This is a genomic window from Herbaspirillum sp. RTI4 (assembly GCF_034313965.1).
In the GTDB taxonomy this organism is placed as follows: Bacteria; Pseudomonadota; Gammaproteobacteria; order Burkholderiales; family Burkholderiaceae_D; genus Herbaspirillum.
Genome location: NZ_JAVIWQ010000002.1, coordinates 978,989 through 1,440,361 on the forward strand (window position 1 = coordinate 978,989; position 461,373 = coordinate 1,440,361).

Annotated in this window: 406 protein-coding genes, 7 tRNA genes, 6 rRNA genes, 2 pseudogenes and 1 riboswitch (2 of these 422 only partly in view); of the genes and pseudogenes, 262 read left to right on the forward strand and 159 right to left on the reverse strand. The window is 55.4% G+C overall.

Annotated features, from left to right (window positions below; all coding sequences use genetic code 11):
* From RGU70_RS04640 to waaA, 26 genes are all read left to right on the forward strand, one after another.
* On the forward strand, positions 1 to 888 hold the 3' portion of the coding sequence (locus RGU70_RS04640) for an acyltransferase (RefSeq protein WP_322208229.1). It extends 87 nt beyond the left edge of the window; 888 of the gene's 975 nt are visible here — the last part of the coding sequence; its start codon lies off the left edge, out of view; its stop codon occupies positions 886 to 888.
* Entirely contained in the window at positions 885 to 1,901 is a 1,017-nt protein-coding gene (locus RGU70_RS04645) for a glycosyltransferase family 2 protein (RefSeq protein ID WP_322208230.1), read from the forward strand. Before RGU70_RS04640 ends, RGU70_RS04645 begins: the two co-directional genes overlap by 4 nt.
* A 110-nt stretch (positions 1,902 to 2,011) precedes the next feature.
* Positions 2,012 to 2,383 (forward strand): GtrA family protein, encoded by a 372-nt coding sequence (locus RGU70_RS04650; protein WP_322208231.1) that lies wholly within the window; start codon positions 2,012 to 2,014, stop codon positions 2,381 to 2,383.
* Between the two features lie 85 nt (positions 2,384 to 2,468).
* A complete protein-coding gene (locus RGU70_RS04655) occupies positions 2,469 to 3,335 on the forward strand; it encodes a GNAT family N-acetyltransferase (protein ID WP_322208232.1) in 867 nt (288 codons plus the stop codon).
* Positions 3,325 to 4,104 carry a PIG-L family deacetylase gene (locus tag RGU70_RS04660; RefSeq protein ID WP_322208233.1) on the forward strand — a complete coding sequence of 260 codons (780 nt, stop codon included), beginning with the start codon at positions 3,325 to 3,327 and terminating at the stop codon, positions 4,102 to 4,104. The genes RGU70_RS04655 and RGU70_RS04660 overlap by 11 nt, the downstream gene beginning before the upstream one ends.
* Positions 4,104 to 5,396, forward strand: a complete 1,293-nt coding sequence (locus tag RGU70_RS04665; protein ID WP_322208234.1) for a sugar nucleotide-binding protein — start codon at positions 4,104 to 4,106, stop codon at positions 5,394 to 5,396. Before RGU70_RS04660 ends, RGU70_RS04665 begins: the two co-directional genes overlap by 1 nt.
* Positions 5,393 to 6,964, forward strand: a complete 1,572-nt coding sequence (locus RGU70_RS04670) for an FAD-dependent oxidoreductase (RefSeq protein WP_322208235.1) — start codon at positions 5,393 to 5,395, stop codon at positions 6,962 to 6,964. Before RGU70_RS04665 ends, RGU70_RS04670 begins: the two co-directional genes overlap by 4 nt.
* A gap of 15 nt (positions 6,965 to 6,979) precedes the next feature.
* Positions 6,980 to 9,481: a glycosyltransferase family 39 protein gene (locus RGU70_RS04675; protein ID WP_322208236.1), complete on the forward strand. Its 2,502-nt coding sequence runs from the start codon at positions 6,980 to 6,982 to the stop codon at positions 9,479 to 9,481.
* A gap of 101 nt (positions 9,482 to 9,582) precedes the next feature.
* A complete protein-coding gene (locus RGU70_RS04680; RefSeq protein ID WP_322208237.1) occupies positions 9,583 to 10,371 on the forward strand; it encodes a class I SAM-dependent methyltransferase in 789 nt (262 codons plus the stop codon).
* Between the two features lie 203 nt (positions 10,372 to 10,574).
* Positions 10,575 to 11,003: a GtrA family protein gene (locus RGU70_RS04685; protein ID WP_322208238.1), complete on the forward strand. Its 429-nt coding sequence runs from the start codon at positions 10,575 to 10,577 to the stop codon at positions 11,001 to 11,003.
* A 3-nt stretch (positions 11,004 to 11,006) separates the two neighbouring features.
* Positions 11,007 to 12,881 carry a hypothetical protein gene (locus RGU70_RS04690; protein ID WP_322208239.1) on the forward strand — a complete coding sequence of 625 codons (1,875 nt, stop codon included), beginning with the start codon at positions 11,007 to 11,009 and terminating at the stop codon, positions 12,879 to 12,881.
* Positions 12,862 to 13,848: an NAD-dependent epimerase/dehydratase family protein gene (locus RGU70_RS04695; protein WP_322208240.1), complete on the forward strand. Its 987-nt coding sequence runs from the start codon at positions 12,862 to 12,864 to the stop codon at positions 13,846 to 13,848. The genes RGU70_RS04690 and RGU70_RS04695 overlap by 20 nt, the downstream gene beginning before the upstream one ends.
* A gap of 83 nt (positions 13,849 to 13,931) precedes the next feature.
* Complete coding sequence (locus RGU70_RS04700) at positions 13,932 to 15,122, forward strand: glycosyltransferase family 9 protein (RefSeq protein ID WP_322208241.1); 1,191 nt, start codon at positions 13,932 to 13,934, stop codon at positions 15,120 to 15,122.
* A complete protein-coding gene (locus RGU70_RS04705; RefSeq protein ID WP_322208242.1) occupies positions 15,119 to 16,636 on the forward strand; it encodes a GMC oxidoreductase in 1,518 nt (505 codons plus the stop codon). The genes RGU70_RS04700 and RGU70_RS04705 overlap by 4 nt, the downstream gene beginning before the upstream one ends.
* Positions 16,637 to 16,747: 111 nt before the next feature.
* Complete coding sequence (locus RGU70_RS04710; protein WP_322208243.1) at positions 16,748 to 19,273, forward strand: glycosyltransferase family 39 protein; 2,526 nt, start codon at positions 16,748 to 16,750, stop codon at positions 19,271 to 19,273.
* A gap of 64 nt (positions 19,274 to 19,337) precedes the next feature.
* Complete coding sequence (locus RGU70_RS04715) at positions 19,338 to 22,253, forward strand: glycosyltransferase (protein ID WP_322208244.1); 2,916 nt, start codon at positions 19,338 to 19,340, stop codon at positions 22,251 to 22,253.
* Between the two features lie 78 nt (positions 22,254 to 22,331).
* On the forward strand, positions 22,332 to 23,372 hold the full coding sequence (gmd, locus tag RGU70_RS04720) for a GDP-mannose 4,6-dehydratase (RefSeq protein WP_416186479.1): 1,041 nt from the start codon (positions 22,332 to 22,334) through the stop codon (positions 23,370 to 23,372).
* Positions 23,369 to 24,223: an NAD-dependent epimerase/dehydratase family protein gene (locus RGU70_RS04725; RefSeq protein ID WP_416186548.1), complete on the forward strand. Its 855-nt coding sequence runs from the start codon at positions 23,369 to 23,371 to the stop codon at positions 24,221 to 24,223. Before gmd ends, RGU70_RS04725 begins: the two co-directional genes overlap by 4 nt.
* A gap of 86 nt (positions 24,224 to 24,309) precedes the next feature.
* Entirely contained in the window at positions 24,310 to 25,350 is a 1,041-nt protein-coding gene (locus tag RGU70_RS04730; protein WP_322208246.1) for a glycosyltransferase family 1 protein, read from the forward strand.
* A gap of 93 nt (positions 25,351 to 25,443) precedes the next feature.
* The gene (locus tag RGU70_RS04735) at positions 25,444 to 26,577 is read left to right on the forward strand and encodes a glycosyltransferase (RefSeq protein ID WP_322208247.1); all 1,134 of its coding nucleotides are present in this window, start codon (positions 25,444 to 25,446) and stop codon (positions 26,575 to 26,577) included.
* A gap of 98 nt (positions 26,578 to 26,675) precedes the next feature.
* Positions 26,676 to 27,239, forward strand: coding sequence for a sugar transferase (locus tag RGU70_RS04740; protein ID WP_322208248.1), 564 nt, complete (start codon positions 26,676 to 26,678; stop codon positions 27,237 to 27,239).
* Between the two features lie 26 nt (positions 27,240 to 27,265).
* Positions 27,266 to 29,239, forward strand: coding sequence for a nucleoside-diphosphate sugar epimerase/dehydratase (locus tag RGU70_RS04745; RefSeq protein ID WP_322208249.1), 1,974 nt, complete (start codon positions 27,266 to 27,268; stop codon positions 29,237 to 29,239).
* 77 nt (positions 29,240 to 29,316) lie between these two features.
* Entirely contained in the window at positions 29,317 to 30,693 is a 1,377-nt protein-coding gene (locus tag RGU70_RS04750; RefSeq protein ID WP_322208250.1) for a phosphomannomutase/phosphoglucomutase, read from the forward strand.
* 51 nt (positions 30,694 to 30,744) lie between these two features.
* On the forward strand, positions 30,745 to 31,761 hold the full coding sequence (gene waaC, locus RGU70_RS04755; RefSeq protein WP_322208251.1) for a lipopolysaccharide heptosyltransferase I: 1,017 nt from the start codon (positions 30,745 to 30,747) through the stop codon (positions 31,759 to 31,761).
* A complete protein-coding gene (locus RGU70_RS04760; RefSeq protein ID WP_322208252.1) occupies positions 31,761 to 32,630 on the forward strand; it encodes a Kdo hydroxylase family protein in 870 nt (289 codons plus the stop codon). Before waaC ends, RGU70_RS04760 begins: the two co-directional genes overlap by 1 nt.
* On the forward strand, positions 32,630 to 33,919 hold the full coding sequence (waaA, locus tag RGU70_RS04765; protein WP_322208253.1) for a lipid IV(A) 3-deoxy-D-manno-octulosonic acid transferase: 1,290 nt from the start codon (positions 32,630 to 32,632) through the stop codon (positions 33,917 to 33,919). Before RGU70_RS04760 ends, waaA begins: the two co-directional genes overlap by 1 nt.
* An 86-nt stretch (positions 33,920 to 34,005) precedes the next feature.
* Here waaA and RGU70_RS04770 read toward each other — a convergent pair whose 3' ends face one another.
* From RGU70_RS04770 to RGU70_RS04780, 3 genes are read right to left on the reverse strand one after another with little or no spacing between them, the layout of a single operon-like run.
* Positions 34,006 to 35,457, reverse strand: a complete 1,452-nt coding sequence (locus tag RGU70_RS04770; RefSeq protein WP_322208254.1) for an efflux transporter outer membrane subunit — start codon at positions 35,455 to 35,457, stop codon at positions 34,006 to 34,008.
* The gene (locus RGU70_RS04775; protein ID WP_322208255.1) at positions 35,450 to 38,599 is read right to left on the reverse strand and encodes an efflux RND transporter permease subunit; all 3,150 of its coding nucleotides are present in this window, start codon (positions 38,597 to 38,599) and stop codon (positions 35,450 to 35,452) included. Before RGU70_RS04775 ends, RGU70_RS04770 begins: the two co-directional genes overlap by 8 nt.
* A gap of 15 nt (positions 38,600 to 38,614) precedes the next feature.
* Positions 38,615 to 39,820: an efflux RND transporter periplasmic adaptor subunit gene (locus RGU70_RS04780; RefSeq protein WP_322208256.1), complete on the reverse strand. Its 1,206-nt coding sequence runs from the start codon at positions 39,818 to 39,820 to the stop codon at positions 38,615 to 38,617.
* 283 nt (positions 39,821 to 40,103) lie between these two features.
* Here RGU70_RS04780 and RGU70_RS04785 point away from each other — a divergent pair, with 283 nt between their 5' ends.
* On the forward strand, positions 40,104 to 40,754 hold the full coding sequence (locus tag RGU70_RS04785) for a TetR family transcriptional regulator (protein ID WP_322208257.1): 651 nt from the start codon (positions 40,104 to 40,106) through the stop codon (positions 40,752 to 40,754).
* Positions 40,755 to 40,992: 238 nt separating this feature from the next.
* Here the strand turns inward: RGU70_RS04785 and RGU70_RS04790 are convergent, their stop codons facing one another.
* From RGU70_RS04790 to RGU70_RS04800, 3 genes are read right to left on the reverse strand one after another with little or no spacing between them, the layout of a single operon-like run.
* On the reverse strand, positions 40,993 to 41,316 hold the full coding sequence (locus tag RGU70_RS04790; protein ID WP_322208258.1) for a rhodanese-like domain-containing protein: 324 nt from the start codon (positions 41,314 to 41,316) through the stop codon (positions 40,993 to 40,995).
* A gap of 32 nt (positions 41,317 to 41,348) precedes the next feature.
* Positions 41,349 to 42,017: a protein-L-isoaspartate O-methyltransferase gene (locus tag RGU70_RS04795; RefSeq protein WP_322208259.1), complete on the reverse strand. Its 669-nt coding sequence runs from the start codon at positions 42,015 to 42,017 to the stop codon at positions 41,349 to 41,351.
* 45 nt (positions 42,018 to 42,062) lie between these two features.
* Positions 42,063 to 42,365: a hypothetical protein gene (locus RGU70_RS04800; protein WP_322210852.1), complete on the reverse strand. Its 303-nt coding sequence runs from the start codon at positions 42,363 to 42,365 to the stop codon at positions 42,063 to 42,065.
* Here RGU70_RS04800 and RGU70_RS04805 point away from each other — a divergent pair.
* The 5 genes from RGU70_RS04805 to RGU70_RS04825 all read left to right on the forward strand — a co-directional run bounded on the left by RGU70_RS04805 (position 42,286) and on the right by RGU70_RS04825 (position 48,531).
* Positions 42,286 to 42,546: a YkgJ family cysteine cluster protein gene (locus tag RGU70_RS04805; protein ID WP_322210700.1), complete on the forward strand. Its 261-nt coding sequence runs from the start codon at positions 42,286 to 42,288 to the stop codon at positions 42,544 to 42,546. The genes RGU70_RS04800 and RGU70_RS04805 overlap by 80 nt on opposite strands.
* Positions 42,547 to 42,822: 276 nt before the next feature.
* A complete protein-coding gene (locus RGU70_RS04810; RefSeq protein ID WP_322208260.1) occupies positions 42,823 to 43,671 on the forward strand; it encodes an undecaprenyl-diphosphate phosphatase in 849 nt (282 codons plus the stop codon).
* Between the two features lie 22 nt (positions 43,672 to 43,693).
* Positions 43,694 to 45,541, forward strand: a complete 1,848-nt coding sequence (recQ, locus tag RGU70_RS04815) for a DNA helicase RecQ (protein WP_322208261.1) — start codon at positions 43,694 to 43,696, stop codon at positions 45,539 to 45,541.
* A gap of 304 nt (positions 45,542 to 45,845) precedes the next feature.
* On the forward strand, positions 45,846 to 47,414 hold the full coding sequence (locus tag RGU70_RS04820) for a methyl-accepting chemotaxis protein (RefSeq protein ID WP_322208262.1): 1,569 nt from the start codon (positions 45,846 to 45,848) through the stop codon (positions 47,412 to 47,414).
* Positions 47,415 to 47,574: 160 nt separating this feature from the next.
* Complete coding sequence (locus RGU70_RS04825) at positions 47,575 to 48,531, forward strand: 2-hydroxyacid dehydrogenase (RefSeq protein WP_322208263.1); 957 nt, start codon at positions 47,575 to 47,577, stop codon at positions 48,529 to 48,531.
* 65 nt (positions 48,532 to 48,596) lie between these two features.
* Here RGU70_RS04825 and trmB read toward each other — a convergent pair whose 3' ends face one another.
* Both trmB and RGU70_RS04835 read right to left on the reverse strand, forming a co-directional pair.
* The gene (trmB, locus tag RGU70_RS04830) at positions 48,597 to 49,313 is read right to left on the reverse strand and encodes a tRNA (guanosine(46)-N7)-methyltransferase TrmB (protein ID WP_322208264.1); all 717 of its coding nucleotides are present in this window, start codon (positions 49,311 to 49,313) and stop codon (positions 48,597 to 48,599) included.
* A 62-nt stretch (positions 49,314 to 49,375) separates the two neighbouring features.
* Positions 49,376 to 49,449 (reverse strand) — tRNA-Gly (locus tag RGU70_RS04835).
* A 542-nt stretch (positions 49,450 to 49,991) separates the two neighbouring features.
* On the opposite strand from RGU70_RS04835, the gene RGU70_RS04840 reads away from it, so the two are divergent.
* Positions 49,992 to 50,771: an EAL domain-containing protein gene (locus tag RGU70_RS04840; protein ID WP_322208265.1), complete on the forward strand. Its 780-nt coding sequence runs from the start codon at positions 49,992 to 49,994 to the stop codon at positions 50,769 to 50,771.
* 107 nt (positions 50,772 to 50,878) lie between these two features.
* Here RGU70_RS04840 and RGU70_RS04845 read toward each other — a convergent pair whose 3' ends face one another.
* The 4 genes from RGU70_RS04845 to RGU70_RS04860 form a co-directional block, all read right to left on the reverse strand.
* Complete coding sequence (locus tag RGU70_RS04845; protein WP_322208266.1) at positions 50,879 to 51,499, reverse strand: LysE family translocator; 621 nt, start codon at positions 51,497 to 51,499, stop codon at positions 50,879 to 50,881.
* A gap of 75 nt (positions 51,500 to 51,574) precedes the next feature.
* Complete coding sequence (locus RGU70_RS04850; protein WP_322208267.1) at positions 51,575 to 53,185, reverse strand: ATP-binding protein; 1,611 nt, start codon at positions 53,183 to 53,185, stop codon at positions 51,575 to 51,577.
* Positions 53,186 to 53,190: 5 nt separating this feature from the next.
* Positions 53,191 to 54,030: a phosphate/phosphite/phosphonate ABC transporter substrate-binding protein gene (locus RGU70_RS04855; RefSeq protein WP_322208268.1), complete on the reverse strand. Its 840-nt coding sequence runs from the start codon at positions 54,028 to 54,030 to the stop codon at positions 53,191 to 53,193.
* Between the two features lie 138 nt (positions 54,031 to 54,168).
* Positions 54,169 to 55,824: a methyl-accepting chemotaxis protein gene (locus tag RGU70_RS04860; protein WP_322208269.1), complete on the reverse strand. Its 1,656-nt coding sequence runs from the start codon at positions 55,822 to 55,824 to the stop codon at positions 54,169 to 54,171.
* A gap of 241 nt (positions 55,825 to 56,065) precedes the next feature.
* Between RGU70_RS04860 and RGU70_RS04865 the strand changes: the two genes are divergently transcribed.
* From RGU70_RS04865 to RGU70_RS04875, 3 genes are all read left to right on the forward strand, one after another.
* Positions 56,066 to 56,620, forward strand: a complete 555-nt coding sequence (locus tag RGU70_RS04865; RefSeq protein ID WP_322208270.1) for a sugar dehydrogenase complex small subunit — start codon at positions 56,066 to 56,068, stop codon at positions 56,618 to 56,620.
* An 83-nt stretch (positions 56,621 to 56,703) separates the two neighbouring features.
* Complete coding sequence (locus RGU70_RS04870; RefSeq protein ID WP_322208271.1) at positions 56,704 to 58,302, forward strand: GMC family oxidoreductase; 1,599 nt, start codon at positions 56,704 to 56,706, stop codon at positions 58,300 to 58,302.
* A gap of 8 nt (positions 58,303 to 58,310) precedes the next feature.
* Positions 58,311 to 59,720, forward strand: a complete 1,410-nt coding sequence (locus RGU70_RS04875) for a cytochrome c (RefSeq protein WP_322208272.1) — start codon at positions 58,311 to 58,313, stop codon at positions 59,718 to 59,720.
* 45 nt (positions 59,721 to 59,765) lie between these two features.
* Here the strand turns inward: RGU70_RS04875 and RGU70_RS04880 are convergent, their stop codons facing one another.
* Complete coding sequence (locus RGU70_RS04880) at positions 59,766 to 60,956, reverse strand: M20 aminoacylase family protein (RefSeq protein ID WP_322208273.1); 1,191 nt, start codon at positions 60,954 to 60,956, stop codon at positions 59,766 to 59,768.
* Positions 60,957 to 61,427: 471 nt separating this feature from the next.
* Between RGU70_RS04880 and RGU70_RS04885 the strand changes: the two genes are divergently transcribed.
* Positions 61,428 to 62,225, forward strand: a complete 798-nt coding sequence (locus tag RGU70_RS04885) for a transporter substrate-binding domain-containing protein (RefSeq protein WP_322208274.1) — start codon at positions 61,428 to 61,430, stop codon at positions 62,223 to 62,225.
* A 170-nt stretch (positions 62,226 to 62,395) separates the two neighbouring features.
* Here RGU70_RS04885 and phnF read toward each other — a convergent pair whose 3' ends face one another.
* The 8 genes from phnF to RGU70_RS04925 form a co-directional block, all read right to left on the reverse strand.
* Entirely contained in the window at positions 62,396 to 63,139 is a 744-nt protein-coding gene (gene phnF, locus RGU70_RS04890) for a phosphonate metabolism transcriptional regulator PhnF (protein WP_322208275.1), read from the reverse strand.
* A 24-nt stretch (positions 63,140 to 63,163) separates the two neighbouring features.
* The gene (locus tag RGU70_RS04895) at positions 63,164 to 64,312 is read right to left on the reverse strand and encodes a TIGR03364 family FAD-dependent oxidoreductase (protein ID WP_322208276.1); all 1,149 of its coding nucleotides are present in this window, start codon (positions 64,310 to 64,312) and stop codon (positions 63,164 to 63,166) included.
* Positions 64,309 to 65,163 (reverse strand): phosphonoacetaldehyde hydrolase, encoded by an 855-nt coding sequence (phnX, locus tag RGU70_RS04900; protein ID WP_322210701.1) that lies wholly within the window; start codon positions 65,161 to 65,163, stop codon positions 64,309 to 64,311. Before phnX ends, RGU70_RS04895 begins: the two co-directional genes overlap by 4 nt.
* A 44-nt stretch (positions 65,164 to 65,207) precedes the next feature.
* Positions 65,208 to 66,308, reverse strand: a complete 1,101-nt coding sequence (locus tag RGU70_RS04905; protein ID WP_322208277.1) for a 2-aminoethylphosphonate--pyruvate transaminase — start codon at positions 66,306 to 66,308, stop codon at positions 65,208 to 65,210.
* Between the two features lie 90 nt (positions 66,309 to 66,398).
* Positions 66,399 to 68,129, reverse strand: coding sequence for a putative 2-aminoethylphosphonate ABC transporter permease subunit (locus RGU70_RS04910; protein WP_322208278.1), 1,731 nt, complete (start codon positions 68,127 to 68,129; stop codon positions 66,399 to 66,401).
* Positions 68,126 to 69,223: a putative 2-aminoethylphosphonate ABC transporter ATP-binding protein gene (locus tag RGU70_RS04915; protein ID WP_322208279.1), complete on the reverse strand. Its 1,098-nt coding sequence runs from the start codon at positions 69,221 to 69,223 to the stop codon at positions 68,126 to 68,128. Before RGU70_RS04915 ends, RGU70_RS04910 begins: the two co-directional genes overlap by 4 nt.
* Positions 69,193 to 69,780 (reverse strand): phosphonate degradation HD-domain oxygenase, encoded by a 588-nt coding sequence (locus RGU70_RS04920; RefSeq protein WP_322208280.1) that lies wholly within the window; start codon positions 69,778 to 69,780, stop codon positions 69,193 to 69,195. The genes RGU70_RS04915 and RGU70_RS04920 overlap by 31 nt, the downstream gene beginning before the upstream one ends.
* Positions 69,781 to 69,991: 211 nt before the next feature.
* Positions 69,992 to 71,011: a putative 2-aminoethylphosphonate ABC transporter substrate-binding protein gene (locus tag RGU70_RS04925; protein ID WP_322208281.1), complete on the reverse strand. Its 1,020-nt coding sequence runs from the start codon at positions 71,009 to 71,011 to the stop codon at positions 69,992 to 69,994.
* Between the two features lie 360 nt (positions 71,012 to 71,371).
* Between RGU70_RS04925 and RGU70_RS04930 the strand changes: the two genes are divergently transcribed.
* The 7 genes from RGU70_RS04930 (at position 71,372) to RGU70_RS04960 (ending at position 78,910) form a co-directional block, all read left to right on the forward strand.
* The gene (locus RGU70_RS04930) at positions 71,372 to 72,313 is read left to right on the forward strand and encodes a bestrophin family protein (protein ID WP_322208283.1); all 942 of its coding nucleotides are present in this window, start codon (positions 71,372 to 71,374) and stop codon (positions 72,311 to 72,313) included.
* 22 nt (positions 72,314 to 72,335) lie between these two features.
* Complete coding sequence (locus RGU70_RS04935; protein WP_322208285.1) at positions 72,336 to 73,865, forward strand: acetyl-CoA hydrolase/transferase family protein; 1,530 nt, start codon at positions 72,336 to 72,338, stop codon at positions 73,863 to 73,865.
* Positions 73,866 to 73,925: 60 nt separating this feature from the next.
* Positions 73,926 to 74,486, forward strand: coding sequence for a homoprotocatechuate degradation operon regulator HpaR (hpaR, locus tag RGU70_RS04940; RefSeq protein ID WP_322208286.1), 561 nt, complete (start codon positions 73,926 to 73,928; stop codon positions 74,484 to 74,486).
* Between the two features lie 426 nt (positions 74,487 to 74,912).
* Complete coding sequence (locus tag RGU70_RS04945; RefSeq protein ID WP_322208288.1) at positions 74,913 to 76,649, forward strand: methyl-accepting chemotaxis protein; 1,737 nt, start codon at positions 74,913 to 74,915, stop codon at positions 76,647 to 76,649.
* A gap of 292 nt (positions 76,650 to 76,941) precedes the next feature.
* Complete coding sequence (locus RGU70_RS04950) at positions 76,942 to 77,358, forward strand: CBS domain-containing protein (RefSeq protein ID WP_322208289.1); 417 nt, start codon at positions 76,942 to 76,944, stop codon at positions 77,356 to 77,358.
* A 285-nt stretch (positions 77,359 to 77,643) separates the two neighbouring features.
* Positions 77,644 to 78,078, forward strand: coding sequence for a hypothetical protein (locus tag RGU70_RS04955; RefSeq protein WP_322208291.1), 435 nt, complete (start codon positions 77,644 to 77,646; stop codon positions 78,076 to 78,078).
* 1 nt (position 78,079) lies between these two features.
* Positions 78,080 to 78,910 (forward strand): hypothetical protein, encoded by an 831-nt coding sequence (locus RGU70_RS04960; RefSeq protein WP_322208292.1) that lies wholly within the window; start codon positions 78,080 to 78,082, stop codon positions 78,908 to 78,910.
* A 4-nt stretch (positions 78,911 to 78,914) separates the two neighbouring features.
* Here the strand turns inward: RGU70_RS04960 and RGU70_RS04965 are convergent, their stop codons facing one another.
* Positions 78,915 to 79,619, reverse strand: a complete 705-nt coding sequence (locus RGU70_RS04965) for a peptidoglycan DD-metalloendopeptidase family protein (RefSeq protein WP_322208293.1) — start codon at positions 79,617 to 79,619, stop codon at positions 78,915 to 78,917.
* A gap of 262 nt (positions 79,620 to 79,881) precedes the next feature.
* The gene (locus RGU70_RS04970; RefSeq protein ID WP_322208294.1) at positions 79,882 to 81,468 is read right to left on the reverse strand and encodes an EAL domain-containing protein; all 1,587 of its coding nucleotides are present in this window, start codon (positions 81,466 to 81,468) and stop codon (positions 79,882 to 79,884) included.
* Positions 81,469 to 82,031: 563 nt separating this feature from the next.
* Here RGU70_RS04970 and RGU70_RS04975 point away from each other — a divergent pair.
* Positions 82,032 to 84,476 (forward strand): penicillin-binding protein 1A, encoded by a 2,445-nt coding sequence (locus RGU70_RS04975; RefSeq protein WP_416186480.1) that lies wholly within the window; start codon positions 82,032 to 82,034, stop codon positions 84,474 to 84,476.
* A gap of 1,127 nt (positions 84,477 to 85,603) precedes the next feature.
* On the opposite strand, the gene queC is transcribed toward RGU70_RS04975, so the two are convergent.
* The 3 genes from queC to RGU70_RS04990 are packed head-to-tail and all read right to left on the reverse strand — an operon-like array spanning position 85,604 to position 88,163.
* Positions 85,604 to 86,332, reverse strand: a complete 729-nt coding sequence (gene queC / locus RGU70_RS04980) for a 7-cyano-7-deazaguanine synthase QueC (RefSeq protein WP_322208295.1) — start codon at positions 86,330 to 86,332, stop codon at positions 85,604 to 85,606.
* 4 nt (positions 86,333 to 86,336) lie between these two features.
* Positions 86,337 to 87,095, reverse strand: a complete 759-nt coding sequence (locus RGU70_RS04985; RefSeq protein WP_322208297.1) for a DUF3108 domain-containing protein — start codon at positions 87,093 to 87,095, stop codon at positions 86,337 to 86,339.
* A 51-nt stretch (positions 87,096 to 87,146) separates the two neighbouring features.
* Positions 87,147 to 88,163, reverse strand: a complete 1,017-nt coding sequence (locus tag RGU70_RS04990) for a DUF3108 domain-containing protein (protein WP_322208298.1) — start codon at positions 88,161 to 88,163, stop codon at positions 87,147 to 87,149.
* Between the two features lie 192 nt (positions 88,164 to 88,355).
* Here RGU70_RS04990 and RGU70_RS04995 point away from each other — a divergent pair, with 192 nt between their 5' ends.
* The 4 genes from RGU70_RS04995 (at position 88,356) to RGU70_RS05010 (ending at position 91,967) form a co-directional block, all read left to right on the forward strand.
* Positions 88,356 to 89,609, forward strand: coding sequence for a branched-chain amino acid ABC transporter substrate-binding protein (locus tag RGU70_RS04995; protein WP_322210703.1), 1,254 nt, complete (start codon positions 88,356 to 88,358; stop codon positions 89,607 to 89,609).
* Between the two features lie 80 nt (positions 89,610 to 89,689).
* Positions 89,690 to 90,343: a PhaM family polyhydroxyalkanoate granule multifunctional regulatory protein gene (locus RGU70_RS05000; RefSeq protein WP_322208299.1), complete on the forward strand. Its 654-nt coding sequence runs from the start codon at positions 89,690 to 89,692 to the stop codon at positions 90,341 to 90,343.
* A gap of 156 nt (positions 90,344 to 90,499) precedes the next feature.
* A complete protein-coding gene (locus RGU70_RS05005; RefSeq protein ID WP_322208300.1) occupies positions 90,500 to 91,378 on the forward strand; it encodes a ferritin-like domain-containing protein in 879 nt (292 codons plus the stop codon).
* 109 nt (positions 91,379 to 91,487) lie between these two features.
* Positions 91,488 to 91,967: an adenylyltransferase/cytidyltransferase family protein gene (locus RGU70_RS05010; protein WP_322208301.1), complete on the forward strand. Its 480-nt coding sequence runs from the start codon at positions 91,488 to 91,490 to the stop codon at positions 91,965 to 91,967.
* A gap of 231 nt (positions 91,968 to 92,198) precedes the next feature.
* On the opposite strand, the gene RGU70_RS05015 is transcribed toward RGU70_RS05010, so the two are convergent.
* Complete coding sequence (locus tag RGU70_RS05015) at positions 92,199 to 92,681, reverse strand: copper chaperone PCu(A)C (protein ID WP_322208302.1); 483 nt, start codon at positions 92,679 to 92,681, stop codon at positions 92,199 to 92,201.
* Between the two features lie 25 nt (positions 92,682 to 92,706).
* On the reverse strand, positions 92,707 to 93,957 hold the full coding sequence (locus RGU70_RS05020; protein ID WP_322207916.1) for an ISL3 family transposase: 1,251 nt from the start codon (positions 93,955 to 93,957) through the stop codon (positions 92,707 to 92,709).
* A 594-nt stretch (positions 93,958 to 94,551) separates the two neighbouring features.
* On the opposite strand from RGU70_RS05020, the gene RGU70_RS05025 reads away from it, so the two are divergent.
* From RGU70_RS05025 to RGU70_RS05040, 4 genes are all read left to right on the forward strand, one after another.
* Positions 94,552 to 95,529, forward strand: coding sequence for an ABC transporter substrate-binding protein (locus RGU70_RS05025; RefSeq protein WP_416186481.1), 978 nt, complete (start codon positions 94,552 to 94,554; stop codon positions 95,527 to 95,529).
* 72 nt (positions 95,530 to 95,601) lie between these two features.
* A complete protein-coding gene (locus RGU70_RS05030; protein WP_322208303.1) occupies positions 95,602 to 96,576 on the forward strand; it encodes an ABC transporter substrate-binding protein in 975 nt (324 codons plus the stop codon).
* A 121-nt stretch (positions 96,577 to 96,697) separates the two neighbouring features.
* A complete protein-coding gene (locus tag RGU70_RS05035; protein WP_322208304.1) occupies positions 96,698 to 97,594 on the forward strand; it encodes an ABC transporter permease in 897 nt (298 codons plus the stop codon).
* Position 97,595: 1 nt separating this feature from the next.
* A complete protein-coding gene (locus RGU70_RS05040) occupies positions 97,596 to 98,390 on the forward strand; it encodes an ABC transporter ATP-binding protein (protein ID WP_322208305.1) in 795 nt (264 codons plus the stop codon).
* A gap of 44 nt (positions 98,391 to 98,434) precedes the next feature.
* Here RGU70_RS05040 and RGU70_RS05045 read toward each other — a convergent pair whose 3' ends face one another.
* Together RGU70_RS05045 and RGU70_RS05050 are read right to left on the reverse strand one after the other, a co-directional pair.
* Positions 98,435 to 98,917, reverse strand: coding sequence for a tRNA (cytidine(34)-2'-O)-methyltransferase (locus RGU70_RS05045; protein ID WP_322208306.1), 483 nt, complete (start codon positions 98,915 to 98,917; stop codon positions 98,435 to 98,437).
* Between the two features lie 72 nt (positions 98,918 to 98,989).
* Entirely contained in the window at positions 98,990 to 99,385 is a 396-nt protein-coding gene (locus RGU70_RS05050; RefSeq protein WP_322208307.1) for a ComF family protein, read from the reverse strand.
* A 492-nt stretch (positions 99,386 to 99,877) separates the two neighbouring features.
* Here RGU70_RS05050 and RGU70_RS05055 point away from each other — a divergent pair, with 492 nt between their 5' ends.
* The 12 genes and pseudogenes from RGU70_RS05055 to RGU70_RS05110 form a co-directional block, all read left to right on the forward strand.
* Entirely contained in the window at positions 99,878 to 100,819 is a 942-nt protein-coding gene (locus RGU70_RS05055; protein WP_322208308.1) for a methyltransferase domain-containing protein, read from the forward strand.
* Between the two features lie 454 nt (positions 100,820 to 101,273).
* Entirely contained in the window at positions 101,274 to 102,434 is a 1,161-nt protein-coding gene (gene coxB / locus RGU70_RS05060) for a cytochrome c oxidase subunit II (RefSeq protein ID WP_322208309.1), read from the forward strand.
* A gap of 18 nt (positions 102,435 to 102,452) precedes the next feature.
* On the forward strand, positions 102,453 to 104,066 hold the full coding sequence (gene ctaD, locus RGU70_RS05065; RefSeq protein ID WP_322208310.1) for a cytochrome c oxidase subunit I: 1,614 nt from the start codon (positions 102,453 to 102,455) through the stop codon (positions 104,064 to 104,066).
* A 136-nt stretch (positions 104,067 to 104,202) separates the two neighbouring features.
* Complete coding sequence (locus RGU70_RS05070; RefSeq protein ID WP_322208311.1) at positions 104,203 to 104,784, forward strand: cytochrome c oxidase assembly protein; 582 nt, start codon at positions 104,203 to 104,205, stop codon at positions 104,782 to 104,784.
* Positions 104,785 to 104,896: 112 nt separating this feature from the next.
* On the forward strand, positions 104,897 to 105,757 hold the full coding sequence (locus RGU70_RS05075; RefSeq protein WP_322208312.1) for a cytochrome c oxidase subunit 3: 861 nt from the start codon (positions 104,897 to 104,899) through the stop codon (positions 105,755 to 105,757).
* A gap of 92 nt (positions 105,758 to 105,849) precedes the next feature.
* Positions 105,850 to 106,158, forward strand: coding sequence for a hypothetical protein (locus RGU70_RS05080; RefSeq protein ID WP_322208313.1), 309 nt, complete (start codon positions 105,850 to 105,852; stop codon positions 106,156 to 106,158).
* A 654-nt stretch (positions 106,159 to 106,812) separates the two neighbouring features.
* A 16S ribosomal RNA gene (locus RGU70_RS05085) occupies positions 106,813 to 108,343 on the forward strand.
* Between the two features lie 129 nt (positions 108,344 to 108,472).
* Positions 108,473 to 108,549, forward strand: a tRNA-Ile gene (locus tag RGU70_RS05090).
* 40 nt (positions 108,550 to 108,589) lie between these two features.
* Positions 108,590 to 108,665, forward strand: a tRNA-Ala gene (locus tag RGU70_RS05095).
* A 315-nt stretch (positions 108,666 to 108,980) separates the two neighbouring features.
* Positions 108,981 to 111,854 (forward strand): 23S ribosomal RNA (locus tag RGU70_RS05100).
* Between the two features lie 152 nt (positions 111,855 to 112,006).
* Positions 112,007 to 112,119, forward strand: a 5S ribosomal RNA gene (gene rrf, locus RGU70_RS05105).
* Together the 16S, 23S and 5S rRNA genes with 2 tRNA genes alongside form the textbook arrangement of a ribosomal RNA operon.
* Before the next feature lie 233 nt (positions 112,120 to 112,352).
* Positions 112,353 to 112,691 (forward strand): annotated as a pseudogene (locus RGU70_RS05110) (transposase); the annotation flags it as partial.
* Positions 112,692 to 112,858: 167 nt separating this feature from the next.
* Here the strand turns inward: RGU70_RS05110 and RGU70_RS05115 are convergent.
* From RGU70_RS05115 to RGU70_RS05140, 6 genes are all read right to left on the reverse strand, one after another.
* Positions 112,859 to 114,085, reverse strand: coding sequence for an alpha/beta hydrolase (locus tag RGU70_RS05115; protein ID WP_322208314.1), 1,227 nt, complete (start codon positions 114,083 to 114,085; stop codon positions 112,859 to 112,861).
* A gap of 51 nt (positions 114,086 to 114,136) precedes the next feature.
* Positions 114,137 to 114,988 (reverse strand): N-acyl homoserine lactonase family protein, encoded by an 852-nt coding sequence (locus tag RGU70_RS05120; protein ID WP_322208315.1) that lies wholly within the window; start codon positions 114,986 to 114,988, stop codon positions 114,137 to 114,139.
* A 26-nt stretch (positions 114,989 to 115,014) separates the two neighbouring features.
* A complete protein-coding gene (locus RGU70_RS05125) occupies positions 115,015 to 115,902 on the reverse strand; it encodes an NAD(P)-dependent oxidoreductase (protein ID WP_322210705.1) in 888 nt (295 codons plus the stop codon).
* Positions 115,903 to 115,913: 11 nt separating this feature from the next.
* On the reverse strand, positions 115,914 to 116,291 hold the full coding sequence (gene pcaC, locus RGU70_RS05130) for a 4-carboxymuconolactone decarboxylase (RefSeq protein WP_322208316.1): 378 nt from the start codon (positions 116,289 to 116,291) through the stop codon (positions 115,914 to 115,916).
* 10 nt (positions 116,292 to 116,301) lie between these two features.
* The gene (locus RGU70_RS05135) at positions 116,302 to 117,000 is read right to left on the reverse strand and encodes a GntR family transcriptional regulator (protein ID WP_322208317.1); all 699 of its coding nucleotides are present in this window, start codon (positions 116,998 to 117,000) and stop codon (positions 116,302 to 116,304) included.
* A gap of 468 nt (positions 117,001 to 117,468) precedes the next feature.
* Positions 117,469 to 117,672: a twin transmembrane helix small protein gene (locus RGU70_RS05140; RefSeq protein WP_322208319.1), complete on the reverse strand. Its 204-nt coding sequence runs from the start codon at positions 117,670 to 117,672 to the stop codon at positions 117,469 to 117,471.
* An 85-nt stretch (positions 117,673 to 117,757) separates the two neighbouring features.
* Here RGU70_RS05140 and RGU70_RS05145 point away from each other — a divergent pair, with 85 nt between their 5' ends.
* The 5 genes from RGU70_RS05145 to RGU70_RS05165 are packed head-to-tail and all read left to right on the forward strand — an operon-like array spanning position 117,758 to position 121,706.
* Positions 117,758 to 118,471 carry an SURF1 family protein gene (locus tag RGU70_RS05145; protein ID WP_322208320.1) on the forward strand — a complete coding sequence of 238 codons (714 nt, stop codon included), beginning with the start codon at positions 117,758 to 117,760 and terminating at the stop codon, positions 118,469 to 118,471.
* A complete protein-coding gene (locus RGU70_RS05150) occupies positions 118,458 to 119,048 on the forward strand; it encodes a cytochrome C oxidase subunit I (RefSeq protein WP_322208321.1) in 591 nt (196 codons plus the stop codon). The genes RGU70_RS05145 and RGU70_RS05150 overlap by 14 nt, the downstream gene beginning before the upstream one ends.
* Before the next feature lie 8 nt (positions 119,049 to 119,056).
* On the forward strand, positions 119,057 to 120,211 hold the full coding sequence (locus RGU70_RS05155) for a COX15/CtaA family protein (RefSeq protein ID WP_322208322.1): 1,155 nt from the start codon (positions 119,057 to 119,059) through the stop codon (positions 120,209 to 120,211).
* The gene (gene cyoE / locus RGU70_RS05160) at positions 120,211 to 121,107 is read left to right on the forward strand and encodes a heme o synthase (RefSeq protein ID WP_322208323.1); all 897 of its coding nucleotides are present in this window, start codon (positions 120,211 to 120,213) and stop codon (positions 121,105 to 121,107) included. The genes RGU70_RS05155 and cyoE overlap by 1 nt, the downstream gene beginning before the upstream one ends.
* The gene (locus tag RGU70_RS05165) at positions 121,104 to 121,706 is read left to right on the forward strand and encodes an SCO family protein (RefSeq protein WP_416186482.1); all 603 of its coding nucleotides are present in this window, start codon (positions 121,104 to 121,106) and stop codon (positions 121,704 to 121,706) included. Before cyoE ends, RGU70_RS05165 begins: the two co-directional genes overlap by 4 nt.
* Before the next feature lie 133 nt (positions 121,707 to 121,839).
* On the opposite strand, the gene rpoH is transcribed toward RGU70_RS05165, so the two are convergent.
* The 4 genes from rpoH to ftsY all read right to left on the reverse strand — a co-directional run bounded on the left by rpoH (position 121,840) and on the right by ftsY (position 125,833).
* Positions 121,840 to 122,742, reverse strand: coding sequence for an RNA polymerase sigma factor RpoH (rpoH, locus tag RGU70_RS05170; RefSeq protein WP_322208324.1), 903 nt, complete (start codon positions 122,740 to 122,742; stop codon positions 121,840 to 121,842).
* A 434-nt stretch (positions 122,743 to 123,176) separates the two neighbouring features.
* Entirely contained in the window at positions 123,177 to 124,100 is a 924-nt protein-coding gene (gene ftsX, locus RGU70_RS05175; RefSeq protein WP_322208325.1) for a permease-like cell division protein FtsX, read from the reverse strand.
* Positions 124,097 to 124,780: a cell division ATP-binding protein FtsE gene (locus RGU70_RS05180; RefSeq protein ID WP_322208326.1), complete on the reverse strand. Its 684-nt coding sequence runs from the start codon at positions 124,778 to 124,780 to the stop codon at positions 124,097 to 124,099. Before RGU70_RS05180 ends, ftsX begins: the two co-directional genes overlap by 4 nt.
* Before the next feature lie 27 nt (positions 124,781 to 124,807).
* Complete coding sequence (ftsY, locus tag RGU70_RS05185) at positions 124,808 to 125,833, reverse strand: signal recognition particle-docking protein FtsY (protein ID WP_322208327.1); 1,026 nt, start codon at positions 125,831 to 125,833, stop codon at positions 124,808 to 124,810.
* Positions 125,834 to 125,893: 60 nt separating this feature from the next.
* Here ftsY and RGU70_RS05190 point away from each other — a divergent pair, with 60 nt between their 5' ends.
* The 8 genes from RGU70_RS05190 (at position 125,894) to RGU70_RS05225 (ending at position 132,304) form a co-directional block, all read left to right on the forward strand.
* Complete coding sequence (locus RGU70_RS05190; protein WP_322208328.1) at positions 125,894 to 126,076, forward strand: hypothetical protein; 183 nt, start codon at positions 125,894 to 125,896, stop codon at positions 126,074 to 126,076.
* Positions 126,077 to 126,146: 70 nt separating this feature from the next.
* Positions 126,147 to 127,517, forward strand: coding sequence for a pitrilysin family protein (locus RGU70_RS05195; protein WP_322208329.1), 1,371 nt, complete (start codon positions 126,147 to 126,149; stop codon positions 127,515 to 127,517).
* Between the two features lie 35 nt (positions 127,518 to 127,552).
* Positions 127,553 to 128,206, forward strand: a complete 654-nt coding sequence (locus RGU70_RS05200) for a ParA family protein (protein WP_322208330.1) — start codon at positions 127,553 to 127,555, stop codon at positions 128,204 to 128,206.
* 96 nt (positions 128,207 to 128,302) lie between these two features.
* Positions 128,303 to 129,655, forward strand: coding sequence for a pitrilysin family protein (locus RGU70_RS05205; protein WP_322208331.1), 1,353 nt, complete (start codon positions 128,303 to 128,305; stop codon positions 129,653 to 129,655).
* Positions 129,652 to 130,293 (forward strand): 16S rRNA (guanine(966)-N(2))-methyltransferase RsmD, encoded by a 642-nt coding sequence (gene rsmD, locus RGU70_RS05210; RefSeq protein WP_322208332.1) that lies wholly within the window; start codon positions 129,652 to 129,654, stop codon positions 130,291 to 130,293. Before RGU70_RS05205 ends, rsmD begins: the two co-directional genes overlap by 4 nt.
* A gap of 107 nt (positions 130,294 to 130,400) precedes the next feature.
* Positions 130,401 to 130,910 (forward strand): pantetheine-phosphate adenylyltransferase, encoded by a 510-nt coding sequence (gene coaD, locus RGU70_RS05215; protein ID WP_322208333.1) that lies wholly within the window; start codon positions 130,401 to 130,403, stop codon positions 130,908 to 130,910.
* Between the two features lie 37 nt (positions 130,911 to 130,947).
* On the forward strand, positions 130,948 to 131,208 hold the full coding sequence (locus RGU70_RS05220; RefSeq protein ID WP_322208334.1) for a YfhL family 4Fe-4S dicluster ferredoxin: 261 nt from the start codon (positions 130,948 to 130,950) through the stop codon (positions 131,206 to 131,208).
* Between the two features lie 202 nt (positions 131,209 to 131,410).
* Complete coding sequence (locus RGU70_RS05225; protein WP_322208335.1) at positions 131,411 to 132,304, forward strand: DMT family transporter; 894 nt, start codon at positions 131,411 to 131,413, stop codon at positions 132,302 to 132,304.
* A gap of 1 nt (position 132,305) precedes the next feature.
* On the opposite strand, the gene RGU70_RS05230 is transcribed toward RGU70_RS05225, so the two are convergent.
* From RGU70_RS05230 to RGU70_RS05310, 17 genes are all read right to left on the reverse strand, one after another.
* Entirely contained in the window at positions 132,306 to 133,460 is a 1,155-nt protein-coding gene (locus tag RGU70_RS05230) for a sensor domain-containing diguanylate cyclase (protein WP_322208336.1), read from the reverse strand.
* Positions 133,461 to 133,646: 186 nt separating this feature from the next.
* Positions 133,647 to 134,522 (reverse strand): SAM-dependent methyltransferase, encoded by an 876-nt coding sequence (locus RGU70_RS05235; RefSeq protein WP_322208337.1) that lies wholly within the window; start codon positions 134,520 to 134,522, stop codon positions 133,647 to 133,649.
* Complete coding sequence (gene ychF, locus RGU70_RS05240; protein ID WP_322208338.1) at positions 134,515 to 135,606, reverse strand: redox-regulated ATPase YchF; 1,092 nt, start codon at positions 135,604 to 135,606, stop codon at positions 134,515 to 134,517. Before ychF ends, RGU70_RS05235 begins: the two co-directional genes overlap by 8 nt.
* Before the next feature lie 254 nt (positions 135,607 to 135,860).
* Entirely contained in the window at positions 135,861 to 136,571 is a 711-nt protein-coding gene (locus tag RGU70_RS05245; protein WP_322208339.1) for a DUF1120 domain-containing protein, read from the reverse strand.
* Positions 136,572 to 136,703: 132 nt separating this feature from the next.
* Positions 136,704 to 137,417: a DUF1120 domain-containing protein gene (locus RGU70_RS05250; protein WP_322208340.1), complete on the reverse strand. Its 714-nt coding sequence runs from the start codon at positions 137,415 to 137,417 to the stop codon at positions 136,704 to 136,706.
* A 393-nt stretch (positions 137,418 to 137,810) separates the two neighbouring features.
* A complete protein-coding gene (locus RGU70_RS05255; protein WP_322208341.1) occupies positions 137,811 to 138,527 on the reverse strand; it encodes a DUF1120 domain-containing protein in 717 nt (238 codons plus the stop codon).
* Between the two features lie 44 nt (positions 138,528 to 138,571).
* Positions 138,572 to 139,270, reverse strand: coding sequence for a DUF1120 domain-containing protein (locus tag RGU70_RS05260; protein WP_322208342.1), 699 nt, complete (start codon positions 139,268 to 139,270; stop codon positions 138,572 to 138,574).
* A gap of 409 nt (positions 139,271 to 139,679) precedes the next feature.
* Complete coding sequence (locus RGU70_RS05265) at positions 139,680 to 140,411, reverse strand: DUF1120 domain-containing protein (RefSeq protein WP_322208343.1); 732 nt, start codon at positions 140,409 to 140,411, stop codon at positions 139,680 to 139,682.
* Positions 140,412 to 140,585: 174 nt separating this feature from the next.
* Positions 140,586 to 141,299: a DUF1120 domain-containing protein gene (locus tag RGU70_RS05270; RefSeq protein ID WP_322208344.1), complete on the reverse strand. Its 714-nt coding sequence runs from the start codon at positions 141,297 to 141,299 to the stop codon at positions 140,586 to 140,588.
* 215 nt (positions 141,300 to 141,514) lie between these two features.
* Positions 141,515 to 142,126, reverse strand: a complete 612-nt coding sequence (locus tag RGU70_RS05275; protein ID WP_322208345.1) for a hypothetical protein — start codon at positions 142,124 to 142,126, stop codon at positions 141,515 to 141,517.
* 25 nt (positions 142,127 to 142,151) lie between these two features.
* The gene (locus RGU70_RS05280) at positions 142,152 to 144,599 is read right to left on the reverse strand and encodes a fimbria/pilus outer membrane usher protein (RefSeq protein WP_322208347.1); all 2,448 of its coding nucleotides are present in this window, start codon (positions 144,597 to 144,599) and stop codon (positions 142,152 to 142,154) included.
* Positions 144,600 to 144,804: 205 nt separating this feature from the next.
* Positions 144,805 to 145,515, reverse strand: coding sequence for a fimbria/pilus chaperone family protein (locus RGU70_RS05285; protein WP_322208349.1), 711 nt, complete (start codon positions 145,513 to 145,515; stop codon positions 144,805 to 144,807).
* A 211-nt stretch (positions 145,516 to 145,726) separates the two neighbouring features.
* Positions 145,727 to 146,332, reverse strand: a complete 606-nt coding sequence (locus RGU70_RS05290; RefSeq protein ID WP_322208350.1) for a hypothetical protein — start codon at positions 146,330 to 146,332, stop codon at positions 145,727 to 145,729.
* Positions 146,333 to 146,381: 49 nt separating this feature from the next.
* Positions 146,382 to 148,847, reverse strand: a complete 2,466-nt coding sequence (locus tag RGU70_RS05295; protein ID WP_322208351.1) for a fimbria/pilus outer membrane usher protein — start codon at positions 148,845 to 148,847, stop codon at positions 146,382 to 146,384.
* Between the two features lie 352 nt (positions 148,848 to 149,199).
* Complete coding sequence (locus tag RGU70_RS05300) at positions 149,200 to 149,943, reverse strand: hypothetical protein (RefSeq protein WP_322208352.1); 744 nt, start codon at positions 149,941 to 149,943, stop codon at positions 149,200 to 149,202.
* A gap of 109 nt (positions 149,944 to 150,052) precedes the next feature.
* The gene (locus tag RGU70_RS05305) at positions 150,053 to 150,793 is read right to left on the reverse strand and encodes a DUF1120 domain-containing protein (protein ID WP_322208353.1); all 741 of its coding nucleotides are present in this window, start codon (positions 150,791 to 150,793) and stop codon (positions 150,053 to 150,055) included.
* Positions 150,794 to 150,888: 95 nt separating this feature from the next.
* The gene (locus RGU70_RS05310) at positions 150,889 to 151,608 is read right to left on the reverse strand and encodes a fimbria/pilus chaperone family protein (protein ID WP_322208354.1); all 720 of its coding nucleotides are present in this window, start codon (positions 151,606 to 151,608) and stop codon (positions 150,889 to 150,891) included.
* Between the two features lie 488 nt (positions 151,609 to 152,096).
* Between RGU70_RS05310 and RGU70_RS05315 the strand changes: the two genes are divergently transcribed.
* The 24 genes from RGU70_RS05315 to tatC all read left to right on the forward strand — a co-directional run bounded on the left by RGU70_RS05315 (position 152,097) and on the right by tatC (position 169,712).
* Positions 152,097 to 152,900, forward strand: coding sequence for an ABC transporter ATP-binding protein (locus RGU70_RS05315; protein ID WP_322210707.1), 804 nt, complete (start codon positions 152,097 to 152,099; stop codon positions 152,898 to 152,900).
* On the forward strand, positions 152,897 to 153,679 hold the full coding sequence (gene mlaE, locus RGU70_RS05320; protein ID WP_322208355.1) for a lipid asymmetry maintenance ABC transporter permease subunit MlaE: 783 nt from the start codon (positions 152,897 to 152,899) through the stop codon (positions 153,677 to 153,679). The genes RGU70_RS05315 and mlaE overlap by 4 nt, the downstream gene beginning before the upstream one ends.
* A 46-nt stretch (positions 153,680 to 153,725) precedes the next feature.
* Positions 153,726 to 154,202: an outer membrane lipid asymmetry maintenance protein MlaD gene (mlaD, locus tag RGU70_RS05325; RefSeq protein ID WP_322208356.1), complete on the forward strand. Its 477-nt coding sequence runs from the start codon at positions 153,726 to 153,728 to the stop codon at positions 154,200 to 154,202.
* The gene (locus tag RGU70_RS05330; RefSeq protein ID WP_322208357.1) at positions 154,199 to 154,945 is read left to right on the forward strand and encodes a VacJ family lipoprotein; all 747 of its coding nucleotides are present in this window, start codon (positions 154,199 to 154,201) and stop codon (positions 154,943 to 154,945) included. Before mlaD ends, RGU70_RS05330 begins: the two co-directional genes overlap by 4 nt.
* A gap of 115 nt (positions 154,946 to 155,060) precedes the next feature.
* Positions 155,061 to 155,666 (forward strand): ABC transporter substrate-binding protein, encoded by a 606-nt coding sequence (locus RGU70_RS05335; protein WP_322208358.1) that lies wholly within the window; start codon positions 155,061 to 155,063, stop codon positions 155,664 to 155,666.
* A gap of 166 nt (positions 155,667 to 155,832) precedes the next feature.
* Positions 155,833 to 156,135, forward strand: coding sequence for an STAS domain-containing protein (locus RGU70_RS05340; protein WP_323505491.1), 303 nt, complete (start codon positions 155,833 to 155,835; stop codon positions 156,133 to 156,135).
* Between the two features lie 233 nt (positions 156,136 to 156,368).
* Complete coding sequence (locus RGU70_RS05345; protein WP_322208359.1) at positions 156,369 to 157,280, forward strand: ABC transporter ATP-binding protein; 912 nt, start codon at positions 156,369 to 156,371, stop codon at positions 157,278 to 157,280.
* A complete protein-coding gene (locus RGU70_RS05350; RefSeq protein ID WP_322208360.1) occupies positions 157,277 to 158,041 on the forward strand; it encodes an ABC transporter permease in 765 nt (254 codons plus the stop codon). The genes RGU70_RS05345 and RGU70_RS05350 overlap by 4 nt, the downstream gene beginning before the upstream one ends.
* A gap of 27 nt (positions 158,042 to 158,068) precedes the next feature.
* Positions 158,069 to 158,305 carry a BolA family protein gene (locus RGU70_RS05355; protein WP_322208361.1) on the forward strand — a complete coding sequence of 79 codons (237 nt, stop codon included), beginning with the start codon at positions 158,069 to 158,071 and terminating at the stop codon, positions 158,303 to 158,305.
* 13 nt (positions 158,306 to 158,318) lie between these two features.
* A complete protein-coding gene (gene murA, locus RGU70_RS05360) occupies positions 158,319 to 159,569 on the forward strand; it encodes a UDP-N-acetylglucosamine 1-carboxyvinyltransferase (protein ID WP_322208362.1) in 1,251 nt (416 codons plus the stop codon).
* A gap of 54 nt (positions 159,570 to 159,623) precedes the next feature.
* A complete protein-coding gene (gene hisG, locus RGU70_RS05365; RefSeq protein WP_322208363.1) occupies positions 159,624 to 160,274 on the forward strand; it encodes an ATP phosphoribosyltransferase in 651 nt (216 codons plus the stop codon).
* A 4-nt stretch (positions 160,275 to 160,278) separates the two neighbouring features.
* Positions 160,279 to 161,592 (forward strand): histidinol dehydrogenase, encoded by a 1,314-nt coding sequence (gene hisD / locus RGU70_RS05370; RefSeq protein ID WP_322208364.1) that lies wholly within the window; start codon positions 160,279 to 160,281, stop codon positions 161,590 to 161,592.
* A 30-nt stretch (positions 161,593 to 161,622) separates the two neighbouring features.
* Positions 161,623 to 162,396, forward strand: a complete 774-nt coding sequence (locus tag RGU70_RS05375; RefSeq protein WP_322208365.1) for a site-specific DNA-methyltransferase — start codon at positions 161,623 to 161,625, stop codon at positions 162,394 to 162,396.
* A 2-nt stretch (positions 162,397 to 162,398) separates the two neighbouring features.
* Entirely contained in the window at positions 162,399 to 163,595 is a 1,197-nt protein-coding gene (hisC, locus tag RGU70_RS05380) for a histidinol-phosphate transaminase (RefSeq protein ID WP_322208366.1), read from the forward strand.
* 154 nt (positions 163,596 to 163,749) lie between these two features.
* Positions 163,750 to 164,346 carry an imidazoleglycerol-phosphate dehydratase HisB gene (gene hisB / locus RGU70_RS05385; RefSeq protein WP_322208367.1) on the forward strand — a complete coding sequence of 199 codons (597 nt, stop codon included), beginning with the start codon at positions 163,750 to 163,752 and terminating at the stop codon, positions 164,344 to 164,346.
* A 40-nt stretch (positions 164,347 to 164,386) separates the two neighbouring features.
* The gene (gene hisH, locus RGU70_RS05390; RefSeq protein WP_322208368.1) at positions 164,387 to 165,025 is read left to right on the forward strand and encodes an imidazole glycerol phosphate synthase subunit HisH; all 639 of its coding nucleotides are present in this window, start codon (positions 164,387 to 164,389) and stop codon (positions 165,023 to 165,025) included.
* Positions 165,026 to 165,101: 76 nt separating this feature from the next.
* Positions 165,102 to 165,929: a 1-(5-phosphoribosyl)-5-[(5-phosphoribosylamino)methylideneamino]imidazole-4-carboxamide isomerase gene (gene hisA, locus RGU70_RS05395; protein WP_322208369.1), complete on the forward strand. Its 828-nt coding sequence runs from the start codon at positions 165,102 to 165,104 to the stop codon at positions 165,927 to 165,929.
* The gene (gene hisF, locus RGU70_RS05400; protein WP_322208370.1) at positions 165,926 to 166,690 is read left to right on the forward strand and encodes an imidazole glycerol phosphate synthase subunit HisF; all 765 of its coding nucleotides are present in this window, start codon (positions 165,926 to 165,928) and stop codon (positions 166,688 to 166,690) included. Before hisA ends, hisF begins: the two co-directional genes overlap by 4 nt.
* On the forward strand, positions 166,687 to 167,139 hold the full coding sequence (gene hisI, locus RGU70_RS05405; protein ID WP_322208371.1) for a phosphoribosyl-AMP cyclohydrolase: 453 nt from the start codon (positions 166,687 to 166,689) through the stop codon (positions 167,137 to 167,139). Before hisF ends, hisI begins: the two co-directional genes overlap by 4 nt.
* Positions 167,136 to 167,540: a phosphoribosyl-ATP diphosphatase gene (locus RGU70_RS05410; protein WP_322208372.1), complete on the forward strand. Its 405-nt coding sequence runs from the start codon at positions 167,136 to 167,138 to the stop codon at positions 167,538 to 167,540. The genes hisI and RGU70_RS05410 overlap by 4 nt, the downstream gene beginning before the upstream one ends.
* A gap of 32 nt (positions 167,541 to 167,572) precedes the next feature.
* Positions 167,573 to 167,962: a histidine triad nucleotide-binding protein gene (locus RGU70_RS05415; RefSeq protein ID WP_322208373.1), complete on the forward strand. Its 390-nt coding sequence runs from the start codon at positions 167,573 to 167,575 to the stop codon at positions 167,960 to 167,962.
* A gap of 139 nt (positions 167,963 to 168,101) precedes the next feature.
* Positions 168,102 to 168,335, forward strand: coding sequence for a Sec-independent protein translocase subunit TatA (gene tatA, locus RGU70_RS05420; protein ID WP_322210709.1), 234 nt, complete (start codon positions 168,102 to 168,104; stop codon positions 168,333 to 168,335).
* Positions 168,336 to 168,447: 112 nt separating this feature from the next.
* Positions 168,448 to 168,939 (forward strand): Sec-independent protein translocase protein TatB, encoded by a 492-nt coding sequence (gene tatB / locus RGU70_RS05425; RefSeq protein ID WP_322208374.1) that lies wholly within the window; start codon positions 168,448 to 168,450, stop codon positions 168,937 to 168,939.
* Entirely contained in the window at positions 168,936 to 169,712 is a 777-nt protein-coding gene (tatC, locus tag RGU70_RS05430) for a twin-arginine translocase subunit TatC (protein ID WP_322208375.1), read from the forward strand. The genes tatB and tatC overlap by 4 nt, the downstream gene beginning before the upstream one ends.
* 42 nt (positions 169,713 to 169,754) lie before the next feature.
* On the opposite strand, the gene RGU70_RS05435 is transcribed toward tatC, so the two are convergent.
* Together RGU70_RS05435 and RGU70_RS05440 are read right to left on the reverse strand one after the other, a co-directional pair.
* Positions 169,755 to 170,444 carry a DUF2461 domain-containing protein gene (locus tag RGU70_RS05435; RefSeq protein WP_322208376.1) on the reverse strand — a complete coding sequence of 230 codons (690 nt, stop codon included), beginning with the start codon at positions 170,442 to 170,444 and terminating at the stop codon, positions 169,755 to 169,757.
* Between the two features lie 78 nt (positions 170,445 to 170,522).
* The gene (locus RGU70_RS05440; RefSeq protein ID WP_322208377.1) at positions 170,523 to 171,695 is read right to left on the reverse strand and encodes a Do family serine endopeptidase; all 1,173 of its coding nucleotides are present in this window, start codon (positions 171,693 to 171,695) and stop codon (positions 170,523 to 170,525) included.
* 38 nt (positions 171,696 to 171,733) lie between these two features.
* Between RGU70_RS05440 and RGU70_RS05445 the strand changes: the two genes are divergently transcribed.
* Positions 171,734 to 172,501, forward strand: a complete 768-nt coding sequence (locus tag RGU70_RS05445; protein ID WP_322210710.1) for a Nif3-like dinuclear metal center hexameric protein — start codon at positions 171,734 to 171,736, stop codon at positions 172,499 to 172,501.
* Between the two features lie 26 nt (positions 172,502 to 172,527).
* On the opposite strand, the gene mscL is transcribed toward RGU70_RS05445, so the two are convergent.
* Positions 172,528 to 172,968, reverse strand: coding sequence for a large conductance mechanosensitive channel protein MscL (mscL, locus tag RGU70_RS05450; protein ID WP_322208378.1), 441 nt, complete (start codon positions 172,966 to 172,968; stop codon positions 172,528 to 172,530).
* A gap of 233 nt (positions 172,969 to 173,201) precedes the next feature.
* Here mscL and petA point away from each other — a divergent pair, with 233 nt between their 5' ends.
* The 6 genes from petA to RGU70_RS05480 all read left to right on the forward strand — a co-directional run bounded on the left by petA (position 173,202) and on the right by RGU70_RS05480 (position 177,561).
* Entirely contained in the window at positions 173,202 to 173,810 is a 609-nt protein-coding gene (gene petA, locus RGU70_RS05455; protein WP_322208379.1) for a ubiquinol-cytochrome c reductase iron-sulfur subunit, read from the forward strand.
* A 2-nt stretch (positions 173,811 to 173,812) separates the two neighbouring features.
* On the forward strand, positions 173,813 to 175,219 hold the full coding sequence (locus RGU70_RS05460; protein WP_322208380.1) for a cytochrome bc complex cytochrome b subunit: 1,407 nt from the start codon (positions 173,813 to 173,815) through the stop codon (positions 175,217 to 175,219).
* Between the two features lie 19 nt (positions 175,220 to 175,238).
* A complete protein-coding gene (locus tag RGU70_RS05465) occupies positions 175,239 to 175,994 on the forward strand; it encodes a cytochrome c1 (RefSeq protein ID WP_322208381.1) in 756 nt (251 codons plus the stop codon).
* 96 nt (positions 175,995 to 176,090) lie between these two features.
* Complete coding sequence (locus RGU70_RS05470) at positions 176,091 to 176,702, forward strand: glutathione S-transferase N-terminal domain-containing protein (protein WP_322208383.1); 612 nt, start codon at positions 176,091 to 176,093, stop codon at positions 176,700 to 176,702.
* A 250-nt stretch (positions 176,703 to 176,952) separates the two neighbouring features.
* Positions 176,953 to 177,462, forward strand: a complete 510-nt coding sequence (locus RGU70_RS05475; protein WP_322208384.1) for a ClpXP protease specificity-enhancing factor — start codon at positions 176,953 to 176,955, stop codon at positions 177,460 to 177,462.
* Positions 177,463 to 177,485: 23 nt separating this feature from the next.
* A tRNA-Thr gene (locus RGU70_RS05480) sits at positions 177,486 to 177,561 on the forward strand.
* Positions 177,562 to 177,870: 309 nt separating this feature from the next.
* Here the strand turns inward: RGU70_RS05480 and RGU70_RS05485 are convergent.
* Positions 177,871 to 178,992 (reverse strand): sterol desaturase family protein, encoded by a 1,122-nt coding sequence (locus RGU70_RS05485; RefSeq protein ID WP_322208385.1) that lies wholly within the window; start codon positions 178,990 to 178,992, stop codon positions 177,871 to 177,873.
* Positions 178,993 to 179,401: 409 nt separating this feature from the next.
* On the opposite strand from RGU70_RS05485, the gene bla reads away from it, so the two are divergent.
* Positions 179,402 to 180,316: a class A beta-lactamase gene (gene bla / locus RGU70_RS05490; RefSeq protein ID WP_322210711.1), complete on the forward strand. Its 915-nt coding sequence runs from the start codon at positions 179,402 to 179,404 to the stop codon at positions 180,314 to 180,316.
* Positions 180,317 to 180,550: 234 nt separating this feature from the next.
* Here the strand turns inward: bla and RGU70_RS05495 are convergent, their stop codons facing one another.
* The 4 genes from RGU70_RS05495 to RGU70_RS05510 form a co-directional block, all read right to left on the reverse strand.
* Positions 180,551 to 181,606 carry an alkene reductase gene (locus RGU70_RS05495; protein ID WP_322208386.1) on the reverse strand — a complete coding sequence of 352 codons (1,056 nt, stop codon included), beginning with the start codon at positions 181,604 to 181,606 and terminating at the stop codon, positions 180,551 to 180,553.
* A 189-nt stretch (positions 181,607 to 181,795) separates the two neighbouring features.
* Positions 181,796 to 182,098, reverse strand: coding sequence for a helix-turn-helix transcriptional regulator (locus RGU70_RS05500; protein ID WP_322210712.1), 303 nt, complete (start codon positions 182,096 to 182,098; stop codon positions 181,796 to 181,798).
* Positions 182,099 to 182,251: 153 nt separating this feature from the next.
* Positions 182,252 to 183,688 (reverse strand): MFS transporter, encoded by a 1,437-nt coding sequence (locus RGU70_RS05505; protein WP_322208387.1) that lies wholly within the window; start codon positions 183,686 to 183,688, stop codon positions 182,252 to 182,254.
* 93 nt (positions 183,689 to 183,781) lie between these two features.
* Positions 183,782 to 184,255, reverse strand: coding sequence for an Lrp/AsnC family transcriptional regulator (locus RGU70_RS05510; RefSeq protein ID WP_322210713.1), 474 nt, complete (start codon positions 184,253 to 184,255; stop codon positions 183,782 to 183,784).
* 274 nt (positions 184,256 to 184,529) lie between these two features.
* Between RGU70_RS05510 and mdeB the strand changes: the two genes are divergently transcribed.
* The 4 genes from mdeB (at position 184,530) to RGU70_RS05530 (ending at position 193,085) form a co-directional block, all read left to right on the forward strand.
* Positions 184,530 to 187,232 carry an alpha-ketoglutarate dehydrogenase gene (gene mdeB, locus RGU70_RS05515; RefSeq protein WP_322208388.1) on the forward strand — a complete coding sequence of 901 codons (2,703 nt, stop codon included), beginning with the start codon at positions 184,530 to 184,532 and terminating at the stop codon, positions 187,230 to 187,232.
* Between the two features lie 264 nt (positions 187,233 to 187,496).
* Positions 187,497 to 189,710 carry a hypothetical protein gene (locus tag RGU70_RS05520; protein ID WP_322208389.1) on the forward strand — a complete coding sequence of 738 codons (2,214 nt, stop codon included), beginning with the start codon at positions 187,497 to 187,499 and terminating at the stop codon, positions 189,708 to 189,710.
* A 96-nt stretch (positions 189,711 to 189,806) separates the two neighbouring features.
* Positions 189,807 to 190,565, forward strand: coding sequence for an SDR family oxidoreductase (locus RGU70_RS05525; protein WP_322210714.1), 759 nt, complete (start codon positions 189,807 to 189,809; stop codon positions 190,563 to 190,565).
* Positions 190,566 to 191,021: 456 nt separating this feature from the next.
* Positions 191,022 to 193,085 carry a Cache 3/Cache 2 fusion domain-containing protein gene (locus RGU70_RS05530; RefSeq protein WP_322208390.1) on the forward strand — a complete coding sequence of 688 codons (2,064 nt, stop codon included), beginning with the start codon at positions 191,022 to 191,024 and terminating at the stop codon, positions 193,083 to 193,085.
* A gap of 217 nt (positions 193,086 to 193,302) precedes the next feature.
* On the opposite strand, the gene RGU70_RS05535 is transcribed toward RGU70_RS05530, so the two are convergent.
* The 11 genes from RGU70_RS05535 to uvrA all read right to left on the reverse strand — a co-directional run bounded on the left by RGU70_RS05535 (position 193,303) and on the right by uvrA (position 203,967).
* Positions 193,303 to 193,890: a UbiX family flavin prenyltransferase gene (locus tag RGU70_RS05535; protein ID WP_322208391.1), complete on the reverse strand. Its 588-nt coding sequence runs from the start codon at positions 193,888 to 193,890 to the stop codon at positions 193,303 to 193,305.
* Positions 193,891 to 193,913: 23 nt separating this feature from the next.
* Positions 193,914 to 194,225: a Grx4 family monothiol glutaredoxin gene (gene grxD / locus RGU70_RS05540; protein ID WP_322208392.1), complete on the reverse strand. Its 312-nt coding sequence runs from the start codon at positions 194,223 to 194,225 to the stop codon at positions 193,914 to 193,916.
* Positions 194,226 to 194,439: 214 nt separating this feature from the next.
* Complete coding sequence (hpf, locus tag RGU70_RS05545; protein ID WP_322208393.1) at positions 194,440 to 194,787, reverse strand: ribosome hibernation-promoting factor, HPF/YfiA family; 348 nt, start codon at positions 194,785 to 194,787, stop codon at positions 194,440 to 194,442.
* A gap of 239 nt (positions 194,788 to 195,026) precedes the next feature.
* Positions 195,027 to 196,511, reverse strand: coding sequence for an RNA polymerase factor sigma-54 (locus tag RGU70_RS05550; protein ID WP_322208394.1), 1,485 nt, complete (start codon positions 196,509 to 196,511; stop codon positions 195,027 to 195,029).
* 18 nt (positions 196,512 to 196,529) lie between these two features.
* Positions 196,530 to 197,273, reverse strand: a complete 744-nt coding sequence (gene lptB / locus RGU70_RS05555; protein ID WP_322208395.1) for an LPS export ABC transporter ATP-binding protein — start codon at positions 197,271 to 197,273, stop codon at positions 196,530 to 196,532.
* Complete coding sequence (lptA, locus tag RGU70_RS05560; protein ID WP_322208396.1) at positions 197,270 to 197,938, reverse strand: lipopolysaccharide transport periplasmic protein LptA; 669 nt, start codon at positions 197,936 to 197,938, stop codon at positions 197,270 to 197,272. The genes lptB and lptA overlap by 4 nt, the downstream gene beginning before the upstream one ends.
* Before the next feature lie 47 nt (positions 197,939 to 197,985).
* Positions 197,986 to 198,594 carry an LPS export ABC transporter periplasmic protein LptC gene (gene lptC / locus RGU70_RS05565; RefSeq protein WP_322208397.1) on the reverse strand — a complete coding sequence of 203 codons (609 nt, stop codon included), beginning with the start codon at positions 198,592 to 198,594 and terminating at the stop codon, positions 197,986 to 197,988.
* Entirely contained in the window at positions 198,591 to 199,145 is a 555-nt protein-coding gene (locus tag RGU70_RS05570; RefSeq protein WP_322208398.1) for a KdsC family phosphatase, read from the reverse strand. The genes lptC and RGU70_RS05570 overlap by 4 nt, the downstream gene beginning before the upstream one ends.
* Positions 199,145 to 200,182: a KpsF/GutQ family sugar-phosphate isomerase gene (locus RGU70_RS05575; RefSeq protein WP_322208399.1), complete on the reverse strand. Its 1,038-nt coding sequence runs from the start codon at positions 200,180 to 200,182 to the stop codon at positions 199,145 to 199,147. Before RGU70_RS05575 ends, RGU70_RS05570 begins: the two co-directional genes overlap by 1 nt.
* Positions 200,183 to 200,299: 117 nt before the next feature.
* Complete coding sequence (locus tag RGU70_RS05580) at positions 200,300 to 201,097, reverse strand: phytanoyl-CoA dioxygenase family protein (protein ID WP_322208400.1); 798 nt, start codon at positions 201,095 to 201,097, stop codon at positions 200,300 to 200,302.
* Positions 201,098 to 201,111: 14 nt separating this feature from the next.
* On the reverse strand, positions 201,112 to 203,967 hold the full coding sequence (gene uvrA, locus RGU70_RS05585) for an excinuclease ABC subunit UvrA (protein WP_322208401.1): 2,856 nt from the start codon (positions 203,965 to 203,967) through the stop codon (positions 201,112 to 201,114).
* A gap of 417 nt (positions 203,968 to 204,384) precedes the next feature.
* Here uvrA and RGU70_RS05590 point away from each other — a divergent pair, with 417 nt between their 5' ends.
* From RGU70_RS05590 to RGU70_RS05610, 5 genes are all read left to right on the forward strand, one after another.
* Entirely contained in the window at positions 204,385 to 206,019 is a 1,635-nt protein-coding gene (locus RGU70_RS05590) for a glycosyltransferase family 39 protein (RefSeq protein ID WP_322208402.1), read from the forward strand.
* A gap of 47 nt (positions 206,020 to 206,066) precedes the next feature.
* Positions 206,067 to 207,095 carry a glycosyltransferase family 2 protein gene (locus RGU70_RS05595; RefSeq protein ID WP_322208403.1) on the forward strand — a complete coding sequence of 343 codons (1,029 nt, stop codon included), beginning with the start codon at positions 206,067 to 206,069 and terminating at the stop codon, positions 207,093 to 207,095.
* Positions 207,082 to 207,522, forward strand: a complete 441-nt coding sequence (locus tag RGU70_RS05600; protein ID WP_322208404.1) for a GtrA family protein — start codon at positions 207,082 to 207,084, stop codon at positions 207,520 to 207,522. The genes RGU70_RS05595 and RGU70_RS05600 overlap by 14 nt, the downstream gene beginning before the upstream one ends.
* Positions 207,519 to 208,328 carry a ChbG/HpnK family deacetylase gene (locus RGU70_RS05605; RefSeq protein ID WP_322208405.1) on the forward strand — a complete coding sequence of 270 codons (810 nt, stop codon included), beginning with the start codon at positions 207,519 to 207,521 and terminating at the stop codon, positions 208,326 to 208,328. The genes RGU70_RS05600 and RGU70_RS05605 overlap by 4 nt, the downstream gene beginning before the upstream one ends.
* A gap of 203 nt (positions 208,329 to 208,531) precedes the next feature.
* A complete protein-coding gene (locus RGU70_RS05610; RefSeq protein ID WP_322208406.1) occupies positions 208,532 to 209,710 on the forward strand; it encodes an MFS transporter in 1,179 nt (392 codons plus the stop codon).
* A 188-nt stretch (positions 209,711 to 209,898) separates the two neighbouring features.
* Here the strand turns inward: RGU70_RS05610 and RGU70_RS05615 are convergent, their stop codons facing one another.
* Entirely contained in the window at positions 209,899 to 210,798 is a 900-nt protein-coding gene (locus RGU70_RS05615; RefSeq protein ID WP_322208407.1) for a LysR family transcriptional regulator, read from the reverse strand.
* Between the two features lie 224 nt (positions 210,799 to 211,022).
* Between RGU70_RS05615 and RGU70_RS05620 the strand changes: the two genes are divergently transcribed.
* The 4 genes from RGU70_RS05620 (at position 211,023) to maiA (ending at position 215,849) form a co-directional block, all read left to right on the forward strand.
* Positions 211,023 to 212,345, forward strand: coding sequence for an MFS transporter (locus RGU70_RS05620; protein WP_322208409.1), 1,323 nt, complete (start codon positions 211,023 to 211,025; stop codon positions 212,343 to 212,345).
* A 158-nt stretch (positions 212,346 to 212,503) separates the two neighbouring features.
* The gene (hmgA, locus tag RGU70_RS05625; RefSeq protein WP_322208410.1) at positions 212,504 to 213,838 is read left to right on the forward strand and encodes a homogentisate 1,2-dioxygenase; all 1,335 of its coding nucleotides are present in this window, start codon (positions 212,504 to 212,506) and stop codon (positions 213,836 to 213,838) included.
* Complete coding sequence (gene fahA, locus RGU70_RS05630) at positions 213,835 to 215,172, forward strand: fumarylacetoacetase (RefSeq protein ID WP_322208411.1); 1,338 nt, start codon at positions 213,835 to 213,837, stop codon at positions 215,170 to 215,172. The genes hmgA and fahA overlap by 4 nt, the downstream gene beginning before the upstream one ends.
* Positions 215,173 to 215,201: 29 nt before the next feature.
* A complete protein-coding gene (maiA, locus tag RGU70_RS05635) occupies positions 215,202 to 215,849 on the forward strand; it encodes a maleylacetoacetate isomerase (protein ID WP_322208412.1) in 648 nt (215 codons plus the stop codon).
* 139 nt (positions 215,850 to 215,988) lie between these two features.
* Here the strand turns inward: maiA and RGU70_RS05640 are convergent, their stop codons facing one another.
* On the reverse strand, positions 215,989 to 216,630 hold the full coding sequence (locus RGU70_RS05640) for a DUF1109 domain-containing protein (protein ID WP_322208413.1): 642 nt from the start codon (positions 216,628 to 216,630) through the stop codon (positions 215,989 to 215,991).
* The gene (locus RGU70_RS05645; protein WP_322208414.1) at positions 216,627 to 217,235 is read right to left on the reverse strand and encodes a sigma-70 family RNA polymerase sigma factor; all 609 of its coding nucleotides are present in this window, start codon (positions 217,233 to 217,235) and stop codon (positions 216,627 to 216,629) included. Before RGU70_RS05645 ends, RGU70_RS05640 begins: the two co-directional genes overlap by 4 nt.
* Before the next feature lie 267 nt (positions 217,236 to 217,502).
* Between RGU70_RS05645 and RGU70_RS05650 the strand changes: the two genes are divergently transcribed.
* Genes RGU70_RS05650 through RGU70_RS05665 form a run of 4 tightly spaced genes read left to right on the forward strand, consistent with a single transcriptional unit; the run spans position 217,503 to position 219,939 of the window.
* Positions 217,503 to 217,781 carry a DUF2282 domain-containing protein gene (locus RGU70_RS05650; protein WP_322208415.1) on the forward strand — a complete coding sequence of 93 codons (279 nt, stop codon included), beginning with the start codon at positions 217,503 to 217,505 and terminating at the stop codon, positions 217,779 to 217,781.
* A gap of 22 nt (positions 217,782 to 217,803) precedes the next feature.
* Positions 217,804 to 218,649, forward strand: a complete 846-nt coding sequence (locus tag RGU70_RS05655; protein ID WP_322208416.1) for a DUF692 domain-containing protein — start codon at positions 217,804 to 217,806, stop codon at positions 218,647 to 218,649.
* Positions 218,646 to 219,461 carry a putative DNA-binding domain-containing protein gene (locus RGU70_RS05660; RefSeq protein ID WP_322208417.1) on the forward strand — a complete coding sequence of 272 codons (816 nt, stop codon included), beginning with the start codon at positions 218,646 to 218,648 and terminating at the stop codon, positions 219,459 to 219,461. Before RGU70_RS05655 ends, RGU70_RS05660 begins: the two co-directional genes overlap by 4 nt.
* A 1-nt stretch (position 219,462) precedes the next feature.
* Positions 219,463 to 219,939, forward strand: coding sequence for a DoxX family protein (locus RGU70_RS05665; RefSeq protein WP_322208418.1), 477 nt, complete (start codon positions 219,463 to 219,465; stop codon positions 219,937 to 219,939).
* A gap of 78 nt (positions 219,940 to 220,017) precedes the next feature.
* Here the strand turns inward: RGU70_RS05665 and RGU70_RS05670 are convergent, their stop codons facing one another.
* Positions 220,018 to 220,362, reverse strand: a complete 345-nt coding sequence (locus RGU70_RS05670; RefSeq protein WP_322208419.1) for a zinc ribbon domain-containing protein YjdM — start codon at positions 220,360 to 220,362, stop codon at positions 220,018 to 220,020.
* Positions 220,363 to 220,696: 334 nt separating this feature from the next.
* On the opposite strand from RGU70_RS05670, the gene ssb reads away from it, so the two are divergent.
* The gene (gene ssb, locus RGU70_RS05675; protein ID WP_322208420.1) at positions 220,697 to 221,218 is read left to right on the forward strand and encodes a single-stranded DNA-binding protein; all 522 of its coding nucleotides are present in this window, start codon (positions 220,697 to 220,699) and stop codon (positions 221,216 to 221,218) included.
* 119 nt (positions 221,219 to 221,337) lie between these two features.
* Positions 221,338 to 224,349: a CHAT domain-containing protein gene (locus RGU70_RS05680; protein WP_322208421.1), complete on the forward strand. Its 3,012-nt coding sequence runs from the start codon at positions 221,338 to 221,340 to the stop codon at positions 224,347 to 224,349.
* 231 nt (positions 224,350 to 224,580) lie between these two features.
* Here the strand turns inward: RGU70_RS05680 and RGU70_RS05685 are convergent, their stop codons facing one another.
* Positions 224,581 to 225,012: a hypothetical protein gene (locus RGU70_RS05685; protein WP_322208422.1), complete on the reverse strand. Its 432-nt coding sequence runs from the start codon at positions 225,010 to 225,012 to the stop codon at positions 224,581 to 224,583.
* 435 nt (positions 225,013 to 225,447) lie between these two features.
* On the opposite strand from RGU70_RS05685, the gene ugpB reads away from it, so the two are divergent.
* The 7 genes from ugpB (at position 225,448) to RGU70_RS05720 (ending at position 233,815) form a co-directional block, all read left to right on the forward strand.
* A complete protein-coding gene (gene ugpB / locus RGU70_RS05690; protein ID WP_322208423.1) occupies positions 225,448 to 226,758 on the forward strand; it encodes a sn-glycerol-3-phosphate ABC transporter substrate-binding protein UgpB in 1,311 nt (436 codons plus the stop codon).
* Between the two features lie 119 nt (positions 226,759 to 226,877).
* Positions 226,878 to 227,759, forward strand: coding sequence for a sn-glycerol-3-phosphate ABC transporter permease UgpA (gene ugpA / locus RGU70_RS05695; RefSeq protein ID WP_322208424.1), 882 nt, complete (start codon positions 226,878 to 226,880; stop codon positions 227,757 to 227,759).
* Positions 227,760 to 227,761: 2 nt separating this feature from the next.
* Positions 227,762 to 228,607 (forward strand): sn-glycerol-3-phosphate ABC transporter permease UgpE, encoded by an 846-nt coding sequence (gene ugpE / locus RGU70_RS05700; RefSeq protein WP_322208425.1) that lies wholly within the window; start codon positions 227,762 to 227,764, stop codon positions 228,605 to 228,607.
* Between the two features lie 89 nt (positions 228,608 to 228,696).
* Positions 228,697 to 229,788: a sn-glycerol-3-phosphate import ATP-binding protein UgpC gene (locus RGU70_RS05705; RefSeq protein ID WP_322208426.1), complete on the forward strand. Its 1,092-nt coding sequence runs from the start codon at positions 228,697 to 228,699 to the stop codon at positions 229,786 to 229,788.
* A 453-nt stretch (positions 229,789 to 230,241) separates the two neighbouring features.
* Positions 230,242 to 231,996 (forward strand): methyl-accepting chemotaxis protein, encoded by a 1,755-nt coding sequence (locus RGU70_RS05710; RefSeq protein WP_322208427.1) that lies wholly within the window; start codon positions 230,242 to 230,244, stop codon positions 231,994 to 231,996.
* A gap of 168 nt (positions 231,997 to 232,164) precedes the next feature.
* Positions 232,165 to 232,779, forward strand: a complete 615-nt coding sequence (locus RGU70_RS05715) for a hypothetical protein (RefSeq protein ID WP_322208428.1) — start codon at positions 232,165 to 232,167, stop codon at positions 232,777 to 232,779.
* A gap of 43 nt (positions 232,780 to 232,822) precedes the next feature.
* Complete coding sequence (locus RGU70_RS05720) at positions 232,823 to 233,815, forward strand: CapA family protein (protein WP_322208429.1); 993 nt, start codon at positions 232,823 to 232,825, stop codon at positions 233,813 to 233,815.
* Positions 233,816 to 233,833: 18 nt separating this feature from the next.
* Here the strand turns inward: RGU70_RS05720 and RGU70_RS05725 are convergent, their stop codons facing one another.
* The 10 genes from RGU70_RS05725 to RGU70_RS05770 form a co-directional block, all read right to left on the reverse strand.
* Entirely contained in the window at positions 233,834 to 234,037 is a 204-nt protein-coding gene (locus RGU70_RS05725) for a hypothetical protein (RefSeq protein ID WP_322208430.1), read from the reverse strand.
* A 155-nt stretch (positions 234,038 to 234,192) separates the two neighbouring features.
* Positions 234,193 to 235,002 (reverse strand): hypothetical protein, encoded by an 810-nt coding sequence (locus RGU70_RS05730; protein ID WP_322208431.1) that lies wholly within the window; start codon positions 235,000 to 235,002, stop codon positions 234,193 to 234,195.
* A 146-nt stretch (positions 235,003 to 235,148) separates the two neighbouring features.
* Positions 235,149 to 235,343 (reverse strand): hypothetical protein, encoded by a 195-nt coding sequence (locus RGU70_RS05735; RefSeq protein ID WP_322208432.1) that lies wholly within the window; start codon positions 235,341 to 235,343, stop codon positions 235,149 to 235,151.
* Positions 235,344 to 235,468: 125 nt separating this feature from the next.
* Positions 235,469 to 236,278: a hypothetical protein gene (locus tag RGU70_RS05740; protein ID WP_322208433.1), complete on the reverse strand. Its 810-nt coding sequence runs from the start codon at positions 236,276 to 236,278 to the stop codon at positions 235,469 to 235,471.
* A 153-nt stretch (positions 236,279 to 236,431) separates the two neighbouring features.
* On the reverse strand, positions 236,432 to 237,184 hold the full coding sequence (locus tag RGU70_RS05745) for a hypothetical protein (RefSeq protein ID WP_322208434.1): 753 nt from the start codon (positions 237,182 to 237,184) through the stop codon (positions 236,432 to 236,434).
* Positions 237,181 to 238,788, reverse strand: coding sequence for a hypothetical protein (locus RGU70_RS05750; RefSeq protein WP_322208435.1), 1,608 nt, complete (start codon positions 238,786 to 238,788; stop codon positions 237,181 to 237,183). Before RGU70_RS05750 ends, RGU70_RS05745 begins: the two co-directional genes overlap by 4 nt.
* Positions 238,789 to 238,879: 91 nt before the next feature.
* On the reverse strand, positions 238,880 to 239,674 hold the full coding sequence (locus tag RGU70_RS05755; RefSeq protein WP_322208436.1) for a hypothetical protein: 795 nt from the start codon (positions 239,672 to 239,674) through the stop codon (positions 238,880 to 238,882).
* Complete coding sequence (locus RGU70_RS05760; protein ID WP_322208437.1) at positions 239,667 to 241,772, reverse strand: LysM peptidoglycan-binding domain-containing protein; 2,106 nt, start codon at positions 241,770 to 241,772, stop codon at positions 239,667 to 239,669. The genes RGU70_RS05755 and RGU70_RS05760 overlap by 8 nt, the downstream gene beginning before the upstream one ends.
* Before the next feature lie 63 nt (positions 241,773 to 241,835).
* Entirely contained in the window at positions 241,836 to 244,637 is a 2,802-nt protein-coding gene (locus tag RGU70_RS05765) for a type VI secretion system Vgr family protein (RefSeq protein WP_322208438.1), read from the reverse strand.
* 444 nt (positions 244,638 to 245,081) lie between these two features.
* Entirely contained in the window at positions 245,082 to 245,390 is a 309-nt protein-coding gene (locus RGU70_RS05770) for a high-potential iron-sulfur protein (RefSeq protein ID WP_322208439.1), read from the reverse strand.
* Positions 245,391 to 245,538: 148 nt separating this feature from the next.
* Here RGU70_RS05770 and RGU70_RS05775 point away from each other — a divergent pair, with 148 nt between their 5' ends.
* The 11 genes from RGU70_RS05775 to RGU70_RS05825 all read left to right on the forward strand — a co-directional run bounded on the left by RGU70_RS05775 (position 245,539) and on the right by RGU70_RS05825 (position 258,122).
* A complete protein-coding gene (locus tag RGU70_RS05775) occupies positions 245,539 to 246,555 on the forward strand; it encodes a MerR family transcriptional regulator (RefSeq protein WP_322208440.1) in 1,017 nt (338 codons plus the stop codon).
* Positions 246,556 to 246,679: 124 nt separating this feature from the next.
* Entirely contained in the window at positions 246,680 to 247,387 is a 708-nt protein-coding gene (gene folE, locus RGU70_RS05780; protein ID WP_322208441.1) for a GTP cyclohydrolase I, read from the forward strand.
* Positions 247,388 to 247,402: 15 nt separating this feature from the next.
* The gene (locus RGU70_RS05785) at positions 247,403 to 247,828 is read left to right on the forward strand and encodes a BLUF domain-containing protein (RefSeq protein ID WP_322208442.1); all 426 of its coding nucleotides are present in this window, start codon (positions 247,403 to 247,405) and stop codon (positions 247,826 to 247,828) included.
* Positions 247,829 to 247,830: 2 nt separating this feature from the next.
* The gene (locus RGU70_RS05790) at positions 247,831 to 248,070 is read left to right on the forward strand and encodes a TIGR02450 family Trp-rich protein (protein WP_322208443.1); all 240 of its coding nucleotides are present in this window, start codon (positions 247,831 to 247,833) and stop codon (positions 248,068 to 248,070) included.
* Between the two features lie 74 nt (positions 248,071 to 248,144).
* Positions 248,145 to 249,152, forward strand: a complete 1,008-nt coding sequence (locus tag RGU70_RS05795; protein ID WP_322208444.1) for an NAD(P)/FAD-dependent oxidoreductase — start codon at positions 248,145 to 248,147, stop codon at positions 249,150 to 249,152.
* A 146-nt stretch (positions 249,153 to 249,298) separates the two neighbouring features.
* A complete protein-coding gene (locus tag RGU70_RS05800; RefSeq protein WP_322208446.1) occupies positions 249,299 to 250,366 on the forward strand; it encodes an NAD(P)-dependent alcohol dehydrogenase in 1,068 nt (355 codons plus the stop codon).
* 318 nt (positions 250,367 to 250,684) lie between these two features.
* On the forward strand, positions 250,685 to 253,966 hold the full coding sequence (locus tag RGU70_RS05805; protein ID WP_322208448.1) for a hypothetical protein: 3,282 nt from the start codon (positions 250,685 to 250,687) through the stop codon (positions 253,964 to 253,966).
* Between the two features lie 201 nt (positions 253,967 to 254,167).
* Positions 254,168 to 255,595, forward strand: coding sequence for an MFS transporter (locus RGU70_RS05810; RefSeq protein ID WP_322208449.1), 1,428 nt, complete (start codon positions 254,168 to 254,170; stop codon positions 255,593 to 255,595).
* 25 nt (positions 255,596 to 255,620) lie between these two features.
* On the forward strand, positions 255,621 to 256,811 hold the full coding sequence (locus tag RGU70_RS05815) for a CoA transferase (RefSeq protein ID WP_322208450.1): 1,191 nt from the start codon (positions 255,621 to 255,623) through the stop codon (positions 256,809 to 256,811).
* Between the two features lie 73 nt (positions 256,812 to 256,884).
* Positions 256,885 to 257,277, forward strand: coding sequence for a VOC family protein (locus tag RGU70_RS05820; protein ID WP_322208451.1), 393 nt, complete (start codon positions 256,885 to 256,887; stop codon positions 257,275 to 257,277).
* Positions 257,278 to 257,341: 64 nt separating this feature from the next.
* Positions 257,342 to 257,540, forward strand: a riboswitch (yybP-ykoY riboswitch).
* A gap of 6 nt (positions 257,541 to 257,546) precedes the next feature.
* Entirely contained in the window at positions 257,547 to 258,122 is a 576-nt protein-coding gene (locus RGU70_RS05825) for a TMEM165/GDT1 family protein (protein ID WP_322208452.1), read from the forward strand.
* A gap of 123 nt (positions 258,123 to 258,245) precedes the next feature.
* On the opposite strand, the gene RGU70_RS05830 is transcribed toward RGU70_RS05825, so the two are convergent.
* Complete coding sequence (locus RGU70_RS05830; protein ID WP_322208453.1) at positions 258,246 to 259,313, reverse strand: type II asparaginase; 1,068 nt, start codon at positions 259,311 to 259,313, stop codon at positions 258,246 to 258,248.
* Between the two features lie 419 nt (positions 259,314 to 259,732).
* Between RGU70_RS05830 and RGU70_RS05835 the strand changes: the two genes are divergently transcribed.
* The 8 genes from RGU70_RS05835 to RGU70_RS05870 all read left to right on the forward strand — a co-directional run bounded on the left by RGU70_RS05835 (position 259,733) and on the right by RGU70_RS05870 (position 274,218).
* Complete coding sequence (locus tag RGU70_RS05835; RefSeq protein ID WP_322208454.1) at positions 259,733 to 261,235, forward strand: AMP nucleosidase; 1,503 nt, start codon at positions 259,733 to 259,735, stop codon at positions 261,233 to 261,235.
* 142 nt (positions 261,236 to 261,377) lie between these two features.
* Positions 261,378 to 261,836: a hypothetical protein gene (locus tag RGU70_RS05840; RefSeq protein ID WP_322208455.1), complete on the forward strand. Its 459-nt coding sequence runs from the start codon at positions 261,378 to 261,380 to the stop codon at positions 261,834 to 261,836.
* A complete protein-coding gene (locus RGU70_RS05845; RefSeq protein ID WP_322208456.1) occupies positions 261,829 to 263,277 on the forward strand; it encodes a hypothetical protein in 1,449 nt (482 codons plus the stop codon). The genes RGU70_RS05840 and RGU70_RS05845 overlap by 8 nt, the downstream gene beginning before the upstream one ends.
* A gap of 84 nt (positions 263,278 to 263,361) precedes the next feature.
* The gene (locus RGU70_RS05850) at positions 263,362 to 264,966 is read left to right on the forward strand and encodes a T3SS effector OspC family protein (RefSeq protein WP_322208457.1); all 1,605 of its coding nucleotides are present in this window, start codon (positions 263,362 to 263,364) and stop codon (positions 264,964 to 264,966) included.
* Between the two features lie 254 nt (positions 264,967 to 265,220).
* On the forward strand, positions 265,221 to 265,916 hold the full coding sequence (locus RGU70_RS05855; RefSeq protein ID WP_322208458.1) for a transposase: 696 nt from the start codon (positions 265,221 to 265,223) through the stop codon (positions 265,914 to 265,916).
* Positions 265,917 to 266,086: 170 nt separating this feature from the next.
* Entirely contained in the window at positions 266,087 to 270,754 is a 4,668-nt protein-coding gene (locus RGU70_RS05860) for a glutamate synthase-related protein (RefSeq protein WP_322208459.1), read from the forward strand.
* Between the two features lie 129 nt (positions 270,755 to 270,883).
* Positions 270,884 to 272,347, forward strand: coding sequence for a glutamate synthase subunit beta (locus tag RGU70_RS05865; RefSeq protein ID WP_322208460.1), 1,464 nt, complete (start codon positions 270,884 to 270,886; stop codon positions 272,345 to 272,347).
* Positions 272,348 to 272,385: 38 nt separating this feature from the next.
* Positions 272,386 to 274,218 (forward strand): M61 family metallopeptidase, encoded by a 1,833-nt coding sequence (locus tag RGU70_RS05870; protein WP_322208461.1) that lies wholly within the window; start codon positions 272,386 to 272,388, stop codon positions 274,216 to 274,218.
* A 98-nt stretch (positions 274,219 to 274,316) separates the two neighbouring features.
* Here RGU70_RS05870 and RGU70_RS05875 read toward each other — a convergent pair whose 3' ends face one another.
* The 6 genes from RGU70_RS05875 to RGU70_RS05900 form a co-directional block, all read right to left on the reverse strand.
* Positions 274,317 to 274,928, reverse strand: coding sequence for a 50S ribosomal protein L25/general stress protein Ctc (locus RGU70_RS05875; protein WP_322208462.1), 612 nt, complete (start codon positions 274,926 to 274,928; stop codon positions 274,317 to 274,319).
* Between the two features lie 219 nt (positions 274,929 to 275,147).
* Positions 275,148 to 276,098, reverse strand: coding sequence for a ribose-phosphate pyrophosphokinase (locus RGU70_RS05880; RefSeq protein WP_322208463.1), 951 nt, complete (start codon positions 276,096 to 276,098; stop codon positions 275,148 to 275,150).
* A gap of 135 nt (positions 276,099 to 276,233) precedes the next feature.
* Positions 276,234 to 276,309, reverse strand: a tRNA-Gln gene (locus RGU70_RS05885).
* Between the two features lie 179 nt (positions 276,310 to 276,488).
* On the reverse strand, positions 276,489 to 277,370 hold the full coding sequence (ispE, locus tag RGU70_RS05890) for a 4-(cytidine 5'-diphospho)-2-C-methyl-D-erythritol kinase (protein ID WP_416186483.1): 882 nt from the start codon (positions 277,368 to 277,370) through the stop codon (positions 276,489 to 276,491).
* Entirely contained in the window at positions 277,371 to 278,030 is a 660-nt protein-coding gene (gene lolB / locus RGU70_RS05895) for a lipoprotein insertase outer membrane protein LolB (protein WP_322208464.1), read from the reverse strand.
* Positions 278,027 to 279,835: a tetratricopeptide repeat protein gene (locus RGU70_RS05900; protein WP_322208465.1), complete on the reverse strand. Its 1,809-nt coding sequence runs from the start codon at positions 279,833 to 279,835 to the stop codon at positions 278,027 to 278,029. Before RGU70_RS05900 ends, lolB begins: the two co-directional genes overlap by 4 nt.
* A gap of 179 nt (positions 279,836 to 280,014) precedes the next feature.
* Between RGU70_RS05900 and mutM the strand changes: the two genes are divergently transcribed.
* Both mutM and mutY read left to right on the forward strand, forming a co-directional pair.
* Positions 280,015 to 280,836, forward strand: coding sequence for a bifunctional DNA-formamidopyrimidine glycosylase/DNA-(apurinic or apyrimidinic site) lyase (mutM, locus tag RGU70_RS05905; RefSeq protein WP_322208466.1), 822 nt, complete (start codon positions 280,015 to 280,017; stop codon positions 280,834 to 280,836).
* Entirely contained in the window at positions 280,833 to 281,963 is a 1,131-nt protein-coding gene (mutY, locus tag RGU70_RS05910; protein WP_322208467.1) for an A/G-specific adenine glycosylase, read from the forward strand. Before mutM ends, mutY begins: the two co-directional genes overlap by 4 nt.
* A 25-nt stretch (positions 281,964 to 281,988) precedes the next feature.
* On the opposite strand, the gene rapZ is transcribed toward mutY, so the two are convergent.
* The 6 genes from rapZ to ilvA all read right to left on the reverse strand — a co-directional run bounded on the left by rapZ (position 281,989) and on the right by ilvA (position 287,785).
* A complete protein-coding gene (rapZ, locus tag RGU70_RS05915) occupies positions 281,989 to 282,852 on the reverse strand; it encodes an RNase adapter RapZ (protein ID WP_322208468.1) in 864 nt (287 codons plus the stop codon).
* Between the two features lie 63 nt (positions 282,853 to 282,915).
* The gene (gene hprK / locus RGU70_RS05920; RefSeq protein ID WP_322208469.1) at positions 282,916 to 283,857 is read right to left on the reverse strand and encodes an HPr(Ser) kinase/phosphatase; all 942 of its coding nucleotides are present in this window, start codon (positions 283,855 to 283,857) and stop codon (positions 282,916 to 282,918) included.
* A gap of 122 nt (positions 283,858 to 283,979) precedes the next feature.
* A complete protein-coding gene (locus tag RGU70_RS05925) occupies positions 283,980 to 284,462 on the reverse strand; it encodes a PTS sugar transporter subunit IIA (protein ID WP_322208470.1) in 483 nt (160 codons plus the stop codon).
* Between the two features lie 163 nt (positions 284,463 to 284,625).
* Entirely contained in the window at positions 284,626 to 285,204 is a 579-nt protein-coding gene (locus RGU70_RS05930; RefSeq protein ID WP_322208471.1) for a hypothetical protein, read from the reverse strand.
* Positions 285,205 to 285,360: 156 nt separating this feature from the next.
* Positions 285,361 to 286,203, reverse strand: coding sequence for an NADPH-dependent 7-cyano-7-deazaguanine reductase QueF (queF, locus tag RGU70_RS05935; protein ID WP_322208472.1), 843 nt, complete (start codon positions 286,201 to 286,203; stop codon positions 285,361 to 285,363).
* 55 nt (positions 286,204 to 286,258) lie between these two features.
* Entirely contained in the window at positions 286,259 to 287,785 is a 1,527-nt protein-coding gene (ilvA, locus tag RGU70_RS05940; protein ID WP_322208473.1) for a threonine ammonia-lyase, biosynthetic, read from the reverse strand.
* A gap of 236 nt (positions 287,786 to 288,021) precedes the next feature.
* On the opposite strand from ilvA, the gene RGU70_RS05945 reads away from it, so the two are divergent.
* The 7 genes from RGU70_RS05945 (at position 288,022) to ubiB (ending at position 296,929) form a co-directional block, all read left to right on the forward strand.
* Entirely contained in the window at positions 288,022 to 288,510 is a 489-nt protein-coding gene (locus RGU70_RS05945) for a YqaA family protein (RefSeq protein WP_322210716.1), read from the forward strand.
* 278 nt (positions 288,511 to 288,788) lie between these two features.
* Entirely contained in the window at positions 288,789 to 292,790 is a 4,002-nt protein-coding gene (locus RGU70_RS05950; RefSeq protein WP_322208474.1) for an FAD/FMN-binding oxidoreductase, read from the forward strand.
* 3 nt (positions 292,791 to 292,793) lie between these two features.
* Positions 292,794 to 293,273, forward strand: a complete 480-nt coding sequence (locus tag RGU70_RS05955; RefSeq protein ID WP_322208475.1) for an HIT family protein — start codon at positions 292,794 to 292,796, stop codon at positions 293,271 to 293,273.
* The gene (locus tag RGU70_RS05960) at positions 293,270 to 293,725 is read left to right on the forward strand and encodes a DUF971 domain-containing protein (RefSeq protein WP_322208476.1); all 456 of its coding nucleotides are present in this window, start codon (positions 293,270 to 293,272) and stop codon (positions 293,723 to 293,725) included. The genes RGU70_RS05955 and RGU70_RS05960 overlap by 4 nt, the downstream gene beginning before the upstream one ends.
* 148 nt (positions 293,726 to 293,873) lie before the next feature.
* Positions 293,874 to 294,608 (forward strand): bifunctional demethylmenaquinone methyltransferase/2-methoxy-6-polyprenyl-1,4-benzoquinol methylase UbiE, encoded by a 735-nt coding sequence (ubiE, locus tag RGU70_RS05965; protein WP_322208477.1) that lies wholly within the window; start codon positions 293,874 to 293,876, stop codon positions 294,606 to 294,608.
* Between the two features lie 159 nt (positions 294,609 to 294,767).
* A complete protein-coding gene (locus tag RGU70_RS05970; RefSeq protein WP_416186484.1) occupies positions 294,768 to 295,364 on the forward strand; it encodes a ubiquinone biosynthesis accessory factor UbiJ in 597 nt (198 codons plus the stop codon).
* On the forward strand, positions 295,364 to 296,929 hold the full coding sequence (ubiB, locus tag RGU70_RS05975) for a ubiquinone biosynthesis regulatory protein kinase UbiB (RefSeq protein ID WP_322208478.1): 1,566 nt from the start codon (positions 295,364 to 295,366) through the stop codon (positions 296,927 to 296,929). The genes RGU70_RS05970 and ubiB overlap by 1 nt, the downstream gene beginning before the upstream one ends.
* 877 nt (positions 296,930 to 297,806) lie before the next feature.
* Here ubiB and trpC read toward each other — a convergent pair.
* From trpC to rpe, 6 genes are all read right to left on the reverse strand, one after another.
* Positions 297,807 to 298,610, reverse strand: coding sequence for an indole-3-glycerol phosphate synthase TrpC (trpC, locus tag RGU70_RS05980; protein ID WP_322208479.1), 804 nt, complete (start codon positions 298,608 to 298,610; stop codon positions 297,807 to 297,809).
* Positions 298,611 to 298,624: 14 nt separating this feature from the next.
* Positions 298,625 to 299,662 (reverse strand): anthranilate phosphoribosyltransferase, encoded by a 1,038-nt coding sequence (trpD, locus tag RGU70_RS05985; RefSeq protein WP_322210718.1) that lies wholly within the window; start codon positions 299,660 to 299,662, stop codon positions 298,625 to 298,627.
* Positions 299,663 to 299,712: 50 nt separating this feature from the next.
* Positions 299,713 to 300,285 (reverse strand): aminodeoxychorismate/anthranilate synthase component II, encoded by a 573-nt coding sequence (locus tag RGU70_RS05990; protein ID WP_322208481.1) that lies wholly within the window; start codon positions 300,283 to 300,285, stop codon positions 299,713 to 299,715.
* Positions 300,285 to 301,781 carry an anthranilate synthase component I gene (gene trpE / locus RGU70_RS05995; protein WP_322208483.1) on the reverse strand — a complete coding sequence of 499 codons (1,497 nt, stop codon included), beginning with the start codon at positions 301,779 to 301,781 and terminating at the stop codon, positions 300,285 to 300,287. Before trpE ends, RGU70_RS05990 begins: the two co-directional genes overlap by 1 nt.
* Before the next feature lie 324 nt (positions 301,782 to 302,105).
* Positions 302,106 to 302,786 carry a phosphoglycolate phosphatase gene (locus tag RGU70_RS06000; RefSeq protein WP_322208484.1) on the reverse strand — a complete coding sequence of 227 codons (681 nt, stop codon included), beginning with the start codon at positions 302,784 to 302,786 and terminating at the stop codon, positions 302,106 to 302,108.
* A gap of 36 nt (positions 302,787 to 302,822) precedes the next feature.
* Complete coding sequence (rpe, locus tag RGU70_RS06005) at positions 302,823 to 303,482, reverse strand: ribulose-phosphate 3-epimerase (protein ID WP_322208485.1); 660 nt, start codon at positions 303,480 to 303,482, stop codon at positions 302,823 to 302,825.
* 187 nt (positions 303,483 to 303,669) lie between these two features.
* Here rpe and apaG point away from each other — a divergent pair, with 187 nt between their 5' ends.
* Both apaG and RGU70_RS06015 read left to right on the forward strand, forming a co-directional pair.
* Complete coding sequence (gene apaG, locus RGU70_RS06010) at positions 303,670 to 304,044, forward strand: Co2+/Mg2+ efflux protein ApaG (RefSeq protein WP_322208486.1); 375 nt, start codon at positions 303,670 to 303,672, stop codon at positions 304,042 to 304,044.
* 202 nt (positions 304,045 to 304,246) lie between these two features.
* Positions 304,247 to 305,407: a murein transglycosylase A gene (locus tag RGU70_RS06015; protein ID WP_322208487.1), complete on the forward strand. Its 1,161-nt coding sequence runs from the start codon at positions 304,247 to 304,249 to the stop codon at positions 305,405 to 305,407.
* Positions 305,408 to 305,484: 77 nt separating this feature from the next.
* Here the strand turns inward: RGU70_RS06015 and RGU70_RS06020 are convergent, their stop codons facing one another.
* A complete protein-coding gene (locus tag RGU70_RS06020) occupies positions 305,485 to 305,922 on the reverse strand; it encodes a universal stress protein (RefSeq protein WP_322208488.1) in 438 nt (145 codons plus the stop codon).
* Between the two features lie 118 nt (positions 305,923 to 306,040).
* On the opposite strand from RGU70_RS06020, the gene RGU70_RS06025 reads away from it, so the two are divergent.
* The 7 genes and pseudogenes from RGU70_RS06025 to RGU70_RS06055 form a co-directional block, all read left to right on the forward strand.
* A complete protein-coding gene (locus RGU70_RS06025; RefSeq protein ID WP_322208489.1) occupies positions 306,041 to 306,817 on the forward strand; it encodes an enoyl-CoA hydratase in 777 nt (258 codons plus the stop codon).
* Between the two features lie 548 nt (positions 306,818 to 307,365).
* A 16S ribosomal RNA gene (locus RGU70_RS06030) occupies positions 307,366 to 308,896 on the forward strand.
* 129 nt (positions 308,897 to 309,025) lie between these two features.
* Positions 309,026 to 309,102: transfer RNA gene (locus RGU70_RS06035), tRNA-Ile, on the forward strand.
* 40 nt (positions 309,103 to 309,142) lie between these two features.
* Positions 309,143 to 309,218: transfer RNA gene (locus tag RGU70_RS06040), tRNA-Ala, on the forward strand.
* 315 nt (positions 309,219 to 309,533) lie between these two features.
* Positions 309,534 to 312,407: ribosomal RNA gene (locus RGU70_RS06045) — 23S ribosomal RNA — on the forward strand.
* Between the two features lie 152 nt (positions 312,408 to 312,559).
* Positions 312,560 to 312,672, forward strand: a 5S ribosomal RNA gene (gene rrf, locus RGU70_RS06050).
* Positions 312,673 to 312,851: 179 nt separating this feature from the next.
* Positions 312,852 to 313,233, forward strand: a pseudogene (locus RGU70_RS06055) (transposase); the annotation flags it as partial.
* A gap of 402 nt (positions 313,234 to 313,635) precedes the next feature.
* On the opposite strand, the gene RGU70_RS06060 reads toward RGU70_RS06055, so the two are convergent.
* Positions 313,636 to 314,184: an acyloxyacyl hydrolase gene (locus tag RGU70_RS06060; protein ID WP_322208490.1), complete on the reverse strand. Its 549-nt coding sequence runs from the start codon at positions 314,182 to 314,184 to the stop codon at positions 313,636 to 313,638.
* 186 nt (positions 314,185 to 314,370) lie between these two features.
* Complete coding sequence (locus RGU70_RS06065) at positions 314,371 to 314,724, reverse strand: DUF1304 domain-containing protein (RefSeq protein ID WP_322208491.1); 354 nt, start codon at positions 314,722 to 314,724, stop codon at positions 314,371 to 314,373.
* A gap of 237 nt (positions 314,725 to 314,961) precedes the next feature.
* On the opposite strand from RGU70_RS06065, the gene RGU70_RS06070 reads away from it, so the two are divergent.
* From RGU70_RS06070 to RGU70_RS06095, 6 genes are all read left to right on the forward strand, one after another.
* Complete coding sequence (locus RGU70_RS06070; RefSeq protein ID WP_322208492.1) at positions 314,962 to 315,939, forward strand: ABC transporter permease; 978 nt, start codon at positions 314,962 to 314,964, stop codon at positions 315,937 to 315,939.
* Between the two features lie 3 nt (positions 315,940 to 315,942).
* On the forward strand, positions 315,943 to 316,848 hold the full coding sequence (locus tag RGU70_RS06075) for an ABC transporter permease (protein ID WP_322208493.1): 906 nt from the start codon (positions 315,943 to 315,945) through the stop codon (positions 316,846 to 316,848).
* 13 nt (positions 316,849 to 316,861) lie between these two features.
* Complete coding sequence (locus RGU70_RS06080) at positions 316,862 to 317,842, forward strand: ABC transporter ATP-binding protein (protein ID WP_322208494.1); 981 nt, start codon at positions 316,862 to 316,864, stop codon at positions 317,840 to 317,842.
* Between the two features lie 2 nt (positions 317,843 to 317,844).
* Entirely contained in the window at positions 317,845 to 318,900 is a 1,056-nt protein-coding gene (locus tag RGU70_RS06085; RefSeq protein ID WP_322210719.1) for an ABC transporter ATP-binding protein, read from the forward strand.
* 115 nt (positions 318,901 to 319,015) lie between these two features.
* Entirely contained in the window at positions 319,016 to 321,100 is a 2,085-nt protein-coding gene (locus tag RGU70_RS06090; RefSeq protein WP_322208495.1) for a molybdopterin oxidoreductase family protein, read from the forward strand.
* Between the two features lie 288 nt (positions 321,101 to 321,388).
* A complete protein-coding gene (locus RGU70_RS06095) occupies positions 321,389 to 323,092 on the forward strand; it encodes a long-chain-fatty-acid--CoA ligase (RefSeq protein WP_322208496.1) in 1,704 nt (567 codons plus the stop codon).
* A 165-nt stretch (positions 323,093 to 323,257) separates the two neighbouring features.
* Here the strand turns inward: RGU70_RS06095 and RGU70_RS06100 are convergent, their stop codons facing one another.
* Positions 323,258 to 323,683: an acyl-CoA thioesterase gene (locus RGU70_RS06100; protein WP_322208497.1), complete on the reverse strand. Its 426-nt coding sequence runs from the start codon at positions 323,681 to 323,683 to the stop codon at positions 323,258 to 323,260.
* Positions 323,684 to 323,873: 190 nt separating this feature from the next.
* Between RGU70_RS06100 and RGU70_RS06105 the strand changes: the two genes are divergently transcribed.
* From RGU70_RS06105 to RGU70_RS06135, 7 genes are all read left to right on the forward strand, one after another.
* Positions 323,874 to 325,700, forward strand: a complete 1,827-nt coding sequence (locus RGU70_RS06105; protein ID WP_322208498.1) for an ABC transporter ATP-binding protein/permease — start codon at positions 323,874 to 323,876, stop codon at positions 325,698 to 325,700.
* Positions 325,701 to 325,766: 66 nt separating this feature from the next.
* Positions 325,767 to 326,732: a LysR family transcriptional regulator gene (locus RGU70_RS06110; RefSeq protein WP_322208499.1), complete on the forward strand. Its 966-nt coding sequence runs from the start codon at positions 325,767 to 325,769 to the stop codon at positions 326,730 to 326,732.
* A 183-nt stretch (positions 326,733 to 326,915) separates the two neighbouring features.
* Positions 326,916 to 328,226, forward strand: coding sequence for a Glu/Leu/Phe/Val dehydrogenase (locus tag RGU70_RS06115; RefSeq protein ID WP_322208500.1), 1,311 nt, complete (start codon positions 326,916 to 326,918; stop codon positions 328,224 to 328,226).
* Between the two features lie 494 nt (positions 328,227 to 328,720).
* Positions 328,721 to 329,671, forward strand: a complete 951-nt coding sequence (locus tag RGU70_RS06120; protein ID WP_322208501.1) for an amino acid ABC transporter substrate-binding protein — start codon at positions 328,721 to 328,723, stop codon at positions 329,669 to 329,671.
* 218 nt (positions 329,672 to 329,889) lie between these two features.
* Complete coding sequence (locus RGU70_RS06125; RefSeq protein WP_322208502.1) at positions 329,890 to 330,639, forward strand: amino acid ABC transporter permease; 750 nt, start codon at positions 329,890 to 329,892, stop codon at positions 330,637 to 330,639.
* A gap of 3 nt (positions 330,640 to 330,642) precedes the next feature.
* Complete coding sequence (locus tag RGU70_RS06130) at positions 330,643 to 331,338, forward strand: amino acid ABC transporter permease (protein ID WP_322208503.1); 696 nt, start codon at positions 330,643 to 330,645, stop codon at positions 331,336 to 331,338.
* A gap of 99 nt (positions 331,339 to 331,437) precedes the next feature.
* Entirely contained in the window at positions 331,438 to 332,166 is a 729-nt protein-coding gene (locus tag RGU70_RS06135) for an amino acid ABC transporter ATP-binding protein (protein ID WP_322208504.1), read from the forward strand.
* Between the two features lie 153 nt (positions 332,167 to 332,319).
* On the opposite strand, the gene RGU70_RS06140 is transcribed toward RGU70_RS06135, so the two are convergent.
* The 3 genes from RGU70_RS06140 to RGU70_RS06150 all read right to left on the reverse strand — a co-directional run bounded on the left by RGU70_RS06140 (position 332,320) and on the right by RGU70_RS06150 (position 336,046).
* Positions 332,320 to 334,473: a TonB-dependent siderophore receptor gene (locus tag RGU70_RS06140; protein WP_322208505.1), complete on the reverse strand. Its 2,154-nt coding sequence runs from the start codon at positions 334,471 to 334,473 to the stop codon at positions 332,320 to 332,322.
* Between the two features lie 72 nt (positions 334,474 to 334,545).
* Complete coding sequence (locus RGU70_RS06145; RefSeq protein WP_322208506.1) at positions 334,546 to 335,052, reverse strand: RNA polymerase sigma factor; 507 nt, start codon at positions 335,050 to 335,052, stop codon at positions 334,546 to 334,548.
* Positions 335,053 to 335,230: 178 nt separating this feature from the next.
* Positions 335,231 to 336,046, reverse strand: coding sequence for an AraC family transcriptional regulator (locus RGU70_RS06150; protein ID WP_322208507.1), 816 nt, complete (start codon positions 336,044 to 336,046; stop codon positions 335,231 to 335,233).
* Positions 336,047 to 336,163: 117 nt separating this feature from the next.
* On the opposite strand from RGU70_RS06150, the gene RGU70_RS06155 reads away from it, so the two are divergent.
* A complete protein-coding gene (locus RGU70_RS06155) occupies positions 336,164 to 336,709 on the forward strand; it encodes a carboxymuconolactone decarboxylase family protein (protein ID WP_322208508.1) in 546 nt (181 codons plus the stop codon).
* An 11-nt stretch (positions 336,710 to 336,720) separates the two neighbouring features.
* Positions 336,721 to 337,338, forward strand: coding sequence for a uracil-DNA glycosylase family protein (locus RGU70_RS06160; RefSeq protein WP_322208509.1), 618 nt, complete (start codon positions 336,721 to 336,723; stop codon positions 337,336 to 337,338).
* A 296-nt stretch (positions 337,339 to 337,634) separates the two neighbouring features.
* Here RGU70_RS06160 and sodB read toward each other — a convergent pair whose 3' ends face one another.
* On the reverse strand, positions 337,635 to 338,213 hold the full coding sequence (sodB, locus tag RGU70_RS06165) for a superoxide dismutase [Fe] (protein ID WP_322208510.1): 579 nt from the start codon (positions 338,211 to 338,213) through the stop codon (positions 337,635 to 337,637).
* Positions 338,214 to 338,350: 137 nt separating this feature from the next.
* Positions 338,351 to 339,712, reverse strand: coding sequence for an exodeoxyribonuclease VII large subunit (gene xseA / locus RGU70_RS06170; protein ID WP_322208511.1), 1,362 nt, complete (start codon positions 339,710 to 339,712; stop codon positions 338,351 to 338,353).
* A 501-nt stretch (positions 339,713 to 340,213) separates the two neighbouring features.
* On the opposite strand from xseA, the gene RGU70_RS06175 reads away from it, so the two are divergent.
* From RGU70_RS06175 to RGU70_RS06235, 13 genes are all read left to right on the forward strand, one after another.
* Positions 340,214 to 340,822 carry a MotA/TolQ/ExbB proton channel family protein gene (locus RGU70_RS06175; RefSeq protein WP_322208512.1) on the forward strand — a complete coding sequence of 203 codons (609 nt, stop codon included), beginning with the start codon at positions 340,214 to 340,216 and terminating at the stop codon, positions 340,820 to 340,822.
* A gap of 57 nt (positions 340,823 to 340,879) precedes the next feature.
* Positions 340,880 to 341,308: a biopolymer transporter ExbD gene (locus tag RGU70_RS06180; RefSeq protein ID WP_322208514.1), complete on the forward strand. Its 429-nt coding sequence runs from the start codon at positions 340,880 to 340,882 to the stop codon at positions 341,306 to 341,308.
* 53 nt (positions 341,309 to 341,361) lie between these two features.
* A complete protein-coding gene (gene lpxK, locus RGU70_RS06185; protein ID WP_322208515.1) occupies positions 341,362 to 342,456 on the forward strand; it encodes a tetraacyldisaccharide 4'-kinase in 1,095 nt (364 codons plus the stop codon).
* Positions 342,437 to 342,628 (forward strand): Trm112 family protein, encoded by a 192-nt coding sequence (locus RGU70_RS06190; protein WP_322208516.1) that lies wholly within the window; start codon positions 342,437 to 342,439, stop codon positions 342,626 to 342,628. The genes lpxK and RGU70_RS06190 overlap by 20 nt, the downstream gene beginning before the upstream one ends.
* A gap of 1 nt (position 342,629) precedes the next feature.
* Positions 342,630 to 343,433 carry a 3-deoxy-manno-octulosonate cytidylyltransferase gene (kdsB, locus tag RGU70_RS06195; protein ID WP_322208517.1) on the forward strand — a complete coding sequence of 268 codons (804 nt, stop codon included), beginning with the start codon at positions 342,630 to 342,632 and terminating at the stop codon, positions 343,431 to 343,433.
* Positions 343,434 to 343,625: 192 nt separating this feature from the next.
* Positions 343,626 to 344,282, forward strand: coding sequence for an adenylate kinase (gene adk / locus RGU70_RS06200; RefSeq protein ID WP_322208518.1), 657 nt, complete (start codon positions 343,626 to 343,628; stop codon positions 344,280 to 344,282).
* 186 nt (positions 344,283 to 344,468) lie between these two features.
* A complete protein-coding gene (locus tag RGU70_RS06205) occupies positions 344,469 to 345,674 on the forward strand; it encodes a patatin-like phospholipase family protein (protein WP_322208519.1) in 1,206 nt (401 codons plus the stop codon).
* A gap of 148 nt (positions 345,675 to 345,822) precedes the next feature.
* Complete coding sequence (locus tag RGU70_RS06210; RefSeq protein ID WP_322208520.1) at positions 345,823 to 346,197, forward strand: ribonuclease; 375 nt, start codon at positions 345,823 to 345,825, stop codon at positions 346,195 to 346,197.
* Complete coding sequence (locus tag RGU70_RS06215; RefSeq protein ID WP_416186549.1) at positions 346,194 to 346,655, forward strand: barstar family protein; 462 nt, start codon at positions 346,194 to 346,196, stop codon at positions 346,653 to 346,655. The genes RGU70_RS06210 and RGU70_RS06215 overlap by 4 nt, the downstream gene beginning before the upstream one ends.
* Positions 346,656 to 346,755: 100 nt before the next feature.
* The gene (purN, locus tag RGU70_RS06220; RefSeq protein WP_322208521.1) at positions 346,756 to 347,361 is read left to right on the forward strand and encodes a phosphoribosylglycinamide formyltransferase; all 606 of its coding nucleotides are present in this window, start codon (positions 346,756 to 346,758) and stop codon (positions 347,359 to 347,361) included.
* Positions 347,362 to 347,415: 54 nt separating this feature from the next.
* Positions 347,416 to 348,672, forward strand: coding sequence for an RsmB/NOP family class I SAM-dependent RNA methyltransferase (locus tag RGU70_RS06225; RefSeq protein WP_322208522.1), 1,257 nt, complete (start codon positions 347,416 to 347,418; stop codon positions 348,670 to 348,672).
* 57 nt (positions 348,673 to 348,729) lie between these two features.
* Positions 348,730 to 350,055 (forward strand): mechanosensitive ion channel family protein, encoded by a 1,326-nt coding sequence (locus RGU70_RS06230; RefSeq protein WP_416186550.1) that lies wholly within the window; start codon positions 348,730 to 348,732, stop codon positions 350,053 to 350,055.
* 94 nt (positions 350,056 to 350,149) lie between these two features.
* Positions 350,150 to 351,346: a fatty acid desaturase gene (locus RGU70_RS06235; RefSeq protein WP_322208524.1), complete on the forward strand. Its 1,197-nt coding sequence runs from the start codon at positions 350,150 to 350,152 to the stop codon at positions 351,344 to 351,346.
* 167 nt (positions 351,347 to 351,513) lie between these two features.
* Here RGU70_RS06235 and rpmG read toward each other — a convergent pair whose 3' ends face one another.
* The 3 genes from rpmG to radC form a co-directional block, all read right to left on the reverse strand.
* On the reverse strand, positions 351,514 to 351,681 hold the full coding sequence (rpmG, locus tag RGU70_RS06240) for a 50S ribosomal protein L33 (RefSeq protein ID WP_009667251.1): 168 nt from the start codon (positions 351,679 to 351,681) through the stop codon (positions 351,514 to 351,516).
* Between the two features lie 22 nt (positions 351,682 to 351,703).
* Complete coding sequence (rpmB, locus tag RGU70_RS06245; RefSeq protein ID WP_322208525.1) at positions 351,704 to 351,940, reverse strand: 50S ribosomal protein L28; 237 nt, start codon at positions 351,938 to 351,940, stop codon at positions 351,704 to 351,706.
* A 164-nt stretch (positions 351,941 to 352,104) separates the two neighbouring features.
* Positions 352,105 to 352,779 carry a RadC family protein gene (radC, locus tag RGU70_RS06250; protein ID WP_322210720.1) on the reverse strand — a complete coding sequence of 225 codons (675 nt, stop codon included), beginning with the start codon at positions 352,777 to 352,779 and terminating at the stop codon, positions 352,105 to 352,107.
* A 102-nt stretch (positions 352,780 to 352,881) separates the two neighbouring features.
* Here radC and RGU70_RS06255 point away from each other — a divergent pair, with 102 nt between their 5' ends.
* The 12 genes from RGU70_RS06255 (at position 352,882) to RGU70_RS06310 (ending at position 364,027) form a co-directional block, all read left to right on the forward strand.
* Complete coding sequence (locus RGU70_RS06255) at positions 352,882 to 353,337, forward strand: FKBP-type peptidyl-prolyl cis-trans isomerase (RefSeq protein WP_322208526.1); 456 nt, start codon at positions 352,882 to 352,884, stop codon at positions 353,335 to 353,337.
* An 11-nt stretch (positions 353,338 to 353,348) separates the two neighbouring features.
* Positions 353,349 to 354,308 carry a 4-hydroxy-3-methylbut-2-enyl diphosphate reductase gene (gene ispH, locus RGU70_RS06260; protein ID WP_322208527.1) on the forward strand — a complete coding sequence of 320 codons (960 nt, stop codon included), beginning with the start codon at positions 353,349 to 353,351 and terminating at the stop codon, positions 354,306 to 354,308.
* A 427-nt stretch (positions 354,309 to 354,735) separates the two neighbouring features.
* Entirely contained in the window at positions 354,736 to 355,665 is a 930-nt protein-coding gene (locus RGU70_RS06265; protein WP_322208528.1) for a branched-chain amino acid ABC transporter permease, read from the forward strand.
* 50 nt (positions 355,666 to 355,715) lie between these two features.
* Entirely contained in the window at positions 355,716 to 356,933 is a 1,218-nt protein-coding gene (locus RGU70_RS06270; protein WP_322208529.1) for an ABC transporter permease subunit, read from the forward strand.
* 47 nt (positions 356,934 to 356,980) lie between these two features.
* Positions 356,981 to 357,793 carry an ABC transporter ATP-binding protein gene (locus RGU70_RS06275; protein WP_322208530.1) on the forward strand — a complete coding sequence of 271 codons (813 nt, stop codon included), beginning with the start codon at positions 356,981 to 356,983 and terminating at the stop codon, positions 357,791 to 357,793.
* Between the two features lie 17 nt (positions 357,794 to 357,810).
* The gene (locus RGU70_RS06280; protein ID WP_322208531.1) at positions 357,811 to 358,593 is read left to right on the forward strand and encodes an ABC transporter ATP-binding protein; all 783 of its coding nucleotides are present in this window, start codon (positions 357,811 to 357,813) and stop codon (positions 358,591 to 358,593) included.
* Between the two features lie 627 nt (positions 358,594 to 359,220).
* A complete protein-coding gene (locus tag RGU70_RS06285) occupies positions 359,221 to 359,547 on the forward strand; it encodes a DUF883 family protein (RefSeq protein ID WP_322208533.1) in 327 nt (108 codons plus the stop codon).
* A 57-nt stretch (positions 359,548 to 359,604) separates the two neighbouring features.
* A complete protein-coding gene (locus RGU70_RS06290; RefSeq protein WP_322208534.1) occupies positions 359,605 to 359,916 on the forward strand; it encodes a BON domain-containing protein in 312 nt (103 codons plus the stop codon).
* Positions 359,917 to 360,239: 323 nt separating this feature from the next.
* Positions 360,240 to 360,869, forward strand: coding sequence for a response regulator transcription factor (locus tag RGU70_RS06295; RefSeq protein WP_322208536.1), 630 nt, complete (start codon positions 360,240 to 360,242; stop codon positions 360,867 to 360,869).
* Between the two features lie 60 nt (positions 360,870 to 360,929).
* Entirely contained in the window at positions 360,930 to 361,454 is a 525-nt protein-coding gene (locus RGU70_RS06300) for a response regulator (protein ID WP_322208537.1), read from the forward strand.
* 81 nt (positions 361,455 to 361,535) lie between these two features.
* On the forward strand, positions 361,536 to 363,506 hold the full coding sequence (locus tag RGU70_RS06305; RefSeq protein ID WP_322208538.1) for a PAS domain-containing sensor histidine kinase: 1,971 nt from the start codon (positions 361,536 to 361,538) through the stop codon (positions 363,504 to 363,506).
* 290 nt (positions 363,507 to 363,796) lie between these two features.
* On the forward strand, positions 363,797 to 364,027 hold the full coding sequence (locus tag RGU70_RS06310; RefSeq protein WP_322208539.1) for a glycine zipper 2TM domain-containing protein: 231 nt from the start codon (positions 363,797 to 363,799) through the stop codon (positions 364,025 to 364,027).
* Positions 364,028 to 364,173: 146 nt separating this feature from the next.
* Here RGU70_RS06310 and RGU70_RS06315 read toward each other — a convergent pair whose 3' ends face one another.
* Complete coding sequence (locus RGU70_RS06315) at positions 364,174 to 364,476, reverse strand: hypothetical protein (protein WP_322208540.1); 303 nt, start codon at positions 364,474 to 364,476, stop codon at positions 364,174 to 364,176.
* 459 nt (positions 364,477 to 364,935) lie between these two features.
* On the opposite strand from RGU70_RS06315, the gene RGU70_RS06320 reads away from it, so the two are divergent.
* The 8 genes from RGU70_RS06320 (at position 364,936) to pepN (ending at position 374,446) form a co-directional block, all read left to right on the forward strand.
* Complete coding sequence (locus tag RGU70_RS06320) at positions 364,936 to 365,556, forward strand: ANTAR domain-containing response regulator (protein WP_322208541.1); 621 nt, start codon at positions 364,936 to 364,938, stop codon at positions 365,554 to 365,556.
* Positions 365,557 to 366,144: 588 nt separating this feature from the next.
* On the forward strand, positions 366,145 to 367,317 hold the full coding sequence (locus RGU70_RS06325) for a CmpA/NrtA family ABC transporter substrate-binding protein (RefSeq protein ID WP_322210721.1): 1,173 nt from the start codon (positions 366,145 to 366,147) through the stop codon (positions 367,315 to 367,317).
* Positions 367,318 to 367,566: 249 nt separating this feature from the next.
* A complete protein-coding gene (gene ntrB, locus RGU70_RS06330; protein WP_322210722.1) occupies positions 367,567 to 368,349 on the forward strand; it encodes a nitrate ABC transporter permease in 783 nt (260 codons plus the stop codon).
* A 25-nt stretch (positions 368,350 to 368,374) separates the two neighbouring features.
* A complete protein-coding gene (locus tag RGU70_RS06335; RefSeq protein WP_322208542.1) occupies positions 368,375 to 369,190 on the forward strand; it encodes an ABC transporter ATP-binding protein in 816 nt (271 codons plus the stop codon).
* Between the two features lie 58 nt (positions 369,191 to 369,248).
* On the forward strand, positions 369,249 to 370,160 hold the full coding sequence (locus RGU70_RS06340; protein ID WP_322208543.1) for a DMT family transporter: 912 nt from the start codon (positions 369,249 to 369,251) through the stop codon (positions 370,158 to 370,160).
* Positions 370,161 to 370,408: 248 nt separating this feature from the next.
* Positions 370,409 to 371,383, forward strand: a complete 975-nt coding sequence (locus RGU70_RS06345; protein ID WP_322208544.1) for a quinone oxidoreductase — start codon at positions 370,409 to 370,411, stop codon at positions 371,381 to 371,383.
* Positions 371,384 to 371,446: 63 nt separating this feature from the next.
* Positions 371,447 to 371,614 carry a hypothetical protein gene (locus RGU70_RS06350; protein WP_322208545.1) on the forward strand — a complete coding sequence of 56 codons (168 nt, stop codon included), beginning with the start codon at positions 371,447 to 371,449 and terminating at the stop codon, positions 371,612 to 371,614.
* Positions 371,615 to 371,755: 141 nt separating this feature from the next.
* Complete coding sequence (gene pepN, locus RGU70_RS06355; RefSeq protein WP_322208546.1) at positions 371,756 to 374,446, forward strand: aminopeptidase N; 2,691 nt, start codon at positions 371,756 to 371,758, stop codon at positions 374,444 to 374,446.
* Here pepN and RGU70_RS06360 read toward each other — a convergent pair.
* Positions 374,402 to 374,563, reverse strand: coding sequence for a hypothetical protein (locus RGU70_RS06360; RefSeq protein WP_322208547.1), 162 nt, complete (start codon positions 374,561 to 374,563; stop codon positions 374,402 to 374,404). The two genes, pepN and RGU70_RS06360, sit on opposite strands and share 45 nt — an antisense overlap.
* Before the next feature lie 31 nt (positions 374,564 to 374,594).
* On the opposite strand from RGU70_RS06360, the gene RGU70_RS06365 reads away from it, so the two are divergent.
* The 3 genes from RGU70_RS06365 (at position 374,595) to coq7 (ending at position 377,407) form a co-directional block, all read left to right on the forward strand.
* Complete coding sequence (locus RGU70_RS06365; protein ID WP_322208548.1) at positions 374,595 to 375,599, forward strand: class 1 fructose-bisphosphatase; 1,005 nt, start codon at positions 374,595 to 374,597, stop codon at positions 375,597 to 375,599.
* Between the two features lie 72 nt (positions 375,600 to 375,671).
* Positions 375,672 to 376,709, forward strand: a complete 1,038-nt coding sequence (pyrC, locus tag RGU70_RS06370) for a dihydroorotase (RefSeq protein WP_322208549.1) — start codon at positions 375,672 to 375,674, stop codon at positions 376,707 to 376,709.
* Positions 376,710 to 376,780: 71 nt separating this feature from the next.
* On the forward strand, positions 376,781 to 377,407 hold the full coding sequence (coq7, locus tag RGU70_RS06375; protein ID WP_322208550.1) for a 2-polyprenyl-3-methyl-6-methoxy-1,4-benzoquinone monooxygenase: 627 nt from the start codon (positions 376,781 to 376,783) through the stop codon (positions 377,405 to 377,407).
* A gap of 22 nt (positions 377,408 to 377,429) precedes the next feature.
* Here the strand turns inward: coq7 and RGU70_RS06380 are convergent, their stop codons facing one another.
* Entirely contained in the window at positions 377,430 to 377,876 is a 447-nt protein-coding gene (locus tag RGU70_RS06380) for an OsmC family protein (RefSeq protein WP_322208552.1), read from the reverse strand.
* Positions 377,877 to 378,168: 292 nt separating this feature from the next.
* On the opposite strand from RGU70_RS06380, the gene rplM reads away from it, so the two are divergent.
* From rplM to RGU70_RS06420, 8 genes are all read left to right on the forward strand, one after another.
* Entirely contained in the window at positions 378,169 to 378,597 is a 429-nt protein-coding gene (gene rplM / locus RGU70_RS06385; protein WP_322208553.1) for a 50S ribosomal protein L13, read from the forward strand.
* A 9-nt stretch (positions 378,598 to 378,606) separates the two neighbouring features.
* Positions 378,607 to 378,999: a 30S ribosomal protein S9 gene (rpsI, locus tag RGU70_RS06390; RefSeq protein ID WP_322208554.1), complete on the forward strand. Its 393-nt coding sequence runs from the start codon at positions 378,607 to 378,609 to the stop codon at positions 378,997 to 378,999.
* A gap of 209 nt (positions 379,000 to 379,208) precedes the next feature.
* Entirely contained in the window at positions 379,209 to 380,246 is a 1,038-nt protein-coding gene (argC, locus tag RGU70_RS06395) for an N-acetyl-gamma-glutamyl-phosphate reductase (protein WP_322208555.1), read from the forward strand.
* Positions 380,247 to 380,290: 44 nt separating this feature from the next.
* On the forward strand, positions 380,291 to 380,977 hold the full coding sequence (locus tag RGU70_RS06400) for a DUF6776 family protein (RefSeq protein WP_322208556.1): 687 nt from the start codon (positions 380,291 to 380,293) through the stop codon (positions 380,975 to 380,977).
* Between the two features lie 9 nt (positions 380,978 to 380,986).
* The gene (locus RGU70_RS06405; RefSeq protein ID WP_322208557.1) at positions 380,987 to 381,442 is read left to right on the forward strand and encodes a polymer-forming cytoskeletal protein; all 456 of its coding nucleotides are present in this window, start codon (positions 380,987 to 380,989) and stop codon (positions 381,440 to 381,442) included.
* Between the two features lie 53 nt (positions 381,443 to 381,495).
* A complete protein-coding gene (gene erpA, locus RGU70_RS06410; RefSeq protein WP_322208558.1) occupies positions 381,496 to 381,864 on the forward strand; it encodes an iron-sulfur cluster insertion protein ErpA in 369 nt (122 codons plus the stop codon).
* A gap of 264 nt (positions 381,865 to 382,128) precedes the next feature.
* The gene (locus RGU70_RS06415; RefSeq protein WP_322208559.1) at positions 382,129 to 382,545 is read left to right on the forward strand and encodes a MarR family transcriptional regulator; all 417 of its coding nucleotides are present in this window, start codon (positions 382,129 to 382,131) and stop codon (positions 382,543 to 382,545) included.
* A gap of 45 nt (positions 382,546 to 382,590) precedes the next feature.
* A complete protein-coding gene (locus RGU70_RS06420) occupies positions 382,591 to 382,989 on the forward strand; it encodes a 4-oxalocrotonate tautomerase (RefSeq protein WP_322208560.1) in 399 nt (132 codons plus the stop codon).
* A gap of 96 nt (positions 382,990 to 383,085) precedes the next feature.
* Here the strand turns inward: RGU70_RS06420 and hemL are convergent, their stop codons facing one another.
* Together hemL and RGU70_RS06430 are read right to left on the reverse strand one after the other, a co-directional pair.
* Positions 383,086 to 384,375 carry a glutamate-1-semialdehyde 2,1-aminomutase gene (gene hemL, locus RGU70_RS06425; RefSeq protein ID WP_322208561.1) on the reverse strand — a complete coding sequence of 430 codons (1,290 nt, stop codon included), beginning with the start codon at positions 384,373 to 384,375 and terminating at the stop codon, positions 383,086 to 383,088.
* 81 nt (positions 384,376 to 384,456) lie between these two features.
* The gene (locus RGU70_RS06430) at positions 384,457 to 385,353 is read right to left on the reverse strand and encodes a hydroxymethylpyrimidine/phosphomethylpyrimidine kinase (RefSeq protein WP_322208562.1); all 897 of its coding nucleotides are present in this window, start codon (positions 385,351 to 385,353) and stop codon (positions 384,457 to 384,459) included.
* Between the two features lie 188 nt (positions 385,354 to 385,541).
* On the opposite strand from RGU70_RS06430, the gene RGU70_RS06435 reads away from it, so the two are divergent.
* Positions 385,542 to 385,694, forward strand: a complete 153-nt coding sequence (locus RGU70_RS06435; protein ID WP_322210723.1) for a rubredoxin — start codon at positions 385,542 to 385,544, stop codon at positions 385,692 to 385,694.
* 126 nt (positions 385,695 to 385,820) lie between these two features.
* On the opposite strand, the gene RGU70_RS06440 is transcribed toward RGU70_RS06435, so the two are convergent.
* The 3 genes from RGU70_RS06440 to RGU70_RS06450 form a co-directional block, all read right to left on the reverse strand.
* A complete protein-coding gene (locus RGU70_RS06440) occupies positions 385,821 to 386,684 on the reverse strand; it encodes a sulfurtransferase (protein WP_322208563.1) in 864 nt (287 codons plus the stop codon).
* Positions 386,685 to 386,770: 86 nt separating this feature from the next.
* Positions 386,771 to 387,685 carry a DMT family transporter gene (locus RGU70_RS06445; RefSeq protein ID WP_322208564.1) on the reverse strand — a complete coding sequence of 305 codons (915 nt, stop codon included), beginning with the start codon at positions 387,683 to 387,685 and terminating at the stop codon, positions 386,771 to 386,773.
* A gap of 33 nt (positions 387,686 to 387,718) precedes the next feature.
* The gene (locus RGU70_RS06450; RefSeq protein WP_322208565.1) at positions 387,719 to 388,819 is read right to left on the reverse strand and encodes an aromatic ring-hydroxylating dioxygenase subunit alpha; all 1,101 of its coding nucleotides are present in this window, start codon (positions 388,817 to 388,819) and stop codon (positions 387,719 to 387,721) included.
* Between the two features lie 228 nt (positions 388,820 to 389,047).
* On the opposite strand from RGU70_RS06450, the gene RGU70_RS06455 reads away from it, so the two are divergent.
* Genes RGU70_RS06455 through dxs form a run of 3 tightly spaced genes read left to right on the forward strand, consistent with a single transcriptional unit; the run spans position 389,048 to position 392,143 of the window.
* Complete coding sequence (locus RGU70_RS06455; protein ID WP_322208566.1) at positions 389,048 to 389,308, forward strand: exodeoxyribonuclease VII small subunit; 261 nt, start codon at positions 389,048 to 389,050, stop codon at positions 389,306 to 389,308.
* On the forward strand, positions 389,305 to 390,240 hold the full coding sequence (locus RGU70_RS06460) for a farnesyl diphosphate synthase (protein WP_322208567.1): 936 nt from the start codon (positions 389,305 to 389,307) through the stop codon (positions 390,238 to 390,240). Before RGU70_RS06455 ends, RGU70_RS06460 begins: the two co-directional genes overlap by 4 nt.
* A gap of 49 nt (positions 390,241 to 390,289) precedes the next feature.
* Positions 390,290 to 392,143, forward strand: a complete 1,854-nt coding sequence (gene dxs / locus RGU70_RS06465; RefSeq protein ID WP_322208568.1) for a 1-deoxy-D-xylulose-5-phosphate synthase — start codon at positions 390,290 to 390,292, stop codon at positions 392,141 to 392,143.
* A gap of 136 nt (positions 392,144 to 392,279) precedes the next feature.
* On the opposite strand, the gene RGU70_RS06470 is transcribed toward dxs, so the two are convergent.
* On the reverse strand, positions 392,280 to 392,843 hold the full coding sequence (locus tag RGU70_RS06470; protein WP_322208569.1) for a cob(I)yrinic acid a,c-diamide adenosyltransferase: 564 nt from the start codon (positions 392,841 to 392,843) through the stop codon (positions 392,280 to 392,282).
* A gap of 173 nt (positions 392,844 to 393,016) precedes the next feature.
* Between RGU70_RS06470 and RGU70_RS06475 the strand changes: the two genes are divergently transcribed.
* The 7 genes from RGU70_RS06475 (at position 393,017) to RGU70_RS06505 (ending at position 400,578) form a co-directional block, all read left to right on the forward strand.
* Positions 393,017 to 394,426 (forward strand): FAD-binding oxidoreductase, encoded by a 1,410-nt coding sequence (locus RGU70_RS06475; protein ID WP_322208570.1) that lies wholly within the window; start codon positions 393,017 to 393,019, stop codon positions 394,424 to 394,426.
* Between the two features lie 181 nt (positions 394,427 to 394,607).
* Positions 394,608 to 395,498 carry a LysR substrate-binding domain-containing protein gene (locus tag RGU70_RS06480; RefSeq protein ID WP_322208571.1) on the forward strand — a complete coding sequence of 297 codons (891 nt, stop codon included), beginning with the start codon at positions 394,608 to 394,610 and terminating at the stop codon, positions 395,496 to 395,498.
* Positions 395,499 to 395,893: 395 nt separating this feature from the next.
* Positions 395,894 to 397,396, forward strand: coding sequence for an FAD-linked oxidase C-terminal domain-containing protein (locus RGU70_RS06485; RefSeq protein ID WP_322208572.1), 1,503 nt, complete (start codon positions 395,894 to 395,896; stop codon positions 397,394 to 397,396).
* An 80-nt stretch (positions 397,397 to 397,476) separates the two neighbouring features.
* Positions 397,477 to 398,523 carry a glycolate oxidase subunit GlcE gene (gene glcE / locus RGU70_RS06490; protein ID WP_416186551.1) on the forward strand — a complete coding sequence of 349 codons (1,047 nt, stop codon included), beginning with the start codon at positions 397,477 to 397,479 and terminating at the stop codon, positions 398,521 to 398,523.
* A gap of 113 nt (positions 398,524 to 398,636) precedes the next feature.
* Positions 398,637 to 399,893, forward strand: a complete 1,257-nt coding sequence (gene glcF / locus RGU70_RS06495; protein WP_322208574.1) for a glycolate oxidase subunit GlcF — start codon at positions 398,637 to 398,639, stop codon at positions 399,891 to 399,893.
* An 89-nt stretch (positions 399,894 to 399,982) separates the two neighbouring features.
* On the forward strand, positions 399,983 to 400,234 hold the full coding sequence (locus RGU70_RS06500) for an AbrB/MazE/SpoVT family DNA-binding domain-containing protein (RefSeq protein ID WP_322208575.1): 252 nt from the start codon (positions 399,983 to 399,985) through the stop codon (positions 400,232 to 400,234).
* Complete coding sequence (locus RGU70_RS06505; protein WP_322208576.1) at positions 400,228 to 400,578, forward strand: type II toxin-antitoxin system ChpB family toxin; 351 nt, start codon at positions 400,228 to 400,230, stop codon at positions 400,576 to 400,578. Before RGU70_RS06500 ends, RGU70_RS06505 begins: the two co-directional genes overlap by 7 nt.
* 21 nt (positions 400,579 to 400,599) lie before the next feature.
* Here RGU70_RS06505 and RGU70_RS06510 read toward each other — a convergent pair whose 3' ends face one another.
* From RGU70_RS06510 to RGU70_RS06525, 4 genes are all read right to left on the reverse strand, one after another.
* Positions 400,600 to 401,013, reverse strand: a complete 414-nt coding sequence (locus RGU70_RS06510) for a PPC domain-containing DNA-binding protein (protein WP_322208577.1) — start codon at positions 401,011 to 401,013, stop codon at positions 400,600 to 400,602.
* On the reverse strand, positions 401,010 to 401,576 hold the full coding sequence (locus RGU70_RS06515; RefSeq protein WP_322208578.1) for a hypothetical protein: 567 nt from the start codon (positions 401,574 to 401,576) through the stop codon (positions 401,010 to 401,012). The genes RGU70_RS06510 and RGU70_RS06515 overlap by 4 nt, the downstream gene beginning before the upstream one ends.
* Entirely contained in the window at positions 401,573 to 403,165 is a 1,593-nt protein-coding gene (locus RGU70_RS06520) for an acyl-CoA synthetase (RefSeq protein ID WP_322210724.1), read from the reverse strand. Before RGU70_RS06520 ends, RGU70_RS06515 begins: the two co-directional genes overlap by 4 nt.
* 1,071 nt (positions 403,166 to 404,236) lie before the next feature.
* Entirely contained in the window at positions 404,237 to 405,415 is a 1,179-nt protein-coding gene (locus tag RGU70_RS06525) for an acetyl-CoA acetyltransferase (RefSeq protein WP_322208579.1), read from the reverse strand.
* A 420-nt stretch (positions 405,416 to 405,835) separates the two neighbouring features.
* Between RGU70_RS06525 and RGU70_RS06530 the strand changes: the two genes are divergently transcribed.
* The 4 genes from RGU70_RS06530 (at position 405,836) to RGU70_RS06545 (ending at position 410,451) form a co-directional block, all read left to right on the forward strand.
* The gene (locus RGU70_RS06530; protein ID WP_322208580.1) at positions 405,836 to 406,873 is read left to right on the forward strand and encodes a TRAP transporter substrate-binding protein; all 1,038 of its coding nucleotides are present in this window, start codon (positions 405,836 to 405,838) and stop codon (positions 406,871 to 406,873) included.
* The gene (locus tag RGU70_RS06535) at positions 406,874 to 408,760 is read left to right on the forward strand and encodes a TRAP transporter large permease subunit (protein WP_322208581.1); all 1,887 of its coding nucleotides are present in this window, start codon (positions 406,874 to 406,876) and stop codon (positions 408,758 to 408,760) included.
* 58 nt (positions 408,761 to 408,818) lie between these two features.
* The gene (locus RGU70_RS06540; protein WP_322208582.1) at positions 408,819 to 409,589 is read left to right on the forward strand and encodes an SDR family NAD(P)-dependent oxidoreductase; all 771 of its coding nucleotides are present in this window, start codon (positions 408,819 to 408,821) and stop codon (positions 409,587 to 409,589) included.
* A gap of 76 nt (positions 409,590 to 409,665) precedes the next feature.
* The gene (locus RGU70_RS06545) at positions 409,666 to 410,451 is read left to right on the forward strand and encodes an SDR family NAD(P)-dependent oxidoreductase (protein ID WP_416186552.1); all 786 of its coding nucleotides are present in this window, start codon (positions 409,666 to 409,668) and stop codon (positions 410,449 to 410,451) included.
* Positions 410,452 to 410,515: 64 nt separating this feature from the next.
* Here the strand turns inward: RGU70_RS06545 and RGU70_RS06550 are convergent, their stop codons facing one another.
* A complete protein-coding gene (locus RGU70_RS06550) occupies positions 410,516 to 411,427 on the reverse strand; it encodes a LysR family transcriptional regulator (RefSeq protein ID WP_322208585.1) in 912 nt (303 codons plus the stop codon).
* 243 nt (positions 411,428 to 411,670) lie between these two features.
* Between RGU70_RS06550 and RGU70_RS06555 the strand changes: the two genes are divergently transcribed.
* Positions 411,671 to 412,888 (forward strand): sigma-54-dependent Fis family transcriptional regulator, encoded by a 1,218-nt coding sequence (locus RGU70_RS06555; protein ID WP_416186485.1) that lies wholly within the window; start codon positions 411,671 to 411,673, stop codon positions 412,886 to 412,888.
* Between the two features lie 117 nt (positions 412,889 to 413,005).
* On the opposite strand, the gene RGU70_RS06560 is transcribed toward RGU70_RS06555, so the two are convergent.
* On the reverse strand, positions 413,006 to 414,364 hold the full coding sequence (locus RGU70_RS06560; protein ID WP_322208586.1) for a protein-tyrosine phosphatase family protein: 1,359 nt from the start codon (positions 414,362 to 414,364) through the stop codon (positions 413,006 to 413,008).
* 89 nt (positions 414,365 to 414,453) lie between these two features.
* Positions 414,454 to 415,497 (reverse strand): type IV pilus twitching motility protein PilT, encoded by a 1,044-nt coding sequence (locus tag RGU70_RS06565; protein ID WP_322208587.1) that lies wholly within the window; start codon positions 415,495 to 415,497, stop codon positions 414,454 to 414,456.
* A 220-nt stretch (positions 415,498 to 415,717) separates the two neighbouring features.
* Here RGU70_RS06565 and RGU70_RS06570 point away from each other — a divergent pair, with 220 nt between their 5' ends.
* The 3 genes from RGU70_RS06570 (at position 415,718) to pyrF (ending at position 418,213) form a co-directional block, all read left to right on the forward strand.
* Entirely contained in the window at positions 415,718 to 416,437 is a 720-nt protein-coding gene (locus RGU70_RS06570) for a YggS family pyridoxal phosphate-dependent enzyme (protein WP_322208588.1), read from the forward strand.
* Positions 416,434 to 417,249 carry a pyrroline-5-carboxylate reductase gene (gene proC, locus RGU70_RS06575; protein ID WP_322208589.1) on the forward strand — a complete coding sequence of 272 codons (816 nt, stop codon included), beginning with the start codon at positions 416,434 to 416,436 and terminating at the stop codon, positions 417,247 to 417,249. Before RGU70_RS06570 ends, proC begins: the two co-directional genes overlap by 4 nt.
* Before the next feature lie 142 nt (positions 417,250 to 417,391).
* On the forward strand, positions 417,392 to 418,213 hold the full coding sequence (pyrF, locus tag RGU70_RS06580; protein ID WP_322208590.1) for an orotidine-5'-phosphate decarboxylase: 822 nt from the start codon (positions 417,392 to 417,394) through the stop codon (positions 418,211 to 418,213).
* 90 nt (positions 418,214 to 418,303) lie between these two features.
* On the opposite strand, the gene RGU70_RS06585 is transcribed toward pyrF, so the two are convergent.
* The 6 genes from RGU70_RS06585 to RGU70_RS06610 all read right to left on the reverse strand — a co-directional run bounded on the left by RGU70_RS06585 (position 418,304) and on the right by RGU70_RS06610 (position 427,713).
* Complete coding sequence (locus tag RGU70_RS06585; RefSeq protein WP_322208591.1) at positions 418,304 to 418,594, reverse strand: hypothetical protein; 291 nt, start codon at positions 418,592 to 418,594, stop codon at positions 418,304 to 418,306.
* 365 nt (positions 418,595 to 418,959) lie between these two features.
* The gene (locus tag RGU70_RS06590) at positions 418,960 to 420,282 is read right to left on the reverse strand and encodes an HlyD family type I secretion periplasmic adaptor subunit (protein ID WP_322208592.1); all 1,323 of its coding nucleotides are present in this window, start codon (positions 420,280 to 420,282) and stop codon (positions 418,960 to 418,962) included.
* A 16-nt stretch (positions 420,283 to 420,298) separates the two neighbouring features.
* Positions 420,299 to 422,524 (reverse strand): type I secretion system permease/ATPase, encoded by a 2,226-nt coding sequence (locus RGU70_RS06595; protein WP_322208593.1) that lies wholly within the window; start codon positions 422,522 to 422,524, stop codon positions 420,299 to 420,301.
* Between the two features lie 514 nt (positions 422,525 to 423,038).
* Positions 423,039 to 423,836, reverse strand: coding sequence for a response regulator transcription factor (locus tag RGU70_RS06600; RefSeq protein ID WP_322208594.1), 798 nt, complete (start codon positions 423,834 to 423,836; stop codon positions 423,039 to 423,041).
* Positions 423,837 to 424,037: 201 nt separating this feature from the next.
* Positions 424,038 to 425,747: a methyl-accepting chemotaxis protein gene (locus RGU70_RS06605; protein WP_322208595.1), complete on the reverse strand. Its 1,710-nt coding sequence runs from the start codon at positions 425,745 to 425,747 to the stop codon at positions 424,038 to 424,040.
* A 115-nt stretch (positions 425,748 to 425,862) separates the two neighbouring features.
* Positions 425,863 to 427,713: a methyl-accepting chemotaxis protein gene (locus tag RGU70_RS06610; protein WP_322208596.1), complete on the reverse strand. Its 1,851-nt coding sequence runs from the start codon at positions 427,711 to 427,713 to the stop codon at positions 425,863 to 425,865.
* Positions 427,714 to 427,798: 85 nt separating this feature from the next.
* On the opposite strand from RGU70_RS06610, the gene RGU70_RS06615 reads away from it, so the two are divergent.
* Positions 427,799 to 427,960: a hypothetical protein gene (locus RGU70_RS06615; protein WP_322208597.1), complete on the forward strand. Its 162-nt coding sequence runs from the start codon at positions 427,799 to 427,801 to the stop codon at positions 427,958 to 427,960.
* Positions 427,961 to 428,312: 352 nt separating this feature from the next.
* Here the strand turns inward: RGU70_RS06615 and RGU70_RS06620 are convergent, their stop codons facing one another.
* From RGU70_RS06620 to folD, 7 genes are all read right to left on the reverse strand, one after another.
* Positions 428,313 to 430,055: a methyl-accepting chemotaxis protein gene (locus RGU70_RS06620; protein ID WP_322208598.1), complete on the reverse strand. Its 1,743-nt coding sequence runs from the start codon at positions 430,053 to 430,055 to the stop codon at positions 428,313 to 428,315.
* Positions 430,056 to 430,349: 294 nt separating this feature from the next.
* Entirely contained in the window at positions 430,350 to 431,249 is a 900-nt protein-coding gene (gene lpxO / locus RGU70_RS06625; RefSeq protein ID WP_322208599.1) for a lipid A hydroxylase LpxO, read from the reverse strand.
* A gap of 256 nt (positions 431,250 to 431,505) precedes the next feature.
* A complete protein-coding gene (locus RGU70_RS06630) occupies positions 431,506 to 432,777 on the reverse strand; it encodes a D-amino acid dehydrogenase (RefSeq protein WP_322208600.1) in 1,272 nt (423 codons plus the stop codon).
* 72 nt (positions 432,778 to 432,849) lie between these two features.
* On the reverse strand, positions 432,850 to 433,251 hold the full coding sequence (locus RGU70_RS06635; protein WP_322208601.1) for a hypothetical protein: 402 nt from the start codon (positions 433,249 to 433,251) through the stop codon (positions 432,850 to 432,852).
* A complete protein-coding gene (locus tag RGU70_RS06640; RefSeq protein ID WP_322208602.1) occupies positions 433,248 to 433,670 on the reverse strand; it encodes a DNA polymerase III subunit chi in 423 nt (140 codons plus the stop codon). Before RGU70_RS06640 ends, RGU70_RS06635 begins: the two co-directional genes overlap by 4 nt.
* Before the next feature lie 20 nt (positions 433,671 to 433,690).
* Complete coding sequence (locus RGU70_RS06645; RefSeq protein WP_322208603.1) at positions 433,691 to 435,796, reverse strand: M3 family metallopeptidase; 2,106 nt, start codon at positions 435,794 to 435,796, stop codon at positions 433,691 to 433,693.
* Positions 435,797 to 435,811: 15 nt separating this feature from the next.
* Positions 435,812 to 436,663 carry a bifunctional methylenetetrahydrofolate dehydrogenase/methenyltetrahydrofolate cyclohydrolase FolD gene (gene folD / locus RGU70_RS06650; protein WP_322208604.1) on the reverse strand — a complete coding sequence of 284 codons (852 nt, stop codon included), beginning with the start codon at positions 436,661 to 436,663 and terminating at the stop codon, positions 435,812 to 435,814.
* Between the two features lie 135 nt (positions 436,664 to 436,798).
* On the opposite strand from folD, the gene gshA reads away from it, so the two are divergent.
* Positions 436,799 to 438,385, forward strand: a complete 1,587-nt coding sequence (gene gshA, locus RGU70_RS06655) for a glutamate--cysteine ligase (protein ID WP_322208605.1) — start codon at positions 436,799 to 436,801, stop codon at positions 438,383 to 438,385.
* Between the two features lie 64 nt (positions 438,386 to 438,449).
* Here gshA and RGU70_RS06660 read toward each other — a convergent pair whose 3' ends face one another.
* On the reverse strand, positions 438,450 to 439,352 hold the full coding sequence (locus tag RGU70_RS06660) for a LysR family transcriptional regulator (RefSeq protein ID WP_322208606.1): 903 nt from the start codon (positions 439,350 to 439,352) through the stop codon (positions 438,450 to 438,452).
* Between the two features lie 120 nt (positions 439,353 to 439,472).
* Here RGU70_RS06660 and RGU70_RS06665 point away from each other — a divergent pair, with 120 nt between their 5' ends.
* Positions 439,473 to 440,474 carry a YeiH family protein gene (locus RGU70_RS06665; RefSeq protein WP_416186553.1) on the forward strand — a complete coding sequence of 334 codons (1,002 nt, stop codon included), beginning with the start codon at positions 439,473 to 439,475 and terminating at the stop codon, positions 440,472 to 440,474.
* A gap of 211 nt (positions 440,475 to 440,685) precedes the next feature.
* Here RGU70_RS06665 and RGU70_RS06670 read toward each other — a convergent pair whose 3' ends face one another.
* On the reverse strand, positions 440,686 to 441,000 hold the full coding sequence (locus RGU70_RS06670) for a PilZ domain-containing protein (RefSeq protein WP_322208608.1): 315 nt from the start codon (positions 440,998 to 441,000) through the stop codon (positions 440,686 to 440,688).
* 728 nt (positions 441,001 to 441,728) lie between these two features.
* Between RGU70_RS06670 and aceE the strand changes: the two genes are divergently transcribed.
* From aceE to lpdA, 3 genes are all read left to right on the forward strand, one after another.
* Positions 441,729 to 444,425 carry a pyruvate dehydrogenase (acetyl-transferring), homodimeric type gene (gene aceE, locus RGU70_RS06675; RefSeq protein ID WP_322208609.1) on the forward strand — a complete coding sequence of 899 codons (2,697 nt, stop codon included), beginning with the start codon at positions 441,729 to 441,731 and terminating at the stop codon, positions 444,423 to 444,425.
* Positions 444,426 to 444,472: 47 nt separating this feature from the next.
* On the forward strand, positions 444,473 to 446,164 hold the full coding sequence (aceF, locus tag RGU70_RS06680) for a dihydrolipoyllysine-residue acetyltransferase (protein ID WP_322208610.1): 1,692 nt from the start codon (positions 444,473 to 444,475) through the stop codon (positions 446,162 to 446,164).
* 123 nt (positions 446,165 to 446,287) lie between these two features.
* Complete coding sequence (gene lpdA, locus RGU70_RS06685) at positions 446,288 to 448,081, forward strand: dihydrolipoyl dehydrogenase (RefSeq protein ID WP_322208611.1); 1,794 nt, start codon at positions 446,288 to 446,290, stop codon at positions 448,079 to 448,081.
* A gap of 92 nt (positions 448,082 to 448,173) precedes the next feature.
* Here lpdA and RGU70_RS06690 read toward each other — a convergent pair whose 3' ends face one another.
* The 3 genes from RGU70_RS06690 to RGU70_RS06700 form a co-directional block, all read right to left on the reverse strand.
* Complete coding sequence (locus tag RGU70_RS06690; protein ID WP_322208612.1) at positions 448,174 to 448,680, reverse strand: C40 family peptidase; 507 nt, start codon at positions 448,678 to 448,680, stop codon at positions 448,174 to 448,176.
* A gap of 76 nt (positions 448,681 to 448,756) precedes the next feature.
* Positions 448,757 to 449,959 carry an acetylornithine transaminase gene (locus tag RGU70_RS06695; RefSeq protein ID WP_322208614.1) on the reverse strand — a complete coding sequence of 401 codons (1,203 nt, stop codon included), beginning with the start codon at positions 449,957 to 449,959 and terminating at the stop codon, positions 448,757 to 448,759.
* A gap of 176 nt (positions 449,960 to 450,135) precedes the next feature.
* Positions 450,136 to 451,161: a CDP-6-deoxy-delta-3,4-glucoseen reductase gene (locus tag RGU70_RS06700; RefSeq protein ID WP_322208615.1), complete on the reverse strand. Its 1,026-nt coding sequence runs from the start codon at positions 451,159 to 451,161 to the stop codon at positions 450,136 to 450,138.
* Positions 451,162 to 451,173: 12 nt separating this feature from the next.
* Between RGU70_RS06700 and RGU70_RS06705 the strand changes: the two genes are divergently transcribed.
* Positions 451,174 to 452,082, forward strand: coding sequence for a sugar nucleotide-binding protein (locus RGU70_RS06705; protein WP_322208617.1), 909 nt, complete (start codon positions 451,174 to 451,176; stop codon positions 452,080 to 452,082).
* A 258-nt stretch (positions 452,083 to 452,340) separates the two neighbouring features.
* The gene (locus tag RGU70_RS06710) at positions 452,341 to 452,700 is read left to right on the forward strand and encodes a hypothetical protein (RefSeq protein ID WP_322208618.1); all 360 of its coding nucleotides are present in this window, start codon (positions 452,341 to 452,343) and stop codon (positions 452,698 to 452,700) included.
* Between the two features lie 43 nt (positions 452,701 to 452,743).
* Here the strand turns inward: RGU70_RS06710 and RGU70_RS06715 are convergent, their stop codons facing one another.
* Positions 452,744 to 454,015, reverse strand: a complete 1,272-nt coding sequence (locus RGU70_RS06715; RefSeq protein ID WP_322208619.1) for a cytochrome-c peroxidase — start codon at positions 454,013 to 454,015, stop codon at positions 452,744 to 452,746.
* 175 nt (positions 454,016 to 454,190) lie between these two features.
* Between RGU70_RS06715 and acpA the strand changes: the two genes are divergently transcribed.
* Positions 454,191 to 455,795, forward strand: coding sequence for an acid phosphatase (acpA, locus tag RGU70_RS06720; protein ID WP_322208620.1), 1,605 nt, complete (start codon positions 454,191 to 454,193; stop codon positions 455,793 to 455,795).
* Here the strand turns inward: acpA and RGU70_RS06725 are convergent.
* On the reverse strand, positions 455,782 to 457,245 hold the full coding sequence (locus RGU70_RS06725; protein WP_322208622.1) for an MATE family efflux transporter: 1,464 nt from the start codon (positions 457,243 to 457,245) through the stop codon (positions 455,782 to 455,784). The two genes, acpA and RGU70_RS06725, sit on opposite strands and share 14 nt — an antisense overlap.
* A 210-nt stretch (positions 457,246 to 457,455) precedes the next feature.
* Between RGU70_RS06725 and RGU70_RS06730 the strand changes: the two genes are divergently transcribed.
* Positions 457,456 to 459,264: an effector protein Tle3 domain-containing protein gene (locus tag RGU70_RS06730; RefSeq protein ID WP_322208623.1), complete on the forward strand. Its 1,809-nt coding sequence runs from the start codon at positions 457,456 to 457,458 to the stop codon at positions 459,262 to 459,264.
* An 81-nt stretch (positions 459,265 to 459,345) separates the two neighbouring features.
* The gene (locus tag RGU70_RS06735; RefSeq protein WP_322208625.1) at positions 459,346 to 460,848 is read left to right on the forward strand and encodes a type VI lipase adapter Tla3 domain-containing protein; all 1,503 of its coding nucleotides are present in this window, start codon (positions 459,346 to 459,348) and stop codon (positions 460,846 to 460,848) included.
* Positions 460,849 to 460,938: 90 nt separating this feature from the next.
* Here RGU70_RS06735 and RGU70_RS06740 read toward each other — a convergent pair whose 3' ends face one another.
* Positions 460,939 to 461,373 carry the final stretch of a hydantoinase B/oxoprolinase family protein gene (locus RGU70_RS06740; protein WP_322208626.1) on the reverse strand. Its footprint extends 3,201 nt past the window's final position, so the window shows 435 of its 3,636 coding nt (coding positions 3,202–3,636); its start codon lies off the right edge, out of view; the stop codon is at positions 460,939 to 460,941.

Here is a 461,373-nt window from a genome sequence, read left to right on the forward strand (position 1 = left end):
GCTGCGTATTCCGTATGGGGATTTTATATCCTGAGCGGTTTTCTGATGACGCATGTTCTTACCCACAAATATGGCAATACCCGCGAGGGATTGTCAGATTATGCGCGTAACCGGTTTTTACGCATATATCCCAGCTATGCGCTGGCGATGCTGGCAGGTGGCATTAGTCTGGTGGTACTGCCCAGGTGGGGAGTCCAGCTGTCGGCCCTGAACCCGCAGTTCAACCTGCCGCACGGAGCCAGGGAATGGATGCTGAACATCTTGCTGGTACCGATTCCGTCTCCCGGGTTGCTGGTTCCTGTGTCCGGGGCATTAGCCGTTGAAGTAGGGGCTTACATTCTGATGCCATTGATGGCATTCAGTCGTCCAGCTGCATGGATATCTTTGATTCTCAGCATGTTGATCAATTTAAAATTGGGCTTTGGGACAGATACCTTTGGGGAGCGTTACTCATCCTTTCTGACGTGTTACATGGTATTTGCATGCGGCTGTCTTCTATCCCAGTATCGGGAAAAACTGCGGCACTTGCAGGCACCAACACTCAGTATCGTGGTCTGGTTGTTGCATTGCCTGGTATGGCTGAAGTTCAATTTGTGGCCTTGGACGTATGGAATATATTTTTCCATCGTCCTTTCCGCCTGGGTTGTTTTGTCCTTGTCCGCACAGAAAACAGGAAAACTGGACGCTTTTCTAGGGGATTTGTCCTATCCAATTTATCTGTTTCATACGATCGTAGCTGTGTGGCTAATTCCCTTGGGCGTCAAAATGCGCTCTTTCAAATTTTTCCTCCTCGCATTTATCATCACCATAGCTGTTTCTTGGCTCATTGTGAAATGCGTCGATAAACCGCTCACGCGACTTAAAAAGAAAAAAGTGGAGATGGCATGACAAACAGCACATCGGAAAGGCAAAGCGAGGAAGCAGTGATTGCCGTTGTCATACCCAGCTATCGGGTGACGCGTCACATCCTGGGCGTTGTTGCCGCCATTGGACCGGAAGTGAGCCGAATCTATGTGGTGGATGATAAATGTCCCGATAACTCGGGAGATTTTGTGATGGACAATTGCACCGATCCTCGCGTGACAGTGTTGCGCCACGAGAGCAATCAGGGAGTAGGAGGGGCAGTCATGACCGGTTATAAGGCGGCCATAGCGGACGGCGCGGACGTCATCGTGAAAGTAGATGGCGATGGACAGATGGATCCTGAATTGATTCCTTATTTCGTGCAACCCATACTCAACGGTGAGGCGGACTACACGAAAGGCAATCGCTTTTATGACTTGCAAGAAATTGGGGCAATGCCGCCAATACGCTTGATCGGAAATGCCGTCTTGTCATTGATGGCGAAGCTATCCACCGGGTATTGGGATTTATTTGATCCGACCAATGGTTATACGGCGATTCATGCCGATGTCGCTCGGCATTTACCATTCGAAAAAATTAGCCGACGCTATTTTTTTGAAACGGATATGTTATTTCGCCTCAATACCATGCGCGCCGTAGCGATGGATGTGCCGATGTCTGCTAAGTACGATGATGAAGTGAGCGGGTTGAAAATATCCAGCATTGTTGGCGAGTTCTTGTTCAAGCATGTTCGAAATTTCAGCAAACGCATTTTTTATAACTACTATCTGCGTGACTTGTCCTTGGGATCGCTGGAATTGCCGCTGGGAATTTTGTTGTTGATGTTTGGTATTTTGTACGGCGGATATCATTGGATTGAAGCGGCACAGACCAATACAACTACACCCGCTGGAACGGTAATGATGTCGGCGTTACCGGTCTTTACCGGCTTGCAGTTTGTGCTGGCCTTTCTCGGTCAGGATATGGCTTCGGTACCCAAGCGACCGAGGCATTTGGGTCGTTTGGTTAGTTATCGTGGAAATCAACTTGAAAAATAATTTATTTTTGGAGCCCATGAAGCCGCAGTAAAACTGCTATTTCTGAAAGGCCGCCATTTTCAAAATTATATAACCATGACAGAACTTATTGAAAAACTGTGGCAAGTCTGATGAGTACCTTTATTCGCTATGTAATTATCGCTGGTCTTGCATACATGATTGATATGGGCGGATATTATTGCTTAATCCGATTAGGTTGGAGTCCGATCGCGTCAAATGTCTTTGTTAAGATCGTCGCAGCAATTTTTGCATTTTTTATGCACAGGCGTTTTACATATCAAATTAGTGAAAGTGCTAAAGCGGTAGTGCACGCTAAAAAGTACTTTGGACTAGCTTTAATTTACACACCAATATCGTCAGCCTTAATATATTTTTTACTGCTGGTAATTTCAGATCCAGTTTATGCCAAAGCAATAGTGGATGTGTTCTTATTTATTTTGACATATTGGGTAACGACGAAATTTACTTTTACTAAAAATTAGAGATACGTATAGACGTTTAAGCTTGCAACTTAAGCGACTGTGAAAGATTGAATGAAAATGCAATTGAAATCACAAATGAGTAATTATGGAAATTGAATTACATAAGTCTTCGATATCGAGATTGGATGACTATATTGAGTTTTATAAGTTATGTTTTCCGCAAGCAAGCAATCTCCATCACCACTACTTCATGTGGTTGTATTTGCAAAATCCGGAAGGTCAAGCATTGGGTGCAGATGCAATTTGCGAGGGTCGGGTCGTCGGTCAGGTGATTGCAATACCAGGCACATATCATTTGCATGGAAAGCTTGTAAAGGGTCTAATTGCAGTCAACGTGGCTGTTCATCCTTCCTTTCAGGGGAGACACTTGTTCAAGCGTCTTGGTCTGAAAATGTGTGAATTTGCCGCAGAAGAAGGTTTTGAATTTGTAATTGGTGTAGCTAATGCCGCTGCAACTCCAGGGTGGGTTCGCCAGATGGGTTTTCAATTGGTTGGCCCATTAGAGGCGCGCATCGGTATGGGAACTCCTGATCTTGGTAATCGGGATTTTAATTCACATAATATAGACATGATGCATGCATGGACTCCCACATCGCTAACTTGGCGTGCGTCAAACCCGCTCAATTCTATAAGTTTTCGCAGATCAGACAGAGAGCATGGAGCATTTGCCTTCGCATCTGCCGGGAAAAGGGCAATCACTTCTGTCGCAATACTGCCAGAGAGTGATTTCGCTCGTGAAATGCCCCCTTACGCAAATTTTATACAACGGAGCTGCCCTAAAGTATTTTTGGGCCTCATTCCGGGCTATCGATTTGGCCTGAATTTCCCCAAAATTCCACTTCGTTTCAAGCCATCACCTCTAAATTTAATATACAAGAATTTACGAAATAAAAATCAGAAAATTGATGTGAAGAATAGTTTCATTAATTTCCTAGACTTCGATGCGTTCTGATATTGCTCTATTTCTCTTCGCACATCAAGATGACGAATTCGGAGTCTTTGCAGAGATTGAGCGATGCCTAGTTCACGGAGATCACGTCATTATCGTGTATTTGACTTCGGGAGAGTTAACGGGACAGGGTTCAGCGCAAAGAGACGCTGAGAGCGTTAATGTATTGCGTAAGCTGGGCGTCCTGCGTCAATCTATCTATTTTCTTGGGACTTCGCTTGTCGTCCCTGATGGGAAATTGGTGGAATATCTACAACCTTGTCATGCCGCGTTGTTTGATTTGTGCTCAAAAATAGGAAGTCCTCGGCATCTTTATTTTTTAGCGTGGGAAGGTGGGCATCAGGATCATGATGCAGTGCACTTGATTGGCGTGGCGCTGGGGGTGAAGCTAGGTATTTTGGCAGACTGTCGACAGTTTCCTCTTTATAACGGTGAGGGATTAAAATCCAGTTTATTCAAACTATTTGCTCCGCTAGTAGAAAATGGCCCGGCAATTACATACACGATTCCCTGGAAGAATCGATTCCGGTACATCAGCTATTGTTTGCAATACCCCTCGCAATTTAAAACATGGGTTGGATTATTTCCATTCTTATTATTTCATTATGTTTTTAGGGGGACACAGATATTGCAGCGGATTTCCGTAGGACGATTGAATGATTCAGCACATCCCGGTGCCGTGCTTTATGCGCGCAGAGGAAGCTATGATCCGCGCAATTTTATTTTTCATGCGAAGAAGTTCTTGCGCGCTGTTATTGGTCAGGAGTCCTAATGAAGCTGATAATCACTGGGGCGACAGGTTACATAGGTACTCAATTGAGAATTGCTGCGAAATTACGAGGCATCGAAGCAATCTCTTTATGTCGTAAACAAGGGGCATTGCGCATTGCTGAATGGATGCAATATGACCTTGCGAATTCGACCGAGGTAAACATTCCTGTTGATGCAGACGTAGTCGTGCACCTCGCGATTAGCAAAGCTGTTATATCGGAAACAGAATGTACCAATGAAATTGCTGCTGCTTGTGCATTGCTTGGATCGGCACAAAGCACAGGGGCAAAATTTATCTTCGTTTCCAGTCAGACTGCAAGTGAAAATGCACCAACACCTTATGGACGAATTAAATGGGAGATTGAGCGCTATGTTCTGGCGGCTGGCGGCTGGGTTGTACGCCCGGGGCAAGTATACGGAGGGGATGAAAAAGGGCTGTTTGGTACGCTCATATCTACAGTCAGGACATTGCCCTTGATACCGGCCTTTCTACCTGCTCCTAAGGTGCAACCAGTTCATATAAATGACCTTGTGGAGGCATTACTTGTTTTAGTTGAGCGTAGGGATATAGAGCCTGGCATTTTTCATGTTGGTGCAACGCAACCTATTTCATTTACCTATTTTTTATCGCTTATTGCTAGCGAACGCTTACGCGTACGTCGTTGGTTTATTCCAGTGCCATCATGGATCATTCTGGTAATAGCTGATGTACTGGGTAAGCGGAGAAGTCCTCTACTGGGGATGGAGCGATTAGCATCTTTGTTTGCGCTACCGACGATGGAAACTACTAAGGATATGGATATTCTTGGCATTAGGTTGCGACCCCTAGTATTCGGAATGAGACGATCCTGTCTCCCTTTGGAGCGATTAAATAGGCGGTGTTTGGTGCGAGAAGGGCGGATGATCTTGGCATATGTGTTGAAAACAAGAGCTAATTTTGGTGTACTGTCTCGGTACGTTCGTGCTATCGAAAAACTCCGGGGCGGTGTTGCTTTGGAGTTACCTTCGTTCTTCTTTCGTATGCCAATGGCCATTGTGTTGTTAGACGATCAAAAATATATGGGGACCCCCGGGGGTAAAGAATTCTTATGGCGACTTGATGCCGCAACAATGCTGGCCGAAGCAACACAAATTGGTGCGCTACGGTACATTGGTTTGGGTGCGCAATCGGGCGCAGTTCCGTATTGCATCATCCTGATACGGGCCGTTATGATGGAACTAGTGTGTCGTGCAGCAAGCTATATCTGGCTTAATCGATATCTGCGCGCTGAAGTTGACGGAACGAAAAAATGATGGAGGATTTCGATGTCATCATTGTCGGTAGTGGGCCAGCAGGTGTTTCTGCTGCGTTTCCGCTAGTGGCGGCAGGTTGGAAGGTATTGATGGTGGATGGTGGTGAAGTACCATCAGGAAAGCTGCCTCAACAATCTTTTCTTGAGGCGAGAACATCTGACCCTGAGCAATGGAAATGGATGGTAGGTGAAAATTTTCATGCTCTGAGCATGCGTGAGGCGGTTTCCCCAAAAATGCGGGTAGCGTCTCATTCTCATGTATTTAGTGGTTTTAATCAGCATAATCGGATCAATGCCGAAAATTTCATTTCAGTGGGTTCGCTTGCGCCTGGTGGCCTATCGAATGCTTGGGGTTGCGGGGTAGCAAAATTTTCGTCTGCCGAACTGGACCAATTTCCATTCCCCTCTACTGCACTGGATATCGCCTATCAATCCGTCGCGAAACGAATGGGAATCAGCGGCCCGCGTGGAGATGATCTTTCCGATTATTTTGGACTTGATTCATGTTCTCAGGCAGCTATTGATATGGACCCTATGCACCAAAGTATGTTTGGTAAATACGGTGCAAATCGTGTGTATTTGCACAAATTAGGAGTTCGGTTTGGCCGTTCACGGCTAGCGGCACTAAGTGCTGATCATAATGGGCGGCAGGGCTGCAATCTGTCGGGGAATTGCCTTTACGGATGCGATCGCGGGGCTTTATATTCTGCTACTGATGATCTGCGGGCATTAAAGAAATTTACTAATTTTCATCATCTGGCACTTGTGGTCGATGGCATTAGGAAAAATGCGGATGGGTGGTCGATAGACGGCCAATTTGAACAGGTTGGGAAAACATTTTCAGCGTCTAAAATTCTGCTTGCCGCCGGTACAATTGCAAGTACACGGCTAGCATTGAAAACGCTGGATTTGCAGAACCCGGTACGCTTATTGTCCTGTCCGACGGCGGCATTCGTACTCTGCTTACCCTCTTTTTTTGGCGCGGCAAGAACTCCGGCATTCGGTTTTGGGCAGATATCGTTTGTGCTCTCCTTGCGTGAGGATGTATCTGCATTGGGTGCGACCTTTGCCACCTCAGGTTTGCCGCTTTCGGAATTTGCACGCTATATGCCGTTACGGCGTCGTTATGGCATTGATCTGCTCAAGTCCTTGCTCAGCTCATGCGTCGTTGGCAATCTGTTTCTACCCGGGCATCTGTCAGATAATCAGGCGAGACTGGATCAAGACGGCGTTTTGCAGATCAAGGGTGGCTACCACCATGAAACTGATGATCTTCTAACGACAGCACATGCGCGTTTGCGCAAGGCTTACCGCAGACTGGGCGCTTACATGCTGCCAACAAGTTTTACCGCTGGAAAACCCGGTGGTGACATTCATTATGCCGGTACCTTACCGATGCGAAAAAACCCTATCCCAGGTGAAAGTGACGCATCGGGACAACTATTCGGATTGGCGGGCGTGTACGTGGTGGACGGTGCCTGCTTGCCGGTATTACCTGAAAAATCCCATACCTTGACAATCATGGCCAATGCACATCGGATCGCGTGTGAAATGGTCACTGGCGCTTGAAGCAAGTTGCCCGGAATGGATAATCAGAATGTGGGGAATGGAATGAATTTCAGAAGTAATGATGGGCTGGTGCCTCGGTGGCAGTCGGCAGGGATATTGGTAATCGCCATTGCATTAGTTGCGAGTGCAATTGGTGCAACAGTTTTGCATGGATGGTGGCAGGAAAATATTTGGGGCGGGGGAGGCCTTTCCCAACTGCTGTTTTACCGATTCGTCGCGTGGGCCATGTTGGCATTCATGCTGTTACTTGCCTTGCGTGTTCCTTTTATCCTGATTGTGAGTGTAGTTCTGATACTGGATGTCGGACTGGCGGGTGCTGGCCCGTTAACGTCAGTGGCTTGGTTCTGGATTTGCGCCATGCTGGCCGGCGCCTGGATTATTGCTTTGAGCGGGAGTGAAAGAGGGCCGGTATGGACAGTACGCAATAGCGTCGTAGGTTTCGCCGCTATTGGATCTCTGATAGGCGTGCTGGCACATTATCCGGTTTGTACGCCGACAATTTTTTTCGCATTGATTAGTTTTCTGGCGGTGTTTTGCGGCTGGCGCTTGCATGCCCGCGGCAGATTCAGAGAGAAATTGCCTATTCCGTTGTTATGGAAAAAACGGAAGTGGCCGGAAATCATCATGCTCGCTTTGGTTCTTCTTGGGGGTACTCTGGTTTTGATGGTGGGTCTGTTGCCAGATGTTGGTTACGATGCTTTGGCCGTGCACCTTAATGTCCCTGCGCGCATGCTTGAAACAGGACTGTGGCGCTTCGATGTTACTGAATATATCTGGGCTGTCATGCCACTGGGCGCGGACTGGTTGCTTGTGCCGCCATACTTTTTGGCCGGTGAGGCGGGCGCCCGGCTGATGAGTATTTCTTTTTTGCTGGCCACTGCATGGCTGACGTATCAAATCCTGTTGCCGCGTATCGGTTCGTTGTGCGCTCTGGCAGCTCCTGCATTGTTGCTGACCTTGCCCCTGACTTTCCTGGTTTCAGCCACCACATTTGTAGAGCCCGCACTAGCGTTATTTTTTGTATGCTGTTTTTCTGAATTGTCCGGATCTGACAATTCGCCCATTGGAAGCTGGTTGGTGATGGGGGTGATTGCCGGGTATGCCTGTTCGATTAAATTGTTAGGCGCACCCCTGTTACCGATTTTGCTCATAGGCGTTTTGATACGATCACGAACAGGGCATTTTGAGAAGCCTACGCTGAGAGTAGTGGTAGTCGCCTTGGTGTTCTTCCTGTTGTGTAGTTTGCCGCCCTACATTGTGGCACTCTTCAAAACCGGCAATCCCTTTTTTCCCTTTTACAATCAAATATTCAGATCTCCATTCTTTACGACGGAAAGCGTTTTTGGCAACGGGCAGGGATTTTCTAATCCGCTATATAGCAAGACCTTGAGCTGGCGCTTGTTGTGGGATGCCTCTGTGAATTCCAAAGCGTTCGGCGAATCAGTGGCTAATGGTGCTGTTGGAATTGTCTTTTTAGTGATGGTGCCATTGTCCTTACTGATCGGGGCAGTGCGGCGACGGTGGTGGCTGGTTGCCGTCGTATTAGGCAGTATGGCGTATATCGCTGTCGTGTTTCATTCGCAGGCATATTTGCGGTATGTTTATCAAATTGTTCCGTGGTTGCTCATTGCCGCAAGTTGGGCGTTTTCAAAATTTGCTATTCCCCGTCTCAGTGTTGTGTTGGTGGTTGCGATTCTGTGCGCGGTCAACCTGTTACGGTTTCCCGTTACATTCTGGCCGCTTCAACAGTTTGATCCTATGCTTTTCATTAGCCGTGCAAGTAATCAAGCATTTTTTTCAGCTAATAAACCTATTGCAGTCGTGGGTGACATCTTGGAAAAAATGGACGACATGCGAGATCAACAAATATTGATCATAGGAGCGGATCCTGCATTTAGTCACTTTCCAAGTGGTACCTTGGCAGACTCATGGCATTCTTCGCGCTATTTTTATTCGGAGATCAAATACACAGAATTCACCAAACTGGTCGGTCAATTAGGTGTCGACGTAATTGTGCATTCAATAGATCAGGGTGAACCTCATGAAGCTGAAATCATGCAGATTACAGATGAGGTTCTGCGGATTCATTCCATCCGTATAGGTCGAATCAAGCCAGAATTGATGTACACGCACGAGAAAGTTGTCGGGCCGAATCTGAGCCAGCTTGATCCCGCGTGGGTAATCGGCAAAGCAAGTATCCGAGAAGGCGGTGTAGAGGCAACAGTGGCTGCGCCGATTACCCAGAGCATTGATTTCAGTGGCCGCCCCAAGGGCTTGTTGGAAATGCGTGTGGCTTGCGCCGAGGGCCATTTGTTCCGCTCTCAAATCAACTGGTATGACGCGAAAGGGGTATTTCTGAGTCCGGATATTCAGGTGCATGCCTGCAATCCAAAGGGCATTACGATAAAACGTGTAGTGAAGCGGCCAGAAGGAGCGACCAGCGGAACCATTTTTGGGGGCAGCGCAGATGAAACGCCAGTCATGTTGCAATGGATATCACTGCGGACATTTAGTTAGCGAATTAATATGGATCGCCTAGGCGTTGAGTTAGTTTTAGCATATAGACGCACTAATTTAAGTTGTCGAATAATTTCAGAATACAGTTAAGGAATAAAATCATGATGCAATTTATAATCAACATCCTTCGTGAAAAGAACATGAGTACGATCGATGTGGATTCACATGCACGGCTTGCCGCACATGAAAAAATGATCCAGAAAAAGAAAATGATCGCAGGCGTGTTTAAAGAATTTTATGATATTTGTGCAGCATCAAATGCGAAATATTTCTCTGGCAGTGGGAAAGTCCTGGAAATTGGCTCTGGAGTCGGGCAAATAAAAAAATATTATCCCGATGTGATTACCAGCGAAGTAATTGAGTCTCCCATCGTTGACATGGTAATAGATGCCACAAAAATGGATATTAAAGATGGCTCACTTCGTGCTGTGTATGGCCTGAATTGTTTTCATCATATTTCAGATCCGCGTAGCTTTTTCAAAGAGTGCGAGCGGGTTTTGCATAAAGGAGGCGGAGTTGTTCTTATCGATCCTTATTATGGTTTGCTGGCAAATAGTTTTTACAAAAAAGCATTCCCTACAGAATTTTTCGACAAAAATCAAAAATCCTGGAGTACGGATTCAGGTGTCATGCTAGATGCGAATCAGGCACTTTCATACGTCGTATTTGTGAGAGACAGAGCTATATTTGAAAAAGAATTTCCAGGTATGGAGATTGTAGAAACACGAGTTTTAAATAACTATATCCGGTATGTTTTTTCGGGTGGTTTGAATTTCAAGCAATTGATTCCGAATATTTTCACGCCGATTTTAAAAATAGTTGAAATATTGATGATTCCGCTGAGGAACGTATTGGGCTTGCATCATGTGATAGTCATTAAGAAAAAATAATATTTTATTATAAAATAATCGGATTCCATTATTGATTAATAGAAGCTTTGCAGAAAAGAGAGTGCTAGGGGAAAAATTAGGTTATTTTTTATATGAATAAAATATGCTGGATAAAGTACATCCTCGTGGGGAAATCTCAGGCATGAAAAATCTCTATCTTAAAAATAAGTTAACAAAATTTTTGAATTTTCAGAAACATTTATATGCCTATAAAAATAGATTTGAAAAATTTAGTTGAAAAATATTTCAGCGTTGAGTCAATAAAACAGATTTTTAGATACGGCGTTGTCGGTCTGGTTAATATTTCGACAGAGTTTTTAATATTCAATATTGCATATTACTATTTCAAAAATGCCACTCTAATTTCCAATACGTGGGCGGTTGCGCTGACGACTATTACAGGTTTCCTTTTTCACCATGCCTTCACTTTCCGCAATCAATTTTATAGTTTGCGTCAAATTGTCACTTTTGGCGGCGTTGTGGTGTTAGGCGGGGCCTTGAATTATTTAATTTTAATTGTCCTTGTTTCCGTAATCCCAAAGGTATACATAGCGAAGTTAGTTCAGATATTAATTTTATCTCTTTATAATTTTGGCATGTATAAGCGTTTTGTTTACATTAATAAGGATTAATAAATGCCTTTTCTTATTTTAATCTTTGTATTGTTATTATCGATATTGATTGGATTAATAGCATATCCTTGTTTGTGGAAGAATAAAAATAAAATAAATGGAGGGGATATATTAATTTTATTTTTATTCGGATTTGGAGTCTTGTCAATTATTTACGGATTACTTGGATTTTTCAATGAACTGAAATTAATTCCTTTTCTTTTTTGTTCTGTAGTTGCTGCAATACCTGGCGTATATAATATTAAAAATATTTGTAATAAATTTTCGGTGAGTGATAAAAAAATAAATATAAGTTGGATTTCTATAGTATATGTATTATCTATTCCCGCATTAATAATTGGTGTGTACGTATCAACAATCCAGCCATTTAATTGGGATGAAATATCGTATGGATTAACATTTGCAAAATTACATATTGCAGCAGGTGATATTGCTTATCTCCCTAATTACGGAATGTATAGTGCCTTTCCATTATTTGGTGAAACAGTTATCGGTATCCCATTTCTTTTAACTGGTAATGCCACTAGCGCACATTTTTTAATTTTAGTTTTTTTAATTGTCTCGCTGATGATTGTTCGTGAAATTTATTTGCAATTTTCAAAATCATATTTTTTCGCCGCGATTTGTGTGATTAGTGTTTTATATCTTCCTATAACAATGGGAAATATTGGAACGGCAAAAATTGAAGGTTATCAACTTGCATATATTTTGGCAGCAATCTATGCATTGTTGATGTCGCGATCAGAGAGTAAATCAAGCTATAGACTGATGTCGTATTTTTTCATGTCATTTGCAGCGGGTATTAAATATACAAGTATTTTTGCTGCGCCATTGTATATTTTTATTTATTTCATGTCGGCAGATAAAAAAGAGTCGATTGCACATCATTTTCTGGAATTTATTAAATTAATTATTATTGGTACTGTAATCAATAGCGTGTGGTTAATGAATAACTGGCTTTCGGTATGTAATCCTGTATTTCCCAGTCTCATTAATCTGTTTGGACAATGTGGAAAATATCCTGTAACAAGCGATATGATGGACATGGTTCTTGAAAGCACTATGCTTCAAAAAGATATGTCCTGGGCGACGACACATTCACTAGTTAATTTTAAAAAAATATATTTAGAAAATTTTGGATTTTTAAATGTAACACTTCTGGTATTAAGTGCGGGATTATTTTTCGTAAAGCGGACATTTGAAAATAAGCGATTTATTGGATGGCTCTTAATTGCAATTGCGCTAACGATTTCATTTCAGGCATTTGCTATCTATTGGGAATTTAGATATACCTACTTTATTTTTGTATTTCTCGTTATTTTTTCATTGGTAATAATTGATAAAAACAAGATGGGCACTTTAATTGGTGCGGCTGTACTAATCATGGCTGTAGTCCAAGCATATCAGTCGCTAAATCAATATTTTAAAAATCATGTGGCACTGCGATTAGTGATGGACGGAGATGTTACTAGAGATATTTTTGCTGATAAATTTATTCATTTATATTGGGTATCTCAATATATTAATAAAAATACAGAAGAAAATTCACTGATTGCCTTTAATTGGGGCGTCCAGCCATTTTTTTACTTAGACCGTCCCTTTTTATCCATTCATGATTGGAATCCGGAAGGGGGGTTTCAACAGATAGTCTCATCAGATGAATTCTCTGCCATTTTTGAAAAACGTAAAATAAAATACCTTGTCTGGCGTAATCAGGATGAAACCATGTACACCAACCCCAGTAAAACTAAAGCGTTTCATTTGAGGATGAACAATTATTTAGACGAATTAATTAAAAATAAATTTCTTATTTTGCAATATTCACAAGATGACGTAAGAATTTTTAAGGTTGCCAATAATGTATTGCCTCAAAGATAAAAAACTACTCGTTACCGGCGCGAACGGTTATGTTGGCAGGAATTTGATTCGTTCGTTAAAAGAAAAAGGATACCGGGTTATTGCTGCAACACGTGATGAAAAGTATCTTCAATTTTTTGAGCGTATGGGTGTGGAGCATCGAGTTCTAAATTTTTTCAATGCCAACGAATTAGAAAAAAATTTACATGATATCGATGTCGTTTTTCATGTTGCAGCTGATTTAAGGAACTGGGGGAAGGCGACAGTATCCTCAGATTTCAATGTTACTGGCACAAAAAATTTGCTTAATGCTGTTAAGCAGCGTGCCAACAGATTTGTTTTGGTGAGTACCGAAGCTATTTTTTTGGGACGGGAAAACCTAGTGGATCTAGATGACACCACCGCCTATCCTGTTAAGTCGATCGGCAGCTATGCGCGCTCCAAGAAAACGACCGAACAAATTGTTTTGCAAAGCAGTGTCGATAATTTTTCTTGTATGAGTGTGCGGCCTCGAATGGTTTGGGGCCGAGACGATACCACCATCTTGCCTAAATTAAAAAAAGCAATAGCAGCTGGACGGTTTCTTTGGATTGAGCATGGCCAATATCTGACTTCCACCACGCATATAGATAATCTTTGTGAAGTCCTGGAATTGGCGGCAATGAAGGGGGTGGGTGGGAAAAGTTATTTTGTTACGGATGGCGCACCGATTTTCTTTCGAGAGTTCGTCAGTCACCTATTGAGCAACAGTGATGGTCTCATCCCCACGAAATCGATTCCGCGTAAGTTAGCCATGCTCATGGGTGTATGTGTCGAGTGGGTCTGGGGCGTATTGGATATTGAGTCCCCCCCTCCCATCACGTGTTCTCAAGTTCTTCTTACGGGCAGCCCTGTGACCATTGATGACTCAAGGGCGCGTCAGGAGTTGGGATACGTTGGGATTTCATTTGAAAAATTGAAGGCTGGCATCTCAAAGATTCAAATTTAAACTTTGTGTCTGGAGCAAGTCAGTATTGTTACAATTAGCAAAAACATGACCCTAATGCAGTCGAAACGATTCGTCTGAAAGAGGTGGCCTTAATAAAATGGATTAAAATAGTTATGCGGCCGAATACTCTAAAAAAAATCGACGATACTCTAGGCCGAATTTTGCTTGTACTGTTAAGGCCGCTTGTATTTGTTATTGATGCGATCGGGAAAAAAAGAAGGATTACGAGCGCACCTGAAAAAATCTCGTTTCTTAAAATATTGGGAGGTGGCAGTCTGCTGATTGCCTATCCTGCGATACTTAGCATAAGGTGCCGTTATCCGCAGGCACGACTGGTTTTGATCTGCGCAAAAGAAGTAAAGGTGTACGCAGAATTAACTGACTTGTTCGATGAAATACTTGAAATCCAAACGGGGAGCGCGAGGCAGGTAGTGGTGTCTTCTGCAAAAGCATTATTGGGCTGTTTCGGAAGCGATATTTTCGTTAATTACGAACTTCACTCTAAGTTGAGCGCGATTTTCACTCTGCTTTCTTTTTCAAAAGAAAGATATGGCCTATATCAGGACTGGAATCGGTGGCAAGAGCGCTACATCAATCATCCCGTATTTTATAATTCAGCGACACCTATTTATGTAGGGTATGAGCAAATAGCAAAAAAGATTGGTGCCGCGACTATCAATTGGACTGATGCCTGCGCACATTTCCAAACTTTTCTCGAATATCAAAATAATGCAGTTCATGAGGACATGGCTCGTGTCGGTGTTGCTGCTTATTGTTCGGATTTGTATAAAGAGCGCCAATTTTCAAATGCTGAATTTTCACAAATTATTCACCGGCATTTGCCTTCGAATCCGGTAACTGTCGTCTTGTTGGGTGGGAAAAACGATTGTAGTGATGCTGCTCAATTAAAACCTCTCATTGAGGCTTTCCGGGGCGATGTTGAAGTTTCTAACCTTACCGGACAAACATCTCTTCGCGATGTAGTCACCCAATTTCAGTCGATGACATTCTTGGTATCGATTGACTCTGGGCTGAATCATATAGCCCGCCTTCTTCAGTTGAGAACAATTACTTATTGGGGTCCCAGTGATCCTGGCTTGCGCCTTAAAGGCTTGGACGCTCTACGTGATGTCGTTATGTATAAAAAATTATCCTGTGCTCCGTGCGTGCATTTAATCGATGTCCCTCCGTGTAAGGGAAATAATTTGTGTATGAAGCAGTTTTTAAATGGTGATGCGGATGCACAGTCTAATGAAGGTTGGGAAATATCATGAGTTTACGAGTGGCAATCGTGGGGTCGGGGCCATCAGGTTCTACGGTCGCAAAAATATTGGTTGAGGCCGGCCTTTCAGTGGACCTTTATGACGTCGGGGCCGACGCAAAGGGCGTGAAATCCACATCGGAAAAAGCTGAGAATCGCTCCGGTGGTTTAATTCCGCGCAAGGCCTTATTCGGGTCGCAGTATATGTATCGGCGGAAAGACAGCTTGCAAATCCTTACTGATACAAACGTCAGTTTTGACACCAGTCATGCCAAAGGAGGACTTAGTACAGTTTGGGGGGCAACGGTAGGCCCTACAACCGAAAAAGACATTGCTGACTGGCCTTTCGAGATTGAAACAATGACTCGCCATTTGCATTCAGTTTTCGGGAAAATGAAGTTGAGTGCCAGAACCGATCAAATTGACATTATTTACCCATTACGTCTTGTTACACCTGACCTTCAGTACGAAAATGTACAAAGCGCCCACATCTTACATATTGCTGAGCTGAATGCCTTACTTCTAAATAAAAATGGCATTTATATAGGCAAAGCAAAACTGGCGATTGATTCGGAACCTGGATCAGAAACTGGTTGTGTGTTGTGTGGTGAGTGCATGACCGGATGCCGTCGCGGATCAATCTTTAATGCATGGAACACCGTGGTCGAATTATTACCGAGTTCTAACATGCAATATTTGGGGAATCATCTGGTCAAGCGCTTCGTTGAGGTCGCTGATGGAGTAGAAATTTTTTTCGTTGATCTGACTTCTGGCACTGAAGGCTCCATGAAATATGACGTCCTTATATTGGCCGCAGGCTGCATAGATTCGACGCGCATCGTGGATACATCTCTTCATTGGACTGGACATTCTTACACTATCCAGGATAGCCAAAAATACTATTTTCCTGTATGGGTTTCTCGCGGAGGTGTGCGCAGAGATAATAAATCGATCGCTTTGGCACATCTTTATATTCAAGGCTTTGATAGCAATGGAAATGTGATTCAGAGCCAGCTCTACCCGGGGAAAATCATCATCCAATCCATACTCGAGCATTTATTTGGCCGCGCTGGAAAATGGATGAGTTGGTTGGCCAAACCATTTTTGAATCGGTTTTTTGTCGGGGTCGCTTATTTTTCTTCCCATGTCTCTGGAAAAATGGCGATTCGTTTCGACGGTGCTGATACCTTGGCGGTAACGGGTGAATACAATAAGCAGAGTGACCAAGAGTTCGATTCCTTTATAAAGAAATTAATAAAATTTCGTCGACAGACAGGATTTTCTCCATTCTCATGGATTAAATTACGGTCAAAATTAGGACATAGCCAACACTTTGGGGGGACTATTCCTATGCGCACTAAACCAGAAAAACATGAATCAGATGAGTATGGTCGGCCGTTTGGTTGTAAAAATGTATATATGATTGACTCAGCGGTGTTACCGTCAATACCCGCAACCCCAACGACTGGCTTAACCATGGCTAATGCATCAAGGATTGCCGCTTATATTTTGCAGCGGCATAGTTGATTTTCTAACATTAACCAATTGCTTAATAATTTTATTAACCCGCTACCAATTCCTTGAGCGCCGGGCGTGCCGACTTAGCGGTGAATTCACAATGAATAAAAATGACTAGTAATGAAATTTCCCAAAATTTGTTTTACGATTGTTCCTGCATCTAAAAAAAATCTCTTACTAATATTCGCATCACTATTTTTAATCTCTGCCATTTACGGCACTACCCCATGGTGGGGTGGGAAAATCTGGGCTGCCCCTTTCAACCGAGATGCTTTTTCAATTTTGATTGCAGGTTGTTTCGTGGGGTATCTGGCCTTGATGAGGTTGGGACTTCCGCCGTACGCATTACTATTGTCCCCTTTTGCCTTATGTGTGGGAATGACCGGTCTGGCTCCCTTGACCTCTCTAGTGTGGATTTGGGCTTGCGCGACTTTGATTGGTGCGGGTATAGCCGGCTTTTTTAGTAATACGCACGATTCGACATGGTCTTTGCGCCACGCAGCCCTTGGATTTGCCGCGATAGGCACCTTGATCAGCGCACTTGCCCACTTTCCAATCAACATCCCTATTTTGTATTTTTCATTGTTTTCGGCATTGGGTCTCATTGCCGCATGGCGACTTGGCTCCAACGAGAAATACACGCCCCCCTTATGGCCTCCACTGGCGCTGGAAAAACATTCTCTGACTGAAAGTCTGATGCTTGCGCTGGTTTTGACGGGCGTCAGCATGGTAACGGTGGTCACGACGTTGCCGGAGCTGGGGTACGACGCGCTGGCATTCCATTTAAACATCTCAGCAAAAATGCTGGAAACCGGGATATGGCACTTTGATGTCACGCAATACATCTGGTCGGTCATGCCGTTTGGCGCAGACTGGTTGTTCGTACCTTCTTTTTTCCTGGCCGGTGAGCAGGGTGCACGCCTGCTGAACTCCTCCTTTTTGTTGGCGACCGCGTTCCTCTGTTATCGCCTGTTGCTGCCACGGACAGGGAAGACGCTTGCCTTGGCCGCACCAGCCCTATTGCTGACTTTGCCGCTTTCATTTCTGGAGGTGGGGTCCGCATTCATTGAGGCACCCCTGGCCTTTTTTTTCCTGATTGCACTGGCCGAACTGCTTGCGTATTCATCGAAAGATAAGGGGCGGTGGTTGGTGTTGGGTGTGGCGCTGGGTTTTGCCTCTTCCATTAAATTGATCGGTCTTCTGATTGTCCCTTTTATTTTGATTGGTGCGTTGTTGCGCGCGCGTGCCGGGAAATTTGAACGAATAAGCATGTTGTGTTTTGTCATTGCTTGTTTGGCGTTCCTGATCTGTGCATCGTCGCCTTATCTGGTGGCGCTGTGGAAAACGGGTAATCCCGTTTTCCCGCTCTACAACAGTTTGTTTCGCTCTGCGGATTTTCTGACGGGAGCCGGTTCTGATTTTAGTAATCCTCTTTATGAGAAAGCGCTTGGCCTGAAAACATTTTGGGACATGAGTATTCAATCGGAACGTTTTGGAGAATTTCAGTCAGCGGGTGCGCTCGGAATTGGTTTGCTTGTGCTGTTCCCTTTGTCAGTTCTGGTGGTCATTGTCGAGCGTCGCTGGTGGGTAATGGGGGCCTTAGTTTCAGCGGTGGCTTATTGGATTTTGGTGTTTCAGCATCAGGCCTATCTGCGTTATGTATTTCCGGTCATTCCCTGGTTTTTAGTCATCGGCGTATGGGCCTTGTCCCGATTACGGTTTGCCGCAGTCAGTAGTTTTATTATCGTCATGATCCTGTGTCTGGTGAATGTCTTACGCTTCCCAGTCGCTTATTGGCCTCTGCAACAGTTTGCATTACCCATGTTGTGGGATCGTGGTGCGGTTGCCGCGTTTCGGTTGAGAAGCAGGCCGGAGCTGATTGTCGGCGATGCCATTTCTCGGATGGGGGGGTATGCCGGGAAAAAAATCGTTCTTCTGGGCGTCGAGCCGGTCTATAGTGCTTTCCCAGAGGGGACGGTGGCTGATAATTGGCATTCCTGGACGTTCTTTGGCCCATCAATCAAAGACGTCAAGCTGCGCACGTCAATTGCCCGGGTAGGTGGTGATATTGTTGTTCATTCGGTCGGGCGCGGTTATTCGCGCGAAGCTGAGTTGATGTCTATCACCACCGAGTTGTTTCGCGTGGGGGATTTGCGTGTCGGTCAGATCAGGCCAGAAGAAATGTATCTGGAAGAACATATCCTCAATGGGGATTTTTCCCGTGGTGGCATGAACTGGCAGCTCAATGGGGCAAAATTGGGCGATGCCGGAATGCAATCCTCTTTCCGCACGCCAGTACGACAGGAAATTCAATTCAAACCATTTAATCTGTTGGCATTTGAACCTGTTTTGCGTGGTGTTTTGCAAAATATTACTGACAGCAAAGTGAATGTGGATCCGGTATTGCTGGAAATTCATGCCACTTGCCATGAAGGGGGCGCTGTGCGGGCCACTACGCAGTGGAAGGATGCGGCGGGTAGATTTATTTCGGAAGATGTGATGACTTATCCCTGTGCGCCGAAGATGAGCGACATCTGGCATCCCATGCTGAAACCGGGAGTCGCTGTCGGAGCTTCGGTATCGGTAGGTTCAAGTGATGAGCGCTTAGTTAATATAAACAAGATATCGGTGCGCACTACTGAGTAATTTTTTAGTTTCTTCGTCAATAGACCATGTCGGATTGCATCACCATGAATGGGAATAATCGGTAATGAGCAAAGAGGCGTCAATTCATAAAATACTCCTAAAAAAACTGGCCAAACATTGCGTTGGTTCGGTCATGGCGTATCTGGAGTCGCGGCCTGTGCTTCGCCTGAGATTAATTGGCATTGCCAGAAAAATGGGTATTGTGAACCGCCTACGCAAGTTCAATGAACATTTACCCTCGTCCACTGCTTGTGATGTGTTGCCTTTGCGTTTGCAACTGATGACGTCGTATCCGCTGTGGTCGGCCCAGTTTGATACCCCGGATGCGACAAGCCTGCGGCGCTTGGAAGACCATCCTCATGTGGATTCGCGCGTTTTTATCATTGCTCGGTTTGATGCAGTTTCTCAGCATTATGCGGCAGCGTTTGCAGTGCGACTGGTGGCCAGTATCGGGCAGTCGTGGCAGGCACTATTTATATTTGATCCGCATTGCGATGCGGAAAAATCCATGCAGGCCGTTGCTGATGCTTCAGTGGGTGATCGGCGTATTTCGTATTATCAACATCAAGTGCAGCCAGAGGAGGATTTGCAGGAATGTCTGCAAGTTGGTGCCGGTGCTGAATGTTCAATACTGATTCAGGGTGGTGCGTTGCCGCGCGCGCATGCTTTGCGAATTTTCGCTGATGCCTTGCGGGATGCACCCGATTCACTAATGGCTTACTCAGACGAAGATGAATTGAGCGAGGGTCAGCCTGCACGCAATCCCTGGTTTAAACCCGGGTTTTCTGCTTTGCTTGCCAGCCAGGGCGTATTGTTGGGCCGCATGTTGGCCATTCGATGTGATGCCCCGGAGGCTCAATCCGTCATAGCGCAATTCGCAGCAGCCAATGTCCCAGCGGCTGTCGTGCGGAATTATGCAATGGAGCTGGGCTTTAACCGGACGCTGCACATTCCGCATGTCCTGTTCCATGATGCATTGGCTGATTCCCAGCAGGTGACGGTAAGCTGGCCGCTTCCGGAAACTTTGCCGGTGGTAACAATCGTGATTCCTACGCGTGATCGATGGGACCTACTGGGTCCTTGTCTGGAAAGCATCAGAGCTACCGACTGGCCGGAGGGGGGCATCGAGATTCTGGTTGTCGATAATGGCTCCACCGATGCGAAGACCTTGAAAAAGATGGCTGAAGCAGAGGCGTCGGGCTACATCAGGGTAATCCGTGACACGATGAGCTTCAATTGGTCTCGGTTAAATAATGTGGCGGCCCGCGAGTCGCGTGGGGCATTGCTGGTATTTTTGAATAATGATACCGAGGTGCTGGATCCTGCATGGCTGAAAAAAATGGCTACCCATGCTCTGCGTCCTGAGATCGGTGCGGTGGGTTGCAAATTACTGTACCCCGATCGCACAGTTCAGCATGGCGGCGTGATTGCCGGTATTCAAGGGGTGGCCGGACATGCGCATGTTTTTTTGTCTGCGAATGATGGTGGGTATCACAACCTGGCCAATATTACACACGAGGTGACGGCGGTAACAGGTGCTTGTCTGGCCGTGACGCGAGAGAATTTTGCACTGGTCGGCGGCTTTGATGAAAATTTCCGGGTGGCCTTCAACGACATCGTTTTTTGCTTTTCGCTACATTTGCTAGGCAAACAAAATATCTATGTTGCCGATGCTCTGCTGATTCATCATGAAAGTAAATCCCGTGGCTATGACGATACGCCCGAAAAAGTGGCGCTCTTACGATCTGAAGCCCGTAAGGCCTGGGCTCGTTATCCGCAATTGATGCGGGACGATCCGTTTTATTCTCCGAATCTTTCTTTGCTACAGGCCTATGACCTCAGCTTTGCTCCGCGACGAAGGGCCTTCTGGGACGATGCTGCGGCACGGCCACGGCGTGTGCTGCTGCTTTCTGCAACGCATGCTAAGGGTGATAGCGTTGCTATCGTGGCGGATTTGCAGGCAAAGGCTTTGCTCAAGAGTGGGTATGAAGTGATTGTGGGAGGCCCAAGATCGGACAACGACTATCTATATGCTGGCTGTGAGCGAGTGGAAGTGCAGGATCCTCTTTCCGCTGCAACTCTGGCGGCAATTCGCGCGGTTGATTTGATTATTGCCAGTACGCCACCGTTTTTCAGCGTTACCCGCTGGACCGGTGCTTATCCTCCCGTGCTGGCTTATGATCAAGGTGATCCTGACCCTGACTGGTTTTCAGATGCGCCGCGAAGAGGAGCCGTGCTGGCAGAGAAAGACTTGGCTTTACTGATGGCGACGTCCGTTATGGCCACTTCTGAGGGAGGGGACGACGCAACTAACACCTTGCACGCGATATTTCCCGTCGGCAATAGTCATCTTCGGCAATGGAATGAGGCGGCCGTGACGCGTCGGCAACGCGTGCGAACCGAACGCGGGTGGACTACTCAACATGTGATTCTCAATGTGTGCGGGTTGCAAGTAGAGGAGCGCGTTTGCCATGGTGTAGATATGTACGCCGATGTTCGCGATGCAATGACGGTGGCGAATGCAGAATTTTCTAACAATAGTATTTTTGTCTTGTCCGGAAAAGCGACGCCAAAGGATGTGCGGGAGCTGACCCGGCGTGGACTAACGGTAGTGGCAAATGCCACTGAGGATGAAGTTTTCGATCTGTATTGTGCGGCCGATGCCTATGCTAATTTCTCCCGATGGGAGGGTTATAACCAAGGTATTGGTCAGGCATTGGCGATGTCTTTACCTGTTATTGCCTCGGATATTCCAGCGCATCGGGCATGGGGCGCGGTGGTTGTTGACAATGCTGATTCTGGCGCCCAAGAACTTTTCCTCGCCTTGGTGGCGGCAAACGGTCGATTGCCAACAATCGTGAGTGGGGACGCTTCATTGACGCAGTTCTCGGACGAAGTAAGGTTACTTTGTGATGGATTTCAGCGCAATTTTCCTCTTTGCAGCAATGCGTTAGATGTGCCAAATATCAGTCAGGGCTGAAACTTAATGATTTATTATTTGGGCGGTTTTTGCAATTCGCCTACAATTCACCCTATTCAATTTACTTAATTTAAAAGCATGAAAATCCCAGTCGCATTGGTAACAGGAATTTCCGGGCAAGATGGCGCCTATTTGGCGGAGTTGCTTCTCGGTAAGGGATATCAGGTCTATGGCGCATACCGCCGTACCAGTTCCGTCAATTTTTGGCGGATTGAGGAACTTGGTATTGCTTCTCATCCTAATTTGCATTTGGTGGAATATGATCTGACCGACCTGGGGTCGACGATTTCATTAGTGCAGAAAATAGGTCCTGACGAAATTTATAATCTGGCCGCGCAAAGCTTTGTCGGAGTCAGTTTCGAACAGCCGACCACGACAGCGCAGATCACAGGCATCGGCGCACTTAATTTATTGGAGGCGGTGCGTCTCGTCAATCCAAAAATTCGTTTCTATCAGGCATCTACTTCAGAGATGTTTGGCAAGGTGCAAGCTGTACCGCAGGTGGAAGATACGCCGTTCTATCCGCGCAGCCCGTACGGTGTGGCCAAGCTCTACGCACACTGGATGACGGTCAATTATCGCGAAAGCTATGGCATTTTCGGTGCGAGCGGGATCTTGTTCAACCATGAAAGTCCGCTACGTGGACGAGAGTTCGTGACTCGCAAGATCACTGATTCGGTCGCTAAAATCAAACTCGGCAAGCTCGATTGCGTGGAGCTGGGCAATATCGACGCCAAGCGCGACTGGGGTTTCGCTAAAGATTATGTGGAAGGCATGTGGCGCATTTTGCAGGCGGATGAACCAGATACGTTTATTTTGGCGACTAACCGTACCGAAACGGTCAGGGACTTCGTCGAAATGGCGTTCAAGGCCGCAAACATTACACTCGAATTCAAGGGCGAGGCAGAATCGGAAACAGCGATCGATGTCGCTACTGGCAAGACCGTGATGCGCATCAATCCAAAATTTTATCGGCCCGCCGAAGTTGAGTTGCTGATAGGCAATCCCGCTAAAGCCAAAGCAATTCTGGGATGGACTCCGACCACTACGCTGGAGCAGTTGTGCCAGATGATGGTACAGGCCGATCTGCGCCGCAATACCCAAGGTTTTTCGTTTTGAAATTATTGGTGAGTGGTGCCGGTGGCTTTACTGGTCGCCATTTCGTCGCTGCTGCGCGTGCGCGTGGCTACGACGTTGCGCAATTGCAGGCTAATCTCGGTGACCGTGAAGAGCTCATGCGCGAGATTGGGGAGATCCAGCCCCAATTGGTCGTGCATTTAGCAGCGATTGCCTTCGTTGGTCATGCCAATAACAACGCATTCTATGACGTCAATGTGGTCGGCACGACGAATCTGCTTGATGCTCTCGCCAGTCTGGTTCAGGCTCCGCGCCGGATTTTGTTGGCCAGTAGCGCCAATGTGTACGGCAACTGTGAACATTCCCCGATCACCGAAGACCAGACTCCGGCACCGGTTAACCATTACGCCACCAGTAAGCTGGCGATGGAATACATGGCAAGAATCTACCTGCCGAAATTGCCCTTATTTTTTGTACGCCCTTTCAATTACACCGGACCGGGACAGGATGCGGCATTCGTGATTCCTAAACTTGTCGCGCATTTTGCGCGCAAGGCCGATGTCGTTGAGTTGGGTAATCTTAATGTCGAGCGTGAGTTCAATGATGTGCGTTTTGTTGCTGAGGCGTATCTTCAATTGCTTGACAAAGCAGAGAGTGGTGCGGTCTATAACGTGTGCACCGGCAATCCGGTCACTTTGCAGGCAGTGATTGATGCGCTGAGTCGTTTATCTGACCATACAATGCAAATCAAGGTTAACCCGGCTTTCGTTCGAAAGAATGAAATTTATCGGCTCTGTGGCAGCCCTGAAAAATTACTAGCCACAACGGGTCCTCTGTTCATTCCAAGTCTGGAAGACACTTTGCGCGGTATGTTGCAGATGCAACAGTCATGATCCGTGTGGGGTTTGGCATAACGGGCTTGGCGCGAAGTTTGCAGGCGGGGGGCATCGATGGGATTGGCAGCTACACGCGTGAATTAATGGCGCGTTTTCTCAATGATCAACGGCTTGAATTGCTGCCCCTGTCCTATGGTTTTCCACTTCCGATGCAGCCATCTCCCTTGCTGTATGGGAAATTTCCGCCGCAGGCAATTGTGTCAGCCTTGTCTGGCCTGCCATTTGCAGGTTCGTATGAACTAGCAAAAAAAATGGATGTGATGCACGCGACGGATCACATGATTCCTTCGCTTGGTAAGTTGCCTGTCGTGGCTACCATCATGGATGCGATTCCAATGGCGCATCCTGAGTGGGTATCGAATAATTTCAGAAGCGCCAAGAATTGGTTATGGCGACGTTCCGCCCAATCGGCTCGACATGTGATCACGATTTCAGAGTACTCGAAGCAGCAGATTCATCGGCATTTCAAGATACCCTCGGGAAAAATTAGCGTGACTCCGCTGGGTGTGGATGCGCGTTGGTTTGTACCCGTGACGACATCCGCTGTGGCCGCTATGCTTGAGCGATACGCTTTGCCGGATAAATTTTTTTTAACGGTCGGCACCTTGCAGCCACGTAAAAATATCGCCAGGGTAATTGATGCTTATCAGGCGCTGGCGCCAGGCGTGCGCAATCAGGTCGCGCTGGTGATTGTGGGTCGCGCTGGCTGGCAGTGCGAGGAACTTGTGGCAAATCTTGAGCGGGGAGCTTTTGGCAAATCTGTGCGCTGGTTGAAACATGTGCCGGATGAGGATTTAGTGACGCTCGTCAGTGCAGCAGAGGCATTGATATTTCCCTCGCTATACGAAGGTTTCGGATTGCCGGTAGTGGAAGGATTCGCCGCCGGAACGCCTGTCATTACCTCGTCCACGACGGCGTTGCCGGAAGTGGCTGGAGACGCAGCGTTGTTGGTCAATCCGCTTGATGCGCTGGACATTGCCAATGCGATGCAGCGTGTGCTGGAAGAAACTGGCCTGGCTGATTCTTTAAGAGAAAAGGGAACGCTGCGCGCGCGCGAGCATTCCTGGGAGCGGACAGCTAGTCTCACTTTTCAGATCTATGAGCGTGTTGCGAGCGATCGCTGAGCTTCAGGCCGGCCGAGTTTCGGGTTCGACAGATGCCTCGAAGAAGATTGCCGGTGCTGGCGTTATTTGTAAAACACATTGTTATGAGGCTAGGTGTTGAATCCATCCGTATTACATGCATATCGAACCTATTTCCCCGATCCACCAGGGGGCTTGCAGGAGGCGATTCGCCAGATTGCCCTTGCCACCGGGGCACTGGGCGTCAGCAACACGATTTTCACTTTGTCGCCACAGCCGCTACCTAGTGTATTGATGCGCCCAGAGGCTCGCGTCGTGCGTAGTCGCTCATGGTTGGCGCCCGCTTCATGCGATTTGGGTGGCCCGCATGCATTTCAGACATTTTCAAAACTGGCTAGCGAAGCGGACGTTTTACATTACCTGTTCCCCTGGCCATTCGCCGACATGCTGCATGCTGCGGTCAATCCAGCTAAACCCGCCATGCTTACCTACGTATCGGACGTGGTTCGCCAGCGGTGGCTGGGTGCGGCTTATGCTCCATTAATGTGGAGCACGCTGCGAAAAATGAAAATCATCATTGCCAATTCCCCTGCCTATGTGCGCACCAGTCCAGTGCTGTCGCATGCCTCGATACGCGACAAGGTACGGGTGATCCCACTGGGGGTCGATGAAAATTCTTACCCCTCGCAAGGAGACGACGGCATCTTTGAGCGCATCGGTATGTCGGTGGGCCAAGGATATTTTCTGTTTCTTGGTGTTCTGCGCTACTACAAGGGGGCAGAATTTCTGGTGAGAGCTGCTAAACAGGTCAACGCCACCATAGTGATTGCCGGTGAGGGTCCTGAGGGACAGAAGCTACGCGCACTGGCGCAAGAAATCGGCGCTAGCAATGTCATCTTCGCCGGAATGGTCAGTGATGCAGAAAAAGTTGCTCTATTGAAAAATTGCCAGGCCCTGGTATTGCCTTCCCATTTGCGTTCGGAGGCATTTGGAATGGTATTGGTCGAAGCGGCGATGTTCGGCCGTCCCTTGATTTCCTGCGAAATAGGCACGGGCACCTCGTATGTCAACGAACATGAGGAAACGGGGTTCGTCGTGACACCAGAACAGCCACAGGAGCTAGCGCGAGCGATGCAAGATTTACTGGCTGATGCAAACCTGACGGAGAAAATGGGAAAAGCAGCACGTGGCAGATATGAAAAACTTTTTTCTGGGCCCGCGTTGGGACAAGCTTACTCGGCAGTATTCCGGGAACTTGCTGGCGCTTGAGATTGATCGGCTGTGGTAGTGCGCATTTATCGTAGACGATGGCCACCCCGGTGCAGTAAAGCTTGTTTCCCTATCCTTATTGGAAAGTATCGATTAGCATGACCAAGCGCATGTTTGACCTTGTTCTGGCGACGATAGCCGGGTTGATTTTCTTGATTCCGCTGCTGTTGGTGGCACTGGCCGTCAGTTTGACCTCGGTAGGGCCGGTCATTTACTGGTCGGATCGGGTTGGCCGCAGGAATGTTATTTTCAAAATGCCAAAATTCCGCAGCATGCTCGTGAATACTCCTTCTGTCGCTACGCATTTATTAAATGACCCCGACCGGTTTCTGACGCCGATAGGGAGGCTTTTACGCAAATCGAGCCTCGACGAATTGCCACAGCTGTGGAGTATTTTGAATGGGGACATGAGTTTTGTCGGTCCGCGGCCAGCTCTTTTCAATCAGGATGATTTGATAGAGTTGCGCACCCGCGAGGGTGTGCATGAGCTCACCCCGGGCCTGACGGGTTGGGCGCAGGTCAATGGCCGCGACGAGCTACCGATTCCGGTCAAGGTCAAGATGGATGTTGAGTATTTACAACGACGCTCATTCATTTTCGATTTGCATATTTTGTGGCTGACTTTTTCTAAAGTATTGGCGCGCGAGGGTGTTTCGCACTGACTTTCAATCTATAGCTGTGAATGAAGATGCAAAATCGCATAAAGATGTATTCCCGCTATATCAAGCAATGCACCGTGGTTGTCATGGACATTCTGATGTCTTTGATGGCTACCTGGGCTGCTTTCTCCCTGCGTCTCGATACGCTCCATTGGCCTGAGTCCTATCAGTGGCATGTCTATCAGTTATGTCTTTTTCTGGCAGTACCAATCTTCGTGCGGCTAGGTTTGTATCGAGCCGTATTCCGCTATACGGGCATGGCGGCAATGCTGACGATTGTGAAGGCCGTTGCGATTTACGGTGTCATTTTATTCGGGTTGTTGATGTGGTTTGCTCTGCCAGGCGTGCCGCGCTCAGTAGGATTGCTGCAACCCTTGCTATTTTTGATTCTGGTAGGAGGGAGCCGGATCGCAGCACGTTTTTGGCTCAGCCGTAGCGGTCTGGACCGCAATAATCGAAATCATCGCCAACGTACCCGTTTGCTCATTTATGGAGCCGGTTCCGCCGGGGTGCAGATAGCGGAGGCCTTAACTAAACGAAATAATGTCATCCTGATTGGCTTTCTGGATGATGATCCGCGTTTGCATGGGAAAACCATCAATGATCAGCGAGTGTATTCGCCTCATAGTGTTGCTAAAATAATTGCCTTGAACGCAGTGACTGATGTGTTGCTGGCCTTGCCTTCTATCAACCGTTCCCGCAGGCGAGAAATACTAGCGGACATCAAGAAGCACCATGTGCACATCCGCTCGCTGCCCGATCTGAATGATTTGGCGCAAGGCATCGTCACTGTTTCTGATATCCGCGAGCTTGATATCGCTGATCTGTTGGCACGCGAACCGGTCCCCCCCAATCCAGCGCTCATCAGCCGCAACATCACCGACAAGGTGGTATTGATCACCGGCGCTGGCGGCAGCATAGGTAGCGAACTCTGTCGGCAAATTCTGGCTGCGCGCCCCAGCAAGATGCTGTTGCTCGATCACAATGAATTCAGTCTCTATGAAATTCATAAAGATTTGCTGGCGCGCATCGCAGAACTATCCAGCGCAACTGAGCTGGTGCCTCTGCTGGGCAGCGTGCGTAATTATCGACGCCTCAGCGAAATCTGCCAGACCTGGCTGCCGCGCACCGTGTATCACGCCGCCGCTTACAAGCATGTGCCGTTGGTCGAGCACAATCCGGCAGAAGGGATGCGCAACAATGTACTCGGCACGTATAACCTGGCGCGTGCAGCACTCGAGGCGGGCGTCAGTGACTACGTTCTGATCAGTACCGACAAGGCCGTGCGCCCAACCAATGTGATGGGGGCCAGCAAGCGACTGGCGGAAATGATTTTGCAGGCCTTGTCCGTGACCGACATGCCGGTATTCGATATTGATGATTCAGTGACGGCAATGGTCAAGAACAAGACGCGTTTTTCGATGGTGCGTTTTGGGAATGTGCTGGGTTCTTCGGGGTCGGTGGTGCCGCTGTTCCGCCAGCAAATCCGCGATGGCGGCCCCATTACCTTGACCGATCCAGAGGTGACGCGCTATTTCATGACCATCCCGGAAGCGGCGCAACTGGTCGTGCAGGCTGCCGCGATGGCGGAAGGGGGTGATGTCTTTGTTCTGGATATGGGCGAGCCGGTGAAGATCATTGATCTGGCATCGCGCATGATTGAGCTATCCGGATTGACGGTGAGAAATAGCGATAATCCGGAAGGCGATATTGCCATTACCGTCAGTGGCTTGCGCCCCGGAGAAAAGCTGTACGAAGAGCTCCTCATTGGCGAGAACCCACAGCCGACCTTGCATCCGCGGATTATGAAGGCGCATGAAGATTACGTTGTCTGGGATGTGCTGAAAAAAGAATTGCGCTTACTGATCGCCGCCACGGAAAAAAACGATGTCGATGCCATACGGACTATTCTGGGCAAGCTGGTGAGCGGTTATGAACCACAGAGTGGCGTTGTCGATTTGGTTTCGTTAGAGGTAAATCGGAGTGAAGTAATGAGCCAATAGCGGCGGTCCCCGCAACATATCTTTGAACGTCCTGCATTTAAAAACAGTTTCCTCCATTCCCATTTGTGATCCACACCATGCTCGCTCTTTCCCCCTCCATTTTCAAAGCCTACGACATTCGCGGCATTCTCAACCAAACTCTGAATGTGACCGTCGCGCATCGGATAGGTCAGTCCTTCGGTGCTGCTGCGCTGGCCAAGGGGCAAACTACCGTCATTATCGGCCGCGATGGGCGCTTGTCCGGGCCGGAGCTGAGCGCCGCGCTGGCAGCTGGTTTGCAATCAGTCGGTGTCGATGTCATTGATCTCGGCATGGTGGCTACGCCGATGGTGTATTTCGGCACGCATGTGCTGGAAACCCAATCCGGCATCATGGTCACCGGCAGTCATAATCCTCCCGATTACAACGGCTTCAAGATGGTGTTGGCCGGTGAGGCGATCTACGGCGAGACGATACAGGCGCTGTACCACGCCATCGTTGCCGATGTGTTTCCGCAAGGTGCCGGCACTTATCGTCAGCACGACATTCGGGATGCCTATCTCGACCGTATTGTTGCCGATGTAAAACTGGCCCGGCCGATGAAAGTCGCGCTCGATAGCGGCAACGGCGTAGCGGGTGCTTTCGCCGGCGACCTGTACCGTGCGCTCGGTTGCGAAGTCATTGAATTGTTTTGCGAAGTCGACGGCACTTTTCCGAACCACCATCCCGATCCTGCCCATCCTGAAAATCTGCAGGATCTGATTCGCTGTCTTCAGGAAACCGATGCTGAAATAGGCCTCGCCTTCGACGGCGACGGCGACCGTCTGGGCGTCGTGACTAAAGACGGGCAAATCATTTACCCCGACCGCCAACTGATGTTGTTCGCCGCCGATGTGTTGAGCCGGCATCCGGGCCAGAAAATTCTGTACGACGTCAAATGCACGCGCCACCTGGCACCGTGGATCAGGGCGCATGGCGGTGAGCCGCTGATGTGTCAGACCGGTCATTCCTTGGTCAAAGCCAAGCTGCGTGAAACGGGAGCCCCTTTGGGCGGAGAAATGAGCGGCCACGTGTTCTTCAAGGATCGCTGGTACGGTTTTGATGACGGCTTGTATGCGGGTGTGCGTTTGCTTGAATTACTGAGCCGTGGGAGCGATCCATCGGCGGTGCTCAATGCCTTGCCGCAATCGCTCAGCACGCCAGAGCTGCACTTGCATTTGACAGAGGGAGAAAACTTCCTTCTGATCGACAAGATGCGGACCCAATCCGCGTTTGCCGGTGCTCAGGAAGTGATTACGATTGATGGCTTGCGGGTCGAATATGCCGACGGATTCGGTCTGGCGCGGGCGTCCAATACCACGCCGGTTGTCGTGTTGCGCTTCGAAGCGGAAAGTGCGGAAGCCCTCATTCGCATTCAGCAACAGTTCAAAACCAATATCCTGTCACTCAAGCCAGAGGTGGTGTTGCCCTTCTGATTCGGATAAGATGCAGTCCCACACCGCACATACCCCAATCTGTGGGCCTGAATGAATATCCTGATTGTCCGCGTGTCGTCGCTTGGCGACGTGATCCACAATATGCCTATGGTGGCCGATATACAGCGCCACTTTCCCGATGCCCGGATCGACTGGGTCGTTGAGGAGGCATATACCGACCTGATCCTCCTTAACCGCCATGTTGGCCGGGTGATTCCGGTTGCGTTGCGGCGCTGGCGCAAAAGTCTTGGCGATCCTGTTACGCGCCGTCAGATGCGCGACTTTTACCGCGAATTGCGGCGTGAAGCCTACGATATCGTGTTCGATACCCAGGGTTTGATCAAAACCGCCTTGCTGATGCGCATGGCGCGTTTGCAGCCCGGCGGCAAGCGGGTCGGGCTGGCCAATGCCACCGAAGGTTCGGGTTTTGAGCCGGTGTCCCGTATTTTTCATACGCAGAGCGTGCCGGTAGGTTTGCATACCCATGCCGTGACGCGGGCGCGGGTAGTCGCGGCCAAAGCGCTGGGCTACCAACTGGATGCGCCCGCCGATTTCGCGCTGGACTTGCCGTCCGCCGGCGACGGCTTGCCGGACTGGCTGCCGACAGAGAAATTTGCCGTTTTTTTCCACAGCACCGCGCGTGACGCAAAGCGCTGGGATCTCAAAAACTGGATCGAATTAGCGAAGGAATGCGCTAGGCGCGGCCTGCTGGTCCTATTGCCTTGGGGTAATGAGGCAGAAAGAGTGATTTCCGAGGAACTGGCAGCACAAATCCCAAACGCACGCGTGTTGCCGCCGCTGGCACTGACTGAAACGGTCGTCCTGGTGCAACATGCGACGCTGGTGGTGGGGCTCGATACCGGACTCACGCACGTTGCCGCCGCCTATGCGCGGCCGACGATTGAACTCTATTGCGATTCACCACGCTGGAAAACACAGGGCGACTGGTCGCCCAATATCATTAATCTGGGTGATCTTGCTACGCCGCCGGGCGTGGCGCAAGTTCGGGTGGCAATGACGACGCTACTCGGCGCCCCTGACACAGACAGAAGCGGCATACTATGCTGATGGAATCACAAATTATTGAATTGGGCCTGACAGAATGGCAGGCCAACCAGCCAGATCCCTCCTGGATTGCCGCGCTGGAAGCCGGGAAAGTGCTGTATTTCCCGCATCTTGCGTTCACGATGCTGCCGGAGGAGCAGTTGCTGCTCAAACCCGGCATCCGCTCACCGAAGGCGCGCAACATCAGCCTCGACGGGCGCGGTCATCTTAAAGGCGCACTCGGCGACACGGCCACCCAACTGGCGCTGGCGCTGATGGTGGGGCGCTTTCGTTCACAAGCGCAAATGCTGGTGCACACCCTCCTGCCGAAATATCAGCCCGACCTGCGTCTGGCGCCCACCAGCTATCGTCCCATGCAAGTGGAAACGCGCGACCAGTCCTGGCGCGCCGACGATCGTCGCATGCATGTCGACGCCTTTCCTTCGCGGCCCAATCGTGGCGAGCGCATCTTGCGCGTGTTTACCAACGTCAATCCACGCCAGCAGCCACGGGTCTGGCGCGTGGGTGAGCCGTTTGAGACCGTGGCGCAGCACTTTTTACCCAAGGCTAAACCTTACCGGGCATGGCAGGCGCGCCTGCTCAATGCGCTGGGCGTGACCAAATCGCTGCGCAGCGAATACGATCACCTGATGCTGCAATTGCATGACGGTATGAAATCCGATTTGGATTACCAGTCCAACGGTCCGCAAGTCACTATGCCGTTCGCCGCCGGATCGACCTGGATCTGCTTCTCCGACCAAGCCTCGCACGCCGTCATGTCTGGTCAGTTCATGCTGGAGCAAACGCTGCATTTGCCGGTTGCCAGCCAGTACGATCCGGAATCCAGCCCGCTGGCGATTCTGACGCGCTTGCGCGGACACGCCTTGCTTTGATGCGCTTACTTTATTCTTTTCTCTGGTGGCTGATTCTGCCACTGGCCTTGTTGCGGCTATGGCGACGTGGCCGCCATGAGGCCGGATACCGGCAGCATATTGGCGAACGCCTCGGCTTTTACGGAAACGCCCCGCTGCCGCCAGCTCCTCCTGTGTTGTGGGTGCACGCCGTCTCAGTTGGCGAAACCCGCGCCGCCGAACCGCTGATCGTGGCCCTGCTGGAGGCCTATCCCAAGCACTCGCTGCTGCTGACCCACATGACCATCACCGGTCGCGCCACCGGGCAGCAACTCTTCGGTCAGTCAAGTCAGTACGGCTCCCGCGTCAGTCAGGCTTACCTACCGTACGACACCGGCTGGATGGCCGGACGTTTTCTCGACCACTTCAAACCCGCCATCTGCATCCTGATGGAAACCGAAGTCTGGCCCAACATGATCGCCCAATGCGGCCGTCGCCAAGTACCCGTGGTGCTGGCTAACGCGCGCCTGTCGGAACGTTCGCTGGCGCGGGGTAAGCGCTTTCATTCCCTGTTCGGCGCAGCGGCGGCCCATATCGCCGTGGTTGCAGCACAGACCGAGGCGGACGCCGACCGTCTGCGGCAATTCGGTGCCGGCAATGTGCAGGTGACGGGGAGTCTCAAGTTCGATGTCGCGCTTCCTGCCGACATGGTGAGCAGGGGCGAGCAGTGGCGCGCGCAATTCGGATCGCGCCCGGTGTTGCTGTGCGCCAGTACCCGTGAGGGAGAAGAAGAATTGATCCTGGATGTGCTGGCACAACAGACCGATGTCGACTGGCTCACCATCATCGTGCCACGGCATCCGCAGCGTTTCGACCGTGTCGCCGAGCTGGTGGCGGCGCGTGGATTGCCGATGCAACGCCGCTCCGCACTGGACGATCAGATGCTGGCACCCGAGGTCAAGGTGCTGCTCGGAGATTCGATGGGAGAGATGTTTGCCTGGTATGCCGCATGCGATCTCGCTTTCATCGGCGGTAGCTTGTTGCCGCTGGGCGGGCAAAACCTGATTGAAGCCTTCATGCTGGGCAAACCGGTGCTGATCGGGCCGCACACTTTCAATTTTGCCGCGGTGAGTGAAGAGGCGATTGCAGCGGGTGCGGCAGCAAGAGTGGGTGATGCTGCCCAGATGCTGGCGCAGGCAGAGTTGCTGCTGCACGATGCCGGAAAACGTCAGGAGATGGGACGTCATGCACAGGATTTCGCCCTGCACCACAGGGGAGCTACGGAGCGCACCATGCACTTGCTGGAAGCTTTACTGCTACCGGTCTGTTGAAATAAAAATGCCTGCGCGGATGTCGGTAAAGACCTCGGCGCAGGCATCAAAAAAACTTCTTACCTGAACTTCCTACCTGCAACGGCCTACTTGGCCGCCACTGCTGGCGTCGTAGCAGTCACTTCATTCAAGCCACCCCCCAACGCCCGATACAAATCAATCGCGTTATTGAGTCGCAGCTGCCGCGCCTGAACCAGCGCTTGCTGCGCTGAAAACAGGTCGCGCTGCGCATCCAGCCGATCCAGCGCACTGGCGATACCGTTGGTGTAGCGCAATTCAGTCAGGTTGAGTCTGTCTTGCTCGGCTGCCAGATAGGCTTCCTGCGCAGTGATCTGCTCTTCCAATGAACCGCGTGCCACCAGCGCATCGGACACTTCCCGGAAAGCGACCTGAATCGTTTTTTCGTAAGCAGCGATGGCGATGTTCTTGCGCACTTCCGCTATGGTCAGATTGGCGCTGTTGCGTCCTGCGTCGAAGATCGGCAGGCTCAATTGCGGAGAAAACGCCCATGCGCCAGAACCGGAAGTGAACAGATTGCCCAAGGTACTGCTGGCCGACCCATACGATCCGGTGAGGGAAATGCGCGGGAAGAAGGCTGCCCGTGCGGCACCGATGTTGGCGTTGGCGGCACGCAGTGTCTGTTCCGCAGCACGGATGTCGGGACGGCGCGTGAGCAGGTCGGAAGGCAGGCCGGCCGGAATGTCAGTCACGATCTTTTGCGAGGACAGCGTCTGGTTTGCCGGCAGGCTGGCGACTTCGGTCCCGACCAACAGCGTCAGCGCGTTGTCCGCCTGCGCCCGCTGACGGGCGAGGGTGGCAGCGGAGACGCGTGCCGATTGCACCAGCGTTTCCGCCAGGCGCAGATCAAGCGCGGAGGAGGCCCCCACATCAAAGCGGCGCTTCGCCAGATCCATATTGACGACCCGGCTTTCCAGCGTTTGTTGCGCCAGCGTTAATTGCTCTGCATACGAGCGTTCTGCCAAATAAGCCTGCGCCACTTGTGAAATCAGGCTGATGCGGGCCGACAGTTGCGCTTCTTCGGTCGCCAGATAGGTGGCGAGCGCGGCATTGTTCAGGCTGCGCACACGGCCGAAGAAATCGAGTTCGAACGAGGCCAGGCTCATTCCTACCTGATAGCTGTTGCTGATATAAGGCTGGCCGGTGACCGACTGGCTGGCCGAGGTGCGCGTACGCGCAGCATTGCCGGTAGCGTTCAGATTGGGCAGCAGATCGGCGCCGGTAATGTTGTATTGCGCGCGCGCTTCCTCAATGTTGAGCGCAGTCGTGCGCAAGTCGCGGTTATTGGCCAGTGCCGCCGTAATCAGTGCTTGCAAGCGCTGGTCAGGGAAAAACTGACGCCAGCCCAGTGAGACGGCATCCAGTCCCGCTTTACCTTCGGCCGAAGCCGGATAGCTGGCGTTGACGGGAGCGGCCGGGCGCTCGTAGGTGGGTGCCAGCGAGCAGGCTGACAAGAGGCCGGCCAGCAGCAGCGCACTGCTTAATGTGCGGATAGAGCCCAAGGATAAAACTTTAGTCATTCGAATTCTCCACATCGGTTTTCGTGTTGTCGAGGCCGAGGTGCGCGGCTGGTTTCGGTACGAACAGATGACGCACCACCACGAAGAAGATCGGTACAAAGAAGACTGCCAGAACGGTGGCAGTGATCATCCCGCTCATCACGCCGGTACCGATGGCGCGTTGGCTGGCGGAACCTGCACCGCTCGCCAGCACCAGCGGCAGCACGCCGAGGATGAAGGCCAGGGAGGTCATGATGATAGGACGGAAGCGCAGATGCACTGCTTCCAGCGTGGCTTCGATTAGCCCCATGCCTTGTGCCTGCAAGTCTTTGGCGAATTCAATGATCAGAATCGCGTTTTTCGCTGACAGTCCAACCACTGCGATCATGCCGACCTTGAAGTACACATCGTTCGGCATGCCGCGTAGCGTTACCCCGAGCAGTGCGCCAAGAATACCCAGCGGCACCACCAGCATCACAGCGATCGGGATGGAGGTGCTCTCATACAGCGCAGCGAGCACCAGGAAGACCGCCAGCAGCGACAGCGCATACAGCGCCGGGGCTTGCGAACCGGAAGTTTTTTCTTCCAGCGACTGACCGGTCCATTCGTAACCGAATCCGGCCGGCAATTGCTTCATATACGATTCCATCTCCGTCATCGCTTCGCCGGTGCTGCGTCCGGGCGCTGCACCGCCGGAGATTTTCATCGCCGGATAGCCGTTGTAGCGGATCAGTTGTACCGGGCCATTAATCCATTTCGACGTAGTGAAGGCGGAGAACGGCACCATCGTGCCTGATGTGTTGCGCACATTCAGTCGCGCCAGATCGGCCGGTTGCATCCGTTGCGAGGCATCGGCTTGAACGATCACGCGCTGTTGCCGGCCCTGGTTAGGGAAATCGTTGACGTAAGAAGAACCCAGCGCGGTCGAGAGCGTGGTGTTGATGACGTCAAAGGTGACTCCCAGTGCATTGGCCTTGTCGCGGTCGATGTCGAGCTGGAATTGCGGCGCATCTTCCAGCCCTTCAGGACGCACGCCGGCCAGCAGCTTGCTTTGCGACGCCATACCAAGGATCTGGTTGCGTGCTGCCAGCAAGGCGTCGTGACCGAGGTTGGCACGGTCTTGCAAACGGAAGGTGAAGCCGGTGGCGTTGCCTAATTCCGAGATGGGCGGCGGGCTCAGCGAGAAGACGATGGCATCCTTGATTTGGGAAAATACTCCCATGGCACCACCGGCGATAGCGTCAGCCGACTCCGCTTTGCTGCGTACTTTCCAGTCTTTCAACGGGGAGAATATCAGTGCTGCATTCTGGCCGTTACCGGAAAAGCTATAGCCGGTCACGGCGATGACGTTTTCCACTGCCGGTTGCTTCAGGAAGTAATTTTCGACCTGCTTGACGACTTCCAGTGTGCGGCCGGTGCTGGCACCTGCCGGCAACTGGACATTCGTAATCAGATAGCCCTGATCTTCATTCGGCAGGAAAGAGGCGGGCAAACGCACATACAACAGACCGACGACCAACAGGATCAATACATACACGATCATGTAGCGTCCCGATTTGTTGAGCATGCGGGCGATGGTGCTTTGATAGCCGGTGGCGGTACTGCTGAACTTGCGGTTAAACCAGCCGAAAAAGCCTTTCTTGACGTGATGATGACCTGCCTCGACCGGTTTTAGCAAAGTGGCGCACAGGGCCGGAGTGAGGGTGAACGCCATCAGCACCGAGAAGAACATCGAGGCCACCATCGCCAGCGAGAACTGACGGTAAATGGCACCGACGGCACCGCCGAAGAAGGCCATCGGAATGAAGACGGCCACCAGCACCAGCGTAATACCGATCAGCGCGCCGGTAATCTGGCCCATGGCCTTGCGGGTAGCATCGCGCGGCGACAAGCCTTCTTCGCTCATGATGCGTTCAACGTTTTCTACCACCACAATCGCATCATCGACCAGGATACCAATAGCCAGCACCATGCCGAACATGGTCAGGACGTTGATGGAAAAACCGAATAGCAGCATGGTGGCAAACGTACCCATCAATGCGACCGGCACCACGATGGTGGGGATGAGCGTGTAGCGGATATTTTGCAGGAACAGGTACATCACCAAAAACACCAGCACAATCGCTTCGATCAGGGTCTTGACGACTTCCTCAATGGAAATCTTGACGAATTCCGAGGTGTCGTAAGGAATCGTGAACTTGGTGTTGGGTGGCAGAAACTGGGACAGTTCCGCGATCTTGGCACGCACGGCGGTTGCGGTGCCGAGCGCATTGGCGGTGGGGGACAACTGCACGCCGATGGCGGCAGTCGGCTTGCCGTTGAGGCGGGCGGCGGTGTCGTAAGCCTGACCGCCGATGGCGATACGGGCAACGTCACGCAGGCGAACCACTGAGCCGTCGCTGTTGGCGCGCAGAATGATGGTGCCGAATTGTTCGGGTGTCGATAGTTGGCCAGTCACCACCACGGTAGCGGCGATTTGCTGGGTCTCGATGCTAGGCAGATTGCCCAGCGTACCGGAAGCAACCTGGGCATTTTGCGCCTTGATCGCCGTAGCAACGTCGCCCGGAGTCAGTTTGTAACCGACCAGTTTCATCGGATCGATCCAGATGCGCATGGCGCGCTCGGTACCGAAGAGCTGCGCCTGACCGACGCCGGGGACGCGTTTGATTTCGTTGAGCACATTGCGCGACAGATAATCGCCCAGCGCGATCGGGTCCAGCTTGCCGTCTTCCGATGACAGCGTGGCGAACAACAGGAAGTTGCTGCGCGATTTAGTGACCTGCACCCCTTGCTGCGTCACGGCCGACGGCAGACGCGCTTCCACCCGCTTCAGGCGGTTTTGCACGTCCACTGCGGCCAGATCGGCGTTGGTTTCGGTGGAAAAGGTGATGGTGATTTGCACCTGGCCGTTGGCCTGGCTCTGCGATTCCATGTATTGCAAACCGTCGGCACCGTTCATTTCCTGTTCGATCAGACTGGTCACGCTGTCGTCGAGGGTTTGAGCGGTGGCGCCGGGATAGGTCGCCGAAACGACAATGGTTGGTGGGGCAATGCTCGGATACTGGGACACGGGCAAGGCGGTAATCGCCAATGCCCCGGCCAGCATAATAAATATGGCTAGCACCCATGCAAATATGGGGCGATCAATAAAAAACTTTCCCATCTGGCAGCCTCTTGGTTAGGGTTTCGCGGCGGCAGGCGCCGGCGGGGTTGCTGGAGCTGGGGCGGGTGCGGCGGCAGCTTGGCCGACCGGACCTTGCCATGGCACGGGAGTGACCGGCGCGCCTGGCTTGGTTTTTTGCATGCCTTCAACGATGACGCGGTCACCGGCTTTCAGACCGTTGGTGATGATCCAGTTGTTGCCGTTGGAAGCGCCGGTCTCAACTGTCCGCAGCGCGACCTTGTTGTCTGGTCCGACTACCAAGACGGATGCGCCGTTCAGGTCGCGGGTGACAGCTTGTTGCGGCACCAGGATGGTTTGATCGTTGATCGCCTGTTCCAGTTTGGCGCGGACATACATGCCCGGCAGCAAGGTGTGCTTTGGATTGGGGAATTCGGCGCGCAGGCTGACCATGCCGGTGTTTTCATCGACTGCCAGATCGGCGAACAACAATTTCCCTGGCAGCGGGTAGGTGCTGCCGTCTTCCGTGATCAGGCTAATTTTTGGTTTGGCGACGCCTTTGAGGGTGCCGCTGTTCATGGCTTGCTGCAGTTTCAGCAGATCGGTGCTGGATTGGGTCAGGTTGACGTAGATAGGATCGAGTTGCTGAACCAGCGCCATTTGCGTGGCGTCGCTGGCTTGTCCCACCAGAGCGCCTTCTGTTACCAGAGCGCGGCCGATGCGGCCGGCAATCGGGGACGTCACTGTTGCATAGCCCAGATTCAGACCTGCGGTCAGACGCGCAGCGCGAGCGGTGGCGACATCGGCATTGGCTTGTTGTTGCGCTGCGATAGCATCATCGTATTCCTGCTTGCTGACGGCGTTGACTTCGACCAAAGGCTTGTAACGCGTGGCTTTCAGGCTGGTCTGAGTTTGCGTGGCTTCAGCCCGGGCCAGACTGGCTTCGGCGCTGGCGAAAGCTGCTTGCAGCGGGGCCGGATCGATGCGGAACAGGACTTCGCCGGCCTTGACGTCGCTGCCTTCGCGGAAGGTACGCTGCAGAACGATGCCGGGAACACGCGCCCGTACCTGGGCGATACGCGTCGCTTCCAATCGGCCTGGCAATTCGGCATTAATGGAAATGCTCTGCGGCGCGATAGTAACGATTGACACTTGTCCGGGTGGACGGGCTGCGGGGGCGTCGGCTTGCTTGCCGCAGCCGGCGATAATGATCACGCTGCCAATAGCAATGGCGCTACGCTTGAAAAGACTAATTGAACTCATAAATATCTCGCACGGTAAATGTTTGATCTTGCCGTAATGGCGGGTGATTCTGGAGTTGGAGCGGGAAGCGGGTAGTACGAAGAAGTTGAAATTCGCAATGCGGTCAAATCCTGAGACAAAAGCCAGCAGTGCATTTTGCTCGCTTTCCTGATGTAGAGCCGTCGGTTTTTGACATCATTTCGGTGGTATTATACATACATTCTAGAATGTATGTAATGAGCTAGTGCAATGCAGCAAATATGCGCTTGTGCTGAATGCGAATGACGAAATAAGGAAGCAATCCATGTCAAGGTCAACCAAGGAAGAGGCGCAGGAAACCCGCAATCGCATCCTCGATGCGGCGGAGGACGTATTCAATGCACGGGGCGTATCGCATACTTCATTGGCGCATGTGGCGACGGAGGCGAAGGTGACACGCGGTGCGATTTACTGGCACTTCAAGAACAAGGGCGACCTGTTCGATGCAATGTGCGAACGCGTACGTTTACCGATGGAAGCCATCGTCCATGGTGCCGCCGAGCGGAGCGCTATCGACCCTTTGGGTCAGCTTCTGGCTGGGGTCGTATGGGTGATGAAGGATGTGGTCCACAATCCGCGCACACGCAAAGTGGTCGATATCATTTTCAATAAGTGCGAAATACCCGATGCGCAAGATCCGATTCTTGTCCGTCAGCGCGAATGTTTTCTGGATGGAATGGGAAAGTTCACGCAGATACTGCGTAACGCCATTACCAAAGGCCAGCTATCGGAGCAAGTTGATGTCCGGCGCGGGGCTATTTTTCTGCATGCAACCTTATCCGGAATGCTGCAGGACTGGTTGTTTGCGCCAGACAGTTTTGATTTGGCGGAGGATGCGGAAGCCGTGCTGAGCGCCTGTCTGCATGCCTTGCGCGATGCGCCATCACTGCGGATTGCTCCAGCCGCACCGGTCTGACTGGTTCGATGAGGAGTCTTTTAGCTGGCATCTAAGGGGATTGGGGATTGGGGATTGCCTCAAGGGAAATGCTGAGGAAATCTTTAATTACGTGACGGGAGAAGATAGCCCTAGGCAGTCACCACCTGCCGCGCGTTCGCACTCGTAAATGAAACGTCAACAGACCCTAGGTGACGGCATTAAAACGGCCACGCTACTTGCTCTAGGGCAGAGCGCGGCAGGTTGGAAAGAGATCTCATTAGTAGGTTGGCATAGCCGGATCGACTTGTTGCGCCCAAGCATGGACGCCGCCGGTCAGATTGGTCACTTTCTCAAACCCCTGGCGTTCCAGAAACGTCGCCACCTGCAGGCTGCGCGCCCCGTGGTGGCAAATACAGACCACAGGAAGGGACGGATCCAATTCTTCCAGCCGGCTCGGTACCGAGTTCATCGGTATGGAAATGGCATCGGTCAGACGGCAGGTATCAAACTCCCACGGTTCGCGCACATCCAGCAGCAGAGGAGAGGGGCGGTCGGCGTCAGCGATCCAGGCAGCAAGTTCAGGTGCGGTAATGAGTTCCATGGGGGGACTGTCGAAAGTCGTTAAAACTATGATTAGAAGCGGAAGTGAGAAAGTTCAGTCGCCGCCTGCAAATACCTGGCCATCGTGTCAAAAACGATTCGCGTGTCGTAGGTCTGGTCGCCGGTGCGGGTGATGACCTGCGCGGTCATGACAGGAGCTTCTCCGAGGATGGCCACGATGCGGCCGCCGACCTTGATTTGCTTGAGAAACGCATCCGGCAAAAAAGGCAGGCCTCCGGAAATCATGATGACGTCGTATTCAATTTCTGGTTGACCATTTTCTTTGCCCCAGCCCTGCGCGCCGTTGCCGAGCTGCACATCGACGTTAATGATGCCATAGGCGGCCAGATTGGCACTCGCCATGGCGTGCAGCGCCGGTTCGATTTCCACCGTGGTGACATGACGGCCTTTGTAGGCCAGCAGTGCCGCCATGTAACCGGAACCGGAACCGATTTCCAGCACATCCTCGTGTTTTTTCACTGCGGCTTCTTGCAGCAGGCGGGCTTCAACCTTGGGCGCAAACATGTTTTCGCCGCCGGGGAGCGGGATTTCGGTATCGAAAAATGCCAGATTGCGGTAAGCCGCCGGCACAAATGCCTCACGCCTGACCACAGAGAGCAATTCCAGCACATCCAGCGCCAACACGTTCCAAGGGCGGATTTGCTGTTCAATCATGTTGAAACGGGCTTGTTCGGTATTCATGGCGGTTGGCTCGAGGCGGGAAAAGGGAAGTGGATGTGCATTTTATCAAACAGCGGGGCGATCGTCGGTATCCATTTGACTATTCGCTGCGCATTCTTTGAGATTGCCGGCGATAAGGCACTCATATCGGCATAAATCAAGGTGTCGATGTCCTTTCAAGCGCCGGTTTAATGTAAGTAAAAACAGAACGCCGACCGACCCGCGTAAAATGCGGCCCTTGCCTGCCATTCCAGCCCACCCCACCACCTGGCCGAAAAAGATATTTTTTATGGATTGCCGCCCCGACTGCGGCGCATGTTGCATCGCGCCTTCTATTTCAAGTCCGATACCAGGAATGCCGGATGGCAAGCCCGCAGGCGTGCGTTGTGTGCAACTGACCGAGGATCTGCGCTGTGCCATTTTCGGTCAGCCGCAGCGTCCGGCCTGCTGCTCTGGCTTACAAGCGGCGTTAGATATGTGCGGCACCGGGCACCTGCACGCGATGCACTGGCTGGCGCAGCTCGAGCAATTGACCGCTCCGGCTGCCTGACCGATTAACGTGGGCTCAAACCGTGACGACTTGAGGCTGCCATGGAAACAATCTCCGATGCGCCAGCGTTGGGGTGGGAATCCTGGGCGCTAAAACCCCACCGAATGGAGTAAGGCGACACTTGCTGAGAAACCCCCGTGGTACTCGTCATCTTCAAGCAATGTTCTCGAATTAATTTCATAGTTGACGGCAGGCAGGGTCGCTAGCCATTAAAATGACGACCGCAAGCTTTTTTCCTGGCGTATTCTCATTCATCTCACCTCTTAACAGACCTACATGGACAATCTACTCGCGCTCAAGGCGCTCATCATGGGCATTGTCGAAGGATTGACGGAATTCCTGCCAATTTCCTCGACCGGTCACCTGATCCTCGCCAGCAGCTTGCTGCAATTCCCGAGTCCGGCATTCCCCACAGAAAAAGTCCAGTTGTTTGAAATCGTCATCCAGGCCGGCGCGATTTTCGCTGTCTGCTGGGAATATCGGGTCAAGATCGCCGCCACGCTGATGGGTATATTCAGCGAGCGCCAGGCGCAGCGGCTGGTGTTGAATCTGATCGTGGCTTTCATCCCTGCCGCCGTCCTCGGCTTGCTGTTCTCCAAAAAAATCAAGGAAGTGCTGTTCGCACCAGTACCAGTGGCGCTGGCATTCATCTCCGGCGCATTGGTCATTCTCTGGGTGGAGCGGCGCGACCACGGCCATGAAGCGCCTTCGCGCATCAACTCGGTCGACGACATCACCCTACTCGACGCCTTCAAAATCGGCTGCGCGCAGGCGCTGGCGCTGGTTCCCGGCACCAGCCGTTCCGGTGCCACCATCATCGGCGGCATGCTGTTCGGACTCTCGCGCAAGGCCGCCAGCGAATTTTCATTTTTCCTGGCGATTCCCACCCTGTTCGCTGCCACCGTCTATTCCCTGTACAAAGAACGCGCCGCACTGAGCATGAGCGACTTGCCTGTTCTGACCATCGGGACCGTGGCAGCATTCGTTTCCGCCTTCTTTTGTGTGCGCTGGCTGCTGCGTTACATCAGCACCCACGATTTCACCGTCTTTGCCTGGTACCGCATCCTGTTCGGTCTAGTGATTCTGGTAACGGCGTACACCGGAACGGTCGCTTGGGTCGAATAACATCAATGGTCGGAGCAGTCGCGTGAACGGAACGGCCGACAATCTCGACCGCCGTGCCTTGCAGGTGCTGGAAACGGTCTTCGGCTATTCCTCGTTCCGTGACCGGCAGGCCGACATCGTCAGCCATGTCGCCCACGGCGGCGATGCGCTGGTACTGATGCCGACCGGCGGCGGCAAGTCGCTCTGCTATCAGGTACCGTCGCTGCTGCGCGAAGGCGTAGGGGTCGTCATTTCGCCGCTGATTGCCCTCATGCAGGATCAGGTCGATGCGCTGGCTGAAGTCGGCGTGCGCGCCGCCTTCCTCAATTCCACCCAGACCTTCGACGAATCCAAACGTATCGAACGACTGGTGCGCAACGGTGAACTGGACCTGCTCTACGTCGCGCCCGAGCGCTTGCTCACCCCGCGCTGTTTAGAGTTGCTTGAATCGACACGCATCGCTCTGTTCGCCATCGATGAAGCGCACTGCGTATCGCAATGGGGCCACGATTTCCGGCCGGAATACATCAAGCTGTCGGTATTGCACGAACGCTTTCCGCAGGTCCCCCGTATCGCCCTGACGGCCACTGCCGACCATCAGACTCGCGCCGAAATCGTCGAACGACTGAATCTGCAGGAAGCGCAGAAATTCGTCTCCTCCTTCGACCGGCCCAATATCCGCTATCAGATCGTTGAAAAGGCCAATGGCCGCAAGCAGGTACTCGATTTCATCGATGCCGAACATGCCGGTGATGCCGGTATCGTGTATTGCCTGTCGCGCAAGAAAGTGGAAGAAACCGCCGACTTCCTGAATCAGAACGGCGTCGTCGCACTGCCTTACCACGCCGGAATGGAATACCCCAAGCGCGCCGCGCATCAGGCGCGTTTTCTGCGCGAAGAAGGCATCGTGATGGTTGCCACCATCGCCTTCGGCATGGGTATCGACAAGCCCGACGTGCGTTTTGTCGCGCATCTGGATTTACCGAAAAGCATAGAAGGCTATTACCAGGAAACCGGCCGTGCCGGCCGCGACGGCTTGCCTGCCAGCGCCTGGATGTCCTACGGTCTGCAAGACGTGGTGCAGCAGCGCCGCATGATCGACGAATCCGACGCCGACGATACCTTCAAGCGCGTGCAGGGCGGCAAACTCGACGCCATGCTGGGACTGTGCGAAACCTTGCACTGCCGACGCATGCGTCTGCTCGAATATTTCGGCGAACCGGCCCAGCCCTGCGGCAATTGCGATACCTGCATCTCACCGCCGGTCTCGTTCGATGCCAGCGTGCTGGTGCAAAAACTGCTCTCCACGGTGTACCGGGTCGACCAGCGTTTCGCGCCCGGCCATGTGCTGGACGTCTTGCGCGGCATTGACAGCGACAAGGTCAAGCAATGGCGGCACGACAGCCTCTCTACTTTTGGTATTGGCAAAGAATATGGCGAAGCCGAGTGGCGCGCCCTGTTGCGACAAGTCATCGCGCTCGGACTGCTCACCGTGGATCACGAAGCCTACAGCGCGCTCAAGCTGACCGATGCCGCGCGTCCCGTTCTGCGCGGCGAACAAAAAGTGCAGTTGCGCCAATATCAAAAGCCACTCAAGGCCAAGCGCACCAGCAGCGGAAAAGCCAGCGCCTATCTGGAATCCGATCTGTCGAAAGAGCAGCAAACCCTGTTCGAAAAATTGCGCTGGTGGCGCATGGAAACGGCGCGTGCGCACAACGTGCCAGCCTACGTCATTTTCAACGACGCCACGCTGCGTGAAATTGCCCGCAGTCAGCCGCTCTCGCTGACGCAATTGCACGGTATCAGCGGTGTCGGCGACAAGAAGCTGGAAACCTATGGCGATGCGCTGGTGGCCTTGATTAGCGGTGCAGCAATTCCTTCCGAATCGTAAATAAACCGACGCTTTTTTTGTTGGTTTTTACGCATATCCACAAAGTGTTTAAAAGTAATTTTCCCCTATGGAAATAGCTTTTTATCAATGAAAAATACCTATGCGAATTCGCTTCGTTGAAGCAATTTCTGCGGTGCATTATTTCACGCCAAAATTTTCTGTACGATCCCGTCATTGAGGTATAGGCTTGCCATAAAAGAAGCACACGCCATGTGCAAGCCTGATCCCTGGACATGACTTAACTCATGCTCTTCTGCAAGGCAAATCATCATGGTCCCGTTGTCATCTTTACGGAGAGGCGCGCATGAAAATTACCAATCTGAAAATCGGTGTGCGACTGGGGATATTGGCCTTTTTTTTGCTGGTGGCAACGATCTGTGTTGGCCTCAAAGGAATCGCGATCATCAACGATAACGTGTTGCAGAATCAGCGTGAGGTTGAACAGGCAATTCTGGTCGGAAAAACCATCGATCTTTCGCGCAGCGCGCAGGTGCATTTTAAAATTCAGGTGCAGGAATGGAAAAACACCCTGCTGCGAGGTGCTGACCCGGCTAACTTCGACAAATACCGTCAGGCGTTTATTGAGGAAGGCCAGGCGACCCAGGAATTGCTGAAAAAATTAAGCGCGCTGTTGCCGGAGCTCGGCATCCCGGCGGATGCCGCCACCCAAACCTTGCGCACGCACAGCACGCTGCAAGAGAAATACCTCGAAGCGCTCAAGCAATACAAACCCGTGGATGAAAACAGCGCGCACCGGGTCGATCAACTGGTCAAGGGTATGGACCGCGAACCGACCAAAATGATCGACGGTATTGTCGCTAGCGTGTTGAAAGCCGTCGATGTCCTGCACGAGAACCTCCAGGCAGAACAACAGAAATCGTCGAAAAATGAACGGATGGAATTAGTCCTGATCATCCTGCTGTCGTTAGCGTTGGGGAGCAGTGTCACGGTGTGGTTAATCATCAGCATTACGCGTCCGCTGGAAGCCGCCGTCAGGATTGCACAGCAGGTTGCCGCAGGCGATTTGCGAACCCACGCCACCGTCAGCGGCAAGGATGAAACAGCGCGTTTGCTGCAGGCCTTACTGGACATGAATAACAATCTGGCCAGGATCGTCGTCGATGTGCGTAACGGGGCCGAAACCGTCCTCGCCACATCGGGCGATATTGCGGCCAGCAACCATGATTTGTCTGAGCGCACAGGGCTGCAGGCAGGGGCGCTGGAAGCGACGACCGTCGCCATGGAGGAAATCACCGCGACCGTCCAGCAGAGCGCCGATTACACCGAGGAAGCCAACAAACTGGCGACCTCTGCCTCCGATGTCGCCATCAAGGGTGGGAAGATGGTGGCGGCGGTAGTTGACACGATGCGTCTGATTGAAGAGAGTTCGCGCAAAGTGGTCGATATCATCAGCGTGATTGACGGCATTGCCTTTCAAACCAACATCCTCGCCTTGAATGCCGCAGTAGAAGCGGCGCGCGCTGGCGAGCAAGGGAGAGGCTTTGCAGTGGTTGCCGCCGAAGTGCGTAGTCTGGCGCAACGCAGCGCCACTGCCGCCAGAGAAATCAAATCGCTGATCGGGGATTCGGTCGGAAAAATAAACAGCGGTGCCAGTCTGGTCAGTAACACCGGTGCCACCATGCAGGATATTGTGCGTGCGGTGGGCGAGGTTGCGGCGATCATGGATGGAATCACGAGTGCCAACCGACAGCAAAGCCTGGGTATCGAACAAGTCAATCAGGCCGTCATCCAAATGGATGAGGGAACGCAAAAGAATGTCGCCCTGGTCGAAACAGCGGCACATACCGTCGAACATCTACATGAGCAGGCCGCCGGACTGGTGCGGGCGGTGAGCGTATTCAGGCTGACCTGAGCTGATCTATAAGCTGAACCAAGTTGAGCTGATGGGCGCCCGGGAGTCTGTCAGATGTGGCGAGTCCGACAGATCGCCGCAGCAACTTTGTGCTGGCTGTGAGAGACTTCCGGCATCTCTTACTTACCGGGCATGAATAAGTCATGCCTCGCTCGTCACCATGAAACCACTCCTCCTGATTCTGATCGACGTGCGCGAAGCGGGCCGCACCGCGATCGAAGAAAAATTCAATATCGTTTATGCGCCGGATGCCCGGCAGCACAGCGCCATCATTGCAGAGCATGGAAGTGAAGTGACGGTCGTGCTGACGAATGGCGCCGTCGGCCTGTCCGCTACAGCGATCGACGCCTTGCCCAAACTGACGCTGATCTGCGCTCTGGGAGTCGGCGTGGAAAATATTGATGCCGAACACGCCCGCAGTCGTCAGATCGAAGTGGCCAATGGCGCCGGCACCAACGACGATTGCGTGGCCGATCATGCGCTGGCGCTGTTGCTGGCAGCGGTGCGCAATCTGATACCGGCCGACCGCGCCTGCCGCGCTGGTATCTGGCGCGACGCGTTGCCGTTCCAGCCGCACCTGTCCGGCATGCGGCTTGGCATACTTGGGCTGGGTGCGATCGGCAGCAAAATTGCCCTGCGCGGGGCAGCCTTCGGCATGACGCCTGGCTACTTCAGCCGTACGCGTCGCAGCGACGTCAATTACGATTATTTTTCCAGTGCGATCGAACTGGCGACCTGGGCCGACTGTCTGGTGGTCGCCACGCCGGGCGGTGCGGCTACCCGCCATCTGATCGGCAGCGCCGAACTCCACGCTTTGGGCGTACAAGGCTATCTGGTCAATATTGCTCGCGGTAGTGTGGTCGATACCGCCGCGCTGGCGCAGGCGCTCAAGAACAGGATCATTGCCGGTGCCGGGATTGATGTGTATGAAAGCGAGCCGCTACCGCCAGCCGAACTGATCGGACTGGACAATGTGGTGCTGACACCGCATGTCGGAGGGCAATCACCGCAAGCGATTGCGGCTTCGGTGCAGAAATTTCTCGACAACGCCGAACATCACCATACCGGACGCGCCGCGCAGATTGCGGTGCAGGGGACCTTGTGTAACGACCAGTAATTTATTGCGCAATTCGATCGGAGATAGGCCGGTCGGACAGCTCCAAGGCCCAGACCAAACGGGTATTACGCCCGCTTGCTAAACACCAGATCCCACACCCCATGTCCGAGCCGCAGGCCGCGATTCTCGAACTTCGTCACCGGCCGGTAATCGGGACGCGGCGCGTAGTCAGCGGCCGTGTTGGCGAGGGCCGGTTCAGCACTGAGCACTTCCAGCATTTGTTCCGCATACTCTTGCCAGTCGGTCGCACAATGCAGATAAGCACCGGGCGCGAGGCGGGACGCCAGCAGCGTCACCAGCGGACCCTGTATCAGGCGGCGCTTGTTATGCCGCGCCTTGTGCCACGGATCGGGAAAAAATACATGCACACCAGCCAGCGTGCCGGGAGTAATCATGTGAGTCAGTACTTCGAAGGCATCGTGTTGAATGATGCGCTGGTTCTGCAAATCCATTTCGCCGATGAGTTTGAGCAGGCTGCCCACACCCGGCGTATGCACTTCGACGCCGATGAAATCCTTCTCCGGCATACCGGCCGAAATAGTGGCGCTGGTTTCTCCCATGCCAAAACCGATTTCCAGTATTACCGGTGCAGTGCGCCCGAAAGTCTGCGCCAGATCCAGCGGCTGCTTGACGTAGGGAATGCAAAAGCGCGGCCCCAGCTCTTCAATCGCTCGTCCCTGCGCTATCGACAAACGCCCGGCGCGCGTCACGAAACTGCGAATGCGATGCACGGTGGGGTCGTAGAACATGGCCTTGGCGGCGGGATTTTCGGTATCTGACATGCGGAAGACTCTTGGAGGCGGTGACGCGCAATGGCGGGGGAGTGGCCGGCTGGCCTGTAAACTGGAGCGGGTGAAGGGAATCGAACCCTCGTCGTAAGCTTGGGAAGCTTCTGCTCTACCATTGAGCTACACCCGCGAGACGCACATTTTACGCGGGTTTTGGTGGGTAGCCCATGGAAATGAGAAAAATTGAAGGCAATTTACGCGCTTGTATTCTTAAAATAAGATGTGTTGCATGGGCCGGATATTTTATTTAAAAAGTATTTTCAATGCCTGTTTCGTGAAATGGTTTCAATGGTTTAAGACACATGAAATGTGTTGATTTATTTACTTCATATTTTTATTAAATTTTAAAAATGGCGAGCGAATATCGATAAAACAGATTGTCAAACTACAATGATAAAAATGATCTACTATGCGATCATTGCCTTAGTGGAAGTGTACGGCACAGATTGCAATTTGTTTTATTAAGGCAACAGTAAGTAGTATTTATGTAATTCCGTCATATTCATCAAAATTTGGCAAGGCATTAAGATTTTTTTAATGATGCTTTGATTATTTTTTAATCAAAGATTTTATTTTTCTGCATTTGCCCTATGTTCTTGTGAGATACGACCAGCGAATGTTGCTGCACTTCTGTTCAATCAATTACGTTTCAATTTCATGCAAGGGCATCACATGCCACCGCTTAATCCGAAACATGAGTCCCGGCCGGTTGGCTGCGCGCAGTGCAAAAAAAAGAATGGGCTGGGGTTTGATATTGCGTTTGCTTATCAGCCTATCGTCGATATTCATACCCGCTCGATTTATGCGCACGAAGCACTGGTACGCGGCCCAAATGGCGAATCTGCCTATTCCATTCTTTCCCAGATAACCGAAGAAAATCGATACCCATTCGATCAGGCTTGCAGAGTAGAAGCGATCCGGGGTGCCGCCGAGTTAGGAATACAAGAATACCTGTCGATCAACTTTTTGCCGAATGCCGTCTACCAGCCTGAAGCCTGCATTCGCAGCACGTTTGAAGCGGCCACGCGATACAATTTTCCGATTGAAAAAATCATCTTCGAAGTCATAGAAGGCGAGAAGATAGAAGACCGTCCGCATCTGATCAATATTTTCCGTGAGTATCAGCGGTTTGGTTTTCGCACAGCGATTGATGACTTTGGCGCAGGCTATGCCGGCTTGAATTTGTTGGCGGAGTATCAGCCGGACATTCTCAAAATCGATATGGAATTGATCCGCGATATCGATACCAGCAAGACCAAGCAAGCGATCGTCAAGGGCATTATCTCCATCAGCGAGGCTCTGAATGTGCGGGTGCTTGCCGAAGGAATCGAAACCGCCGCGGAACGGGATTTTCTGCGCAATGCAGGAATCGGCCTGATGCAAGGCTATTTGTTTTGCAAACCGGCGTTCCGCTCGATTGGCATCGTGGACCCCTTATCCTGGGGGGAATGACGGCTGGTCGAAGCGCGCAGTCGTTTCAACCATGAGATTGAAACGCCGCGCTATATGGGGTACGTTCATATAACCAGGCATTGCGGTTTTGTCAGCGTCCACAGAACCTAGCTCGTCGACGCAATGAGTTTCAATCCCAACAGACCCAGAACGCCACCGGCAAATCTGTCTATCCATTTTTTGCATTTCAAATAAGCGCGGCGCGGCACGACGGACGAGAGTATCAGTGCCACCGTGGTGTACCAGCCTGCTTCCAGCAAAAAAATCAGCGGCAATAAAGTCAGAATAAGAATCAGCGGCACTTCGTGCGGCAGAAGCGCAGCGAAGATGATGCCGTATTGCACCGCGGCTTTGGGATTGGTGAGCATGGTGCCCAGCGCCATGAAAAAATGTCGCGACTGGCTGGCATTCATCGCCAGGGGAGCGATTGTCAGCGGTTTGCTGGCCGCTTTCCAGATCCGTATCGCCAGATAGATCAGATACACACCGCTGCATGTTTTAAATAAAACAAACAGCCACGGCACGCTGGCTAACAGAGCGTGCAATCCCAATATGGCCAGCGCTGCCAGCGATGTCGCACCCACTCCCATGCCCAATGCCGCTGCAATGCCGGCGCGCCGCGATGCGCCGACAGAGGTCTGCGCAACCAGCACAAAACTCGGGCCGGGGCTGATGACGCCGATGAGCAGAACGCCCAGAACGCTGACTACTGAAATAATAAAATGCATTTTTTATGATGAATGAAGGTGGGCGTGACTCTGAAAACGACGGGTGCTGATTTACCCGATCTGAGGCAGCGGCTCTTATTGCCGCAGTGGCTGATGTAATGGCAGCCAGATATGAAACCGGGTACCGGACCCGACTTCGCTGGTGACTTCGATCCGGCCCTGATGCGTTTGAATGATGCCGTAGGAAATCGACAAACCCAGCCCGGTGCCTAATCCCACCGGCTTGGTCGTAAAAAACGGATCGAAGATACGTTGCAGGTTTTCAGGGGGGATGCCGCCGCCGTTGTCCGCAATATCAATCCAGACCCCCTCACCTTCCAGTCCGGTAGAAATAGTAATTTCGCCTTTTTCCTTAATGGCATGGCTGGCATTCATGAGCAGATTCATAAATACCTGATTTAATTCCGGCGCCATGCATTCCACTTCGGGCAGTTCGCCATAGGCCTTGATTACGGTAGCCTTGTATTTCAGCTCGTTGGCGATGATCTCCAGGGTGCTGTCGAGGCCATGATGAATATCCGCAAACTGCCACTCCCCTGCGCTGAAGTAGGAAAAATCTTTCAGGTTTTGCACGATCTTCTTTACGCGCATCAACCCTGCATTCGATTCTGCCAACAGATCGGTCATGTCTTCCTTGAGGAAATCCAGATCCACTGCTTGCTTGATGTCGGCAATTTCTTTGCGATGCGCCTCAAACTGCGCCAGCACCGGGTCGCTTTTTTCGTAGGCAGCAAGAACCTGCATAAATTGCTTCAGGTAGCGTTCCAGGCTGCTCATATTGGAAAGCACAAAGGCAATCGGATTGTTGATCTCGTGCGCCACGCCGGCAGACAGTTGACCAATGGACGCCATTTTTTCAGATTGCAGAATCTGATTGTGCGCGCTCTCCAGTTCCAGATTGGTTTGATGCAGTGTGGCGTTGGTTTCTGAGAGCGCCTTGGTGCGCTTCGATACCAGCAGCTCAAGACTATCGCTGTAATTTGCCAGCTCTGCCTCGACAAGCCGGCGTTCGGATTCAGCCAATAGCAGCTCTCGCGACATCTTGTTAAAAGCGCGTGCCGCCCGAGCCAGTTCATCAGACCCCTTCACCGAAATCTGATAACCCAGGTCGCCAAGAGCGAGTTGCCGCGAGCCTTTGGCCAGGGCCTCAAGGCGATGGCTGAGATATTTCCCAATCAGATAGGAGAACAAGGTAAGCGCGGCAATGGCCAGTGCGGCAATGGTCAATGCCTGGTTGCGTGCCTCCAGCAAGGATAAGTGGAGAGAAACAACAGAAATGCCGATCTCGACCCGGCCCAGAACGCTGCCGGCGACGATGATATTGGCGCCGACGTCGAAGACGCCATCACGCACATCGCCGATCAGCTTGTCTTCTTCAAATGGCCGGGCCAGCGCCTGCGGATCGCCGGCCTGCATCAGTATTCCCCGGCTGTCGCTTACCCGGATATAAACCAGGTCAGGGTTGCTCAGCGCTTCATTCACGGAGGATTCAAGCGAGGCCATATCGGATGCCAGCACGGCATTTTTGGTGGCGCTGGCAAACAAGGTGGCGGTGACGTGAGCTCGTTTGGTGAGTTCTGCATCGTTCGTTTTTTGCAGGAAATGCAAATTGTTTGCCACCAGTACCAGCAATAGAGCGGCTTGAATTGACACCAGGCCCAAAACAATTTTGAGCCGAAAAGACATGCCGCTCATCTGGTGGCTGCTTGCGGTTGGATATTCAGATGTCGAACCGCGTCATATTCCTTGTCTTGTGCGGCAGAGATACCCTTGAAGCCAATTGTTTGCAAAAGTCTGGCCCCTTCAGGATCGGCTTCCATTGTCATCATTGCTTCCTGCAGACGTCGCACAGTTTCCTTCGGCATGCGTGGATGCGCGGCAAAAGCGTGCGGCGTGTATTCCTTCGTCGACCAGAGAATTTTCAGTTGATCGCGCAGCTCGGGACGAATGTTGTCGAAGGTTTTGACAACGCCGCCCCCCGCGTCAAACAGGCCGCGTACGACACCGAGGTAAACGGAATCGTGCGAAGAAACATAGCGCGACTCAACGGAGATACCACGCGTACGGAATTCAGCCTGAGGCAGCATGGTCGCGGCGAAGGAGGTCGGGCCGGGAAAGGCAAGGGTCTTGCCCTGAAGCTGCTTGATATCGGAATAATTGCCATCCTTGCGAACGACGACGATACCTTTGAGTTTGAGGTCTTTTTCTTTCGCGAAAACCAGATAGCCCGGCGAGCGATGGAACACGGTGTAATGGTAAGGATTCATGTAGGCAATATCGTATTCACCTTTTTCAAGCCGCTGCTCGAAAGTCGAAATATCTTTTGCCGTAGCGAAACGCAAAGGCATGCCGCTCTTTTCGCTCAGGAAATGCAGGATCGGTTCCCAGGCCTTGGCCAGTACATCGGGTGACTGTTGCGGGACGATGCCGACAGTAACGACCGGTAAGGCATCAGGTGCCGCTATCGCCGTGTCTGTGAAAGCGCATCCTGCGAACAGGATGCTGATCACAGCGGTCTGAAATCCGCGCATGCATTTGCTCCGTGGTAATTTTTTTTATGGCGGTCATGCCGCTGCGCAATTGCAGGACAGAGATGCGCATCTCATGCAGATACGATTGCGCTTCTTGTCCTGCCTGAGTCCCTGGCCAAAATGAAACCTGAACAGGCCTTAGCTTACCAGCAGTGGTGTTGAAGAGGGTGTGATATCGCGGATTTGTCTCGATCCGGCGCGAGGGCTTGCGGTGGGCCTTTTGATGGACTGTCCGGTGGCATGTTCATCCAGATTGAAAACACTGACGGCTTGCGAGAGTTCTTCTGCCTGTTCCTGCATCGATGATGCGGCAGCCGCCGCTTGTTCCACCAGCGCTGCATTTTGCTGCGTGACTTCATCCATTTGCGTAATGGCGCGATTGACCTCTTCAATGCCGTTGCTCTGTTCCTGACTGGCCTGACTGATTTCGCCCACGATATCGGTGACGCGCTTGACGCTGGCGACCACTTCATTGATCGTGCCGCCGGTCTGTTTAACGAGCAGCGATCCGGCATCGGCTTTGTTGACCGAGTCGCCGATCAGTGTTTTGATTTCCTTTGCGGCAGCGGCGGAGCGTTGCGCCAGCGAACGTACCTCACTGGCGACCACGGCAAATCCGCGGCCCTGTTCGCCGGCGCGTGCGGCTTCCACTGCGGCATTCAAGGCAAGAATGTTGGTCTGAAAAGCAATGCCGTCAATCACGCTGATGATGTCGACGATCTTGCGTGCGGAATGGTTGATGGCCTCCATTGTGTCGATGATGCGCGCTACCGCCGCACCACCTTCGACTGCCACGACGGATGCCGAACTCGCCAGCTGGCTGGCCTGGCGGGCATTGTCGGCGTTTTGCTTGACGGTGGAGGTGAGTTGTTCCATGGCAGAGGCGGTTTCTTCCAGCGAGCCGGCTTGCTGTTCGGTGCGCGTCGATAAGTCCATGTTTCCTGCCGCAATCTCGTTCGATGAGGTCGCCATGTTGTGCGCGCCGGTACGGATGCGGGTTACTACAACAGCCAATTGATCGCGCATCGATGCCAGTGCGAACAGAAGACTGCTGCGATCGTTCGGCAGCAAATGAATAGGTACCGAAAGATTGCCGGCCGCGATGCTGTTGGCGATGTTTGCCGCATCGCCGGGTTCGCCGCCGAGCTGGCGTTTCAGGCTGCGCGCAATCAGTGCCGCCGCCGTAATGCCAATCAGAAGCGCCAATAGTCCCAGGCCGCTAATGGTTCCTTGTGCAAAACGGAACATGGCGCTGACATTCCCGGCGCTATTGGTAATGGACTTCGCCTGTTCTGCGATCAACAGGTCAAGGCTGGCCAGATAGGCATTGAGTGCAGGTTGAAAATCGGTCTTCTCCATCAAACGCGCGCCGTCGTCGCTGGTATTTTTTTCTTTCAATAGCAGGGCGCGTATCGCGCTGTAGCGTGTGCGCAATACGGCAACGTCGGCCAGCAGCTTCGTTTCTTCAGGCGTTTTGGCAAACGTATCGAGTTGCTTTTGCAGCACGCTGATGTCCTGCGATGTTGCCTTGATCGCGGTTTGCAGTGTTTTGTGTACTTGTGTGTCTACCGATTCAACAATCGTCACCGTTCTGGAGCCGTTGAGCTGAATAGCAGAACTCCAGGCCCGTACCAGACGTTCCTTGGCCATGTCCTGATTGACCATGGTGTCAGTGAGTGTGCCAACGCGTTGGAGGTTCCAGACACTCATCAGCGTGATGGCAGCAAGGAAAACAAAAACAAGGGAAAACCCTAAAGCAAGGCGTGTGCTTACTTTCAGGTGATGGATATTCATTATCTCGACTCCGGTTTTGTAGAATTTATGATCCGATTCTATATATCAATTGCTTCCTGCGGGAAATTATTGACCCCGGTGGGAGCATCGGCAGACCCCGGCGGGTCATCGGCATAAACGGCCTCAACTTGTGTGAGTGTCAACAAATGCATCTATAATTGCCGGCACTTAATCGGGTCTTCTTTTCCCGATCTTGCTCCGTTCCACGTGACCACACCGGTTACGTAAAAATAATAAGGTAATGATGAATACCTCCGATCCTGCTGCTGCGACGATCACTCCTTCGCCCAATGCTGCGCGTCGCTTGTTGTTGACAAGCATTCTTGCCGGCTACGCTTGTTCCTTTCTCACGATTCCTTCCGTCCTCGCTGCACCGGATAATGCGCAAAAATTGCCGCCTGCCTTCCTGAATGTGTCGCGCTTTCTGACCGGGCACGCGGTACTCGATATGTCGCAGGCCATGCGCCTGTACGCTGCGCTGCTCACGAATAACGCTTCCTTCGATACTGAGATGAGCCAGCTGGCCGACTTTATCGCGCAGAATAAATCCGACCCTCTGACCCTGCAGCTGGCGCTGGACGAAGCCAAAGCACCGTTCGCAAAATTACCGGCGCTGATTGCGACTGCCTGGTTTGTCGGCGTGGTTGGCGGCGGCAAGACCGCGCGCTGCATCACGTACGAAACCAGCCTGATGCATGTCGCCGTCGCTGATCGTCTTCGCCCGCCTAGTTATGCCTACGGACCGTACGGCAGCTGGAGCCGCAATCCACAGACAGTCACACTGACTGCCGCTTGAATGTAAAGCTGCTGCGCGCCGCAAGCTCAGGGCTGCGTCGCGCCTATCGCTTATTCAGATGTTCCACAAGATAAGGAAAGTCCATGTCTGATCCATTGTCCGCCGATGTCGTTGTCATCGGCTCGGGAATCGTTGGTGCGCTCGCCGCACATCGTCTGGCGCTGCAAGGCGCGTCCGTACTGATACTGGAAGCCGGGCCGCGCGTTAGTCGTGGCCGCATCGTGGAAAATTTCCGTAACTCACCACGCAAAAACGATTTCATGTCGCCGTACCCACCGTCGGCTCTGGCACCCCATCCTGTGTATCAGCCGGTGGATAACGAATATCTGGAGCAAGCCGGACCTTATCCCTACAAAGCGGAATACATCCGCATGGTGGGTGGCACAACCTGGCATTGGGCGGCGCAAGCCTGGCGCGTATTGCCAAACGATTTGCGCATCAAGACTTTGTACGGCGTCGGTCGCGACTGGCCGATTTCTTACGATGATCTGGAACCGTTTTATTACGAGGCCGAAGTCAAGATGGGCGTGTCCGGCGCACCGAACACTGGTTCGCCGCGCAATAAACCCTTCCCGATGCTGCCGGTAGCGGAATCGTTTTTGCAACAGCGCTTCCGCGAACGACTGGCACCCGGCGGTTATGAAGTGGTGGAGAACACCACCGCCCGCAACAGTCGCGCCTATGACGGCCGTCCTGCGTGCTGCGGCAACAATAATTGCATGCCGATTTGCCCTATCGATGCGCAGTATCACGGCGGGCTGGCAGCCGACGCAGCGGAAAAGGCTGGTGCCAGATTAGTCGCCAATGCTGTGGTTTATCGTATCGAACACGACGAGAGCGGCCGCATCGTCGCCGTCCATTACTACGACGCGGACAAGCTTTCGCATCGCGTCACCGGCAAGACCTTCATTCTCGCCGCCAACGGCATCGAGAGCCCGAAACTGCTGTTGCTGTCGGCCAGCGACAAATTCAAGAACGGCCTTGCCAACAGTTCCGGCAGCGTCGGCCACAATCTGATGGACCATCCGAGTAACGGACTGGTGTTCGACGCCGACGAGGACCTGTGGCCGGGCCGGGGACCGATGAGCCCCGCGTCGATCAATTCACTGCGCGACGGTGCGTTCCGTTCCGAACATGCAGCGTTCCGCATCGATATTGCCAATTCCTCGCAAGTGTTGTCGGTCACGCAAAATCTGATTGCCAAGGGCGTCTATGGCGCGGAGCTGGAACGGCAGATCCGCCAGAATGCGGCGCGTCAATGCAGCATCAAGAATGTGCTGGAAGTCTTGCCGAATCCGGAAAACCGCATCGTCCTGAGCGACAAAAAAGATGCGCTCGGTATTCCACGGCCGCGTGTGCATTATCAGCTCGACGAGTACGTACACCGTGGCATGCTGGTGGCGCGCGAAGAATACACGCGCATTGCGCAATTGATGGGCGGTACCAATCTGCGCTATTCAGCCGATGGGGTGTACGGCAACAATCAGCACATTACCGGCACCATGAGCATGGGTAGCGACCCCACCGATTCGGTAGTCGATGGTTTTGGCCGTACGCACGATCACCCGAATCTGTATATCGCCAGCACCGGCGTCATGCCGACTGCGGCGACGGTGAATTCAACCCTGACCGCCGTGGCCATTGCGCTGCGTTCTGCGGAACACATTCACGCCAACGCCTGAGGATGGACATGCCAATCATTAACTCTGCGCGTGTCCGTGCCTGCGCGCTGCCTTTTCTGCTGCTGTGGGCGACGCTGGCGTATGCCGCATCGTCTGACCCTATGCTGCTCAAGCGTGGTGAATATCTCGCCACCGCCGGCGACTGCATCGCTTGTCACTCAAGCGCCGCCGGCAAGCCGTTTGCCGGTGGCTTGTCGCTTGCCACGCCGCTCGGCGCGATCGTCTCGACCAATATCACGCCATCGAAAGAACATGGCATCGGTCATTACACGCTGGAGCAATTCGACGCCGCGCTGCGGCACGGCAAGCGTGCCGATGGCGCGTATCTTTATCCGGCCATGCCTTACACCGCTTACGCCCAACTCAATGGCGAGGATGTGCAGGCGCTGTATGCCTATTTCATGGAAAGCGTCACGCCGGTTGAGGTGACTCCGCCGCCGACGGTGTTGCCATTTCCGTTCAACATTCGCTGGTCGATGGCCGGATGGAATTTACTGTTCCTGAACGACAAACCATTCGTGCCGGATCAATCAAAAAGCGTGGAATGGAATCGCGGTGCTTATCTGGTGCAGGGCCTGGCACATTGCAGCACCTGCCACACTCCGCGCAATATATTGATGGCAGAAGATTCCTCGCGCAGTCTGGGTGGCGGAGTTGTCGGTACCTGGTACGCGCCCAATATCAGCAGCGACGCCATCAGCGGCATCGGTGCCTGGAGCGTCGATGAGATTGCGGCTTATTTGCGCACCGGTCGTGTGGCAGGCAAGGCACAGGCAGGCGGTCCTATGGCCGAGGCGATCGACAACAGTTTCCGTCATCTCAGCGATCCCGATATCAAGGCGATGGCGGTGTATCTCCGCACCACGCCTGCCGTGCGCGATGCTGCTGATACGCAAGCGGCGCATACCTGGGGTCAGCCGGTGGCAGCGTATGAAGAAGTGCGCGGCATGGAAGTGCCGGCCGACGAAAGCAAATGGAGCGGCGCGCAGCTTTACGATGCGAACTGCGCTTCTTGTCATAACGCGCGTGGCGAAGGCAGCGCCATGGGTGGCAATGGCGCGGCATTGCCTTCGCTGTTCCACAACACGACGCTGGGTCATGCGAATACCAATAATCTGGTGATGGCGATACTCGAGGGCGTGCAGCGTAAAGAGGGCGGGCCTGAGCTGACCATGCCGGCATTCGACCGCAGCCTGAACGACGAGCAGATCGTTACCCTGAGCAATTACCTGCTGCACAACTATGGCAACACCGCTTCGCAAGTGATGGCGCAGCAGGTCAAGGTATTGCGCGCCGGTGGCGAACCATCTTCGCTGGCGTTGGCGGTGCAAATTGCGCTGGGGGTGGCGGTATTCATCTTGCTGCTGGTGCTGGGATGGTTCTTGTGGCGGCGTTTCCGTTCGGCACGGTCATTGTAAAAACATCAGGCAATGCCAGCGTGCATTGCCTGAATCGACATGCCCTTAGGCCGGCAATAAACGCTCGGCCAGCTTTACCCAGTAACTCGCGCCTATGGGCAGCAAGTCATCGTTGAAATCGTAACTGGTGTTGTGCAGCATGCAGGGCCCCAATCCATGTCCATGATCACGGTGGCCTCCATCGCCATTGCCGATGAGCGCGTAACAGCCGGGCTTTTCCTGCAGCATGAAGGAAAAGTCTTCTGCGCTCAGCGGCGCTTCAATATCGGCATCCACTTTGTCGGCACCGACCAGCGCACGCATGACTTCCACGCACACCGCCGTTTCATCCGGATGGTTAATGGTCGGCGGATAGTTGCGATCAAAATCGATCTCGGCTTCGCAACCGAATCCATGAGCCAGATGTTCTGACAGGGCGCGCAGGCGGATTTCGATCAGGTCCAGCACTTCGTTCGAGAACGTTCTGACCGTACCGCCCAGCCATCCGAAATCGGGAATCACGTTGGTGGCATCTCCTGCGTGCATCTGGGTGATCGATAACACGGCAGCGTCGCTCGGTTTTTTGTTGCGCGTGAGAATAGTTTGCAACGCCTGCGCCAGTGATGCCATTGCCGCGACCGGATCAATCGCGTTGTGTGGCAAGGCGGCATGTGAGCCTTTTCCATGCAAGGTAATTTTGAACGAGCTGCTCGATGCCATGATGGCGCCCGACTTCACGCCGAAGACGCCCAGCGGCATGCCGGGCCAGTTGTGCAGGCCGTAGACCGATTCCATTGCAAATTTGTCGAACAGCCCGTCTTCTATCATTTTCGCAGCGCCGCCGCCTTTCTCTTCTGCCGGCTGAAAAATCACATACACAGTGCCGTCGAATTGACGGGTGGTATTCAGGTGCCATGCGGCCGCCAGCAACATGGCGGTATGGCCGTCGTGGCCGCAAGCATGCATTTTTCCGGCATGTTGTGACGCGTGTGAAAAAGTGTTCGTTTCCTGAATCGGCAGCGCATCCATATCGGCCCGCAGACCGATAGCGCGTTTGCTGGTACCGGCACGAATGACGCCCACCACGCCGGTGCCGCCCAAACCGCGATGCACCGGAATGTCCCAGCGCTCCAATTGGGCCGCAACGATGTCGGAAGTGCGCTGCTCTTCAAAGCTGAGTTCCGGGTGCGCGTGCAAATCGCGCCGAATAAGGGAGAATTCTGCCCGCGATGTTTCCAGTGCTTTGATCAGGTTCATATCTACGACCGTAAAAAATTAAAAATGGATGTCTATCCCGACCCTATCAATGCTGCAATTTCCGTGCCTTTGCAGCGCTGTGGTGGTGCCCGGCATGGCGGTCAGTGTGCAAAAGAAAAGCAGCCTTAACAAAGCATTGAGGAGTGACGCTTCGTTTTAAGTAAATTATTTATACTTGAAAATCACTATTTTTGCTGGATGTTTGTATGGAGTCTCTGATTAAGCTGCTGCTGCTGCTGCGCCATGCAATCGCAGTCCTGAGCTTACGCCGCTCGCTACGCTTACTCAGAGGCTCCTATTTTTAAAACCAGATGGGAAATCGTCGCGGAAGTCCGGTTGGATGTTGTTTGCAGGCGTGTGGTACGTATATTGCTCAGACCTCTTCGACTATGCAGGTTCGGTTCTTGTCATTCCCATTTTGGTGCGTGCAACACAGACGCGCTTGGCTGCCAACATTCAATCGGAGTAAAAATGAAATTCGCAAAAATCCTGGGAATCTTTTCCGTCAGTGTGCTGGCCGTCGCTGTGCAAAATGCCAGCGCCGACGCCTTGGCCGATATCCAAAAATCCGGCGTGGTGCATATTGCCGTGCCGCAGGATACCCAGCCATATGGTTCTGTTAATTCGAGTTTGGAATTACAGGGGCTGGATATCGATGTGTCCCGATTGATCGCGAAAAGTCTGGGCGTGAAAGTGGTGTTGGTGCCGGTTGCCAGCGCCAATCGTATTCCTTACCTGCAGACGCACAAGGTCGATCTGGTGGTGTCAACGCTGGGGAAAAATGCCGAGCGTGAAAAAGTCATCAGCTTTTCGCAGCCCTATGCGCCTTATAACAATAGCCTCTTTGGAGCGGCCGACATCAAGGTCGCCGGCCCGGCAGATATGGCCAATAAAACGGTCGGGGTTGCGCGTGGGACGTTCGAAGATATTTTGCTGACGCAGACGGTGCCTGCCAGCGCAGTGATCAAGCGTTATGAAGATAACAACACGCTGATTTCGGCGTATGTGTCGGGTCAGATCAAGCTCATCGGAACCGGCGATTTCGTCGCTGTGACCCTGGGTGATAAGGACCCTGCGCACAGGCCGGTGATGAAATACATCATTCAGGAATCGCGCTGTCTGGTGGGTCTGAACAAGGATGAGCCGGCGCTGATGGCAAAGGTCAACGAGGCGCTGACGAAAGCCAAGAAATCAGGCGAACTCACCGGGCTGGTTAATAAGTGGCTGCACGTGCCGCTGCCTGAAAAAATGGCGACTGCTTTCGAATAAGCATTTGCAGTAAGCAGTTGCAGTAAGCAGTTGCAGTAAGAAGTTGCACCAAGCAGTTGCACCAAGCATTGACAGTAAGCGGTGAATTTTGCGGCTGAATGGAGCGCTTTCTCTGCGCCCGACTTTACTAACGTAGAGCCGGGCGCAGGCGCTTTGAACAGGACAGTGAATCAATCGGGCTCAATTACCACCTGCACCGCATCACTGCAAAAATGGGAAATGCCGTATTCGATTGCCTGTCCGTCGGCATCAACATACACCGATTCCACCGACAGGATGGGCATAGAAGCCGGCTGGCCGAGTTGTTGCGCGATATTTTTTTCTGGCAGACGTGCCGTCACGCGGCTCATGCGGCGCTGAAATTGCGTCACGCCGAATTGCATCAGCGCCAGATGGGTTTTGCCGGTTGCAGCATAAATTTCAGCCAGACCCGCAAAGCGCGGCAACGGGAAATACTGGGTACACACCCCGACAATTTTTTCATTCACGATATCGAGCGAATCGATGCGGAGTACGCTGGCATGTTCCGGCAAATCCAGCAACTGACGCACCTCGGCATCCGCGTCCAATTCCGACCATTGCAACACCCGGCTATTGCCGACCTGACGCGCCTTGGCAATGCTATGGGCAAAACGCGTGCTGCGGCCGACCTGATAATCGATCACGTCATTGCGCACGAAAGTGCCGCGCCCATGCTCGACATTCACCATGCCGCGATCGACCAGCGCTTTGACCGCTTGCCTGACCGTATGCCGGTTGACGCGAAAACGCTCGGCGAGAACCGATTCGTTCGGCAATTGATTCTTAAGATGGCCGGCCAGAATATCGAGACTGAGCGCCTCCTCAATCTGACGCCAGACGCTGATGCCCGCGCTGCGGACGATGGGTTTTTGATGCACAGTGGAATCCGTCATGCGTAAATGTGAAGTGCCTTCAGGTTAGCGCAAAAGAGTACGGCGGGCCAGCGCGAAGGCAATACTCATGCCGATACCGCTGGTGATGGTGACGGCTTGCACCGAGGGCGCGGGTTGCAGAACTTCAAAAGGACGACGGCCGCTGGCGTAGACCCCTTGCCAGCGCTCCAACACCTTCAGCGGACGCTGCAACACAGCTTGCGCCAGATCGAGCAGCAAGCTGTCGATGGATGCCTGGCTGAACGGAGCAACTGATTCAGCGATGGCATGTGAATCGCCGATGATGAGTTCACCCGCATCGCCGACTTGCTGGACGATCAGATGAATGCCATGTTCCAGCAGCGCCGGTTCGGTATCGGCCACTTCCTTGCGCAAGGCGGCCAGTGGCGCGGCGAGTTCGGCGCATTCGGTAAATGCACCGTAGTGCAGCGTCGATAAGCCCGTCATCAAAGTAGGGCCGAGTTTCACGCCGGGATTTTCCAGCCGCTGCATTTGCAAGGCGCAACGCTGGATGCCGAGTGCCGCAAAATGTTGCGGATAAAGTGTTTGAAAATCATCGCCGGAACAAATCACCACCTCATCGGCAGCGCGTTCGCCACGACTGGTTTCCAGACGCGGCAGGTCGATGCTGTTGACCTGCACGCCATATTGAAATTCGACGCCATGCCGTTCTGCCAGCCAGCGCGCCAGCAAGGCAATGGCTTGTCGTGCATCGAGCGCGATTTCGCTGGAACTGAATAAGCCGCCCACGCCGTGCGCGGATTGTGCGGCGACTTCACTACGGCTAAGCAAGCGAGTGCCGTAGGCTTCGCCGCGAACCGCCTGAAAAGCTTGCAGTACGCGCCATTCTGTTTCCGTCCGCGCGACCACCAGACTGCCTTCCGTTTTGTGCCAGCACGCGCTGTCTTGCAGAAACTCCAGCCACATCGCACGCGTTTGTTGCGCCAGTTCCAGCAATTCACCGTGCGGCTGACCGAGTACCAGTCCCAGCCCAAAATTACGCACCGAGGCACCAACAGCGTGCGTGTTGCGTTCGTAGACGGTCACGGCATCGCCGCGCAGGCTGGCGGCCCAGGCGTGCGCCAGTCCGACGATGCCGGCACCGACGATGGCGGTGCGATGGTGTGTGTGATGATGTGTACGATGATGCAGTTGCGCTTGTGCGTGTTTCAAGGCTGGTCTCCGTGCGCCATGCGCAGTTCGATTGCGGCGATGATAGCCGGCAATCCGGCAATGCTGTCGATGACGTAATGCGCACCGGCATGTGCCAGTTTGGCGGCAGCAGCGTCGCGCCGTTTTGCCTGTTCCGACAGCGGCAAGGCTTCCAGTTCGGCGAAGGTCAAGCCGGTTTCATTGCCGGACAAGGACAAGCCCACCGTCCACATACCCGCAGCCAGACCTTCTGCGATGCCCGGTACCGTATCGTCGACCTTGACGCAAGCGCGCACGTCGCCGATGCCCAGTTCGATGACATTGGCCAGTGCCATCCACGGCCCCGGTCGTCCGCCTGCTTGCAGATCGTCGGTGGCGACGGCGTGTTCCACTGTCAGGCCCTGACTCGCCGCGTGTACCAGCAACGGATTCATCACTACACGCGGATAGCCCGAGCAGGAGCCGATACGAATGCCGCGTTCACGCAACTGCGCGAGTACCGTCAGCGTGCCGGGAATCAGACCGGAATATTGCGCGACCCTTTCGATTTGCAGCGGCAGAAAGGCAGCGTACAAGGCATCGACATCGGCATCGGCCATCGGTTTGCCGTAGCGTTCCTGCCAGCGTTGCGCGACACCGGCTTGCAGACCCAGTTGCTGGATGTGATCCCATTTTGCCAGCCCCATCGGCACGCGTGCTTCGGCCATGGAAACGCTAATGCCGAAACCGGCAAAGGCATCGATCAGGACTTGCGTCGGCGCAAACGATCCGAAGTCGACCAGCGTGCCGGCCCAGTCGAAGATGACGGCGCGTACCGGGCCTTGATAGAAGCGCTGATGGCGATAGGCCGGCAGATTGGGCGTGGTGTTCATGGAGAGATTCTGTGACATGGCAATGTCCGGTTCTATGGTTCTATTTAAAAGGAGATGTGCATGGTGTGCAGCGCGTATTCGATGGCGTCCAGCGCCGTCGCAATTTCAGCCTGACCGATGGCACCGATGCAACCGACACGGAAGGTTTCCGCCGCCGTCAGTTTGCCCGGATACAGCACCACGCCGCGATCTTTGGTCAGTTGATAAAACTGCGCGAAATTCCAGTTGGGATGGACGGGTGCGTGGACGGTGACGATGATCGGTGCCTGAATCTCTTCGGGCAGAAATATTTTCAGTCCCAGTTGTTGCAGGCCTTCGATGAGTTGACGGCAATTGCCGTTGTAACGTGCCAGTCGGGCTGTCTGACCACCTTCCAGATCGAATTGATCGAGGGCCACATCGAACGCCGCCATCACATGTGTCGGCGGTGTGTAGCGCCATTGCCCGGTCTGTTCCATGTAACGCCATTGCTCGTACAGATCAAGTGAGAGCGAGTGGCTGCGCCCCGCAGCTTGTTCCAATGCGGCGGTTTCTACCAGCACAAAACCCATGCCGGGTACACCTTCGAGGCACTTGTTGGCGGAGGCAATGACGGCTTCAAAACGCAAGCCAGTCACGGTCAGCGGCAGCGCACCGAAAGCGCTCATGGCATCGATGATCAGTTTTTTTCCGGCGACAGCGACCACATCGGAAATGGCCGGCATGGGATTGAGAATGCCGGTGCTGGTTTCGCAATACACCACGGCGACATGGGTGATGCTGGCATCCTCAGCGAGTGCTTGTGCGACTCTTTGCGGATCGACCGGTGCGGTTTCGCCGAAATCCAATACAGAGACTTGGCGGCCCATGATTTTAGTGAGCTGCACGATGCGCTTGCCATAAGCGCCGTTGACCAGACACAGTAATTTCCCCTCACGCGGCAGCAAGGTGCCGATGGCGGCTTCGACGGCGAAGGTGCCGGAACCTTGCAGCGGGACGCAGGTGTAATCGCCCGTATCTTCGATGATGGCCAGCAGACGCTGGCGGATTCCGGCGGTCAGGACATTGAAGGTGCGATCCCATGAGCCCCAGTCATGCAGCATGGCGGTTTTGGTGGCGAGGCTGGTGGTCAGCGGGCCGGGAGTGAGGAGGATGGGATCGCGCATGGAAGTCCTAATAGAGTTGATTAAGCAGGAGCAGAAGCAGAAGCAGGAGCAGGAGCAGGAGCAGGGTGGATCAGTCGCCCGGCCGCATCTTTAGTGTGATGGTGTGCGCCACGCCTGCGCGCGACGATTGAGCCACCAGCCCACACCGTTCATCAGCAGCGTGATCAGCAGTGAACTGGCGACGATCATCGAGGCCATGGCAGCGGCAGCGGCGGTGTCGCCGGCGTCATCCATGTTCAGGACCGCGACGGCTGCCAATACGGTATCGGGCGTGTAGAGAAAAATGACGCAGCTCACGGTCGTCATGGCGGAGACAAACAGATAGCGCGCCACATCGAGAATCGCCGGCAGGCTGATCGGCACAGTCACGCGCAAGCAGGTTTGCCACCACGGCCGTTGCAGGCTGCGTGCGACTGCTTCGATTTCGCCATCCAGCTGTCGCAGCGAAGTCGCCAGCGTCAAATGGGCGGTGGTGTAATAGTGGGCGATTGTCGCGATGACCAGCAAACTCATCGTGCCATACAGCCCATGCAGTGGATTGCCGGGGGCATTGAAGCACAGCACATAGCCCAGTCCCAGCACCAGTCCCGGCACTGCCATCGGCAGCAAGGCCAGACTGCGGATGGCCGCGGCGAGGCTGCGTGGCACGGGGGATTTTTCGATCAGATAGGCGGTGATAAAGAGGAAGCCGGTGCCGAACAGGGTCACCAGCAAGGCCAGCCGTGTACTGTTCCAAAAGGCCTGCCAGCCGCCGCCATCGAGTTGATCAAAATCGAAATGCGCCAGGGTGAAGCTCATGTTGTAAGGCCACATCTTGATAAAGGCCGCGACGCAGCCGACGCCGAGCAAGGCTAGAAAAAAGAGCGACATGCCGCTGCACAGCAGCCACAGAACGCTGTCGCGTACTAGGTTGCGGCGCGGCTGATAGACCACCGAACGTCCGCTCATCTGGCTGGTTTGACGTCGCAGCAACCAGCGCTCGACGATAAAACTCAGCACGGCGGGAAACAGCAGCAGCACGCCGATGATGGCGCCCTTGCTGAAATTTTGCTGGCCGATGACCTGTTTATAAGCTTCCAGCGAGAGGACATTCATTTGTCCTCCGATCACTTTCGGGATACCGAAATCGGTGACCACCAGCGTAAACACCACCATGGCGGCGGAGATGACGCCATAGCGCGCGTTGGGCAGCGTCACGGTCAGGAAGCGACGCAGCTTGCTGGCCCCCAGCGTTTCGGCAGCTTCATACAGACGGGCGTCGGCCACGCTCAATGCGGCGGTCAGGATCAGCAAAGCGTGCGGAAAGGTGTAAAACACTTCGCCCAGCACGATGCCTAGCGGGCCATAAATGGAGTTGCCGCCTAACCAGCTTTTGAGCAGACCCTGATTGCCGAACAGATAGACCAGCGAGATGGCGGGCATCAGTGAGGGCGCGAGCATAGGTGCGAGCGCAATCAGACGGAATACGCGGCGACCAAGCAAGCGGGTACGCGTCAGTGCAAAGGCGAAGGCTAGTGCCAGAGGTAAGACAAGACATAAAGTAGTCGCGGCCAGTGCAATGCTGTTGCCTGCCGCAATGCGTAGTCGTGGTTCGGACAGCAAGGCCGACCAGTTGGCGAGGCCGATGTAGCTGCCGTCGCGTGCTTCTGTGGTCATGCTGAACATGCTCAGCAAGGGCCAGGCAATGAAGATCAGCAACAGCAGCAGGATGGTGACGGTGATCCAGACGGCGAGTTGTTCGTCGCCGCTGCGGAAAGCGGAGAGTCGCCTGCGCTTTGGAACGGAGGCGGGTGTGCTGCCTGAATTGATTGCGCTGCTCATTCCTGCGGTGCGGAGAAGACCCGCATTTTGTGCGTTGGCAAGGTGATCGGTACGCGCTTGCCGGCTTCCAGCAGGGCATAGCCGGCATCGTTGGGTCCGACATCGGCGAAGATCGACAACTTGCGGTCGGCGCACAGCGACAAGGTGGCGCGGCGCAGGCCACCGTGGAAATCGACGCGATCGACCACGGCCATCATGGCTTCCGATCCGGCATGCCATTGCGGTTCCACCCGCACATCTTCGGGGCGGCAGAACAGGCTGGCGCTATCGGCGTCGGCGGGAATCGCTATTTTGATGGGCGTGCCGGCCAGCGTGGTGAAGCCATCGGCGTTACGCTGCAAAGGCAGCCAGTTGGCGCGGCCGATGAAGTCGGCGACGAAGCGTGAGGCCGGGTCGCGATAGATTTGTTCAGCGCTGCCGATTTGCTCGATGCGGCCTTCGTTCATGACCACGATGGTGTCGGCAATTTCCAGTGCTTCATCCTGATCGTGGGTAACCATGATGGTGGTGATGCCGAGTTTGCGTTGCAGGTTGCGCAGTTCCTGGCGCAGACGTTCGCGCACTTTGGCGTCGAGCGCGGACAAGGGTTCGTCTAGCAGCAGCAGTCGCGGTGAGGTGGCCAGTGCGCGGGCGAGCGCGACGCGTTGTTGCTGACCGCCCGAGAGTTGCGCCGGATAGCGCTGTTCGGCACCGGCCAGTCCGACCAGATCGAGCAATTCATCGACCCGGCGATTTTTTTCAAGGCGATTGCTGCGCAAGGCATAGGCGATGTTGTCCGCTACGCTCAGGTTGGGGAACAGGGCGTACGACTGGAACACGATGCCGTAGTTGCGCTGCGCCGGCGGCAGGTTGCCGATCTCGCGCTGATCCATGGTGAGGCCGCCGCTGTCTTGCACTTCCAGCCCGGCAATGATGCGCAGCAGCGTGGTTTTGCCGCAGCCGGAAGGGCCGAGCAGGCAGACGAATTCCCCTTTGCGTACGTGCAGCTTGATATCGTGCAGGGCGCGAAAAGCGCCGAAATGCTTGCTGATACCACGGATGTTAAGCCAGTCATTGTCGGCGGTTAGTACGGAGGCGGCGTCGTCGATGCGCATGTTGCGGCAGTCCTTTCGGCCAGTGCCGTGAGCGTGGGGAGGAAATGCGAAAAAGGCGGAGTAATCAGACCTACGACCTTGGCGGCGTCGTCGTAGCGTCGTAGGGCAATTGCTTGCGATGCGTAGGGATGGGTGGCAAAGGCGCTTGCGGCGGTGGCGTCCATGATGCCGCCTTGCAAGGCGAGACTCATTTTTGAGGCTGCGGATAAGGCTTCGTAATAGGCGGCTTCGTGCTGGCACAGGTAGCGTTTGGCATCGACGTGCAAGCGTATCGGTTCAGTCACTTCCGGCGGCAACAGGCCGCGCAGGAAGGGGATGATTTTGAATTGATGCAGATCGTCCTTGCCGCTGGCCAGATCTGCGTCGTTTTGTTCGAACAGCAGGTGGCCGAGATCGTGCAGCAGGCAGGCAATGATCAGGCTGTCTTCTTCGCCGGCTTGTTCAGCGGACCAGGCGGCCTGCAAGGCATGTTCGCGCTGGGTAATCGCTTCGCCGCCGTACAGGCGTGCGCCGAGATGATCGAAGAGTTGACTGATTTCAGGCAGGGTAAGGCTCATTGTCGTAACACTTTAAAAAGAACCTCTGATTAAGCTACTGCGCGGCGCAATCTCAGGGCAGAGATACTCTTCGTACCAGAGTACGACTGCGCTTCTTACCCTGACCTTGCGCCGCTCGCTACGTTTACTCAGAGGTTCTGGTGCTGTGTGTGGCCGAGTAAAAAAGCTGACCACCCGGACGATGGCCCGGGTGCCGCTTGGCGTTGCCGGGTTATTTAGGTTCGGATTTGCCGTCGTAACGCTTGGTCCATTCGGCCAGGATGCGGTCGCGGTTGGCAGCAGCCCATTTCAGGTTTTGCTTGATCAGCATTTGCTCGTAGTTGGCGGGGATCAGCGGATTAGGCTTGGCGACGCCGGGATAGGCCACGATGGCGAAATTGTTGGCGAATTGTTCGTTCGCCGATTTCGATGCGGACCAGTCGGCCAGCTTGCGCGCGGCTTCCAGGTTTTTGGTGCCTTTCATGATGGCCGTGGCTTCGACATCCCAACCCAGACCTTCTTTCGGGAAGATCAGGTCGATTGGCGCGCCGCTTTCTTTGAGCTTGGCACCGCGGTATTCAAAGGCAATGCCGATAGGGAATTCGCCGCTGGCCGCTTGTTTGCAGGGCTTGGAGCCGGAATGCGTGTATTGGGCGATGTTGTTGTGCAACTGGTCCATGTAAGTCCAACCGTCTTTTTCGCCGAACTGGGTCAGCCAGCCGCTGACGTCGAAGTAACCGGTGCCGCTGGAGGCGGGGTTAGGCATGACGATCTTGCCCTTGTATTCTGGCTTGAGCAGGTCTTTCCAGCTTTCTGGTTTTTTCAGGCCTTGCTTGGCGGCTTCTACGGTGTTGAAGCAAATCGTGGCACCCCAGACATCCATGCCCACCCAATTCGGCGGGGTGGCGTCATCGACATAGCGCTTGGTCAGTTTTTCCACGCCTTTTGGCGCATAGCCTTGCAACATGCCTTCTTTTTCCAGGACCAGCAGCGAGGTGACGGCCACGCCCATGATCACATCGGCTTGTGGCGCGGCTTTTTCGGCCAGCAGCTTGGCAGTGATGATGCCGGTGGAATCGCGCACCCAGCGAATCTTGATGTCAGGGTATTCGGTTTCAAACTGATGCTGATAGGCCTTGATCTGGTCGGCTTCGAGCGCGGTGTAGACGGTCAGGCTGGATTCTGCGGATGCCAGCGTGGTGGTCAGGCAGAGCAGGGCAGGCAAGGTTTTCAACAAGGTGGAGATTTGCATCGGCTATTCCTCTGGGGGGATGGACATCGGTTGTCTACATGAAGAAGCTCTGCTTACGCGATAGGCTTGCGCCATGCTTAAGCAGAGGATTCTGGATGTGGATACTAGCGGGCCAATATGACCTTGTCGTGACATCTAGATGACTTGGCTTGAGTGAGGACAATCGTGGGAGGGGATTGAAGGATGCTAGCGTCAGGGTGTTTGCATCAGGACGCACTCGGTCATGGTCGCTGTTACTTTTTGTGTCACGCCCACAGCGTGGATTGTTCGCCACATCTATTTGTATCGGTCATTGACGTTCGCGGGAATTCCTCTTTATAATCACTCACATGTTGGTGAATATTTAGATAAAGACTTCCCATGATAATCAGGGACCGGCCTTCCGGACTCAAGCTGTTCCTGCTGCTGCGCGGCTCGGTGATGCCACGAATTTTGCCTTCGCTGATTGTCAATACGATGATCGCGACCCTGGTGACACTGACGCATGGCGATCTGTTCGAACTCAAAATCACGCTGACCACGATTCCCTTCAGTCTGATCGGACTGCCAATCGCGATCTTTTTGGGTTTCCGGAATAATTCTGCGTATGACCGGTTTTGGGAGGGGCGGAAATTATGGGGCGAGCTGGTGCATAAGAGCCGCAGTTTTTCGCGCCAGTGCCAAAGCCTGATCGATTTTCCCGAACCTGCCTCCGCCCGCGCCGGATTAGCCGATGTGCGGGTGCGCATGATCTTCCGCGCCATCGCTTTCGCGCATGCCTTGCGCCACAATTTGCGCGATCTCAGCGCGGATGAGGAGTACCAACATCTACTGCCGTCATCGGAATGGAAGCAGTTGGAAAAGTCCTCCAACAAACCTGATTTCCTGATGCAGCGAATGGGACAGGATTTGCGCTTGTGCATACAAGAGAAGCGCATTGACCCTTGTCTGGCGGCTTCTATCGATGCCACCATGTCATCGATGACCGCAGCGGGCGCAGCCTGCGAACGCATCAAGGGCACACCGATTCCGTTTTCCTACACGCTGTTGCTGCATCGTACGGCGTATATCTACTGCTTTCTACTGCCGTTCGGACTGGTGGACTCGATTGGTTTCATGACGCCCTTCGTCGTCGCTATCGTGGCCTATACCTTCTTTGGACTGGATGCGCTGGGTGATGAAATCGAAGAGCCGTTCGGCATGGAAGCCAACGACCTGCCGCTCGATGCCATTTGCCGCACCATTGAAATCAACTTGCGGGAATCGCTTGGCGATGAAGAAATCCCCGCACCGCTGGCCCCTGTCGATTACTGCCTGACATAACGAAAATAAAAGGAAATCCGCCATGCACGATGAGTATCAGGACCGCATCCGCCTGCCTGCCCTGAGGGAGCGCATTGTGAGCGCCGATCAGGCTGCCGAATGGATACACGACGGCATGACCGTCGGCATGAGCGGTTTTACCCGTGCCGGTGACGCCAAGGTAGTGCCGCTGGCGCTGGCAGAGCGGGCGCGTCATCAGCAATTAAAAATCACGCTGATGACCGGCGCTTCGCTGGGTAGTGACGTGGATAAGACCTTGACGGAAGCGGGCGTGCTGGCGCGCCGTATGCCGTTTCAGGCCGATCCTGTGCTGCGTGCGGCGATCAATCGCGGCGAGGTGATGTTCGTCGATCAGCATCTCTCGGAAACGGTCGAACTGTTGCGCACCCGGCAGATCGGGCCGATTGACGTGGCCATCATCGAAGCCATTGCCATTACGGAAACCGGTGCCATTATTCCCACGACGTCGGTCGGCAACAGCGCCAGTTTTGCGATTCTGGCCGACAAGATCATCGTCGAAATCAATCTGAGTCAGTCGCTGGAACTGGAAGGACTGCACGACATTTTCATCCCCAAGCGGCGGCCGCAGCGCGAACCGATTCCGCTCATGAGCGTGAGCGACCGCATCGGCACGCTGGCCATTGAGATTCCGCCGGAAAAAATCGTCGCTATCGTCATTACTCAAAAGCTCGACAGCTCTTCCACCATCCTGCCTGCCGATGCAGAAACTGCCGCCATTGCCGCGCATCTGGTCGATTTTTTCAAGGAAGAAGTCAAACTGGGACGTCTGACGGAAAGCCTGATGCCGATTCAGGCGGGCATCGGCAGCATCGCCAATGCAGTGATGATGGGCTTTATCGACAGCCCGTTCCAGCACATGACGATGTACTCGGAAGTGCTACAGGACTCGACTTTCGATCTGTTCGATGCAGGCAAACTCGATTTCGCATCGGGTTCTTCGATTACCTTGTCGGAGAAAAAAAGCAAGGAAGTTTTCGGTGATATTGGCCGCTATAAAGATCGGCTGATACTGCGTCCGCAGGAAGTCAGTAATCATCCTGAAGTCATTCGACGGCTGGGCATCATTGCCATCAATACCGCTCTGGAAGCCGATATTTATGGCAACGTCAATTCCACCCATGTGCTGGGAACGCACATGATGAATGGTATCGGTGGGTCGGGCGATTTTGCGCGCAATGCCTATCTGGCGGTGTTTGCCACGAAATCCCTCGCCAAGGGCGGGAAGGTATCAAGCATTGTGCCCATGGTGTCGCATGTGGACCATAACGAACATGATGTCGATATCATCGTGACCGAAATTGGTCTGGCCGATTTGCGTGGCCTGGCACCGCGCGAACGGGCGCAGGTCATCATTGAGCATTGCGTGGCGGAGCCCTACCGTGGCATGCTGCGCGATTATGTGGCCAAAGCCAGCGAGCGTGGCGGGCATACGCCGCATCTATTGGAAGAAGCCTTCGCCTGGCATACCCGCTATCGAGAAACCGGATCGATGTTGCCAGTTACAGAAATTCCAGCCGACACTATTGGCTGACACATTCAGTTGACACCTTCAGCTGCCGCATTTAACAGATACCTTCAAACGGAGCGCCACTTGAAACATCGGATCGCCTATCGCAATTTGCCCCAGCTCTTTTTGCAATCCCGCGAGCATTTGATGTCCCACTTCCGGCCGATTCTGAATCATTTTGGGGTCACTGAGCAGCAATGGCGCGTGCTGCGCCTGTTGGATGAACATGGGCAGCTGGAGCCGCGCGAGTTGTGTGATCTGTGTCAGATACTTAGTTCCAGCATGTCAGGTGTTTTGCTGCGGATGGAAGACATGGACCTGGTATGCCGCGAGGCGGTAGCGGATGACCGGCGACGGCTGATGGTGCGGCTGGCTCCCGGTGGCGACCGGATCATCGGTGAAATTGCGCCGCTGATCGAGTTGCAGTACAGGCATATCGAACAAGCCTTCGGCAAACGCATCATCGGTGATTTGCTGAGTGCGTTTGAGGGTTTCATGTCAGTCGAATCAGCTGCTGTGGAGCAGGTCGATTTGCGGGCGTATGCGGCCAGTTCTGGTGTGGAACCACTGAAGACTAAAAAGAATGCGGGAAAAGCGTCTGGAAGTGGCGTGAAAAAAGATAAGAAACAGATCGCTTCTGATTAAGCGGCTGTGCAGGGCGATATCAGTATGGCGATATATGCTTGATTAAGTATGTCGATACTTCACATTCCATCTGATATCGCGCACGTCAATACTCATCTCATCGATACTCTGGCGAGTATTCAGAAAATGCGTAGTTTGTCGTCGTCCCGACAAACTACTTTGGCACGACGTGGTATGTTTGGGCGCTTGTTAAGCTTGGGTAAAAATAATTGGCTATAAAAAAACAGGCTATAAAAATAATTTAAGAGCCAATACTTTAATCAGATAAATATATGATTAAAGTTAATGTGATGAATAAATATGTGTCAATATCTCGAACAATTAAAACCATATATTTGATGCGTAGCTGCGTCATTTTTAAATTGAATAAAATTTAAATTTTCAGTGTTGAATTTTTAATGTTGTTAAATAATAAATAAGATAAAAATGAGAAATTTTAAAATTGGTACCAGACTTGCGCTCGCCTTTGCATTCGTAATGGGTTTGATGGTCGTCATCTCAGGGGTTGGGATTTATCAGCTGGGGGAAGTGGGAAAAGACACCGAGTTCATGGCCAAGCATGCCATTTTGAAGGAACGATCTATCCGCGATCTGCTGGCTCAGATTGAGGTCAATGGCGGCCGCATCGTTGCCGGCGCAAGAAATGCTGATCCGGTTCAGCAGAAATTATTCAAGGATCAGGTTGTCGCCACGATTGAGCGCAATAACATTCTGGTAAAAAAGATCGAGGCGTCGCTGACGAGCGAGACGGAAAAGACGATGTGGGCGCAGATTCTCGCCGACCGGAAATTGGTCCTTGCGTCAAATGGCGCGGTGGTGAAAGAAAAGACCGACGGCAATCATGAAGAGGCGCTTAAAGTGCTGGGTGAGCGGCTTGAGCCGCAGCTGAAAACATATATCGACGATATTAAAAAACTCGTGACACACGAAAGCGACCTGATTGACGGACTGGCTGCGCATGTTGAGAGCATCAATCGTTTCAGCACCATCCTGATTGGCTTGTTGACCGGAGCGGGTATCGTCTTCGGCGCCGCTTTCGCTTATTGGATCACACGTTCGATCACGCAGCCTTTCGCTGCGGCGGTCAAGGCGGCGCGCCTCGTGGCAGCGGGCGATCTCAGCCACAATATCGAGGTTCGCTCGACCGATGAGACCGGTCAGTTGATGCAGGCGCTCAAGGATATGAACGAAAGTTTGCACCGGGTAATCAGCGAGGTGCGGGTCGGTATTGATACGGTCGATACGGCTTCGGCTGAGATTGCGTCCGGCAATCTGGACTTGTCGAGTCGCACCGAACAGCAGGCAGGTACGCTAGAAGAAACTGCGTCTGCGATGGAAGAGCTCACGTCGACCGTGACGCAAAATGCCGATAATTCCTTGCAGGCAACGAAGCTGGCTGTCAGTGCGTCCGAGGTGGCGGTCGAAGGCGGCCTGGTGGTGCGTCAGGTGATTGACACCATGCTGTCGATCGATGAGTCGTCGAGGAAAATCGTCGACATTATTAGTGTCATTGACGGCATTGCCTTTCAAACCAATATTCTTGCGCTCAATGCGGCCGTGGAAGCGGCGCGTGCCGGCGAACAGGGACGCGGATTTGCCGTGGTGGCCAGTGAGGTTCGCAATCTGGCGCAGCGGTCTGCCTCTGCTGCAAAAGAAATTAAAACGCTGATCGGCAAATCGGTTGAGAAAGTAAATATCGGTAGTGAGCTGGTGGAGCAGGCTGGCGTCACGATCGATGCCGTCGTGCAAAGTGTCAAACGGGTTGCAGATATTGTCAGTGAAATTTCGGCAGCGAGTCAGGAACAGCGTATCGGCATCGAGCAAGTCAATCAGGCCATTAACCAGATGGACGAAGCGACACAACAAAATTCAGCGCTGGTGGAGCAAGCCGCTGCGGCCTCACAGTCCCTGCGCGAGCAAGCGGGCAATCTTGCCCAGGTTGTCAATGCATTCAAACTGGATGACGCCGCATCGCGTCAACAGTCTGTGCCGGTGGCGAAACAAGCCGCGCCTGTTCGTTCAAGCGTTCGTCCAGCCACCCGTAAAACCGTCAACGTGACGCCGCCTGTGGCGCGGTTGAAAGAGACGGCTCCCTCGCGGACCCCTCAGTCGGCTATCGCACCATCAAAACAAGACGACAGTGATAGCTGGGAGCAGTTTTAATGGGAGTGACGACGGATTAAATGACTGACTGTGTTGAAAGCTGAGTTGAGAGCTGAGTTGCGCGACTGATTTTGTCGACTGGATTGATCGGCCCGTTGCCGGGAGGTGGTGTTCCTCATGTGCTGATTAAAGACGGTGCTTCTTGTGTTGTTGTTGTTGTTGTTGTTGTTGTTGTTGCCTTGACTTTGCTCCGCTCGCCATACTTCCTCTGCGTTTCCTGAGGTATTCTTGAAATTCGTGAGCCAATGGTGATCGAATAGACTGAGAAAACCCCCAGATACGGAGCCCAGCTATGAACGTTCAAGAAGTAATGACCAGGAAAATTGTTACCGTTGAGCTCGATGACAAGCTGTCGGCGGTGCAGGAAATTTTTGAAAATCTGCACTTCCACCATGTTCTTGCTGTCGAGGAACGCGTGCTCATTGGCATTGTTTCCGATCGCGATTTGCTGAAGGCCCTGAGTCCCTACATAGGGACGCCGACCGAGAGTTACCGCGATCTGGCGAGTCTCAACAAGCGGGTGCATCAGATCATGTCGCGACGCCCGATTGTGCTGCGGGAAGACGCGACGGTAGAGGATGCAATCGGTTTATTTATCGCACATAAAATCTCATGTATTCCCGTTGTCGACGGTGACAACATACCGGTCGGAATTCTTAGCTGGCGCGATATCCTGCGCAACCTTGGCAAGAATCAACAGGAAAAATAGTCAATGCGGCCGCTTGCACCCCGACTGATGGATGCTGCCCGCGGCATTGGAAATGATGGATAATGACGCGGTTAATTATTGCCGGATAGAAACCGGCGACGTTAATGCGCACCGTTTTCTGATTCCCGTTTGCAGCGGAGGGGCGTAGGGGCTTTTGCGGGAATTGGGCGCCGATGTGGTCAGTCGTGAGAGGTCAAGCGTGAGAGGTCAAGCGTGAGAGGTCAAGCGTGAGTCAGTCAGAACAGGGCTCCACAACCGAGCATCACAAAAAAAAATTAAAAGGGCATGATGAAAAATAAAATCATTGTTGGATTTCTGTTTTGTTGTGCTTCCCACGCGCAGGCCGTGGTCTTGATTACCCCTGGTGAGGCAACATTGCCGGCAGCGAGCGGCATTGTTCAAACGCGCGGCATTACCCGTGGGCCGGGCATACAGCTGGTTTCCCCGGTTGCGGGTGAAAATATCAAATCGCCGTTCAATCTCAAAATTAATTTTGAAGAGCGCGGCGGTGTCAAAATCGATCCTGCCAGCGTCAAAATAACTTATATGAAATCACCCGCAGTCGATTTGACATCGCGGCTGGGAGCGGGCGTTTCCTCCGGCGGGATTGTATTAAACAATGCAGAAGTGCCGCCCGGAGAGCATCAGCTCAACGTCAAGGTCAAGGATGCGGATGGGCGGGAATCGCATACCGTGATCGCGATCAAGGTGAGTCCATGATATGAACTGCCCCTACTGCGTGTCCGTGATTCCGGATGAAGCCCTGGCCTGTTCTTATTGCACCAAAGATTTATACCTGTTCAAGCCTTTGCTGCAAAAAATCGCCAATCTGGAAGAGGTACTTGCCAGTAAGCAGGAGTTGAGCGAGCTGCGGGAAAAAATGGCGCTGCTGGAATTACAGCTGATACAAAATGCGGAAGCCGCGTTGGCGGCGCCGGCTTTCCTGTTCGCCAATGCAGAGCCGGTCTCCCCGTTTGCGAGAGTAAGTGCGTACTTGCTGCGGCATGTTTCCATGTTGCTGCGTTACTTTGTTTTGCCCTGCCTGATGCTGTTGCTGGCGCATTATCTGATCAGTATTCTGTACGACCTGCATGTGGTGTATTTGCGTATCGTATCGCTGCTGATACCGGTGCCGTTCGGATTGCTGGTTCTGCGTCATCGGCATGCCTCTTTCCGCAACTGGGCATTGCTGAGCGCCTGTATGGCCCTGTTGACGGTGTGGGCGATGAGTTTTGATGTCAGTCTGGTGGACCATACTGCGGTGTTGCCGCAGTCAACTCTGGAATGGAAAGAGTTTGCGGAATATGCGTTCAGCATCTGGATCAGTTTTGTGACCGGGATGATTGTTAGCTCTGTGCTGGCTTCACGCGAAAATATCGCCACTAATAGTCGGAGCTATAGACTGGCCGAGCTATTAAAAAGCGCCGATATGAAGCCGGAGGCGATTCAGAAAAGAGCCGAACGCCTGCAGGGAATAGGCGGCGCTCTGGTGTCGATCGGGACATCTGGGATGGCAATTTATTCCGGCTTAAAGAGCGTTTTTAGTAATTGAATTTTCAGCGTGCGGGAAGGTAGTTAGCCGGATCGACTGCCTTGCCCTGCCGCCGGATTTCAAAATACAGTTTGACTCCGTTGCTGTCGGAGTCTCCCATTTCAGCGATTTTCTGCCCCTTGCTGACTGTCTGACCTTCCTTGGCAGTAACAGCGCTATTGTGAGCGTAGACGGAAAGAAAACCGCCGCTGTGTTTGACGATGATCAGATTTCCGTAGCCGCGAATCCCATTGCCGACATAACTGACTTTGCCATCGCTGGCAGCCAGTACTGGCTGGCCGCTCGTGCCAGCGATCTCTATTCCCTTTTTACGCGGCCCGAATACAGCAACTTGTTTACCCTCGGTTGGCCACGTCCATGTGCCTGGCGGCGGCCCGTCATCGGACTGTGGTTCCGCCGCACTGGCTTCCGTGCGGGGTTTGTTGCTGCGCGTGGCGCTCGCCGTTTGTGGCGCTACCTGCAATACCTGGCCGATTTCAATGTCGTCGTTATCTTTTAATTTGTTCCAGCGAGCGATGTTACGAACGGACTGACGGAATTTGCGGCCGACTGCCGATAAGGTGTCGCCCTTCTGCACCGTGTAATAACCGGGCTGGCCGGCGAATTGCTGCAGATTGGAACTCGACGGCGTGCTGCACGCTGCCAGCATTGTCAGCAGCAGGACGCACAAGAACCAACGCAGGTGGCGCTGCAATGCAGGAATGGACATGGGAGTTTCCGGTGGCGCGTCAAAGCGCAGTGCGCACTATTCTAGAGTAGTTTGGATGAGATCATGCCGCCGGGGGAGTCGTTTGCAGGGGAGTGGCAATGCGACTCGTTGATTGAGTGGTCGTGCGTTGCACGCAGTGCGCCCTGTCCCGCGCCTGCTCACCAGTCCGCATTCGATCCGCAAACTGCCTTCAAAACGCTGTTTTACTAGGGTCTGTTGACGTGTGGTTTGGGAATGCGAACGCGCGGTAGGCGTTGACTACCTACGCATCCTTTTTCTCGGACTTGGCCCGGTTTTTTTGGCAGAAGGCGATGAAGTCAGCCGCCGGCATGGCTTTGGCAAACAGCCAGCCCTGACCATAGTCGACATTGCGGGCGAGCAGATAGTCGGCCTGGGATTGCGTTTCTACGCCTTCAGCGACGATGCTCAGTTTCAGGCTTTGCGCAATTTCAATGATGTGCGGTATGACCGTACTGTTTGCGGAATCGGTGCCTATCGTATCGACGAAAGATTTATCGATTTTCAACGCATCCAGCGGTAGATTGCTCAGATAAGACAGACTGGAATAGCCGGTGCCAAAGTCATCAATGGCGACCAGATGCCCTGCTTCACGGGCGCGTTGCAAGGTGACGCTGGCGGCGCTGACTTCCAGAAAGCCGCGCTCGGTGGCTTCCAGCCAGATTTGCCGTCTGTCGATGCCGGTGTTGCGCAAGGCATTTTCGATCACCTGGAGGACGCGCCCGGTCTTGATGTCCTGCGGACTCATGTTGATGGCGATGTGAACGGATTTGTCGGCAATGAACAGCTCGCGCAGATCCGCGACCACCGCCGCGACGATCTGATCGGTAATCGGCAATATCAGACCGCTTTCTTCTGCCAGCGGAATGAACAGGTCGGGCCGTACCATGCTGCCGTCACGACGACGCCACCTCACCAGCGCTTCGCCGCCGATGCAGACGCCGGTTCTGAGATCGATCAGCGGCTGGTAATGGACGATAAATTCTTTTCTGGCAACGGCAACTTTGAGTTCGCCCAACGGCGACAGGCGGCGTCGTACCATTTGGTAAGCAAGTCCAACGATGAGTAGCGATAGCAGCACTCCCACGGGTAACAAATAAATTTGCTGACGCCGCAGTTTTTCCATGACATGCGCACGTGGTTCGGTGACCAGGGCGATGAGTTTATCTTCGTGCGAGAGCGCGATAAGGCGCGACTCATCCATGCTTAATGCGGTCGAATTTTTTTCATTGGGAGCGCGGATCAAGTCTTGCAGCAGCTTGAGGTCGGGCTGGTTCATGGTCCCCAGTATCTGGCCCTGCTCGGTCGCGAGCGCCAGTCGTATTGCTGGAGAGGCGATGATGTCGGTAAAAAACTGGGGATTGATCAGCGCGTTGTAGGATTTGTAATGCATGATCATCATCGGCAGACTGCCTTTGATCATGGGTGTGATATTCAGGCTGACCTGCATCCCGTCCGATGTGGTGAAGTCAGGTTTCGATTGTCCGATGATGCGATCATTCATGCCCCAGGACGTACAAACCAGCAAGCCATTTTCGAAGTAGCCGATTTCCACGATGCTATGGGTGTTGACGGTAGCAACGCGCATTTGCGTGATGTGATCCGGTGAGCAGGGGTCGCCCTGCCATTCGTCGAATGCACGCAGCGTTCCGGAAGCCACTGCAAACGATTGTCGGGTGCGTTGCAGTACCTGATGTCCCAATTCCTGCAGTTCTGCCTGTTCTCCGTCCAGAGTGCGGATCCAGGATAGATAAAAAGTGGCTGCTAGCGGCAGCGGCGCACACAGTAGTGTTATGACAATGGCAAACAGGATGACACGCTTCTTATCCAACTTTCCCCCCTCGCATTTTTATCTTTGGATACGGGTATTGTTGATATCGCTGGCATGGTTGAAATCCGGCAATGAAGGTGCCTGATCGGATGCCGTTGAATTGCACTGGAATGCACGTAAATAGTGTAGTGGAATATAGCGTTTCAGGGACAAGTAATCAGCATGATTTGGCCTGCCAGAGCGGATTTAATCGTTTTACTTGATATGAGGGTTGGCAAAGAAATAAGAAATCATTCCATGCGGAAATGAACTTCGCCGGAGGGCAATATCAGGGCATTTTTGGAAAAGGTAAAAGTAGTACCTTCCAGCATTCCGGTGGCAGTCGGCAATGCCTATCGTCATGGTTGTATGAAGGGATGGCAGTCAAAAAAATATTGTCGATCCCATTCGATAGTGATGGCGCGACCCGCGTTCGTCAGGGCGCACGCTCGTTTTGAGGCATTGTGCCGTTAGTGTCGTTGGCGTGGAATTGTGTAATGAAGCGATGAGGCATGGTGCCAGAGACCTTGATAAGTAGTGAGCCGTTATAATGGGGCGATTGTCCTTTTGATTCCCTTCCCCGCATGGCTGCTCCGCTTCCCCCTACTCCCACCGACAAGAAATCCCCGGAAAACATCCCGTCAGCAGGCCGCAAGACGGGCATTGCGTCGGAGAGAAATGCCGCGACTAAGCCATCTCGCTGGCGGCGTCTGCCCTTGGTGTTGCGCATGCTGATCGCTAGTGTCGGCGTGTTTGTGGCCTTGATTGCGATGGCCGCTCTCGGTATTTTCTTTATCGTAACGCTGGCCTACCCCAAGCTGCCGGAAATTGACTCCCTGACCGACTATCGTCCCAAAGTTCCGCTGCGTATTTTTTCCGCAGATGGCGTCTTGATTGGTGAATTCGGTGAAGAGCGTCGCAGCCTGATGCGGATCAATGAAATTCCCTTGATTATGAAGCGCGCTGTTCTGGCCATTGAGGATGATCGGTTTTACGAACATGGCGGGGTCGATTATCAAGGCATCGTTCGCGCAACTCTGGCCAATCTGCACGGCGGCGGCGGCGGCGCGAGCACCATTACCCAGCAGGTAGCCCGCAATTTCTTTTTAACCAGCAATGAGCCAACCTTTGTGCAGCGCGCTTCGCGCAAATTTCTTTATGAAATTCCATTGGCCTGGAAAATAGAACGCAGTCTGAGCAAGGATCAGATCCTTGAGGTTTACATGAACCAGATTTATCTGGGACAGCGGGCCTATGGCTTTGCCTCGGCAGCGCAGATTTATTTCGGCAAGAATCTGAAAGACATCACGATCGCGGAGGCCGCCATGCTGGCTGGTTTGCCGAAAGCGCCGTCCGCTTACAATCCGGTGGTCAATCCCAAACGCGCCTACGCGCGCCAGCAATATATTTTGCAGCGTATGAATCAGCTCGGTTACATCACCAATGCGCAATATGACACTGCGCAGAAGGAAGAGCTGGATATCAAAACCGACAACACCGTGTTTGGCGTTCACGCCGAATACGTGGCGGAAATGGCGCGTCAATTGGTCTATGCGCAATTCAAGGATGAAACTTATACACGCGGTCTGAATGTGTTTACCACCATCACCAAGACCGATCAGGATGCGGCCTATCTCGCGCTGCGGCGCGGCGTGATGGATTATGAAAAGCGTCATGGCTATCGCGGTCCGGAAGCCTACATGGAAATTCCCGAGGGATCGAAGGACGATATCGAAGAAGCGTTCGATGTTGAGCTGGCCGATCACCCTGCCAACGACGATATTTTTGCTGCCGTGGTGACGGCGGCGAGTCCCAAGCAAATTGATGCAGTGCTGGCGACGGGCGAAGAAATCAAAATCGTCGGGCCGGGACTCAGTTTTGCCACTAATTTATTGAGTGACAAAGCGCCGCCGCAACGCAAGGTCAAGCGCGGTGCGATCATCCGTGTGATTCAGGATGGCAAGGACTGGAGCGTGACGCAATTGCCCGATGTGGAATCGGCGCTGGTGTCCACCAGCCCGCAAGATGGTGCGATCCGCGCGTTAGTCGGTGGCTTCGATTTCAATCGCAACAAGTTCAACCACGTCACTCAGGCCTGGCGGCAGCCGGGTTCGTCGTTTAAACCTTTCATTTATTCCTCGTCACTGGAGAAGGGCTTGTCGCCGGCCACCATTATTAATGATGCGCCGCTGACGTTCACTCAGACCGGCGGTCAGGTCTGGCAACCGAAGAATTACGGCAGCAAGTTCGAGGGGCCGATATCGATGCGGCGCGCCTTGCAGAAGTCAATCAATATGGTGTCGATACGCATCCTCGACCGGGTCGGCGTCAAGTATGCGCAGAATTACATTACCCGCTTTGGTTTCGATGCAGAAAGACATCCACCTTATCTGACCATGGCTTTAGGCGCAGGCGCTGTGACGCCCCTGCAAATGGCGACGGCCTTTTCCGTTTTTGCTAACGGCGGTTACAAGGTCAACCCCTATCTGATTTCTAAGATTACCGATGTCAACAACAAGCTGGTGAGTTTCGCCAGACCGGTACAGGCCGGTGACGAGGCCAATCGGGTGATTGATGTTCGTAACGCCTTCATCATGGACAGTATGCTGCGTGACGTCGTTCGGCATGGCACCGGTTTCAAGGCGATGTCGCTCAAGCGTACTGATCTGGCGGGCAAGACCGGCACCACGAATGATTCGCTCGATGCCTGGTTTGCCGGTTACCAACCCGGACTGGTGGGCATTGCCTGGATGGGATACGACCAGCCGAAAAGTCTGGGCGGCAGGGAAACCGGCGGCGGTCTGGCATTGCCGATCTGGATCAATTACATGCAAACCGCACTCAAGAATGTGCCGAACGTGGATCGCACCGTACCGGCAGGCATCATTGAAAGCGGCGGCGACTATTACTACAGCGAATTCTCGCCCGGCAATGCTGCCGTGCGTGACCTCGGCTTGGGTGGTGCGGATGGAAGTGCTGCCCCCACCGAAGAAAAAACAAGTAACGCAGTCAAAAACGAACTCTTCTGAAGAACCGCTGATTAAGCTACTGCGCGGCGCAATCTCAGGGCTGCGATGCTCGTCGTACTCGAGTACGACTGCGCTTCTTACCCTGACCTTGCGTCGCTCGCTACGCTTACTCAGCGGTTCTGGTGCTGCCGGAGAAAAACAGGTGTTGACTAGATCTCAGCTTGTAAATGCGGATCGCATTCAGGTATTGCCATGTTCGCAGGGCTGCAAGAATTCAAATCGTCACCGTACTCAAATACGACTGCGCTTCTTACCCTGACCTTGCGTCGCTCGCTACGCTTACTCAGCGGTTCCGGTGTTGCCTGAGAAAAGCGGCTGTACACAGTTGTTCAGGTCGGGATACTGATCGTCTCAGACACAACCATGCTCTTCTCCGCTTGGTAAAGCCCAGCCGTCCTTAAAGTAGGGCTGGGCTTCTTACCCTGACCTTGCGTCGCTCGCTATGCTTACTCAGCGGTTCCGGTGCGGCCTGAGAAAAGCGGCTGTACACAGTTGTTCAGGCCGGGATACTGATCGTCTCAGACACAACCATGCTCTTCTCCGCTTGGTAAAGCCCAGCCGTCCTTAAAGTAGGGCTGGGCTTCTTACCTTGGCCTTGCGTCGCTCGCTACGCTTACTCAGCGGTTCCGGTGCGGCCTGAGAAAAGCGGCTGTACACAGTTGTTCAGGTCGGGATACTGATCGTCTCAGACACAACCATGCTCTTCTCCGCTTGGTAAAGCCCAGCCGTCCTTAAAGTAGGGCTGGGCTTCTTACCCTGACCTTGCGTCGCTCGCTACGCTTACTCAGCGGTTCTGGTGCGGCCTGAGAAAAGCGGCGGTACACAGTTGTTCAGGTCGGATACTGATCGTCTCAGACACAGCCATGCTCTTCTCCGCTTGGTAAAGCCCAGCCGTCCTTAAAGTAGGGCTGGGCTTCTTACCCTGACCTTGCGTCGCTCGCTATGCTTACTTGCTCTTACTTAGAGGTTCTGGCGCCGCTGGGACATCAGCGGCAGCGGGTGCCGGCTACATATCCTGCCGTTCGTCCTGAGTAGCCCGGAGGGCGTATCGAAGGATCCGGCGGCACGCCGGGCGGTTCAAGGTGCTGCCATGTTCCTCCTGAGTGCACAGCGGATTCCGTGATTTTTTAAGCAGGGTTTCCGGCGGCAAACTGTTGGTAACCGTTGGCGCGCAAGGCGCAGGCGGGACATTCGCCGCAGCCATATCCCCAGTCATGCAAGGTCCCGCGCTCGCCAAGGTAGCAGGTGTGGGTGTCGGCGCGGATCAAGTCGATTAAGGCATCGCCGCCTAGTGTGCGTGCGAGTTCCCAACTGGCGGCTTTGTCTATCCACATGAGTGGAGTTTCCAGTCTCAGGCGGGTGGCCATGCCCAGATTGAGTGCCACTTGCAGTGCCTTGATCGTATCGTCGCGGCAATCGGGATAGCCTGAAAAATCCGTTTCGCACATGCCACCTACGAGGACATCGAGTCCGCGCCGGTAGGCAACCGTGGCCGCTACCGTCAGGAATAGCAGGTTGCGACCCGGGACGAAGGTGTTCGGCAAGCCGTTTTCCTGCATCGTGATGGCGACGTTGCTGGTCATGGCGGTGTCTGAAATGGCGGCGATCAGCGATAGGTCGATCAGGTGATCGGCATCTAAACGTGCCGCCCAGTCCGGGTTCATGGCGCGCATTTTTTCCAGGATGGTAGGGCGTACCGTTAATTCGACGGCATGGCGCTGGCCGTAGTCGAAACCGATGGTTTCTACCCGGGGATAGCGCTCAAGAGCCCAGGCCAGGCAGGTGGTCGAATCCTGACCGCCGCTAAAGAGGACCAGTGCGCCTTGCGGCGCGGCGGCATTGTGCTTGCTTGTCATGATGTCACCGTGAAATTTTGGAAATGGTTTGCAGTGATTGTTCTATGTAGTCGCCGTCGGGATCGGTAAATCGCAGTTTTACCGGGTACCAGTCATGCCCCGGTGCCAGCCACACATCGAGTTTTTGGTCCTGATCGTCCGGTGGCGGTGCGCGGAACAGGTGTACCGTTTCGATGCGGCCCAGCGCGGTGTCGATTTTTTCGCGGCCAATTACTTTGAAGGCCCATGCCTCGGCATCTCGTTGACCGGCAACGAAGAACTGCCATTCAGAACCGGGCTTGAAGCGATTAGCGGCTGCGCGGGCAATGCCAATCAGTTGCCAGATGACGCTGGCGCGATCCTGTTCGCCGCCTATCAGAGGAAAGCTGGCGCTGCTTTGCGTGAATCCTATGGTGCGGGTGCTGCGATTGAAGGTGGTGGTGCTGGCATCTTTACGGAAACGTTTTTCGTCGAAACTGGCGGGGGCCAGACCGTAGTTGTCGATCATGCCTTTGCTGCTGGTATCGAGGATTTTGCCCAGCATGGCGGCGCGGATTTCAGTTTGCACGCTGAAGGTATTGGCCTGATGCTGCCATTTCACGACCGCATCGCCATTGAGCGTCAAACCGCTTTGCTGCGCCGTGATGGCATAGCCGAGTTCTGCCGGTGGCGGCAGGTTGATGCTGCGTTTTGTCGCGGGATGCGGGTCGGTCGCGGCGCTGGCCGGGATTGTTGCCAGTAGCGCGCAGCAGAGTGCGCCTAATAGGAGGTGTTTTCTGATCATCGTGTTTCTTCTTCCTGGTGTATGCATGTAAGAGAGGATGCCGGAGGGGCATCAGGATTGGATGCGGGATAGGGCCATATCCACGTAATCGCCGTTCGTTTCGGTGTAGCGTATTTTGACTGGATACCATTGGCGTTGCGGCGCCAGCCAGATGTCGATGCGCTTGTCGTAGGTGCCGCCCGGCAGTCGCACCAAGTGCCAGACGGTGAGATCTGCTCCGTCCAGTCGCATGGTTTCTTCGCCCAGCGTTTCAATGTGCCAAACGTCGCCGTCCCGTACGCCTGCAACGAAAAAATCAAACTGCGCGCCCGGTGCGAAGCGGCTGCTGTCGCCGTGCCCAAGACTAGCTAATTGCCAGAGGATACTGGCGCGATCCTGTTCGCCTCCAGTGAGAGGGTGTTCGGGATCGGCGCCGGAGAAACTGATGACGTTGCGGTCGCGGCGGAATACGGTTTCGGTAGGCGGTTTTCCACGCCGTTTTTCGGAATAGAGTTCCGGTGCCAGTCCGGCCGTGTTGACGACGCCTTCGCTACTGAAATTGAGCAGGGTAAAAAAAAGAATGCTGGCTTGACCCTGGATCGAATACCGTTTGCCGTCGGTGTTCCAGCGTATGGCAGCGCCGCTGTAATAAGTTTGTCCCTCGCGCAAGGCCTGAACATCATAAAACAGTTCTGCCGACGGCGGAGGAGAGGCCGGTTGTTGTGCATCGACAGTGGCGTCCGGCGCTGTCGGAGCCGGTGCTGCTTCTGCGCCGTTGTTCGCGCCATTGGCTGTGCCAGTGGCGTTGTCGCTGCCTTCTATTGCTGGCGCTGGAGAGGGGGGCGGCAGGGCCCGTGGTGTGGCTTTGGCGCGTGCCTGCGGCGCTGGGGTGGGCGGCTTCGGGCGCGGCGGTGGACTCAATGGTGGTGGGGGGAGCAATTCGACCTTGATTTCGCTAGGCAGGGAAATGGCCGGAGCGGGTTCTTGCAGCTGGCGGTTGCCCCAGCGTAGCAGTTGCAGATGCAGCAGCACGCTCAGCATGAGTATGGCCAGCGCGCTGGCGCGTCTTGGCCATTGACTTGGGCGCATCGGGTGGGAGGAGGGTCCTTTACTCATCCCCGGAGTGTAAACCTATCTATAGGAACGAGCCCGGCAAACCACGTACAATGCGTGGCCCTCGACGCGGCAGGATTGCTCTGCGTTACGGGTTGACCGCCATGTGAAAGGACGAACCCCATGTCAGGATTTTCTTTGTCTCGGTATGCCGGGGCAGTATTGCTAATGTGCGGGAGTTTGCTGGGGAGCGCGACAGTGCGCGCGGCCAGCCCTCTCGCACCGATTGAAATCGGCATGATAGAGGGCCTTTCCGGCCCGTTTGCCAATGCCGGCGACGCCGTGGTGCGCAACGTCCGCTTTGCCATTGAGAAGGTGAATGCGCGTGGCGGAGTCAAACTGCCGGATGGCAGACATCCCTTGGCGCTGGTGCTGTTCGATAACCAGCTGGCGGTTGAAGAAAGCCTGATGCAGCTGCGGCGCTTGAACGAGCGGCATATCCCCTTTGTCATCGAGGGCAATAGCTCGGCGGTTGCTGCGGCCCTGATCGATGCGGTGGGTAAGAATAATCAGCGTAATCCGCAACAACGGATGCTATTTTTGAATTACTCGGCAGTCGATCCGGCGCTGACGAATGAAAAATGCAGTTTCTGGCATTTTCGTTTTGATGCCAATGCGGACATGCGCATGCAGGCGTTGACCGAGGTGATCAAGGGCGATACGCACGCCAAACGGGTGTATCTGATAGGGCAGGATTACAGTTTCGGGCAGCAGGTGGCGCGGGCGGCGCGTGCGCAACTGGCCGCTAAACGACCCGATATTCAGATCGTCGGCGAAGAATTGCATCCCATCGGGAAGATCAAGGATTTTGCGCCATATATCGCCAAAATCAGAAACAGTGGTGCTGACACGGTCATTACCGGCAACTGGGGTAATGATCTGACCTTGCTGGTCAAGGCGGCCAGTGCCGCCGGTTTTCGCGCCAAATTTTATACGTTCTACGGCAACGGGCTGGGTGCGCCGGCGGCCATTGGTGACGCCGGTGTTGGCAGCGTGCGGGCAGTGGCCGAGTGGCATCCGAATGCCGGCGATGGCACGCCGGATTCGCCCAGCGACCAGTTTTACCGCCAATTCCGCCAGCGTTACCCCAAGGCAGCCGACGATTATGTGCACATGCGCATGTATGTGATGATCGATATGTTGGCGGCGGCAATCGAAAAGGCGCAGAGTACCGAAGCGCTGGCGGTTGCCAAAGCGCTGGAAGGGGCGCATTATCAAAACGCTTTTCATGCAGCAACGATGCGGGCGGAAGACCATCAATTAATACAACCGCTTTATGTGTCGATCATGCAGAAACTGTCGGACGGTGGGATCCGTTTCGATAACGAGGGTAGCGGCTACGGGTTCAAGACGGAACTTTACCTGTCGGCGGCGCAAACTGCCTTGCCTGCCACTTGCCGCATGCAGCGCCCGGTCCGATAGAGGCTCATAGAAATAAAGACAGAAGACAGCGCCTTAAGCACGACTGGCGTATTGCCCATTTGCCACACTAGGAGATCAACATGTTCAAGCCTGACCAGATGCCCGGCACCGGATCAATGGCCGATTCCTTTGAGTTCATTAAAAAAATGTGGGGCGGCTCCAGTATGCCGGGTGCCACCGTACCGAATTTGTCGGTCGAGGAGCTTAATAAGAAAATCACCGATCTGAAGGCGGTCGAGTCCTGGCTTGAGCTGAATATGAACATGTTACGCGGCACCATACAGACGCTGGAGGTGCAAAGCGCGACGATCGCCACGTTGCAGTCGATGGGGTCCATGTTTGGCGCGCACGCGGCGGCGGCATCGCCTGCGACTCCGCCAACAGCCTCGGGCTTCGGTTTTCCTGCCTGGCCTCCTGCACCAGCGGCTGGCGCATCCGCCAAGCCATCCGCCGCTGCGCCGCCGGTCCCCGAGCCGGCCCCTGCTGCTGCCCCGGAACCGGTAGCAGATACCGAGGCATCCGCCGCGCCACTAGCCAATCCGAACGCATGGTGGAATCTGTTGCAAGACCAGTTCAAGCAAGCGGTAGGTAATGCATTGCAGCCACAGGCTGAGGCACCAGTCGCTGCCAAGGCAAAAAAACCGGCCGCGCCGCGTGCTGCCCCGAAGAAAGCAGCGCCGCGCGCGACCAAGCCCGCCAGTGCGGTTGTTAAGCCAAAAGTCAGGCGCACTTAAAGCAGGATAGGGTCTTGATACTGCTAGTTGGCGACGTATTGAGGGCTCAGTGCTATATATACTGAGTGTCATATAGGCGAAATGATTTCGGTTTATTATGAGCATCTAGAATTATTGGTAAAATCTAATCGTTTATTCACAATTGCAGGGGCGTCAATGCTGTACCCAGAACTGTTTAAATCGCTTGAACAAGTACGATGGAACATGGAAACGGACATCCCGTGGGATAAGTTCGACCCTACGCTGCTGACCGATGAGCAGGCGCAAACCATTCGTATGAACGCTATTACTGAATGGTCGGCCTTGCCGGCAACGGAAATGTTTTTGCGCGATAACCGGGATGACAGTGATTTCAGTGCGTTCATGTCGGTCTGGTTTTTCGAAGAGCAAAAGCATTCTCTGGTGCTGATGGAATATCTGCGCCGCTTCCGTCCTGAACTCGTGCCGACCGAAGAAGAATTGCACAATGTGCGCTTTGAATTCGATCCTGCGCCGCAGCTGGAAACACTGATGATGCATTTCTGCGGCGAGATCCGTCTGAATCACTGGTACCGCTGTGCTTCGGAATGGCATTCAGAGCCCGTGATCAAGCAGATTTACAAAATTATCAGCCAGGACGAAGCCCGTCACGGCGGTGCTTACTTGCGCTATATGAAAAAAGCACTGGGTGAAGTCGGTGACACTGCACGGGCTGCCTTTGCCAAAATCGGTGTATTGATGGCGTCGGCGCGGCGTACTGAAAAACCTTTGCATCCTACGAACCTGCACGTCAATCAGGCGCTGTTTCCGAACGACACGGTTCAAAGCCGTTTGCCTGATCCAGAGTGGCTGGAACACTGGCTTGATACGCAAATCAAATTCGACGGCGTGTGGGAAAAGAAAGTGGTCGACCGTATTTTGCACAACATGTCCTTGCTGTTTGAGCGCACGTTTACTACGGTGCAGGAGCTCAACCGTTTCCGCAAGGAAGTGGTGGGTCGCATGGCGGAGGTTGCCGCGTCCTCGGCAGAGCCAGTGGTCCCGGCGGCGATTTAAGTCCGTACAAATCAGCTGTGCCGGATGTCTTTTGACCGATGGCGTGGCTTACTGCTCTTATCAAAACCAAGGCCGCAATGATTTGCGGCTTTTTTTATCGGACTCCAGAATGGCTGATTTCGAAGCAAAAATTTGTACGCGGGCGGAACTGCAGGCACGTATCGCAGCTTTGCCGCAGCCGGTTGTTCTGACCAATGGCGTATTCGACATCCTTCATCGCGGTCACGTCAGTTATCTGGCGCAGGCGCGTGCGCAAGGCGCTGCGCTGGTCGTGGCAGTCAATACCAATGCGTCGGTGCAGCGACTGGGTAAGGGGGCGGACCGTCCGCTCAATAATTGCGAAGATCGGATGGCGGTGGTGGCGGCGCTGGAGTCAGTCAGTCTGGTCGTGCCTTTTGAAGAAGACACTGCGCTGGAAGTGGTGGAGCAGGCGCGACCAGCAATCTACGTTAAAGGCGGCGATTACGACATGGCGACGATTCCCGAGGGGCAGGCTGTGACTGCATATGGCGGTCGCGCGATTGCCATTGCTTTCGAGCATGATCGCTCGACCAGCCAATTGCTGGCAAAGGTCAGACAAACAAGCTAAAAATTTTTGACCAACTACAGTGAGTTAGCTGCGCTCAGTGCGTAAATCTCGGCTGTATTTTAGTGCGGTGAGGGCGCAGTCCTGAGAGTGCTTTGCACGCGAGATTTATCAGAGGTTCTGTGGTTTTTTGCGAGTCCAATTCGCGCCGTATTGGCGTATTGGTCTGTAGATTGCGCTGTTCCGGTGACGTGTAAGAAATACGGTCACCGGATTGCCTGCATAACTGAATGTTTAATGCTTTGACATGTCCATGGTGTGGGTGCCGGCTTTCATTTCTTCCACCTGAACAGATACTTCCAACTTGCCTGCTTTTTCGAACGTCAATGTCAGCGGAATTTTATCTCCCGCTTTCAGCTGCTGTTTCAATCCGATCATCATGATGTGATAGCCATTGCCCGGGCGCATGGTAATTTTTTCTGACGGTTTGATGTCGATCACGCCGACTTCACGCATTTTCATCACATCGCCTTCCATCGACATCGTATGAATTTCCGTTGACCGTGCCGCCGGCGATGCAACTGCAATCAGTTTGTCGCCGGACTTCCCTTGATTGGAAATTTCCAGATAGGCCCCTCCTGCAGGTTGACCGGGTGCGGTAGCGCGCGCGTAAGGATGATCAATGCGCAGGTCACCTAGCTGGTATTCGTGGGCGAGGGCGACGTTAGAAAAACTGGCGGCAACGATCACGCCAAACAGCAAAGTACTAATCTTCATGAAAATTCCTTGTTAGATAATTGGTTCAACAGACTTTCCTGTGGGTCACTGATGCCGGATAAAGATCAAGGCCACCACAATGGAAGTAAATGGCGATCTTGAAGTTGTCACGATTTCGGAAGCCACAGGCGCGTTTTTGTACAGTTGCAATCTTCGAATTCAATCCTTCTGCGACGGCATTGGTAATGCGATGATTAAAATAGGTCAAGATGTTGGGCAAGTGCCGGGCAACCAGTTTGGCCTTTTCAATCATGGGCGGCAGGCGGCTGTGCGTGGCCCAGAAATACCAGCGCTTCCAGAACCGTTTGGCCCAGCCGAGGCTTTGGTAAGCCCACATCCCCCGCAACGATTCCTTCAGCGCCCAGGCGCGGGCCGTTTTCAAGTTGCCGTGCTTGATCTGATCAAATCTGGCGCGTGCAGCTGCAGGCATGTTCTCGGCGCTGTAGAGCCACAGGTACTTGCTGCGCTTGAGTGTTTCGTCGCCCTGTTGCAGCAGTGTTTTGTGTTCCTCCTTGCGCACGCGATCGACACCGTTGCCGACATGCTGCATGATGTGGAAGCGATCAAATACCATCTTCTCCTGCGCCTGCGGAACGTGCGCTTTGCAGCCGCTGATGTACGCCGGCCACATGTCCAGGCTGATCGCCTCGATCCCAGCAAGTTGCTCCCTGCTATAGGCGGCAAAGTACGCCGCCAGGCTTTCCTGGGTACGACCTTCCCCGACATACTCCACCGTCGCTGCTTGCCGGTCGCACACCAGCGTCATGTACTGATGGCCTTTCGCAATCGCCTTCTCGTCGATACCAATCTGTCTTGGCACGGCGGCGCCTTTGGCCGCACGCCCGCGCAATACCGCGCGTTCCATCAGGTGCCACGCTTGATCCCAGCTAATGCGCAGGATCTGCGCTGCGCGTTTGACGTTGGCGGCCTGCAGCAACTCGATGGCCAACACTTCAAACAGATGCGTGAACCGACTGCCTTGCTCCGCCCACGGCAACCCAACTTGGCGCACACCGTGTTCGGGACACGAAATCCGCGGTGGCCGGGCATGCAAGTACGTCAGAAATTGGCAACTGTCCAGATGCCGCCAAACACGCTCCGCCAAATGGTCATAGACCGTGCACGACGCCGCGCAGTCAGGACACGCAAACCGGGTACCGGCAGGGTGCGCGACGTGCACGTCAACATGCAGCTTCGCCATGTCCAGATCAACTCGCTCCACCGTCCACGGTTCATTCAAACCCAACAAATTCTGGTACAGCTCCTTGCCTTCCATTGCGCTACTCCCTGGCTAAACCTGCGCCATAGCGTACCCCTTACCCACAGAAATGTCCGAAGAACCAGATAATTTATGTTTCAGCAGGTTTTTGGTACGCTCCATGTTTCCCGTCGTCACAGGAGGGGCGCGAGCTTGTGCGATGCCGGTGGGCGTGTAAGCTGCGGAAAGTGCTCTCGTCACCGGCAAGTGTAAATGGCCGGTAAGTCGGTAGTGTCGCACAGTGGTTAATACGGGGGCGCCGAATGCGGGAGCATATTCGTGACAGCAGTGCGTGCACGTGCCATGCGGGACTGATGGATGAAAAGGCACCTGGGAGGAGAGAACACTGCAGATACGCATCATCGGCAGGCCGGATGACGCTTAGGCTGCCCGCAGCCACTCACCGTTCAATAGCAGGCTGAAAAAGCAAAGCCAGATGAAAAACTTGCGAAGGCGGATCGTCATAGATGAAGAATTATAACAAGAGAGTGGACGACCAAATTATCTCCGTGATGTTCGTTTGACTAGCTCTCACAGCCGTTTCGTTGATTGTTGTCATGCCTTCGGCTAGACTTCGTTTTTTAGGCTTCATGTACTATTTAAGGAGACATCATGCTCGGCAAACAAAAAAGAATTTTTAATTCGATGTTCGGCGCATTGGTATTGGGCGCCGTTTTTTCTACAACAGCCATCGCTGCGGAGAAGTCGGTGGCAATTACGGCAATCGTCGAGCATCCGGCACTGGATGCGGCGCGTGATGGTGTTCGCGACGAATTGAAGGATGCTGGTTTCGAAATTGAAAAAAATCTCAAATGGGATTATCAAAGCGCACAAGGTAACACTGGAACAGCCGCACAGATTGCCCGCAAATTTGTCGGCAACCGTCCAGACGCTATTGTCGCGATCGGGACTCCCTCGGCGCAAGCGGTCGTTGCCGCAACTAAATCGATACCGGTAGTATTCCTCGCTATTACTGACCCCGTAGCTGCGCAGTTGGTCAATAGCTGGCAGCCTTCCCATACCAATGTCACCGGCGTTTCCGATGTGTTGGAGTTGCCAAAGCAGATCAATCTGATCAAGAGCATTGTGCCCGGTGCCAAGCGCGTCGGCATCGTATATAACCCCGGCGAAGCCAATTCGGTAGCGGTTGTGACGCAACTTAAGGAATTGCTTGGTAAATCCGGCATGACTCTGGTCGGTGCGGCTGCTCCTCGGACAATTGATGTCGGTCAGGCCGCCAAGAGCTTAGTGGGCAGAGTGGATGTCATTTATGCCAATACGGACAACAATGTCGTGTCCGCGTTTGAATCTCTGGCCAAGGTTTGTAATGATGCCAAAATACCATTGATTGCTTCCGATACCAGCAGTGTCAAGCGTGGTGCGATTGCCGCACTGGGAATCAATTATTATGATCTTGGAAGGCAGGCAGGCAAGGAAGTCGCACGTATTTTAAAGGGTGAAAATCCGGGTGACATCGCCCCTGCCGCCAGTAATACGCTGGAATTATTCATCAACACTGCCGCTGCGCAGAAGCAAGGGGTTACATTGTCGCCTGAGCTAATTAAGTCGGCAAAAACTGTCATCAAGTAGTATCGTCAGTTATTCGCAGAAAAAATAAAAGGCCTCGCCATCGAAGCGAGGCCTATCCAACTGGGAGAGAAAATGTTTGTAGTAAAACCTCCGGCACGCATCATTGCCGGCGCGCTGGCATTGACAATGATCTGTAGCATGCCGGTACAGGCTTCTGATAAAAAAGTGCTAATCACCGCTATCGTCGATCACCCTGCGCTCGACGCGATACGAGACGGTACCAGCGATGAATTGAAGGCAGAGGGTTTCGAGGCAGGGAAAAATTTGAAATGGGAATATCAGAATGCTCAGGGAAATCCGGGAACGGCGGCTCAGATTGCCCGTAAATTCGTTGGTGAAAATCCAGATGTGATTGTGGCGATCGCCACGCCTTCGGCCCAGCCATTAGTGGCTGCGACGAAAACCATTCCTATCGTTTTTTCTGGTATTGCTGATCCGATTGCAGCACAGTTGGTCAAAAATTGGGCTCCATCAGGGACCAATGTCACCGGCATGTCGCACATGATGGATTTGACAAGGCAAATTGAAATCATCAAAAAAGTACTGCCACACGTCAAGCGCATCGGGATTGTTTACAATCCTGGCGAAGTTAATTCGGTTGTCGTTGTCAAAAATATCAAATTGCTTTTGGAAAAAGAGGGCATCACGCTAGTCGAGGCGGCAGCCCCACGGTCGGTGGATGTATCGTCTGCCGCCAGGAGTCTGGTCGGGAAGGTTGACCTGATTTACAGTACGACCGACAACAATGTCGTTGCAACGTATGAGGCATTGGTCAAAGTGTGCAACGACGCCAAAATCCCTTTGGTGGCATCGGATACGGACAGCGTCAGACGTGGTGCGATTGCCGCGCTGGGTGTTAATTTCTATGATCTGGGTCGTCAGACGGGCAAAATGGTCGGCCGTATCCTGCGCGGAGAGAAGCCGGGCGATATTGCACCGGCGAAGAGCGATAATCTGGACCTGTTCGTCAATACTGCTGCAGCTCACAAACAGGGTCTCACGCTGAGTCCTGCATTCATCAAGTCGGCCACTACAGTCATCAACTGATCCCGCTTTGCGGAAAATCGTTTAACCCCGGCTGCGCGGCTATTTATCAATTATGTGCGGCTTATAGCAAAGGCATTGGCGTGATCCGCGGATGCTGTATGTTTTTTGAGAAAGTTTATTTATGTCGTTGTACACGTTATGGGGCGCGCTGGAGATAGGATTGATTTTCAGCCTGGTAGCGCTTGGTGTATTGATTTCTTTCCGCATCCTGAATTTCCCCGATCTGACTGTCGATGGCAGTTTTCCATTGGGCGGCGCAGTGGCCGCAACCATGATCTCGGCTGGGTTCAATCCGTTTCTGGCGACTGGGGTTGCCATACTGGCCGGGGCCGCCGCTGGCCTGACCACGGCCTGGCTCAATGTGCGGCTCAAAATCATGGATCTGCTGGCGAGTATTTTGATGATGATCGCCCTGTATTCGATTAATTTGCGTGTGATGGGGCGGCCCAATGTTCCGCTCATCAATGAGCCAACTATTTTCACTTTATTGCAGCCGGACTGGTTGCCTGATTACGTACTGCGCCCATTGTTGCTGTTGGTACTGGTCGTTATCGTTAAGTTGTTGGTGGATTGGTTCTTCTCCTCAGAAACCGGCCTTGCGATGCGCGCCACCGGTGCGAATGCCCGTATGGCGCGGGCGCAAGGGGTCGCTACAGGACGTGCCACTTTGGCCGGCATGGCACTGGCCAATGCGCTGGTTGCCCTGTCGGGCGCGATGTTTGCGCAAACCCAGGGCGGCGCTGATATTTCGATGGGGATTGGAACCATTGTCATCGGATTAGCCGCCGTCATCATCGGCGAGACGATATTGCCTGCGCGCCGCATGGTGTGGACCACGCTGGCGGTGATCTTGGGTGCAATCCTCTATCGCTTCTTTATTGCGCTGGCGCTCAACAGTGATTTCATCGGTTTGCAGGCGCAAGACCTCAACCTGGTTACAGCGGTGCTGGTGATGCTGGCGCTGGTGTTGCCGATGGGTCGACGCAAAATGCTCATGCGCAAAAACGGAGGCAACTGATATGTTGAAAGCACAGGGACTGCACATCACCTTCAATGCAGGAACACCAATTGAGAACAAGGCCTTGCGTGGTCTTGATCTGGAAATTCCTACCGGACAGTTCGTTTCTGTCATCGGTTCTAACGGCGCAGGAAAATCTACTTTCCTCAATGCGATTTCAGGCGATCTTCTGGTAGACGAGGGCAGTATCGATATCGATGGTGTCAGCGTCACGCGGAAACATGCCTGGCAACGCGCGGGTATGGTGGCGCGCGTATTTCAGGATCCGATGGCGGGGACTTGTGAAGCGCTCACGATCGAAGAAAATATGGCGCTGGCCATGGCGCGGGGAAAACGACGCGGCTTGGGTTTTGCTATCAAGCGGCCTATGCGGGAGTTGTTTCGCGACAGGTTGGCCGTGCTTAACCTGGGTCTGGAAAACCGATTGACCGACCGCATCGGTCTTCTGTCGGGTGGACAACGACAGGCAGTGAGTTTGTTGATGGCCTCGTTACAGCCCTCCCGTATTTTGTTACTGGACGAGCATACGGCAGCGCTTGATCCAAAAACTGCCGCTTTTGTGCTTGAGTTGACTGACAAAATCGTTGCGGAAAATAAGCTGACCACGATGATGGTGACGCACAGCATGAGGCAGGCGCTTGATTACGGTACGCGTACCGTGATGCTGCATCAAGGCAAAGTGGTATTGGACGTTGCTGGGCCTGAGCGTGCCGGTCTCGATGTTCCTGACTTATTGCGCATGTTCGAGCAGACTCGTGGTGAAGCGCTGGCCGATGACGCCTTGTTGCTTGGCTGAGATTTCTGTTTTTTTATTCTGCCGCCGGGGTCTGGTACTTTATTTCAGGCGCCACCGGCAAAACCATTTTGACGCCAGGCCTCATAAACGACTACTGCAACGGTATTGGAGAGATTGAGGCTGCGGTTGTCCGGGCGCATTGGCAAACGGATGCGTCGGTCGGGGGCAAATGATTCTCGTAGCGCGGGATCGAGTCCCCGGGTTTCGGAGCCAAATACAAAGACGTCGCCTGGCAGAAAGACCGAATCGGCAAATGAGGCCGACCCGTGGGTCGTCAATGCAAACATGCGTTGAGGCTGAAAATCCACATTCCCTTGCATACTTTCCATGAATGCCTGCCAGTGCGGATGGACGCGCATGGTCGCGTAATCGTGGTAATCCAATCCTGCGCGGCGCATTTTGGCGTCGTCCAGCGGAAAGCCGAGCGGCTCTATCAGATGCAGCTGCGCACCGGTATTGGCGCAAAGGCGGATGATGTTGCCGGTGTTCGGTGGTATTTCTGGTTCTACAAGTACGACGTGAAACACGGGTAGCTCCTGATACGGGTGAGTGGGATGGCGAAAGGTTTCGCTGATCAACATGAAATCAATTACGCCTCTTCAGGCCGTTCGGGCCACGATGAAGTTGGTAATGCGCACGGCACCATTCTGTTTGAGCGTGGATGCTAACTCATTGAGGGTGGCGCCGGTGGTCATGACATCGTCGACTATACCGATGTGTTGGCCACGTAATTCGATTCCCGTTTGCACCGTCGGCAGGAATACGGCCTGCAAATTACGTTGCCGCGCCCGCAAAGTGAGACGGGTCTGTGCTTGAGTCTCGTATTGTCTGGCGACCAGTTGCGGCGCGAGCGGCAAATTCATCAAGGCCGCTAGCGGACGAGCAATTTCAAGTGCCTGATTGTAGCCGCGTTCCTGCAGGCGGCGCGCGCCTAATGGTACGGCGATCAACAGCGATGGCCGCGATGATGGCGGCAGGTAGGAAGGCGATTCCACGTTTTGCGTAGCGTCTGAGAGCAATTGTGCAAAAAGTGGCGCGAACGCAAGCTGCCCTCCAAATTTCAATCCGAGCAACAGGTGATCCAAGGGCGCAGCGTAAGTACTGAGCGCGATGGTGGCATCGAAAGCGGGTGTTTTTGAGAGACAGGCTCCGCAGCGACTTGACGTTTCGGTAAGTGCTAAAGGCAACGCGCATTGTTTGCAGCGGAGTACATGCGGCCCCATACACTGAAGCTGGCAACCGGTACAAAGAGCAGCGGCTGCTTCGCGTCCGCACAAGGCGCAGCTGGCTGGCAGCAAATATTTCATCAGGCGAGCCACGGTGTGTGACACTGGTGCGAGGCGCTGGAGTAGATGGTGGGTACGAGAAGGCATTAGCAGTAAAAATGTGAATTGTTCGGTGAATTACCCCCACAAGCACGCCAGCCGCCTTGCGGTGGGAAATCAACTACACTACGCCGATTATCTCATTGGAATCGCCACGGCTCTATGTCTGTTATCCCTCCTTTTTCCGATGTCAAATTAAGTGCGCCGATTGATCTGTCGCTGGTCCGCCAATTGTTTTCGAATACTGAGCGTGTCGCCGGATCGGACTTTTTACGGCGTGAAATTGCTTCCCGTATGCAGGAGCGGCTCGCGCTGATCAACATCGAGCCGCAGCAAGTGCTGGATGCTGGCTGTGGCGAAGGTGCCGATTTGCTTGTCTTGCAACAGCGATTTCCGGCGGCTCAAGTCATCGGATTGGATGGCGCATCGGCGATGCTGGCAGTGGCGCTCGAACGTCGCAGACAGGCATGGTCTTCTTTGCATCGCTGGCTCTCCGCCTGGCTCCCGGCAGGCCGACGCGCCGATCAGGCCAGCGGACAATTATTATGTGGCGATTTTGCGCAATTACCGTTTGGCACGAATGCGCTTGACTTGGTGTGGTCGAATCTCGCCCTGCACTGGCATCCGCAGCCGGATCGACTGTTTGCTGAATGGCGGCGGGTGCTGCGGGTCGGTGGTGTCGTCATGTTTTCCTGTTTTGGGCCAGACACTTTTCGCGAGATCCGTCAGGCCTTCGAGGCGGTTGACGATGCTCCGCATGTCTTGCCATTTGTCGATATGCACGATTTTGGCGATATGTTGGTTACGGCCGGTTTCTCAACTCCGGTCATGGATATGGAAATGATTACGGTGACGTACGATTCTGCGCAGCAGTTACTGCGCGATGCGCGCGCCTGGGGTGGTAATCCGCTTGAAACCCGGCAGCGCGGCTTGCTTGGACGGGCCGCTAAAGAGCGACTGATTCAGGCGCTTGAAAGTCAGCGGCGTCCTGACGGCAAGCTGGGCCTGAGTTTTGAGGTGGTGTACGGACATGCATTTCGGCCGGAGGCCAAGAAAATCGCCAGCGGGGAGTCGATCATTCGCTTTGATTCCCCTAAAAAATAAATTGTAAATGTACGAAAATAAGCAGGGGAGCAAGTAAGAGGTCAGCGGTGTTAGTTTGGGATGAGAGGATCTCTTTGCATGCACGCTATGGGAACCACGAAACATTTCGATACAAAATCAGGTTGCACCGTATAATTCAAGGGTTTTAGCTTCTGCGAACGCGTTCGGGGCAGATGTTTATAGTATTAGTGCCAGCTTGATGCATGCAGGTATTAAGCGATTGCCCGTCATGTTGTTCCCGACCATTGCTGATCTCGATTTTCGGAGGGCAGATAGGCTTGGGTATAGCGAGTGGAGCGTTTGGTAGGGCCGTAAAGGCAGTCGGGAGTCGCGGTTTTTTGCGTGAACCTAAGTAGGAAGAAAGTAGTCGTGTCGTCGAAAGAAGGATGACGGCAGCAACTTTTTTCTTGAGTAAAATTTAATAATTATTATATCCGAGGCATTTGTGGAAATCATGAAAAATGCGACGCGCCTTCAATCGTTGATGCTTGGTGCATCGCTTCTGGCGGCTTCCATGCCATCGCAGGCGGTGGTTGACAGCAAGGGTGGGCCGGCAGTACTCCAGATGAATTTTCAACCGCCTGTGACGCAAATTGCAGAGCAGATTTATTCGCTGCACACGCTGATGCTGATCATCTGCCTGGTGATTTTCTTTGCCGTGTTTGGCGTGATGTTTTACTCGATTCTCAAACATCGTAAGTCGCTCGGTCATAAGTCGGCCAGCTTTCATGAGAGTACGGCAGTCGAGATTGCCTGGACCATCATCCCCTTCATTATCGTCATCGGCATGGCCTTGCCTGCCACCAAGACAGTTGTGGCGATGAAGGATACTTCCAACGCCGATCTGACTATCAAGGCTACCGGTATGCAGTGGAAGTGGGGTTACGATTACCTCAATGGTGAAGGTGCCGGCATTTCCTTTTTGTCCAATCTGGCTACGCCACATGAACAAATCGTCGATTCCACCAAAGTCAAAAACGACAATTACCTGATCGAAGTCGATAATCCGGTCGTTGTACCCGTCAACAAGAAGGTACGTATCATCACGACCGCTAACGATGTGATCCATTCCTGGACCATACCGGCTTTCGGCGTCAAGCAAGATGCGATTCCTGGTTTTGTCCGGGATACCTGGTTCAAGGCAGAAAAGATCGGTACCTACCGCGGTCAGTGCGTCGAATTGTGCGGCAAGGATCATGCCTTCATGCCTATCGTCGTCAATGTCGTCAGCGAAGCGGATTACAAAATCTGGTCCGACGGCAAGCTCAAGGAAATGGCCGCGAAGGCGGAAGACCCTAACAAGGTCTGGACTATCGATGAGCTGAAGACGCGCGGCGAAAAAGTATTCACTGCCAATTGCGCCGTCTGCCATCAGGCAAACGGCAAGGGTGTGCCCGGCGCGTTCCCGGCACTGGATGCCGATCCTATCGTCAATGGCCCTCGTGCAGCGCAAATCAACCTGTTGTTGAATGGTAAAAATGCGATGCCTGCCTGGAAGTCGGTTCTGTCCGATACTGAAATCGCCGCCGTGATTACCTATACACGCAATAGCTGGTCCAACAAGGCCCAGGAAAACATAGTTCAACCAGCGGAAGTACTGGCTGCGCGCAAGTAACTGAATCGGGAGATTGAAATGAGTATAACCACCGTCGATCACGCACACGATCCCGCACATAAGCACGACCACGGCGATGATCATGCACATGATCATCCGCACGGCTGGCGTCGTTGGCTGTTTGCCACCAATCACAAGGATATCGGTAGCCTTTACCTGTGGTTTTCGTTCACGATGTTGTTGTCAGGCGGCGTACTGGCCCTGTTGATTCGTGCCGAGCTGTTCCAGCCCGGACTGCAGTTCTTCAAGCCGGAGTTCTTTAATCAGCTGACCACGATGCACGGTCTGATCATGGTGTTTGGCGCGATCATGCCGGCGTTCGTGGGTTTCGCCAACTGGATGATCCCATTGCAAATCGGTGCCTCCGATATGGCATTTGCGCGGATGAACAACTTTTCATTCTGGTTGCTCCCGCCGGCGGCACTGCTGCTGGCAACATCGTTCCTGGTGCCGGGCGGCGCAACTGCTGCCGGCTGGACCTTGTATGCGCCGCTGTCGACGCAAATGGGGCCAGGGATGGATATGGCAATTTTCGCCATCCACATCATGGGCGCATCGTCGATCATGGGCTCGATCAATATCATCGTCACGGTGCTCAATATGCGCGCGCCCGGCATGACACTGATGAAGATGCCGATGTTTTGCTGGACCTGGTTGATTACGGCCTACCTGCTGATTGCCGTGATGCCGGTTCTGGCAGGCGCGATTACGATGACCCTTACCGATCGCCATTTCGGCACGTCCTTCTTTAATGCTGCCGGTGGCGGCGATCCGGTGATGTACCAGCATATTTTCTGGTTCTTCGGTCACCCTGAGGTGTACATCATGATTCTGCCGGCGTTTGGTATCGTCTCGCAGATCATTCCGGCGTTCGCCCGCAAGCAACTGTTCGGCTATGCATCGATGGTGTATGCGACGGCATCGATTGCCATTCTGTCGTTCATCGTCTGGGCTCACCACATGTTCACCACCGGCATGCCGGTGACTGCGCAACTGTTCTTCATGTACGCCACGATGCTCATTGCGGTACCTACCGGTGTCAAGATTTTCAACTGGATTGCGACGATGTGGCGCGGCTCGATGACATTTGAAACGCCGATGCTGTTTTCGATCGGATTCATCTTCGTCTTCACCATGGGTGGTTTTACCGGTCTGATTCTGGCGGTCACGCCTATCGACATTCAAATGCAGGATACCTACTACGTGGTGGCGCATTTCCACTATGTGCTGGTCGCCGGTTCGCTGTTCGCGCTGTTTGCCGGGTTCTACTACTGGAGTCCTAAGTGGACTGGCTTCATGTACAACGAGACCCGCGGCAAGATTCATTTCTGGAATTCGCTGATCTGGTTCAACATCACCTTCTTCCCTATGCATTTCCTGGGGTTGGCCGGTATGCCGCGCCGCTATGCCGACTATCCGGCGCAGTTCACCGATTTCAATATGTTGGCATCGGTTGGCGCGCTCGGTTTTGGTCTGACCCAGGTGTACTTCCTGTTCTGGGTCGTGATTCCAGCAATCAAGGGTGGCCAGAAGGCTGCAGATAAGCCTTGGGAAGGCGCCGAAGGTTTGGAGTGGACTGTGCCTAGCCCTGCACCTTTCCATACTTTCGAAATTCCACCCGTCGTTAAATAAGGATGGCAGGCGAAAGCCTGCTGCTATCTATGACTGATAAGTTGAAATCGAAAAATTTACGCACTGCATTGATGGTGGGTGGTTTGGCGCTCTTTTTCTTCGTTGCCATCTTTTTTAAAAGACTGTGGTTTAGTTAATGCCTGCTGATGACAATAAGCAGTCTGATGAGGTGGTGCAGACAAGATTATTGAACCGGCAGGTGTTCACCAAGCTGGTGCTGATTGCTGTGCTGATGTTCGGCTTTGGTTATGCCTTGGTGCCTGTGTATAAAAGAATCTGCGAATTGACCGGTGTGAATTTTCTGACGCCGAAAGATGAAACAGTGAAGGCACCGGTCAATACGCAAATCGATAAAAATCGGATCGTAACGGTGGAGTTTGATGCCAATTCGCGCGGTCCATGGCGTTTTCGTCCGACGGTCAATAGCTTGCAGGTGCACCCTGGTGAAATGACTCAGGTGGTCTACGAAGTGGTTAATACACAGGCGCGCAAGATGGATGCGCAAGCGATACCAAGCTATGCGCCGCAGCAGGCAATGGCGTTTTTCAAAAAAGTCGAATGTTTTTGTTTTACCCAGCAAACGCTGGGGCCAAATCAGGCCAAGCAGATGCCGGTCGTGTTTTTTATCGATCCGGCTTTGCCGAAAGATATAAAGACCATCACCTTGTCGTACACGTTTTTTGAAGTCGGTGGAGTGTCGGGGTCGGGCAAGACTTAAATCATCGCTGATTCCGCAGAGCGGCAGATGAGCGATCCCCGAAGTGATGCCTCCGTGGACAGTTTGCGTGATGGCCAATGAAGTTATTTGATTAGGTATTGGGAGAGATGCAATGAGTGCTCAAAACATGAAGGCGCCGCATTATTTTGTGCCGGGTCCATCCGGATGGCCGCTATTCGCAGGCGTGTCGCTGCTGGTAATGATGATTGGCGCATCGGCTTGGGTGAATGGCGAATCTTGGGCGCCATTTGTCAATATCGTCGGTTTGCTTGGATTTTTGGTGGTGCTGTACAAATGGTTCGGCCAGGCCATCGGCGAATCCGAATCCGGTCTGTACAGCAAGCAGATTGACTTGTCGTTCCGGTGGAGCATGAGCTGGTTCATCTTTTCCGAAGTCATGTTTTTTGCTGCATTTTTTGGCGCACTGTTTTACGCCCGCAGCGTTTCCATGCCTTGGCTCGCAGATCTGGATCATAAAGTCCTGTGGCCGGATTTCACCGCCCATTGGGGCAACCTGGGCCCGGCTAATCTGGTAGAACCGTTCCGCACCATGGGGCCGTTTCCTATCCCCACGATCAACACCGCTCTGCTGCTGACCTCCGGCGTGACGCTGACCTTATCTCACCACGCCTTGCGCGCCGGGCACCGGACGCAAACCTCAGTTTGGTTGTTTCTGACGATTCTGCTGGGGGCGACGTTCATGTGTTTCCAGGCGTTCGAATACACCGAGGCCTATCAGGAATTCAACCTCAAGCTGACATCCGGCATTTACGGTTCCACCTTCTTTTTGCTGACCGGGTTCCATGGTTTCCATGTCACTATCGGAGCGATCATGTTGTCGGTGGTGTTATACCGCCATCTGAAGGGACACTTTACCCCTGATAGTCATTTTGCGTTCGAAGGTGCGGCATGGTACTGGCACTTTGTTGACGTGGTCTGGCTGGGCTTGTATGTGGTGGTGTACTGGTTGTAAGGCGATTTAATGTCAGTGGTTGCCTACCGCACTTAAGGCAGTACATTCACAAAGTAAAAAAACTGCACACAAAGTGATCTGAACCCCGAAAGTTGAACATCAACTTTCGGGGTTTTTTATTGAAGAAATGCACGGCTCAATTCAAGCCGGCAGTTGTTTTGCAATATCTGGGCGGCGAGATCGGTCTTAAAGCGCTGGCTCGAGAGCACGAGTTGGGCGATTCGTTGATCAAGCGATCGGTCAACCTGTACAAAGCGGATGGTGATGCTGGATTGGAAAAGAAATTCATACGCTTTGGCAAAACGCAAAAATTAGAGATTCTCTGGTACCTGTGGGCTATGGAGCTCTTTTGTGAGCAGGCCGCCTGTATGTTCAACATTCGCAGCCCCATATTGTTCTAACAATACCCTTGTCGCGTAGTCGGTGACTTTGCTCCAAGAAAGGATCGCGGCGCTCGGAAGATTCAATTGCACTAAAGTAGTCAGCGCACGATGGCGGTGTTGAGTTATTTATTTATGAGTTTGCCTCCGTGCTATAGTGCGGCCTCTTTTCGCTGGCGGCAGTGGGTTGGCAAAGGAAGTGGCGAAACAGGTAAGTTGTTTTAATAGTGGGACGAAAGCAGCCGATTCGCCAAATAGTTTAAAAAGGTATTGACTGAAGTCTAAGGATGTCGCATAATCTCGCTTCTGTGTTGTTGAGCAGGAAGAAAAAAGAAAAAATGTAGTTGAAAAACAAAATTTAGCGATGACACAAAACGATGTGATTGCGGCATAAGCGGAAGTTCAGGGATGAATGAAAGCGATGCGAAGTAGCAGAGTATGTTGGGCGGCGAAGTGTGCGGCTTGGGTGCGATGAGACTGAAAGTTCTTTAAAAATTAACTGTCGATAAGTGTGGGCGTTTGATGGAACTGTGGCGATATTTCTTCGGAAGTGTCGCAAACTTTATACATTAAATGTTCACAAGAAATATAGGTAAGATCGAAAGAAATTATCTGTCAGTATTTTGAGTGAGCGATACCCGAGAGGGTAGGCAGCAATGCCACAAAACAGAGATTAAACTGAAGAGTTTGATCCTGGCTCAGATTGAACGCTGGCGGCATGCCTTACACATGCAAGTCGAACGGCAGCGCGGGAGCAATCCTGGCGGCGAGTGGCGAACGGGTGAGTAATATATCGGAACGTGCCCTAGAGTGGGGGATAACTAGTCGAAAGATTAGCTAATACCGCATACGATCTAAGGATGAAAGTGGGGGATCGCAAGACCTCATGCTCGTGGAGCGGCCGATATCTGATTAGCTAGTTGGTGGGGTAAAAGCCTACCAAGGCGACGATCAGTAGCTGGTCTGAGAGGACGACCAGCCACACTGGGACTGAGACACGGCCCAGACTCCTACGGGAGGCAGCAGTGGGGAATTTTGGACAATGGGCGCAAGCCTGATCCAGCAATGCCGCGTGAGTGAAGAAGGCCTTCGGGTTGTAAAGCTCTTTTGTCAGGGAAGAAACGGTCTGGATTAATACTCTGGGCTAATGACGGTACCTGAAGAATAAGCACCGGCTAACTACGTGCCAGCAGCCGCGGTAATACGTAGGGTGCAAGCGTTAATCGGAATTACTGGGCGTAAAGCGTGCGCAGGCGGTTGTGCAAGACAGATGTGAAATCCCCGGGCTTAACCTGGGAATTGCATTTGTGACTGCACGGCTAGAGTGTGTCAGAGGGGGGTAGAATTCCACGTGTAGCAGTGAAATGCGTAGATATGTGGAGGAATACCGATGGCGAAGGCAGCCCCCTGGGATAACACTGACGCTCATGCACGAAAGCGTGGGGAGCAAACAGGATTAGATACCCTGGTAGTCCACGCCCTAAACGATGTCTACTAGTTGTCGGGTCTTAATTGACTTGGTAACGCAGCTAACGCGTGAAGTAGACCGCCTGGGGAGTACGGTCGCAAGATTAAAACTCAAAGGAATTGACGGGGACCCGCACAAGCGGTGGATGATGTGGATTAATTCGATGCAACGCGAAAAACCTTACCTACCCTTGACATGGATGGAATCCTGAAGAGATTTGGGAGTGCTCGAAAGAGAACCATTACACAGGTGCTGCATGGCTGTCGTCAGCTCGTGTCGTGAGATGTTGGGTTAAGTCCCGCAACGAGCGCAACCCTTGTCATTAGTTGCTACGAAAGGGCACTCTAATGAGACTGCCGGTGACAAACCGGAGGAAGGTGGGGATGACGTCAAGTCCTCATGGCCCTTATGGGTAGGGCTTCACACGTCATACAATGGTACATACAGAGGGCCGCCAACCCGCGAGGGGGAGCTAATCCCAGAAAGTGTATCGTAGTCCGGATTGGAGTCTGCAACTCGACTCCATGAAGTTGGAATCGCTAGTAATCGCGGATCAGCATGTCGCGGTGAATACGTTCCCGGGTCTTGTACACACCGCCCGTCACACCATGGGAGCGGGTTTTACCAGAAGTAGGTAGCCTAACCGTAAGGAGGGCGCTTACCACGGTAGGATTCGTGACTGGGGTGAAGTCGTAACAAGGTAGCCGTATCGGAAGGTGCGGCTGGATCACCTCCTTTCTAGAGTGCACGGGGAAGTCAAGCGTCCACACTTATCGACAAGTTAATGAAGAAAAGAACAGTTATTTGGCTGCGCGACTGGGGCGCGATGTAAAGCGCGAGAGTTGGCCGCTGTGTACTGATCCAAGCGGGTCTGTAGCTCAGCTGGTTAGAGCACCGTGTTGATAACGCGGGGGTCGTTGGTTCGAGCCCAACCAGACCCACCAAGGTACAAGATTATCAAGCGAAGTTTGATAAGAAGTAAATGGGGGTTTAGCTCAGCTGGGAGAGCACCTGCTTTGCAAGCAGGGGGTCGTCGGTTCGATCCCGTCAACCTCCACCAAGAAATATCAAACCTAAGTCGAACGCGAAGAGCGTGCGGATTTAGGTTTGATCTTTTAGATCACTAGCTGTTTCGTTCTTTAACAATCTGGAAGAAGTAAAGATTTATCAATTTAAGCGGATTCACGCAAGTGGAGAAGTGGAGATTGATGGGTGTGATTGTATCAAATCAAAAAAGTATTATTTGAAGTGATCTTTAAGTTTTAGAAGACCGCTTTGGAAATACGGCAAACGCTAAACTCATAGAAATACCCTTGTAACCACTTTTTGTCTGCGAATGAACGGTAGTACAGCAGATGAGAAGCTAAAGTTATAGGGACAAGTGAATAAGTGCACATGGTGGATGCCTTGGCGATGTCAGGCGATGAAGGACGTAGTAGCTTGCGATAAGCTGCGGGGAGCTAGCAAACAAGCTTTGATCCGCAGATTTCCGAATGGGGTAACCCGGCCTTAGGGTCATTTAACACTGAATACATAGGTGTTAAAAGCGAACGCGGCGAACTGAAACATCTAAGTAGCTGCAGGAAAAGAAATCAACCGAGATTCCCAGAGTAGTGGCGAGCGAAATGGGACCAGCCTGCAAGATTTAGCATTATTGATAGTAGAAAGCTCTGGAAAGTGCTGCCATAGAGGGTGATAGTCCCTTATACGAAATCAGTAGTGTGGAACTAAGCTTGCGACAAGTAGGGCGGGACACGTGAAATCCTGTCTGAACATGGGGGGACCATCCTCCAAGGCTAAATACTCGACATCGACCGATAGTGAACCAGTACCGTGAGGGAAAGGCGAAAAGAACCCCGGAAGGGGAGTGAAATAGATCCTGAAACCGTGTGCATACAAACAGTAGGAGCGGACTTGTTCCGTGACTGCGTACCTTTTGTATAATGGGTCAGCGACTTACATTCAGTGGCAAGCTTAACCGTATAGGGAAGGCGTAGAGAAATCGAGTCCGAATAGGGCGATAGTCGCTGGGTGTAGACCCGAAACCAAGTGATCTACTCATGGCCAGGTTGAAGGTGCGGTAACACGCACTGGAGGACCGAACCCACTAATGTTGAAAAATTAGGGGATGAGCTGTGGGTAGGGGTGAAAGGCTAAACAAACTTGGAAATAGCTGGTTCTCTCCGAAAACTATTTAGGTAGTGCCTCAAGTATCACCATCGGGGGTAGAGCACTGTTATGGCTAGGGGGTCATCGCGACTTACCAACCCATTGCAAACTCCGAATACCGATGAGTGCGAGCTTGGGAGACAGACGTCGGGTGCTAACGTCCGGCGTCAAGAGGGAAACAACCCAGACCGCCAGCTAAGGTCCCAAAGATTGGCTAAGTGGAAAACGAAGTGGGAAGGCTAAAACAGTCAGGAGGTTGGCTTAGAAGCAGCCACCCTTTAAAGAAAGCGTAATAGCTCACTGATCGAGTCGTCCTGCGCGGAAGATGTAACGGGGCTAAGCCAGTCACCGAAGCTGCGGATATGTGTTTACACATATGGTAGGAGAGCGTTCTGTAAGCCTGCGAAGGTGTCTTGTAAAGGATGCTGGAGGTATCAGAAGTGCGAATGCTGACATGAGTAGCGATAATGGGGGTGAAAAGCCCCCACGCCGTAAGCCCAAGGTTTCCTGTTCAACGTTCATCGGAGCAGGGTGAGTCGGCCCCTAAGGCGAGGCAGAGATGCGTAGCTGATGGGAAGCAGGTTAATATTCCTGCACCGTCGTTAGATGCGATGGGGGGACGGATCGCGGAAGGTTGTCCGGGTGTTGGAAGTCCCGGTTCCTAACTCACAGAAGGCTACTAGGTAAATCCGGTAGCGTAATTCAAGGGGTTGGGACGAGTGAATTTATTCACGAAGCAATTGGAAGTGGTTCCAAGAAAAGCCTCTAAGCTTCAGTCTAACGAGACCGTACCGCAAACCGACACAGGTGGGCGAGATGAGTATTCTAAGGCGCTTGAGAGAACTCGGGAGAAGGAACTCGGCAAATTTGTACCGTAACTTCGGGATAAGGTACGCCCTAGTAGTTTGACTGGCCTGCGCCAGAAGGACAAAAGGGCTGCAATAAAAAGGTGGCTGCGACTGTTTAATAAAAACACAGCACTATGCAAACACGAAAGTGGACGTATATGGTGTGACTCCTGCCCGGTGCTGGAAGATTAAATGATGGGGTGCAAGCTCTTGATTGAAGTCCCAGTAAACGGCGGCCGTAACTATAACGGTCCTAAGGTAGCGAAATTCCTTGTCGGGTAAGTTCCGACCTGCACGAATGGAGTAACGATGGCCACACTGTCTCCTCCCGAGACTCAGCGAAGTTGAAATGTTTGTGATGATGCAATCTACCCGCGGCTAGACGGAAAGACCCCATGAACCTTTACTGTAGCTTTGCATTGAATTTTGAACCAATCTGTGTAGGATAGGTGGGAGGCTTTGAAGCGTGAACGCTAGTTTGCGTGGAGCCAACCTTGAAATACCACCCTGGTTTGTTTGAGATTCTAACCTTGGTCCGTTATCCGGATCGGGAACAGTGCATGGTAGGCAGTTTGACTGGGGCGGTCTCCTCCTAAAGTGTAACGGAGGAGTTCGAAGGTACGCTAGGTACGGTCGGACATCGTGCTAATAGTGCAATGGCATAAGCGTGCTTAACTGCGAGACTGACAAGTCGAGCAGGTACGAAAGTAGGACATAGTGATCCGGTGGTTCTGTATGGAAGGGCCATCGCTCAACGGATAAAAGGTACTCTGGGGATAACAGGCTGATTCCTCCCAAGAGTTCATATCGACGGGGGAGTTTGGCACCTCGATGTCGGCTCATCACATCCTGGGGCTGTAGCCGGTCCCAAGGGTATGGCTGTTCGCCATTTAAAGTGGTACGTGAGCTGGGTTTAAAACGTCGTGAGACAGTTTGGTCCCTATCTGCCGTGGGCGTTGGAAGTTTGAAGGGGGCTGCTCCTAGTACGAGAGGACCGGAGTGGACGAACCTCTGGTGTATCGGTTGTCACGCCAGTGGCATTGCCGAGTAGCTAAGTTCGGAAGAGATAACCGCTGAAAGCATCTAAGCGGGAAACTCGCCTTAAGATGATACTTCCCGGGAACTAGATTCCCCTAAAGGGTCGTTCGAGACCAGGACGTTGATAGGTCAGGTGTGGAAGCGTAGTAATACGTTAAGCTAACTGATACTAATTGCCCGTGAGGCTTGTCCCTATAACCTTAGCTGGTTATATTCGATGAGATTTGTGTTTGCCTTGGTCGGTACAACACACCCGGCGTCTCTGCCCAGAGATGCCAACTTTACTTCTTCCCAGATTGCGCTTTGTGCTGCTCCCGTTGGAGAGCACCGAGTGTTACAAGTTATGCCTGATGACTATAGCAAGTTGGTACCACCCCTTCCCATCCCGAACAGGACCGTGAAACGACTTCGCGCCAATGATAGTGCTGCAACCAGTGTGAAAGTAGGTCATCGTCAGGCTTTGTTTTAAATAAAAGGGCCCTAGCTTAACCGCTACGGCCCTTTTTCTATTTCAACTCAATAATCTTCAGCGTAGCGGCTTTGTGACCTGCCCCCAAGAATTAGCGACAGCGCGCAGTAGAATCGTAAGCGTCGAGCTGACCTGCCCCAAACATGAGCATCAAGTCTGAGTATGACCTGCTCCCCGAGATTAGTACGGCAATAATGTAGAGTTTGCCCCTAAGGAGGCAAGCATGAAGAATCGATTCACGGAAGAACAGATCATTGGCGTATTAAAAGAAGCGGAAACTGGTGTAAAAGTGGCGTAGCTTTGCCGGAAACACGGTATTAGCGACGCCACCTATTACAACTGGAAAGCGAAATTCGGCGGGATGGCGGTATCCGAAGCACAACGACTCAAGGTTCTTGAAGCAGAGAGCGCCAAGTTGAAACGCTTGTTGGCAGAATCAATGCCCGACAATGCCGCGCTCAAGGACCTTGTTTCGCGAAAATGGTAAGCCCACAGGAAAGACGGGAAGCGGTCGCCGTTCTTCAAACCGAATGGCAACTGTCTGAACGTCGGGCCCGTGGGCTGATCAACATGTCCACTTCCGTCTTGCGCTACCAACGCCGAACGGAGGGCAATCAGATCCTGCGTGAGCGCATCACCGACATCGCGGGTCAGCGTCGGCGCTTTGGTTATCGACGCATCCACATCTTGCTGCAGCGGGAAGCATGGGCTAGCAATGTGAAACTGACCTTACCCTCCCCAGATACGCTCAAGCGCTTTAAGCAGATGCGGCCGGAACAGGTCAGGATGTTCGCACATAGGAAAGTGTCCGAGACCCTCCATAATCTCCAATGTTGAACCAGTGATCACGGATTGTAATTTTTGACCATCTTCCGGCGTGGCTGAATAGTCATAGGTGCCACTCAATAAAGTCACGGGCGTTTTTGTCGTGTCGATTTGCGGGCCGATGACTGCGCCGTCAAACTCATCGCTGTAAAAGGCCAGATCGCCGCCATAGACACCCGGCGCGCCTTGCGAATAGATCCATGCCGCACGTCGACGGTTGGCTTCCGGGCTCTCAGGACTCATTAATCCGCGCACGAAACTGGCGTTATGCATTGCACCATGTATTTCCGCATGATGCTGGAAAGGATTGCGGCGCCCGGTTGAACGGAACGGCGGTTCGACGGCCACAATCCCGGCAACCAGATCCGGTCGCTTGGCCGCAAGCATCATCGTCATTGCAGCGCCCATCGAACCACCGACGATAATCGCCTTCGTTTTAATCACTTGTTCCAGCATCGCCACGCACCACGATAAATAGCGGGTGCTGGTAAGGGTATAAGTCGCACCATTCCAGCATAGCGGGGGCAAGGACTTGCCATGAAATGGCATGTCAACAGCCCACATCGAATACGATTGCGCCATTTCAATGTCTGCCATCTGGCCGAGAAATTGCCGTGAATCCGCACCCGCAGTATGCAGAAACAAGACCGGTATTCCCTGGCCTGCGTGTTCCACGTACAAATCAAATTCTGACTCTTCTGTGCGCACGGTACGATAACCGGCAACGATCTGTTCGATATTCCTGGCGGGTGTCGGATGTGAGCGAACCGGCGAATCAACGAGACGCTCGATCAGGCGTTCCAACGCCGGCCGGCATCGCGCCACCCAGAGCGGATCACCACTGATTTCAAATTCATTGTTGACGAGTTGCAAGGCCGTGAAAGAGTGAAAAGTCGGCGGTGGCGGAGATTGCAAAAGTATTTCCCACGCGCCTTCGGATGCTTTGACTGACACTCGAATGTCATCAACTTCCTGTTGGATCGTGGCACATTGATCTTCAAATTTGATATTCAATGAGCGATCACCAACGGTTAATCTGACGGCAGCCGTCAAGCCTGCCGTCAGTCTCGGAAACTCCTGGTCGTTGAGAATATGCCCGACCCGGGTGAACAGCCGCTCTGCAGTAGTCATGAGATGGAGTAATTAAATGTGAGAGTGTTCGATTGCCAACGGACCAAAGGCTCAGGCCATTGATGCAGAAAGCGGCGGCAGATGCAGACTAACAATCTCATCGCCCGCATCGTCGAATGTCGGGTAGGAGGTCAATACCAGTGGGTCGTGACCGGGGATCAAGTGATCGGGACTGTCTGCCAGCTGTTGCAGCTTCACGTAACCATCAAGCATGTCGCCGACATGCAGCACGATGGGGAACGGCGATTCATTATGGATGTTGTCGTAAAAATGGCTGGCGTCGGAAGCCAGTACGACCCAGCCACGCGCCGTATGCACGCGCACTGCCTGGAGACCTTTGGTATGTCCGCCGACATGAATCAGTTGAATTCCCGGTGCGAATTCGGCGTCTCCGGAATAAAATTTCACCCGCTTTTCATAGACGCCGCGCACCACGTCCACCACGTCGTCGACGGCATAAGCGTGTCGGAGAAGATCGTATTGCATGTACCTGCCAGTGGCGTACTGTAGTTCCGCTTCCTGCAAATGCATGAGGGCATTCGGCAACAGTTTGATGTTGCCCGCATGGTCGTAATGCAAATGCGTCAGGATGACGTCGCTGACCTGCTCCGGCGTAATTCCCAAGCCGGACAGAGCGGCGATCGGACAGCGCAGAAAGTGACGCTTTCGTTCTTTCGCGGCAGCTTCATTGAAACCCGTATCGACAACGATGACCCGATCAGCATCCCGGTTGGTATCCTGGTTGGTATCTCGGTTTGCATCCCGTATGACCCACACAAAATAGTCCATCGGCATAGGCCCTTCATGCGGATCGTAGACCATGAAATTCTCCGCGCGCTTGCGCGCCACGGTGGCATATCGGATGGCATACACCTCGTACTGCGGGAGTGCTTCGGTATTCATCTGAAGTCGTTTCAGGGTAGTGGCAATTAGCCGCGGGCGTCTGCCAGCAGGCGGTACATTTCGGTGTGATCGGCGGTACGATCCAGCGACTGCGCGGCATCTTTCCAAATCTTGAGACATTCATTACCCAAATTCATCGGGTAGTTCAGCTCCTGACCGAGTTTCATCGCCACGCCCAAATCCTTGGTCATAAGCTGCAGAGAAAAACCAGAACCGAAGGTGCCGCTCAACATGAATTGCTTTACTTTGCCCTCAGTCGTATTGTTGCGCCCGGTGGAAGTATTGAGGACATCCGTCATGATTGCCGGGTCAAGACCAAACATCTGACCGACATGCAAGGCTTCTACCGCGGCGATCAGGCCCGCTGCCGAGACATAATTGTTTAAGGCTTTCATCGCATGGCCCGCACCGGCGTCGCCGACATGGAACAGGGTTTTTCCCAGACATTGCAAGACTTCAGTACACGCCGCGTAGGTAGCGGCAGCACCGCCGACCATGATTGCCAGACTGCCATCGACCGCTTTTTTGACTCCCCCGGAAACAGGCGCATCAATATAGGCCTGACCCATTGCGGCCAGCGTCGCGGATAACTGCCGCGAGCGCATCGGCTCGGAGGAGCTCATATCGATGAAGGTCGTCGCTACCGGTAGACGGTAGGCGAGGCCATCCTTGTTCTTGCCCAGAATGACCGACTCCACGATCTCGGAGTTAGGGAGCATGGTGATGACGATATCGACCGGCGTCAGTTTATCTGTCCCCGTATCCAATACCTGTGCCTGATATTCATCGGCAAACTGTTTAGCTTTGAGCGGGTCGGCGTCCGATACCTGGAGGGCATATCCGGCCTTGGCAAGCAAGGCCGCCATGGGATAACCCATCATCCCCAGGCCGATAAAGCAAATGGATTTATTCATCATGATCCTCTTCAGATACCCATTTCCTTGAATACTTCCTTGGCGATTTTGAAGCTGTCGATCGCAGCAGGAACGCCGCAATAAATGGCAGCCTGCAGAAATACTTCCTGAATATCTTCTTTGGAGAGGCCGTTATTGATAGCGCCGCGCACATGCAGTTTGACTTCGTGCGGACGATTCAAGGCAGTGAGCATGGCGAGGTTCAGGAAACTGCGGGTACGACGGTCGAGGCCCGGACGATTCCAGATGTCGCCCCAGCAATACTGTGTGACCAGCTCTTGCATAGGAAGATTGAAGTCGTCGGCATTTTTGATCGATGCATCAACGTACTCTGCGCCAAGTACTTCACGACGGGTCTGGAGGCCAATATCAAACAGTTCCTGATTCATGTAGTGCTCCTTATGAGGGGGTTGGTAGTGCCAGTGGTTGTTCTTGGGACAGTACGTCCAATGCGGCTTTTTCAGCGTTTTGAATGTGCAGAACAGCGGCTTTTCCTGCTGCATCAGCGTTTCTTGCCTTGATATGGGCATAGAGCTGATCGATTTCCTTCAGGCTTTCCGGCAGCCTGTCGGGGCTGGAGAACGAAGTGGCGCGCAGCAGATTGATCCGCGACAGCAAACTCAGCAGCATCTCTTTAATGAGCGCGTTACCGCAGCCATTCAAAATGACATCATAAAAATCAGCCTTGGCGGCAAGTAGCCGTTTGCGATCACCGCTGGCGGCTTCGTCCTTGAGTGTTTGCACGACGTCGCCAAGACGTGCAACCGCTTCGTCAGAGGCCAATTTGGCGAATCCGGAGACCGCATAGCTTTCAAACAGCGCCCGGATCGCGTAAAGGTCGCGTGCCTCTGCGAGCGAAATCGACGACACCATCGGACCACGGTGCAGCACCATGGTGATGAGTTTTTCCGCTTCCAGCTTGCGCAGCGCTTCTCTTAAAGACGGGCGGCTCACATCCAGCAATTCGCATAACTCACGTTCACTCAACTTCTCGCCCGGCTTGAAGCGGCCATTCATGATCGCTTCACGCAGGTAGTTTTCTACCTGGCTGCGCAAGCTGTCGGGTTTTCGAAGTGGCGTGGGGGATTCGGTAATCATAATAAACGCATTCTATAAATTGTCAGACAATCTGTCAATAAGATTGATATGTAAAAAGGTGATCCCTATTTTATGAGCTAAGCGCGTCGACTAAATAGACAAAATGGGAGCAGGGCATGGCGATTCTATGGCCAGACGCAAGTAGTCTGGCCAGGATTCTCTCGCTGGAATGTTTGCGCGAAACTGGCAAAGGTGGAATCTAGCGCACGCCCTAGTCCAGTCAGTTGACATTTATAAGCACGAGTGAGCATGCGTCGCCTTGAAACACAAAACGCCCGGTGCAGTGCATCGAGCGTTTCTGAGGCAATACTGTCAACCTATCAGGATTGGGTACCAACTGCTTCCTGGCGGCACCTGATAAGCGGGATGGGACCAACAGCAACGAGACGTTGCAGTTACAATGGGCTACGTTGATCAGTGGTCAGTTTACTGAGACAGGCTAAAAATTGACCGAAGATTTCCTATGATTTATCCGCGAATGCCCGTGGGTTGAATCCATCCGAATTTGTAGGCGATCAGTAGCAAGATAAACAGCAAAACAGAAAAGCCGACCCGCAAGGTCAATGCCTGCACAGTACGGTTACTTTTCCCCTTGTCGCGCATCAGAAAGACGAGCGCGGAGGCGAGACTGCCGATGATGAGCAGGAAGGCAATGGCAACAATAATTTTCATGGCAAAGGGCGGCCGTCGGCATCGATGTCCGGTATCGGCAGACCGCAACAAAATAAGTGAAATCCTATTGTATGCGAACGAAGTAATGCAAATCAGGTTCCGTTTCCGCTGGGTCCCCTTTATTGCGACTGTCATGGTTGCCAGCCTTGGCGTATCGCTGGCCCAATGGCAGGCAAGGCGCGCCGAACAAAAGCAATCCATAGAAAGCAAACTGTCGCTGCGGCAGCACATAGCACCGGTGCGGCTGGCCCAGGCAAACCTGCCGCCAACCGAGCTGGAATACCGGCGCGTACTCTTGCGCGGTGCTTTTCTCCCGGCATGGACGATGTATCTGGATAACCGCCCCTACAATGGCCAGGCTGGATTTTATGTGTTGACGCCATTCAAGCTGGAGGGTGTCGACCGTGTGGTGACCGTCGAGCGTGGTTGGGTGCCGCGCAATCCGGTCGATCGCACCCGCTTGCCGACGACGACGCCAGTCAGCGGACAAGTGGAAATCGAGGGAACGGTCAGGAGCGATACCGGACATGTGATGCAGTTGGGCGCCGCGCCGCCATTGCAACCGGGTGCGATACTCCAAAATCTCGATGTGGATGCGCTGGCAAAAGCATCCGGCCTTCCTTTGTTGCCCTTGGTGGTGCAGCAGGCTGGCGATGCGGCCGATGGACTGGTGCGCGACTGGCCGGCGCCATCGTTGGGTATAGAACGTCACCGGGGCTACGAATTTCAATGGTATGCACTGGCGGCGATGGCCATATTATTCTTTGTTGTGACGGGATTTCGACGTGGATCAAAATAAACAAAAAGGGCGCGGCCGCTGGTGGCTGTTGCTGATTCTGCTGGTGTGCGCAATGCCGATGATCGGTTCTTATCTCACTTACTATGTGATCAAACCCGAGGGACGGACTAACTACGGGACACTGATCGATCCACGCAACTATCCTATTCCGGCGCTCGACAGCCACTTGTTGAGCGGCGCGCCCGCATCGCTCAATGACTACAAAGGCAAATGGATCATGTTGCAGGCCGATAGCGGCGATTGCGGCGATAGTTGCCGTAACAAGTTACTGTCGTTGCGGCAACTTCGTCTGATGCAAGGCAAGGAAATGGAGCGCATTGAGCGCGTCTGGCTGATCACCGACCAAGCTCCGCTCGATACCATGGTGATGCGTGAATATGACGGCACACGGATGTTGCGTGTCGATCCCGCTTTGCTCAAGGCCTGGCTGCCGACACTGCCTGAGACGACAGTACAGGACCATATTTACCTCATTGATCCGCGCGGCAATCTGATGATGCGTTTCCCCAAGGATGCCGACCCCAATCTCATCAAAAAAGACCTGTCGAAACTGCTCAAAGCTTCCAGCATAGGATAAGTGCATATATGTTGATTCAACTTGCCGTGATGGGCATGATTGCCGCTTTGCTGCCCCTGACAATGGTCTGGATGGCGGCCGATTCCGGGAAATATCGAAAACTGGCCTCTGTCGCTTTGTTTTTGACCTTCGACCTGATTATGTTTGGCGCTTTCACCCGACTCACCGATTCCGGGCTGGGTTGCCCCGACTGGCCCGGATGCTATGGCCACTCCAATCCTCTGCTGGCGCACGCTGCCATCAGCGCCGCTCAGGAGGCGATGCCAACAGGACCGGTTACTCTGGGCAAAGCGTGGATAGAAATGATCCACCGCTATCTGGCGATGGGTGTTGGGGTGTTGATTACGGCGTTGCTGCTGAGTGGCTGGTACCGCTGGCACAAGACGCGCAAAAGCGCGGCACGTTTTTCTCCGATATTCCCAACGGTGCTGTTTTTATGTGTTTGCTTGCAAGGCGCCTTCGGTGCCTGGACCGTGACGCTCAAGTTGCAGCCGGTCATCGTCACCACGCATCTGCTGCTGGGACTGGCACTGCTGGGATTACTGACATGGCTGGTAGCGCAGCAAAGCGCGCATCGTCAAGTGACTGCGGCGGGGCGTGCGCTGGCCGTGCCGGCCTTGATTGCCGGCATCGTGCTGGTGATGCAAATTGCGCTGGGAGGGTGGGTCAGTACCAATTACGCGACGCTGGCGTGCATGGACTTTCCTCTGTGCCAGGGCGCTTTGTTGCCGCAGATGGATTTTGAAAACGGATTTACCCTGTGGCGACATCTGGGAAAAACGGCCAATGGCGACTACCTGCCGTTTCCGGCACTGACTGCCATTCATTGGGTGCACCGGACGTTCGCATTCGTGGTCATTGCGGTCATCGTCTGGGTCGCCCGGGCCGCCTTGCGTGAACCCGGTTTGCGCAGGACCGGGCAAGGTTTATTGTTTGTCATTGCCCTACAACTGACGACCGGATTGGCAACGATTTTTCTCAGCTGGCCGCTGGCGATTGCCGTCTTGCATAACGGCGGGGCGGCGGCGCTGCTGCTGCTGCTGGTCATGCTAAACTACAAGGCCAGATATGCGCCGCTCGCCGTCGGTATTGCCCCTACCGTTTTTACAGAAGATGGCCTATCGGCCTCCGCCTCCGTCCGGTCCCGCCCGGAATCAACCTGATGACCACTTTGACTGTCCCTGTTCCTAATCGTATTGCCCAATACTGGGCGCTGACCAAGCCGCGCGTGACGCAGCTGGCGGTATTTTGCGCCGTCATCGGTATGTTCCTGGCAACGCCCGATTTACCGGGGTGGCGCACTGTCTTGTTTGCGACGGCAGGGATCTGGCTGCTTGCCGGCGCGGCCTTTGCCGTCAATTGTCTGGTCGAGCGGGAAATCGATTCGCGCATGGCGCGTACTGCGCGGCGGCCGATGGCGCTCGGTGAAATTACCGTCCACCAGACGCTGATATTTTCCAGCGTCATCGGCGGTTTGGGCATGTGGATACTGTATGCGCTGGTCAATCCCTTGACCATGTGGCTGACACTCGCCACTTTCGTTGGTTATGCCGTCATCTACACCATCATCCTGAAGCCGGCGACGCCGCAGAATATCGTCATCGGTGGACTGTCCGGCGCTATGCCGCCTGCGCTCGGCTGGGCGGCGATTGCCAACGACGTGCCTATGCAGGCGTGGATTCTGGTACTCATTATCTTCATGTGGACGCCGCCGCATTTCTGGGCGCTGGCGATGTATCGGCGCGATGATTACGCCAAGTCCGGTTTGCCCATGCTGCCGATTACCCACGGCATGCAATTGACGCAGTTCCATATCTGGCTCTACACGATTGCGCTGGTGGCGACAACGATGCTGCCGTTTGCCGTCGGCATGAGTGGCTTGATTTACCTGGTGAGCGCCAGCGTGCTGGGTATCGTTTTTCTCTGGTATGCGTGGCAGATTTACCGTCACTATACGGATTTGATTGCGCGCCGCACTTTCGCTTACTCCATCATTTATTTGTCTTTGCTGTTTGCGGCCTTGCTGGTCGATCACTACTTCTTATTTCGCCTACTATGATTAAACGCTTTTCTATCTTTTCCCTGATGTTAGTTGCGCTGTTGGCTCTGGGTGCGTGCAGCCAAAAAGACGGTGAGGCCTCCGGCGCTAAGTTCAGTAATACCGATGTCACCGGACTTGCTTATGCGCGTGATTTCGCCTTGACTGACCACACCGGTAAAGCGCGCACGCTGGCTGACTTCAAAGGCAAGGCTGTTCTGATTTTCTTCGGCTATACCCAGTGTCCAGACGTCTGCCCGACAACGATGGTCGAGCTGGCTAACGTGATGAAAGAACTTGGGCCGCAGGCGGATCGGATGCAGGTCTTATTCGTGACCATTGATCCGGAGCGCGATACGCAGGCCTTGCTGGCGCAATATGTGCCAGCGTTCGATCCGCGTTTCCTGGGGCTGCGCGGAGATATGACCCAGACCGCTGCGGTAGCGAAGGAATTCAAGGTGTTTTATCAGAAAGTGCCAGGGAAAACGCCCGGAAGCTATACGATGGATCATACGGCTGGTAGTTATGTCTTCGACACCCAAGGACACTTGCGCTTGTTTGTGCGTCATGGCGAGGGGACTGCTGCTCTGGTACATGACTTGAAATTGCTACTTTCCTGATTGCTTGGTGTGACAGGTTTTCAGCATGTGTATTTATGATGTTAAAAAAGCGCCGATCTGATCAGATCGGCGCTTTTTTATTGGGAGGGCCAGCCTCGATGGTGATCGTGGCTAGGCTTTTCGACATTGCAGTTTAGGCATAAGCCTGCAATGCGCCCTTCATCTTCTTCAGTGCGACCACTTCAATTTGTCGTATGCGTTCGGCCGATACGCCGAATTCCTCTGCCAGCTCATGCAGCGTTGCTCCTGAGCCGTCATCGTTAGCCAGCCAGCGCGCCTCGACGATACGGCGTGAGCGGGCATCCAGCTTACCCAGGGCATCTTCGAGTCCTTCCGATTGAAGGCGGTCGTACTGCTTCGCCTCAAGGATTTTGGTCGGCTCAGTGGTATCCGATGAGAGATAGGCAATCGGCGCGAATTTATCGTCGTCGCCACTGTCGGTAGGGGCTTCCAGTGCGACATCCCGGCCCGACAGACGCATTTCCATTTCGATCACTTCTTCGGGCTTGACCTTGAGCATGCTTGCCAAGGCATCGACTTGCGCCGGTGTCATGGTTTCCAGGCCAGTCTTGTGGCTGCGCAAATTGAAAAACAGTTTGCGCTGCGCCTTGGTTGTGGCGACTTTAACCAAGCGCCAGTTCTTCAAAATATATTCGTGCATTTCCGCTTTGATCCAGTGCATGGCGTACGACACCAGCCGTACCCCCTGATTCGGATCGAAACGCTTGACGGCTTTCATCAGGCCGATATTGCCTTCCTGTATCAAATCGGCATGGGGCAAGCCGTAACCGAGATAACCGCGCGCGATCGACACCACCAGGCGCAAATGCGAGAGCACTAATTTTTGTGCGGCGGCAAGGTCGTTTTGCTCACTGAGGCTGCGCGCAAGAGAGATTTCTTCTTCTTGCGTGAGCATGGGCAGGCGATTGACGGCAGAGATATAGGCATCAATATTGCCCAGGCTTCCTGTGAAGCCTAAGGCCAATGCATTATTTTCAATAGTAACGGGCACTGTTTGTGCGGACGCTGCTTTCATAATTCTCCTTTAAATTCATCCGCTTAGGGGGTATGCCGATCAGCGGAGAAAAAACAAATTCCATTGAAATGGAAATGCTGTGCAAATATTTTAGCACTCGTACACGGCGAGTGCTAATCGGAATTTGCGAAGGGCGCGATAGGCGGACTATATCTTCGAGCGCTGCCAACAAATATCAGAGGAAGCCAGTGCTCGGCGCAAGCTCAGGGTCGGTTGTCCGTTGTGCTCGAGTGGGGCGGCGTTCTTACTAAGCTTGCGCCACTAATTCAGAGGACCCTGGGAGGTGCAGACATGAATAATTGCCACAATTGACCACGGCGAGTGACAAAACAGAGCGTAAGAGTACATATTGCCACTCAAAGTTGCTTGTATCGTCCTGATTTCTGTAACAAAGTGTGATTAGAGGGGTTTGTCGGGGTTTATCGCCCCATTTTCTACTGAAGACGGCGCAAATGCCGTCGCACTGACAGCATTGCACCTAGTAGCCCGAGCAAAGCGCTGACAGCCAACAGGCCAAGAGATGGCCACAGACTCAGCGGGGCCAGGCGGAATTCGGAGCCATACAAATAAGCAAACTCAGCAATCGTCTGATTCAGCGGCAGCAAACTCAGCGCCACGGCACCCAGCCCGAGGACGCCAGCGGCGAGTCCCAGCAGGGCGCCGGTATAGTAAAACGGTCTATGGATAAAGGCATCGGTGGCACCGAGCAGACGCGAGACTTCGATTTCTTCGTATTGCGTCAAAACTTGCATACGGATCGTATTGAAAACCACGGCGACCACCGCCAGACTCAGCGTACCGCCCAGAAACAGCAGCAGCATCCGCAAAATCCGCAGCAGAGCCGCCAGCCGCTTGACCCATGCCGAATCGATTTGTACGGAATCAATATGTGGCAAGGCTTGCAATTGATCGGCAATCAGATCGACGCGGGCGGCATCCATCGCATTACGCAAACCGGTCAGCCGCACCACATAGCTATCCGGCAAGGGATTGCCGCCCAGCGTCGTCAGAACGCTACTGAGGCCGGTTTTTTTCTTGAGCGCGTCGAAGGCTTTTTCGCGCGGGATGAATTCTGCGCTGCCGAGCATGTCGTTGTGTTGCAGCAGTTCGTCAATCTGCCCGGCCATCGCCAGCGCAGCGGAGCGGGGCGCATCCATCTTGAGAAACACGCTAAGCTCAGGTTCGACCGATAACTGTTCGGATACCGGACGGATATTTTCCAGCAAAGTCAGTCCGGCACAGGGCAAGGCCAGCGCAATCGCGACCACCAGTACGTTAAGGAAAAAATTACCCGGCGCGCGCGACAAGTGACCGAAGGCATCACTGAGCGCAAACGCATGTTGTCTCAGCCAATTCATGGCGTCCCCTGCACAGGCTGACCATGCCAGCCGTCAACGACCTGACCACGGTCCAGATAAACGATGCGCTCAGCCCCGGCCAGGGTGTACTCGTCATGCGTTGAAATCAGGCAAGTCACGCCGGCAACATGGAACGATTTAATCGCATCGAGGACTTTATCGGCATTTTCCCGATCCAGATTGGCCGTCGGCTCATCGGCCAGAATGATTTGCGGCCGGTTGACGATGGCGCGGGCAATGGCCGCACGTTGTTGCTCGCCGCCGGACAAGGTGAGCGGCGGTGCCAACGCCAGATCAAGCAAGCCGACCCGGTCGAGCGCAGCGCAAGCGCGTTTTTCGGCCTCACTGCGCGAAGCGCCGGTCACGATCAGCGGCAGCATCACATTATGCAAAATATCGCGATCAGGCAGCAGCCGTTGCTGCTGCAATATCAAACCCAGCTTGCGGCGCAGATAGGGCAGGCCGGAAGGTTTCAGTGCGTTGATGCTTTGGCCATTGACGGTTAACTGTCCGCTGCTAGGGCGCTCAATTGCCGCAATCATCTTGAGCAGAGTCGATTTCCCCGCCCCAGAGGGCCCGGCCAGAAACACCAGCTCGCCGCGGGCGATCGACAGCGTGACGTCGCTCAGCGCAAACACGTCTGCGGCATAGCGTTTGGAGACGGCGGCAAATTCAATCATGGGGGATAGTCCTGATTTTCACCGGGTTCAATTGAGCAGCGCATCGACAAAGTCGGCGGCATTGAACGGCTGTAAGTCTTCGATGGCTTCACCGACACCGATGAAATACAGCGGAATCGGCCGCGCCCGGGCAATCGCCGCCAGCACGCCGCCTTTTGCAGTGCCGTCGAGCTTGGTAATGATCAGTCCGGTCAGGCCGAGAGCGTCATCGAAAGCCTTGACCTGCGCCAGCGCGTTCTGACCGGTATTGCCATCGATCACGAGCAGAATTTCGTGCGGCGCGCCATCCAGTCCCTTGCCGATCACGCGTTTGATTTTTTTCAATTCTTCCATCAGATGTAACTGGGTCGGCAAGCGACCGGCGGTATCGATCATCACCACATGCGTGCCGCGTGCCTGCGCCGAATGCACGGCATCGAAGGCCACCGCCGCCGGATCGCCCGATTCCTGGGCGATTACCGCGACATTGTTACGCTCGCCCCAGATGGTCAGCTGTTCGCGCGCAGCGGCGCGGAAGGTGTCGCCTGCGGCCAGCAGCACCGATTGCCCATGCGCCTGCAAATGCTTGGCCAGTTTGCCGATGGAGGTCGTCTTGCCCGCGCCATTGACGCCGGCAATCATCATGACCAACGGCCGGTGTTGTTCCAGCACCAGCGGTTTTTGCAGCGGCATCAATAATTCGAGCAACAGTGTGCGCAACGCCGTTTTGACCTGCTCTGGCTGCGTCAGTTTTTCATCACGCACCTTGACGCGCAATGCGGCCAGCAGATCGCCGGTCGCATCGATGCCTGCATCGGACACCAGCAAAGCCGATTCCAGTTCTTCAAACAGGGCATCGTCAATCCGGGTGCCGGTAAACAGCGTGGTCAGATTGCCGGAAGTTTTCGCCAGACCGGATTTGAGGCGGGTCACCCATGAACGTTTTTGCTCGGGCGTCACGACATCGGGTGCAGGGGCAGAGGTCGGCGCGGGAATGGGCTCAGACGTGGTTACGGCTAGATCCGGGTTGGAGGGGGTGTCAACAGGGGGTTTTTTCTTGAAAAAACTAAACATCGGCGATAGTGTGAAATAAACCGGTTAGCAATCGGGCCCCGGCAAACGCAGGCCGGTGCAATGAGCAGGTACAATCCCGTGCAACCAAGACCCGCCACGCAGAACGATGACATGGCAGCTGTCGAGGTGGCAGAGGCAGCAGAGGCGGCCGAACTTGCATTCGATGTGGTGATCATGCCGTCGCCGGCAATAACAGGCGAGCCAGTCAACGAAGCAGTCGATCACAGCGCCGGTTTCCCGTAGGGCCGCGCACAGCAAACAGCAGTGCGCAGTGTAAAGTAGCGCAATCCCGCATTCTATCAGAGCCATGCCCATGAAATTGAACATCCTCCGCAGTATCTTGAGTGCCTGTTTGCTCGCTCCGCTAATGGCCGCACATGCCGCGCCGACACATGAATTCATGTTGTCGAACGGCATGAAAGTGATTGTGCTGGAAGACCACCGCACACCTGCCGTCACCCAGATGCTCTGGTACAAGGTCGGAGCAATTGACGAAGTCAACGGCCGCACCGGTCTGTCGCATGCGCTGGAACACATGATGTTCAAGGCCACCAAACGGCATCCGACCGGCGATTTCAGCCGCCTGGTCGCTCGCATGGGCGGCAGTCAGAACGCTTTCACCAGCAAGGACGCCACGGTTTACTTTCAGCGGGTCGATCAATCCAAGCTGGCGTCCGTCATGGCGCTGGAAGCCGACCGCATGAGCAACTTGCAATTCAATCAACACGAATTTGCCAGTGAAATCCGGGTTGTGATGGAAGAGCGGCGCTGGCGCACCGACGATCAGCCGCAAGGCATGGCGATCGAAGCGCTGCAGGCCGCCGCGTTCACCGCCCATCCTTATCACCACCCGGTCATCGGCTGGATGGATGATCTGGAGCACTTGACGCTGAGCGACGTGCAAACCTGGTACCGCAGCTGGTATGCGCCGAACAATGCCACGCTGGTGATCGCCGGCGACGTCAATGCGGAACAAGTACGGGTGCTGGCCCAGCGCTATTTCGGCGCGATTGCCGCTAAAAAATTACCTGTGCGCAAACCGCAGAATGAGCCTGAGCAGCGCGGCATCCGGCGCACCACGGTCAAGGCCTCGGCGGAAAATCCCTTCGTGATTCTGGCCTTCAAAGCGCCGGTGCTGCGCGATGTCGAAAAAGACGATGACGTCTTCGCGCTTTCCGTCTTGTCGGCAGTGCTGGACGGCTACGACAATGCGCGCCTGAAAGCCCGCTTAGTGCGTGGCGACAAGATCGCCAACAGCGCCGGCAGCGGTTACGATGAATACACCGCACGCGGACCGGCACTGTTCGTGCTGGAAGGCGCACCGGTCGCCGGTGTCAGCACCAGTCAGCTCGAAACCGCACTGCGCGCCGAAGTCACACGTATCGCCACGCAAGGCGTAGAACCGGCGGAATTGCAGCGCATCAAGACCCAATTGATCGCCTCCCGCATCTACGGCAGGGACTCGGTATTTGCCCGGGCGATGGAAATCGGCGGGCTGGAATCGGCCGGTATTTCCTACCGCCAGCTTGACCGCATCATCGAACGCATCCGCGACGTCACAGCGCAACAGGTGCAAGCGGCGGCGCAAAAATATTTCGGCGACGACGGGTTGACGGTCGTGACCCTGCAACCATTACCGCTGAACGGACGGCAAGCACCGCCTCCGCCAGCGCTGCTGCATTAATCGCACCTTGCCACTCTTATCCTAACGGAGGACGTATGCCTGTGATCATCGTAGCCAACCCCAAGGGCGGTGTCGGAAAAAGCACGCTGGCGACCAATCTGGCCGGTTATTACGCCGCTTGCGGCCACGCGGTTCTGCTGGGCGACATCGACCGCCAGCAATCGGCGCTTGCCTGGCTCAATCTCAGGCCCGCCGAGGCACCGCCTATCGTCACCTGGGATATCCGTTCCGACCATATTGCCCGGCCGCCCAAAGGCACCAGCCATGTCGTGCTGGATACCCCCGCTGGCTTGCGCGGCCATCGTCTCAATGAAGTGCTGAAAATGGCGCACAAGATCATCGTTCCCTTGCAGCCGTCGATTTTCGATATCTTTGCCACGCAGGAATTTCTGCAACGGCTGGCCGACGAAAAAGCCGTGCGCAACGGCGATATCGACGTCGGCATTGTCGGCATGCGGGTCGATGCCCGCACCCGTTCCGCCGAGCAACTGCAACGCTTTATCGAAAAACTGAACCTGCCGCTGATCGGCACGCTGCGCAACACGCAAAATTACGTGCAACTGGCCGCACACGGCCTGAGCCTGTGGGATCTGGCCCCCGGCCGCGTGCAGCGCGACCTCGACCAGTGGTCGTCCATCCTCGACTGGGTCGAAAGCCCTGCGATACGCCTTCAGGAACCGCAGGCTTGAATGCACCACGCGCGTTTGCCACTTCGCCCCCTTCGGCCCCTTTGCCCCTTTGCCCCTTCGGATTCACTGATTCTCTTTCTCTTCTTCACTGTTGCTATGAAAAAATTGCTGGCCTCGTTGCCTCTGCTGTTGTCCCTCTCCTTGCTTGGTCTGGCCTCCAAGGCCCAAGCCGCACCACAAATCCAGTCCTGGACGCTGGCAAACGGCGTGCGTGTGCTGCTGGTTGAAAACCATGCGATACCGATGCTCGACATGCGGGTCGATTTCGATGCCGGCGCACGGCGCGATACGCCCGGCAAGTCGGGTCTGGCCAGTCTGACGCTGGGCTTGCTGTCGAGCGGCGTAGCCGCGACTAAGGACGGAATCGATGCCAACGGTGCCGCCCAGCCAGCCTTGTCCGAAGCGCAGATTCTCGACGGTTTCGCCGATATTGCCGCCCAGCCGCAGAGCAGTCTCGACAGCGATCGCGCCGATATTGGCCTGCGCACCCTGTCTGCCGCCACGGAACGCGATGCCGCTGTCACCCTGCTGGCGCGGATGCTGGCGCAATCGAGTTTGCCTATCGCGCTGTTCGAACGTGACCGCACGCTCCAGATCGCCGCCGTGCGCGAAGCGCAGACCCGGCCGGCATATATCGCTGCGCAGGCCTTCATGGCGCGTCTCTACGGCACGCATCCCTATGGACAGTCACCGTCAGTGGCCTCGCTGGAAGCGATCAGCCATGCCGATGTGCAGACCTTTTACCGGTCGCATTACGTCGCCCGCAATGCCGTCGTGTCTCTGGTCGGAGATGTGACGAAAGCGCAGGCAGACGCCATCGCGCAACAACTGACGCGCAATCTGCCGCAAGGGGACGCCTTGCCGGCCATGCCGGAGGTTCCGCCTGCTGCGGCGAGTGAGCAGCAGATCCCGCATCCTGCATCGCAGGCGCATATCCTGATCGGCGCACCGGCGCTGGTGCGCGGCGACCCGGATTTTTTTGCGCTGCTGGTCGGCAACCATATCCTCGGCGGCGGCGGGCTGGTTTCGCGGCTGTCGGAAGAAGTGCGGGAAAAACGCGCGCTCACTTATGGCATCAGCAGTGGTTTTAGTGGGATGAAGCAGGCCGGACCGTTCCAGATCAAGGTGCAGACCAAGAAGGAGCAGACCGCGCAGGCGCTGCAAGTGACCCGCGATACGCTGGCGAAATTCTTGCGCGATGGCCCCAGCGAAGCCGAAATGCAAGCGGCCAAGGACAATCTGATCGGCGGTTTTCCGCTCAACATCGACACCAACGGCAAGTTATTGCAATTGGTCACGCTCATCGGCTATTACGGACTGCCGCTCGATTACGCCGACACCTGGACCGCCAACGTGGCCCGCGTCACGCGCGCCGATGTCCTGCAAGCCTTCCGTCGCAAGCTGGATGCGGGACGCATGAGCACCGTCGTCGTCGGAGGAACTTTATGAAGCAGGCGAGCAAAAAAGCGCCTAAGCAGGTGCCGCAGCATCAGGCAGTGCAATCGCATCAGGTGCGCATTATCGGCGGGCAGTGGAAGCGCACGCCGCTCATGGTATCGGCCGCCGCCGGTCTGCGGCCTACGCCCGACCGGGTGCGGGAAACCGTATTCAACTGGCTAGGCCATCTGCTCGACGGCAACTGGAGCGGTCTGCAATGTCTTGACCTGTTCGCCGGATCGGGTGCGCTTGGTTTTGAGGCCGCCAGTCGCGGCGCAGCGCAGGTCACGCTGGTGGAAAACAGTACGCCAGCGCTACAGCAGCTCGACGCGGCAAAAACCCGACTCAATGCGCAGCAGGTCGGCATTGTGCGCAGCGATGCGCTGGTGCTGGCAACCGCGCTGGCGCAGCGTCAGCCGGGTAGTTTTGATCTGGTCTTCGTCGATCCGCCCTACCACCAGGGATGGCTGGAAAAGATCATGCCGCAATGCGCTCAATTGCTCGCGCCGGGTGGGCTGGCGTATGTGGAAGCAGAGGAATCGCTGGAAGGCGTGGACGCACCAGAATGGACGGCGCAATGGGAAATATTGCGCGCCGACCGTGCCGGTTTGGTTTTTTATCATTTGCTGCGTTGCAAAAGCGCCGCTTGAATTAAGGCATAATGGCCTCCCGGCAGTGTTGTTGCCGATGACATATATAAACACAAGACAGCGGTCAGGCCGCTAGTCTCTGGGACATTGAGGGAGAGGAACGCCACATGGTCATAGCTGTTTATCCTGGAACATTCGATCCATTGACACGAGGTCATGAAGATCTGGTACGTCGCGCATCTGGCTTGTTCAGCGAGCTGGTGGTCGGCGTGGCTGACAGCAAAAACAAAAAACCGTTTTTTTCGCTGGAAGAGCGGCTGTCGATTGCCAATGAAGTGCTGGGTCACTATCCCAATGTCCGGGTCGAGAGTTTTTCCGGCTTGCTCAAGGATTTCGTGCGGCAAAACAATGCCCGCGTGATCGTGCGCGGCTTGCGCGCTGTGTCGGACTTCGAATATGAATTCCAGATGGCGGGCATGAATCGCTACCTGCTGCCGGATGTCGAAACCTTGTTCCTGACACCCTCCGACCAGTACCAATTCATCTCCGGCACCATCGTGCGTGAAATCGCCCTGTTTGGCGGCGACGTATCGAAATTCGTTTTTCCTTCGGTCGAACAATGGCTGAAGAAAAAAATGGATGCCAACGCCGCCCTGGAAGCCACCGCCGCAAAATGATACTCATGCTGCCACTCTGCCTCTTGCCGGAGCCTGCATGGCTCTGCTGATCACCGACGACTGCATCAATTGCGATGTGTGCGAGCCGGAGTGCCCGAACGCGGCCATTTACATGGGGCCGCTGATTTATGAAATCGACCCCCACAAATGTACCGAGTGCGTAGGGCATTTTGATGAGCCGCAATGCCAGCAAGTCTGCCCGGTCAGTTGCATCCCCTTCGATCCCGCCTGGCGCGAAAGCAAAGAGCAATTGCAGGAAAAATACGAGGCTTTGCAAGTCGCGGCCGGTTTGAAATAAGGACTCAGGCGGGCGCATCCTGACCGCTGCTCAGATCTGACCCGTCGTCCGAAAAGTGCCTGCAAGTCATTCGCCCATGTCGGCGCAAAAGCTGAGTTCTTCCGCTGGAACATCTGCTTAGCGGGTCAGTACTTCCGCCGTTTTTGTTTCCACGTTCCCTTCCGCTTTTTCTTCCATTTGCTCTTCTTATTTCAGGAATTCCATGCTGTCGTTCTCTTCTTCCGCTGCGGGCGCTCTGCTGCTTAATGCCCTGATATGGGGGTTGTCCTGGATAGGCTTCAAATCGCTACAAGTGCAAGGCATGCATCCCCTGTGGGCGACCGCCTTCATTTTTACCTGTTGCACGGCAGTTATGGTTTTGGCGCGGCCGGGCGCATGGCGCGAGATGTGGCGTCATCCCGAACTGCTCTATGTCGCGCTGGCCACCGGCCTGACCAATGTTTGCTTCAATATCGCCATGGCCTTCGGCGACGTGGTGCGGGTGGTGCTGCTGTTTTATCTGATGCCGGTGTGGGCGGTGTTGCTGGCGCGACTGATCTTGAACGAGGCCATCACGCCGCGCGCGCTGGCGCGCATTGCACTCGGTCTGGGTGGCGCAATGATCGTGCTATACCGGCCTGAGCTGGGTTTGCCGCTGCCACGCTCGGGCGCGGATTGGGTCGCCATTCTGGGCGGCCTGTCGTTCGCCTTCACCAATGTCATGTTGCGGCGCTTGCGTGGAGTGCCGGACGGCGCGCGCGCCATCGCCATGTTCGGCGGCGCAGCGCTGCTGGCGGGTGTGCTGGCAGGCGTACTGCTGATGCTGGGATGGGTAGTGAGCTTGCCGGCCCACTTCGATGCGCACATCGTCTCGACGCTGGCGCTGTGGACTGTGCTGCTGCTGATTTCCAATATGTGCCTGCAATACGGCGCGGCCCGCTTGCCGGTCAACATCATCGCCGTCATCATGCTGAGCGAAATTCTGGTGTCGGCCTTGTCTTCCTGGTGGATGGGGGCGACGCACCTGGGCTGGCAGGATATGGTGGGCGGGCTGCTGATTGTGGCTGCGCCCTGGGTCGTGCGCGACTTGCCGACTGGCAAAACGCTGCCATCGTAATTTACGAGGACGCTGTCCCGGCTGGCGCAGACGGATGGTTATCGTGTAATCCCTCAGCAGCGATAAGGCGATTGCGGCCGGTATGCTTGGCGCGGTACAGGGCCTGATCGGCCCGCGCCAGAAGCTGTTGCTTGAGTGCCTCGGCGCTGACGCTGCGGTCGGGTGCAATGACTGCCGCCGCGCCGCCTGAAATAGTGACGCTGACCGGCGCAAAGCCGCTGATTTCCATATTGCGGGACGCAATACTGAGACGGATGCGCTCGCCGATACGCATGGCATCGGCCATCGTGGCCTGATTCAGCAGCACCACAAATTCTTCTCCACCGAAACGGGCAAAGGAATCGCTGAGGCGCAATTCCTTTTTGATCCGGTTGGCCACTTCGCACAAGACCTGATCGCCGCTGTGATGGCCGAACTGGTCATTGATGCGCTTGAAGTGATCGATATCCATAAACAGGCACGCCAGCCCCGATCGTTCCCGCTGCGCGCGCGCCAGTTCTTCCTGCAGGCGTTGTTCGATGTAGCGACGGTTGCTGATGCCGGTGAGCGGATCGGTCAGACCGATATGCTTGAGGCGCTCGCTGTTGATCACATTTTCCAGACAGATAGCGACAATGGACGCCAGCCGCTCAATGAAGTCGGTTGCCAGATGGCTGGCAAAGCGGGTTTCATGCGCGCTGCCCAGCGCCAGATAACCGATTAACTTGTGTTGTCGTGACAACGGCAGAATTGCCACGCTGGCGGGGACATAGAGGGGAAACATGGGGCGATGCCGCTGACTATCGTAGGTCCCGAGTTCCGGGCCGGACTTGTCGTCCGGCAAGGGTGCTTGCCGGAACAGCAGATGGGGAAATTCCCTGAGACCGATTTTCAGGTCGTCCAGGATATGACGGATATCGTAATCGGCGTCGATCAGGGTCAGCGTCACGGCTTCCAGTTGGAAGGTGTGCGGCATGGTTTGGGAAATCGCTTCGATCAGTTCGCGAAAACTGCCGGAACCGATCAGACTCAGATCGAATGCCTGATGCTTGTGCATGATTTGCTGGTTGGTATGGGCCAGCTTCAGCAATTCCTGCATTTCGGCATGCAGACGATGGTTCTCGTCGAGCAAGTCCTCATTCATCGCCGACAGATCCGCGGCGTGCGATGGTTCCATGTCTGTCCCGGTCTGAAAGCCGACTGTTTGATCGATCTGCGCCGCAGCTTGCGTCGCCCCTGTCCTAACTGTCCGAAGTTTGCCACACGAGTAGTACCGCAGTATTACAGACGGCTCAGGGAATGTGTTTCCTGAGCCGTCTTTTCAATCGAAGCTGGCAGATGGCAGCGTGATTTAAAGCAGAATTTACAGCGCGCTGAAAAAACGGGTCGACATGCTCTCCAGTCCCACGCTGCGCAACACTTCCTGCAAGCGTTCGGCTGGCCGTTGTCGCGGCAAATCCTTGTAACGGGCAATGATCAGCTCGTTTTTCATCGAATGCTCCCAGCCCACCAGTTCCGTTACGCTGACCTGATACCCGTGCGCTTCCAGTTGCAGGCAGCGCAAGACATTGGTCAGCTGGCTGCCAAATTCGCGGGTATGCAGCGGATGCCGCCACAGTTCAGTGAGCGAAGACTGCTGCAAGGCCTTGCCCTTGTTCAGATTCAAGGCTTTGGCCACTTCGGCCTGACAGCAAGGCACCAGCACCATGAATTTGGCCTGTTTTTGCAGGGCAAAGTGGATGGCGTCATCGGTCGCCGTATCGCAGGCATGCAAGGCGGTCACGATATCGATGTGCGCCGGCAACAAGTCCGACGTGGTCGATTGCGCTACCGACAAATTAAGAAATTCCATGCCCGGAAACCCGAGCCGGGTCGCCAGTTGTCGCGATTGCTGCACCAGCTCTTCGCGCGTTTCTATGCCGAAAATGCGTGAGCCGCTATCGAGCGTTTTGAAAAACAGGTCGTACAGGATGAAGCCCAGATAAGACTTGCCCGCACCGTGGTCGACCAGCTGCACGTCGGGATGATCGAGGCGAATCTCTTGCAGCAGCGGCTCGATGAACTGATAGAGGTGGTACACCTGCTTGAGCTTGCGACGGCTGTCCTGATTGAGCTTGCCGTCGCGCGTCAGGATGTGCAATTCCTTGAGTAATTCCAGCGACTGACCGGGGCGGATTTCGGGCGGCAGCACCGCCGCTTCCGGCACCTTGGTTTTGGTTTTGTTTGTACTTTTAGACATTGAACAGGAAATTCATCACATCGCCATTTTTGACGATGTATTCCTTGCCTTCAGAACGCATCTTGCCGGCTTCTTTCGCACCCGCTTCGCCCTTGAAATGGATGAAATCTTCGTAAGCAATGGTCTGGGCGCGGATAAAGCCGCGTTCAAAGTCGGTGTGGATCACACCGGCAGCTTGCGGGCCGGTCGCGCCCACGTGGACGGTCCAGGCGCGCACTTCCTTGACGCCAGCGGTGAAGTAGGTTTGCAGGCCCAGCAGTGTGTAGGCAGCGCGGATCAGGCGATCCAGCCCCGGCTCTTCCAGACCCATGTCGGCCAGGAAAGCGCCCTTGTCGGCGTCGTCCAGATCGGCAATTTCGGCTTCCATTGCCGCGCAGATGGCGACGACCGGCGCATTTTGCGCTTTGGCGTAGGCGGTCAGCTGATCGAGCAGGGGATTGTTTTCAAAACCATCGTCGGCCACATTGCCGACAAACATCGCGGGCTTGGCGGTAATCAGGTAGAGCGGTTTAATCAGTTCCATCTCTTCGGCATCCAGACCGGCGGCGCGCACCGGTTTGGCATCGTTGAGGAAAGGCATGATGCGTTCCATGATGGCCAGCAGCTTGACGGCATCCTTGTCGCCGGCGCGTGCTTTTTTGCTTTCGCGATGGATGGCTTTTTCCAGCGCGGCCAGATCGGCCAATGCCAGTTCGGTCTGAATCACGGCGATATCGTCCAGCGGATCGATGCGGCCGGAAACGTGAATCACGTTCGGATCTTCAAAGCAACGCACCACGTTGACGATAGCGTCGGTTTCGCGGATATGCGCCAGAAACTGGTTGCCCAGTCCTTCGCCCTTGGAAGCACCGGCCACCAGCCCGGCGATATCGACGAATTCCACCGTGGCGCGCTGGATACGCTCTGGCTTGACGATCTCGGCCAGCGCGGTCAGCCGCGGATCTGGCACCTCGACGATGCCGTTGTTCGGCTCAATGGTGCAGAAGGGATAGTTTTCGGCAGGGATGCCGGCCTTGGTTAGTGCATTGAAAAGGGTGGACTTACCAACGTTGGGCAAGCCGACAATGCCGCATTTGAGACTCATGAGAAATTTTCCGGATCGAGAGGTTATTTGTTAGTTGTGCTGCGAATTGTGCTGCGCTTGCCGGGTATTTCCTGCGCTGTTGGCCTCTGGGGAGAGGCGCTCAGACCGGCAGGTGGCATGCCAAGCCGCAATTGTAACCGTTCGCTTGCCGGGATAAGGCCAAAAGGGTGGGGGAGGCGTTGTGGCTGTCCGACTTCGCCCTAAGCTATATCACTTGATTCAGGCCTGCCTGCCCCACGTAAACGCGGCACTTGTCAGAGGTAAATGACCTCGACGATCGCACTGCCCTTGAGTTCAATATCGGCGTTGCTGGGGACGTTGCCCCCTTTTTCGATGGACGCAGCCAACTCCATTGGGAAGACGAAGCGCGTGCCGCTTATCAGCACGGTATTGTTCGAGGGGGCGATCAGGTGGCCAGAGGAGGTGTCCACATAGGGCCTGCTAGTGAGGGAATCTCTTGCCGGGCCCGTCATGAGGTGGGAACTGGTAAGGGTGCCGGTGGCATCGGTGACCGACACTTTGTTCATGCGAATCGCCAGGGCCGCGATGGGTTGTCCACTCGTGGAGCCTAGTGAAAAAAACTTGATCGGGGCAAGATTTATGGCGAGTGCGCCTGAACCAGGCTGCTTGAATTGAAAATTCATCCCACGGTTGGGCTTGCTCGACGCAGGCCGGTTGTCCGTTATTTTGAGCGCCACCAGCGTCGGGCTGTCGCACTGAACCGTGGCGGAAAAGGGTTTGGCATCCACTCCGACGGAGGCCGATGGGCTGAGTTGGCCACGCAAAATTTCACCGAAATCGACAAGACCATCATTTTGCAGCTCAATCTGGCAAACGGTCGCTTTGAGTGCTCCCGTCATTTTCCACGGCGCCGTCATGGCGGCGTGCGTCGCGGTAGCCACCATCCCCAGGAGGGCGCTTGCCAGACACTGCATTATTATTGATTTCGCAGAAGCTGTTTTCATGGCGGGTCACGTAGGGTGAGTCGTGTGTGCTGCGGAGCAAATTCAGGGGGCGGCGCGTTGGTAAAAGGACGGTCGCCCCCACTGTTCTGAACTTGCCCTCGCACTTACTTCGCTTACTTTATTGAAAAGACTTTACAGATAGTGGATTTCCATCGTGGTCCTGCCTTCCAGTTCGACGTCGTCCGTACCGGCAAGCAGGGCACCCTCGTTGAGAGTGGTTAGCACCTTGATAGGGAAGCTGAATTCTTTCCCTGCTGCGTTGCTCCAGGACGTACCGCCGCCTGTGGTCGTCGTTATATAAGGTTTACGGCTATCGAAAAACTTTTCGTTGAGATATCCACAGGCGCTTGCGCATGCTGCAACAGTGTCAGTCACATCGAGATAGGCATCGACCGAGGTGCCATCATTTTTGGTGACCGTCGGCTTCTCGAACTGCAAAGCATAGGCACCAATGGAGACGTTAGGGGCGAAGCGGCCCAGACCGAGTAAAGATTCTGATGGCAGTGTAATTAAAGTGGAGCCCATGACTTGGGTGGGCAATGGGGTGTCCGGTTTCATGTCCGTGCCCGGGTTGTCATCGGTCACCTTGACCCAGATAAGAGTGTCCATATTGCAGCTGACTTCCAGCGTAATGGCTTTCTCGCTCAGATAATTAGCCTCACCCGGATTCAGGCTGCCGCGCGGAATAACGCCGTAATCAACCTCGCTGACGATATTCGCATCACACGCGGGCATCGTGATCTTGGCGCTCAGATTGAGAGCGGAGCTGGCAGGGGTTGCTGCGCCAGCGTACCCGGCGAGACCCAGCAGAAAAGCGAATCCGCCGAGTTTTTGAATGTTGTTCATGGTGCTGAATTCCTTGAGTGAAGAATTGGGTAACTTACGGACAAAGCCGCTGGCGTTGTTGCATTGCCTTGCCGTGCTAGAGCACTGTCTGCGGCAATGCGCCTAGCCAGTGGCGTTGTTGCATTGCCTTGCCGTGCTAGAGCACTGTCTGCGGCAATGCGCCTAGCCAGTGGCGTTGTTGCATTGCCTTGCCTTGCCGTGCTAGAGCACTGTCTGCGGCAATGCGCCTGGCCAGTGGCTTTGTGCGTAAGTCCTAAAACCGTAACCGGCCCTATTCATTTCGGAGGCTATGTTTTCATGGATGGCCGCGCAGGGTGCGAGAGGTTGTCGCACTGAGTACGGTCGCCTCCGCTGCGCTGAACTTGCCAACGCGCCCACTTTTCAGAAACTGCCTTACAAAAAGTAGATTTCCATCGTGGCTTTACCTGCCAGATCGATGTTCGTGGTGCCGGTAAGAAGCGAGCCTTTGTTGAGTGTGGTGGCAACCTTGATGGGGAAGGTGAATTCTTTCCCTGCGGGGTGGCGCCAGGAACCACTTTCGTTGACGGTCGCCGATACATAAGGCGAGCTGCTTCTGACAACCTCTTTCGCGGTTCCACAGCTACTCGTGCACTCTCGGGGACGGTCAGATAAAGCAATAAGGGCGGTAGTACTCACGGCAGTATTGTTGATGACCGTTGCCTCGTTGAATTGCAAAGCATAGGCTCCGACGGAGACGCCATCGGCGAACTTGCCCAGGCCCAAAAAAGCTTCTGGCGGCTGATCCGGGTGAGCGCCGACATCGAATTCCATTCCCAGGTAGCCACCCGGCTTCATGTCCGCCCCGGTATTGTCGTCAGTCACCTTGACCCACAGCATGGTATCCATATCGCAGCTAATTTGTAGCGCGATAGATTTTGGTGGCAGGAAAGTAAACTCTGTGGGGTTCAACGAGCCGCGTGAGATGCTGCCGTGGTCGACCGTGCCGGAGATGGTTGCGTTGCACGCGGGGGCTTTGATTTTGGCGCTCAGAGTGAGTGCTGCGGTAGCCGGCGCAGGCGTTGCTGCGCAGGCGTAACCGGCGAGGCCCAGCAGAAAAGCGAATCCGCTGATTTTTTGTATGTTGTTCATGGTGTTGAATTCCTTTAATGAAAAAATGATCCGCGCAAGAGTCATCAGAGATAGACGACGGAGACCGTGGCATCGCCTTTGAGCACAATTTCGGCGGCGGAAGGGATGTGATAGGTGGACATGACGGAGGCCGCGATTTCAAGAGGAAAAACGAAATCTCTGCCAGAGCTGGGCACGTTGATGCCGGCGGCGTAAGGAGCCACCAGTTCGGACGGTTTCACATGCGTAAAGTTGGCATAAGTCGCGCCATTCATGGCGGCGTAGTCGCTTCCCATCCTTACCCCTGCGATCTCCACGGTGTCGACTTTAATCTTTTCTACGCGTATCGCAAAAGAGGCTAAACCCACGGGAGTGGTCTCGTCAGTGCTGAAGCTGAAGTAATGAGTAGTCTGCAGGTTAGTTTCGTCAGGACCATTGCCGCCAGGCTGGAATTTGAACTTCATTGCAGCGGTAGGTCGGCTTGCTGCCCGGTTGTCTTCTACCTTGAGCGCGATCAGCGTGATGCCTGAGCAGCTCACATTGGCGTTGATTTTTTTCGAACCGATACCGGTGGGGTCGGTGGAGCTGAGTATGGTGCGGGCAATATCGTCGAATGTAACGACGCCGCTGTCGTCCAGAGCGATGGTGCAGGCGGGAGTGCCGAGTGTACCTTTGACTTCCAGCGAGACGGAACTGGCTGCATAAGTGGATGCGGTGGCGGCGGCCAGAACAGTGGCGGCAAAGAGTTGCGTACGGAGCTTCATGTGAAACCTTTCATAAATAGAAAAATGCTTTGTTCAGGCCATCAGGAAGTGGCAAAAAAACAAACTTTGCGCAGGGCGATGCCACCGTCACGCTGCATGATGGAAATCGCAAAAAAACAGGAGAGACGAATCGGGAGACGAGTCATTCATGCACCTTGCTATGGTCGGGTAATTTCCGTGCGGAAACCATCAGAGCTGCCCTATAAATGCTTAAGAGTGGTCTGAATTTGTGTGCTTGCTTGCTTATTTCTTGCTTGTTGTTTGCCTGTTGCTGGCGTCTTGTTTGATGTCGGGAGCTGGGGTGGGGTAGTCGTATCAGGAATGGTGTGCGGAGGGGAGTCCTATAGCACAGAGAAATCCAGTGCGGAAAAATTTCAGGCAGGCCCGCTTTTGTCCGCCGCCAGAAGCCTTACAGATAAACGATTTCCATCGTGACTTTGCCGTCAAGTTCGGCGGTATCGCCTGCTTTAAGGAGGGAGCTTTTGTTGATCGTTGTTGCCACCACGATGGGGAAGGTAAAGGTTTTTCCCGCTGCCGGGTCCCAGCTGCTGCCGTTGTATGTGACCGCGCCAAAATAGGGTACTAAATTTAAAAAAAATGCTGTATCAGCTGGAGTTTCGCTGATCGCACCGGTAGCGCTGGACGCCCTGATTAACTTGACGGGCATGCTTGCATTAGCGCTATTGACTACCGTTGCGTAAGCGAACTGCAAGGCATAGGCGCCGATGGGAATGCCCGCGCTGTTCTTGCCCAGCCCGAGTCCAGAGCGATTATCCATGGTGTATAGGCCCGTACCGAATTTCATCTTGAGATCCCCGGATGGCTTCATGCCAGCCCCCGTTTTTTCATCGCTCACTTTGATCCGCAGAAGGGTATCGCCCTCGCAGTCGATGTTGAGGGTGATGTTTTGACTGTTGAGTTGAGTTAGTTGCGTCGGGTGCAGCAAGGCGCGGCTGATCACGCCGTGATCGACAGTGCCGGAAATGCTTGCGTTGCACGGGAGTGCCTTGATTTTGGTCGTCACCGTCAGCATGGACGATGGTGAGACGGATTTCGCTGCCCCGGCAGAACCGCCAAGGCCCAACAGGAAGAGGAATCCAGCAAGTGTTTGTATTCGCTTCATGTTGTTGAATTCCAGCAATGGATCGGAGATAGCAGGCAGAGATCGTGGCGGGGGCTTTGAGCAGGGTATTGTCAGGCAATCCCCCTGAGGGATGCCATCGGAGTCGCCTTATAAAGAGGTAAGAATGGTCTGAATCGGGGAGCTTGTTGGGGAGGGCGTCGTGCGCAGGCAAAGAAATTGTCCGATGTACGCTTACAGATAAACAATTTCCATCGTGATCTTACCGCTAAGCTCGACGGTATCGGTGGCACTAAAGGCAGTACTTTTGTTGATGATTGCTACCACCGCGAGGGGAAAAAGAAAGGTTTTTCCCTTCGCCGGGGTCAAGCCGTCGCTGGAGGTGGCCGTACCAATATAGGGCGTAGACCGGTCGTAATATGTCTGAGCGAATCCGCCGCCGCTTATGGAGCCGGCAGGGGTGGCGGAGATGATGACTCTAGTACTCATGCTCGTGCCAGCACTGTTGACGACCGTTGGGGTCCCAAATTGCAAAACGTAGCCACCGATGGGAACTCCATTGGTACTTTTTCCCAATCCCAGCAGGTTGCTTGTGCCAACGGAGGTGGTTTCGCTACCGAACAGGATAGGGACGTACCCGGTACCCAGGGATATCGCCGTACCCGGTTTTTCATCGGTCACTTTGAACCGCAGAAAGGTGTCGCTTTCGCAAGTGATGTTGAGGGAGGTGCCATTACTTTTTAGTTGAGTCGTTTTCGTCGGATTCAACAAGGAGTGGCTGATCACGCCGTAATCGATATTGCCGGAGACGCTTGCGTTGCACGCGGGGGCCTTGATTTTGGCAGTCGCGGTCAGCATGGCCGATGGCGGGATGGGGTCCGCCGCCCCGGCAGAACCGAAAAGGCTCAACAGGAATACGAATCCAGCGAGTGTTTGTATTCGGTTCATGTTGTGGGATTCCTGCAATGGATCCGCGATAGTCGACAGAGATCGTGGCGGGGCTTTGAGCAGGGTATTGTCAGGCAATCACCGGAGGGACGCCATCGGAGTCGCCTTATAAAGAGATAAGAATGGTCTGAATTGGGTGTCGTTGGGCGATCTGGTTTGGTCGATGGATTCTTGTCTCCGGCGGGTAAAAATCGCAGCGTCCGTGATGATGTCTTTTAAAACGGGACGATCTCAAATACGCCTTCACCTGCCAGATCCTGATCTGCGCCAGACTTTAGCTGTGTGACGTCGAACAGGGTTTCAATTTCGACGGTCGTGCTCAGGCGGGTGAGCGGCACGTCTGCCCCGGCTATTTGCGGGCGCAGACCGGCACCGGGCATGAGCGGCATGGTGTGTGCGGTGCGGCTGGCGTCGAGCGTCGAGACCCACGTCACCGGCTGACCATCCGTTTGTCCTTGCGACAGCGTCAGTCTGAGCGTGGCGGCTTTCGGCGAATTGTTCGCCCGATATTCCCCGCCAGCACCCTGCGCTCCCCGGAAATACAGCGCAAAGCGGGTGGGGCGTATGCACAAGACATTGAGGGTATTATTTTGCTTTCCCAATGAAACCAGCCCCTGGGCAAGACGTTGCTGATTGACCTGAGCGGGGGCGATGCTGCCCAGGTCGTATTCAGGATTGCCGACGACCAGATTGCAGACGGCTTGCTCGGCAGATACCGGTTGCCCGATAGTCGCGGCAAGCAGGCACATGGCGTACAGGATGCGTCGGCGCAATGACGCGGAGGGAGTCTGTCCGGCGAGGTGTGCTGGCGTGATGAGTCGTGGCATTTTTTATCTCTGTTGAGTGACGTGTTCAGGACGCGATACGGCAGACCGTCTCGGCATGTTCGTAATAGGATTCGGTCAATGGCTTGGCGGGTAACTCCGCCTTGATCAGACAGGTCTGGTCGCCGTCGATTGTCACTTTCAAGGTCTCTTTCAATTGTTCGCCGGTCAGGAACACGGAGCCATTGCCGCCGACCGAGGTAATCCATTTCCCTGCCGAATCAAAAACGGAAGCGCCTTTATTCATGGGCGCGCCTCTGGCATTGAGAATTTTCAACAGCACGCGGCGCGTGGTCGTGACGTCGAATACGACGCTGCCGACCGCGCCGCGACTCAGACCCGTGGTGCGCATACCGTTTTTGACATCGGCATTTCTAGGCAGGGATTTGGTCGACATTTCCAGCCGCGTTTCGGTATACGGGTTGAGTGTGGCGACGGCCATTCCCTGGTAGTCGGTCCATACCGGGCCTTCGGGGGTTTGTATCCGAATGCCGGCGTGCCCCGACGATGAAATCAGGGTAAAGGTGTCGCGCACCGGATAGGGCGTCAGCGTCACGCCCTGATCGTGAATGACTACACCGCCCGTCAAACGGCCGTTATACGAGGAAGAACCTGAGCCGGACTGTGAGATGCCCAGATTGAGCCGCGCATATTTGGGCAGCATGGCAAGGCTGGCGCTGCTGCTGACCTGACGGCTGAGATTGTCGGTGCTGCCCGCCAGGTTATAGCTGATGTATTCATTGATCCGGTCGCTGTAATTGATCCGGCCCGTCTTGCTTCGGGTATTGCTGGTGACGGCGCTGGAGACACTGCCGGTGCCAAACGGGATGTTGATGCTGGCGTAAAGCTGCATATCCTTAGTGGCGCCAGTGGAGCGCTCCAGGTTGACGGAGGCGCTGACTCTGCCGAAATTTCTGCCCCAGCTGAGGCTGAGCCGACGCGAAGGAGGCGTGTTGTTGCCGCCGTTCGATTTCGAGTAACCGACCCCCAGTGCGCCCAGATCGGCGTTGTTGTAGCTCAGGTTGACGCTGAGTTGGCTGTTGCCGGAATGCACATAGGGCGTGGTCGGGATGCCCCGATTGTCTCTGGCATAGCCGGCGTCAGGCAGGCTTTCCGAATAAGTGCGAAAACTCTTGCCCTGGCGGCTGTACGAGGCCGAGGCCGATATGGCTTCATGTAGTTGCGCGCTGGCATTGACGGCTGTTTGCACGCCGAACCGCGATTGCGCGGACACATAGGAAAACAGTGTGGAGAGGCCAACCGACGTGCTGCTGGTGGGGGCCATATTCAGTTGTGTTCCCAGCCCGTGATAATGCGAGGAAGTCAGCGTGCCGATGGACACGCCGAGATTGCTTTTGAGCGGCAGCTCGGATCGGGTCACCATTAAGAGTTTGCTGCTGTCTCGACTTTTGTCGCCACTTCCATAGCGCCACGGCTTACCAATGGCGATCGAAAAGCTTCTTTCCTGCGGGACGTAACCGAGGGCGAAAGAACTGGCCAGTACCGCAAAGCGTTGTTGCACACCGTTTTCTTCGGTGACGGTGACCTCCAGATCCACGGTGGTGTTGTTGAGCGTCAGATCGGTCAGCCTGAACGGGCCGGGCGGGACGGTGGTGGTGTAGATCAGCGCACCGCCCTGGCGCACTTCGACCCGCGCTGTGGATTGGGCAATACCGGTCACGATCCCCTTGTTGCTTGCCTGACGCAGCAATGCGCCTTCGGGGAAAAGCTGCGCGCCCAGCAAAGGCGGCGTATCGAACATCGATCCTGCGGCGTTAATTTGCCCCGCCTGAAAAATCAATTTATGTTCCGGCAGACTCTTTTGCGCATAGGCGTCGAGATGCGAGAACTGCGCCTTGCCTTGATATTTGGAATAGGCCTGACGGGCGCGCAAGGTCCAGTCCCCTGCATTCAAACCGGTCTCGGTATTGGCTTGCAGGGAAGCGCTGCTGTTGCTGCCGGATTTGCTTTTCATGTAGAACGCATCGTAATTGAGCAAGCCGGCGGTGCCGCCGCGGGCAAAGCCGACGCCACTGGCTGCGGCGGTGGCCGGGAGCAGCGCTTGCTGCGGCACGATGAGTTCCACTTCCTCTTTTCCGGGACGCAGCCTGATGACGGACTGAGGATAGAGTTGCTGTAAATTGAGGCAGGAATCGTTCTTGGGATGACCGGCATCCTTTGGCGCGGGCGCGCTGATGTTGGCCCGCGCTAACAAATCTTTATCGACGCAGAGTTGCCCCTGCTTGTCAAAACGCGCCTGGGTGCGTCCCAGCTTGACGCCATTGACGAATAAAACGACATGGCTTGCGCCTGCCATGAAGCGTTTTTCATCCTTGAAAAATTCGGCAAGATCGGCCGGAAATCCGCGCGCTTTCAGGGTTTCCACGTCGAATGCACGCGGGTTGTCGGCGGCACTTGCCAGTGGCTGCTCCAAGAGCAGCGCAGTCATTAATCCGGCAAGTAATTTTGGATTCATGGTGGATCGTTCTCAGGGCAATCTTGACGTCGGACTCAGTTGTCCCGTGCGACGCGGAGGATCGTCACAGTCGGGGAATGAGGGGGCGGCGCTGGAGATGTCCCGTAAGGCGCTCAGGGCCGATTCAGGGTTCTTTCATGACGTTGTCGCGGTTGCCCTGATCTTGTGTGGCGCGTAGCCCGGTGCGCTGAATTGGCGCTTTTTTCTATAGCGCCTCGACGACAGCCTCCTGCGGGCCGTTCAGGTAGCCATTGACCGATGCCGGTTGAAAGCTCAGTTTTTCAATCGCGGCGGTGGGCTTGTCGCCGGACAGCGTAATTTTTTCGCCGGGCAAAATATAGGTTTTGGGCAGCGACAAGTTGCTTGCCGACGGCAGGGTCGTCACATTGGGTGCCATGCGCACGACGTAGGGGCCGGTGTTTTCGACCATCAGACCTTCTGCCGTATTGCGCCATTTCAGAAAAGTCCACGGCTTGTTGTTCTTGGCCAGACCTTTAGGTCGGATGATGACGGGGATGTTTTGACGAACCGACACTTGCAGCACATTGGGCGCGACTTGCGGGATGCCCTCGAAGGTGGCGCGTTTGAATCGTTCGGTTTTCAGATCGCTGTCGTCTTTGAGGATGAAGCGCACCAGCTGCGTATCTTTTGCATCGACCCGGGTAATCGGCGGTGTGACCAGCAATAAATCCGCTTCATCTTCCGGCACGTTCAGAATTTCGGTATGCAACAGGACCGGGCCGTCCGAGGTGTTCTGGAGATTCATGACGCCTTCGCCGTCGCTTTGCTCGATGATCACGACTGACGATTCCAGCTGCAACGAGGCGTGCGCTGGCACGCTCATTCCGGCCAGCGAGCCGATCAGCAGGGACGTGAGCGCAGCCATTTTTTTCAGCGAGAGCGATGTTGTTGTCATGTTTTTTCTCCGGAGATGGTGAATGAGGTCGCGTGCAGCGAAGGGCTCCATGATCGATTAATTGATGGTCGACAACCATCAGATGAGGCTTAAAAAGAGATTAAGAGTGGTCTGAATCTGTTCAGCGCAGGCAAGTTTTTTTTTCGCTGCAAGCAGCGCGCTTTTGAGTAAGTCCTTATGAAAAAAACAAGCAGCCCGAAAGCCATCCGGTTTAAAAAGGAACGATTTCAAACTGCCCTTCGCCACTCAGATCGCGATCCGAGCCGGAGCGCAGCAGCGATGCTTCGAACAGAGTTTCTATATCGACCGAGGCGCTTAACTGCGTGACCGGCAGGCTTTGTCCCCCGATCAGCGGATAGACGCCGTCACCGTGCAGCAGCTTCACTTCTGCGCCGTTACGGGAGGCATCCTGGCGCGAGGCCCAGCTTGCCGGTTTGCCATCGGCGTGCACTTGCCTCATCTTCAGTCGAAGCGTGGCGGCATCCGGTTTGCCGTTGATGCGATAGTCCCCATTCGCTCCCGGTGTAGCGCGAAAATAAATCGCAAAGCGGGTGGGCTGAGGACAGAGCACATGGAGGGTGTTGGTCTGTTGATTGAGCGAAACCAGTCCCTGTTTGAGGTCTTTCGGATTGGCTTCATAAGGCCCGATGTTACCTAAATCGAGTTCGGGCGTACTCACCGTGAGTTTGCACTCGCCCGGTTCGGCGAAGGCGGTGTGCGGGCTTGCCGCCAGGACGCACAGAGACAGTCCGCAGGCGATGGCGACAGCCTTGCGGCGAGGGCGATGGCTTGTTGCGGAGTTAATGAGGGTATTCATGCTTGTCCTGTTGCTAAGGTAATCGTGATGAGGTGGGGGCGGGCATGCCTCAGGCTGCCGGACGGCAAACTGCGTCGAGCTGTTCATAAAAGGCATCCGTAGGTGGTTTTTCCGGCAAGTCTGCGGACACGAAGCAAGAGGCACCGTCGGTCGTTGTCATGCGCAGCGTTTCTTTTAACTGTTCGCCGGTGAGCATCACGCCGCCGTTGTGGCTGACCGTGCTGATCCAGTCGCCCGCGGCGCTATACACCGAGGTGCCTTTGCTCAAAGGTTCGCCCTGCACGGAGAGAATTTTCAGCAAGACGCGACGGGTGCGCAGGACGTCGAAAGTCAAATTGCCGACCGCGCCCCGCGCCAGACCGGCGGTAACTTTGCCGTTTTTGACGTCGGTATTTCTCGGCAGGCTTTTGATGGCGATGTCCATCGGGCTTTCCGCGTACGGGGAAATGGAAGGCGCAACCGCCATGCCCCGGTAGTCGGTCCAGACCGGTCCCTGGCTGGTTTGTATTTTGGCCCCGGCGATGCCGGGGACGGAGAGCAGGGCGAAGGTGTCGCGCACGGCATAAGGCGACAAAGTGAGGCCCTTGTCATGCAGCACCAGACCGCCTGAAATGCGGCCGCTATACGAGGTCCGGTTGCCGTCATAGCGCGACATGCTCAAGCCCGCCTGCGCATATTTCGGCAGCGCCGATACGCTGGCGCTGGTGCCGATCTGACGGTTGCCTGAATCGGTTTGCGCCCCCACGCTATAGCTGGCGTATTCGTTGAAGCGGTCGCTGTAATCGATGCCGCCGCTGCGGCGCCGGCCAGTGCTGTTGACGGAGCTGCTCAGGCTGCCCGAGCCGATAGGAATATTGAGGCGGGCATACAGCAGCGTTTGCTTATCCGGCCCCGGCGACCGTTCAAGACTCAGAGAGGCGTTGACGCGTCCAAAATTGCGGCCCCAGTTCAGGCTGTAGCGACGGGAGGCGTAAGCGACGCCGTTACCTTTAAATTGCGAATAGCCGACGCCTACCGAACCCAATACGGCGTGCTGATAGCTCAGGTTCAGATTCAGTTGTTGATTGCCGGGCTGATAGTAGGGACGATACGGATGGTCGCGCAGGTCGGTGATGGTCGGCTGCTCCTGGATGGCTTCCGATCGTGAACGGAAATTGTTGGTGCGGAAGGTGTAGGAGGCCCCTGCCGATAAGCTGTCATGCAATTGCACGCTGGTGTTGACGGTGGTTTGGGTGCCGACTTCCTTGGTGCGTGGCACATAAGAAAAAAGGGTGCTCACGCCTGCGGATGAGGTACGGGTAGGTGCGCCGTTCAATTGCAACCCGACGGAGTGATAGCGCTGCGATGTCAGCGTACCGATGGCAACGCCGGCGCGGTTGCCCAGCGGCAGATTGGTTCTGGTCACCAGCAGCAGATCTTCTTTTTTCTGGTAGCGATCGTCCCCGCCGTAACTCCACGGTTTGCCCAGTGCGGCGGAAAAACTTTTTTCCTGCGGCGTGAATCCGACGGCGAAGGAATTGGCCGGCACGATGAAGCGACGCTGGGCGCCATTGCCTTCGATGACGGTCACGTCCAGATCGATATTGGTGTTGTTCAAGAGGAAACCGGTCAGCGAAAAGGGACCCGGCGGCACGATGGTGGAATGAATCAGTACGCCGCTCTGGCGGATTTCGACACGGGCTTCCATCTGCGCAATGCCATTGACCATCACCTGATTGCCAGCCTGTTGCAGCAGCGCCCCTTCCGGGAAAAATTGCGCGCCCAGCATGGCGGGCGTATCGAACATGGAGCTGGCGGCATTGATTTGCCCGACCTGGAAAACTGCCTTATGTGAGGGCAGACTGGTTTGCGCATAGGCGTCCAGATGCGCAAAGCGGGAACGCCCTTGAAAGCTGTAATACGACTGTCGACTACGCAAGGCCCAATCGTTCGTGTTGAGCCCGATTTCGGTCGTGCCCTGCACGGTGGTGTTGGTGCCGTGGGGTGAGCTGTTTTTCATGAACAGCATGTCGTAGTTGAACAGGCCGGCAGTGCCGCCGGTGGCAAAGTCGGCCGCGTTAAGGCTGCGGCTAACGGCGCGCAAGGCTTCCGGCGGGACGATCAGTTCAATCTCTTCCTTGCCGGGACGCAGCTTGGTGATGGCTGTGGGGTAAAACGCTTTTAAATTGCCGCAGACGTTCTTGCTTTGCTTGTCGTTGCTATCGTTGTCGTCCGTGTTTTGGTCGGGAAGGGCGATATTGGCGCGCGTCAGCAAATCGGCATCGATGCAGAGCTGGCCCTGTTCATCGAACCTGGCCTGGGCGCGTCCGAGCTTGCGGCCGTTGACAAAGAGCGTGACGTAATTGACGCCTGCGGTGAAACGTTTTCCCTCTTTGAAGAAATCGGCGAGGTCGGGCGACAATCCCAGCGACTTCAGTCTTGATGCAGAAAAGAGCGTTGACTTGTCTGACGCCATGGCAGGCAATGCCGGTACAAAGGACGCAGAGATCAATGTGGCAAGCAGCGTCGGTTTCATGGCGTATCTCACTATGTTTTTTCAGGCAAAGCGATCCCCCGGCGATGCCCCTGGGGGATTGCGATAAGGGAATTCAGAGTGTCTTCTTCGTCGCAGCGAGGAAGGTGGCATGCAGCCAGCATTGCTGGCCGCATGCGCTATTTCAGAAACCGCACCGTGGTCTGGGTAGCCAGGAAACGGTGGGAGGGAAGTCCCCTTCAGTTGTCAAACTCTGACGCCAAGGTCTGGCAGGTCTGGCAAGAGGTATTCCACTGAAGCGGTTTCTGTTGATCCGGTCACGTTGTTTCAGTCTTGAGTGTTCAAGATGAAATCTTGCAGACGGAGGCAGAGATAAAACCGGTTTTGCCGATATTTACATCACTGCAACGGTAATCGTGGCGCTACCTTCAAACTCAAGCGTGTCCGTATCTTTAGGCATCGGCAAATCCGTTTTCTTGACGAGTGTGGTGGCGACTTTGAGTGGGATCTCAAAATGGGTGCCACTTGCATTCTGAGAGGCGGAGTCTGCTGGAGCGAGCCGGTAATGGACGTTGGTTTTATTGGTCATGAATTGAGTTGAACTAAAGCCCGAATTGGCTATGGCCGCATCTATGGTTGCTCCGTCTACCAGTCGTGCAATGACGGGAGGGGCTCCTGTAACGCCAGTCGTGACCTTGATGTCACCTGCTTTCATGACGTAGAGGCCAACGGCGTTCATTTTGGTCGCATCGGTGGCATTGCTGGGTGCCAGGATGAAAGCTTCACCGACATTAATATTGGTACCCGCTACAAACTGGAAATCAAGGCTCCCTGGAAAGCTCGTGACGCTTGCTTTCCCCGAATCTATTGAGTGGAGCTTGATCGCAGTTTGTGCGGTACACGCCACTTTCAGCGTAATGTCGTGCGCTGGGAGTGGGGTAGGACTGCTGCTTCCCAAGCCACTTCTGATGTATTCGCCAAGGTCGATGGTGTGATCCGCGGCCGTCGACGTGAACTCGCAACTGCCAATGCCAACCTTGCCTTTGACCTTTACGTTGGCTACATTGGTTGCTGCCAAGGCGGAGCCAACCGTCATGGCCAATGCGGATGCTGCTATCAATTGCGTAGTGAATTTCATGTAAGAACTTTCTTTCCTCAATATAAATAGAGACGGTTTCTATTGATCCGATTTTTTTCAGGATGGGATCTTGTCGGCTGAAACAGAGATAAAACCGGGATCTAGATTTTTACAATACCGAAACGGTAAGCGTTGCCACACCTTCAAACTCAAGATCGTCACCGGTCGCAGGAGTCGGCAAACTTGTATTTTTGACGAGGGAGGTGGCTATTTCGACCGGGATCACAAACGTTTTGCCATAAGCCGTCGTGCCAGCATTGGATTTGAGGGCGAGCTTGTGATAAGGCTCGGCAGTCTTGGTCAGGTATTGATTGGTACTGGCGCCAGAGCCGAAGCCGCTTTCGGTGCTTGAGTCGACAAGGGTGGCATCGAGAGGTGTTTCTCCGCTTACGCCACTCGTTACCTTGATGTCACTTGCTTTCATGACGTATTTGCCAACGATTTTCTTTTCTGTCGCGGCTGAGGCGTTGGTGGCGGCCAGGTTGTAAGAGTCGACATTAGAGACGCTCATCGTGCCACCCGTGCTGAACTGGAAGTCGGCATTCGACGGGGCGCCTGTCAGACCTGCGATGGCGGCATCTTGCGAGTAAATCTTGATGCCGGTGATTGCTGAGCAATCTACGGTCAGTGTCATGTTACGAGTGCCGATGGGGTTGCTTTCCCTGGTCAAAGAATTTTTTGCAATCATGTCGTAGGTCACCGTGTTGTCTGGTGTGGTCGAGCTGATTGTGCAGCTTCCGATACCAATTTTCCCTTTGATCTTGATGTTTGCTACGCCGTCTACTGCAAAGGCGGAGCCGACTGCCAGGGCCAATGTCGATGCTGCTAAAAATTGCGTTGCGAGTTTCATGTAAAACCTTTCTTTGATGACGATAAAGTGCTGCCGCACAACCCATGCGGCAGCGAGTGATTGGCGCAAGCGCCGGTTACAACAACGGTTGTTGCTTATTCGACAGTGGCTTCATGCGTTGCTTTGATGAAGCCATTAATCGATGCCGGTTGGAACGACACTTTTTGGACGTCGGTAAGCGGAGCATGGGAAGGCAGCGTGATTTTTTCTCCGGGAAGCAGGTAATTTTTACTTAATAACAACTCGGTTCCTGCCGGCAGAAGTTTTATTCCCTCAAGCATGCGAACGATATAAGGGCTGGGGTTTTCAACGCTCAGTCCTTGTGCCGTGTTGCGCCATTTCAGGAGCTTCCACGGTGTGTCGTTCGGCGTCAGACCGGCGGGGCGAATCACGAGTCCGATGTTTTGGCGCAGGGCGATCTGGACTGAATTAGCGGCCGATTTGGGAATACCTTCGAAGGTGGCGCGTTTGAACCGTTCGGTTTTGATGGTGCCCGGGTCCTTGAGAATGAAGCGCACCAGCTGGGTGTCACCGCTGTCGAGGCGTGTGATCGGGGGCGCGACCAGAATCAGGTCTTCCTGATCTTCCGGCACGTTCACCACATCGACGTGCATCAGCATCGGAGAGTCGGCCTTGTTCTGCACCAGCATGGTGCCTTCCCCTTCGCTTTGTTCGACCATGACGGTGGGCGATTGCAATACCAGATTGGCGCGCGCGGCGGGGGTCCATGTGGACAGAACGGCCGCCAGTAATGAGGACGCCAGAATCATGTTCATTCCAGAAATTTTTTTTAGCGAGCAAGGCAATTTTTTCATGTTTTTTTTCCAGTGGTTGGGTTGCTTAAATGGAACGAAAAAGGATAGGGAAAATGGGCATGTTTCAGATCGTTACCCGTTTTTATTTATTGGTGATGGGCAACTTCCGATGGGTAGATGATCGCTTTAATGCTGCACGGAAACTATCAGCGCAGACTTAAAAATGCTTAGGAATGGTCTTAATTCTTGAGTTGTTTTTTTAATATTCAGGGGAGGATTGGCGCGCTTGAATCAGTCGGTAGCCTTGATGTTTTCCCTTCTCTTGCGCAAGAGGAGAGAGTTGATGCATCTGTATTGAGCGAGGACTCAGAGGGTTTGCCGGCGCGGCCTGAAATATTGATAGACGGACAAGTCAGAGGCGATGCGTCCTACTTTGCGCGCATTGGTTTACGTCGGCCGGCGAATTGTCGGTAGGTATGTTGTGTCCGTCGGAGGAAATGGCGGATTTGCCTTACAATGGCGACTTTGTCGAATTATTGGTGACTGTTTTGTCAAATATCGTCGAAATACGCGGTTTACATTTTGCCTATGGCCAGAGAGCGATCCTGTCGGATTTGCGCATGGACTTTCCGCGCGGCAAGGTGATTGCCGTCATGGGCGGTTCCGGTTCGGGGAAAACCACGATATTGCGACTGATCGGCGGCCAGTTACAGCCTCAGTCAGGTAGCGTGGAGGTGGACGGGCAGCAGGTGGATACTTTGCCTACGGCTGATCTTTATACTTTGCGCCGCAAGATGGGCATGCTGTTTCAGAACGGCGCTTTGTTTACCGATATGTCGGTGTTTGAGAACGTGGCATTTCCTCTGCGCGAGCACACCCGCTTGCCTGAGTCGGCCATTCACGATCTGGTGCTGCTCAAGCTCAATGCGGTCGGTTTGCGCAATGCAGCGCAGTTGCGGCCGTCTGAAATTTCCGGCGGCATGGGGCGGCGTGTGGCGCTGGCCCGCGCCATTGCTCTCGATCCGGCGCTGATTATGTACGACGAGCCGTTTGCCGGGCTCGATCCGATCTCCATGGGCGTGACCGCCAATCTGATCCGCAAGCTCAACGATGCGCTGGGTTCGACCTCGATTGTGGTGTCGCACGATGTGGATGAGTCTTTTCTGATTGCCGATTACGTCTATTTCCTGTCGAACGGCAAGGTGGTGGCACAAGGCACGCCGCAAGAAATGCGCGCTTCGACCGATCCCTACGTCATACAGTTCGTCAATGCTGCGGCGGACGGGCCGGTGCCCTTCCATTACCCGGGAAAGACTGTGGCGGAAGACCTTGGTCTGGAGAAGCGTTTATGATCATCATCAATCTACTGGCGGCCATCGGCGCGTGGCTGAGGGAGCTGGCGACGGGACTGGGATTTGCTGCCCGTCTGTTCGTCAACATCGTGCGCGCTTCGGGCGGACTGTGGCGTCGGCCGCGGCTCATTACCGCGCAGATTCACTTCATTGGCAATTATTCGCTGGTGATTATTGCCGTTTCCGGGCTGTTCGTCGGTTTTGTGCTGGGTTTGCAGGGGTATTACACACTGAACAAGTACGGCTCCGAGCAGGCCCTGGGTCTGCTGGTGGCCTTGTCGCTGACACGCGAGCTGGGGCCAGTGGTGACGGCCTTGCTGTTTGCCGGTCGCGCCGGTACGTCGCTGACAGCGGAAATCGGTCTGATGAAAGCCGGCGAGCAGTTGTCGGCAATGGAAATGATGGCGGTCGATCCTTTGCAGCGTGTGATCGCGCCGCGTTTTTGGGCCGGCGTGGTGGCGATGCCGATTCTGGCGGCGATTTTCAGCGCCGTGGGCGTGCTGGGCGGATATGTGGTCGGCGTGCTGCTGATCGGTATCGACGAGGGCGCTTTCTGGTCGCAAATGCAGGGTGGGGTGGATGTCTGGAGCGATATCGCGAATGGTGTGCTGAAAAGCGCGGTGTTTGGTGTGGCCGTGACGTTTATTGCGCTGATGCAGGGATATGAGGCCAAGCCGACGCCGGAAGGCGTGGCGCGCGCGACTACCCGTACGGTGGTGATTGCTTCGTTGACGGTGCTGGGGCTGGATTTCCTGCTGACGGCGTTGATGTTCAGCTAATTAGCGGTTTAAAAAATCGCGTTTCACAACAAAAAGGTAATGGGGTATGCAACGTAAATCACTGGATGCATGGGTTGGGCTATTCATTCTGCTGGGACTGGCGGCGCTGGTATTTCTGGCGCTCAAGGTCGGCAATCTGAGTTCCTTGTCGCTGTCGCAGAATGACTACACGGTTTCGGCCAAATTCGACAATATCGGTGGACTCAAGCCGCGTGCGGCCGTCAAGAGCGCCGGGGTGGTGGTCGGTCGGGTCGATGCCATCCGGTTTGACGATAAATCGTATCAGGCGCTGGTCACTATGCGGCTTGATCGCAGCTACCAGTTCCCCAAGGATAGCTCTGTTAAGATTCTGACATCGGGTCTGCTCGGCGAGCAATACCTCGGCCTTGAGCCCGGTGGGGATATCAAAAATTTGGTTGAAGGCGACAAAATTACAATGACGCAGTCGGCGATCGTGCTGGAAAATTTGATTAGCCAGTTTTTATATAGCAAAGCAGCAGATGGTAAGGACAATTCCAAATGAAAATAACAAAACGTATCTGCACAGTAGCGGTCATGGTGGCATTAAGCGGTTGCGCTTCCACATCGGGCGGTAATAGCGCCAATGATCCGTTCGAGGGGTATAACCGCGCGGCCTACAGCTTCAATGAGACGCTTGATAAAGTGGCGCTGAAGCCGGCTGCCACAGCCTATGAGGCTATCCTGCCGCAGTTCGTGCAAACGGCCATCGGCAATTTTTTCGGCAATATTGGCGACCTTTATTCGGCAGTCAATCAACTGTTGCAGGGGAAAATCAACGAAGGCGTGAGCACCATCATGCGCGTTTCGCTCAATACGACTTTCGGTCTGGGCGGTGTGCTCGACATCAGCTCCGAAGCCGGTCTGACCAAGCATAAATCCGATTTCGGCGTGACGCTGGGTGTCTGGGGTGTCGGCGCAGGTCCTTACGTTGTGCTGCCGCTGCTGGGGCCGACAACCTTGCGCGACACGGTCGCTTTGCCAGCGGATATTTACGGTGATGTGTGGAGTTACAAGTATCCGGTGAATGGTCGCAATATCGGTTACGGTGTGCGCCTGATCGACCGGCGCGCCCAATTGCTGGATGCCACTACCCTGCTGGAAGACGCTGCGCTGGATAAATATGTCTTTGTGCGCGATGCCTATCTGCAAAGTCGTCAGGCCCGGATTGATGGTGGTCGGGACTATCGGCCTATGGACAAGTCACCGGCTACGACGGACGATCCGGGACTGAGCCCGGGAAAGTAATCAGAGCCTCCGAGGTTCCCGATCAAAGTCGCGCCGGCAAGCTTGCTGAGAGTTGCCGGCGCGTTATTTAATAAATGGAAAGAATGCGATGTTGAAGAAATTATTGATAGCAGGTATGACATTTGGCGCCATGGCGTTTGCAGGCACAGCATCGGCACAGGAAGCGCCTGATGCATTGGTCAAGCGCATTGGTAATGAAGTATTGGCAGCGGCCCAGGCCGATCCTGAAATCCGGGCAGGCAATATTGCTCATATGACCGCCCTGGTCGAACAGAAAATTCTGCCGTATGTGGATTTCGAGCGCATGACCTCGCTGGCTGCCGGCCGTTACTGGCGCGATGCAACAGCCGAGCAAAAGAAACAGTTGATGACCGAGTTCCGCAGCTTGCTGATCTTTACGTATTCCGGGGCCCTGGCGCAGGTGCATGACCAGAAAATTGAGTTCAAGCCAATGCGCAACGATCCCGCTGATACCGAAGTGGAAGTGCGCTCGCAAATTATCCAGCCGCGTGGCGAGCCTATCCAGCTTAACTATCGCCTCGAAAAATTGCCTACAGGCTGGAAAATGTTTGACATTAACGTCCTCGGTGCATGGCTGGTCGAGACGTACAAGGGCACGTTTGCGGCCGAAATCAGCAAGGGCGGCATTGACGGCCTGATCGCTACTTTGTCGGCCAAGAACAAGCAACTGGCCGCCCGTTCTGCGCCAAAATCTAAGTAAGAAAACTGCTGATGAAGCTACTGGGCGGCGCAGTCGAAGAGTTGAAATTGCGCCGCTCGTTATATTGACTAAGAGTTTTAACTGCAAAATATTCACAGCAAAATCAGGCGGTCGGCCACTGTAGCCGGCTCAATTTTTCACCGCGTCCCCACTCAAGCAACCGCGAATGTCTATGTTTCTACCCGCTTCCAACCTGAACTTTGCCAATGCCAACGAAGTGCTCGAGGCCGGGCTGCGGGCCATTGAGGCGGGGCAGACGACGATAGACCTTGGCTCCCTTCTTAGCGTCGATTCCTCTGCGGTGGCCATTTTGCTGGCATGGCGACGTGCGGCAGAAAAAAAGGGCGCTGCGCTGGAGCTGACGCAGATGCCGTCTAATCTGCAAAGTCTGACCGAGTTGTATGGGGTATCGGCCTTGTTGCACGCTACACCCCGCGCCGCGCCCGCATCCGCTATCGCGCATCACTGACCTCTTCTTTCCTCGTGCCGCCCCTGCTTGCATGATCGGCATCTGGCCGGTTTCAGGCTTCAATGGCGGAAATCTCTTATAATCGACGGTTCGGTTGCCTCACATGATGGCAGTGCGAACTGGCATTGTGAATCTGTCGTGGCGCGTCGATGTTTGCCGAGTCGCGTATCTCTACCCTGCTCCGCGCACTACCGGACAGTCGTCCCGCCGTTCACTTTAAGAAGCAAACGCCCATGCTCGCTTTACAAATAAATCAAGTCAAAAAGCGCTACCAGTCACTGGTCGCGCTGGACGGTATTTCTCTGGATATAGAAGAAGGCGAATTTTTCGGTCTGCTGGGTCCTAACGGCGCAGGCAAGACCACGCTGATTTCGATTATCGCCGGCCTCAACCGCGCCGATTCTGGCAACGTGATCATCAACGGCCACGATGTCGTGACCGATTACCGCGCTGCCCGCACCAAGCTGGGCGTGGTGCCGCAGGAACTGGTGTTCGATCCCTTCTTCACCGTGCGCGAAACCTTGCGCATGCAATCCGGCTATTTCGGGCTGAAGAACAACGACAAGTGGATAGACGAGATCATGGATAACCTCGATCTCACCAGCAAGGCCGATACCAATACCCGCGCCTTGTCCGGCGGCATGAAGCGTCGGGTGCTGGTTGCCCAGGCGCTGGTGCATAAACCGCCAGTCATCCTGCTCGATGAGCCGACTGCCGGCGTCGATGTCGAATTGCGTCAGACCTTGTGGAAGTTCATCGGTCGTCTCAATCGCGAAGGCCACACTATCGTACTGACCACGCATTATCTGGAAGAAGCGCAAGCCCTGTGCAACCGCATCGCCATGCTCAAGACCGGTCGCGTAGTGGCGCTGGATACGACAGCCGCGCTGATCCGCCGTATTTCCGGTTCGCAACTGGTGCTCAGACTCAAGCAGGGCATGTTGCCGGAGTCGCTCAGGCCGCTGCTGTCGCGCCCCGAAGAAGCACTGTCCGGCCAGCAATACACCTTGCGCGTGACCGACTACAGCGGCGTCGAACCTATTCTGGCGACGCTGCGTGAAGCGGGCGCGGTCATCGACGATATGCAATTGAAGCAAGCCGATCTGGAAGATGTCTTTATTCAGATCATGGGAGACGCACAATGATTGGCTTTCAAACCCTGTTTTACAAGGAAGTGCTGCGCTTCTGGAAAGTCGCCACGCAAACCGTGACGGCCCCTATCGTCACGGCCCTGTTGTATCTGATGATCTTCGGCCATGTGCTGCAAGATCGCGTACAGGTCTATCCCGGCGTGCAATACACCGGCTTCCTGATTCCCGGACTGGTAATGATGAGCGTGCTGCAAAACGCCTTCGCCAACAGTTCTTCGTCGCTGATTCAGTCGAAGATCACCGGCAATCTGGTATTCGTGTTGCTGACTCCGCTGTCGCACTGGGAACTGTTCGGCGGCTATGTGCTGGCGGCCGTCGTGCGCGGGCTGGCAGTGGGTGCCGGCGTATTTGTCGTTACCGTCTGGTTCGGCCATCTGAGTTTCTCTGCTCCGTGGTGGATTGTGATTTTCGCCGTGCTGGGCGCGGCCATCCTCGGCACCATGGGATTGCTGGCCGGCATCTGGGCCGAAAAATTCGACCAGCTGGCGGCGTTCCAGAATTTCCTGATCGTGCCGCTGACCTTTCTGGCCGGCGTGTTTTATTCGATCCATTCGCTGCCCCCTATCTGGCAAACGATCTCGCATTTCAACCCCTTCTTTTACATGATCGACGGTTTCCGTTACGGCTTCTTCGGACAGTCCGATATCGATCCGCTCATCAGTTTCGGGATTGTCAGCGTCTTTTTCATCGTGCTGGCCACGCTGACGGTGCGCCTGCTCAAGAGCGGCTACAAACTGCGCAGCGGCACACACTGATCCATTTCTTTTACAGAGAACCGAACCATGCTGCCTACTCCCGAACTTGTTAAAAGCTATATCGCCGCCGGACTTTCCTGTGATCACCTGGAAGTCGAAGGCGACGGCCAGCATTTCAATGCGGTCATCGTTTCCGATGCCTTTGCCGGCAAGCGACTGATTCAGCGCCATCAACTGGTGTACGCTGCGCTCGGCGACCGCATGCGTGAAGAGATTCACGCTTTGTCGATGAAAACCCTCACCCCTGACGAATTCAAGAAATAACGGACCTTTTGGTATGGACAAGCTATTGATTCAAGGCGGACACCGCCTTTCCGGCGACATTGTGGTCTCCGGTGCAAAAAATGCGGCATTGCCGATTCTGTGCGCGGGGCTGCTGACGGCCGATACGCTGCAGCTGTCGAACGTGCCGCAATTGCAAGATGTTTCCACCATGCTCACGCTGTTGCGGCAGATGGGCTTGCGCGTCGAACAGGACGGGCATTCGGTCGTCTTGAACGGCGGCGCCATCGACAAGCTCGAAGCGCCCTACGAAATGGTCAAGACCATGCGTGCCGCGATTCTGGTCCTTGGCCCCTTGCTGGCGCGTTTCGGCGAAGCCAAGGTGTCGCTGCCCGGTGGCTGCGCCATCGGTTCGCGTCCGGTCGATCAGCACATCAAGGGCTTGCAGGCGATGGGGGCGGACATCACCATTGACGCCGGCTATATCTACGCCAAGGCCAAGCGGCTCAAGGGGGCGCGTGTGGTGACCGACATGATTACCGTCACCGGCACCGAAAACTTGCTGATGGCCGCGACCCTCGCCGATGGCGAAACGATACTGGAAAATGCCGCACGCGAGCCGGAAGTCGGCGATCTGGCCCGGCTGTTGATTTCCATGGGTGCGCGCATTGAAGGCGTGGGTACTGACCGTCTGGTCATCCAGGGCGTCACCAGCCTGCACGGCGCGCAACATGCCGTCATCGCCGACCGTATCGAAACCGGCACCTTTTTGTGTGCCGTGGCAGCGACCGGCGGCGACGTCACGCTGCACAACACCCGCAGCAATCTGCTCGATGCGGCGATGGACAAGTTGCGCGAAGCTGGCGCTATCCTGACTTCCGGCGACGACTGGATACGGGTGCAAATGGCGGCCCGACCCAAGGCAGTGAGCTTCCGCACGACCGAATATCCGGGATTTCCAACCGACATGCAGGCGCAGTTCATGGCCTTGAATTGCATCGCCGACGGCACCAGCCATGTCACTGAAACGATTTTTGAAAACCGTTTCATGCACGTGCAGGAATTGAACCGTCTGGGCGCGGCAATCGACATCGAAGGCAATACCTCGATTATTAAAGGCGTGCCGCATTTTGTCGGCGCACCGGTGATGGCGACCGATTTGCGGGCGTCGGCTTCGCTGGTCATTGCCGGTCTGGCTGCGCACGGTGAAACGCTGATCGAGCGTATTTATCATCTGGATCGCGGCTACGACCGCATGGAAGTCAAGCTGTCGTCGGTCGGCGCGCAGATCGAACGCGTCAAGTAATTCCCGGCAATCCGCCGCATTGAAGCAGAACAGACAAGAACAGACAGGCATCTCATGAATCAGCAATTGACCCTGGCGCTCTCCAAAGGGCGCATCTTTGAAGAAACCTTGCCCCTGCTGGAAGCGGCAGGCATCGTAGTCACGGAAAATCCCGAAACCTCGCGCAAGCTGATTTTGCAGACCAACGACCCCGATGTCCGGGTCATCGTGGTGCGCGCATCGGATGTGCCGACCTACGTGCAATATGGCGCGGCCGATTTCGGCGTGGCCGGTAAAGATATTCTGCTGGAACATGGCGGCGAGGGCTTGTATCAGCCTATCGATCTGCGCATTGCCAAATGCCGCTTGTCGGTCGCAGTGCAAGAGGGCTTCGATTACGCCAGTGCCGTACGTCACGGCGCGCGCCTGCGGGTAGTGACCAAATATGTCAAAACGGCGCGTGAGCATTTCGCCGCCAAAGGGGTGCATGTGGACCTCATCAAATTGTATGGCTCGATGGAACTGGGGCCGCTGGTCGGTCTGTCCGACGCCATCGTCGATCTGGTCAGCACCGGCAATACCTTGCGCGCCAACAAGCTGGTGGAAGTCGAGCACATCATGGATATCTCGTCGCGTCTGGTCGTCAATCAGGCGGCATTGAAAATGAAGCGTGAGCGTTTGCAGCCTATCCTGGATGCATTTGAAAAAGCAGCACGGGCGGAGTAAGCACATGAACATTGCAATCAGAAAACTGGATGCGGCAGCAGATGACTTCGCCGCCACGCTGAAAGCATTGCTGGCCTTTGATGCCAGCGAGGATGCGGCCATCGAACGCGCCACGGCCGACATTCTGGCTGACGTCAGAGTGCGCGGCGACGCAGCCGTACTCGATTACACGCAACGCTTTGACCGGCTCTCAGCAGACTCCGTGGCCGCGCTGGAAATCGGCGCGGAGGAATTGCAAGCCGCGCTGGCGCAATTGCCAGCGGCGCGCCGTGCGGCTTTGCAGACGGCAGCCGACCGCGTACGCGCTTATCACGAGCGGCAAAAGCAGGAATGCGGCTCGGATGGATTTTTGTACACCGAAGCCGACGGCACAGTGTTAGGTCAGAAAGTGACGCCGCTGGATAGGGTCGGCATTTACGTGCCGGGCGGCAAGGCGGCGTATCCCTCCTCGGTACTGATGAATGCGATTCCGGCCAAGGTGGCTGGCGTGGCGCAAGTCGTGATGGTGGTGCCGACGCCGGACGGCGTGCGCAACCAGCTCGTACTGGCGGCTGCGGCGATGGCCGGTGTGGACCGCGTTTTCACTATGGGCGGGGCGCAGGCCGTCGGCGCGCTGGCCTATGGCACGGCGACCATTGCCGCCGTCGATAAAATCGTCGGACCGGGCAATGCCTATGTGGCAGCGGCCAAGCGGCGCGTCTTCGGCACTGTCGGCATCGACATGATCGCCGGACCGTCGGAAATTCTCATTGTGTGCGACGGCAGTACCGATCCCGACTGGATTGCGATGGACCTGTTTTCGCAGGCCGAGCATGATGAGTTGGCGCAATCGATCCTGCTGTGTCCTGACGCCGCTTATCTCGAGCAGGTCGAAGCCAGCATCAACCGTTTGCTACCGACCATGCCGCGCGCCGACGTGATCCGTACTTCGCTGACCAATCGTGGCGCGCTGATCAAGGTGCGCGACATGCAGCAGGCCTGCGATATCGCCAATCAGATCGCTCCCGAGCATCTGGAAATTTCCACCGAACAGCCGCAGTACTGGGCCGATCGCATCCGCCATGCGGGAGCGATGTTCCTGGGACGCTTTTCTTCCGAAGCGCTGGGCGATTACTGCGCCGGACCGAATCACGTGTTGCCGACTTCGCGCACGGCACGGTTTTCATCGCCGCTGGGCGTTTATGACTTCCAGAAGCGTTCGAGCATCATCCACGTCAGTGAAGCGGGCGCGCAAACGCTGGGCCGCGTGGCGGCAGAGCTGGCCTATGGCGAAGGTTTGCAGGCGCATGCGCGTTCTGCCGAACTGCGCCTGAAATGAATGGGATGAGCGCCGCATTGCGGCAGTGGCATGCGTGATTGGGCAGATCAGGTCTATTGCGAAGATGCGCTGACCGGACTGGCGCGTATTCCCGACGGTGCTATCGATTTGCTGATTGCCGATCCCCCTTATGGATTAGGCAAGGACTACGGCAACGATTCCGACAAACTGGATGCCGACGCTTACCTGCTCTGGATGCAGCAGTGGATCGATGCGGCTTTGCCCAAGCTCAAGCCCAGCGGCAGTCTGTACATCTTTCTGACCTGGCGCTACTCCCCCGAAATTTTTGTGCTGCTCAAACAGCGCATGACGATGATGAATGAAATCATCTGGGATCGCCGGGTGCCCTCGATGGGCGGCAGCACGCGCAAATTTTCTTCGGTGCATGACACGATAGGATTTTTCGTCAATGCCAAGGATTATTACTTTGACCTCGACGCCATTCGCATTCCTTACGATGCCGTGACCAAGAAAGCGCGGTCGCGGTCGATTTTCGTGGGAGCCAAGTGGCTGGAATTGGGCTACAACCCGAAGGATGTCTGGAGCGTGTCGCGCTTGCACCGGGAGCATAAGGAACGGGCCGACCATCCGACGCAAAAACCGCTGGAAATCGTCGAGCGCATGATTAAAGCTTCTTGCCCGCCGGGCGGCGTGGTGCTCGATCCCTTCATGGGCAGCGGCACCACTGCCGTCGCAGCCAAGCGCTGCGGGCGGCAATTCGTCGGGTTTGAACTCAACGCCGATTATTGCGCCATGATCGAACAACGGCTGGCAACGCTGGATACGGCAAGTACGGGAGAGTAAGCATGTTTGCACCACTGAACAATCAAATCGCCACAAAAAGCGATGAGCAGGCCAGCGGACAGGACAGTGAGCAGACGATCACGCAACTGATAGCGCAGGTCATCCGCACCGATGTGCGCGCGCTCAACGCCTACGTCGTGCAGGATGCCACCGGCATGGTCAAGCTGGATGCGATGGAAAATCCCTATCCTTTGCCGTCTGAATTGCAGGAGCAGCTTGGCCGCCATCTGGCCGAGGTGGCGCTGAACCGTTATCCGCAGCCCACCTATGCCTTGCTCAAAAGCAAGCTGCGCGCCCATTTCGCGATTCCAGACGGATGTGAGGTGATGCTGGGCAATGGTTCGGACGAGCTGATTTCCCTCATGGCAACTGCCTGCGCCAAACCGGGTGCGGTACTGCTGGCGCCAACGCCGGGTTTTGTGATGGTTGAGCTGGCGGCGCAACTGGCGGGCATGCGCTTTGTCGGCGTGCCGCTGAGCCCGGATTTTGCGCTGGACCAGCCGGCAATGCTGGCAGCGATGGCCGAACACCGTCCGGCGCTGACTTTTTTGGCGTATCCGAATAATCCGACCGGCAACCTGTTCGACGCCGCGCACATGAGCGAACTGATCGCCGCCGCCGCTGGCAGCGGTCTGGTGGTGGTCGATGAGGCCTATCAACCGTTTGCCGACAGCAGTTTCATGGAGCGCCTGCCGCATTTTGCACACTTGCTGGTGCTGCGCACGGTATCGAAACTCGGTCTGGCCGGATTGCGGCTTGGTTATCTGGCAGGCGCACCGGCCTTGTTGCGCGAATTCGATAAAGTGCGGCCGCCTTACAACATCAACGTCTTGACGCAGGCCGCCGCGGAGTTTTTGCTCGGCCACGGCGAGGTGCTGGACGGGCAAGCGGCCTTGATTCGGGCAGAGCGCACGGAACTGGTCGCGGCGCTGAGTGCCGTACCGGGCGTGGTAGTCTTCCCTTCATCGGCCAATTTCCTGCTGATTCGCGTCGCGAATGCCGATAAAGTCTATTTTGCAATGAAGCAACTCGGGGTGCTGGTCAAGAATGTCGGTAAAATGGCTACTTCGCTGCACAACTGCTTGCGCATTACCGTTGGGACTGCCGCTGAAAACGCACTGATGCTGGATGCTTTGCGGGCGGCGCTGGCGGACAATGGCGTCAATGGTATCGATGGTATCGATAGCAAAACAGAGTAAAGCACGAAGACCGGCAACGAAAACCAGCAACAACGACCGGCCGACAGCCTGATTGGGCGGACGGTCCGAATTTTGTACTATCATCCTCGAATTATTTCGCGATTATTTCGCAATTATTTCGCAATTATTTTGCATTAATGGCCTTCTCCTGAACATGTCCACACCTCGCACCGCAGAAGTTTCCCGCAATACCAACGAGACCCAGATTCGCGTGGCGATCAATCTCGATGGCACCGGCGTGCAAACGCTTAACACCGGCATTCCCTTCCTCGATCACATGCTCGATCAGATTGCCCGTCACGGCCTGATCGATCTGGATATTCAGGCTACCGGCGATTTGCATATCGACGCCCACCACACGGTGGAAGACGTCGGCATCACGCTGGGTCAGGCCTTTGCCAAAGCGCTGGGCGACAAGAAAGGTCTGCGTCGTTACGGTCACGCTTACGTGCCGCTGGATGAGGCGCTGTCGCGCGTGGTGATCGATTTTTCCGGTCGGCCCGGCATGGAATTTCATGTGCCGTTCACGCGTTCCATGGTCGGCTCTTTCGACGTCGATCTGGTCAGCGAATTTTTCCACGGTTTCGTCAATCATGCGCTGTGCACCTTGCATATCGACAACCTGCGTGGCGATAACTCGCACCATCAATGTGAAACCGTCTTCAAGGCGTTTGGCCGCGCATTGCGCATGGCAACCGAGATCGATTCCCGCGCAGCGGGCATGATCCCCTCCACCAAGGGCAGCTTGTAAGTCGACAGCGCGATCCCTTCGCGTTATCGGAATTTTCACTATGAATAAAATCGTTGTAGTCGATTACGGCATGGGCAATCTGCGCTCGGTAGCGCAAGCCTTGCGCCATGTGGCGCCGGAAGCGGACGTGCGCATTTCCGGCAGCGTGGCGGATATTGAAGCGGCAGACCGGATTGTTTTGCCGGGACAGGGCGCGATGCCGGACTGCATGCGCAGTTTGCGCGAGTCGGGTGTGCAGGAGGCCGTGTTGGCCGCTGCGCGCAGCAAGCCTCTGTTTGGCGTGTGCGTGGGCGAGCAGATGCTGTTCGAGCAGAGCGAAGAGGGTGATACGCCTTGCCTCGGTTTATTGCCGGGCAAAGTGGTGCGTTTCGACCTGAGCGGTCGCTTGCAAGAGGATGGTTCGCGCTTCAAGGTGCCGCAAATGGGCTGGAACCGGGTCACGCAGCAGCGCGCTCACCCTTTGTGGGAGGGCATTGCTGACGATGCCTGGTTTTATTTCGTACACAGTTATTACGCCGTTCCTGCCGATCCTCTGCATAGCGTGGGAGCGACCGATTACGGCGATGTTTTCAGTTGCGCAGTCGCCCGCGACAATATTTTTGCGACGCAATTCCATCCTGAGAAAAGCGCGGCAGCGGGTTTGCAGTTGTATCGTAATTTCGTCAACTGGAAGCCTTAATGCCTGTTGTTTGTTCTGCTGATTGGTTTCGCTGATCGGCTTCTGATTTTTAATTTTCATTTTTAACGACTCTGCCATGTTGCTCATACCTGCTATTGATCTGAAAGACGGCCACTGCGTACGCCTGAAACAAGGTGATATGAATCAGTCCACCGTATTTTCCGAGAACCCCGCTGACATGGCGCTGCATTGGTTGCGACAGGGCGCGCGCCGCTTGCATCTGGTCGATCTGAACGGCGCTTTTGCGGGCAGGCCGAAAAATGAAGTCGCGGTCAAGGCCATCCTGAAGGCCGTCCGCGAATTTGCCTTGGAAAATGGCATCGATGAAATTCCAGTACAGCTGGGCGGCGGTATCCGCGACCTCGATACCATCGAACGCTATCTGGATGACGGCCTGTCCTACATCATCATCGGTACCGCTGCAGTCAAGAATCCCGGATTCCTGCACGACGCCTGTGGCGCATTCCCGGGCAAGATCATCGTCGGCCTCGATGCCAAGGATGGCAAGGTCGCTACCGATGGCTGGAGCAAGCTCTCCGGCCACGAAGTGATCGACCTGGCCAAAAAATTTGAAAATTACGGCTGTGACTCGATCATTTACACCGACATCGGCCGCGACGGCATGATGGGTGGCGTCAATATCGAAGCGACCGTAAAACTGGCGCAGAGCATGACGATACCGGTCATTGCTTCCGGCGGCGTGCATTCGATCAAGGATGTCGAGGCCTTGTGCGCGGTGCAGGAAGAAGGTATTTCCGGCGTGATTTGCGGCCGTTCAATCTACGAAGGCACGCTGGATCTGAGTTCGGCCCAGTTGCGCGCCGACGATCTGAGTCCTCCGCCGTATGTGGATGACGAGGACGAAGAAGAAGGCGAAAACGAAGAAAAAGACACCCGCCCATGACACTGGCCAAACGCATCATTCCCTGTCTCGACGTGACGTCTGGTCGCGTGGTCAAGGGCGTCAATTTTCTGGAGCTGCGCGATGCGGGCGATCCGGTAGAAATTGCGCGTCGTTACGATGAGCAGGGTGCCGATGAAATCACTTTCCTCGACATTACCGCTTCTTCTGATGGGCGCGACCTGATACTCGACATTATCGAAGCGGTCGCCTCGCAGGTATTCATTCCCCTGACCGTGGGCGGTGGTGTCCGCACCGTCGAGGATGTGCGCCGCCTGCTCAATGCCGGTGCGGATAAGGTCGGGATCAATACCTCGGCAGTTACCAATCCGCAGCTGGTAGCCGATGCTGCAAGTAAATACGGTTCGCAATGCATCGTCGTCGCGATTGACGCCAAGCGCAGCAGCGATGGTCGGTGGCAAGTGTTCACCCATGGCGGACGCAATGCCACCGGACTCGATGCCGTTGAGTGGGCGCAGAAAATGGCGTTGTTGGGCGCGGGTGAAATCCTGCTGACCAGCATGGATCGCGACGGTACCCGCAGCGGTTTCGATCTGGCGCTGACGCGCGCGGTATCGGATGCGGTCGAGATTCCGGTGATTGCCTCCGGCGGCGTGGGTGGCCTGCAAGACCTGGCCGACGGCATTAAGTTAGGCCATGCCGACGCGGTACTGGCCGCCAGCATTTTTCATTTCGGCCAACACACAGTGGGCGAGGCGAAGCAATTCATGAGCAATCAACATATTCCGATGAGGCTGGTATGAACATCACAGCAAAGTGGTTAAACAAAGTGAAGTGGGATGAAACCGGGCTGGTTCCGGTCATCGCGCAGGAAATCGGCAGCAACGACGTGTTGATGTTTGCCTGGATGAACCGCGAGGCGCTCGCCAAAACGGTGGAAAGCGGCGAGGCAGTGTACTGGAGCCGTTCGCGCAAGAAACTGTGGCACAAGGGCGAGGAGTCGGGGCATTTTCAAAAAGTGCATGAAATTCGTCTCGACTGCGACGAAGACGTGGTGCTGCTCAAAGTAACGCAGACCGGTGGCATTGCCTGCCATACCGGACGTCATTCCTGCTTTTTCCAGAAACTGGAAGGCGATGCCGAGGACAGCGAATGGCATACCGTCGAGCCGGAAGCGGAAATCGTGCCGGAGCCTGAGGTAGCCGCCAAGCCGAAGCGTATCCGTAAGCCTGCCGTCAAGGCACCGGTATGAGCAGCGGCATGAACGATAAGGCGAGCAATAACACAAGTGATACCTTGAACCGGCTGGCCGCGATCATCGAAGGGCGCAAGCCGGCTAATGGCGGCGATCCTGCGACTTCGTACGTAGCGCGCCTGTTTGCCAAGGGCGACGATGCCATCCTGAAAAAAATTGGTGAAGAAGCGACTGAAACGGTGATGGCGGCGAAGGATGTGCGGGTGGACGGCGACTCGGCCAAGCTGCTCTATGAGTGTGCCGACCTGTGGTTTCATAGCTTGATCATGCTGGCGCAATTCGATTTAAAACCCGACGATGTGCTGGCCGAGCTGGCGCGACGGGAAGGTTTGTCCGGGCTGGAAGAAAAAGCCAACCGCAAGCTGGAGCAACGCGAACAGGATGAGCGCCGAGATTGACGTTGGGCTGACGCTGATAAGGGGAGAACGCATTGGAACACTGTATTTTTTGCAAGATCATCGCCGGCAAGATTCCGTCGAACAAGGTCTATGAAGATGAAGAGCTGCTGGTGTTTCACGACATCAACCCGGCTGCGAAGGTGCATCTGCTGATCGTGCCGAAAGAGCACATCCCGACTTTGTCCGATTGCCAGGAGCATCATGCGCCGCTGTTAGGGCGGATGAGCCTGCTGGCAGCGAAGCTGGCCAAGGACGCCGGTTGCGACTACCGTTTGCCGGAAGACGGTGCGGAGGGTGTCGGTACTGGCGGTTATAAAACCTTGTTTAACACCGGGCCGGATGGCGGGCAAGAGGTGTACCATCTGCACATGCATGTGATCGGCGGGCCTTTGTCGCGACGCACGCCGCCCGTCAAAACCTGATGTATCACGATCGGCAAGCAGTTGGCCGACGAGGGTGATACAAAATAATCCTTTCAAGAGCCTGTCTCCTGCTTCTGTGGGATAGGCTACCATTGGGCATCGAATAAATTTGGGCGGCAACGCCGGCAAGGAGATAAAAATGGGTTCCTTTAGTATTTGGCATTGGTTGATCGTACTGGCCATCGTGATGGTTGTGTTCGGCACTAAAAAATTGGGCAACATCGGTGCCGACCTTGGTAAGGCTGTCAAGGGTTTCAAGGATGGCGTCAAGGGAGCCGAGGAAAAAGCTGCCGATGAACAATCTCACGCACAGCCGGCCGCGCAGTCGACGATTGACGTGCAGACTAAGGAAAAAGAAAAGTCCGCGCCCTGATTTCATGGCATCGGCATGCGCCGTTTGCCTTCTGGCATACCACCGCAATGTCTCCGCAACACACTCCTTTGTCTGGAATTCATTTTGTTCTTAGCTTGTTCTTCTTCTCCTCATGATTGATATCGGCCTATCCAAACTGGCGCTCATCGGCGTGGTTGCGCTGGTCGTGATTGGCCCGGAACGCCTGCCTAAGATGGCGCGGATGGCCGGTTCGCTTTTCGGTCGGGCGCAGCGTTATATTAATGACGTGAAAGCCGAAGTCAGCCGTGAAATGGAACTGGATGAGCTGCGCAAGATGAAGCAGGACGTGCAGGATGCGGCCAGCAATGTTGAAAATAGCATCGCCGGCGGTATCGCTGATACGGAGCAGGCCTCGCATACGGCCTGGAATGGCGAGCCTGACAGTTATAGCAGCCTTCCCCCTGATACCTTGCAAGGGCAGATTAAGGCCAAAAATTTTCGTCGCAAGAAGCTGGCGCGCAATTCCGCGCTCCCGGGCTGGTATAAAAATCAGAGCGGTTACAAGACCCGTGTCACGTCTGCCGCCGCCCGTGTGGCCCGGCATCGGCCTGCCGGTAAAACCTCGGCTTCGTTTTACGCATGAGTACTGAATCACCATCCACCGGCATCGAAGAGACGTTCATTTCCCATCTGGTCGAGCTGCGCAGCCGCGTAGTCAAAGCTACTGCGCTTGTTCTGGTGGTGTTCCTTTGCATGATGCCGTGGGCGTCTACGATTTTTGATTTGCTGGCCCTGCCGATGATGGCAGCGCTGCCGCCGGGAAGCAAAATGATTGCCATCGGCGTCATCACGCCGTTCCTGATTCCGATCAAGGTGACGATGCTGCTGGCGTTCATGGTGTCTTTGCCTTGGGTGCTATTTCAGGCGTGGGGCTTTGTTGCTCCCGGCTTGTACGCACATGAAAAGAAGCTGATCGCTCCGCTGGTGATTTCTTCCTCGCTGCTGTTCTTGACCGGCGTTGCGTTCTGTTATTTTTTCGTCTTCCGTACGGTATTTCCCTTCATCAACAATTTTGCGCCTAAGAGTGTGTCGGTCGCGCCAGATATCGACAGCTATGTCGATTTCGTGTTGACGATGTTTCTCGCCTTTGGCCTGACCTTCGAGGTGCCGATTGTCGTGATCGTGCTGGTGAGGATGGGGATTGTGTCGGTGGAAAAGCTCAAGCAAATTCGGCCTTACGCGGTCGTCGGTGCGTTTGTGATCGCCGCCGTCGTGACACCACCCGACATCATGAGCCAGCTGATGCTGGCTGTGCCTTTGTGCCTGCTGTATGAGGTGGGTTTGCTGGTCGCGCCGATCTTCGCCAAAGCAACTCAGGCGCCTGCAGAAACCGACGAAGCGTCGGATAAGGCCTGATGACCCGATAGCATCACTCTGCTGTCGGGCCTCCATTGATCTTCATTCCTCTATAACGGCCGTCATGCTTTGACGCAGCCATGTCACCAAGGGGTAGGCATCCTTGAAGGCGGTGAGCAACTCCTTGCTCAGACTGGCTGGCTGATTCCGTTTCAGATTGCCTTCTTTCCAGACGATAAAACTTCTCAGCTTGATGAATTCAATCATCGGCAGATCAGCGTCGAAGCCCTTGGGTGGTCGGACGAGCTTGTCGCCATCCTGGAGCGCGCCGTAGGTGTCGATCAGGGATTTGCTTTTCAGAACTTTGCCGAAGCCTTTGGCATCGTCGATCAGATGTTGCCGGATAGTTTTCAGTCGCTCTGGCGGAGGAGTGTATTCGCCGACGGCCAGCAGCAAACGGCCATCCGCATCGATGTGGAAGTAATAGGCCGGTCCGCCGCCCTGGCTGGGTTTTTTCAAACCGCTCGCGGTCAGCGAAGCAGAAAAATGGGTTTTGTAAGGACGTTTGTCGTGTCCGAAGCGCAGATCGCGATTGATGCGGAACAGCGCCCGTTTGGGATTGCAGGCGGCGATGGCCGGATCAAATTTGCTGATTTGGGCAATCAGATCGACTACCAGTTCAAGGAACTCGGCTCTGAGGATGTCATAACGCGGCTTGTTCATGACAAACCAGGCGCGGTTATTGTTTTCCGATAGTTCGGAGAGGAATTGCGTCAGGTCGCGTAGATGCATCGAGGGATTCCGTTCATTCCGGCGGTAGTGCGTGATTCGGGCGGATGCATCTCTGCATCCGCAAACCACGATTTTGCCTTATTCCCCTTTGTCGCGCTTGACCGGTGGCCTTTTGCCGATCACGAGCTGCAGGCTGGTTTCCTGCGCTTTGCGCAAGATTTTCATCGGCACTTTGCTCGCGGGTTTCAACTGGGCAATCAGATTAAGCATTTCAGTCGTGTCGGCGACGGGTTTGTCATTGATGCTGATCAGAATGTCGCCCGGCTTCATGCCTGCTTTGTCAGCCGGTCCGCCCTTGAGTACCCCGGCAATGATGGCACCGGTTTTTCTGTTCAGTCCGAAGCTTTCTGCCAGTTCAGGGGTGATGTCCTGGGGCTCGACGCCTATCCAGCCGCGCACCACCTGACCGCCTGTGATCAGCTGTTCCATTACCGTCTTGGCGGTCGATACCGGAATCGCAAATCCAATGCCCATACTGCCGCCGCTGCGCGAATAGATCGCGGTATTGATGCCGAGCAGGTTGCCGTTGGAGTCGACCAGTGCGCCGCCGGAATTGCCGGGATTGATGGCCGCATCCGTTTGAATGAAATTTTCAAAGGCATTGATGCCCAGGTGATTGCGGCCCAGGGCCGAGATAATTCCCATGGTGATCGTTTGGCCGACGCCAAATGGATTGCCGATGGCCAGCACGACGTCGCCGACATCCGCATCCGCAACATTGGCCAGCGTTGCAGCGGGAAGATTTGGCAGATCGATGCGGATCACCGCCAGATCGGTTTCAGGGTCGGTACCGACTACCTTGGCCGTGGCTTTGCGTCCGTCGGACAGCGCGACTTCGATTTCGTCAGCAGCTTCGACCACATGATTATTGGTGAGAATGTAGCCTTGTGGACTGACGATGACACCCGATCCCAGACTGGATTGCTTCTCGTCTGTTTGCTCTTCTTGCTGGTCGCCAAAAAATTTTCGGAAGAATGGATCGTCCATGAAGGGACTTCTTTGCGTGCGTGCATCGGTCGTGGTGAAAATATTGACTACCGATGGCATCGCCTTTCGTGCCGCACTACGATAGGATGCCGACAATGAAGAGGTCCCCGGGGCGATTTCCTGCATTTGCACGGTAGAGCTGACGGAGCGTACGCGTGAGCCTAAGGAGGCCGTAATCCAGTCCGGCTTCATGGTGAGTAAAATAAACCATACGGCCAGACCGACCGTGACGGTTTGCGCAAATAAGAGCCAGAAACGTCGCATAGAAAATAAAGTTTAAAAATGAGAAAGTGAGACAAAAAATGCCGTATCCGTCTATATATACGGACGATTTGGTCAAATACCTAGCAATCTTGCTAAATGTTACTCAATATCGCGATTATTGCCCAAACGGCCTGCAGGTGGAAGGACGCTCCGAAGTCGGGGTAATCGTCAGTGGAGTGACTGCCAGTCGCGCTCTGATAGAGGCTGCACTGGACTTGCGTGCGGATGCCATTCTGGTTCACCACGGTTATTTTTGGCGCGGTGAGGAGCCGAGTATTACCGGCATCAAACAGCAGCGACTGAAATTGCTGCTGCAGCATGATCTTAACCTGTTGGCCTACCACTTGCCTCTAGATGGGCATCCGCAGCTTGGCAATAACGCTCAATTGGCTGCGCGGCTGTCGTTGCAGGAGCAGGGACGGTTCGGTGAAAACGATCTGGGCTGGCTGGGTTTAGCGACTGAACCGGGGGTGACTACCGTTGGTCAGTTGACCGAGCTGATCAGTGTGCGTCTGGGACGCGCCCCTTTGCTGATCGGGGATCCCGAGCAGCCTCTCGGGTCTGTGGCGTGGTGTACTGGTGGTGCGCAAGGCATGCTCGGCGCAGCGATTGGCGCCGGCGCCGGCGTTTATATCAGCGGAGAAATATCGGAGCCGACGGTGCATCTGGCGCGAGAAAGTGGCACGGCCTATATAGCGGCGGGTCACCATGCTACCGAGCGCTACGGGGTGCAGGCGCTGGGCGAGCATCTGGCGCAGCATTTTGGGATACAGCACCATTTTGTTGATATAGATAATCCCGTTTAAGGAGGGTAGCTTTCGAGGTGCGCTGCTTACGGCTGGGGTGTGCGCGCTTTCAGGCTGTCACGAATTTCGCGCAGAAGGGTAACATCGGCCGGTTCCACTGCGGTTGCCGCGACGACCTCCTTGGGGGCAGCCAGATTGCGGGCGCGATTGATCATGCGCACCATTTGGAAAATGATGAAGGCCAGAATCAGAAAATTGATGAAAATGGTCAGGAAGTTGCCGTAGGCAAATACGGCGCCAGCCTTTTTAGCTTCGATTAGCGTCAGATGCATGTCCTGGCCGTTGAGCGGCAGATAATAATTAGCAAAATCGAGACCGCCGAAAATCTTGCCGACAATCGGCATGATGATATCTTGCACTAAAGATTCGACAATTTTGCCGAAAGCGCCGCCGATGATGACGCCAACCGCGAGGTCGACCACATTTCCCTTGACGGCGAAGGCTTTGAATTCCTGTGCGATGCTCATATTGCGCTCCTGGTGGGCTTGAATGCCGCGAAAATGGGGGAAGTCGGATAACCGGGCAAGAATGTAACAGTGTGCCGCTAAAAACGGAACGCAACGTGAGGAAAGTTCAATTTAAATTTCACAAATGACAAGGCGATAGTGTTATTCGCTACAAAACAGGGCCGAGGTTAGCTATAATCTAAGGTTGCTAGAAGTTTCCTGCAGATTTCGTATTTTGACTGATTGGGGTTGGTATGAGTAACGAAAAACAGGTCGACTCCGGTCGGCGCGGTTTGCTGGTAGCGACATGCGCGGCAGGCGGCGTGGCAGGACTGGCTACGGCAGGGGCATTTGTCTCTACCTTCCAACCTTCCGAACGTGCGAAAGCAGCCGGTGCGCCGGTCGAAGTAGATATTTCAACCCTGGCGCCGGGCGAAATGCGGACCGTCGAATGGCGCGGAAAACCGGTGTGGATACTCAAGCGAACGCCTGAAATGGTGGAGTCGCTGAAGAAAACAGATCCTTTGCTGGCCGATCCCGAATCCAAACGCACGCAGTTTTCGACAACGCCAGATTACGCGGCCAACGAATGGCGATCAATTAAAAAAGATGTCCTGGTGCTGGTCGGCATTTGCCCGCATCTGGGTTGCTCTCCTTCGTCCCGCTTTGCCACTGGCGCACAGCCATCGTTGCCAGACGACTGGGAAGGCGGTTTCCTTTGCCCTTGTCATGGTTCAACCTTCGATCTGGCCGGTCGCGTCTACAAGAACAAGCCGTCCCCGGATAACCTGCAGGTTCCCCGCCACATGTTCGAAGGCGATACCAAGCTCGTCATCGGCAAAGATGAGAAAGGTGAGGCGTAATCATGGCAGCTTTTCATGAAAAGAAATTGCCGGCCGATGCGCCGGTGTCGGCCAAGGCCCTGAACTGGGTCGATTCACGCTTCCCGCTGTCATCGACCTGGAAAGCGCATCTCTCCGAGTATTACGCACCAAAGAATTTCAATTTTTGGTACGCGTTCGGCTCACTAGCCTTGTTGGTGCTGGTGATTCAGATCGTTACCGGTATTTTCCTGGTAATGCATTACAAACCCGACGCAACCTTGGCCTTTGCCTCGGTCGAATACATCATGCGCGATGTGTCATGGGGCTGGCTGGTGCGCTACATGCACTCCACCGGCGCCTCAGCTTTCTTTATCGTGGTGTATATGCACATGGTGCGCGGCCTGCTCTACGGTTCATACCGCAAGCCGCGTGAACTGGTCTGGCTGTTCGGCGTCGCGATTTTCCTGTGTCTGATGGCCGAAGCCTTCATGGGTTATCTGCTGCCATGGGGCCAGATGTCGTACTGGGGGGCGCAAGTGATCGTCAACCTGTTTGGCGCGATTCCATTCATCGGTCCTGACCTGTCCTTGTGGATTCGGGGTGATTATGTGGTGTCCGACGCTACCCTGAGCCGCTTCTTCTCTTTCCATGTGATCGCGGTGCCACTGGTGCTGATTGGTTTGGTTGTTGCGCACATCATTGCTTTGCACGAAGTGGGTTCGAATAACCCCGATGGCGTCGAAATCAAGGAAACCGTGGATGCCAACGGCATTCCGCTGGATGGCATACCTTTCCATCCTTACTATTCGGTGCATGACGTGATGGCGGTGGCGATATTCCTGATCGTATTCAGCTCCGTGGTGTTTTTTGCCCCGGAAATGGGCGGTTACTTCCTGGAATACAACAACTTCATCCCGGCGGATTCGCTGAAAACTCCTCCGCATATTGCGCCGGTCTGGTATTTCACGCCGTTTTATTCGATATTGCGTGCCACGACGGCCGACTTCATGGTCTGGCTGATGGCTGGTGTCGCAGCTTACGTTGCCCTGATCGCGCTGAAATCGAATCGCAGCACTATTTTTAAGCTGGCAGCGATTGTTATTGGCGTAGTGATGATCGGCGGCATGTGGTTGTTCGATGCGAAATTCTGGGGCGTTGTGCTGATGGGCGTGTCAGTCATGATTCTCGGCGGTTTGCCTTGGCTCGATCATTCTGAAGTCAAGTCGATCCGCTATCGGCCAAGCTGGCACAAGTACGTGTATATCGTGTTCGGTGTCGCTTTCATCGTTCTTGGTTACCTTGGTGTGCAGCCGCCAACTGCGACTGGCACTGCCATCGCCCAGGTCGGTACATTCATTTACTTCGGTTTCTTCCTGTTAATGCCGTGGTGGAGCGCGTTGGGCAAGTTCAAGACTGTCCCTGATCGCGTCGTCTATCATCCCCACTAAGTTGCAAAGAGGACATCTCATGAAATTGCTGAAAAAAATGATGGCCATGCTGGTACTGGTGCCTTTGCTGGCGCTGGCGGAGGAAGGGCATCCGCTTGACCACGCACCAGACCGTAGCAAAGACCTGTCGGCATTGCAAAACGGCGCTAAGTTGTTCGTCAACTACTGCCTGAATTGCCACTCCGCTTCCATGATGCGCTATAACCGTTTGCGCGATATCGGATTGACCGAAGAGCAAATCAAGGAAAATCTGCTGTTTACCGGCGAAAAAGTCGGCGATCTGATGAAGAATACGGCCCTGCTGCAAGACAGCAAGGTCTGGTTCGGTGTGACACCGCCGGATTTATCGGTGATCACCCGCGCCAAATCCTCGGAGGCCGGTCCCGGCGTGGATTGGATATACACCTATCTGCGCACGTATTACAAAGACGATACTCGTCCTACCGGCTGGAACAATCTGGTGTTCCCGAACGTCGGCATGCCGCATGTATTGTGGGAACTGCAAGGCATTCGCACTGCCAAATTCGCGGATGAAAAAGATGCGGAAGGTAAAGTTACCCGTCAGTTCGCAGGTTTCGAGCAAGTTACCAAAGGCAAGCTCACGCCGATTGAATATGACACTGCAGTCGCCGATCTGGTCGGCTATCTGCAATGGATGAGCGAGCCCGCCCAAAATACTCGTAAACGCCTGGGTGTTTGGGTCTTGTTATACCTCGGTTTGTTCCTGCTGTTGGCGTGGAGACTGAACGCATCGTACTGGAAAGACGTCAAGTAAATAGACGTCAAGTCAACTCGGTGCCCGCATCTTGCGGCACCGGTAATGGGGTGAGCCGTAAAGGTCTCACCCCCCTTTGTTTTTAGGGCTTTAAATATGATGGTTCTCTACTCGGGCACGACTTGCCCCTTTTCCCAACGCTGCCGCCTGGTCCTGTTTGAAAAAGGCATGGACTTTGAAATCCGCGATGTCGATCTGTTTAACAAGCCGGAAGACATATCGGTCATGAACCCGTACGGGCAGGTGCCGATTCTGGTGGAACGCGATTTGATTCTGTATGAATCAAACATCATCAACGAATATATCGACGAGCGATTCCCTCACCCCCAGCTCATGCCGGCCGATCCGCTGATGCGTGCGCGTGCACGTTTGATGCTGTTCAATTTCGAAAAAGAATTGTTCGTGCATGTGAATACGCTGGAAAATGAAAAAGCCAAGGCCAATGACAAGTCGCATGAAAAGGCGCGTTCCGAAATCCGCGACCGCCTGTCGACATTGGCTCCCCTTTTCCTGAAGAACAAATACATGCTGGGCGATGAATTCTCGATGCTCGATGTGGCCTTGGCCCCGTTGCTGTGGCGTCTCGATCACTACGGCATCGAATTGTCCAAGACCGCAGCACCGCTGATGAAGTATGCCGAACGGATTTTCTCGCGCCCTGCGTACATCGAAGCGCTGACGCCTTCTGAAAAGGTCATGCGGCGCTAGGCCTTAAGGGTCCGTACGCCACCGTGGAAATGCTCGTTGTGGTGTGCGAATCTATGGTCTGTGCCCTTCGTCCCTACCTAGCGCGCGAATAAGCAGTGCTGGTGGCGCAAGCCTAAGTTAAGAGGCGCCGCTGCTTATGCAACCAAGCAGCGGTACTGGAATTGCGCCGCGCAGCTGCTTAATCCGAGGTTCCCTGGCGCAGCATTGCGCCAGATCCGCACATTGTAAGATTCAACTATCGCTGGTACTTATGTCCGAAGTCTCCACAAAACCTTACCTTCTGCGTGCCATTTACGAATGGTGCACCGACAACGGCTACACGCCGCACATTGCCGTGATGGTCAATGGCGCCACACAGGTGCCGATGCAATTCGTCAAAAATGGCGAGATCGTCCTCAACATCAGTTTCGATGCGACGAGCGGTTTGAAAATAGACAATGATCTGATTCGTTTCAGCGCCCGATTTAGCGGCGTATCGCGTGATATTTCTGTGCCGGTGCACAATGTACTTGCCATATACGCCAGTGAAAATGGGCAGGGCATGGCATTTGAAGCGCCCTCGGCAATTACTCCGGATGCGGCTCCTGGACTACCTCCATCCGCACTGGTGCCGGAAGTAGCAACCAGTACTTTTCCGACATTGACCTCAGTACCGTCACTCTCCCCGACAGTATCAGGCGATGGAGCCGGGCGCGATCCAGAAAATCCACCGGAACCACCAAAAAAAGGCGGAAGACCCACACTAACTCGCGTGAAGTAGTTTATAATCGCCCTCTTAGTTTTGCTGGCTTAGCTCATCTGGTAGAGCACCTGACTTGTAATCAGGGGGTGGCGGGTTCAAGTCCTGCAGCCAGCACCAGAACACCTGCAAACCTTGTCTTGGTTTGCCAAAAAGCCTCTAAATAATCAACGATTTAGGGGCTTTTTTACGTCTGCCGCGCCAAAATTTTCCAATGCATAACGATTACAACATGCTGTGTGGGCATTTTGCGCTGCCAATTTAAAATAACAAAAACAGGGTATTCCAACATGCCTGAATAAATCACATCTCCTTGTAAGACCTGCAGATTATCAATTGCAAGTTCAAGGACACGGGGACACGGCGGTGCAACAGGTGCGGCCAAAATGGATCACGGTGGTGCTTGGCGGCGATAAATAGATCAGCTACTTATCTGAGCGTGTATGCCGCCACAACCCCGGCAACCAGATCAATAGCGAACACGACGCTAACGCTAAGGCGTCCTTGCATGAAGGCACCCAGCGCCCAAAAGCCAGCGAGCAAGGCAGCACACGTAGTCAGCAGATGCAGATAGGGCAGATCATCTGCCACCCACAATAAAGCGGCGGTAGCAGTCAGCAGAAACGAGAATTGCAAAACCGTTAGCGCGATGGCTGAGCGCGACAGATCAGAATCAAACTGGCGGCGGGCGGCATCAAGGTCAAATGTCGATCCCTCATAAGGCAAGCTGGCGGGAGACCAGCCAGGCGCTTTAAACCAGATCAGCAGCTTGTCTTGCCAGCGCGGTAGCCGAGACGCCGATTGAGCCAGTTGCCAATAGCCGCTAACCACTGCCCAGACCGGGTCCCAGCTTTGTAGCGGTGTGCGCGTCCCATAGACGCAAGGCTCTTTCTCTTCCATGAACGTACCGAACATCCGATCCCAGATAATTAACATGCCACCATAGTTCTTATCCAGATAGTGATCGTTTACGGCATGGTGAACCCGATGATTGGATGGCGAAGAAAATACCTTATCGAACCAGCCCAGTTTACCGACATGCTCAGTGTGTATCCAAAACTGATAAACCAGCACGATCAGACCAGCGATAGCAAACTGCTCCGGCGGTACGCCAAGCAGCGCCATGGGCAGATAAAAAATCCAGCCAATGAAAACGACCGTACTTTCCTGACGCAACGCAGTGGAAAAATTGAAATCCTGACTTTGATGATGCACGGCATGTGCTGCCCACATCAAGGCATTGACGTGGCCCATACGGTGCAGCCAGTAATCGCAGAAATCAAACAGTAGAACGGCCAAAATCCAGCCCGCTGTAGTGCCCCAGAACGTAGCGTGCGGGAAAATGCTGACGAAACGATAAACCAGTGCATACAGCCCGATCTGAAAAAACTGAGTGACGAGCGTCACCAATTGGCTGATCAAACCTTGATTCAGACTGCTGATAGCGTCGTTCAGGCGATAAGTATTCTTCCTGCTGAAATAGCCGTAGGCCAATTCCATGCCGATCAGGACAAAAAATACCGGGATCACATAAACAATGATTTTTTCCATGAATATCTAAGTGGCGAACATGATTGCTCCGCTGAGTTGCGTAAAGAGAGTGGCGTAGCAACGGGTGAAAGATCACGAGAAGCCGGAAAGTGGAATTTTAAAATAATTAAATATATCAGTGTTTTTTTAATGAATTTGATGAAAGCTTTGCCGCGCAATTTGCCTTGAGGAAAGTTTGATGGGGTAGCCGTTGTTTGCACTCCAATGGCATAACAGTCCGATAGCAAGGCACTGCTAAAACAGGTAGTCTGAAATGAAATAAGTAGTGACGCCAAAACGTCGATTCACGGGAAAAAGAAGTTTCATTTATGCCACATTGGCTGGAAAACTGAATTTCCCCCCATTCCACACTGAATTAACAACCCGTCTGAAATACGGAGGATTTATGGATTCGCTAGAAAAAAACCTCATGCACCGTCTGCAACAAAAAACACCCGCATCGACACTGGCATCTCCGCTGCGCCGTTGCTTGATCCTGACAATCGCAGCCGCGCCTGTTACCAATGTCCTGGCTGGCACATCAGCCACAGCCGCCACATCAGCGGAAACGCTGCTTAGGGCTCTGGAAACCGAATCGGGCGGGCGTTTAGGCGTTTATGCGCAAAGGGCCGGCGGCGGGATGCCATTGAGCTACCGCAGCGATGAACGCTTCCCCTTATGCAGCACATTCAAACTTATTCTGGCGTCCGCTATCCTCGATCGAAGTCGGCATGAAAACGGATTGCTGCAACATCGCATCCGGTACTCACTGGGTGATTTGGTCACCTATTCGCCGGTCACTTCGCAGCACGTTGCAAAGGGAATGACTATCGCCGAGCTCTGCGCTGCCGCACTCCAATACAGCGACAATACGGCTGCCAATTTATTGATGAAAGTGATGGGTGGCCCTTCTGGGGTCACGGCGTACGCCCGATCTATCGGTGATAAAGAATTTCGTATTGATCGATGGGAGACCGAACTCAACACGGCTATACCCGGCGACCCCAGGGATACGTCAACGCCGGCAGCGATGGCAACCAGCTGCCGGCAGCTCGTGCTGGGAGAGGTTCTGGCACCTGCTCAGCGGGCTCAGCTGCAACGCTGGATACGCGGCAATACCACGGGTGCGGCGAGGATTCGGTCGGGCGTTCCTTCTGACTGGAAGGTCGGAGACAAAACAGGCAGCGGCGATTACGGCACCACCAATGATGTCGGCGTGATCTGGCCACCAGCCCAAGCCGCTATCGTATTGGCGCTGTACTTTACGCAGCATGAAAAAGAGGCTGCGTCACGCAATGAGGTCCTTGCCGCGGCAACGCGCATTGTCGTTGCGGCCTTCGGTTGAGTGTTTTCAGTCGTACTTGCATGCACCAGCACGCACCAGCAGACAAAATGCGTCGCCCATAAAATACAACGCCGTCCTTGCGTGGCAGGGACGGCGTTGATCGACTGATGCAATTTATTACTACGTTCGCCCGTCGGTTGAAGGACGTTACCGACGAGCGCATCACGGCGCTCAACAGGCAGTAAGCAGATCGTGCTTAAACGTTACCTAAGCAGCTCGTGCTTAAACGTTACCTTAAGCAGCCAGCGCCGGATAGTCCGTATAGCCAGCTACGCCAGGCGCATAAAAAGTGCTGGTGTCCGGTGCATTCAGCGCAGCATCCGTTTGCAGACGACGCGGCAAATCGGGATTGGCGATAAACAATTGACCGAAAGCAACCGCATCGGCATCACCGTCGGTCAGCAATTGTTGCGCGCTTGCCTTGGTCAGCTGCTGATTGGCGATATACACGCCACCAAAGGCTTTCTTCAGTTGAGGGCCGAGACGGGTTGGTGATTGGCCTTCTCGTGCGCAGATGAAGGCAATGCCGCGCTTGCCCAGTTCAGTAGCGACGTAGCCGAAAGTGGCGGCCGGATCAGAGTCGCTCATGTCGTGCGTATCGCAGGCCGGGGCCAGATGCATGCCGACGCGTCCTGCGCCCCATACCTCAATACAGGCATCGGTGATTTCCAGCATCAGGCGCGCGCGGTTTTCCAGCGAGCCGCCGTAAATGTCGGTGCGATGGTTGGTGCCATCTTGCAAAAACTGGTCGAGCAGGTAACCGTTCGCGCCGTGGATTTCCACGCCGTCGAAGCCGGCCAGTTTCGCGTTTTCAGCACCTTTGCGATAAGCGGCAACGACACCCGGGATTTCATCCAGCGTCAACGCGCGCGGCGTGACGTAAGGGCGCTCAGGGCGAATCAGACTGACATGACCCTTGGCGGCAATGGCACTTGGCGCGACTGGCAATTCGCCGTTCAGGAAGGACGGATCAGAAATGCGACCGACGTGCCACAGCTGCAAGACGATTTTGCTGCCAGCGGCATGGACTGCCGAGGTAATCAGTTTCCAGCCTTCGACTTGTTCAGCAGACCAGATGCCTGGGGTTTCCGCATAGCCAACGCCTTGCGGTGTGACGGAAGTTGCTTCGGTGATGATCAGACCGGCAGAAGCGCGCTGCACATAATATTCGGCCATCAAGGCATTGGGCACGCGTTCTGCGCCGGCACGTGAGCGGGTGAGTGGAGCCATCACGATGCGGTTGGCCAATTGAAGATCGCCGATTTTAATAGGAGAAAAGAGAGTAGTCATAGCGTTGTCCTGACGTAGAAAAATTAAAAAATGCCGCAAAGTATGAGCGGCAGGTATCGGCTGTCTGCAAAGCCCGGGCCTCTGTATTGAGTCGCCTCTGATGAATTTACTGCACGGCGCAATTTCAGGACGGGGTTTCTGGTCTTGATCTTGTGTCGCTCGCTGCACTGAATCAGCGGTGCATTCAGACTATAAATCTTGATGAATATGTTCCAAAAAAGCCTGGATCACGGGTTCGTTACGGCTAAAAAAACTCCATTGACCGACTCGCTTCGCCTGCAGCAACTGCGCCTTGATCAGCGTGGCCAGATGCGCCGAAACGGTCGATTGCGACAAACCTATCCGCTGATCGATCAGGCCGGCGCAGACACCCAGTTCCAGCGGGTAATCCTGTTGCGCGAAATACTGCTCGGGACTTTTCAGCCACGTCAAAATATCGCGCCGCACCGGGTTGGACAGGGCTTTATGGATGGCGTCGAAGTCGATGGTCATACTGGCATTCATTTCGTTTCCTGGCGAATTGTATATCGATGTTTATTGAAATACATTTCGCAATTATACGATATATAAAAAATACGCGTTGAGCCGTGCCAGATCATCTGGTTTGCATAGCGCGCATTCCCATCGGATTGAATCAGGCGAATATCAAGCGCGGCTCTTGCCTGCCCCGCCAAGCTGGATACCCGCATCGCGCGACATGCCCAGATAGCCGATCAGGGAAAGAAAGGTGACGATAGCCGCAAAGGTAAAGGCCCAGCGGAAGTCGGCGAGGAGGTAATGCGTGCCACCGGCCCCGGCAGCATCGCCGCGCAAGTGTTCGGCGATATTGAGCGAAAGCGCACCGAAGGCAATCCCCATGCCGATGGTCATTTGCGCCGCCGCGCTCCAGAGCGTGCTGGCGGTGCTCATCAGGGAAGGTGGAATATCCGCGTAGGCCAGCGTCGCCAGCGTGGAAAATTGCATCGACCGCGCCACGCCATAAACAAATACCACCAGCACGATCAGCGGCAAGGGCGTGGCGGGTGAGAGCCAGCCGCAGGCAAGGGTGAATATCCCGGCGACACTGGCGGCGGCGATACAAGCCGTCTTGAAGCCATAGCGTTTCAAGAATGGCGAAACCAGCGCCTTCATGCCGAGATTGCCGAGCGCGCTGGCCAGCAACAGCAGACCCGAATGAAACGCCGACAAACCGAAGCCAATCTGAAACAGTAGCGGCATCAGATAAGGAACCGCGCCGATACCGATGCGGGCGACTGAACCGGTCAGCACGGTGACCGAATAAGTCGGTATTTTGAGCGTCGAATAATCGATCAGCGGATGGGCGCGGTGTTTGGCGTGGTGATAGGCGCATGCGCCCAACACAATGCCAGCAGCGACATAGGCCAGCGCCAGGCCCAGATCAGCACCCGGCAGACTGGCCAGCTCGGTGCCGTACAGAATTCCGGTCAGCGCGCCGCCGCTGAGAAAGAATCCGACCAGATCCAATGGTTTCCTGACTTCACCGCGTTGATTGCGCACCAGAATACCGACCGCGATCAAGGCAGCAATACCGAAGGGAATATTGAGGAAAAAAATCCAGCGCCACGAGGCATAGGTCACGATGAAGCCGCCAATCGGTGGGCCGACGACGGGCGCGACGATGGCGGGCCAGGTAATGGTCGAGATGGCCTGCATCAACTGGCTTTTTTCTGTATTGCGCACCACGATCAGCCTACCCACCGGCACCATCATCGCGCCGCCTATCCCTTGCAGCACCCGGGCAGCGGTAAATTCAGTGAGGTTATGCGAGAAGCCGCACAGGATGGACGCTACGGTAAACACCACGATTGCGCCGCCGAATACAGTGCGCGAGCCGTAGCGGTCGGCAATCCAGCCGCTGACCGGGATAAAGACGGCGAGTGCCAGCATATAGGCCGTCATGCCTATGCTCAGCGCATTGGGGCCGACACCGAAGCTGCGCGACATTTGCGGCAGCGCCGTGGCGATCACGGTGGTATCCAGGTATTCCATGAAAAAAGTGGCAGCCACCAGATAAGGTAGCCAGCGGACGCCAGCCTGATGGTCGGTAGTAGTAGAAGTCATGCATATCCTGAAGCAAAAGGCAGGGAACAATGGGCGACACGGAATGGGCGATACAAAATGCGCCGGGGCTCCATTATCGTGGAATTGCGGTTTTCAGCTTGTGCGACTGCCGGTCGGTAAAGCGGTCTTGTATTTGACTTGCTTGAGCGCGAAGCTGGAGCGGATATTCTTGATTCCCGGGATGTTGGTCAGGTGATGCCGGATGAAGTGTTCCAGCGCCGGCAAATCCTGCACCACCACACGCAGTAAATAATCCTCGTCGCCGGTCATGAGATACACCTCCATGACTTCATCGAACATGCTGACGGCCTGCTCGAACTGGGTCAGCAGTTCCGACTGCTGGTTTTCCAGACTGATTTTGACGAAGACATTGACCTTCAAACCGACGGTATGCGGGTCGATGAGCGCGACCCGACGCGCAATGATGCCGCTGTGTTCCAGTCGCTTGACCCGCGCCAGTGTGGGTGAGGGAGAAAGATTGATTTTCGCGGCCAGCTCGACATTGCTCACATCGCAATCGGCCTGGAGGATGTTGAGGATGCGCAAATCTATCGTGTCGAGTTCTATCATGGCGTAAATTCACTGTAAATTATAAATATTTAGCACTTTATGCTGCAAATAAAGTAATTAGCAAGTATTTTCAGCCGCTCATGCTGCGTACTTGGCGGTATGGTGGAAGGAACTATATACATTAAGGCTGTCCAGCACAGCGCCTCACCGCAGTTGATCACCGCAGTTGATCACCGCAGTTGATCACCGCAGTTGCTCATCGCAGTCGCTCACCGCAGTTGATCAGAGAGCCTTGTGTGTAAGCCCTAAAAACTATTGATGGAGACTGATCGTGCAAAACCCGTCCGCCGAAATCCTGGCAAAAGAATTCGATACCGATGCATCTGAAACACAAGAATGGCTGGATTCACTGCGCGCCGTGGTGGCAGAAGTCGGCCCCGAGCGCGCCCGGTTTTTGCTCTCGCGCCTGAGTAGCGCGGCACAGCAATGGGGTATCAACTGGCGCGACGCCAGGAATACGCCTTACATCAATACCGTGCGTAGTGGCGAGGAACCACCTTACCCGGGCGGTTCCGATGCGCAAGTGATGGAAGAGCATCTGGCCGGCATCATGCGCTGGAATGCGCTGGCCATGGTCGTGCGCGCCAATCGCAGTTACGGCGAGCTGGGCGGCCATATCGCCAGCTATGCCTCGGCAGCTGACCTGTTTGAAGTCGGCTTCAACCATTTTTTCCGCGCCCGGACGGAGAGCTTCCTCGGTGATCTGGTGTATTACCAACCGCACTCGGCACCGGGCATTTATGCCCGCGCCTTTCTCGAAGGCGATCTGAGCGAGACCGACCTGACCTTCTACCGCCGCGAAATCGAAGCCGGAAAGCAGGGCGCGCGCGGCTTGTCGTCGTATCCGCATCCTTGGCTGATGCCGGATTTCTGGCAATTTCCTACCGGATCGATGGGCATAGGCCCGATCAACGCCATTTATCAGGCGCGATTTTTACGCTACCTGGAACATCGCGATCTGGTGCCGGAACAAGCGCGCAAGGTGTGGGGCGTGTTTGGCGACGGCGAAATGGACGAGCCGGAATCGCTGGCCGCGCTCAGTCTGGCGGCGCGCGAAAAACTCGACAATCTGGTGTTCGTCGTCAATTGCAATTTGCAGCGGCTGGACGGCCCGGTGCGCGGCAACGGCCACATCGTCGACGAGTTGGAGACCCTGTTCGCCGGTGCCGGTTGGAACGTGATCAAGCTCTTGTGGGGGTCCGATTGGGACGCCTTGTTTGCGCGTGACAAGGATGGCGATCTGGTCGATGCGCTCAATCGTACGGTCGATGGTCAATTGCAAACTTTCGCTGCCAACGACGGGGCCTTCAACCGCGAACGGTTTTTCGGACAGAACCCGGCTCTCAAGGCGATCGGCGATACGCTGACCGACGATGAAATCAACCGCTTGCGGCGCGGCGGGCATGACATGAAAAAAATCCATGCCGCCTATGCTGCTGCCGCCGCGCATCGCGGCCAGCCGACTGTGATCCTGGCGCAAACTAAAAAAGGCTATGGCATGGGCAGCGCGGGCGAAGGGAAGATGACCACGCATCAGCAGAAAAAACTGGATGAGGAGGCATTGATCGCTTTCCGTAACCGTTTCAAATTGCCGTTTGACGATGAGGCTTGCAAGAATCTGGCGTTCTACAAACCGGCTGCCGATAGCGCCGAGATGAAGCACTTCCATGCACGACGCGCAGCATTGGGCGGCGTTATGCCGCGTCGGGTCGCGGTTGGTAGCACGCAGGCAGCGCCGGCCATCGAGTCTTACGCCAAATTCGCACTGGCCAGCGATGGCAAGGACATGTCCTCGACCATGGCGCTGGTGCGCATGATGGGCAATCTGTTGAAAGATCCCGCGATTGGCCGGCGCGTCGTGCCGATTGTGGCGGATGAGGCGCGCACTTTCGGCATGGCCAATCTGTTTCGTCAGGTCGGTATTTATTCTTCTCAAGGGCAGTTGTACGAGCCGGAAGATATTGGCTCCATCCTGTCCTACCGCGAAGCGCGGGACGGGCAGATATTGGAAGAAGGGATTACCGAAGCCGGGGCGATTTCTTCCTGGACCGCCGCCGCGACCAGTTATTCGGTACATGGCTTGGCGATGCTGCCGTTTTACATTTATTACTCGATGTTTGGTTTCCAGCGCATAGGCGATCTGATCTGGGCGGCGGCCGACCAGCGTGCGCGGGGGTTTCTGATCGGCGCGACCTCGGGCCGTACCACCTTGGGTGGCGAAGGGTTGCAGCATCAGGACGGGACCAGTCTGGTGGTTGCCGCAACGATTCCGAATTGCATTTCCTACGATCCGGCCTATGCCTGGGAACTGGCAGTGATCGTGCAGGAAGGCATGCGCCGTATGCTGGAATGTAATCACGACGTGTTCTATTACATCACCGTCACCAACGAAAACGATGCGCAGCCGAGTATGCCGCAGGGGGCGTATGCCGGCGTCAGCGAAGGCGTATTGCGCGGCATCTATTGCCTGGAGCCGATAGCGCAGGCGCAGGTCAGGCTGCTGGCGTCGGGGCCGATTCTGAAAGAAGCGCTGGCAGCGGTGCAATTGCTGGCGCAGCATTTTCAGGTTGCGGCGGAAGCCTGGAGCGTGACCAGTTTTACCGAACTGGCGCGCGACGGCATTGCGGTAGAACGTGACAACCGGATGAAGGGCGAGCGTAAGCAGTCGTATCTGACCCGACAATTGGGGGTAAGCAAAGCGCCGGTAATTGGCGTGAGTGACTATGTGCGCACCTTGCCGGAAAGTATCCGTGCCTTTGTTCCGGCTAGTTACGTGACCCTCGGCACCGATGGTTTCGGACGCAGCGATACGCGGGCCAGTCTGCGCGATTTCTTTGAGATCGACGCCCGCTGGATTGCCTATGCCGCCTTGAATGAACTATGGATAGCCGACGAACGGCGGCAGGAAAAACTGGCGGATGCGGCAGTTCGTTTGCAGCTCGACACCGGCAAACCGATTTCCACTTCGGTATAGGTGAATAGATGCAGGTCACCGGCCCGCTTTCCGAGCGGGCCGTCTTTCTTCCTTTCTTCCTTTCTTCCTTTCTTTCTTCCTTTCTTCCTTTCTTTCTTCCTTTCTTCCTTTTCTCTCTCCACATTTATTTATCAGTGAACAAAAAACTCAGTACATGCGTGTCGAATAAGCGGTGTTTTTTGTCCTTGAAATAGCCAGCTTCGTAACTTTATTCAGGGTCCCTCAGTCCTAGTTTTATTTTTCCATCTTTGAAGGAGAAATAAGATGTCAAATCGTCCCTTGCCTGCAATCAGTCCCTCGGTGGGTATGACCCGCTCTGTCAGCCAGTCGACCTCCCCACGCGTCACACCGTCAGAGGAAACATCCCTGGCGCAGTCGCTCAGAGGCGTTGCCAATACGACTTCTCTGCCGCCGGTGGGCTCTTTATCGCCTCGACAAGCCACGGGATTTTTTGTGGATATTCCACCTCATGTGGAAGCTGAAACACGAAAAATCAGAGCGCAATTATTATCCCCCTTCGGTAAGCGGGAAATGGATATCTATGTTGCCGATTGGGTGAATCGGGAAAGTGTCAACACAGATACCTTGATCGCTGTGGATGGGAAGCTGACGCGCTATGGCGTGGTCAGTTTGGGGGAATTCATTTTTATCATAGGGCCGCGGCCAACCGTAAAAGAACAGGGGCCGCCCCATATCTATCAGCGACTGGTTAACTGTTACTCCCAAATCGGCATCATTTATGGGGTAGGGACGGAGATGAACAGTCGCTGCCCGGCATCAGGCTATGCCAGCCTCATCCGGTATTCCAGAGCCGGCCCATCGGAGCATAGTGAGTATGCGTTTTCTCATGAAAGACTGGTCAACCGGGTTCCGTATAAGGAATTAGCGGGGTTTTATCGGGATGAGAATATGACGGCGGAGGCGCTGTGGCACGCGGGACGCAGCATTGCGCAATTCGTCAAAGATCATCCCGGGGAAATTCCCATGATTTGTTCGGAGCGCGGTTTGTCTCATCCTTGCGCGGTCGTTGTCAGTGCCGTCATGCAGTTGTACGAACATGATATTGCGCAGATGCAGTCCCGCGACGCCACCGTCTGGAATAAAGTATTCGCCAATCTGCGTGAGTCTCTATGCGCCCAGCGTTCCAGACATAGCAGCTTGCATCTGCCCAATAACGCGATTCTTTCCGAGAACGTACATCGTTTGTCGAGCATAGACAGCCTGCGCTCGCGTGGCGTCTGGAATAATCAGATGCTCGATATGGTGCCGCATGTGCTGCCGCAAACCGGGCTGCTCGGCGAGCATGCGATTGTTTTGCAGGATGAACATGGGACGATCATGCACCGCTATACCGCTGATGACGAGCAGCATGGCGCCAGCGCCCGGCAGGCGGCGCTTCCAGAGGATATTTATCTCAATCATGTGACGGTCTGTGATGGACGTGCGGCGGATGTCAATACGAGAAAGGCGCTGGCAGTGGAGGGGCGGATGCTGGACCCGAATCATTATGAGGCGGGCAAGGCGGGCCAGCCATGGAACGGAAAAATCGAAGTGAACCCCGATGGCGATTGTCTTTTCCGCGCCTTGCATCGTGCCTTACCGACAGACATGAGAGGCCCTGGCTCAGAGGACTCTTGCATTTCGCTTTACAGAAATATCATTGCTGACTATTTCGCCAGTAATATCGACGTACTGAATCAATTCGTCGTGAAGGAAGAGGCGGATCCTGTATGGAAAAGCGTCACCTTGGGAAAAGTCCAGATGGGACACATCGCTTTCGTTTGTGAGAGTGGCAAGGGGAAGCGTACAGAAATGATTTCGCGTGAGGGAGTCCATCCTGGTAACCGTAATGCAATCAGGTTGATTACTCAAGACTCCACGGGGCAGTTCAGCTCGGACAATCAATTTTATGAATTGAGTAACGACAGTATTGTGGGCATGTATCGTTCCGCCATTTTGCTTAATAACCAGGTCACTTATCCCTCCCGCCAGAATCCGGTCGTGGGGTATATCAATTATGAGGGCGAAATTCTGGATATTGAGTTGTTACTGGGAACGGCGACGTATATCGTGCGTTCCTTATCGGCACCCAACAGCAAGGGCGGGTGTTATTGCATGCCGGTGTTATCGATGGCAAACCGGGAGATCTCGATGGTGACCGATGGTGACGGCAGAGTAGTCGGCGGGCCGCAGCATGGGGAGCAAATCCATATTGAGAATATGGAGCCGGCAAGAAACGCGATTTTTTTTACGCCCAAACAGAAGGGGAAATCAGCAAGAAGTCTGGTGTGTTACACCGGGGCGGATAATGCGACCCGAGAAATAAAATACACTGGGTTCATTAAAAAATATGAGCTTAATAATTATCACCGGTATGAAGTGGTGCCAGAAAAAAATGCGTATGTAAAAAATCCGGCACTACAGTTGTACCCGCCCAAATCGGCGGGGAAGATAGGTAAGTTTTCAACGAGCGTTTAACAATCGCAGTCCGGGACTGCAATCGATGGCAGTCCCGGCAGTGAAGATCCGCTCCGGATCGGCGACACAAGGAAAAATACAATGGGAGAGAACAAGATGGCGGCATTAAAAAGAATTGCCCTGGTGACGGGAGCCGGTTCCGGCATCGGTCGTGAAATCGCGCTGGCGCTGCTGGCCGATGGGTATGGTGTGGTACTGGCCGGGCGGCGCTTGCCGGCGCTGGAAGAAACGCTGGCGCTGGCGGGTACTACCGCTGTTAATGGACTGGTCGTTTCCAGCGACATCAGCGATCCGGCCTCCGTCAAATTCTTGTTTGCGCAAACCGTCCGCCATTTTGGGCGGCTCGATTTACTGTTCAATAACGCGGGAGTTTTTGCGCCGCCGGTTTCTTTGGAAGATATGCCGATTGAGCAGTGGAGAGCGGCAGTCGACATTAATCTGACGGGCGCTTTTTTATGTACTCAGGAAGCGTTCCGGGTCATGAAAATGCAGCAGCCGCGCGGCGGTCGCATCATCAATAACGGATCGATTTCGGCGCATGCGCCGCGGCCGTTCTCGGTGGCGTATACCGCGACCAAGCATGCGATCACGGGTCTGACCAAATCGACCTCGCTGGATGGGCGGCGCTACGATATCGCCTGCGGTCAGATCGACATCGGCAACGCCTCCACCGATATGACTATCCTGATGAAAAAAGGAATTTTGCAAGCCAATGGTTCGACCGAGATCGAGCCGACCATGGCCGTCTCGCATGTGGCGCGCGCCATCCTGTACATGGACAGTTTGCCGCTGGACGCGAACGTGCAATTCATGACGGTGATGGCCACCAATATGCCGTATATCGGGCGCGGTTGACCTGATGCGGCACTGATCCTGCGCTGCATCGACCGCGCTGATCAACTGCGCTGGATTCAAGAAACCGGGACGCCCGACAATTCTGGTGCCCCGGTTTTTTGCGTTTACAAGCTCCTTTTCGGCCAAGTAAAAAGACAAGCTGATGCGTCGGAAAAAGTGATAATGTCCGTGCGGCAATATAACTGTGCGCAAAGGGGACAAAATCCCTATCGGATTCGTTATTTGGTAAGTCCATCGGAAGATACAGTCGATGTGAGGCCGACCAGAATGATGATGGATGCGTGCCACGCTGGTAGAAAAAATTAACAATAAACCGATGATGGATGATTGATCGGTGCGGTTTCAGCGCAAAGATTTTTGCTGTATTTCGGTATGGCAGTTTTCCTTGTTTGGAGCTTGTGCCAGTCGCTACTTTTCATCGGAGGTTCCGAAACATATTCAGCAAAGGATTTTCCCATGACCGCCTTCACTACTTACTGGCGCAATACCCGTATCGGCATCAAGCTACCGCTGAGTAATTTTTTGTTTGTGGGTGTGGTTTTTGCGGTGTTTATTGCGGCGATTGGTCAGCAGATATCCGCCACGATCGAAGCCCGCGCCAACGTCGATGTCGGCGAAAAAACCGCGCTGCTGGTCAATCTGATTGAATCTTCCGACAGAGATCTCAGGAGTCGCGTAGGGTCGCTATCGAAAGCCTTTCAAACCAATTTGTCCGGTGAGTTTGAGCTTGATCCGGCAACGATCGATGTCAAAGGAAAGCCGACGCCGACGTTGAAACTCAACGGCAAAGTTGTCAACCTTGACTTCTCAGTGGCCGACCAGTTCACCGCATCGACGGGTGCGGTTGCCACGGTTTTCGTCAAGATGGGGGAGGACTTTGTCCGCGTCTCCACTTCTCTCAAAAATGAAAAAGGTGAGCGTGCCATTGGTACTCTGCTCGATCGCGCGCATCCTGGATATAAGGCTGCGATAGTGGGGGGAAACTATGCCGGCGTAGCGACGCTATTCGGACGCCAGTTCATTACGCAATATGAACCGATCAAGGACGGGCAGGGGAAAATTGTGGGACTGAGTTTTGTCGGATTGGATTTCACGGACTATCTGAATAATTTGAAAAGCACTATTCGCGCTTTGAAAATCGGCCAAACGGGTTATTTCTATGTGCTCGATGCACGACCCGGTGCCAGCTATGGCGATTTGATCGTTCACCCCTCGCAGGAAGGAAAAAATCTTCTCGGGTCCAAGGACCCGTCCGGTCGGGCATTCATCAAGGACATTCTGGAACAAAAGACGGGCGTGATTCGCTATCCCTGGATCAACAAGGAGCTGGGTGAGGCCAGCGCACGCGACAAAGTCGTGGCGTTCTCTTACTTGAAGAGCTGGAACTGGGTCATCGTGGGCGGCACTTATGTCGATGAATACACCAGCGAAGTGCGCGATCTGCGTAATCTGTTTGCCGTCATTGGTGTCGTGCTGGTATTGCTGATCGCCGGCTTCATGTATGTATTGATTCGTGGATTGGTCACTTCGCCTCTGGTTAAGGCCAGTGCGGCGGCGCAATTGCTGTCAGAGGGTGACTTGAGTACCCAACTCACTATCGATCGCGACGACGAAATGGGACAGTTGATGGTCTCCATCAACAAGATTGGCAAAGGCTTAAGCGAGGTGGTTCAGGCTGTTCGCCGGGAGTCGAACGGCATCGCTTCGGCGAGTACGGAAATCGCGCAAGGCAACATGGATCTATCGAGCCGTACCGAAACGCAAGCCAGTGCGCTGGAAGAGACGGCGGCGTCGATGGAGCAACTTAACGCGACGGTCAAACAAAATGCGGATAACGCGGAACAGGCGAATCAACTGGCACTTACCGCGTCCACTGTCGCCATGAGCGGTGGTGAGGTGGTGACACAGGTGGTCGATACGATGAAGGGAATCGTCGATAGCTCGCGCAAGATCGCCGACATCATCGGCGTGATCGATGGGATTACCTTCCAGACCAATATCCTCGCGCTGAATGCCGCAGTGGAAGCCGCTCGCGCTGGAGAACAAGGCCGTGGTTTTGCGGTGGTGGCCAGCGAGGTGCGTAGTCTGGCCGGGCGTAGCGCGCAAGCGGCCAAGGAAATCAAGGTGCTGATCAACGATAGTGTCGCGCGCGTGGAGCAAGGAACTTTGCTGGCCGATCGCGCTGGCAATACCATGTCTGAAGTGGTGGGGTCGATCAAGCGCGTTACCGACATCATGGGCGAGATCAGCATCGCCAGTAATCAGCAGGCATTGGGCGTAGCGCAGGTCGGTGAGGCAGTCACGCAGATGGATGAGACGACACAACAAAATTCTGCGCTGGTTGAGGAAATGTCCGCTGCTGCCAGCAGTCTTCAATCGCAATCGCAGGCGTTGGTGAAAACGGTGTCCGTGTTTAAGCTGGGTGATGAGTACAACAGCACCCGGAATTCTGCGATTGGAGGAGGTTCGGTGGTGACTGTGCTGCCGGGTTTGCCATTTCATGGTAGATCTGAAAAATAATTTTTGGCGACAAGCCGGCGGCTTATCAACGACGCCGTTTGGTGCCATCTGGTGCCGTTAATTGTCGTTTATTGCAGTCTGCGCGCTACTGTCGCCGGCGGCACATTTCATCACAGATCAAGGCTGCGCTGACTGCCGGGGTGCCGGCAAGATGCGTTGAAAAAAAATGCAGGGCCAGCGTGGTAGTCGAATCAGACCGGGATATTACTCAGCCTGATCAGGGAGTGCTGCGAATGCCGCTCCAGCGCGGCGTCAGTTCGTGCGGGAGCGCGAACAAATCCAACACTCTTCCCACGGTGTGATCCACCATTTCCGCAATCGATTGTGGCCGGTGATAAAAGCCGGGCAGCGGCGGATAAACGATGCCGCCCATTTCGGTCACGGAAGTCATGTTGCGCAAGTGCGCCAGGTTGAAGGGTGTTTCGCGCACCATCAGTACCAGGCGGCGCCGTTCCTTGAGCACCACGTCGGCAGAACGCGTAATCAGGTTATCGGATAAACCGTGCGCCACGGCAGCTAGTGTTTTCATGGAACAGGGCGCGATGATCATGCCATCCGATTCGAAAGAACCGCTGGCAATCGAGGCACCGACGTCGCGCACGTTATGCACCACATCTGCCAGCGCTTCGACATCCTTGCGGTTCATGTCCAGTTCCTGATGCAGATTGAGTACGGCGGCATCGGACACCATCAGGTGCGTTTCGGCGATGCCGGCTTCTCTCAGGACTTGCAGCAGTCGTACGCCATAGATGGCGCCGGTAGCCCCGGTGATGGCAATGATGAGGCGAAACGGAGGTTTTTTCATTCAGGGAACCGCGCGGACGCGGCTCAGGCTTTGAGTAAAGTTTGCAGTTCGCCGGAATCGAACATTTCAGTGAGGATGTCGGAACCGCCGACGAATTCACCGTTGACGTAAAGTTGCGGGACGGTTGGCCAGTTCGAGTATTCCTTGATACCGGCGCGCACATCGGGGTTATCCAGCACGTTGATGGTAACGATGTTTTCGACGCCGCTGGCTTTGAGTAATTGAATGGCTTTGCCTGAAAAGCCGCATTGCGGAAACTGGGCAGTGCCTTTCATGAACAGAACGACCGGGTTCTGGGTGACGGTTTCCTTGATCCAGGCTTGTACTTCGCTCATGGTGGTCTCTCTTGAATGGGGATGAATTGATCAGATGACGCCATTATATGAAAAGCTCTGCCTTTCTGCTGAAAAGTCGCAGAATTGAAAAGAGGGCGGTAACTTGAGGCGTGCGCAACATTAAAAAGGACGCATCAAACGGCCGCACAAAATTGAAAAGGGCGCTTGAGCGCCCTTTGCCATGCTAATGCTGCGCTTTTGGCGCGGCGGGTTATTAAGTCGCTGCTTCGATGTCGATTGGCAGGCGTTTAACGTCCGATTGATGATCTTGTAGCTGGCCCTTGTGCTTCAATACTTGGCGATCCAGTTTGTCGATCAGTGCATCGATTGCGGCGTACAGGTCGTGCGCGAGACTTTCCACGTGAATATCTTTGCCCTTGATATGGACATTGATTTCCGCTTTCTGCCGTTTTTCCTTTTCTGTCAGTTTATCGACGGTGAGGACGACGCTGACGTCGATGACGTGGTCGAAATGGCGTTTGATACGTTCGACCTTGGTCATGACGTATTCACGGATGGCTGGTGTTACATCGAGGTGATGCCCGCTGATTGTCAGATTCATACGACTCTCCTTCGGATAGTGTCACTGGAGGTCCGGCATCGGATGATTATCCGGTTGGATCCTTGAGCCTTGCGGCCCGGTGTTTGCCGCCGGATTGCCTGATCGGTGTGTTGATCGAGTGCGTCCGGACACAGTGACTAGTATAAAAAAATCCCGGTGCAAGTACTTGTGCGGCGCAATCCCGGAGTCACGGGACGGCGATACGCGCAATGCTTGCTCAGAGACTTCCCACAAAACAGTTACAAGGACTTGCGCAGCGCTACAGGGGGGATTTTCAGGACATCGCGGTATTTTGCGACAGTCCGTCTTGCAACAACCATTCCCTGTTCAGACAGCATGTCTGCAATCTTGCTATCTGACAAGGGGTTTTTTGTATCTTCGGCTCCTATCAATTGTTTGATCAGTGCGCGTATGGCGGTAGAGGAGGCTTCTCCGCCTGCTTCGGTGGACACATGGCTGCCGAAGAAATATTTCAATTCGAACATGCCATGTGGCGTGAGCATGTATTTCTGGGTGGTTACGCGCGAGATGGTGCTTTCGTGTAAACCGAGTGTATCAGCTATTTCACGCAGTACCAGAGGGCGCATGGCGACTGCGCCGTGCGAGAAAAAATTCTTCTGCCGCTCCACGATGGCCTGTGCCACGCGCAGTATGGTGTCGAAGCGCTGACGCATATTTTTGATCAGCCATTTCGCTTCCTGCAATTGCGACACGAGCGCGCCTTCGCCCTTGTGCTGCTTCATGGCGTTGGCATACATGGCGTTGACGCGCAAGCGCGGCATGACCTCGTGATTAAGCGTGACTTGCCATCCCAGCTTGCCTTCTTTAACGATCACGTCCGGCGCTACGTAGTCGGAGCGGCCTGAAAGGAATGCCGCGCCGGGATGCGGATTGCACTGCCGGATAACGGCTTGCGCTTCGCGCAGATCCTCATCGTCACAGACCAGCGCTTTTTTGATTTTATTGAAATCGCGCTGCGCAAAAAGCGGCAGGCAAGTCTGGACAATCGACAGCGCCAGACGTCGCGTCACGAAGGGAATTTTCGGCAGGCGCTTGATTTGCAGCGCCAGACATTCGGCAGCGTCGCGTGCGCCAACCCCGGCCGGATCGAAACTTTGCAGCAGCGTCAGTGCCAGTGTCAGCTCATCGAATTCAATTTCCAACTCTTCCGGCAGGCGCGCATAAATTTCTTCCAGCGGCTCTTCCAGATAGCCGCGCTCATCGATGGCGTCGATGACCAGTTCCAACAGTGCGCGATCACGCTGGCAGCACATGGTCTGGCCAGCTTCCTGCAGCAGATGCTCGCGCAGTGTCAGGAAATGCGCTTCCAGTTGCGGCCGCGAATCTTCATCGTCGGAGGTTTTTGTGCCGCGTGCGACATCGTCAAAACTCCACTCTGCTTCGTTAGCGGTGCTGCTGTCGCTGGCTTCTTGCTGTCCTCCCGCTTCGCCACTGTTGTCCGTCTCGCTGCCTGTGGTGCCGGTGTCGGCCGCAGTTTCTGCCGGCGACAGGGCGCTGGTACTGCCCAGTGCGCCATCAGCCAGCAGACGCACGGAGTTGTCCAGCGCATCGTCGAGGCGCTCCAGCAGCGGGTTGTCGCTCAGGATCTGTTCCAGTTCCTGTTGCATTTCCAGCGTGGACAGTTGCAACAAACGTATCGACTGCTGCAATTGCGGCGTCAATGCTAAATGTTGCGAAGTGCGGAGCTGAAGGGATTGTTTCATCGATGGAGTGCGTTCCGCTTACATGCGGAAATGTTCCCCCAGATAAACGCGGCGCACCGATTCATTGGCGATGATCTCGTCCGGGCTGCCGCTGGCCAGCACGGTGCCTTGATTGATGATGTAGGCGCGGTCGCAAATGCCCAGCGTTTCGCGCACGTTATGGTCGGTAATCAGCACGCCGATGCCGCGTTCTTTCAGGAAGCGCACGATGCGCTGGATTTCGATCACCGCGATCGGATCGATCCCGGCAAACGGTTCGTCCAGCAATACAAAACGAGGGCTGGTAGCCAGTGCGCGGGCGATCTCGACCCGTCGGCGTTCGCCGCCCGATAACGACAGCGCCTGGCTTTCGCGCAATTTTTCAATTTGCAATTCGTGCAGCAACTGGTCGAGTCGCGCATCGATCAGGGCCTTGGGCAGCGGTTTTCCGTCTTGTTGCTGCAGTTCGAGCACGGCGCGAATATTGTCTTCCACGCTGAGTTTGCGAAATACTGAGGCTTCCTGCGGCAGATAAGACAGGCCGAGTTTGGCGCGGCTGTGGATAGGCAGATACGAGATATCGACACCGTCGAGATCGATCTTGCCGCCATCCGACGGCACCAGTCCGACGATCATGTAAAACGAGGTGGTCTTGCCGGCACCGTTAGGGCCGAGCAAGCCGATGACTTCGCCGCTGGCAACTTCCAGCGAGACATCGTGCACTACCTGACGTGCGCCGTAGCTTTTCTTCAAGCCACGGACGATCAGCGAACTACTGGTCATTTGCTTTCCTCTTTTGGAGCTGGCACGGCCAGCGGTGCCGTGTTGGGCGCAACCGGCGTCGGCGCCAGCGTAGACGATGATGTTGGCGTTGGCGTTGGTGTTTGCATTGGCGAGGCAGTCGGCGCTGGCGCGGCTACCCGTGGCTGCAGGACGGCGGTGACGCGGCCTGCGCCCGTCTTGCTGACACCGTCAACGGTATTGTGGACGGCATAAAATTCTGCCCGGCTGTCATACGAAATGAATTGGCCGCGCACATCGTCAGTTACTTTGGTGCCTTCCAGCCGCTTCATGTGCGCCTTGGAAAACAGTTTGGCGATTTCCACCTTGCTGTCGTATTCGATGCGTTCGGCTTCGCCTTCAATCCACAGGTCAACGCCGCCGTCGCGTTTCTGCCTGAAGTTAGCCAGTTTCCCAGGATCGGCGTACAGCGTTGCAAACTGATAGCCGGCCGGGTCGGTAGTGACGACCACGCGGTCGGCCTTCATGATCAGCGTGCCGCGCGTCAGAACTACGTTGCCGATAAAGATGTTGACCTGCTGCACATCGTTATAACTGAGCTGATCGGCATTGATGACGGTTGGCTTGAACGAGTCGGCTTTTTCTGCGTGGGCGATACGCGCCACACACAAGAGGGTCAACAGGCTCAGTAAAAAAATGCGATTCATGAATTTTCCTGCCCAATATAAAAATGCAAATCGGCAACGGCGGACGGTCAGCGCGCCGGTGTCGGTGGTGGTTGATAGAGGCCGTTGACGCGGCTGCTGAGATGGAAGTCGCCGGTGACATTGTTGACGGTCATGCCCACGCCATCGAGTACCGATTTCCCTAGCGTGATGTGAACCGGCTTGTCGGTCTTGGCGATTTCATCGTCGGGCAGCATCAGCAGGTATTCGGTGGTCATGTGCATGGGTTCGGCTTTCTGCGTCGCGCCGCGATCCACATTCACATCGTCATACATATGAATTTTGCTGTTGTCGTCGGTGATGATGGCGCGCTTGGAGCGCATGCTCATCGGTGTTTTTGCCGGCGACAGGTTGTTGATGATAGGGAGTGTCACTTCAAACGAATCGTCGGTAGGGAAATGAATCAGCTTGAGGCCCGAGATATCGTAGTCCGGCGTGCCGGCCAGGGTCATTCTGACGTAGCGGAATTCGTCGATGTAATAGTCGGGACGCCCTGCATTGCGCTTGTTGGCCGCATCGTCATCCTGGCGCGCGGTTTGCAGTACCCAGAAACTGCCGAGCGCGCCGAAAATCAGCAGCACCAGAAAAACAACAGCGCCTATGCGCTGCGTCGAGCGGCTTTTCAGTTGCGCGCTCATGTCAGATACGGAGCCAGTGCCGCCTCATAATTTCCCTGCGCATGCAGGATCAGATCGCAGATTTCGCGCGCTGCGCCGTGGCCGCCGCCGGCTTCGGTGAGGTAATGCACACGCTGTTTTACTTCGGTATGCGCACCGGCGACCGCTGCGGCAAAGCCGACGCGGGTCAGGATAGGCAGGTCGATCAGGTCGTCGCCCAGGTAACCGCAGTGCTCTTCGCTCAGGCCGACTTGCGCCAGCAATTGCGCCAATGCGCTGCGCTTGTCATGCACGCCCTGAAACAGATGCGCAATGCCCAGATCGCTGGCGCGTTTTTGCAGGATGGGCGACTGGCGCGCGGTGATCAGCGCAGTGGGGACGCCGGATTGCTGTAGCAAGCGAATGCCCAGGCCATCGAGTACATTAAAACGCTTCAGGACTTCGCCGTCCACGCCGTAATGCAGACCGCCATCGGTCAGCACGCCGTCGATATCGAAAATCATCAGTTTGACGCCAGCGGCGCGATGCATTGCATCGATGGAGGCCTTGCCGAATACAGTCGCGCGTGCCATCAGATCACCTTGGCGCGGGTCAGGTCATGGATGTGCAGCGCGCCGACCAGCCGGCCGGCGGTGTCGCCCACCAGTAATTGATTGATGCGGTATTGCTCCATGACTTCCACGGCTTCGACCGCGAGTTGATCCTGACCGATCAGGCGCGGCTGCGGCTGCATCACGTCGGCAATCAGCGCATGTTTGAAATCGACGCCGCGTTCCAGCAGTCGGCGCAGATCGCCATCGGTGAATACACCTATGGGTTTGAAGTCAGCGTCCACCACCGCGGTCATGGCCATGCCCTTGCGGGTAATTTCCATGAGCGCGTCCGACAGCGACATCTCCGGCGTGACCGCAGGAATTTCGTCGCCGCTGCGCATGACGTCGCGTACGCGGGTCAGCAGGCGGCGGCCCAGAGCGCCTCCGGGATGGGAGCGGGCAAAATCTTCTTCGCGGAAGCCGCGTGCGTCCAGCAAGGCCACTGCCAGCGCATCGCCCATCGCCAGCGTGGCGGTGGTGCTGGCGGTCGGGGCCAGATTGAGGGGGCAGGCTTCCTGATCGACGCTGACATTCAAATGGGCGTCGGCCAGTTGCGCCAGCGCGGAGTCGGGGTCGCCGGTCAGGGCAATCGATTTCGCGCCCATGCGCTTGATGAGGGGGACGATGGCCATCAATTCGGCGGTTTCGCCGGAATTGGAGATGGCAATGACGACATCTTGCCCGGTCACCATGCCGAGGTCGCCGTGGGCGGCTTCGGCCGGGTGCATGAACAGCGCCGGCGTGCCGGTGGAGGCCAGCGTGGCGGCGATTTTTCGCGCGATATGTCCGGATTTGCCTATGCCCGAGACGACCGCCCGGCCTTTGCAGTGATACAGCAGGCTGACGGCCGCGATAAAGGAAGCCGCGGCAGCGCTGCTATCGTCTACCAGACGGTGCTTCAGCGCCAGTACGGCGTCGGCTTCGATTTGCAGGGTGTCGCGGCCCAGTTGCAGCGCACGCAGCCCGGTTTCGGCAGAAAAGGGAGCGGCTGTTATTTTGTGATCGATTAAACTCATCCCGGGAGTATAAACGAATAAGAAAGCAAAAAACTTGCCAGTTACTTATCGTATTAATCGTAGTTTTTTAGTTTTACGTTTATTAAATATAAAAGGCCGCTGGCGTAAGTCCTGGTTTTACGGAAAAGTTGGCAGAGAGATATTCGGCAAGGCCGCTGAACGGGTTCCCGGGCGCGGTGCATTACTTTCGCCGTGATAGGCAAACACCACCGACGATTTGACGCGGTCGCTGGAATTTCTGCCTGCGGCATGAAACAAGCCGCTGTGAAACAGCACCACGTCGCCGGCCTCCAGTAACAAAGGCACGCCCAGAGCGAACAGCGCCTGATTGGCCGCCACTTCCGGCCGCAGAAAATCGAGATCGTCCATTTGTTCCGCTTGCAGCTTGAGCAGATGCGAGCCGGGAATAACGCTTAACCCGCCGTTTTCTGTCCGTTCTGCGCCGAGCGCCAGCCATACCGAAATCAGATCAGGCCGTTCGAACGACCAATAGCGGATGTCGCGATGCCAGCCGGTTGCCGTACCGAAATCGGGGTGCTTGGTCATTACGCAATTATGGTGGGCGAGCGGCAGGCTGACCGGTTCCTCAAACAACTGCGTCAGTATGGCGACCAGCGCCGGGTCACTCGCCCAGTCGCGGAAGGCCGGATCGCGGTCGTAAGCCCCGCGCAGGCGGCGCACCGTGCGCCCGCCTTCACTGGTCAGCGACGCCGGTGCGCCGGGATAGCCCACTTCGGCTTCATATTCCAGCGGCGCGACGGCGCGCTGCAAATGATCGGCAGTTACCGCCAGCATGCGTTCGCAGCTGGCAGCCGGTACCAGGCCGCGCAAAATCAGATAACCGTCGCGCCGGAAGTCGGCGAGACGTTCGGAGGACAGCAATGAGGACGGTAATGCGGGTGTAGCGGCAGACATACGCGTTTTCCGATTTAGTGTTTTTTCTCAAGCAGCGGGGCCAGATACTTACCGGTGACGCTGTGCGGATTGAGTGCCACCTGCTCCGGCGTACCGGTCGCGATGATGAGACCGCCGCCCGCGCCGCCTTCGGGGCCCAGATCGATCAGCCAGTCGGCGGTTTTGATCACATCCAGATTGTGTTCGATGATGACCATGGTATTGCCCTGATCGCGCAAACGGTGGATGACTTTGAGCAGCAGGTCGATATCGTGGAAATGCAGACCGGTGGTTGGCTCATCCAGGATATACAGCGTGCGGCCGGTATCGCGCTTCGAGAGTTCCAGCGACAGCTTGACGCGCTGCGCTTCGCCGCCCGACAGCGTGGTGGCGCTCTGACCCAGCCGGATGTAGCCGAGGCCGACATCGAGCAGCGTGTGCAGCTTGCGCGCAATCAGTGGCACCGGTTTGAAAAAGACATGCGCTTCTTCAACCGTCATGGCCAGCACTTCGGTAATGTTTTTGCCCTTGTACTGCACTTCCAGCGTTTCGCGGTTGTAGCGCTTGCCGTGGCAGACGTCGCAGGGAACATACACGTCCGGCAGGAAGTGCATTTCTACCTTGATTACGCCGTCGCCCTGACAGGCTTCGCAGCGGCCGCCCTTGACGTTGAAAGAAAAACGTCCGGCCGAATAGCCGCGTTCTTTCGATGTTGGCACGGTGGCAAACAGGTCGCGGATAGGCGTGAACAGTCCGGTGTACGTCGCCGGATTGGAACGTGGCGTACGGCCGATAGGGGCCTGATCGACCGCAATCACCTTGTCGAAATGTTCCAGTCCGCCGATGCTTTCGTGCGCTGCCGGTTCCGCTTGCGATCCGTACAGATGGCGCGAGGCGGCCAGGTACAGCGTATCGTTGACCAGCGTCGATTTACCGGAACCGGAAACGCCGGTGATACAGGTCAGCAAGCCGACTGGCAGGACAAAATCGACATTCTTCAGATTGTTGCCGCTGGCACCGGTAATTTCCAGTTGCCGTTCGGGATCGGGCGCGGTACGGGTTTTGGGCACAGCGATAGAGAGACTGCCGTTGAGGTATTTGGCGGTGAGCGACTTCTTGCTTTTCAGGATATCTTCCAGCGTCCCCTGCGCGATGATTTCGCCGCCATGCACGCCGGCGCCCAGACCCATGTCGACCACGTAGTCGGCGGTGCGGATGGCGTCTTCGTCATGCTCGACGACCAGCACGCTGTTGCCGATATCGCGCAAATGCTTGAGCGTTTCGATCAGGCGGTCGTTATCGCGCTGATGCAGGCCGATGGACGGTTCGTCCAGCACATACATCACGCCGGTCAGGCCGGAACCGATCTGCGAGGCCAGCCGGATGCGCTGCGCTTCGCCGCCGGACAGGGTATCGGCGCTGCGTTCCAGCGACAGATAATCAAGACCGACGTTATTGAGGAAGGTCAGGCGCGAGATGATTTCCTTGACGATGCGGTCGGCGATTTCTTTTTTAGCGCCGGTCAGCTTGAGCTTTTGGAAAAACTCCAGCGTTTGCCGCAAAGGCATAGCGGCCACTTCATAAATCGCACGCTCCTGGCGACCAGTGCCGACCTTGACGAAGCGCGCTTCCACCCGCAGACGAGCGCCGTGGCAGGACGGACATTCCTTTTCATTGATGAACTTGGCCAGTTCTTCCTTGACGGCCACCGAATCCGTTTCGCGGTAGCGGCGCTGCAAATTGACGACGATGCCTTCAAAGGCGTGTTCGCGAATCACGGCGCGGCCGCGCTCGTTGACGTAGCTGAACGGCACCAGTTGCTTGCCGGAACCGTACAGCACCACTTCCTGTGCTTTGGCAGGCAGTTTTTCAAAGGGCGTATCGAGTTCGAATTCGTAGAAGCTGGCCAGATTGGACAGCATCTGGAAATAAAACTGGTTGCGTCTATCCCAGCCCTTGACCGCGCCGCTGGCCAGCGACAGGTTAGGGAAGGCGACGATGCGTTTAGGATCGAAGAATTCGATGTGGCCGAGACCATCGCATTCGGGGCATGCGCCCATAGGATTGTTGAAGGAAAACAAGCGCGGCTCCAGCTCTTGCAGCGAGTAGCCGCAGGCCGAGCAGGCGAATTTATTGGAAAAAACGAGTTCCTTGCCGCTATCCATTTCCAGCACGATAGCGCGACCATCCGCCAGCCGCAGCGAGGTTTCAAAACTCTCCGCCAGCCGCTGTTTTACTTCCGCATTGACCTTGACGCGATCTACCACCACGTCGATGGTGTGTTTTTCCGTTTTCTTCAGTTTCGGTAAATCGTCGGCTTCGTAGATTTTCCCGACGCCGGTGCCGCTCTGGATACGGAAACGGACGAAACCTTGCGCCTGCATCTGTTCAAACAGATCGACATGCTCGCCCTTGCGGTTGGCCACGACCGGTGCGAGGATCATCAGCTTGGTATCTTCTGGCATCGCCAGCACGGCATCGACCATTTGCGACACCGACTGCGCGGCCAGCGCGTTTTCCGGGTGATCCGGGCAATAGGGCGTGCCGACGCGGGCATACAGCAGTCGCAGGTAATCGTGGATTTCGGTCACGGTGCCGACGGTCGAGCGGGGATTGTGCGAGGTGGCTTTTTGTTCAATCGAAATGGCCGGCGACAAGCCTTCTATCAGGTCAACATCCGGCTTTTCCATCAATTGCAAAAATTGCCGCGCGTAAGACGACAGCGATTCAACGTAGCGCCGCTGACCTTCCGCGTACAGGGTGTCGAACGCCAGCGATGATTTGCCCGAACCGGACAGCCCGGTAATGACGACCAGCTTGTTGCGGGGTAAATCGAGGTTGATATTTTTCAGATTGTGCGTGCGGGCGCCGCGAATGCGAATTTCTTCCATGGATGCTTTCAGCTTGAGTTTTCCAGAGGCGGAAAAAGCCGCCAATGACAATAATGGAACAGAGTGCCGCGATCCTGGCTGGAGGAGCGAACCCGGTACTATATCAGGTGTGGCTGGTCGCTGTGGGATGGGGCAAAGCGCGGGGAGGGGCATCGCGATGTGACCGTGCCTTTGACCGTGCCTTTATCGCGCCTTTGATGCCGGCAGTGTGACAATGGGTATCATCGTCCTGGTACTGGATTGATGCTGGATTGGCGGCGTGACACCTGATTTCTCTCTGATCCTCCGCAGGCAGCAGAAAATTGCGCCTGATTCCGCCCGTAAGACGTGAAATGCCCCGTATGCCAATATAATGTCAGCAGTCCTGCGTCCCGAACGCATCCCGAATGCATCCTGTTTTCGTCGAAACCCATTTCCATGCCGTCATTGCCAAAGATTTCCTCCGCTCGCACTGACCGCCTCCACGCCTCCTGGCGCGCACGTTTTTCGCCGGACGCCACCTCGCTGGTACTGCTGGTGCTGCTGCTATTGGCGGCGCATTTGTTGCTATGGACTTTGCTGACCGGCATCAGCCATCGCTCGCCCGACCTGGACAACATGGAAGAACTGGTCTGGGGCAGCGTTATCGAGTGGGGCTACTACAAGCACCCGCCCCTGCCGTCATGGATCATTTACGGGCTGACCAGCGTATTCGGCCGCTCGGTCTGGGTAACTTTTTTTGCCGGGCAACTGAGCGTGGTGCTGTCGCTATGGATGGTGTGGCGACTCGGATGCGAAATGACTTCGCAGAAAAATGCGCTGATAGCGACGTTACTGATCATGCCGATCACCTACTACACGACCCGCGGCCTGATTTCCAATCACAACACCTTGCAGTTGTGGAGCATTGCCGGATGTATCTGGATGTTCTACCGCTCCTGGCGCTACGAGCGCATGCGCGACTGGCTGGGCCTGGGGATTTTTTGCGGCATCGCGCTCTTGTCGAAATACAGCGTGGTAGTGCAGTTCGCGGTGTTCTTCCTGTTCCTGTTGATCGACGGTCGTCTGCGCTATGCCCGGGTATGGAAAGGCATCGCGCTGGCCGCCGCACCGCTGTTGCTGATGATGCTGCCGCATGTGCTCTGGTTGCAGCGGCAGGTGATGACCCCGGTGGGCTATGCCAGCGAATCGCTGACACGGGAAAGCACTCGTCTGGAAAATCTGGAAATGGTGCTCGACATGCTGACCACCACTCTGGCTCGACTGGCACCGATGCTGCTGGCCTTGCTGGTGATTGTCTGGTGGCAGCGGCGGCGCATATCGGCCGCACTGGCTACCGATGCCCCAGCCGGGCGCGGCATCCGCCTCAGCGAGAGCCTGCGCCCTGAAGACCGCAAATTCATTTTGCTGGTGGGATTAGGCCCCTTGGTCTTGACGCTGGTGGCAGTGCTGATCCTGAAGGCCCCCCTGATTGCCGACTGGACTACCAGTTATTACATGCTGTTCGGCTTTTTTGCATTCTGGTGCCTGAACGCTGACCGACCCGGTACTGGCAAACCCACGAGCAGCGCGCTGCTGCGCATTTGCCTGACTGTCATCGTGACCATCCAATTGTGTACCGTCATCGGGTATGCGCTGGTACGCGGGCCTTTGTCGGATATGTTCGGTTACGCCACGCGCGCCAATTTTCCGGGGGAGGACATTTCCCTCGCCATGCAGCAGGAGTGGCGCAGTCATGTGAATACGCCCCTGACACTGGTGGCCTCCGATACCTGGCTGGGCGGCAATATCGCCGTACACGCCAGCCGCGACGTCCGAGTGCTGATCGACGGTGATGTGGAAAAATCGCAATGGGTAACCGCAGAGCAGGCAGCCTCTTGCGGCATGTTGCTGGCGCTCAATCGCAGCGACGATGCCGCCGATGGCATCCCCCCGAAAGTGGAAGAATTGATGTTGCAAGCCAAGTGGCGCGGCACTTTGCAATTGCCCGCTACCCGCAAGATGGATGGCCCGCAAGTGATCGTGGAGTGGGGCATCATTGCCCCGACCGCTGCCTGCCGGCCCGGCACCTGAAGTAGATGATTGCCGCACTCACCTGATCAACCGACGCAATGACGCCCATGACCGAGACCTCCTCCGCCCTTTTTTCGCCACGTCCGCAGCCAGCCTGCATTTCCTGCGTGCTGCCGGCTTTCAACGAATCGGCCCATTTGTCCGCTTTTCTGGGCGATCTGCAACGTACTCTGAGTACGCTGGCCACGACTTATGAAATCATCGTCGTCAACGATGGCAGCAGCGACGCCACCGATGAAGTGATGCGTGCCCATTTGTCGCAACCGGGCATTCGTTATCTGAGCCTGTCGCGCAATTTCGGCAAGGAAGCCGCGCTGACCGCAGGCATCGACTGCGCGCGCGGCGATGCGGTGATTCTGATGGATGCCGATTATCAGCATCCGCTGGAATTGCTGCCGCAAATGGTCGGCCTGTGGCGTACCGGTTACGACATGGTGTACGGCGTGATTGCCGACCGCCGCGATGAGTCCCTGCTCAAGCGCTGGGGCACCAATCTGTTTTACCGCATCATGGAAAGCGGCACGTCCATCAATATTCCGCGTAACGCCGGCGATTTTCGTCTGATGGACAGGCGCGTGGTGGCGGCCTTGCGCCAACTGAGCGAACGCAACCGCTTCATGAAGGGTTTGTACGCGTGGGTTGGTTTCAATAGCGTGGCGCTGCCCTTCGTGCCACATGCACGCGCGACCGGCGTTTCCAGTTTCGGACTGCGTGGTCTGGGTCGTCTGGCGCTGTCAGGGCTGACGGCGTTTACCACCTTGCCGTTGCGGATATGGAGCGCAGTGGGCGCGGTGATTTCGCTGATCTCCATGTTGTATGCGCTGGAAATCGTGGTGGAAACGGTCTTTTTCGGCAATCCAACGGCGGGTTGGTCCACGCTGGCGGTCGGCCTGATGTTTTTCTCGGGAGTGCAACTGATTTCCATCGGCATTCTCGGCGAATACATGGGCCGCATCTACGATGAAGTCAAACGCCGTCCGTTGTATCTGGTCGCGCAGGATGTCGACAATGGCATGGCGGCCGGGGCAGAAATCAGCGATGCAGAGCATAGGCAAGGTGACGATGCGCGCTCCTGAAGTATTGCGGCTGCTGCGCTTCGGCATCATTGGCGCGGGCGCGGCGGCGATTCATTATGCGACGGTGGTTGCTTTGGTCGAGACGCTGGCGGTCGCGCCGCTGGTGGCCAATGTCGCCGGTTTTGCGCTGGCATTCTGGTGCAGTTTTTTCGGTCATCGGCACTGGACCTTCGGCGATCATCAGGTGGTCAGCGAAGGCGCATCGGCGCGCCGCTTTTTAATGACGGCGCTATTCGGTTTCGCACTCAATGAAGGTCTGTTTTATCTGCTGCTGCATGTGGCAGCGCTGCGCTATGAGTGGGCGCTGGCGATTGCCGTCGTGGTGGTGGCAGGCGTGACGTATGTGCTGAGTCGGCTGTGGGCGTTCCGGCGGGTGGCGGTCGTTACTCACTCAGTTTCGTCTGATCTGCCGGGTGATGACGCATGATGGCGCCGATTCCTATCGCCCTGTGCGCTGACGATTACGCGCAGAACGCCGGTGTCGATGCTGCCGTGTGCGACTTGCTGCATCAGCAGCGTTTGAGCGCCACCAGTTGTTTTAGCACCGCACCGCGCTGGCTGTCGCATGCCGCACCGGCCCTGCGTGAGCTGCCAAGAACCGGACGCGCCGATATCGGCTTGCATTTCAATCTGACCGAAGGTTTCGGTCAGCCCTCTCCGTTTGGTTTGTCGCCGCTGATTTTGCGTAGTTTTATGCACGCGCTCGACCGCGACTGGCTCACGCGCACCTTGCATGCGCAACTCGATGCGTTCGAGATGGGCTGGGGCGGCGCGCCCGACTTTATCGATGGCCACCAGCATGTGCATCAATTGCCGCTCGTGCGTCAGGTGCTGTTGCAGGTGGTGCAGCAACGCTATGCCGGTCAGCCGCTGTGGATACGCAATACCCTGCCGGCCGATCTGCGCTGGGGCGGCAAGTCGCGCATTTTGCAATGGCTGGGCGGGGCGGCACTGGCGCGTGATCTGCAACGTGCGGGACTGCATAGCAATCGCGGATTTGCCGGGGTGTACGGTTTCGACCGGTCCGATTACGATGCCTGCTTCGCCGGCTGGTTAAAGGCGGCTGCGCCGGGCATGCTGATCATGTGCCATCCTGCGACTGAAATACACGGCGGCGATCCTATCGCCGCGCAGCGGCTGGTCGAATATCGCTTCCTGCGCTCGCCTGAATTTACTGCAATGCTGGCCAGCGCAGGGGTACATCTTGCTCCCTTGTCTTCCTTGCGCGGATAGCGCTATCTGCATGGATTTCGGCATTGGTATCGGCAGTGACGCCGGCAGTGATGCCGGCAGTCAACTCCACAGTGCTACCATCCCGTGGCTGGCATAGGCCGCCACCGGCGCGGCAACGCTCCTTTCCCTCATCCGCTTTTACCTGTCTGTTCATGATAACCAGCCCGCTTTCGCCTCCACTCTCTGTAACGGAAAAATCCGGCATGTCCGGCATGGAAATACGCGCCAGCGCTTCGCTGGCCTCGATTTTTGCCTTGCGCATGTTGGGTCTATTCCTGTTCCTGCCGATCTTTGCGGTCTATGCCAAAACTCTGCCGGACGGTGCCAACGCCAGTCTGGTCGGGCTGGCCATGGGCATGTACGGCCTGGCCCAGTCCTTCGGGCAAATCCCCTTCGGCATGGCTTCCGACCGTTATGGTCGCAAGCGCATCATCGTGATTGGCCTCATTTTGTTTGCCATCGGCTCTTTCATCGCCGCCAGTGCCGATAGTGTTTTCTGGATCATGATCGGGCGGGCAGTGCAGGGCGCAGGGGCCATTTCCGCAGCGATCACGGCCTTCATTGCCGACTCCACGCGTGAACAGCACCGCACCAAGGCCATGGCGATGGTCGGTGCCAGTATCGGGCTGACCTTTGCGGCATCGATGGTGATCGCACCGCTGCTGTATAGCTGGATAGGGATGAGCGGAATTTTCGTGCTGACTGGCGTGCTGTCGCTGGCGGCGATCGGCGTGGTTCTGTTCGTCGTGCCGGATGCGCCGATGGTGAGTGCCGGTCGTGTGCCGCTGATGCAAATAGTGAAGCATGGCGAATTGATGCGACTCAATTTCGGCGTGTTCGTGCTGCACATGGGACAGGTGGCAATGTTCATGGTGCTGCCGTCGGCCATGGTGCAATACCTGGGTCTGCCGGTGGAGCAGCACTGGAAAGTCTATCTGCCGGTGGTGCTGGCCTCTTTCCTGTTCATGCTGCCGCCCGTTTTCATCGGTGAAAAACACGGCAAGATGAAGCAAGTCTTTGTACTGGCGATTGGTTTGCTGCTGGCGGTGCAGGCCGGTATGTGGGCGGCGCTGTCGCATCCGGGCACGCATTGGGGCGTGCTGGTCGGCTTGCTGCTGGCTTTTTTCATTGCCTTCAATGTACTGGAAGCGTGTCAGCCCTCGCTGGTTTCACGGATCGCGCCGCCGTCCTCCAAGGGCTCGGCGCTGGGCGTGTACAACACGCTGCAATCGCTGGGCTTGTTTGCCGGCGGTGCCATTGGCGGCCTGCTGCGCCAATATGAAGGACCGGCCTCGGTTTTCATCTTGTGCGCGGTAGCGACGGCGATCTGGCTGGTCGTGGCGCTGAAGATGAAAAATCTGCCAAGGCGGGGGCAGGCCTGACGGTGATTTGTCTTTTTCCAAAGAAAAAAAGCGATGTAATGGGTGATGCGACTGCCAAGTTGACTATCAATCATCCGGGCGGCGCGTTCCAGTAACTACGTCCATTGTCAGTTACTACAGCCATCTTCTGAAAACGTCACAAACAACGCAAAAACAACGCAAAAACAACGCAAAAACAACGCAAAAACTCACTCCGAAAAATGCGTGGCGATAAAGCCGCGCAGCCACACATTGCCGGGGTCCTGATTGTAGCGACGGTGCCAGAAAATATTGGTTTGCAGCGCGGGCAGCCGCAATGGCGGGCGCAGATAGCTCAGGTTGAAGGGCGTTGCGGCGCGTTCCGCCAGTTTTTGCGGCACGGTCACTACCAGATCGGTGCTGCTGAGGATATACGGCACTGCCGTGAAATGCGGCACTCTGTAGGTACCGCGAAAACCCGCCTGTTCCAGCTTCTGATTGATTTTGTCGTAGGGACTTTCCAGCGAGTCGACAATCAGATGCTGCGCCGCCTGAAATTCGCGCAGTCCCGGTTTGCCTTCGCTCAGCGCATGTCCGTTCCGAAACAGACTGACGTAGTGCTGCTCGAATAAGCGTCGCTGATACCAGCCGGTGGAAACGTCGTCGAAAGCGCCTATGGCCAGATCGACCCGTCCGGCCGCCATTTCCGTATTCAAATCCAGATTCCCGGCGCGCACCGTGGCGATCTGCACCTGCGGCGCGGCGCTGCTGGCTTTTTCCATCAGCACCGGCATGAAATACACCTCGCCGACATCGGTCATGGCAATCGTGAACTGCCGCTGACTGGTGGCGGGATCGAATTCCTGCTCCCGATTCAGCGCCCGCGTCACTTGCGCCAGCGCGCTGGCGATCGGTTCGGCCAGCTGCTCCGCAAACGGGGTCGGCTGCATGCCCTGCGCTGTGCGCACGAACAATTCATCGTTGCAGGTACGACGCAATCGGGCCAGTGCATTGCTGACCGCCGACTGCGACAAGCCCAGTCGCTTGGCAACGGCCGAAATCTGGCGTTCCTGAAATATCTCCTGGAAAACCACCAGCAGATTCAAATCGATATCGCGGACTTCTACCATTATTGATTTCGTGAATGATTTACATTTTTGTATTTATATACCAAAAATTGGCGGCATGCACTAGAGTCTCGCACACCCAATAAAAAACAAAAGAGCCTTCGATCAAGCTACTGCGCGCTGTCATTTCCCTGCGGTGACGCTCTCCGTACTTGATTTCAGGTTCCAAAAAAATAACGGTGATGCACATGCATTGCCGCTATCCAGACATCCTTAAGGAGGAGACGATGAAAACAAACGAGATCAATATCGATCAGGTAGTAGAGCAAAGCCGTGTTGGCGCATTTCAGATCGGTTTACTGGTGCTGTGCGGGCTGTGCCTGATCATGGATGGCTTCGACATTCAGGCAATGGGCTATGTCGCGCCCGCCATCATCGGCGACTGGCACATCAGCAAAGCCAGTCTGGGCCCGGTATTCGGTGCAGGGCTGTTCGGCATGCTGCTCGGTTCGCTGATATTGACCCCCGTGGCAGATCGTTGGGGACGACGTCCGGTGCTACTCGTTTCGACCTTTTTCTTTTCCGTTTGCATGCTGGTGACGACGCAGTTGCAAAGCCTCGACAGCTTGCTGATTGTGCGTTTCATCACCGGTCTGGCGTTGGGCAGCATCATGCCGAATGCCATGGCGCTGGTGGGTGAATATAGCCCGTCCGGTTCGCGTGTCACCCGCATGATGTGGATTTCCTGCGGCTTTACCGTCGGCGCGGCCATGGGCGGTTTTGTCAGCGCGGCGCTGATTCCGGCCTTCGGCTGGCGCGCCGTGTTCTGGGTGGGCGGACTGGTGCCGCTGGCGCTGTGGGTGGCGATGCTGTTCTGGCTGCCGGAATCGATGCAATTCCTGATCGTGCGCAAACGCCCGCTGGAACAGGTCAAACGCTGGCTGCATAAACTCGATCCGGCGCTGAAGATCGATGCCGACAGTCGCATTGTCGCGCAAGAAGCGCCCGCCACCGGGATGCCGGTCGCCGAGTTGTTCCGCGGCGGTCGTGCCAACGTCACGCTGCTGCTGTGGCTGATCAGCTTCATGAATCTGATCAATTTGTATTTCTTGTCGAACTGGCTGCCGACCCTGATCAAGGACGCCGGTTATTCCACTCAGGCCGCCTTGCTGATCGGCACTTCCTTGCAGGTCGGCGGCATCGTCGGTACGCTGGTGCTGGGCAGCGTCATCAAGCGCGTCGGCTTTACACGCGTGTTGGGAAGCTGTTTTGTCGCCGCGTGTATTGCGATTGCCATGATCGGGCAGGTGGCCGCTATTCCGGCGCTGCTGTTCATCAGCGTCGTGGTGGCTGGGTTTTGCGTGGTGGGCGGACAACCGGCGGTCAATGCGCTGGCCGGGACGTATTACCCCACGGCCTTGCGTTCGACCGGTATCGGCTGGGCGCTGGGCATAGGCCGCATCGGTTCGGTTCTCGGGCCGGTGATTGGCGGACAGTTGATTGCCATGCAGTGGTCGAACGGATCGCTGTTTATGGCGGCGGCAGTACCGGCCGTGATTTCTGCATTGACCGTAGCGCGGCTGCACTGGAGTAGTCGTTCATTCAAGTAAGGGAACCACTGATTACGCTACTGCGCGGCGCAATCTCAGGACAGCGATGCTCACCGTACGCAAAGTACGACTGCGCTTCCTATCCTGAGCCTGCGTCGCTCGCTACGCTTACGCAGCGGTTCCGGTAGGTTCTACACACAATTTGAAAGGAGTGTTCCATGAGTCAACTGGAAAAACCGGTTCAGCCGGTCGTGTCTGCGAAGGCGGGGTATCAATCCGGCTTCGCCAATGAGTTTGCCACCGAGGCGTTGCCGGGGGCTTTGCCGGTCGGGCGCAATTCGCCGCAGCATGCGCCTTACGGTTTGTATGCCGAGCAGTTGTCCGGTGCGGCTTTCACTGCGCCGCGTGCCAGCAACCGCCGCTCCTGGCTGTACCGGATTCGGCCTGCCGCCATGCATTCCCCGTTTGTGCAGATCGATAAGGGCTTGCTGCGCAGCAGTTTCGACGAAGTCGCCACGCCGCCGAACCAGTTGCGCTGGGACCCTTTACCGATGCCGGTTGCGCCTACCGATTTCATCGACGGTCTCATCACCGTGGCCGGCAATGGTTCGCCGGAAGCGCAAAGCGGCTGCGCTATCCATCTGTACGCGGCGAATCAGTCCATGCAAGACCGGTTTTTCTACAACGCCGATGGTGAATTGCTGATTGTGCCGCAGCAGGGGCGCTTGGAAATTCGCACTGAACTCGGCCTGCTGGAACTGGAACCGCAGGAAATCGCCGTGATTCCGCGCGGTGTGCGTTTTCAGGTGCGTTTGCCCGATGGCGCAGCGAGTGGGTATGTCTGTGAAAATTACGGTTCCCTGTTTCGCTTACCCGACCTGGGGGTGATCGGTTCCAACGGTCTGGCCAATCCACGCGATTTCCTCACGCCGCAGGCCTGGTATGAAGACCGTGAAGGGACGTTTGCACTGGTCGCTAAATTCAGCGGCAATTTGTGGCAAGCGGAGATGAGCCATTCGCCGCTCGACGTAGTAGCCTGGCATGGCAATTTCGCCCCCTACAAATACGATCTGCGCAATTTCAATACGATAGGTTCTATCAGCTACGACCATCCCGATCCGTCGATTTTTCTGGTCTTGCAGGCGCAGAGCGATACCGCCGGCGTCGATACGATCGACTTCGTGATTTTCCCGCCGCGCTGGCTGGTGGCGGAAAACACGTTCCGTCCGCCCTGGTTTCATCGCAATATCGCCAGCGAATACATGGGCCTGATCGATGGCGTCTACGATGCCAAGGCCGAGGGCTTTCTGCCCGGCGGCGGTAGCTTGCACAATTGCATGAGTCCGCATGGCCCCGACGTCGCCACGTTTGAAAAAGCCAGCCGCATCGATACCAGCCGTCCGGCCAAAGTCGAGGCGACGATGGCCTTCATGATAGAGACGCGGCAGATTATCCGCCCGACGCGCTTTGCGTTGGAAACACCGGCCTTGCAGCGCGATTACTATCGTTGCTGGCAAGACTTCAGGAAACATTTTTCACCGGAGCAAGCATGACGATGGCACTCAACGAAACCCACGCCCCTGAGCTGCGCAGCTGGGTCGAATCCGCTAACCAGCCCGGTAGCGATTTCCCGATACAGAACCTGCCGTTCGGCGTATTCCGGCGGCGCAGCGAGGGCGCGCAGTCGGCCTGGCACGTCGGCGTTGCCATCGGTGACGCTATTCTGGATTTGCATACGGTGATTGATGCAGGTGCCTTCTCCGCAGAACCGGCGCTGGCGCAACAGGCGCTCAAGGCGGCCGGCGGCGAAAGTCTGAACGCGTTGATGGCACTCAATGTTGCGGCATGGTCGGCTTTGCGCTTGTCGCTGTCGCGCTCGCTGCGCGTCGGTTCGCCTGTGCAGTCCACCTTGCAGGCGGCGCTGGTCGCGCAAAAGGACGTGGAATTTGCCTTGCCGGCGCAGATTGGCGATTACACGGATTTTTACACCTCGGTGCATCACGCCACGGCAATCGGCAAGTTGTTCCGTCCCGACCAGCCCTTGCTGCCGAATTACAAATGGGTGCCGATCGGCTATCACGGTCGCTCTTCCTCGATTGCGGTCGGGCCGCAGCAATTCCGCCGTCCCTTGGGACAGACCAAGCCGCCGGAGGCAGATGCCCCGGTGTTCGGCCCCAGCAAGCGCATGGATTACGAAATGGAAGTCGGCATCTTTATCGGCAGCGGCAATGCGCCGGGCGACGCCATCGCACTCGATCAGGCAGAAGCCAATGTGTTCGGTCTGTGCCTGCTCAATGACTGGTCGGCGCGCGATATTCAGGCCTGGGAATATCAACCGCTAGGCCCTTTTTTGGCGAAGAATTTTGCCAGTACCATCTCCCCCTGGGTGGTGACGCTGGAAGCGCTGGCCCCTTACCGTCTGGCATGGAGCCGCGACGCCGCCGATCCGCAGCCTTTGCCCTATCTCGATTCGGCCGCCATGCGCGAGTCGGGCGCGTTTGACATCGAACTGGAAGTCGCTCTGCAAACCTCGGCGATGCGGCAAGCAGCGCAGCCGCCGCAGCGTTTGTCGCTGTCGAATTTCCGCTATTCGTACTGGAGCGTGTCGCAACTGGTGACGCATCACACGGTCGGCGGTTGTAATTTGCGGCCGGGCGATTTGCTGGGTTCCGGCACGCAATCCGGTCCTGCACCGAGCGAAGCCGGTTCGTTGCTCGAATTATCCGCAGGTGGAAAACAGCCGATCCAGCTGACCAATGGCGAATCCCGGACTTTCCTCGAAGATGGCGATACCGTGGTCATGCGTGCCTGGGCGCAGCGTCCCGGCCTTGCGCGTATCGGCTTCGGTGAACTCAGCGGAACCTTGCTGCCGGCACGGACGGCGTAGACCTGGTCGCTAGAAAAGAAAGGCTTGTCATGTCACTGTCGCTCTATAGCTATTTCCGCAGTTCTGCCGCGTATCGGGTACGGATTGCGCTGAATCTGAAAGCTTTGCCGCATAGCATCCTGCCGGTGCATTTGGTCCGTAACGGCGGCGAACAACTGAGTGCGGCGTTTGTCAGCATCAACCCGCAAGCGCTGCTGCCGGTGCTGGAAGATGGCGATCTCCACATTAGTCAGTCGCTGGCGATTCTGGAATATCTGGAAGAGACCGCGCCGACACCGCCCTTACTGCCGAAAGCGGCGGCCGACCGCGCCCGGGTGCGTCAGTTGGCGCTGGCGATTTGTTGCGAAATCCATCCGCTCAATAATCTGCGCGTGTTGCGATTTCTCACCGGAGAGCTGGGGCTGGATGCGGCTGCCAAGGACCGGTGGATACGTCACTGGCTGGAACAGGGACTGGCGGCGCTCGAAGTCGAGATCGCCAGCGGTCCTGCGGGAGTTTTTTGTTTTGGCGATACGCCGACGCTGGCCGATTGCTGTCTGATTCCGCAACTGTTCAACGCCCGTCGCTCACAACTCGATCTGACGCCTTACCCGCGTCTGATCGCGATAGAGAATGCCTGTAATAACTTGCCGGCTTTTCACGCGGCACATCCGGCGCAGCAGATCGACGCCGAGTAGTCTTGCTTGTCTTTTGTTTGTCTTTTGTTTGTCTTTTGTTTGTCTTTTGTTTGTCTTTTGCTTTTCTGTTGCCCGGCAGTCGAACCGTCGGGCAGCAGAGGTATTGTCAACGCAACTACCTGCGCAACTACCTGCGCAACTACCAGCGCAACAAGCGTGGCCCCAGCAGCGCGCCGAGCAATGTCGGCATTCCTATTCCCAGCACGTACCACACGCCCCAGAACGGCACACCCATTTCAGGGCAATGCAGGCAATACACTACGGTGGCGGCTGCGCCGGCGAGTAGTCCGCCGATGGCGCCGGCCAGACGCAAGCGCGTCGGTGCCAGCCCGCGCATGGCCCAGAACACCGCGATGAAAGAGGGTATCGACAGCAAGGCTATATTGAATGGGCAAGTGCGCCAGCTCACCCCCATGAGCAGTGCTACGCGCTGATCTTCAGGTGTCAGCCAGAGCGAGATGAGCGCGGCAATCCATACGACAAACAGTGGCGCGGAGAGGGCGACCCAGGCATTCCCCGGACGTATTCCGGGACGCGACAGCCGCGCACTCGCCAGCAATGCCGCACCTGCCAGCACCAAAGGAAATGCCAGCTTGGCCCAGAACAAGGGCGTGACAAGCATGACGCGGATATCGGGCCGTACGCCAAAAAAGAGCAGCATCAATACGATGGAGCCGAGGCTGCCTAGCACCAGCGCCCGGCTGAAACGCCGGGGTGCGACATGCCGTTCGACCGGCGCTACGCCAGCCGATAGCAGGGAAATAAAATCGGTAGTTTTCATGATGATGGTGATGACGACGATACAAGGCGAATTTTCAATGCCAGTGCCTTTAGTCCCCGATGTATCCCAATTTTGACAGCCGACTCGGAAAGGCCGGTCAGTTGTGCTGTTTCGACCACCGACATGCCTTGCAATTTGACGTGCAGGATAGGCAGGCGCTGCCGATCCGGTAATTGCGTCAGCAATTTATCGATATCGCGTTTGGCATCGGCCGGTTCCTCGTCGGAATCGGCGAGTACTTCCAGATAATCGTCCAAAGGTTCGCTGCGCCCGTCGTGCCGCGACCGCGCCCGCAGAAAATCCATCAGCTTGTAGCGGGCAATCGCATACACCCATGCCGTCAAGGGCTGGTCTGATCGATACGTATGGCGACCGTTATGCACGGCTAGTAATGTTTCTTGCACGATGTCCTCAAGTTCGTCCTGCCAGCGGAACAGGCGTTTTTTCAGGAAAGCCCGTAAGCGAATACTGAGTTCCTGCAAGAACAGGTGATAGGAAGCGGCATCGCCCTCCATACCGGCCAGCAGCAGAATTTTCAGTCGCTCTTCAACGGGATGCGCTGTTGCTGTTCTTGTCGCTGTTCTTGTTTCTATTATTCGCGTCATCGGAGGTTCTGGTTACAGTGAACATGAAATAAATAGGGTGGCGTATGCCAGGCTGCGGCGAACGCTTGCGGAATAGTACCTGATGCCTTGGCAGGCTTGCTCCGACCGGTTGGCATAAAAATATTTTGCACCCGCTGTAACCGGCGATGGTGTGCCGGCGAATTACTTTGCAGATCGCTTGTTCAATGTAACGCGTCTTGCAGCAGGCCGAATCGGCGATCAACCCTATGTAGCTCGATCAATCACCTTTTGAATGGAATCCACATCATGAACGCATATAAATTCGCTACCGCTGCCTTTACTCTTGCTGCGTTGACCTCCGGCGTTGCCATGGCACAAGAAAAAGCCATGCCAGCTAAACCAGCTATGGAAAAATGTTATGGCGTTTCCATGTCCGGCAAAAACGATTGCAAGGCAGGCGAAGGCACTACCTGTGCCGGCACGTCGAAAATGGATTATCAGACTAATGCCTGGAAAAACGTACCCGCCGGTACTTGCACCACGATCAAGACGCCGCACGGCATGGGTTCGCTGAAGTCGGTTTGATTTTTACCTTCGCCTGCACATCATGAGCATCCAGCCCGGCGCCGGTCTCGGCCTGAAATCCCCGCACTACGAAGAGGCGCTGGAGTGCGTTGCCGATGGCCTGTGGTTCGAGGTCCATGCGGAAAATTACATGATGGCAGGCGGCCCCCGGCTGGCCTGGCTGGAGGCCATCCGCAGTCGGCATCCCTTGTCGCTGCACGGCGTCTCGCTGTCTCTGGCGGCCGATGCGCCACCGGATGTTACGCATCTGAAAAAATTGGCCGAACTGATTCAACGCACTGAACCGATGCTGGTTTCCGAGCATCTCGCCTGGTCGGCATGGGGCGATCATTACTATCCCGATTTGCTGCCCGTACCGCGCACCCAAGCCGCGCTTGTCCGCATTGCCGATAACATCGCCCGCACTCAGGATGCCCTCGGCCGTCGCATTGCCATCGAAAATCCCACCCACTATCTCCGCATGGAAACCCATGCCTGGAGCGAAACCGATTTCCTGTCCGAACTGACGCGTCGCACCGGCTGCGGCCTGTTGCTCGATGTGAATAATGTGTTTATCAGCGCGCACAATTTGCAGTTCGACGCCGCCGCTTATCTGGATTGCCTGCCGGGTGAGGCCATCATGGAAATCCATCTGGCCGGGCATAGCCGCGATGCCGATCCGCAGCTCGATTTACTGATTGATTCGCACGATGCCGCCGTGGCAGCGCCTGTGTGGGCGCTTTACCGCCGCCTGATTGAACGCATAGGCCCACGGCCGACGCTGATCGAGCGCGACGATCACCTGCCGTCCTTTGCCGAGTTATTGCAGGAGCAGAATCAGGCGCAGCATATTCTTGTGCAACACGCTGCGTCGCAGGTGGCGGCATGAGCGGCGCATTGAACGACACTCTGAGCCACACACTGAACGACGCACTGAGCAATTTTCAGGATCAATTCATCCGCGCCTTGTATGGCGAAACGGACGTCTGTCCCGAAGTCGCGGCGCTGATTTCTCAGCCCGGATTCAAGGTCTACCAAAATACTGTGATCAAGGCTTGCGTCGATGCGCTGGCGGCCAATTACCCGACGATAGTGCAATTGGTCGGCATAGAGTGGTTTCACGGCGCGGCGCTGATCCATGTCCGCGCTGCGCCGCCGACCAATGTCAGCATGATGGAGTACGGTCAGCATTTTCCGCATTTTCTGGCGGAGTTTCCGCCCGCCGCTGAGTTGCCCTATCTGGCCGAGGTGGCGCGTTTGGATAGGCTCTGGATAGAAGCGCACAGCGCTGCCGATCAGATGTCGCTCGACGCTACAGCGTTCGCTGGTTTGTCGCCCGAAGCGATCGGTCGCCTGATATTGCCACCGCATCCCAGCGCGCGCTGGTCGTGGTGCGCGACGCAACCGGCCTACAGCATTTGGCAAGCCAACCGCGAACAGCGCGAAGTTGCTACCGATCTGGCGTGGGTGGGCGAGGGCGCTTTACTGACGCGTCGCGATGGCGGCGTGTGCTGGGAGTCGGTTAGCGCCGGAGCCTGCGCCTTTCTCGATGCCTGTCTCGCCGGACTCACTCTGGAAGAGGCCGCCAACCGTGCTGTGCAAGCCGATCCAGCGCAAGACATTGCATCCCTGTTGTCCCAGCTCATTACCGCTGGCGCTTTCGGCAAGGCCGACAGCGTCGCCACTCACCACGGAGATTGACATGCCCAATCCACAACCAGCAGCAAGCAACGCCTCCAACTCCACTTTACTCACGCGCTGGAATGCGATTGCCGATTATTTGTCTGCCGGCATTCCACACTCCTTGCTGGCGCTGACTGCACGACTATCGATTGCGGGGGTGTTTTTCTTGTCCGGCCGAACCAAAGTCAGCGGTTATCTGACGATCACCGACAGCACTTACGATTTGTTTAAAAACGAATACAAAATCCCGCTGCTTCCTTCCGACCTCGCCGCGCATCTGGCCGCGTATGCCGAACATGCTTTCCCCTTGCTGCTGGTGCTGGGTTTGTTCACGCGTTTTTCAGCGTTGGCTTTGCTGGGCATGACGGCGGTAATTGAGATTTTTGTTTATCCCGACGCTTGGTCGACGCATTTGTCCTGGGCTGGGTTGCTGCTGTATCTGGTGGGACGGGGCGCAGGCGTTTTCTCGCTCGACCATCGAATCGGTATCAAATAAAACGCCCTCAATCGAGGGCGAATTCAGAGCGGGAATCATGCTGAGTCCCCCTGCTTAGAAATGGGGCAGGGGACTCTTTTACACTTTCTTGACGAACTCGGTCTTTAAACCCATCGCGCCGAAACCGTCGATTTTGCAATCGATGTCATGGTCTCCCTCGACCAGACGGATGTTCTTGACCTTGGTCCCCATCTTGACCACGCCGCCCGAGCCCTTGAGCTTGAGGTCTTTGATGACGGTGACGGTATCGCCGTCGGCCAGGATAGTGCCCGTGGCATCGCGCCAGACTTTTTGTGTTTCTTCGGCCGCGCCGGCAGCCGAAGTAGTGGACCACTCATGCGCGCATTCCGGGCAGATGTACAGGCCGCCATCTTCGTAGGTAAAGGCGGAATTGCATTGTGGACAGGCGGGCAGGTTGCTCATGGATACTTTCGGAGAAGGACGTTCAAAGACGGCAGTATACTAACCCCACCCCGAACCCCACCCCGAACCCCACCCTCCGGCGACCGGGAATACGGCGGCTTCCACTGTTACTCAAAGATTCAAAGGAATCGTGGGTTCGCTGGTCTTCATGGGTATAATTGCGGCTTCGCTCGGGCGCACAGACCTGACCGCCTCCCGCTATGGGGCATAGCGGTCTTTTCTGCAGAATGAACCGATTTTTTGCCGCAGGCGCGGGATTGACCGGACTCAGGCGCGCCCATCACGTAGTTGCGTCCATCACGCATTCGCAATCGACACGCATTCAGGAGAAATAATGGCATCGGTCAATAAAGTCATCATCGTCGGCAATCTGGGCCGCGATCCGGAAACACGTTACATGCCTAACGGCGAAGCCGTGACCAACATCGCCGTCGCGACGACCGAAAGCTGGAAAGACAAAAATAGCGGCGAAAAAAAGGAATTGACCGAATGGCATCGGATCACCTTCTATCGCAAGCTGGCTGAAATTGCCGGGCAGTATCTGAAAAAAGGTTCGCAAATCTACGTCGAAGGCCGTCTGCAAACACGCAAATGGCAAGATAAAGAAGGCGTGGATCGCTACACCACTGAAATCATTGCCGATTCCATGCAAATGCTCGGTAGCCGTCAAGGCATGGGTGGCGGCGGGCAGATGGATGACGACAGCAGCTACGGCGGCGGCGCTCCGGCGCAGCAGGCACCGCGTCAGAATGTGGGTAATGCAGCCGCAGGTGGCAGTGGTGGCGGCGGTTCCCGCGCTCCGGCTTCGCGGCCGGCGCCGAATTTTTCGGATATGGATGACGATATCCCGTTCTGATCGCCCCATAGACCCAACGCAGCAGCTCGAAAAACCCGGTAAATCTTCGATTTCCGGGTTTTTTATTGCTCAGGGAAAACGATCTTTTCAACGCATCCCATAAAAAGTCTGGAACATTGATGAGTGTGATATCCGGTTTCCCCCGCTTGGCTGCCTGCCTGCTTCTGGCGCTGTGTTGTCCGCTGGTACTCGCGCAAAGCGATGAAATTGAAGAAAGCTTCAAGCCGCACACCCCAGCCGAAATTGCCGAATTCAGAGCGATTCTGGCAGAGCCGGTGCCGCAAAATGCCTTGAATTCCAGTTTGCAGGAGCACTTCAGGAAGAAAGAACTGGCGGCGGAAAAGCTGGGTGAGCCCGATGCCATCGTGGCGATGTTCCGACAATGGGCGGCGGTCTTTCCCAACGGTATCAGCTGGAACAATTTTGCCAATGAACTGATGCGTGTCGGCGCTTACGATGAGGCGTTTAGCATTCGCAGGATCTCCATCGAGAAAGAAAATTTACCGAATCAGCGCGAAATGTACCGGACCAACTACGCGCGCGATCTTTACTCACTCGGGCGCTATGAAGAAGCGCAGCAGATGCTCGATCTGATCTTTCAGAACATCGAGACCCTGAAAAAAGGGCCGGCTACTTTTTCGAACAAAGGCGGCAATCAGAGTCAGCGCAACACCATGTATCTGTGGCGCTTGCGGGCAGGTGCTGATGCTCTGGCATCGAGCATGCAGCTCAGGCTGGGCAAACTGGACGAAGCCGTAACGTATGCCGCGCAAGCGGTCAATGATGCAAGGGAAGATGTCCGGCTGGCCCAAACGCTAGGGAATGGGCAGAACGAGTTGCTGCGGGCATCGACGACGCTGGGCAATAGTCTGGCGCAAAAAAATGCGGCGTTGCAGGCGGCAGGCAAGTACGGCGAAGCAGAGGAAACGCTGAAAGAATATTTGCGACTGTCCAGAGACTTACCTTTGCGGCCGCGCTTGTTGAGTTCCATCTACTCGGCCGCGGGTGGCCTGCGTCACGATCAGCGCGAGTTTGTGCAAGCCGAAAACTATTATCGCAAGGCGGACAAAGTATTGGAGTCGCTGGCGTATGCGCCGACGACGCAAGCCCGCACTAATCTTGTCCGCGCTCTCGTGGCCTCGCTGGAAGGCCAGCATCGATGGGATGCCGCAGTGGCAGAACTGGACCGGCTCGATGGCGCAGTCAAGCACGATGCTGTCGCCAAACGGCGCACACAGTATCCGCTTGAGCGCGGCTATGCCTACTTTGAAAGTGGCAAACGCTTGCCGCAAGCGGTGGAATTATTTCAGTCACTGCTGCAAGACATGCAGAGCCGGTATCCCGCCAATCACTTTTTTGTGGCACAGGCCAGCGGCTTGCAAGGCGTTGCGCTGTGGCGAACCGGCACTGCCGGCAGCAAGGCCTGCGCCATCCCCCTGCTTCAGAGCGCGGTGCGCAGCTACATGCTGCCCGACAATTTTGATATGGAAACGGTGGGCGTCAGAAAAGATATCCGCGAACTGATTTTTGCCGCCTATCTCGATGCCCTGTTCACTACCCCCGGTGCCAATCCTATGGACGCCATGGGCCCTGCCGACTGGGTGCGCGGAGGCATGGTGCAAGAAGCGCTGGCCGATGCTGCCGTCCGTTCTGCTGCCACTGATCCGGCGCTGGCCAGTCTGGTGCGCCAGGATCAGGATGGACGTAATGAAATAGAGGCCTTGCGCAAATACCTGGCAGGCGATGCCGGCAGTGCCCAGTCGCCCCTGCCGGAAGTCGCTCTCAAGATGCGCGCCCGGATTGCCGAACTGGATATCGCGCGGAAAAAACTGCAAACCGAAATCAAGTCCAGATTTCCCGGTTACGACCGGCTGGTACGGCCAACGCCGCCGGGACTGACCGAACTGGCCAAAGAACTGGTGGCCGATGAGGCGCTGATCATGCTGTTGCCTACCGAGGATGCGGTGTATGTCTGGGCGCTCAGCAGCGCAGGAAAAAGCGCTTATGCGCGGGTGGATCTGAGCAAGGTGCAATTGGCGCGACTGGTGAAAAATGCGCGCAACACGCTGGATTTCAATGAGATGGATGGCATGCTGCTTCCCTTCAACGCCGCCGCTTCCAGCGAGTTGTACCAGCGGCTTCTGGTGCCGGTCAAAGGCGTGATTGAGGGTAAAAAACATCTGGTCGTGGCCGCTGGCGGTGCGCTGGGGCAAATGCCTTTTGGCGTTCTTCTTACGCAACCGGTCAGACTCGTCACGATGGATGCCCCCTGGCTTATCCGGCAGGCAGCGATTACGCATATCCCCAGCCTGAGTGCGTGGATGGCGGTCAAACAATTTTCCAAAGCGCATTCCGCATCAGAACCGCTGGCAGCCTGGGGCGATCCGCAATTCGGCTCAGTCAAACAACTGGCCTCGGCCGGTAACGGCACCCGCCATATCGGACTGACGCGCAGTGTCGCACTGGGGGATGTGGGGGATGGAGCGAAGGACGATGCGCAAGGCGCGCTCGATTACGCCAGCATCCCGGCCTTGCCGGAGACGCGCGATGAATTGCTGTCGATTGCCACCGTCCTGAAAGCAGACCACCAGCGCGACCTGCATCTGGGCGCGCAGGCGACCAAGGCCAGCGTCTTGAAAAGCAATCAGGAAGGGGAGCTGATCAAGAAACGCGTGATCGCTTTCGCCACGCATGGCCTGATGGCGGGCGACTTGCCTAATCTCACCCAGCCTGCGCTGGCGCTGGCAAGCACCGGCAATGAAGCCCGCGAACCCTTGGGCGCACTGCTGACGCTCGATGAAGTGCTGGGACTCAAGCTCAATGCCGACTGGGTGATTTTATCGGCCTGCAATACGGCGGCATCGGATGGCAAAGCAGAAGAGGCCCTGAGTGGGCTGGCGCGCGGATTTTTCTACGCCGGCAGCCGCAGTCTGTTAGTGACGCACTGGGCGGTAGAAAGCGAAAGCGCTAAACAACTGACGACCGCCACGCTGGCGCATTACGTGGAAAATCCCAGCGAACGCAAGGCGGAAAGTTTGCGTCAAGCCATGCTCAGGGTGATGGCTGAACCGAAATACGCGCACCCGGCTTTTTGGGCGCCTTACGCGCTGGTGGGTGACGGCGGGCGTTAATTGCGCTGATGCATCGGCTAACAAATCAGCTAACAAATCGGCTAACCAATTGACTGACACATCGATTGAAAAATCGACTGAAAAATAGACTGAAAAATAGACTGAAAAATAGACTGATATCGGGCGCGGCCAACGCCATTTCAGCTTGTGCCAGCCGCCAGCGCATGAGTGGCGCGCACAGATGCCGTTCGGTGATCTTGCGCGCCGTTCCTAAGGACGTTTTGCCGACGTTTATTTATGATCAGGTTCCACCAGTTTTCTCAGCATCCCACCCTCCTGCGCACTGCCGCTGGAAGTGCCGTCGCCATCGATACGGCGCTGGCAGGCCTCTTGATCTCTCATCGGTAGTGATTGGCAGCGGCTTAAGGCATTTTGACGATAATCTGGCGCGCGGTCATTGAGGCGGCCTCTTTTGGCTTCGTCCCTCGCTGCACCTGCCTCTTTGAGGCAAGTTGCGCGGTCCTGGTTTGAGTGGCCGGAATTGCAGACCTTCAGGTCGTTTTGATAGCGTGCATTCTCATCTTGCGCCGGATTGGCGGCGATTGAGGAATAGGAGGCACTGGCGGCCAACAATACCAGTGCGAGTTGGCACAGGGACTTGCGTTGGAATGGCGCTGCGGCAAAAATAAATCCTGGTTGTTTTGCTTGTTGTTTGTTACGCATAAAGACCTCCGGTGTGGAATGGAAAAACAAAGATAGAAAGTGCCGTGATGTCTGTGATATCTGTGGGGCAGGCCCGTTGTGCGGTCGATACGTCAGGGACGTTTCACACTCTCGCAAAAGAGGTACGTAAAAAGCAGCACTTGGAAAACGGAACCTGGAACCTGATTCACGCCCTCGTCAGTTCCTTGGGCTGGCCCCGCAGATTTCCGGGTTGTGGCGTCCGGTCATTCTTCAGTATGACAGTTTCTCAGGATAGTTTTTCCTTGAGCGTATCGCTCCGGATCATGGCCCCTATTCCAGAGAAAATATGATCGGTCGGTTCCCGTCTCCATGGGGATAAATTTATATTGCGGCGGGCGGAAAATAGATGTCACCGGAATGCAATATTTCAGTGTGATAATGCCGGACTAATATTAAAAATGTTTGGAGCCGTCCATGATAAAAAAATCGCTTTGCGCCATTGTCCTCGCTGCCAGCTTTACCACTCCTGCCATGGCTGCACCGCAGGAAATCCAGTGGTGGCATTCCATGAGCGGCCAGTTGGGTGACTGGGTCAACGACCTGACCCGCGACTTCAACGCCAGCCAAAAAGACTACAAGATCGTGCCTAGTTTCAAAGGCTCCTACGATGAAACCATGCCGGCTGCGATTGCCGCTTACCGCTCCGGCAATGCCCCGGCCATCCTGCAAGTGTTCGAAGTCGGCACTGCCACGATGATGGCCAGCAAGGGTGCCATCGTTCCCGTGGGCGAAGTGATGAAACAGGCTGGTTTGCCGTTCGATGCCAAAGCCTATGTGCCGGCAGTGGCCGGCTACTACACGGCCCCGAACGGACAAATGCTGTCTTATCCGTTCAATAGCTCGACCACGGTCATGTTTTACAACCGCGATGCTTTCCGCCGCGCCGGCCTCGATGTCAACAAGCCGCCGCAGACCTGGCCGGAACTGGCGCTGGTCACGGCGAAACTGAAAGCGGCCGGTGAAAAATGTCCGTACACCTCTTCCTGGCAAAGCTGGGTGCAGCTGGAAAGTTTCTCGACCTGGCATAACGTCGAATTCGCTACCAAGAACAACGGCTTCGGCGGCACCAGCGCACGTCTGGCCTTCGATACCCCGCTGCATGTGCGCCATATCGAAAACCTGGCCAACATGGCCAAGCAAGGTCTGTTTGTCTACAAGGGCCGCGGCAATGTGCCGGATGCTTCCTTCATCTCCGGCGAATGCGCGATCCTGACCGGTTCCTCCAGCACCTTCGGCGCGATCAAGAAAAGCGCGAAGTTCGACGCCGGCATTGCCAATCTGCCGTATTACCCTGATGTGCCGAATGCCCCGCAAAACACCTTGCTCGGTGGTGCCAGCCTGTGGGTGATGGCAGGCAAGTCGCCGGCTGAATACAAGGGTGTGGCGGCATTTTTCAACTACCTGTCCCGTCCTGAAGTGCAGGCGGCCAGTCATCAGCGCACCGGCTATTTGCCGATCACGATGGCGGCCTACGAGCTAACGGAGAAATCCGGCTTTTACAAGAAAAACCCCGGTGCCGATGTCGCCGTCACGCAAATGATCCGCAAGACGACCGACAAGTCGCGTGGTGTGCGGCTGGGTAACTTCCCGCAAATCCGTACCATCATCGATGAAGAGTTCGAGCAGATATGGAGCGGCAAAAAAACCGCCAAGGAAGGCATTGCTGCTGCTATCAAGCGCGGTAACGAACAGCTGGCGCGTTTCGAGAAAGCTAACAAATCCTGATGCGCAGTATTGCCTGGCGCTGATTAGGCGTACATGGCGTACATGGCTTCATAGTCGAGCGGGCAGCCGGTGATCCGGTTTGCCCGCCGATTTTTTTTTGGCGGATAAGTAGGATCGCTATGCAAAAACGCATGTTATTCAAATCGCGCTGGCTGCCGTGGGCATTGATGCTGCCGCAGCTCACGGTGGTGCTGGTTTTTTTCTTTTGGCCGGCGGGACAGGCGCTGCTGCAATCTTTGCAGATTCAGGATGCCTTCGGTACCGCACCGCAATTTGTAGGACTCGATAATTTCAGGGACTTGCTGGCAGATGATAATTATCTGGCCTCGTTCCGCATTACCGCGGTCTTTTCGGTGCTGGTGGCGGGTATCGGGCTGGGCGTGGCCTTGCTGCTGGCCGTTTGCGCCAACCGCGTTATGCGCGGCGCACTGGCTTATCGAACCATGCTGATCTGGCCCTACGCAGTGGCACCGGCGATTGCCGGTATCTTGTGGCTGTTCATGTTGTCGCCGTCGATTGGGGTGCTGGCTTATGCGCTGCGCACCGTCGGCATCGAATGGAATCAGGTCGTCAATCCGGGGCAGGCGATGGCGCTGATTGTCATGGCGGCGGTCTGGAAGCAGATCAGTTACAACTTCCTGTTTTTTCTGGCCGGATTGCAGGCAGTACCGAAGTCGCTGATCGAAGCGGCCGCCATTGATGGCGCCTCGCCGTGGCGTCGGTTCCGCGATATCGTTTTTCCCTTGCTGTCACCGACGACCTTCTTCCTGATGGTGGTCAATGTGGTGTACGCCTTCTTTGAAACCTTCGCCATTGTCGATGCCGCCACTCAGGGCGGGCCCGGCGTGGAAACCACGATCCTGGTGTACAAGGTGTTTCATGACGGTTTTCAGGGACTGGATCTGGGTAGCTCCTCGGCCCAATCGGTGGTGCTGATGGCGATTGTCATTGCGCTGACCATCATTCAATTTCGCTACGTCGAAAAGAAAGTGCAGTACTGATCATGGTGGAACGACGACCGTTTTTGAGTTTCCTTTCGCATCTGGTATTGCTCCTGGGCGTGCTGGTTGTGGCTTTCCCGGTCTACATTACCTTCATTGCCTCTACCCAAAGCAACGAGCAGATTCTCAATGCGCCTATGTCTTTGTTGCCGGGAACGCAGTTCTGGCATAACTATGTCACTGCGCTCTTGGGCGGTGGCGGCGAGTCGGGCCAGCCGGTGCTGCGCATGATGTGGGTCAGTCTGGTGACGGCGATGGTCATTGCCGTCGGCAAGATCATCATCTCTATGCTTTCTGCATTTGCCATCGTGTATTTCAAATTCCCTTTTCGCCGCACCTGTTTCTGGCTGATTTTCATCACGCTCATGCTGCCGGTGGAAGTGCGCATCACGCCCACTTACGCAGTGGTGGCCAGCTTAGGCATGATCAATACCTATGCCGGATTGACCATCCCCTTGATTGCCTCTGCCACGGCGACCTTCGTGTTCCGCCAATTTTTTCTGACGGTGCCGGAAGAGCTGGCGGAAGCGGCGCGCATCGATGGCGCTGGCCCGATGCGGTTTTTCTTCGACATCCTGCTGCCACTGTCTGCCACCAGTATCGCGGCGCTGTTTGTGATTCAGTTCATCTACGGCTGGAACCAATACCTGTGGCCGCTGCTGGTGACGACCAATGAAAACATGTACCCGGTCGTGATCGGCATCAAGCACATGATCGGCGGCGGCGACGCGCTCAATGAATGGAATCTGATCATGGCGACCACCATGCTGGCGATGCTGCCGCCGGCGCTGGTGATTTTGCTGATGCAGAAATGGTTCGTCAAAGGGCTGGTGGACGCGGAAAAGTAAGCAGCATCAGGCAACCACAGGCAACCACAGACAACCACAGATAACATCGGACAACACGAAGCGGCGCAAGCCGGACAGGCGGAGATGGAATGGCAACAGTCGAACTCAGGAATGTAGAAAAAAATTACGCAGGCGCGAAAGCGATCCACGGCGTCAATGTGCAGGTTAAAGACGGTGAATTTGTGGTCATCGTCGGCCCCTCGGGCTGCGGCAAATCGACCTTGTTGCGGATGGTGGCGGGTCTGGAAGAAATCAGCGGTGGGGAAATTCTGATCGACGACGCGGTCGTCAACGACAAGGAACCGGCCGAGCGCGATATCGCGATGGTGTTCCAGAACTACGCCTTGTATCCGCACATGAATGTGTTCGACAACATGGCTTATGGCCTGCGCATTCGCGGCATGTCGAAGGATGAGATCCGGCAGCGGGTCGATGCTGCCGCGGTCATTCTGGAACTGGGCGCGTTGCTGGAACGGCGGCCGGGACAGTTGTCCGGCGGTCAGCGCCAACGCGTCGCCATGGGCCGCGCCATTGTGCGGGAACCAAAAGTCTTTCTGTTCGACGAGCCACTCTCGAATCTGGACGCCAAACTGCGGGTGCAGATGCGGCTGGAAATCAAGCAACTGCACGCCCGACTTGGCACCACCAGTTTGTATGTGACGCACGATCAGGTGGAAGCGATGACGCTGGCGCAGCGCATGATCGTCATGAACGGCGGCGTGGCTGAACAAATCGGCACCCCTAAAGAAGTCTATGAAACCCCTGCGACGACGTTTGTTGCCGGTTTTATGGGATCGCCGCCGATGAATATTCTGGATGGACTGCTGACGCAAGAGGGTGCGGTGTTTGCGCTGTCCGACAGTGTCTCATTCCGTTTGCCAGCATCAGTTGGCAGTGTGGGAGGCATGGGCAGTGAGGCTGCACAAACGTATCTGCTGGGCATACGGCCTGAGCATCTCACCCCTGCGGCCGACGGCATTCCGTTTCAGGTGCAGTTGGTGGAATCGCTCGGTGCGGAATATCTGGTGCATGGCATGTGCCCTGGTCGCACAGGCGATCAGCGCATCGTGGTGCGCACGACTTCCGACACCATGCAGGCCGGACAGCGGCTGCATCTGAGTGCCGAGGCGAATCGTTTGCATTGGTTTGATGCGGCGACGCAACGGCGCGTAACGCGCTGACAGGCTCGCCGTCATTTGCCGTAATGGATTGTGACGGCGAGCATCTCGGTCCCACGCGCCCTGCTTTACAGGGGCGCCCGATGTCAGCAGAGTGTATTGCGATAGATTTTGAACGCCCTTTGGCCTGCCTGAAGAGGCGACGGATGCTCTGTTGCTGAATTTTTCCCTAGGGCAACTCTCCTTACTCTTGTAATATGCGTACATTAGTAATTACAAATTACTTCAAGGACGCCCGTCCGTAGCCTCGGCAAATCCACAGAGACTGCGGTTAACATGCCCAAACATCCTAAAAGAGATGCTTATCATAGTTAAGATAACCATCTGCGCTATTTACAAAACCCGCCTCAAATAATGTGACCCCGTTTGTCCGCTCGTTCTGGCCTTTTCAATGGGAAAGCTGCCAGCGACTCATGCCGGAGTTTTTCCGCATCTCAATTCTATTCATCCAAAATCATGTTCACATTTTTCGGTAATCTGGGTATCGGGCGCAGGCTCGGCCTGGGGTTTGCAGGCATCCTGTTTTTTTCGCTGATTACGATCGTCGTCAGTATTAACCGCCTCAATACCGTCGCGACTGCTGCGGGCGTGTTGCTGCATCAACCGCTGGCAGCGGAACGGTTGATTAGCGAATGGAATCGCTATATCCATTCGGCAGTGCGCCGGACCCAGGCCATCATCAAGAGCAGCGACCCGTCGCTGGAATCGTTTTTCGCTGAAGATGCGAAGGAGGGGGCGCAATCGTCCAATGAATTGCAAAAGGCCGTTGAAGGCTACATGCATACCGAGCAGGAAAAGGCCTTGATCAACAAGATCGCCGATATTCGCAAGCTGTATTTAGCCAGTCGCGAAGAAATCATGGTGCTGAAACGGGCGGGCAATCTCGAAGCGGCCAATGTGCTGCTCGATCAGAAATTTGTCCCCTTATCGAAAACCTTTGTCACCGCCATCGCAGAGCTGGGGACCGAAGAACGGCGTCAGATCGATGTGGCCACTGCAGGGATCGTGGACATCAATATCGCCAGCCGTAATCTGATGCTGGCATTGGGCGGGGTCATGCTTGCCTTTGGCCTAAGCTGCTGGTGGTTGCTGAGTCGCTCAATCACGATTCCGCTAGAGCGTGCGGTTGAAGCCGCAAAGCAAGTCGCTGCTGGCGATTTGACGTCCCGGATTGACAATAGCCGTCGTGACGAAACCGGGCAATTACTGGAAGCGCTGCACCAGATGAGCAGCAGCCTCTCGACATTAGTGGGTGGCGTGCGTACTTCGACCGGAACCATCTCGGTGGCCGCGCAGCAGATTGCCGTCGGCAATGCCGATCTGTCGCGTCGCACCGAAACGCAAGCGTCGGCCCTGGAAGAAACGGCTAGCACGATGGAAGAACTGACCAGCACCGTTAAGCAAAATGCGGACAATGCGCGCCAGGCCAATCAACTGGTGGTGTCGGCCAGTGGTGTGGCAATCAAGGGCGGTAACGTCGTCAAACAGGTGGTTGAGACGATGGGTTCGATCAAAACCAGTTCGAGCAAGATCGTCGATATCATCGGCGTCATCGACAGCATTGCCTTTCAAACCAATATTCTGGCTTTGAACGCGGCGGTCGAAGCGGCGCGTGCGGGCGAGCAGGGACGTGGCTTTGCGGTGGTCGCCAGTGAAGTGCGTTCATTGGCCCAGCGCTCGGCCTCGGCCGCCAAGGAAATCAAATTATTGATCGACGATTCGGTCGGTAAAGTGGAACAGGGCAGTCATCTGGTCGATGAAGCCGGGCGGACGATGGATGAGGTCGTCACCAGTGTCCAGCGGGTGGCCGATATCATGGGGGAGATCACCGCGGCGAGTCAGGAGCAAAGTAACGGTATTGAGCAAATCAATATCGCCATTGCCCAAATGGATGAAATGACCCAGCAAAACTCAGCGCTGGTTGAAGAAGCCTCGGCCGCAGCCGAGAGCATGCGTGATCAGGCGCATGTGCTGTTGGAGGAAATGAGTCAGTTCAAGATCATCGGAGGGGTGCAGTCGGCAGCACCGGTGCAGCGGTCGGTTACGGTTACGGTCCCATCCTATCAACGCACGCCGATCGCTAAACGCGTTACACCGTCGAGGCCGACGTCGGTAGTCAATATGGCGCCACGTATCATTTCAGCCAAAGCGGTATCGAAAGAGATCAAAAAGCTCCCCATTAATAATGACGGCGAATGGGAAACGTTTTAAGCAGTTTGCTGGGGGCTTGGGAAATTCTCAATCGGATGTGTAGAGGCCAAACCCACATAAACGCACACAAACGCACACAAACACAGAACCGCACAAATGCGCCTGAAAAAATAAAATGGCAGGATGTTTCTGATGCGAATTCGTCAGGCTTGGCGCTGATGGATTCGCATGCGGAAAAAAATATTCAGGCAAGCCCATGCGCCACAGCCGGGTAAAGTGCAGTATAAGATCGAAGTCCGCGTTGTTCTCACAGCGCAGCTGTCCCTGATCGCACCAAACATTACGGCGGATAAGACCGTATTGAGCGGGCAGGAAAAAGCAAAACCACTTCAGATATCTGCCCTTAATATGCATGTGAAAAAGCAATCGCGACTACTACAACTCAGCGTAAAGGCCGCCGGTTTGCTCTGCGCCAGTATCGTGCTGTTGGCCGCACCGTCCGTTGATGCCGCCGCTTTGCTGAGCTGCGATGTCACTTATGCCGGAGCGACGCAGACGATACAAACCGGCATTCGTAACGATCCCTACGCCATTGCGAGCGTTGATATCGGCGGGCGCTTCAGGTTCAAGGCGGTCATGATAGGCGGCGCTGGACAGATCGATTACATCAAGCTGTACGCTTACTTCCAAACCGATCATGGCGATCTGCCGATTCAGGAAGTGCGTTTCGAACCGCCCTTTCTCCTGAGTAAAACCGCCCAGTCTCTTGGCCCGCAAACGATGCTGTACGCGGGGCCGCTGGAACGTGAATTACAGTATCGCTGCAATCTGAAAGATGAATAAGATGCGCCATCTCCGCCCGACATTACAGTGGAATTTCCTTTGCTTGCTCGCTTTAATTGCTGCTCTGAGCGTTGTTAGCCGCAGCAGTCACGCACAGACAAAGCCTGAGACTGTCAGTATTTTGTTTGCCGGCGATATCGTGCTGGACGGCGCGCCCGGAAAATGGATTGCGGAAGGCAAAGATCCGTTCGCCAGTGTCGCCGGGATACTCGGCAGTACCGATATCCGTATCGCCAACCTGGAATGCGTGGTGGCCACCAGCGGCAAGCCCAGCGCGAAAATTTTCACCTTCCGCGCCGATCCGCACACGCTGCCAGTTTTGCGCCGCTATTTCGACGCCGTCACGATTGCCAATAACCACTCGGGGGATTTCGGCAAAGCCGCGTTTGTAGAAATGCTCGGCCATCTTGATCGACAAGGCGTGCCGCATTTTGGCGGCGGACATGACTTGCGGGAAGCGCATACGCCGCTGATTCTGGAGCGCAAGGGCATAAAAATCGCACTGCTCGGTTACGACGAATTCATGCCGCGCAGTTTTGAGGCAGATGCGAATGAAGCGGGAGTGGCCTGGAGCGAACAAGAGCAAGTGGTCGCCGATATTCGCCGGGCGCGCCAGCACTACCATGCCGATATCGTGATTCCCTTCATGCACTGGGGCTGGGAAAATGAGCCGCATTCCAATTCGCGTCAGCGCGATTTAGCGCATCGCATGATCGAGGCGGGTGCCAGCGCGGTGATTGGCGCGCATCCGCATGTGACGCAGGAAGTGGAAATCTATCAGGGCAAACCCATCATCTACAGCCTGGGCAATTTTGTGATCGACTCGCTGGACAACGACCCGCAAACCCACGGCTGGATTGCACGTCTTGAGTTGACTGCAAAGGGCGTGGTCGGATGGGATACGCGGGGTGCTGATATCAGCGAGGAGGGGATACCGTCCCCGACGCCAGAGCGGATAACGCCGTGCAGCGAGGTGGACGGCGCGGGGATAGGTTCGTGTAGCAATCGGATTGTTGGGTTTGAGGGGCGGCATTAAGCGGGATTGTGAATTTCTTCATTTCGCATCCTGTCGCTGCCCGGAATTTTTTCTTTCATTCGCTATTGGTGTAGCTGCTAATTTTTCTGATAACTCCGAAATTAGATCGGTATGAAAGATTTTGCTTTCTGCGCAAAGCGTCGAGATATTTACCGGATAGACGGTGGCAACAACATGCGCCGGTTTGCCGTCTTCGATACGCGCTTGTGGCTGCGCCAACATACCGCCCGTTTTGTCGGCCTAGCTGGCGGCATGTGATTTCACCGCTTCAGCGTGGCTGTGGGCCGTTCCTTTTTTTGGTAATGGCTTGTCATGGACTTTTATTTTGTGCAAATTATTTTTTAAATATTCATTGAATGAATAAAAAATAAATCTTTTTATGGTCTTATTCCATAGCTGCTATATGCCAAATAAATAGTTCTTTTCTTGCATAAAAAACGCTCAAAGTTTTTGTCGACTACTTTGTCTGTAGATTTGCATACTAAATGAGGTTTTTCATATTCATCATATTTAATAATGTACTTAAGATTAATATCATAATTCAATTCAATATTATCGCTTTTTAAACTCCAATTCAGTGTATATCCATCTGGAACTTTTATAATTTTTGGGTCATTTTTAATGATTGGATATTTTGTAGCTTCATTTCCATTTACTGTAAGTATGATTCTCATTTCCGCCGACTTAATATCGTACAAAATATAATCTGTCGTACTTTCTATTGTGGCTTTTGTTATTTCAAAAGGGGCGCAATATTTTTCCAATACCATGTGCGAAGATGAGACATCAATAACGCGAATATAGTATTCGCGACAGTAATCTTTTTCAGGTGAATAAGTAGCCCCAAAATTAAAAATTTCCTTAAATTCTGGGCTCTTTATTTCTAAATCTCCTTTTCCTGGATAAAACTGCATGGTTAAGCCTGTAGATTTTAAAAGGGGAATAAATAGCTTGCTTTTGTCAGTTTCAAGCGAATAAATTCGGGCATCTTTAAAGCTATTGGTATCTGATTCAGATTCTTTTATGTATTTTAAATTGCCATCTATTTTTATATTTTTTTTGGGTGTTAGTTTGCAATAACTTCCTGTGCAATCGATTTCTTTTGAAGGTAATTTATTATTGGTTTGTGAAAATGAATTATTGAATAAAAATAAATAAAAAAACAATATACATGTGATTTTAGTCATACTTTTTTACCTTATTGATATTTGTACAGTTGTTAATAAATAGGAAAGGATGGACCCTATTTTTTAATCCTGTTGGTGTTTTATTGGGGCTATCCAATATTTCAAAAGGAAAATACCTTTCGTGAGTGAAGGTTTCCATTTCATTCTTACCTCCAGTTGTTCCTATTTTTCCAATTTGTCAGATGGACGTGGAATGCTTCGTTTTCGGGATGCAGCATCAGGTTGTTATCCGTGTGAACAGTGGTGACGACATGCACAGGTTTGCCGTCTTCGATCCGCGTTTGTACCTGCGCTAGCTTGCCGCCGGTTTTGTCGGCCTTGCTGGCGATCTGGGTTTTCACTGTTTAATCGCGGGCGTTGGCCGTTTTTATGGGGACAAGAGATTATCATGGACTTTTATTTTTTGGATTAATATTTAAATAGTTGTTAAATATTTATTAATAAATTAAATATAATTAAATTAATTTTATTGTAATATTTTATTGCTGTTATAAATAACGTCATAAGTCCTTACTGAGCATAAAAAACCTTCAAAATTCCCGTCAACTACTTTATCTGTGGATTTGCAATCTAAGTAGGGGTTTTTATCTTTATCTATTTTTCTTGTAAACTTGAGATTAATATTGTATTCATATGAGATATGATCGCTATCTACATTCCAATTCAGGATATATCCGTTTTTAATTTTTTTGATTTTCGGATCATTTTTAATTAATGGATATTTCATGGTTTCATTTCCGCCATCTGTTAGTATGATCCGCATTTCTGCCGACTCCATATCGTACAATATATAATCTATATTGCTCTCCATTCTGCTTTTCATTGCTTGAAATGGGATGCAATATTTCTCTAGCACCATGTGTGTGGATGAGGCATCAATGATGCGAATGTAATATTCCCGGCAATAATCTTTTTCAGGGGAGTAAGTATCGCCAAAATCAAATATTTGTTTAAATCCTGGTTTTCTTATTTCTAAATGTCCTTTCCCCGGATAAAACTGAATAGTTAATCCAATATTTTTTATAATTGGGATGATGAGCTTATTTTTATCAGTTTCAAGGGAATAAATATGAGCATCTTTAAAGCTATTTGTGTCCGACTCAGATTCTTTTATGTATTTTAAATTCCCATCTATTTTGATATTTTTTTCGGGCGTTGGTTTGCAATAATTTTCTGTGCAATCGATTTTCTTTGAAATTAATTTATTATTGGTTTGTGAAAATGAATTATTAAATAAAAATAAATAAAAAAACAATATGCGTGTAATTTTAGTCATAATTTTTTGCCTTCGATGCTGGTTTGTACCTGCGCTAGCTTGCCGCCATTTTTTTTAGAAAATAGGTTGCAATGGACGTTCATTGCTTGAGATTTAATCATCAATAAATATTTATTTATAAAAATTTATAATTTAAAAATTTATTTTGTTTGGTTAATTATTTTTATATATTAGATCATAAAATCCAAAAGAACATAAGTCGCCCTTATCATATACATTGCCTACTTTTTGTTTGGAACTACAGAGCAAATATGCTTTTTTTTCTTTATTAAATTTCTTTATATATTTAATATTTACGTCCCAATTGTATTGATCTGTTTTCGTTGTGAATATCCAATCTAAATTATATCCATTATTAATTTTTTTTATTTCTGGATCTTTTTTAATAAATGGATATTTAGTATCTTTATCATTGGCGATGTCAATATATATTATTTTCATTTCTGCTGATTCCATATCGTACAATATGTAATGTACATCTTGCTCATAAATATTTTTCATTATTTCAAAGGGAGTGCAATATTTTTCTAACACCATGTGGGAAGATGATGCGTCAATAACTCGAATGTAATATTCACGACAATAGTTTTTTTCAGGCGCATAAGTTTCGCCAAAATCGAATACTTGTCTGAAGCCGGGTTTTTTTATTTCTAAGTGTCCTTTTCCTGGGTAATATTGAATTATTAATCCAATAGATTTTATTAGTGGGATAATCAATTTATTTTTATCTTTTTCAAGGGAGTATATCCTTACTTCTTTAAAGCTATTTGTATCAGATTCAGAATCTCTTATATATTTTATATTGTATAGCGCATTTTCTGATGCTTCATTATTAATTCTAATTTGTGAGAAGGAAGAATTCAAAGTTAAAAAATATAAGGATATCGTTAATATAATTTTTTTCACGCTTTTTTAACCTCTTTAATATTTGTGCAGTTATTAATAAATGGTAGGGGATCTGCCCTATTTTCTAGTCCGGTTATAAATCTAATTGGATTTATTCGTACTTCAAAATGTAAATGTCCTCCTTGAGCAATGGTTTTCATCCCATTAGCATTTCCTGTCGTTCCTGTTTTTCCGATTTTCTCCCCGGCATAAACCGTTATAGGTTGCCCATCTTTACGCGGAGGATATTCATATTCACTTAAATGCGAATACGCAAAACCTATTATTTTTGTGTCTCCTTTATTGCCATTTTCTTTATGTATTTTTTTTACCAATGCAGCTTTGTCGGATGGAAGGTCATCTATTTTTACTTGAAGAACAAGTCTATTTCCATAATCTACATCTGGAGCATCTGGATACATCCTGATTATTCCATTAGCAACTGCAATAATCGGCGTTCCCGTATCTGCCGCCAAATCAATACCTTGATGCGCTTTTTTTCCATCTTTTCTCGTCATGCCAAATAACGCTCCCTTGATGCTCCTGAGGTGGTGCACCCGAAGCGTACAAACCTCCAGCGGATCAAACCACTTAGATTCATCGTCGCTGTGACTTGCCGCCACAGATTCCGTTTGTGGCGTTGCTGGCATTGCTTTCGAGGGCGAATCGTTTGATTCAGTTTTTGGTGCAACGGGTGCAGACGGTTTGGCGGGGGAATGCGCAGGCGGTACAGCCGGTTTTTTTACCGCCGGCGCGCTTGGTGCTGGATGCTTTGCCGCGACGGCTTTGCGTGGTGCCGGTTTGGGGATTAAGGGTTGCACGCATATATCGGCAATGATTTCTGCTGTAGTCCGCACGGGTTTGGCGGATTTGTCGATGTCCTTGACCATAAAATGCCGGACATTGATATGGGTGTCCGTGTGCGTGTAAAGCCAGCCCTTGTAAGCCGCGAGGGGGTCGGAACCATACTGTTTGATGTACTCCTGTGTCCGGGTTTCACTTTTGCCTAATTGCCCTTTCAAGCGCGTGGTGGCTTCCTTGGCGTCGTAGGGATTGTCTTTCGACAATAGACGGGCCAATCCACCGACTCCTTCATGGTGCAAGAGATAGGCAATTTTGGCTTTTTCGTCCGGCGGCAAACCGGAAACGGCAATCCGACTCGATTTTTCAAATTGCTCCAGGTTGGCTTTGGCATAGACGGCGGCCGCATCGATGGCGTATTTGGCTTCCAGTCTTTTTTCCAGCAACTCTTTTTCTGTTAGGCCTTTGCAATCCTTGCAAAGCTGCGAGGCCGTATTGTTAAAGACGGCTTTCCATGCGGGGACAAAAAACTGCGCCAGTCCCTGCGGCCTGCTCGGAAATTGTTCATTGCTGCGTTCGTCCCAAGCCCCAGACGAATCTTTCTTACGCGCTTCCGCATCGATCATTGCCGCCAACGCCTGGGGGCTCAGGCCGTGTTTGGCCGCGGCGATCAGATCGGCGCGGAAGGGCTCGTTTCCCGGGCACAGCAGCAGGTTGTTATCCGTATGGACGGTGGCGACGACATGCACCGGTTTGCCGTCTTCGATGCGCGTTTGTGCCTGCGCTAGCTTGCCGCCGGTTTTGCTGACAATATAGGATTTCATCAGTTTTAGTGCGGACGGTAGTTGTTCCTTTTTTTAGGAGATTGTCTTGGACTTTGATTTTGCTGGATCGAATTCTAAAAATCCATTCAAATTAATTGCTTTTATATACTAAATTGAATGTTCCAAAGGAGCACAAAACACCTTCATAATTTGCATCAACTATTTTATTCGTGGGATCGCATCCTAAAAATTGTTTTTTATTGATATTAATTTTTCTTAGATATTTTTTATTTATATCCCATCTAAATTCATCTTTTTTTGTTTTGAAGCTCCAGCTTAGTTTGTATCCATTTTTTATTTTTATAATATTTGGATCGTTTGCAATAAACGGATATTTTATATCGTCATATGTTGTATATAAATATATTATTTTCATCTCTGCAAAATTCATGTCATACAGAATATAAGATACATTTTGCTCGTATATTCCTTTCATTATTTCAAATGGGGTGCAATATTTTTCAAGTACCATGTGTGAAGATGATGCATCAATAACGCGAATGTAATATTTCCGGCAATAATCTTTTTCTTGGGAGTAAGTATTGCCAAAATCAAATACTTGTTTAAATCCAGGTTTTTTTATTTCAAAATATCCTTTTCCTGGATAAAACTGAATGGTTAATCCGATTGATTTTATAAGTGGAATAAGTAATTTTATTTTTTCAGTTTCAAGAGAGTAGATGCGAGTATCTTTAAAGCTTCTGGTGTCAGATTCAGATTCTTTTATATATTTTAAATGCCCATCTATTTTAATATTATTTATCTGAATTTCTTTGCAAATATCTGATATGCAATTATCAATATAATTCGGCGCATTATTTTCTTGTGAGAATGAATTATTAAATATAAAAAAATATATAAAAATTATATATATAATATTAAACATATTTTTTTACCTCATTTATATTTGTGCAGTGGCTAATAAATGGTAAGGGATCTGCCCTCTTTGCTAATCCTTTTGGCATCAGTGGTGGCTCTATTAAAACTTCAAAATGTAAATGACCTCCTTGCTTAATAGTTTTCATTTTATAAGCGCCCCCAGTTGTTCCTGTTTTTCCGATTTTATCTCCAGCATTAACTTTAATAAATTTTTTATTTTTAGGAATCTCATATTCATATTCACTTAAGTGTGCATAAGCAAAACCTATTACTTTTGTATTTCCTTTATTCCCATTCGTTTCATGTATTTTTTTAACTAAACCTGCCTTGTCTGGTGGAAGATCATTAATGCTCACTAGAAGAATGAGTCTGTCGCCATAATCTTTCGTATCCCCTTTAATACCTGGATACATCGTAATTGTTCCATTGGCAACCGCAATAATCGGCGTTCCCGTGTCTGCGGCTAAATCAATACCTTGATGTAATCTTTTCCCTTTTTTTCTAGTCATGCCAAATAAGCCTCCTTTTAGGTCGGCGAGCGCTTGATCCCGAATCGTACAAACCTCCAGCGGATCAAACCATTTCGATTCATCGTCGCTGTGACTTGCCGCCACAGATTCCGTTTGTGCCGTTGCCGATACTTCTGTCGAGGGTGCGACACCAGGTCCCGATTGTGGCGCAGCGGCAGGTGTCGGTTTGGCGGGGGAATGCGCAGGCGGTACAGCCGGTTTTTTTACCGCCGGCGCGCTTGGTGCTGGATGCTTTGCCGCGACGGCTTTGCGTGGTGCCGGTTTGGGGATTAAGGGTTGCGCGCATATATCGGCAATGATTTCTGTTGTAGTCCGCACGGGTTTGGCGGATTTGTCGATGTCCTTGACCATAAAATGTCGGACATTGATATGGGTGTCCGTGTGCGTGTAAAGCCAGCCCTTGTAAGCCGCGAGGGGGTCGGAACCATACTGTTTGATGTACTCCTGTGTCCGGGTCTCACTTTTTCCTAATTGCCCTTTCAAGCGTGTGGTGGCTTCCTTGGCGTCGTAGGGATTGTCTTTCGACAATAGACGGGCCAATCCACCGACTCCTTCATGGTGCAAGAGATAGGCAATTTTGGCTTTTTCGTCCGGCGGCAAACCGGATACGGCAATCCGACTCGATTTTTCAAATTGCTCCAGGTTGGCTTTGGCATAGACGGCGGCCGCATCGATGGCGTATTTGGCTTCCAGTCTTTTTTCCAGCAACTCTTTTTCTGTCAGGCCTTTGCAATCCTTGCAAAGCTGCGAGGCCGTATTGTTAAAGACGGCTTTCCATGCGGGGACAAAAAACTGCGCCAGTCCCTGCGGCCTGCTCGGAAATTGTTCATTGCTGCGTTCGTCCCAAGCCCCAGACGAATCTTTCTTACGTGCTTCCGCATCGATCATTGCCGCCAACGCCTGGGGGCTCAGGCCGTGTTTGGCCGCGGCGATCAGATCGGCGCGGAAGGGCTCGTTTCCCGGGCACAGCAGCAGGTTGTTATCCGTATGGACGGTGGCGACGACATGCACCGGTTTGCCGTCTTCGATGCGCGTTTGTGCCTGCGCTAGCTTGCCGCCGGTTTTGTCGGCCTTGCTGGCGGTCTGGGATTTCACTGCTTCAGCGCTGGTGTTGGCCGTCCCTTTTTTTGGTAAGAGATTGCCCTGGACTTTGACTTTGCGGGACTGGATAGACAGTACCCGCTCACCAATGGGGAGCAAGGTTTGATCCATGACTTGCACCATTTTTTTGCTGAGGTCTTCGATCCAGATTTTCAGGCCCTGTGCATGGTCGGCAATCTGGAGCATCAGCGGCTTGTCCTTGCTCAGGATATGCGTCTCTTTTTTCCCGTCGTGTTCGACCATCACTTTTTTGGGAGTGAATTCGGTCGCATCCAGTGCCTTGAATTTCACTTTCAATATTGTGTCGGGATCCTGATCTGTTTCGCCGGGAAGGTGCAATTTCTGGCCGATTCTTAAGGCGTGAATGTGCCGTCCCTTCAATTTATTGGCAAACGCTAAGGCTTCTACGCTGGTTTGATAGCGCTTCGCAATTTTCCACAGGCTGTCGCCTTTTTTTACGATGTATTCCTGCACTCCGATCTCCTTTCTATTTACCTTGCGACACATGCAATAGCGTTGATTCCGCTAGTCCCGACTTCATCCTAAGTTTCTCGGAATGATCAGCCCGTCGGTGGGATGTTCTTCCAGCGTGTCGTGGCCGATATCGAATTCCTCTTCCTCATCGTCTTCCACCATTTCTTCGTGGAAATGCGCATTCCAGCCTTCGTAGCCGACCAATGCCTGATATGGTTGGTTGTGTTCGGCTTCCAGTTCCGATGTCTCTCCTCCGCCTCCCAGCTCTTTATGCGCAAGTTGATGGTCTTGTTCTTTGTCAGTATCAAAAAAGTTCACCATCGCGTCTTTTAACGCAAGACCTGCCGCGCTATGCGCCAGCACTGAAATGACGTGCGGCCCCTCTTGCCTTACTTTGGTCAGTGGAATATCGGCGACCAAACTCTTGGGGCCGGTAAGGCTATGCGAAGCCGCATGCGCCACAAACCCGCCATTCGTGCCATGTTCAATCCCGCCTGCGTTGAGCCGGACATAACTTCCCCCGCCATTGATCACGACCTCTTCCTTGGCCGTGATGCTGATGCGGTTGGCGGTTTGCGTGATTTCCAGCTTGGCCAGCAAATTGATGCTGTTCGAGAGTGCCTGCAAGTCGATATCGCCGGCGGCAGCCACCATCTTCATTCCCGCCTTGTGGACGAAGAGCCGGAAGGCCTGCCGGACGCTGGCGAACAGATTGCCGCCATTGGCGATGGACAGGTCTTTGCCCGTGGTCAGTACCGTGTGCTGATCGCTCGTGATGTGGGTGGAATCGTGCGTGGTGGTGGCAATTCCGGCGGCACTGGACAGCACCAGATGCGGGTCGCGCAGTTCCGGGAAACCGGCTTCCGTGCCAACGCCGCCCCGGATGGCATCGCTTTGTTCTTTGAGCGCGCGCAAGACCTCGCTGTGTTGACTATCGCTATCCCTTGCGCCGTGCTGCTGCGCCAGATCGGATAGCGCGACATGCTGTTCGCGCTGCGCATTGAGGCGTTGCACCGTTTCGCCCATGTCTTTGATCGACGACGCCGCGTTCGGGCGTGGTTCGGTGGTGATCAGCAAGCCTTTTCCTGCGCGGGCGACGCCCCATCCGTCGGTGCGCAATTCCCAGCCTTCTCCGCGCGCTTCCTTTCTTCCGTAGTTGTCCTCGATGCGGGTAATAAATCCCAGCGAAAGCTGACTATTCTGGTGATCGCTTTTGAGCTGCGCCTGAATTTGATCGAGCGTGTCGTCGAGAATAAGGTGGTTGCTGCGCCCACTCCCGAAGTTGCTTTTTCCGGGAATCAGTTCGCGGCTGCGCAGGCCCGTTAACGCTTTCTCGCTCGGCAAATTCCAGGGCGGTGGGTTGCAGCCGTTATGCACGCTGCCGAGAATGAGCGGATGGTCGGGGTTGCCATCGAGCCAGGTGACGACGACTTCCTGCCCGGGTCGCGGCAGCGTGTGCAGGCCGTGCATGTTGCCGGCCCACGGTGTGGCCATGCGCACCCAGGCCGAGCTGAGCGGGGTTTTCTTGCCGAGCAAGTCCCAGTGAAATTGCACGCGCAGACGGCCGTATTTGTCGGTGGCGATTTCGCCTTGCTCGTAGCCGACCACCAGTGCGGTCTGCGTGCCGTGGATGCGGGTGTCGTTGCTGCTGTAGCCGGGGCCGGGTCGCCAGACGATGTTTTTGCGGATGCAGTTGAGCGTGTTGCGGTAGTCGGCCGGTTCGTTTTCTTGCAGGTAGTTATTGGTGACGGTGTGACGCACGTCGATGATGAGGAAGCGTTGTTTTTCTTCGCGGACATCAAAGCCCAGCAGATCGCGCAGGCGCGGATGTTTGCGCATCTGGAACCAGCGACCCGGGGCGACGTAGCGGTTGTTGCCGGCCATCGGGTGCTGTTTGGCCTGCGCGTCGGTTTCATCCATGCGATAACGCGCCTGCGTGTCGCCGTAGCCGTTTTGACTATGCTCGCAGCTGTAGGCACCGACGTAGTCGTGGCTTTCTATTTGGGGGACGTTCCTGCCTTGCGCATTGGGGCTCGTGGCCCAGGCTTGATGGCTGGGCAGATGCGCGGTTTTGAAATTGTAGGCGGTGGTGGTGCGGCTGCCGTGAGAGATGGTGCGTCCCGGGCGCCAGGTGTGGATGGCCTCGTGCTGTTCGGCGTCGTTGTCTTCGCTGTGGAAACGGATGTCGGGATTGCGTCCATCGATCGGTTGCGCTTCCTGCGCGGTGTTGTGACACAGCATGAGCTGGTGGCCGCGCTCGGTGTGTTCGTAGCGATAACTGAGACCTAACGCTTCCCAACGGCGATGCAGATAATTGGCATCGGTTTCGTTGAACTGACAGCCCATGTGCATGAGCTTGAGGTAAGCGTGGCCGCTCGGGAACGCATAGCGGTAGTCACAGCGGATGGAGGGGTAGTGACGGAAGATTTCCAGCGCCTGATCGTTGAGGGTCTGGTGACAAAACACGGCGTTGTTCTTGCGCTGGCGAAGAAAAGCCATCCACGGCTTCAACACCATGCGGTAAAACACGACGTTACCTTCGCAGCGCTCGAGGCCGAATTCGAACACGTAGCCGTTGAAGTAACGCAGGCTGCCGTCTTTGCGTTTGAGCGAGAGCGTGACCAGCTTGCCTAGCACCTCAGTCAGAGGAATGCGCGGATCGTCGGACAGGACTTCGACGGTGTAGGTGAAATCGCGGGAAAGGCCTTCGTCGGCGTCGAGACGATTGGGAACAAAGAGCGCGTCGCGCTGGTAGCGTTCGGGGCCGCTCTGGGGGCAGTTGTTATCGGGGAAATCGAGGGTGAGGATGCGTTTGTGCTGGCGGTTGTAGATCCAGCGTTCGAGGTCTTTGATGGGGGGCAGCATGCGGTGGATTCTGTGAAAGAAGAATCCTTGCTAGTCTAGGCATCTGCCAAAAAGCGTCAATCTGTGGGCAATGACTTGTCCGGTAAATGCTCGGTATATTTTTAGGGCCTTACCGCGATCCGAGCAGCGCATTCAGAAGTGCCGAATGATTTCGGAATGGATGGGAGTGAATGGCGAGACGGAGGGTCTTGAGGTTGCAGGGCGCGTGGGAATGGTGTGAAAAGTGCTGGTGACCCAGTCTGTCCGTTGGAAGGCTGGCGGTCTGCATTGTTACTTGATGAGCCGCTGATGAATTTAAAAAGCGATATTAAGCATTAATAAGCACTAATAAGCACTAATAAGCACTAATAAGCACTAATAAGCACTGAGGCGCGGGAGCAATTCAGGGAGGCACTTCCCCCCTGAATTTGCTGCCCGCACTACTGCATCAGATGTTTCCTGAAATTACGCTTTCTTCACCCACGCCACACACCAGCCCTTGGCGCTGACCAGCTTGCCGCCAAATGCGCCGCAGGGGCCGGTCGCTTCGCCTGCTTTGCCTTGATACAACTGGCAACCGCTACAGACGCGGCCGCTGACGTAGGCCGGGGCTTTCTTGATATCGACTTTGGTCGCGTCGGCTTTGTAACCGAGGGCGACGGCGGTCGGATCGGTTTCTGCCAGCTTGGCGGCTTGCGCGGTGGCGTTGCGGGCAATGCCCAGTGCCAGGACGCTGGCGGGGAGGGCGTTTAAAAATGAGCGACGAGTAAGCATGGTGGGCTTTCTGTGGTGGGTTGAATAAAGACCTTAGGGAATCTAGGCTTATATTCAAATATTGTCTAGTGCTGACTCGATATAATATAGAATAAACGGTTCAATGCCGGTTCATGGCAATAAAACAACTACTTAACCCCGGTTCAATATGGCGGAAATTCCTTCTTTTGTGACAGATGCTGACTCCGGCGATAGCAGCGACGCCTTTGCGGTCGGGGCTTATCGCAGCGGGGTAGCGGCTCGTCTGGCGGGTTTGTCGGTGGAGACTTTGCGCGTGTGGGAGCGACGCTACAGCGTTTCCGCGCCGCAGCGTTCTGCCCATGGACAGCGCCTGTATTCGGGCGAGCAGGTGCGTCGTCTTGGTCTGATCAAGAGACTGGTCGACCAGGGTCACCCTATTGGCGCGCTGGCGGCTTTGTCGTTCGCTCAGCTGGCGCAGCTGGAGTTGCCCCATGCGGTGGAGGTCAGCGCCCCGGCGTACCCGATGCGGGTAGCTCTGGTGGGGACGGCGCTGGTGCGGCGCATGGCGACCGGCGGACGCGGCAATCTGGCATTTGATGTGTTGCGTACTTGTGACAATCTGGATGGCGCGGCGCAGGCATTGAACGGGGTTCAGGTCGATGTGTTGTTGATCGAACTGTCGGAGCTGGCTGAGTCGGCCTTGTTGCAGATCGGTGAGGCGCGACAGGCTGTCGGGGCGGCCGCGGTAGTGGTGCTGTATCGCTTTTGCGCCAGTGTAACGATTCGTCAGCTACGTTCCCAGGGGTATCTGGTGGCCCGGGTTCCGCCTGATCTGGAAGAAATTGTTTTATTGTGTGAAACCGCGCTGGCGGCGCACCCGTCGGCGGTAGTGGTTGCGCGGGGTGCCGGGGCTGTGCCGGGACCGCGCCGTCTGGATGAGCAGGCATTGACTGAACTGATGGCGGCAGGTAATAAGGTGGAATGCGAATGTCCGCGTCATCTGTCGGAAATTTTACTCATGCTCGGCAGTTTTGAGCGTTACAGTGCGCAGTGTGGTGCAAGTAATCCGTACGATGCCTTGTTACATCAGGATATGTTGCTGGCCGCAGGCCAGGCGCGTGAAATACTGGAGTTTGCGATGGAGCGGCTGGCACGTGCCGAAGGTTTGCCGTTGCCGGTCATGCGGCCTCCGGGCATCGCATGAAACTGCGATATTGATGCTTAATTCGCCGTAGGGAATCTGCCGGTGTCTGCCTGACAGCAGACTGCGGCGCAAAAGTGAAGCTTGTTGTGTATTTTGTATCTTGTATCTATTTTAAGGAACCCGCATGTCATCTGATTTGACACCTGAATTCAAGGCCGTGAACGTGCCGGTATCGCAGCGTATTCGCGAACGGCTGGTGGCGGATAAAAAACGTTTCCATGCCAATGACAATATCGCCGATTACATTGAGCCCGGCGAACTCGATGCCTTGCTGGCGGAAGTGAGCGGCAAGCTGCAGGGCGTTCTGGAAAGCCTGGTCATCGATACCGCCAGCGACCACAATACCCACGACACCGGTCGCCGTGTAGCCAAGATGTTCATCAACGAAGTGTTTAACGGACGCTATGTTCCGATGCCGCCAGTGACGGAGTTTCCCAACGCCGCGCATCTGAACGAGCTGATGATCATCGGCCCCATCACAGTGCGCAGCTCCTGTTCCCATCATTTATGCCCGGTGATCGGCAAGGTGTGGATAGGCGTGATGCCAAACGAGCATTCGAATCTGATCGGCTTGTCGAAATACGCACGCATTGCCAACTGGATCATGAGCCGTCCGCAGATTCAGGAAGAGGCCGTTGTGCAGTTAGCCGACATCCTTCAGGAAAAAATGCAGCCGGATGGCTTGGCGGTAGTGATGGAAGCCGACCATTTCTGCATGCAGTGGCGAGGTGTCAAGGACATGGGCGCGCAGATGGTCAACAGCGTGATGCATGGTTCGTTCCAGAAAAATCCGTCGTTGCGGCGCGAGTTTCTCTCATTAATCAAACGTTAATTGAAAAAGGCCATCATGCTAGTTCGACTCTTATACGCCAGCCGCGCCGTCGGGACTTCGTTTGCTTCCGATTTGCAGGACATCATGCAGCACTCGCGTTCCAATAATCCGGCGCGTGGCATTACCGGCATTCTTTGCCATAGCGATGAGGTGTACATGCAGGTGCTTGAAGGTGGGCGCGATGCGGTCAACACGCTGTACTCCAAGATTTTGCGCGATCCGCGCCATACCGATGTCGTGCTGCTGCACTACGAGGAAATCAACGAACGCCGCTACGCCGGGTGGACCATGGGTCAGGCCAATCTGGGCAAGATCAATGTCTCGACTCTGCTGCGCTATTCCGAATTGCCGGAGCTCAATCCGCACCGTATGTCGGGTAAAAATTCGCTGGCAATGATTGACGATCTGATGGCGGCTGCCGCCATCGTGGGGCGCTCCTGAACGTGGCGCCGGTCATTCCGGCGCCGCGGCTCAATCCCGACAAGCTGTTCAAGAGTAAATGGACCGCCGTCACGCCCGCCAATAAAGAAAAGCATTTCATCGTGACCCGGGTATTTCTGCCGGAACCTCCTGCGACCGCAATCGAACTCATCGAGCTGGAGGCGGTGCATTCCGGGCGCAGTTTCAGCCTGCACTGGCGCGAACTTACCGACACGCTTCAGTGGCGGCAGGGCTGGCTCTAGCAGCCTGTCGATTCACCTGCGCATTCCCCCTTGCGTACTTCCCCTTGGGAATGGCATCAATCAGGAAAAATGGTATGACTCCAACACTTCATTTCGCCGTGATTGGCGCAGGGCTGGCCGGTTTGTCCTGCGCCGCTGCGCTGCAAAAAGCAGGCGTTCAGATCAGCGTGTTTGAAAAGAGCCGCGGTCCCTCTGGTCGCATGAGCACACGCCGGAGCGACGATGGGCAGTGCGATCATGGCGCGCAGTATTTCACCGCGCGCAGTCCCGCATTTAGTGCCGAAGTGGCGCGCTGGAAAGAAGCCGGCGTCGCTGCATTGTGGACGCCGAAATTGCATGCCTACGATGGCAAGACGACGACGCCGATGAACTCATCAATAGAGCGATTCGTCGGCGTGCCGGCAATGAATTCAGCGGCCGGCTGGCTGGCGAAGACACTGACGGTGTGCGCCGGTATCACGGTGCGGCAATTGCATCCTCATTCGGACGGCTGGCAGATTGAATCCGCCGAAGAGGGTTTGCTCGATACCCATTTTGACGCAGTCATACTGGCCATACCCGCACCACAGGCGGCGGCATTGCTGCCGCAATCCGCCACTGCGCTGGCGGCGATCGCAACAAGCGCCACCATGCGGCCTTGCTGGTCGCTGATGTTGCGTTTCGATGAGCCCATCGGTTTGCCGTTTGACGCCGCTTTCGTCAATCAAGGCCCGTTACGCTGGGTTGCCCGTGATACCAGCAAACCCGGTCGCAGCGGCAAAGAAACCTGGCTCTTGCATGCCACCGCTGAGTGGAGCGAAGCGCATCTGGAACAAGCTGCTGGCAGCATCGCGGCAGACTTGCTGGCGGCTTTTTCCCAACTGGGCGGCACCGTGCCGCACACCTGGACCGCGCACCGCTGGCTGTATGCCAGCACCGAGTCGGCAGTAGCGGGAGGTTGCGCATGGCAGGCCGACGCGGGACTTGGTCTGTGCGGCGACTGGCTCCACGGCGGCAAGGTCGAGGGGGCTTGGCTGAGCGGTCAGGCACTGGCGCGCAAGATGGTGGAATCCTTCGGTCTGCCACTGGACGTAGCAAGCTAGTTCCCCGGCAAAATGGCTGCGCATGAGATGTTGACGTTGGCTTCTTCTTTTGCTCATTGGCAACATCAATGTGGGATTGACGTTACCATGGTCTTTTCACGGCAGGCGCAAACGGCCTGTCTTTTCGGCCATAAAGGAATAATCTCATGATCAAATCAACAGGATATGCGGCGCAGGCAGCCGATAGCGGATTAGCACCATTTTCTTTTGAGCGCCGCGATCCCGGCGCACACGATGTGCAAATCGAAATCCTGTTTTGCGGGGTATGCCATTCGGACTTGCATACGGTCCGCGACGAATGGCATAACGCCATTTTTCCGGTCGTGCCAGGACATGAAATTGTCGGTCGCGTCACAGCGGTCGGCTCGCATGTGAAGAAATTCATGGTCGGCCAGATTGCCGGCGTTGGCTGTATGGTGGATTCTTGTCAGCATTGCGGCAGCTGCGACGAAGGACTCGAACAGTATTGCGAAAATGGCTTTACCGGCACCTACAACGATCCGGAAAAGCAGACTGGCGGCCAGACTTACGGCGGCTATTCAAACAATATCGTGGTCAATGAAAACTTCGTTTTGCATGTCTCGGAAAAACTCGACCCGGCTGCTGCTTCACCCCTGCTGTGCGCGGGTATCACCACGTTTTCCCCGCTGCGCCACTGGAAAGTCGGCCCAGGACACAAGGTCGGTATCGTTGGTCTGGGCGGTTTGGGCCACATGGGCGTCAAACTGGCGCATGCCATGGGCGCGCATGTCGTCCTGTTCACAACCTCGGTCAGCAAAAAAGCCGATGCTTTGCGACTCGGTGCCGACGAAGTCGTCATTTCCAAAGATCCGGAACAAATGGCGGCGCATCTCAACAGCTTCGATTTCATTCTCAATACCGTGGCCGCTTCACATGAGCTGGACGCGTTTTTGGTCCTGCTCAAGCGCGAAGGCACCATGACGCTGGTGGGCGTGCCTGAATTCCCGCATCCGTCTCCTTCGGTGGCGAATCTGATTTTCAAGCGCCGTCATCTGGCCGGTTCCCTGATTGGCGGTATTGCGGAAACACAAGAGATGCTCGACTTTTGCGCCGAGCATGGCATTACTTCCGATATCGAACTGATCGACATTCAAGATATCAATCAGGCCTACGAAAGAATGCTCAAGAGCGACGTCAAATACCGCTTCGTGATCGACATGGCATCGCTGACAAAGGAAAAGAAGGCTGCCTAAGACGGCCTAAGGGCGACAGGCGAGGCGCTGCCCCCGTCGGCCGTATCTTTATTCTGATCCCCGCAGTACCCAAGGCTTGCACGACTTTGCGTTGTGCAAGCCTTTTTGCTGCGCGCTCGCTTTTAAAAATTCTTGCTGGAGGGGGTGAATTATCTTCGATAGGCACCTGCCAGACTCCCATTATTATTTTCCTCGTAGAACTTCACTTTGCGCCTGCAGGCGCGGGCTTTTAGCGTATCCGTCAAAACCCGGCGAGCGTGGCGTCGTCGCTGATGTTGCCGATATTGCTGACGAGTACGCTTCATTTCAGGAGGAAACATGAGCACCATTTCGGAGAACGGGAATCCCTTTTCGCCAGCTGTTTTTCAGGCAATCGAGAGCAGTGGAAAAAAAGACAGTCCGGCGGCGAGTCGCCTGACAAATCGGGACGCGGCTTCGGCCTCCGCCACGAGGGGGACAACAGAACAGCCTTATACCGTAGCGGATGGAAATGCATTTGACGTGCTGGCAGCAGCGATCCGTAGTCCTGCCATGGAAATGCAGTGGAATGATGACGCCTCCTTCATGGCGTCCAAGCTGGCATCGCTGCAAGCGGGCGGCAAACTGTCGCAGAACGATCTCTACCGGACGATGGCGATGCTGGATCAATGGGACATCATGAACTCCGGCGACGAGTTGTACGCCCGGCTCGGTTCCCGCCCGGAAAAATCGGTGCAGGCGATGCTCAAAACCGAGGCCCCGCGATTACGGCAACTCATCAACAACCGGCAAGATCTGATCAAGGCCACACCGCTCACAGCCATGCCAGCGCTTCCTCCCAAGATTGCCGCTGCCTTGCCGGGAGCCGAGCTAGCCAAGGCGCGCAAGTATTTCACCAGCGCGGTGTGCGCCCGGTTGTTCGTGAATCAGCATATCGGGGTATTGCAGGAGCGGCTGGCACGCGATTCGCAGACGGTCATGACGGGTTTTCAGTCGATTCTTTCGGCGCAATTTTTTTCAACATTGCCGTCCCCTGCGTCTTTCCCGCGCAAAGAGTCAGAACCAGGACGCGCCGATGGGCGTTTGCAAAAGAGCATGCAAGGTCTGCTGCAATCCACTGCCAGGGAATTCTATGCGCGCTATACGGAGAAGGGAAACAGCGCCGATCTGGACGGATGGATTAAAACTGTGGCCGGAAAAATCACCATGCCTGCCGCCGCGTCGCTGGTGAAGACGCCTTTTTCTGTGCAAATAGCCGAGCAACTGGGCAAAGCGTTTTCGGAAACACCGCTCGATGCGGCCATTTTGCAGACCGCCTTTCCGCATATCTTTAATGATCGCAACAAGCTGATCGCGGCGGCAGAAACCGTTCGCACCGGGCAGCAAACGCACCGGGTTTTTGGTGCGCATATCAGTACCGCGGCCGGTGTGGCGGGGATGGTCGATGGTGGGAAACTATTGGCGGGCGGGGAAGAGCTTCAACCCAAAGATGCCTATACCGCAAGGACGGCCATTTCTAACGGGGTGGTGTATTTGTTTGTCGGACTGGCGCCGCCGGTCGATTACGCTGGGTTCGGAACGGCGAAGGGATTTACTGAAAATTTCAAGGCCGGACTTTCTCCCGCCCTGCAAGCGGGGTGGATGAACGTCAGCCGATCCGTGTCCAATCCCGCCGGAAAAATAGAGAAAGACAGGGCGCTGGCAGAACTCAATACGCTGGTGGTAAAAGAAACCGGTTCTCCTGCGTTCTCATTGAAATTGCAAGGCCGGCGGCTGGTATTCGCCGACGCAACGAGTGCATTGGCGGCGCTGAAAAAAACCGGGCAGAACGTCGGCGGCGGAATGGCGCAGGTCGCCGCCGCTTTATACGGGACGATTCAGGCGGGCGGTTTGCCGGAGACGACGGTAGAGGAAAAAAACTTCAAGGCCAGTGAAATTGCCAAGCAGAGTATCGGCGCAATCGGCAGCAGCAGCCATTTGCTGGCAGCGGGCATCGATACCTTGACGCAGGGTCCCAGGATCGCCCCAAAGGTATTGGGGGCCATAGGCGGTATTGCCACTCTGGGAGGCGGCATCGTGGATATCGGCGCCAATATTGAAAAGCATCTGCATGCGACTTCTTCCGAAGAGCGGCAGGAATATGGCGCGCAGATTGGCACCTCAAGCGCCAATTTTGTGGCGAATGCAGCGGTCGTCGGCGGGACGGTGCTGTTTGCGCCGGTGGCGCTGGCGTCTTTGGTTTTGCCCGATTGGGAGCAGATGCGGCAAGCCGTTAATCTGGGAAAACTACCCGAGGCGCTGCGCAAGCAGGGGCTGGATCAGCGGGCTTACTGGGTACAAAGGAAGTATGTCAAAGCAGCCATCAATGCCGGTACTGGGCCAATAGGCAGTTTCGTGACCTCGCTGGTCAACGGCAGTATCGATGACAATGAAAAGAAATTCATGCGCCAAGGCGGCGTGTTTGCCTACCTGAACGAAGAGAATGCGATCGACCGCAAAGAGAACGAGAAAATCGCCCAGCATGTACTTGGCCTCTACCCGCATATTCAGAAGGTCAATGTCATTACCCTGCGCGACAATGTGTTTGGCATAGGCTCGAAAGACAAGTCCGTTACCAATGCCGCCCCCGTCAATGTTGAACAGAGTTTTCCACAGACCGGTTTCCATCCTGATTTAACAACACCGCAAGCCGTCTGGCCGATCATCGTTGGCTCTGGCTCTTTGGCTTCCGCATTTTCAGCGACAAATCCCTCTCCTTTTAAAGGTCCTCAGTTCGGGCCAGCCGCTTCTTCCGATCCCCGCAGTCCTTTCGATGCGCATGCCGTCTTTATGGAAGGGCCGGCGGCGGGCGTCTTGACCGGTTCTCAAGCATGGCCGATCTATTCCCCGCGCGCCATGCATTCCAGCGTGCCAATGCGCAACGAAGAGAATCTGATTGAGCCCATGTACAAGGGCGATGGTTCCTACTATGCAGCGCGGCCGATTTATCCCCTCGGCGATTTGCCGCCGGCGGGGCAGATGCGGGTGGGGGCCGCGGCAACCCAGTCGACCACGGCCACCATCACCACCATGACGCGTGAGGGAGCGATGGCGAGTCCGCTGACCCGCTTTGTGACCGGAGGTCAGCCGGAGATTGATTTCACCGGTGCGAAAGACGATGGCGCTACGCTCTACCTGATCCGGCGCAGCCTACTGTCCATTCCGGGCAAGGATCAGGCGCTGACGCCAACAACGTCGGCCATTCGCATCGCCGGGCAGGTGGCGCAGGATCACATCCAGGAACTGAGCGTCGATGCACCCAATGAACGTTTGCAGATTTATCGAGGGACGACGTTGCTCGCGTCTGCTGGCCGGTCGGCAGCGTCGCTGCCATCGGCAAGCAAGCCGGTACCGCCGGCACCGGTGTTTTCTCCGCTCGCCCGCTTTCCTCTGGTGCCGGAACGTCAGGTCGTGGCTGCTCCGGGCTATGTCCAGCCGATTCCTTTGATGGTGGGCGCGGTAGCGCACAGCAGTTCTCCCTCCAAGACGGAACCGGAATCGACCGCCGGGACATGGCGGGTAGGCGATACCTTGCTCGGAGGACGTTTTGCGCGCAATCCTGCGTCCAGGTCGAGGGCATGAGGGGGTATTGGCGGGGGTATTGCGCGAATCCTTCAGGCGCAACGGTCGGCTGGCAAGTTCGCTATACTCATGCCGTTACAACGTCCGACCGCCTGACCACGTAAATCGTCTTTCTTCCTTTGTTTAAAAAAACCGGCAGATGCCGGTTTTTTTATGGCGACGAAAACGAAGCGCCCCGCCTCTCCCTTGCTGAAAATGTCTATGTCTTCCCACTCGCCACTCTCCATTACGCCGGGAGACACCGCACTACCCGCCGACGGTTTGCCTTTGCCGCGTCGCTATCTCGCCATGTTTGCGCAACTGACCGCGATCAGCATGGCCGTGCTTGACGGCGGCATCATGAATATCGCGCTGCCGTCGCTGGCGGACCAGTTCGGCAGTTCACCTTCGCATACGATCTGGATCGTGACCGCGTATCAATTGGCGCTGGTCGGTGCGCTGTTTCCCTTGGCGGCGCTGGCGGAGTCGCTGGGTTATCGGCGCATGTTCATTTTCGGCATCGTGACTTTCATGCTGGCGTCGCTGATGTGCGCGCTGTCGCCGGGTTTGTCGTGGCTGGTGGCGGCGCGGCTGTTTCAGGGGCTGGGGGCGGCGGCGGTGATGTGCGTGAGCGCTGGTCTGGTGCGGCATATGTATCCGCTGGCGCAGCTCGGGCGCGGCATCGGTTTTAACGCCCTGTGTTCGGCCTTGTGCAGCGCGCTGGGTCCGACTCTGGGGGCGAGCATACTGGCGTTTTCCGACTGGCCGCTGCTCTTTCTGATTAATTTGCCGCTGGGTGTGGCGGTGCTGATGAGCTGCCGTGCCTTGCCGGAGGTACCCGGCGTGCGGCGCCGGGTTGATGCGCTCAGCAGCGGTTTGAATGCACTGATGTTCGGTCTGATTGTCATCGCGGTGGATCGCTTGCAGGAGGGCTTCTGGCTGCCGCTCCTTCTGGTTGCCGTGGCGGCGGTCTGCGGGTTATGGCTGGTGCGTCGCGAGTTGCCGAATACTACGCCGCTGATTCCCTTGGATCTGCTGCGCAGTCCGACTTTCCGGCAAAGTGTGATTGTGTCGATTTGCATATTTACCGCGCAGATGATGACGTTCATCGCCCTGCCTTTTTATCTGCAGCATCAATTGGGCTTCAATGCGCTGTACACCGGGCTGCTGTTGACGCCCTGGTCGCTGGCGGTGGCTTGCGCGGCGCAACTGGCGGGGCGGATGGCGAACCGGCATTCGCCTTCGCTGTTGTGCGCTGGGGGTGCGGCGGTGATGGCGCTGGCCTTGATCTGCGCCGGCTTGTGGCCAGCGCAGTACGCATTGTGGCCGCTGCTGTTGTGCATGATTGTGGGTGGAGCGGGCTTTGGATTTTTTCAGGTGCCGAATAATCGCACCATGCTGCTCTCGGCACCGGTGGCCAGAAGCGGTGCTGCCGGCGGCATGCAAGCCACGGCGCGTCAGTTCGGTATGGCGGTCGGTGCGGCCTTGATGGCCTTGCTGTTTAGCGGCGCGCCGTCTTATGCGGCCAGACTGGGTTTGGGCATCGGCGGTTTGTTTGCCATTGCCGCCTGCCTGGCCAGTTTGCGCAACGAACGGTATGCCCGGCTGGCACGGGCGGCGGCGACGGTAAGTTATCATTCAGAGCGATAAACAAGAACAGATTAACGGAGACCGCATGTCCAGTCCGCTACAGGGAATACGAGTCATCGAACTCGGACAATTAATCGCCGGGCCTTTCGCCAGCAAGATGCTGGGTGAATTTGGTGCCGATGTGATCAAGATCGAAACGCCGCTGACCGGCGATCCGCTGCGTAAATGGCGCTTGTTGCATGAAGGCACCTCGGTCTGGTGGGAGGTGCAGTCGCGCAATAAAAAATCGGTGACGCTGGATTTGCGCCAGCCCGAAGCGCAGGACGTGGTGCGTCGGCTGGTGGCCGAGGCCGATGTGCTGATCGAGAATTTCCGTCCCGGCACACTTGAAGAGTGGGGACTGAGCTGGGAATCGCTGCATGCGCTTAATCCGCGGCTGGTGATGCTGCGGGTGTCCGGCTACGGTCAGACCGGGCCGTATCGTGATCGTCCCGGTTTCGGTGTGATCGGCGAAGCGATGGGCGGCTTGCGCCACTTGAGCGGCGAGCCGGATCGCACGCCGGTGCGGGTGGGCGTGTCGATAGGCGATTCCTTGTCGGCGCTGCATGGCGTGATCGGCGTATTACTGGCGCTGCGCCAGCGCGATCAGAACGGTGGCGATGGGCAGATGATCGACGTTGCCTTGTATGAGTCGGTCTTTAATATGATGGAAAGCCTGCTGCCCGAATATTCGGTCTTCGGCGCGGTGCGGCAAGCGGCGGGCAGCAGCCTGCCGGGGATCGCGCCGAGTAATGCTTACCGCTGCAAGGATGGCAAATTCGCCTTGATCGCGGGGAATGGCGACAGTATTTTCCGACGGCTGATGGAAGTTATCGGACGGCCTGATCTGGCGGTCGAGCCGGCGCTGGCGCATAACGACGGACGTGTCAAGGAGGTGGAGCGGATCGACGCAGCCATCGGTACCTGGACTGCGCAACACGATCTGGAGCGGGTACTGGACGCCTTGAACGGGGGGCGCATTCCGGTCGGGAAAATTTACGATATCGCCGATATTGCTGCCGACCCGCATTATCTGGCGCGCGACATGGTGCTCGACAGTGCGCTGGCCGATGGCACGCCGGTCAAACTACCGGGCATTTTGCCCAAGCTGAGCGCAACACCGGGGCAGGTGCATTCGCCAGCCCCGGCGCTGGGCGCGCATACGGATGAGGTGCTGGCGTCGGTGGGGGTGGATGCCGTTACCCGCGCCGAATGGCGTGAGCGGGGCATCATCTGAGTCGTCTCTGATTCCACTACCGCACGACGCAACCTGTCATTGCACAAAAATTTCTCAACCCGGGAGTGACGCCTTGAACCTGATCGATCATCTGGACCATCTGGTATTGACCTGCATCGACACCGATGCAACTGTCGATTTTTATACCCGCGTGCTGGGCATGCAGCTGGAAACATTTGGGGCGGGGCGCAAGGCTTTTCGCTTCGGTAATCAAAAAATCAATGTGCATGAGCGCGGCAAGGAGTTTGAGCCGAAGGCGCATCTGCCTGTGTCGGGGGCGCTGGATTTGTGTTTCATCGCGAGTGTGCCGCTGAGCGAGGTGATCCTCCATTTAGAGCAGCAGTCCTGGCCTATTGTCGAGGGGCCGGTGGAGAGAACCGGTGCAACGCAAAAAATCCGTTCGGTGTATGTGCGCGATCCCGATCTGAATCTGATTGAAATTTCCGAGTTGCTGCCGGCCGCCTGAGCTTGCCCCGCGACACAGCCTAATCCGGGCATCTTTAGGCGTTTTCGTATAAAACACTTACAATGCCTCAGTCATTGGGGAGTAGTCGCCCTTCTTATAGGGGCTTGCGCCAACATACTTGTCGATCCTGATCGGCATGGTGCAAGCGGCTTCTGGTGTATTTCCGCCCCGCGCGGGACCAGACTTGACAAGACCTTTGACCATGCTGCATCCGGACTGGCCGGGGAGCGGCGTGGTCATTCGTCCTTTGTCCGGCCATGGAGAACCAATTGGAAGCATTCCTCGTATCTACCGGCATTGTGGCGCTCGCTGAAGTTGGCGACAAAACCCAGCTGCTTGCCTTTATCCTCGCTGCAAAATTCCGCAAACCGGTTCCGATTATTCTCGGCGTACTGGTCTCTACCATTGCCAATCATGCGCTGGCCGGTGCCGTTGGCGCCTGGGTCATTGCGCAGATCGGGCCCGAAGCCTTGCGCTGGGTGCTGGGTATTTCTTTCATTGCGATGGCGGGATGGACGCTGATTCCCGATAAATTTGATGAAAAGGATATGAAGCTGGCCCGTTTCGGCGTGTTCGTGACTACCGTGATTGCTTTCTTCATGGCGGAAATGGGCGACAAGACGCAAGTGGCAACGATTGCGCTGGTGGCGCGCTATCACGATTTTTATTCGGTAGTGATGGGGACAACCCTGGGCATGATGGTCGCCAATGTACCGGCGATTTTGCTGGGCGACCGTATTGCCGGTCGGATGCCGGTGCGGCTGGTGCATACCATTGCGGCGCTGATTTTCGCGGTGCTGGGTGTGGCGACGCTGATGGGGGCGGGGAAAGCGCTGGGAGTCTGAGTGCTTGATATCGACTTGCTGCGGTAAAACGCCGGACATCCATCGGCGCACATACGATGCCGGTCATAAAAAAAGCGAGCCATCAATTTTGACGGCTCGCTTTTTTACTACACGGGCGAAAAATCAATATTTCGAATACATCGCCTGAATTTCTTTGGTGTTCGTCGTTTTGGTCAGTGCCAGCATCAGCAGGATTCTGGCTTTCTGCGCATTGAGCGTATCGGAAACCACCAGGTCGAGTTTGTCGTCGTCGGCTTCGCCGTTGCGAGCGACGATGCCCTGACCGACGCGGCTGCTGCGGACAACGACCACGCCTTTTTTACGCGCATCGATGATCGATGGGATGACGGTGCTGGCCAGACTGCCATCGCCCACACCGGCGTGGATGATGCCCTTGGCACCGGCCGCGACAAACGCGTTCAGCGCAACCGGGCCCATGTTGGCGTAACCGTAGACGATGTCGACTTGCGGCAGTGTGTCGAGTTTGGAAATGTCGAATTCAGTATCGACGGTGTTCTTGCGTACCGACTGGCGATAGAAATAAGGCTTGCTGCCCTGGATGTAGCCGAGGAAGCCCAGTTCCGGCGTCTTGAAGGTATCGAGCGTCGAGGTGTTGGTCTTGGTCACTTCGCGTGCGCCGTTGATCTGGTCGTTCAGCGTGACGAGCACGCCTTTGCCGATCGCGTCCTGGCTGCCAGCCAGCAGAACCGCGTTATACAGATTGATCGGGCCGTCCGCACTGATGGCGGTGGACGGGCGCATCGAACCGACGATCACCACCGGCTTGCGGCTCTTGACGGTCAGGTTCAGGAAGTAGGCGGTTTCTTCGATGGTGTCGGTGCCGTGGGTGATGACGATGCCGTCGACATCGCTCTGTGCCAGCAGCACATTGACGCGCTTGGCCAGCTTCAGCCAGTAGTCGTTATTCATGTTTTCGCTGGCGATCTGGAACACTTGCTCGCCCCGCACGTTCGCGACTTTTTTCAATTCCGGCACGGCTTCGATCAAGGCATCGACGCCGATTTTAGCGGCGGTATAACCGACCGTGGTGGTGCTGGTGGCACCGGTTCCGGCGATGGTGCCGCCTGTGGCAAGAATCATGACATTGGGTAGTTTTTGCGCCTGAGCGACAGAAACCAGCATGGCGCAACACAGAATCAGAAATTGACTGGCGATTTTTTTGGATTGCATGACTTTTCCTTTTACATTTTTAAATACTACTGATGGTTCTTGGGTCTCTGATTAATTGGCCGTGCGGTGCAATTTCAAGGCGGCGATATTGGCCGAACTCAAGAAATATGGATGCGATTAATAGATTAATCTTGCCTCCCTTGCCACACTTAATCAAGGCTGTCGTAGCGCGATCACGATAACACCCATCACGGATTGTTAAAAGTCATTTGCCAGGAGATTTCTCAAAGAAAGAGGAGCGTATTTTTTTCTTCGGATAAGTCTCTCTTTTGAGGGGGACTTGAGGGGGACTTGAGCGGCACTCGCTACAAGTAAAGCTTGTAAGGCAGACCGATTGCGTCGGGACGCGGTACCATGAGGCGGCTAGTGCGTTGCGCCGCGCAGTGAGGTATTTTTAAAACTAAATAAAAGGGGCAAGCATGTTTTCAAGCGAACAATTTACCAATGCAGAAGAGGCGGTAGAACGCGTCATCTCCATTTATGAAAGCCATACAGCGTTGCTGCGCGCCGCGTTCGGTCGATTTTCCAGCGGCGAGTTGTTGCCGGCCAGAACCCGCGCCTGTTACCCCTTTGTGCGGATTGCCACTGAAAAAGCGACACACGCTGATACCCGGCAATCCTTCGGTTTTGTGGCGGGTCCCGGTGTTTATGAAACTACGCTCACGCAACCGGTTTTATTTAAGACTTACCTGCTCAATCAGTTCCAGCATCTGCTCGATAACCACGGCGTGCCGCTGGAAATCGGTGTCAGCGATTTGCCGATCCCGGTACATTTTGCGTTTGCCGAGGGCATTCATGTCGAGGGTGATCTCGATCCTGAGCATTTGCGCAATTTGCCTGATTTGTTCGATCTTCCCGACCTGTCAAAAATGGATGATCGCATCGTCAATGGCACCTTCGAAATGGAGCACGACAGCGGTTATAGCGGCAAGCATCCCTTGGCATTATTTACCGCGCCGCGCGTCGATTATTCGCTGCATCGTCTGCGGCACTACACGGCAACTTCGCCGGATCAATTCCAACGCTATGTGCTGTTTACCAACTACGCTTTTTATATCGATGAATTCATCCGACTCGGCCGCGAATTGATGGAAGAAACCAGCGACCCAGAGCAGCGCGCCTACCGCAGTCAGTATTGTGCGTTCGTCGAACCGGGTAATGTGACGACCTGGAATGCCAATCATCCGATGCCGGAAGATGCTGTTGTGTCCGGCGTTGCGCCAGCGCGCCAGCCGCAGATGCCGGCTTACCATTTGCAGCGCGTGGACGGTAGCGGCATCACGCTGGTCAATATCGGCGTCGGACCTTCCAATGCCAAGACGATTACCGACCACATTGCCGTACTGCGTCCGCACGGCTGGATCATGCTTGGTCATTGCGCCGGTTTGTCGTCTTCGCAGAGGATGGGCGATTATGTGCTGGCGCACGCCTATGTGCGCGACGATCATGTGCTCGACGATGATCTGCCGCTATGGGTGCCGATCCCGGCGCTGGCGGAAGTGCAGTTGGCCTTGCAGGAAGCGGTGGCCGGCATTACTCAGCTTGAGGGATATGAACTCAAGCGCATCATGCGCACCGGCACTGTGGCGTCGGTCGATGACCGTAACTGGGAATTGCGCGACCATAGAACGCCGCTGTTGCGCTTTAGTCAGAGCCGCGCTATCGCGCTGGACATGGAGAGCGCGACTGTCGCTGCCAACGGTTTTCGTTTCCGCGTGCCTTACGGCACCTTGCTGTGCGTCTCCGACAAACCTCTGCATGGCGAAATCAAATTGCCGGGCATGGCCAATCGTTTTTACGAGCAGCGTGTGGCCCAGCATTTGAAAATCGGCATTCGCGCGCTGGAACTCTTGCGCACGCAAGGCGTCGAGCGTCTGCATAGCCGCAAGCTGCGCAGTTTTGGCGAGCCAGCGTTCCGCTGACAGTTGGTTTGTTTGGGTTTTTTTGCCAGCCGGTGTCCTCTTGCGTAAGTCTTAATAGTAATAATTTTCGCACTCCGTCCGATTGATTTCGCGAAGGGCTATCACTAGACTTTCTTCCATTATTTTTTAATGGGAGTGCCCTATGTTCGTTGCGACTCATGCAGTGCCATACCGGCATGTCGAGCGCCCGGTTGCGTCGTCCGTCACCCCGCTTGCCGCCGGTGCCGCTAGTGTCGCCGGCAGTCGACTGGCCACTTTTTATATCGGCAGCCATCCGGGGAATCTGCCCTTGCCGTCGTCTGCAGAGGCGTCTGCTCCCGCTGTTGGCTGGCAGTGGCTACGTGGGGCGGATCTGGATCGATACCGTGCTGCGGACGTCGGCAGGAGGTCGCCGCTTGCGGAGCGCCTGAATAGTGGAGTGGCAGAGCGGCTCATTGCTGGCGTTGCCTCTTTTTCCGATATGGCGGCAGGACAGGGCAGCGAGAAGCGGACGGTCGATGGCGTCCTCAAGTTCTCCCGGCTGCTGAAGGCAGAGGGTGCCGAAGTCCCGTCAGGTTCGCCGCGCTGGACTCGGCATCCGGCTTTGGATGCCCATGTTTAATCAAGTGGCAGGAAAGGCGGCGCACTCTGCGCGCATGCCTTCATTCTCTTCTCCCGATGAGAAAGCCATACTCGAGAAAGCCATACCCGTCGTGCCGCTCAAGCGGGTCTTGCAATCTGCGCGACAGTCGCCCATGCAATTGCAGATGGATTCGGATTTTCCCTCCAAGACTAGCCACCGTTATGCCGACGGGGCGACGCAGTTCAAGGATCTGCATGCGGGAGCTATGCTTGCCGCTGGCAACCAGGCAGAGAGTAAGGAATGCGCCGAACACAAGTCCGCGCCTCATCTCCCGTCACCTCCCACCTGTCGCTTTATCCCCGGTCGTTATTTCGGAGTCGACAGTCGCTGGCGACTTCACGAGAGGGAAGGTCGGGAGTCCTATTGGGAGCATGACAGTGTCTTGGCTTGTAATTTTTTCCGCGAGCAGTCCAAAGTTCCGGCATCGGTTTCGCAGGCACAAAGTTCGGTGATTTTTTCAAAAGACTGGCATGCAGCGGCGGAAATGGATGCCTTGCCTGCACACCAGCGTCCGGCCGGGCATGTGGTGTCGACCGTTCCTATCGCCAAGGTGGGTAAACTTTTCAATCTGGACGTTCAGATCGATACCAGTGAAATCAGTCCGTCCGAACGGTATTTTCTGAAGCATGCTTACAACGCCATGTGGGATGTCAAGCTGCAACATCTGATCAAGGGCGCGGCGAACCAGCTATTTGATATCGTGGCGACTAACGGACAATCACATCGATTGGGGCAAAGCGCGCGCAGTGATGCGTCGATTGCCAGCAGGGCTATGGCCCTGGCGTATTCCGCCGGATATTGTGATGAATTTGCCAAAATAACCGGCGGCATTCTGAGAGCCGCCGGCATTCCTTCCACTGTCGGCGGCATCTATCAGCTCATGCTTGATGCTAATGGAGTCCTGTCAATCCACCCCTTGCACGCTTATACGCTGGTAGCCGATGTGGTCATGGCGGATGCCTGGCCGGTGCTGCCTTTTCCTGTCTTGTCCCGTTCTCAGGCGGGGTTTGATTATTTTGCCGCGACATTTCAAGAATATCTGCCGAACAGTCTTTATCCGAGTCAGGTAAATGCGGATAACCTCAGGAGTGGACTGGCAGCGAAAGCGATGGTCGACGAGCTCTCTTTCCCCGTCGATTCTGGCGATATTCTTAAAGAATCGCATTTCACTCTGTCCGCCAAAGAACAGCATGGCAAAGAGGGGCGGGCGCATGCCTGGATATTTGATCAAATCATTGGCACCGTTCCGATCGCACATGCTGGTTTTGATCGCATACCCATGCAATATTATGAGTATCTGGAAGCCAATATTGCCGCGGTAAATCAGGTAAAAGAAAAATACGCGGCCCAAAACTTTTTTTTCAACCGCTGCGTTTCTGCCAGTTCCACGTCGTTTTGGAATTCCGGACTTCTTTCTTGACTTATGACGCAGTAAATCCAGTAGAGATTTCTGCGTAGTTTGTATCGGCGTGCTTTTCTCCAACTGATTACGAGAGTATTCATTATGCAACCTGCCTCCCTTGCACGACCTGCCCGGCCTGCGCCCTTGATTCCATCGGCGCCATCTGCACCCTTGATTCCATCGGCCCCACCTTTGCCCGACCCGCAGATACGTCAGGCAATTTCAGGAATTTCTTCCCGGCTCTTCGCCACCCGGCTAGGGCGTGCGAATCAACGGCCTTCCCCTGCCATTAATTTATCCGGTGCCAGGCAACTGGTTGCGGCTAACCGTATCAAGACGTTTTTGCGTAAAGCGGTAGCGGCTCAAGCCTATGGCCGGATGTTTGCGGAGGGGCGACTATTCAAGGATATCGGACTGTCGATGCCCTCACTTAAAAACGGGAGCGCGCGATTTTCTTTCAAGACGCTTGATCAACTCGATCGGATATCGGAAAAAAACCTCAATGCCATCAGGTCGTATGTTGGTCGTTTGAAGCCGGCAGAAGAGCAACTGCAAGAACTGATTTTGACGGGTGACTGGAGCTTCCGGCATCAATCGAACGCCGATCTGACGCATCCTGATGGCATAAAAATATTTTCCGGGGCCATGCTCGCCAGAAAGCAGATTCCCATCAATAGCCATACCACGCAGCGCGAGAAGGAATTGCTGGGCAATGATGACTTTGTTTTTTTTGGCGTGGAATTTTCAGGCGGCTATAAGCATCGTCTTCCTGCGCTGAACAAAAAGCATAGCGGTGTCGACTATGGAGCGCAGGCATTTTTTGTCAACGCTAAAAATAGTCAGTGCCGCCATGGTTACCTCACACTGACCAGTCATTTCAACAATTCGGTCCCCGCTCCTGAAAGGAATCAAAATACGGGGCGAGGAAGGATGTTCCCGGTTGCGGCAGGCGAAGTGCCACGTCAGCTTTCTACTGGCACCAATGATGTGGATGCTCCCATGTTTTCGGCGCGCGACATGAAGAAAGCCTTGACGCTTTATCTGATCGACTTTCTCAGGAAGACGCGCGATCCCGATGTCTGCTGGTGGGTGTCCGAGTACTTGTACGAAGCCGCGTGTGAACGTCCCATAGCGGGCGGTTATCTCGACAGTTTGATGAATTTTGCTTTTTCCCCGGAATTTCACATACCCAGAATGCTGAGCACCCGGAGTTACTATCAGCAGCTTTTGCGTCCCATGGAACTGATTGAAGTAGTCAAGGCCAGTAACTTCAGGGCATTGGACAAGATGCTTTCCTTTAAGCCACAGGCTTTGAGCGCAATGGCGTATGCCATCCACCACACCAAAAGCGCAGTAGCGCTGCATCTGCTTGAAAAATGGAGCTTTACTAAAGAAGATTTCGCCCCGACCAATCCGGTATGGGGCCGTTTGGCACCGGTCGGCAAGGGAGACTTCGCTGAACCCGGCCACCTTCTGAGCAAAGGCGACGCCAGCCTTGAAGTGCTGGAACAGCTTTTGCGCCGTCAACTGATCGACCCTAATGCGCGGTTTCGCTCGATTCAATGCACCATGCTGGATAACGCAGTGCGGTGCGAAAACACTGAGATGATCATGCTGTTGCTGGCGCATGGGGCCAGGCCTGATTTACTTTCCCCGGACAACCAGAGGAACTGGAAAACCATGGCGCATGGCGGGTCCGATTTTTAGAGGCATCTGAAGGGGTCTGTTGACATCTCACTAATGAAATGTCCGCAGACCTTTGCGATGTGCGGAAAAAATAGCTCCTGATTTACCTTGTTGTTCGATTCAATCACGATCTGGACCTTATTGCCCGTGCTTATTTGGCCCATGCTTATTCAGTCCATGCTTATTTAGTCCAGCTTATTTAGGCCATCCTTATTCAGACCACTAATGGGGCCGGAGTCGTTACAATCAGGGCTCTCTGAATCGATTGCCCCTCCATGGCCCGCCTTCCTCGTCTTGTCATTCCGCATCATCCTCACCATGTCATCCAGAAGGGACATGATGAGCAGGCTATTTTCCGCGACGAAGAAGACTTCCTCATGTTTCTCTCCCGCTTGCGCGAGGCGGCCAGGCAGTTCGATGTTGCCGTGCATGCGTACGTGCTGATGAGTACGCATTTGCATTTGCTGCTTACCCCGCATGATGAGCAGGGGTTGGCACGAATGATGCAATGGGTAGGACGTCAATACGTTCCCTATTTCAACCGTAAATACCAACGCAGTGGCAGTCTGTGGCAGGGACGTTATCGCGCCACGGTGCTGGAGGCCGATGCTTATTTGCTGCTGTGCAGTCGCTACATTGAACTCAATCCGGTGCGTTCCGGTGTAGTTGTCACGCCAGAACAGTACCCGTGGTCAAGTTATTTGCATCATGTTGGCGCACGCCCGGATGCATGGATGAGCGACCATGCTCTTTATTGGGAGTTGGGAAATACGCCCTTTGATCGTGAAGCGGCTTATCGCCAGTTAGTAGAGCAAGGCGTGACACAGAAAGAAACCGACATGCTGGGGCGCGCTATCTATACCGCCTGGGCCTTGGGGTCAGAGGTATTCAAGGACGGACTGGAGCGCGACAGCGAGCGCCGGGTGCGTCCCGGGAAACGCGGCAGACCGGCGTTATTGGAGCGGACTTGATGCTTGGCAAGTGCGGTGAGCGCATTGCCCTGTCTTTACTATGTCCCCATTAAAATAAAAATAAAAAGCAACAAATTTTTAATTGACTCCGGCCCTATTTAATATTTATTGAACTATTACTGCTGCTGCACTATTCTTGCGAATTCGTTCTTAAATGATGGAGCACGGTTATGCATGCGCAAGGCTTATACGACCCAGCTAATGAACACGACGCCTGCGGCGTTGGTTTTATCGCCCATATCAAAGGCAAGAAAAGCCACTCCATCGTTGAGCAAGGTTTATTGATACTGAAAAATCTCGACCATCGCGGCGCAGTCGGTGCCGACAAGCTGATGGGCGACGGCGCAGGCGTGCTGATTCAGATTCCAGACCAGTATTACCGCGAGGAAATGGCGAAAAAGGGCATTACCCTGCCGCCACCTGGTGAATACGGCGTCGGCATGGTGTTTCTGCCGAAAGAAAACGCTTCCCGCATCGCCTGCGAACAAGAAATAGAACGCTCCGTGCTGGCTGAAGGCCAGACTGTGGTCGGCTGGCGCGATGTGCCGGTAGACGTGGATATGCCGATGTCGCCCACCGTGCGCGACAAAGAGCCGGTCATCCGTCAGATTTTTATCGGCCGCGGCCCGGACATCATGGTCACCGATGCGCTGGAACGCAAACTCTATGTCATCCGCAAATCCTCAGGTCACGCGATTCAGGCGCTCAATCTGCTGCACGGCAAGGAATTTTTCGTGCCGTCGATGTCGGCGCGCACCGTGGTCTACAAAGGCCTGCTGCTGGCAGATCAGGTCGGCGTGTACTACAAAGACTTGCAAGATCCGCGCTGCGTTTCCGCGCTGGCGCTGGTGCATCAGCGTTTTTCCACCAATACCTTCCCGGAGTGGCCGCTGGCCCACCCGTACCGCCTGATCGCGCACAACGGCGAAATCAACACCGTCAAGGGCAACTTCAACTGGATGCGCGCGCGCGAAGGCGTGATGCAATCGGCCGTGCTGGGCGACGACCTGAAAAAATTGTTCCCGCTCATCTATGAAGGCCAGTCCGACACCGCATGTTTTGACAATGCGCTGGAATTGCTGATCATGGCCGGCTACCCACTGCCGCAAGCGATGATGATGATGATCCCGGAAGCCTGGGAAAATCACACGCTGATGGATGAAAACCGCCGCGCTTTTTACGAATACCACGCCGCCATGATGGAGCCGTGGGACGGCCCTGCCGCCATGGCATTTACCGACGGTCGCCACATCGGCGGCACGCTGGACCGCAACGGTCTGCGGCCAGCACGCTACATCGTCACCGACGACGATCTGGTGGTGATGGCATCCGAATCCGGCGTCTTGCCGATTCCCGAATCCAAGATCATCCAGAAATGGCGTCTGCAACCGGGCAAGATGTTCCTCATCGACCTCGATGCCGGCCGCATCATCGACGACAAGGAACTCAAGGACACCTACGCCAACGCCAAACCCTACAAGCAATGGATTTCCTCGGTGCGGGTCAAGCTCGATGAGCTGGAAGCCGAAGCGCCGGAATCCGGTTCCACCTTGCCGCTACTGGATCGCCAGCAAGTCTTCGGCTATACCCAGGAAGATATCAAGTTCCTGATGTCGCCGATGGCCGCTACCGGCGAAGAAGCCATCGGCTCCATGGGCAACGATTCGCCGCTGGCCGTCATGTCCAACAAGGACAAGACGCTCTACAACTACTTCAAGCAATTGTTCGCTCAGGTGACCAACCCGCCGATCGACCCTATCCGCGAAGCGATGGTGATGTCGCTGGTGTCGTTCATCGGCCCCAAGCCTAATCTGCTCGACACCAACAACATCAATCCGCCCATGCGGCTTGAAGTCGCACAGCCGATTCTGGATTACGCCGACATCGCAAAACTGCGCAACATCAGCAAGCACACCGGTGGCAAATTCAAATCACATGAATTGAACATCTGCTATCCGGTCGCGTGGGGCAAGGAAGGGATTGAAGCCCGTCTGGCTTCGCTGTGCGCCAAGGCGGTCGATGCCGTCAAGTCCGGTCACAACATTCTGATTATCTCGGACCGCAAGGTCGATGCGGAGCAGATAGCCATTCCGGCCTTGCTCGCAACGTCCGCCATTCACCAGCATCTGGTCACCAAGGGTCTGCGTACCTCGACCGGTCTGGTGGTGGAAACCGGTTCCGCACGCGAGACGCATCACTTCGCGCTGCTCGCCGGTTATGGCGCAGAAGCCATTCATCCTTATCTGGCAATGGACACGCTGGCGGCCATGGCCAAAGGATTGCCCGGTGAGTTGTCGCCTGAAAAAGCGATCTACAATTTCCAGAAAGCCGTCGGCAAGGGTCTGATGAAGGTCATGTCCAAGATGGGCATTTCCACCTACATGTCATATTGCGGCGCGCAGATTTTTGAAGCGATCGGGCTCAACAAGTCGCTGGTCGATCAATACTTCAAAGGCACGGCTTCGAACGTAGAAGGCATTGGTGTGTTTGAAGTCGCGGAAGAAGCGCTGCGCTTGCATCGCGCCGCGTTCAGCGACGATCCGGTCCTGCTCGATGCGCTCGATGCCGGCGGCGAATACGCCTATCGTGTGCGGGGCGAAGACCATATGTGGACGCCGGATGCGATTGCCAAACTCCAGCATTCGACCCGCGCCAACAATTTCAACACTTACAAAGAATACGCGCAGCTGATCAACGATCAGTCCAAGCGCCACATGACTTTGCGCGGTTTGTTTGAATTCAAGATTGACCCGTCGAAAGCCATTCCGCTCGATGAAGTGGAAGCTGCCAAGGAAATCGTCAAGCGCTTCGCTACCGGCGCCATGTCGCTCGGTTCGATCTCGACCGAAGCCCATGCCACGCTGGCCGTGGCGATGAACCGCATCGGCGGCAAATCGAATACCGGCGAAGGCGGCGAGGACGTGAATCGCTATCGTCAGGAACTGAAGGGCATTCCGATCAAGCAGGGCGAAACGCTGGCCTCGGTGCTTGGCGCGGCGCAGGTGCTGGTCGATACGCCGCTGCTGGCCGGCGATTCGCTGCGTTCGCGCATCAAGCAGGTCGCATCGGGTCGTTTCGGCGTCTCAGCGGAATACCTGGTGTCGGCCGATCAGATTCAGATCAAGATGGCGCAAGGTGCAAAACCGGGCGAGGGTGGACAACTGCCCGGCCATAAGGTGACCGATTACATCGCGACTTTGCGCGTGTCGGTCCCCGGCGTCGGCCTGATTTCGCCACCGCCGCACCACGATATTTATTCCATCGAAGATTTGGCGCAGCTGATTCATGATCTGAAAAACGTCAATCCGCGCGCTTCGATCTCGGTCAAGCTGGTGTCTGAAGTGGGCGTCGGCACCATTGCGGCCGGAGTAGCCAAGGCCAAGTCCGATCACGTCGTTATCGCCGGCCACGACGGCGGTACGGGCGCTTCGCCGCTGTCGTCGGTCAAGCATTGCGGTACGCCTTGGGAACTGGGCCTGGCGGAAACGCAGCAAACGCTGGTGATCAACGGTTTGCGTAACCGCATCCGGGTGCAGGCGGACGGCCAAATGAAAACCGGCCGCGACGTCGTCATTGGCGCGCTGCTCGGTGCCGATGAGTTCGGTTTCGCCACCGCGCCACTGGTCGTTGAAGGCTGCATCATGATGCGCAAATGCCATCTGAATACTTGCCCGGTCGGCGTTGCCACGCAAGACCCGGTACTGCGCGCCAAGTTCTCCGGCAAGCCTGAGCATGTGGTCAACTTCTTCTTCTTTATCGCCGAGGAAGCGCGCCAGATCATGGCGCAACTGGGCATTCGTACTTTTAACGAACTGATCGGCCGCGTCGATTTGCTGGATAAGGCCAAGGCCATTTCGCACTGGAAAGCGCGTGGTCTCGATTTCAGCAAGATTTTCTATCAGCCTGAATCCAATGGCCGACCTTCTTTCCACACCGAAGAGCAAGATCACGGACTGGAAAAAGCGCTCGACCACAAGCTGATCGCGCAAGCCCGTCTGGCGCTCGATAGTGGCGAAAAAGTGTCCTTCATTTCCACGATTCGCAATGTCAATCGCACCGTGGGTGCGATGTTGTCGGGCGAAGTGGCCAAGCGCTACGGCGACGCTGGTTTGCCTGACGACACCATCCATATCCAGTTGCAGGGAACTGCGGGCCAGTCTGCTGCCGCCTTCCTGGCGCGCGGTATTACGCTCGATCTGGTGGGTGAGGGTAACGACTACGTCGGCAAGGGTTTATCCGGCGGTCGCATTATTGTTCGTCCCAACACCGAATTCCGTGGCCGCGCAGTGGAAAACATCATTGCGGGTAACACCGTGCTGTATGGCGCGACTTCCGGTGAGGCTTTCATTAACGGCGTCACCGGCGAGCGTTTCGCGGTTCGCAATTCCGGCGCGACGGCAGTGGTGGAAGGTACCGGCGATCATGGTTGCGAATACATGACCGGCGGTACGGTGGTGGTGCTGGGTGCGACGGGTCGCAATTTTGCTGCCGGTATGTCGGGCGGTATTGCGTATGTCTACGATGAGACCGGTGATTTTGCCAGCCGCTGCAATACGGCGATGGTCACGCTGGAAAAAGTCCATGGCGACACCGGCGAAGACCGCACGCTCTGGCATAGCCTGTTGCGTGGCGGCGAAGGTGCCAACGACGAACAGATTCTGCGTGGCTTGCTGGAACGGCATATCAAATATACCGGCAGCACACGCGCCCGTTATCTGCTGGATCACTGGGAAGTATCGCGGGCCAGGTTCGTCAAGGTATTCCCTACCGAATACCGGCGCGCGCTCGGGGAAATGCATGCCGCCAAGATCATTGCCAAGCAAGCAGCAACCGTCTAAGGAGCCTCTGATTAAGCTACTGCGCGACGCTTACTCAGAGGCTCCCTAAGCCAAGTTCAGACCAATCAATTGCCAGCGCGGCGCCTGCCTTTTGCAGCGCCCGCCAGCCATAAAAAGAGTGAGTGAAAAATGGGTAAAGTGACTGGTTTCATGGAATACCACCGTCTGAAAGAGGCCAGCGAAGAGCCGCAGACACGCGTCAAGCATTACAAGGAATTCATGCTGCACCTGAGCGATACCGACGCCAAGGTGCAGGGTGCGCGCTGTATGGATTGCGGCATCCCGTTTTGCAATAACGGCTGCCCGGTCAACAACATCATTCCCGACTGGAATGACATGGTGTATCGCGGTGCCTATCAGGAAGCATTGACGACCCTGCATTCCACTAATAATTTTCCCGAATTCACCGGCCGCATTTGTCCTGCGCCTTGCGAATCTGCTTGCACGCTGGGTATCAACAGCGACGCCGTCGGAATCAAGTCGATTGAGCATTTTATTATCGACAAAGGCTGGGAAAACGGTTGGGTCAAGCCGCAACCGGCACATCACAAGACGGGTAAAAAAGTGGCAGTCGTTGGTTCCGGCCCTGCCGGTCTGGCAACGGCGCAGCAACTGGCGCGCGCCGGTCACGATGTCACCGTCTTCGAGAAAAATGATCGCGTCGGCGGGTTGCTGCGCTATGGCATTCCCGATTTCAAGATGGAAAAATCGCATATCGATCGCCGTGTGGAACAGATGCAAGCCGAAGGCGTGGTCTTCCGCACCGGTGTGCTGATCGGGAAAGATTTTCCTGCCGGTATCACCAACTGGTCGAGCGAAACCATTTCGCCCGATCAATTGAAGCAAGATTTTGACGCGGTGATTATCGCCGGCGGTGCCGAGCAGCCACGCGATTTGCCCGTGCCGGGTCGTGAGTTGAAGGGCGTGCATTTTGCGATGGACTTCCTGCCGCTGCAAAACAAGGTCAATGCCGGCGACAAGCTGAAAAATCAATTGCTGGCCAGTGGCAAGCATGTTGTGGTCATTGGTGGTGGCGATACCGGTTCGGATTGCGTTGGTACCTCGAACCGTCACGGTGCTGCTTCGGTTGCGCAGTTTGAAGTGATGCCGCAGCCGCCGGAAACCGAAAACAAACCGATGGTCTGGCCTTACTGGCCGATCAAGCTGCGTACTTCTTCGTCGCATGACGAAGGATGCGATCGCGATTGGGCCGTTGCCACCAAGCGTTTGGAAGGCAAGAACGGCAAAGTGGAAAAGCTGATTGGGGCGCGGGTCGAATGGAAAGACGGCAAGATGCAGGAAGTGCCTGATTCCGAATTCGAAATGAAGGCCGATCTGGTGTTGCTGGCAATGGGCTTTGTTTCGCCGGTGCAGCAGGTGCTGGACGCCTTCGGCGTGGACAAGGATGCGCGCGGCAACGTCAAAGCGACTACCGATGGCGAAGGCTGCTACAAGACCTCGGTCGACAAGGTGTTTGTCGCCGGCGATATGCGGCGTGGTCAATCACTGGTGGTGTGGGCGATTCGCGAAGGTCGTCAATGCGCACGCTCGGTCGATGAGTTCCTGATGGGGTCGTCGATGCTGCCAAGGTAGAATACCTGGCATCTACTACGATGCCAGGCTCATTCCTTATGTTGCATTCTCCCGCCCGTGTTGTTCCTGCAGTTGTTTCCGCCGCTAATCTTGGCGTTGCGCCCGTCTCTTATCGCATCAGTTCCAGCGATCTGGGAGGGCATCTTTTCACCGTCGCCCTGACGGTGGTGTCGCCGGATCCCGATGGGCAAAGTTTTGCTTTGCCCGCCTGGATTCCCGGTAGTTACATGATTCGCGAATTTGCCCGCCATATCGTGCGCCTGCGCGCCGAATCGGGTGGCAAAAAAATCTCCTTCAAAAAAACCGACAAGCACACCTGGCAAGCTGCGCCTTGTGCCGGGCCGCTGACCGTCCATTACGAAGTCTATGCCTGGGATTTGTCGGTACGTGCCGCGCATCTTGACCGTAGCCACGGATTCTTTAATAGCAGCAGCGTTTTCTTGCGCGTCCTCGGGCAAGAGCAGCAGTTGCATGAAGTCGATATCGTGCGCCCTGGCGATGCGGCCTGCGCAGGCTGGCGCGTGGCGACGGCACTGCCTGAACGCAATGCCAAGCGCTATGGTTTCGGTACATACGCTGCATCCGGTTACGACGAGTTGATCGATCATCCGGTGGAAATGGGCGAGTTCGTACTGAGCACCTTCACTGCCCACGGCGTACCGCACGATATCGTGATCAGCGGTCGGACGCCGAATCTGGATCTGCCGCGTCTGGCGCAGGATCTGAAAAAAATCTGCGAAGCGCAAATCGCTTTTTTCGAGCCGCGCAGCAAGCGGGCGCCGATGCAGCGTTATGTCTTCATGACGTTCGTTGTCGGGAATGGTTATGGCGGGCTGGAGCATCGGGCCTCGACCGCGCTGATCTGTGCGCGCAGCGATTTGCCGGTGATCGGCAAAGCGGAGATGACGGACGGCTATCGCACCTATCTGGGGCTATGCAGCCACGAATATTTCCATACGTGGAACGTCAAACGGATCAAGCCGGCCGCCTTTGCGCCTTACGATTTGCAGAATGAAAATTACACTTCGCTGCTGTGGTTATTCGAAGGCTTCACCAGTTATTACGATGATTTGTTCCTGTTGCGTAGTGGTGTGATTGATATCAGCGCCTATCTGAGCTTGCTGGGGAAAACCGTGAATGGCGTGTTGCGCGGCAGTGGTCGCAAAAAGCAGAGTGTGGCGGAATCCAGCTTTGATACCTGGGGCAAATACTACCGCCAAGATGAGAATGCACCGAACGCCATCGTCAGTTATTACACCAAGGGTTCGTTGATTGCGCTGGCGCTGGATCTGACTTTGCGCGCTGAAACCGGCGGTCGTAGCTCGCTCGACAGCGTGATGCAGGTGCTGTGGCAGCGCTACGGACGGGAGTTTTATTCTCCGGCGGGTGGGCGCGGCCTCGGTGAAAATGAGATTGAGGCTTTGATCGAGGAAGTCAGCGGATGCCGGATGAAGCGCTTTTTCGACCGTTATGTGCGTGGCACTGAGGACTTGCCGCTGGACAGCTTGCTGGCGCAGGTGGGGATTGCGTATTCCGACACGAGAAAAATAGCGGTTCCGGGATTGGGTGTGCGTCTGAGCAACGATCATGGCGAGAGCCGGGTGGCCAGCGTGTATGAGGGCGGAGCCGGGCATAGAGCGGGTCTGTCAGCAGATGACAGGCTGGTGGCGCTGGATGGCCTGCGCATTCCTGGCAGCGGTCCTGATGGCTTGCTGGAGCGTTATCGGCCCGGCGATAGTGTGACGCTGCATGTGTTCCGGCGCGATGAGTTGCTGGAACTGCGCGTCAGGTTGCGTGCCGATGATGCTCCGCAAGTGAAACTGAGCCTCGCGGAAAAACCGCCTGCCGCTGCCAATATTTTTCTCCGCTGAATTTCAGCGTTCCAATGAAAAACGACCCGCCTGAATGAACAGGCGGGTCGTCGGATGCTGCACTACAGCGCCGCTAGGGGCGGCTGTGGTTTGCTTATTTACTTCTTTTCTGCGACGACAGGTGCGGCGCCAGGAACAACGGCTTCGACCTTGCCAGCAGGAACCGACGCAATAGCGATAGTCTGGTTTTCACCGTGGATGATCGCAGTCACGCCTGCTGGCAATGTGATGCTAGGCAAGTGGATCGAGTGACCAACTTCCAGCGCTGCCAGATCGACAGTGATGAATTCTGGCAAGTCTTTCGGCAGGCAGGAGATTTCCAGTTCTGTCACCACGTGGCTGATGATACCGGCCGACAGCTTGACTGCAGGCGATATTTCAGCATTGATGAAATGCAAAGGCACCTTGACGTGGATCTTTTGCGAAGCATCGACGCGTTGGAAGTCGATATGCAACACCAGTTGCTTGAATGCGTGGACTTGGAAGTCGCGCAGCAAGACTTGTTCTGATTTGCCTTCGATTTCGAGGTCGAGGATAGAAGAGTGGAATGTCTCTTTTTTCAGCGCGTGGTACAGCGCGTTATGATCGAGAGCGATGCTGACAGGGGCGCTAGTGCCACCGTAAACGATTCCTGGGGTTTGACCGGCGATGCGCAGGCGGCGGCTCGCTCCGGTCCCCTGTGCAGTGCGTGTAAATGCGATAACTTTCATGTGTGACTCCAAAAATAACTGTGAGCTTTGACACTCACGTGAACATCTCCCGCGACCAGGAGATGGAAAATCCTTTTCGCGTAAGCGAAGAGGGGGTACGAATAAGGGATGGCTTCATCAGAGCTTCGTTATGAGCCTCTGGGGCAGTTGCGAGGTGCTTTTTTTGTTCGCAGTATGCGTGCCGTTGCGTAGTGCGTGTTGTTGCTTGCCGGGTGAAGCTTATTCGGCAAACATCGACATGACCGAATCGCCCCTGCTGATCCGTTTAAAGGTTTCTGCCAGCAAGTCCGCGCACGACAACTGGCGGATTTTGTTGCAGGCTTTCGCCGCGTCGGACAGCGGTATCGTATCGGTCACGACCAGTTCGTCCAGCGGTGAGTCGATGATGCGCTGGATGGCCGGACCGGACAATACCGGATGCGTACAGTAGGCGACGACTTTTTTCGCGCCTCTATCCTTCAGTGCTTCAGCGGCCTTGGTCAGTGTGCCGGCGGTATCGACCATGTCATCCATGATCACGCAATTGCGGCCTTCAACTTCACCAATGATGTTCATGACTTCAGAGACATTGGCTTTGGGCCGGCGCTTGTCGATGATTGCCAGATCGCAATCAAGGCGTTTGGCCAGCGCCCGGGCGCGCACTACGCCGCCCACATCGGGCGATACGACCAGCAGGTCGTCGTAATTTTTGCTGACCAGATCGCCCAGCAAAATCGGGGAAGCATAAATATTATCGACCGGGATATTGAAGAAGCCTTGAATCTGGTCGGCATGCAAATCCATGATCAGCACGCGTTCGACGCCAGCGTCTTGCAGCATATTGGCCACAACCCGGGCTGAAATCGCCACGCGAGCAGAGCGAGGACGCCGATCCTGGCGGGCATAACCGTAGTAGGGAATTGCCGCAGTGATGCGGCCGGCTGATGCGCGCTTGAGAGCGTCGACCATCAGCATGATTTCCATCAGATTGTCGTTGGTCGGGGCGCAGGTCGATTGCAAAACGAAAACATCTTTACCACGGACGTTTTCATTGATTTCGACCATGACTTCGCCGTCCGAGAATTTCGATACTTTGGCTTTGCCGAGCGGGATACCGAGTTTTTTAGCTACGCTGATCGCCAACTCCGGATAGGCGTTGCCTGTAAAAACCATCAGGTTCTCGTATGCCATATCGGGTATCCCTATCCCTGAGTGCAACCAGTATAAAATCGAAAGCCGACAATGCCTGACTTGTTAGTCATGCATTGACGGCTAGGTTTCTTCTTTTTTGACATGCCGGGACTTCACTTTACTGCCCCAATTTAATGGCAGGGGAACAAGGACTCGAACCTTGGATGCTGGAATCAAAATCCAGTGCCTTAACCAACTTGGCGATTCCCCTACGCAACTTGCTGTTTGCCGTTATGGATGACTGTATCGGCGTGAGCCGCTTATGTTGCACGTTTTGCACGTGTAGCATGTACGAGTCATCAAATTCAACGTCAAACGAATTTGATTACGATCTTAAGTCAGTGCTGATCAGTGCAGATGCGTGATACTTATGTTTCCTGCTAATGCAGATTACATATCAACATCGTTACCGGCATCGATTGGATCAAACGGATGCTTTTGCAGGGACCTGGCTTTCCACGCTTTCCAGCGCGAGGGTACCTGCTTCAGTATTTCCGTAGCCTGCGATTCTTGCTCAAAAGAACAAAATATGCAAGAACCCGATCCCGTCATTCTGGCATTCCCGAAAAGCTTAAGCCATTCAATGACTTCCGCGATGGCCGGGAAATGCCTGACAGCCACTTCTTCCAGATCGTTCTTTCCAAAACTTTTTAATGCCCTGGAAAAGTCCGCTATTCTGACGGGTTTCGTATCCCGTGTCAATTCCGGTGATGAAAATATTACTTGAGTTGGTACGGCCACCCCAGGTTCTATCACTACGAACCAGCAATCCGGTGTTTCCAGCACCTGCAATTGCTCTCCGATGCCTTCAGCAAAGGCATTGCCGCCGCAAAGAAAAAACGGCACATCTGCCCCTAGCGGCAAACCCAGCTTCAGTAAATCAGCGCGGGAATAGCCAAGTTGCCATAGCCGGTTGAGCGCCATGAGCGTGGTCGCTGCGTCCGACGAGCCGCCGCCCAGCCCGCCACCCATAGGCAAGCGCTTTTCAATTGTGATATCTGCCCCTAGCTCAGGCTTCCCTGCTGCCTGCCGCAGCAATTTGGCAGCACGCACGATCAAATCCTGCTCCTGAGGCACTCCAGGCAAGTCGGTAATGCGGCGGATTACGCCATCGTTACGACTGGAAAAATGTAGCGTATCACCGTAGTCCACCAGCTGAAATACGCTTTGCAGCAGATGATATCCATCCGCACGCCGACCCGTCACATGCAAAAACAGGTTCAGTTTGGCCGGCGCCGGGCAATTATTGAGGGTGGCGGGGATGTACGACATTTACGGCGTCTGTGCGCTGTCGAGCACGAGACGGATCGTGACTTCGCCTGCTTGTTGCGTGGTACGGGTCAGATCAATCCGACGCGGATAATTCGGCTCTCCCGGGGTCTCCGGGTTCTGCCAGGCACCGTACACGATGTGCCAGCCATCGGCGGTGGTGACTGCGCTACTCTCGGCGGCGGCAGGCACGCTGAAAGACTGGCCACGCTGATCGGTGCCCGTGCCTTGTAGCCACCGGCCCAGGCCGGCGATAGGCAAAGGCCAGCCCAGTGTCTGCTCCATCAGGCTGTCGGCATCTGCTGCGTAGCGCGGCGCTTTTCCGCTTTGTGTCAGGGTCGCCTGATCCGGCGTGATATCGATAGCGGCCACCGTTTGCCCCAACGGGGAAAGCATGGTCAGTGAGGTGTGCTGCGGCGTTTGATTCCAAAGGAAGCCGCCATAGACGGCTTGCTCTGCATTGTTGTGCTGATAGCGCAAAGACAGCCGGCCACTAAATCGGATGCTTGGCTGGTAAGTACGCACAATGCTGGCGCTACCCGCTGACGGTGCGGGTGGCGTAGGCAGGGCCGCGCAACCTGCGACCAGCAATGCCAGCGTCAATGCCGCCAGCAGCCCTGATCTCTGGAGACTCGGTGTGATGTAAGTCTGATGAACGGTCACAGCTGGATTTTCAGGCGAGTCAGGGTGCTGTTGAGTGCCTCGTTGCCAGGCTCTTTTTTGTGCGCTTCGCGCCATATGGCCAGGGCTTCTTCCTTGTTACCGGCGGTCCACAATACTTCCCCGAGGTGAGCGGCGACGTCAGGATCGCGTTGTGCCTGATAGGCGCGGCGCAGATTGTCTTCGGCTTCTTTCAGATTACCCATCCGGAATTGCACCCAACCGAGCGAATCGTTGATGAAGGCGTCGTCCGGGGCCAGTTTGTGGGCGATGTTGATCAGTTTCAGGGCTTCCGGCAGGCGTTCGTTGCGGTCTGCCAGCGAATAGCCGAGGGCGTTGTAGGCGTGCTTGTTGGCGGGCGCTACTGCCATGGTGGTGCGCAGCGCTGCTTCCATTGCCGTCATGTCGCCCAGTTTTTCCTGCACCATGGCGTAGTCGTACAGCAACTCAGGATTATTCGGGAAGTGTTTCAGGCTTTCCTGTAGCAATGCCGCGGCTTCCGGGGCGCGCTGATTGTCGCGCAGGATTTGCGCTTCGCTTTCAATGAGCAGCACTTTGTCGTGATCGTTATCGCTTTCGCTCTGCGCTTGTTGCAGCACTTTACGGGCCCCTTCGATGTCTTTCTGGCTTACCAGTAACAGGGCGCGACGCATCTGGACTTCACCGTAAGCTTCGCCGGGTTCCACTTTTTCCAGCCATTTGAGCGCCTGCGGCACATCTTTGCGCTGTTCTGCAATTTGCGACAGGAGCAGCAGCGCCGGGGTGGGATCGCGTTCTGTTTCGGGATGGGCTTCGATCATGTCCAGAAAGCGTTTCAGGTAAGTCTCGGACTCGTTCAGTTTATTGTTTTGGGCGCTCAAGACGCCGAGCGAAAACAAGGTTTGCGGATCATCCGGATTATTTTTCAGAATGATCTGAAACTGGGTATCGGCCTGTTCATATTGCTTCTGTTCCACCAGACTGCGGGCATAGGCGACCCGTACTTCGTCTGCCTTCGGGTATTGCTTCAGGTAGTCCGAGATCAGCTGCATGGACTGCGCAGGATCGGGCGTGACCTGCGCCAAGGTCAGGATGGCCAGTTCCGAAGCGGGCTTGATGCGTTGCGCCGCGAGTGTTTCCTGCTTTGCGCGCGCCAGATCGCCGTTGGCAAAGGCAGCTTGCGCCAATCCCAGATGGCTTTCGAAGATAGGCGCGTACGGTGTCAGTACCCTTTCGATCATGGCAAATGCCGCTGCTTTGTTCTTGGCGCGCATCATCACTGCCTGCATTTGCAACATCATGATGGGTCGTACCTGAGGCGACGCATCCTTTAGTTGCTGAACCAGGATGGGTTCCATGTCAGCCAGATTGTCGTTGAGCATGATCAGGCCGAGGTAGTTCTGCTGCGCCTCGCTGGAATGCGGTGCCAGCTGCGTCCACAGATGCACGGCTGCCAGCGCTTCGCGCGGGCTTCTGACGGCGATCGCCATTTCGGCAGCACGTCTGGCCAGACGCGGATCGCGGGTTTGCTTGGCAGTGGACATCAGCGTCGCAAAGGCGGCTTGCCACTGGCCGCGCTGGAAGGCGATTTCGGATGTCATGATCTTGAACAGAATGTCTTCGTTCAGATCAACATTCGGCAGAGGATCTTCCTGCAGTTGTGAGGCTTTCGCTTTATTTTTTAAGGTGCGCGCGCTGCTCTGCTTGGCTTGATCCGACATTTTCTTTTTATCGGCAGCCTGTGTGCTGGCCTGCTCACTGGGGGACTGCATGCCAGCGCATGCCGACAGCAAGGAGCTAAGCAGGACGATTGCGAGCGTTTTTTTCAAGGGAACATCCTGAAGTTTCGAGAGTAAGCGATGATTTTACGCTGAACCGCTACAACCGACCTGAGTCGTTTCTGCGGAAGCCGCTGAAAAACCTTGAATCGAGCGCTGCATTATCATATGGTGCGCCGGAGCCGCTTTCCGGCATCCCGTATTTTCGCCCGATTTTTGTGAATGCCGACATGCCAGAACTGCCAGAAGTAGAAGTTACCCGACGCGGCGTTGCACCGTATCTTGACGGCCAGACCGTCACCGGCGTGGTCATGCGCCGTAGTGGTTTGCGCTGGCCTTTTCCGGTCGGACTGGAATCGACCCTTGTCGGCCAGACCATTCGGCGCACGGGACGGCGCGGCAAATATTTGCTTATCGAATTCGACCACGGCACTTTACTGATCCATCTGGGCATGTCCGGCCATTTACGTGTATTGCCGCTGGACGTCGCGCCCGGCAAGCACGATCATTTCGATTTACTGGTGGGAGCGAAACTGGTACGCATGACCGATCCGCGTCGCTTCGGAGCCGTGCTATGGCATGCGCTTGCTGACGGGGCTGTCGGTGAACATCTGCTGCTGCGCGGACTGGGTTGCGAGCCGCTGGAAGACGGTTTCACCGCGCTGCATTTGCACCGCGCAACGCGCAAGCGCAGCGCCTCTGTCAAACAGGTGCTGATGGCGGGCGACATCGTGGTGGGCGTCGGCAATATTTACGCCTCGGAAAGTTTATTCACGGCGCGCATCAATCCCAAAACGGCGGCGCAGCGCATCAGTCTGGCGCGTTATGAGTTACTGGTTGCGGCGATTCGCGCCACGCTGGCAGCGGCAATCGAGCAGGGTGGCAGCACCTTGCGCGATTTCATTGCGGTGAATGGCCAGTCGGGTTATTTCCAGCAAAACTATTTCACTTATGATCGGGCCGGTCTGCCTTGTCGCGTGTGCGGCAGTGAAATCCGACAGATCAAGCAAGGGCAGCGCTCGACCTTTTACTGCGTGAATTGTCAGCGATGAAGCGGGTTATTGATGGTTCTGATGTCGTCAATGATTATGCCGATGCCTCCTTTTCCACCGCCGTTATCGGCTGGCAAAAAACGCATGGACGGCACGCCTTGCCCTGGCAAAACACGCGGGATGCCTATCGCATCTGGCTGTCTGAAATCATGCTGCAGCAGACGCAGGTGACGGCGGTGATTCCTTATTACCAGCGTTTCCTGGAAAGCTTTCCCGATGTGGCGACGCTGGCGGCCGCACCGTCGGAAGCGGTGATGGCGCTGTGGAGCGGCCTCGGTTATTACACCCGGGCGCGTAATCTGCACCGCTGCGCGCAGCGTGTTGTGGCGGAATACGGTGGCCTGTTTCCTTCCGATCCTGAGCTGCTGGCGGATTTGCCGGGCATAGGCCGCTCAACAGCCGCGGCGATTGCCGCGTTTTCCTACGGCAAGCGGGCGGCGATCCTGGATGGCAACGTCAAGCGCGTGTTTGCGCGGGTATTCGGCGTCGAGGGTTATCCCGGTTCCAAAGCGGTGGAGGATTTGCTGTGGCGGCGCGCCGTGGCTTTGCTGCCCTCCGAAAATATCGAATCGTATACGCAAGGTTTGATGGACTTGGGGGCGACGCTTTGTACCCGCTCACGTCCGGCCTGTGGCAATTGCCCGCTGCAAGCCCGTTGCGTGGCGTTTGCCAGCGACCGGGTGAGTGAGTTGCCGATACGCAAACCGAAAAAAGCCTTGCGCGAAAAATCGACGGCGATGCTGTTGCTGGTCGATCAGGGTCACGTTTTACTGGAGCAGCGACCCGATAGCGGGATTTGGGGCGGCTTGCTGTCGTTGCCGGAGATTGCTGCGTCCACGGCAGCTGACGATGCCGTATTCGATACGGCGCTGGCGTTAATCGTAGCGCGTTTCGGCGAGATGGATGATTACTGCAAATTACAGCCGTTTTCACATACGTTCACGCACTTTAAGCTGCATATAGCACCTTACCGGATCACGCTGGCGCGCCGTCTGCATCAGGCGGCTGAGGCCGGTTATCTCTGGTATCCGCAGCACAAATTGCATGCTGCGCCATTGCCGGCACCGGTTAAAAAATTGTTGCTGGAGTTATTTGGCGAAGCCGATTTGCTGACGCCTCTGAATTAAGCAGGTTCTGCTCAGACTTTCAGGGTCAGGACAACTGCCGATGGCGGCACACGACCTGTTCGCTATCGGCAAAGTGTTTCGCCAGTTCCTCGACGATATACACCGAACGGTGTTGTCCGCCAGTGCAACCGATGGCCACCGTCAGGTAGCTGCGGTTATCGCGCTTGAAGGCGGGCAACCATTTGTCGATGAAGCCGGTGATGTCGGCCAGCAGGTCGGCAACCTCTGGCAACTGCGCCAGAAAGTCCATCACCGGCGCATCGCGGCCCGTGAGGGCGCGCAGCTTGAGGTCGTAGTGCGGATTGGGCAGAAAGCGCACATCGAAGACCAGATCAGCATCCTGCGGGACGCCGATTTTGAAAGCGAAGGACTCGAACAGCACCGTCAGCTGCGTGCGCTCTACATCGATCAATTCCTTGATCCAGGCGCGCAATTTGTTGGCGCTGATATCGGTGGTGTCGATGACATGACCGACGCCTTCGATTACCGCCAGCATTTCCCGTTCTGCATGGATGCATTCGGTGAGCGTCATGCGTTCCGAGGGCGGTTGTTGTGGCAGCATGCGATGCGATAGCGGGTGGCTGCGGCGGGTTTCGGAAAAGCGGGTAATGAGCGATTCGGTGCTGGCGGTCAGGAAAAAAACGTGGACATCGTGTCCTTCTGCTTGCAGTCGGGCAATATCCGAGGGCAAGCCTGACAGGGAGTCGGCGCTGCGCGCATCGGTTGCCACTGCCAGCATGTCGGCACCCTCCTTGCGGCGGGTCTCGACCAGGGCATATAAAAGCGTGGGCGGCAGATTGTCGACGCAGTAATAGCCGGCATCTTCCAATACATGCAAGGCGACGGATTTACCGGAGCCGGAAATTCCTGTGATGAGTACGATTTTCATGCGTGGATGATACTGTATTCTGCGGTGACAGGTTTCGCGTCGCCCCTGTTGAATCGGCTGGAATCAGGTTTCGTTATTCATGGCGCGCCGTTGCCGTTCGATGAATTCCTTGAGCGTATCGATGCCGCGCAATTGCAGGATGGTGTTGCGCACCGCCGCCTCCAGCAAGACCGCGATATTGCGGCCTGCCGCCACCGGGACGACTACTTTGCGAAACGGCAGGCCGAGCACATCCTGAAATTCTGCATCGAGTGGCAGGCGTTCGTAATTTTCTTCCAGCGTGCTGCGGCGAATCAGATGAACGATCAGCTTCAGGCGCATCTTGCGACGCACAGCGGTTTCGCCAAAAATGGCCTTGATATCGAGCAAGCCCAGACCGCGCACTTCAAGCAGATTTTGCAACAGCGCAGGGCAACGGCCTTCGACCATGTTGGGCGCAATGCGCGCGAATTCGACAGCGTCGTCGGCCACCAGTCCGTGGCTGCGCGAAATCAATTCCAGTCCGAGTTCGCTTTTGCCTAAACCGGATTCGCCGGTGATCAATACGCCTACCCCCAGCACGTCCATGAACACGCCATGCATGGTTACGCGCTGCGCCAGTTTTTTGGACAAATACACGCGCAGATAATCAATCACCTGCGCGGCGGGCAAGGGCGTGGAAAACAGCGGGATATTCTTTTCGTCGCACACCGCCATGATGTCGGGCGGCGTCGCCAGACCTTGGGCAATGATGAAGGCGGGTGGCTCGCCGGACACCAGTTCCTTGGTCTGATAAGCGCGCGAAGTGGGGGAGAGGCGCTGGTAGTACTCGGTTTCCTGATGGCCGAAAATCTGGATGCGGCGCGGGTGGATCAGGTTCAAGTGACCGACCAGATCGGCGGCCGAGGCGGCATCCCCGGAAATCAGGCGCTCACCGCCCGGGAAGCCGGCGAACCAGCCCAGTTGCAGAGATTCTCGGTTTTCATCGTAGAGCTGTTGGATCGAGAGGTCGGTATAGAAGGGCATGGGCGGGTCTCTGTCGGGTCTCTGCCGTATTGCTACGGGGTTAATTCCGCTGGCGGCTGACGCCAGCGCGCTATTGCACCACGCTTATTCAGAGATTGCGTGAGAATTCCAGGGCAATTTTCTCAGACGGTTTCTGCGAGCGGGTCTGTGCTGGGGCGCCATGTGACCAGTTGCCGATAGACGGAATCGGCGTCAGGATCGCTTGCCAGCATGTTGCGCAGCGCGTTGTCGGAAAACATTTGCGCTATTTCGGACAGGATTTCCAGGTGCAGCTGGGTGGCAGTATCGGGGATCAGTAGAAAAATGAGCAGACTGACCGGTTGCGCGTCGGGCGATTCAAAGGGGATTGGTTCTGCCAGTCGCATGAAGGCGGCCAGCGGCGCTTTCATGTCCTTGATTCTGCCGTGCGGCAAGGCGACGCCGTGTCCGAGTCCGGTGGAACCCAGCCGTTCGCGTGCGAACAGGTTGTCTGAAACGGTAGAGCGTGCGATCCCGCAGTTGTTTTCAAACAGCAGGCCGGCTTGCTCGAATGCGCGCTTCTTGCTGGAAACTTCCAGGTCCAGAGCAACGTTTTCCGGTAACAGGATTTTTGCGAGATATGTCATGGAGCGCCGTTGCAGGGATAGACCCAAGGGGAGAATTTTTGCCAGATTATAGGCTTGTTTGCCAGTTCTGTATCAGCTTCCTGCCTGATTGCCGGGCTTGCCGTCGGGCAGCTTACCGCCCGGAAACGCTGTCTCCGCGCGGTTTTCCACTTTGTTGCGCGTATTAAAAAACGATGCGGCTGAACACCAGCAATACATCGCCATTGTTTTTGTTTGCGGATAAACGCGGAACATAAGCAAACATGACTTTTGCATGTCGCACGCCGATGGAGGCGACTGGCAATGGCACCGGGAAGGGGACGCTGTTGAGATAATCTTGCCGGCTCATCAGCATCATCGTGCCGCCGAGGCCGACTTCCAGCGGCGATCCGCCCACGGCCCATATCCATTCATAGGAATAGCCCGCCATGTATTGCGGATGCTTGTGCGAGTCGCGCAGCACGAAGCCGTACAGCGATTCATCGTTGCCGCTCGCGTTACGCAAGGTTTTGCCGTAGCCAAGACCCCAGGCGTGTTCATTCAACTCCGCCAGTTTTTCTGGCGTATAGGTGCTGCGGCCATGATGGGCCAGACCGGAAACATAGAGCGCATCGTCGCCGTTGTCGGAGATGTCGCTGGCTTTGTTCTTGATTTGTTGCCACCAGCTGTCATCGCTGACTTGCTGCGAATGGGCGGACAGGCTGCAACCCAGCATCAGGGCGGCAACGAGGAGGGCAGAGCGGATTGGTGCAGGGCAAAGCATGATCGGGATCCTTATCTTTTTTTGTTCATGGAATCTCTGATGAAGTTATTGCGCGGCGCAATCTCTGGCGCAGGCGCGGTGGTGCCGCTGATCCTGAGCTTGCGTCGCTCGTCACACTTAATCCGAGCTTCTTATATTTATTTGAAACGGTGCTTCTTATTGACGAGCGTGGCGAAAATTGGACGGCGCTTGCCCGGTGGAAAAATTGCTGCGCCAGGGATTGATGTCAAGCCCGCCGCGCCGGGTGTATCGGGCATAGACGGCCAGCTTTTGCGGCCGACATTGTCTCATGAGATCAATAAATATGCGTTCCACGCATTGTTCGTGGAATTCATTGTGGTCGCGAAACCCGATCAGATAGCGCAACAAGCCCTCCTGATCGATGGGCTGGCCGACATAATGAATTTGTACACTGCCCCAGTCCGGCTGGCCGGTAACGAGGCAGTTCGACTTCAGTAAATGTGAAACCAGGGTTTCTTCCACGGTCGCACCGGCTTGCGTGGCCAGCAGGCTGGCGTCGGGCTGATAGGCGTCTTCGGCAATGTCAATATCGAGACGGTCGAGCAGAAGTCCGTCCATTTCCTGCATGCGCAATGCGGAAAATTCTGGCTGGCGGCGAACCTCCACCTGCACCGGCGCACCAACGCCGGCAGACGCATCCTTGCGCAGCAGTTCGGTCAAGGCGTCGGTATCGGCCAGCCGGGTTTGGTTGAAGGAATTCAAATACAGCTTGAACGATTTGGATTCGATGATGTTCGCTGAATCGGCCGGTACGGTGAAGGTCACGATGGCGATTTCCGGCTTGCCGCGCAAATTGAGCCAGGAAACTTCATAGGCGTTCCAGATATCGACGCCAAAAAACGGCAGCGTGCCTTGCAAGCCCAGCTCATCCCGTTTGGCCTGCCGCGGGATGGGGAATAGCAGTGAAGGGTCGTAGCGGCTCACATACGATGCAGGTTTGCCTAGCGGAGATGCGGCTGGGGTGTTGGATAAAGTCATCGTACTCAGGCTAATCAAAAATAGGGGGAATCGGGAAACGGTACAGTTTAGCGGTTTAACCCAAAAACAGTTTGTAGGCCGGGTTGTTGCTTTCGTCGGAATAGCGGTAGCCAAGTCCTGCAAGGAATTCCTTGAAGCCTTTCATCTCCCGTTTCGGGATTTGCAGGCCGACCAGAATGCGCGCCACATCGCCGCCCTGACTACGGTAGTGGAACAGGCTGATGTTCCAGTTGGGGCTCATGCTGTTGAGGAAACGCATCAGCGCGCCGCGCCGTTCAGGGAACTCGAAGCGGTACAGCAATTCATCTTCGGCCAGCGCGCTCTTGCCGCCGACCATGTGGCGCACATGCACCTTGGCCAGTTCATCGCGGGTCAGATCGAGTACGTTGAACTTGTTCTTCTCGAACAGATTCGTGAGCGTTTTTGCATCGTCGGTGCCGTCGGTCTGGATGCCGATGAAGACGTGCGCGGCGCGTTCGTCGCTGATGCGGTAATTGAACTCGGTGACGTTGCGCGGTCCGACCAGTTCGCAAAAATGCCGGAAGCTGCCGCGTTGTTCCGGGATAGTGACCGCAAACATCACTTCGCGTGACTCGCCCACTTCAGCCATTTCGACGACAAAACGCAGCCGGTCGAAATTCATGTTGGCACCGCAGGCAATGCTGACCAGCGTTTGGTTCTTGACCGGTTTTTTACTGTTCTTGGCGCGCTCGATATATGCCTTGGCACCTGCCACGGCCAGTGCGCCGGACGGTTCGAGAATGCTGCGCGTATCTTGAAAGACATCCTTGAGCGCGGTGCAGACGGCGTCGGTATCGACCAGGATGATCTCATCCACATATTTTTGCGCCAGACGGAAGGTTTCTTCTCCGACCAGCTTGACGGCGGTGCCGTCGGCAAACAGGCCGACATCGGTCAGCGTGATGCGGCGTCCCGCTTTCAGGCTGCGCGCCATGGCGTCGGAGTCGGTGGTCTGCACGCCGATGATTTTGATTTCAGGACGCACCGCCTTGACGTAGGCGGCCACGCCGGAGATCAGCCCGCCGCCGCCGATAGCGACGAAAATCGCATCGATAGGCCCGGAATGCTGGCGCAGAATTTCCATGGCGATGGTGCCTTGTCCGGCAATCACATCGGGATCGTCGAACGGATGGACGAAAGTCAGCTTCAGTTTCTTTTCCAGCGTCAGCGCGTGATCGTAGGCGTCGGTGAACGATTCGCCGGACAGCACCACTTCGCCGCCCAGCGCCTTGACTGCTTCGATTTTCACGCTGGGCGTAGTGACCGGCATCACGATCACGGCGCGGCAGCCGAGCCGGGCGGCCGACAAGGCCACGCCTTGCGCGTGATTGCCGGCGGACGCGCAAATCACACCGCGCTTGAGCTGCGCCGGTTTCAGATTGGCCATCTTGTTATAGGCACCGCGCAGTTTGAAGCTGCGCACGCTTTGCATGTCTTCGCGCTTGAAATAGATGCGATTGCCGGTTTTTTCGGACAGGATCTTGGCAAATTCCAGCGGCGTTTCGACGGCCACGTCGTACACGCGCGAAGTCAGTATTTTCTTGAGGTAATCAATGGTCATGGGGACTCTTGGGATGTTCAGGAGGATGTCGGGCTACCGGCGGCCAGGCAGATCGCGGCTCGCAGGGAATCCATGATTATAATAGAGGGCTAGCCGCGTAGCGGCCAAACTGGCCGTCATGCGCTGCATGGCAGTGCGTTTTCCCAGGCGCCAGCCTGTTTTTATTGCGGCGATCGCCAACCGGGTCGCCGTCCTTGCAGATCATCGCCAGTTGTTTTTTTATTCTTTATTTACCGATGATCGATTCCGCCATCCTGTGGTTGCTGGCCGTGCTTGCCGTTCCCGAAGTGGGCCTGACATCCGTATTCGTCATCAGTTTTGTTTCTGCCACGCTACTGCCGCTGGGTTCTGAACCCGCCGTGTTTGCGGTGGTCAAGGCCTCCGGTCAGTTCTGGCCGGTGATGCTGGTCGCCACCGTAGGCAATACGCTGGGCGGCATGACCGATTACTGGATAGGTTACGGTGCCAACAAGGCGTTTTCCCGCGAACGATCGACTCGCTGGTTCCATTGGCTGGAGCGGTTCGGCGCCAAGACCATGCTGCTGTCCTGGTTGCCCGGCATCGGCGACCCGATTTGCGTGCTGGCCGGCTGGCTCAGGCTGCCGTTCTGGCCCTCCGTTGCCTACATGGCCATCGGCAAGCTGATCCGCTACGTACTGATTACCTGGCTGTTGCTCAAGGTGCCGGACGGGTTCTGGCGGATGATTCTTGATTGGTTGGCGTAACTATTTACTAAATTGATCACGCCCTCGGCGCCGGTCTTATTCTGGTAACCAACAACGAGGCTGATTTCAAAGATTATCCCGGCGTTCAGGTCGAAAACTGGGCGCAGACAGCTTCCTGCCCCTCCTCCTGGACAGACGCTTCTACCGACGCTTCAATCGAGGCTTCAATCGACGCTTCCATCGACACTTACTTGGCGCACGCCCGAAACCGGGCTTGCTCCTTCGGAATACGGAGCAATACGATAGAATAGCCTCCCGCCCGACTTTTCCCTTTATAGATGAACGCACCCTTAAAAACTGAGGCATTGCTACCCGACGCGCCGCATGGCGTTGCGGCCGCGCGCTTGCGCGAAATACCCTATAACTACACCTCGTTTTCGGATCGCGAAATTGTCATCCGGCTGTTGGGCGAAGACGCCTGGGGTTTGCTCGACGAATTGCGCGGCAAGCGTCAGACCGGCCGTTCCGCCCGCATGCTGTACGAAGTGCTGGGCGATATCTGGGTTGTGCAGCGCAACCCCTATCTGCAAGACGATTTGCTCGACAATCCCAAGCGGCGCGCGTCGCTGATCGAAGCCTTGAATCACCGGCTGGCAGAAGTCGACAAGCGCCGTATGGCGACCGATCTGGCGGAAAACGGCGATGAAGTCGCCCGTATTCGCAGCGCCAATGTCGAAGCCCTGTTGAAAGCGGCCAGAGCCGCGATCGCCGCTTTCGCCGAAGAATTTCGTCACACCTATGATTTGCGCAAGCGCGCCACCAAAACACTGGGCCGCTATACCGCCAAAGACAACATCAAGTTCGACGGCCTGTCACGGGTGTCGCATGTGACCGACGCTACCGACTGGCGCGTTGAATATCCCTTCGTCGTGCTGACACCGGACGGCGAAGAGGAAATGGCCGGTCTGGTCAAGGGCTGTATCGAACTCGGTCTGACCATCATTCCAAGGGGAGGCGGAACCGGCTACACCGGTGGCGCGATTCCCCTCACGCCGATGTCGGCCGTGATCAACACCGAAAAGCTGGAACAGCTCGGCGAAGTCGAAATGCTGACTCTGCCCGGACTCGACATTCCCTATGCGACGATTTTTTCCGGCGCAGGCGTGGTGACTAAGCGCGTATCCGATGCCGCCGAAAAGGCCGGCTTCGTGTTTGCAGTCGATCCGACTTCCGCCGAGGCTTCCTGCATCGGCGGTAACGTGGCGATGAATGCGGGTGGCAAGAAGGCGGTGTTATGGGGCACCGCGCTCGACAATCTGGCCAGCTGGCGCATGGTCGATCCTAACGGTGACTGGCTCGACATCACCCGTCTCGATCACAATCTCGGCAAAATCCATGACACCCCGCTGGCGCGTTTCCGGCTGGAGTGGACGCATCCGGCCGAAAAGGGCCATAAAAATCCTGTTTTCAAAACCGAAATCCTGGAAATTCCCGGCCGTACCTTCCGCAAGGCAGGACTGGGCAAGGACGTCACCGACAAATTTCTGTCGGGACTGCCGGGCATCCAGAAAGAGGGCTGCGATGGCCTGATTACCTCGGCGCGCTGGATTCTGCACAAGATGCCCAAGCACACCCGTACCGTATGCCTGGAGTTTTTCGGTCAGGCGCGTGACGCGATTCCCTCGATTGTGGAGATCAAAAATTTCCTGGACGGCGAAACCCGTCGCGGCGGTGCCATCCTCGCCGGTCTTGAACATCTGGACGAGCGCTATCTGCGCGCAGTCGGCTACAGCACCAAGTCCAAGCGCGGCGTACTGCCCAAAATGGTCTTGTTCGGCGATATCGTTGGCGCGGACGAAGACGCGGTGGCACAAGCCGCCTCGCAAGTCGTGCGCATCGCCAACCAGCGCGTGGGCGAAGGTTTCGTGGCCGTCACGGCGGAAACGCGCAAGAAATTCTGGCTCGACCGTTCCCGTACCGCCGCGATAGCCAAGCACACCAATGCCTTCAAAATCAATGAAGACGTGGTGATCCCGCTGAACCGCATGGGCGAATACACCGACGGTATCGAACGACTCAATATCGAGCTGTCGATCAAGAACAAGCTGCAACTGCTGGAAGAACTGCGTACCTACTTTGCCAAGGGCAACCTGCCCGTCGGCAAGAGCGAGGACGTTGACGGCACCAAGGTGAGCGCGTCGGAATGGCTGGAAGATCGCGTCGCGCAGGCCGATGAGTTGATTGACGTCACGGAAAAACGCTGGCTGTATTTGCAGGCCAATCTGGATCAGCCGCTGCGTGCCGCTCTGCCGGAACTGGACGCGCTGGGTCTGGTCGGCCTCGATGCCGACGTGGAGCGCCATCTGCAAGTCGATGCTGCCGCCACGCTGTTCCATCTGCTGCAAGATCGCACGGTGCGCGTGTCCTGGAAGAAGGAAGTGCGCGCTTCGCTGCGGCATATTTTCAGCGGCGGGGCATTCAAGGCCATTCTGGAAGAATGTACCGAGGTGCATACGCGGGTGCTGCGCGGACGCGTCTTTATCGCGCTGCACATGCACGCCGGCGATGGCAATGTGCATACCAATATCCCGGTTAATTCCGACCACTACGCCATGTTGCAGGACGCGCATGATGCGGTGGACCGGATCATGGTGCTGGCGCGCGAACTTGATGGCGTCATTTCCGGCGAGCATGGCATCGGCATTACCAAGCTCGAATACCTGACCGAAGACGAAATCAGCGATTTCCGCGATTACAAACTGCGTATCGATCCTGAAGGCCGTTTCAACAAGGGAAAGCTGCTCAATCTGCCCGGCTACGAAGCCGATTTGCGCAACGCCTATACGCCCTCGTTCGGGTTGATGGGGCACGAATCGCTGATCATGCAGCAAAGCGATATCGGCGCGGTCGCCACCAGCATCAAGGACTGTCTGCGCTGCGGCAAATGCAAACCGGTGTGCGCCACGCATGTGCCACGCGCCAATCTGCTGTACTCGCCGCGCAACAAGATTCTGGCTACCTCGCTGTTGATCGAGGCCTTCCTGTACGAAGAACAAACCCGGCGCGGGATTTCGATCAAGCACTGGGAAGAGTTTGAAGATGTGGCCGACCATTGCACGGTCTGCCACAAGTGTCTGACGCCTTGCCCGGTTGATATCGACTTCGGCGAAGTGTCGATGAACATGCGCAACCTGCTGCGCAAAATGGGCAAGAAATCGTTCAACCCCGGCACCAGCGCGGCGATGTTCTTCCTCAATGCCACCGATCCGGCCACCATCAACGCCACGCGTAAAGTCATGACCGATTGGGGCTTCAAGGCGCAGCGACTGGGCCATGAGATATTGAAGAAATTCGCCCGCAAGCAGACCAAAAAACCGGCAGCCACGGTCGGCAAAGCGCCGATCAAGGAACAGGTGATTCACTTCATCAACAAGAAAATGCCGGGTAATCTGCCGAAGAAAACCGCGCGCGCCTTGCTCGATATCGAGGACGACAAAATCGTCCCGATTATCCGCAATCCGCTCACGACCAATGCCGACACCGAAGCCGTTTTTTACTTCCCCGGCTGCGGATCGGAACGGCTGTTTTCTCAGGTCGGACTGGCGACGCAGGCGATGTTGTGGAATGTCGGCGTGCAGACCATCTTGCCGCCGGGTTATCTGTGCTGCGGTTATCCACAGCGCGGCGCGGGCGACTTCGACAAGGCCGAAAAAATCATCACCGACAACCGGGTGCTGTTCCATCGCATGGCCAACACGCTCAACTATCTGGATATCAAAACGGTAGTGGTCTCGTGCGGCACTTGCTACGACCAGTTGCAGGGCTATCAATTCGACAAGATCTTCCCCGGCAGCCGCATTATCGACATCCATGAATTCCTGCTCGAAAAGGGCATGAAACTGGAAGGCGTGGAGGGTACCCGTTACATGTATCACGACCCATGCCACTCGCCGATGAAGTTGCAGGATCCCTTGAAAACAGTCAATGCGCTGATCACCACGATCGACGCGCAAAAGATTGAAAAGAATGACCGCTGCTGCGGCGAATCCGGCACCTTCGGCGTTAGCCGTCCCGATGTCGCGACGCAAGTGCGCTTCCGCAAGGAAGAGGAAATGATCAAGGGCAGCGACAAACTGCGCGCCGATGGTTTCGAAGGCGAAGTCAAAATATTGACCGCTTGCCCGTCTTGCTATCAGGGCTTGTCGCGCTTCAACGATGACTCGGGCACCACCGCCGATTACATCGTGGTGGAAATGGCGCGTCATTTGCTGGGCGAAAACTGGATGCCTGAATTCGTGGCGCGAGCCAACAACGGCGGTATCGAGCGGGTGCTGGTCTAGAACATGGACCACTCAGCGAATCCGGCCGCAAGCGGCGCCAGTACCGCGTGCGAATTGTGCGACAGCGACGGCGGCACGGTCGTCCATCGCAGCGACAAGCTGCGCGTGGTGCTGGTCGATGACGCCGACTACCCCGGATTTTGCCGCATCATCTGGAACGGGCATGTGCGTGAAATGACTGACCTCCACGCCTCTGACCGCGATGTGCTGATGGACACCGTGTGGACGGTCGAATCTATCGTGCGTCAAACGATGCAGCCATTCAAAATCAATCTGGCCAGTCTGGGCAACATGACGCCGCATCTGCACTGGCATGTGATTCCGCGCTATACCGACGACGCCCATTTCCCTGCGCCGGTGTGGGCGGCAGCACAGCGGGTCGCTTTGGATGCCAGCTTGCAGCCGCGCATCGCTCGCCTTGCTCATTTACGTACTGCGCTGGAGCAAGGGTTTGCACCAGTACCTGAAAGGAAGTTGCCATGACCGACCTCACTACCCCTCCCGCAGCGCGTCCCGCCCCGGCGCCTGCGCCCACCAGCTTCAAGGTGCGTCGTCAATCGCGGGTCATGGAAGTCGAGTTCGACGACGGCGCGCAATTCTCGCTGCCATTTGAATTATTGCGCGTGTATTCGCCCTCGGCCGAAGTGCGCGGCCACGGCGCCGGGCAGGAAGTATTGCAGACGGGCAAGCGCGAGGTCGAGATTGTCGCGCTGGAGCCGGTGGGCAATTACGGCGTCAAACCGGTTTTTTCGGATGACCATGCCAGCGGCATTTACACCTGGGAATACCTGTATCAGCTAGGTCGCGACCAGAGCGCCATGTGGACCGATTACCTGCAACGGCTGCAACTGGCCGGTTATCCCGGCGATAGCGGCCGTGGCGCTGGCGCTGCACCGGTCAAGAGTACGGGCTCGTCTTGCGGCCATGTGCATTAATCGGATGGATTGCTGCCCACATCGCTGATTTCGTTGACTTCGCTGATTTCGCAGGCATGCCGGGTTGCGGTCGGAGGTCTCTTCCGCACCCACTTGTATAATGGCCCTTCTTTCTTCCCCCCCCATTTTTTCTTCTGGCACACCGATCATGACCAACACCACACATTTCGGCTACCGCACCGTTGCGGAAGACGACAAGGTACATAAAGTCGCCGAAGTCTTTCATTCCGTCGCCGCCAAATATGATGTGATGAACGACTTGATGTCGGTCGGTCTGCACCGGGCGTGGAAGGCCTTCACCATCGCACAAGCCGGCGTGCGTCCCGGCTTCAAAGTGCTCGACATTGCGGGCGGTACCGGCGATCTGGCTGCGGCGTTTGCGCGGCAGGCTGGCCCTGGCGGCGAAGTGTGGCTGACCGATATCAACGAATCGATGCTGCGCGTGGGCCGTGACCGGCTGCTCAACAAGGGTATTTCCACCCCAACGCTGATTTGCGACGCCGAAAAACTCCCCTTTCCCGATAATTATTTCGACCGCGTGTCCGTCGCCTTTGGTCTGCGCAACATGACCCACAAGGATGCCGCGCTGGCTGAAATGCGGCGCGTCCTCAAGCCAGGCGGGAAATTGCTGGTGCTGGAATTTTCCAAAGTGGCGGAGATACTGAAAAAGCCCTACGACCTGTATTCGTTTTCGATACTGCCGTGGCTGGGCAAGAAAATTGCCAACGATGCCGACAGTTACCGCTATCTGGCCGAATCGATCCGCATGCATCCCGATCAGGAAGCCCTGAAAACGCTGATGCAGGAGGCCGGTCTGGACCGCGTGGATTACTTCAATCTGAGTGCCGGCGTAGCGGCGCTGCATACTGGTATCAAGCTGTAAGCGCGTAGCATCCGTTACACCGGTTATATCCGTTACACCCACTTCTATTGTTCCCTGCCGGTCGTCATCCGGTTCTCTGCTTAACCGCAACGCCGCCCGCGAGCTGATCGGGGCGGCTTGATTTCTTTCCGTGATGTGTTTCCCATGAAGTGCTCCTCCATGATGCCCCCCTCCATTGATTTCCTGAGTTCTTCCCTGCTGCCTGCCGCCATTAATCATGTGCTGGCAGAAGAGTCCTGGGCGCGCGATCTTCTGCTTGCGCATCGCGGCAAGGTCGCCTGCATCGATGTGGGGATTGCCGCCCCGCGTCTGCGTATCGGTGACGATGGCTTGCTGGAAACAGCCGCTGCGGACGCTGCACCCGACGTCACGATCAGCATCAAATTATCGGACTTGCCGCTGATTGCCGCCGACCGCACCCGCGCCGTGTCCTACGTCAAAATTGCCGGCGATGCCGATCTGGCCGCCACCATTGCCCGCCTCAGCGAATCTCTGCGCTGGGATGCCACGGATGACTTGAGCCGTTTCGTCGGCGACATCGCCGCCGCCCGCATCGTCAGCGGCGCGAAAGCGGTCGTGGCGAACCTGCAGCAAACACAACGCAAAGTGGCCGAAAATCTGGCCGAGTATTTTTTGGAAGAACAGCCGATGCTGATCCGTCCCTCGCTGGCCGTCGAATTTTCGGCTGATGTAGTGCGCTTGCGCGACGATCTGGAACGGCTCGTCAAGCGCATTGAAAAACTGGAGAAAATCTGATGTTCCTGCGTTCGCTGCGACTGTTCAAAATTGTGCGCGTGGCCGTGCGTTATGGCCTCGACGACCTTGCTATCTCCGGTCTCAAATCGCCGCGTATAGGGAAATTCATCAATGGCATTTTGTTCTGGCGCGATCTGTCGGCACCGCGTGGCGAGCGCTTGCGCAAGGCGCTGGAAGACCTGGGGCCGATTTTCGTCAAGTTCGGTCAGGTGCTGTCGACCCGGCGCGACCTGCTGCCGCTCGATATCGCCAATGAACTGGCGATGCTGCAAGACCGCGTGCCACCGTTCAGCACTGATCTGGCGATTGCGCAAATCCAGAAATCGCTGGGCGCGCATCCCGATGAGTTGTTTGCCCAGTTCGACCGCATCCCGATTGCCTCGGCTTCCATCGCGCAGGTGCATTTCGCCGTATTGAAGGATGGCACCGAAGTCGCGGTCAAGGTGCTGCGACCCAATATGCGCAACACCATCGATAAAGATATCGGCCTGATGCACATCGCTGCCGAATGGCTGGAGAAACTATGGAAGGACGGCCGTCGCCTGAAAGCCCGCGAAGTCGTCGGCGAATTCGACAAATACCTGCACGATGAGCTAGACCTGATGCGCGAGGCGGCCAACGGCAGCCAGTTGCGTCGCAATTTCGCGGACTCTGACATGCTGATGGTGCCGGAAATGATGTGGGATTTCTGCTCGTCGTCGGTGATTGTGATGGAGCGCATGAAAGGGATTCCGATTTCCCAAACCGAGCGCTTGCGCGCAGCGGGCGTGGATTTGCCCAAGCTGGCGCGCGACGGAGTGGAAATTTTCTTTACCCAGGTATTTCGCGACGGCTTTTTTCACGCCGACATGCATCCCGGCAATATTCTGGTGTCGATCGAACCGGAAACCTTGGGGCGCTATATCGCGCTGGACTTCGGCATCGTCGGCACGCTGAACGATTTCGACAAAGATTATCTGTCGCAAAACTTTCTGGCATTTTTCCGACGCGATTACAAACGCGTGGCCGAAGCGCATATCGAATCCGGCTGGGCGCCGAAAGAAACCCGGGTCGATGAACTGGAAGCCGCAGTGCGCGCCTGCTGCGAACCGATTTTCGACCGGCCGCTGAAAGATATTTCTTTCGGACAGGTGCTGCTGCGGCTGTTCCAGACTTCGCGCCGTTTCAATGTGGAAGTGCAGCCGCAGTTGGTGCTGCTGCAAAAAACCCTGCTCAATATCGAGGGACTGGGTCGGCAGCTCGACCTTGAACTGGATTTGTGGAAAACCGCGAAACCGTATCTGGAACGCTGGATGAGTGAGCAACTGGGCTGGCGCGGATTCGTAGAGCAACTGAAAATTGAAGTGCCGCGCTACAGCAAGTTGCTGCCGCAATTGCCACGGCTGGCGCATCAGGCGCTGACGCAGGTGACCGAATCGAAGCAGTCGCAGAACAATGATTTGCTCAAGAGTTTACTGGTGGAGCAGAAGCGCACCAATATGCTGTTGGGCGTGCTGGTGTACTTTGGCGTGGGCTTGTTCGGGGCGATTGTGGTGGTGCAGTTGCTGCTGCGGTTTATATTCTGAGGACGTGCTGATGATGCGCTAGTGAAGGCTTCCGACCGGCGTGCCGCCGGATCCTTCGATACGGAGCCTTGCTCCTACTCAGGACGAACGGTGGGTAGGTTCTCAGGTGAACGGTGGGTGCGTTCTCAGACGAACGGTCGGTGCGTTCTCGGGCGAACGGTGGGTGCGTTCTCAGGTGAACGGTAGGTGCGTTCTCAGGTGAACGGTAGGTGCGTTCTCAGGTGAACGGTAGGTGCGTTCTCAGGTGAACGGTGTGTAGTTTCTCAGGCGAGCTTCGGGGCGGTTGTGGTGGTGTAGTTGCTGCTGCGGTTTATATTCTGAGGACGTGCTGATGATGCGCTAGTGAAGGCTTCCGACCGGCGTGCCGCCGGATCCTTCGATACGGAGCCTTGCTCCTACTCAGGACGAACGGTGGGTAGGTTCTCAGGCGAACGGTGGGTTGGTTCTTCGGCGAACGGTGGGTGGGTTCGCAGACGAGCGGTGGGTGGTTTCTCAGGCGAGCGGTGGGTGGGCTCTCAGGCGAGCTTCGGGGCGATTGTGGTGGTGCAGTTGCTGCTGCGGTTTATATTCTGAGGACGTGCTGATGATGCGCTAGTGAAGGCTTCCGACCGGCGTGCCGCCGGATCCTTCGATACGGAGCCTTGCTCCTACTCAGGACGAACGGTGGGTGGGTTCTCAGGTGACCGGTGGGTAGCTTCTCAGGTGAACGGTGGGTAGGTTCTCAGGTGAACGGTGGGTAGGTTCTCAGTGAATAGTCGGTGGTGTTTTTCGGTTGTGACACACCTAACCGTTCGTCCTGAGTAGGGATGAAATCCCGTATCGAAGGATCCGGCGGCACGCCGGAAGAAGAAGGAATTTGCCTCCACTCACTCTCCAACTACAAACTAAATAAACGCCCCAGTTCCACGCCCGGTTCCGGCGCACGCATGAAGGCTTCGCCGACCAGGAAACCATGAACGTCGGCGTCGCGCATACGCTGTACATCGTCCGGCGTGGCGATAGCCGATTCGGTAATGACCAGTTTGTCGACGGGAATGCGCGGCAGTAAATCCAGCGTGGTTTGCAGCGTCGTTTCAAAGGTGCGCAAATTACGGTTGTTGATGCCAAGCAGGGTCGTTTTCAGTTTCAGTGCGGCGTCGAGCTCTTCGGCGTTGTGGACTTCCACCAGCACATCCAGTCCGATTTCCAGCGCGCAGGCTTCCAGTTCCGCCATCAGGCCGTGGTCGAGTGCGGCCACAATCAGCAAGATGGCATCGGCACCCCAGGCGCGCGCCTGATAGATTTGATAGGGGTCGATCATGAAATCTTTGCGCAGTACCGGCAGGGCGCAGGCGGCACGCGCTTGTTGCAGATAGGCGGGCGATCCCTGGAAAAAATGGACATCGGTCAGTACCGAAAGACAGGCCGCACCGTGGCTGGCATAGCTCATGGCAATCGCATCCGGCTGGAAGTCTTCCCGGATCACGCCTTTGGAGGGCGAGGCTTTCTTGATTTCCGCAATCACGGCAGGCAGGCGCTTGTTGACGCGGCTGCTGATGGCTTCGCCGAAGCCGCGCAGCGCCCGTTGCGGGTCGTTATCGGATTCGACTTCGCGACGCAGGCTGGCAAAATCCTGGATTTTTTTCGCGGCGCGAAGTTCGTCGGCTTTGACGTCGAGAATGCGGTTGAGAATATCTGACATGCGGGGAGTTCCGATCAGGCGCGACCGCCGAGTTGTTGGGTAACCTGAACGAACTGGTCCAGTTTGGCGCGTGCTGCGCCGGATGCGATGACGGTTCGTGCGCGCTCAAGGCCATCGGCAATCGAAGGCGCGACGCCGGCGGCGTAGAGTGCGGCGGCAGCGTTGAGTGCCACGATATCGTGCGCAGGCCCGGGTGTGCCGGCCAGGGCTTCAAACACCCGCTGTTTCGATTCGCTGGCGTTGGCAACTTGCAGGTTGCGGCTGGCGGACATCGTCAGGCCGAAATCTTCGGGATGGATTTCATATTCGTGGATTTCGCCGTTAATCAGTTCACCCACCATCGTGGCACCGCCCAGCGTGACTTCGTCCAGATTGTCGCGACCCCAGACCACCATGGCGTGTTGCGCGCCCAGTCGTTGCAGCACGCGTACCTGGATGCCGACCAGATCGGCGTGGAACACACCCATGAGGATGTTCGGCGCGCCGGCCGGATTGGTCAGCGGCCCGAGGATGTTGAAAATGGTGCGTATGCCCAGCTCTTTTCTCACTGGCGCAGCGTGTTTCATAGCGGCGTGGTGGTTGGGTGCGAACATGAAGCCGATGCCGGTCTGGGCAATCGATTGCGCGACTTGTTCCGGCGGCAGGTTGATGTCGGCTCCCAGCGCTTCGAGCACATCGGCGCTGCCCGACGAGGAAGAAACGCTGCGCCCACCGTGTTTGGCGACCCGCGCACCAGCGGCGGCAGCGACGAACATGGAGGCGGTGGAAATGTTGAAGGTGTGCGCGCCGTCGCCGCCGGTGCCGACGATGTCGAGCAGGTTGCGGGTGTCGGTGAGCGCTACCTTGGTCGAAAATTCGCGCATGACTTCAGCGGCTGCGGCGATTTCTCCTATGCTTTCCTTCTTCACGCGCAAGCCCATGGTGAGGGCGGCGATCATCACCGGCGATACTTCGCCGCGCATGATCTGGCGAAACAAGGACAGCATTTCATCGTGGAAAATTTCACGGTGGTCGATGCAGCGCGTGAGCGCTTCCTGTGGAGTAATGGCCATGGCGGGGGTCGGTTCTCGGTGGAAGGTGGGTGTGGTGAGCGCGTGCAGGCTCATGCCGCAGGGCCGGTCAGGAAGTTCTTCAGCAGCGCATGGCCATGTTCCGACAGGATGGATTCGGGGTGGAACTGCACGCCCTGCACGTCGAATTCCTTGTGCCGCACGCCCATGATTTCACCGTCGTCGGTCCAGGCGGTAATTTCCAGACAGTCCGGCAGGGAGGCGCGTTCTATCGCGAGGGAGTGGTAACGGATCACGGTGTAAGGGCTGGGCAAATCAGCGAAGACGCCGACGCCGGTATGCGTGATGAGCGAGGTTTTTCCGTGCATCACTTGCTGGGCGCGGACGATTTTGCCGCCGAAGGCTTCGCCTATGGCCTGATGGCCGAGGCAGACGCCGAGAATCGGCAGGCGTCCCGAAAAGCGTTTCAGCAGATCGACGCAAATGCCGGCTTCCGCCGGGCTGCACGGGCCGGGCGAGACGCAGATGCGGGCCGGGGCGAGCTTTTCTATTTCGTCGAGGGTGATGGCGTCGTTGCGCACCGTCAGTACTTCTTCGCCCAGTTCGCCGAAATACTGGACCAGGTTGTAAGTAAAGGAGTCGTAGTTGTCGATCATCAGCAGCATCAGATTTCTCCATCCAGTCCGTCTTGCACTTGTTCGGCGGCGCGCAGTACGGCGCGCGCCTTGTTTTCGGTTTCTTCCCATTCCATTTCGGGAATCGAGTCGGCGACGATGCCGGCGGCTGCCTGCACGTACAGCGTGCCGTCCTTGATGACGCCGGTACGGATGGCGATGGCGATATCCATTTCGCCGCCGAAGGAGAGATAGCCGCAGGCGCCGCCGTAAATGCCGCGCTTGGTCGGTTCCAGTTCGTCGATGATCTCCATGGCCCGCACTTTCGGCGCGCCGGAGAGTGTGCCGGCCGGGAAGGTGGCGCGCAGTACGTCCAGATTCGACAGACCCGCTTGCAGTTCGCCTTCGACGTTGGAGACGATGTGCTGCACATGGGAGTATTTTTCGATCACCATCTGGTCGGTGACTTTGACGCTGCCGGTGCGGGCAATGCGGCCGATATCGTTGCGCGCCAGGTCGATCAGCATGACGTGTTCGGCAATTTCCTTGGGATCGGCCAGCAATTCCCTGGCCAGTTGCGCGTCGCGTTCGGCGGTGGCGCCTCGGGGACGGGTGCCGGCTAGCGGACGGATGGTAATTTTTTTGCGTTCGTCGCCGATGTCTTCGTTGCGTACCAGAATTTCAGGCGAGGCACCGACGATTTGCATGTCGCCGAAATTGTAGAAATACATGTAAGGAGACGGGTTGAGCGAGCGCAAGGCGCGATACAGCATCAGCGGCGAATCGACATAGGGTTTCTTCAGGCGCTGGCCGATCTGCACTTGCATCAGGTCGCCGGCCATGACGTATTCCTTGGCCTTGGCAACGGCTTTCAGGTAATCCTCTTTGGCGAATTCGCGGACGGTGTCGGTGCGTACCGAGGCCGAGGTGACCGGGGCGTCGGCCGGACGGCGCAGCATGGTGCGCAATTCCTTGAGTCGCAGTCGCGCTTTGGCGAAGGCTTCCGGCTGGGTGGTGTCGGCGTAGACGATCAGGTAGAGCTTGCCGGAGAGGTTGTCGATGACGGCCAGTTCTTCGGTGAGCAGGAGCTGGATGTCCGGCAGGCCGAGGTCGTCGCGCGGTGTCGAATTGGCCAGACGCGGTTCGATATAGCGTACGGTGTCATAGCCGAAATAGCCGGCCAGGCCGCCGCAGAAGCGCGGCATGCCGGGACGGATCGCGACTTTGTAGCGCGATTGGAATTCGGCGATGAAATCGAGGGGATTGCCTTGCAGCGATTCGATAACTTTGTCGTTTTTCACGACTTCGATGCGCGAGCCGTAGCTGCGCAACATGGTCGTGGCAGGCAGGCCGATGAAGGAGTAGCGGCCGAAACGCTCGCCGCCGACCACCGATTCGAGCAGGAAGGTGTTTTTGCCGCCGTGCTGCGTCTGGGCCAGTTTGAGGTAGAGCGTCAGGGGCGTTTCCAGATCGGCGAAGGCTTCGGCGATCAGGGGGATGCGGTTGTAGCCTTGTGCTGCCAGCGAGGTGAATTCGAGTTCAGTCATGTTTCTCTCCAGACCGCTTTTGCTAGATGTCTTGTGCGCCAGCTTTCAGCTGCGCGCGGACATGAACGGTATCGCGGTATCGTTAATGGGGGTATTACAAAAAACGCGCTGACGGCGGAGGGCGATCAGCGGCATGGCGTACGGACTTAGTGGGTCCAGTTTTGCCAGCGTCGCCATAGCCAGGCCCCGGGGGCGGCTGAGTGGGCGAATGTGCGTTTTTTGTTCAGAAACATGATGGTTGTTTGGGTGGGTTGTAATCCGTTTGCGCTGCGTGGGACTCGTTTTTATTGCATGACGCCAAACATTTTTGGCTGAGACGCAAGTTCATTGAATGTGCCGCGCTGCGTCCAGTAAGGTCGAAACTATACCATCGGAATCGACATCCTGTATAGGAACGCCGTGGTTGTAGCCGTAAGGCACGGTGAATACGCGGCAACCGGCGGCGCGCGCTGCCATGACATCGTTGGAGGAGTCCCCGATGGCGACTATTTGCCCGGGTGCCAGGTCGAAGTCGGCGCAGACTTGCAGTAGCGGGCCGGGGTGCGGCTTGCGGGTTGGCAGCGAGTCGCCGCCGTAGATGACGTCAAAATAGGCATGCAAGCCTTTTTCTTTCAGCAGCGGTACGGCAAAGGCGATCGGTTTGTTGGTGACGCAGGCCAGCCGCAGTCCTTTGGCCTGGAATGCCTCCAGTCCGGCGATGACCTCGGGATAGAGCGTCGTATGACGGCCGTTGATCTGCTGGTAGTGGTGTTCGTAGGAGCGGAGCGCGGTGGCGAATTGCTGCTCAAGTTGCGCCGGGGGATAGCTCAGTGCGAGCACCTGACGCAGCAGATTTTCGGTGCCTTTGCCGACGAAGCTGATGATGCGTGCCTGATCGAGCGCGGGCAAGTTGAGGTCGCCCAGCATGAGGTTGATGGCGGCATGGAAATCCGGCGCGGTGTCGAGCATGGTACCGTCGAGGTCGATGATGACCGCGCGTATGTTGTTCAGCATGTTGTCCAGCATTATGGAATTGCCTTTAAAAGTGAGGCGGCTTAGGGTTTAGCCCAGTTCGGCGCGCATGGCGTCGATGACGGCGCGGTAGTCGGGCTGGCCGAAAATGGCGGAGCCGGAAACGAAGGTGTCGGCTCCGGCGCGGGCGGCGGCGGCGATGTTGTCGACCTTGATGCCACCATCAACTTCGAGCAGGATGTCGCGGCCGCTGGCGTCGATGCGTTGCCGTACGGCGGCGATCTTGTGCAGCGCTTCGGGGATGAACGATTGGCCGCCAAAACCGGGATTGACCGACATGATCAGGATGATGTCGAGTTTGTCCATCACATGGTCGAGGTAGTGCAGGGGGGTGCCGGGGTTCAATACCAGTCCGGCCTTGCAACCCTGGTCGCGGATCAGTTGCAGGGTGCGGTCGATATGGTCGGAGGCTTCCGGGTGGAAGGTGATGATATTGGCCCCGGCCTTGGCGAAGTCGGGAATGATGCGGTCGACCGGTTTGACCATCAGATGCACATCGATGGGCACCTGGACATGCGGCCGTATCGCTGCGCAGACCAGCGGGCCTATCGTCAGATTGGGGACGTAATGGTTATCCATGACATCGAAATGAATGAAATCCGCACCGGCGGCGACGACATTGCGTACTTCTTCGCCCAGACGGGCAAAATCGGCGGAAAGAATGCTGGGGGCGATGCGGTAGGTAGGCATGGGGCAGGCGGGCTGGTAAAGGTGCGCTATTTTACCTGTATCGAACAGGAGCGTTCTCTGGCATGGCTACGGTGGAGTGGTGGTAGTGAAATCGCCCATCCGCGTATTTTTCACATTTTTGGCGGTGTTGCCGCTTTCATAGTCGATCCGGTTTACACTGAGCCATTCGCAAAAAAGAGGTCTGTGCATGGCAACGTATGAGTTTACGGTTTCAGTTAAAACCCGTTATATAGAAGAGCAGTCCGAACCGGATCGCTCCCATTTTGTGTTTGCCTATACGATTACGATCGAAAACACCGGCACGGTAGCCGCCCAACTGATTTCGCGGCATTGGGTCATTACGGATGCCAATAACCACGTTGAGCAGGTACGGGGTTTGGGCGTGGTGGGGCATCAGCCGTTCTTGCAGCCCGGCGGACAGTTCGAATACACCAGCGGAACCGCCGTGAAAACGCCTCAGGGTTCCATGCACGGCGAGTTCTTTTGCGTTGCTGAAGATGGCGAGCGGTTCGAAGCGAAGATTCCCGAATTCGTGTTCTCTTTGCCGCGCACGCTGCATTAAGCCGGGTTTTCTGGCTCTGCCCAGAGGAATTATTCTTTGTGCTTGTCGCCCGGTGCATTGTCTGATGGCGTACGGGTGGATGCCGGTTTGTGTTTTGGGGCGGGCTTTCTTCCTGAAAACATGGTCCACCATACGATGAACGCAAACAGGCAAAAGGCGCTGCAAAATTCGAGTATTAGTAACCACATATTGATTGCCTCCCATGTCATTTGTCCGTCGCAGTCTACCTGCAATCGCCACTGCATTCGCGCTTTTCCTTACCGCTTGCACAACTCCCCCACAGCGCCCCGCGCCGGTTGTGCCTGCCGTTCCGGCGCCATCCGCAGCGGCTACTTTGGAGTTGACAACGTATGCCGCCTTGCCCGGTTGGGGCGCGGATGATCAGCGCGAGGCCTGGCCGGCCTTCCTGACATCTTGTTCCGTATTAATCAAACGGCCGCAATGGAGCGGTGTTTGCGCGGCGGCACGCGAGGTGAATCCGGCCGATGGGGCGGCAATACGTTCGTTTTTCGAAAGTTCGCTGAATCCTTATCGGGTAGTCAATGCGGATGGCACCGATACCGGATTGGTGACTGGTTATTACGAACCCTTGCTGCGCGGGTCGCGCAAGCGCGGCGGTAACTATAAGACGCCCTTGTACCGTGCGCCTGAAGATTTGCTGACGATTGATTTATCGAGCGTCTATCCCGAACTGAAAAATTTGCGTTTGCGCGGCCGTGTGGTCGGCAATAAGGTCGTGCCCTATGCCTCGCGGGGAGAGTTGACGCAATCGGCCGCCATGAAGGGGAAGGAATTGGTCTGGGTGGATGATCCGGTCGAGGCTTTCTTCCTGCAAGTGCAGGGTTCGGGGCGGGTAGAGCTCGACGGTGGCAAGGAAACGATCCGTCTGGCCTATGCGGATCAGAACGGTCTTCCTTATAAATCGATCGGTCGTTATCTGGTCGATAAGGGGGAGATGAAGATGGAGCAGGCTTCGGCGCAGAATATCAAGGCCTGGGTGGCTTCGCATCCGGCGCGTCAGCAGGAAGTCTTGAATGCCAACCCGAGTTATGTGTTTTTCCGCGAGGAGCCATTAGTCGACGCAGCGGTGGGGCCGAAGGGCGCGCAGGGTGTGCCGCTGACTCCGGGGCGTTCGATTGCGGTTGATCCTCAGCATATTGCTTTGGGTGCGCCGGTGTTTTTATCGACCACGCAACCTAACAGCGATCAAAGTCTGCAACGCCTGGTGATGGCGCAGGACACCGGTGGAGCGATTCGCGGTGCGGTGCGGGCGGACTATTTCTGGGGATTTGGCCGGGAGGCCGGCGAGAGGGCAGGGGCAATGAAGCAGCGCGGCATGCTTTGGGTACTGCTGCCGAAGTAGTCGTAAGTGCTTGAGCGTGGCGCTTGGACAGACCTCTTATATAGCGATGTATAAGAGGTCTGTCGTTTTGGGACTGGTTAGCGCAAAACCAGAACCGGGATCGTTGAATGGGCGAGCACTTTTTGCGTCTTGCTGCCGAGGAGCAGTCTGCTGAAGCCGCTGCGCCCATGCGAGGCCATAAAAATCACATCGCAGCCGTACTGGGCGGCTGCCTTGATGATTTCTTCATCGGCGGAGAACGACATGGCGGTTGCCGTTTCGACCTGCACGCCGCCGGCATGAGCCGCATCCGCAATTTTTTGTACGTATTGTCTGGCCAGGGCCAGTACGCTATCTTCATACAGGCTGGGGTCTATCGCCATGGCACTTTCTGCCAGCGGTGAAAAAGGGTAGGGCTCGGCAACTGAGATGCCGATGATTTTGGCTCCGGAGAGTTGAGCGTACTCAACTGCGGTTTGAATGGCTTTCTCGGATAAGGGAGAGCCGTCGGTAGGGACTAGAATGGATTTGAACATGTTGCCTCCGCAGAGTGTGAATGTGCGCCGGGGCAGGGATCTCGCGATTGCGGATGTGGCGCGCGGCACATCAATCATACAATGTACGCACTATTCGTATAACTAAGAAGGAGATGTCATGGATTATCAAACGATCATTGTGGAAACCCGGGATAAGGTCGGTGTGATTACGCTGAATCGGCCCAAGGCGCTGAATGCCTTGAACGATGAAATGATGATTGAGCTTGGCGATGCCTTGCTGAAATTCGATGCGGATGAGGCGATTGCCTGCATCGTGCTGACGGGGAGCGAAAGGGCATTTGCCGCGGGCGCTGATATTAGTGTGATGGCGGCTTATTCCTTCATGGATGTCTATAAGGGTAATTTCATTACTCGCAACTGGGAAATTATCCGGGGCGTGCGCAAGCCGGTGATTGCCGCTGTCGCAGGATATGCGCTGGGCGGTGGTTGTGAGCTGGCGATGATGTGTGATTTCATCATTGCTGCTGATACGGCGAAATTCGGGCAGCCTGAAATTCGTCTGGGCATACCTCCCGGTGCGGGCGGGACCCAGCGCCTGCCGAGGGCGATCTCCAAAGCAAAGGCGATGGATCTTTGTCTGACCGCCAGAACGATGGATGCCGAGGAAGCGGAGCGGGCGGGCTTGGTTTCGCGCGTGGTCGCTGCGGATAAATTAATGGAAGAGGCGATGTCTGCGGCAACGACTATCTCAGGCATGTCGCAGCCGGTAGCGGCGATGATTAAGGATTGCGTCAATCGCGCCTTTGAAACTACGCTCAATGAAGGCGTCAAATATGAGCGCATGATGTTCTATAGCGCCTTCGCTACGGAAGATCAGAAGATAGGTATGAAGGCTTTTCTGGAGAAGTCGCAGCCAGTATTCAAGAACAGTTAGGGCTGGTTTCCCCTGCTGCAAAAAGGTTCGTAGCAGGGGCAATGAAAAATATATAAATAATTTACGATAAATGCTTGCAAAGAAGAGGGTGGGTTGCTATAGTTCGCCTCCCCGCTGAAGACAGCGAGTTGCAGCGGAAACGAAGCAGCGGAGCAGTAGAGAAAGTGGGGTACGAAATGAGTTGTTTTCAGGGTTGGATGAAAGCAGCGAAATGTAGTTGAAAAACAAAATTTAGCGATGACACAAAACGATGTGATTGCGGCATAAGCGGAAGTTCAGAGATGAATGAAAGCGATGCGAAGTAGCAGAGTATGTTGGGCGGCGAAGTGTGCGGCTTGGGTGCGATGAGACTGAAAGTTCTTTAAAAATTAACTGTCGATAAGTGTGGGCGTTTGATGGAACTGTGGCGATATTTCTTCGGAAGTGTCGCAAACTTTACACATTAAATGTTCACAAGAAATATAGGTAAGATCGAAAGAAATTATCTGTCAGTATTTTGAGTGAGCGATACCCGAGAGGGTAGGCAGCAATGCCACAAAACAGAGATTAAACTGAAGAGTTTGATCCTGGCTCAGATTGAACGCTGGCGGCATGCCTTACACATGCAAGTCGAACGGCAGCGCGGGAGCAATCCTGGCGGCGAGTGGCGAACGGGTGAGTAATATATCGGAACGTGCCCTAGAGTGGGGGATAACTAGTCGAAAGATTAGCTAATACCGCATACGATCTAAGGATGAAAGTGGGGGATCGCAAGACCTCATGCTCGTGGAGCGGCCGATATCTGATTAGCTAGTTGGTGGGGTAAAAGCCTACCAAGGCGACGATCAGTAGCTGGTCTGAGAGGACGACCAGCCACACTGGGACTGAGACACGGCCCAGACTCCTACGGGAGGCAGCAGTGGGGAATTTTGGACAATGGGCGCAAGCCTGATCCAGCAATGCCGCGTGAGTGAAGAAGGCCTTCGGGTTGTAAAGCTCTTTTGTCAGGGAAGAAACGGTCTGGATTAATACTCTGGGCTAATGACGGTACCTGAAGAATAAGCACCGGCTAACTACGTGCCAGCAGCCGCGGTAATACGTAGGGTGCAAGCGTTAATCGGAATTACTGGGCGTAAAGCGTGCGCAGGCGGTTGTGCAAGACAGATGTGAAATCCCCGGGCTTAACCTGGGAATTGCATTTGTGACTGCACGGCTAGAGTGTGTCAGAGGGGGGTAGAATTCCACGTGTAGCAGTGAAATGCGTAGATATGTGGAGGAATACCGATGGCGAAGGCAGCCCCCTGGGATAACACTGACGCTCATGCACGAAAGCGTGGGGAGCAAACAGGATTAGATACCCTGGTAGTCCACGCCCTAAACGATGTCTACTAGTTGTCGGGTCTTAATTGACTTGGTAACGCAGCTAACGCGTGAAGTAGACCGCCTGGGGAGTACGGTCGCAAGATTAAAACTCAAAGGAATTGACGGGGACCCGCACAAGCGGTGGATGATGTGGATTAATTCGATGCAACGCGAAAAACCTTACCTACCCTTGACATGGATGGAATCCTGAAGAGATTTGGGAGTGCTCGAAAGAGAACCATTACACAGGTGCTGCATGGCTGTCGTCAGCTCGTGTCGTGAGATGTTGGGTTAAGTCCCGCAACGAGCGCAACCCTTGTCATTAGTTGCTACGAAAGGGCACTCTAATGAGACTGCCGGTGACAAACCGGAGGAAGGTGGGGATGACGTCAAGTCCTCATGGCCCTTATGGGTAGGGCTTCACACGTCATACAATGGTACATACAGAGGGCCGCCAACCCGCGAGGGGGAGCTAATCCCAGAAAGTGTATCGTAGTCCGGATTGGAGTCTGCAACTCGACTCCATGAAGTTGGAATCGCTAGTAATCGCGGATCAGCATGTCGCGGTGAATACGTTCCCGGGTCTTGTACACACCGCCCGTCACACCATGGGAGCGGGTTTTACCAGAAGTAGGTAGCCTAACCGTAAGGAGGGCGCTTACCACGGTAGGATTCGTGACTGGGGTGAAGTCGTAACAAGGTAGCCGTATCGGAAGGTGCGGCTGGATCACCTCCTTTCTAGAGTGCACGGGGAAGTCAAGCGTCCACACTTATCGACAAGTTAATGAAGAAAAGAACAGTTATTTGGCTGCGCGACTGGGGCGCGATGTAAAGCGCGAGAGTTGGCCGCTGTGTACTGATCCAAGCGGGTCTGTAGCTCAGCTGGTTAGAGCACCGTGTTGATAACGCGGGGGTCGTTGGTTCGAGCCCAACCAGACCCACCAAGGTACAAGATTATCAAGCGAAGTTTGATAAGAAGTAAATGGGGGTTTAGCTCAGCTGGGAGAGCACCTGCTTTGCAAGCAGGGGGTCGTCGGTTCGATCCCGTCAACCTCCACCAAGAAATATCAAACCTAAGTCGAACGCGAAGAGCGTGCGGATTTAGGTTTGATCTTTTAGATCACTAGCTGTTTCGTTCTTTAACAATCTGGAAGAAGTAAAGATTTATCAATTTAAGCGGATTCACGCAAGTGGAGAAGTGGAGATTGATGGGTGTGATTGTATCAAATCAAAAAAGTATTATTTGAAGTGATCTTTAAGTTTTAGAAGACCGCTTTGGAAATACGGCAAACGCTAAACTCATAGAAATACCCTTGTAACCACTTTTTGTCTGCGAATGAACGGTAGTACAGCAGATGAGAAGCTAAAGTTATAGGGACAAGTGAATAAGTGCACATGGTGGATGCCTTGGCGATGTCAGGCGATGAAGGACGTAGTAGCTTGCGATAAGCTGCGGGGAGCTAGCAAACAAGCTTTGATCCGCAGATTTCCGAATGGGGTAACCCGGCCTTAGGGTCATTTAACACTGAATACATAGGTGTTAAAAGCGAACGCGGCGAACTGAAACATCTAAGTAGCTGCAGGAAAAGAAATCAACCGAGATTCCCAGAGTAGTGGCGAGCGAAATGGGACCAGCCTGCAAGATTTAGCATTATTGATAGTAGAAAGCTCTGGAAAGTGCTGCCATAGAGGGTGATAGTCCCTTATACGAAATCAGTAGTGTGGAACTAAGCTTGCGACAAGTAGGGCGGGACACGTGAAATCCTGTCTGAACATGGGGGGACCATCCTCCAAGGCTAAATACTCGACATCGACCGATAGTGAACCAGTACCGTGAGGGAAAGGCGAAAAGAACCCCGGAAGGGGAGTGAAATAGATCCTGAAACCGTGTGCATACAAACAGTAGGAGCGGACTTGTTCCGTGACTGCGTACCTTTTGTATAATGGGTCAGCGACTTACATTCAGTGGCAAGCTTAACCGTATAGGGAAGGCGTAGAGAAATCGAGTCCGAATAGGGCGATAGTCGCTGGGTGTAGACCCGAAACCAAGTGATCTACTCATGGCCAGGTTGAAGGTGCGGTAACACGCACTGGAGGACCGAACCCACTAATGTTGAAAAATTAGGGGATGAGCTGTGGGTAGGGGTGAAAGGCTAAACAAACTTGGAAATAGCTGGTTCTCTCCGAAAACTATTTAGGTAGTGCCTCAAGTATCACCATCGGGGGTAGAGCACTGTTATGGCTAGGGGGTCATCGCGACTTACCAACCCATTGCAAACTCCGAATACCGATGAGTGCGAGCTTGGGAGACAGACGTCGGGTGCTAACGTCCGGCGTCAAGAGGGAAACAACCCAGACCGCCAGCTAAGGTCCCAAAGATTGGCTAAGTGGAAAACGAAGTGGGAAGGCTAAAACAGTCAGGAGGTTGGCTTAGAAGCAGCCACCCTTTAAAGAAAGCGTAATAGCTCACTGATCGAGTCGTCCTGCGCGGAAGATGTAACGGGGCTAAGCCAGTCACCGAAGCTGCGGATATGTGTTTACACATATGGTAGGAGAGCGTTCTGTAAGCCTGCGAAGGTGTCTTGTAAAGGATGCTGGAGGTATCAGAAGTGCGAATGCTGACATGAGTAGCGATAATGGGGGTGAAAAGCCCCCACGCCGTAAGCCCAAGGTTTCCTGTTCAACGTTCATCGGAGCAGGGTGAGTCGGCCCCTAAGGCGAGGCAGAGATGCGTAGCTGATGGGAAGCAGGTTAATATTCCTGCACCGTCGTTAGATGCGATGGGGGGACGGATCGCGGAAGGTTGTCCGGGTGTTGGAAGTCCCGGTTCCTAACTCACAGAAGGCTACTAGGTAAATCCGGTAGCGTAATTCAAGGGGTTGGGACGAGTGAATTTATTCACGAAGCAATTGGAAGTGGTTCCAAGAAAAGCCTCTAAGCTTCAGTCTAACGAGACCGTACCGCAAACCGACACAGGTGGGCGAGATGAGTATTCTAAGGCGCTTGAGAGAACTCGGGAGAAGGAACTCGGCAAATTTGTACCGTAACTTCGGGATAAGGTACGCCCTAGTAGTTTGACTGGCCTGCGCCAGAAGGACAAAAGGGCTGCAATAAAAAGGTGGCTGCGACTGTTTAATAAAAACACAGCACTATGCAAACACGAAAGTGGACGTATATGGTGTGACTCCTGCCCGGTGCTGGAAGATTAAATGATGGGGTGCAAGCTCTTGATTGAAGTCCCAGTAAACGGCGGCCGTAACTATAACGGTCCTAAGGTAGCGAAATTCCTTGTCGGGTAAGTTCCGACCTGCACGAATGGAGTAACGATGGCCACACTGTCTCCTCCCGAGACTCAGCGAAGTTGAAATGTTTGTGATGATGCAATCTACCCGCGGCTAGACGGAAAGACCCCATGAACCTTTACTGTAGCTTTGCATTGAATTTTGAACCAATCTGTGTAGGATAGGTGGGAGGCTTTGAAGCGTGAACGCTAGTTTGCGTGGAGCCAACCTTGAAATACCACCCTGGTTTGTTTGAGATTCTAACCTTGGTCCGTTATCCGGATCGGGAACAGTGCATGGTAGGCAGTTTGACTGGGGCGGTCTCCTCCTAAAGTGTAACGGAGGAGTTCGAAGGTACGCTAGGTACGGTCGGACATCGTGCTAATAGTGCAATGGCATAAGCGTGCTTAACTGCGAGACTGACAAGTCGAGCAGGTACGAAAGTAGGACATAGTGATCCGGTGGTTCTGTATGGAAGGGCCATCGCTCAACGGATAAAAGGTACTCTGGGGATAACAGGCTGATTCCTCCCAAGAGTTCATATCGACGGGGGAGTTTGGCACCTCGATGTCGGCTCATCACATCCTGGGGCTGTAGCCGGTCCCAAGGGTATGGCTGTTCGCCATTTAAAGTGGTACGTGAGCTGGGTTTAAAACGTCGTGAGACAGTTTGGTCCCTATCTGCCGTGGGCGTTGGAAGTTTGAAGGGGGCTGCTCCTAGTACGAGAGGACCGGAGTGGACGAACCTCTGGTGTATCGGTTGTCACGCCAGTGGCATTGCCGAGTAGCTAAGTTCGGAAGAGATAACCGCTGAAAGCATCTAAGCGGGAAACTCGCCTTAAGATGATACTTCCCGGGAACTAGATTCCCCTAAAGGGTCGTTCGAGACCAGGACGTTGATAGGTCAGGTGTGGAAGCGTAGTAATACGTTAAGCTAACTGATACTAATTGCCCGTGAGGCTTGTCCCTATAACCTTAGCTGGTTATATTCGATGAGATTTGTGTTTGCCTTGGTCGGTACAACACACCCGGCGTCTCTGCCCAGAGATGCCAACTTTACTTCTTCCCAGATTGCGCTTTGTGCTGCTCCCGTTGGAGAGCACCGAGTGTTACAAGTTATGCCTGATGACTATAGCAAGTTGGTACCACCCCTTCCCATCCCGAACAGGACCGTGAAACGACTTCGCGCCAATGATAGTGCTGCAACCAGTGTGAAAGTAGGTCATCGTCAGGCTTTGTTTTAAATAAAAGGGCCCTAGCTTAACCGCTACGGCCCTTTTTCTATTTCAACTCAATAATGCCTTCGCCCAACAGCACGCTCAAGCGCTTGCTGGCCGATGCCTTGCTCGACTGACCTGCCCCCAACATGAGCATCAAGCCTGAGTGGAATCCAACTCTGAAAGGAGCTGGATCATGAAGAAGCGATTCACCGAAGAGCAAATCATCGGTTATCTGAAAGAAGCCGATGCCGGGCTGCCGGTCACAGCGCTGTGCCGCAAGCACGGATTCTCCGATGCCTCCTATTACAAATGGAAGGCCAAATTTGGCGGCATGGAAATTCCTGACACCAAGCGTCTGAAGTCGCTGGAGCAGGAAACAGCAAGCTCAAGCGCTTGCTGGCCGATGCCTTGCTCGACAATGCCGCGCTCAAGGACCTTGTTTCGCGAACATGGTAAGCCCACAGGAAAGACGGGAGGCGGTCGCCGTTCTTCACACCGAATGGCAACTGTCTGAACGTCGGGTCTGTGGGCTGATCAACATGTCCACTTCCGTCTTGCGCTACCAACGCCGAGCGGAGGGCAAACAGTTTTTAAACTCGGATTCTACTGCGCGCTGTTGCTAATTTTTGGGGGCAGGTCATAGGTCAGTGGCGCGACAAGGAATACGGCTAGCCAATGGAGTGGATGAAACAGGAAGAGGAAGTACCAGTACGTTCGCAAAACCGTCAGAGCAACGGCCGGCAGGATCGTACGATATGTTGATTGCTACAACCGGCGATGCAGTTGCGATATTCGGCACTGTTTGCCGCACTACACGCTCTTGTCCTGTAAAGGAGGCAAGAGCGGTAGCGTAGGTAGGTCTGCATCTCAAAGTGCCACTTGGTAACCCAGAGATGCAGTCCAAATTAACGGCGTTATTTCTATGCTGCGTGCTGTGATGGATACGTGGAGCAGATCACAGCAGAATCACCCTTGCATCAGAAGTGATAAGCGGCACGAACCACTGCAAAATTGACGCCGCCGTTCGGCTGCTTGATGCCGCCGTTCGAGAAATGCTGCAAACGAATGCCCAGATCGAGGCCGTTAGCGAAAACATAGCCAGTGCCAACATGGTCGCCAAACTGGAATGCTGTCGAAAAATGACGGTCATTATTGTTATAGACCTGAGACATTAAATGCACACCAATACCGGCTTCACCGTAGAAGCCTTTTTTGTCGTCACGCTGAAAACGGAAGACAGGTGTCAGACCGATGTCGACCAGATCCTGACTTTGGTTATCCGTGTTGTTGTAGCGATTGCCATGCCATTCAGCGATAGACAGATCCCAGTAGCCGCCGATATGTGTGCCGTTCGATTGCCACCACTTGTTTTGCCAGTCCCATTGCGCCGCAAAACGTGCCATTTGTGTTTTATTACCCGTTGCGAATTCCGCTGAAGCTGAATCCACCGCGTAGCTGGAAGAAGAGGCGCTCAACAAGAGGAGGGCGGCAGCGGCAACTTTGAAACCAAGATGTTTGATAGACATGAAAATGGGAAGATGAATTATTTTAATTGAAGCAAAAAAACCCCACACGAAAGCCATGGGCTGCTGAATCTACCAAGGCATGGTCTCATAACACTTATATTTAATACAATCCCTAAATGCAAAGAGTAAAAATCAGGGGGTTCGCAGAGTGAAGTGTTGTTATATCGAAACTTGCTTAGAGTGCGCTCACAGAAGCGTCAGCAGCGCAACCAATGCCGGCGCGGCCTGAATCAGCAATATCGAGCGTTTGGCAGTCAATCCGCCATACAGGCCAGCCACCAGCACGCATGCGCAAAAAAACACTTTGAAAGAGTGATCCCCGCTGTACAAGCCCCAGAGCAGGCCAGCGGCCAGGAACCCATTGTATAAACCCTGATTGGCGGCCAGCACAGCAGAATTACGGGCTACTTCTGCCGACATGCCGAAGGTCTTGCGACCGAATGGGGTGGTCCATAAAAACATCTCCAGAACCAATATTCCCAAGTGGAGCAGCGCGATGACTGCGATGAGGCCATTACCCAGCGTAGTGAAATTGTTCAAGATTCTCTTCCTCACAGTTTTTATTGGATGGGTTCAATTACGGTATTTCGTGGACTTTTGCCTCAGAAGTATGCCGGGAATGACGTGGAAAGTCCCCTTAATGCATGTCGACGGCCCTTCACTTTGCCAATATTGCCGTCGTAAGAATAAGGACAGTACGATAATGTTGTTGCTTGCAATGACTGAAGTCTGCATCATCTGCCTCTTTCCTTAAGCGAAATCTCATTTCGCCCCCTCATGCTGGTTTATATCATTCGCCGCTGCTTGCAAAGTGTCATCGTCTTAGCGGTCATGTCTCTGCTGGTCTTTCTGAGCGTACATGCGATCGGCAACCCCATCGACGTCTTGATCAGCGCCGATGCCGATCAAGCCGAGCGCGCCCGCGTCATTGCCGCTTTCGGACTGGATCAGCCCCTGTGGCTGCAATACGGCCTGTTCATTAAAAATGCGCTCATGGGCGATTTGGGACGATCCTTCGTTTATTCCACACCCGCGCTCGGATTGATTCTGGAACGTCTGCCAGCGACGCTGGAACTGGCGCTGGCGGCTATTTTTCTGACCATCGTCATTGGATTGCCCCTCGGCTTATTAGCGGGATTCCGTCCGCGCGGTGCGGTCAACAATCTCATCATGAGCTTATCGGCATTGGGTTTTTCCTTGCCGACGTTTTGGGTGGGACTGATGATGATCATGTTTTTCGGCGTGCAGCTGGGCTGGCTGCCAACTGGAGGACGAGGCACGACAACGACCCTGTTCGGAATCGGTTTCGGCGTTTTTAACTGGGATGGACTCAAACATTTGCTGCTGCCGGCGATTAATCTGGCACTGTTCAATATCGCTTTTATGATCCGCCTCACGCGTGCCGGGGCGCAGGAAGCGCTGTTACAAGACTATGTTCGCTTTGCTCGGGCGAAAGGATTGTCGCCCAGCCGCATTATCGGCGTGCATGTGTTGAAAAATATCCTGATCCCCATCGTGACCGTCGTGGGGATGCAATTTGGCTCCATCATGGCGTTTTCCATTGTGACCGAATCGATTTTCGCCTGGCCCGGCGTTGGCAAGCTGCTGATCGATTCGATTCGTGTTCTGGACCGGCCGGTGCTGGTTGCTTTTCTCTCCTTGATTGCTGTGATGTTCATCCTGATTAATTTGATTGTCGACGTCTTGTATTCCTTGCTCGACCCCCGCGTCCGCTTTTCAGCGGCGAAGAGCTAAGCAATGGCGACCCGGGAAATACACCAAGCCGACGACAGGCCAGCAATCCTTTTCATTCGCGGCTTTCTTGAAAACCGGATGGCCGTCATCGGCTTCATCGTCTTAGTGCTGATTGTGCTGGCCGCGCTCTTGGCGCCACTCATTGCCCCGCAAAATCCCTACGATCTGGCGCATCTGGACATACTGGATTCGCGTCTGCCGCCCGGCACCATGTCCTCAGACGGCACGCTGACCTACTTGCTCGGCACCGACGATCAGGGACGCGACATGCTGTCAGCCATTTTGTACGGTGTGCGCATTTCCATCATGGTGGGTCTGGTCAGTACCGGCATTGCCTTCGTGATTGGCGCCTCGCTGGGTTTGCTGGCCGGTTATCTGGGCGGACGTATCGACACGCTGATCATGCGCGTGGCCGACATCCAGCTGGCGTTTCCCTCCATTCTGGTCGCGCTCATTTTGCTGGCCCTGACCGGCCGCGGCATCGACAAAATCATCATTGCTTTAGTGGCGGCGCAATGGGCTTATTACGCACGTACCACCCGCGCCAGCGCGCAAGTGGAGCGACGCAAGGAATACATCGAAGCTGCGGTCTCGCTCGGTCTTTCGCCGCTGCGCATCATGTTGCGGCATCTGCTGCCGAATTGCCTGCCGCCGCTGATGGTGATCGCCGCCCTGCAAGTCGCCGAAGCCATTTCGCTGGAAGCCACACTCTCCTTCCTCGGACTGGGTTTGCCGGTGACCGAACCGTCTCTCGGTCTGCTCATTGCCAATGGATTCCAGTATCTGATGTCAGGAAAATACTGGATCAGCTTTTTCCCCGGCATCGCTTTGCTGGTCACCGTGGTGGCGATTAATCTGGTTGCCGACCGGTTGCGCGATCTGTTCAATCCGCGCATGCAATCGGAATGAGGGAAGGCACACGATGACATTCACTTTAGATGTGCAACATTTGGACACGCAGTTCGTCACCCGTGACGGCCTGGTCAAGGCGGTGGACGATGTGTCCTTTGCGGTGCCGGCCGGAAAAGTCATGGGACTGGTCGGCGAGTCGGGTTCCGGCAAATCAATGACCGCCTATTCGATCATGGGGCTGGTGGATGCCCCGGGGGAAATCACCGGCGGCAAGGTCTTGCTCAACGGCGTCGATCTGCGCAGCCTGCCGCCTTCCGACATGCGCCGCTTGCGCGGCAACCGGATCGCCATGATTTTTCAGGATCCGATGATGACGCTCAATCCGGTATTGCGCATCGATACCCAAATGACCGAAACCATCCGCGCCCATCGCAAGGTCACTCGCGTCGACGCACGGGCGATGGCCTGCGCCGCCTTGCAGCGGGTCGGTATTGCCGAGCCAGAGCAGCGCCTGCTGGCGTATCCGCATCAATTTTCGGGGGGCATGCGGCAACGTGTGGCGATTGCCATCGCCCTGCTCAACGAACCGGACCTGATTATCTGCGACGAACCCACCACGGCGCTGGATGTGACGATACAAGGTCAGATCCTGTTTGAAATGCAGGCGCTGTGCCGCGAGTCGGGAACCGCGCTGATCTGGATTTCGCATGATCTGGCCGTCGTCGCCAGTCTGGCCGATGAAGTGGCCGTCATGTATGCCGGCCGTATCGTGGAACATGGCAGCACGCAGCAGGTATTGATGCATTCGCGTCATCCATATACGCATGGACTGATCGCCGCCGCACCGGCGCGCAATCATCGCGGCCAGCCCTTGCATCAGATTCCCGGAGCGCCGCCTTCCTTGCGCAATCTGCCCACAGGATGCGCCTTCCGACCACGCTGCGGGCAGGCGACGGAGGCCTGTTCCGTTACACCTGAAGTGCAGATAATCGATCAGCGCGCCCTTCGTTGTTTTCATCCATTGAGCGGCAATCCGGGGCAGACAGCATGAGCATGCATTCCGATCACCCGACCGCCGCAGACCTTTCGCCTGCGGTAGCCGATACACCCTTGCTGCAATTACAAAACATCAGCAAGCGTTTCGTGCAGCCGCTAGAGACAGCAGCCAACATCGTCAATTTTTTCACCCGACCTTTCGGCAAGGTGTTGCGTGAGCAGGTGGTGCATGCGGTCACCGATGTCACGCTGGAAATTGCCAAAGGGGAAGTGGTCGGACTGGTCGGTGAATCCGGCTGCGGCAAGTCGACGTTGGGGCGCATGGCGATTGGTTTGCTGCCGCTATCTGATGGTCGCCGCGTATGGAAGGGCAAAGATCTGGACCGGCTCGACCCTGCGCAGCAGCGACAGCAAAGACTGGCGATGCAAATGATTTTCCAGGACCCGTATGCCTCGCTCAATCCGCGTTTGCGAGTGCAAGATATTATCGGTGAGGCGCCAGTGGTGCATGGCTTGATTGATGCTTCTCAGCGCCCGGAGTTCGTCGCGGAATTATTGCAAAGGGTGGGTTTGGATGCGGGCATGTTGCGCCGTTTTCCGCATCAGTTTTCGGGCGGTCAAAGGGCGCGTGTTGGCATTGCCCGTGCGCTGGCAGTGCGGCCTGAGTTGCTGGTATGCGATGAGGCGGTGGCAGCGCTCGATGTGTCGATACAGGCGCAAGTGCTCAATTTGTTCATGCGCCTGCGCAGCGAGTTGGATCTGACTTATCTGTTCATTAGTCACGATCTGAATGTGGTGCAGTACATCTCTGACCGCGTCGCCATTATGTATCTGGGGCGGGTGGTGGAAATAGCGCCGACCGAGGCCTTGTTTGCTCGCCCTAATCATCCGTACACACAAGCCTTGCTGGCCTCCGCGCCGGCAATGAAGGTGGAGAAAACTATTTTTCTCGCGGTGAAGGGCGAAATCCCCTCGCCGCTGCATCCGCCGACGGGCTGTCATTTCCATCCGCGTTGTCCGCACGCCATGCCGCGCTGCACGCATGAGTCGCCGGTATTAAAGGAAATCTCCCCCGGCCATCGTTCTGCTTGTCATCTGAACGATCAGCCTTAAGAATGCGCTAGCAAATCTGCCGCACCCCCGCCCTCGCTCAGAGGGCGGCTTCGTTTTCAGTCGCGCGTGTTAAGTTAGCGTACTTGCTCACTTTTCTTTCACGCTCGCCAAATCCATGACCACTTCCATCGTTCGCGCTGCCTGCCCCCACGATTGTCCTGATACCTGCGCCATGCTGGTTACCGTGAAAGACGGCGTTGCCACGGAAGTGCGCGGCGATCCGGATCACCCGACGACTGCCGGTTCGCTATGCACCAAAGTTTCCCGCTATACCCAGCGCACCTACCATCCCGACCGCTTGCTCTATCCGATGCGACGCGCCGGTAAAAAAGGCGAAGGGAAATTTGTTCGCATCAGTTGGGAGGAAGCGCTGACGGAAATTTCCACGCGACTGGGCGACATCGCCGCACACAGTCCGCAGGCAATCTTGCCCTATAGCTATGCCGGCACGATGGGACTGGTACAGGGGGAATCGATGGCGGCGCGGTTTTTCAACCGGCTCGGCGCATCCCGGCTGGATCGCACGATCTGCGCTTCGGCGGGCGGTACCGGCAATCAATACACGATAGGCAAGAAGATCGGCACCGATACCGAGCAGGTGCAGGACGCCCGCCTGATCATCCTCTGGGGCGGGAATCCGATTGCGTCGAATCTGCATTTCTGGATGCGCGTGCAAGAAGCCAAACGGCAAGGTGCGAGACTGATCGCCATCGATCCCTATCGTTCGCTGACGGCGGACAAATGTCATCAGCACATTGCCTTGCTGCCCGGCACCGATGCCGCGCTGGCACTGGGCCTGATGCACGTGCTGATCGCTGAAGAACTGATCGATGAAGATTACATTGCCCGCTATACACTCGGTTTTGAGCAGCTACGCGAGCGTGTCAAGGAATGGCCGCCGGAGCGGGTAGCGCAGACTTGCGGCATTACTGCGGAGGAAGTGATTGCACTGGCGCGTGAATATGGGCAAGCCGGCAAGGATGGTCAGGCGGCGCTGATCCGGCTCAATTACGGGATGCAGCGGGTGCGTGGCGGCGGCATGGCGGTGCGCAATATTGCCTGTCTGCCTGCGCTGGTGGGCGCATGGCGTCATGCGGCGGGGGGCATCCAGCTTTCCTTGTCGGGTGCCTTCCCGAAAAATGAAGCGCATCTGGAACATCCTGAATTGCAGCGTCAGCATGGCGCTGCTGCGCGCACCATCAACATGAGCACCATCGGCGACGATCTGTTGCGGCCGGCTTCGGCCGACTTTGGGCCACGTATTGATGCGCTGATCGTCTATAACTCCAATCCTGTGGCTGTAGCGCCGCAGTCGGGCCGGGTGGCGCAGGGTTTTGCGCGGGAAGATTTATTCACGGTGGTGCTGGAACATTTTCAGACCGATACCGCCGACTACGCCGATATTCTGCTGCCCGCCACTACCCAGCTTGAGCATCTTGATGTGCATGCAGCCTATGGGCATTTGTACATGATGGCGAATAATCCAGCGATTGCCCCGCTCGGCGAAGCCAAACCGAATACGGAAATATTTCGTTTGCTGGCGGCGCGCATGGGCTTCGATGAAGCCTGTTTTCAGGAGAGCGACGATACCATCGCTGCCAACGCCTTCGAACGCAAGAATGCACGCGCCGCGCATTTCGACTGGGAACTGCTGAAACAGAAGGGCTGGCAAAAACTGACCATGACGGCCGCGCCGTTTGCGCTAGGCGGTTTTCCTACTCCTTCGGGAAAATGTGAATTCTATTCAGCCCGTATGCTGGCCGAGGGTCTCGATCCTGTGCCGACGTATACCGCGCCGTATGAGTCGGTCGCCAGCAATCCGTCACTGGCGGCGCTCTATCCGCTGGCAATGATTTCGCCGCCGGCGCGCAATTTTCTCAATTCCTCGTTCGTCAATGTGCAAAGCCTGCGCGACACGGAAGGAGAGCCGCGTCTGGAGATGCATCCCGCCGATGCCGCCAGCCGTGGCCTCGTCAGTGGCGACCGGGTGCGGATAGCGAATGCACGCGGCACCATGCAAGCCTTGCTGCGCGTCACCGACAAGGCCAGGCCGGGGGTGGTGGTGGGTCTGTCGATCTGGTGGAAGAAATTTGCCTCCGACGGTAAAAATGTCAATGAAGTGACCAGCCAGAACCTGACCGACATGGGGCGCGGGCCGACTTTTTATGATGTTCTGGTGCAGGTGGAGTCTGTTGCCTAGTCCTGTTTGCGTTAGGCGAGGGGCTGTCGCGGGTGTTGATTTCCTCCCATTCTGGCTCTCTGAAAAAATGAATCGCGTACTCACATGCCGGTGTGATGTACGGGAACTTGCCTGTCGGAAGCCAGCCGAATGGCACGCCGGCATGACGGCGCGCAGGAGAAATGACTTGCCCTTGTATCGATAGGCCGCTAGCATCGGTACAAATAAAAACACAAGCGTGCTTTTTTATGGCGAGTATCTCTCCGGGATGTCGTCGTCAGCCGCTCACAACCGAGACTAAGGAAAGTAATGGACAAAATCTGGCTGTCATCCTACCCCGCAGGCGTTCCCGCTGAAATCGATCCTGAACGTTACGTTTCTCTGGTGGAATTGATGGAGGAAGCGTTTCAAACGCACGCCCGTCGCAAGGCCTATGTTTGCATGGGGAAATATCTGAGTTATGCGGAAGTCGATGCGCTTTCAGCCAAAGTGGCTGCCTGGCTGCAAATGATCGGATTGCGCAAAGGCGCGCGCGTGGCAATCATGATGCCCAATGTGTTGCAGTATCCGGTGGTCGTGGCCGCCATATTGCGTGCCGGGTACATCGTCGTCAATGTCAATCCGCTCTATACCGCGCGGGAACTGGAACATCAGTTAAGCGATTCCGGTGCCGAAGTGATTTTCGTGCTGGAAAATTTTGCCGCCACGCTTGCCAAGGTCGTCGATAAAACGCCGATACGGCACATCGTAGTCACGAGCATGGGCGATCTGTTGGGACGGATTAAAGGGCCGGTGGTCAATTTTGTCGTGCGCCATCTCAAGCATCTGGTGCCAATTTATGATTTGCCGACAAAGATGATGCTGACCTTTGACGAGACATTGAATCTGGGCAGCCTGGTTAAAATGGAGCGGGCCATCCTGGAGCCGGAAGATATCGCCTTCCTGCAATACACCGGCGGCACGACCGGGCTCGCCAAGGGCGCGATGCTGACGCACCGTAATCTCGTGGCCAATGTCTTGCAGGCCGAGGAGTGGCTCCTGCCGGGATTGCGCGCCCGGCATGACGTCCAACAGTCGACTTTCGTATGCGCTTTGCCGCTTTATCATATCTTTGCGCTGACTGTGTGCGGCTTGCTTGGCACGCGCATCGGGGCCTTGAATTTGCTGATACCCAACCCGCGTGACATCCCAGGTTTCATCAAGGAATTAAGCAAGCACAAGGTCAATACTTTCCCCGCCGTCAACACGCTGTTCAATGCGCTGCTGAACGATCCTGAATTCGCAAAGCTGGATTTTTCGGGTTATGCCTGTTGCGTCGGCGGCGGCATGGCGGTGCAGCAAGCGGTGGCGGAGAGATGGAAGAAGCTGACCGGCTGCGCCATTATCGAGGGTTACGGCTTATCTGAAACTTCCCCTATCGCCAGCGCCAATCCCAGCACGATCACTGAATACAGCGGCACTATCGGTTTGCCCTTGCCCTCAACGGAAATCGCGATTCTGGACGACGCCGGACAACCCGTGCCGATAGGTGCGCGTGGCGAAATTGGTATCCGAGGACCACAGGTGATGGCCGGCTACTGGAACCGCCCGCTGGATACTCAGGATGCCTTCACCGAAGATGGTTTCTTCAAATCGGGCGATATCGGCATCATGGATGCGCACGGTTATACCCGGATCGTCGATCGCAAGAAAGACATGATTCTGGTGTCCGGCTTCAACGTCTACCCCAACGAAATCGAGGGAGTGATGGCGCAGCATCCGGGGATACTGGAATGCGCATGTGTCGGCGTACCCGACGAACATACCGGTGAAGCGGTCAAGCTCTTCGTGGTCCGGCGCGACCCGACCCTCACTGCCGAACAGTTGATGGCGTACTGCAAGGAGCAGTTCACTGGCTACAAAAAACCGAAGTACATTGAATTTCGGGATGATTTGCCAAAGAGCGGAGTGGGGAAAATATTAAGACGTGAATTGCGCGGTTTGGCACAGGCGATTTCGCAAAAAGCCGCATGAAAAAATAGCGTCCTGCTTTGTCCTGCCGGGAGAGTGCCGCCAGGAAGCTTTTAATCGAGCTGCTGTGCGGCACTTCTCGTTTTGCCTTACTGGCTCTGAGTAGATATCAGTTGCTCTGAATTGCTTTGAATCCCTCAGCGGGCTGCAGCATTCTTCAGTGGGGGCTTACGACTTGCTCACCACAGGGTCCGATGCCAGCGGCGGCAAGGAACGTGGCTGGCGGTCGCTGTCCGTGGCGACGTAAGTCAGCGTTGCCTCCGTGACTTTCACGATCTCTTCCGACAGGCGGTTACGCTCGGCATAGACCTCCACATTGATCGTCACCGACGTCCTGCCCACCTTCACTATCTCGGCGTAAAAAGAAAGCAGATCGCCGACAAAAACCGGGTGCTTGAAAACGAAAGAATTGACGGCAATAGTCGCCACGCGGCCATTGGCGCGTTTGGTTGCCGGCAGCGAGCCGGCGATATCGACCTGCGCCATGATCCAGCCGCCGAAGACATCGCCGTGAATGTTGGCGTCAGCAGGCATGGGAACGACCCGCAGTTGCGGCATTTTGCCGGGCGGCAGTGAAAATTCTGGGGTTGTCATCGAGACGATTCTCCGGGCTCAGTAGGGTAAAAGGGCTTTGCTTCTATAATGGCATGCCCGAAGGATAAACCATTATCAACTGACCGCTGGCGTTGTTGTATCGCTTTGTCGTGCTACTCGCAATGGCTATGACAATGCGCCGAAGCAGCAGTCTTTTGCGTCAGTTCTCACCACTCCGGATTTCCCATCTATGCGACAGTACCGCGCTTCCTCCGAAGCGGAACCTCCGGTTTCGCCCGTTCCACGCAATGACTGGGCCACGCTGAAGGTGCTGATTCCCTATCTCTGGGATTACCGCTGGCGCGTTTTGCTGGCGCTACTGTTTCTGATTGCCGCCAAGGTCACCAATGTCGGCGTGCCACTGGTGCTGAAGCAACTGGTCGACCATCTCACGATCAGCCCCACGCACCCTCAGGCCTTGCTGGTACTGCCCTTGTCGCTGCTGGCCGTGTACGGACTGCTGCGGCTGGCCACGACCTTCTTTACCGAAATGCGCGAGTTCGTCTTTGCCCGGGTGACGCAGCGCACCGTGCGCACGATTGCCTTGAAGGTATTCCGACACCTGCATGCGCTCTCGCTGCGCTTTCATCTGGACCGCCAGACCGGCGGCATGACGCGCGACATTGAGCGCGGCACCCGTGGCGTATCGTCTCTGGTGTCGTATACGCTGTTTAGCATCTTGCCGACGCTGATCGAAATTTCGCTGGTGCTGGGTTATCTCTTGCTGCACTACGATATCTGGTTCAGCGCGATTGCGGCGGGGGCATTGGTGACCTACATTACCTTCACCGTGACGGTGACCGAATGGCGGCTGCATTTCCGGCGCACCATGAATGCCCTTGATTCCCGCGCCAATACCAAAGCCATCGATTCGCTGATCAATTACGAAACGGTCAAATATTTCGGTAACGAAGATTTTGAAGCCCAGCGTTACGACGATGGTTTGCGCAGCTATGAAACGGCGGCGATCAAATCGCAGACTTCGCTGTCGCTGCTCAATACCGGTCAATCGGCCATTATCGCTATCACTGTCACCCTGATTTTGTGGCGCGCCACGCAAGGCGTCATCGACAGCAAAATGACGCTGGGCGATCTAGTGCTGGTCAATGCTTTCATGATCCAGCTTTACGTACCACTGAATTTTCTTGGCGTGGTGTACCGGGAAATCAAACAGAGTCTGGCCGACATGGAGCGCCTGTTTTCTCTGATGCGCGAGCATCGTGAAGTCGCCGATGTGCCGGCGGCCAAGGAATTGATGGTCGGCCCTGCCGAAGTGCGGTTTACCGACGTTGGTTTCGGCTACGATCCGCAGCGCCAGATTCTGTTCGATGTCGATTTCACGGTGGCGGCCGGTACGACGACGGCGGTCGTCGGGCATAGCGGCTCCGGCAAATCGACTATCGCTCGTCTGCTGTTTCGTTTTTACGATACGCAGACCGGCAGCATTGCCATCGATGGCCAGGATATCCGTCAGCTGACGCAGGCATCGGTACGCCGCGCAATCGGCATCGTGCCGCAGGACACGGTGCTGTTTAACGACACAATCGAATACAACATCGCCTACGGCAATCCCGGTAGCAGCAAAGAGCAGATCATCGCCGCCGCGCGCGCCGCCTACATTCACGACTTCATCGAATCGCTGCCGAAGGCTTATGCCACGCTGGTCGGCGAGCGCGGACTGAAATTGTCGGGCGGCGAAAAGCAGCGCGTCGCCATCGCTCGCGCCTTGCTGAAAAATCCCGCGATTCTGATTTTCGACGAAGCGACCTCGGCGCTCGACTCCAAAGCGGAGCAGGCAATACAAACCCAATTGCGCGAGATATCGCGTAACCGGACCACGCTGGTCATCGCTCACCGGCTATCGACGATTGTCGATGCGGCGCAGATACTGGTGCTGGAAAAAGGGCGCATCATCGAGCGCGGAACGCACACTGGTTTGCTGGCTGCCGGCGGCGCTTACGCGCAAATGTGGGAGCGGCAGCAAGCGCGGGAAGAAGAGCCTCTGCTATCGGCATAGTCGCCTCGCTGCGGGTGCGCGGCGAGAGATCGCGCTCCGAGACGGCGAATCGACTACCATAGCGGGATGGAAAGCAAATGGCTGGAAGACTTTATTTCTCTTGTGGAAACACGCAGTTTCAGCCGTTCGGCTGAATTGCGCCACGTCACGCAACCCGCATTTTCCCGGCGCATTCAATCGCTGGAAGCCTGGCTCGGTGCCGATCTGATCGACCGTACCTCCTATCCGACCCGGCTGACTTCCGCCGGCGAAGTCTTTTACGAGCAAGCCGTTGAGATGCTGGGGCAAATCAACAATACCCGGGCATTGCTCAGAAGCAAACGGCCAACGTCGCAGACGACTGTCGATTTCGCCGTGCCGCACACACTGTCCCTGACCTTTATGCCGAAATGGCTCAGTACGCTGGAGAACGATTTCGGTGCCTTGAGCACCCGTCTGATTGCCCTCAATGTCCACGATGCGGTGATGACTATCGTCGAAGGCGGTTGCGATTTACTGCTCTGCTATCACCATCCGCGCCAGCCGGTGCAGCTCGACGCCAGCCGTTACGACATGCTGAAGATGGGCAGCGAAGTGCTGCGCGCCTATTCCCGCTGCGATCAGGACGGCCAGCCGCTCTACCGGCTACCGGGTACGCCTGAAGCGCCGTTGCCCTTTCTGTCCTATACCAACAATGCCTATCTGGGACGGATGGTGGAACTGATTCTGTCCGATCTGAAAAAGCCGCTGCATCTGGAAAAGCGCTATGAAACCGATATGGCGGAGAGCCTGAAAATGATGGCGCTGGAAGGGCATGGCCTGGCGTTCCTGCCGGAATCCTCGCTTACGCGTGAAGTGCGTCAAAAGCAATTGGTGCGTGCCGACGGCGGGCAATCGGAATGGGAAGTGGAAATGGAAATTCGCTTGTATCGGGAGCGGCCCACTGTCACGCGTCCTGGCAAAGTTCTGATTAATCGTCTGTGGGAGTATTTGTCTGCTCAGCAAAATAAATCAGTCGCGGAAGACGTCCGTAGAAAAATTCGGGAAAAATAAGATAGGTCTGGGCCTATGATGATGGGCGGCGAAGGGCTGTCAGAGCAGGGTGTTACCTCATATACTTTTTTTGCATGTGTCCATGCACACAAAGCATTAGCCGGGCGAACTGGCTTGTCCTACGATGGCGCCACCGTATTTCAGCAACATCCGTACGCGATGAACCCATAGGAGCTATTGCATATGTCTACCCCGTCTGTCCCCTCGCAAGTCCCTCATCATGTTATTCCCTCATATCTTAATCACGACAACCTCGGTCCCTGGGGTGTGTATCTGGAGCAGATTGATCGCGTCACGCCGCATCTTGGCTCGCTGGCGCGCTGGGTCGAAACGCTCAAGCGCCCGAAGCGCGTCCTGATCGTCGATGTGCCAATTGAACGCGATGATGGCAGCATTGCCCATTTTGAAGGCTATCGCGTGCAGCACAATACCTCGCGCGGCCCGGGAAAAGGCGGCGTGCGTTTCCATCAGGATGTGACTTTGTCGGAAGTGATGGCGCTGTCGGGCTGGATGACGGTCAAAAATGCGGCTGTCAATGTTCCTTACGGCGGAGCCAAGGGCGGCATCCGCGTCGATCCCAAGACGCTGTCGCGTGGCGAGCTGCAACGCATGACGCGCCGCTACACGAGCGAAATCGGCATCATCATCGGGCCTAACAAAGATATTCCGGCACCTGATGTAGGCACCGATTCGCAAATCATGGCCTGGATGATGGATACCTACTCGATGAACCAGGGCAGCACGGCGTCGGGTGTTGTGACCGGTAAGCCGATTTCACTGGGCGGTAGCCTGGGACGGAATGAAGCTACCGGACGCGGTGTTTTCGTCGTCGGTTGCGAGGCAGCGAGCAAGCTCGGCCTTGAAATCAAAGGGGCTCGGGTGATTGTGCAGGGCTTCGGCAATGTCGGCGGTATCGCGGCGCGTTTGTTTGCCGACGCCGGTGCGCTGATTGTGGGCGTGCAGGACCATAAATCGACGGTGGTGCGCAGCAGCGGACTGGACGTCGCTGCATTGCAGGCGCATATTACGGCGACTGGTAGCGTTGCGGGTTTTGCCGGTGCGGATGAAATCAGCGACCGCTCCCAGTTTTGGGGCCTGGACTGCGACATTCTGGTGCCTGCTGCGCTGGAACAGCAAATTACGGCAGAGAACGCGCACCGCATTCGCGCCAAATTGATTCTGGAAGGTGCCAACGGCCCGACCACGCCGGAAGCCGACGATATCCTGCACGATAAGGGCGTACTGATTGTGCCGGACGTGATTGCCAATGCCGGTGGCGTGACCGTCAGCTATTTTGAATGGGTGCAGGATTTTTCCAGCTTCTTCTGGTCCGAAGATGAAATCAATCTGCGCCTGACGCGCCTGATGCGGGAGGCGCTTGCGGCAGTCTGGCAATTGTCGGTCGAAAAGAAGGTGTCCTTGCGCACAGCGGCTTTTATCGTTGCCTGTACACGGGTACTGGAAGCGCGCGAAATGCGTGGTTTGTACCCTTGATGGTGTTCTGTTCGATATAAGGAAATAGGCAGGGAAAATAAGAGGTTGCACGGGAGGAGACAAGTGTATCGATGTTGAGCTGCCGAAAAAAATAGATCAATTTTCAGCTCGACGTTGTGACATCATGCAACGCGCATCGATGGTTTGCATGGCTGGCTTGGAATTTGCATAAGCATCAGTCAGAAAGGCAGCTGCCGGTTCCATTCGGGCATTCGGATCACAGAATACCTGGGGCCCGGCAATCGCCAGCGTATGCAATGATATGTGCTGTCGCCTTCCTGTTTCCCCTTCCCTTTGTTACTACCGGTACAATGCGCCGAATCCTGGCGTAATCGATTGTTGGAATGCGCATGTGGGAGCAAGTGATTTATCAGACGTAGCACGTAACAGGCAAGCCGGTTCAAGCAACGCGCCTTTCGGCGTGGGTCGACAAAATCCACTGTAGTTGCAGGGGCTTTTGGTACACTAAGATAGTATTTTTTCAGGAGAATTACATGAAGTTGTTCAAAATTGCAGGCGCAGTCATAGGTGCATCCTTATTAATGGGTTCTGTTCAGGCTCAGCAGCTGACAGGCACCCTGAAAAAAATTAAAGAGTCCGGTACATTGACCCTGGGCGTACGCGATGCTTCCATTCCTTTCTCGTACCTGGACGACAAGCAGTCTTACCAAGGTTATTCAGTTGACCTGTGCATGAAGGCTGCGACAGCGATCCAGAAATCGTTGGGCCTGACTGCACTGAACGTCAAAATGGTGCCAGTGACTTCCGCTACGCGCATCCCACTGATCGCCAACGGCACGATCGACATCTCTTGCGATTCCGCCACCAACAACCTTGAACGTCAGAAACAAGTCGCCTTTGCCGTGACCGAATTTGTGACCGCCAATCGTTTCCTGTCGAAAAAATCATCGAACCTGAAGACGCTGGAAGACCTGAAGGGCAAGACCATTGTCTCTACCGCAGGTACCTCGAATCTGAAGCAGATCGCGACCCTCAATACTGAACGCAACCTTGGCCTCACAATCCTGAGCGCCAAAGACCATGCTGAAGCTTTCCTGATGGTGGAAACAGGTCGTGCCGTTGCTTTCGTGATGGATGACATCCTGCTGTCTTCGCTGGCCGCCACATCCAAAGCGCCTGCCGACTATGCGATCAGCTCAGAAGCCTTGTCGGTGGAGCCGTACGGCCTGATCCTGCGACGCGAAGATGCAGCGTTCAAGAAGGTGGTCGACGATGCGTTGACCGTGGTCTACAAATCCGACGACATCAAAAAGATCTATGCCAAATGGTTCCTCTCGCCTATCCCTCCAAAGGGTGTCAACCTGAATGTTCCTATGAGTCCGCAACTGATGGCCGTGTTCGCCAAGCCTACCGATTCCGGCGATCCAGCTGCTTACGCAGCCGTGCCTGAAGCGCAAAAGCAAAGCTCGAAAAAAATGAAGTAAGCAGGTGAACACGTGGCGACACGAGAAAACGGGGGGCGAAAGCGCCCCGTTTTTGCATCGAATGCATCAGAAGCAGGGCTGGACAGAATGCGTTTCCTACCTGTCCAGTGCAATGAGTAATTCGGAATCGCACCAAAGACAATTAAATATAATCACTTTCCTGGATGGCAGCACATCGCGATCCTGGTTGACAGGCGGTTCGATAGAAGCGAGGGCATATGCATTACAACTGGAACTGGGGCATTTTCTGGGAGACCTCCCCGGATGGAATCCCCTACATCAATACTTTACTGATCGGCCTTGAATGGACGATTGCCACCGCCGCATTCGGTTGGATTATGGCCATGGTGCTGGGAACAATCGCCGGCACCGTCCTGACCACAGGGAATAAATGGGCGGTCAGACTGGCCACAGCGTATGTCGAATTATTTCGCAACATACCGCTGCTGGTACAAATGTTTCTCTGGTACTTCGTCGTGCCGGAACTGCTGCCGGAAGCCGCCGGCAACTGGCTCAAGAGCCTGCCGAATGCGTCTTTCGTCACTGCTTTCCTGGCGCTGGGATTTTTCACTTCCTCGCGTGTTGCGATTCAGGTAGCGACCGGTATTAACGCCTTGCCACGCGGCCAACGCATGGCTGGCGCTGCATTAGGACTCACCCCGACGCAAACCTATCGCTATGTTCTCTTGCCGATGGCGTTTCGCATCATCATCCCCTCGCTGACCAATGAATTTGCCGCGATCATCAAGAACAGTTCGGTGGCACTGACCATCGGTCTGGTCGAACTGACTGCTGCCACGTACTCGATGCGCGAATTCACTTTTCAGACTTTCGAGGCGCTGACCGGCGCGACGATCATCTACATCATCATTTCGATCATTGCTTTGCTGGTGGCGCGCTTCCTGGAAAAAGTAACCGCGGTACCGGGTTACATCACCACCGGCAGCGCCGGTTCGGGAGGGCATTAATTCATGTTCGCCAATTTCGATTTCAACGTCATCGAGCGCTCGTGGTACTACTTGTTTACCACGGGCCTCAAATTCACACTGGTGCTGACGTTTTGCGCCATGGCTGGCGGCATCCTGATCGGCACCTTGCTGGCCATGATGCGCTTGTCCAGTAACAAAGCCATTTCCTTGCTTGCCACGGGCTACGTTAACCTGATCCGATCGGTACCTCTGGTACTGGTGATTTTCTGGTTTTACTTCCTGGTGCCTTACATCGGTGCCTGGATCATTGGCGCCAGCGAGCCGATACAAGTGGGTGCCTTTTCCTCAGCGATGATTACCTTCATCCTGTTCGAAGCGGCCTACTATTGCGAAATCATGCGTTCCGGCATTCAGTCGATACCACGCGGGCAAGTCTTTGCCGGCTACGCTATCGGTATGAACTACTGGCAAATGATGGGCAACATCGTGCTGCCGCAAGCCTTTCGCAATATGACGCCCATCCTGCTGACCCAAACCATCGTGCTGTTCCAGGATGTCTCGCTGGTCTACGTGCTGGGTTCGGTACCGGAGTTCGTCACCAGCGCCGCGAAGATCGCGCAACGGGATGGCCGGCTGGTCGAAATGTACCTGTTCGTCGCCGTGGTCTATTTCGTGCTCAGCTTCTTGCTGTCGCAACTGGTGAAGCGTTTCCAGAAACGCATCGCGATTATTCGATAAATTTTGACGCGCGTCGTGCCGGTTCGGACGACATAGCTTTTGCGCCAGCCGGGCTGGTTGGCGCAATGCCCGCACTGTATTAAGGAATGAGGGAAAAAAATGATTGAACTTAAAAATGTCAGCAAATGGTACGGCACCTTTCAGGTACTGACCGATTGCACCACCAATGTCACCAAGGGCGATGTGGTGGTGGTGTGCGGCCCGTCCGGGTCCGGCAAATCCACGCTGATTAAAACCGTCAATGGTCTGGAGCCGTTTCAAAAGGGCGAGATCATCGTCGATAATATTTCGGTCGGCGCGCCCAAGACCAATCTGTCCAAGCTGCGCGCGCGCATCGGGATGGTGTTCCAGAACTTCGAATTGTTTCCCCATCTGACCATTCGCGAAAATCTCACTATCGGCCAGATCAAGGTGCTGGGTCGCAGCGTCGATGAAGCGACTGAAAAGGGCTTGAAATATCTGGATCGCGTCGGCCTGATCGCGCAGCAAGATAAGTTTCCCGGTCAATTGTCGGGCGGCCAGCAACAGCGTGTGGCAATTGCCCGGGCGCTGTCGATGGACCCGATCGCCATGCTGTTCGATGAACCGACTTCGGCGCTCGATCCTGAAATGATCAACGAAGTGCTGGACGTGATGGTGACGCTGGCGCAGGAAGGCATGACCATGATGGTCGTCACGCATGAAATGGGCTTTGCCAAGAAGGTTGCCAACCGCGTGGTGTTCATGGACAAGGGCCTGATCATCGAGGACTGCACCAAGGATGAGTTTTTTGGAACGCCGCGCTCTGACCGGGCGCGCGATTTCCTGGCAAAAATCATCCAGCATTAATAGTTCAGCCTCAATAGTTGAGCATTCATAGTTCAGCATTAATGGCGCAGTATTAAGGCCCGACCGGCGCGTTTCGCCGGCCTTCTTTTTCTGCCAGCCAAATAAAAACCGGCCGTTGCTCATTGCAGCGGCCGGTTTTTTTGCGGCGAGGTGTTAGAGGTCCACCTGCACCGCCATCACCACGGTGCGCGGACGCCCGGGCCATACGCTGTTGTAATTGGCTGCGGCCCAATACCGTTTGTCAGTCAGATTTTCAATCCCGGCGCGTAGCGTCACTGCATAAGCGGCGATGCGGGTCAGGTAGCGCGCACCGATATCGAAGCGGGTATAGCTGCTCAGGAAGGGCGAATTTTGCGCATTCAGGGCGCGTCGGCCAACGTGGTACACGCCGCCGCTGAGATGCATGCCGGGTAAAGACCGCAGCCGGTAATCCGCAAATCCGCTCAACTGGAATGCCGGTACATTGGCCGCGCGTTTGCCATTCGTGGCGGCATCGCCGGTATCGAGCAATTGCGTGCGTAGCCAGGCTACGCTGGCTAGCACTGATAAATCTTTCCCCGCTTTGCCATTGAGATTGAGTTCCAGCCCGGTATGGCGTTGCTGGCCGCCGGCGACAAAGTAATTTTGCTCGTTGACGTATTGCAGGCCTTTCTCGATGCGAAACAGCGCGGCTGTCAGCGAGAGATCCGGCGCCGGATCGGCTTTGATGCCGGTTTCCCATTGGCGGCTGTGCAGAGGTGCCAGATACTGTCCGGCGTTCAAGGTGTTGTAAGCGGCCAGTCCGCCCGGCTCGAAACCCTTGGCGTAACTGACATAAGTGGATAGTTGCGGCTGCCATTTATAGAGCAGACCCAGTGCCGGGACGTTGACGCTGCTCCGGTCATGCATGGCGGCCTGTCCCGGCGGCGTGCTGTCGTTGCGATAGCGGACATGACGCCAACCCAGCATGACGCTCCATTGCGGCCCTATATCGATCACATCACTGGCAAACAGACTGGTCTGGCTATTTTGAGTCAGGGTTTTGGGTGGGGCGGCGATGGTTGTCGGTTGCGGCGTATAGACCGGCTGATAGAGACTGCCGACCGTGATCGGCAGTATCGCAAAGCCCGATTCATTGGCCCGGTAGTGGCGGCTTGATAGCCCTGCAACCAGATGATGACGCAATGCACCCGTGCTGACTTTTCCGCTGACAAAGGTATTGGTCGAGCGCACCCGGAAACTCTGATCGCGTGAGAGATAGATATCGCCGCTGAGAATCGTGCCATTGGCGCTCAGCGTATAAATATCCGGGAAAGCCGCATCGCGCTCATTGAAAGACTGCGTTATCTGGCTGGTGAGCAACCAGTCTTTGTTCAATTGCAGGTCGATACGCGCGCCCAGATTGAAGCTCTTGCTGGCATATTGCAGCCACGGCTGCCCCAGCAGCGTGCGCGGATCGGCTTGCGGCGGCAGGCTGCCATCGGGCTGCAAACCCAGCATCGGTTGCGCTGCCAGACGGCTGTTCTGATAATCCGCGTCCAGTCTTAGCAAGGCGTCCGGCGACAGCCGCCAGTCCAGCGCCAGACTGGCGAATTCGCGACGGCGGTCGCCGTTGGCGCTGAAATCGCCGCGCTTTTCCTGCGCCAGATTGAGGCGATACCCTCGTCCCGGATCGCCCTCATCGCCCTTATTAAACGGGCCGCCGCTATCGATGCGCGCGTATTGGGTATAGCGCCCGGCATGCTCGCGCATTTCCATCGCGGCGGTATGGAGGCTGTCCGGCGTCGGCCGTTTGAGGACGTAATTGACCGAGCCGCCCGGCGTATTGACACCGTACAGAAAGCCGGATGGCCCTTTCAGCACATCGACCCGCTCGGTATTTTCCAGTGCGATATCAAAATAAGGCGCAACGGGCATGCCATCGCGTCGCAGGCTATTGCTCCAGTCGACGGGGAAGCCGCGAATGCTGATGTTATCCATGGCAGCACCCACTGCCGTGTCCTGAGTCGACGCATCGTTTTTCAGCACATCGGTCAGCGTGCGCGAGGCCTGCGCCTCAATCAGTTCGCTGCCATACGATTGCATCGAGAGCGGCAATTCTTTTACCGCTTTGCCGCCCAGCGTCTCGACCTGCACGTCGGGGGTCGCATAGGGAGAGGCGCGCGCGCCCTGCACGATCACGACGTCCATTTGCGCCTCCTGTTTGCGGCGGTCGGGATCGGTGTCTTCGATTTCTGATGCGGCGAGGGGGGCTGTCAGTGTCAGGCTGGCGACTGCCAGTATTATTTTCGAGGGATGACGGCGCAGGAGCGCGGGGAAATGCTGCATGGGAATCTCCTTATCAGTGGCGATACCTGTAAGACGTTTCCCGCGGTCATTTACCCTATCGCGGCGCTTAAATTATTGTGTGAATAGCTGCTCGTCGCGCAGCACGGTGCGGCAGGTGGCGAGCATGCGTGTCATGTGCTTTTCCACGGCCTTGACGGAAATCGACAGCGACAGCGCTATTTCCCGATAGCTGCTTCCTTCCAGCCGGTGCATGAAAAAAATGTGTTGCGTGCGCAGGGGCATGGCTTCGATGGCGGTTTCCAGCCGCTGCATGGTTTGCCGTGCGCAGATCAGATCGGTGACATCTTCGGCGCGCAGAGTCTCGCATAGTCGGGCGTAATCGCAGGCCAGGCGGCATTCGCATTGCTGTTGCCGGTGCCAGTCGATCGCGATATTGGCCGCCACCCGGAATACATAGGCCTTGGCAGACTGCAGCGGTGCCGGGGCGATGGCGCAGGCGAGTTTCAGATAGGTGTCTTGGGCGCAGTCTTGCGCAATATGGCGCGAACCCGTGCAGCGGGCTAAAAAATCGAGCAGCTCGGGGTAGTGCGTGATGAGGGCCTGAGTAGATGGGTGCACGGCGAGAGCGGGGTGACGAAGGAAAACAAGCACTATACCTGACGGCATTGATCGCACAGAGCTGCCGCCTTAGCGCTCGTCATTCAGTGGTGCCTGGCCGAATCAGCCGCTATCCCGGCAGAGAGGCGTGAATGTGCGCGAATGTGCGTGAATGTACGTGAATCGGCATCAATGTCCCTTAGCCCGCCAGCCACTGAGACGGCGACATCCCAACGCGGCGAGTGAATACCCGTGTGAGCGCTACCGGGCTGCTGTAGCCCACCAGCGGGGCGATGAATTTCACCGCCTTGCCTTTTTTCAGCATGGCTTGGGCGAGGCTGATGCGCCAGTCGGTCAGGTAATTGAGTGGGGTAGCGCCTATGGTCTGATGGAAGTGGGCGGCGAACCGCGCCCGCGACATACCGGCCGTACGGCCCAGCGACTCCAGCGACCATTCCTGTTCCGGGTGCTCGTGCATGGCGGCGATGGCCTTGGTCAGGCGCGGGTCTGCCAGTGCGGCAAGCACGCCGGCTTTGACCAGATTGGCGTGGATGACGTGCCTTAGCATCAGCACTAAGAAATATTCCGTGAGCAGATTGATGGCTGTCTGGCGACCTTTCAAATCGGTAAAGGCTTCCTGGAACAGCAGAGCCAGCGTCGCATCGATCCCTTCGATGCTGGCCAGTGGAATCAGCAAAAAATCCGGCAGCGCCTGCAATAGGGGATTGCCCATTCCTGCGCCGAAGTCGATGGTGGCACAAACGAGTGTGGCACCGCCTGGCGCATCTGCATGGAAGCGGTGCTGGTGCGGCCGTGGATAGAACAGGAGTGAGGGCTCGGAGATGTCGAGTGTGGCTTTTCCCGGTCGCTGCACCTGTAAATGCCCTTCTCGCATGACGTGCAGATGGCCTAGTCCGGGCTGCTCGTCGAAATCGACGATGCTGCATAAATTGCCGGTGTAAAACACGCGGGCATTGAGGCTGAAACGGGAAAAGAGAGAGGAGAGTGAGTCCATTCGGTACGATCAGTTTGTTTATGGAGATTTATTGTCATCAATAGTATCGGCCATTCTGTCAAAGTGTGTGTGTGGCCTGTCGCAATTTTGCACGGCACATTTTTCAAGGTGACTTTTATGCAACGTATCTCCGCCCTCGACGTTTCCGCCGCTCCTGATGCTTCCAAGCCTATGCTGAATGCGGTTCAGGGAAAACTCGGCATGGTGCCGAATCTGTTCAAGACTTTGGCGCATTCGCCTGCCGTGTTGCAGTTTTATCTGAAGCAAAGCGAAGCGCTCTCCGGTGGTGTGTTGCCGGCTCCCTTGCGTGAGCAGCTGGCGCTGGTCGCAGCCGGTAAAAATGCCTGCGATTATTGTGCATCGGCGCATACGCTGATGGGCAAGGGCGCGGGTCTGAAAGCCGACGAAATGGCCCATAATTTGCGGGGCCGGGCAAGCGATGCAAAGGTACAGGCGGCGCTCGATTTTGCCAAGGCAATCATTGCTGATCGCGGTCATGTCACTGATCAACAAGTTCAGGCAGTCCGTGACGCCGGGTATAGTGAGGCGGAAGTGGTGGAAATCATTGCCCATGTCGGCATGAATATGTTCACTAACTATTTCAATCACATCGCCGCTACGGTGGTGGATTTTCCACTGGTCAGTACCGCAGCGATTTCCTGAAGAGATTAGCCATGGCGTCCACGATCCCGTTCGTGCAATCTGCGACAGATACCCTTCTTGGGCAGGTACGCGCCTGCACGCTCTGCGCCGCGCATTTGCCGCAAGGAGTGCGCCCGGTGTTGCAAGTCCATGCCGATGCGCAAATCCTGATTGCCGGGCAGGCGCCTGGCAGTAAGGTGCATCAAAGCGGTATTCCTTTTGACGATGCGAGTGGGGACAGGCTGCGCGATTGGATGGGGATCGACCGGGACACCTTTTACAATGCCAGTCGCATTGCTATTTTGCCGATGGGGTTTTGCTATCCGGGCACAGGAAAATCGGGGGATTTGCCGCCCCGTAAAGAATGCGCACCGGCGTGGCGGGATCAGCTGCTGGCGCTGATGCCAAAGATTAAACTGGTGCTGGTGATCGGGCAGTATGCGCAAGCCTGGCATTTGCGCGAAGCCTGTCAGCCCAGCTTGACGGAAAACGTCCGGGCCTGGGAAAGTTTTTGGCCGGACATGCTGCCGCTGCCGCATCCGAGTCCGCGCAATAATATCTGGCTCAAGCAGAATGACTGGTTTGCCGGGGAGGTATTGCCACCGCTGAAGGACCGGGTGCGTCGGATACTGGAAGGTAGTGCTGAGTAATCGACTGTGTAAATAAGCGACTACGCAAATAAGCGACTATGTAAATAAGCGACTATGTAAATAAGCGACTATGTGGAGCAATCTCGGGGACGGGGGGATGTTCTTCAGACTTACTTAAAAAAACTACGCATTGCATCCTGAGATTTGTTCAGGATTTTTATCATGTTGCAGAATGATAAAGCGGGACTTCGTTATCACGAAGCTCCGCTTTTTTTATGCGCTCACTATCGACGGTTTGTACTGTTTACGCCGGAAAAACCGGCGTTCAGAGCGATAGCGATTTCTCAGGAAAATTCTCAGGCAAAGTTTTGCGCGGCGAAATCCCAGTTGACGATGCTCCAGAATGCTTCGACGTATTTAGCGCGGGCATTGCGGTAATCGATGTAATACGCATGTTCCCAAACGTCCATGGTCAGCAGCGCCTTGTCAGCGGTGGTCAGTGGTGTGGCGGCGTTGGCGGTGTTGACGATATCGACGCTGCCGTCGGCTTTTTTCACCAGCCAGGTCCAGCCGGAACCGAAGTTGCCGAGGCCGGACTTGGTGAATTCTTCCTTGAATTTGTCGAACGAGCCCCACTTCGCGTCAATGGCTGTGGCCAGTGCGCCGCTAGGCTTGCCCTGACCCTTAGGTGTCAGGCCGTTCCAGTAGAAGGTGTGGTTCCAGATTTGTGCTGAATTGTTGAACACGCCGCCGGTCGATTTTTTGACGGTATCTTCGAGCGTGGCGTTTTCGAATTCGGTGCCGACGATCAGATTGTTCAGATTGGTGACGTAGGTTTGATGATGTTTACCGTAGTGGTATTCCAGCGTTTCCTTGGAAATGGTCGGTGCGAGTGCGTCGATTGCGTAAGGCAATGCCGGTAGGGTATGCGCCATGGTGTTTCCTTTCAGGACTGTCATTAAATTACGGAACATTCAATTCTGTTGTATCTGAACTCAGACTATCCGTTCAGGGCAGTCCGTAATTCTAAAGCGGTTAGCGATTCTTTGCACTTAAGCTGCCGCGTTCGGGCTTATTCCAGCTTCGGCTGCACTGTGGCGACGCCGATGTCGGCGCTGCCTTCGGCCAGTCGCAGGCCGATTTGTGCCTGCGGTTTCAATTGGGCCGGTGAGCGCAGGATGCGGCCTTTGGCGTCGGTGACGATGGCGTAGCCGCGTTCCAGCGTGCGTTGCGGGTTGAGCATTTCCAGTTGTGTCTGCAAAGCGTGCAGGGCCTGACGTTGACCGGCGCGTGCGGCGCGGTCGGCACTGCTCAGGCGACGGGCATGGTCGGCCAGTTGCTGGCGCTGTGCGGCGCTGTCGGGGCGGCAGTGGCGCAGGCGGGTGTGCCAGTGTTGCAGTGCGTGCCTTGCCAGCGACAGCGGTTGGGCGGCTGCGTGCTGCAGTCGGGTTTGTGCGCCGACTAGCTTGAGACGCTCATGGCGGATGTAGGCGGCAGGGCTGATGAGGCGGTGCGCCAGCCAGTCGAGCTGCTGAGCATGATCCGATGCTTGGCGCTGCCAGGCGCGGCGCAGCGCCTGCGCGCCGGCATGCAGACTCTGGAACCAGTCGTCGCGCGCAGGAGCGGCAATTTCGGCGGCGGCAGTCGGTGTCGGTGCGCGCAGATCGGCGGCGAAATCGGCGATGGTGAAATCGGTTTCGTGGCCGATGCCGGCAATCACGGGCATAGGACTGGCGACGATGGCGCGTGCGACCTCTTCATCGTTGAAGGACCACAGGTCTTCGATGCTGCCGCCGCCGCGACACACCAGCAGCAGGTCGCACTCGGCCCGACGGGCGGCGAGACGGATGGCCTGGGCGATCTTCTGCGCCGCGCCTTCGCCTTGGACCGGGGTGGGGTAGAGGATGACGCGGACATGCGGTGCGCGGCGTTCCAGGGTGGTGAGGATGTCGCGCAGGGCGGCGGCCTGCAGGCTGGTGACGATGCCGATGCAGCGGGCGAAGGTGGGGACTGGTCGCTTGCGTTCAGGGGCAAACAGACCTTCTGCTTCCAGTTTGGCTTTCAGGCGCAGAAAGGCCTCGTACAAATTGCCGACTCCGGCGCGGCGTATGCTTTCCACGCTGAGTTGATAATCGCCGCGTGGCGCGTAGAGCGTCACCAGTGTGCGTACTTCGACCTTGTCGCCTTCGCGCGGGAGGAAGTCGGCATACTGGGCGCGGCCGCGGAACATGACGCTGCGGACCTGTGCGGCGGCGTCCTTGAGGGTGAAGTACCAGTGGCCGGAAGCGGCGCGGGTAAAGTTCGATACCTCGCCGGCGACCCAGATCAGTGGGAAATTGCGTTCCAGTAAGCGCGCCACGGCTTGATTGAGCGCGGATACGGCGAGCACCGGGGCGGCGGCGGAAGAGCGGGGTTCGTTGTCGTCAAAATTCATGCGTGTGGGGGTAGAAAGCGGCCAGTCTGGTTATACTTGTTGCACGTTACTTGTTCATGTCTGAAAAGCAACATGAAATCAAGGACTTGGTGGTTTGCCAGTGGGCTTGTTCACAATCTTATCCACAGAAAGTGTGCGTAAGTTTGGATGACCCGGCGGGACGGATTAGCTTGCCGTCGGCGAAACAGTGATTCTACGCTGAACCAGCAGCTTGCACCTTAGTTGCTCAGGCTTGAAAAACGGTTTTAAATCAAGGGCTTGATTAATTGCCAGTGTGCTTGTTCACAATCTTATCCACAGAAATTGTGCGTAACTTTTTGCCGGGCGATGAATTTGACGGGCTGTGTAAAAACAGCGATTTAACGCCTAATTGCAGTGTGTTCCCTCATGCGGCTTGCCTGATGCGGCGCAACACGCTACATTTTGCATCCTTTTATTAAGTAAAGCCCTATTGCGGCCACCGAGGTATCGGCCGCTGTGGGTGTGACCGAGGAGTTCGTAGTGTTTGCCATTATTCAATCCGCAGGCTGGCCGATCTGGCCTTTGCTGATCGCTTCTGTTATCGGTTTGTCGCTGATCATCGAGCGCCTGATTTATCTGCGCCGCCGCCGTATCCTGCCGCCGCAACTTCTCAGCGAGGTGATTCGCGTCTATCAGCGCGGCAAAGTCACGTCAGAAGTGATCGATGAGCTGGAGCAGAATTCGCCGCTGGGTCAGGTGCTGGCCGCCGGACTGCGCAACGTGGATGCGCCGCGTGAAGTGATGAAGGAGTCGATTCAGGAGGCCGGGCAGGGCACGGCGCACAAGCTGGAGCGGTTTCTGACTTCGCTGGGCACCATTGCTTCGCTGGCGCCGCTGATGGGGCTGTTCGGTACGGTGATCGGGATGATCGAGATTTTTGCCTCCCAGGATGCGGCGGGCATCAATCCGGCGCAATTGGCGCACGGTATTTCGATTGCCTTGTACAACACCGGTTTCGGCTTGGCCATTGCGATGCCGGCGCTGGTGTTTTATCGCCATTTCCGGGCGCTGGTCGATAGCTTTCTCATGGACATGGAACAGCAGGCGGTCAAGTTTGTGGACATCGTGCATGGCGTGCGCGAGCAATAAACTCTTCGCTCCGCAGATGAATCAAGTTGCGGTCACTATTTTCCACCGGAAGAGAGTATGAATTTTCGTAAAGGCAGGGGCAGGGAAGATATTGAGATCAACCTGATTCCCTTCATCGACGTGTTGCTGGTCATTGTCATTTTTTTGATGGTGACGACGACTTACAGTAAATTTACGGCGCTACAAATTACGCTGCCTACCGCGAATGCGGAAAAAGCCTTGCAGCAGCCGTTTGAAATCAATGTCGCTATCGATGCGCAGGGGCGTTACGCCGTTAATAATGTGGCCGTGGCGTCACATAATGTGGCGGGGCTGACGCGGGATTTGAAAGCGGCGGCGGTCAAGGGGGGCAACCATCCTGATCCGATCATTATCATCAATGCCGATGCGATGTCGGCGCACCAGACGGTGATTAACGTGCTGGAAGCAGCGCGTCTGGCCGGCTTCGTCAAGGTGACTTTTGCTGCGCAGGCCGGCACACAGTAAGCCGGACGATTTTTCCCGGACGACTTTTCTTTTCCTCTCTGATTGTTACCGCGATGACGCGTTTCCCCTCTTTGACGCCCATGCGGGAAGCTGCGGGGATCTACCTGATCAATGCATGGCAGCGCCGCGGCTGGCTGGCCGGCGCGCTTTGGCCGCTCTCGCAGCTGTATGCCGCCGTGACGGCGCTGCGTCGCGCATCGTACCGCCGTGGTTGCAAGCGGGGTGCGCGCCTGCCGGTACCGGTCATTGTGGTTGGCAATATTTTTGTGGGCGGCACAGGTAAAACGCCGTTGACGATCTGGCTGGTCGACCTTTTGCAACGCAATGGGTATACGCCGGGAGTGATTTCGCGCGGCTATGGCGGTACGGCGACCATGCCGCAACTGGCTTCCGGGGCGGCGCTGGCGGGCGAGGTGGGCGATGAGCCCTTACTGATCGCGGCGCGTAGCGGTGCGCCGGTGATGGTGGGGCGACGACGGGTCGAGGCCGGGCGGGCGTTGCTGCAAAGTTATCCGCAGGTCGATGTCATCATTTCAGACGACGGTTTGCAGCACTATGCGTTGGAACGCGATATTGAAATCGTCTTGTTCGATGTGCGTGGTACCGGCAATGGCTGGTTGTTGCCGGCCGGGCCTCTGCGTGAGCCAGCGACGCGGCGGCGCGATTTTACTGTCCTCAATGTCGGCAATGCGCTTCCCGCGGAGGTGGACAATGCCGCTGCGCGTCTTGCCCCTAGCGGCGGACCGTTCGTTCGGATGAGGTTGTCGGGCGCGCATGCCGAGCAGTTGAGCGATCGTCGCAGACAATTACCGCTGGCTGGTCTGGCGGAACTGGCGGCGAGCCAGGGGCATGGCATCGCGGCTGTTGCCGGGATTGGCAATCCGTCGCGTTTCTTTGCGATGTTGAGCAGTGCCGGTTTGCAGTGCGAGTGCGTGGCGCTGCCTGACCATTACAATTTTTTGCATAATCCATTTGCCGCGCTGACGGAGGGGCTGATACTGATCACTGAAAAGGATGCAGTAAAATGCCAGTCTGTCGAGGCCATCAGAAACGATCCGCGTATTTGGATCGTCCCTGTAACAGCGCATATTGATGGTGCCTTTGCTGAACAATTACTGGAGAAACTCCGTGAATCCTCGTCTGCTTGATATCCTGGTTTGCCCGATTTGCAAAGGTCAGCTCGACTATGACAAAAAGGCACAGGAACTGATTTGTCACGCTGACAAACTCGCCTATCCGATCCGGGACGGCATTCCTACCATGTGGGCCGATCAGGCGCGTGACCTGATCCCTGCGCTGGCACAGGACGGTGCGGCCTGACATGACCTTTACCGTCATTATTCCCGCCCGGTTGGCATCGACTCGCCTGCCGGATAAGCCATTGGCCGATCTGGGCGGCAAGCCTATGATTGTGCGTGTGGCCGAGCGTGCGGCGCAGTCTGGCGCGGCGCGTGTCATTGTCGCGACCGACCATCGTGATATTTTTGCCGCGTGCGAGCAGCATGGTGTGGCAGTGGCAATGACCCGCGCCGATCATCCCTCCGGCACGGACCGGATTGCCGAAGTGGCGATGACGCTGGATTTGTCACCGGACGCCGTGGTAGTCAATGTGCAGGGCGATGAGCCGCTGATCGATCCCGGTCTGATCGCGGCGACGGCAGCTTGCATCCAGGACGGTGTGCCGATGGCGACTGCCGCCCATCCGCTGCATGAGCTGGCCGAGGTATTCAATCCGAATGTGGTCAAGGTGGTGCTGGGCAAGGATGGCCGCGCTTTGTTTTTTTCACGCGCGCCGATTCCCTGGAATCGTGATGGGTTTTCGCTTTCGCGGGAAGCGCTGGCGGATGCGCATCGTGCCGATTACGCCCCCTTGCGTCACATTGGGCTGTACGCCTACTCGGCGCAATTCCTGCAGATTTATCCGACGCTGAGCGCTTCGCCGCTGGAGCGCATTGAGGCGCTGGAACAGCTGCGCGTGCTGTGGCATGGTTATCCGATCGCGGTGCATCTGACCTCGCTGATTCCGGAAGCGGGTGTGGATACGCCAGAGGATCTGGAACGGGTGCGGCGGCATTTTCAGGCGCCTCCTGATAGTCCTTTGGTGGCGGCGATTTCGGCTTTGTAGTAGGCCGTTCTGCTGCCGGACTTGCCTCTGCTCTTGCTTAAAAAATAGGCACTCTCTGCGATCTGACAATATTCTGTGGTAAGTTCTGTCCATAGCAGATGAGACCGGCAATAGAAAAACTATAGCGCCGCCAGCAATTTGACCCGCTGGAAGATCATCGCAACAGAAAATCAACTTCATTTAGGAAATAATATGCGCCTCATCCTTCTAGGAGCGCCTGGTGCCGGCAAAGGTACGCAAGCCACTTTTGTCAAGGAACGCTTCAACATTCCTCAAATTTCTACCGGCGACATGCTGCGTGCTGCCGTAGCGGCGGGTACCCCGCTTGGCGTGGAGGCAAAGAAAGTGATGGAGGCCGGCGGTTTGGTGTCGGATGACCTGATAATCGGTCTGGTCAAAGATAGGCTCAAAAATCCTGATTGCGCGAATGGCTATTTGTTCGACGGTTTTCCGCGCACAGTACCGCAGGCTGATGCCATGAAAGAAGCCGGCGTTGCGATCGATTACGTACTGGAAATCGACGTGCCCGATGAGGCTATCGTTGATCGCATGAGCGGTCGCCGCGTGCATCCGGCTTCGGGTCGCGTGTATCACGTCAAATACAATCCCCCGAAAGTTGAGGGTGTCGACGATGTGACGGGCGAGCCGCTGTTGCAGCGCGAAGACGATAAGGAAGCCACCGTTAATAAACGTCTGAGCGTCTATCACGAGCAGACGGAAGTTCTGGTCGGTTACTACGGCAAGTGGGCGGAGTCCGGTTTGGCGGGTGCGCCCAAGTACCGCAAGATCGCAGGCATCGGCGCTGTCGACCAAATCCGGGATAGCGCATTTGCTGCGCTGGCTGGTTAATTTGATATTGCTGGCGGGGAAAGCCGGATAATCTTGCCGGTATCAAACAAAAAAGCGAACCTTCGGGTTCGTTTTTTTATGGGTGTCCCAGACTGCGTGATTCTGTGGGGCAGCAGTACGCCGTATTTTTTGTTACGGGGATTATTTTTGCTCCTCAAATAAGGAGAGGGCTGGTACTCTCTTGCGATGGACCCCAATAAAGAAAAAACAGGCCTGATTCTGACCGGTGGCGGTGCGCGCGCGGCATATCAGGTGGGTGTGCTGGACGCAATCGGCACGATCCTGCGCGACGCAGATTGGCCTGAGGACAAAAACCCTTTCGATATTATTTGCGGCACGTCGGCCGGAGCGATCAATGCCACCGCGCTGGCTTGTCGTGCCGATCATTTCGCCGATTCGGTGCGGGAACTGGTCAGTATCTGGGAGCATTTCCGCGTCGAGCAAGTTTACCGCGCCGATTCGCTGGGCGTCATGCGCAGCGGTGCGCGCTGGCTGTCGCTGTTTTCTTTCGGCTGGCTGCTGAGGAAATGGCATGCCAGTCCGCCGCAATCGCTACTCGACAATACGCCGCTGGTGACCATGCTCCATCGTTTGCTGGATTTGCCCAGGCTGGACGCGGCACTGGCAAACGGATATTTGCATGCCCTGGCGGTGACGGCGTCGTCCTATACCGGTGGTCAGCATGTGACTTTTTATCAATCCTCCGCTGACTTGGATCCCTGGAAACGGATTCAGCGAACCGCAGTGCGTGATCAGATCGGTGTGCAACATTTATTAGCGTCATCGGCCATTCCTTTCATTTTTCCAGCCATGCCCATCTATTTCGAGGGGCACCGTGAATATTTTGGTGACGGCTCTATGCGCCAGACTGCGCCTATCTCGCCTGCGATTCATCTTGGTGCGAGGCGCATTCTGGTAGTTGGCGCCGGACGCATGGGAGAGCAGCGCGATCCTGCTCTGCTGGAATCGGCCGAATACCCGAGTCTGGCGCAGGTAGCCGGCCATGCGATGTCCGGAATTTTCCTGGATGGGCTGGCGGTGGATATCGAGCGTCTGGAGCGCATCAACCAGACGCTCTCATGCCTGACCGAGGAGCAGCGGCAAAGAACGCCGCTCAAGCCGGTCAATATCCTCGTGATCTCCCCCTCGCGGCGCATCGACGATATTGCCAGCCGGCATGTCGGGAGCTTGCCCCGGCCGATCCGGGCAATGTTGGGAGGCATCGGCGCGACCGAACAGCGCGGATCGGCCCTGGCGTCCTATTTGCTGTTTGAGGAAAGTTTTACCAGGGAATTGATCGGGCTTGGACGGCAGGATACCTTCGCCAAACGGCGGGAAGTTTTGGCGTTTTTCGGGCAAGACGATATAAATTCGACTCAGAAGAGGGCTTGACGCGGTTCCAGACTTGCTTCGTTTTGTGCAAAACGGTACCCTATGCAATTACGTTCGCAAAAATTGCTGGTTTTACAAGGGGTGACCGAAGCAAGTGGTCACATTGGGTTGGGACTCTTAATCAGCAGAACAATCAGCGGAACGTTGCATGAACAAAAAATTGTTAAAAAATAGCTGCCTGTGGATTGCCGGCCTGCTGATATCGTTTTCGGTATTTGCCAAGGGTGGATTTGCCGGTGACGTGGTGGCCTTAAGTGCGCTGCCACCAGAAGCGCGCCAGACGCTGGTGCTGATCAATAACGGTGGTCCGTTTCCCTATGCCAAGGATGGCGCGGTATTTGGTAATTACGAGCGCGTACTGCCGCAGCGAGGCCGTGGCTATTATCGCGAATTCACGGTGCCGACGCCGCGCGCCAAAAATCGCGGTGCCCGCCGGATCATTAGCGGCGGTGAGCCGGCAGCCCGACGCGAATATTTTTACACCGACGATCATTATTCGAGCTTCAGACGCATCGAGGAATAGCCGTATCGTATTCCTCGTCGCCCTATTTAACCGTAGCAGTATTTGATTTTGAGGGAGAAATGAGTTTATTTAAAACGGTGTCGCCCAATGCGGTGCAGTCGATTCGTGCCTTTCGCGTTAGCGAATTGCAGGCAGAAGCCGCGCGCCTGGGGCAGCACTTTCTGTATGCGCATTGCGCAGAGGCATTGACCAAGCAGCAGGTGCTTGCCATGATTGCCGAGGCGTTCCATTTCCCCCGACATTTCGGTAAGAATTTCGATGCGCTGGCCGATTGCCTGACTGACCTGACGCATAAAGCAGGGCCGCAGCCCGGTTTTGTGATCGTGCTGGAGCAACTGCCGAATACTGCCAAATTCGACAAGGAGGCGCGTGAAATCCTGCTTGACGTATTTCGTGATGCCGCCGAATTCTGGGCCGATCACAAGGTGGCGTTCCGCGTCTTCTATTCATTTCAATAAGCATCGCCGCCTCCGGGTCGGATCTTAACGACAACTTGTCCTTCTCTTTTCCTTGATGGAAATGTCAGGCCGCGGCCCGGCCGCAGGTACAATGCGTCCCATGACCAGTATTGTTATCTTGATTTCCGGACGCGGCAGCAATATGCAAGCGATCGTCCGCGCGGCCGCCGCAGAGCAGTGGCCAGCCCATATTGCCGCAGTCATCAGCAACCGGCACGACGCTCAGGGACTCGAATTTGCTCGTGAGCATGGCATCCCCGTTGCGGTTGTCAGTAATAAAGACTATTCCACGCGAGATGCTTTCGATGCCGCGCTGCAAGAGGAAATTGAGCGTTTTTCTCCCGATTTGGTGGTGCTGGCAGGTTTTTTAAGAATATTGACTGGTGCTTTCGTGGCGCATTATGCGGGGCGCATGCTCAATATTCATCCTTCTCTGTTGCCCGCCTTTCCCGGTCTGGCCACGCACCGTCAGGCTTTAGTAGCCGGTGTGAAGAATCATGGCGCAACCGTCCATTTCGTTACTGCTGACCTGGACCACGGGCCGATTGTGGCGCAGGCAGTGGTGCCAGTTTTGTCTGGCGACACGGAAGAGACTCTGGCCTTGCGTGTGCTGGAGCAGGAACATGTGATTTATCCCGCAGCCGTACGCAGTTTTGTCGAAGGCAAACTGGCGCTGCACAATAATAAAGTGTGGTTCGGCGCGTAGTTATTGCCCTATCCATTCCCCTTTCAGAAATACCCTTTATCCCAAGGACACCGCATGAGGTTGCCCCCCGCAATTATTCCCCATACTGAAGAAGTTCTACGCGAAATATTACGTTTTACTGCTCCGGCCGATAGCACCTTGTCGCGTTATTTCCGCGAACATCCCAAGCTGGGTTCGCGCGAACGCGGCGTGATTGCTGAGGCCATTTATGGCTTGTTGCGCAATAAAGCGGTCTATACGAATTTCACCGAGTCCGGCGTGGGTGCCATCATGCGCCGGATGACGTTGCTCGGCCTGACCGATGCCGTCGGCGCAGATTCACTGGGTGGTGTGTCGGAAGAGGAGCTGGAGTGGCTTAGCCGCATCGGACAGATCGACCGTGAGCAACTCCCACCGCTGATGCGTTCGAACTTGCCGCAGTGGTTGTTCGACAAGCTGGTGGCGCGTCATGGCGAAGAGTTCGTACTAAAGCTGGCAGCGGCGCTGAACCAGCCGGCACCGCTGGACTTGCGCGTCAATACGGTCAAGGCAACGCGGGAAGATGTCATCACCGCTCTGGCCGCTGCGCCTATCCTGTGTGAGCCGACCCCTTATGCCCAGAATTGCTTGCGCGTAGTAAAAAAACCTTCATTGCAAAATTTACCCTCTTTTAAAGAAGGTGCGATTGAAGTGCAGGATGAGGGTAGTCAGTTGCTGGCGCAAATCGTGGGTGCCAAGCGTAGCGAAATGGTGGTCGATTTTTGCGCCGGTGCAGGCGGTAAGACGCTGGCGCTGGGCGCCATCATGCGCAATACCGGTCGTCTGTATGCCTTTGATATTTCCGAAAAGCGCCTGGCCAAGCTCAAGCCTCGCGTCGCCCGCAGTGGTTTGTCCAACGTGCATCCGGTGCTGATCGCGCATGAGAACGATGCCAAGGTCAAGCGACTGGCAGGGAAGGTAGACCGTGTTCTGGTCGATGCTCCTTGCAGCGGACTGGGTACCTTGCGTCGCAATCCAGATGTGAAATGGCGTCAGTTGCCGGAAGCCATTGCCGAAATGAATGTCAAGCAGCTCAGCATCCTCAGCAGTGCTGCCCGGTTGGTCAAGGGGGGCGGTCGACTGGTGTATGGCACTTGCAGTTTTCTGGATGAGGAAAACGAAGATATCGTGACCGCGTTCCTGGCCAATCATCCCGATTTCTCCTTGGTTCCGATGAGCCAGGTTCTCGAAGAACAAAAAATCCCGCTTGAAATGGGGGATTATCTGAAACTGATGCCGCATGTGCATCAGACCGACGGATTTTTCGCGGCGGTTCTGGAACGCAAAAAATAAATAGGCACCGTAGCTTATTTCTAACTATCAGCAGCGGTAGGGGGCGACATGGAAAATATCTCCAGCTTGTTGTTCGAGGTTGTTGACGATCTGGTGATTCAGGACATCCTGGTCCAGGCAGTGGCGATCCTTCTCTGCCTGGGATTGGCGATGGGATTGTCGCGCGGTTTGCGGAAATCCCTTGGTCCCGGTAGCGAACACCCGACCGTTTTGCAATTGGGCGTGCAAAGTTTTTTTCGGATATTGACGCCGGTACTGGTGTTTTTTCTGCTGCTGCTAGCGCGTTGGATTTTGGTCAAATTGCATGCGCCGGCAGCGCTGGTGCGCTCGGCAATACCCCTGTCGATTTCACTGGCAGGAATACGTTTCGTATTTTATTTACTCCGCCGTATTTTCACCGACGACAGCGCAACCGGCGTCATGCTACGGTTTTGCGAAAAAACCATCGCTTTGCTTGTCTGGGTTGGGGTTGCTCTCTACCTGACGGGGCTGTGGCCTGAGTTGCTGGCCTTCCTCGATGAAACGGTACTGCCGTTTGGCCGCTACAAAGCCTCACTGCTGGAAGTTTTGCAGGCCAGTGTGTCGGTTTCCGTTACTTTGCTGATTGCCTTGTGGTGCGGCGCTCTGCTGGAAGATCGGCTTAATCGGGTCAGTCACATTCACACCTCCCTCAGAACTGTGGTGGCGCGTCTGGCACGGGCTTGCCTGGTTCTTCTCGCGATCCTGATCAGTCTGTCTCTGTTGGGGATCGATCTGACGGTGCTGTCTGTATTTGGTGGCGCCTTAGGCGTGGGTCTGGGTCTGGGTCTGCAAAAAATTGCCAGCAGTTATGTGTCGGGTTTCGTCATCCTTCTGGAGCGCAGCATGTCCATCGGCGACATGGTCAATGTCGATCGTTATTTTGGCAAGGTTACGCAGATCAATACCCGATATACGATCCTGGAGGGGCTGGACGGCATCGAATCCGTCTTGCCGAACGATATTTTCATGACGACGGCGGTACAAAATTACTCGCTGACGCACCGGATATTGAGATTGCATACGCAATTAACCATTTTGTATCAGGATGACATTGAAGGTGTCTTGTTACTTCTGGAAAGTGCCGCACTTAGTGTGGAGCGCGTGTCGCAGAGCGTGTTGCCCCAGGCCTTATTAATCAAGATAGGTCCCGACGGACTGGAGTTGGAGTTGGGTTTCTGGATCACTGATCCAGAAAATGGTCGTCTTAATGTTTTATCTGACGTCAACCGGGCCATCTGGCGCACGCTGCAAGCGGAGGGTATTCAAATTGCCCATCCCAAGCGTGATGTGCGGGTAATGGACCCGCGCAGTTTTGATCAGATGCCGTCCGTGACGCAAGGCAATTCGAGCAAAGAGCGATAATGCAGGTATAATGCAAACAAAATAATAGGCAATCAAAGATTTTCCCTGCTGAGAGGGAAAGATGAAGCAAGCTGGCAACCACCTGGAGTAGTTAATGACCCTAGACGCAATTTTGAATTTTTTATCGCACGGTGTGCTGAACGCCAGCGGTTGGGAAGTGTTTTTTTATACCTTGGCTGTCACGCACATTACGATTGCGGCGGTCACTATTTACCTGCATCGTTGCCAGGCGCATCGAGCGCTGGATTTGCATGCCATTCCTAGCCATTTTTTCCGTTTCTGGTTGTGGTTGACGACCGGCATGGTCACCAAGGAGTGGGCCGCGATTCATCGCAAGCACCACGCCAAATGTGAGACCGTGGACGATCCGCACAGCCCGCAAACACGCGGTATCAAGAAGGTATTGCTTGAAGGTGCCGAGCTGTATCGCGCTGAGTCTAAGGTGCCTGAGACGATGGAGAAATTCGGTCACGGCACACCCGACGATTGGATCGAACATAATTTATATACCAAATATAGCTGGCAGGGTATTGCCGCCTTGTTGATCATTAATCTCACTTTGTTTGGCGTCCTCGGTTTGACTGTATGGGCAGTACAAATGATCTGGATTCCGATTACTGCTGCCGGCATTATCAATGGCATCGGTCATTACTGGGGTTATCGCAACTACGGTTCCAATGACGCTTCTACCAATGTATTTCCAATTGGCATCCTCATTGGCGGCGAAGAGTTGCACAATAATCACCATACTTTCGGGACGTCCGCAAAGCTGTCGTCGAAATGGTATGAGTTCGATATTGGCTGGATGTATATCCGCATTCTGGAAACGCTGAAGCTGGCGAAAGTAAAGAAAATTGCCCCTGAGCCACGTTTTGATCGTCAAAAGCTGGTGGCTGATTTCGATACCTTGCAATCAGTTGTTTCGAATCGCTATGATGTGATGTCGAAATATGCCAAGTCCTTGAAATCCACCTGGCGTGAAGAACTCGTTCATCTGGCGGAAAAAGCAAAGCTTGAGTCGCGTTTTCTGAAGACGTCCAAAAAACTGTTGCATTGTGAGCCTGCGAAGCTGGAAGTCGGGCAAAAGCAGCAGTTGACGGAATTGTTTATGCACAGCAAGCCTTTGCAAACGATGCATGAAATGCGCTCTGAATTGAGCATGTTGTGGGAGCGTTCTACATCCACGCGTGAACAACTGCTGCATCAATTACAGGACTGGTGTGTGCGGGCGGAAGCTTCCGGAATTCGTTCTTTACGTGAATTCTCACTGCGTTTGCGCAGCTACGCCTGAGTTGTCTAGTGAGTGAGTTGTCGGTGGCGGGTTCCTTCGACAACCACTTACTGCAGTTTTCCGTGTACGGTATTTAAAATTGCTCTGTGTTCCGTTGTGATACTTTCGGAGCATAGATGTAAAAATGGCCTCGCTAAGCGAGGCCATTTTTTTTACATCAAATGTACTTATTTGATTTTTGTTTCTTTGTATTCCACATGCTTACGCACCTTAGGGTCGAACTTCATGATCGACATTTTTTCAGGCGTAGTACGCTTGTTTTTTGTGGTGGTGTAGAAGTGACCCGTGCCAGCGGTCGATTCGAGCTTGATTTTGTCGCGGCCTGATTTAGCCATGATGCTTCCTTTATTCTGCTAGTTAGACTTTTTCGCCACGAGCACGCATATCGGTCAGCACGGCATCGATGCCGAGTTTGTCGATGATACGCAAGCCGGCGTTGGACAGACGCAGGGAAACCCAGCGATTTTCCGATTCAACGAAAATGCGACGATTTTGCAAGTTAGGCAAAAAGCGACGCTTGGTTTTGTTATTTGCATGGGAAACATTATTGCCTACCATCGGCTTTTTCCCAGTGACTTGGCAGACACGTGCCATGAAGTTGCTCCTTAATGATTTCCGAATCTGGAAAAACGTCGAGTATATCCAAAAATATTAGATTATTCAAGCACTTGGGAAAAACAAGTGTGTCTAACGCGTTATTTCAACTCAACAATTTGATTCGGAAAGTGTTTCGCGACCGATCATTAGATGCGGGTCACTCAGAGTTCGCCATGTTCGGCAAACGAGTAGCAATGTCGGCCTGCAATAACGACGTGATCTAGTACCCGGATCTCCACAAGCGCCAGGGCCTGTTTCAACAGTTGTGTGAGCGTGAGGTCTGCCGCGCTGGGTGTGGCGATGCCGGAGGGATGATTGTGCGCCAATATGAGTGCGGCCGCATTGTGGGTTAATGCCGATTTAACGATTTCGCGCGGATAAACGCTGGCATGGGTCAGTGTCCCTCGAAACATTTCTTCCGCAGTAATCAGTCGGTTGCGGACATCCAGAAACAACACCATAAATGACTCATGCTGCTTACTGCCCAGAAGTAGCTGCAGATAATGCCTGACCGTTTGAGGAGACGTCAGCAATTCCCCTTCTTGCAATTCTTCGCGAAGGGCGCGACGTGCAAGTTCCATCACTGCTTGCAATTGCGCAAATTTGGCGGGTCCAAGTCCGTGGATTACCAGAAATTCCTTCAGGGATGCAGAAAACATTTTGTTTAATGAGCCGAAATGCTGAACCATTTCCCGCGCCAGGTCTACCGCACTCTTACCTGGCACACCCACGCGGAGAAACAGCGCCAGGAGTTCCGAATCGGATAATGCATCGGCGCCATGCAAGATCAGGCGTTCGCGGGGGCGTTGCTCTTCCGGCCAGTCGGTGATGGCGATGATATCTCTCCGATACAAAGTGGTTTCATGCCTTGCCGAAAACGAACCCGTTCCGGCAAGGTGGCTTACAATAAAGGCTTCTCGATTACGCCACAACTTTCCATGTCCGATATTTCCGCTCTTCTCGTTACAGCCGATGCGCATCTCACTTTGCATTACCGACTAGCCACTGCTGACGGCGATAATATTGTCAGTACATTCGAAGATAAACCTGCGACGCTGCAAATCGGCGGCGGTCAGCTGGCTCCTTTTCTGGAAACCTGTCTGTTGGGATTGCCAGACGGCGCGCATCAGACATTTGAATTGACGCCTGAGCAAGCCTTCGGTGCGCGCAACCCGGATTTGCTGCAACGGGTTTCATTGACTACCTTGCGCGAAAATTCACAAGTCGGAGAAAACTACCGGATCGGTGATGTCGTTGATTTTGCCGCGCCAGGTGGCGGTCGTTTTGCTGGCGTGTTACGTGAAATCGACGCTGATGGCGCATTGTTCGACTTCAATCATCCGCTGGCAGGACAGATGGTGAAATTTGAAGTCAAGATCGTCGGAATTTTGTGAGCGAGATCAGCATGACTCATCCAGAGCAACTCGAAGTATTGTTAGCGCAACCGCGCGGGTTTTGCGCCGGCGTAGATCGCGCTATCGAAATTGTCGAGCGTGCGATCCAACAATTCGGAGCGCCGATCTACGTGCGTCACGAAATCGTGCATAACGCCTATGTTGTGCGGGATTTGCGCACCAAAGGAGCGATTTTTATTGAGGAGCTGCAGGACGTCCCGCCAGGAAATACTGTCATCTTTTCCGCGCACGGTGTTTCCCGGGCAGTTCAGGATGAGGCAGTTCAGCGCGGACTGACGGTGTTTGACGCGACGTGTCCGTTAGTGACCAAGGTACACATGGAGGTCGCAAAAATGCGTCGCGAAGGACGCGATATCGTGATGATTGGTCATGAAGGGCATCCGGAAGTAGAGGGTACGATGGGGCAAACCGATGGTGGCATGCACCTGGTCGAAACGGTCGACGATGTCGCGCGGTTGCAGGTGGGCAATGCAGAAATGCTCGCTTACGTGTCGCAAACAACGCTTTCTGTTGATGATACGGCGGAGATTATTGCCGCACTCAAAAATCGTTTTCCCTTGATCGTTGAGCCCAAAAAGGGAGACATTTGTTATGCCACGACCAACCGGCAGGAAGCCGTTAAATTCATGGCGCCACAATCGGATCTGGTTATCGTAGTGGGTAGTTCCAATAGCTCCAATTCCAATCGCTTGCGAGAAGTCGCCGAAAAAATGGGAGTTCCTGCGCATATGGTCGACAATGCGACTGAAATAGATCCAGCCTGGCTTAAAAACAAACTACGCATCGGTGTGAGCGCGAGCGCATCCACACCTGAAATATTGGTGCAGGCAGTCATTGAGCGACTCAAGGAGTTGGGTGTAAAAAGCGTGCGCGCGCTCGATGGCCGTGAGGAAAGCGTCAGTTTCCCTATGCCCAAGGGACTCAGCGGCGTCAAGCCTGATCAGGTGTGACGTTAACGTAAAAAGATTGCATGTCGTAACGGCTTCGGTATAATCCGGCCGCTAGTAAGCTGGCAAACTGCTTCACGAGAGCAGTTGCGGGATTCAATGACATCCGAGGTAACACGACATTGTTCCGTGTGCGTTCATTCGCCACAATGCCGCCGTCAGCTACGCCGTTCGACAGCCTATGTTGACTGAATACCGAAAAGGAATTTCGTTATGCGGATTTTTCTGATTGTCTTTACCTTTCCGCAGCCATTAAACTGCGCGTCAGTTGTGTACCTCCCCAAATAGAATTGATCCGACCGCAACGGCATCTCTGACAGAGTCAGGGAGGCCGTTTTTATTATCGGGAACGGTTTTTGCTGTGCTTTTGTGATGCCCGAGAATTTTGCGGGACATACCGACAATCTGGTTTTGACTTAAAAGGCTGCACATGGATATTTTTCTCCAACAATTGATCAATGGGCTCGTGCTTGGCAGCATGTATGCGCTGGTGGCACTGGGTTACACGATGGTCTATGGCGTGTTGAACCTGATCAATTTTGCGCACGGCGATGTGCTAATGCTCGGAGCCATGGTCGGACTGAGTCTGTTGCGACTATTGCAAACGCATGCGCCGCATCTGCCAGGCATTGTGCAACTGGTCATTGCGATTCTGGGTGCCATCCCCGTGTGTATTGCCATCAGCCTGATTATCGAACGGGTTGCCTATCGGCCCTTGCGCAATGCACCGCGTCTCGCGCCGCTGATTACCGCGATCGGGATATCCATTTTGCTGCAAACGCTGGCAATGATGATCTGGGGCCGTAGTCCCGTTTCCTTCCCGCAAGTGATGCCGTCCGAACCAATACATATCGGTGGCGCACTGATTTCGCCAACCCAGGTAATGCTGCTGGTGCTGGCGGTGGTCGCCATGGCTGGTCTGGTGCTGATGGTGGAAAAAACGAAAATGGGACGTGCCATGCGCGCCACTGCCGAGAACCCGCGGGTAGCCTCGCTGATGGGCGTGGACTCCAATCGCGTGATCGTCGTCACTTTCGCCATTGGTGCGGGTTTGGCAGCACTGGCGGGTGTCATGTGGGCCGCAAATTATTCCACGGCACAGTTTGCGATGGGCTTTGTGCCGGGGTTGAAAGCATTTTCGGCGGCAGTCCTCGGCGGCATCGGCAATATCTACGGCGCGATGCTAGGTGGCATCCTTCTGGGAATTATAGAAAGTCTGGGTGCCGGTTATATCGGCGACCTGACAGGGGACTTTTTGGGCAGCAATTACCAGGATATTTTTGCGTTCGTGGTGCTGATCATTGTCTTGACCTTACGTCCATCCGGCATCATGGGTGAACGTGTTGCCGACCGCGCCTGACCTTTCGGGTCCATCAGTATCCAACCTCGCACCCAGAGAAAGCTCGCACCATGTCCCTGCTTACCTTCGATCGGCAACGCCATCCGCGTCGCACCACAATCAGCTGCCTGTTGTTGCTGGCGCTATTGCTCAGTTTTCCTTTTGTTGTCAGCCAGTTTGGTAATTCCTGGGTGCGCATTATGGATGTCGCACTGCTCTATATCATGTTGGCGTTAGGACTCAATGTCGTTGTTGGTTTTGCCGGCTTGCTGGATCTTGGCTATATCGCTTTTTATGCAATCGGCGCTTACACAACCGCGTTATTGGCATCGCCGCAATTCGCCAGCGTACTGGAGTCCTTCGTCAATACCTACCCTGCACTAGGGGAATTCCTGGTCATGGTGTGCGGCCCCGATATCACGCAAAACGGCATTCATCTTTCACTGTGGGTGATTGTGCCGCTATCGGCCGCTGTCGCCGGACTTTTCGGTGCATTGCTGGGCGCGCCGACCTTAAAGCTCCGCGGTGATTACCTGGCCATTGTGACGTTGGGGTTCGGTGAAATCATCCGAATTTTCATGAACAACCTGAATGCGCCCGTCAATATCACCAACGGTCCTCAGGGTATAAACCTGATCGATCCGATTCGTATATTTGGCGTGTCGCTGGCAGGTGAGCCTGGCAGCGGTTCTATCGTCAAGGTGTTCGGGATGGGGATGCCTTCCGTGAACGCCTACTACTTTCTGTTTCTGGCACTTTGCATCGCGATCGTGTTTATCTCGGCGCGATTACATCACTCCCGTCTCGGGCGGGCATGGATCGCGATTCGGGAAGATGAAATCGCGGCCAAAGCGATGGGGATCAACACGCGCAATGTCAAGCTGTTGGCTTTTGCAATGGGGGCGTCTTTTGGCGGAGTGGCCGGCGCCATGTTTGCGTCGTTTCAGGGCTTCGTCTCACCGGAATCATTTTCACTGACCGAGTCGATTGCCGTACTGGCAATGGTCGTATTAGGTGGTATTGGTCATATCCCTGGAGTGGTACTCGGGGGCATCATCCTGGCGGCATTGCCGGAAGTATTGCGCCATGTGGTGGAGCCGTTGCAAATGAGTTTGTTCGGCGCAGTGCTGATCGATGCCGAGGTGTTGCGCCAGTTGCTGTATGGTCTGGCAATGGTACTCATCATGTTGACCCGTCCTGCAGGATTATGGCCGGCGCCACGCCATGAGGACCGGCCAGAAGCGGAACATCCGCATTCTGACGACGCGGCAGGCATCGTTAAAGTCTAGCCGCAACAGCGGAATAAATTCAATCCGAAAAAGACAGCAGGGACAACATGAGCAAGCAAGAAATGACTCAACAGCCGAATCAACAGTCGGCAACGCCGATATTGCTGAATATAGCCGACGTCAGCAAACGGTTCGGTGGATTGCAAGCCTTATCCGGTGTCAGTCTGCAAATCAGGCAAGGCCAGATTTACGGTTTGATTGGCCCGAACGGTGCAGGCAAGACGACATTTTTCAACGTCATTACCGGCCTTTATCAGCCCGACAGTGGCAGTTTTGAGCTGGCGGGAAAGCCCTATTCGCCGAGCGCGCCGCATCGCGTGGCGCAAGCGGGCATTGCCCGGACTTTCCAGAATATTCGTTTGTTTGGCGATATGAGCGTCCTGGAAAACGTCATGGTCGGTTGCCATGTCCGAACCCGACAAAATGTTTTCGGTGCAATTTTCCGGCATAAGGCGGCAAGGGTCGAGGAGGCGGCGATCATGAAAAAATCGCAGCAATTACTGGAGTTTGTTGGCTTGGCAAGCATGGGTGGACGTACTGCGCGGCATTTGTCGTATGGCGATCAGCGTCGTCTTGAAATTGCCAGAGCGTTGGCAACCGAGCCTCAATTACTGGCGCTGGACGAACCAGCAGCCGGTATGAACGCCACTGAAAAAGTCGCCTTGCGCGAATTGCTCGTGAAAATTCAGGCGGACGGAAAGACGATTCTTTTGATTGAACACGATGTCAAATTGATGATGGGTTTGTGCGACCGTCTGACCGTGCTTGATTATGGCAAACCTATTGCGGAGGGCTTGCCCGCCGAGCTGCAGAAAAATCCCGCTGTTATCGAAGCCTATCTCGGTAGCGGCAGTCACTAAGCGATCGGCGATTAAACATGACTCTCTCTTCCCCTGTTTCCCACCTTGATTCGGCATCGAACGATGCTTCGATTGCGGCACCGACCCTGTTGAAAATCAACCAGCTCAGCGTTGCCTATGGCGGTATCAAGGCAGTCAAGGGCATCGACCTTGAAGTACGTGAGGGTGAGCTGGTGACCCTGATCGGCGCCAATGGCGCTGGTAAAACCACTACGCTCAAGGCAATTACCGGCACGCTCCCTGATTGCCGGGTAAGCGGTCATATTGATTACCTTGGCGTTAGCCTGAAAGGGCGAACTGCTTTTGCATTGGTACAGCAGAAGCTGGCTATGGTCCCCGAGGGACGCGGCGTATTTACCCGCATGAGTATCCGCGAAAACTTGATGATAGGTGCCTACACCAGCACCGACAAACATCAGGTTGAAAATGATATTGACTACTGGTTTTCAGTTTTCCCTCGCCTGAAGGAAAGATCGTCGCAAATGGCGGGTACCTTATCGGGTGGCGAACAGCAAATGCTGGCAATGGCGCGCGCCTTGATGAGTCATCCGCGTCTGCTGCTGCTGGATGAGCCGTCGATGGGACTGTCTCCCATCATGGTAGAGAAAATATTTGAAGTGATTCGCAACGTGTCGGCGCAGGGAGTCACGATCCTACTGGTCGAGCAAAACGCCAAGCTGGCGTTGGAAGCTGCACATCGCTGCTACGTGATGGAGTCGGGTTTGATCACCATGCAAGGCCAAGCCAGCGAGATGTTGAATGATCCCCGAATAAAGGCAGCCTATTTGGGCGAGAGCTAACAGGTCTGGGCGGCTAAATCGTCGTCCTCGTCCTTGTCCTCTTCGTATTCTTCGTATTCTTCGTCCTCTTCGTCCCGCTACGACGCCTTGTTGCGCCTAGGCACACCGCCTGACGCGCGTTCGCACTCGCAAATCGAACGTGAACACACCCTGGAGCAACGACTCATTGACCCAACACGCTGTTGTTGGAAGCCCATTCAGTAGATCGCTTCGCAAAAGAGCGTGTGAAATGGGTCGGATATTCCCCTCTGCGTTTTCTCCATTTCCCATGTCTCTGCGATAAATTCGGCTCCCATTGATGGATTTCGGATCAACTCCTACGGCAAATGAATACCCTTGTTTCTGCTTGTCCTACAAGGTAATCAGGCGCATTCCTATGTCGCAATCTCTGGTTGGCCGATAAAATCAAACTCAATGAATCAGATCTAAAAGGTTCACGGATTTATTTGCCGCGCGCTGACGCTCACATCGCTTTGCTTCTAGTGATTATTTATCGAAGCGAATCAAAGAGATTTGCTCAAGTGAAGCTGAGATACAGCGTGCCAAGCAGCGATATCCAATGGCTCTGGTGACGAAATGCCAAAGAATACGGGTCCCATTCCCATGATGCAATTGAAAGGAAACACAATGAACAAGACAATCACTACCGATTTGAGCGCCGTTCGCGGCGATGTGAAAAACCTGATCGACGATGCACGCAAGTTGTTTCAGGATGCGGCGGAATCGACCGGGAAGACTGCCGACGATCTACGCGCCAAAGGGCAAAAATTACTGGAAGACGCGATTAATAGCGCCTACGGAATACAAGCAACGACACTTGAGCGCAGCCGTGAAATAGCCACCGCGACCGATGGCTATGTGCATGAAAATCCTTGGCGCGCAATTGCTGTGTCAGCCGGCTTCGGCGTTCTTGTCGGACTCGCACTATCACGCACCTGCAGCCGTTCTTCCTAATTCAAAGTTCGTTGTAACGCTCCCGCTAGTCTTATCCACAATATGAGGAATAACATCATGACAATATCCAAACGCGTCGCCATATTTTTCTTTTCTCTCTGCATGCTCTCACTGGTCGGTTGTGCATCCACGTCAAGCCACGAAGGAACGGGTGAGTATGTTGATGATGCCGTCATTACCACCAAGGTGAAGACCGCGATCCTCAACGAGCCTAATCTCAAATCGATGGAAGTCAATGTTGAGACTTACAAAGGCGTTGTTCAGCTGAGCGGCTTCGTATCCTCATCGTCAGCTGCCAGCCGTGCATCGGAAGTGGCCGCAACGGTTAAGGGTGTCAAGTCGGTCAAGAATGATTTGCGGATGAAATAAGGTTCTCATTTCAAACCGGATTTTCCCTCAGGGAGAATCCGGTTTCGATGATGGAATGACTTTCTCGCAGGTCAATGCCGGTAAGCGGTGTTGCTGCCACTTTTCCGGCATAAGGTATATTGATTCAGTCAGATCGTGCTGAGCGTATAGAACAACACAATAGGACTTACACAAAAGGCCGCTGGCGCGTTCGCACTGTCTACGGCACTGCGCCTAGCCAGCAATCTTTTGCGTAAGTCCTGCAGAAAATGTATGGGCATATCAAAGCCTCATCGCTAATTAGAAGCGTCGCCTCACAGGCGGCCTTTCGCACATTGAATGTTATGACGAAAATACTCGTAGTTGACGACCATGCAGTCGTAAGAGCCGGTGTCGCGCACTTCATTGCCGATATTCCCAATATGGAAATCGGCGGAGAGGCGAGTACGGCGGAAGATGCAATACGGCTGGTGCGCAATGACACCTGGGATATCGTGCTGCTCGACATTGCCATGCCGGACAAAAGCGGTGTTGAAGTATTGAAGCAGATCAAACGTGAAAAGCCGGAGCTTCCTGTGCTGATGTTGAGCATGCATCCTGAAAGTCGGTATGCGGTACAGGTTTTACGCAGTGGCGCCAGTGGTTATCTGCAAAAAGAAGCATTGGCGACCGAACTGGTCGCGGCTATAAATACCGTCATGCGCGGCCACAAGTACATTAGCTACGGTGTCGCCGAACTGCTGACAGCCGACCCGACCGACACGGATAAGCCACTGCATGAAACCTTGTCGCAGCGAGAATACGAAATTTTTTACAAGCTCGGTAAAGGCGAAGGTGTCACTAAAATCGCCGATGAATTGTGCCTGAGCGTTAAAACCGTCAGCACTTACCGCACGCGTGTTTTGCACAAGATGAGCATGACCAATAATGCCGACATTATTTACTATGCCATCAAAAATAATTTAATCGATTGATGCCGCTTCAGTGCCGATTGGGAATATTTATATCGATTCCGCAAATTTCTCCGGAGCGTGATGAGCGACCGGGAAAAGTTAACAACAGGTAAAGTCATGCCAGATTTATTAACCCAAACGCATGAAAATGACCGGACAACGGTCAGCTACCCCACGCGGATTTTTCTTGTAGAAGATTCGCCGGATGTGCGGGATTTGATCGTCGAAAATCTGGCAGAAATTCCTGGTGTGGAACTGGTTGGTTTTTCAGAAACAGAAGCCGATGCCGTGCAGCAGCTACAACATGCCCCATGCGATGTCGTGATTCTCGATATTCAGCTAAAAGAAGGCAATGGGATGCGCGTGCTGCAAACCTTATCCCGACTGGAACCATCGAGGTTGCAGGAGCCGATAAAAATCATTTTTAGCAATCACGTCAGCAGCACTTACCGTCAGGTCGGAATGAAATATGGCGTTGAATTTTTTTTCGATAAGTCATCTGAAGCAAAGCAATTGCGTACTCTGATCGAACAAATCTGCCGACATGAATACCCGCTCGGCCAAGAAAAACCCTCCGATACCTCCTCCGCTTCCTGTGCCCAGTAAACAGCGATACATCAGCCCGACATGCCTCCAACAAAGGGCAAGACAGACTTCGGACAACAAGTAGCACGCCTGAAAAATACAATGTCTGACACTATAAAAAAATCTCCGGCGCAGGCCACACCAGCACAAACTACGCACACCCGCATGTTGTTGTTGACAAAGGTGCTGGCGTTTCTCATCGCAGTGATGGCGATGACCGTTTTTTCTACCTACTATATAACGCCGGTCTATTCGTGGATGACACCCTGGCTGATGCCATTGCACCGGGTAACTGCATTCGGATTTTTTCTCACGGCCGTCTGTCTTTTTTTACAAACCAGTCATGTATTTTTACTGCGCTGGATCAAAAATCTCCTGTCTCTGCTCATCGCTGGGACAGCGTTGACGTCACTGATTCTGGTGTTGGTGCAAAGTCTGTCAGCGATTCGTTTCGATCCCCTCCTGCTCATCCATCCGCACTCTGCGATCAGTTTTATTATTGTGTCAGTCGCGCTGCTCGGGTCCGATTACGAAACCGAACAGAAGCGCCACCCGGCCGAATATCTGGCCTGCGTGCTGCTCGCCATCAACGCAATCCCATTGATGGGCTATTTTTACGACGTTGCCTTTTTTATTCAAATGGCCTATGCCACGCCGGTTCCTGTCCTCGGTTCCTTGCTGTTTATGCTGGTGGCGATCACCATACTGATGTCGCGCTCCTCGCACAGCATGATGGGAATCATCAGTCAGGAAGCGCCTGGCGGACAAATGTTGCGTCGCTCGCTACCGCAGATTATTGTCTTGTTGGTCATGCTGAGTTTGCTGGTCGATTACGGCGAACGCACGGGCGTTTATGGACATGCCTTGGTGGCGCCTGTTCTGACGCTGCTCAATTGCATTCTGGTACTGATCGTATTCTGGCGCGTCGCCGGCAAGCTTAACGATGAATATGGTGCGCGCATGACGAACGCGGCCAAACTGACTGAAACCACCGCACTACTCGTCACGGTCAGTGACAATACCGACGACCTCATCTTCGTGAAAAATCGCCAGGGACAGATGATTTTCGCGAACCCCGCGACATTGCAATTCATAGGAAAATCGCGGGAAGATGCGATGAACCGCACCAACCTCGAACTGTATTCGGAACCGGAAGAAGCTACCGCAATGGATAGGGAAGAGGCGCGCATCATGGCCGCCGGGATGCCGGCCATTACAGAGCAGACGCTGCATGTGCCGCGAGGCGTATTTACCCATCAAACGACGATTGCCCCCTGGTTCGACAAAGATGCCAATGTCATGGGCGTGGTCGGCATTAGCACCGACATCACCCGTCGCAAGAAGGAAGAAAATTCATTGCGGGAGCGCGAATTGGCGCTAGAAAAAACGGTGATCGAACGCACCGCATTATTGCGTGAACTGACAAATCATTTGGAAATCGTGCGGGAAGAAGAAAAGCACGCGATTGCCCGAGAACTGCACGACAACATGGGGGCCGCATTAACTGCCCTGAGCATGCACCTCGATACGGTCTACAAGATTTTTCCTGAGGACGAAAAGTGGGGCGAGCGCAAGAGTCGCATGCAATCGGTATTGACTTCACTGGTCAGTACCACGCGCCGCATCCAGACCGAGTTGCGTCCCAATATGCTGGACCTGTTCGGATTAAAGGCGGCGATTACCGAGCAGCTCGATGAACTGGCGCAGCGTTCCGGGCTGACTTGCACCACCAGTCTGCCCGACGAAGAGGTGGAAATAGGGCCTCAGATGGAAATTGCCTTATATCGCATGTTGCAGGAAATTTTGAATAATATTGTGAAGCACGCTCAGGCGACGACAGTTCGGGTCATTCTGGATGTGGATGAAGATCGCGTTGCCCTAACGGTGAAAGACAATGGCGTCGGTATGACAGCGGCGCGCAAGGACAACACCAAGTCTTACGGATTGCGTGGTTTGCGTGAACGCGCTGTGTATTTTGGTGGAACGATTGATATCGTTTCTTCGGCCGAAAAAGGGACGGTGATTGCCATCGCCTTACCGATCATGGCGGATTCTCAGACGCGGCCCGCCTGATGATGTGATGCGCTATTCCGGTATTTTTCTTTTTACTTTTGATTTCGTAATGAGAGTTTCCATGCTGATCTGCCTCGCGTCCTACGCAGCAATCGGCGTATCTCCTATATCGCCAGTTTGTTCCTTCTCGCATACTTGCGCCATACGCAGCGAGCAGCAATGTCAACACAATGATGCCCATCGTATGTCAATAAAGTAATTGATCTGCAAATGGGCGCGCAAGCACCAAATACAGCAAAAAAAATGGCTTCGTAATGATCAACAGGTAATATTTTTTAGGGAAAAATAAAATGAAAAACATGACTAGATATGCGGTTATTTTAGCGAGCGTATGTGCGTTAACAACATTAAGCGCCTGTGCCGACATGAATTCGCGAGACAGGAATACGGCGGTCGGTGCGGGTATCGGTGCGGTAGGTGGCGCAGTACTAACCGGCGGTAGCGCAATCGGAACGGTAGGCGGTGCGGCAGTCGGCGGAGTGATTGGTAATCAGACTGGCGGACGTGGTCGTGATCGCTGATTAACGGACGCGCTTGTTGTCCCAATAAAAAAGCCAGGCGCTCCGCGTCTGGCTTTTTTAATTGTGCGAACTGTACCGCCGATAGTGCAAGAGATCACTGTTGATAGAAAGGGGAGGCGCACCGTCGGTACGCCAACCCCAGCCCGTCAGTTTTTCATCGTATGTTTTGCGCTCTTTACATCTTCATCAAGTTGTTGCTTTGCTTCGCGCTTACAGCGGAGTAGCTCTTTGCCTTTATTGTTCATCTTGCAGTCGCCAAGCGCCTGCCGATAGGCGGCATTGGCTTCCTTGGTCAGGATTTGGACTTTTTCTTGCGGCGTAAATGTTTCCTGATGCCAACGCGCAGGATCTTTTTTCGAGACATCCTCTTCCGCATGAGCGTTGAGTGCCATGGCTCCGATAAAGGCGATCACTGCCTGCATCCCTAAGCGATTGAGTTTTTTGTGCATATCCATCTCCGTGAAAATATAAATTCAGCGCAGAATGCGCCGGCCGATGCTTATTGAACGATACACGCAACAAGTAGGGCTGTGTGTAGGTATCTGTAAGCAGGCATTGCTGTGGGTTAATGACCCTCTGAGTGCGCACTGTAAAGTACTGATCAGTGGTTCCTTAGTAGCGCGGACGACGCTCAACCCGAAGCTCCACCTGACCGAAGCTCCACCTGACGAGGTCGAGTGATTCTCGGGTTGTGAATCGTCGCGCCGTTACAGCAGAGTTTTCCTTAATAAAAAAGTTGCCGGTGTCATTATCTTTTCCATCTTAAATCGGTCAGGAACTTGTCTGCGGCAGACTTCGGAAAGACAGTCGGAAAATCGCCTGTCAGCGCTTGGCGGGTGGTTTAATTCTTGCGTGCAGTCATAGTGCGTAATAATAGAGGCCAAATCTTTGATGTCAGGGTAGAAACAATGGGTAGTTTGCGCATCGTCGTCGTCAATTCCATCATCGAGGCCGATCAGGAAGATGATGAGCAATTGAGCGCCCAGGCGGTAAGGGGACGGGCGTTGCGCATTGGTCTACTCGAAGCAGGCTACGATATTGTGGCCTCCCTTCCCGCAGACATTTTTTTGCCCGAGCGCATCGCACAGTTGCAGCCCGACATGATCATCGTCGATGCCGAATCGGATGCCCGTGATGTGCTGGAACATATCGTTATTGCCACGCGCGACGAGCGCCGCCCCATCGTTTTGTTCACCGAAGATGAAAAACGCTCCAGCATGGAAGCCGCGATGGCGGCTGGAGTATCGGCCTATATCGTTGCCGGATTACAAACTGCCCGCGTCAAGCCGGTGCTGGAGGTGGCGATGGCACGGTTCAATCAGGAGCAAAAGCTGCTGACGGAGTTATCCGACACGCGGCTCAAGCTGGCCGACCGGAAAATTATCGACCGCGCCAAAGGCCTGCTGATGGCGCGACAGAATCTGAGCGAAGAGCAGGCCTATCAAAAACTGCGTCAACTGGCGATGAATAAAAACATCAAACTGGCCGATGTCGCCCAGCGCATCGTCGATGTGGAAGATTTGCTCTGACGGGCAGGGGCATGCCAATACCGCTCTGAACGGTGCAATCATAAGGACGCGTCAGTTCGATAGCGGCTGCTACCCGTAACATCCCCACCATCGCAGCTTATATTGGTGCATGGCACGATGAGAGTGCATTTTTTGCATTCTCCCGGACCATAAGCTGCATTGCTTGTGTGGCGACGACTCCCGCTTCTTAGTTCTTTTTCTGTCCTTTTTTCACGGCATTACTCCTCTGGCGTCCTGCCGGCCCCGGACTTGCCCGCAAGTTCACTCGCTTTCCGTATCTCCCACGCAAGGTCAGGCACGCTAATTGCTGAGTGTTCATCAGCGCGCAATGATTGCGCTCACTGGACACGGCCAACGGCGGTCGGGTCCGCTCAGACAACGGTGTCTTTTTCCCTGCTTCACTGCATGGAGGAGGCACTTTTTTTTCGTCGATTGTCCAAGGAATCCGTGATGAACAGCAAAATCAAGCAGTCAATCAGCGACAGCGCCGCCGATCGTGCTGAATCGGGCGTTAGCCCTGTTGTGAACCCCATTAATGCCGGCCGGCGCAATCTCATTCAAAGTGCTGGACTCGTAGCGGGAGCAAGTATGTTGGGAATCAACACATCAGGTGCCTGGGCTGCCGGCTCCGATAAGCCAGAAAAAGAAGAAGTACGCATCGGCTTTATTCCACTGACTGATTGCGCTTCCGTCGTCATGGCATCGGTGTTGGGCTTCGACAAAAAATACGGCATCAAAATCACGCTCAGCAAGGAAGCCTCCTGGGCCGGCGTGCGCGACAAGCTGGCCAATGGCGAACTGGATGCGGCGCATGTGCTGTGCGGATTGATCTACGGCGTGCAAATGGGCATAGGCGGTCAAAAGAAGGACATGGCGGTACTGATGGGCCTCAACAATAACGGCCAGGCCATCACGCTCTCGCGCGCGCTGGCGAGCAAGGGCGCAGTGGACGGCGCTTCGCTTTTCAAGCTGATGCAGCTTGAAAAGCGGGAATATACCTTTGCGCAGACATTCCCTACCGGCACCCATGCCATGTGGCTGTATTACTGGCTGGCGGCCAGCGGCATCAATCCGATGAAAGATGCCAAGGTGATCACCGTACCGCCGCCACAAATGGTGGCCAATATGCGGGTCGGCAATATGGACGGATTTTGCGTTGGCGAGCCCTGGGGGCATCGCGCCATTGTGGACGGCGTGGGCATTACCGCCATCACGACGCAAGACATCTGGAAAGATCATCCCGAAAAAGTACTCGGCACGACCGCCGATTTCGCCGCGAAAAATCCGAATACCTGCCGCGCGCTGATTGCCGCCGTGCTGGAGGCCAGCAAATGGATTGATGCCTCGCTGGCCAACAAGAACAAGATGGCGGAAGTCATTGCCGGCAAGTCCTATGTCAACACCAGCAAGGACGTGATCGACCAGCGCATCATGGGGCGCTATCAGAACGGTCTCGGCAAAACCTGGGACGATCCGAATTACATGAAGTTTTACAACGAAGGCACGGTCAATTTCCCTTACCTCTCCGATGGCATGTGGTTCATGACGCAGCATCGCCGTTGGGGCTTGCTCAAGGATGATCCCGACTATCTGGCCGTCGCCAAAAAGGTCAATCAGATCGAGCTGTATAAAGAGGCCGCGACCATGACCAAGACTCCCGTCCCGAAAGATCCGCTGCGGACTTCCAAGCTGGTGGATGGCGTGGTGTGGGACGGCAAGAATCCGAAAGCGTACGCGGCATCGTTCAAGATCCACGCCTGATGGCGGTGCATGAACTTGGTGTTTGAACTTAGTGCATGAACTTAGTGCATGAACTTAGTGCATGAACTTAGCGCATGAATTCGGCACCTGCATGCGGCACCCGAATGCGGCACCTGACCTGCCAGCCGACCTGACATGCGTCGGCTGGGTGAATGACTTGAATGCAACGCCTTTGAAGGAGATTTCATGAAAGCAGCCGCCGTAACCGGAATGGACCATCCTCCCCGCATAACCGGCGTTCGTCGCCGCATGGTTTCCTATGCCTGGCTGAAGCCCGTCATTCCTGCGCTGACAGGCATTGCGACGCTGATACTCGTCTGGCAATTCATCGCCGCCAACACCGGCAATTTCCCGACACCCTGGGTGACTCTGCAAGAAGCGATCAAGCTGTTTGCCGATCCTTTCTATCGCAATGGCCCCAACGATCAGGGCATAGGCTGGAACATCCTGGCGTCGCTGCAACGGGTCGCCATCGGTTTCGGACTGGCGGCGCTGGTCGGCATTCCGCTCGGTTTCATGATCGGACGCTTCAAATTTTTATCCGGTATGTTTGGCCCCATCATTAGTCTGCTCAAGCCCGTCTCACCGCTGGCCTGGCTGCCGATTGGACTGCTGGTATTCAAGTCGGCCAATCCGGCGGCAATCTGGTCGATCTTTATTTGTTCGATCTGGCCGATGGTCATCAATACCGCCGTGGGCGTGCAGCGCGTGCCGCAGGATTACATGAACGTGGCGCGAGTGCTCAATCTGTCCGAATGGAAAATTCTGACCAAGATACTGTTTCCCTCCGTCCTGCCTTACATGCTGACCGGTGTGCGTCTGGCGATAGGAACGGCCTGGCTGGTGATCGTAGCGGCAGAGATGCTGACTGGCGGCGTCGGTATCGGTTTCTGGGTCTGGGATGAGTGGAATAATCTCAATGTCCCTCATATTCTCATCGCCATTGTTGTCATCGGCATCGTTGGCCTGCTGCTGGAACAGTTGCTCGTTGCGCTGGCCCGTGCCTTCACTTACGAACAAGTCAACACCTGACAACGCCGGATTCATGGAGCCGCACATGCAAAAGCACGATGAGAAGTTTATTAATATCAATCAGGTGGAAATGGTTTTCCATACCAAGAAAGGTGATTTCCACGCCTTGCGCGATATCGACCTGACCGTAGGCAAGGGCGAATTCGTGACCCTGATCGGCCATTCCGGTTGCGGCAAATCGACCTTGCTCAATCTGATCGCCGGACTACTGCATCCGAGCGCCGGCATCCTGCTGTGCGCTAATCGCGAAATTGCCGGGCCAGCGCCGGAGCGCGCCGTGGTGTTTCAGAATCACTCGTTGCTGCCCTGGCTGACTTGTTACGACAATATTTATCTGGGCGTGGAGCGCGTATTCGGCGCGGTCGAAAGCCGCGCGCAGCTCAAAGAGCGCACCATGCAGGCGCTGGCATTGGTGGGTTTGGAAGCGGCCGAGCAAAAGCGGCCCAATGAAATTTCCGGCGGCATGAAGCAGCGCGTCGGCATTGCCCGCGCACTGGCGATGGAACCCAAGGTTTTGCTCATGGACGAACCGTTCGGCGCGCTCGATGCGCTGACCCGCGCCCATTTGCAGGATGAGTTGCTCAAAATCGTCGCCAAAACCGGTTCGACTGTGGTGATGGTGACGCACGATGTCGATGAAGCCGTGCTGTTGTCCGACCGGATCGTCATGATGACCAACGGCCCGGCCGCCACCATCGGCGAAATCGTCGAAGTGGCGTTGCCACGGCCGCGTGAGCGCGTGGCATTGGCGCAGGATGCGGCCTATGCAGCCTACCGCAGCACTGTGCTGGAATTCCTGTATCGCAAGCAAGCACATCCTGCCGCAAAAATAAGCGCCTGACAAAGCCGCCCGGTGTGCCGTCTTCGGCAGCACACCGGGCTTAGCGTTACAATCCGGGATGCCCATCGCCCTCGTTTCCTCTCCCCCTCGCCGCGCCTACCTTGGCGGCCTGGCGCTGGCAGTGGTCGGTGCGATCTTTTTCTCCGCCAAGGCCATCGTCGCCAAACTGATGTATCGGTATCAGGTCGATGCCGTCATGGTCATCAGTCTGCGCATGATGTTCTCGCTACCGATGTTCGCCGTCGTGGCAATCTGGCAAGCGCGTTCCTCTCCATCGCTCTCCTGGCGCGACAGGGCGCGCATCGTATTTTTGGGTTTGATTGGGTATTACCTTTCCAGCTTCCTCGATTTTCTCGGTCTTCAATATATTTCAGCGGGACTGGAACGCCTGATTCTGTTTCTCACCCCATCCTTCGTACTGCTGATTTCCTTTGTCTTTTTCAAACGCAAAGTCGTCTTGCTGGAATGGGCTGCCTTGCTGGTGTCCTATATAGGTACGGCGCTGGTGCTGATGCACGACCTGCACGTCGGCGGGGATCATGTCGGACTGGGCAGTTTGCTGGTGCTCGGCGCAGCGATTACTTACGCGCTCTATCTGATTTTTTCCGGCGAACTGGTGCGACGCGTGGGGCCGTTACGTCTGGTGGCGTATGCCATGTGCGTTTCCAGTGTCGCCTGCATCCTTCAGTTTTTCCTGTTGCGGCCGGTTGGCGCGCTGGTGCAGCCGATGGCGGTGTATCAGCTGTCCATGTTCAATGCGGTATTTTGCACGGTGTTGCCGGTATTTCTGACCATGATTGCTGTCGCCCGTATCGGCGCACCGACGGCGGCGCAGGCCGGACTGGTCGGGCCGGTATCGACACTGTTTATGGGCGCAGTGATACTGAATGAACCGATTACCGGGCTGCAACTGGCTGGTACTGCCCTCGTACTGTCCGGTATCTACATGCTCTCTCGCCGTAACCGCTGATTAAGCTCTGCGCGGCGCAATCTCAGGGCTGCAAGGGTTCACAATGGTCGTCGTACTTTGAGTACGACTGCGCGTCTTACCCCTGACCTTGCGTCGCTCGCTACGCTTACTCAGCGGTTCCGGTGGTGTCGTTGGCGGGATGAAAAGCACGATTGTGTGTTGGAATTCAGGGCTGCGCTTCTTACACAATGTCGTTCGGATTGAGTCTTGAATATCAACATTAAATAAATTACACAAGGAGACGGGACATGAGCAAAGCAATCAGGATGGCAAGAAACGGTGGGCCGGAGGTGATGGAGTACGTCGACGTTGAAGTGGGCGAGCCGGGTCCGGGGGAAGTGCGCGTGCGTCATAAGGCGTGCGGGCTGAATTTTATCGATGTCTATTTCCGTAATGGCCAGTATCCGCAAGCGCTGCCGGGTGCGCTGGGACAGGAAGCTTCTGGCGTGATTGAGGCGGTCGGTGCGGGTGTCGTTGGTTTCCGCGAGGGCGACCGGGTGGCATATGCCGGCGGGCCGAATGGTGCGTATTCCGAAGTGCGGGTGATGGCGACGACGTTTCTGGTGAAGTTGCCCGATACGATTGATTTCGAGACCGGCGCGGCCATGATGTTGCAGGGGATGACGGTGCAATATCTGCTGCGCTCGACCTTTCCGCTAAAGGGCGGCGAAACGATTTTGTTCCATGCCGCTGCCGGCGGTATCGGGCTGATTGCCTGCCAGTGGGCGAAGGCGCTGGGCGTGACCATGATCGGTACCGTCAGTTCGCCGGAAAAAGCGGCACTGGCCAAGGCCAATGGTTGCGCGCATGTGATTAACTACAAAACCGAGAATTTCGTTGAGCGGGTTAAAGAAATTACCGGAGGCAAGGGCGTGCCGGTAGTCTTCGATTCTATCGGTGAGGATACTTTCATCGGTTCGCTCGATTGTCTTTCTCCACGCGGCTTGATGGTCAGCTTCGGCAGTGCCTCCGGCCCGGTGTCGCCGTTCACGCTGAAAGAGCTGGTTTCGCGTGGTTCGCTGTACCTGACCCGTCCCTCGCTGGGAAGTTACATCGCCACTCGCGCTGAACTGGATAGCCGCTCCGGCGAGTTGTTTGAGATGGTCGCCAGCGGCAAGGTCAAGATCGATATCCATCAGCGCTATGCCTTGAAAGACGTGGCGCAGGCGCATGCCGATCTGGAAGCGCGCAAAACGACCGGATCGACGATTCTGATTCCGTAAGAGTGTATTGACGTCAGCATATTAATTTGGGGGCCTTGGCCCCCATTGACCAGAAAGAGACGTATGAACGACCCCGTTGAAAAACAGAACGCCGACGCTTTGCCGGATTCCACAGCGCAGAAAAAGGAAGGGGATGGCACTCCCAAGTTCGGTCGTTTGCTCATCGTCCTGGTTTCGGCGGTGATGCTCATTGGTGTGCTGACCTATGTCATGGAATCGATCTACGAGTGAAATTTAAGAACGCTCGTAATTTTGATTGGTAAAATCCCCGCTTTAGGAAGCGATGAATAAGTGCAGTATGCGGCGCAAGCTCAGGGCTGCGCGGTAACTTAATCAGCGGTTCCCTCATTTCTTTTTCCCCGGATACTTTTCATGCGCACTGATACGCCGCAAACGATTTATCGTAAAAATTACACGCCGCCGCACTATCTGGTGCAGACCGTGGAAATGGGTTTCGATCTTGATCCCGCCTTGACGCGCGTGGCCACGCGTATCGTTTTGCAGCGCAATCCGGCCACGAAGAGCAAAGAGATCGTTCTGTACGGCGAAGAGTTGACGCTGGTGCAGTTGCGCATGAATGGCAAGACGCTGACCAAGCGCGCCTATACGCTCAAAAACGGCGTGCTGACCATCCCCGCCGCGCCGGAACAGGTCACGCTGGAGATTGAGACCGCCATCCAGCCTGATCGCAATACGTCCCTGATGGGGCTGTATGTTTCCAGCGGTAATTTTTTCACGCAATGCGAGGCGGAAGGTTTCCGCAAAATCACGTATTTCCCGGACCGCCCGGATGTGATGGCGCAATACACCATCATGTTGCGCGCCGACAAGAAAGCCTATCCGGTGCTGCTGTCGAACGGCAATCTGGTGGCGCAGGGCGATCTGCCCGATGGCCGCCACTATGCGACATGGGAAGACCCGTTCAAGAAGCCCTCTTACCTGTTTGCGCTGGTCGCCGGCCAACTGGTGTGTCAGGAGCAGACCCACCGTCTGCGATCCGGCCGCGAAGTGCTGTTGCAGGTGTGGGTGGAAAAGGGCAATCTGGACAAGACCGCCCATGCCATGGATTCGCTGGTCAACAGCATTCGCTGGGATGAGGAGCGTTACGGACTGGAACTGGATCTCGACCGCTTCATGATTGTCGCCGTCGGCGATTTCAACATGGGCGCGATGGAAAACAAGGGCCTTAACATTTTCAACACCAAATTCGTGTTGGCCAATCCGCGCATTGCTACCGATATCGATTACGCCAATATCGAAGCAGTCGTCGGCCACGAATATTTCCACAACTGGACCGGTAACCGCGTGACTTGCCGCGACTGGTTCCAGCTGTCGCTGAAAGAGGGACTGACGGTCTTCCGCGATCAGGAGTTTTCCGCCGATATGGTCGGTACCGACAGCGGCCGCGCGGTCAAGCGCATCGATGATGTACGGGTGTTGCGACAAGCGCAGTTTCCCGAAGATGCGGGACCGATGGCGCATCCGGTGCGGCCCGATTCCTTTGTCGAAATCAATAATTTCTACACCGTCACCGTCTATGAAAAGGGCGCTGAAGTCGTGCGTATGTATCAAACCCTGCTGGGCCGCGATGGCTTCCGCAAGGGGATGGATCTGTATTTCGCGCGGCATGACGGTCAGGCCGTGACCTGCGACGATTTCCGCGCCGCCATGGCCGATGCCAACGGGCGCGATCTCGATCTGTTTGGTCGCTGGTACAGTCAGGCCGGTACACCCCGGGTTCAGGCGGAGATGACTTATGACGCCGCCGCCAAAACAGTGGCACTGACCCTTACACAGAGTTGCCCCGCAACGGTGGGACAAGCTGAAAAATTAGCCTTCCATATTCCGGTTGCGGTCGGATTGTTGGGTGCCGATGGACGCGATCTGCCCTTGCATCTGGAAGGCGCAGCGGCGACCGGTGCCACGACGCAGGTGCTGGAGCTGACCGCTGCGCGGCAGACTTTCCGCTTTCTGGATGTTGAGCAAGCGCCGGTGCCGTCGCTACTGCGCGGTTTTTCCGCGCCGGTCGTACTGGAATATACCTATACGGACGCCCAACTGGCATTCCTGATGGCGCATGACAGCGATGCCTTCAATCGCTGGGAAGCCGGACAGCGGCTGGCGATGCGACGTTTGCTGACGCTGACTTTGGCGGTGCAGGCAGGACGTCAGTCCGGTCATCGGATCGACACCGACGCGCTGCTGGCGAGTCTGGGTGTTGACGATGGCTTGGGTAATGCGCTGCGCGGAGTGTTGTCTGACCGTACGCTAGACCCGGCCTTTTGCGAGCTGGTGCTGACGCTGCCGTCGGAAACCATGATCGCGGAGCAGATGGACGAGATCGATCCGCAGGCAATCCATGCGGCGCGGCAATTCTTGCGGCGCAGTCTGGCACAGCAAGTGCAGCCTGAATTGCTGGCGGCTTATCGCTCGCATCGGGCATCGGCACCCTACAGTCCCGATGCGGCTTCTTCCGGCAAGCGCGCTTATCGGAATGCTGCGCTGTCTTATCTGGCCGAGCTGGACGATGCGCAGGCGCACACGTTGGCGCAGCAGCAATACGACCGCGCAGACAACATGACTGACCGCATGGCATCGCTGGCGGCGCTGACCAATAGCAGCGCACCCGGCAAGGCGGCCGCTTTGGCTGGCTTCTATGCGGAATTTGAAGCCGAAGCCCTGGTGATCGACAAATGGTTCACCTTGCAAGCGACCGCACGCGACGCCGATGTCGCCGCGATGCGGGTTTTGCTCAAGCACCCTGCGTTTTCACTGAAAAATCCGAATCGTGCGCGCAGCCTGATTTTCAGCTTCTGCAACGGCAATCCGGCGGCATTCCATGCGGCGGACGGCAGCGGTTACGATTTCTGGGCAGAGCAGGTGATTGCGCTTAATGCAGGTAATCCGCAAGTGGCCGCACGGCTGGCACGCAGTCTTGATCGCTGGCGTAAATATGCCCCCGCCTTGCAGGGTAAAATGCGCGCCGCGCTGAAGCGGGTTGCTGCCGCGCCCAAGCTTTCACGCGACGTACTGGAAGTGATAGGCAAGGCATTGGCTGATTGATTTATTAAGGGTGTCGCTGATCTGAGCTTGCGCTTGCATCCATTGCATCGATTGCATCGATTGCATTGTTAGCGTCACGGTATCGGCGGCTTCTTTTCCATTTTTTAACGATTTCATTTCGTTTTCCTTATTTTTACGAAAGCACACCATGACCAAACGCATCAGTCTTACCCAGCATTTAATTGAGCAGCAACGCTTGCACAACAAGATTCCTTCCGAATTGCGTTTGCTCATTGAAGTTGTCGGCCGTGCCTGCAAGAGCATCAGCCATGCAGTCGGCAAGGGCGCGCTGGGTGAAGTGCTGGGCAGTGCCGAAAGTGAAAACGTGCAGGGCGAAGTGCAAAAAAAGCTGGACATCATTTCCAATGAAATCCTGCTCGAAGCCAATGAGTGGGGCGGTCATCTGGCAGCGATGGCATCGGAAGAAATGGAAACCATCCATTTGATTCCTAACCGCTATCCGATGGGCGAATACATGTTGTTGTTCGACCCGCTCGATGGCTCCAGCAATATCGACGTCAATGTCTCGATCGGCACGATCTTTTCGGTACTGAAAGCGCCTGAAGGCATGGGTACGCCGACCGAGCAGGCCTTTTTACAGCCAGGTGCCAAGCAAGTCGCCGCCGGTTACGCTGTTTATGGGCCGCAAACCGTGCTGGTGCTGACCACCGGCGATGGCGTTCACTGCTTTACGCTGGATCGTGAAATGGGTGCCTGGGTGCTGACGCAAAAGAATATTCAGATTCCGGCCGATACCAAGGAATTTGCGATTAACGTTTCCAACTCACGTCATTGGTACCCGCCTGTCAGTCGTTATGTCACGGAGTTGCTGGCAGGAAAAGAAGGCCCTTTGGGCAAAGATTTCAATATGCGTTGGGTGGCGTCGATGGTGGCCGATGTGCATCGTATCCTGACGCGCGGCGGCATCTTCATGTATCCGGCCGATGCGCGGGAACCGGAAAAGCCGGGCAAGCTGCGTCTGATGTATGAAGCTAATCCGATGGCATTTATCGTCGAACAGGCGGGCGGCGCGGCGACGAATGGTCAGCAGCGGATTATGGATATCCAGCCGGAAAAATTGCACCAGCGTGTGCCGGTTTTCCTCGGATCGAAAAATGAGGTCGAGCGCGTGACGGCTTACCATCAGCAGTAAAGAGTCAGCAGTAAAGAGCCAGCAGTAAATAGCTGGCCATCAATTGATCAAAATGCGGGAGAGGATTACTACATGACAGACAGTCTTACCATCACGCGCCCCGATGACTGGCACCTTCACTTGCGTGACGGTGCCGTCATGGCAAGCGTCTTGCCGGATACCGCACGTCAGTTCGCGCGCGCCATCGTGATGCCGAACCTGAAACCGCCGGTGACCACTACGGCGCAGGCGGGTGCTTATCGTGAACGCATTCTCGCGGCCTTGCCAGCTGGCCTTGATTTCACGCCACTGATGGCGCTGTACCTCACGGACAACACTCCACCCGATGAAATTCGCCGCGCCGCCGACAGCGGTTTTGTGCATGCGGTTAAATTGTATCCGGCCGGTGCTACGACCAATTCCGACGCTGGCGTGAGCGATCTGAGCAAATGCAGCAAGACGCTGGAAGTCATGCAGGAACTCGGTATGCCCTTGTTAGTGCATGGCGAAGTGACCGATCCTCAGGTCGATATTTTCGACCGTGAGGCGCTGTTCATCGAGCGTGTGATGCAGCCGTTGCGGCGCGCTATGCCCGAGTTGAAAGTGGTGTTCGAACATATCACTACGCTGGAAGCGGCGCAGTATGTCAGTACGGCGGAGGGGCCGACGGCGGCGACGATTACCGCCCATCATTTGCTCTATAACCGCAATGAATTATTCAGGGGCGGCATCCGCCCACACTATTACTGTCTGCCGGTGCTCAAGCGTGAAACGCATCGGCTGGCCTTGGTGGCGGCGGCGGTTTCCGGCAATCCGCGCTTTTTCCTCGGTACCGATTCCGCGCCGCATGCCAAGGGCGTCAAGGAAAATGCATGCGGTTGTGCCGGTTGCTATACCGCTTCGCATGCGCTGGAGTTATACGCGCAGGCCTTCGATCAGGCCGGTGCGCTGGATAAGCTGGAAGCCTTCGCCAGTTTCAATGGCCCTGCGTTTTATGGTTTGCCGCGCAACGCGGGGCAAGTCACGCTGGTACGCCAGTCGTGGATCGTACCGACTGAGTTGCCTATGGGCGACAGCAGCGTGGTGCCACTCAATGGCGGCGAGAACATCGACTGGAAGCTGCTGGCCTGAGTCGGGGGCGTCAGGATTGGTCTGCGTCGTGCAAACGGATCGTTTGGCCAAAAAATAAAAGGGGAAGTGAAATGGGACTCTTCGATAAGCTGATCGTGGATATGGACAAGGCGCTGCGGGTGATGAGCGGAGTGGCTGCTGCCAGCCGGGCGAATCCGGCGGGGCCAGTGCCGGACGGCGTGTTGAGCGAGACTGAAAAACGGCACAGTGCCGGTTTGATGCGCATCAACCATGTTGGTGAAGTGTGCGCGCAGGCGCTGTACGACGCTCAGGGGCGGTTTTCGCACAATCCTGCGCTGCGCGCGCAATTCGCGCATGCCAGCGTGGAAGAGGAAGACCATCTGGCGTGGACGGCGCAACGCTTGCGCGAACTAGGCTCGCGTATCAGCCTGCTTAATCCGATCTGGTATGCCGGGTCGTATTTGCTGGGATATGCGGCAGCCAAGGCCGGCGATGCGCGCAACCTTGGTTTCGTGGTCGAAACCGAGCGGCAGGTTGCAGCGCATCTGGATAGTCACTTACAGGCCTTGCCGGAAGCGGATGTTCGTTCGCGCGCCATCGTGGAGCAGATGCGGCTGGATGAAATCGAACACGGTGCAGCAGCCCAGGCTTTGGGTGCGGCACCGGTGCCGGCGCTGGTGCGCAATGTGATGCAGGGCATGTCTAAAGTGATGACGACGCTGGCGTATCGCCTTTAATTTTCAATCCAAGCGGCAGGGATTAAATGGCAACCACTTCCAGCGTCAGGTCGTCGATGATCTCGAACGAATGTGTGATGACCGCGGTTTTTTCGAGCATGATCGAGGCAGAGCAGTATTTCTCATGCGACAGCTTGATGGCGCGTTCGACGACGCTGGGTTTCAGGTTGACGCCCCGCACGGAAAAGTGGAAGTGGATGCTGGTAAAGACCTTCGGGTCTTTTTCGGCCCGCTCTGATTTCAGCGTCAGGTCGCAGCCGCGCACATCCTGGCCGCTTTTCCGCAATATCAGCACGACGTCGTAGGCAGTACAGCCGCCGGTGCCGGCCAGTACGACTTCCATTGGGCGCGGTGCCAGATCACGGCCGCCGCCGTCAGGTGCGCCATCCATCGTCAGCATATGGCCTGAGCCGGTTTCTGCCAAAAAACTCATGCCGGACAAGCCGGCCCAGCGCACGGTACATTCCATTTTCACTCCTGCAAGTAATTAATCTGTTGTTATTGTAATGGTTCCTCCGGTGCGGGAGGGCCGAGGGGGATGAAAGTTTTGACGGTCAGCGGTAGAAAGGCTATAATTTCGGGCTTTCCTTTCGCTCGGAAAGATAACAAGGAAGAGTCTGCCTATGTTGCGGCTCGTCGAAATCCGGTCAGTGCAGCAGTTTGCATCTCTCGGACGGACGGGCAAGATGGCTTGCCATCAGGTGCGGCGACAGCGGAACCACCCCATTGAGCGTTTATTTTTAACATTAGGAATTGTCAACATGAAAACCTTTTCCGCCAAGGCACATGAGGTGCAGCGCGAGTGGTTCGTGATTGACGCGACGGACAAAGTCCTCGGACGTGTTGCCAGCGAAGTGGCACTCCGACTGCGCGGCAAACACAAACCGGAATTTACCCCTCACGTCGACACGGGCGATTTTATCGTCGTGATCAATGCAGGCAAGCTGCGCGTCACTGGCACCAAGGCTACTGACAAGACGTATTATCGTCATAGCGGCTACCCAGGCGGTATCTACGAAACCAATTTCCTGAAAATGCAACAGCGTTTTCCGGGTCGCGCGCTGGAAAAAGCGGTCAAGGGCATGCTGCCTAAGGGCCCGCTCGGCTACGCGATGATCAAGAAGCTGAAAGTGTATGCCGATGGAACGCATCCGCACGCTGCACAGCAACCTAAAGCACTTGAACTGTAAGGAATAGACATGATCGGTAACTACAATTACGGAACCGGCCGTCGCAAAAGTGCAGTGGCTCGCGTGTTCATCAAATCTGGTTCAGGTCAGATCGTGGTCAACGGCAAACCAGCTAACGAGTATTTTTCGCGCGAAACCGGTTTGATGGTGATTCGTCAGCCATTGGAACTGACCAATAATGTCGAGCGTTTCGACATCATGGTCAATGTCCACGGCGGCGGCGAGTCTGGCCAGGCTGGCGCAGTACGTCACGGCATTACTCGTGCACTGATCGACTACGATGCGACGCTCAAGCCTGAGCTGTCGAAAGCAGGCTTCGTTACTCGTGATGCACGTGAAGTCGAGCGTAAAAAAGTTGGTTTGCGCAAGGCACGTCGCGCAAAACAATTCTCCAAGCGCTAATCCGCGTTTTCGGAAAATCGAAAAGCCGCTGGCATTATGCTGGCGGCTTTTTGCATTGTTGCACTGGATTTGTGGACAGGTCTCAAATAAAAAAGCTAGTTCCGCTGGTAAAATCAACTTTTTGCGCATCGCCTGAGGGCGCGGCGTCTTTATCTCCGCTGCGTGGTTGCGTCGCGGTAATGTCCATGCATAGTTAGTAAGGAGTCCACATGATCAAGGTCGGTATCGTCGGGGGAACGGGCTACACAGGAGTCGAGTTGTTGCGTTTGCTTTCCATGCATCCACAGGCGCGCGTGCAAGCCGTGACTTCTCGCAAGGAAGACGGCATGCCGGTTGCTGATATGTACCCATCGTTGCGTGGGCATGTCGATGTCGCGTTCAGTTCTCCCGAAAAAGCGGCGCTGACAGATTGTGACGTAGTATTTTTTGCGACGCCACACGGCGTGGCGATGGCCCAGGCACCGGAATTGCTCGCGGCTGGTGTCAAAGTGATCGATCTGGCAGCCGATTTCCGTTTGCAGGATACGGCAGTGTTCGAAAAATGGTACAAAATGCCGCACAGTTGCCCGGAGCTGCTGAAAGAAGCCGCTTACGGCTTGCCCGAACTCAATCGGGCGCAGATCAGAAAAGCGCGTTTGGTCGGCAACCCTGGTTGTTATCCGACGACCATGCAATTGGGCTTGGCCCCATTGCTTCGTGCTGGCGTGGTGGATGCTACGCGTCTGATCGCCGATTGCAAATCGGGCGTATCCGGCGCTGGCCGCAAGGCCGAAATATCGATGCTGTTTTCTGAAGCGTCGGATAATTTCAAGGCCTATGGCATATCGGGACACCGGCATTTGCCCGAAACCGTGGAGCAACTGACGAAGCTGACGGCAGAAAAAGTTGGACTTCTATTTTCACCGCATCTGGTGCCGATGATACGCGGTATGCACTCCACAATTTACGCACGGCTTACCTCAGAAATTGACAACGCAAGCCTGCAAGCCTTGTTCGAAGATGCTTACCGTGACGAGCCTTTCGTCGATGTGATGCCCTTTGGTTCTCACCCCGAAACCCGTAGTACGCGTGCTTCCAATATGCTGCGCATCGCCTTGCATCGGCCTGAGGACGGCGACACCGTGGTAGTGCTGGTGGTTCAGGATAATCTGGTCAAGGGCGCTGCGGGGCAAGCGGTGCAATGTATGAATCTGATGTTTGGTATTCAGGAGACGGCTGGCCTGATGCACGTGCCGGTTATGCCGTGAAGTACCGTTTATGGGTGCGGCGGATGTCAGTGTCGGCACCGCGCATGACCATTCGCCGTCATTTGCCGTGGCCTTTGCGCGCGGTGATCTTCACTGCCTTGATCGCTCTGGGCGGCGTACTCGCCAAGTGGGCTTACGACATTGATGTTCGTTTGCACGAACATTTGCCTGCAGGGACCTCTTCGGGGCGAATGGAAGAACTCACGGGACAGGTGAAAGCACTGAGCGAAGAGCGAGATCGCCTGGTCAGTGCTGCGGATGCTGCGGAGAGCCAGCTAAGCATTGAGCGGGCGAGCGGCGCGCAGTTAGCGACGCAGGTCAAGGCGCTTGAGAGCGGGAATGCAAAGTTAAAAGAAGATCTGGCATTTTTTGAGAAATTGCTCCCGACCAATATCGGTGCCAGAGGTATTTCGATTCAAAAATTGCATGCCAACATGACTACCCCTAGTCAGCTGCATTATCAGATGCTGGCAGTGCAGGGCGGTAAAGGTAGTGGGGAGTTTGTTGGTAACTTGCAGCTTGTGTTAACCGTTATTCAAAATGGCAAAAGTGCTATGATCACCTTCCCAGAGGCGAATACCGCCGATGCTGCCCAGTACAGGTTGTCATTCCGATACTATCAGCGGCTCGATGGCGCATTAACGCTGCCACAGGGCGCCGTCGTCAAGGCCATCCAGGCACGCGTACTTGAAAAAGGTCAGATTCGCGCCCAGGAATCCGAAAATTTGTGAGGATTCATCATGTTTCGACGTAAAAGCAAGGCGGTCATAGAGAGTCTTATCGGTATTTCCACCAGTATTAAGGGCGACGTTCGCTTCAAAGGTGGATTGCGTATCGACGGGCATATCGAAGGTAATTTGTGTTCCGAGGTCGATGCCGCTTCAATGCTGGTGATTTCCGAGCATGCGAAAATTGTCGGCGATGTCCACGCGGCGCATTTGATCGTCAACGGCGAAATTGTTGGCGATGTTTATTCCGGAGAGTTTCTTGAGTTGCAGCCGCGCGCCAGAATAACTGGCAATGTGTACTACAAGGCCTTGGAAATGCATGGCGGCGCGATTGTCGCCGGTCAGCTTAGCCACTCGCTGGAGGTCGTTGAGGAAGTCCGCGCCATAGCGAAAAATGCGACCCAAAGCATCGAACAAACTATCGAAGAAACACCCATGCTAAAGCTGGCGGTGTCCGGCGAAGCATGAAAATTGTCTAAGGCCTATAATAGGTCCATTGTTTTCCTAAGCAGGAGCCTGAAATGAATGCTATTACCGAATCGCTAGACCTTTCCACCATGCCCGCCCCCATCTTATTCAGCGACAGCGCTGCTGCTAAAGTGGCGCAACTGATCGAAGAAGAAGGAAATAATGACCTCAAATTGCGCGTGTTTGTGCAAGGTGGTGGTTGTTCCGGTTTTCAGTACGGTTTCACGTTCGATGAAATCGTCAACGAAGACGATACGACGATGTCCAAGAACGGCGTGCAGCTGCTCATCGATTCGATGAGCTACCAGTACCTCGTTGGTGCAGAGATCGATTACAAAGACGATCTTGAGGGCGCGCAATTTGTGATCAAGAATCCGAACGCGACCAGCACTTGCGGCTGCGGCTCATCGTTTTCTGCCTGATTCCAGTTGTTTCAGAGGGCTGGATGGCTTTGAATTGCTTGTATAGTTAGCATCCATGCCGACTCTATCGCACGATTAAAAAAACCACATTCAATCGATGTGGTTTTTTTATGTGTGCGGCGCAGTGTAGCCTATGCGACCGCCCGATACCGTAGTCGTAATGCACCTGTACCGGTTGGATTTTCATTACTTGTACAACTTGCTAGTATTACCTATTTCTTTCGATATGGTTGCATAGCTAATTAATTGAATGTATGATTATTTATGTTTGAACATTGCCTCTATTTCAATACAAACGCACTCGCCAGAAGATTGGATCGTGAGTGGGTACGCGCATTTAAGCCGTTTGATTTGACTCCACCGCAGGCTTTTATGTTGCGTGCGATTCTTAACAAGCCCGGCTTGCTGCAGTGGGAGCTGGCGAAAGAAATGGGTATATCGAGGCCCACTGCCACGCGCAGCATAGACGGTTTAGTAATGAAACAATTAATTGAACGAAAAGATTCCGATCGGGATGGGCGGGAATCTTGTGTCGTCCCGTTGCAGGCTGCACTTGATTTGCATCAGTGTCTTGATGCGGCAAGTGGAGAGGTTACCCGCCGCCTGAAAAATCTGCTTGGAGTGGATGTATTCGTGGAAACAGTTGGCAAAATTCGGGATGTTCGAACAGTGATGGATTAAATTTTTTTAATATTATAGTTGCATAACTAACTAAAAGAGGCCCAAATGCCAATCCTTAACGTAAAAGTAAGTGCGCAGCGTTCAAATTTATTGACGCAATCAATTTCAGAAATGCTGCTCGACCTGACCACGCGAATATTGCGTAAAAGGAGGGAGCTTATTGCCATTGCAATTGATTATATTGATCCGGAAGATTGGATCATTGGAGGTAGTTCTCTATTAATACAAAACAAAAACAGTTTTTATTTTGATATTAAGATAACTGATGAGTCGAATACTAAAGAGGAAAAGGCTGAATATATAAAAGCAGTATTTGAGGCATTTTCAACATTATTGGGTAATTTGCATGATGTCAGCTACATCTATGTGCAGGATGTGCGGGGTAGTGCCTACGGTTATGAGGGCGAAACACAAGAGTACCGCTTCCATCATCCGGTCGAATGAAGAGCTCGGGGCATTGAGTGAATTGACCCCGGAAAATAGGTACGACTAACCTGCAGTCAGGTCACTAATAACATCTGACTGCAGCTGCAAACCGGTTTAGTTCCGAGCAAACGCTGCGGAGGCCAGCGCAATCGTCGTGTTGATAATCGCCTCGTCGTGCTGAGCCGAAACAAATCCGGCTTCAAATGCTGACGGTGCCAAATACACCCCCGCATCCAGCATCAAGTGGAAAAAGCGATTGAAGCGCTCCTTGTCGCCCTGCATGACCGTCGCGAAACTATTGGGAATCGAATCGGCAAAATACAAACCGAACATGCCGCCAATCGCATCCGCGCAAAATGCCACGCCGGCGCTCTGCGCGGCCGCCGTCAGTCCTTGGGCCAATTGCGCCGTACGGGCCGACAAAGCCGTGTAGAAGCCCGGTTCCTGAATTAATTTAAGGGTCGTCAGGCCCGCCGCCACAGCGATCGGGTTGCCCGACAGCGTCCCCGCCTGATACACCGCGCCCAGCGGCGCCAGATGCGCCATGATGTCAGCGCGGCCGCCGAATGCGGCAACCGGCAAGCCGCCGCCGATAACTTTACCCAGCGCCGTCAAATCGGGCGTAATGCCGTACAAAGCCTGAGCGCCGCCCAGAGCAACCCGGAAGCCGGACATGACTTCATCGAAAATCAGGATCGCCCCGTGTTTGGTACAAAGGCGGCGCATGGTGTGCAAAAACTCAGCATTGCCGCGTACCAGATTCATATTGCCGGCAACCGGTTCCACGATCACGCAGGCAATTTCGTCGCCAGAAGTACGGAACGCCTCTTCCAGTTGTTCGGAATTGTTGTAATCCAGCACCAACGTATGTTTGACGAAATCCGCCGGCACGCCTGCCGAAGTCGGATTGCCAAACGTCAGCAAGCCGCTGCCAGCCTTCACCAACAGCGAGTCGGCATGGCCGTGATAGCAACCCTCAAACTTGATGATCTTGTCCCGACCGGTAGCGCCGCGCGCCAGGCGCAGTGCGCTCATGGTGGCTTCGGTACCACTAGAGACCAGGCGTACCTGTTCGATGGAGGGAACCAGTTTGCAAATTTCTTCCGCCATCAGGATTTCACCTTCGGTCGGCGCGCCAAAACTCAGTCCGCGCAGGGCCGCTTGCTGCACGGCTTCAACGACTGTCGGATGGGCATGGCCGACAATCGCCGGCCCCCAGGAACCGATGTAATCGATATAGCGTCGACCTTCCACATCCCAGAAATAGGGGCCTTCGGCGCGCGCGATAAAGCGCGGTGAGCCGCCCACCGAGCGGAATGCCCGCACCGGCGAATTGACGCCGCCAGGAGTGGTCAGTTGTGCGCGTGCAAACAGGCTGTCGTTAGTATGGGCGGTAGAAGTCATGCGAGAGGGCAATCTAAAAATAGGGGAAGGCACGAACAAGGGGACGCACAGTGCGGCATCTCCTTGTCGGGGAAGGGGAGTTTAGGAGGCGGCTTCGGGGGATGCGTCGTTGTCCTTGCTTTCGCTTTCATGCTCGTCCTCGTCCTCATCCGAGTCACGCGCCCAAAAATAACGGTCCGGCACCAGCTTGCCCATGCCGAGACGCTGCGCATGATTGATGGCGGCAATGGTGAATTCCTGCGCTTCAGCAACGGCTTCCGGGACTTCCAGTCCATTGGCAAGCATCGCCGTCAACGCCGCCGACAAGGTCGAGCCAGCGCCGTAAAACGAACCGCCGATACGCGGCCAGTTAAATTGCTGCACCACGCCGGTTTCGTTGAACAGAGTGTTCGATACTTCATGCGTCTCGTTCGGTGTGCCGGTCACCAGCATGTATTCACAGCCCAATTCGGCAATCCGGGCTGCATCGATGAGCAGCGTATCGGCAGTTGAGATATCGTCGTCGGCCAGCGGTTCGCGCCAGGTTTCGGCCAGGCGGGACAATTCGACCGTGGACAGCACCAGTACCGTCGTTTGTGGAATCAGCAATTCGCGGATGGCGATCAGCATATCCTCACTGTCGAGGCCCTGGTCCGGCATGGCCGAAATGAAGGGGTCAAGGACCAAAGGCAGGTCAGGGTAGTCGGAGACGATTTCTGCGATGGCAGAAACATTTTCGATGCTGGCGACAGCCCCCACTTTGAATGCCGCGACGGGCATGTCTTCCAGCACGACGCGCGCCTGATCGGCGACCCATTCGACATCGATGACCTGGATGTCTTCAATCCGCGCGGTATCGCCTATCAGCAGAGCCGTGACGACGGATAAGCCGTGACAACCCATCGCGGAAAACGTCGCCAGGTCGGCCTGGATACCGATGGCGCCGACCGGATCAGCCGGGCCAAAAGTTAAAATCATCTGAGAAGTTTCGTTTTGCACAGTAGGTTAGTTTAAGATATCTGGTTTTCTATTTTACTAGAACTGATTTCAACCACCCGAGAGATGTGATCTTGGTGGGCCTGTTACTTCAATGCAACTGAGGGGCAGGCTCTTGCAAGTGGCCGTTGACCGTTAGATTTAAAGGATCGTGCTCCGTGAGTAATACCCAAACCGAATATAAAACCTGGATGTGCCTGATTTGCGGCTGGATCTACGATGAAGAAGCCGGCTTACCGGAAGAGGGCATCGCTGCCGGAACACGGTGGGAAGATGTGCCCATCAACTGGACTTGTCCTGAATGCGGGGCGCGCAAAGAAGATTTTGAAATGATCGCATTCTGATCAATAGTAATCAAAGCAGCAATTCAGCAAAATTCAGCAACTAAGTTGGAAATCCTCAACGGGATGGGAGTGGCACTGCCGCCCCATCCCGTTGATTCATTCAGGCCTGCGCACTGATCGAATCACTTATGCGCCGGTAGCCACCGGCCGCGCAGGATCGGCGCACCACTCGCTCCATGAACCGCCGTACAGCGCAGCACCATGCAGACCCGCGATTTCCAACGCCAGCAGGTTATGGCACGCCGTTACTCCCGAGCCGCACTGCATGACGCTGTTTTGCGGCGCATTGCCGATCAGCGGCTCAAAATCGGCGCGCAATTGAGCGCCCGGTTTGAATCGGCCTTCGGGCAGCAGGTTGTCCTTGAAGAAACGATTGCCGGCACCGGGGATATGGCCTCCCACCGGGTCCATTGTTTCATTTTCGCCACGAAACCGATCGGGGGCGCGCGCATCGATAATGATTTGCGAGGGCTGTCCCAGTGACGCCAGTACTTGCTCCGCATTCACCGTACGCGTCAGGCTGTCGGCAAGCGCTAGATTCCCGGGGTTTTCCGGCAGCAATGGTGGTCCGCTAAGCAAAGGCCCCTCCAGCGCCTGCCACGCCTGCAAGCCGCCGTCCAGCACGGCCACCTGGGCATGACCAATCCAGCGCAACAGCCACCACAGGCGGGCCGCAAACATGCCGCCGTGGGCGTCATACGCCACCACCTGAGAATCCGATTGAATACCCAGATTTTGCAGCGTGTTCAACAAGTCGGCAGGTGTCGGCAGCGGATGCCGACCGAGAAAACGCCCATCAGCGGCATGTTTCGGTCCCGACAGATCCCTATCCATAGACGCAAAGCGCGCCCCCGGAATATGTCCTGCGGTGAAGGCCAGGAGTCCGGCATCGGCTTGCGCCAGATCATGACGGCAATCGATCACGACATAGCCCGGTTGCTGGTAATGCTGCAAGAGATTGGAAGCGGAAATCAGTGTGGTGTAAGACATCGCAAGATCCTTATTGAACAAAGCCAACACAAAATGAAGCAGGGCGCTAAACGAAATGGGCGGACAGTTGAAAAAAGACCTGTTCCTTACACTTCGCTGGCGATAGGATCGGCTGCCGGCAGATTTTTCGATGCGGGCGCAGAGCGCTGATTATAAAACGTCGACATCATGCCGCTGATGAGAATGATGCTGATGCCTAGCCAACCACTCCAACCCAGCACATCGCCCCAGACCAGAATGCTCCACATGCTGGCAAACACAATCCCGCTGTATTGCAGATTGGCCGTCACCAGCGTATTGCCGAGCCGGTAGGCGCGCGTCATCGCCATCTGCGCCACTGTCGCGGTCAGGCCGATGGTCAGCAGCAGCAGAATGCCCTGCGAAGTGTGAGGATGCCAAAAGGGGATTTGGTGGTTGGCGATGCTGCCGGCTACGCCAGCGAGCAGCCCGGTCAGCGAAAAATAAAACACCACGCGATATTCCGGCTCGCCCAGCAAGCCGAGTTTGCGCACCTGCAAATACACAATGGCCGACAGCACACCGGAAATCAGCGCAATCAGCGCTCCGCCGAGCTGATCGCCATGAATGGCCGGCCGCAACAGCAGCGCCACACCCACAAAACTGAACACGATGGCACCGGCCAGTCGCCATTCAAAACGCTGAACGCCCTTGCGCCAGGCCATGAAGAAGAGAATGCCTGCCATCCAGATTGATGACATGTAATTGAGTGTGGTGGCCGTAGCGACCGGGAGCATGCGAAAGGACAGGAACCACATCCACAGCGAGGCGACGCCGATACCACCGCGAATCAGGTGATCGCGCGCGAACGGGGTGCGCAGGGTGCCGCCCTTGACGCTGATCAGGCACAGAATGAACAGCACCCCGACCAGACCACGGCACAAGACTATTTCAGCGGTCGAATAGTAATCGGCGGCCAGTTTGACGGACATGCCCATGATGGAAAAGCAAAATGCGGCGAACAACATCCAGAGCGACTGCATAAAAACTCATTTCTATTTCTATAACGCAGTCTGCTACAACGGCATTTGCGTCCGATACCACTCGTGAAAATGCTGCATACCGTCTTCCATCGGCGACTGGTACGGACCCACCTGATTCATACCGCGCTTGAGCAAGATCTGACGGCCGGCATCCATGCGCAGTGCAATTTCATCGTCCTCGACGCAGGTTTCCATGTAGGCGGCGCGTTCGGCTTCGATCATTTCGCGTTCAAACAGCGCGATTTCCTCGGGATAGTAAAACTCGACGACGTTCGTGGTTTGCTGTGGGCCATTTGGCCATAGCGTCGACACCACCAGCACATGCGGATACCACTCGATCATGATGTTCGGGAACAGTGTCAGCCAGATGGCCCCTTGGGCTGGCGGCACGCCGTTCCCCATTTTCAGCACCTGCTCCTGCCACTTGCGGTAGACCGGCGATCCAGACTTGGCCAGACCGTGATTGACGCCCACTGTTTGCACACTGTAGTTCTTGCCGAACTCCCAGCGCAGATCGTCGCAGCTGACAAAATTGCCTAGTCCGGGATGGAAGGGCTCGACGTGGTAATCCTCCAGATACACCTCAATGAAGGTTTTCCAGTTGTAGTTGCACTCGTGCACTTCGACATGGTCGAACAGATAGCCGGAAAAATCCATTTCCTTGGCCACACCCAGCTTTTCCAGCATCTGGCTGACATTGGTCCCGTTCTTTTCGAACAGGAGGCCGTTCCAGTTGTGCAGCTCGCCGCCGCCCAGATCCATGCAGGGCGTTTCCCCGAAATGCGGCGCGCCGATCAGCTCGCCTTTCAGGTCGTAGGTCCAGCGGTGCAGGGGGCAAACAATATTATTGGCATTGCCGCGCCCGTCGAGCATCTTGGCCTGGCGGTGCCGGCAGACGTTCGACATCAGTTGAATGCCTTGTGGATTACGCACCAGCATGCGCCCTTCGTTTTCCCATGGCAAAGTCGCATAGTCGCCGACGTTCGGCACCATGAGCTCGTGCCCCGCGTAACGGGGGCCTGGATTAAATAACTGCTGGATTTCGCGCTGCAATAGCGCTTCGTCAAAATAGACACTGACCGGAAGTTGCGCATCGGAACGCGCAAGACGGGCCAAAGTGGCGAGATCGGACATCCCTACCCCCAAATTAATTCGCACCAACCTAAGGAGAAAGAATCCGCAAAAACTTTTCAAATAGATGAAACGAAGATGTCGGACAGAACTGCACATTATGCCACAGAACACCGCTTGCCGGGCCGCCTACACCTTCGGCAGAGCGACGCGCTTCGCTTGCTACTGCGGGGAAGGCGGCTTTCGCTTAGAATGCAGGGTTACGTATTCTAATAAAGCAGCCAGCCGCTTATGCCCAAAACACCTGCCGCCCCTGTTGTTGTCGCCCCGGCAGAGCCGGTCTCTTTCGAAGCAGCCATGCTCGAACTGGAGCAACTGGTCCAGAAAATGGAAGCCGGAGAGCTGCCGCTTGAAGCCTCGGTCACGGCTTATGGTCGTGGCGCGCAACTGGTCAAATTTTGCAGCGGCCAGCTCGAAAAAGTCGAAGGCCAGGTAAAGGTACTCGAAGGAGACCTGCTCAAACCCTTCGCTGTCGACGAGACGGGACGATGATCCCGGTGACGGCAAACGCCGCAAACGCCGCAAACGCCCCATTCGACCAATGGATGCAGCACATCCAGCAGAGCGTCGAACAGACGCTGGATGCGCTGTTGCCGCCCGCCGATACAGTGCCGACCGTTCTGCATGCGGCCATGCGTTATGCCGCGCTGGGCGGCGGCAAGCGGGTGCGGCCTTTGTTGGTGTATGCCGCCGGCGACCTGAGCGATGCCCCGCACGGCTTGCTGGAACGCGCAGCCGCAGCGGTAGAAATGATCCATGTCTACTCACTGGTACACGACGACATGCCCTGCATGGACGACGATGCCCTGCGGCGCGGCAAACCGACCGTGCATGTGCAATACGATGAAGCGACTGCCTTGCTGGTTGGCGACGCCCTGCAAGCGCAGGCTTTTGCGGTGCTGGCTGTGCCTGACGCGGAATTGGCCAGCGACGGTGCAGCGCGACAACTGGCGATGCTCGGCCTGCTGACGCACGCTGCCGGCTCGGGCGGCATGTGCGGCGGGCAGGCGATCGATCTGGCGAGCGTCGGAGTGAATTTGTCTCTGGCGCAACTGGAACAGATGCACCAGCTCAAGACCGGTGCCTTGCTGCGCGCCTCGGTTCTGCTCGGCGCATGGAGCGGTGCCAGACCGGATGCCGCCGATATCGCTGCGCTCGAAATTTATGCGCGTGCCATCGGACTGGCATTTCAGGTGATCGACGATGTCCTGGATGCCACCGCCGACTCGGCCACCCTCGGCAAGACCGCCGGCAAGGATGCGGCAGACAACAAGCCAACGTACGTATCGTTGCTCGGCCTGGAAGCATCGGTCGCGCTGGCGCACCGGCTGCGCGACGAAGCGCATGCCGCTCTGGAACAGTTCGGCGCGCGCGCGCGCCGCCTGCGAGAAATCGCGGATTTGATTGTGCAGCGTAAAGCGTGACAGCCACCCCCGGCGTCACGCCTGCCCTGCGATTTAACGGCCAACAAGCATGCTTAACGATATAAACGACCCTTCCGAATTGCGCCAGCTCACGCGCGCGCAATTGCCGCAACTGGCGCAGGAGCTGCGTTCCTTTGTGATCGACTCGGTTGCCCGCACCGGCGGCCATCTGTCGTCCAATCTCGGCACGGTGGAACTGACCATCGCCTTGCACTACGTATTCGATACGCCGAACGACCGCATCATCTGGGACGTCGGCCATCAGACTTATCCGCACAAGATACTGACCGGTCGTCGCGAACAGATGGGCAGCCTGCGTCAACTCGGCGGCATCTCCGGTTTTCCGCGCCGCGACGAAAGTCCCTACGATACCTTCGGCACCGCGCATTCCTCGACCTCGATTTCCGCCGCGCTGGGCATGGCGCTGGCAGCGCGCACCAAGGGCGAAAACCGTCATGCTATCGCCGTCATCGGTGATGGTTCCATGACCGCCGGCATGGCCTTCGAAGCACTCAATAACGGCGGCGTTCACGACGACATCAACCTGCTGGTCATCCTCAACGACAACGACATGTCGATTTCGCCGCCGGTCGGCGCGCTCAACCGCTATCTGGCGCGGCTGATGTCCGGCCAGTTTTACGCCAAGGCGCGGCACGTCGGCAAATCGATGTTGCCCGGCCCGGTGCTGGAACTGGCGAAGCGGTTGGAAGAGCACGCCAAAGGCATGGTGGTGCCCGCCACCATGTTTGAAGAGTTCGGTTTCAATTACATCGGCCCGATCGACGGCCATGACCTCGACTCTCTGATCCCGACACTGCAAAACCTGAAGCATCTGAAAGGCCCGCAGTTCCTGCATGTCGTCACCAAAAAAGGGCAGGGCTACAAACTGGCCGAAGCCGATCCCGTGCTCTACCACGGGCCGGGCAAGTTCAATCCTGCTGTGGGTATCAAACCGGCAGCCGCTTCCAAACCGACCTATACGCAAGTGTTTGGCGACTGGCTGTGCGACATGGCGGCGCAGGATAGCAAACTGGTCGGCATTACCCCGGCCATGCGCGAAGGCTCCGGCATGGTGCGCTTCGAACAATTATTTCCCGAGCGTTACTACGATGTCGGCATCGCCGAGCAGCATGCCGTCACCTTCGCCGCCGGCATGGCCTGCGAGGGACTCAAGCCCGTCGTGGCGATTTATTCGACTTTCCTGCAACGCGCTTACGATCAGCTGATTCACGATGTCGCCCTGCAAAATCTGGACGTCACCTTTGCGCTGGACCGCGCCGGACTGGTCGGTGCCGATGGCGCCACCCACGCCGGCAATTACGACATGGCCTATCTGCGCTGCATTCCGAACATGGTGGTGATGGCGGCTTCCGACGAAAACGAATGCCGGCAAATGCTCACGACCGCCTATCAGTATCCCGGCCCGGCAGCGGTGCGTTATCCGCGCGGCGCAGGCATCGGTGCGGCGGTGGATACCACGCTGGAGCCGCTGCCGCTAGGCAAGGGTGAGCTGCGTCGTCAGGGCAAGCGCATTGCGATTCTGGCATTCGGTTCCATGCTGGCGCCGGCACTGACGGCGGCTGAAAAGCTGGATGCCAGCGTTGCCAACATGCGCTTCGTCAAACCGCTCGATGTGGAACTGCTGCTGCAACTGGCCAGCACGCATGAGGTACTGGTCACGGTGGAAGAGGGCGCGATCATGGGCGGTGCCGGGTCAGCCGTCTCCGAGGCGCTGGCCGCTGCGGGTGTCGTCATGCCTATCCTGCATCTGGGCCTGCCTGACCGCTTTATCGATCATGGCGATGTGGCGATTCTGCTGGCGCAATGTGGTCTCGATGGCGACGGCATCCGTCAATCCATCGAACAGCGTTTTGGCCGGAGCGCCGGTCAGGCAGCGGCATAAACCTCCGCATAGCGGCTGCATAAGCGCTACATAAACTCCCGCTATGCCAATCCGCGCTGCCTCTTGCTTTTGGGCGCCGCTGATTAAGCTAGGGCGTCGCCCTAGTGTGCGACGCAATCGCAGAGGCTCCTCGGCGTTAAACGGTCTTTTCTGCCCGGCTTTCGCGCTGCCACAGCACATCGTTGCCACCGTCATGCCGGTTCAGCACCCGCGCCATCACAAACAACAGATCAGAAAGCCGGTTCAGATACTGCCGTACCGCCGCGCCGACGGTTTCCACTTTTCCCAGTGCGACGACGCTGCGTTCGGCGCGTCGGCACACGCAGCGGCAGATATGCGCCAGCGCCGCGCTGCGCGAACCGCCCGGCAGGATGAATTCCTTTAGCGGCGGCAAGTCGGCATTGCAGGCAAGCAGCAAGGCGTCAAGGCGCGCCACCTGAGCGTCTCCGACCATGGTGTGGCCCGGTATGCACAATTCCCCGCCCAGATCGAACAGATCGTGCTGGATTGCCAGCAAGGCCTTATGCAAGTTGTCCGGCAGTGCTTCGCACAACAGCACGCCAATCTGCGAATTCAATTCATCCACCTCGCCCAGTGCATGCACCCGCAAACTATCTTTGCCGGTGCGGCTGCCATCGCCTAGTCCTGTGCTACCGTCATCCCCGGTACGGGTGGCGATAATGGAAAGTCTGGTACTCATTTTTCATCCTTGTACGACGCATTGTGTCGAAAAAATTGTTTCAAATACGATAATTTATCGTATTAATGTGGCAAGCACTTCGAATGCTCGACTGTATTCCTGCAAAGAGTAGAATTCCGGACAACGGACGCCACCTTGATGCGCCGAACCACATTGATCACGGAGTCGAGCAAGTGAACCATATCGCCACAGCACAATCCCTGAAAAAACCCTTACCCGCTACGCTTCAGACTGAACTGAAATCCCTGTTTGGTTTGCGGTTTTCCACCGCCCACGCCATGCGTGAACATCACGGCCGTGACGAATCTTCCTACGATCCCATGCTGCCCGACGGCGTTGTATTCGCCTGCAGCACAGAGGAAGTGGCGCTGATTGTCAAACTCTGCGCCCGTGAAGGCGTACCCGTGATTCCCTACGGTACCGGCACTTCGCTGGAAGGGCATATTCTGGCGCTGCAAGGCGGCATCACTATCGACCTGTCGCAGATGAATGCGATGGTGGCGGTACATCAGGAAGACCTGACGGCAACGGTACAGGCGGGCGTCACGCGCAAGCAACTGAATCAGGAACTCAAGGACACCGGCCTGTTTTTTCCTATCGACCCGGGCGCCGACGCCTCCCTCGGCGGCATGGCGGCCACCCGCGCTTCCGGCACCAATGCAGTGCGCTACGGCACCATGCGCGAAAATACGCTGGCGCTGACCGTCGTAACCGCCGATGGCCGCATTATCAAAACCGGTACCCGCGCCAAAAAATCGTCTGCCGGTTACGACCTGACCCGGCTTTTCGTCGGTAGTGAAGGCACGCTGGGCATCATCACCGAAGTCACCGTCAAACTCTATCCCCAGCCGGAAGCGATTTCCGCCGCCATCTGCTCCTTCGGCAGCATAGGCGCGGCCGTCAACGCGGTGATCGAAACCATACAGATGGGGATTCCCGTAGCGCGTGTCGAATTCCTGGACGCCAACGGCGTCAAGGCGATCAACGCACATGACAAACTGAACTTGCCGGAACAACCCCTGCTGCTGTTTGAATTCCACGGCAGCGAACATGGCGTGAAAGAGCAGGCTGAAGCGGTGCAGGCGATCACCACCGAACACGGCGCGCTCGGCTTCGAATGGGCGACCAAACCGGAAGACCGGACACGTCTGTGGACCGCGCGACATAACGCTTACTTCGCCCTGCTCAAAGCCCGCCCCGGCGCACGCGCCATCAGCACCGACTGCTGCGTGCCGATTTCACGACTGGCCGAATGCATCCTGGCCACACGCGCCGATTGCGAAGATCATAAGCTGATCTACTCAATCATCGGCCACGTCGGCGACGGCAATTTCCACGTCCAGATGCTGATCGACCCCAACGACCACGCCGAGATTGCCAGTGCTGAAGGCGTCAATTCACGCATGGTCACGCGCGCGCTGGGAATGGACGGCACCTGCACCGGCGAGCATGGCATTGGTTTGCACAAAATGGATTTCCTGATTGAAGAACATGGTGAGGATGCTATCGACATCATGCGCACGCTCAAACATGCGCTTGATCCGGGCAACATCATGAATCCGGGCAAGATCGTTCGCTGGTAGTCAAGCGGCCCTGGCCGTCAACGCACTTTCAACGCACTTTTAACGCACTTTCAACTCACCCATTAGCAGGACTGACGCAAAAGGCCGCTGGCCAGGCGCATTGCCACAGGCAGGGCAAGTAGCCCGACAAAGCAACGCAACAAGGTCAGCGGACTTTTGTAAGTCCTGATTAGAAAAAAATATGGCAACACGCCTGCCTCCTGTCCATGCCCTGTCTGCTTTCGAAGCCGCAGCGCGCCACAACTCCTTTGCGCTGGCCGCCGAGGAATTGTGCATCACCCCTTCCGCGCTGTCGCACCGCATCCGACTGCTGGAAGATTTTGTCGGCGAACGATTGTTTCACCGCGACAGCCGCAGCATCTCGCTCTCAGAATTCGGTCGTCGCTATCTGGACGTCGTGCGCAGCGCCTTGCGCACATTGACCGAATTCCCGATGCCGCACCGGTATCCGGCGGCTCAGCCCCGCGTCAAGATCATGTTGCCGCCGACTTTTGCGCGCCACCTGTTCATTCCCTACCTGGCCAGCTTCGCCGGGCGGCACCCGGAAATTGCCGTCGAAATGTATTTATCGGTACCGCTGTACGACCTCAGCTTGTCCGAAAGCGATGTCGAAATCCGCTTTGGCGCGGGCAACTACCCCAATCTGGTCACCACCAAGTTATTTGAGGAGCCGGCCTTTGCCGTTGCCAGCCCGGCCTATCTGGCCACCATCCCTCCTCTAAAAACCCCGGCCGACCTGCAACACGCCACGCTGCTGCGCTCGGCGCTGGAACCTTGGCAGCCCTGGTTCGACGAAGCCGGACTGCACGACTGGCCCGAACCCTCCACCGGTTTGCGTGTGGATGATCTGGGCTTGTTGCTCGAAGCGATCTGCCACGGCTATGGCATCGGCCTGACGCGCCAGCATTTCGCTCAGGACATGCTCGATCAGGGCAAGATCGTCGAACTGTTCGACATCCGCCTGCGCACGCCGCCGCATGCGTATTACATCGTCTACGAAAAGCAAGTGCGCGACCGGCCCGAAGTCGATGCCTTCATCACCTGGCTGGAAAGCGTTTTCAAGCATTTGTAAAACACGCCACCACAACCAGCCTACGCAACGAATCCTGCTCATTTCAACACGCCCTCGCCAATCCGACGTTGAAGCCGGTGCCAGATCGAACAAGCCGTTGTACGGAGAATGAAGATTGCTTTTTGGAAATGCGGCCGTCAGCAACTCCGTGTGAATCCTCCCTTGCCGCCCCTCTGCGGCACGCCGCCCGACACTAACTGAAATATTTTCATTTGATCATGGAATTATATTCAGTGAGACCTAGTTCAAATTTGTCTTGATGTTCCAGAATGTCGGTACACTTTAGTCCGGATACCGCGCCAGGCAGTTCAGGCGCGCGCCACAAGTTGTGGCCGCCACCGTATACCCGATAACAACAAGCCGCCACGATCGGCTACCGACATTTTGGGACACGTATGAATGCACCCCTGACCCCCACTCAAGCCGCGCCCGCCTTCAGCGCCGCCCGTCAGCGCGAAGTGGTCGCCGCCTTGCGCGCCGTCCTGCCCTCCGGCTGCATCCTGTTCAATGAAGAAGACACCCGCCCCTACGAATGCGACGGCCTGGCGGCCTACCGCCAGCTGCCGATGGTGGTGGTCCTGCCGGAAAACGAAGCCCAGGTCGTCGCCACGCTGCAAGCCTGTTGCGCGCTGAAAGTGCAGATCGTGCCGCGTGGCGCTGGCACCGGTCTCTCTGGCGGGGCAATGCCGATTGCCGACGGTGTCGTGCTATCGACTGCCAGACTCAATAAAGTGGTCCGGCTCGACCCCTGCGCCCGCAGCGCCGTAGTGCAACCGGGTGTGCGCAATCTGGCCATTTCCGAAGCCGCGGCCCCCCACGGGCTGTATTACGCACCGGACCCCTCGTCGCAGATCGCCTGCAGCATCGGCGGCAACGTCGCCGAAAATTCCGGTGGCGTGCATTGCCTCAAATATGGCCTGACGGTGCATAACGTGCTGCGTGTGCGCGTCGTGACCATCGAAGGCGATGTGATCGAACTGGGCAGCGGGGCGCTGGATTCCCCCGGCCTCGACTTGCTGGCGGTCTTTATCGGCTCGGAAGGCATGTTGGGCGTCGTTACCGAAGTGACGGTCAAACTGATTCCCAAGCCGCAAACGGCGCGCGTCATCATGGCTTCGTTCGACGACGTGGTCAAAGGCGGCAATGCCGTCGCCAATGTGATTGCCGCAGGCATTATCCCGGCCGGACTGGAAATGATGGACAAGACCAGCTCGCGCATGGTGGAGCCCTTCGTCAAAGCCGGATACGACATCGACGCCGCTGCCATTCTGCTGTGCGAATCGGATGGCACAGTGGAGGAGGTCGAAGAAGAAATCGGCCGCATGAGCGAGGTGTTGAGCGCCAGTGGCGCGACCGCCATTTCGGTGTCGCAGTCGGAAGCGGAACGGCTGCGGTTCTGGTCGGGCCGCAAAAACGCCTTTCCCGCCGCCGGCCGCATCTCTCCCGACTACTACTGCATGGATGGCACTATCCCGCGCAAACGACTGGCGCAGGTGCTGCTGGGCATTGCCGATATGGAAATCAAACACGGCCTGCGCTGCGCCAACGTATTCCACGCCGGCGACGGCAACCTGCACCCGCTGATTCTGTTCGATGCCAACCAGCCCGGTGAATTTCACCGCGCCGAAGCGTTCGGCGCAGAAATCCTCGAGCTGTGCGTGGCCGTCGGCGGCACCATCACCGGCGAACACGGAGTCGGCATCGAAAAAATCAATTCGATGTGCGTCCAGTTTTCGCCCGCCGAACGGGAAGCGTTTTTCGCCGTCAAGCGGGCGTTTGACACCCCGTTTCTGCTCAACCCCGACAAGGCCATTCCCACTCTGCACCGCTGCGCCGAATACGGAAAAATGCACGTGCAGCATGGCGCCCTGAAATTTCCCGACTTGCCACGTTTTTAAAGAAAAGTAGTGCGATGAATAACAATAATCTGGATGGGACACAGGAGTTCAAGGCGCGTATTGCGGCTGCGAACGCTGCAATGGGTACAACAACGAGCAACACACCACAAGGCCCCGGCTTGCGCTTGCGCGGCGGCGGCACCAAGGATTGGTACGGCCAGACGGTGCAGGGCGAATTGCTCGACACCCGCATCCATAGCGGCATTGTGGAATACGACCCGACCGAACTGGTCATCACCGCCCGCTGCGGCACACCGCTGTCTGAAATCGACGCTGCGCTGGCGGCCAACCGGCAAATGCTGGCGTTCGAACCACCGCGTTTCGGCGGTCACGCCACGGTCGGCGGCATGGTCGCGACCGGACTCTCCGGCCCGGGTCGCGCCGCTTACGGTGCCGTGCGCGATTTCGTGCTGGGCGCAGTGTTAATGGACGGTCAGGGCGAAGTGCTGCACTTCGGCGGACAGGTCATGAAAAACGTCGCCGGCTACGATGTCTCGCGCCTGCTCACCGGTTCAATGGGAACGCTGGGACTGCTGCTCGACCTGTCGCTGAAAGTCTTGCCGCTGCCGGTTGCCAGCAGCACCCGTGCCTTCGAAGTGGATCAGACGCAAGCGCTGCACTGGCTCAACGAATGGGCCGGACAGCCGCTGCCGATAACCGCCAGCGCCTGGATCAACGGCGTCCTCAGCATACGACTGGAAGGCGCACGCGCCGCCGTCGATGCCGCGCAAATCAAACTGGGCGGTGCGGAAGTCGGCAATGCCGACGTCTTCTGGCGCGACCTGCGCGAACAGACGCATGCCTTCTTCGCTGCCGATGACAATGCCCCGCTGTGGCGGCTGTCGGTGCCATCGGTCAGCCCCATGCTGGCGCTGCCCGGCACCACCCTGATCGAATGGGGCGGCGCGCTGCGCTGGCTGCAGGGCGCGACCGATGCCGACGCCGGTGCCATCCGCGCCGCAGCAACGGCCGCCGGAGGCCACGCCACGCTGTACCGTGGCGGCGACAAGAACGCTGGCGTATTTCAACCGCTGGAGCCGGCCGTCGACCGCATCCATCGCAAACTGAAAGCCTCGTTCGACCCGGCTGGTATTTTCAATCCGGGCCGGATGTATCGGCACGCGTAGTTGTCCGGCTTAGTTATCCAGCTTAGTTATCAAACTTAGTTACTCGCCCCAATGGCCGCGCCTGAGTGCCCGGTTTCATCGCCACCCTTTGCGTTTCACAGAATCGAGCCACCATGCAAACCAATCTCGCTGACTTTATCCGCGACACTTCCGAAGGCCAGGAGGCCGAAGCCATTCTGCGCAGTTGCGTGCATTGCGGCTTTTGCACCGCGACTTGCCCGACCTATCAATTGCTGGGCGACGAACTGGACGGCCCGCGTGGGCGCATCTATCTCATCAAGCAAGTGCTGGAAGGCAAAGCCGCTACCGCCAAGACACAAAGCCATCTCGACCGCTGCTTGACTTGCCGCAATTGCGAAACCACCTGTCCGTCCGGCGTGGAATACGGTCGCCTGATCGACATCGGCCGCAAAGTGGTCGAAGACCAGGTGCCGCGTCCGCTGGGACAACGTCTCGCCCGCAGCGCGCTGCGGCAACTGTTGCCGCGCAAATGGCTGTTTACTCCCGCCATGAAAGCCGGACAAATGCTGCGTCCGCTGCTGCCGCAAAAATTGAAAAACAAAGTGCCGCTGCCGCAAGCCTACGGCGTCTGGCCGACGCGCCAGCATGCCCGTCGCATGCTGCTGCTCGACGGCTGTGTGCAGCCCGGCATGTCGCCGAATATCAACTACGCCACCGCCCGCGTGTTCGATGCGCTGGAAGTGCAATTGCTGATCGCACCGAAAGCCGGCTGCTGCGGCGCGATTCGCTATCACTTGAACGACCAGGACGGCGGGTTGGACGATATGCGGCGCAATATCGATGCCTGGTGGCCCTATATTGAAGGGGGCGAAGGGGCGGGAGGATTGCCGGTCGAAGCCATCGTCATGAATGCCTCGGGTTGCGGTTCCACAGTCAAGGAATACGGCCATCTGCTCAGTCACGATCCGGCCTATGCCGACAAAGCAGCGCGCGTGTCGGCACTGACGCGCGACATCAGCGAAATTTTGCCCGAATTCGAAGCGCAATTGCAGCAGCGTCTGAAGGGAAAAATCGGCGGACGCGTGGCCTATCACCCCCCTTGCACCTTGCAGCATGGACAACAAATTCGCGGCAAAGTCGAAGGCTTGCTGCGCAGCGTCGGCGTCGATGTGCAGTTATGCGCCGACAGCCATTTGTGCTGCGGTTCGGCGGGGACGTATTCGGTGTTGCAGCCGGTGCTGTCGTATCAGCTGCGCGACAACAAGCTGAAAAACCTCGAAGCGACCTCACCGGACGCGATTGTGTCCGGCAACATCGGCTGCCTCGCGCATTTGCAGTCGGGGACGGATACGCCGGTCAAACACTGGGTTGAAATGGTGGATGCGGCCTTGCAATCGGCCTCCGTTTAATCCTTTTCAGACGATATTTTGCAGCGGCATGAGACTTTACAAGAGTTTTCCGTGTAGCTACAATGTATCTACATTGAGGAGGTGGTCAAATGGAATTGTCAATTCAGAAATGGGGCAACAGCGCGGCCGTTCGCTTGCCTACCGAGTTGCTGAGCCAGCTTAAAGTGGTTTTGGGCGACAAGCTAACGGTGGATGTGCGTGCCGATGGCGTGATGCTCAAAGCAAAACGGCCTTCTTACGTACTGGCAGACCTGATTGCGCAATGCGATCCGAGCGCCGCAGCGCCTGCTGATCTGGACGCATGGCACCACACCACTCCCGTCGGGCGTGAAGCATGGTGAGACGGATCAAATATGAGCGGGGCGATATTGTGATCGTGAGCCTCAATCCCACCCAGGGACGCGAATTGCAAGGCGATCAGCGTCCCGGTCTGATTTTATCTCCGGCATCGTTCAATGCATTGGGTGTTGCGATGGTGGCACCGATCACGCAAGGCGGGGATTTCGCCCGCTTCGCTGGATTTGCCGTTCCCCTGAACGGCTCGGGAAGCAAAACGCAAGGCGTCGCATTGCTTAATCAGGTGCGCATGCTCGATCTTGAAGCGAGAGGCGCAAAGAAAATCGAAACCGTTCCCGGTTTTGTGATCGAAGATGCGCTTGCCCGTTTGCAGGCAATCCTGGAATGAGCTGAGCAGGGTCAACAGGCCCTAAGCCGCCTTCGGAATCCACTCCTGCACCGTCAGTTCAATCGTAATGAACGACAAATTACTGCCGCGCACGAATCGTCCGGCGTGGATTTTTCCATCGATATCGGCCACCACGCCTTGTAACTGATTGGCGTGTGGCTGGCTGTCGTCGCCGAAGCCGATCTCGCCGAAGACATTCAGAATCTCCACTCCGGGGCCGACAATTTCGGTTGTGCGCCAGCCGTCGGCGGTGCGGTATTCGAGGTGGGCGTCGATCAGACTGCCGAGCGCGCCGCGCACGATGGCGGTGCGCATGCCGTGTTCGCGGCACAGCGCTTCCACGCTTTCGGTCAGATCCTGGTTCGGTTTCAGGCGCGCCATGACCAGCTTGCCCAGCGTGCCTTCTTGTACTTCTACATCAGCGAAAATCGTCATTGGGGTTCCATGGGTGTCGGATGCAATAGACTGAAAAGCGTCTCTTCGTCGCGGGTAACGACAAAGGCGCTGCGGGAAAATAAACATAAACGAATGATGAGCGGATCGTCGCCCACGATCACGTCGTCGAGCAGCAGATGGCCGCCATGCACTACACCGTCGCTGTTGATGAATCCGGCGTGGCAATGCAGCAGGATTTTCCCTTCCTCGTTCTGGCCGATGGTGATGCCGCCGGTGACAAAGGTGATCTGGCCTTGCAGTGCAAAGGCGGTGCCGTAATCGTAGGGACGGTGCGGAATGTCGATATCTTCGATGCGGTGATACTTCAGCGAACCGGCGCTGCCGCCGACGAAACGGCCGACGCCGCCGCGCTGTCCGTAGCGGGCCAGCACCTCGCACAGCGCCGGGCCGACCGCAGTACCGGTGGGCAGACTCATGCGCAATTCTTCCGCCGGATCGGCTTCCAGATCGAGCAGACGCGGCGAGCTGGGCTGACCGGCATGAATAAATTTACGCACACTGACGAAGCCGGGCGTGTGTAGCGGAGCAGGGGAGTCGCTCATAAACGGTAGTCTCCCTGTTCTTCGAGCAAAGCCTTGATTTGTTTTTTGACGATTTTGCCGTAACCGGATTTGGGCATGTTGTCCCAGAAGATAAAACGGCGCGGGCATTTGTATTTGGCGACGCGCTCAGCCAGATGCTCCAACAGTACTGCTGCATCGGCTGGCATGCCGCTTTTGGTGACGATGACTGCCAGCCCGCTCTCACCCCACTTGGGATCAGGCACGCCCAGCACCGCCACTTCCGACACCGATGGATGCAATAACAGGGCTTCTTCGATTTCGCGCGGATAGACATTCGAGCCGCCGGAAATATACATATCGGAAGAGCGTCCCGTGATGTACAGGAAGCCTTGCGCATCGACGTGACCGAGGTCGCCGGTATGGAACCAGCCGCCTTTGAAGGCCTTGGTATTGGCGTCGGGATTGTCGTGATAGCCAAGAAAAACAGCCGGGCCGCGCACGCAGATTTCACCGGTTTCATGTGGTGCCAGCCGCACGCCGCTATTGTCGAGAATGGCGATTTCCATGCCGGTGCGCGGGATGCCGCAAGTGCCTACGCGGGCTTCGGGGTGCTGGTCGTCGGCGTGGTGCATTTCGGGTGGCAGCCAGGTGATATTGCCGGTCACTTCGCCCAGGCCGTAATACTGCACCAGCACCTTGCCCAGCTTGTTGATGGCGTGGCGCTGATCGGCGCGGTACATGGGCGCGCCGGCGTAAATGACGTGTTTCAGCGAGCTGTGATCGTAACGATCGACGCTGGCGTCTTCGGTCAGTATCTTGACGATGGTCGGTACAGTAAACATGTTGTCGATGCGATGCGTCTGCACCAGTTGCCACGCTTCTTCCGGGATCAGGCGCTCACTCGACAGCAGCACGCTGGCTGCGCCGCGTGCGGTGTTGACGACGGCGTGAATGCCCGCGCCATGCGACAGCGGTGCGACGACCAGCGAGCGTGATCGATGGCTCAACCCGGGCAGTAAATCGGCCAGATGATTGGTGACCACAAACGCCATCTGGCCGTGGGTCAGCATGCCGGCTTTGGGATGGCCGGTGGTGCCGGAGGTATAAAAAAACCAGAGCGGATCGTCGTACTCGACTTCGGTTTCAGGGAAGGCGGGGCCGCTGTCGGCGTGAGCGGCGAGTTGCTCGTAATCGAGTTCGCCGGTGCGCGGATTGCGCAAGGCCACGACATGGCTCAGCGCTGGCGAGACGGCTTTTACGGCATCGACGTAGGGCGCAAAGCCCTCGTCATAAATCATGACGGAAGCCGCGCTGGACTGACCCAGATACGCCGCTTCCGGCGCAGTGATACGGACATTGGTCGGCACCCAGATCGCCCCCAGCTTGAAGGCAACCCAGGCGCTCTCGAAAATTTGCAGGTTGTTGCGCGAATGGACCAGGATGCGGTCGCCTTTGCCGACGCCGATTTTCTGCAAGGCATGGGCAACGGCATCGACACGGCGGTTGATCTGCGACCAGGTAGTGACGACGGGGCCGACAATCAGCCCCGGTTCGTCGGGAAAGCGGCGCGCCACATCGGACAGCATGCGGCCTAAATTCATTACATTTTTTAACATTGTCTCGCTCAGTTTTTTATTGTTTAAAGATTCGACCGGCTTACCGCCGGATCCTTCGATACGGGATTGAATCCCTGCTCAGGAGGAACGGTAGGGAGGGTGATAAGGAAAATCACCTGCGTACTAACACGCCTTTCCCGTTCGACTGCCTGAATAAAAACATTCCTTCCCGTTCGTTTGCCTAAATATAAACATCCCTTCCCGTTCGTCCTGAGTAGGCGCAAATGCGCCGTATCGAAGGATCCGGCGACACGCCGGTCTGGCCGGGATTGCATCCCTGCTCAGGAGGAACGGTAGGGAGAGTGATAAGGAAAATCACCTGCGTACTAACACGCCTTTCCCGTTCGACTGCCTGAATAAAAACATTCCTTCCCGTTCGTTTTCCTAAATAAAAACATCCATTCCCGTTCGTCCTGAGTAGGCGCGAATGCGCCGTATCGAAGGATCCGGCGGCACGCCGGTCTGGCCGGGATTGCATCCCTGCTCAGGAGGAACGGTAGGGAGGGTGATAAGGAAAATCACCTGCGTAATAACACTCCCTTCCTGTTCGATTGCCTGAATAAAAACATCCCTTCCCGTTCGTTTGCCTAAATATAAACATCCCTTCCCGTTCGTCCTGAGTAGGCGCGAATGCGCCGTATCGAAGGATCCGGCGACACGCCGGTCTGGCCGGGATTGCATCCCTGCTCAGGAGGAACGGTAGGGAGAGTGATAAGGAAAACCACCTGCGTACTAACACTCCTTTCCCGTTCGACTGCCTGAATAAAAACATCCCTTCCCGTTCGTCCTGAGTAGGCGCGAATGCGCCGTATCGAAGGATCCGGCGACACGCCGGTCTGGCCGGGATTGCATCCCTGCTCAGGAGGAACGGTAGGGAGGGTGATAAGGAAAATCACCTGCGTAATAACACGCCGTTCCTGTTCGATTGCCTGAATAAAAACATCCCTTTCCGTTCGTTTGCCTAAATAAAAACATCCATTCCCGTTCGTCCTGAGTAGGCGCGAATGCGCCGTATCGAAGGATCCGGCGGCACGCCGGTCTGGCGCAGGCATCCACACCGTCAAACTAAAACGGCGCTCATGCTCATGCCACCCGCTGCAAAATACTCACGTAATTGGCCACCGCTGCGCCGCCCATGTTGAATACGCCCACCTTGTCGGCATGGGGGATTTGCATCTCTTGCGCATCGTGGCAGGCTTGCATCGCCGCCATGACGTGCATCGATACCCCCGTAGCACCGATAGGATGTCCCTTCGATTTCAGTCCACCGGAAGGATTGACCGGCAAGCGGCCGTCTTTGGCGGTGACGCCGTCGAGAATGGCGCGCGCGCCCTGGCCCGGTTCGGCCAGCCCCATGGCTTCGTATTCCAGCAATTCAGCGATGGTGAAGCAATCGTGGGTTTCGACCAGCGACAGATCGTTCAGGGTGATGCCGGCTTGCGACAGCGCCTGTTTCCAGGCCAGTGCGCCGCCTTCAAAGCGGGTCGGATCGCGTTTGCTCAGCGGCAGGAAATCGTTGACGTGAACGGCAGCGCGGAACTGCACGGCGCGGGTCATGCCTTTGGCGACATCGGCCGAACTGATGATCATGGCGGCAGCGCCGTCGGAAATCAGCGAGCAGTCGGTGCGCTTGAGCGGGCCGGCGACGAAGGGATTTTTCTCGGAGGGCGTGCGGCAAAAGTCGAAACCGAAATCCTTGCGCATGTGGGCGTAGGGATTGGACATGCCGTTCTTGTGGTTCTTGGCGGCGATGGCGGCCAGCGCATCGGACTGGTCGCCGTAGCGATCGAAATACGCTTGGGCGATGGTGCCGAAGACGCCCGCGAAGCCGCCGGGGATACCGGCTTCTTCTTTGGCGTAAGAGCATTTGAGCAGCACGTCGCCGACGGCAGCGGTGGACAGTTCGGTCATTTTTTCAAAGCCGATGACGAGTGCGTGTCGCGATTGACCGGCGCGGATCGAATTGAGCGCGGAATGAATCGCAGCCGAGCCGGTGGCGCAGGCGTTTTCCACCCGTACTGCCGGCAGGAAGCGCAGTTGCGGCAGGGTATTGAAGATCAGCGAGGAGGGGAAGTCCTGATACAGGAAGCCGCCGTTGAAATTGCCGATGTGGATGGAGCCGATGTCTTCCGGCGACAGACCCGCGTGGGCAATGGCGGCGGCGGCGACTTCGCCGATCAGCGCTTCAGGGTCAATGCCATCCAGTTTGCCAAAGCGTGAATGGTTCCAGCCGGTAATGCAGGGGGAGGCGGAGGTGCTCATGAGTTCCTTGAACGAAAGAGTGAGGAAATAATAATAGAGGGCGTAATGCAAAAACGGTGCCACGCCGGGTTGTAGATCTTGTTTGTTGCCGATCTTTGATTCTGCTTCTGAGGATAGCAGCGCGCAGCCCTTATTTTTGTCGCGTCGCAGCATGCAAGGGCAGCGACAGGTGTCGCATTTGCGACAGTTGTCACCTCGAAATAAACACATTGTCGCTATGCGGCAGGCATGCAAATGTCGCTTTCAGTATGCGATACTCAGCCGCTCGTATAGAACAAATACGATAACCGGACGAAGAGCCGGGACTGGGTATGCAGCATGGCATTCAAATTGCTCTGTATCAAACCAAACAGTATCAAGCAGGCTGCGGCGTGATGCCGGAGGATTGCCAACACTAAAAACAAAGAGGAGACAAATCAGATGGGTACTATTCGTAATGTTTCGCGTCGTCATTTCCTGAAAACCGCTTCTGCCGCCACTGCGGTGGTCACTGCCGGTTCCTACGCGTCGTCTGCTTTTGCGGAGACGGCCGAGTTCACGCTGAAGTACGCCAACAATTTGCCGCTGACGCATCCGATGAATATGCGCGCCAAGGAAATGGCGGCCAAGATCGCTACCGAATCCAAGGGACGCATCGATTTTCAGGTCTACCCTAATGGCCAGTTGGGTACCGATACCGATACCCTGTCGCAGATTCGCGCCGGCGCAGTCGATTTCTTCACGCTGTCACCATTGATTCTCGGCACGCTGGTGCCCGCTGCGCAAATCAGCGGTATCGGCTTCGCCTTCAAGGATTACAACCAGGTATGGGCCGCGCTGGACGGCGATCTGGGTGCGCATGTGCGCAAGCAAATTGTCGCCAGCTCGACCCTGTTTGCGTTTGAAAAAATCTGGGACAGCGGCTATCGCCAAATGACCAACAGCACCCGGCCGATCACCAAGCCGGAGGATTTGAAGGGCATGAAACTGCGTGTGCCGCCAAGCCCGCTGTGGACTTCGATGTTCCGCGCCTTCGATGCCGCACCGACCAGCATCAACTTCGCCGAAGTGTATTCCGCGCTGCAAACCAAGATTGTCGAAGGACAGGAAAATCCGCTGGCAGTGATCTATACCGCCAAGCTCTACGAAGTGCAAAAGTATTGCGCCATCACCAACCATATGTGGGATGGCTTCTGGTTCCTCGGCAACAAGAAATCGTTTGAAAAACTGCCGAAAGACCTGCAAGAGATCGTTACCCGCAACATCAACGAAGCGGGCCTCAAGCAGCGCGTCGATGTCAAAGCGCTCAACGATTCTCTCGTAGCCGAAATGAAAACCAAGGGCATGGCGTTTAACAATGCCGATCCTGATGCGTTCCGCGCCAAGCTGCGCAGCGCGGGTTTCTATGCCGAATGGAATAAAAAATTCGGTGCTGAAGCCTGGGCGATTCTGGAGAAATACACCGGAAAGCTGGCGTAAATGGAGGCGGTCGCTACTTTGTCTCCGGGGCTTCCTCACCACCCGGCGGCGCGACTGCTGGCGACCGTCAACCGCGGCGCCATGCACGCCGTCGGTGCGGTGGCCGCCACCTTGCTGGTGGTCGAAACTTTCGTGCTGCTGCTGGGTGTCATTTATCGGTATGCGCTGCACGATCCGCTGATCTGGTCGGATGAACTGGCTTCCACGCTGTTCATCTGGCTATCGATGCTGGGTGCGGTGCTGGCGCTGGATCGCGGCGAGCATATGCGTCTGACCGCCGTGGTCAACAAGCTGTCGGAAAAATGGCGCGTCTGGCTGGAAACGGTGGCGGCGCTGGTGGTCTGCATTTTTGTGCTGATGATTATTCATCCGGCGGTCAATCATGCCGTCGATCAGATGGACATCACGACCCCGGCGCTGGAAATTCCCGATGGCTTGCGGACTGCCGCTTTGCCTATCGGCGCGGTGTTGATGCTGCTGGCAGCGCTGGCCCGCATGGCAGTGCGTTCCAGCTGGCAGCAAGTCGCTTCTGCGCTGGTCTTCGTCGGCCTTATCTGCGGCGTGCTGTGGCTGGGTCGTCCGGCCTTGCTGGCGATGGGCAATTACAACCTGATTATCTTTTTTGTGGTGCTGATCGGCGCGTGCGTCGCGGGCGGCATTCCGATTGCGTTTGCTTTCGGTACCGCCACCATGGCCTATCTGACGCTGGCCACCGGTGCGCCGCTGATGATTGTGGTCAGTCGTATGGATGAGGGCATGTCCAGTCTGATTCTGTTGTCGGTGCCGCTGTTCGTGCTGCTCGGCTCGCTGCTGGAAATCAGCGGACTGGCGCGTACGCTGATCGATTTCATGGCAGCGTTGCTGGGCCATGTGCGCGGCGGTTTGCAATATGTGCTGCTGGGTGCGATGTTTCTGGTGTCGGGGATTTCCGGCTCGAAGGCGGCGGACATGGCGGCGATTGCGCCAGCGCTGTTTCCTGAAATGAAAAAGCGCGGCGCGAAACCGGAAGAACTGGTGGCCTTGCTTTCCTCCTCCGGCGCGATGACCGAAACCATTCCCCCTAGTCTGGTGCTCATTACGATTGGCGCGGTGTGCAGCGTATCGATTTCTGCCCTGTTCGTCGGCGGCTTGATGCCGGCGGTGATCGCCACAGCGGCCATCGGCGTGGTGTGCTGGTTCCGGGCGCGTCGCGAACCGTTGACTGGCATTCCCCGCGCCCCTCTGGCGGTAGTCGGCAAAACCTTGCTGGTGGCTTTGCCGGCGCTGGCGCTGCCCTTGCTGATCCGGGTCGCCGTGATCGAAGGGGTGGCAACGGCGACTGAAGTGGCGACTATCGGCGTGGCCTACACCGTCGCCGTCGGTTTGATCATGCACGTCTTCATGCGGCATCTGGATTTCAAGCGTTTGTATCCGATGCTGGTGGAATCGGCAGCGCTGTCGGGCGCGATTCTGCTCATTATCGGACTGGCGACTTCCATGGCGTGGGCGCTGACGCAGTCGGGATTTTCGGCGCGACTGGTGGCGCTGATGCAGAACGTGCCGGGCGGCGGTACGGGATTCTTGCTCATCTCGATTGTGATTTTCATCGTGCTGGGCAGCATTCTGGAAGGCATTCCCGCCATTGTCCTGTTCGGACCGCTGCTGTTTCCGGTAGCGCGTTCGCTGGGTATCCATGACGTGCATTACGCCATGGTGGTGATTCTGTCGATGGGCATAGGCTTGTTCGCGCCACCGTTCGGCGTCGGTTTCTATGCCGCTTGCGCGATCGGCAAAGTCTCGCCCGACCGGGTGTTCAACCGGGTATGGGGTTATCTGACGGCCTTGCTGATTGCCTTGTTAGTCGTCGCAGCGGTGCCGTGGATTTCAATCGGCTTCCTTGAAAAATAAATAGCCTGCCATGGCGGCCCCGGTCTGCGGGCCGCCATCCCTTCCTCTCGGAGAAAACATGCAAGAAAACGATAACGGCACCCGTGTGGCGCTTGTGACAGGCGCCGCCACGGGCATTGGTGCTGCGATTGCTCAACGGCTGGCGCAGGACGGTCATCGGGTGCTGGTGGCCGATATTGATCTGGCCGCAGCACAGGCAACCAGTACCGCTATTAATGTGGCCGGCGGGCAGAGCGCGGCGCTGGTGATGGATGTCGGTGACCCGGCTTCGATTGCGGCGGCTTTTGCCCTGATCGACAAGGAATACGGCCGCTGCGACGTGCTGGTCAATAACGCCGGGGTAGCCAAGATTTGCAGCTTCCTTGATTTCCCGCTCGATAACTGGCAACGCACGATGAATATCAATGTCACCGGGCCTCTGCTGTGCGGCCAGCACGCGGCGCGGATGATGCTGCGCCGCAAGTGGGGACGTATCGTGAATATTTCCTCGATTTCCGGTTTGCGTGCCGGTGCCGGACGCACCGCTTACGGTACCTCCAAAGCGGCCGTGATCGGCCTGACGAAGCAGATGGCAATTGAGCTGGCGGAACACGGCATTACGGTCAACAGCGTGGCACCGGGGCCGATTGATACGCAGATGACGCTGACTTTGCATACCGCCGAGATGCGCGAAGGTTTTAACCGGCAGGTGCCGATGAAGCGCTACGGCACGCCCGATGAAATTGCGGCAGCGGTGGGGTTTCTGGTGTCGCCGGCGGCCTCGTATGTGACCGGGCATGTGATGCCGGTCGATGGTGGTTTTATTGCCGCCGGATTGCTCGATAGCTGAATGTCCCTTTCCCTTTTCAGAAACAGGAGACCGCATGCAAAATAAAAATACCCAACCACACCTTCCCCAACGCAGCATGGAAGGCAAGGTGGTGCTGGTAACGGGCGCTGGCTCCGTCGGCCCCGGCTGGGGCAACGGCAAGGCGGCGGCGACCTTGTATGCGCGCGCAGGAGCGCGCATTCTGGCAGTTGATCGCAGCTTGCCGGCGGCGCAAGAGACCTGCGACCTGATACGCGCAGAAGGCGGCGTCTGCGAAGTGTTTGCGGCCGATGTCGCGGATAACGCGCAAGTGAGGGCGATGACGCAGGCGGCGCTCGATTTTTTCGGCCGCATCGATGTGCTGCATAACAATGTCGGGATTGCCGAAGTGGGTGGCCCGGTCGAGGCCAGCGAAGAAAGCTGGAACCGGGTAGTGGCGGTCAACCAGACCAGCCTGTTCCTGACCTGCAAGCATGTGCTGCCGGTGATGGTGGCGCAGAAGGGCGGGGCGATCGTCAATATTTCCTCGATTGCAGCCATTCGCTGGATCGGCTTTCCGTATGTGGCTTACAGCGCGACCAAGGCGGCCATGCTGGCATTCACCAAGAACATCGCCATGCAGTACGCGCCGCTGGGCATACGCGCCAATTGCATTCTGCCGGGACTGATGGATACGCCGATGATCCGTGAGCCGCTCAAGGCTTCGTACGGCGGCGATATCGATGAAATGCGCCGTCAGCGCGATACCCAATGTCCTATGGGTTACATGGGAGACGCCTGGGATGTCGCACATGCGGCGCTGTTTCTGGCCTCCGATGCGGCGCGTTACATCACGGGCGTGGATCTGCCGGTGGATGGGGGGCTGAGTCTGCGCTGTGTTTGACAGTGGCAATGGCAGTGGCAGTGAATAGGGACAGGGAACAGGGGGCAGGGACAGGCCGCAGTGCTTAAGCGACTGCCTGCGCCGTTGCCTGCATCTGCCGCCACACTTCCGTGGCGGTATCGGCAAAAGTGTGAATGCAGGGATTACGGTTGTCCCGGTGCCACAGCACAGCGATGCTCACCATCGGCGGCGCAGCCAGAGGGACGAAGACGGTGCTGTCGAGATGCATCGCGCGCATGGAGTTCGGCACCAGCGCCACACCCAGCCCTTCGCCCACCAGATTGACGATGGTTTGTTGCAGATTGGTTTCCAGTTGTATGCGGGGGCGGAAGCCGTGCGCCAGACAATAATGGATGATCTTGTCGTGTTCGACCGGGGCGATGAGGCGCGGAAAAATAATAAAAGATTCCTGCGCCAGATCGCTGGCGTGGAGCAGTTCGCGCTGCGCCAGCCGGTGATCGTGCGGCAGCACTGCCACCAGCGGTTCTGAAAAAATTGTGCGGCTTTCCAGCGCGCTGCAATCTTCCGGGCGGTACATCAGCGCGACATCGGTATGGCCGTCCAGCACATCGGTCGCCAGCAAATTCGGGACGTATTCGGTCAGCCGCATGTCGACGTCGGGGTAGGCGGCCGAATAATGGCGGGTCACGGCAGGCAGAATGTTATAGGCGCTGGACATCATGAAGCCCACCAGCAGCGAGCCATTCCTGCCGGCACTGGCCGACACCGCATTGCGCCGGGCGCGTTCCAGTGCGGTAAACACCTCTGTCGTATCGCGATAAAAATGCTCACCCGCCGCCGTGAGCCGGACGTTGCGTTTGCTGCGGTCGAATAGCTGCACCCCGAGTTCCCGTTCCAGCGCGGCGATCTGGCGCGTCAGCGGCGGTTGCGAAATGTGCAGCAGAACGGCGGCTTTGCCGAAGTGCAGGGTTTCGGCAACGGTGCGGAAGTAGCTCAGGTGGCGCAGTTCTATCATCGGGGAAACATTCTTAATAAAGTAACAGCGAAGGTAAAAGCGAGGCTGAAAACGGGTAAAAGCGGCCGCGACGGGGAGGGGATTCTTCTACTCATACCTTAAAGGTATGAAAAGTGTCACTATATTGTATTGGAAGTTATCAGTGAAGCTGGCTATTCTTAAAACACAGAGGCGGGACCACCTGCCCTGACGTCCTGGTCACAAGCCATGCAGACGTCCCGATTGCCCTTCACAGGAGACACCATGCCGACATCCCCGGTAGCTTTCACCTTTGCCGCGCCCGCTGCTTCTTCTTTTTCTTCTTCTTCGCTGCCTCCCGCTCATCAACCCCCCCATCGTTCCGCTTCGCGTTACCGTCCCTTGGATACCCTGTGCGGAGGCGATCCGACCATGCACACGCTGATCGAGCGCGGCAAGCGCCTGATCGATCACGGCATTCCGATATTGCTGCTCGGCGAGACCGGCACCGGCAAGGAATATTTGTCGCGCGCCTTGCATGCCTATAGCGCACGACGCGACGCCGGCTGGGTCGCGGTCAATTGCGCATCGATTCCCGAAAGTCTGGCCGAGAGTGAGCTGTTCGGTTACAGCAAGGGCGCGTTTTCCGGCGCTTTGCCCGGCGGCATGAAAGGCAAGGTGCAACAGGCCGATGGCGGTACGCTGTTCCTCGATGAAATCGGCGATATGCCCTTCAGTTTGCAGACCCGTTTTTTGCGCGTGCTGTCGGAACGCGAAGTCATTCCGCTGGGCGCGGCGCAGCCGGTGAGTGTCGATCTTCAACTGATTTGCGCCACGCATCAGGATTTGCATGTGCTGGTGGCGCAGGGGCGCTTCCGTCAGGATTTGTATTACCGCATTGCGGGCGGCATTTTGCGCTTGCCGGCTTTGCGCGAGCGAGCCGATGCGCGCAGTCTGATCATGCAGATGATTGCCGATGAACTCGGATTGCCAAGGCCGGATGAGGACATGATTTCCGCCTCGGCTTTGCAGCGTTTGCTGCGGTGCAGCTGGCCCGGTAATTTGCGGCAGCTGCATGCCGTAGTGCGCTATTGCTGCGCCGTCATGAACGGGGCGCAGATCGAGTCGGAGGATTTGCCGGAAGAATTAATGCCGAACGAATTAAGGCTGAATGAATTAAGGGCGAATGAATTAAGGCTGAATGAATTAAGGCCGAATGACTTAATGCCGAATGACTTAATGCCCAATAGTCAGACCGATACCGCCGCTGGCTTGCCACCCATGATGGCGCTGGTAGAGCCGCAGCCTTTGCGTGCAGAGGGAGCTTTGGGTGTCGAGCGCAGTCGGGTCATTGATGCGCTGGTCGGCAGTCGCTGGAATATTTCGGCGGCATCGCGCCAGCTGGGGATGTGCCGCGCTTCGCTGTATCGCAAACTGCGTCAGCTGGATATTCCGCATGTGCGCGATCAGTCCGGGCTGGTGCCGGCTTACGCCATGCCGTAAATCCTGAGTTTGTTTCAGCACTTGCTTCCTGAGTGACGCATCGTTTCTGGCCTATGGTTTTTATTGGCGCGGAAACGATGCACCCGCCTCTGTGGCGGCATCCCTCTTGGTTTACTCTTATTCCTTGAACAGCGGCGTGCCACGTTCCATCGCCAAATCGGCGAGCGCATCGAGCTGGGCGTTGGTTTCCACCATGTGCGGGCTACGGCTGTGGCGCATGTCGCTCACAATTTCCTGCACGCTGCTGCATTCGGATTTCAACAGTTCCAGCATGCCGATCAGCATCCCGGTGCGGCCTGCGCCGGCACGGCAATGGATGACCGGGAGCAGTTTTTTATCGTCCAGTAAGGCGTCTGGATCGCCTACTTCATAATCGGCCCGGCTGCGCCATATCGCCCGGTTGACGCGACAGGCCAGCTCGTGCAGCGTATTCGGTTTCAGCACGCCTTTGTCGGGCCAGTGCGGAACATGCAGCACCGGAACCCGTATCGCGCAACGACCGTCTTCCAGCAAGAGTGTGTAGGAGGTAAGTCGCAGGTCTCTGGCGTCGATGCCGTCGTTTTTGCAAGAGGTGGCCGTCATCGTCGCCGTCACTTTCACCTCCCCATATTGCCCGGAGCGGCGGAAATAATCGGGCAGGCTGTGCGCATCTATTTCCATGTCGCTGGCCAGAACCACCAGCACCGGGGTGCGGTTGCTGAGCAAGGTGGAAAACCAGGCGGCCAGATACTCTTTTTTAGGGTACTGGCTGGCGATAGCCACGTTGATGCCCTTGATTTTGACGATGTTGGCGGCCAGTCTGGTGCCGTCGGGAGCGACGACCTGGCTTGCTCTGGCGGTTGAGATATCGGGATAGCGCGCGGCGGCGACGTCATTGAGGAACTCCATGCCGGCGCTTTCTGGTCCTGTTTTTCCTTCCATCAGATGGGACAGCTCGCCTCTCGTCTCGGAGGTTCCCAATACCCATTGGAGCGCCGTTTTTTTTCGACTTGCATCGGTGGTGACGAAGATAGGAAACTTCAGGAAGGTGGGCCGCTGATTGGCACGTCGGCGTGACGGGACACCGGGCGTGGCGACTAAAGGCGGCGGCGGAGATTGCAGGCTGGTTTTTCTGACAGGCGAGGTTTCGCCCGGCGCAGGATGGATGTCGGCGACGACGATAGTCGTAGATTGTCGGGAAGGGCCTGCGGCTTCATCGTGAGCGCTCGATGTCTGCGCGCTGGACAATAAAGCCGAGAGGCGCATTTTGCCAGCAGGATGTGCTTGTGCCGATACCTGTGTGGCGTCGAGATTGCCGATACGGGCGGTGTTTTTTTTAACGCCGATGAAATAAGGCCCTATTTTCCCGTAGCCGAAAGGAGGGCGGGTGCCGGAGCAAACGCGCCGGGGGCGGTCTTTCTGGCAGGTGCCGAAAAGAAAAATGTCATTGCTATTTTGTCTGATCGACGGGGATTTTGAATCGGCATAGATACGCATGAAATTTCTCCATAAGAGCTTGATGACATCCCTTATCAATGGGTAATGGATGCCGGCTTAATTAATTGGATTGATGTTGTTGACAGACCTTAGGAAGGGAAATTTTCCGGCTGTCGTGCAATGCTGCGCGCGCTGGCTGCCGTGATCGTTTGCCGTTTGACCAGCACGGACAGGGCGTGATCCAGCGTTTGCATTCCTGCTGCTGTGCCGGTTTGCATGGCGGAATACAATTGCGGCACCTTGCCTTCGCGGATCAGGTTGCGGATGGCGGGAGTACCCAGCATGATTTCGTGTGCGGCGATCCGGCTGTCGCCGTTGCGGTGGACCACCAGATGCTGGGCAATGACGGCCTGCAGCGATTCAGACAGCATGGCGCGCACCATTTCTTTTTCGCTGGCGGGAAAGACATCGACGATGCGGTCGATGCTCTTGGGGGCCGACGAGGTGTGCAGCGTGCCGAGGACCAGATGGCCGGTTTCCGCCGCCGTCAGCGCCAGACGAATGGTTTCAGGGTCGCGCAGCTCGCCGACCAGTATCACGTCGGGATCTTCACGCAAGGCAGCGCGCAGAGCGGCGGCAAACGAACGTGTATGCGCACCGACTTCACGCTGGCTGATCAGGCTTTTTTGCGGCGTGTGCAGAAATTCGATCGGGTCTTCGATGGAGATGATGTGTGCCGGCGCATGTTGGTTGATATGGTTGACCATGGCCGCCAGCGTGGTCGATTTGCCGCAACCGGTTGGCCCGGTCACCAATACCAGGCCACGCGGAAGCAGTGCCAGCTCGGCCAACAGCGGCGGTAACGCCAGCTCGGCCAGACTGGCGACGGTGGCGGGAATGGCGCGCATGACAGCGGCTGCACCGCGCTGCTGCACGAAGGCGTTGATCCGAAAACGATGGCCGCTCGCCAGTGCGTGAGAAAAATCGCAATCACCGTCGGCGGTATAGCTTGCGCGCTGCGCGTCGGTCATGAGCAGGCGAAGCATTTCCAGCACCTGCGGCGGCGTCAGCGGCGGTAATTCAGTGGCGTGCATCTGCCCGTGTATGCGTAGCAGCGGCGGCAGACCGGCCGACAGATGCAGGTCGGAAGCGTGTTTCTGAAGAGAAAAGGCAAGCAGTTCGAAAATGTCCATTTATAATCCCGGCACGCAAAGGGGTTTGAGGAGGGTGAAAGCCCGGTAAAACCGGGGCGGGGTGAATATCGGGTAAAGAGCGGGTCAAGGTCGGGTAAAAATCGGATAAAGGGCGGATAAGCACCGGATTGAAGCCCTCTGCACTGATGTCACGTCCGGATGTTCTGCTGCAGGCTGGCACTTGCCACTGATGTTGGAAAGTTGTTAAAAAGAAATAATTATGTCTTTGATCTCTCAAAACTTGCAAGCCATTCACCAGCGCATTGAGCGGGCTGTGACAGCGGCGGGCCGCGCGCCGGGTTCGGTGCAGTTGCTGGCCGTTTCCAAGACCTTTGACGCTGCCGCCGTCGCTGACGCCGTAGCGCAAGGGCAAACGGCGTTTGGTGAAAATTACGTGCAGGAAACGCTGGATAAAATCGCGACACTGGCCGCCAGCGGAGCGCCTGCGCTGGAATGGCATTTCATCGGCCCGCTTCAGAGCAACAAGACGCGTCAGATTGCCGAGCATGTGGACTGGGTGCATTCGGTGGAGCGCCTGAAAATCGCGCAGCGCCTGTCGGATCAGCGGCCGCCGCAGTTGCCGCCCTTGAATATCTGCCTGCAAGTCAACATCAGCGGGGAAGCCAGTAAAAGCGGTACCACTGTGCAGGACATGCCTGCGCTGGCGGCGGCGGTCGCTGCGTTGCCTCGGCTGCGATTGCGCGGTCTGATGGCGATTCCCGCGCCCGGTGCCGACGTGCAGCAGCAGCGCGCCGCGTTTGCGCAAGTCCGGGTATTGTTTGAAAATTTGCGCGCGCAGGGATTGGCGCTGGACACTTTATCGATGGGCATGTCGGACGATCTGGAAGCCGCTATTGCAGAAGGTGCCACTATCGTCCGTATCGGCAGCGCTATTTTCGGCGCACGCACTTATCCATCTCCTACAAAGGAATCGACATGAAAATTTGTTTTATTGGCGGCGGCAATATGGCGACCGCGCTTATCGGCGGTCTGGCCGACAAAGTCACTCCCGGTTCGGATATTCATGTCATCGACCCTAATCCCGCCGCACTGGAGAGCTTGCACACGCGCTTCCATGTCAGCACTGCCGGGCAGATCGATCATGCCGTAGCGGCCAGCGATGTCATCGTGCTGGCGGTGAAACCGCAGCAGATGCGCGAAGTGGCGGCGGCCTTGCAGCCGCATTTGCAAGCGTCGCAGCTGGTGCTGTCGATTGCTGCCGGCATTCGCGCCGGCGACCTGTCGCGCTGGCTCAATGCGCATGCCGCCGTCGTGCGGGCCATGCCCAATACGCCGGCCTTGATCGGCAAGGGGATTACCGGACTGGTGGCAACTGCCGGAGTCTCGGCAGAGCAGCGCGCCGATGCTGATCGCATCTTGCGTGCGGTCGGCACCACGGTTTGGCTCGATGACGAAGCGCTGATCGATCCGGTGACGGCGGTCTCAGGCAGCGGACCGGCCTATGTGTTTTATTTTATCGAGGCGATGCAGCAGGCCGCGCAGGAACTTGGTCTTTCCGCCGAGCAGGGAATCGCGCTGGCCAAGGCGACGTTTACCGGTGCCGCTGAACTGGCGGCGCAATCGTCGGAGCCGGTCGCGCTGTTGCGTGAGCGTGTGACATCGAAGGGTGGCACTACTTATGCGGCACTGATGAGCATGGAAGAAAGCGGCGTTAAGTCGGCCATTATTGCTGCCGTGAAAGCCGCTGCGCAGCGCGGTCAACAGCTGGGTGAGGAGTTCGGGCGCGACTGACCGACCGACTGACCGACCGACTGACACTACACCCCGCCCCGCCCCGCCCGCTCCCCGATGGCAAGAAAATGATCCGCGCCCGTATTGGCGACTCGGGCGCGGATCATGAAACAACTGCCTGCTGTTTTTTCGAAAGCTTATCGTGAACTTTACATCCAAACTCGCCGCCGCCTGGGCCGACAACAACTCACTGCTCTGCGTCGGACTCGATCCCGACATCAATCGTCTGCCGCCGCATCTGAAAGGTCGGCCGGAGGCGATTTATGAATTTTGCACGGCGATTGTCGATGCCACTGCCGATTTGGCCTGCGCGTTCAAACCGCAGATTGCCTATTTCGCCGCGCTGCGGGCGGAAGATCAGCTGGAAGCGATCTGCGATTACATCCGCACTCATCATCCGCAGGTGCCTATCGTGCTCGATTCCAAGCGCGGCGATATCGGCGCGACAGCCGAGCAATACGCGCGTGAAGCCTTCGAGCGCTATAACGCACATGCGGTCACGCTCAGTCCTTACATGGGTTATGACTCGGTTTCGCCTTATCTGGAATGGCCGGATCGCGGCGCGATTATTTTGTGCCGCACCTCGAATCCAGGTGGATCGGATCTGCAATTTTTGCAAGTCGATGGTCAGCCGCTGTATCAGCGCGTGGCGCAACTGGTGGCGGATAAATGGAACCGGAACGGGCAATGCTGTCTGGTGGTCGGCGCGACCTTCCCCGATGAACTGGCGCAAGTGCGGCGACTGGTGGGCGATATGCCCTTGCTGGTGCCGGGTATTGGCGCTCAGGGCGGCGATGTGGCAGCGACAGTAGCGGCAGGGCGTACCGCTGCGGGGACGGGAATGATGATCAGCTCATCGCGGGCGATTTTATTTCCGGCGCTGCAGGACAGCGAGGACTTTGCTGCGGCGTCGCGTCGCGTTGCAATGGCGACGCGTGATGCCATCAATGCCTGTCGTGGCTAGGCGGGGCGTCCTGAATGGATGCACGCCCCCGTGTTTTGAGCGGTGTGCTTTCTATCAATCATTGTGCAAATCAATTACAGCGCAGACAAATTACAGCGCCTCATTGCCCAGCGTCGTGCGCAATTGTCTGGTCACGATGTCCCAGGCTTGGCTGTCGTAATCCGTCATGTTGCGGGCAATCTTGTGCGCCAGTTCGAACATTCGCATGCCTGTCTCTGCGCAGAGAAGCGAATCGGGATTTAATCCCAGCGCGGAGTAGAGAATGTCAGCCTGTCCGTTTTTCTTCGTATGCAGATCGAGGTAAGCTTCCATCGCGGCACGGGCGCTACGGTCGGCGTTAATGTCGAGGACGTAACGTCCCTTGCCCAGATTGATATACATGTACGGACTCCGTTTGCGTGTTGTTATGTTTGCTTGGGAAACAGGCCGGGGCAAGGCTGACGAAGCGCGTCACACAACATCTTGCGGACTGTCTTTTGTTCACTACATCCGGTTATTTTTTCTGCCCGTCAACCCGTCTGACTTTACTCATCAATGCGATAGAACTTAACTCGGATTTGATGATGCCAATCTTCCGAACCCTGAGATATTGGATAATTCTGTTAAACGGTTCGGAGTTATCTGAATTGCACAGAGGTGTTTATTGACGTTTAAACGCGTTGATCACTACCATGCTGACACCGTTGCTTTGGCTTTCCTCTGCGCAATATCTCCCTTCGTTTTCAACGCATGACAGCGCTTAAAAATCATCGTTCGCGGAAGGCTTCGCGTGCCTTGAAGATGGGTTTAAGCAAATACGAAATGACGCTTTTTTCACCTGTGCGGATTTCTACCGTTGTCGTCATGCCGGGGAGGATGGGTAACTCTTTACCTGCCGCTTTGAGCGCGGCCATATCGGTGCGCACGAATACCCGGTAATACGTGTCGCTTTGTTGCAGTCCGGGTGTCGGTCGTTCTTCGCGCAAGGTATCGGGACTGATGTGCTCGATGCGCCCTTTTAATCCTCCATAGATCGCGTAATCGTAGGCGGATATTTTCACCGTCGCGTTCTGACCCGGCCGCAGGAAGGCCACATCGGAAGGGCGGATTTTGGCCTCTACCAGGAGCTGGTCTTCCAGCGGCACAATTTCCATGATGTCCTCGCCTTGCTTGATGACTCCACCTATGGTGGTCACGCGCACATTTTTGACGGTGCCGCGCACCGGCGCAAGAATCGTGGTGCGTTGCATGGTGTCTTTCAAGGCCACCACGCTGTGCTGCAACTGCGACAGTTCCTGTTCCAGCCGGGTCAGATCGGCGCTGGCTTCGGCGCGAAATTTATTGTGACGTTCTACCAGTTGCAAACGCATTTCATTGGCTTGCCGTCGCATGCGCAACAGCTCCACTTCAGAGAGCAGACCGCGTTTGGCCAGCGGCTCCGCCAGTGCGATTTCTTTTTCGGCCAGATCGAGGCTGGTCTGCATCACTGCCGCGCCTTCTTGCAAGCTGCGCTTACGGGCTTCGAATACTTCGCTCTGTTCACGCACGATGTCCGGCATCGTCAGCACGTCCGCCGGAAAGATCAGCGGCAAGCGGTAAGCTTCAGCGCGGGCGCGGGTAATCGAGCCTTTGATTCCCATGACTTTGGCCAGACTCTCCGCGTAGCTGGCCCCGGCGCGGGTTGGATCTATTTTTAGCAAGACCTGGCCGCGCTGGACGATGTCGCCTTCGTGTACGCGCATTTCTTCGAGGATGCCGCCTTCCAGACTTTGAATGATTTGTTCCCGGCTGGCGGGAATCACTTTCCCCTGTCCTTGCGTGATTTCCTCTACCCGCGCCATTGAGGCCCAGACAAGGGCGATTGTCAGCACCGCCAGCATCAGATAAAGCACTGCCATCGAACCGGGCGTGGATTGGGTGAGCAGAGAGGCGCGCACATCTTCCATGAAGGCCATTTCTTCACGGCGCAGGACGCCATGATGGTCATGGATTTGCGGGGAGTTTTTATCACGGAGGGGCGATGTGGTGGCGTCGTGTGCGGGATTAGTGGAGTCGTTAGTGGCATCGTTAGGGTGTTGCGCGTTCGTCATGTGATTGTCCTTTCGCTCAGGCGGCGACCCGGCCATGTCGTGTTGCATCGGCCTGCGCTGCTGCTTTTTCGGCATTGTTGCGCAGGGTGCGCAAGACTTCTTCCTTGGGCCCATCGGCAACGATCTTGCCCTCATCAAGGACCAGGATGCGATCGGCCACATCCAGCAGCGACATGCGATGCGTGACCAGCACCAGACTTTGCTCCGGTCCCAGCGAAGCGCTCAGATGCTGCATGAAGATGGCTTCCGTTTGCGCATCCATGGAACTGGTCGGCTCATCCATGAGTAAAATTTTCGGATTGGCCAGCAGACAGCGCGCCAGTCCGACTAACTGCCGCTGCCCGCCGGATAAGCCTTCGCCCATTTCGCCGATGATGCGTGCGTAGCCATGCGGATGGGAGGCGGCAATGCGATCAACACCGGTCATGCGCGCTACGCGCAGCACATCATCGACGCTGGCATCGGGGCGGCCCAGCATGATGTTCTCGCTCAGGCGGCCGTAAAACAGTCGGGTTTCCTGACCGACGAAACCAACATGCGCGCGCCAGTCGGCCGGATCGATTTGCGCCGCGTCAATGCCATCCATGAAAAGCTGACCGCCGACGGGTTGATATAGCCGCGCCAAAATCCTCAGCAAGGAGGATTTGCCGCTACCGATACGGCCCAGTATGGCCACCCGTTCGCCGGGCATGATGTGCAGATTGATCTTGTCCAATACCGGCGTCGGTGTTTGCCCCGGCGCGGCGGGGTAATGAAATTGCAGCTCTTTGAGCAACAGATTGCCGGCCAGCGTCGGCGCACCGAGGAAGGATTTTTCCGGCGGACGTTCGACCGGCATGGCCATCAGTTTATTGAGCGACTGCAAGGCGGCTTTGGCTTGCTGGAAGCGCACTGCCAGCCCCACCAGTTGCGCCAGCGGGCCTACCGCCCGGCCGGACAACAAGACAGTGCCTATCAGCGCGCCCATGGTCATCGAACCGGCACCGATCAGATACACGCCCCATACCACCATGATCACGGTATTAAATTGCTGTACCAGCGTGACGAAATTGGTGGCGAGACCCGACAGCAGGCGCGATTTCATCGCGGTAGCCGACATCAGGGCGCTATAGCGTTCCCAGCGTTTTTGCATATAGCCTTCGCCGCTACTGGCCTTGAGAGTTTCTAATCCCTCAATCGCCTCGATCAGCACGCCCTGCTTGAGTGAGCCTTCGCGCAGGTTTTCGCGCATGGTGCGCGCCAGCGGCCATTGAATCAGTGCGCTGACCAGAATGATGAGCGGAATCGATCCCAGCGGCACCCAGGCTAGCGGCCCGCCGATAAAATAAATTACTCCGATGAACAGCAATACGAAGGGCAGATCGGTGAGTGCCGCCAGCGTGGCAGAAGTAGCGAAATCGCGCACCGATTCAAATTCACGCAATTGATTGGCAAACGAGCCGGAGGAGGCCGGTTTGCATTCCATGCGAATGGCCATGGCTTGCCGGAACAGGCGCGCGCCAAGAATCAGATCGGCTTTTTTGCCAGCGATATCGAGCAGCGTGGCGCGCACATGGCGTGCGGCGAATTCCATCAGCATGGCCAGTCCGACGCCGATGGCCAGCGACCAGAGTGTCACGTAGGCCTGATTGGGCACGACGCGGTCATACACGTTCATGGTGAAAAATGTACTGGCCAGCGCGAGGATATTGACCAGCACCGCAGCCGCAGCAGCGCTCAGGTAATAGCGGCGATAACGCCATAAGGTGCTCCACAGCCAGTGTCCCGGGGCCTCAGGCATGGCTTCACCGGCGCGACGATCTGGCGCGAGGATTTTTTTGACCAGGATGAGATATCCGCTGTGCATCTCTTGCATGGCAGTCGCATCAATGGACGTGGTGCCGCCGGTTTCCGTCAGCATGATTTGATATTGCAGATGGTCACCAGTACCGGTGCGCGACAGCAGCAGGAAAGCACCGCCATCTTTGCGTAACAGCAGCGCCGGCAGCAAGGCTGAAAACAGGTGTGCGGGATGGCGCTGCACCAGTCCCGCAGACAGGCCTGCGCGTTTGAATGCCTCCATCGCGAGACTGGGAGTAAAGCTGCGTGCCTGCGCCATGCCGGAGCGCAGAGCATGTTCGCTTTGCGGCATGTCGTGATACGCGCATAACCAGGCGACGCTGGCGAGCAAACTATCATTGTTGAGTCGGGGGGGAACTTGAGATGCCGTGGTGGCAGTCGAGGCGAGGTGAGTGGTCGTCATGTCGTGAATTCAGGAGAAGGGGAGAGATTCTGTCGCAGAGCTAATGCGGCCGTTGATCTTTGCAGGGGGCTGATAGGGGGTCTGAAAGGGGGTTAATAGGGAGTTAATCGGGAGTTAATAGGGGGTTGAAAGAGGGTTGATAGGGAGTTGATAGATGGAGGATGTAGAGCTGTCGCAGTTCCATTGAGCGACGCTATGATCGGGGAATGCCGCTTCCGCAGCCATCGGAGGGGAACGAGATGAGGCTAGGATTTATTTCGGGAACAGAGGGGAGGCCTTCCCTGGGGCGGCGCAGCGATAGGGTGCCAATGTGAAAAATCCCGCAAACAGAAAATGGATGCGGGATTTTTTTCGGCGGAGGGGGCGTCCGTCGGGATTTTTTGCGGCTTACTCCGACTTACTCCGAATTATTGATGAGAGATGGTCTGACTATTCAGCGCGGATGAGTGACCGTATCAATGAAAATATGAGTGAACATATCAGTGAACTTACCAGTGAATGTATCAGTGGAGATTCAGTCGTTGCTATCTTCCTGCCTGAGCAGCTTGAAGGCAGCCACCAGTTCGACATCGTTTTTTGCCCCCAGCTTTTTCATGGCGGATTGTTTTTGTGTGCTGATGGTTTTCAGACTGCGGGTCGTCATTTGCGCTATTTCTGTGAGGGTCATGCCGCCGGCGAACAGCCTGACGACATCCATTTCCCGCAATGACAATCTGGCAATGGTCGCTTCGCCGCTGGCGTTACTCGATATCGAAAGAAAATATTCGACCATCGCTTGCGAGGTCTGCGGATCGATATAGCGCTGACCTTGCATGACATCGCGGACAATTTTTGGCAGTTCGGTAAAGTCACCGCTGCGCTTGCTGAGAAAACCGGTCACGCCCAGTCGCACCACATGATCGACCAGCATCATGTCGTCATGCGATGTCAGCAAGATAATTTTCATATCGGGATAACGCAGCCGGATACGCTTGATCATCGGTAAGCCATCCGGTTGATCTCTGCCACCGAAGGAATAGTCAGAAACCAGAATATCGTATTCGGACTGTTGTAATGCCTCCATTAATTCGGAAACAGTTTGCGCCGCTGCCAGGACATCAATGTCAGGTTGCGTTTCCAGCGCTTTGCTAATGCCGAGCAGTACGACTTGATGGTCATCAGCGACCAGTACTCGGATATTTTTTTGCGCGCCTGTTTGCGCATCGGCGTGTTTACCGTCCGGCATGATGATGGCTTTATGGATGAGTGGGTTGGCATAGACCCGAGGCGGTGGCTGCGTCAGTTTCGCGCAGTGCGTGTCGTATAAATTCAATTATTATTTCAATATAGTATCAAGCTTAGAGAGTGCTTACTATACGAATAGTGCTGCAGTTGTCATTGTTGCCACGCTTTGCTTTTCGTATGTTTTGTAGGCAGATACTGGCAATGACAGGGGATTGCCGGTAGCCAATCGACATGAGTGACTACCGTCACTGTACAGAAAACCGGTTGGCAGAAAGCAGACAGGGTCTGGTCAAAATTCTTCCCATTTGCTCTTGTCTTCGCCGTCGGCCGGCACCGATCCGGGTTGTGACGTAAGCCTGCTTGTTTTCGTGTGGTGCAGTGCCGGCTGAGGTGGAGTGATATTGGTGGCGGCTCGCATCGGCGGAACTCCCGGATTCGGGCGCTGGTCGCCTTCGATTTTGAAGACCCCGACGACACGCGACAAGTTGGTCGCCTGATCTTGCAGCGATTGCGCGGCGGCAGCGGCCTGTTCTACCAGTGCAGCATTTTGTTGCGTGGCTTCATCCATCTGCGCGACGGCGTGATTGACCTGTTCGATGCCGTCGCTTTGTTCGCCGCTGGCAGAGCTGATTTCGGCGACGATGTTCGATACCTGCTTGACGCTGTTGACTACTTCGTTCATGGTCGCGCCCGCTTGTTCTACCAGTTTGCTGCCTGCGCCGACCGTTTCAACGGAGGCATCAATCAAGGCTTTGATTTCCTTGGCGGCAGCGGCGCTGCGTTGCGCCAGACTACGCACTTCGCTGGCAACCACCGCAAAACCGCGCCCCTGTTCGCCGGCGCGTGCGGCTTCTACTGCGGCATTCAGGGCCAGGATATTTGTCTGGAAAGCGATGCCATCGATGACGCTGATGATATCGACAATTTTACGAGAAGAGGCATTGATGGCGCTCATGGTATCGACCACCTGCGTGACCACATGCCCCCCCTGAACGGCTACTGCCGAGGCCGAGACTGCCAATTGATTTGCCTTTCGTGCATTGTCGGCATTCTGTTTCACGGTGGAGGTCAACTCTTCCATCGACGAGGCGGTTTTTTCGAGAGAACCGGCTTGTTGTTCCGTGCGTCTGGAAAGGTCGAGGTTGCCGGTGGCAATTTCCGCTGAGGCAGTGGCGATGGTATCGGTACCGACGCGCACTTCGGAAACAATTTTCAGCAGGCTATCGTTCATCGTCCCCAGGGCTTGCATCAGCAGTCCGGTTTCATCTTTGGCTTGCTTGGCTTCGACATGGCTGGTCAGGTCGCCGTCAGCGACGCGTTGCGCTACTTGCAGGGCCAGCGTCAACGGACGTGAGACAGTGCCCGCCAGCCACAGTGCCAGCCACATGCCGGCTGCGACAGTGGTAATGAGCGTGACGATAATCCACACCATGGAATCGTTATAGGTAAGGTCTGCCATGTCGGATGCTTTTTCGCTACCGCTGATATTGATGGCGACTAGCTTGTCTAACTGGTCTGTCATGGCACGGTACAGGCTGGTCGATTTGCCGTGGATGAGCGTCTCGGCTTCCGCTTTCTTTCCAGCATGCAGCAGGGCAATGAGCAATTTCCCTTCCCCAATATAGGCGTTGTAATTATTGAGAAACTCCGGGTAGATCGCTTTTTCTTCCGGCTCGGAAATCAGCTTGGCATAGGTGGCATTGAGTTTTTCAAAGATGGCGATCTGATCGTTCATCCGCTTTTCGATGTCGGCATGATCGTTTTCTGTCTCTCCCAGCACATCGTATAACTCATTGATACGGATGCGCGACAGCGTCGCCTTCATTTGCGCCGTGGTATTGATACTGGGTAACCAGTTGTGGGCAATTTCCTCAAAAACGTTATACAGCTTGGTTACTTCGAGGATGGAGAACAGACCCAGTGCAATCGTCAGTATCAGCAGCCAGATAAAAGATAAAACCAGTTTTTTGGCGAGCTTCAAATTGTAAAACCAGCGCATGAAATTCCCCTGTTGAATGATTAAGAACTCGTTGATGAGGCCGCACTGCAGCCCGGGTTACGTACTACAGCGCTCTCCGGTCGGAAGAGAGGCCGATGTACGATTAAAGTTATTCTTAATCAGCTTTCTCATCGGCGGTTGCCCCCGTGGGTTTTCTGTTGTCAGCAATAGCCATAGGCTTAACTGAGACAGCAGGCTGTTTTTTTTCTGAGTGATGTGGCGCTGAATGTGGCGCTGAATGTGACGATCGGACATCAACCGCTTTCCGTGTCGTGGGCGCTTGGAATGTTGGTTGCTGGCCCGGATCGATTTTGAAGACGCCGATGATATGTGCCAGGTTAGTTGCCTGATCCTGCAAGGATTGCGCGGCGGTGGCGGCCTGTCCGACCAAGGTGGAATTTTGCTGTGTCGCTTCATCCATCTGCGTGATCGCCCGATTGACCTGTTCGATGCCATCGCTTTGTTCGCCGCTGGCAGCGCTGATTTCGGCGACGATGTCGGATACCTGCTTGACGCTGTTGACGACTTCGTCCATCGTCGCGCCCGCCTGTTCCACCAGTTTGCTGCCGGCGCCGACGGTTTCCACCGAGGAGTCAATCAGCGCTTTGATTTCCTTGGCAGCCGCCGCGCTGCGTTGCGCCAGGCTACGCACTTCGCTGGCGACCACGGCGAAACCACGGCCTTGCTCGCCGGCGCGCGCGGCTTCTACCGCGGCGTTCAAGGCCAGAATATTGGTCTGGAAAGCGATACCGTCAATCACGCTGATGATGTCGACGATTTTGCGGGACGAGGCATTGATGGCATTCATGGTGTCGACCACTTGCGTTACTACATGCCCGCCCTGAATTGCGACGGATGAGGCCGAGGCCGCCAATTGATTGGCCTGGCGGGCGTTGTCCGCATTTTGTTTCACCGTACCGGTTAACTCTTCCATGGAGGCAACCGTTTCTTCCAGTGAGCTGGCCTGCGCTTCCGTGCGCGATGACAAATCCAGATTGCCCGAGGCAATATCAGAGGACGCGGCGGTAATCGTCGCGACGCTTTGGCGCACATTGCCAACCACTTTGGATAAGCCGTCGCTAATGCCATTCATGGCCTGCATTAAGCGTCCGATTTCATCGTCCCGTTTTGCTCTTAGATGAAAGCTCAGATCTCCCCCTGCTAATTTCTCGGCCCCGATAACGGCGCTTTCCAGGCCTTCCCGAATCAATTTGAAAATTAAATAGAGGGCTGCAGATGCTGCAATGAAGGCGAAAATCAGCGCGACGATCATGATCGTGTTGGCTTGCCGGCCTCTTGCTTCCGCCTCTTGAATGGTGTGGGAGGTGCGCTGATCCAGCAGAATAAGAAATTCATTCAGCGGCTTCATGATTTTGGCTTTGCTGAGGTGGTAAGTTTTGTCGTGTGTCAGTTTTCTTGCCGCCTCCAGATCTGGCTGGCCTTGTTTGGTGAAGCCTCCTTTTCCATCTTCGTATAAGCCCTTGACGGCGTTCATGGCAATCGTTTCTGCGCGGACAAGATCATCCGAGTTTCCTTGTGCTTCTTTCAGTTTGGCAAATTCCTGATCGGTGAATCCGGCCTTTTTCATCAGGCTTTCAAGCGATGCGGTGTCGCCGTCGGGCGTGGGTTTGTCGATGCCTGCGGCAACAAAATCCCAGTAGATGCGCTCGTAGTTCTGAGGCCGGGGTTTTTTTCCGTTGCGTATATCGAGGATGGTGAAGTATTGGGTTTCGTAAGAGGGGTCTGCTGTTACGACGTAGGTGCGTGCGAGGCGCGTCAAATCATCCGAGCTCTGACGTAATTCCTGCGCTAACAAAAAAGATTGATAACGAGAATCGTTGGCGGCATTAATTTCAGACTGACTTTTCTTGACCTGATCGGAAGCTTCGTAAGTCAGTAATGACAGAAAAGCCATGAAGGACAGCAAATAAATGAGTATTTTCCCCAGCGTAAGATGACTTTTCATTTTTACATCCTCATTTCTTCATGGTCTGATTAGTGAAAACGCGACTGCCGGAGTTGTACGGTGCTGGTTTTATGGCTTCATTTACATGGTCATTCGTCGTGCGAATTTGTACGTGGATAAGAAAAAGCACATCAATCGTTGTCGCTATGGAATACGCGCGCATGAAGCGCCGACAGATCCGATACGGCGCTGGAAAAAATCAGTTTTAAAAATGAATATTAAAAAATCAGTGGATGGCGCTCTTTAATCAGATTTTTAATCGTGCCAGGCAGTGAGATTGAATATGTCAGTTATTTATTTTTAATTACCTGAAAGTAATATTTAAGATATTTTTTTATTGCGAGAAAATTAATAATTAAAAAGAGAATAACCGTAAAAACGCAGCACTGCAAAACTAGTATTTTGGCAAGCTTTCATAGGGGAAATTCAGTCATTTTTATTGCGGGAATATATATTCAGCGGAGAACTGAGTATTGCGCTGGCACCGTATGAAACGGGCAGAGTGTGCGGAGGGAGGGGGGATGCGCTGCGATCTGTTTTGATCAGATCGCAGCGGCTTCAGATGACTGCATGTCGTGCGCAGGATTTATTTTTGGTATTTAAAATTCTTCCCAATTACCTTTGTCGTCACCTGCGGGAACAGGTGATTTTTTGGCGCTGGAAATTGCAACTGGCTTGGTTGAAGGTGTCGTTGTTTTTTTTGCCGTCGCTTGCAGAGCCGGCTGCCGCTGCGGCGTTATATTTGCAGCGACAGATGATGCCGGGGGAGCGACGTATTTCTGATGCATGCCGGAATCGATTTTGAAGACGCTGACGATGCGCGACAGATTAGTGGCCTGATCTTCCAGTGATTGTGCGGCGGCGGCGGCCTCTTCGACCAGTGCGGCATTTTGCTGAGTCGCTTCATCCATGAGGGTGATTGCCTGATTGACCTGTCCTATCCCCTCGCTTTGCTCTCTGCTGGCAGCGCTGATTTCAGCGACGATGCCCGATACTCGTTTGACGCTATCGACGACTTCGCTCATGGTCGCACCTGCCTGTTCGACCAGTTTGCTGCCGGAGTCGACGGTTTCTACGGAGGCATCGATCAGTGCTTTGATTTCTTTTGCGGCAGCCGCGCTGCGTTGCGCCAGGCTGCGCACTTCGCTGGCCACTACCGCGAAGCCACGGCCTTGTTCACCCGCGCGTGCAGCTTCCACGGCCGCGTTCAGCGCCAAAATGTTGGTCTGGAAGGCAATGCCGTCAATGACGCTGATGATGTCGACGATTTTGCGGGAGGACGCGTTGATGGCGTTCATGGTGTCAACCACCTGACTGACGACTTGTCCGCCTTGTACCGCTACCGTCGAAGCGGAAGATGCCAACTGGTTTGCCTGATTTGCATTGTCAGCGTTTTGTTTGACCGTGGCGTTCAGCTCTTCCATCGAAGAAGCTGTTTCTTCGATCGCGCCGGCTTGTTGTTCGGTACGGCTAGACAGATCCAGATTGCCGCTGGCGATTTGTGCTGAAGCCGTGGCGATGGTGTCGGTTCCAGTACGGACTTCAGTGACGATTTTAAAAAGGTTGTCGTTCATGGTGCGCAGGGCGAGCATCAGTTGTCCGGTTTCATCGCGCGCTTGGTTTGCATCCACACGACTGTTCAGATCGCCTTCGGCGACACGCTGTGCAATGCCGAGCGCCAGCACCAGCGGTTTCGAGACGATGCGCGCCATCCACATCGCCATTAGCAAACCGACAGCGATAGTGATGACGATGGCGGCGATAATCCAGGAGAATGAGCTCTGATAAGTGGAAACGGCCATAGCAGTGGACTTGTCGCTCCCACCAACACTCGCAGCGACCAGCTTATCTAATTCGACGGTGAGTTCGCGGTAAAGTGTCGTCGATTTTCCTTGGATCTGAATCATCGCGTCCTCTTTTTTCCCTGCTTTTAGCAGCGCGAGGAGCGCTTTGTTTTCTGCAAGATAGGCATTGTAGTTGTTAAGAAAAGCAGGGTAGATCGCTTTTTCTTCTGGCTCTGAAATCAGGTTGGCGAAGGTGTTGTTGAACTGTTCGAGCTTGCTAATTTGCTCGTTCATCCGTTTTTCACTATCCCTGAATTCTGTTTCAGTGCTGGCGATAACAAGGTAGAGCTCATTGATGCGCATGCGAGACAATGCTGTTTTTATTTGTTCTGTGGTGTTGATTCTGGGGAGCCAGTTTTCGGCAATTTCGGTGAAATTGCCAAACAAGTTTCTCAATTCAACGATGGAGAATAGGCCGAGTGCAGTTGTAAGTGCCAGAATAGAAATTGAAGATAAAAGTAGCTTCCTGGCAATTTTTAAATTATAGAACCATCGCATCAGATTTCCTTTTATTAGATTAAAGTTGTGCTGCTCTGCGAGAAGATTATGTCTGAATGCGGGGTGTCTTTAATGATATTTTTAAAAATAATTACAGGGAATCCAACACAATTCAAAGTGATATAGATTTAATTAATTTTGCCAGAGGGTTTTGAATATAAAAGAAGAGTAAACCGGCCGATATTATCCAGTCAGGTTGACTGCCAGACGATATGGTAAGTCCGACGGTATTCACTATTTATTAAATAAAAAAATATTCCGTCGGATCGATTGAGTTGAACTTGCCTGAAATACTTACAAATAAATAATCAATAGAGCTGCGCCTAGTATCAGGCCGTATTTGAGGATGTGATAAACCCGGCGATTCCAGTTTTTCAGGCGGCGACGATATTGTCCTGCGAGCCAGACGAAACGGAACAGCTTGTTGATGCGGCCGGTCTGGTCGCCGGTTTCGTTGGGTGAGCTGGCGGCGGTCATGAGGGTCTTGCCTATCCAGCGATTGACTGCCTGAGCCCATTCATAGCGCAGCGGCCGTTCCACATCGCAGAACAGGATGATGCGGTTGGTATCGCCGCCGTTGTGCGCCCAATGGATATAGGTTTCATCAAAGATAACGCTCTTGCCATCGCGCCAGCTATAACGCTCACCATCGACTTCGATGAAGCATTTGTCGTCGTTGGGCGTGACTAATCCAAGGTGGTAACGCAAGGAACCGGCGAACGGATCGCGGTGCCGGTTGAGGGTGCCGCCCGGTGCGAGTTCGGCGAACATGGCGGCTTTGACGGAGGGAATGCGCTTGAGCAGGGCGACGGTTTGCGGGCAGTATTGTTCGGCCGAGGGATGGCTGGCGTCATACCATTTCAGATAGAAGCGCTTCCAGCCGGCTTTGAAGAAGGAATTGAAACCGGCATCGTCATTCTTTTCTGCCGCTTTGATTTTGGAAATCGATTGCAGGTTAAGTGCTTCGGCGCGGATGATTTCCCAATTTTCATCGAGCAGATGCAAACCGTCGAAACTGGTGGCAGGAGGGAAGGGCTGAGCCGGTACGCGTGAAAATGCATACATGAACAGATTGATCGGCGAGATGATCGAGGAGTGGTCGAAAAACTGCCGCAGGAACGGAAGCCTGACTTTGCCTCGGAAATGCACGTACAAAATAGAAAACAGGTAAATGGCGACGACGATCCACTTCATGGTCTGGTCCCTGGTAAAGGTTGCCGTGGGAGACGGCGAGTGATTGGAATGAGGAGCCCTCTGATGACGCTGCTGTGCGCTGCACTCTCAGGGCTGAACGGAATGCATTTTGCTCACCTGCGGGGGTATTGCTTGCGGTGACGGCGTGCCGTTCGCTACGCTTGTTCTGAGACGCCTGCGTTGGATCGCGCCCGTCTGGCTAAGGCGGTAAAGGGCAGCAGATCCCTTGCTGCCCCGCCAGACGATCCGGCAAATCTTACACCATGCCGTGGAAGGCAAAATTCACTTCTGGCTGGCGGCCGTCAATGATATCGGCAATGGCGCGACCGGAACCGCAGCCCATGGTCCAGCCCAGCGTGCCATGCCCCGTATTGAGAAACAGGTTGCCGTAGCGACTTTTGCCAACGTAGGGGATGTTGCTTGGCGTCAGCGGGCGCAGTCCGGTCCAATATTGCGGGGCGTCATAGTCGCAGGCGTTGGGGAACAGTTCCCGTGTGCGGCGCGTGATGGCTTCGCAACGGGTCTGGTTGAGTTCCCGCGTGTAGCCGTTGAGTTCGCAGGTGCCGGCGACGCGCAGACGGTCACCCAGACGCGAAATGACGAGTTTGTAGCCATCGTCGGTCAGCGACACAGACGGCGCTGTCGTAGGGTCGGTGACCTGATAAGTCGCCGAATAACCTTTGCCCGGATAAATCATCAGGTCGATTCCCAGCGGTTTCAGTAATGGTGTCGAGAAACTGCCGAGGGCGACCACGAAAGCATCGGCGTGCAGCGTCTGGTGCCGGCCTTGCTCGTCGATGACTTCGACTGCGGTGACTTTGGCTGCCGCGCCGCTGCCGACGGTCAGCAGTCGCGTGATGTTGGTATTAAAGCGGAATTCGACGCCGGCTTCGGCGCATTTGCGGGCCAGTCCGGTAGTGAACTGGTAGATGTCGCCGGACTCGTCGTTGTCGGTGAAATCGCCGCCGACTATCCGTCCGCGCATGGTTTCCAGCGCGGGTTCCAGTTCCAGCACTTTATCGGCGCTGATGGTTTCACGCGGGCATCCCAGTTCGCGCATCAGTTGGGCGGCCGGTTGCGCTTCTTCGAATTCTTTTTGATCGGTATAGAAATGCAGGATGCCGCGCGTCAGGCAATCGTATTCGATGCCGGTGTCGGCGCGCAGCCCTTGCAGTGTCTGGCGGCTGTATTCAGCCAGTGCCACGATCTGACGAATATTGTGCGCGGTACGCGCCGGGGTGCATTCCCGCAGGAAGTGCAGCGCCCATTTCCATTGCAGCCATTCGGGACGGAAGCGGTACAGCAGCGGCGCGTCTTCCTGTCCCAGCCATTTGAGGACTTTGAGCGGGGCGCTGGGATTGGCCCACGGTTCGGCATGCGATACCGAAATCTGGCAACCGTTGGCAAAGCTGGTTTCCTGCGCGGCGCCGGGTTGGCGATCAATGACAATCACTTCGTGTCCGGCCTGCCGCAAAAACCAGGCCGAGGCGGTACCGATGATGCCGGCGCCCAATACGATGACTTTCATTTGATTCTCCAGTGGTGGTGCTTCTGTTTCAGGGGTAATTCAGGGGTTATTCAGGGGTTATTCAGGTCCAATTCAGGGAGACTCGGGAGCGGGAGGCTGTGAGTGTCCGTTCCTGGCCATTTCTTGCGCCACCGCGAGCAGAACGGTTTCTTCCAGCGCCTGCTCCAGGTTTTTCTTGATTTGCTGTTTCAGATGCTGCCCCAGCACAGCGAGGGCGGCATCGAGCTGCTCTTCCAGTTTTTGTTCTATGACGCTGTCGAGCTGGGCGAGCAACGACTGCAAGACGTTTTCCGTCATTTCCTGTTGCAGTTGCTGCCGGTCGACCGGGGCAGGGGGCGCAAGAGCGACAGGTGTGTAGGCGGGGGCAACTGATGGCATCGGAGGCGAAGTCACGGCGGCTGGCGTTGCGGCGGTGTCAGTGATCCCGATGACTTCGGTCAGCAGCGGAATGCTGGCGTCAAATGAGGTGCTCATGCCGCCGCCACGATATGCGTGAGCGGATAGCCGCGTTCTTTGTAGAAGCGGTAGCGATCGCGGCCGGCGGCTTTGTCGTTTTCGTCACTGGCGACGATTTCAAACAGCCGCTCGAAGCGCGCAAAATGCTGTGGCGTAGCGGTCGTCAGATTGATCAGAATTTGATGGTGAGGCAGTTCCTGCTGATCGTCGTCGGTCAGCAGGATGGGGGTGTGCGCGGCCAGCGGATCGGTGGCCGCGACGTGCGGGAGGAAATCCGCTTCGGAAAACGTCCAGAGGGCCTTATCCAGCGCCGCCATTTGCGCCTGACCGCTCGTCAGCACCACGACCTGGCATTGCGCCTGACGCGCTTTGCGCACCAGACGGCAGGCATAGTGGAGCTTGTCGGGAATGTTGCTGTGGAAGTCGATGCGCGTCATGGGCGTCTCCGGAGCGGGCTTCAGGCGGCCATGCCGCTGTGGCGCAGCAGGGCGGTAATGCTCGGTTCGCGGCCGCGAAACGCTTTGAACGATTCCAGCGCAGGACGCGATCCACCGACGGCTAAAATTTCGCGCTGGAAGCGTTGGCCGGTTTCCTGCGAAACGATATTGCCGTTGCTGACGCCGGCTTCTTCAAAGGCGGCATAGGCATCGGCCGACAGCACTTCGGCCCACTTGTAGCTGTAATAACCGGCGGCGTAACCGCCGGTGAAAATATGTTCGAAGGAATGCTGGAAGCGATTGAATGCAGGCGGCTGGAGTACCGCGAATTGGGCGCGCACGGTATCCAGTACTTTCTCGATGGCGCCGTCGTCGTTGGGGAGGGCGTTGTGAATGTGCATGTCGAACAGGGAAAATTCGACTTGTCGCAGCATGCCCAGACCGGATTGGAAATTCTTGGCGGCGGTCATTTTGTCGAACAGGTCGCGTGGTAACGGCAGGCCCTTATCCGCATGGGCGCTCAGTTCTTGCAGCACGGCCCACTCCCAGCAGAAATTTTCCATGAATTGCGAAGGCAATTCCACGGCATCCCATTCGACGCCGGAAATGCCGGAGACATCCATTTCATCGACCTGGGTCAGCATGTGGTGCAGACCGTGGCCGAATTCATGGAACAGGGTGATGACTTCGTCGTGGGTAAACAGCGCGGCTTTCTGGACGCCGTCTACCGTTGCCGGTGCGGTGAAGTTACAGGTCAGGTAAGCGACCGGGGTTTGGATTTTTTCCCCGATAACGTGGCGCGAGCGTGCGCCGTCCATCCAGGCACCGCCGCGCTTGCCGCTGCGCGCATACAGATCCAGATAGAACTGGCCTATCAGTTTGCCGTCGCGTTCGATGCGGTAAAAACGGATATCGGGATGCCAGACCGGGGCGCTGTCAGGGCCGATGCTGACGCCGAATAACTGCTGTACCAGATGAAACAAGCCGGCAAGCACTTTCGGTTCCGGGAAGTACTGTTTCACTTCCTGTTCCGAAAACGCATAGCGTTGTTCGCGCAGTTTTTCCGAAGCGTAGGCGATGTCCCAGGCTTCCAGCGTTTCCAGTGCCAGTTGTTCGCGGGCGAAGGTGCGCAGTTCGCTCAGGTCTTGCTCAGCGAATGGGCGGGCGCGGTGGCCCAGGTCTTCCAGGAAAGCGACCACTTCTTGCGGCGACTTGGCCATCTTTGTCACTAGCGATAGTTCGGCGTAGTTGGCGTAGCCGAGCAATTGCGCTTCTTCTTCGCTCAGGCGCAGGATGTCGCGCATGTTCTGACTGTTGTCCCATTCCGGTTTGGCACCCAGGTCGGAGGCCTTGGTGGTGTTGGCGCGGTAAATGGTTTCGCGCAATGCCCGGTTGTCGGCGTATTGCAGCAGCGGGAAATAAGAAGGGAAATGCAGCGTGAATTTGAAACCGCTCAGTCCGTCTTTTTGTGCCGCTGCCTGTGCAGCTTGTTTGGCATCTTCGGGCAGGCCGGCCAGTTCGCTTTCGTCGGCGACCAGCAGGCTGTAGTCGCTGATGGCGTCGAGCACATTTTCGGAAAAGCGCGTGGTCAGTGCGGCGTGTTGCTCCTGAATGGCGGCGAAACGCTCTTTTTGCGCCTCGGGCAGTTCGGCACCGCTGAGACGGAAACCGAGCACGGCGTTGTCGATCACGCGGCGGCGGGCCGGACTCATGGCGACATAGTCGGCACTGGTGTGCAGCGCTTTGTATTTCTGGAACAGGCCCTGGTTGAGACCGACCGAGGTGGAGAACTCTACCAGCCGCGGCTCGTTTTCATTGTAGGCAGCGCGCAATTCCGGTGTATCGGCAACCGCATTCAGATGGTTGAGCACGCCCCACGCCCGTCCCAGTTTTTCCATGGTGCTACCGAGCGGCTCGACGAAATTGTCCCAGCTCACCGTGCTGGTCGGCGCTTCCAGTTCAGCGATGACGGCGGCGCTTTGCTTGAGCAGCAGATCGAGCGCAGGCGTGACGTGCTGCGGTTCGATGAGGTCAAAGCGGGTCAGGCCGGAGAAATCGAGCAGGGGATTGCTGGCGGTGTCGGGCGTCGTGTCGAGAGTCGTGTTGCTAGTCGTATCGGTAGCCATGTTCAGGGAACTTTCTTAAAGTAAGGTGCGTTCTGCCGCTTCAATAGTATTGACCAGCAGCATGGTGATCGTCATCGGGCCGACGCCGCCGGGGACGGGGGTGATGTAGCCGGCTACTTCCTTGACGTTGGCAAAGTCGACATCGCCGCACAATTTGCCGGCGTCGTCGCGGTTCATGCCGACGTCGATGACGACGGCGCCCGGTTTGACCATGTCGGCGGTGACGATGTTACGTTTGCCGGTGGCGACGACCAGAATATCGGCCATGCGCGTATGCAGACCCAGGTCCCGGGTCTTGGAATTACAGATGGTGACGGTGGCCCCTGCTTGCAATAGCAGCATCGCTTGCGGCTTGCCGACGATGTTGGACGCGCCGACGATAACGGCGTTGGCACCGCGTACCGGACAAGCAATCGATTCCAGCATTTTCATGACGCCATAGGGCGTGCAGGGACGGAACAGCGGCTGTCCGGTCATCAGCAATCCGGCATTGTTGACGTGGAAGCCGTCGACATCTTTTTCTGCGGCGATTGCTTCGATGACTTTGTGCGCGTCGATGTGCGGCGGCAGCGGCAATTGCACCAGGATGCCGTGGATGGCCGGATCGGCATTGAGCGCGGCGATGCGGGCCAGCAGGTCGGCTTCGGACAGGTCGGCGGCGTATTTTTCCAGGATCGAATGCAAGCCATTGTCGACGCAGGCTTTGACCTTGTTGCGCACGTAGACTTGCGACGCCGGGCTTTCACCGACCAGGATGACGGCCAGTCCGGGCTGGCATCCTCGTGCGGTGAGTGCGGCGGCGCGCAGGGCGACATCGGTACGCAGTTGCTGGGAGAGAAGATTGCCGTCGATTAATTGGGCTGACATGGGCGGGTCGCATAAGAAAGGGGTAACCCCGGATTATACGTTGCAAGGCAGCATCTGGTCGGTGGCCGCCGTGGCTGCCGACGCAAAGCCGGATTTTCGGTTATTCTCGGTCACTCGATTTCCAAAGGATGACCCGTGACCGATCTGCTGAACCATCGCCTTGCCTTGTTTGCCCAGCCCCAACAGAGGGCATTGCTGGCGCACGGCTTGCGCGGTATTGAACGCGAGACGCTGCGGGTGACTGATGCTGGGGAACTGGCCGCTACGCCGCATCCTGTCGCGCTCGGTTCGGCTCTGATGCACCAGCAGATCACGACCGATTACTCTGAATCCTTGCTCGAATTCATTACTCCTCCGGTAGCGGATATCGCACAGGCGCTGGAGCGGCTGGACCAGATTCACCGCTATGCCTACTCCCACCTGGGCGACGAGTTGCTGTGGAATCAGTCCATGCCCTGCCATTTGCCGCCAGAAGCGGATATTCCGCTGGCCTGGTTTGGCAATTCGCATATCGGCATGCTCAAGCATGTCTACCGGCGCGGTCTGGCGCTGCGCTATGGCAAGACCATGCAGTGCATCGCAGGAATTCACTACAATTTCTCGTTCGATGAGCGGGTATGGGAGATTTTGCGGCAGGAAGAAGGTTCTGCCTTGTCGGCCAAGGATTTTCAATCGGAAAGCTATATCGCGCTGATTCGCAATTTCCGGCGCTACAGCTGGCTGCTGATGTATCTGTTCGGCGCGTCGCCGGCGGTATCGGCCAACTTCCTGCGCGGTCAGACGCATCAGCTGGAACAGCTCGACGACGATACCCTGTTCCTGCCCTATGCCACCAGCCTGCGCATGAGCGATCTCGGCTACCGCAATAGCGCGCAAGCCGGGCTGACGCCGCACTACAACACGCTGGAAAGCTACATCAGCAGTCTGGCCAAGGCGGTGAGCCAGCCCTATCCGGCCTATGAAGCGATCGGTACCGAGCGCGACGGGGAATGGCTGCAGATCAACACCAATGTGTTGCAGATCGAGAACGAATACTATTCGACGATACGACCCAAGCGCGTGATCAATAGCGGCGAGCGGCCGATTCAGGCGCTGTCGGCGCGCGGTGTGCAATATGTGGAAGTGCGCTGCATGGATATCGATCCTTTCGATCCGCTCGGCATCAGTCTCCAGACTACGCGTTTTCTGAATGTGTTCCTGCACTTCCTCGCCTTCGTCGAGAGCCCGCTGACGTCGGAAGCGGAAGGGGATGAAAACAAGGAAAATTTCAACCGCACGGTCAAGGAAGGCCGCCGTCCGGGTTTGGCTCTTCAGCGGCGCGGCCAGCCGGTCGGCTTGCAGGCCTGGGGTCTGGAAATGCTCGATGCCATGCAGCCGGTGGCGCAATTGCTCGATGCAGAGCATGGCGGCGATGAACATAGTCAAGCGCTGGAAGTACAGCGCGCCAAGCTCCTGAATGTCGAACTGACGCCGTCGGCGCGCATGTTGTCGCTGCTGCGGGAAGAGAAAAAATCTTTTATCGATCTGGCCTTGCAGCAAAACAGAGCCGATGCGGCCTATTTCCGCGCCCGGCCCCTGAGCGCTGAGCAAATCGCCGAATTCGATGCGCTGGCCGCCACTTCGCTGGAGGAGCAAGCCCAGATCGAGGCCACCCAGACCGGGGATTTCGGTACGTTTGTGGCCGCTTATCGCGCCAGTACGCTGGGTAATTTCAGCATCTAAATAGGCGTCTACATCCGCGTGTAGAGATGCTGGCGCTCACTTGCTTCACACGGCAGGGTGCAGTTTACTGGACTAAGAGTGCCGCATGCTGTTGCTGAATCATTTCTTGCAGGGCCAATGACGCTTTGGTTTTATAGCGCGCCTTGTGCCGCAACAGATAAAACGAGCGCGGCGGCAGGTCAATGTTGATGCGGCAAAGTAAGCCCACTTGCAGATGCGAGGCGACCACCAGTTCCGATACCACTGTCGCAAACGGCCCGGACATGACGGCCGTACGTACTGCTTCGTTTGAGGGTAAGGTCAGGGCGATTTGCAGCCCGCTTGCGTCAACGCCGATGTCCTTGAGCAGTTCCTCAAACGCGGAGCGGGTGCCGGAACCCTGTTCCCGCATGATCCATTGACCGCTCAATAAATCCGCCGCAGTGCGTGGCTTACCGTTTGCCCATGGATGTCCGGGCGCGACTACGGCAACGATGTGGTCTTGGCCTACCGTTTCCGTGATTAATTCCGGTTCGTCTATTTCTCCTTCAATGAAGCCCAGGTCGGCCGCGCCGTCAGTCACTGCCTGCGCCACTTGCTGCGTATTGCCGATGGTCAGGCTGAGTGCTATCTGCGGATATCTTTGATGGAAATCTACCAGCAGGGAAGGCAGCCAGTAGCTGGCAATGGTCTGGCTCGCCTGGATGCTCAGCGAGCCGCTTCTGAGTCCGCTCAATTCCGATAACACCAGTTCTGCCGTACGTGCGCTGGCGAGTGTGGCGCGTGCTTCGGTCAGGAAAATCCGACCCGCCTCACTGATTTCGATACGTCGGCCTACCCGGTTGAACAGCGGTGTGCTGTAGCGGCTTTCCAATACGCGAATCGAGGAGCTGACCGCCGAAGGGGTCAGCGCCAGAGCGCTCGCTGCTTGGGTCAGATGCCCGCGTTCGGCCACTTCGACAAAGATGCGCAATTGTTCCAGAGTCATTCTATTGTTCGATTCTTCTTTATAAAATGTTAGAAACTGTAAGATAGACCGAACGATATGTCCAGCCGATAATCGCCTCATTGCATAAGGATATGAGGCGATGGTGTGAATACGAACGGAATGTCTGGTGTGAGGAAACTGCTCCCTGGCTTAGCGTTGTGCGGACTGGTCACCGCAGTCGCTTTTGCGCTGGAAGCGCTGGAGCGGCATCTGTTCGGGCGTGCCTGGCTGGAAAGTCTGGTGCTGGCGATTCTGCTCGGTAGTCTTGTCCGCAGTTTTTTTCCGGTCCATGGGCGTTTCGATGCTGGTATTGGTTTCTGCGCCAAGGTGGTGCTGGAGATCGCAGTGGTGTTGCTGGGCATCTCGGTGAGTGCCGGTTCGATTTTGGAAAAGGGTCCGGCGCTGATCGGAGGTATTGCGGCTGTAGTGGTGCTTGCCATCCTGGGCAGTTATTGCATCGGACGACTGGCGGGTTTGCCTCGCAAAATGGCGATATTGATTGCCTGCGGCAATTCTATCTGCGGCAATTCGGCGATTGCGGCAGTGGCAACGGTGATTGACGCCGGGAGTAAGGATATTGCCGCCTCCATCGCTTTTACCGCCGTGCTTGGGGTGCTGGTGGTGCTGGCGCTGCCCTTGCTGATTCCTTTTTTTACGCTATCGAATGCGCAGTATGGTGTGTTTGCCGGACTGACAGTCTACGCAGTGCCGCAGGTGCTGGCGGCGACGGCGGCGGTTTCGCTGACCAGCGGCAGTATCGGTACGCTGGTAAAGCTGGTGCGCGTTCTGATGCTGGGGCCGGTTGTACTGCTATTGTCTTTGTCTGGCAGCAGGAAAAACGGTCAGAGGCCTGCTTTGTTGCAGATGGTGCCGTGGTTTATTGTTGGATTTTTGACGCTCATGGCCTTGCGCTCTTTTGGTCTTGTACCTGAGCTGGCAATTAAACCTGCCGCGATGTTGACTAGTTTCTTGACCATCATGTCGATGGCTGCGCTTGGCTTGGGTGTTGATGTCCGTACGGTATGGAAGGCTGGCGCCAGAGTGACGGCAGTGGCAGTGCTTTCTTTTCTGCTGCTGGCTGCGATGAGCCTGAGTCTGATCAAACTGCTTGGTATTGCCTGAGGTTTGGTGATGTGCGGGTCGCACGCCTGTGGAGAGGGGTAAAAAGAAGGGTAAAAAGAGGGGTAAATAAGTCAGATTGCAACGCGCGGTAGAGTGAGCGACGGTCTTTTAATGCTTTTCTGCGCGTAAGAATGGGGGAAAGTGCTTGTAAAAATGCGTGGGAAAATGCGTGGACAAGTCAGCCATCTGACCGTCCACAGCGATCACTTCATCACTCCATGTAGTCTTGAATTGTCCGCATGGTTTGCGGCGGGAGTGCATTGAATCTCATTCTGGATTTGAATCCGCCATTACTGAAAATACAGTCCACCACTTTCACTTGCGCAACGATGTCGCGCAGATTGCCGTTGAGCGATATTTGAAACGCGACTTGTCCTTCGCGACCTTCCTGTATGGAATCAGTGCAATTTAAGCTGATGCCACTCGTACCGATGTCGAACGTGTGCGCCATGACGGGGGATGAGCCGCTCATTGTCAACATTGCTTTGACCCGCAAGCTTTTCCGGGTGAATGTTTTCGTTTCCATTTGATTTCCCAAGTTGCATTGGATGTGGATGCAAAACTGACGATTGCTTCGTCGAAGTCTCTTTTGGTAAAAGAGACGACCTGAAAATTCTTCCGTTGGGAAATATCTCCAGACCCATGCTGAGTAATTCTCCAATGGCAGACTGGTGTTACCTAGGTATTACACATCTGCATCTGTTATTTTACAACAATAAATTGTTCCACGTAAATTTCTTAAAAGTAGTAGATACAGTTTGTGGGTTCATGTACTTGCCTGCGATCAGCAGAAATGAGACTCTGTGACGGCAGTGCGATTTGCTGACATCATTGGAAACGCCCTATGGCAGCCGTTCTTTTGAATTTTTGATGGAATTTGCACCGGCTATCTGCATAAAAAAATCCGATTAAAATTTTGCCGTAAATGTTGTTTTTGAGTAAATTATTTTATTTGTATAAAAAATTCATAGGAAGAAATTCTTGTAAATGCGGCGTTGCAACGTGAACTGCGCAACTTTCAGCATAGGTAAATAAAATATAGATACTCACAAAGCCGCTATTTGCGCCGCTTTGCAGCAATATTTCGCATTATGAAATTCAATATCGCCATTTGAAAATATAAAAAGCCCTGTTAGAATCCACCAACTCGACGGCGATAAGACCGTAAAACTATTTTTTTGGCGAAACTACGCCGCTCATCCCGATATATCCGCGCCTTCACGCCGGAACATTTCATTCCAGAGGAGACAGTCCATGTCCGCCCAGCTCGACCAAGTTCTGACGCAAGCCGTCAATGATCCTGATGCAATGGAAACGCAAGAGTGGCTCGACGCCCTCGAAGCAGTGATTGAAGCCGAAGGCCCGGAGCGCGCCCACTATCTGATGGAGCGCATGACCGACCTGGCGCGTCGTCGCGGAGCGGCCATTCCGTTTTCCAGCAACACCGCCTACGTCAACACCATCCCCGCCGATCAGGGCGAACATTGCCCCGGCAATCTGGAATACGAAGAGCGCCTGCGTTCGTGGATGCGCTGGAACGCCATGGCCATGGTAGTCAAGGCCAATCGCGTCGATGGCGACCTGGGAGGCCACCTCGCCAGTTTTGCCTCGCTGGCGAACATGCTGGGCATAGGCTTCAACCACTTCTGGCACGCACCGACGGCCGAACACGGCGGCGATCTGCTGTATATACAAGGCCACTCCTCGCCCGGCATCTACGCCCGCGCCTTCCTCGAAGGCCGCCTGACCGAAGAGCAACTGCTGCATTTCCGTCGCGAAGTCGATGGCAAGGGCTTGTCTTCCTACCCGCATCCAAAACTGATGCCGGACTTCTGGCAATTCCCGACCGTCTCTATGGGCCTTGGCCCTCTGATGGCGATTTATCAGGCGCGCTTCCTCAAGTACCTGCACGCACGCGGCATTGCCGACACCGCCGCCCGTAAAGTCTGGGCTTTCTGCGGCGACGGCGAAATGGACGAACCGGAATCGATGGGCGCCATCGGCATGGCCGGCCGTGAAAAGCTGGACAACCTCGTGATCGTCGTCAACTGCAACCTGCAACGTCTCGACGGCCCAGTGCGCGGCAACGGCAAGATCATCCAGGAACTGGAATCGGATTTCCGCGGTGCCGGCTGGAACGTGGTCAAAGTGATCTGGGGCAGCGGCTGGGACGAATTGCTGGCCAAGGACAAAGAAGGCATCCTGCAACGCGTCATGATGGAAACCGTCGATGGCGAATACCAGAATTACAAAGCCAAGGACGGCGCATTCGTGCGCAAGAACTTCTTCGGCAAGCATCCTAAACTGCTGGAAATGGTCAGCAAAATGTCGGATGACGACATCTGGCGTCTGACCCGAGGCGGTCACGATCCGCACAAAATTTATGCCGCCTTCAAGGTCGCGCAGGAACACAAGGGGCAGCCTACCGTTCTGCTGGTCAAAAGCATCAAGGGCTACGGCCTCGGCAAATCGGGCGAAGCCCGCAACACCGCGCACAACACCAAGAAGCTCGACGACGAAGCGATCAAGGCCATGCGCGACCGCTTCCAGTTGCCGATCGCCGACGAGCAGTTGGCCGACATCCCGTTCTTCAAGCCGTCCGACGACACCCCGGAAATGCAATACCTGCACGAGCGCCGCAAAGCCCTCGGCGGTTATCTGCCACAACGCCGTCAGCAAGCCGACGAAGTCTTGCCGGTGCCAGAACTGTCCGCTTTTCAGGCCATGCTGGAACCGACCGCAGAGGGACGTGAAATCTCCACCACCGCTGCTTATGCGCGGGTCTTGACCGCACTGCTGCGCGACCCCATCCTCGGCCCGCGCGTCGTGCCTATCATGGTGGATGAATCGCGTACCTTTGGTATGGAAGGACTGTTCCGTCAGATCGGTATTTTCAGCCAGGTCGGACAGTTGTACGAGCCGGTCGATAAAGATCAGGTGATGTACTACCGCGAAGACAAAGCCGGTCAGATTTTGCAGGAAGGTATCAATGAAGCGGGCGGCATGAGTTCGTGGATCGCAGCGGCGACTTCGTACTCCAGCAACAACCGCATCATGATCCCGTTCTATACCTACTACTCGATGTTCGGCCTGCAACGCATCGGCGATCTGGCCTGGGCTGCCGGCGACATGCGTGCCCGCGGTTTCATGATTGGCGGCACCGCCGGTCGCACCACCTTGAACGGCGAAGGCTTGCAGCATGAAGACGGTCACAGCCATGTGCTGGCCTCGACCATCCCCAACTGCGTGCCTTACGATCCAACCTTCGCGCATGAAGTGGCCGTGATTCTGCATGACGGTCTGCGTCGCATGATCGGCAATCAGGAAGACGTGTTCTATTACATCACCCTGATGAATGAAAACTACAGCCATCCCGGTCTGAAAACAGGTCAGGAAGAAGGCATCCTGAAGGGCTTGTATCTGCTCAACGCCGGTGGCAAGAAAAACAAACTGCGCGTGCAATTGATGGGCTCCGGCACCATCCTGCGCGAAGTCATCGCCGCCGCCGATCTGCTGCGCGACGACTGGAAAGTGGACGCCGATGTCTGGTCCGCACCCTCGTTCACGCTGCTGGCGCGCGACGGTCAGGACGTTGAACGCTGGAACATGCTGCATCCGGCCGGTCAATCGCGCACGGCATATTTCACCGAGTGCATAGAAAAAACCGAAGGCCCTATCGTGGTTTCGACCGATTACATGCGCACCTTTGCCGAGCAGGTCCGTGCTTTCGTACCGAAAAATCGCAGCTACAAGGTATTGGGTACCGATGGTTTCGGCCGCTCCGACACCCGCGCCAAGTTGCGTGAATTCTTCGAAGTCAATCGCTACTATGTGACGGTGGCCGCGCTGAAATCCCTGGCTGACGAAGGCAAGATTGCCGCATCGGTGGTGGCGGACGCCATCGCCAAATACGGCATCGATCCTGAAAAGCCGAATCCGGTCACCCAGTAAACCATTCGCCCCCACAGTCGTTCGAACGAATAATCGGAGTGCAAGAGATGAGTCAAATCGAAGTCAAGGTGCCGGACATCGGCGATTTCAAGGAAGTCGAAGTGATTGAAGTGCTGGTCAAGGTCGGCGACACCATCAAGGCCGACCAGTCGGTACTGACGGTGGAATCGGACAAAGCCAGTATGGAAATCCCCGCCACTCACGGCGGACTGATCAAGGAAGTAAAGATCAAGGTCGGCGATAAAGTGGCCGAAGGCACGCTGATTCTGATCGTGGAAGCAGAGGCAGCCGCTGCATCAGCAGCACCGGCCCCTGCCGCAGCGGCCGCAGCGGCCGCTGTAGCACCGGCAGCAGCGACAGCATCGGTTCCTGCTCCGGCAGCACCCGCTCCAGCACCGGTAGCTGCTGCCGCCCCTGCCGCCAGTGGCTCGGTAGACATCTTCGTTCCCGATATCGGCGACTTTGCCGAAGTCGAAATTATCGAGTTGATGGTCAAGGTGGGCGATAAAGTCGCCGTCGATCAATCGCTGCTGACGGTCGAGTCGGACAAGGCCAGCATGGAAATTCCTTCCAGCCACGCCGGTGTCATCAAGGAACTCAAAGTCAAAGTGGGTGACAAGGTCGCCAAGGGTTCGCCGCTGGCGACGCTGGAAGTCAGTGGCGGTAGTGCCGCTCCGGCGGTTGCCGCCGCAGTTGCAGCACCGGCTGCGGCAGCCTCAGTGACTGCACCGGTGGCGGCGTCCGCACCGGCACCAGCAGCACCAGTACCAGCCGCCGCCAGTACTGCGCCAGCAGCGCCGGTCTCCGGTGCCAAAGCACATGCCTCACCTTCGGTGCGCAAATTTGCGCGTGAACTCGGCGTCGATCTGAGTCGCGTTCCCGGCACCGGTATCAAGGGACGCATCGTTCACGAAGATATTCAGAAATTCGTCAAGGCAGCGCTGGCCGGCGGTAGTTCCAGCGCGAGTGCAGCAGCAGCGCCTTCCGGTGGCGGTCTCGGCTTATTGGCATGGCCATCGCTGGACTTCAGCAAATTCGGCGAAACCGAACTGCAGCCGCTGTCGCGCATCCAGAAACTGAGCGGGCCGAATCTGCACCGCAACTGGGTCATGATTCCGCACGTCACGCAATTCGACGAAGCCGATGTCACCGAACTGGAAGACTTCCGCAAGACCTCCAACGACGCCTACGCCAAAGCCAAGTCGCCGGTCAAGCTGACCATGCTGGCGTTCGTCATCAAGGCCAGCGTGGCAGCGCTCAAGAAATTCCCGGCGTTCAATGCCTCGCTCGACGCCAACGGCGAAAACCTGATCCTCAAGCGTTACTACAACATCGGCTTCGCCGCCGAAACGCCGAATGGCCTGATGGTGCCGGTGATCAAGAATGTCGATAAGAAGAGCCTGTCCGAGATCGCGCAGGAAATGACCGATCTGTCCGCCCAAGCGCGTGACGGCAAACTGAAAAGCGCCGACATGCAAGGGGCCGGTTTCACGATCTCTTCGCTGGGCGGCATTGGCGGCACGGCCTTCACGCCTATCATCAATGCGCCCGAAGTGGCCATCCTTGGCTTGTCCCGAACCGCCATGAAGCCGGTATGGGACGGCAAGCAATTTGTGCCGCGCCTGTTGTTGCCGATGTCGCTGTCGTATGACCATCGGGTCGTGGACGGTGCCATGGGCGCACGCTTCTCGACCTACCTGGCCGATGTGCTGGGCGACTTGCGCAAATCCATGTTGTAAGGAAACCGGCGGGCGTTCTGTGTGAGCGCCTGCCGATGGCCGCATTCCGTACACATTAGCCCACACGCATTAAGCCACCGCATCTACCCACCCGCATCAACCCACCGCATGGATGGAGCAAGCATGAGTCTGATCGAAGTCAAAGTCCCGGATATCGGGGACTTCAAGGAAGTGGAAATCATTGAAGTGATGGTCAAGGTCGGCGACACGATCAAAGTTGACCAATCGCTGATCACGGTCGAGTCCGACAAGGCCAGCATGGAAATACCCTCCACACACGCTGGCGTGGTCAAGGAATTGAAAATCAAGGTCGGCGACAAAATCGCTGAAGGTTCGCTGCTGCTGACGGTGGAAGCGGACGCTGCTGCACATGCACCTGCACCGGCGGCAACTTCTGCTCCTGCTGCTGCTCCTGCCGCTTCAGCACCCGCGCCAGCTGCTGCATCAGCCCCGGTCGCCGCTGCGCCGGCCGCCGCCAGTTTCTCCGGCACCGCCGATATCGAATGCGACACGCTGGTGCTGGGTGCTGGTCCCGGCGGCTATACCGCTGCCTTCCGCGCCGCCGACCTCGGTCAAAAAGTGGTGCTGGTGGAGCGTTACGCCTCGCTGGGCGGCGTCTGTCTCAATGTCGGTTGCATCCCTTCCAAGGCCCTGCTGCACGCGGCCAAGGTGATTACCGAAGCGGAAGAAATGGCGCATTTCGGCGTCAAACTGTCCGCGCCGGAAATCGACGTCGACAAGTTGCGCGGCTGGAAAGAAAGCATCATCAAGAAGCTGACCGGCGGTCTGACCGGACTGGCCAAGGCGCGCAAGGTGCAAGTCGTGACCGGCAAGGGTGCATTCAGCTCTGCCAATACGCTGACGGTTGAAACCGCCGACGGCCCGCGTGTGGTGGCGTTCAAGCACGCCATCATCGCCGCCGGTTCCTCGGTCGCCAAAATTCCCGGTTTCCCGTATGACGACCCGCGCCTGATTGATTCCACCGGCGCGCTGGCGCTGACCCACATTCCCAAGACGCTGCTGGTCATTGGCGGCGGCATCATCGGTCTGGAAATGGCCTGCGTCTACGATGCCCTCGGCACCAAAGTCACGGTAGTCGAATTTGCTGATGGCCTCATCCCTGCCGCCGATCGCGACGTCGTCAAGCCGCTGCAAAAACGCATCGAAAAACGCTACGCCGCCATTTACCTGAAAACCAAGGTCACCAAACTGGAAGCCTTGCCGGAAGGTTTGCGCGCCACGTTTGAAGCGGCGTCGGGCGACTCTGCCGCACCGAAAGAACCGCAACTCTACGACGCCGTACTGGTCGCGGTCGGCCGCCGTCCTAATGGCAATCTGATCGGTGCGGAGAAAGCCGGTGTGCTGGTCGATGCCCGCGGCTTCATTCCTTCCGATTTGCAGAAGCGTACCAATGTGCCGCACATCTTCGCTATCGGCGATATCTGCTCCGACCCGATGCTGGCGCACAAGGCCACCAATGAAGCCAAGGTGGCTGCGGAAACCATCGCCGGACACAAGGTGGCGTTCGAGCCGATGACGATCCCTTCGGTGGCCTACACCGATCCGGAAATCGCCTGGATGGGGCTGACCGAAAACGATGCCAAAGCCAAGGGTATCGCTTACGAAAAAGCCAGCTTCCCTTGGGCCGCCAGCGGTCGTGCCTTGGCCATGGGCCGTGAAGACGGTCTGACCAAGCTGCTGTATGACCCGCAAACCAAGCGCATTCTGGGCGCGGGCATCGTCGGCGTGAATGCCGGTGAGTTACTGGCCGAAACCGTATTGGCGCTGGAAATGGGCGCTGACCTGGAAGATTTGGCGCTGACCATCCATGCGCATCCGACCTTGTCGGAAACGCCGATGTTCGCCGCCGAGATGGCGCTGGGTGTGATTACGGATTTGTATATTCCGAAGAAGTAATCGGGCGATAGGGGGCTTGCTGTCTCTGTTGCCACAAGAAAAAAGCCTGTCACGCAATGATCGCGTGACAGGCTTTTTTTATTCGGAGACGCTCAATCGAAATAAGCACGCGCCATTTCAAAACGGGCAGAAAAATACTTGTTATCCATACGATCAATGCGGATTTTGCCATTGGTGGACGGTGCATGCACGAAGCGGCCGCTGCCGATGTAGATGCCGACGTGCGAAAAAGAACGGTGTTGCGTATTGAAGAACACCAGATCACCGGCGCGCAGATCGCTCTTGTCGATTTCCTTGCCTTGGCGGGCGATGTCGGCGGCGCTGCCGGTGACGCGCGCGCCGGTGGCTTCGCGGAAAACATAGGTCACCATGCCGCTGCAATCGAGACCCGCGTCAGGATTTTTTCCGCCGAAGCGGTAACCGATATCGAGCAGACCCAGCGCATAGATGACGACATCGCTGGCTTTGTCGTTGAAGGCGGCGTTGCGTGATGATGGCGGTGTGTTGGCAGCGCGTGCCGGCGTGGATGCCTGCGGGGCTTTATTCGTCGGCGTATTCAGCGCTATGCCCCCGCAGCCGCTCAGTAAAAGCGTGGCCATAAAAACTGCCCGCCCTGCCTGTGTGAACAGGGCAGGGCGGGCGAGGGGCGCAGTCACGCTGGACATGGCCGGGCGATCAGGCATCCAGGCTGGAAATAACCGAGGACAGCATGGCGATCATCTGGTCGATTTCAGCGTGGGTGATGGTGAGCGCCGGCATGAAACGCAGCAGGTCGGGACGCGGCGAGTTGAGCAGCAAACCGACCGGCCCCATATCGCGCGCGGCGTTGACGATCTGCGGGCCGATGTCGCGGCCCAGTTCCAGTGCGCGCAGCAAGCCTTCCCCGCGTTCGCCCTTGAGTCCGTGCTTGGCGCAGAGCTTGAGCGAGGCGGCACGCAGGTATTCGCCTTTTTCCAGCACCGAAGGCAGAAAGCCCGGCTTCAGCAATTCCTTGATGACGGCACAACCAACCGCCGTCATGAGCGGGTTGCCGTTATAGGTGCCGCCCTGGTCGCCCGGTTCGAAACAGGCGATGGCTTCCTTCGCCAGCAGTGCCGCCAGCGGTACGCCGCCGCCTATGCCCTTGCCTAGCGTCATGATGTCGGGTTCGATGCCGGACAACTGGTAAGCGAACAATTCACCGCAGCGGCCGCAGCCGGTCTGGACTTCATCGACGATCAGCAGCAGATTGCGTTCTTTCGTCAAACGGCGCAGCGCCTGCATGAATTCGCGGGTGGCGGGAATCACGCCGCCTTCGCCTTGCACCGGTTCCAGCATCACGGCCACGGTGGTGGGCGTGATCAGGTGCTCGACGCTGGCGATGTCGTTCAGGTCGGCTTTAGGGAAGCCCGGTACTTGCGGTGCGAACAGCGTATCCCAGCCCGGTTTGCCGCTGGCCGACATGGTCGCCAGAGTGCGGCCGTGGAAGCTGTGATCGAAGGTGATGATTTCATAACGATGGCTGCCATCGGCGGCGGGATTCATGCGTCCCCATTTGCGCGCCAGCTTGATGGCCCCTTCGTTGGCTTCTGCGCCGCTGCTGGCGAAAAACACGCGGTCGAAGGTGGAGTTGTCGGTCAGCAGCGTAGCCAGTTCAATCGACGGGACGTTGTAAAACGCCGGTGACGGGTTGATCAGTTTGCCGGCTTGCGCGACCAGTGCGTCCGCGATGCATTGCGGTGCATGGCCCAGTGCATTGACCGCCCAGCCTTGCAGGAAGTCCAGGTACTGCTTGCCGGCGTGGTCGGTCATGAACATGCCCTTGCCTTCGACGAAAATCAGCGGCGGGCGGTTGGTGATGAACATCAGATGATCGACTGCGGATTGCTTGAATTCCATGTGCGGCTCCTGCCGGGCAAAAGGTAAAAAAAATGAATTGAATTGAATCGGTAAAACAGCGATGTTGGCGAAACTGCTGTTGAAGCTACTGCATGATGCATTCTCAGTGCGGTGTTTATTGCACTGAGCTTACGTGGATTACCGCATTTCAGCAGAAATTCCGCCATTTCGCGCTATTAGCCCTGCAGGTCGGCTTCCGAGGTGAACGAGTCGGCGTAAAACTCTTCTTCGGGCAAGTGGCAGCGGGCGACAAAATCGCGTTGCGCGGCAGCGACCATCAAGGGCGCGCCGCAGGCATACACCTGATAGCCGGACAGGTCGGGGAAATCTTCGATCACGGCGGCATGCACGAAGCCTTCGCGGCCGCTCCAGGCGTCATCTGCTGCGGCGTTCGAGACGACGGGGACATAGCGGAAATGCGGTAGCGTACGCGCCCATTCTTCGCACAGCGCATGCATGTAGAGGTCGGCCGGACGGCGGCCACCCCAGTACAGCGTCATCGGCCGTTCGGTTTCGGAATGGATAGCTTGCTCGATGATGGCCTTGATCGGTGCGAAGCCGGTGCCGGACGCCAGCAAGAGCATCGGTTTGTCGCTGTCTTCGCGCAGGAAGAAAGTACCCAGCGGGCCTTCGATACGCAGGATGTCGCGCTCTTTCATGGTGCTGAAGACCTGATCGGTGAACAGCCCGCCGGGCATGTGGCGGATGTGCAGCGACAGCGGTTGATCCAGATGCGGCGCATTGGCCATGCTGTAGCTGCGGCGCTTGCCGTCGCGCAGCAGGAATTCGACATACTGACCGGCCTTGTACTGCAGGCGGTCACTGCCAGGCAATTGCAACGACAGCACGATGACGTCGTCGGCCACTTTTTCCAGCCCGGCGACGCGCACCGGTAATTTTTTGATCGGGATATCGCCGACACCGGCGACTTCGCGCGCTTCGATGACGATATCCGAGTCCGGCCGGGCGCAGCAGAACAGGGCAAATCCGAGTGCCTCATCTGCGGACGGCAGCGCTTTTTCCTGATGCTCTCCGTGGGTCAGATTGCCCGTCAGCAGTTTGCCCTTGCAGGAGCCGCAAGCGCCGTTTTTGCAGCCGTAAGGCAGGCCGATGCCGTTGCGAATGGCGGCGCTGAGGACGGTTTCGCCCGTCTCGCAAACGAATTGATGGCCGCTTGGCTGTACCGTGACTTGAAAACTCATACAATCCTGTTTATGAAAAATATTGTTGGAAAAATTGGAAAACCGCGTTTGTTGATCCTTGGTTGCGGCGACGTCGGTATGCGTTTGTTGCCACTGGTGCGGGATCGCTTTCGCGTCATCGCCGTGACCAGTTCGCCCGATCGCTGCGCCGCTTTGCGCGCTGCCGGAGCGCTGCCGCTGGTGGCGAACCTCGATCAGCCGGCCACGCTGGCGCGATTGGCGCGGCTGGCTAGTTACATCGTGCATCTGGCGCCGCCGCAGTCCAGTGGCGACACCGACCGCCGCACCCGTAACCTGGCCGCCATTTTACCCGACCGCGCCACTCTCGTTTATATCAGTACTACCGGCGTCTACGGTGATTGCGGTGGGGCCTGGGTCGATGAAACGCGTCCTGTGCAGCCACACAATCTGCGTGCGCGTCGCCGCGTCGATGCCGAAAATGTTTTACGCGCCTGGGCGCGCAGGGCAGGGGGGCGGCTGTCGATACTGCGCGCACCCGGTATTTATGCCGCCGACCGCTTGCCGCTGGAGCGTTTGCGCCGTGGCACACCGGCGCTTCTTGCTGTCGACGATGTGTATACCAACCATATTCATGCCGACGATTTGGCGCGGATGACGGCAGCGGCCCTGTTCCATGCGCAGCCCTTGCGAATCTATCATGCAGTGGACGATTCAGCGCTCAAGATGGCCGATTATTTTGATGCGGTCGCACAGGCGTTCGCGCTGCCGCCGCCGCCGCGTTTGCCGCGTGCCGAATTAGCAGGAGTGGTGTCGCCGATGTTGTTGTCGTTCATGTCGGAATCGCGCCGTCTGAGTAATCGACGCCTGAAACAGGAGCTGGGGCTGCGTCTGCGCTATCCCACGGTGCAGACTTTGCTGGAGCAAATGCGGATGGAAATAGCCCTCTCATTGCTCGACTAGACGGTATGCATTGACCTGCCCAATCCCAGGCGGCGTGGATCAAATTGGGTGTGAATCGCTGTCTTGGCAGACTGGCAATGTGTGGCGTGAATGCCGCAAGAAATGTCGCAATAAGGTCGTGTTCGAAGTTTATAGCGGCAGTAAGGTGTCAGATTGCTATTTAAATGTTCCCCCGCCGCAACATTTTAAGTCTGGTATTGAATTATTTCTAAATTTGAGTGTAGGATGTGACTCTGAAGTTCAATTTCGGAGGCCTCCATGGCTATCAGCTCAATTTCATCTATTTCCAGTAATGCTGCCGCCGCAGCTACGGCTGCCTCTAGCGCCAACAAGGCGAGCGCACAGGCGCAGCAATTTTCTTCCGTCAGTCGTTCCGATCAGGCCAAGTCAGATCAGGCGCGGACGGATGTTGCAAAACAGGAGCAGGATGTAGCGGCTCAAAAGGCGCAGCAGACTCAACAGACGCAGAAAACGCTGCAAGTGCAGCAGGCAGAGCAGACCAAGCAAGCGGAAAAGGCACAGCAAGCGCAACAGCAGCAGCAAGCCCAGCAGCAAACTCGTCCGAGCTATAACTTCAATGGGCAGCTTACCGGCACGACGATCAGCACCACTGCCTGAGTACATCTGCCTGTATGACCACAACCCGCTACGGCGGGTTTTTTTATGGCTGTGCTGCGGGCGATTTCAAGGTGGGCCGCACATAGCCATCGGTCAGCGTATTCATGAACACGATGACATCCCGAATCTCCGCAGCCGACAGCGCCGGTTGATCGCCGGGCTGACGGTCGAAGGGAGCCTCCAGATTCACATTGCCCTGCATCGAGGCGGGCAAGTCGTCGAACTTGCGGATACTGCCGTCACGCTGGCGCGGATACCATTTCTCAGGATGCGTATCGCGTTGCACGTAAAACTCCATCACTTGTTGCAGGCTGTGAAAAACGCCGTTGTGGAAAAACGTCTGGCGCAGCGCCACGTTGCGCAGAGTCGGCGTTTTGAAGCGGCCACAGTATTCGGGGTGGTCGCGCAAATCGGTGCGATCGGGACCGCATAAGCCCTTATCGGCATACGCGGCATGGCGATTGACCGCCAGCCGTCGGTTGCGCGGCACACCAATGGCGATCAGGCCGTAATCGGTAAATTGCGGAAAACCGCCGTTGGGCGTAATGGCGCTGATGTGGCAGGAAGCGCAATTGCCCTTGTCCGCCGCGTTGAACAGCGCCAGTCCGCGCGATTCCTGTGCGCTGAGTGTGGTCTGCCCGCGCAGGAACGCATCGTACTTGCTGGTGTAGGGATAAAAATCTTCTGGGTTTTCCTGAAATACTTCCAGCGCCATCAATGCTGCCGAAAATGCCTGTTCCGGTTGTTCGAAAATAGCCGCGCCAAATAACTGCCGGAATTGCGCCGCATACGGAGCTTTTTGCAGTTTTTTCACGACTGCCGCCGGAGTGGCGTTGCCCATTTCATGCGCTGACAGCAAGGGCATACGCGCCTGATCGTGCGTCGAATCGGCGCGACCGTCCCAGGTGCGGCCACCAGTCGGGCCGGCGTCGATGCTGTCGTCGCCATCATCGTCGTGATAGTGCTCGCTGAACGGCGGGGAGGTTTGCAGATAGCGCAAGGACGGCGTGGCGCGCGTGCCTTGCGTGCGCAGGTGCTTGCCGCCCAGTTGCACATCCAGATTGTTGGGCGGCCCGAAAGCGTGTGCAGGACTATGGCAACTGGCGCAGGATTGCTTGCCCGAGGCAGACAGCGAGGCATCGAAAAACAGTGTCCGCCCCATTGCAGTTAGTTCCTTGACGCTGGGTTGGGAGGCTAAGGGCAGATAAGTCGCTTGCAGATAGGCGGGCCTTGCGGGGGCGGGAGTATTTCCCTCTCGCGTCGAAGCTGCCAGTGCGGTGGTGCAGGCAAGCAGGCCGAACAAAACAGTTTTCATGGGCTAAAAAAAGTGGCAATAAAGGTGATTCGGGCGAGAGCCTAGCAGGGCGGTATGACTCAAGCATGACGGACTATCCGGCTCGATTCGCAGCGACCCATTGTTGGTCACGCACTTGTCATTCGATGGTTATATTTCGCGCATAGAATGAGGCACATTCTATACAGGAGGTGAAATGCATACGATTTTTCGCGTAACGATAGGGACGGCCGCACTGGCCGCGGGCTTGAGTGGTTGCAGCACGAATTCCAGCATGGTGAACGCTGACGACGGTCTCAAGCAAATCGACACCGTGGTGGTGATCTACGCGGAGAACCGCGGTTTCGACACCCTGTACGGTTTGTATCCCGGTGCCGATGGCGTGCCCGGCGTGAATCCTTCCTCCAAAACAGCCTACATTGCGCAAAAAGATTTTGATGGCGCCACGCTACCGGTATTGCCACCGACCTGGGGCGGTGTGACCCTGCCGGGACAAACCCGCGTCATGACGCAAGCGCAGTCCGCGAACATGCCCAACCGTCCGTTCCGCATCGACGACGCCAGCGGCATGAATCTCGAAGAAACCGTCATCACGCGCGATCTGGTGCATCGTTTCTACAATAATCAGATGCAAATCAACGGCGGCAAGAACGACCTGTTCGCCACTTACTCCGACGCCGGCGGCCTGAGCATGGGCTATTACGACGGCAGCAAAATGGCCATGTGGAAAGTCGCGCACGATTACACGCTGGCCGATAATTTTTATATGGGCGCTTTCGGCGGCTCTTTCCTGAACCACCAATTTCTGATCTGCGCCTGCGCGCCGCAATATCCGAATGCAGAAAAATCAGTGGCTGCCGGCTCGATTTCAAAAATCGATGTCGATGCCAACGGCAAGTTCATTCGCCTGACACCGGCAGCGGGCGCGCCCGCCTCGGCGCTCAGCGGCCCAGCCAAATATCTGAACGACAGCACACTGACACCGAAAGATACGCAAGGCCGCTTCTTCGCCGTCAATACGATGCAACCGGCGTATCAGCCGAGTAATGTCGCCCCGGCCGCCAGCGACGCCACGCATCTCTACGCCGATGTCTCTAGCCCTTCCACGCTGCCGCCGCAAACGCAAACCAATATCGGTGACCTCTTGTCCGCCAAGGGAGTTGACTGGGCCTGGTATGCCGGTGCCTGGAATAGCACTTTGGGTACGGCCACAGGCGCACGCAAATTTACCTCCCCGACGCCGAACTTCCAGTTCCACCATCAGCCATTCAATTACTTTGCCAACATGGACCCGGTCACGCATGCTGACAATCGCGCCCGCCATCTGCTCGATTTTGACCAGCGCTTCCTGCAAGATGCCGCCGCCGGAAAACTGCCGGCAGTGGCGTTCTACAAGCCACAAGGCAATCTGAATCAGCACGCCGGTTATGCGGATGTTGCTTCAGGCGACGCCCACATTGCCGAGGTCATTGCCAAACTCAAGCAGAGTCCGCAATGGGCGCACATGCTGATTGTTGTGACCTACGATGAAAACGGTGGCTTCTGGGATCATGCCGCACCGCCGAAGGCCGACATCTGGGGCCCTGGCTCACGCGTACCGGCCATCATCGTCTCGCCGTTTGCCAAACATGGCTACGTTGATTCCACGCCTTACGACACGACATCGGTGCTGCGCTTCATTACACGCCGCTGGTCCTTGCCCGTGCTCGACGGCATTGCCGAACGCGACCGCGCACTCATCGCCAACGGCCAAAAACCGATTGGCGACCTGACCGGCGCTTTGCAAATCAAGACGAACTAATCGCTGCTCCGACTGGCGCCGCACTCACCTGCGGCGTCAGCATACGGGCCTTGCGCCAGCCGCCGTAACGGTAATAAGACACCGCCAGGACCAGCGCCACCAGCGTGCCAAACGGAAAACTCCACCAGATCGATTCCACCCCCAAGCGCGGTGCCATGAAGTAGGCAAACGGCAAACGCACCAGCCACATCGACACGCACAACATCAGCAAGGGTGCCATCACCGCCCCCGTCGCACGTACCACACCGAACAACACCATCGTCACCCCGAAAAAGATGAACGACCAGCTCACCACGTTGTTGATGTGCTGCGCAATGGCGATCGCATTTCCGGTGGCAGGCAAAAACAAACTGAGCGCCGCATGGTCGGCCAGATACAACAGCCCCACCAGCGCCCCCGTCAGCAGAAAATTGTAAGCCACGCCCACCAGCGCAATACGGTCTACCCGATCCCAGCGACCTGCGCCGACGTTCTGCGCCGCCATACTTGAGACGCTGGCACCGATGGCCAGTGCCGGCATCTGCACATACGTCCACAACTGCGCCGTAATGCCGTAGCTGGCCGTGATTTGCGAACCGTAGCCGTTGACCATACTGAGCATGATCAACGCGGACGACGACACCACCATCATTTGCAGGCCCATAGGCAAACCCTTGGTCAGTAGCGCGCGCAGGATGGCAGGATCGGGACGCAGAAAGCGCAAGGCATCGGCACGCAACACCAGGAAATGCTTGCGTCGGTACAAGTGCGCGATCATCAACCCCAAACTCAAGGTCTGCGCCACCAGCGTCGCCGCCGCCGAGCCAGCGATCCCCATGGCCGGAATCGGCCCCGCGCCGAAAATCAGCAAAGGGTTGAGGGCGATATCGAGCACCACCGACAGCAACATGAAATAAAACGGCGTGCGCGAATCGCCGCCGCCGCGCAGCGCCATCATCAGAAAATTATAAAAATACATGAACGGCAGCGCGATGAAAATAATGCGCAGATACGCCACCGCATACGGCTGCGCATTGGCGGGCGTGTGCATGGCATGCAGGATAGTTGGAGTCAACACATAACCGGCCAGCGCCACCAGAACAGAGAGCGCGGCAAAGAAGCTGGCACCGGTGCCGACCACACGTCGCGCTTGCGCCAGATTGCCGGAACCGACCGACTGGCCCACCAGAATCGCGGTCGCCATGCTGATACCGAACACCACGCCCAGCAGGAAAAACAAAATGGTATTGGCATTGGAGGCGGCGGTGAGTGCCGCTTCGCCCAGATAATGGCCGATCCAGATCGCGTTGACCGAGGCATTGAGCGATTGCAGAATATTGCCGCCCAGCACCGGCAGCGAAAACATCAGCAGCGTACGGGCAATAGGCCCGCTAATCAGGTCGGGAGCGAGCTTGGGAGTGGTGCTGCGTGGTCGGGCGATATCGCCCGGAGGGGGAATCAGGTCGGACATGGGCGGAAGGAAAAATGCTCATGCTAGCGCAGTTTGCAGGCAGCCGTCAGGCACAGTCGTCCTTGTAATGCAGGGATAGTCTCAAATAAGCGCTTCCTTAAATCCTTTCCTTAACTTGGCCGTTAGGCTCCAAGCCTTTTGGCCACTGGCAAGTTACATCCAGTTGAGTCGCCACGCAGCCCTCGCTATCTCAATGCGAAAGGAATCCCCATGAGTACTCCCGAGAAAAAACGCATCAACCTCGTGGTCAAAGGCCACGAAATGCAATGGCTACTACCGGGTGGTGGAAACGTATTCATTCCGCTGACCCGGCCAACCGCCGGCATCGTTATTTTGATCCACGGCGTCAACGATGTCGGCGAAGCCTATCCGTTTCAGGAGCAAGGCATTTGTAAGGGGCTCAACGAAAGGATGTTTCGTGGCGACGACATGGAAAGCGCCCACTACACTCTGCCGCCCACATTAAAAAATGGCGAAACCGTCCTCCCGGAAAACGTCCACCCCGACCCGGATAAAGTGTATTTCGCACGGGCCGCCAACAGTCTGAATTCTCCGGTCATTCCTTTTTACTGGGGGTTTCGTGAAGTGACCACGGAGTCCAGTAACAAAGCTAAACATGGTCAGCAGATTGATCGCTACGGCAACCGCCTCGACAAACGCTACGCCAAAAACGGCGGCCCGCTCGCCAACGCCACCACCAACATTCCCGATATGTTCGGGCCAGGCTTCGACCGCGACGGGTGGGTGAAATTGGGCGATAAACAAGAACCGACGCACAACCTGTGCAGTGGCCCGCCACGCCATTACATGGTATTGGCGGCCCAGCGTCTGGCGAGCCTGCTACGCATCATCCGCAAAAAATCGCCGCACGAACCGATCAGCATCGTTGCCCACAGTCAGGGCTGCCTGATCAGCTTGCTGGCGCACGCCATGCTCGCCAAGGACGGCAAGGACATCAAAGCCGATACGCTGATCATGAACAATCCCCCCTATAGCACCAATGAACCTGTCATCGAAGCCATCCTGCAGGGCAACCGGCAACAAACCCGGGCCGCGCGCGAAGAAACCTTGCGCATGCTGATCAAGGAATACCTCACGACCCAACCCGCCAACACACCAGCCTTTGCCGATTTCAAAAAAATTCAGTGCGGCATCACCGGCCCGGAATGGGAACACAACCGCAACAAAGAACGCGACAACAGGGGCAAGGTTTACCTGTACTTCAGCCCGGACGATACGACCGTGAGCTTATGGGGAATCATCGAAGGCATAGGCGCATTCGGCGTAGAAAACCCCTTGATCAAACAACTGGGAGAACGCTTTTATCAACGTCTGTTTAAGTCACCGGTGGGACAAGTTAAAAACCCCCCTATGGTTGGAAGTCCGCCACAGCAATGGGAGAAGTACCACTTTACGGGAGAAGAACTGCCGGAACCTTTCTTCCCCACCATGGGGCCGCCGACCTTGAAGTACTCGCCCATCGACGCCGCCATCGCCACCACCAATCCCTACAACAAGAAAGGGAAAGAAGGCATGCGTCCAGGTGAAACACCGGAACAAGCGCAGGCGCGCTGGATGGGCGAAAGCGAGAAAAACTCCTATCACTCCAGCATCGTCAGCAACCCTATGCATTCAGAAAAAGCCACGGCCTATGACGTATGTCTGGGCCTGAGCGACATCCTGAAAGACGGTGACCTGACCTGGATTGATTTCTTGCGGGCGGTGGCGGATTGGCGGACGAATTGGTTTGGCAGATTGAATACAGAAGACAGTAAAACAAATCCTTCCTATCCTCCGCCCTCTCAGGAGCTGCTCGATATGCTTAACGATGCCAGTCAGCTTGATCCTGCCGAGAGAGAAATTATTAAAGGCAACTTCGATTATTACTGCATGGATGGCGAGCACCCTGGCACGCTGCCGCAATTCACCACGGATTTCGTTTTAGCCAGTTTGGCACCGTATGTGATTTCGGAAACCATCGAGGAGCGAAGGAAAAAAACACCTTTTCTTGGCCCATAAAATCTCTATGTCTTCAGCTTTTAATCACAGCGGCTGGCCATTTCAAACGGCCACTATCGACTTCTACTCAAAATCAAACAAATGAAAAAACTTCTTCTACATCGTCGTCAGCTCTGTATTTTTCTGGCAAGTGCATTACTGACGTCCCTGGCGCACACCCAGCCCATTTCCCTCACCAATGACGATATTGATTTCCCCATGACACCGACTACCGAAAATGAACATCCTCCCATCGACTCTCTCGAAATCGTCGGCGTCGGCGTCAGCCTGGAAACGTGGCGCAACCATCCTAATTATCCCAAGAACAATTTGTGGACAGCCGTTGAAGAAAGCAACGGACGCTACATCATTTCGCAAGATCCATTGCAATACCCTAAAGATCTCCGTGCCTTACAAATGATGGGGTCGAAGCGCAGAGAAGATACCGTGGAGGCGGCCATGCGCGAATTCATGGATCGTTATCCTCTGCCTATTTCCGTAGTGGGGGCAACTACGCATGATGCCAACAAACCGGAAAGAATCGAAGCGCGGCGAGATTCGAATGCGGGTAGCTTCCTTGTTACAAAATACAACGAATCCTACAAAGCTCGGGGCGCATTTGATGGACTGCTGTTTCAAAGCGGGCAAGTCATCAATTCCTATCTACACGACAACCCCGACAAATTGTTCAACACGGTATTTAAAACCTTCGATCACTATCGCGACTTACCCGCAATGGCGATCGCTGCCAAAGACGGTGTGCTTCAGCGTGCGACCGAGTTTCCGCTTAAAACACCACAATTCGAGGAAAGTGTTGATGTCGCCTATCACCCCAAGCAAGCCCGCATCTATAGTGACAGCTTTACGTTCCTCACCCTGGTCCGGCGCGGCCGCATCGACTGGCTGCGCTCTTTTGCGCCGCTGGTTAAAGATACGATGGTGGTAAAAATCTTCAGCAAAGGCGATACTCCCGCCCGCAACTGGTCAGAATTCGCCGGTTGGAAACGTACGCCACCACAAGCTTTTGTGCCGACAAAATTCATCGATGCACCGTGGACGGAGTTTCAGATCGACCAGTTCGACCATCTGGAAAACCGCGGCACCTTACACCGGCCACAGGTGATTTCCTATCTGGACGAACATCGCAAACCGGTCAAAGCCGCAGAACGACAAAGCCGCACCGAAGTCGCCTTGCGCACCGCGCTGGCTCCGCTCGGCGGCAAAATGCCCGCCCGTATCTTTTACGATTACGGCAGCGTCTGGGAAGACCGCACCAGCTACACGCGCTATCTGCCCTTCGTGCAAAGCGTGCACAACATCGATGAAGAATTCGATTTATTCGACCGCAAAAAATCCTTCGATCTGGCGCAAATTCTGGGCGATACCGGCGCGGGCAGCCCCTTCGTTGCGGTCGCGTTAGCCAGCATGGCAGCCATGCAATCGGGCGGGGCGACTTTAATCGCCAACCTGCGCCGCAATGATGGCGCGACATTCATTCTCGTCACGCCACCCAGCGCGGAGCAAGTCAAAAAAGATGCGGACATCGACCGTCCCTTCTGGCCGAGAGAAAAAATGTATCCAGTCAAAATCGAGAACAGGTACTGAGCCGCTTTTTCTTCCTTAGGGACGTTACGGACGTTCCCGAAGTTGCTGAAGCGATTCAGTACCGCGACTTATCCGCCTCCGTCGCTCGGACTAGGACGCTGTGCCAAACCCGCCGCCACCCGGGGTTTCAATGACGAAGATGTCGCCGGCTTCCATCTCGGTGCTGGCGACAAAGCTGACAGCTTCTTCGCTGCCATCATTGCGCAGCACATAGTTTTTGCCGCACTGGCCGGGCGCGCCGCCGTCCATGCCGAACGGTGGAATGATGCGGTTGTTGGACAAAATCGACGCCGTCATTTTTTCCAGGAAGCGAACTTTGCGGATGCCGCCGTTGCCGCCGTGCCATTGTCCTGCGCCACCTGAGCCGGGACGGATTTCGTAACTTTCCAGCCGAACCGGGTAACGCCATTCCAGTATTTCAGGATCGGTCAGGCGCGAGTTGGTCATGTGCGTCTGCACGACGTCGGTGCCGTCGAATCCGCGTCCTGCGCCGGAACCGCCGGAAATGGTTTCGTAATATTGATA

Excerpts from the sequence above, each read along its gene's own strand:
- RGU70_RS05800 (WP_322208446.1), top strand. The coding sequence starts at position 249,299 with ATGATCAAATCAACAGGATATGCGGCGCAGGCAGCCGATAGCGGATTA.
- RGU70_RS04650 (WP_322208231.1), top strand. The coding sequence starts at position 2,012 with ATGAGTACCTTTATTCGCTATGTAATTATCGCTGGTCTTGCATACATG.
- RGU70_RS05285 (WP_322208349.1), bottom strand. The coding sequence starts at position 145,515 with ATGACAACAACATCGCTCTCGCTGAAAAAAATGGCTGCGCTCACGTCC.
- proC (WP_322208589.1), top strand. The coding sequence starts at position 416,434 with ATGAAAATTTGTTTTATTGGCGGCGGCAATATGGCGACCGCGCTTATC.
- RGU70_RS05440 (WP_322208377.1), bottom strand. The coding sequence starts at position 171,695 with ATGCGACGTTTCTGGCTCTTATTTGCGCAAACCGTCACGGTCGGTCTG.
- RGU70_RS05530 (WP_322208390.1), top strand. The coding sequence starts at position 191,022 with ATGACCGCCTTCACTACTTACTGGCGCAATACCCGTATCGGCATCAAG.
- RGU70_RS06315 (WP_322208540.1), bottom strand. The coding sequence starts at position 364,476 with ATGCACAAAAAACTCAATCGCTTAGGGATGCAGGCAGTGATCGCCTTT.
- RGU70_RS06305 (WP_322208538.1), top strand. The coding sequence starts at position 361,536 with ATGTCTGACACTATAAAAAAATCTCCGGCGCAGGCCACACCAGCACAA.
- RGU70_RS06360 (WP_322208547.1), bottom strand. The coding sequence starts at position 374,563 with ATGAAATCGTTAAAAAATGGAAAAGAAGCCGCCGATACCGTGACGCTA.
- RGU70_RS06640 (WP_322208602.1), bottom strand. The coding sequence starts at position 433,670 with ATGACGCGCATCGACTTCCACAGCAACATTCCCGACAAGCTCCACTAT.
- RGU70_RS05120 (WP_322208315.1), bottom strand. The coding sequence starts at position 114,988 with ATGAATACCGAAGCACTCCCGCAGTACGAGGTGTATGCCATCCGATAT.
- RGU70_RS05970 (WP_416186484.1), top strand. The coding sequence starts at position 294,768 with ATGATGCCCCCCTCCATTGATTTCCTGAGTTCTTCCCTGCTGCCTGCC.
- RGU70_RS05220 (WP_322208334.1), top strand. The coding sequence starts at position 130,948 with ATGGCTCTGCTGATCACCGACGACTGCATCAATTGCGATGTGTGCGAG.
- hemL (WP_322208561.1), bottom strand. The coding sequence starts at position 384,375 with ATGACTTCTACCGCCCATACTAACGACAGCCTGTTTGCACGCGCACAA.
- RGU70_RS04690 (WP_322208239.1), top strand. The coding sequence starts at position 11,007 with ATGCCTTTTCTTATTTTAATCTTTGTATTGTTATTATCGATATTGATT.
- RGU70_RS05620 (WP_322208409.1), top strand. The coding sequence starts at position 211,023 with ATGAAAACAAACGAGATCAATATCGATCAGGTAGTAGAGCAAAGCCGT.
- RGU70_RS04930 (WP_322208283.1), top strand. The coding sequence starts at position 71,372 with ATGATAATCAGGGACCGGCCTTCCGGACTCAAGCTGTTCCTGCTGCTG.
- RGU70_RS05775 (WP_322208440.1), top strand. The coding sequence starts at position 245,539 with ATGGCGGAAATTCCTTCTTTTGTGACAGATGCTGACTCCGGCGATAGC.
- RGU70_RS06565 (WP_322208587.1), bottom strand. The coding sequence starts at position 415,497 with ATGGACATTTTCGAACTGCTTGCCTTTTCTCTTCAGAAACACGCTTCC.
- RGU70_RS06615 (WP_322208597.1), top strand. The coding sequence starts at position 427,799 with ATGGTCATTCGTCGTGCGAATTTGTACGTGGATAAGAAAAAGCACATC.
- RGU70_RS05010 (WP_322208301.1), top strand. The coding sequence starts at position 91,488 with ATGGCTGATTTCGAAGCAAAAATTTGTACGCGGGCGGAACTGCAGGCA.
- ychF (WP_322208338.1), bottom strand. The coding sequence starts at position 135,606 with ATGAGTCTCAAATGCGGCATTGTCGGCTTGCCCAACGTTGGTAAGTCC.
- RGU70_RS04935 (WP_322208285.1), top strand. The coding sequence starts at position 72,336 with ATGCACGATGAGTATCAGGACCGCATCCGCCTGCCTGCCCTGAGGGAG.
- mlaD (WP_322208356.1), top strand. The coding sequence starts at position 153,726 with ATGCAACGTAAATCACTGGATGCATGGGTTGGGCTATTCATTCTGCTG.
- RGU70_RS05030 (WP_322208303.1), top strand. The coding sequence starts at position 95,602 with ATGTTTGTAGTAAAACCTCCGGCACGCATCATTGCCGGCGCGCTGGCA.
- RGU70_RS04915 (WP_322208279.1), bottom strand. The coding sequence starts at position 69,223 with ATGCGCATCGACGACGCCGCCTCCGTACTAACCGCCGACAATGACTGG.
- RGU70_RS04790 (WP_322208258.1), bottom strand. The coding sequence starts at position 41,316 with ATGGAACTCATTACCGCACCTGAACTTGCTGCCTGGATCGCTGACGCC.
- coaD (WP_322208333.1), top strand. The coding sequence starts at position 130,401 with ATGGTCATAGCTGTTTATCCTGGAACATTCGATCCATTGACACGAGGT.
- RGU70_RS04780 (WP_322208256.1), bottom strand. The coding sequence starts at position 39,820 with ATGAGTTCAATTAGTCTTTTCAAGCGTAGCGCCATTGCTATTGGCAGC.
- RGU70_RS06560 (WP_322208586.1), bottom strand. The coding sequence starts at position 414,364 with ATGCGTATCTATGCCGATTCAAAATCCCCGTCGATCAGACAAAATAGC.
- RGU70_RS05880 (WP_322208463.1), bottom strand. The coding sequence starts at position 276,098 with ATGGCATACGAGAACCTGATGGTTTTTACAGGCAACGCCTATCCGGAG.
- RGU70_RS06155 (WP_322208508.1), top strand. The coding sequence starts at position 336,164 with ATGCAACGTATCTCCGCCCTCGACGTTTCCGCCGCTCCTGATGCTTCC.
- RGU70_RS04985 (WP_322208297.1), bottom strand. The coding sequence starts at position 87,095 with ATGATCAGAAAACACCTCCTATTAGGCGCACTCTGCTGCGCGCTACTG.
- ugpA (WP_322208424.1), top strand. The coding sequence starts at position 226,878 with ATGCAAAAACGCATGTTATTCAAATCGCGCTGGCTGCCGTGGGCATTG.
- RGU70_RS05115 (WP_322208314.1), bottom strand. The coding sequence starts at position 114,085 with ATGACTACTGCAGAGCGGCTGTTCACCCGGGTCGGGCATATTCTCAAC.
- RGU70_RS05465 (WP_322208381.1), top strand. The coding sequence starts at position 175,239 with ATGAAATTGCTGAAAAAAATGATGGCCATGCTGGTACTGGTGCCTTTG.
- RGU70_RS05475 (WP_322208384.1), top strand. The coding sequence starts at position 176,953 with ATGTCCGAAGTCTCCACAAAACCTTACCTTCTGCGTGCCATTTACGAA.
- RGU70_RS06585 (WP_322208591.1), bottom strand. The coding sequence starts at position 418,594 with ATGTATATCAATCTGGGCAAGGGACGTTACGTCCTCGACATTAACGCC.
- RGU70_RS05835 (WP_322208454.1), top strand. The coding sequence starts at position 259,733 with ATGTTTTCAAGCGAACAATTTACCAATGCAGAAGAGGCGGTAGAACGC.
- RGU70_RS06100 (WP_322208497.1), bottom strand. The coding sequence starts at position 323,683 with ATGACAACCCCAGAATTTTCACTGCCGCCCGGCAAAATGCCGCAACTG.
- ftsX (WP_322208325.1), bottom strand. The coding sequence starts at position 124,100 with ATGAATTGGCTGAGACAACATGCGTTTGCGCTCAGTGATGCCTTCGGT.
- RGU70_RS06255 (WP_322208526.1), top strand. The coding sequence starts at position 352,882 with ATGTCCGATATTTCCGCTCTTCTCGTTACAGCCGATGCGCATCTCACT.
- RGU70_RS04905 (WP_322208277.1), bottom strand. The coding sequence starts at position 66,308 with ATGCGCGATCCCATCCTCCTCACTCCCGGCCCGCTGACCACCAGCCTC.
- hisA (WP_322208369.1), top strand. The coding sequence starts at position 165,102 with ATGTTGCTCATACCTGCTATTGATCTGAAAGACGGCCACTGCGTACGC.
- RGU70_RS06445 (WP_322208564.1), bottom strand. The coding sequence starts at position 387,685 with ATGCAGTCGCTCTGGATGTTGTTCGCCGCATTTTGCTTTTCCATCATG.
- rpmB (WP_322208525.1), bottom strand. The coding sequence starts at position 351,940 with ATGGCACGTGTCTGCCAAGTCACTGGGAAAAAGCCGATGGTAGGCAAT.
- hisI (WP_322208371.1), top strand. The coding sequence starts at position 166,687 with ATGAACATCACAGCAAAGTGGTTAAACAAAGTGAAGTGGGATGAAACC.
- lpxK (WP_322208515.1), top strand. The coding sequence starts at position 341,362 with ATGACGCGTTTCCCCTCTTTGACGCCCATGCGGGAAGCTGCGGGGATC.
- RGU70_RS06285 (WP_322208533.1), top strand. The coding sequence starts at position 359,221 with ATGAACAAGACAATCACTACCGATTTGAGCGCCGTTCGCGGCGATGTG.
- phnX (WP_322210701.1), bottom strand. The coding sequence starts at position 65,163 with ATGAACACCACGCCCAATCTGCCGGCCTATCGCCATCAGCGCTTCTAT.
- RGU70_RS05650 (WP_322208415.1), top strand. The coding sequence starts at position 217,503 with ATGAACGCATATAAATTCGCTACCGCTGCCTTTACTCTTGCTGCGTTG.
- RGU70_RS06665 (WP_416186553.1), top strand. The coding sequence starts at position 439,473 with ATGTCTGGTGTGAGGAAACTGCTCCCTGGCTTAGCGTTGTGCGGACTG.
- mscL (WP_322208378.1), bottom strand. The coding sequence starts at position 172,968 with ATGAGCATCGCACAGGAATTCAAAGCCTTCGCCGTCAAGGGAAATGTG.
- uvrA (WP_322208401.1), bottom strand. The coding sequence starts at position 203,967 with ATGGAAGAAATTCGCATTCGCGGCGCCCGCACGCACAATCTGAAAAAT.
- RGU70_RS04670 (WP_322208235.1), top strand. The coding sequence starts at position 5,393 with ATGATGGAGGATTTCGATGTCATCATTGTCGGTAGTGGGCCAGCAGGT.
- RGU70_RS05810 (WP_322208449.1), top strand. The coding sequence starts at position 254,168 with ATGTCTTCCCACTCGCCACTCTCCATTACGCCGGGAGACACCGCACTA.
- pepN (WP_322208546.1), top strand. The coding sequence starts at position 371,756 with ATGCGCACTGATACGCCGCAAACGATTTATCGTAAAAATTACACGCCG.
- glcF (WP_322208574.1), top strand. The coding sequence starts at position 398,637 with ATGCAAACCAATCTCGCTGACTTTATCCGCGACACTTCCGAAGGCCAG.
- RGU70_RS04730 (WP_322208246.1), top strand. The coding sequence starts at position 24,310 with ATGGCGCGTTTTCTCAATGATCAACGGCTTGAATTGCTGCCCCTGTCC.
- RGU70_RS05830 (WP_322208453.1), bottom strand. The coding sequence starts at position 259,313 with ATGCAATCCAAAAAAATCGCCAGTCAATTTCTGATTCTGTGTTGCGCC.
- waaC (WP_322208251.1), top strand. The coding sequence starts at position 30,745 with ATGAATATCCTGATTGTCCGCGTGTCGTCGCTTGGCGACGTGATCCAC.
- RGU70_RS05550 (WP_322208394.1), bottom strand. The coding sequence starts at position 196,511 with ATGAAACAATCCCTTCAGCTCCGCACTTCGCAACATTTAGCATTGACG.
- rpsI (WP_322208554.1), top strand. The coding sequence starts at position 378,607 with ATGATCGGTAACTACAATTACGGAACCGGCCGTCGCAAAAGTGCAGTG.
- RGU70_RS04820 (WP_322208262.1), top strand. The coding sequence starts at position 45,846 with ATGAAAATTACCAATCTGAAAATCGGTGTGCGACTGGGGATATTGGCC.
- RGU70_RS06160 (WP_322208509.1), top strand. The coding sequence starts at position 336,721 with ATGGCGTCCACGATCCCGTTCGTGCAATCTGCGACAGATACCCTTCTT.
- RGU70_RS06235 (WP_322208524.1), top strand. The coding sequence starts at position 350,150 with ATGACCCTAGACGCAATTTTGAATTTTTTATCGCACGGTGTGCTGAAC.
- RGU70_RS04975 (WP_416186480.1), top strand. The coding sequence starts at position 82,032 with ATGGCTGCTCCGCTTCCCCCTACTCCCACCGACAAGAAATCCCCGGAA.
- hprK (WP_322208469.1), bottom strand. The coding sequence starts at position 283,857 with ATGCCCTTCTATACCGACCTCTCGATCCAACAGCTCTACGATGAAAAC.
- RGU70_RS06485 (WP_322208572.1), top strand. The coding sequence starts at position 395,894 with ATGAATGCACCCCTGACCCCCACTCAAGCCGCGCCCGCCTTCAGCGCC.
- RGU70_RS06515 (WP_322208578.1), bottom strand. The coding sequence starts at position 401,576 with ATGAGCGACTCCCCTGCTCCGCTACACACGCCCGGCTTCGTCAGTGTG.
- RGU70_RS05610 (WP_322208406.1), top strand. The coding sequence starts at position 208,532 with ATGTCCGGCATGGAAATACGCGCCAGCGCTTCGCTGGCCTCGATTTTT.
- apaG (WP_322208486.1), top strand. The coding sequence starts at position 303,670 with ATGGCAACGTATGAGTTTACGGTTTCAGTTAAAACCCGTTATATAGAA.
- RGU70_RS06725 (WP_322208622.1), bottom strand. The coding sequence starts at position 457,245 with ATGTCCGACCTGATTCCCCCTCCGGGCGATATCGCCCGACCACGCAGC.
- RGU70_RS06630 (WP_322208600.1), bottom strand. The coding sequence starts at position 432,777 with ATGAAAGTCATCGTATTGGGCGCCGGCATCATCGGTACCGCCTCGGCC.
- RGU70_RS05435 (WP_322208376.1), bottom strand. The coding sequence starts at position 170,444 with ATGCATCTACGCGACCTGACGCAATTCCTCTCCGAACTATCGGAAAAC.
- RGU70_RS05190 (WP_322208328.1), top strand. The coding sequence starts at position 125,894 with ATGAGCAGGTACAATCCCGTGCAACCAAGACCCGCCACGCAGAACGAT.
- RGU70_RS05335 (WP_322208358.1), top strand. The coding sequence starts at position 155,061 with ATGACATTTGGCGCCATGGCGTTTGCAGGCACAGCATCGGCACAGGAA.
- RGU70_RS05035 (WP_322208304.1), top strand. The coding sequence starts at position 96,698 with ATGTCGTTGTACACGTTATGGGGCGCGCTGGAGATAGGATTGATTTTC.
- RGU70_RS06115 (WP_322208500.1), top strand. The coding sequence starts at position 326,916 with ATGTCTACCCCGTCTGTCCCCTCGCAAGTCCCTCATCATGTTATTCCC.
- cyoE (WP_322208323.1), top strand. The coding sequence starts at position 120,211 with ATGACCACTTTGACTGTCCCTGTTCCTAATCGTATTGCCCAATACTGG.
- lpxO (WP_322208599.1), bottom strand. The coding sequence starts at position 431,249 with ATGAAGTGGATCGTCGTCGCCATTTACCTGTTTTCTATTTTGTACGTG.
- RGU70_RS06505 (WP_322208576.1), top strand. The coding sequence starts at position 400,228 with ATGGTGAGACGGATCAAATATGAGCGGGGCGATATTGTGATCGTGAGC.
- RGU70_RS06480 (WP_322208571.1), top strand. The coding sequence starts at position 394,608 with ATGGCAACACGCCTGCCTCCTGTCCATGCCCTGTCTGCTTTCGAAGCC.
- RGU70_RS04845 (WP_322208266.1), bottom strand. The coding sequence starts at position 51,499 with ATGCATTTTATTATTTCAGTAGTCAGCGTTCTGGGCGTTCTGCTCATC.
- hmgA (WP_322208410.1), top strand. The coding sequence starts at position 212,504 with ATGAGTCAACTGGAAAAACCGGTTCAGCCGGTCGTGTCTGCGAAGGCG.
- RGU70_RS05200 (WP_322208330.1), top strand. The coding sequence starts at position 127,553 with ATGCCTGTGATCATCGTAGCCAACCCCAAGGGCGGTGTCGGAAAAAGC.
- RGU70_RS05805 (WP_322208448.1), top strand. The coding sequence starts at position 250,685 with ATGAGCACCATTTCGGAGAACGGGAATCCCTTTTCGCCAGCTGTTTTT.
- RGU70_RS05055 (WP_322208308.1), top strand. The coding sequence starts at position 99,878 with ATGTCTGTTATCCCTCCTTTTTCCGATGTCAAATTAAGTGCGCCGATT.
- RGU70_RS06550 (WP_322208585.1), bottom strand. The coding sequence starts at position 411,427 with ATGATAGAACTGCGCCACCTGAGCTACTTCCGCACCGTTGCCGAAACC.
- RGU70_RS05500 (WP_322210712.1), bottom strand. The coding sequence starts at position 182,098 with ATGACCATCGACTTCGACGCCATCCATAAAGCCCTGTCCAACCCGGTG.
- tatC (WP_322208375.1), top strand. The coding sequence starts at position 168,936 with ATGAGTACTGAATCACCATCCACCGGCATCGAAGAGACGTTCATTTCC.
- RGU70_RS04925 (WP_322208281.1), bottom strand. The coding sequence starts at position 71,011 with ATGCAAATCTCCACCTTGTTGAAAACCTTGCCTGCCCTGCTCTGCCTG.
- RGU70_RS06300 (WP_322208537.1), top strand. The coding sequence starts at position 360,930 with ATGAGCGACCGGGAAAAGTTAACAACAGGTAAAGTCATGCCAGATTTA.
- RGU70_RS04715 (WP_322208244.1), top strand. The coding sequence starts at position 19,338 with ATGAGCAAAGAGGCGTCAATTCATAAAATACTCCTAAAAAAACTGGCC.
- RGU70_RS06270 (WP_322208529.1), top strand. The coding sequence starts at position 355,716 with ATGTCCCTGCTTACCTTCGATCGGCAACGCCATCCGCGTCGCACCACA.
- RGU70_RS05195 (WP_322208329.1), top strand. The coding sequence starts at position 126,147 with ATGAAATTGAACATCCTCCGCAGTATCTTGAGTGCCTGTTTGCTCGCT.
- RGU70_RS06470 (WP_322208569.1), bottom strand. The coding sequence starts at position 392,843 with ATGAGTACCAGACTTTCCATTATCGCCACCCGTACCGGGGATGACGGT.
- hisG (WP_322208363.1), top strand. The coding sequence starts at position 159,624 with ATGAATCAGCAATTGACCCTGGCGCTCTCCAAAGGGCGCATCTTTGAA.
- RGU70_RS06320 (WP_322208541.1), top strand. The coding sequence starts at position 364,936 with ATGGGTAGTTTGCGCATCGTCGTCGTCAATTCCATCATCGAGGCCGAT.
- RGU70_RS06060 (WP_322208490.1), bottom strand. The coding sequence starts at position 314,184 with ATGTCTATCAAACATCTTGGTTTCAAAGTTGCCGCTGCCGCCCTCCTC.
- RGU70_RS06110 (WP_322208499.1), top strand. The coding sequence starts at position 325,767 with ATGGAAAGCAAATGGCTGGAAGACTTTATTTCTCTTGTGGAAACACGC.
- RGU70_RS04655 (WP_322208232.1), top strand. The coding sequence starts at position 2,469 with ATGGAAATTGAATTACATAAGTCTTCGATATCGAGATTGGATGACTAT.
- RGU70_RS05955 (WP_322208475.1), top strand. The coding sequence starts at position 292,794 with ATGGACCACTCAGCGAATCCGGCCGCAAGCGGCGCCAGTACCGCGTGC.
- tatB (WP_322208374.1), top strand. The coding sequence starts at position 168,448 with ATGATTGATATCGGCCTATCCAAACTGGCGCTCATCGGCGTGGTTGCG.
- RGU70_RS04810 (WP_322208260.1), top strand. The coding sequence starts at position 42,823 with ATGGACAATCTACTCGCGCTCAAGGCGCTCATCATGGGCATTGTCGAA.
- aceF (WP_322208610.1), top strand. The coding sequence starts at position 444,473 with ATGAGTCAAATCGAAGTCAAGGTGCCGGACATCGGCGATTTCAAGGAA.
- RGU70_RS05125 (WP_322210705.1), bottom strand. The coding sequence starts at position 115,902 with ATGAATAAATCCATTTGCTTTATCGGCCTGGGGATGATGGGTTATCCC.
- RGU70_RS05615 (WP_322208407.1), bottom strand. The coding sequence starts at position 210,798 with ATGGTAGAAGTCCGCGATATCGATTTGAATCTGCTGGTGGTTTTCCAG.
- RGU70_RS06535 (WP_322208581.1), top strand. The coding sequence starts at position 406,874 with ATGGAGGCGGTCGCTACTTTGTCTCCGGGGCTTCCTCACCACCCGGCG.
- rapZ (WP_322208468.1), bottom strand. The coding sequence starts at position 282,852 with ATGAAAATCGTACTCATCACAGGAATTTCCGGCTCCGGTAAATCCGTC.
- RGU70_RS04665 (WP_322208234.1), top strand. The coding sequence starts at position 4,104 with ATGAAGCTGATAATCACTGGGGCGACAGGTTACATAGGTACTCAATTG.
- RGU70_RS04795 (WP_322208259.1), bottom strand. The coding sequence starts at position 42,017 with ATGAATACCGAACAAGCCCGTTTCAACATGATTGAACAGCAAATCCGC.
- RGU70_RS06400 (WP_322208556.1), top strand. The coding sequence starts at position 380,291 with ATGACCATTCGCCGTCATTTGCCGTGGCCTTTGCGCGCGGTGATCTTC.
- RGU70_RS06225 (WP_322208522.1), top strand. The coding sequence starts at position 347,416 with ATGAGGTTGCCCCCCGCAATTATTCCCCATACTGAAGAAGTTCTACGC.
- hpf (WP_322208393.1), bottom strand. The coding sequence starts at position 194,787 with ATGAATCTGACAATCAGCGGGCATCACCTCGATGTAACACCAGCCATC.
- RGU70_RS06280 (WP_322208531.1), top strand. The coding sequence starts at position 357,811 with ATGACTCTCTCTTCCCCTGTTTCCCACCTTGATTCGGCATCGAACGAT.
- RGU70_RS05705 (WP_322208426.1), top strand. The coding sequence starts at position 228,697 with ATGGCAACAGTCGAACTCAGGAATGTAGAAAAAAATTACGCAGGCGCG.
- bla (WP_322210711.1), top strand. The coding sequence starts at position 179,402 with ATGCACCGTCTGCAACAAAAAACACCCGCATCGACACTGGCATCTCCG.
- RGU70_RS06210 (WP_322208520.1), top strand. The coding sequence starts at position 345,823 with ATGAACAAAAAATTGTTAAAAAATAGCTGCCTGTGGATTGCCGGCCTG.
- RGU70_RS05350 (WP_322208360.1), top strand. The coding sequence starts at position 157,277 with ATGATTGGCTTTCAAACCCTGTTTTACAAGGAAGTGCTGCGCTTCTGG.
- RGU70_RS05640 (WP_322208413.1), bottom strand. The coding sequence starts at position 216,630 with ATGAAAACTACCGATTTTATTTCCCTGCTATCGGCTGGCGTAGCGCCG.
- hisD (WP_322208364.1), top strand. The coding sequence starts at position 160,279 with ATGAACATTGCAATCAGAAAACTGGATGCGGCAGCAGATGACTTCGCC.
- RGU70_RS04865 (WP_322208270.1), top strand. The coding sequence starts at position 56,066 with ATGATGAATACCTCCGATCCTGCTGCTGCGACGATCACTCCTTCGCCC.
- RGU70_RS05485 (WP_322208385.1), bottom strand. The coding sequence starts at position 178,992 with ATGGAAAAAATCATTGTTTATGTGATCCCGGTATTTTTTGTCCTGATC.
- RGU70_RS06540 (WP_322208582.1), top strand. The coding sequence starts at position 408,819 with ATGCAAGAAAACGATAACGGCACCCGTGTGGCGCTTGTGACAGGCGCC.
- RGU70_RS05605 (WP_322208405.1), top strand. The coding sequence starts at position 207,519 with ATGATGGCGCCGATTCCTATCGCCCTGTGCGCTGACGATTACGCGCAG.
- glcE (WP_416186551.1), top strand. The coding sequence starts at position 397,477 with ATGGGTACAACAACGAGCAACACACCACAAGGCCCCGGCTTGCGCTTG.
- RGU70_RS06610 (WP_322208596.1), bottom strand. The coding sequence starts at position 427,713 with ATGAAAAGTCATCTTACGCTGGGGAAAATACTCATTTATTTGCTGTCC.
- RGU70_RS05000 (WP_322208299.1), top strand. The coding sequence starts at position 89,690 with ATGTTCAAGCCTGACCAGATGCCCGGCACCGGATCAATGGCCGATTCC.
- RGU70_RS06205 (WP_322208519.1), top strand. The coding sequence starts at position 344,469 with ATGGACCCCAATAAAGAAAAAACAGGCCTGATTCTGACCGGTGGCGGT.
- RGU70_RS06420 (WP_322208560.1), top strand. The coding sequence starts at position 382,591 with ATGCCAATCCTTAACGTAAAAGTAAGTGCGCAGCGTTCAAATTTATTG.
- RGU70_RS06020 (WP_322208488.1), bottom strand. The coding sequence starts at position 305,922 with ATGTTCAAATCCATTCTAGTCCCTACCGACGGCTCTCCCTTATCCGAG.
- RGU70_RS06125 (WP_322208502.1), top strand. The coding sequence starts at position 329,890 with ATGCATTACAACTGGAACTGGGGCATTTTCTGGGAGACCTCCCCGGAT.
- ugpB (WP_322208423.1), top strand. The coding sequence starts at position 225,448 with ATGATAAAAAAATCGCTTTGCGCCATTGTCCTCGCTGCCAGCTTTACC.
- RGU70_RS06265 (WP_322208528.1), top strand. The coding sequence starts at position 354,736 with ATGGATATTTTTCTCCAACAATTGATCAATGGGCTCGTGCTTGGCAGC.
- RGU70_RS05020 (WP_322207916.1), bottom strand. The coding sequence starts at position 93,957 with ATGGAAGGCAAGGAGCTGTACCAGAATTTGTTGGGTTTGAATGAACCG.
- RGU70_RS04705 (WP_322208242.1), top strand. The coding sequence starts at position 15,119 with ATGAGTTTACGAGTGGCAATCGTGGGGTCGGGGCCATCAGGTTCTACG.
- RGU70_RS06590 (WP_322208592.1), bottom strand. The coding sequence starts at position 420,282 with ATGACGAACGCGCAACACCCTAACGATGCCACTAACGACTCCACTAAT.
- RGU70_RS05840 (WP_322208455.1), top strand. The coding sequence starts at position 261,378 with ATGTTCGTTGCGACTCATGCAGTGCCATACCGGCATGTCGAGCGCCCG.
- RGU70_RS05145 (WP_322208320.1), top strand. The coding sequence starts at position 117,758 with ATGCAAATCAGGTTCCGTTTCCGCTGGGTCCCCTTTATTGCGACTGTC.
- RGU70_RS04950 (WP_322208289.1), top strand. The coding sequence starts at position 76,942 with ATGAACGTTCAAGAAGTAATGACCAGGAAAATTGTTACCGTTGAGCTC.
- RGU70_RS05460 (WP_322208380.1), top strand. The coding sequence starts at position 173,813 with ATGGCAGCTTTTCATGAAAAGAAATTGCCGGCCGATGCGCCGGTGTCG.
- RGU70_RS06555 (WP_416186485.1), top strand. The coding sequence starts at position 411,671 with ATGCCGACATCCCCGGTAGCTTTCACCTTTGCCGCGCCCGCTGCTTCT.
- rplM (WP_322208553.1), top strand. The coding sequence starts at position 378,169 with ATGAAAACCTTTTCCGCCAAGGCACATGAGGTGCAGCGCGAGTGGTTC.
- rpe (WP_322208485.1), bottom strand. The coding sequence starts at position 303,482 with ATGCCTACCTACCGCATCGCCCCCAGCATTCTTTCCGCCGATTTTGCC.
- aceE (WP_322208609.1), top strand. The coding sequence starts at position 441,729 with ATGTCCGCCCAGCTCGACCAAGTTCTGACGCAAGCCGTCAATGATCCT.
- RGU70_RS05270 (WP_322208344.1), bottom strand. The coding sequence starts at position 141,299 with ATGAACCGAATACAAACACTCGCTGGATTCGTATTCCTGTTGAGCCTT.
- RGU70_RS05140 (WP_322208319.1), bottom strand. The coding sequence starts at position 117,672 with ATGAAAATTATTGTTGCCATTGCCTTCCTGCTCATCATCGGCAGTCTC.
- RGU70_RS06325 (WP_322210721.1), top strand. The coding sequence starts at position 366,145 with ATGTTGGGAATCAACACATCAGGTGCCTGGGCTGCCGGCTCCGATAAG.
- RGU70_RS05525 (WP_322210714.1), top strand. The coding sequence starts at position 189,807 with ATGGCGGCATTAAAAAGAATTGCCCTGGTGACGGGAGCCGGTTCCGGC.
- RGU70_RS05925 (WP_322208470.1), bottom strand. The coding sequence starts at position 284,462 with ATGACATATCTCGCAAAAATCCTGTTACCGGAAAACGTTGCTCTGGAC.
- RGU70_RS05040 (WP_322208305.1), top strand. The coding sequence starts at position 97,596 with ATGTTGAAAGCACAGGGACTGCACATCACCTTCAATGCAGGAACACCA.
- RGU70_RS05660 (WP_322208417.1), top strand. The coding sequence starts at position 218,646 with ATGAGCGGCGCATTGAACGACACTCTGAGCCACACACTGAACGACGCA.
- RGU70_RS06335 (WP_322208542.1), top strand. The coding sequence starts at position 368,375 with ATGCAAAAGCACGATGAGAAGTTTATTAATATCAATCAGGTGGAAATG.
- RGU70_RS05410 (WP_322208372.1), top strand. The coding sequence starts at position 167,136 with ATGAGCAGCGGCATGAACGATAAGGCGAGCAATAACACAAGTGATACC.
- RGU70_RS05495 (WP_322208386.1), bottom strand. The coding sequence starts at position 181,606 with ATGACTACTCTCTTTTCTCCTATTAAAATCGGCGATCTTCAATTGGCC.
- RGU70_RS05950 (WP_322208474.1), top strand. The coding sequence starts at position 288,789 with ATGAACGCACCCTTAAAAACTGAGGCATTGCTACCCGACGCGCCGCAT.
- fahA (WP_322208411.1), top strand. The coding sequence starts at position 213,835 with ATGACGATGGCACTCAACGAAACCCACGCCCCTGAGCTGCGCAGCTGG.
- waaA (WP_322208253.1), top strand. The coding sequence starts at position 32,630 with ATGCGCTTACTTTATTCTTTTCTCTGGTGGCTGATTCTGCCACTGGCC.
- ispE (WP_416186483.1), bottom strand. The coding sequence starts at position 277,370 with ATGTCGTACATCCCCGCCACCCTCAATAATTGCCCGGCGCCGGCCAAA.
- RGU70_RS06435 (WP_322210723.1), top strand. The coding sequence starts at position 385,542 with ATGTGCCTGATTTGCGGCTGGATCTACGATGAAGAAGCCGGCTTACCG.
- RGU70_RS05860 (WP_322208459.1), top strand. The coding sequence starts at position 266,087 with ATGCATGCGCAAGGCTTATACGACCCAGCTAATGAACACGACGCCTGC.
- RGU70_RS06670 (WP_322208608.1), bottom strand. The coding sequence starts at position 441,000 with ATGGAAACGAAAACATTCACCCGGAAAAGCTTGCGGGTCAAAGCAATG.
- RGU70_RS05340 (WP_323505491.1), top strand. The coding sequence starts at position 155,833 with ATGTCTATGTTTCTACCCGCTTCCAACCTGAACTTTGCCAATGCCAAC.
- RGU70_RS04770 (WP_322208254.1), bottom strand. The coding sequence starts at position 35,457 with ATGACTAAAGTTTTATCCTTGGGCTCTATCCGCACATTAAGCAGTGCG.
- RGU70_RS05275 (WP_322208345.1), bottom strand. The coding sequence starts at position 142,126 with ATGCCACGACTCATCACGCCAGCACACCTCGCCGGACAGACTCCCTCC.
- RGU70_RS04825 (WP_322208263.1), top strand. The coding sequence starts at position 47,575 with ATGAAACCACTCCTCCTGATTCTGATCGACGTGCGCGAAGCGGGCCGC.
- RGU70_RS04745 (WP_322208249.1), top strand. The coding sequence starts at position 27,266 with ATGCAAAATCGCATAAAGATGTATTCCCGCTATATCAAGCAATGCACC.
- RGU70_RS06660 (WP_322208606.1), bottom strand. The coding sequence starts at position 439,352 with ATGACTCTGGAACAATTGCGCATCTTTGTCGAAGTGGCCGAACGCGGG.
- RGU70_RS05875 (WP_322208462.1), bottom strand. The coding sequence starts at position 274,928 with ATGAAAGTTATCGCATTTACACGCACTGCACAGGGGACCGGAGCGAGC.
- RGU70_RS05375 (WP_322208365.1), top strand. The coding sequence starts at position 161,623 with ATGCGTGATTGGGCAGATCAGGTCTATTGCGAAGATGCGCTGACCGGA.
- RGU70_RS05655 (WP_322208416.1), top strand. The coding sequence starts at position 217,804 with ATGAGCATCCAGCCCGGCGCCGGTCTCGGCCTGAAATCCCCGCACTAC.
- RGU70_RS05025 (WP_416186481.1), top strand. The coding sequence starts at position 94,552 with ATGCTCGGCAAACAAAAAAGAATTTTTAATTCGATGTTCGGCGCATTG.
- murA (WP_322208362.1), top strand. The coding sequence starts at position 158,319 with ATGGACAAGCTATTGATTCAAGGCGGACACCGCCTTTCCGGCGACATT.
- RGU70_RS06635 (WP_322208601.1), bottom strand. The coding sequence starts at position 433,251 with ATGAGCACCTCATTTGACGCCAGCATTCCGCTGCTGACCGAAGTCATC.
- RGU70_RS04850 (WP_322208267.1), bottom strand. The coding sequence starts at position 53,185 with ATGTCTTTTCGGCTCAAAATTGTTTTGGGCCTGGTGTCAATTCAAGCC.
- RGU70_RS05750 (WP_322208435.1), bottom strand. The coding sequence starts at position 238,788 with ATGAAATCCTATATTGTCAGCAAAACCGGCGGCAAGCTAGCGCAGGCA.
- RGU70_RS04920 (WP_322208280.1), bottom strand. The coding sequence starts at position 69,780 with ATGAGCCTTACCCTGCCTGAAATCAGTCAACTCTTCGATCATCTCGGC.
- adk (WP_322208518.1), top strand. The coding sequence starts at position 343,626 with ATGCGCCTCATCCTTCTAGGAGCGCCTGGTGCCGGCAAAGGTACGCAA.
- RGU70_RS06140 (WP_322208505.1), bottom strand. The coding sequence starts at position 334,473 with ATGCAGCATTTCCCCGCGCTCCTGCGCCGTCATCCCTCGAAAATAATA.
- RGU70_RS06380 (WP_322208552.1), bottom strand. The coding sequence starts at position 377,876 with ATGGAATGTACCGTGCGCTGGGCCGGCTTGTCCGGCATGAGTTTTTTG.
- gmd (WP_416186479.1), top strand. The coding sequence starts at position 22,332 with ATGAAAATCCCAGTCGCATTGGTAACAGGAATTTCCGGGCAAGATGGC.
- RGU70_RS04990 (WP_322208298.1), bottom strand. The coding sequence starts at position 88,163 with ATGCGCCCAAGTCAATGGCCAAGACGCGCCAGCGCGCTGGCCATACTC.
- RGU70_RS04855 (WP_322208268.1), bottom strand. The coding sequence starts at position 54,030 with ATGCGCGGATTTCAGACCGCTGTGATCAGCATCCTGTTCGCAGGATGC.
- rpmG (WP_009667251.1), bottom strand. The coding sequence starts at position 351,681 with ATGGCTAAATCAGGCCGCGACAAAATCAAGCTCGAATCGACCGCTGGC.
- hisB (WP_322208367.1), top strand. The coding sequence starts at position 163,750 with ATGTCCACACCTCGCACCGCAGAAGTTTCCCGCAATACCAACGAGACC.
- RGU70_RS05075 (WP_322208312.1), top strand. The coding sequence starts at position 104,897 with ATGAGTGCTCAAAACATGAAGGCGCCGCATTATTTTGTGCCGGGTCCA.
- RGU70_RS05225 (WP_322208335.1), top strand. The coding sequence starts at position 131,411 with ATGCTGTCGTTCTCTTCTTCCGCTGCGGGCGCTCTGCTGCTTAATGCC.
- RGU70_RS05205 (WP_322208331.1), top strand. The coding sequence starts at position 128,303 with ATGAAAAAATTGCTGGCCTCGTTGCCTCTGCTGTTGTCCCTCTCCTTG.
- acpA (WP_322208620.1), top strand. The coding sequence starts at position 454,191 with ATGCATACGATTTTTCGCGTAACGATAGGGACGGCCGCACTGGCCGCG.
- RGU70_RS05155 (WP_322208322.1), top strand. The coding sequence starts at position 119,057 with ATGTTGATTCAACTTGCCGTGATGGGCATGATTGCCGCTTTGCTGCCC.
- RGU70_RS04710 (WP_322208243.1), top strand. The coding sequence starts at position 16,748 with ATGAAATTTCCCAAAATTTGTTTTACGATTGTTCCTGCATCTAAAAAA.
- trpE (WP_322208483.1), bottom strand. The coding sequence starts at position 301,781 with ATGACTGAACTCGAATTCACCTCGCTGGCAGCACAAGGCTACAACCGC.
- RGU70_RS05230 (WP_322208336.1), bottom strand. The coding sequence starts at position 133,460 with ATGGAACCATCGCACGCCGCGGATCTGTCGGCGATGAATGAGGACTTG.
- RGU70_RS04660 (WP_322208233.1), top strand. The coding sequence starts at position 3,325 with ATGCGTTCTGATATTGCTCTATTTCTCTTCGCACATCAAGATGACGAA.
- RGU70_RS05990 (WP_322208481.1), bottom strand. The coding sequence starts at position 300,285 with ATGCTGCTGATGATCGACAACTACGACTCCTTTACTTACAACCTGGTC.
- folD (WP_322208604.1), bottom strand. The coding sequence starts at position 436,663 with ATGTCAGCCCAATTAATCGACGGCAATCTTCTCTCCCAGCAACTGCGT.
- RGU70_RS06105 (WP_322208498.1), top strand. The coding sequence starts at position 323,874 with ATGCGACAGTACCGCGCTTCCTCCGAAGCGGAACCTCCGGTTTCGCCC.
- RGU70_RS05795 (WP_322208444.1), top strand. The coding sequence starts at position 248,145 with ATGACTCCAACACTTCATTTCGCCGTGATTGGCGCAGGGCTGGCCGGT.
- RGU70_RS05250 (WP_322208340.1), bottom strand. The coding sequence starts at position 137,417 with ATGAACAACATTCAAAAACTCGGCGGATTCGCTTTTCTGCTGGGTCTC.
- RGU70_RS05850 (WP_322208457.1), top strand. The coding sequence starts at position 263,362 with ATGCAACCTGCCTCCCTTGCACGACCTGCCCGGCCTGCGCCCTTGATT.
- RGU70_RS05580 (WP_322208400.1), bottom strand. The coding sequence starts at position 201,097 with ATGTCTGCCGCTACACCCGCATTACCGTCCTCATTGCTGTCCTCCGAA.
- RGU70_RS04880 (WP_322208273.1), bottom strand. The coding sequence starts at position 60,956 with ATGAACCTGATCAAAGCACTGGAAACATCGCGGGCAGAATTCTCCCTT.
- RGU70_RS04860 (WP_322208269.1), bottom strand. The coding sequence starts at position 55,824 with ATGAATATCCATCACCTGAAAGTAAGCACACGCCTTGCTTTAGGGTTT.
- RGU70_RS05135 (WP_322208317.1), bottom strand. The coding sequence starts at position 117,000 with ATGATTACCGAATCCCCCACGCCACTTCGAAAACCCGACAGCTTGCGC.
- RGU70_RS06525 (WP_322208579.1), bottom strand. The coding sequence starts at position 405,415 with ATGAGCACCTCCGCCTCCCCCTGCATTACCGGCTGGAACCATTCACGC.
- RGU70_RS06710 (WP_322208618.1), top strand. The coding sequence starts at position 452,341 with ATGGCTATCAGCTCAATTTCATCTATTTCCAGTAATGCTGCCGCCGCA.
- RGU70_RS06000 (WP_322208484.1), bottom strand. The coding sequence starts at position 302,786 with ATGCTGGACAACATGCTGAACAACATACGCGCGGTCATCATCGACCTC.
- RGU70_RS04760 (WP_322208252.1), top strand. The coding sequence starts at position 31,761 with ATGGAATCACAAATTATTGAATTGGGCCTGACAGAATGGCAGGCCAAC.
- RGU70_RS05785 (WP_322208442.1), top strand. The coding sequence starts at position 247,403 with ATGCTAGTTCGACTCTTATACGCCAGCCGCGCCGTCGGGACTTCGTTT.
- RGU70_RS04910 (WP_322208278.1), bottom strand. The coding sequence starts at position 68,129 with ATGAGCAGCGCAATCAATTCAGGCAGCACACCCGCCTCCGTTCCAAAG.
- rsmD (WP_322208332.1), top strand. The coding sequence starts at position 129,652 with ATGAAGCAGGCGAGCAAAAAAGCGCCTAAGCAGGTGCCGCAGCATCAG.
- lptC (WP_322208397.1), bottom strand. The coding sequence starts at position 198,594 with ATGAGCGCGCAACTGAAAAGCCGCTCGACGCAGCGCATAGGCGCTGTT.
- ftsY (WP_322208327.1), bottom strand. The coding sequence starts at position 125,833 with ATGTTTAGTTTTTTCAAGAAAAAACCCCCTGTTGACACCCCCTCCAAC.
- trpC (WP_322208479.1), bottom strand. The coding sequence starts at position 298,610 with ATGTCAGATATTCTCAACCGCATTCTCGACGTCAAAGCCGACGAACTT.
- RGU70_RS06405 (WP_322208557.1), top strand. The coding sequence starts at position 380,987 with ATGTTTCGACGTAAAAGCAAGGCGGTCATAGAGAGTCTTATCGGTATT.
- RGU70_RS04775 (WP_322208255.1), bottom strand. The coding sequence starts at position 38,599 with ATGGGAAAGTTTTTTATTGATCGCCCCATATTTGCATGGGTGCTAGCC.
- erpA (WP_322208558.1), top strand. The coding sequence starts at position 381,496 with ATGAATGCTATTACCGAATCGCTAGACCTTTCCACCATGCCCGCCCCC.
- RGU70_RS05355 (WP_322208361.1), top strand. The coding sequence starts at position 158,069 with ATGCTGCCTACTCCCGAACTTGTTAAAAGCTATATCGCCGCCGGACTT.
- RGU70_RS05245 (WP_322208339.1), bottom strand. The coding sequence starts at position 136,571 with ATGAAAACAGCTTCTGCGAAATCAATAATAATGCAGTGTCTGGCAAGC.
- RGU70_RS04955 (WP_322208291.1), top strand. The coding sequence starts at position 77,644 with ATGATGAAAAATAAAATCATTGTTGGATTTCTGTTTTGTTGTGCTTCC.
- ugpE (WP_322208425.1), top strand. The coding sequence starts at position 227,762 with ATGGTGGAACGACGACCGTTTTTGAGTTTCCTTTCGCATCTGGTATTG.
- RGU70_RS06135 (WP_322208504.1), top strand. The coding sequence starts at position 331,438 with ATGATTGAACTTAAAAATGTCAGCAAATGGTACGGCACCTTTCAGGTA.
- RGU70_RS06015 (WP_322208487.1), top strand. The coding sequence starts at position 304,247 with ATGTCATTTGTCCGTCGCAGTCTACCTGCAATCGCCACTGCATTCGCG.
- RGU70_RS06530 (WP_322208580.1), top strand. The coding sequence starts at position 405,836 with ATGGGTACTATTCGTAATGTTTCGCGTCGTCATTTCCTGAAAACCGCT.
- RGU70_RS05575 (WP_322208399.1), bottom strand. The coding sequence starts at position 200,182 with ATGAGTTTAATCGATCACAAAATAACAGCCGCTCCCTTTTCTGCCGAA.
- RGU70_RS06715 (WP_322208619.1), bottom strand. The coding sequence starts at position 454,015 with ATGAAAACTGTTTTGTTCGGCCTGCTTGCCTGCACCACCGCACTGGCA.
- RGU70_RS06645 (WP_322208603.1), bottom strand. The coding sequence starts at position 435,796 with ATGGCTACCGATACGACTAGCAACACGACTCTCGACACGACGCCCGAC.
- RGU70_RS05945 (WP_322210716.1), top strand. The coding sequence starts at position 288,022 with ATGATCGATTCCGCCATCCTGTGGTTGCTGGCCGTGCTTGCCGTTCCC.
- RGU70_RS06365 (WP_322208548.1), top strand. The coding sequence starts at position 374,595 with ATGACCAAACGCATCAGTCTTACCCAGCATTTAATTGAGCAGCAACGC.
- RGU70_RS05815 (WP_322208450.1), top strand. The coding sequence starts at position 255,621 with ATGTCCAGTCCGCTACAGGGAATACGAGTCATCGAACTCGGACAATTA.
- purN (WP_322208521.1), top strand. The coding sequence starts at position 346,756 with ATGACCAGTATTGTTATCTTGATTTCCGGACGCGGCAGCAATATGCAA.
- RGU70_RS06075 (WP_322208493.1), top strand. The coding sequence starts at position 315,943 with ATGGCGACCCGGGAAATACACCAAGCCGACGACAGGCCAGCAATCCTT.
- RGU70_RS05330 (WP_322208357.1), top strand. The coding sequence starts at position 154,199 with ATGAAAATAACAAAACGTATCTGCACAGTAGCGGTCATGGTGGCATTA.
- RGU70_RS05670 (WP_322208419.1), bottom strand. The coding sequence starts at position 220,362 with ATGAGCAACCTGCCCGCCTGTCCACAATGCAATTCCGCCTTTACCTAC.
- RGU70_RS04840 (WP_322208265.1), top strand. The coding sequence starts at position 49,992 with ATGCCACCGCTTAATCCGAAACATGAGTCCCGGCCGGTTGGCTGCGCG.
- RGU70_RS06275 (WP_322208530.1), top strand. The coding sequence starts at position 356,981 with ATGAGCAAGCAAGAAATGACTCAACAGCCGAATCAACAGTCGGCAACG.
- RGU70_RS04645 (WP_322208230.1), top strand. The coding sequence starts at position 885 with ATGACAAACAGCACATCGGAAAGGCAAAGCGAGGAAGCAGTGATTGCC.
- RGU70_RS04675 (WP_322208236.1), top strand. The coding sequence starts at position 6,980 with ATGGATAATCAGAATGTGGGGAATGGAATGAATTTCAGAAGTAATGAT.
- mutM (WP_322208466.1), top strand. The coding sequence starts at position 280,015 with ATGCCAGAACTGCCAGAAGTAGAAGTTACCCGACGCGGCGTTGCACCG.
- petA (WP_322208379.1), top strand. The coding sequence starts at position 173,202 with ATGAGTAACGAAAAACAGGTCGACTCCGGTCGGCGCGGTTTGCTGGTA.
- RGU70_RS06605 (WP_322208595.1), bottom strand. The coding sequence starts at position 425,747 with ATGCGCTGGTTTTACAATTTGAAGCTCGCCAAAAAACTGGTTTTATCT.
- RGU70_RS06500 (WP_322208575.1), top strand. The coding sequence starts at position 399,983 with ATGGAATTGTCAATTCAGAAATGGGGCAACAGCGCGGCCGTTCGCTTG.
- RGU70_RS06120 (WP_322208501.1), top strand. The coding sequence starts at position 328,721 with ATGAAGTTGTTCAAAATTGCAGGCGCAGTCATAGGTGCATCCTTATTA.
- folE (WP_322208441.1), top strand. The coding sequence starts at position 246,680 with ATGTCATCTGATTTGACACCTGAATTCAAGGCCGTGAACGTGCCGGTA.
- RGU70_RS05960 (WP_322208476.1), top strand. The coding sequence starts at position 293,270 with ATGACCGACCTCACTACCCCTCCCGCAGCGCGTCCCGCCCCGGCGCCT.
- RGU70_RS06310 (WP_322208539.1), top strand. The coding sequence starts at position 363,797 with ATGAAAAACATGACTAGATATGCGGTTATTTTAGCGAGCGTATGTGCG.
- dxs (WP_322208568.1), top strand. The coding sequence starts at position 390,290 with ATGCTTAACGATATAAACGACCCTTCCGAATTGCGCCAGCTCACGCGC.
- RGU70_RS05590 (WP_322208402.1), top strand. The coding sequence starts at position 204,385 with ATGCCGTCATTGCCAAAGATTTCCTCCGCTCGCACTGACCGCCTCCAC.
- ntrB (WP_322210722.1), top strand. The coding sequence starts at position 367,567 with ATGGTTTCCTATGCCTGGCTGAAGCCCGTCATTCCTGCGCTGACAGGC.
- grxD (WP_322208392.1), bottom strand. The coding sequence starts at position 194,225 with ATGAGCGAAGTACAAGCCTGGATCAAGGAAACCGTCACCCAGAACCCG.
- RGU70_RS05570 (WP_322208398.1), bottom strand. The coding sequence starts at position 199,145 with ATGGCACGCGCGACTGTATTCGGCAAGGCCTCCATCGATGCAATGCAT.
- RGU70_RS04965 (WP_322208293.1), bottom strand. The coding sequence starts at position 79,619 with ATGTCCATTCCTGCATTGCAGCGCCACCTGCGTTGGTTCTTGTGCGTC.
- RGU70_RS05740 (WP_322208433.1), bottom strand. The coding sequence starts at position 236,278 with ATGACTAAAATTACACGCATATTGTTTTTTTATTTATTTTTATTTAAT.
- argC (WP_322208555.1), top strand. The coding sequence starts at position 379,209 with ATGATCAAGGTCGGTATCGTCGGGGGAACGGGCTACACAGGAGTCGAG.
- RGU70_RS05755 (WP_322208436.1), bottom strand. The coding sequence starts at position 239,674 with ATGTTTAATATTATATATATAATTTTTATATATTTTTTTATATTTAAT.
- RGU70_RS04875 (WP_322208272.1), top strand. The coding sequence starts at position 58,311 with ATGCCAATCATTAACTCTGCGCGTGTCCGTGCCTGCGCGCTGCCTTTT.
- lptB (WP_322208395.1), bottom strand. The coding sequence starts at position 197,273 with ATGACCAGTAGTTCGCTGATCGTCCGTGGCTTGAAGAAAAGCTACGGC.
- RGU70_RS06080 (WP_322208494.1), top strand. The coding sequence starts at position 316,862 with ATGACATTCACTTTAGATGTGCAACATTTGGACACGCAGTTCGTCACC.
- RGU70_RS04685 (WP_322208238.1), top strand. The coding sequence starts at position 10,575 with ATGCCTATAAAAATAGATTTGAAAAATTTAGTTGAAAAATATTTCAGC.
- ispH (WP_322208527.1), top strand. The coding sequence starts at position 353,349 with ATGACTCATCCAGAGCAACTCGAAGTATTGTTAGCGCAACCGCGCGGG.
- RGU70_RS05645 (WP_322208414.1), bottom strand. The coding sequence starts at position 217,235 with ATGACGCGAATAATAGAAACAAGAACAGCGACAAGAACAGCAACAGCG.
- RGU70_RS06730 (WP_322208623.1), top strand. The coding sequence starts at position 457,456 with ATGAGTACTCCCGAGAAAAAACGCATCAACCTCGTGGTCAAAGGCCAC.
- RGU70_RS05685 (WP_322208422.1), bottom strand. The coding sequence starts at position 225,012 with ATGCGTAACAAACAACAAGCAAAACAACCAGGATTTATTTTTGCCGCA.
- RGU70_RS05770 (WP_322208439.1), bottom strand. The coding sequence starts at position 245,390 with ATGCTTACTCGTCGCTCATTTTTAAACGCCCTCCCCGCCAGCGTCCTG.
- ilvA (WP_322208473.1), bottom strand. The coding sequence starts at position 287,785 with ATGACCATTGATTACCTCAAGAAAATACTGACTTCGCGCGTGTACGAC.
- RGU70_RS05445 (WP_322210710.1), top strand. The coding sequence starts at position 171,734 with ATGCCGTATCCGTCTATATATACGGACGATTTGGTCAAATACCTAGCA.
- RGU70_RS06350 (WP_322208545.1), top strand. The coding sequence starts at position 371,447 with ATGAACGACCCCGTTGAAAAACAGAACGCCGACGCTTTGCCGGATTCC.
- RGU70_RS04870 (WP_322208271.1), top strand. The coding sequence starts at position 56,704 with ATGTCTGATCCATTGTCCGCCGATGTCGTTGTCATCGGCTCGGGAATC.
- RGU70_RS04740 (WP_322208248.1), top strand. The coding sequence starts at position 26,676 with ATGACCAAGCGCATGTTTGACCTTGTTCTGGCGACGATAGCCGGGTTG.
- RGU70_RS05280 (WP_322208347.1), bottom strand. The coding sequence starts at position 144,599 with ATGAATCCAAAATTACTTGCCGGATTAATGACTGCGCTGCTCTTGGAG.
- coxB (WP_322208309.1), top strand. The coding sequence starts at position 101,274 with ATGAAAAATGCGACGCGCCTTCAATCGTTGATGCTTGGTGCATCGCTT.
- RGU70_RS04805 (WP_322210700.1), top strand. The coding sequence starts at position 42,286 with ATGGATTGCCGCCCCGACTGCGGCGCATGTTGCATCGCGCCTTCTATT.
- RGU70_RS06690 (WP_322208612.1), bottom strand. The coding sequence starts at position 448,680 with ATGGCCACGCTTTTACTGAGCGGCTGCGGGGGCATAGCGCTGAATACG.
- RGU70_RS05260 (WP_322208342.1), bottom strand. The coding sequence starts at position 139,270 with ATGAAGCTCCGTACGCAACTCTTTGCCGCCACTGTTCTGGCCGCCGCC.
- RGU70_RS06090 (WP_322208495.1), top strand. The coding sequence starts at position 319,016 with ATGACCACTTCCATCGTTCGCGCTGCCTGCCCCCACGATTGTCCTGAT.
- tatA (WP_322210709.1), top strand. The coding sequence starts at position 168,102 with ATGGGTTCCTTTAGTATTTGGCATTGGTTGATCGTACTGGCCATCGTG.
- RGU70_RS04680 (WP_322208237.1), top strand. The coding sequence starts at position 9,583 with ATGATGCAATTTATAATCAACATCCTTCGTGAAAAGAACATGAGTACG.
- maiA (WP_322208412.1), top strand. The coding sequence starts at position 215,202 with ATGTCACTGTCGCTCTATAGCTATTTCCGCAGTTCTGCCGCGTATCGG.
- RGU70_RS05715 (WP_322208428.1), top strand. The coding sequence starts at position 232,165 with ATGCGGAAAAAAATATTCAGGCAAGCCCATGCGCCACAGCCGGGTAAA.
- RGU70_RS06595 (WP_322208593.1), bottom strand. The coding sequence starts at position 422,524 with ATGACGACCACTCACCTCGCCTCGACTGCCACCACGGCATCTCAAGTT.
- RGU70_RS05600 (WP_322208404.1), top strand. The coding sequence starts at position 207,082 with ATGCGCGCTCCTGAAGTATTGCGGCTGCTGCGCTTCGGCATCATTGGC.
- mlaE (WP_322208355.1), top strand. The coding sequence starts at position 152,897 with ATGATCATCATCAATCTACTGGCGGCCATCGGCGCGTGGCTGAGGGAG.
- RGU70_RS05535 (WP_322208391.1), bottom strand. The coding sequence starts at position 193,890 with ATGAAAAAACCTCCGTTTCGCCTCATCATTGCCATCACCGGGGCTACC.
- RGU70_RS06455 (WP_322208566.1), top strand. The coding sequence starts at position 389,048 with ATGCCCAAAACACCTGCCGCCCCTGTTGTTGTCGCCCCGGCAGAGCCG.
- RGU70_RS05765 (WP_322208438.1), bottom strand. The coding sequence starts at position 244,637 with ATGCTGCCCCCCATCAAAGACCTCGAACGCTGGATCTACAACCGCCAG.
- mutY (WP_322208467.1), top strand. The coding sequence starts at position 280,833 with ATGAAGCGGGTTATTGATGGTTCTGATGTCGTCAATGATTATGCCGAT.
- lptA (WP_322208396.1), bottom strand. The coding sequence starts at position 197,938 with ATGAATCGCATTTTTTTACTGAGCCTGTTGACCCTCTTGTGTGTGGCG.
- ctaD (WP_322208310.1), top strand. The coding sequence starts at position 102,453 with ATGAGTATAACCACCGTCGATCACGCACACGATCCCGCACATAAGCAC.
- RGU70_RS06340 (WP_322208543.1), top strand. The coding sequence starts at position 369,249 with ATGCCCATCGCCCTCGTTTCCTCTCCCCCTCGCCGCGCCTACCTTGGC.
- RGU70_RS06130 (WP_322208503.1), top strand. The coding sequence starts at position 330,643 with ATGTTCGCCAATTTCGATTTCAACGTCATCGAGCGCTCGTGGTACTAC.
- ubiE (WP_322208477.1), top strand. The coding sequence starts at position 293,874 with ATGACCAACACCACACATTTCGGCTACCGCACCGTTGCGGAAGACGAC.
- RGU70_RS06695 (WP_322208614.1), bottom strand. The coding sequence starts at position 449,959 with ATGGAATTCAAGCAATCCGCAGTCGATCATCTGATGTTCATCACCAAC.
- phnF (WP_322208275.1), bottom strand. The coding sequence starts at position 63,139 with ATGACGGATTCCACTGTGCATCAAAAACCCATCGTCCGCAGCGCGGGC.
- RGU70_RS04995 (WP_322210703.1), top strand. The coding sequence starts at position 88,356 with ATGTGCGGGAGTTTGCTGGGGAGCGCGACAGTGCGCGCGGCCAGCCCT.
- RGU70_RS05595 (WP_322208403.1), top strand. The coding sequence starts at position 206,067 with ATGACCGAGACCTCCTCCGCCCTTTTTTCGCCACGTCCGCAGCCAGCC.
- RGU70_RS05290 (WP_322208350.1), bottom strand. The coding sequence starts at position 146,332 with ATGAATACCCTCATTAACTCCGCAACAAGCCATCGCCCTCGCCGCAAG.
- RGU70_RS04695 (WP_322208240.1), top strand. The coding sequence starts at position 12,862 with ATGTATTGCCTCAAAGATAAAAAACTACTCGTTACCGGCGCGAACGGT.
- RGU70_RS06545 (WP_416186552.1), top strand. The coding sequence starts at position 409,666 with ATGGAAGGCAAGGTGGTGCTGGTAACGGGCGCTGGCTCCGTCGGCCCC.
- RGU70_RS06440 (WP_322208563.1), bottom strand. The coding sequence starts at position 386,684 with ATGTCTTACACCACACTGATTTCCGCTTCCAATCTCTTGCAGCATTAC.
- RGU70_RS04750 (WP_322208250.1), top strand. The coding sequence starts at position 29,317 with ATGCTCGCTCTTTCCCCCTCCATTTTCAAAGCCTACGACATTCGCGGC.
- RGU70_RS05470 (WP_322208383.1), top strand. The coding sequence starts at position 176,091 with ATGATGGTTCTCTACTCGGGCACGACTTGCCCCTTTTCCCAACGCTGC.
- RGU70_RS05665 (WP_322208418.1), top strand. The coding sequence starts at position 219,463 with ATGCCCAATCCACAACCAGCAGCAAGCAACGCCTCCAACTCCACTTTA.
- RGU70_RS04960 (WP_322208292.1), top strand. The coding sequence starts at position 78,080 with ATGAACTGCCCCTACTGCGTGTCCGTGATTCCGGATGAAGCCCTGGCC.
- RGU70_RS06510 (WP_322208577.1), bottom strand. The coding sequence starts at position 401,013 with ATGACGATTTTCGCTGATGTAGAAGTACAAGAAGGCACGCTGGGCAAG.
- RGU70_RS04885 (WP_322208274.1), top strand. The coding sequence starts at position 61,428 with ATGAAATTCGCAAAAATCCTGGGAATCTTTTCCGTCAGTGTGCTGGCC.
- hisC (WP_322208366.1), top strand. The coding sequence starts at position 162,399 with ATGTTTGCACCACTGAACAATCAAATCGCCACAAAAAGCGATGAGCAG.
- RGU70_RS05725 (WP_322208430.1), bottom strand. The coding sequence starts at position 234,037 with ATGTTGGCGCAGCCACAAGCGCGTATCGAAGACGGCAAACCGGCGCAT.
- xseA (WP_322208511.1), bottom strand. The coding sequence starts at position 339,712 with ATGAATTTTGACGACAACGAACCCCGCTCTTCCGCCGCCGCCCCGGTG.
- RGU70_RS06620 (WP_322208598.1), bottom strand. The coding sequence starts at position 430,055 with ATGCGATGGTTCTATAATTTAAAAATTGCCAGGAAGCTACTTTTATCT.
- RGU70_RS05345 (WP_322208359.1), top strand. The coding sequence starts at position 156,369 with ATGCTCGCTTTACAAATAAATCAAGTCAAAAAGCGCTACCAGTCACTG.
- RGU70_RS05165 (WP_416186482.1), top strand. The coding sequence starts at position 121,104 with ATGATTAAACGCTTTTCTATCTTTTCCCTGATGTTAGTTGCGCTGTTG.
- RGU70_RS06345 (WP_322208544.1), top strand. The coding sequence starts at position 370,409 with ATGAGCAAAGCAATCAGGATGGCAAGAAACGGTGGGCCGGAGGTGATG.
- RGU70_RS05180 (WP_322208326.1), bottom strand. The coding sequence starts at position 124,780 with ATGATTGAATTTGCCGCCGTCTCCAAACGCTATGCCGCAGACGTGTTT.
- pcaC (WP_322208316.1), bottom strand. The coding sequence starts at position 116,291 with ATGAATCAGGAACTGTTTGATATTGGCCTCCAGACCCGTCGTGAAGTA.
- RGU70_RS05235 (WP_322208337.1), bottom strand. The coding sequence starts at position 134,522 with ATGTCTAAAAGTACAAACAAAACCAAAACCAAGGTGCCGGAAGCGGCG.
- RGU70_RS05520 (WP_322208389.1), top strand. The coding sequence starts at position 187,497 with ATGTCAAATCGTCCCTTGCCTGCAATCAGTCCCTCGGTGGGTATGACC.
- RGU70_RS05865 (WP_322208460.1), top strand. The coding sequence starts at position 270,884 with ATGGGTAAAGTGACTGGTTTCATGGAATACCACCGTCTGAAAGAGGCC.
- RGU70_RS05005 (WP_322208300.1), top strand. The coding sequence starts at position 90,500 with ATGCTGTACCCAGAACTGTTTAAATCGCTTGAACAAGTACGATGGAAC.
- trpD (WP_322210718.1), bottom strand. The coding sequence starts at position 299,662 with ATGGCCATTACTCCACAGGAAGCGCTCACGCGCTGCATCGACCACCGT.
- pyrC (WP_322208549.1), top strand. The coding sequence starts at position 375,672 with ATGACAGACAGTCTTACCATCACGCGCCCCGATGACTGGCACCTTCAC.
- RGU70_RS06295 (WP_322208536.1), top strand. The coding sequence starts at position 360,240 with ATGACGAAAATACTCGTAGTTGACGACCATGCAGTCGTAAGAGCCGGT.
- ssb (WP_322208420.1), top strand. The coding sequence starts at position 220,697 with ATGGCATCGGTCAATAAAGTCATCATCGTCGGCAATCTGGGCCGCGAT.
- RGU70_RS06415 (WP_322208559.1), top strand. The coding sequence starts at position 382,129 with ATGTTTGAACATTGCCTCTATTTCAATACAAACGCACTCGCCAGAAGA.
- ubiB (WP_322208478.1), top strand. The coding sequence starts at position 295,364 with ATGTTCCTGCGTTCGCTGCGACTGTTCAAAATTGTGCGCGTGGCCGTG.
- RGU70_RS06095 (WP_322208496.1), top strand. The coding sequence starts at position 321,389 with ATGGACAAAATCTGGCTGTCATCCTACCCCGCAGGCGTTCCCGCTGAA.
- RGU70_RS06460 (WP_322208567.1), top strand. The coding sequence starts at position 389,305 with ATGATCCCGGTGACGGCAAACGCCGCAAACGCCGCAAACGCCCCATTC.
- RGU70_RS05300 (WP_322208352.1), bottom strand. The coding sequence starts at position 149,943 with ATGAAATTCACTACGCAATTGATAGCAGCATCCGCATTGGCCATGACG.
- RGU70_RS05855 (WP_322208458.1), top strand. The coding sequence starts at position 265,221 with ATGGCCCGCCTTCCTCGTCTTGTCATTCCGCATCATCCTCACCATGTC.
- queC (WP_322208295.1), bottom strand. The coding sequence starts at position 86,332 with ATGACAAGCAAGCACAATGCCGCCGCGCCGCAAGGCGCACTGGTCCTC.
- RGU70_RS05310 (WP_322208354.1), bottom strand. The coding sequence starts at position 151,608 with ATGAAAAAATTGCCTTGCTCGCTAAAAAAAATTTCTGGAATGAACATG.
- RGU70_RS06450 (WP_322208565.1), bottom strand. The coding sequence starts at position 388,819 with ATGTCCGATCTCGCCACTTTGGCCCGTCTTGCGCGTTCCGATGCGCAA.
- RGU70_RS05730 (WP_322208431.1), bottom strand. The coding sequence starts at position 235,002 with ATGACTAAAATCACATGTATATTGTTTTTTTATTTATTTTTATTCAAT.
- rpoH (WP_322208324.1), bottom strand. The coding sequence starts at position 122,742 with ATGAAAGCAGCGTCCGCACAAACAGTGCCCGTTACTATTGAAAATAAT.
- RGU70_RS06180 (WP_322208514.1), top strand. The coding sequence starts at position 340,880 with ATGAATTTTCGTAAAGGCAGGGGCAGGGAAGATATTGAGATCAACCTG.
- RGU70_RS05070 (WP_322208311.1), top strand. The coding sequence starts at position 104,203 with ATGCCTGCTGATGACAATAAGCAGTCTGATGAGGTGGTGCAGACAAGA.
- lpdA (WP_322208611.1), top strand. The coding sequence starts at position 446,288 with ATGAGTCTGATCGAAGTCAAAGTCCCGGATATCGGGGACTTCAAGGAA.
- RGU70_RS05680 (WP_322208421.1), top strand. The coding sequence starts at position 221,338 with ATGAGTGTGATATCCGGTTTCCCCCGCTTGGCTGCCTGCCTGCTTCTG.
- RGU70_RS06085 (WP_322210719.1), top strand. The coding sequence starts at position 317,845 with ATGCATTCCGATCACCCGACCGCCGCAGACCTTTCGCCTGCGGTAGCC.
- RGU70_RS05295 (WP_322208351.1), bottom strand. The coding sequence starts at position 148,847 with ATGAAACCGACGCTGCTTGCCACATTGATCTCTGCGTCCTTTGTACCG.
- RGU70_RS06025 (WP_322208489.1), top strand. The coding sequence starts at position 306,041 with ATGGATTATCAAACGATCATTGTGGAAACCCGGGATAAGGTCGGTGTG.
- RGU70_RS05710 (WP_322208427.1), top strand. The coding sequence starts at position 230,242 with ATGTTCACATTTTTCGGTAATCTGGGTATCGGGCGCAGGCTCGGCCTG.
- RGU70_RS06290 (WP_322208534.1), top strand. The coding sequence starts at position 359,605 with ATGACAATATCCAAACGCGTCGCCATATTTTTCTTTTCTCTCTGCATG.
- RGU70_RS06700 (WP_322208615.1), bottom strand. The coding sequence starts at position 451,161 with ATGAGTTTTCAAGTCACGGTACAGCCAAGCGGCCATCAATTCGTTTGC.
- RGU70_RS05930 (WP_322208471.1), bottom strand. The coding sequence starts at position 285,204 with ATGCTTTGCCCTGCACCAATCCGCTCTGCCCTCCTCGTTGCCGCCCTG.
- trmB (WP_322208264.1), bottom strand. The coding sequence starts at position 49,313 with ATGTCAGATACCGAAAATCCCGCCGCCAAGGCCATGTTCTACGACCCC.
- RGU70_RS06735 (WP_322208625.1), top strand. The coding sequence starts at position 459,346 with ATGAAAAAACTTCTTCTACATCGTCGTCAGCTCTGTATTTTTCTGGCA.
- RGU70_RS04785 (WP_322208257.1), top strand. The coding sequence starts at position 40,104 with ATGTCAAGGTCAACCAAGGAAGAGGCGCAGGAAACCCGCAATCGCATC.
- RGU70_RS06070 (WP_322208492.1), top strand. The coding sequence starts at position 314,962 with ATGCTGGTTTATATCATTCGCCGCTGCTTGCAAAGTGTCATCGTCTTA.
- hisH (WP_322208368.1), top strand. The coding sequence starts at position 164,387 with ATGAATAAAATCGTTGTAGTCGATTACGGCATGGGCAATCTGCGCTCG.
- RGU70_RS05505 (WP_322208387.1), bottom strand. The coding sequence starts at position 183,688 with ATGACTTCTACTACTACCGACCATCAGGCTGGCGTCCGCTGGCTACCT.
- RGU70_RS05870 (WP_322208461.1), top strand. The coding sequence starts at position 272,386 with ATGTTGCATTCTCCCGCCCGTGTTGTTCCTGCAGTTGTTTCCGCCGCT.
- sodB (WP_322208510.1), bottom strand. The coding sequence starts at position 338,213 with ATGGCGCATACCCTACCGGCATTGCCTTACGCAATCGACGCACTCGCA.
- RGU70_RS05305 (WP_322208353.1), bottom strand. The coding sequence starts at position 150,793 with ATGAAACTCGCAACGCAATTTTTAGCAGCATCGACATTGGCCCTGGCA.
- RGU70_RS05015 (WP_322208302.1), bottom strand. The coding sequence starts at position 92,681 with ATGAAGATTAGTACTTTGCTGTTTGGCGTGATCGTTGCCGCCAGTTTT.
- RGU70_RS05845 (WP_322208456.1), top strand. The coding sequence starts at position 261,829 with ATGTTTAATCAAGTGGCAGGAAAGGCGGCGCACTCTGCGCGCATGCCT.
- RGU70_RS05255 (WP_322208341.1), bottom strand. The coding sequence starts at position 138,527 with ATGAACAACATACAAAAAATCAGCGGATTCGCTTTTCTGCTGGGCCTC.
- RGU70_RS06150 (WP_322208507.1), bottom strand. The coding sequence starts at position 336,046 with ATGGACTCACTCTCCTCTCTCTTTTCCCGTTTCAGCCTCAATGCCCGC.
- hisF (WP_322208370.1), top strand. The coding sequence starts at position 165,926 with ATGACACTGGCCAAACGCATCATTCCCTGTCTCGACGTGACGTCTGGT.
- RGU70_RS06570 (WP_322208588.1), top strand. The coding sequence starts at position 415,718 with ATGTCTTTGATCTCTCAAAACTTGCAAGCCATTCACCAGCGCATTGAG.
- coq7 (WP_322208550.1), top strand. The coding sequence starts at position 376,781 with ATGGGACTCTTCGATAAGCTGATCGTGGATATGGACAAGGCGCTGCGG.
- RGU70_RS04945 (WP_322208288.1), top strand. The coding sequence starts at position 74,913 with ATGAGAAATTTTAAAATTGGTACCAGACTTGCGCTCGCCTTTGCATTC.
- kdsB (WP_322208517.1), top strand. The coding sequence starts at position 342,630 with ATGACCTTTACCGTCATTATTCCCGCCCGGTTGGCATCGACTCGCCTG.
- queF (WP_322208472.1), bottom strand. The coding sequence starts at position 286,203 with ATGACTTTATCCAACACCCCAGCCGCATCTCCGCTAGGCAAACCTGCA.
- RGU70_RS06705 (WP_322208617.1), top strand. The coding sequence starts at position 451,174 with ATGAAAAATATTGTTGGAAAAATTGGAAAACCGCGTTTGTTGATCCTT.